Source organism: Halomonas sp. HNIBRBA4712 (assembly GCF_043558675.1).
GTDB lineage: Bacteria > Pseudomonadota > Gammaproteobacteria > Pseudomonadales > Halomonadaceae > Vreelandella.
Map to the genome: position 1 here is coordinate 222858 of NZ_JBIFXR010000001.1, position 455891 is coordinate 678748.

404 protein-coding genes, 8 tRNA genes, 7 pseudogenes, 2 CRISPR repeat arrays and 1 riboswitch (2 of these 422 cut by a window edge) are annotated in these 455891 nt (G+C 62.1%); of the genes and pseudogenes, 207 read left to right on the forward strand and 212 right to left on the reverse strand.

The window, feature by feature from the left end; translation table 11 throughout:
• Positions 1–194, forward strand: partial view of a GGDEF domain-containing protein gene (locus ACGK9R_RS01120; RefSeq protein WP_394577721.1) — the end only. It extends 697 nt beyond the left edge of the window; 194 of the gene's 891 nt are visible here — the last part of the coding sequence; the start codon falls outside the window, past its left edge; it ends in the stop codon at positions 192–194.
• Between the two features lie 12 nt (positions 195–206).
• Here ACGK9R_RS01120 and ACGK9R_RS01125 read toward each other — a convergent pair whose 3' ends face one another.
• The 6 genes from ACGK9R_RS01125 to ACGK9R_RS01150 all read right to left on the reverse strand — a co-directional run bounded on the left by ACGK9R_RS01125 (position 207) and on the right by ACGK9R_RS01150 (position 5712).
• Positions 207–968, reverse strand: coding sequence for an SDR family NAD(P)-dependent oxidoreductase (locus tag ACGK9R_RS01125; protein WP_394577722.1), 762 nt, complete (start codon positions 966–968; stop codon positions 207–209).
• 72 nt (positions 969–1040) lie between these two features.
• On the reverse strand, positions 1041–1793 hold the full coding sequence (locus tag ACGK9R_RS01130) for a M15 family metallopeptidase (RefSeq protein ID WP_394577723.1): 753 nt from the start codon (positions 1791–1793) through the stop codon (positions 1041–1043).
• Positions 1794–1797: 4 nt separating this feature from the next.
• The gene (locus ACGK9R_RS01135; RefSeq protein WP_394577724.1) at positions 1798–3075 is read right to left on the reverse strand and encodes a TRAP transporter large permease; all 1278 of its coding nucleotides are present in this window, start codon (positions 3073–3075) and stop codon (positions 1798–1800) included.
• Positions 3072–3569 (reverse strand): TRAP transporter small permease, encoded by a 498-nt coding sequence (locus tag ACGK9R_RS01140; protein WP_394577725.1) that lies wholly within the window; start codon positions 3567–3569, stop codon positions 3072–3074. Before ACGK9R_RS01140 ends, ACGK9R_RS01135 begins: the two co-directional genes overlap by 4 nt.
• A gap of 71 nt (positions 3570–3640) precedes the next feature.
• Positions 3641–4669, reverse strand: a complete 1029-nt coding sequence (gene dctP / locus ACGK9R_RS01145) for a TRAP transporter substrate-binding protein DctP (RefSeq protein WP_394577726.1) — start codon at positions 4667–4669, stop codon at positions 3641–3643.
• A gap of 116 nt (positions 4670–4785) precedes the next feature.
• Positions 4786–5712, reverse strand: a complete 927-nt coding sequence (locus tag ACGK9R_RS01150) for a LysR family transcriptional regulator (RefSeq protein WP_394577727.1) — start codon at positions 5710–5712, stop codon at positions 4786–4788.
• 157 nt (positions 5713–5869) lie between these two features.
• On the opposite strand from ACGK9R_RS01150, the gene ACGK9R_RS01155 reads away from it, so the two are divergent.
• Both ACGK9R_RS01155 and ACGK9R_RS01160 read left to right on the forward strand, forming a co-directional pair.
• Positions 5870–6163 carry a hypothetical protein gene (locus ACGK9R_RS01155; protein WP_394577728.1) on the forward strand — a complete coding sequence of 98 codons (294 nt, stop codon included), beginning with the start codon at positions 5870–5872 and terminating at the stop codon, positions 6161–6163.
• A 122-nt stretch (positions 6164–6285) separates the two neighbouring features.
• Entirely contained in the window at positions 6286–6813 is a 528-nt protein-coding gene (locus ACGK9R_RS01160) for an HPP family protein (protein WP_394577729.1), read from the forward strand.
• 24 nt (positions 6814–6837) lie between these two features.
• Here ACGK9R_RS01160 and ACGK9R_RS01165 read toward each other — a convergent pair whose 3' ends face one another.
• Entirely contained in the window at positions 6838–7398 is a 561-nt protein-coding gene (locus ACGK9R_RS01165) for a gamma-glutamylcyclotransferase (RefSeq protein WP_394577730.1), read from the reverse strand.
• An 82-nt stretch (positions 7399–7480) separates the two neighbouring features.
• Between ACGK9R_RS01165 and ACGK9R_RS01170 the strand changes: the two genes are divergently transcribed.
• Both ACGK9R_RS01170 and ACGK9R_RS01175 read left to right on the forward strand, forming a co-directional pair.
• The gene (locus ACGK9R_RS01170; RefSeq protein ID WP_394577731.1) at positions 7481–8338 is read left to right on the forward strand and encodes a sirohydrochlorin chelatase; all 858 of its coding nucleotides are present in this window, start codon (positions 7481–7483) and stop codon (positions 8336–8338) included.
• A gap of 97 nt (positions 8339–8435) precedes the next feature.
• A complete protein-coding gene (locus ACGK9R_RS01175; protein ID WP_394577732.1) occupies positions 8436–10028 on the forward strand; it encodes an ABC-F family ATPase in 1593 nt (530 codons plus the stop codon).
• On the opposite strand, the gene ACGK9R_RS01180 is transcribed toward ACGK9R_RS01175, so the two are convergent.
• Together ACGK9R_RS01180 and ACGK9R_RS01185 are read right to left on the reverse strand one after the other, a co-directional pair.
• On the reverse strand, positions 10025–10636 hold the full coding sequence (locus ACGK9R_RS01180) for a hypothetical protein (RefSeq protein ID WP_394577733.1): 612 nt from the start codon (positions 10634–10636) through the stop codon (positions 10025–10027). The two genes, ACGK9R_RS01175 and ACGK9R_RS01180, sit on opposite strands and share 4 nt — an antisense overlap.
• A gap of 215 nt (positions 10637–10851) precedes the next feature.
• Positions 10852–11970 carry an alkene reductase gene (locus ACGK9R_RS01185; RefSeq protein ID WP_394577734.1) on the reverse strand — a complete coding sequence of 373 codons (1119 nt, stop codon included), beginning with the start codon at positions 11968–11970 and terminating at the stop codon, positions 10852–10854.
• Between the two features lie 178 nt (positions 11971–12148).
• On the opposite strand from ACGK9R_RS01185, the gene ACGK9R_RS01190 reads away from it, so the two are divergent.
• The gene (locus ACGK9R_RS01190; RefSeq protein ID WP_394577735.1) at positions 12149–12904 is read left to right on the forward strand and encodes a FadR/GntR family transcriptional regulator; all 756 of its coding nucleotides are present in this window, start codon (positions 12149–12151) and stop codon (positions 12902–12904) included.
• Positions 12905–12921: 17 nt separating this feature from the next.
• Here ACGK9R_RS01190 and ACGK9R_RS01195 read toward each other — a convergent pair whose 3' ends face one another.
• Genes ACGK9R_RS01195 through ACGK9R_RS01205 form a run of 3 tightly spaced genes read right to left on the reverse strand, consistent with a single transcriptional unit; the run spans position 12922 to position 16315 of the window.
• Positions 12922–14181 carry an allantoate amidohydrolase gene (locus ACGK9R_RS01195; protein WP_394577737.1) on the reverse strand — a complete coding sequence of 420 codons (1260 nt, stop codon included), beginning with the start codon at positions 14179–14181 and terminating at the stop codon, positions 12922–12924.
• Between the two features lie 22 nt (positions 14182–14203).
• Positions 14204–14905 (reverse strand): DUF1028 domain-containing protein, encoded by a 702-nt coding sequence (locus ACGK9R_RS01200; RefSeq protein ID WP_394577738.1) that lies wholly within the window; start codon positions 14903–14905, stop codon positions 14204–14206.
• Positions 14906–14920: 15 nt separating this feature from the next.
• A complete protein-coding gene (locus ACGK9R_RS01205) occupies positions 14921–16315 on the reverse strand; it encodes a YfcC family protein (RefSeq protein ID WP_394577739.1) in 1395 nt (464 codons plus the stop codon).
• 267 nt (positions 16316–16582) lie between these two features.
• On the opposite strand from ACGK9R_RS01205, the gene ACGK9R_RS01210 reads away from it, so the two are divergent.
• A protein-coding gene (locus ACGK9R_RS01210) for an IS5 family transposase (RefSeq protein WP_394578553.1) occupies positions 16583–17349 on the forward strand; the annotation gives its coding sequence in 2 pieces (ribosomal slippage) (positions 16583–16610 and positions 16610–17349; 768 coding nt in all).
• Positions 17350–17593: 244 nt separating this feature from the next.
• Here the strand turns inward: ACGK9R_RS01210 and ACGK9R_RS01215 are convergent.
• The 4 genes from ACGK9R_RS01215 to ACGK9R_RS01230 form a co-directional block, all read right to left on the reverse strand.
• On the reverse strand, positions 17594–17740 hold the full coding sequence (locus ACGK9R_RS01215) for a hypothetical protein (RefSeq protein ID WP_394577740.1): 147 nt from the start codon (positions 17738–17740) through the stop codon (positions 17594–17596).
• Positions 17741–17850: 110 nt separating this feature from the next.
• The gene (locus ACGK9R_RS01220) at positions 17851–18591 is read right to left on the reverse strand and encodes a TSUP family transporter (RefSeq protein WP_394577741.1); all 741 of its coding nucleotides are present in this window, start codon (positions 18589–18591) and stop codon (positions 17851–17853) included.
• 9 nt (positions 18592–18600) lie between these two features.
• Entirely contained in the window at positions 18601–19263 is a 663-nt protein-coding gene (locus ACGK9R_RS01225) for a lysozyme-like domain containing protein (protein WP_394577742.1), read from the reverse strand.
• Between the two features lie 35 nt (positions 19264–19298).
• On the reverse strand, positions 19299–20714 hold the full coding sequence (locus ACGK9R_RS01230; protein WP_394577743.1) for a PLP-dependent aminotransferase family protein: 1416 nt from the start codon (positions 20712–20714) through the stop codon (positions 19299–19301).
• 207 nt (positions 20715–20921) lie between these two features.
• Here ACGK9R_RS01230 and ACGK9R_RS01235 point away from each other — a divergent pair, with 207 nt between their 5' ends.
• From ACGK9R_RS01235 to ACGK9R_RS01255, 5 genes are all read left to right on the forward strand, one after another.
• Positions 20922–22337: an APC family permease gene (locus ACGK9R_RS01235; RefSeq protein ID WP_394577744.1), complete on the forward strand. Its 1416-nt coding sequence runs from the start codon at positions 20922–20924 to the stop codon at positions 22335–22337.
• 16 nt (positions 22338–22353) lie between these two features.
• The gene (locus tag ACGK9R_RS01240; RefSeq protein ID WP_394577745.1) at positions 22354–23805 is read left to right on the forward strand and encodes an NAD-dependent succinate-semialdehyde dehydrogenase; all 1452 of its coding nucleotides are present in this window, start codon (positions 22354–22356) and stop codon (positions 23803–23805) included.
• 10 nt (positions 23806–23815) lie between these two features.
• Complete coding sequence (gabT, locus tag ACGK9R_RS01245) at positions 23816–25087, forward strand: 4-aminobutyrate--2-oxoglutarate transaminase (RefSeq protein ID WP_394577746.1); 1272 nt, start codon at positions 23816–23818, stop codon at positions 25085–25087.
• A gap of 136 nt (positions 25088–25223) precedes the next feature.
• Positions 25224–26486: a cation:proton antiporter gene (locus ACGK9R_RS01250; protein ID WP_394577747.1), complete on the forward strand. Its 1263-nt coding sequence runs from the start codon at positions 25224–25226 to the stop codon at positions 26484–26486.
• Positions 26487–26616: 130 nt separating this feature from the next.
• Positions 26617–28506, forward strand: coding sequence for a diguanylate cyclase (locus ACGK9R_RS01255; protein WP_394577748.1), 1890 nt, complete (start codon positions 26617–26619; stop codon positions 28504–28506).
• Positions 28507–28579: 73 nt separating this feature from the next.
• Here ACGK9R_RS01255 and ACGK9R_RS01260 read toward each other — a convergent pair whose 3' ends face one another.
• The 4 genes from ACGK9R_RS01260 to ACGK9R_RS01275 all read right to left on the reverse strand — a co-directional run bounded on the left by ACGK9R_RS01260 (position 28580) and on the right by ACGK9R_RS01275 (position 32376).
• Positions 28580–28933 carry a DUF488 domain-containing protein gene (locus ACGK9R_RS01260; protein WP_394577749.1) on the reverse strand — a complete coding sequence of 118 codons (354 nt, stop codon included), beginning with the start codon at positions 28931–28933 and terminating at the stop codon, positions 28580–28582.
• A gap of 40 nt (positions 28934–28973) precedes the next feature.
• On the reverse strand, positions 28974–30146 hold the full coding sequence (gene hmpA, locus ACGK9R_RS01265; protein WP_394577750.1) for an NO-inducible flavohemoprotein: 1173 nt from the start codon (positions 30144–30146) through the stop codon (positions 28974–28976).
• Positions 30147–30269: 123 nt separating this feature from the next.
• Positions 30270–30716 carry an Rrf2 family transcriptional regulator gene (locus ACGK9R_RS01270; RefSeq protein WP_394577751.1) on the reverse strand — a complete coding sequence of 149 codons (447 nt, stop codon included), beginning with the start codon at positions 30714–30716 and terminating at the stop codon, positions 30270–30272.
• A gap of 82 nt (positions 30717–30798) precedes the next feature.
• Positions 30799–32376 (reverse strand): deoxyribodipyrimidine photo-lyase/cryptochrome family protein, encoded by a 1578-nt coding sequence (locus ACGK9R_RS01275; protein WP_394577752.1) that lies wholly within the window; start codon positions 32374–32376, stop codon positions 30799–30801.
• Positions 32377–32454: 78 nt separating this feature from the next.
• Between ACGK9R_RS01275 and ACGK9R_RS01280 the strand changes: the two genes are divergently transcribed.
• From ACGK9R_RS01280 to ACGK9R_RS01290, 3 genes are all read left to right on the forward strand, one after another.
• Entirely contained in the window at positions 32455–32757 is a 303-nt protein-coding gene (locus ACGK9R_RS01280) for an antibiotic biosynthesis monooxygenase family protein (protein WP_394577753.1), read from the forward strand.
• Between the two features lie 308 nt (positions 32758–33065).
• Entirely contained in the window at positions 33066–33545 is a 480-nt protein-coding gene (locus ACGK9R_RS01285) for a hypothetical protein (protein WP_394577754.1), read from the forward strand.
• Between the two features lies 1 nt (position 33546).
• Positions 33547–34308, forward strand: a complete 762-nt coding sequence (locus ACGK9R_RS01290; protein ID WP_394577755.1) for a hypothetical protein — start codon at positions 33547–33549, stop codon at positions 34306–34308.
• A gap of 240 nt (positions 34309–34548) precedes the next feature.
• On the opposite strand, the pseudogene ACGK9R_RS01295 reads toward ACGK9R_RS01290, so the two are convergent.
• From ACGK9R_RS01295 to ACGK9R_RS01320, 6 genes and pseudogenes are all read right to left on the reverse strand, one after another.
• Positions 34549–35552, reverse strand: a pseudogene (locus tag ACGK9R_RS01295) (IS30 family transposase); the annotation flags it as partial.
• 210 nt (positions 35553–35762) lie between these two features.
• Positions 35763–37172 (reverse strand): amidase, encoded by a 1410-nt coding sequence (locus tag ACGK9R_RS01300; RefSeq protein ID WP_394577756.1) that lies wholly within the window; start codon positions 37170–37172, stop codon positions 35763–35765.
• Positions 37172–38449 carry a Zn-dependent hydrolase gene (locus ACGK9R_RS01305; RefSeq protein WP_394577757.1) on the reverse strand — a complete coding sequence of 426 codons (1278 nt, stop codon included), beginning with the start codon at positions 38447–38449 and terminating at the stop codon, positions 37172–37174. The genes ACGK9R_RS01300 and ACGK9R_RS01305 overlap by 1 nt, the downstream gene beginning before the upstream one ends.
• A gap of 18 nt (positions 38450–38467) precedes the next feature.
• Positions 38468–39280, reverse strand: a complete 813-nt coding sequence (locus tag ACGK9R_RS01310; RefSeq protein WP_394577758.1) for a FadR/GntR family transcriptional regulator — start codon at positions 39278–39280, stop codon at positions 38468–38470.
• Between the two features lie 2 nt (positions 39281–39282).
• The gene (locus ACGK9R_RS01315) at positions 39283–40809 is read right to left on the reverse strand and encodes a sodium:solute symporter family protein (RefSeq protein ID WP_394577759.1); all 1527 of its coding nucleotides are present in this window, start codon (positions 40807–40809) and stop codon (positions 39283–39285) included.
• A complete protein-coding gene (locus ACGK9R_RS01320) occupies positions 40806–41060 on the reverse strand; it encodes a hypothetical protein (RefSeq protein ID WP_394577760.1) in 255 nt (84 codons plus the stop codon). The genes ACGK9R_RS01315 and ACGK9R_RS01320 overlap by 4 nt, the downstream gene beginning before the upstream one ends.
• Before the next feature lie 299 nt (positions 41061–41359).
• On the opposite strand from ACGK9R_RS01320, the gene ACGK9R_RS01325 reads away from it, so the two are divergent.
• The 9 genes from ACGK9R_RS01325 (at position 41360) to ACGK9R_RS01365 (ending at position 56615) form a co-directional block, all read left to right on the forward strand.
• Positions 41360–42721, forward strand: a complete 1362-nt coding sequence (locus tag ACGK9R_RS01325) for an aspartate aminotransferase family protein (RefSeq protein WP_394577761.1) — start codon at positions 41360–41362, stop codon at positions 42719–42721.
• 18 nt (positions 42722–42739) lie between these two features.
• A complete protein-coding gene (locus ACGK9R_RS01330) occupies positions 42740–44236 on the forward strand; it encodes a CoA-acylating methylmalonate-semialdehyde dehydrogenase (RefSeq protein ID WP_394577762.1) in 1497 nt (498 codons plus the stop codon).
• 120 nt (positions 44237–44356) lie between these two features.
• Positions 44357–44977 carry a TetR/AcrR family transcriptional regulator gene (locus ACGK9R_RS01335; protein WP_394577763.1) on the forward strand — a complete coding sequence of 207 codons (621 nt, stop codon included), beginning with the start codon at positions 44357–44359 and terminating at the stop codon, positions 44975–44977.
• A gap of 118 nt (positions 44978–45095) precedes the next feature.
• Positions 45096–46286 (forward strand): MFS transporter, encoded by a 1191-nt coding sequence (locus ACGK9R_RS01340; protein ID WP_394577764.1) that lies wholly within the window; start codon positions 45096–45098, stop codon positions 46284–46286.
• 278 nt (positions 46287–46564) lie between these two features.
• Positions 46565–47191 (forward strand): hypothetical protein, encoded by a 627-nt coding sequence (locus ACGK9R_RS01345; RefSeq protein WP_394577765.1) that lies wholly within the window; start codon positions 46565–46567, stop codon positions 47189–47191.
• A 26-nt stretch (positions 47192–47217) separates the two neighbouring features.
• On the forward strand, positions 47218–49149 hold the full coding sequence (locus ACGK9R_RS01350; protein WP_394577766.1) for a hypothetical protein: 1932 nt from the start codon (positions 47218–47220) through the stop codon (positions 49147–49149).
• A gap of 142 nt (positions 49150–49291) precedes the next feature.
• A complete protein-coding gene (locus ACGK9R_RS01355; protein ID WP_394577767.1) occupies positions 49292–54235 on the forward strand; it encodes a DNA repair ATPase in 4944 nt (1647 codons plus the stop codon).
• Positions 54236–54298: 63 nt separating this feature from the next.
• Positions 54299–54814, forward strand: a complete 516-nt coding sequence (locus ACGK9R_RS01360; RefSeq protein WP_394577768.1) for a PAAR domain-containing protein — start codon at positions 54299–54301, stop codon at positions 54812–54814.
• 712 nt (positions 54815–55526) lie between these two features.
• Complete coding sequence (locus tag ACGK9R_RS01365) at positions 55527–56615, forward strand: type VI immunity family protein (RefSeq protein WP_394577770.1); 1089 nt, start codon at positions 55527–55529, stop codon at positions 56613–56615.
• Between the two features lie 199 nt (positions 56616–56814).
• Here the strand turns inward: ACGK9R_RS01365 and ACGK9R_RS01370 are convergent, their stop codons facing one another.
• From ACGK9R_RS01370 to ACGK9R_RS01385, 4 genes are all read right to left on the reverse strand, one after another.
• The gene (locus ACGK9R_RS01370) at positions 56815–57369 is read right to left on the reverse strand and encodes a zf-TFIIB domain-containing protein (RefSeq protein WP_394577771.1); all 555 of its coding nucleotides are present in this window, start codon (positions 57367–57369) and stop codon (positions 56815–56817) included.
• A gap of 107 nt (positions 57370–57476) precedes the next feature.
• Positions 57477–58103 carry a LysE family translocator gene (locus ACGK9R_RS01375; protein ID WP_394577772.1) on the reverse strand — a complete coding sequence of 209 codons (627 nt, stop codon included), beginning with the start codon at positions 58101–58103 and terminating at the stop codon, positions 57477–57479.
• A gap of 76 nt (positions 58104–58179) precedes the next feature.
• Positions 58180–59046, reverse strand: coding sequence for a PhzF family phenazine biosynthesis protein (locus tag ACGK9R_RS01380; protein ID WP_394577773.1), 867 nt, complete (start codon positions 59044–59046; stop codon positions 58180–58182).
• A 25-nt stretch (positions 59047–59071) separates the two neighbouring features.
• Positions 59072–59230 carry a DUF1127 domain-containing protein gene (locus ACGK9R_RS01385; RefSeq protein WP_394577774.1) on the reverse strand — a complete coding sequence of 53 codons (159 nt, stop codon included), beginning with the start codon at positions 59228–59230 and terminating at the stop codon, positions 59072–59074.
• Between the two features lie 154 nt (positions 59231–59384).
• Here ACGK9R_RS01385 and ACGK9R_RS01390 point away from each other — a divergent pair, with 154 nt between their 5' ends.
• Both ACGK9R_RS01390 and ACGK9R_RS01395 read left to right on the forward strand, forming a co-directional pair.
• Positions 59385–60827, forward strand: a complete 1443-nt coding sequence (locus ACGK9R_RS01390; protein ID WP_394577775.1) for a PLP-dependent aminotransferase family protein — start codon at positions 59385–59387, stop codon at positions 60825–60827.
• Positions 60828–61023: 196 nt separating this feature from the next.
• Positions 61024–63249: a CRISPR direct-repeat array (repeat unit 29 nt; unit sequence CCGTTCCCCGCAGGCGCGGGGATGAACCG).
• A gap of 228 nt (positions 63250–63477) precedes the next feature.
• A complete protein-coding gene (locus ACGK9R_RS01395; RefSeq protein WP_394577776.1) occupies positions 63478–63606 on the forward strand; it encodes a hypothetical protein in 129 nt (42 codons plus the stop codon).
• Between the two features lie 3 nt (positions 63607–63609).
• Here ACGK9R_RS01395 and ACGK9R_RS01400 read toward each other — a convergent pair whose 3' ends face one another.
• Together ACGK9R_RS01400 and ACGK9R_RS01405 are read right to left on the reverse strand one after the other, a co-directional pair.
• Entirely contained in the window at positions 63610–64029 is a 420-nt protein-coding gene (locus ACGK9R_RS01400) for a type II toxin-antitoxin system HicB family antitoxin (protein ID WP_394577777.1), read from the reverse strand.
• A 44-nt stretch (positions 64030–64073) separates the two neighbouring features.
• A complete protein-coding gene (locus ACGK9R_RS01405) occupies positions 64074–64256 on the reverse strand; it encodes a type II toxin-antitoxin system HicA family toxin (RefSeq protein WP_394577778.1) in 183 nt (60 codons plus the stop codon).
• A gap of 205 nt (positions 64257–64461) precedes the next feature.
• On the opposite strand from ACGK9R_RS01405, the gene ACGK9R_RS01410 reads away from it, so the two are divergent.
• The 9 genes from ACGK9R_RS01410 to cas2e all read left to right on the forward strand — a co-directional run bounded on the left by ACGK9R_RS01410 (position 64462) and on the right by cas2e (position 74204).
• Positions 64462–64866 carry a type II toxin-antitoxin system HicB family antitoxin gene (locus ACGK9R_RS01410; protein ID WP_394577779.1) on the forward strand — a complete coding sequence of 135 codons (405 nt, stop codon included), beginning with the start codon at positions 64462–64464 and terminating at the stop codon, positions 64864–64866.
• 297 nt (positions 64867–65163) lie between these two features.
• Complete coding sequence (cas3, locus tag ACGK9R_RS01415) at positions 65164–67842, forward strand: CRISPR-associated helicase Cas3' (RefSeq protein ID WP_394577780.1); 2679 nt, start codon at positions 65164–65166, stop codon at positions 67840–67842.
• 84 nt (positions 67843–67926) lie between these two features.
• Positions 67927–69642, forward strand: coding sequence for a type I-E CRISPR-associated protein Cse1/CasA (gene casA, locus ACGK9R_RS01420; protein ID WP_394577781.1), 1716 nt, complete (start codon positions 67927–67929; stop codon positions 69640–69642).
• Entirely contained in the window at positions 69639–70328 is a 690-nt protein-coding gene (gene casB / locus ACGK9R_RS01425) for a type I-E CRISPR-associated protein Cse2/CasB (RefSeq protein ID WP_394577782.1), read from the forward strand. Before casA ends, casB begins: the two co-directional genes overlap by 4 nt.
• A 64-nt stretch (positions 70329–70392) precedes the next feature.
• Complete coding sequence (gene cas7e / locus ACGK9R_RS01430) at positions 70393–71487, forward strand: type I-E CRISPR-associated protein Cas7/Cse4/CasC (protein WP_394577783.1); 1095 nt, start codon at positions 70393–70395, stop codon at positions 71485–71487.
• Positions 71488–71498: 11 nt separating this feature from the next.
• Entirely contained in the window at positions 71499–72284 is a 786-nt protein-coding gene (gene cas5e, locus ACGK9R_RS01435; protein ID WP_394577784.1) for a type I-E CRISPR-associated protein Cas5/CasD, read from the forward strand.
• Positions 72284–72982 (forward strand): type I-E CRISPR-associated protein Cas6/Cse3/CasE, encoded by a 699-nt coding sequence (gene cas6e, locus ACGK9R_RS01440; RefSeq protein ID WP_394577785.1) that lies wholly within the window; start codon positions 72284–72286, stop codon positions 72980–72982. Before cas5e ends, cas6e begins: the two co-directional genes overlap by 1 nt.
• Positions 72983–72985: 3 nt before the next feature.
• The gene (gene cas1e, locus ACGK9R_RS01445; RefSeq protein ID WP_394577786.1) at positions 72986–73906 is read left to right on the forward strand and encodes a type I-E CRISPR-associated endonuclease Cas1e; all 921 of its coding nucleotides are present in this window, start codon (positions 72986–72988) and stop codon (positions 73904–73906) included.
• 1 nt (position 73907) lies between these two features.
• Positions 73908–74204, forward strand: a complete 297-nt coding sequence (gene cas2e / locus ACGK9R_RS01450; protein ID WP_394577787.1) for a type I-E CRISPR-associated endoribonuclease Cas2e — start codon at positions 73908–73910, stop codon at positions 74202–74204.
• Positions 74205–74314: 110 nt separating this feature from the next.
• A CRISPR array of direct repeats spans positions 74315–79223; the repeat unit is 29 nt; unit sequence CCGTTCCCCGCGCCTGCGGGGATGAACCG.
• 25 nt (positions 79224–79248) lie between these two features.
• Here the strand turns inward: cas2e and ACGK9R_RS01455 are convergent.
• From ACGK9R_RS01455 to ACGK9R_RS01470, 4 genes are all read right to left on the reverse strand, one after another.
• Positions 79249–79890 (reverse strand): YoaK family protein, encoded by a 642-nt coding sequence (locus tag ACGK9R_RS01455; protein ID WP_394577788.1) that lies wholly within the window; start codon positions 79888–79890, stop codon positions 79249–79251.
• Positions 79891–79965: 75 nt separating this feature from the next.
• On the reverse strand, positions 79966–80655 hold the full coding sequence (locus tag ACGK9R_RS01460) for a uracil-DNA glycosylase family protein (RefSeq protein WP_394577789.1): 690 nt from the start codon (positions 80653–80655) through the stop codon (positions 79966–79968).
• A 38-nt stretch (positions 80656–80693) separates the two neighbouring features.
• A complete protein-coding gene (pcsA, locus tag ACGK9R_RS01465) occupies positions 80694–81419 on the reverse strand; it encodes a phosphatidylcholine synthase (RefSeq protein ID WP_394577790.1) in 726 nt (241 codons plus the stop codon).
• Positions 81420–81612: 193 nt separating this feature from the next.
• A complete protein-coding gene (locus ACGK9R_RS01470) occupies positions 81613–83043 on the reverse strand; it encodes a PLP-dependent aminotransferase family protein (protein WP_394578555.1) in 1431 nt (476 codons plus the stop codon).
• Between the two features lie 145 nt (positions 83044–83188).
• Here ACGK9R_RS01470 and ACGK9R_RS01475 point away from each other — a divergent pair, with 145 nt between their 5' ends.
• Together ACGK9R_RS01475 and ACGK9R_RS01480 are read left to right on the forward strand one after the other, a co-directional pair.
• Positions 83189–83635 (forward strand): GNAT family N-acetyltransferase, encoded by a 447-nt coding sequence (locus tag ACGK9R_RS01475; protein WP_394577791.1) that lies wholly within the window; start codon positions 83189–83191, stop codon positions 83633–83635.
• Between the two features lie 12 nt (positions 83636–83647).
• A complete protein-coding gene (locus tag ACGK9R_RS01480) occupies positions 83648–84100 on the forward strand; it encodes a rhodanese-like domain-containing protein (RefSeq protein WP_394577792.1) in 453 nt (150 codons plus the stop codon).
• Positions 84101–84157: 57 nt separating this feature from the next.
• On the opposite strand, the gene ACGK9R_RS01485 is transcribed toward ACGK9R_RS01480, so the two are convergent.
• The 3 genes from ACGK9R_RS01485 to ACGK9R_RS01495 all read right to left on the reverse strand — a co-directional run bounded on the left by ACGK9R_RS01485 (position 84158) and on the right by ACGK9R_RS01495 (position 86414).
• A complete protein-coding gene (locus ACGK9R_RS01485; protein WP_394577793.1) occupies positions 84158–84655 on the reverse strand; it encodes a 6,7-dimethyl-8-ribityllumazine synthase in 498 nt (165 codons plus the stop codon).
• Between the two features lie 87 nt (positions 84656–84742).
• Positions 84743–84905: riboswitch (FMN riboswitch) on the reverse strand.
• Positions 84906–84959: 54 nt separating this feature from the next.
• Positions 84960–85424, reverse strand: coding sequence for a YbaK/EbsC family protein (locus ACGK9R_RS01490; protein WP_394577794.1), 465 nt, complete (start codon positions 85422–85424; stop codon positions 84960–84962).
• A gap of 138 nt (positions 85425–85562) precedes the next feature.
• Entirely contained in the window at positions 85563–86414 is an 852-nt protein-coding gene (locus ACGK9R_RS01495) for an ABC transporter substrate-binding protein (RefSeq protein WP_394577795.1), read from the reverse strand.
• A 274-nt stretch (positions 86415–86688) separates the two neighbouring features.
• On the opposite strand from ACGK9R_RS01495, the gene folE2 reads away from it, so the two are divergent.
• Both folE2 and ACGK9R_RS01505 read left to right on the forward strand, forming a co-directional pair.
• Positions 86689–87621 (forward strand): GTP cyclohydrolase FolE2, encoded by a 933-nt coding sequence (folE2, locus tag ACGK9R_RS01500; protein ID WP_394577796.1) that lies wholly within the window; start codon positions 86689–86691, stop codon positions 87619–87621.
• 92 nt (positions 87622–87713) lie between these two features.
• Positions 87714–88490 carry a class I SAM-dependent methyltransferase gene (locus ACGK9R_RS01505; protein ID WP_394577797.1) on the forward strand — a complete coding sequence of 259 codons (777 nt, stop codon included), beginning with the start codon at positions 87714–87716 and terminating at the stop codon, positions 88488–88490.
• Positions 88491–88503: 13 nt separating this feature from the next.
• Here the strand turns inward: ACGK9R_RS01505 and preA are convergent, their stop codons facing one another.
• Genes preA through ACGK9R_RS01525 form a run of 4 tightly spaced genes read right to left on the reverse strand, consistent with a single transcriptional unit; the run spans position 88504 to position 93586 of the window.
• Positions 88504–89847 (reverse strand): NAD-dependent dihydropyrimidine dehydrogenase subunit PreA, encoded by a 1344-nt coding sequence (preA, locus tag ACGK9R_RS01510; RefSeq protein ID WP_394577798.1) that lies wholly within the window; start codon positions 89845–89847, stop codon positions 88504–88506.
• Positions 89844–91223: an NAD(P)-dependent oxidoreductase gene (locus ACGK9R_RS01515; RefSeq protein ID WP_394577799.1), complete on the reverse strand. Its 1380-nt coding sequence runs from the start codon at positions 91221–91223 to the stop codon at positions 89844–89846. Before ACGK9R_RS01515 ends, preA begins: the two co-directional genes overlap by 4 nt.
• Before the next feature lie 23 nt (positions 91224–91246).
• Entirely contained in the window at positions 91247–92689 is a 1443-nt protein-coding gene (hydA, locus tag ACGK9R_RS01520) for a dihydropyrimidinase (RefSeq protein WP_394577800.1), read from the reverse strand.
• A 30-nt stretch (positions 92690–92719) separates the two neighbouring features.
• Positions 92720–93586: a nitrilase-related carbon-nitrogen hydrolase gene (locus ACGK9R_RS01525; RefSeq protein WP_394578557.1), complete on the reverse strand. Its 867-nt coding sequence runs from the start codon at positions 93584–93586 to the stop codon at positions 92720–92722.
• Positions 93587–94189: 603 nt separating this feature from the next.
• On the opposite strand from ACGK9R_RS01525, the gene ACGK9R_RS01530 reads away from it, so the two are divergent.
• Complete coding sequence (locus tag ACGK9R_RS01530) at positions 94190–95689, forward strand: NCS1 family nucleobase:cation symporter-1 (RefSeq protein WP_394577801.1); 1500 nt, start codon at positions 94190–94192, stop codon at positions 95687–95689.
• Positions 95690–95695: 6 nt separating this feature from the next.
• On the opposite strand, the gene ACGK9R_RS01535 is transcribed toward ACGK9R_RS01530, so the two are convergent.
• The 8 genes from ACGK9R_RS01535 to ACGK9R_RS01570 form a co-directional block, all read right to left on the reverse strand.
• A tRNA-Sec gene (locus ACGK9R_RS01535) sits at positions 95696–95793 on the reverse strand.
• Between the two features lie 30 nt (positions 95794–95823).
• A complete protein-coding gene (gene selB, locus ACGK9R_RS01540; protein WP_394577802.1) occupies positions 95824–97740 on the reverse strand; it encodes a selenocysteine-specific translation elongation factor in 1917 nt (638 codons plus the stop codon).
• Positions 97737–99170 (reverse strand): L-seryl-tRNA(Sec) selenium transferase, encoded by a 1434-nt coding sequence (gene selA / locus ACGK9R_RS01545; protein ID WP_394577803.1) that lies wholly within the window; start codon positions 99168–99170, stop codon positions 97737–97739. Before selA ends, selB begins: the two co-directional genes overlap by 4 nt.
• Positions 99171–99221: 51 nt before the next feature.
• Positions 99222–100181: a formate dehydrogenase accessory protein FdhE gene (gene fdhE, locus ACGK9R_RS01550; RefSeq protein ID WP_394577804.1), complete on the reverse strand. Its 960-nt coding sequence runs from the start codon at positions 100179–100181 to the stop codon at positions 99222–99224.
• 57 nt (positions 100182–100238) lie between these two features.
• A complete protein-coding gene (locus tag ACGK9R_RS01555) occupies positions 100239–100940 on the reverse strand; it encodes a formate dehydrogenase subunit gamma (protein WP_394577805.1) in 702 nt (233 codons plus the stop codon).
• Positions 100927–101895, reverse strand: a complete 969-nt coding sequence (gene fdxH / locus ACGK9R_RS01560) for a formate dehydrogenase subunit beta (protein WP_394577806.1) — start codon at positions 101893–101895, stop codon at positions 100927–100929. Before fdxH ends, ACGK9R_RS01555 begins: the two co-directional genes overlap by 14 nt.
• Positions 101892–104978 carry a formate dehydrogenase-N subunit alpha gene (gene fdnG / locus ACGK9R_RS01565; RefSeq protein WP_394578559.1) on the reverse strand — a complete coding sequence of 1029 codons (3087 nt, stop codon included), beginning with the start codon at positions 104976–104978 and terminating at the stop codon, positions 101892–101894. The genes fdxH and fdnG overlap by 4 nt, the downstream gene beginning before the upstream one ends.
• Before the next feature lie 187 nt (positions 104979–105165).
• Positions 105166–106089: a LysR family transcriptional regulator gene (locus ACGK9R_RS01570; protein WP_394577807.1), complete on the reverse strand. Its 924-nt coding sequence runs from the start codon at positions 106087–106089 to the stop codon at positions 105166–105168.
• A gap of 173 nt (positions 106090–106262) precedes the next feature.
• On the opposite strand from ACGK9R_RS01570, the gene ACGK9R_RS01575 reads away from it, so the two are divergent.
• Positions 106263–109373, forward strand: coding sequence for an EAL domain-containing protein (locus tag ACGK9R_RS01575; protein WP_394577808.1), 3111 nt, complete (start codon positions 106263–106265; stop codon positions 109371–109373).
• Positions 109374–109434: 61 nt separating this feature from the next.
• Here ACGK9R_RS01575 and moaA read toward each other — a convergent pair whose 3' ends face one another.
• Genes moaA through mobA form a run of 3 tightly spaced genes read right to left on the reverse strand, consistent with a single transcriptional unit; the run spans position 109435 to position 112314 of the window.
• Positions 109435–110427: a GTP 3',8-cyclase MoaA gene (moaA, locus tag ACGK9R_RS01580; protein ID WP_394577809.1), complete on the reverse strand. Its 993-nt coding sequence runs from the start codon at positions 110425–110427 to the stop codon at positions 109435–109437.
• Positions 110408–111709 (reverse strand): gephyrin-like molybdotransferase Glp, encoded by a 1302-nt coding sequence (glp, locus tag ACGK9R_RS01585; protein ID WP_394577810.1) that lies wholly within the window; start codon positions 111707–111709, stop codon positions 110408–110410. Before glp (ACGK9R_RS01585) ends, moaA begins: the two co-directional genes overlap by 20 nt.
• Complete coding sequence (gene mobA, locus ACGK9R_RS01590) at positions 111706–112314, reverse strand: molybdenum cofactor guanylyltransferase MobA (RefSeq protein WP_394578561.1); 609 nt, start codon at positions 112312–112314, stop codon at positions 111706–111708. The genes glp (ACGK9R_RS01585) and mobA overlap by 4 nt, the downstream gene beginning before the upstream one ends.
• A gap of 159 nt (positions 112315–112473) precedes the next feature.
• Here mobA and ACGK9R_RS01595 point away from each other — a divergent pair, with 159 nt between their 5' ends.
• From ACGK9R_RS01595 to glp (ACGK9R_RS01605), 3 genes are read left to right on the forward strand one after another with little or no spacing between them, the layout of a single operon-like run.
• The gene (locus tag ACGK9R_RS01595; protein WP_394577811.1) at positions 112474–112800 is read left to right on the forward strand and encodes a DUF1244 domain-containing protein; all 327 of its coding nucleotides are present in this window, start codon (positions 112474–112476) and stop codon (positions 112798–112800) included.
• Between the two features lie 19 nt (positions 112801–112819).
• A complete protein-coding gene (gene moaB / locus ACGK9R_RS01600) occupies positions 112820–113338 on the forward strand; it encodes a molybdenum cofactor biosynthesis protein B (RefSeq protein WP_394578563.1) in 519 nt (172 codons plus the stop codon).
• Positions 113331–114536, forward strand: coding sequence for a gephyrin-like molybdotransferase Glp (gene glp / locus ACGK9R_RS01605; protein ID WP_394577812.1), 1206 nt, complete (start codon positions 113331–113333; stop codon positions 114534–114536). Before moaB ends, glp (ACGK9R_RS01605) begins: the two co-directional genes overlap by 8 nt.
• On the opposite strand, the gene ACGK9R_RS01610 is transcribed toward glp (ACGK9R_RS01605), so the two are convergent.
• The 8 genes from ACGK9R_RS01610 to ACGK9R_RS01645 are packed head-to-tail and all read right to left on the reverse strand — an operon-like array spanning position 114527 to position 124011.
• On the reverse strand, positions 114527–114886 hold the full coding sequence (locus ACGK9R_RS01610) for a hypothetical protein (RefSeq protein WP_394577813.1): 360 nt from the start codon (positions 114884–114886) through the stop codon (positions 114527–114529). The two genes, glp (ACGK9R_RS01605) and ACGK9R_RS01610, sit on opposite strands and share 10 nt — an antisense overlap.
• Before the next feature lies 1 nt (position 114887).
• Complete coding sequence (locus ACGK9R_RS01615) at positions 114888–115421, reverse strand: chemotaxis protein CheW (RefSeq protein WP_394577814.1); 534 nt, start codon at positions 115419–115421, stop codon at positions 114888–114890.
• Entirely contained in the window at positions 115396–117069 is a 1674-nt protein-coding gene (locus ACGK9R_RS01620) for a diguanylate cyclase (RefSeq protein WP_394577815.1), read from the reverse strand. The genes ACGK9R_RS01615 and ACGK9R_RS01620 overlap by 26 nt, the downstream gene beginning before the upstream one ends.
• Positions 117070–117122: 53 nt before the next feature.
• Entirely contained in the window at positions 117123–117479 is a 357-nt protein-coding gene (locus tag ACGK9R_RS01625) for a response regulator (protein ID WP_394577816.1), read from the reverse strand.
• Between the two features lie 27 nt (positions 117480–117506).
• Positions 117507–119594 carry a response regulator gene (locus ACGK9R_RS01630; RefSeq protein WP_394577818.1) on the reverse strand — a complete coding sequence of 696 codons (2088 nt, stop codon included), beginning with the start codon at positions 119592–119594 and terminating at the stop codon, positions 117507–117509.
• On the reverse strand, positions 119584–120948 hold the full coding sequence (locus tag ACGK9R_RS01635; protein WP_394577819.1) for a CheR family methyltransferase: 1365 nt from the start codon (positions 120946–120948) through the stop codon (positions 119584–119586). The genes ACGK9R_RS01630 and ACGK9R_RS01635 overlap by 11 nt, the downstream gene beginning before the upstream one ends.
• The gene (cheB, locus tag ACGK9R_RS01640; RefSeq protein ID WP_394577820.1) at positions 120945–121988 is read right to left on the reverse strand and encodes a chemotaxis-specific protein-glutamate methyltransferase CheB; all 1044 of its coding nucleotides are present in this window, start codon (positions 121986–121988) and stop codon (positions 120945–120947) included. The genes ACGK9R_RS01635 and cheB overlap by 4 nt, the downstream gene beginning before the upstream one ends.
• Before the next feature lie 16 nt (positions 121989–122004).
• A complete protein-coding gene (locus ACGK9R_RS01645) occupies positions 122005–124011 on the reverse strand; it encodes a methyl-accepting chemotaxis protein (protein ID WP_394577821.1) in 2007 nt (668 codons plus the stop codon).
• A 445-nt stretch (positions 124012–124456) separates the two neighbouring features.
• Between ACGK9R_RS01645 and ACGK9R_RS01650 the strand changes: the two genes are divergently transcribed.
• Entirely contained in the window at positions 124457–125290 is an 834-nt protein-coding gene (locus tag ACGK9R_RS01650) for a hypothetical protein (protein WP_394577822.1), read from the forward strand.
• A gap of 10 nt (positions 125291–125300) precedes the next feature.
• On the opposite strand, the gene ACGK9R_RS01655 is transcribed toward ACGK9R_RS01650, so the two are convergent.
• The 6 genes from ACGK9R_RS01655 to ACGK9R_RS01680 form a co-directional block, all read right to left on the reverse strand.
• On the reverse strand, positions 125301–126470 hold the full coding sequence (locus tag ACGK9R_RS01655; protein ID WP_394577823.1) for a glutathionylspermidine synthase family protein: 1170 nt from the start codon (positions 126468–126470) through the stop codon (positions 125301–125303).
• Positions 126471–126475: 5 nt separating this feature from the next.
• Positions 126476–127087, reverse strand: coding sequence for a DUF1190 domain-containing protein (locus ACGK9R_RS01660; RefSeq protein ID WP_394577824.1), 612 nt, complete (start codon positions 127085–127087; stop codon positions 126476–126478).
• 10 nt (positions 127088–127097) lie between these two features.
• Positions 127098–127508, reverse strand: coding sequence for a DUF350 domain-containing protein (locus ACGK9R_RS01665; RefSeq protein WP_394577825.1), 411 nt, complete (start codon positions 127506–127508; stop codon positions 127098–127100).
• Between the two features lie 78 nt (positions 127509–127586).
• Positions 127587–128312, reverse strand: a complete 726-nt coding sequence (locus tag ACGK9R_RS01670; protein WP_394577826.1) for a DUF2491 family protein — start codon at positions 128310–128312, stop codon at positions 127587–127589.
• Positions 128313–128367: 55 nt separating this feature from the next.
• The gene (locus tag ACGK9R_RS01675) at positions 128368–129060 is read right to left on the reverse strand and encodes a PspA/IM30 family protein (RefSeq protein WP_394577827.1); all 693 of its coding nucleotides are present in this window, start codon (positions 129058–129060) and stop codon (positions 128368–128370) included.
• Between the two features lie 15 nt (positions 129061–129075).
• A complete protein-coding gene (locus ACGK9R_RS01680) occupies positions 129076–129540 on the reverse strand; it encodes a DUF2170 family protein (protein ID WP_394577828.1) in 465 nt (154 codons plus the stop codon).
• A 171-nt stretch (positions 129541–129711) separates the two neighbouring features.
• On the opposite strand from ACGK9R_RS01680, the gene ACGK9R_RS01685 reads away from it, so the two are divergent.
• Both ACGK9R_RS01685 and ACGK9R_RS01690 read left to right on the forward strand, forming a co-directional pair.
• Positions 129712–130332 carry a cyclodeaminase/cyclohydrolase family protein gene (locus tag ACGK9R_RS01685; RefSeq protein WP_394577829.1) on the forward strand — a complete coding sequence of 207 codons (621 nt, stop codon included), beginning with the start codon at positions 129712–129714 and terminating at the stop codon, positions 130330–130332.
• 66 nt (positions 130333–130398) lie between these two features.
• Positions 130399–131556: an MFS transporter gene (locus ACGK9R_RS01690; RefSeq protein WP_394577830.1), complete on the forward strand. Its 1158-nt coding sequence runs from the start codon at positions 130399–130401 to the stop codon at positions 131554–131556.
• Here ACGK9R_RS01690 and ACGK9R_RS01695 read toward each other — a convergent pair.
• Genes ACGK9R_RS01695 through ACGK9R_RS01705 form a run of 3 tightly spaced genes read right to left on the reverse strand, consistent with a single transcriptional unit; the run spans position 131553 to position 135264 of the window.
• Positions 131553–132596 carry an ABC transporter ATP-binding protein gene (locus ACGK9R_RS01695; protein WP_394577831.1) on the reverse strand — a complete coding sequence of 348 codons (1044 nt, stop codon included), beginning with the start codon at positions 132594–132596 and terminating at the stop codon, positions 131553–131555. The two genes, ACGK9R_RS01690 and ACGK9R_RS01695, sit on opposite strands and share 4 nt — an antisense overlap.
• Positions 132584–134287, reverse strand: coding sequence for an ABC transporter permease (locus ACGK9R_RS01700; RefSeq protein WP_394577832.1), 1704 nt, complete (start codon positions 134285–134287; stop codon positions 132584–132586). Before ACGK9R_RS01700 ends, ACGK9R_RS01695 begins: the two co-directional genes overlap by 13 nt.
• The gene (locus ACGK9R_RS01705; RefSeq protein ID WP_394577833.1) at positions 134287–135264 is read right to left on the reverse strand and encodes an ABC transporter substrate-binding protein; all 978 of its coding nucleotides are present in this window, start codon (positions 135262–135264) and stop codon (positions 134287–134289) included. Before ACGK9R_RS01705 ends, ACGK9R_RS01700 begins: the two co-directional genes overlap by 1 nt.
• Positions 135265–135436: 172 nt before the next feature.
• On the opposite strand from ACGK9R_RS01705, the gene ACGK9R_RS01710 reads away from it, so the two are divergent.
• Genes ACGK9R_RS01710 through ACGK9R_RS01725 form a run of 4 tightly spaced genes read left to right on the forward strand, consistent with a single transcriptional unit; the run spans position 135437 to position 139029 of the window.
• Positions 135437–136303 (forward strand): putative selenate ABC transporter substrate-binding protein, encoded by an 867-nt coding sequence (locus ACGK9R_RS01710; protein WP_394577834.1) that lies wholly within the window; start codon positions 135437–135439, stop codon positions 136301–136303.
• A gap of 2 nt (positions 136304–136305) precedes the next feature.
• Positions 136306–136959, forward strand: a complete 654-nt coding sequence (locus tag ACGK9R_RS01715) for a phosphonate ABC transporter ATP-binding protein (RefSeq protein WP_394577835.1) — start codon at positions 136306–136308, stop codon at positions 136957–136959.
• Entirely contained in the window at positions 136959–138434 is a 1476-nt protein-coding gene (locus ACGK9R_RS01720) for a PhnE/PtxC family ABC transporter permease (protein ID WP_394577836.1), read from the forward strand. The genes ACGK9R_RS01715 and ACGK9R_RS01720 overlap by 1 nt, the downstream gene beginning before the upstream one ends.
• A gap of 52 nt (positions 138435–138486) precedes the next feature.
• Positions 138487–139029, forward strand: a complete 543-nt coding sequence (locus ACGK9R_RS01725; protein WP_394577837.1) for a YgjV family protein — start codon at positions 138487–138489, stop codon at positions 139027–139029.
• Here the strand turns inward: ACGK9R_RS01725 and ACGK9R_RS01730 are convergent, their stop codons facing one another.
• Entirely contained in the window at positions 139030–139311 is a 282-nt protein-coding gene (locus tag ACGK9R_RS01730; RefSeq protein WP_394577838.1) for a YrhK family protein, read from the reverse strand.
• 159 nt (positions 139312–139470) lie between these two features.
• Between ACGK9R_RS01730 and ACGK9R_RS01735 the strand changes: the two genes are divergently transcribed.
• Positions 139471–140727 carry a GGDEF domain-containing protein gene (locus ACGK9R_RS01735; protein WP_394577839.1) on the forward strand — a complete coding sequence of 419 codons (1257 nt, stop codon included), beginning with the start codon at positions 139471–139473 and terminating at the stop codon, positions 140725–140727.
• A 130-nt stretch (positions 140728–140857) separates the two neighbouring features.
• Positions 140858–142159: an S-methyl-5-thioribose kinase gene (mtnK, locus tag ACGK9R_RS01740; RefSeq protein WP_394577840.1), complete on the forward strand. Its 1302-nt coding sequence runs from the start codon at positions 140858–140860 to the stop codon at positions 142157–142159.
• A 57-nt stretch (positions 142160–142216) separates the two neighbouring features.
• On the opposite strand, the gene ACGK9R_RS01745 is transcribed toward mtnK, so the two are convergent.
• The 6 genes from ACGK9R_RS01745 to mtnB form a co-directional block, all read right to left on the reverse strand.
• Complete coding sequence (locus ACGK9R_RS01745; protein WP_394577841.1) at positions 142217–143272, reverse strand: substrate-binding domain-containing protein; 1056 nt, start codon at positions 143270–143272, stop codon at positions 142217–142219.
• A 30-nt stretch (positions 143273–143302) separates the two neighbouring features.
• Positions 143303–144334: an ABC transporter permease gene (locus tag ACGK9R_RS01750; RefSeq protein ID WP_394577842.1), complete on the reverse strand. Its 1032-nt coding sequence runs from the start codon at positions 144332–144334 to the stop codon at positions 143303–143305.
• Positions 144327–145817, reverse strand: coding sequence for a sugar ABC transporter ATP-binding protein (locus ACGK9R_RS01755; RefSeq protein WP_394577843.1), 1491 nt, complete (start codon positions 145815–145817; stop codon positions 144327–144329). Before ACGK9R_RS01755 ends, ACGK9R_RS01750 begins: the two co-directional genes overlap by 8 nt.
• A gap of 165 nt (positions 145818–145982) precedes the next feature.
• The gene (locus tag ACGK9R_RS01760) at positions 145983–146531 is read right to left on the reverse strand and encodes a 1,2-dihydroxy-3-keto-5-methylthiopentene dioxygenase (RefSeq protein ID WP_394577844.1); all 549 of its coding nucleotides are present in this window, start codon (positions 146529–146531) and stop codon (positions 145983–145985) included.
• 30 nt (positions 146532–146561) lie between these two features.
• A complete protein-coding gene (mtnC, locus tag ACGK9R_RS01765) occupies positions 146562–147248 on the reverse strand; it encodes an acireductone synthase (protein WP_394577845.1) in 687 nt (228 codons plus the stop codon).
• The gene (mtnB, locus tag ACGK9R_RS01770; protein ID WP_394577847.1) at positions 147245–147829 is read right to left on the reverse strand and encodes a methylthioribulose 1-phosphate dehydratase; all 585 of its coding nucleotides are present in this window, start codon (positions 147827–147829) and stop codon (positions 147245–147247) included. Before mtnB ends, mtnC begins: the two co-directional genes overlap by 4 nt.
• 82 nt (positions 147830–147911) lie before the next feature.
• On the opposite strand from mtnB, the gene mtnA reads away from it, so the two are divergent.
• Positions 147912–148928, forward strand: coding sequence for an S-methyl-5-thioribose-1-phosphate isomerase (gene mtnA, locus ACGK9R_RS01775; protein ID WP_394577848.1), 1017 nt, complete (start codon positions 147912–147914; stop codon positions 148926–148928).
• 7 nt (positions 148929–148935) lie between these two features.
• On the opposite strand, the gene recQ is transcribed toward mtnA, so the two are convergent.
• Together recQ and ACGK9R_RS01785 are read right to left on the reverse strand one after the other, a co-directional pair.
• On the reverse strand, positions 148936–151062 hold the full coding sequence (gene recQ, locus ACGK9R_RS01780) for a DNA helicase RecQ (protein ID WP_394577849.1): 2127 nt from the start codon (positions 151060–151062) through the stop codon (positions 148936–148938).
• A 136-nt stretch (positions 151063–151198) separates the two neighbouring features.
• On the reverse strand, positions 151199–152623 hold the full coding sequence (locus ACGK9R_RS01785) for a sigma-54 interaction domain-containing protein (RefSeq protein WP_394577850.1): 1425 nt from the start codon (positions 152621–152623) through the stop codon (positions 151199–151201).
• Positions 152624–152856: 233 nt separating this feature from the next.
• Here ACGK9R_RS01785 and speB point away from each other — a divergent pair, with 233 nt between their 5' ends.
• The 4 genes from speB to ACGK9R_RS01805 all read left to right on the forward strand — a co-directional run bounded on the left by speB (position 152857) and on the right by ACGK9R_RS01805 (position 158430).
• The gene (gene speB, locus ACGK9R_RS01790; protein WP_394577851.1) at positions 152857–153807 is read left to right on the forward strand and encodes an agmatinase; all 951 of its coding nucleotides are present in this window, start codon (positions 152857–152859) and stop codon (positions 153805–153807) included.
• Between the two features lie 154 nt (positions 153808–153961).
• On the forward strand, positions 153962–155344 hold the full coding sequence (locus ACGK9R_RS01795) for a YjiH family protein (protein WP_394577852.1): 1383 nt from the start codon (positions 153962–153964) through the stop codon (positions 155342–155344).
• 9 nt (positions 155345–155353) lie between these two features.
• Positions 155354–156988 (forward strand): 5-guanidino-2-oxopentanoate decarboxylase, encoded by a 1635-nt coding sequence (locus ACGK9R_RS01800; protein ID WP_394577854.1) that lies wholly within the window; start codon positions 155354–155356, stop codon positions 156986–156988.
• Positions 156985–158430 carry an aldehyde dehydrogenase family protein gene (locus tag ACGK9R_RS01805; protein WP_394577855.1) on the forward strand — a complete coding sequence of 482 codons (1446 nt, stop codon included), beginning with the start codon at positions 156985–156987 and terminating at the stop codon, positions 158428–158430. Before ACGK9R_RS01800 ends, ACGK9R_RS01805 begins: the two co-directional genes overlap by 4 nt.
• On the opposite strand, the gene ACGK9R_RS01810 is transcribed toward ACGK9R_RS01805, so the two are convergent.
• Both ACGK9R_RS01810 and ACGK9R_RS01815 read right to left on the reverse strand, forming a co-directional pair.
• On the reverse strand, positions 158427–159362 hold the full coding sequence (locus tag ACGK9R_RS01810) for a hydroxymethylglutaryl-CoA lyase (protein ID WP_394577856.1): 936 nt from the start codon (positions 159360–159362) through the stop codon (positions 158427–158429). The genes ACGK9R_RS01805 and ACGK9R_RS01810 overlap by 4 nt on opposite strands.
• 10 nt (positions 159363–159372) lie before the next feature.
• Positions 159373–160572, reverse strand: a complete 1200-nt coding sequence (locus tag ACGK9R_RS01815; RefSeq protein ID WP_394577857.1) for a CaiB/BaiF CoA transferase family protein — start codon at positions 160570–160572, stop codon at positions 159373–159375.
• A 167-nt stretch (positions 160573–160739) separates the two neighbouring features.
• Between ACGK9R_RS01815 and ACGK9R_RS01820 the strand changes: the two genes are divergently transcribed.
• The 14 genes from ACGK9R_RS01820 (at position 160740) to ACGK9R_RS01885 (ending at position 173167) form a co-directional block, all read left to right on the forward strand.
• Positions 160740–161627: a LysR substrate-binding domain-containing protein gene (locus ACGK9R_RS01820; RefSeq protein ID WP_394578565.1), complete on the forward strand. Its 888-nt coding sequence runs from the start codon at positions 160740–160742 to the stop codon at positions 161625–161627.
• A gap of 238 nt (positions 161628–161865) precedes the next feature.
• Positions 161866–162855: a TRAP transporter substrate-binding protein gene (locus ACGK9R_RS01825; protein ID WP_394577858.1), complete on the forward strand. Its 990-nt coding sequence runs from the start codon at positions 161866–161868 to the stop codon at positions 162853–162855.
• A 68-nt stretch (positions 162856–162923) separates the two neighbouring features.
• The gene (locus ACGK9R_RS01830) at positions 162924–163463 is read left to right on the forward strand and encodes a TRAP transporter small permease (protein ID WP_394577859.1); all 540 of its coding nucleotides are present in this window, start codon (positions 162924–162926) and stop codon (positions 163461–163463) included.
• A complete protein-coding gene (locus ACGK9R_RS01835) occupies positions 163460–164755 on the forward strand; it encodes a TRAP transporter large permease (RefSeq protein WP_394577860.1) in 1296 nt (431 codons plus the stop codon). The genes ACGK9R_RS01830 and ACGK9R_RS01835 overlap by 4 nt, the downstream gene beginning before the upstream one ends.
• 99 nt (positions 164756–164854) lie before the next feature.
• Positions 164855–165778, forward strand: coding sequence for a Gfo/Idh/MocA family protein (locus tag ACGK9R_RS01840; protein WP_394577861.1), 924 nt, complete (start codon positions 164855–164857; stop codon positions 165776–165778).
• A gap of 340 nt (positions 165779–166118) precedes the next feature.
• Positions 166119–166421, forward strand: coding sequence for a hypothetical protein (locus tag ACGK9R_RS01845; RefSeq protein WP_394577863.1), 303 nt, complete (start codon positions 166119–166121; stop codon positions 166419–166421).
• Positions 166422–166614: 193 nt separating this feature from the next.
• On the forward strand, positions 166615–167721 hold the full coding sequence (locus ACGK9R_RS01850; protein WP_394577864.1) for a heparan-alpha-glucosaminide N-acetyltransferase domain-containing protein: 1107 nt from the start codon (positions 166615–166617) through the stop codon (positions 167719–167721).
• 35 nt (positions 167722–167756) lie between these two features.
• Positions 167757–168854 carry a serine hydrolase gene (locus tag ACGK9R_RS01855; RefSeq protein ID WP_394577866.1) on the forward strand — a complete coding sequence of 366 codons (1098 nt, stop codon included), beginning with the start codon at positions 167757–167759 and terminating at the stop codon, positions 168852–168854.
• A 55-nt stretch (positions 168855–168909) separates the two neighbouring features.
• The gene (locus ACGK9R_RS01860) at positions 168910–169188 is read left to right on the forward strand and encodes a peptidylprolyl isomerase (protein WP_394577867.1); all 279 of its coding nucleotides are present in this window, start codon (positions 168910–168912) and stop codon (positions 169186–169188) included.
• Between the two features lie 83 nt (positions 169189–169271).
• The gene (locus ACGK9R_RS01865) at positions 169272–170207 is read left to right on the forward strand and encodes an ABC transporter ATP-binding protein (RefSeq protein WP_394577868.1); all 936 of its coding nucleotides are present in this window, start codon (positions 169272–169274) and stop codon (positions 170205–170207) included.
• Complete coding sequence (locus ACGK9R_RS01870) at positions 170204–170965, forward strand: ABC transporter permease (protein WP_394577869.1); 762 nt, start codon at positions 170204–170206, stop codon at positions 170963–170965. The genes ACGK9R_RS01865 and ACGK9R_RS01870 overlap by 4 nt, the downstream gene beginning before the upstream one ends.
• 50 nt (positions 170966–171015) lie before the next feature.
• Positions 171016–172029 carry a nucleoid-associated protein gene (locus ACGK9R_RS01875; protein WP_394577870.1) on the forward strand — a complete coding sequence of 338 codons (1014 nt, stop codon included), beginning with the start codon at positions 171016–171018 and terminating at the stop codon, positions 172027–172029.
• Positions 172030–172116: 87 nt separating this feature from the next.
• Positions 172117–172581, forward strand: coding sequence for a TerB family tellurite resistance protein (locus tag ACGK9R_RS01880; protein ID WP_394577871.1), 465 nt, complete (start codon positions 172117–172119; stop codon positions 172579–172581).
• Positions 172574–173167 (forward strand): exopolysaccharide biosynthesis protein, encoded by a 594-nt coding sequence (locus tag ACGK9R_RS01885; RefSeq protein ID WP_394577872.1) that lies wholly within the window; start codon positions 172574–172576, stop codon positions 173165–173167. The genes ACGK9R_RS01880 and ACGK9R_RS01885 overlap by 8 nt, the downstream gene beginning before the upstream one ends.
• Before the next feature lie 8 nt (positions 173168–173175).
• Here the strand turns inward: ACGK9R_RS01885 and ACGK9R_RS01890 are convergent, their stop codons facing one another.
• Together ACGK9R_RS01890 and ACGK9R_RS01895 are read right to left on the reverse strand one after the other, a co-directional pair.
• Entirely contained in the window at positions 173176–174180 is a 1005-nt protein-coding gene (locus ACGK9R_RS01890) for a serine hydrolase domain-containing protein (RefSeq protein ID WP_394577873.1), read from the reverse strand.
• 321 nt (positions 174181–174501) lie between these two features.
• Positions 174502–174813 (reverse strand): hypothetical protein, encoded by a 312-nt coding sequence (locus tag ACGK9R_RS01895; RefSeq protein WP_394577874.1) that lies wholly within the window; start codon positions 174811–174813, stop codon positions 174502–174504.
• Positions 174814–175154: 341 nt separating this feature from the next.
• Here ACGK9R_RS01895 and fliD (ACGK9R_RS01900) point away from each other — a divergent pair, with 341 nt between their 5' ends.
• The 5 genes from fliD (ACGK9R_RS01900) (at position 175155) to ACGK9R_RS01920 (ending at position 183982) form a co-directional block, all read left to right on the forward strand.
• Entirely contained in the window at positions 175155–176510 is a 1356-nt protein-coding gene (fliD, locus tag ACGK9R_RS01900; protein WP_394577875.1) for a flagellar filament capping protein FliD, read from the forward strand.
• A 154-nt stretch (positions 176511–176664) separates the two neighbouring features.
• Complete coding sequence (gene fliD / locus ACGK9R_RS01905) at positions 176665–178044, forward strand: flagellar filament capping protein FliD (protein WP_394577876.1); 1380 nt, start codon at positions 176665–176667, stop codon at positions 178042–178044.
• Positions 178045–178251: 207 nt separating this feature from the next.
• Positions 178252–179133 (forward strand): flagellin, encoded by an 882-nt coding sequence (locus ACGK9R_RS01910; protein ID WP_394577877.1) that lies wholly within the window; start codon positions 178252–178254, stop codon positions 179131–179133.
• A 365-nt stretch (positions 179134–179498) separates the two neighbouring features.
• Entirely contained in the window at positions 179499–183026 is a 3528-nt protein-coding gene (locus ACGK9R_RS01915) for a glycosyltransferase (protein ID WP_394577878.1), read from the forward strand.
• A 5-nt stretch (positions 183027–183031) separates the two neighbouring features.
• Positions 183032–183982, forward strand: coding sequence for a glycosyltransferase family 2 protein (locus tag ACGK9R_RS01920; RefSeq protein ID WP_394577879.1), 951 nt, complete (start codon positions 183032–183034; stop codon positions 183980–183982).
• A 48-nt stretch (positions 183983–184030) separates the two neighbouring features.
• On the opposite strand, the gene ACGK9R_RS01925 is transcribed toward ACGK9R_RS01920, so the two are convergent.
• From ACGK9R_RS01925 to ACGK9R_RS01960, 8 genes and pseudogenes are all read right to left on the reverse strand, one after another.
• Complete coding sequence (locus ACGK9R_RS01925; RefSeq protein ID WP_394577880.1) at positions 184031–184219, reverse strand: integrase core domain-containing protein; 189 nt, start codon at positions 184217–184219, stop codon at positions 184031–184033.
• A gap of 88 nt (positions 184220–184307) precedes the next feature.
• The gene (locus tag ACGK9R_RS01930) at positions 184308–184649 is read right to left on the reverse strand and encodes a hypothetical protein (RefSeq protein ID WP_394577881.1); all 342 of its coding nucleotides are present in this window, start codon (positions 184647–184649) and stop codon (positions 184308–184310) included.
• 210 nt (positions 184650–184859) lie between these two features.
• Positions 184860–185084 (reverse strand): hypothetical protein, encoded by a 225-nt coding sequence (locus ACGK9R_RS01935; RefSeq protein WP_394577882.1) that lies wholly within the window; start codon positions 185082–185084, stop codon positions 184860–184862.
• 281 nt (positions 185085–185365) lie between these two features.
• Positions 185366–186118, reverse strand: a complete 753-nt coding sequence (locus ACGK9R_RS01940) for a hypothetical protein (RefSeq protein ID WP_394577883.1) — start codon at positions 186116–186118, stop codon at positions 185366–185368.
• 2 nt (positions 186119–186120) lie between these two features.
• A complete protein-coding gene (locus tag ACGK9R_RS01945) occupies positions 186121–186954 on the reverse strand; it encodes a hypothetical protein (protein WP_394577884.1) in 834 nt (277 codons plus the stop codon).
• On the reverse strand, positions 186938–188131 hold the full coding sequence (locus ACGK9R_RS01950; protein ID WP_394577885.1) for an ATP-grasp domain-containing protein: 1194 nt from the start codon (positions 188129–188131) through the stop codon (positions 186938–186940). The genes ACGK9R_RS01945 and ACGK9R_RS01950 overlap by 17 nt, the downstream gene beginning before the upstream one ends.
• Complete coding sequence (locus ACGK9R_RS01955; RefSeq protein ID WP_394577886.1) at positions 188128–189249, reverse strand: DegT/DnrJ/EryC1/StrS family aminotransferase; 1122 nt, start codon at positions 189247–189249, stop codon at positions 188128–188130. The genes ACGK9R_RS01950 and ACGK9R_RS01955 overlap by 4 nt, the downstream gene beginning before the upstream one ends.
• A 523-nt stretch (positions 189250–189772) precedes the next feature.
• Positions 189773–190786 (reverse strand): annotated as a pseudogene (locus ACGK9R_RS01960) (IS630 family transposase).
• 47 nt (positions 190787–190833) lie between these two features.
• Between ACGK9R_RS01960 and ACGK9R_RS01965 the strand changes: the two are divergent.
• Positions 190834–191939, forward strand: a protein-coding gene (locus ACGK9R_RS01965; RefSeq protein ID WP_394578567.1) for an IS3 family transposase whose coding sequence is annotated in 2 segments (ribosomal slippage) — positions 190834–191035 and positions 191035–191939 — 1107 coding nt in all. Because the reading frame shifts where the segments join, the coding sequence is not laid out codon by codon here.
• Between the two features lie 30 nt (positions 191940–191969).
• On the opposite strand, the pseudogene ACGK9R_RS01970 reads toward ACGK9R_RS01965, so the two are convergent.
• Positions 191970–192330: pseudogene (locus ACGK9R_RS01970) on the reverse strand (transposase); the annotation flags it as partial.
• Positions 192331–192426: 96 nt separating this feature from the next.
• Here ACGK9R_RS01970 and ACGK9R_RS01975 point away from each other — a divergent pair.
• The 6 genes from ACGK9R_RS01975 to ACGK9R_RS02000 all read left to right on the forward strand — a co-directional run bounded on the left by ACGK9R_RS01975 (position 192427) and on the right by ACGK9R_RS02000 (position 201686).
• Positions 192427–193377 (forward strand): IS481 family transposase, encoded by a 951-nt coding sequence (locus tag ACGK9R_RS01975; RefSeq protein WP_394577887.1) that lies wholly within the window; start codon positions 192427–192429, stop codon positions 193375–193377.
• A gap of 670 nt (positions 193378–194047) precedes the next feature.
• Positions 194048–196297: a flagellin gene (locus ACGK9R_RS01980; protein ID WP_394577888.1), complete on the forward strand. Its 2250-nt coding sequence runs from the start codon at positions 194048–194050 to the stop codon at positions 196295–196297.
• A gap of 168 nt (positions 196298–196465) precedes the next feature.
• Complete coding sequence (locus tag ACGK9R_RS01985) at positions 196466–197062, forward strand: hypothetical protein (RefSeq protein ID WP_394577889.1); 597 nt, start codon at positions 196466–196468, stop codon at positions 197060–197062.
• A 204-nt stretch (positions 197063–197266) separates the two neighbouring features.
• A complete protein-coding gene (locus ACGK9R_RS01990) occupies positions 197267–198838 on the forward strand; it encodes an ATP-binding protein (RefSeq protein ID WP_394577890.1) in 1572 nt (523 codons plus the stop codon).
• Positions 198839–199222: 384 nt separating this feature from the next.
• Positions 199223–200206 carry an ectoine hydroxylase gene (thpD, locus tag ACGK9R_RS01995; protein WP_394577891.1) on the forward strand — a complete coding sequence of 328 codons (984 nt, stop codon included), beginning with the start codon at positions 199223–199225 and terminating at the stop codon, positions 200204–200206.
• Between the two features lie 676 nt (positions 200207–200882).
• Entirely contained in the window at positions 200883–201686 is an 804-nt protein-coding gene (locus ACGK9R_RS02000; RefSeq protein WP_394577892.1) for a Crp/Fnr family transcriptional regulator, read from the forward strand.
• 199 nt (positions 201687–201885) lie between these two features.
• Here the strand turns inward: ACGK9R_RS02000 and ACGK9R_RS02005 are convergent, their stop codons facing one another.
• A complete protein-coding gene (locus tag ACGK9R_RS02005; protein ID WP_394577893.1) occupies positions 201886–203139 on the reverse strand; it encodes a lactonase family protein in 1254 nt (417 codons plus the stop codon).
• A 521-nt stretch (positions 203140–203660) separates the two neighbouring features.
• On the opposite strand from ACGK9R_RS02005, the pseudogene ACGK9R_RS02010 reads away from it, so the two are divergent.
• Positions 203661–204280 (forward strand): annotated as a pseudogene (locus ACGK9R_RS02010) (IS3 family transposase); the annotation flags it as partial.
• A gap of 40 nt (positions 204281–204320) precedes the next feature.
• Here ACGK9R_RS02010 and ACGK9R_RS02015 read toward each other — a convergent pair.
• Positions 204321–206177: a DUF4105 domain-containing protein gene (locus tag ACGK9R_RS02015; RefSeq protein WP_394577894.1), complete on the reverse strand. Its 1857-nt coding sequence runs from the start codon at positions 206175–206177 to the stop codon at positions 204321–204323.
• A gap of 73 nt (positions 206178–206250) precedes the next feature.
• On the reverse strand, positions 206251–206745 hold the full coding sequence (locus ACGK9R_RS02020) for a DUF3015 family protein (RefSeq protein WP_394577895.1): 495 nt from the start codon (positions 206743–206745) through the stop codon (positions 206251–206253).
• A gap of 431 nt (positions 206746–207176) precedes the next feature.
• Between ACGK9R_RS02020 and ACGK9R_RS02025 the strand changes: the two genes are divergently transcribed.
• Positions 207177–207842, forward strand: coding sequence for a fumarylacetoacetate hydrolase family protein (locus ACGK9R_RS02025; protein WP_394577896.1), 666 nt, complete (start codon positions 207177–207179; stop codon positions 207840–207842).
• A gap of 149 nt (positions 207843–207991) precedes the next feature.
• Here the strand turns inward: ACGK9R_RS02025 and speA are convergent, their stop codons facing one another.
• Positions 207992–209911: a biosynthetic arginine decarboxylase gene (gene speA, locus ACGK9R_RS02030; RefSeq protein ID WP_394577898.1), complete on the reverse strand. Its 1920-nt coding sequence runs from the start codon at positions 209909–209911 to the stop codon at positions 207992–207994.
• Entirely contained in the window at positions 209908–210870 is a 963-nt protein-coding gene (locus tag ACGK9R_RS02035; protein ID WP_394577899.1) for a homoserine kinase, read from the reverse strand. Before ACGK9R_RS02035 ends, speA begins: the two co-directional genes overlap by 4 nt.
• Positions 210871–211039: 169 nt before the next feature.
• On the opposite strand from ACGK9R_RS02035, the gene polA reads away from it, so the two are divergent.
• Positions 211040–213799 carry a DNA polymerase I gene (gene polA / locus ACGK9R_RS02040; RefSeq protein ID WP_394577901.1) on the forward strand — a complete coding sequence of 920 codons (2760 nt, stop codon included), beginning with the start codon at positions 211040–211042 and terminating at the stop codon, positions 213797–213799.
• A 66-nt stretch (positions 213800–213865) separates the two neighbouring features.
• On the opposite strand, the gene ACGK9R_RS02045 is transcribed toward polA, so the two are convergent.
• Positions 213866–214879, reverse strand: coding sequence for a Fe(3+) ABC transporter substrate-binding protein (locus ACGK9R_RS02045; RefSeq protein ID WP_394577902.1), 1014 nt, complete (start codon positions 214877–214879; stop codon positions 213866–213868).
• Between the two features lie 216 nt (positions 214880–215095).
• Between ACGK9R_RS02045 and ACGK9R_RS02050 the strand changes: the two genes are divergently transcribed.
• A complete protein-coding gene (locus tag ACGK9R_RS02050; protein WP_394577903.1) occupies positions 215096–216205 on the forward strand; it encodes an ABC transporter ATP-binding protein in 1110 nt (369 codons plus the stop codon).
• Here the strand turns inward: ACGK9R_RS02050 and ACGK9R_RS02055 are convergent.
• From ACGK9R_RS02055 to dctP (ACGK9R_RS02070), 4 genes are all read right to left on the reverse strand, one after another.
• Positions 216171–217832: an ABC transporter permease gene (locus tag ACGK9R_RS02055; RefSeq protein WP_394578570.1), complete on the reverse strand. Its 1662-nt coding sequence runs from the start codon at positions 217830–217832 to the stop codon at positions 216171–216173. The genes ACGK9R_RS02050 and ACGK9R_RS02055 overlap by 35 nt on opposite strands.
• Before the next feature lie 187 nt (positions 217833–218019).
• Positions 218020–219354: a TRAP transporter large permease subunit gene (locus tag ACGK9R_RS02060; protein WP_394577904.1), complete on the reverse strand. Its 1335-nt coding sequence runs from the start codon at positions 219352–219354 to the stop codon at positions 218020–218022.
• Complete coding sequence (locus tag ACGK9R_RS02065) at positions 219338–219853, reverse strand: TRAP transporter small permease subunit (protein WP_394577905.1); 516 nt, start codon at positions 219851–219853, stop codon at positions 219338–219340. The genes ACGK9R_RS02060 and ACGK9R_RS02065 overlap by 17 nt, the downstream gene beginning before the upstream one ends.
• Before the next feature lie 55 nt (positions 219854–219908).
• Positions 219909–221003 (reverse strand): TRAP transporter substrate-binding protein DctP, encoded by a 1095-nt coding sequence (gene dctP, locus ACGK9R_RS02070; RefSeq protein ID WP_394577906.1) that lies wholly within the window; start codon positions 221001–221003, stop codon positions 219909–219911.
• Positions 221004–221318: 315 nt separating this feature from the next.
• Here dctP (ACGK9R_RS02070) and ACGK9R_RS02075 point away from each other — a divergent pair, with 315 nt between their 5' ends.
• Complete coding sequence (locus ACGK9R_RS02075) at positions 221319–223460, forward strand: tRNA(Met) cytidine acetyltransferase TmcA (RefSeq protein WP_394577907.1); 2142 nt, start codon at positions 221319–221321, stop codon at positions 223458–223460.
• Between the two features lie 32 nt (positions 223461–223492).
• Positions 223493–224959, forward strand: coding sequence for an aminoacyl-histidine dipeptidase (locus tag ACGK9R_RS02080; RefSeq protein ID WP_394577908.1), 1467 nt, complete (start codon positions 223493–223495; stop codon positions 224957–224959).
• Between the two features lie 62 nt (positions 224960–225021).
• Here the strand turns inward: ACGK9R_RS02080 and ACGK9R_RS02085 are convergent, their stop codons facing one another.
• Positions 225022–225498 (reverse strand): Dps family protein, encoded by a 477-nt coding sequence (locus ACGK9R_RS02085; RefSeq protein ID WP_394577909.1) that lies wholly within the window; start codon positions 225496–225498, stop codon positions 225022–225024.
• Between the two features lie 180 nt (positions 225499–225678).
• Positions 225679–226812, reverse strand: coding sequence for a glycerate kinase (locus ACGK9R_RS02090; protein WP_394577910.1), 1134 nt, complete (start codon positions 226810–226812; stop codon positions 225679–225681).
• Between the two features lie 141 nt (positions 226813–226953).
• Here ACGK9R_RS02090 and ACGK9R_RS02095 point away from each other — a divergent pair, with 141 nt between their 5' ends.
• The 4 genes from ACGK9R_RS02095 to ACGK9R_RS02110 are packed head-to-tail and all read left to right on the forward strand — an operon-like array spanning position 226954 to position 229671.
• A complete protein-coding gene (locus tag ACGK9R_RS02095) occupies positions 226954–227505 on the forward strand; it encodes a hypothetical protein (RefSeq protein WP_394577911.1) in 552 nt (183 codons plus the stop codon).
• Positions 227502–227876 carry a hypothetical protein gene (locus ACGK9R_RS02100; protein WP_394577912.1) on the forward strand — a complete coding sequence of 125 codons (375 nt, stop codon included), beginning with the start codon at positions 227502–227504 and terminating at the stop codon, positions 227874–227876. Before ACGK9R_RS02095 ends, ACGK9R_RS02100 begins: the two co-directional genes overlap by 4 nt.
• Positions 227873–228553 carry a DUF1007 family protein gene (locus ACGK9R_RS02105; RefSeq protein WP_394577913.1) on the forward strand — a complete coding sequence of 227 codons (681 nt, stop codon included), beginning with the start codon at positions 227873–227875 and terminating at the stop codon, positions 228551–228553. The genes ACGK9R_RS02100 and ACGK9R_RS02105 overlap by 4 nt, the downstream gene beginning before the upstream one ends.
• Positions 228554–228555: 2 nt before the next feature.
• Positions 228556–229671 carry a nickel/cobalt transporter gene (locus ACGK9R_RS02110; protein WP_394577914.1) on the forward strand — a complete coding sequence of 372 codons (1116 nt, stop codon included), beginning with the start codon at positions 228556–228558 and terminating at the stop codon, positions 229669–229671.
• A 7-nt stretch (positions 229672–229678) separates the two neighbouring features.
• On the opposite strand, the gene ACGK9R_RS02115 is transcribed toward ACGK9R_RS02110, so the two are convergent.
• Complete coding sequence (locus ACGK9R_RS02115; RefSeq protein WP_394577915.1) at positions 229679–230098, reverse strand: HIT domain-containing protein; 420 nt, start codon at positions 230096–230098, stop codon at positions 229679–229681.
• 170 nt (positions 230099–230268) lie between these two features.
• Here ACGK9R_RS02115 and ACGK9R_RS02120 point away from each other — a divergent pair, with 170 nt between their 5' ends.
• Complete coding sequence (locus tag ACGK9R_RS02120; protein WP_394577916.1) at positions 230269–230400, forward strand: entericidin A/B family lipoprotein; 132 nt, start codon at positions 230269–230271, stop codon at positions 230398–230400.
• A gap of 112 nt (positions 230401–230512) precedes the next feature.
• Positions 230513–230878: an I78 family peptidase inhibitor gene (locus tag ACGK9R_RS02125; RefSeq protein ID WP_394577917.1), complete on the forward strand. Its 366-nt coding sequence runs from the start codon at positions 230513–230515 to the stop codon at positions 230876–230878.
• A 3-nt stretch (positions 230879–230881) separates the two neighbouring features.
• Here ACGK9R_RS02125 and ACGK9R_RS02130 read toward each other — a convergent pair whose 3' ends face one another.
• The 7 genes from ACGK9R_RS02130 to ACGK9R_RS02160 all read right to left on the reverse strand — a co-directional run bounded on the left by ACGK9R_RS02130 (position 230882) and on the right by ACGK9R_RS02160 (position 237848).
• The gene (locus tag ACGK9R_RS02130; RefSeq protein ID WP_394577918.1) at positions 230882–231886 is read right to left on the reverse strand and encodes an ion transporter; all 1005 of its coding nucleotides are present in this window, start codon (positions 231884–231886) and stop codon (positions 230882–230884) included.
• 26 nt (positions 231887–231912) lie between these two features.
• Positions 231913–232434 carry an acyl-CoA thioesterase gene (locus ACGK9R_RS02135; RefSeq protein WP_394577919.1) on the reverse strand — a complete coding sequence of 174 codons (522 nt, stop codon included), beginning with the start codon at positions 232432–232434 and terminating at the stop codon, positions 231913–231915.
• A 64-nt stretch (positions 232435–232498) separates the two neighbouring features.
• The gene (locus tag ACGK9R_RS02140) at positions 232499–233809 is read right to left on the reverse strand and encodes a short-chain fatty acid transporter (protein WP_394577920.1); all 1311 of its coding nucleotides are present in this window, start codon (positions 233807–233809) and stop codon (positions 232499–232501) included.
• A gap of 85 nt (positions 233810–233894) precedes the next feature.
• On the reverse strand, positions 233895–235190 hold the full coding sequence (locus ACGK9R_RS02145) for an MATE family efflux transporter (RefSeq protein ID WP_394577921.1): 1296 nt from the start codon (positions 235188–235190) through the stop codon (positions 233895–233897).
• A 7-nt stretch (positions 235191–235197) separates the two neighbouring features.
• Positions 235198–235446 carry a YfhL family 4Fe-4S dicluster ferredoxin gene (locus ACGK9R_RS02150; RefSeq protein ID WP_394577922.1) on the reverse strand — a complete coding sequence of 83 codons (249 nt, stop codon included), beginning with the start codon at positions 235444–235446 and terminating at the stop codon, positions 235198–235200.
• Between the two features lie 21 nt (positions 235447–235467).
• The gene (gene coaD, locus ACGK9R_RS02155; protein WP_394577923.1) at positions 235468–235968 is read right to left on the reverse strand and encodes a pantetheine-phosphate adenylyltransferase; all 501 of its coding nucleotides are present in this window, start codon (positions 235966–235968) and stop codon (positions 235468–235470) included.
• A gap of 2 nt (positions 235969–235970) precedes the next feature.
• Positions 235971–237848: a beta-ketoacyl synthase gene (locus tag ACGK9R_RS02160; RefSeq protein WP_394578572.1), complete on the reverse strand. Its 1878-nt coding sequence runs from the start codon at positions 237846–237848 to the stop codon at positions 235971–235973.
• A 201-nt stretch (positions 237849–238049) separates the two neighbouring features.
• On the opposite strand from ACGK9R_RS02160, the gene ACGK9R_RS02165 reads away from it, so the two are divergent.
• The 6 genes from ACGK9R_RS02165 to ACGK9R_RS02190 all read left to right on the forward strand — a co-directional run bounded on the left by ACGK9R_RS02165 (position 238050) and on the right by ACGK9R_RS02190 (position 244920).
• Entirely contained in the window at positions 238050–238727 is a 678-nt protein-coding gene (locus ACGK9R_RS02165) for a tRNA (guanine(46)-N(7))-methyltransferase TrmB (RefSeq protein WP_394577924.1), read from the forward strand.
• Positions 238727–239056 carry a DMT family transporter gene (locus ACGK9R_RS02170; protein WP_394577925.1) on the forward strand — a complete coding sequence of 110 codons (330 nt, stop codon included), beginning with the start codon at positions 238727–238729 and terminating at the stop codon, positions 239054–239056. Before ACGK9R_RS02165 ends, ACGK9R_RS02170 begins: the two co-directional genes overlap by 1 nt.
• A gap of 50 nt (positions 239057–239106) precedes the next feature.
• Positions 239107–240525, forward strand: a complete 1419-nt coding sequence (dacB, locus tag ACGK9R_RS02175) for a D-alanyl-D-alanine carboxypeptidase/D-alanyl-D-alanine-endopeptidase (protein ID WP_394577926.1) — start codon at positions 239107–239109, stop codon at positions 240523–240525.
• Between the two features lie 31 nt (positions 240526–240556).
• Positions 240557–240928 carry a diacylglycerol kinase gene (locus tag ACGK9R_RS02180; protein WP_394577927.1) on the forward strand — a complete coding sequence of 124 codons (372 nt, stop codon included), beginning with the start codon at positions 240557–240559 and terminating at the stop codon, positions 240926–240928.
• A 95-nt stretch (positions 240929–241023) separates the two neighbouring features.
• Entirely contained in the window at positions 241024–243972 is a 2949-nt protein-coding gene (glnE, locus tag ACGK9R_RS02185; RefSeq protein WP_394577928.1) for a bifunctional [glutamate--ammonia ligase]-adenylyl-L-tyrosine phosphorylase/[glutamate--ammonia-ligase] adenylyltransferase, read from the forward strand.
• A gap of 54 nt (positions 243973–244026) precedes the next feature.
• Complete coding sequence (locus ACGK9R_RS02190) at positions 244027–244920, forward strand: AEC family transporter (protein WP_394577929.1); 894 nt, start codon at positions 244027–244029, stop codon at positions 244918–244920.
• Between the two features lie 9 nt (positions 244921–244929).
• On the opposite strand, the gene ACGK9R_RS02195 is transcribed toward ACGK9R_RS02190, so the two are convergent.
• Positions 244930–245316 (reverse strand): hypothetical protein, encoded by a 387-nt coding sequence (locus ACGK9R_RS02195; protein WP_394577930.1) that lies wholly within the window; start codon positions 245314–245316, stop codon positions 244930–244932.
• Positions 245317–245466: 150 nt separating this feature from the next.
• On the opposite strand from ACGK9R_RS02195, the gene ACGK9R_RS02200 reads away from it, so the two are divergent.
• The 6 genes from ACGK9R_RS02200 to ACGK9R_RS02225 all read left to right on the forward strand — a co-directional run bounded on the left by ACGK9R_RS02200 (position 245467) and on the right by ACGK9R_RS02225 (position 250740).
• Positions 245467–246510 (forward strand): methyl-accepting chemotaxis protein, encoded by a 1044-nt coding sequence (locus ACGK9R_RS02200; RefSeq protein ID WP_394577931.1) that lies wholly within the window; start codon positions 245467–245469, stop codon positions 246508–246510.
• Positions 246511–246686: 176 nt separating this feature from the next.
• Positions 246687–248318, forward strand: a complete 1632-nt coding sequence (locus ACGK9R_RS02205; protein ID WP_394577932.1) for a BCCT family transporter — start codon at positions 246687–246689, stop codon at positions 248316–248318.
• A gap of 47 nt (positions 248319–248365) precedes the next feature.
• Entirely contained in the window at positions 248366–248533 is a 168-nt protein-coding gene (locus ACGK9R_RS02210; protein ID WP_394577933.1) for a hypothetical protein, read from the forward strand.
• An 82-nt stretch (positions 248534–248615) separates the two neighbouring features.
• Positions 248616–249959, forward strand: coding sequence for an MFS transporter (locus ACGK9R_RS02215; protein WP_394577934.1), 1344 nt, complete (start codon positions 248616–248618; stop codon positions 249957–249959).
• Between the two features lie 11 nt (positions 249960–249970).
• Complete coding sequence (locus tag ACGK9R_RS02220) at positions 249971–250486, forward strand: TIGR02281 family clan AA aspartic protease (RefSeq protein ID WP_394577935.1); 516 nt, start codon at positions 249971–249973, stop codon at positions 250484–250486.
• A gap of 74 nt (positions 250487–250560) precedes the next feature.
• Positions 250561–250740, forward strand: a complete 180-nt coding sequence (locus ACGK9R_RS02225) for a PLDc N-terminal domain-containing protein (protein WP_394577936.1) — start codon at positions 250561–250563, stop codon at positions 250738–250740.
• A gap of 127 nt (positions 250741–250867) precedes the next feature.
• Here ACGK9R_RS02225 and ACGK9R_RS02230 read toward each other — a convergent pair whose 3' ends face one another.
• Positions 250868–251005, reverse strand: a complete 138-nt coding sequence (locus ACGK9R_RS02230) for a hypothetical protein (protein WP_394577937.1) — start codon at positions 251003–251005, stop codon at positions 250868–250870.
• Positions 251006–251243: 238 nt separating this feature from the next.
• Here ACGK9R_RS02230 and ACGK9R_RS02235 point away from each other — a divergent pair, with 238 nt between their 5' ends.
• On the forward strand, positions 251244–251951 hold the full coding sequence (locus tag ACGK9R_RS02235; RefSeq protein WP_394577938.1) for a winged helix-turn-helix domain-containing protein: 708 nt from the start codon (positions 251244–251246) through the stop codon (positions 251949–251951).
• Positions 251952–251998: 47 nt separating this feature from the next.
• Positions 251999–253606 carry an ATP-binding protein gene (locus ACGK9R_RS02240; RefSeq protein WP_394577939.1) on the forward strand — a complete coding sequence of 536 codons (1608 nt, stop codon included), beginning with the start codon at positions 251999–252001 and terminating at the stop codon, positions 253604–253606.
• On the opposite strand, the gene ACGK9R_RS02245 is transcribed toward ACGK9R_RS02240, so the two are convergent.
• The 3 genes from ACGK9R_RS02245 to hemB form a co-directional block, all read right to left on the reverse strand.
• Positions 253569–254507 (reverse strand): LysR family transcriptional regulator, encoded by a 939-nt coding sequence (locus ACGK9R_RS02245; protein WP_394577940.1) that lies wholly within the window; start codon positions 254505–254507, stop codon positions 253569–253571. The two genes, ACGK9R_RS02240 and ACGK9R_RS02245, sit on opposite strands and share 38 nt — an antisense overlap.
• A gap of 102 nt (positions 254508–254609) precedes the next feature.
• The gene (gene ppk1 / locus ACGK9R_RS02250) at positions 254610–256802 is read right to left on the reverse strand and encodes a polyphosphate kinase 1 (protein ID WP_394577941.1); all 2193 of its coding nucleotides are present in this window, start codon (positions 256800–256802) and stop codon (positions 254610–254612) included.
• Between the two features lie 145 nt (positions 256803–256947).
• Positions 256948–257961, reverse strand: a complete 1014-nt coding sequence (gene hemB / locus ACGK9R_RS02255; RefSeq protein WP_394577942.1) for a porphobilinogen synthase — start codon at positions 257959–257961, stop codon at positions 256948–256950.
• Between the two features lie 165 nt (positions 257962–258126).
• Between hemB and elbB the strand changes: the two genes are divergently transcribed.
• Positions 258127–258798 carry an isoprenoid biosynthesis glyoxalase ElbB gene (gene elbB, locus ACGK9R_RS02260; RefSeq protein ID WP_394577943.1) on the forward strand — a complete coding sequence of 224 codons (672 nt, stop codon included), beginning with the start codon at positions 258127–258129 and terminating at the stop codon, positions 258796–258798.
• An 81-nt stretch (positions 258799–258879) separates the two neighbouring features.
• On the opposite strand, the gene tatC is transcribed toward elbB, so the two are convergent.
• The 13 genes from tatC to ACGK9R_RS02325 all read right to left on the reverse strand — a co-directional run bounded on the left by tatC (position 258880) and on the right by ACGK9R_RS02325 (position 271455).
• Positions 258880–259677 carry a twin-arginine translocase subunit TatC gene (tatC, locus tag ACGK9R_RS02265; RefSeq protein ID WP_394577944.1) on the reverse strand — a complete coding sequence of 266 codons (798 nt, stop codon included), beginning with the start codon at positions 259675–259677 and terminating at the stop codon, positions 258880–258882.
• Complete coding sequence (gene tatB / locus ACGK9R_RS02270; RefSeq protein ID WP_394577945.1) at positions 259674–260087, reverse strand: Sec-independent protein translocase protein TatB; 414 nt, start codon at positions 260085–260087, stop codon at positions 259674–259676. Before tatB ends, tatC begins: the two co-directional genes overlap by 4 nt.
• A gap of 3 nt (positions 260088–260090) precedes the next feature.
• Entirely contained in the window at positions 260091–260354 is a 264-nt protein-coding gene (tatA, locus tag ACGK9R_RS02275; protein ID WP_394577946.1) for a Sec-independent protein translocase subunit TatA, read from the reverse strand.
• Positions 260355–260406: 52 nt separating this feature from the next.
• On the reverse strand, positions 260407–260763 hold the full coding sequence (locus tag ACGK9R_RS02280) for a phosphoribosyl-ATP diphosphatase (protein WP_394577947.1): 357 nt from the start codon (positions 260761–260763) through the stop codon (positions 260407–260409).
• Between the two features lie 76 nt (positions 260764–260839).
• Positions 260840–262462, reverse strand: a complete 1623-nt coding sequence (ubiB, locus tag ACGK9R_RS02285) for a ubiquinone biosynthesis regulatory protein kinase UbiB (RefSeq protein ID WP_394577948.1) — start codon at positions 262460–262462, stop codon at positions 260840–260842.
• On the reverse strand, positions 262459–263130 hold the full coding sequence (locus tag ACGK9R_RS02290) for an SCP2 domain-containing protein (RefSeq protein ID WP_394577949.1): 672 nt from the start codon (positions 263128–263130) through the stop codon (positions 262459–262461). The genes ubiB and ACGK9R_RS02290 overlap by 4 nt, the downstream gene beginning before the upstream one ends.
• Before the next feature lie 61 nt (positions 263131–263191).
• Entirely contained in the window at positions 263192–263947 is a 756-nt protein-coding gene (gene ubiE, locus ACGK9R_RS02295; protein WP_394577950.1) for a bifunctional demethylmenaquinone methyltransferase/2-methoxy-6-polyprenyl-1,4-benzoquinol methylase UbiE, read from the reverse strand.
• Positions 263948–264076: 129 nt separating this feature from the next.
• Positions 264077–264460, reverse strand: coding sequence for a gamma-butyrobetaine hydroxylase-like domain-containing protein (locus ACGK9R_RS02300; RefSeq protein WP_394577951.1), 384 nt, complete (start codon positions 264458–264460; stop codon positions 264077–264079).
• Between the two features lie 106 nt (positions 264461–264566).
• Positions 264567–265889: an ATP-dependent protease ATPase subunit HslU gene (gene hslU / locus ACGK9R_RS02305; protein WP_394577952.1), complete on the reverse strand. Its 1323-nt coding sequence runs from the start codon at positions 265887–265889 to the stop codon at positions 264567–264569.
• Positions 265890–265899: 10 nt separating this feature from the next.
• The gene (hslV, locus tag ACGK9R_RS02310; protein ID WP_252106241.1) at positions 265900–266433 is read right to left on the reverse strand and encodes an ATP-dependent protease subunit HslV; all 534 of its coding nucleotides are present in this window, start codon (positions 266431–266433) and stop codon (positions 265900–265902) included.
• 188 nt (positions 266434–266621) lie between these two features.
• Positions 266622–267356, reverse strand: a complete 735-nt coding sequence (locus tag ACGK9R_RS02315) for an SPOR domain-containing protein (RefSeq protein ID WP_394577953.1) — start codon at positions 267354–267356, stop codon at positions 266622–266624.
• 3 nt (positions 267357–267359) lie between these two features.
• Positions 267360–269045, reverse strand: coding sequence for an arginine--tRNA ligase (argS, locus tag ACGK9R_RS02320; protein WP_394577954.1), 1686 nt, complete (start codon positions 269043–269045; stop codon positions 267360–267362).
• A 154-nt stretch (positions 269046–269199) separates the two neighbouring features.
• The gene (locus ACGK9R_RS02325; protein ID WP_394577955.1) at positions 269200–271455 is read right to left on the reverse strand and encodes a primosomal protein N'; all 2256 of its coding nucleotides are present in this window, start codon (positions 271453–271455) and stop codon (positions 269200–269202) included.
• Positions 271456–271611: 156 nt separating this feature from the next.
• Between ACGK9R_RS02325 and rpmE the strand changes: the two genes are divergently transcribed.
• Together rpmE and ACGK9R_RS02335 are read left to right on the forward strand one after the other, a co-directional pair.
• Positions 271612–271827, forward strand: coding sequence for a 50S ribosomal protein L31 (rpmE, locus tag ACGK9R_RS02330; protein WP_394577956.1), 216 nt, complete (start codon positions 271612–271614; stop codon positions 271825–271827).
• Between the two features lie 296 nt (positions 271828–272123).
• Positions 272124–273395, forward strand: a complete 1272-nt coding sequence (locus ACGK9R_RS02335; RefSeq protein WP_394577957.1) for a malic enzyme-like NAD(P)-binding protein — start codon at positions 272124–272126, stop codon at positions 273393–273395.
• A gap of 79 nt (positions 273396–273474) precedes the next feature.
• On the opposite strand, the gene ACGK9R_RS02340 is transcribed toward ACGK9R_RS02335, so the two are convergent.
• The 3 genes from ACGK9R_RS02340 to ACGK9R_RS02350 all read right to left on the reverse strand — a co-directional run bounded on the left by ACGK9R_RS02340 (position 273475) and on the right by ACGK9R_RS02350 (position 274986).
• The gene (locus ACGK9R_RS02340) at positions 273475–273792 is read right to left on the reverse strand and encodes a HigA family addiction module antitoxin (protein WP_394577958.1); all 318 of its coding nucleotides are present in this window, start codon (positions 273790–273792) and stop codon (positions 273475–273477) included.
• Between the two features lie 9 nt (positions 273793–273801).
• Positions 273802–274092 carry a type II toxin-antitoxin system RelE/ParE family toxin gene (locus tag ACGK9R_RS02345; RefSeq protein WP_394577959.1) on the reverse strand — a complete coding sequence of 97 codons (291 nt, stop codon included), beginning with the start codon at positions 274090–274092 and terminating at the stop codon, positions 273802–273804.
• Between the two features lie 78 nt (positions 274093–274170).
• Entirely contained in the window at positions 274171–274986 is an 816-nt protein-coding gene (locus tag ACGK9R_RS02350) for an acyl-CoA thioesterase (protein ID WP_394577960.1), read from the reverse strand.
• 64 nt (positions 274987–275050) lie between these two features.
• On the opposite strand from ACGK9R_RS02350, the gene tadA reads away from it, so the two are divergent.
• Both tadA and ACGK9R_RS02360 read left to right on the forward strand, forming a co-directional pair.
• Entirely contained in the window at positions 275051–275503 is a 453-nt protein-coding gene (gene tadA / locus ACGK9R_RS02355; RefSeq protein WP_394577961.1) for a tRNA adenosine(34) deaminase TadA, read from the forward strand.
• Positions 275504–275518: 15 nt separating this feature from the next.
• Positions 275519–276064 (forward strand): sterol desaturase family protein, encoded by a 546-nt coding sequence (locus ACGK9R_RS02360; RefSeq protein WP_394577962.1) that lies wholly within the window; start codon positions 275519–275521, stop codon positions 276062–276064.
• Here ACGK9R_RS02360 and crtB read toward each other — a convergent pair.
• The 7 genes from crtB to mltF all read right to left on the reverse strand — a co-directional run bounded on the left by crtB (position 275967) and on the right by mltF (position 284074).
• Complete coding sequence (crtB, locus tag ACGK9R_RS02365) at positions 275967–276914, reverse strand: 15-cis-phytoene synthase CrtB (RefSeq protein WP_394577963.1); 948 nt, start codon at positions 276912–276914, stop codon at positions 275967–275969. The two genes, ACGK9R_RS02360 and crtB, sit on opposite strands and share 98 nt — an antisense overlap.
• Positions 276911–278407 carry a phytoene desaturase gene (locus ACGK9R_RS02370; protein ID WP_394577964.1) on the reverse strand — a complete coding sequence of 499 codons (1497 nt, stop codon included), beginning with the start codon at positions 278405–278407 and terminating at the stop codon, positions 276911–276913. Before ACGK9R_RS02370 ends, crtB begins: the two co-directional genes overlap by 4 nt.
• Positions 278400–279575, reverse strand: coding sequence for a lycopene beta-cyclase CrtY (gene crtY, locus ACGK9R_RS02375; protein WP_394577965.1), 1176 nt, complete (start codon positions 279573–279575; stop codon positions 278400–278402). Before crtY ends, ACGK9R_RS02370 begins: the two co-directional genes overlap by 8 nt.
• Entirely contained in the window at positions 279559–280851 is a 1293-nt protein-coding gene (locus tag ACGK9R_RS02380) for a glycosyltransferase (protein WP_394577966.1), read from the reverse strand. The genes crtY and ACGK9R_RS02380 overlap by 17 nt, the downstream gene beginning before the upstream one ends.
• A 22-nt stretch (positions 280852–280873) precedes the next feature.
• Positions 280874–281785 carry a polyprenyl synthetase family protein gene (locus ACGK9R_RS02385; protein ID WP_394577967.1) on the reverse strand — a complete coding sequence of 304 codons (912 nt, stop codon included), beginning with the start codon at positions 281783–281785 and terminating at the stop codon, positions 280874–280876.
• Positions 281786–281941: 156 nt separating this feature from the next.
• Complete coding sequence (locus ACGK9R_RS02390; RefSeq protein ID WP_394577968.1) at positions 281942–282583, reverse strand: YtfJ family protein; 642 nt, start codon at positions 282581–282583, stop codon at positions 281942–281944.
• Between the two features lie 51 nt (positions 282584–282634).
• Complete coding sequence (gene mltF / locus ACGK9R_RS02395; protein ID WP_394577969.1) at positions 282635–284074, reverse strand: membrane-bound lytic murein transglycosylase MltF; 1440 nt, start codon at positions 284072–284074, stop codon at positions 282635–282637.
• Between the two features lie 164 nt (positions 284075–284238).
• On the opposite strand from mltF, the gene purL reads away from it, so the two are divergent.
• Positions 284239–288171 (forward strand): phosphoribosylformylglycinamidine synthase, encoded by a 3933-nt coding sequence (gene purL, locus ACGK9R_RS02400; protein ID WP_394577970.1) that lies wholly within the window; start codon positions 284239–284241, stop codon positions 288169–288171.
• 93 nt (positions 288172–288264) lie between these two features.
• On the opposite strand, the gene ACGK9R_RS02405 is transcribed toward purL, so the two are convergent.
• Positions 288265–288504 (reverse strand): hypothetical protein, encoded by a 240-nt coding sequence (locus tag ACGK9R_RS02405; RefSeq protein WP_394577971.1) that lies wholly within the window; start codon positions 288502–288504, stop codon positions 288265–288267.
• Positions 288505–288685: 181 nt separating this feature from the next.
• On the opposite strand from ACGK9R_RS02405, the gene ACGK9R_RS02410 reads away from it, so the two are divergent.
• The 6 genes from ACGK9R_RS02410 to ACGK9R_RS02435 all read left to right on the forward strand — a co-directional run bounded on the left by ACGK9R_RS02410 (position 288686) and on the right by ACGK9R_RS02435 (position 293545).
• Positions 288686–290410 carry a DEAD/DEAH box helicase gene (locus ACGK9R_RS02410; RefSeq protein ID WP_394578574.1) on the forward strand — a complete coding sequence of 575 codons (1725 nt, stop codon included), beginning with the start codon at positions 288686–288688 and terminating at the stop codon, positions 290408–290410.
• A 66-nt stretch (positions 290411–290476) separates the two neighbouring features.
• Positions 290477–291466, forward strand: coding sequence for a segregation and condensation protein A (locus ACGK9R_RS02415; protein WP_394577972.1), 990 nt, complete (start codon positions 290477–290479; stop codon positions 291464–291466).
• Positions 291467–291480: 14 nt separating this feature from the next.
• Positions 291481–292287: an SMC-Scp complex subunit ScpB gene (gene scpB, locus ACGK9R_RS02420; protein ID WP_394578576.1), complete on the forward strand. Its 807-nt coding sequence runs from the start codon at positions 291481–291483 to the stop codon at positions 292285–292287.
• Entirely contained in the window at positions 292274–293143 is an 870-nt protein-coding gene (gene rluB, locus ACGK9R_RS02425; protein WP_394577973.1) for a 23S rRNA pseudouridine(2605) synthase RluB, read from the forward strand. Before scpB ends, rluB begins: the two co-directional genes overlap by 14 nt.
• Positions 293144–293320: 177 nt before the next feature.
• Positions 293321–293396: transfer RNA gene (locus tag ACGK9R_RS02430), tRNA-Lys, on the forward strand.
• Positions 293397–293469: 73 nt separating this feature from the next.
• A tRNA-Lys gene (locus tag ACGK9R_RS02435) sits at positions 293470–293545 on the forward strand.
• A gap of 47 nt (positions 293546–293592) precedes the next feature.
• Here the strand turns inward: ACGK9R_RS02435 and ACGK9R_RS02440 are convergent.
• Positions 293593–295056, reverse strand: coding sequence for a M48 family metalloprotease (locus ACGK9R_RS02440; RefSeq protein WP_394577974.1), 1464 nt, complete (start codon positions 295054–295056; stop codon positions 293593–293595).
• 164 nt (positions 295057–295220) lie between these two features.
• On the opposite strand from ACGK9R_RS02440, the gene ACGK9R_RS02445 reads away from it, so the two are divergent.
• Positions 295221–295505, forward strand: a complete 285-nt coding sequence (locus ACGK9R_RS02445; protein ID WP_394577975.1) for a sulfurtransferase TusA family protein — start codon at positions 295221–295223, stop codon at positions 295503–295505.
• Positions 295502–296617, forward strand: a complete 1116-nt coding sequence (locus tag ACGK9R_RS02450; RefSeq protein ID WP_394577976.1) for an AI-2E family transporter — start codon at positions 295502–295504, stop codon at positions 296615–296617. The genes ACGK9R_RS02445 and ACGK9R_RS02450 overlap by 4 nt, the downstream gene beginning before the upstream one ends.
• A 59-nt stretch (positions 296618–296676) precedes the next feature.
• Here ACGK9R_RS02450 and ACGK9R_RS02455 read toward each other — a convergent pair whose 3' ends face one another.
• Positions 296677–297156, reverse strand: a complete 480-nt coding sequence (locus ACGK9R_RS02455) for a peroxiredoxin (RefSeq protein ID WP_394577977.1) — start codon at positions 297154–297156, stop codon at positions 296677–296679.
• Positions 297157–297439: 283 nt separating this feature from the next.
• Here ACGK9R_RS02455 and dapA point away from each other — a divergent pair, with 283 nt between their 5' ends.
• From dapA to purC, 3 genes are all read left to right on the forward strand, one after another.
• Entirely contained in the window at positions 297440–298324 is an 885-nt protein-coding gene (gene dapA, locus ACGK9R_RS02460; protein WP_394577978.1) for a 4-hydroxy-tetrahydrodipicolinate synthase, read from the forward strand.
• A gap of 64 nt (positions 298325–298388) precedes the next feature.
• Positions 298389–299369 carry a lipoprotein, NlpB gene (locus ACGK9R_RS02465; protein ID WP_394577979.1) on the forward strand — a complete coding sequence of 327 codons (981 nt, stop codon included), beginning with the start codon at positions 298389–298391 and terminating at the stop codon, positions 299367–299369.
• 41 nt (positions 299370–299410) lie between these two features.
• Entirely contained in the window at positions 299411–300127 is a 717-nt protein-coding gene (gene purC, locus ACGK9R_RS02470; protein ID WP_394577980.1) for a phosphoribosylaminoimidazolesuccinocarboxamide synthase, read from the forward strand.
• 13 nt (positions 300128–300140) lie between these two features.
• On the opposite strand, the gene tsaA is transcribed toward purC, so the two are convergent.
• Positions 300141–300860 carry a tRNA (N6-threonylcarbamoyladenosine(37)-N6)-methyltransferase TrmO gene (gene tsaA, locus ACGK9R_RS02475; RefSeq protein ID WP_394577981.1) on the reverse strand — a complete coding sequence of 240 codons (720 nt, stop codon included), beginning with the start codon at positions 300858–300860 and terminating at the stop codon, positions 300141–300143.
• Between the two features lie 94 nt (positions 300861–300954).
• Between tsaA and ACGK9R_RS02480 the strand changes: the two genes are divergently transcribed.
• Positions 300955–301485, forward strand: coding sequence for a GNAT family N-acetyltransferase (locus tag ACGK9R_RS02480; protein WP_394577982.1), 531 nt, complete (start codon positions 300955–300957; stop codon positions 301483–301485).
• Between the two features lie 7 nt (positions 301486–301492).
• Here ACGK9R_RS02480 and nadC read toward each other — a convergent pair whose 3' ends face one another.
• Entirely contained in the window at positions 301493–302353 is an 861-nt protein-coding gene (gene nadC, locus ACGK9R_RS02485; RefSeq protein WP_394577983.1) for a carboxylating nicotinate-nucleotide diphosphorylase, read from the reverse strand.
• Between the two features lie 90 nt (positions 302354–302443).
• Between nadC and ampD the strand changes: the two genes are divergently transcribed.
• The 7 genes from ampD to ACGK9R_RS02520 all read left to right on the forward strand — a co-directional run bounded on the left by ampD (position 302444) and on the right by ACGK9R_RS02520 (position 311846).
• On the forward strand, positions 302444–303070 hold the full coding sequence (gene ampD, locus ACGK9R_RS02490; RefSeq protein ID WP_394577984.1) for a 1,6-anhydro-N-acetylmuramyl-L-alanine amidase AmpD: 627 nt from the start codon (positions 302444–302446) through the stop codon (positions 303068–303070).
• 360 nt (positions 303071–303430) lie between these two features.
• Positions 303431–306103 carry a pyruvate dehydrogenase (acetyl-transferring), homodimeric type gene (gene aceE / locus ACGK9R_RS02495; protein WP_394577985.1) on the forward strand — a complete coding sequence of 891 codons (2673 nt, stop codon included), beginning with the start codon at positions 303431–303433 and terminating at the stop codon, positions 306101–306103.
• 56 nt (positions 306104–306159) lie between these two features.
• Positions 306160–308325 (forward strand): pyruvate dehydrogenase complex dihydrolipoyllysine-residue acetyltransferase, encoded by a 2166-nt coding sequence (gene aceF / locus ACGK9R_RS02500; protein ID WP_394577986.1) that lies wholly within the window; start codon positions 306160–306162, stop codon positions 308323–308325.
• 223 nt (positions 308326–308548) lie between these two features.
• The gene (adk, locus tag ACGK9R_RS02505; RefSeq protein WP_394577987.1) at positions 308549–309202 is read left to right on the forward strand and encodes an adenylate kinase; all 654 of its coding nucleotides are present in this window, start codon (positions 308549–308551) and stop codon (positions 309200–309202) included.
• A gap of 107 nt (positions 309203–309309) precedes the next feature.
• A complete protein-coding gene (gene tsaB, locus ACGK9R_RS02510; protein ID WP_394577988.1) occupies positions 309310–310008 on the forward strand; it encodes a tRNA (adenosine(37)-N6)-threonylcarbamoyltransferase complex dimerization subunit type 1 TsaB in 699 nt (232 codons plus the stop codon).
• Positions 310005–310718, forward strand: coding sequence for a class I SAM-dependent methyltransferase (locus tag ACGK9R_RS02515; RefSeq protein WP_394577989.1), 714 nt, complete (start codon positions 310005–310007; stop codon positions 310716–310718). The genes tsaB and ACGK9R_RS02515 overlap by 4 nt, the downstream gene beginning before the upstream one ends.
• Before the next feature lie 9 nt (positions 310719–310727).
• Positions 310728–311846 carry a phosphatidylserine/phosphatidylglycerophosphate/cardiolipin synthase family protein gene (locus ACGK9R_RS02520; protein ID WP_394577990.1) on the forward strand — a complete coding sequence of 373 codons (1119 nt, stop codon included), beginning with the start codon at positions 310728–310730 and terminating at the stop codon, positions 311844–311846.
• Positions 311847–311850: 4 nt separating this feature from the next.
• Here ACGK9R_RS02520 and ACGK9R_RS02525 read toward each other — a convergent pair whose 3' ends face one another.
• A complete protein-coding gene (locus tag ACGK9R_RS02525; RefSeq protein ID WP_394577991.1) occupies positions 311851–312540 on the reverse strand; it encodes a YecA family protein in 690 nt (229 codons plus the stop codon).
• An 83-nt stretch (positions 312541–312623) separates the two neighbouring features.
• Here ACGK9R_RS02525 and ACGK9R_RS02530 point away from each other — a divergent pair, with 83 nt between their 5' ends.
• The 5 genes from ACGK9R_RS02530 (at position 312624) to ACGK9R_RS02550 (ending at position 317245) form a co-directional block, all read left to right on the forward strand.
• Positions 312624–313184: a SprT-like domain-containing protein gene (locus ACGK9R_RS02530; RefSeq protein ID WP_394577992.1), complete on the forward strand. Its 561-nt coding sequence runs from the start codon at positions 312624–312626 to the stop codon at positions 313182–313184.
• A 164-nt stretch (positions 313185–313348) separates the two neighbouring features.
• A complete protein-coding gene (acs, locus tag ACGK9R_RS02535) occupies positions 313349–315298 on the forward strand; it encodes an acetate--CoA ligase (RefSeq protein WP_394577993.1) in 1950 nt (649 codons plus the stop codon).
• A 253-nt stretch (positions 315299–315551) separates the two neighbouring features.
• Positions 315552–316214, forward strand: coding sequence for a response regulator (locus tag ACGK9R_RS02540; RefSeq protein WP_394577994.1), 663 nt, complete (start codon positions 315552–315554; stop codon positions 316212–316214).
• Between the two features lie 156 nt (positions 316215–316370).
• Complete coding sequence (locus ACGK9R_RS02545) at positions 316371–316787, forward strand: antitoxin Xre/MbcA/ParS toxin-binding domain-containing protein (RefSeq protein WP_394577995.1); 417 nt, start codon at positions 316371–316373, stop codon at positions 316785–316787.
• Positions 316787–317245: an RES family NAD+ phosphorylase gene (locus ACGK9R_RS02550; protein ID WP_394577996.1), complete on the forward strand. Its 459-nt coding sequence runs from the start codon at positions 316787–316789 to the stop codon at positions 317243–317245. The genes ACGK9R_RS02545 and ACGK9R_RS02550 overlap by 1 nt, the downstream gene beginning before the upstream one ends.
• Before the next feature lie 40 nt (positions 317246–317285).
• On the opposite strand, the gene ACGK9R_RS02555 is transcribed toward ACGK9R_RS02550, so the two are convergent.
• The 4 genes from ACGK9R_RS02555 to ACGK9R_RS02570 form a co-directional block, all read right to left on the reverse strand.
• Complete coding sequence (locus tag ACGK9R_RS02555) at positions 317286–321227, reverse strand: NahK/ErcS family hybrid sensor histidine kinase/response regulator (RefSeq protein WP_394577997.1); 3942 nt, start codon at positions 321225–321227, stop codon at positions 317286–317288.
• Positions 321228–321300: 73 nt separating this feature from the next.
• The gene (locus tag ACGK9R_RS02560) at positions 321301–321810 is read right to left on the reverse strand and encodes a hypothetical protein (RefSeq protein WP_394577998.1); all 510 of its coding nucleotides are present in this window, start codon (positions 321808–321810) and stop codon (positions 321301–321303) included.
• Between the two features lie 124 nt (positions 321811–321934).
• Positions 321935–323731 (reverse strand): sodium:solute symporter family protein, encoded by a 1797-nt coding sequence (locus ACGK9R_RS02565; protein WP_394577999.1) that lies wholly within the window; start codon positions 323729–323731, stop codon positions 321935–321937.
• 4 nt (positions 323732–323735) lie between these two features.
• Positions 323736–323996 carry a DUF4212 domain-containing protein gene (locus ACGK9R_RS02570; RefSeq protein ID WP_394578000.1) on the reverse strand — a complete coding sequence of 87 codons (261 nt, stop codon included), beginning with the start codon at positions 323994–323996 and terminating at the stop codon, positions 323736–323738.
• Positions 323997–324591: 595 nt separating this feature from the next.
• On the opposite strand from ACGK9R_RS02570, the gene ACGK9R_RS02575 reads away from it, so the two are divergent.
• From ACGK9R_RS02575 to ttcA, 3 genes are all read left to right on the forward strand, one after another.
• Complete coding sequence (locus ACGK9R_RS02575; protein WP_394578001.1) at positions 324592–326403, forward strand: putative nucleotidyltransferase substrate binding domain-containing protein; 1812 nt, start codon at positions 324592–324594, stop codon at positions 326401–326403.
• Between the two features lie 4 nt (positions 326404–326407).
• Positions 326408–327052 carry a DNA polymerase III subunit epsilon gene (locus tag ACGK9R_RS02580; protein WP_394578002.1) on the forward strand — a complete coding sequence of 215 codons (645 nt, stop codon included), beginning with the start codon at positions 326408–326410 and terminating at the stop codon, positions 327050–327052.
• A 91-nt stretch (positions 327053–327143) separates the two neighbouring features.
• Positions 327144–328046: a tRNA 2-thiocytidine(32) synthetase TtcA gene (gene ttcA, locus ACGK9R_RS02585; RefSeq protein WP_394578578.1), complete on the forward strand. Its 903-nt coding sequence runs from the start codon at positions 327144–327146 to the stop codon at positions 328044–328046.
• Positions 328047–328055: 9 nt separating this feature from the next.
• On the opposite strand, the gene fnr is transcribed toward ttcA, so the two are convergent.
• The 11 genes from fnr to ccoN all read right to left on the reverse strand — a co-directional run bounded on the left by fnr (position 328056) and on the right by ccoN (position 338783).
• Complete coding sequence (gene fnr / locus ACGK9R_RS02590) at positions 328056–328796, reverse strand: fumarate/nitrate reduction transcriptional regulator Fnr (RefSeq protein WP_394578003.1); 741 nt, start codon at positions 328794–328796, stop codon at positions 328056–328058.
• Between the two features lie 42 nt (positions 328797–328838).
• Complete coding sequence (gene hemN / locus ACGK9R_RS02595) at positions 328839–330245, reverse strand: oxygen-independent coproporphyrinogen III oxidase (RefSeq protein WP_394578004.1); 1407 nt, start codon at positions 330243–330245, stop codon at positions 328839–328841.
• A gap of 104 nt (positions 330246–330349) precedes the next feature.
• Positions 330350–331045: a sulfite exporter TauE/SafE family protein gene (locus ACGK9R_RS02600; RefSeq protein ID WP_394578005.1), complete on the reverse strand. Its 696-nt coding sequence runs from the start codon at positions 331043–331045 to the stop codon at positions 330350–330352.
• Entirely contained in the window at positions 331042–331236 is a 195-nt protein-coding gene (gene ccoS / locus ACGK9R_RS02605) for a cbb3-type cytochrome oxidase assembly protein CcoS (RefSeq protein ID WP_394578006.1), read from the reverse strand. The genes ACGK9R_RS02600 and ccoS overlap by 4 nt, the downstream gene beginning before the upstream one ends.
• A complete protein-coding gene (locus ACGK9R_RS02610) occupies positions 331233–333656 on the reverse strand; it encodes a heavy metal translocating P-type ATPase (protein WP_394578007.1) in 2424 nt (807 codons plus the stop codon). The genes ccoS and ACGK9R_RS02610 overlap by 4 nt, the downstream gene beginning before the upstream one ends.
• Entirely contained in the window at positions 333653–334168 is a 516-nt protein-coding gene (locus ACGK9R_RS02615; RefSeq protein WP_394578008.1) for a FixH family protein, read from the reverse strand. The genes ACGK9R_RS02610 and ACGK9R_RS02615 overlap by 4 nt, the downstream gene beginning before the upstream one ends.
• A 4-nt stretch (positions 334169–334172) precedes the next feature.
• On the reverse strand, positions 334173–335492 hold the full coding sequence (locus ACGK9R_RS02620; RefSeq protein ID WP_394578009.1) for a 4Fe-4S dicluster domain-containing protein: 1320 nt from the start codon (positions 335490–335492) through the stop codon (positions 334173–334175).
• A 130-nt stretch (positions 335493–335622) separates the two neighbouring features.
• Positions 335623–336558: a cytochrome-c oxidase, cbb3-type subunit III gene (gene ccoP / locus ACGK9R_RS02625; protein ID WP_394578010.1), complete on the reverse strand. Its 936-nt coding sequence runs from the start codon at positions 336556–336558 to the stop codon at positions 335623–335625.
• Positions 336555–336722 (reverse strand): cbb3-type cytochrome oxidase subunit 3, encoded by a 168-nt coding sequence (locus ACGK9R_RS02630; protein ID WP_394578011.1) that lies wholly within the window; start codon positions 336720–336722, stop codon positions 336555–336557. The genes ccoP and ACGK9R_RS02630 overlap by 4 nt, the downstream gene beginning before the upstream one ends.
• On the reverse strand, positions 336722–337330 hold the full coding sequence (gene ccoO / locus ACGK9R_RS02635; protein ID WP_394578012.1) for a cytochrome-c oxidase, cbb3-type subunit II: 609 nt from the start codon (positions 337328–337330) through the stop codon (positions 336722–336724). The genes ACGK9R_RS02630 and ccoO overlap by 1 nt, the downstream gene beginning before the upstream one ends.
• Entirely contained in the window at positions 337320–338783 is a 1464-nt protein-coding gene (gene ccoN, locus ACGK9R_RS02640; protein ID WP_394578013.1) for a cytochrome-c oxidase, cbb3-type subunit I, read from the reverse strand. The genes ccoO and ccoN overlap by 11 nt, the downstream gene beginning before the upstream one ends.
• Positions 338784–339044: 261 nt before the next feature.
• On the opposite strand from ccoN, the gene ACGK9R_RS02645 reads away from it, so the two are divergent.
• The 5 genes from ACGK9R_RS02645 (at position 339045) to ACGK9R_RS02665 (ending at position 339586) form a co-directional block, all read left to right on the forward strand.
• Positions 339045–339120 (forward strand) — tRNA-Val (locus ACGK9R_RS02645).
• Between the two features lie 44 nt (positions 339121–339164).
• Positions 339165–339241, forward strand: a tRNA-Asp gene (locus ACGK9R_RS02650).
• A 33-nt stretch (positions 339242–339274) separates the two neighbouring features.
• Positions 339275–339351 (forward strand) — tRNA-Asp (locus ACGK9R_RS02655).
• Between the two features lie 39 nt (positions 339352–339390).
• Positions 339391–339466: transfer RNA gene (locus ACGK9R_RS02660), tRNA-Val, on the forward strand.
• Positions 339467–339509: 43 nt separating this feature from the next.
• Positions 339510–339586: transfer RNA gene (locus ACGK9R_RS02665), tRNA-Asp, on the forward strand.
• Positions 339587–339778: 192 nt separating this feature from the next.
• On the opposite strand, the gene ACGK9R_RS02670 is transcribed toward ACGK9R_RS02665, so the two are convergent.
• The 4 genes from ACGK9R_RS02670 to glcD form a co-directional block, all read right to left on the reverse strand.
• Positions 339779–340180, reverse strand: a complete 402-nt coding sequence (locus ACGK9R_RS02670) for a heme-binding protein (RefSeq protein WP_394578014.1) — start codon at positions 340178–340180, stop codon at positions 339779–339781.
• A gap of 104 nt (positions 340181–340284) precedes the next feature.
• A complete protein-coding gene (glcF, locus tag ACGK9R_RS02675; protein ID WP_394578015.1) occupies positions 340285–341514 on the reverse strand; it encodes a glycolate oxidase subunit GlcF in 1230 nt (409 codons plus the stop codon).
• 11 nt (positions 341515–341525) lie between these two features.
• Positions 341526–342626, reverse strand: coding sequence for a glycolate oxidase subunit GlcE (glcE, locus tag ACGK9R_RS02680; protein ID WP_394578016.1), 1101 nt, complete (start codon positions 342624–342626; stop codon positions 341526–341528).
• 58 nt (positions 342627–342684) lie between these two features.
• On the reverse strand, positions 342685–344184 hold the full coding sequence (gene glcD / locus ACGK9R_RS02685; RefSeq protein WP_394578017.1) for a glycolate oxidase subunit GlcD: 1500 nt from the start codon (positions 344182–344184) through the stop codon (positions 342685–342687).
• Positions 344185–344328: 144 nt separating this feature from the next.
• Here glcD and glcC point away from each other — a divergent pair, with 144 nt between their 5' ends.
• From glcC to ACGK9R_RS02700, 3 genes are all read left to right on the forward strand, one after another.
• Positions 344329–345108: a transcriptional regulator GlcC gene (glcC, locus tag ACGK9R_RS02690; RefSeq protein WP_394578018.1), complete on the forward strand. Its 780-nt coding sequence runs from the start codon at positions 344329–344331 to the stop codon at positions 345106–345108.
• A gap of 89 nt (positions 345109–345197) precedes the next feature.
• The gene (locus ACGK9R_RS02695) at positions 345198–345722 is read left to right on the forward strand and encodes a gamma carbonic anhydrase family protein (RefSeq protein ID WP_394578019.1); all 525 of its coding nucleotides are present in this window, start codon (positions 345198–345200) and stop codon (positions 345720–345722) included.
• A 117-nt stretch (positions 345723–345839) separates the two neighbouring features.
• Positions 345840–346226, forward strand: coding sequence for a hypothetical protein (locus tag ACGK9R_RS02700; protein WP_394578020.1), 387 nt, complete (start codon positions 345840–345842; stop codon positions 346224–346226).
• Between the two features lie 121 nt (positions 346227–346347).
• Here ACGK9R_RS02700 and ACGK9R_RS02705 read toward each other — a convergent pair whose 3' ends face one another.
• Positions 346348–348039 carry an L-lactate permease gene (locus ACGK9R_RS02705; protein WP_394578021.1) on the reverse strand — a complete coding sequence of 564 codons (1692 nt, stop codon included), beginning with the start codon at positions 348037–348039 and terminating at the stop codon, positions 346348–346350.
• 312 nt (positions 348040–348351) lie between these two features.
• Here ACGK9R_RS02705 and ACGK9R_RS02710 point away from each other — a divergent pair, with 312 nt between their 5' ends.
• Positions 348352–349080, forward strand: coding sequence for a glutathione S-transferase N-terminal domain-containing protein (locus ACGK9R_RS02710; RefSeq protein ID WP_394578022.1), 729 nt, complete (start codon positions 348352–348354; stop codon positions 349078–349080).
• 140 nt (positions 349081–349220) lie between these two features.
• Positions 349221–349577: a phasin family protein gene (locus ACGK9R_RS02715; RefSeq protein WP_394578023.1), complete on the forward strand. Its 357-nt coding sequence runs from the start codon at positions 349221–349223 to the stop codon at positions 349575–349577.
• 81 nt (positions 349578–349658) lie between these two features.
• Here ACGK9R_RS02715 and uraD read toward each other — a convergent pair whose 3' ends face one another.
• On the reverse strand, positions 349659–350210 hold the full coding sequence (gene uraD / locus ACGK9R_RS02720) for a 2-oxo-4-hydroxy-4-carboxy-5-ureidoimidazoline decarboxylase (RefSeq protein ID WP_394578024.1): 552 nt from the start codon (positions 350208–350210) through the stop codon (positions 349659–349661).
• Between the two features lie 108 nt (positions 350211–350318).
• Here uraD and uraH point away from each other — a divergent pair, with 108 nt between their 5' ends.
• Together uraH and ACGK9R_RS02730 are read left to right on the forward strand one after the other, a co-directional pair.
• Complete coding sequence (uraH, locus tag ACGK9R_RS02725; protein ID WP_394578025.1) at positions 350319–350672, forward strand: hydroxyisourate hydrolase; 354 nt, start codon at positions 350319–350321, stop codon at positions 350670–350672.
• Positions 350673–350718: 46 nt separating this feature from the next.
• Positions 350719–351435 (forward strand): GntR family transcriptional regulator, encoded by a 717-nt coding sequence (locus ACGK9R_RS02730; protein WP_394578026.1) that lies wholly within the window; start codon positions 350719–350721, stop codon positions 351433–351435.
• Between the two features lie 18 nt (positions 351436–351453).
• On the opposite strand, the gene ilvY is transcribed toward ACGK9R_RS02730, so the two are convergent.
• Positions 351454–352332, reverse strand: a complete 879-nt coding sequence (ilvY, locus tag ACGK9R_RS02735) for an HTH-type transcriptional activator IlvY (RefSeq protein ID WP_394578027.1) — start codon at positions 352330–352332, stop codon at positions 351454–351456.
• 192 nt (positions 352333–352524) lie between these two features.
• On the opposite strand from ilvY, the gene ilvC reads away from it, so the two are divergent.
• Both ilvC and modF read left to right on the forward strand, forming a co-directional pair.
• Positions 352525–353997 (forward strand): ketol-acid reductoisomerase, encoded by a 1473-nt coding sequence (gene ilvC / locus ACGK9R_RS02740; protein WP_394578028.1) that lies wholly within the window; start codon positions 352525–352527, stop codon positions 353995–353997.
• Between the two features lie 98 nt (positions 353998–354095).
• Positions 354096–355583: a molybdate ABC transporter ATP-binding protein ModF gene (modF, locus tag ACGK9R_RS02745; protein ID WP_394578029.1), complete on the forward strand. Its 1488-nt coding sequence runs from the start codon at positions 354096–354098 to the stop codon at positions 355581–355583.
• Positions 355584–355877: 294 nt separating this feature from the next.
• On the opposite strand, the pseudogene ACGK9R_RS02750 reads toward modF, so the two are convergent.
• The 3 genes and pseudogenes from ACGK9R_RS02750 to ACGK9R_RS02760 all read right to left on the reverse strand — a co-directional run bounded on the left by ACGK9R_RS02750 (position 355878) and on the right by ACGK9R_RS02760 (position 359727).
• Positions 355878–357355 (reverse strand): annotated as a pseudogene (locus ACGK9R_RS02750) (NCS1 family nucleobase:cation symporter-1).
• Positions 357356–357435: 80 nt separating this feature from the next.
• Positions 357436–358797: an NCS1 family transporter gene (locus ACGK9R_RS02755; RefSeq protein WP_394578030.1), complete on the reverse strand. Its 1362-nt coding sequence runs from the start codon at positions 358795–358797 to the stop codon at positions 357436–357438.
• Positions 358798–358971: 174 nt separating this feature from the next.
• The gene (locus ACGK9R_RS02760; protein WP_394578031.1) at positions 358972–359727 is read right to left on the reverse strand and encodes an aspartate/glutamate racemase family protein; all 756 of its coding nucleotides are present in this window, start codon (positions 359725–359727) and stop codon (positions 358972–358974) included.
• Between the two features lie 201 nt (positions 359728–359928).
• Between ACGK9R_RS02760 and puuE the strand changes: the two genes are divergently transcribed.
• The gene (gene puuE, locus ACGK9R_RS02765; RefSeq protein WP_394578032.1) at positions 359929–360873 is read left to right on the forward strand and encodes an allantoinase PuuE; all 945 of its coding nucleotides are present in this window, start codon (positions 359929–359931) and stop codon (positions 360871–360873) included.
• Between the two features lie 20 nt (positions 360874–360893).
• Positions 360894–361754 carry a MurR/RpiR family transcriptional regulator gene (locus ACGK9R_RS02770; RefSeq protein ID WP_394578033.1) on the forward strand — a complete coding sequence of 287 codons (861 nt, stop codon included), beginning with the start codon at positions 360894–360896 and terminating at the stop codon, positions 361752–361754.
• 12 nt (positions 361755–361766) lie between these two features.
• Here ACGK9R_RS02770 and ACGK9R_RS02775 read toward each other — a convergent pair whose 3' ends face one another.
• Positions 361767–363206 carry a YfcC family protein gene (locus ACGK9R_RS02775; RefSeq protein ID WP_394578034.1) on the reverse strand — a complete coding sequence of 480 codons (1440 nt, stop codon included), beginning with the start codon at positions 363204–363206 and terminating at the stop codon, positions 361767–361769.
• 239 nt (positions 363207–363445) lie between these two features.
• On the opposite strand from ACGK9R_RS02775, the gene ACGK9R_RS02780 reads away from it, so the two are divergent.
• The 4 genes from ACGK9R_RS02780 (at position 363446) to ACGK9R_RS02795 (ending at position 366880) form a co-directional block, all read left to right on the forward strand.
• Positions 363446–364267: a bifunctional allantoicase/(S)-ureidoglycine aminohydrolase gene (locus ACGK9R_RS02780; RefSeq protein WP_394578035.1), complete on the forward strand. Its 822-nt coding sequence runs from the start codon at positions 363446–363448 to the stop codon at positions 364265–364267.
• Positions 364268–364297: 30 nt separating this feature from the next.
• The gene (locus ACGK9R_RS02785) at positions 364298–364789 is read left to right on the forward strand and encodes an ureidoglycolate lyase (protein WP_394578036.1); all 492 of its coding nucleotides are present in this window, start codon (positions 364298–364300) and stop codon (positions 364787–364789) included.
• A 76-nt stretch (positions 364790–364865) separates the two neighbouring features.
• Complete coding sequence (gene pyk, locus ACGK9R_RS02790) at positions 364866–366350, forward strand: pyruvate kinase (protein WP_394578037.1); 1485 nt, start codon at positions 364866–364868, stop codon at positions 366348–366350.
• Positions 366347–366880: a DUF192 domain-containing protein gene (locus ACGK9R_RS02795; RefSeq protein WP_394578038.1), complete on the forward strand. Its 534-nt coding sequence runs from the start codon at positions 366347–366349 to the stop codon at positions 366878–366880. Before pyk ends, ACGK9R_RS02795 begins: the two co-directional genes overlap by 4 nt.
• A gap of 24 nt (positions 366881–366904) precedes the next feature.
• Here the strand turns inward: ACGK9R_RS02795 and ACGK9R_RS02800 are convergent, their stop codons facing one another.
• Positions 366905–367765, reverse strand: coding sequence for a DMT family transporter (locus ACGK9R_RS02800; protein ID WP_394578039.1), 861 nt, complete (start codon positions 367763–367765; stop codon positions 366905–366907).
• Between the two features lie 194 nt (positions 367766–367959).
• Here ACGK9R_RS02800 and ACGK9R_RS02805 point away from each other — a divergent pair, with 194 nt between their 5' ends.
• The 7 genes from ACGK9R_RS02805 (at position 367960) to ACGK9R_RS02835 (ending at position 376922) form a co-directional block, all read left to right on the forward strand.
• On the forward strand, positions 367960–368970 hold the full coding sequence (locus tag ACGK9R_RS02805) for a DctP family TRAP transporter solute-binding subunit (protein ID WP_394578040.1): 1011 nt from the start codon (positions 367960–367962) through the stop codon (positions 368968–368970).
• Between the two features lie 57 nt (positions 368971–369027).
• Positions 369028–369507, forward strand: coding sequence for a TRAP transporter small permease (locus tag ACGK9R_RS02810; RefSeq protein WP_394578041.1), 480 nt, complete (start codon positions 369028–369030; stop codon positions 369505–369507).
• Positions 369497–370801, forward strand: coding sequence for a TRAP transporter large permease (locus ACGK9R_RS02815; protein WP_394578042.1), 1305 nt, complete (start codon positions 369497–369499; stop codon positions 370799–370801). The genes ACGK9R_RS02810 and ACGK9R_RS02815 overlap by 11 nt, the downstream gene beginning before the upstream one ends.
• Positions 370802–371095: 294 nt before the next feature.
• The gene (locus ACGK9R_RS02820; protein WP_394578043.1) at positions 371096–372076 is read left to right on the forward strand and encodes a TAXI family TRAP transporter solute-binding subunit; all 981 of its coding nucleotides are present in this window, start codon (positions 371096–371098) and stop codon (positions 372074–372076) included.
• A 137-nt stretch (positions 372077–372213) separates the two neighbouring features.
• A complete protein-coding gene (locus ACGK9R_RS02825; protein ID WP_394578044.1) occupies positions 372214–374817 on the forward strand; it encodes a TRAP transporter permease in 2604 nt (867 codons plus the stop codon).
• Positions 374818–374826: 9 nt separating this feature from the next.
• Complete coding sequence (locus ACGK9R_RS02830) at positions 374827–375255, forward strand: universal stress protein (protein WP_394578045.1); 429 nt, start codon at positions 374827–374829, stop codon at positions 375253–375255.
• A gap of 146 nt (positions 375256–375401) precedes the next feature.
• Positions 375402–376922, forward strand: coding sequence for an aldehyde dehydrogenase family protein (locus tag ACGK9R_RS02835; protein ID WP_394578046.1), 1521 nt, complete (start codon positions 375402–375404; stop codon positions 376920–376922).
• Positions 376923–376991: 69 nt separating this feature from the next.
• On the opposite strand, the gene betT is transcribed toward ACGK9R_RS02835, so the two are convergent.
• Positions 376992–379037 (reverse strand): choline BCCT transporter BetT, encoded by a 2046-nt coding sequence (gene betT / locus ACGK9R_RS02840; protein WP_394578047.1) that lies wholly within the window; start codon positions 379035–379037, stop codon positions 376992–376994.
• 213 nt (positions 379038–379250) lie between these two features.
• Positions 379251–379667, reverse strand: a complete 417-nt coding sequence (locus tag ACGK9R_RS02845; RefSeq protein ID WP_394578048.1) for a hypothetical protein — start codon at positions 379665–379667, stop codon at positions 379251–379253.
• A 135-nt stretch (positions 379668–379802) separates the two neighbouring features.
• On the opposite strand from ACGK9R_RS02845, the gene ACGK9R_RS02850 reads away from it, so the two are divergent.
• From ACGK9R_RS02850 to ACGK9R_RS02870, 5 genes are all read left to right on the forward strand, one after another.
• Positions 379803–380723 (forward strand): alpha/beta hydrolase fold domain-containing protein, encoded by a 921-nt coding sequence (locus ACGK9R_RS02850; RefSeq protein ID WP_394578049.1) that lies wholly within the window; start codon positions 379803–379805, stop codon positions 380721–380723.
• Between the two features lie 189 nt (positions 380724–380912).
• Complete coding sequence (locus tag ACGK9R_RS02855) at positions 380913–381896, forward strand: Bug family tripartite tricarboxylate transporter substrate binding protein (RefSeq protein ID WP_394578580.1); 984 nt, start codon at positions 380913–380915, stop codon at positions 381894–381896.
• A gap of 53 nt (positions 381897–381949) precedes the next feature.
• Positions 381950–382402, forward strand: coding sequence for a tripartite tricarboxylate transporter TctB family protein (locus ACGK9R_RS02860; RefSeq protein WP_394578050.1), 453 nt, complete (start codon positions 381950–381952; stop codon positions 382400–382402).
• A gap of 9 nt (positions 382403–382411) precedes the next feature.
• Positions 382412–383917: a tripartite tricarboxylate transporter permease gene (locus ACGK9R_RS02865; RefSeq protein WP_394578051.1), complete on the forward strand. Its 1506-nt coding sequence runs from the start codon at positions 382412–382414 to the stop codon at positions 383915–383917.
• Between the two features lie 28 nt (positions 383918–383945).
• The gene (locus tag ACGK9R_RS02870; RefSeq protein ID WP_394578052.1) at positions 383946–384947 is read left to right on the forward strand and encodes an AbrB family transcriptional regulator; all 1002 of its coding nucleotides are present in this window, start codon (positions 383946–383948) and stop codon (positions 384945–384947) included.
• Here the strand turns inward: ACGK9R_RS02870 and ACGK9R_RS02875 are convergent.
• From ACGK9R_RS02875 to ACGK9R_RS02900, 6 genes are read right to left on the reverse strand one after another with little or no spacing between them, the layout of a single operon-like run.
• On the reverse strand, positions 384916–386298 hold the full coding sequence (locus tag ACGK9R_RS02875; RefSeq protein ID WP_394578053.1) for a sensor histidine kinase N-terminal domain-containing protein: 1383 nt from the start codon (positions 386296–386298) through the stop codon (positions 384916–384918). The two genes, ACGK9R_RS02870 and ACGK9R_RS02875, sit on opposite strands and share 32 nt — an antisense overlap.
• The gene (locus tag ACGK9R_RS02880; RefSeq protein ID WP_394578054.1) at positions 386291–386965 is read right to left on the reverse strand and encodes a response regulator transcription factor; all 675 of its coding nucleotides are present in this window, start codon (positions 386963–386965) and stop codon (positions 386291–386293) included. Before ACGK9R_RS02880 ends, ACGK9R_RS02875 begins: the two co-directional genes overlap by 8 nt.
• 34 nt (positions 386966–386999) lie before the next feature.
• Positions 387000–387716, reverse strand: a complete 717-nt coding sequence (locus ACGK9R_RS02885; RefSeq protein WP_394578055.1) for a response regulator — start codon at positions 387714–387716, stop codon at positions 387000–387002.
• A 12-nt stretch (positions 387717–387728) separates the two neighbouring features.
• The gene (locus ACGK9R_RS02890; protein ID WP_394578056.1) at positions 387729–389150 is read right to left on the reverse strand and encodes an ATP-binding protein; all 1422 of its coding nucleotides are present in this window, start codon (positions 389148–389150) and stop codon (positions 387729–387731) included.
• Positions 389147–392248 carry an efflux RND transporter permease subunit gene (locus tag ACGK9R_RS02895; protein WP_394578057.1) on the reverse strand — a complete coding sequence of 1034 codons (3102 nt, stop codon included), beginning with the start codon at positions 392246–392248 and terminating at the stop codon, positions 389147–389149. Before ACGK9R_RS02895 ends, ACGK9R_RS02890 begins: the two co-directional genes overlap by 4 nt.
• Positions 392245–393453, reverse strand: coding sequence for an efflux RND transporter periplasmic adaptor subunit (locus ACGK9R_RS02900; RefSeq protein WP_394578058.1), 1209 nt, complete (start codon positions 393451–393453; stop codon positions 392245–392247). The genes ACGK9R_RS02895 and ACGK9R_RS02900 overlap by 4 nt, the downstream gene beginning before the upstream one ends.
• 220 nt (positions 393454–393673) lie before the next feature.
• On the opposite strand from ACGK9R_RS02900, the gene ACGK9R_RS02905 reads away from it, so the two are divergent.
• Entirely contained in the window at positions 393674–394279 is a 606-nt protein-coding gene (locus ACGK9R_RS02905) for a TetR family transcriptional regulator C-terminal domain-containing protein (protein ID WP_394578059.1), read from the forward strand.
• Positions 394280–394370: 91 nt separating this feature from the next.
• Here the strand turns inward: ACGK9R_RS02905 and ACGK9R_RS02910 are convergent, their stop codons facing one another.
• On the reverse strand, positions 394371–395225 hold the full coding sequence (locus ACGK9R_RS02910) for an SDR family oxidoreductase (RefSeq protein WP_394578060.1): 855 nt from the start codon (positions 395223–395225) through the stop codon (positions 394371–394373).
• Positions 395226–395775: 550 nt separating this feature from the next.
• Between ACGK9R_RS02910 and ACGK9R_RS02915 the strand changes: the two genes are divergently transcribed.
• The 3 genes from ACGK9R_RS02915 (at position 395776) to ACGK9R_RS02925 (ending at position 398213) form a co-directional block, all read left to right on the forward strand.
• Entirely contained in the window at positions 395776–396453 is a 678-nt protein-coding gene (locus tag ACGK9R_RS02915; protein WP_394578061.1) for a hypothetical protein, read from the forward strand.
• 69 nt (positions 396454–396522) lie between these two features.
• Positions 396523–396960, forward strand: a complete 438-nt coding sequence (locus tag ACGK9R_RS02920) for a phage holin family protein (protein ID WP_394578062.1) — start codon at positions 396523–396525, stop codon at positions 396958–396960.
• The gene (locus ACGK9R_RS02925) at positions 396957–398213 is read left to right on the forward strand and encodes a DUF3618 domain-containing protein (RefSeq protein WP_394578063.1); all 1257 of its coding nucleotides are present in this window, start codon (positions 396957–396959) and stop codon (positions 398211–398213) included. Before ACGK9R_RS02920 ends, ACGK9R_RS02925 begins: the two co-directional genes overlap by 4 nt.
• A 66-nt stretch (positions 398214–398279) precedes the next feature.
• Here the strand turns inward: ACGK9R_RS02925 and xseA are convergent, their stop codons facing one another.
• Complete coding sequence (gene xseA, locus ACGK9R_RS02930; RefSeq protein ID WP_394578064.1) at positions 398280–399620, reverse strand: exodeoxyribonuclease VII large subunit; 1341 nt, start codon at positions 399618–399620, stop codon at positions 398280–398282.
• Between the two features lie 156 nt (positions 399621–399776).
• Between xseA and guaB the strand changes: the two genes are divergently transcribed.
• The 9 genes from guaB (at position 399777) to ACGK9R_RS02975 (ending at position 408819) form a co-directional block, all read left to right on the forward strand.
• A complete protein-coding gene (gene guaB, locus ACGK9R_RS02935) occupies positions 399777–401246 on the forward strand; it encodes an IMP dehydrogenase (protein WP_394578065.1) in 1470 nt (489 codons plus the stop codon).
• A 106-nt stretch (positions 401247–401352) separates the two neighbouring features.
• Positions 401353–402930 carry a glutamine-hydrolyzing GMP synthase gene (gene guaA, locus ACGK9R_RS02940; RefSeq protein ID WP_394578066.1) on the forward strand — a complete coding sequence of 526 codons (1578 nt, stop codon included), beginning with the start codon at positions 401353–401355 and terminating at the stop codon, positions 402928–402930.
• 76 nt (positions 402931–403006) lie between these two features.
• Entirely contained in the window at positions 403007–403963 is a 957-nt protein-coding gene (locus ACGK9R_RS02945) for an N-6 DNA methylase (RefSeq protein ID WP_394578067.1), read from the forward strand.
• A gap of 146 nt (positions 403964–404109) precedes the next feature.
• The gene (locus ACGK9R_RS02950) at positions 404110–404535 is read left to right on the forward strand and encodes a hypothetical protein (RefSeq protein ID WP_394578068.1); all 426 of its coding nucleotides are present in this window, start codon (positions 404110–404112) and stop codon (positions 404533–404535) included.
• 78 nt (positions 404536–404613) lie between these two features.
• A complete protein-coding gene (locus ACGK9R_RS02955; protein WP_394578582.1) occupies positions 404614–405522 on the forward strand; it encodes an ATP-binding protein in 909 nt (302 codons plus the stop codon).
• Positions 405470–406717: a sensor histidine kinase gene (locus ACGK9R_RS02960; RefSeq protein WP_394578069.1), complete on the forward strand. Its 1248-nt coding sequence runs from the start codon at positions 405470–405472 to the stop codon at positions 406715–406717. The genes ACGK9R_RS02955 and ACGK9R_RS02960 overlap by 53 nt, the downstream gene beginning before the upstream one ends.
• Complete coding sequence (locus ACGK9R_RS02965; RefSeq protein ID WP_394578070.1) at positions 406710–407819, forward strand: hypothetical protein; 1110 nt, start codon at positions 406710–406712, stop codon at positions 407817–407819. The genes ACGK9R_RS02960 and ACGK9R_RS02965 overlap by 8 nt, the downstream gene beginning before the upstream one ends.
• Positions 407812–408522, forward strand: a complete 711-nt coding sequence (locus ACGK9R_RS02970) for a hypothetical protein (protein ID WP_394578071.1) — start codon at positions 407812–407814, stop codon at positions 408520–408522. The genes ACGK9R_RS02965 and ACGK9R_RS02970 overlap by 8 nt, the downstream gene beginning before the upstream one ends.
• A 117-nt stretch (positions 408523–408639) precedes the next feature.
• Positions 408640–408819 carry a transposase gene (locus ACGK9R_RS02975; protein WP_394578072.1) on the forward strand — a complete coding sequence of 60 codons (180 nt, stop codon included), beginning with the start codon at positions 408640–408642 and terminating at the stop codon, positions 408817–408819.
• Positions 408820–409503: 684 nt separating this feature from the next.
• Here ACGK9R_RS02975 and ACGK9R_RS02980 read toward each other — a convergent pair.
• Positions 409504–410394, reverse strand: a complete 891-nt coding sequence (locus ACGK9R_RS02980) for a pseudouridine synthase (protein ID WP_394578073.1) — start codon at positions 410392–410394, stop codon at positions 409504–409506.
• A gap of 355 nt (positions 410395–410749) precedes the next feature.
• Here ACGK9R_RS02980 and ACGK9R_RS02985 point away from each other — a divergent pair, with 355 nt between their 5' ends.
• Positions 410750–411865, forward strand: coding sequence for a Fic family protein (locus ACGK9R_RS02985; RefSeq protein ID WP_394578074.1), 1116 nt, complete (start codon positions 410750–410752; stop codon positions 411863–411865).
• A 76-nt stretch (positions 411866–411941) separates the two neighbouring features.
• Here ACGK9R_RS02985 and ACGK9R_RS02990 read toward each other — a convergent pair whose 3' ends face one another.
• The 4 genes from ACGK9R_RS02990 to ACGK9R_RS03005 all read right to left on the reverse strand — a co-directional run bounded on the left by ACGK9R_RS02990 (position 411942) and on the right by ACGK9R_RS03005 (position 413968).
• Positions 411942–412373, reverse strand: coding sequence for a DUF1284 domain-containing protein (locus tag ACGK9R_RS02990; RefSeq protein WP_394578075.1), 432 nt, complete (start codon positions 412371–412373; stop codon positions 411942–411944).
• The gene (locus ACGK9R_RS02995; RefSeq protein WP_394578076.1) at positions 412370–412951 is read right to left on the reverse strand and encodes a biotin transporter BioY; all 582 of its coding nucleotides are present in this window, start codon (positions 412949–412951) and stop codon (positions 412370–412372) included. Before ACGK9R_RS02995 ends, ACGK9R_RS02990 begins: the two co-directional genes overlap by 4 nt.
• A 180-nt stretch (positions 412952–413131) precedes the next feature.
• Positions 413132–413440 (reverse strand): hypothetical protein, encoded by a 309-nt coding sequence (locus ACGK9R_RS03000; RefSeq protein WP_394578077.1) that lies wholly within the window; start codon positions 413438–413440, stop codon positions 413132–413134.
• A 168-nt stretch (positions 413441–413608) separates the two neighbouring features.
• Complete coding sequence (locus ACGK9R_RS03005) at positions 413609–413968, reverse strand: hypothetical protein (protein WP_394578078.1); 360 nt, start codon at positions 413966–413968, stop codon at positions 413609–413611.
• 287 nt (positions 413969–414255) lie between these two features.
• Between ACGK9R_RS03005 and ACGK9R_RS03010 the strand changes: the two genes are divergently transcribed.
• The 3 genes from ACGK9R_RS03010 (at position 414256) to ACGK9R_RS03020 (ending at position 417404) form a co-directional block, all read left to right on the forward strand.
• Entirely contained in the window at positions 414256–415242 is a 987-nt protein-coding gene (locus ACGK9R_RS03010) for a DUF1852 domain-containing protein (RefSeq protein WP_394578079.1), read from the forward strand.
• Between the two features lie 95 nt (positions 415243–415337).
• Positions 415338–416360: a methionine synthase gene (locus tag ACGK9R_RS03015; RefSeq protein ID WP_394578080.1), complete on the forward strand. Its 1023-nt coding sequence runs from the start codon at positions 415338–415340 to the stop codon at positions 416358–416360.
• A gap of 102 nt (positions 416361–416462) precedes the next feature.
• The gene (locus ACGK9R_RS03020) at positions 416463–417404 is read left to right on the forward strand and encodes a DUF808 domain-containing protein (protein WP_394578081.1); all 942 of its coding nucleotides are present in this window, start codon (positions 416463–416465) and stop codon (positions 417402–417404) included.
• Positions 417405–417476: 72 nt separating this feature from the next.
• On the opposite strand, the gene ACGK9R_RS03025 is transcribed toward ACGK9R_RS03020, so the two are convergent.
• Positions 417477–418229: a YoaK family protein gene (locus ACGK9R_RS03025; RefSeq protein WP_394578082.1), complete on the reverse strand. Its 753-nt coding sequence runs from the start codon at positions 418227–418229 to the stop codon at positions 417477–417479.
• Positions 418230–418372: 143 nt separating this feature from the next.
• Here ACGK9R_RS03025 and ACGK9R_RS03030 point away from each other — a divergent pair, with 143 nt between their 5' ends.
• The 3 genes from ACGK9R_RS03030 to ACGK9R_RS03040 all read left to right on the forward strand — a co-directional run bounded on the left by ACGK9R_RS03030 (position 418373) and on the right by ACGK9R_RS03040 (position 421431).
• Complete coding sequence (locus ACGK9R_RS03030; RefSeq protein WP_394578083.1) at positions 418373–418849, forward strand: NYN domain-containing protein; 477 nt, start codon at positions 418373–418375, stop codon at positions 418847–418849.
• Positions 418850–419123: 274 nt separating this feature from the next.
• Positions 419124–420299, forward strand: coding sequence for a diguanylate cyclase (locus tag ACGK9R_RS03035; protein WP_394578084.1), 1176 nt, complete (start codon positions 419124–419126; stop codon positions 420297–420299).
• A complete protein-coding gene (locus ACGK9R_RS03040; RefSeq protein WP_394578085.1) occupies positions 420289–421431 on the forward strand; it encodes a GGDEF domain-containing protein in 1143 nt (380 codons plus the stop codon). The genes ACGK9R_RS03035 and ACGK9R_RS03040 overlap by 11 nt, the downstream gene beginning before the upstream one ends.
• A gap of 296 nt (positions 421432–421727) precedes the next feature.
• On the opposite strand, the gene ACGK9R_RS03045 is transcribed toward ACGK9R_RS03040, so the two are convergent.
• The 5 genes from ACGK9R_RS03045 to ACGK9R_RS03065 form a co-directional block, all read right to left on the reverse strand.
• Positions 421728–422042 carry a DUF6482 family protein gene (locus ACGK9R_RS03045; protein WP_394578086.1) on the reverse strand — a complete coding sequence of 105 codons (315 nt, stop codon included), beginning with the start codon at positions 422040–422042 and terminating at the stop codon, positions 421728–421730.
• A gap of 32 nt (positions 422043–422074) precedes the next feature.
• Positions 422075–422290, reverse strand: a complete 216-nt coding sequence (locus ACGK9R_RS03050; protein ID WP_394578087.1) for a DUF2945 domain-containing protein — start codon at positions 422288–422290, stop codon at positions 422075–422077.
• A gap of 245 nt (positions 422291–422535) precedes the next feature.
• Positions 422536–423216, reverse strand: a complete 681-nt coding sequence (locus tag ACGK9R_RS03055) for a type 1 glutamine amidotransferase domain-containing protein (protein WP_394578088.1) — start codon at positions 423214–423216, stop codon at positions 422536–422538.
• A gap of 276 nt (positions 423217–423492) precedes the next feature.
• Positions 423493–423789, reverse strand: a complete 297-nt coding sequence (locus ACGK9R_RS03060; RefSeq protein ID WP_394578089.1) for a DUF1330 domain-containing protein — start codon at positions 423787–423789, stop codon at positions 423493–423495.
• An 87-nt stretch (positions 423790–423876) separates the two neighbouring features.
• On the reverse strand, positions 423877–424389 hold the full coding sequence (locus ACGK9R_RS03065) for a cupin (RefSeq protein ID WP_394578090.1): 513 nt from the start codon (positions 424387–424389) through the stop codon (positions 423877–423879).
• 185 nt (positions 424390–424574) lie between these two features.
• Here ACGK9R_RS03065 and lldD point away from each other — a divergent pair, with 185 nt between their 5' ends.
• Positions 424575–425735, forward strand: a complete 1161-nt coding sequence (lldD, locus tag ACGK9R_RS03070) for an FMN-dependent L-lactate dehydrogenase LldD (RefSeq protein ID WP_394578091.1) — start codon at positions 424575–424577, stop codon at positions 425733–425735.
• Here the strand turns inward: lldD and ACGK9R_RS03075 are convergent.
• From ACGK9R_RS03075 to ACGK9R_RS03105, 7 genes and pseudogenes are all read right to left on the reverse strand, one after another.
• Complete coding sequence (locus ACGK9R_RS03075) at positions 425710–426537, reverse strand: ABC transporter ATP-binding protein (protein ID WP_394578092.1); 828 nt, start codon at positions 426535–426537, stop codon at positions 425710–425712. The two genes, lldD and ACGK9R_RS03075, sit on opposite strands and share 26 nt — an antisense overlap.
• Positions 426534–427577 (reverse strand): FecCD family ABC transporter permease, encoded by a 1044-nt coding sequence (locus ACGK9R_RS03080; protein WP_394578093.1) that lies wholly within the window; start codon positions 427575–427577, stop codon positions 426534–426536. The genes ACGK9R_RS03075 and ACGK9R_RS03080 overlap by 4 nt, the downstream gene beginning before the upstream one ends.
• Positions 427574–428644, reverse strand: a complete 1071-nt coding sequence (locus tag ACGK9R_RS03085; RefSeq protein ID WP_394578094.1) for a FecCD family ABC transporter permease — start codon at positions 428642–428644, stop codon at positions 427574–427576. Before ACGK9R_RS03085 ends, ACGK9R_RS03080 begins: the two co-directional genes overlap by 4 nt.
• Positions 428604–429602, reverse strand: coding sequence for an iron-siderophore ABC transporter substrate-binding protein (locus tag ACGK9R_RS03090; protein ID WP_394578095.1), 999 nt, complete (start codon positions 429600–429602; stop codon positions 428604–428606). The genes ACGK9R_RS03085 and ACGK9R_RS03090 overlap by 41 nt, the downstream gene beginning before the upstream one ends.
• A gap of 79 nt (positions 429603–429681) precedes the next feature.
• Positions 429682–431859 carry a ferric-rhodotorulic acid/ferric-coprogen receptor FhuE gene (fhuE, locus tag ACGK9R_RS03095; RefSeq protein ID WP_394578096.1) on the reverse strand — a complete coding sequence of 726 codons (2178 nt, stop codon included), beginning with the start codon at positions 431857–431859 and terminating at the stop codon, positions 429682–429684.
• Between the two features lie 338 nt (positions 431860–432197).
• Positions 432198–432668 (reverse strand): annotated as a pseudogene (locus ACGK9R_RS03100) (TonB-dependent receptor domain-containing protein); the annotation flags it as partial.
• A 71-nt stretch (positions 432669–432739) separates the two neighbouring features.
• Positions 432740–433174: a helix-turn-helix domain-containing protein gene (locus tag ACGK9R_RS03105; RefSeq protein WP_394578097.1), complete on the reverse strand. Its 435-nt coding sequence runs from the start codon at positions 433172–433174 to the stop codon at positions 432740–432742.
• Between the two features lie 71 nt (positions 433175–433245).
• Between ACGK9R_RS03105 and ACGK9R_RS03110 the strand changes: the two genes are divergently transcribed.
• Complete coding sequence (locus tag ACGK9R_RS03110) at positions 433246–434289, forward strand: SO_0444 family Cu/Zn efflux transporter (RefSeq protein WP_394578098.1); 1044 nt, start codon at positions 433246–433248, stop codon at positions 434287–434289.
• A gap of 11 nt (positions 434290–434300) precedes the next feature.
• Here ACGK9R_RS03110 and ACGK9R_RS03115 read toward each other — a convergent pair whose 3' ends face one another.
• Positions 434301–434825, reverse strand: a complete 525-nt coding sequence (locus ACGK9R_RS03115; protein WP_394578099.1) for a hypothetical protein — start codon at positions 434823–434825, stop codon at positions 434301–434303.
• 100 nt (positions 434826–434925) lie between these two features.
• Positions 434926–435612, reverse strand: a complete 687-nt coding sequence (locus tag ACGK9R_RS03120) for a FadR/GntR family transcriptional regulator (protein WP_394578100.1) — start codon at positions 435610–435612, stop codon at positions 434926–434928.
• A gap of 146 nt (positions 435613–435758) precedes the next feature.
• On the opposite strand from ACGK9R_RS03120, the gene ACGK9R_RS03125 reads away from it, so the two are divergent.
• From ACGK9R_RS03125 to ACGK9R_RS03140, 4 genes are read left to right on the forward strand one after another with little or no spacing between them, the layout of a single operon-like run.
• Positions 435759–436724 carry a sialic acid TRAP transporter substrate-binding protein SiaP gene (locus ACGK9R_RS03125; protein ID WP_394578101.1) on the forward strand — a complete coding sequence of 322 codons (966 nt, stop codon included), beginning with the start codon at positions 435759–435761 and terminating at the stop codon, positions 436722–436724.
• Complete coding sequence (locus ACGK9R_RS03130; protein ID WP_394578102.1) at positions 436724–437284, forward strand: TRAP transporter small permease; 561 nt, start codon at positions 436724–436726, stop codon at positions 437282–437284. Before ACGK9R_RS03125 ends, ACGK9R_RS03130 begins: the two co-directional genes overlap by 1 nt.
• Positions 437281–438552 (forward strand): TRAP transporter large permease, encoded by a 1272-nt coding sequence (locus ACGK9R_RS03135; protein ID WP_394578103.1) that lies wholly within the window; start codon positions 437281–437283, stop codon positions 438550–438552. The genes ACGK9R_RS03130 and ACGK9R_RS03135 overlap by 4 nt, the downstream gene beginning before the upstream one ends.
• 16 nt (positions 438553–438568) lie before the next feature.
• Positions 438569–439744 (forward strand): mandelate racemase/muconate lactonizing enzyme family protein, encoded by a 1176-nt coding sequence (locus ACGK9R_RS03140; RefSeq protein WP_394578104.1) that lies wholly within the window; start codon positions 438569–438571, stop codon positions 439742–439744.
• Positions 439745–439844: 100 nt separating this feature from the next.
• Here the strand turns inward: ACGK9R_RS03140 and ACGK9R_RS03145 are convergent, their stop codons facing one another.
• Both ACGK9R_RS03145 and ACGK9R_RS03150 read right to left on the reverse strand, forming a co-directional pair.
• Complete coding sequence (locus ACGK9R_RS03145; protein WP_394578105.1) at positions 439845–441224, reverse strand: PQQ-dependent sugar dehydrogenase; 1380 nt, start codon at positions 441222–441224, stop codon at positions 439845–439847.
• Entirely contained in the window at positions 441221–441664 is a 444-nt protein-coding gene (locus ACGK9R_RS03150; protein WP_394578106.1) for a DUF2231 domain-containing protein, read from the reverse strand. Before ACGK9R_RS03150 ends, ACGK9R_RS03145 begins: the two co-directional genes overlap by 4 nt.
• Before the next feature lie 460 nt (positions 441665–442124).
• Here ACGK9R_RS03150 and ACGK9R_RS03155 point away from each other — a divergent pair, with 460 nt between their 5' ends.
• The 3 genes from ACGK9R_RS03155 (at position 442125) to ACGK9R_RS03165 (ending at position 445315) form a co-directional block, all read left to right on the forward strand.
• Positions 442125–442847 (forward strand): MIP/aquaporin family protein, encoded by a 723-nt coding sequence (locus ACGK9R_RS03155; protein ID WP_394578107.1) that lies wholly within the window; start codon positions 442125–442127, stop codon positions 442845–442847.
• Between the two features lie 67 nt (positions 442848–442914).
• The gene (glpK, locus tag ACGK9R_RS03160; protein ID WP_394578108.1) at positions 442915–444420 is read left to right on the forward strand and encodes a glycerol kinase GlpK; all 1506 of its coding nucleotides are present in this window, start codon (positions 442915–442917) and stop codon (positions 444418–444420) included.
• Between the two features lie 139 nt (positions 444421–444559).
• The gene (locus tag ACGK9R_RS03165; RefSeq protein ID WP_394578109.1) at positions 444560–445315 is read left to right on the forward strand and encodes an ion transporter; all 756 of its coding nucleotides are present in this window, start codon (positions 444560–444562) and stop codon (positions 445313–445315) included.
• Here ACGK9R_RS03165 and msrQ read toward each other — a convergent pair.
• The 5 genes from msrQ to ACGK9R_RS03190 all read right to left on the reverse strand — a co-directional run bounded on the left by msrQ (position 445308) and on the right by ACGK9R_RS03190 (position 450298).
• On the reverse strand, positions 445308–445925 hold the full coding sequence (gene msrQ / locus ACGK9R_RS03170; protein WP_394578110.1) for a protein-methionine-sulfoxide reductase heme-binding subunit MsrQ: 618 nt from the start codon (positions 445923–445925) through the stop codon (positions 445308–445310). The genes ACGK9R_RS03165 and msrQ overlap by 8 nt on opposite strands.
• Positions 445926–445971: 46 nt before the next feature.
• Complete coding sequence (msrP, locus tag ACGK9R_RS03175) at positions 445972–446988, reverse strand: protein-methionine-sulfoxide reductase catalytic subunit MsrP (RefSeq protein WP_394578111.1); 1017 nt, start codon at positions 446986–446988, stop codon at positions 445972–445974.
• A gap of 134 nt (positions 446989–447122) precedes the next feature.
• On the reverse strand, positions 447123–449204 hold the full coding sequence (locus tag ACGK9R_RS03180) for an FUSC family protein (protein WP_394578112.1): 2082 nt from the start codon (positions 449202–449204) through the stop codon (positions 447123–447125).
• A 3-nt stretch (positions 449205–449207) separates the two neighbouring features.
• Entirely contained in the window at positions 449208–450080 is an 873-nt protein-coding gene (locus tag ACGK9R_RS03185; RefSeq protein WP_394578113.1) for an efflux RND transporter periplasmic adaptor subunit, read from the reverse strand.
• A complete protein-coding gene (locus tag ACGK9R_RS03190; RefSeq protein ID WP_394578114.1) occupies positions 450080–450298 on the reverse strand; it encodes a DUF1656 domain-containing protein in 219 nt (72 codons plus the stop codon). The genes ACGK9R_RS03185 and ACGK9R_RS03190 overlap by 1 nt, the downstream gene beginning before the upstream one ends.
• Positions 450299–450463: 165 nt before the next feature.
• On the opposite strand from ACGK9R_RS03190, the gene ACGK9R_RS03195 reads away from it, so the two are divergent.
• Together ACGK9R_RS03195 and ACGK9R_RS03200 are read left to right on the forward strand one after the other, a co-directional pair.
• Positions 450464–452119, forward strand: a complete 1656-nt coding sequence (locus tag ACGK9R_RS03195; RefSeq protein ID WP_394578115.1) for an FMN-binding glutamate synthase family protein — start codon at positions 450464–450466, stop codon at positions 452117–452119.
• Positions 452120–452227: 108 nt separating this feature from the next.
• Complete coding sequence (locus ACGK9R_RS03200) at positions 452228–453958, forward strand: mechanosensitive ion channel family protein (RefSeq protein ID WP_394578116.1); 1731 nt, start codon at positions 452228–452230, stop codon at positions 453956–453958.
• 37 nt (positions 453959–453995) lie between these two features.
• Here the strand turns inward: ACGK9R_RS03200 and ACGK9R_RS03205 are convergent, their stop codons facing one another.
• The gene (locus ACGK9R_RS03205) at positions 453996–454595 is read right to left on the reverse strand and encodes a nitroreductase family protein (RefSeq protein ID WP_394578117.1); all 600 of its coding nucleotides are present in this window, start codon (positions 454593–454595) and stop codon (positions 453996–453998) included.
• A gap of 275 nt (positions 454596–454870) precedes the next feature.
• On the opposite strand from ACGK9R_RS03205, the pseudogene ACGK9R_RS03210 reads away from it, so the two are divergent.
• Positions 454871–455891: pseudogene (locus tag ACGK9R_RS03210) on the forward strand (ISL3 family transposase) (it continues 172 nt past the right edge of the window).

Genomic DNA, 455891 nt, shown 5'->3' on the forward strand with positions numbered 1-455891 from the left:
AGCAGGCAGTGCAGCTGGCGGAAAAGATTCGCCGCTGCGTTGGCGAGGCCGATTTCGGTACGGCGGGGCAGGTGACCGTAAGCCTGGGTGTGATCGAGGCGCGCCTCAACGAATCGCAGAAAAGCGTAATGAAGCGCGTCGACGACGCCCTTTACACCGCCAAGGAGCAAGGGCGTAATCGGGTCAGCTACTGACCGCGCTGCTCATTATTGCTGGTCGCGATCCACGGCGAAGGGTGACCAGGCCTGGCGTACCGGCATGATCTCCAGGCGGTTGATATTGATGTGGGCCGGAAGGGTCGCCAGGTAATAGAGCTGCTCGGCGATGTCCTCTGCTTGAAGCGGCGTGGTACCGCGATAGAGCGCATCGGAGGCGGCCTGGTCGCCCTTGGTACGCACCAGGGTGAACTCGGTTTCCGCCATGCCGGGGGCAAGGTCGGTCACGCGCACGCCGGTGCCGAGAAGGTCGCAGCGCAGGTTGTAGCTGAACTGCTGCACGAACGCCTTCGACGCCCCATAAACGTGCCCACCCGGATACGGCCACTGCCCGGCCACCGACCCCAGATTCAGGATGCTCGCGCCAGCGCCATGCTCGATCAGAAGCGGCAGCGCCGCGTGGGTCACGTTCACAAGCCCGGTGATGTTGGTGTCGATCATGGTCTGCCAATCCTTCAGCTCGACCTTCTGCGCCGGCTGCGGCGCCAGCGCGAGCCCAGCGTTGTTGATCAAACACGTCAGTGGCAGAAATTTCTTCGGCAGATCATTGAGCGCCTGGGCAACGGCGTCACTTTTGCGCACGTCGAGCGTTAGCGTCAGCACGTCGACCTGGCTTGAAAGCTCGCTCTCCAGCGCCTTGAGTCGCTCCTCGCGACGCCCGGTCAGAATCAACGACCATCCGGCTTTGGCAAAACGGTAGGCGGCGGCTTTGCCGAAGCCGGACGTGGCGCCGGTAATCAGTACGCTGGGCATCAAAGACTCTCCTTAAGGACGTGAACGTGGTCGCGCTTTAATGTAGCCGGTTTCGCGCGTTCTTGTGAAGGTTTAACCCAGCTGGCGTCGCCATCGATTCTCAATGGTATCCAGCGTAGCGGGGCCGTACGGCACTTTGCACTGGCCGCTGTAATGCCCCCAGAGCTGGTCACCAAGGTCGAAGTGCCACCACTCGCTTGGCAGGTTGGTGAAGCCCTGAGCGTACATGGTGTGATAGAGCAGCCGGCGGTTGTCCCGAACACGGCGCTCGCGCTCGTCGATATCATCGCGCTCGAAATGCGCGGTGTTCGAGGCGGGCATGGCCTCGTCGAACAGCGTGCCCATGTCCAGCGGCACACCGATGTCATCGCACAATGTGACATCCACGGCACCGCCGGTAAGGTGAGGGCTGGGAGCGGCCTGTTCGATGCTAGGCACCGAGACGAATTCACGGGTACGCTTAAACAGCTCATCATTCTCCAGCTCCGGATAGCGGTGAGCGATCGCTTCATACAGTGTTTCGAATAGATACTGCTGTACACGCCAAGGGCGCCAGCCGTCTAGCACGATCATTCCAGTGCCTTTTGGCAGGCTTTGAGCCGCTGCGACCAGCGCACGGTAGACGCCTTCGCGTACGAAACACTCGTTTAACGCACCTGGGATACCTAAGCGTGAATAGGCTGGAAATACGCGAATGGGCGCCGGAGCGAGGCTCAGCGGCAGCAGGCGTTCACCGTTATCTACAATAGGCAAGTCGTTGACCCGCAGCCAGTCCGGTGCTGGATCACTCGGTATGACGGAGAGGGCGGCATGGGAAAGAGGCATCGATTCATCCAAGAGCATTAGGCAGCCAGAGGGTCAGATTGGGGAACACGATAAGCAGAACCAGTACGAAAACGGCCAGCAGTACGAATGGCCAGATGGTTTTGAACAGGGAGACGATTTCCAGCTTGCTGACGGCGGCGGCGACGAATACGCACGCTCCCAGTGGCGGGGTGATCAGGGCAATAGTGATATTAAGAGTGATGATTACTCCTAGATGCACCGGATCAATGCCCGCCATCATGGCGACCGGGGCGAAAATAGGTGTCAGCAGCATCAGCGCCGAGACCTCTTCCATGAACATGCCGGTCACGAAGGTAATCGCGCTGAGCAGCAGCAGGATGAGAATCGCGTTGTCCACATAGGGCGAGAGTAGTTCGACGAATTGAGTCGGCACTTGGGCGTAGGAGAGCAGCCAGCTAATGATGGACGATGCCGCCATGATCAAAAAAATCGCTGAGGTGAGCCGAGCGGTATCCCGCACGGCCTGCCAGCAGTGGCGCAATCTGAGCCTACCTAGTACCACACCACAAAGCGCTACATAGAGGGCAGTGAGGGCACCGGACTCGGTAGGCGTGACAAATCCCAGCACGATGCCCGCGACGATGATAAACGGCGCGACGAGCGCTGGCGTGGCGGCTATGAAGGCGCTACCAAGCTCCTTGAACGAGGGCAAACTTCCGCTTTTGGGTAGCCGGTGGTGCCAGGCGTACCAGGCGTTCATGCCCATGAAGGCCAGGCCGAGAATGATACCGGGCACGACACCGGCCAAAAACAGATCACCCACCGAGGTATTGGTCAGCGAGGCGTAGAGAATCATGAAGATGCTGGGTGGAATGATCGGCCCGATCAGCGAGCTTCCCGCGGTGAGGCCGGCGGCAAAGGCGCGCGAGTAGCCCTCCTTTTCCATCGCGGGTACCAGCAGTGACCCCAGCGCCGAGGTATCCGCCACCGCCGAGCCGTTCACGCCGGCAAAGAAAACGCTCGACACCACGTTGACGTGCCCCATGCCACCGCGTAGGTGGCCGACGATCAGTCGAGCGAACCCCATCAACCGCTCGGTCAGCCCGCTTGCATTCATCAGGTTGCCGGCCAGGATGAAAAGCGGAATCGCCATCAGCGAAAAGACATTGATGCCGCCGAAGAACTGCTGGGGCATCATGCGCATGATCATGGATGGGTCAACGAAGAGAAACCCCGTCAGCGCAGTGACCAGCAGTGAAAGGAATAGGGGTAGTCCAAGCAGCACATGGATTAGAAAGACCGCCAGCATGGTTAGAATCATTGTTCGTCCTCCACCGTCTTGAGTGGGGCGGGCCCGTAAAGCAGTACGTGCCAAGCCAGCAGGGCGAAACCGATGGCCAGCGAAAAAAGCGGAATCGAACGGCTAATGCCAAGCCCCGACGTCTTGAATAGCCCGACCGATGGCGACACCGCGTAGCGATAGCTGATCCAGGCCCCGCCTAGAGCGATGGCCAGCGTGACCAACCACTGATAGAGATTCAAAAGACGCGCCAGCGTCGCCGGCAAGTGGCGCTCCAAAAGAGCAACGCGCATATGGCCGCCTTCCGACCATACCGCGCCTGCGGCGAGCATCACCGTGGCGATGATCAAAAAGCGTGCGAGTTCATCGGTCCAAATCGGCGCGCCACCCAGCGCGTAGCGGGTGAGCACGCCGTAGAGAATCACCAACACGTTGATCGCCAGCAGCCCGCCCGCCAGGGCGAGAGAAATAGAGCGACTGGCGTCGAGCAGGCGAGGGCGAAACGAAGTAGCCATATGATCGCTCCAGCGTAAAAGCAGCAACGGGGCTAGCCGTGACTAGCCCCATCATCGAAAAGGAAGAGGATTTACTGGGTGAGCGCGCTTTCCCCTGCATCGTCGAGGGCCATGTCGATCCAGCGCTGATCGATACCTCGTCCTTCAAGCCATTCAAGGTAGGCGGGCTGGCCAATAGTTCTGAAGGCTTCCAGCTCTTCGTCGCTTGGGCGAATGATTTCCATGCCTTCGTCTTCGAGATAGGCAATGCGTGACTCGACTTGTGCTTCGTTAGCTTCGCGGGCGCGCTGGTTGGCTTCGTTCACGGCGTCCATGAAGGCATCACGCAGATCGTCATCCCAGCCAGCAATCATTTCGCTGTTGCCTACCAAAAACTGATCCGAGTACTGGATGTTGGCCAGGGTCAGGTAATTCTGTACTTCATAAAGGCTCGCCAGGATGATGTACATCGGCGGATTCATCTGACCGTTAGCGATACCGGTACGTAGCGCCATGTAGGTTTCAGTCCAGGGAATCGGCGTGCCGGAGGCGCCAAAGGATTCGTAAAGCGCGACCTGGCTTGGATCCATGGCGCGAAAGCGCAAGCCCTCGAAGTCGCTTGGCTGACGAATCGGGCGCTCGTTGTTGGTAAACGCCAGAAAGCCGCCTTCTTCGACCACAGCCAGCATATCCACACCGGCGCGCTCACGCAGTTCATCGCTGAAGGCCTGCCAGTAGTTACCTTCATCGAAGAAAGTGCGCGCGGCGTCAAAGTCCTCGAACAAAAACGGAATGGCGCTGACGAAGAGTTCGTCGGCCAGCGGTGAGACGCCGGCAAAGGACGCAATGTTGAGCATGGGCGTATTCATGGTCTGCTCCATGCGCTCTTCTTCACTACCTAGCATACTGTTGGCGAACAAGCGCAGCTCGATCTCATGATCGGTACGCTCTTCCACCAGCTCTTTCAAATTGGTAGCGAATACGTGAACCGCGTTCTTTTCCGGGTCCGGTGCGCCGTTGTAGCTGAGGTTGATCGTCGTAGCCGCAAACGCTGTATTGACCATGGCCATCGAACCCAGCAGGCACGCAGCGCCAAGGCGCGAGAGATTAAAACACAACATCGAATGTCTCCTGTTTCCTGTAAGAGCAGATATGAGTACCTGCTTATCGTTATTAGGCTTTACTCGATGAGACTATGCATTGAAGTGTTGACTATGCAATACCTAAAGCGTTGCCTTTACGTCAACAGGCGAGGCGCATTGGCGGAAAAGAACCGCATGCCCTGATGAAGATGATGTAAGCAGGCGCTAGCGGCTACGGTCAAATCGTGGCCCCTGAGGCTAACGATTTGAGCCCGGGCATCGTTCATTAACGCGTACTGCATGGGAAGGGGAATTATTTCGCCACGCCGAATTTCGTCCTCCACGGTCAATTCCGGCATAAAAGTGACGCCGATGCCCGAGCGCACGAAATTTTTCAGTACCGCTACCGAGTTGGTATAAAGGCGCGCTTCAAGATGAAGGCGCTCGTGATGTTCGACCATGTTGACCATTTGGCGCATCCCGAAGGGGTTATCCATCAAACCCAGCGGCCAGCGGCGCAAATCGCTCAGGTTAACGGCGCGCCGTAGCTGGCAGAGTGGGTGGTCAGGCGGCACGATTAGGTCGAGAGGTTGACGTGTTTCCACATGGCAATAAAGCGCTGAATCCACGGGCGGGGCGTATAAAAGCGCCAGATCTACCTCGTAGTCCTTCAGCAGCGACATTGCCTCGTTCACCCCGGCCATACGGATATCCACGTTGATACCCTCGAAGGTGGTCATGAACTCACCCAGCGGTCGGGCGATCAGATCCGCGATGAATCCCTCGCCCACGGCGATGCGCACGTTGCCACGTGAAAGTCCTTGCAACGCGTTGATTTCGGAAAGTACGGACTCTTCTTGAGCTCGCTGTGTATTGAAATGCTGCGCTAGCAAAATGCCCGCTTGGGTGGCGCGCATCCCGCTACCCACCCGTTCGCAGAGCTTACTGCCCAGCGACTCTTCCAGCATTTTTATTTGGCGGCTCAGCGCCGAAGGATCGACGTCCAGATGCGCGGCCGCCCGGCGTAAAGATCCTCTACGAATAACTTCATTGAGGTAAACGAGCGCGCGTTGATTAAGCATTGGGCACCACTGATAGACGGCGGGAGCAAGAGTACGAAATAGCTTATCAAATTTGGCGAACTACAAGATTCGTGGTTTGCAAAACAGGTACTTTGCTTTGCCCTGGGCGGCCTTTTGATCGACAATGCCGTACTCCTTCAGACCAGGGACATCACGCATGCAGGCAAACGGATTTTTCGATGAAGTGGGCGAGGCCATTGGCGGGGCGATTCGCGTGGTGGTGGAGTTTCTGCTCGGTATCTTCTCCAATTTCTTTGGTGCGTTCGGCGATTTCATCGACGGGCTGACGCGCTCGCTGGGCATCAACGACTCCTTTTTCAGCATCGTGGTGCTGATCATCGGGCTTCTGATTCTGTGGGGCGGGATCAAATCCTTTCTGCGCGGCTCGATCATCGGCGGCATCGTGCAGACCTTCATCGCGCTGTTCATTCTTTCCTGGCTGATGATGTAGCACCGCACGGTGGCCCGTGTTCAGGGGGGGCGCAAGGCTTCATAAGCGTATGACGTATTAATATTTGCTTATCTGGTGCAATTTGCGATCATCTGCACTCTTTTAGTGCTTAAGAGGGTGCCATGAGAACCTACCTGGGCAAAATGCGCGGCGAGCCGTTCAAGCGCGCGCGGGTCGGCTGGCAGGATGCATTATGGTCTTGGGTCGGTGCGTTTTGCGGCATGGCGCTGATCTGCTGGCTCAGCGCCCACTGGCTGACCCAGCAGCTTCTGATCGTTGGCTCCTTCGGCGCCACCTCGGTGTTGATCTACGCCGCCCCGGAAAGCCCCTTCGCCCAGCCTAGCCACGTGCTGTTCGGCAGCGTACTTTCCGCCGCCGTGGGGGTGGCCTGCTACCAGCTGCTGGGCGCGACGCCGTTTTCGATGGCGCTGGCGGTGTCGCTCTCGATTCTGGTGATGCAACTGACTCACACGGTGCATCCGCCAGGTGCTGCGGCGGCGCTGATCGCCGTGGGCGGCGGGGCGAGCGTTCACGCGCTTGGCTGGTGGTACCCGCTCGCGCCGATCGGCATGGGCTGCGTAGTGATGCTGGTGGTGGCGATTCTGGTCAACAACCTGGCCCGCCACCGCCGCTATCCGCGCTACTGGTAACTCGAATGGCTTCGTGAGAAGGACCTAAAAGCGCGAAAGCTCGGCTTCGAGTTCGAAGATGTGTACATCCTCCACGTCGAGCTCGCGCAGTGCCCGGGCAAGATTCATCAGGTAGTCACGGTTGGGCCCGCTCGGGCCCACGGCTTCATGAATATGGCGCGCCATGGCCTCGAGCGGCGCAGGCCCCAGAAACGCCGGGTTCTCCTCGGTCGCCATGTAGACGAGTCCCTGCACCTGACGGCCATCGCTGAGATGCAGCGGCGTGATCTCGCGCAGGTAGCCGTTTTTTTCCCTATGATCCAGCGGTGCCAGGGTTTCCTCGCTGATGCGATAGGCCATGCCGTGGCAGATCGCCCCCTCCGCCCGGGTCAAGGTGACCACCCGCCCCGGCGCCTCTGGCGTTCCGCGGTGGTCGTGGGAGCCCTGCCAAAAGCGCCGCTCGAAGCCTTCGATAAAGGCCCGACGCTGCTCGAGAAAGGGAAAGTCCGCCTTCCAGATCAGCGAACCGTAGCCGAACAGCCAGATATCGCCGTTGGCGTCGAAGGGGCGGCGGCTCTGGTTGACGGCGGTGGTGTCTATCAGCATGGGGCTTACCCGGTGATCATGAGAAGATGTAGAGTGAAAACGTCATGATAACATGGCGACAAACGCTCTTCGGGAGAGGCGCATGCGCGCGATTTTTCTGGTCGATAACGGCTCGCTCAAACCCGCCGCCGTGTTTAATCTGCGCCGCGTGGCGAAGGCGCTCGGCGAGCAGATCAACGAGCCGGTCACGCCGGCGTCGCTGCTGCACTCGAACAAGATTGCCGTGGAAGAACTCGATGGCGAACCCGCCCGCACGCTGGGCCCCGCCGCCGAGCGCAGCGCCGCCGAGGGCGCGCGGGAGATCATCGTCATTCCGTTTTTCTTCGGCGAGAGCCGCGCGCTGACCGACTACCTGCCCAAGCGCATGGCCGAGCTTCAGGCGCGCTTTCCAAACGTTGCCGTGCGCGTGGCGATGCCGCTGGTCGACGAGCGCGGCGACAACGACCTGCGCCTGTCCGGTATTCTCGCCGACAACGTTCTGGAGGTGCTGCCCGATGGGGCACCGCCGCGCGTGGCGCTGGTGGATCACGGCAGCCCGATTTTCGAGGTCACCGCGGTGCGCAACCGGCTGGCGGGCCAGCTCGGGGCGCTTCTGGGCGAGCGCGTCGCCTGCGTGGCGCCAGCCTCGATGGAGCGCCGCGAGGGGGATGAGTACCGCTTCAACGAGCCGCTGCTTGAGAACCTGCTCGAGAGTCCCGAGTTTGGTGAGGCCACGGTGGTGGTGGCGCTGCTTTTTCTTTCGCCGGGCCGCCACGCCGGTGAAGGCGGCGACATCGCCGAAATCTGCCGCCAGGCCCAGGCGCGCCACCCGAACCTTCGCATCACCACCACCCGACTGGTGGGCGAGCACGACGGTATCGCGGCGCTGCTGCGCGCCCGCTTCGAGGCGCTGATGCGCGGCCGCGCGCTGCTCGAACTCCTTCCACCCGGGGGCGATTGATCCTCGGTAGTGCCAGACGCCTTGAGAGCGCGTAGAATCGCGAGCCTTTCACGCGCTCGCGCGTTCACTTTCGCACCCAGCCAACCAGGGGCTCCTCTTGATCGCCACCGCCAATATCACCATGCAGTTCGGGGCCAAGCCCCTGTTCGAGAACGTCTCGGTCAAATTCAACAACGGCAACCGCTACGGGCTGATCGGCGCCAACGGCAGCGGCAAGTCGACCTTCATGAAGATTCTCGGCGGCGAGCTCGAACCCTCGTCGGGTCAGGTGATGCTCGAGCGCACCACGCGGCTGGGCAAGCTGCGCCAGGACCAGTTCGCTTTCGAGAGCGAGCGGGTGATCGACACCGTCATCATGGGCAACGTCGAACTCTGGAAGGTGGCCGCCGAGCGCGAGCGCATCTATAGCCTACCCGAGATGAGCGAAGAGGACGGCATGGCGGTGGCGGATCTCGAAGTGCGCTTCGCCGAGCTCGACGGCTACACCGCCGAGGCCCGCGCCGGCGAGCTGCTGCTGGGCTTAGGGATTCCGCTCGAGCAGCATTTCGGCCCGATGAGTGAAGTGGCGCCGGGCTGGAAGCTGCGGGTGCTGCTCGCCCAGGCGCTTTTCTCCGACCCGGACGTGCTCCTGCTCGACGAGCCGACCAACCACCTGGACATCAACACCATCCGCTGGCTCGAGGAGATCCTCAAGGCGCGCAGCAGCACCATGGTGATCATCTCCCACGATCGCCACTTTCTGAACAGCGTTTGCACCCACATGGCGGATCTCGACTACGGCGAGATCACGCTGTTCCCCGGCAACTACGACGAGTACATGACCGCCGCCACCGCTGCCCGCGAGCGCCAGCACGCGGACAACGCCAAGAAGAAGGCGCAGATTGCCGAGCTTCAGCAGTTCGTCAGCCGCTTCTCCGCCAACGCCTCCAAGGCGAAGCAGGCGACCTCCCGGGCGCGCCAGATCGACAAGATCAAGCTCGAGGAGATCAAACCCTCGAGCCGAGTGAGCCCCTTCATCCGCTTCGACCAGAACAAAAAGATCCACCGTAACGCGCTGGGCGTCGAGGCAATCAGCCAGGGGTTCGAGGGCAATCCGCCGCTGTTCGAGCGCTTCTCGATGGGGGTGGAAGCCGGCGAGCGCATCGCCATCATCGGCCCCAACGGCATCGGCAAGACGACGCTATTGAGAACACTTGCCGGTGAGCTCGCCCCACAGGCAGGCACAATCAAGTGGACCGACGCTGCCGAGCTTGGCGTGTTCGCCCAGGACCACGCGGCGGACTTCGAGCATGACGCCACGCTGTTCGAGTGGATGGGGCAGTGGACCCAAGGCGGCGAGCAGGTGGTGCGCGGCGCGCTCGGGCGGATGCTCTTCTCGAGCGACGACATCAATAAGTCGGTGAAGGTCATCTCCGGCGGCGAGCAGGGCCGGATGCTGTTCGGCAAGCTGACGCTGACCAACCCCAACGTGCTCTTGATGGACGAGCCGACCAACCACCTCGACATGGAATCCATCGAGGCGCTCAACCTGGCCCTCGAGCACTACCCGGGCACGCTGTTGTTCGTCAGCCACGACCGCGAATTCGTCTCAAGCCTTGCCACGCGCATCATCGACATGCAGCCCGACGGCATCGTCGACTTCAGCGGCAGCTACGACGACTACCTGCGAAGCCAGGGGCTGGTCGCCTAACGGCGGCGCTCTTCACCCAGAATACGCCGATAGGTCAGCTCGGAAACCGGGTTCTGCTCGCCGTCCAGGATGCGGCCGCGGAAGGTGTCGTCCATCTCCTGGGCCAGGGTCACGTAAACGTGCATCTGCTGGTTGCGGCGCCGGTGAATCGGCGGTTTGACCAGCAGCACTACGCCGCGCACCGTCTCACGCAGCTCGCCGCTCAGAAGATCCGGCATTTCGCCGGGCGGGTAGGCGTTGGCGACGATGATCGGGTTGGTGCGCTTTTGACCATCGATCAGAAACACCCGCCGCTCGGCGTCGAACCGGGCGTTCTTGCCGCGCAGCCACTCGGTCAGGCGCTCGTCGGTGGTGGCGTCCGGCTTGGCGAAAATCACGAACAGCGCATGTTGACGCCGTCCTGCCAGGCTCTGTGGAGCGGCCGGCGCCGCCGATGGGTCAGGCGCCGAGCACGCCTGGGCGGGCCGAATGGGCGTCTGCATGGGCGAAGTCGGCGGCGCCTCGCTCGGCGGGCGAGCGCTTCGGCGATAGAAATAGAGTGCGACGGCCAGCGCGCCGAGCACAAGCGACACGCCCGCGAGCCAAACGGGAAGGGAAACACTCTCCATGGCACAACACCCCAGGCCTGATCCATATGGTGGCACCGCCAACGCCCGCTGTTGCGATGGGCAGGCGATCCCTGACGACAAAGTAGGCGAAATTCCCTTATCCGTGGGCCGTTCGGCTACAAAAAAGGCACCCCGCGAAAGGGTGCCTTGAATCAGACAGGGTTTGTCAGAAAACGTCAATAATCTGATTTAAACCCGGATTTGTCAGACCTCGATTATTTCAGCCGATCATACCCGTTATCCATAAACGGATAGTCGGTGTAACCCTTCTCATCGCCGCCGTAGAACGTATCGGGATTCGGCTCGTTGAGCGTCGCACCCACGCGAAAACGCTCGACCAGATCCGGGTTGGCGATATAAGGGCGTCCGTACGCGATGAGATCGCTGTTACCGCTTTTAACCATTGCCTCGCCTTTCTCGGCGTCGTAGTGGCCGCAGTAGATCAAGCGGCCGTTGAAGCGCTCGCGCATCCGCTCGCGAAAGCCGTCCGGGAAGGTATTGTCGCCGCCGGCCCAGTTGGGCTCGTTCAGGTGGATATAGGCGATGTTGCGTTTGGAGAGCTCGTCAGCGAGATAGAGCGCCATCGCTTCGGGCTCGTCATCGGTCAGCCCGAAGATCTCGATGAACGGCGTCAGGCGGATGCCCACGCGATCGGCGCCTACCACCTCGATCACCGCATCGACCACCTCGAGCGGGAAACGGGCGCGGTTCTCGATCGAGCCGCCGTAGCGGTCGGTACGCTTATTGGTACCGGTGGCCAGAAACTGGTTGAGCAGGTAGGCGTTGGCGGCGTGCACCTCGACCATATCGAAGCCCGCGTTTTTGGCGCGCTGGGCGGCCTTGCGGTAGTCCTCGACGATGCCGGGGATCTCGTCGGTCTCAAGCGCGCGCGGCGTGCTGGCCGGGTGCTGACCGGCGCTGCCATCCTCGAACTCGACGAAGGCGTTGGCGCCTTCACCCTTCAGCGCGCTAGGCGCGACCGGCTGCTGGCCGTTGGGCTGCACCATTTCGTGGGAGACGCGGCCCACGTGCCAGAGCTGCAGCGCCATACGCCCGCCCTTGGCATGTACAGCATCGACGACCTTTTTCCAGCCTGCTTCCTGCTCGTCGGTCCAGATGCCGGGCGTATAGACATAGCCCCGGGCGGTGGGCGAAATGTTCGTTGCCTCACTGATGATCAGCCCCGCCCCGGCGCGCTGGCCGTAGTAGGCGCGCTGCAGTTCGCCGGGCACGCTATCTGGCGTGCGCGCCCGGGTTAGCGGCGCCATGATGACGCGGTTGGGAAGGGGCAGGCTACCCAGTTCCAGTGGTTGAAAAAGTGTTGCAAAGGCCATTCAGCAAAATTCCTTTATGCGATTGGATATCGATAAAATCAGAATAGACCAGTTTGCTACTAATCACCAGCCTGGTTCTTGCAGGCCCTGCTGGTAGCTTTCTGCGTCACTCGAGGGCGCCTAGCGGAGCATCTCTCTGATATTCTTAAGGCTTATTCGTCAGGAAGGCTTTGTTAGCATGTCGAAGAGTGCACCCCAGCGTCGGCCTTATCAGGTGGCGGAAACCATCAAGTGCTGGATTGTGGATAGGCAGCTGAAGCCAGGTGATCGATTGCCTGGCGAGTCAGAATTAATGGAAACGCTACAAGTGTCCAAAGGCACGGTGCGCGAGAGTATGCGGGTGCTGGAAGCCCAGGGGTTGGTAGAAACTCGTACCGGGCCGGGTGGTGGTGCCTTTGTGCGTGAGATGAGCGATGCCAAAGCCGTGTCGCTGCTGAGTAACTATTTTTTTTTCAAAGAGATATCGATCAAGGATATTTACCAGATTCGTTTGGCGCTAGAGCCTGAACTCGCCGCCTCATTGGCGGGCAAGGTGACCGCTGCTGATATGACGCGTTTACGTGAAAGCCTGCATAGCTACGCAGGTCCTGCAAACGATAGCGAGACCGAACGGCAGCAGCATCTTGATTCCTTGCACTTTCACTTGATGCTCGCTGAGTTGGCCGGTGGCAATCAACTGCTGACGTTCATGATTAAATTCACCATCCAGGTGCTTTCGGATCTAACGATTTACCATCGCCTTTATGAGCCGGTGACTTACGACCTTGGGCAGACCGGCTGTCGTTATCATGCCGAAATTCTGGATGCCATTGAACTGGGTGATGCCGCAAGTGCTTACAATATCATGCGCGAGCACATGCTTGACGCCCAGCGGGTGATGAACCAGCAGGAAGCTCAGGTACGCCGAGGCTTTCTACCCGAATCGTTGATATAACCTACAAAGGGCAGGCATCACGGCGGCGTTAGCTGTTGCAGGAATGCCATCACGATCCGGATTGCGATGTCACCGTCGTCTGCGCTGATGGCTTCGTCGGGGTGATGGCTAAGCCCATCTTTACAGCGCACAAACAGCATGCCGATGTCGGTCAAAAGCTGCATGGCCAAGCCATCGTGCCCTGCACCGCTAAACAGCCTATCTGCTGGTTGACCAACCTTCGTGCAGGCCTTTTCAAGAGCTGTCATCATCCAGTCGGCGCACGCCACCGCATCGGCACTATAGGTGTTTTCAATTTCAATGCTCAATCCACGGCGTTTCGCTACCTTTTCCAAGGCGGTGGTTACGGCTTCTCTACCATACTTGCGAATAGAGGCTTCTGGGGAGCGTAGCTCGATCGTGAACGTTACCTGAGCGGGTATCACATTGACCGCATTGGGATGAACATCGAGTTTTCCCACCACGCCGACCAGATCGGCGGTATCCTGCAGCAAATGATCAATGGCAAGCACCATCTCCGCTGCACCGACTAACGCATCGGAGCGCATCTCCATGGGTGTCGTGCCTGCGTGCCCCGCTTTGCCGCTGAGTGTGACCTGGTGGCGTTCAATCCCTGTCAGGGCTGTCACAATGCCTACGGCATGATTGCGCTGCTCAAGGATCGGTCCTTGTTCAATGTGAATTTCTAAAAAGCCCAGCGTCCTGTCGGGATTTCGAGCGACAGCGGGAATATCGTCAGGCGTGCAGCCGAACGTGGTCAAGGCCTCTCGCAGGGAAATGCCCTCAGGATCCTGCGCGTCAAGCTGATCAGGCGTTACACTCCCTGCCAATGCTTTGCTACCCACCAGCGTGGTTGGGAAGCGCACTCCCTCCTCATCACCAAACGCGACCACTTCTATCCCATAGGGTAGAGTAACGCTTTGACGGTCGAGTGCTTCCAGCGCTAATAGCGGGAGGGCTACGCCCAGCATGCCGTCATACTTGCCACCCTCGATGACAGAGTCCTGGTGAGATCCCATGATGAGCGTTTTGGCACCCGCTTGAGCCTTGGGGCAGCGGCCCACAAGATTACCGGCGGCATCCAGCTGGGGGGTAAGTCCTGCGCGCTTCATCCAGGTACTGATTAGCGGCAGTACTTCATGGTGTGCCTGGGAGCAGAAGAGTCGTGTAACGCCGGGGCCTGGTTCCGAGTACTCGGCCGCTTCGTCCAGGCGATCGAGCAATATCTGGCCCAGCTCGCCTCGAGCAAAGGTGGTAGGAACAGCTTCATCGGTCATGAATTCTCCTGTAGCCACTCTTTCATTGCAGCGGCAGTCGGCGCCAAAAGTCCTGGAAGTCGCTAGCCGTAAAGTGGCCGGCCAACGCCTGCAAAGCCGTTACGACGTCGTCTGACCAATCAACGCGCAAATCGATAGGTGCCTGTTGGAATGATTCAATGCGCAGCGCGGCCGAACGTGTGCCGCGTTTATCGCCTCCCGCTGATAAAGCGGCATCCAAAGCGCCAATGAGATGCATAAGCAGACGTTGATCGTGATGGGAGGAGTAGTGAGGCACTTTGCTTCGCTGAATTGCCGCGTCGCTATTCTCGGCACTCAGCGTTAAAAACCGCGTTGCCAGTATCTGTATGACGTCGCCACTTTTTAGCATGTTGCCAACGGCGGCCACGCCGGGGAAGCAGGTTTCACCTACCTGGGCGACATTCTCGGTACCCGAATGCACCGCTGAGTCGCCATGCATATCCATCACCAAGCACTGGCGTAGCGTAGAGCTGCTATCTTCGCTAATGGCCGCATCAAGTGCCTGCTGGGCGCTGGCCCCCGTCGCAAGGGCTGCATATACCCGAGATGGGTACCACGGGTTGGTAAAGCGCCCTTGGGTTACGCATGCACCCACTCCCCGCCAGCAGTGATGTACATAGCCACCTACTGCCACTCCGCCCGTCGCGGTAATGGTTGCCACCGTGCCCGTGGCAGGATGGCAGTGAACCAGTGAAAGCGTCATCTCGGCTTCCTGTACTCAGTAACCCACCAAGTGGCCAATCACCAGACCTACCCAAGAAAGTCCATAGACCAGTACCATAAACGGCATGATCGCTTTCAGCCACTGAGCGTAAGAGACACGCCCCAGAGCCAGCATGGCGAGTGTGCCGCCGGAGGTAGGTACGATCAGGTTGGTCAAGCCGTCACCCACCTGAAATGCGGTGATCATCAGTTGACGGCTCATGCCGACGAGATCCGCCACAGGAATCAGAATCGGCATGGTCACCAGGGCTTGGCCCGAGCCAGAAGGAACAAAGAGGTTGATCACACCTTGCACTACACTGGCCATGATCGCTGAAAATATGGACGGAATACCGTCGATCATGGTGCTCAGCGAGTTGACGATGGTATCGATAATCACCGCTTGCTCAAGAATGACCTGAATGGAGGCCGCTACCCCGATTACCAGCGCGCCCGCCGTCACGCTGGCAGCGCCCTCCATCATCTGCTTAACGATGCCGTTCGCTGAAAGGCCATTCAAGGCCCCGATGACAATGGCTAACAATAAAAAGATGCCTGCAATTTCGTTGATGTACCAACCACGTGTGAAAACGCCGATCAACATGGCGATCAGGCCACCTGCAAACACGACCATGGTAAGGATGTTGCGTTTGGAAAGGCGGTATTCACTGAGTGGTTTGCTCAGTGACTCTGCGTTGTCCGGCTCTTCGAACTCCATCTTGACGACACGCTTGCAGATATACAGCGAGAGCAGCGCAAGCGATGAAAGTACCAGCAGCGTGCGAAGCCATGCACCGGAAAACGTCGGCAGTTCCGCTATCCCCTGAGCAACGCCGACGGTATAGGGATTGATGGGCGAGAGCGCAAAACCAACCCCAATACCGCCGACGGCCATGGCGGCCCCCACCAAACTGGAACAGCCAATGGCGCTAGCGATGAGTATTGCGATAGGGACTAGCGCAATGTTGTTTTCAAATCCGACGGCAACGCCAAAAAAACCATAGATAAACGTGCCGACGACGATGATCGTATTGCGCCGTTGAACGCCAAGGCGGTTCACCGCTACGCCGATGGCGTTCTCTAACGCGCCGGTCTTTTGCAGAATATGAAAAAGCCCTCCGGCAATAAAAACGATGAACAAATATTGGGAGGCAGAGATGAGTCCTTCAGGAATCGCGACGAAAATATTAAAAAGAGGAATGTTGGCGACATTCTCCAGGTAGGCAAAAGAACCTGGCACTACCACCGTGCGACCATCCTGGGTAACACGCTCAAACTCGCCAGCGGGAATGATAAAGGTCAAACAGTAAGTAGCGACCAAGATAATGAAGATCAAAACCATTGGGTCGGGAACCGACTGGTACCACTTTTTACACGTGCCGGAGAGGCTCGCGGAGTGTCGTTCGGCCATAAGGATACCCTTCTTGTAATGTGTCTTGGCGTAGGCGCTCACCGGCACCTTGTAGTGAATTTATCATGATAAATATCGGGGTCAAGCGGAGGCGGGAAATAATACAAGGACAATCACGCGGTTTTGAAGTGCTCTGTCGAGGCGTTTGTCGAACGGCGAGCCAATTGTTTTACTAGGGCCTGTTGACGTTTGAACGAAGAAGATTTTGCAGGACAGGAGCAGGCTCGCAGAATAGAGGTTCTCACACCGACAAACGGCGAGCTTGCGATGCCACGACACATGCTCACGGATAGCACTGGTCGAAGCTAAAACCCATCCTCCTTCAACAAGGTATTCATGACAAGGCCAGTCTGCGACTCACGGTGGAAGGTATCCTTTACCGGATGCGCACGGGCTGCCAGTGGAGGGACCTGCCCGGGGCGTTTGGGTCCTGGAATACGATCTACAAGCGGTTCAACGCCTGGTCAGCAGCAGGAAAACTGATGACGCTTTTCAGTACGCTGGTGGAGGATCCTGATATCGAGTGGCTATTCATTGATGGTTCTTACGTCAAGGCGCATCAGGACAGTACAGGGGCCTCTACAGGAGAGGCAGAAGCCATTGGTAAAAGCCGCGCTGGCAACACCAGCAAAATTCATCTGGCCGTTGATGCTTACGGGCTCCCCAATGCTTTCAGGGTCACGGGGGGTGAAGTACACGACAGTACAGAAGCCCATGCCTTGATTGATGATTTGCCGTCCGGTGATGCGCTTGTAGCTGACAAGGGCCATGACAGTGAATCTATCCGTGAGCAGGTGGAGGCAAGGGGCATGAAAGCCGTGATTCCACGCAAGCGCAACTCAAAAAAGGGAAATGCCAACCTGGACAGAGGCTTGTATGGCTATCGGCATCTCGTCGAGAACGCCTTCGCACGATTGAAGCCGTATCGCGCCATCGCGACGCGTTACGACAAGCTGAAGCGAAACTACGAAAGCATGGTGGCCCTGGCCTGCGGCTTTTTATGGCTACCCATGCGAAACGTCAACAGGCCCTAGAGCGGGTGAAAATAAATCATGTTCTTTTCATCCAAGGCCAGCGTCTTTTGACAGGTATATCGATCTGCCCGATGGCGCTGGCAAGCGGTAGCATGATCGCGGCGAGTTGGCGGTAGCACACGGCGCTGCTAAGTACGCCTGGGCATTGTTTGAGAAGTAGCTCGCACTGCTGCGAAGCCAGCAATATCTGCTCGACCGCTTGGGGAGAAAACAGCGGCTTGGCCTCTTTGCTGCAGCGATTCAGCTACCGCGACAGCATGGAAAGCATCGAGGTATCCAGCCAGCAGGGCAGCGGGTCGTCCAGGCGCCCGGCAATGGAGTGCTGAACCGCTTCGAACGAGGTTCGCAAAAACACGAGGGTCTGGCGAAGCTGGCGCTGCTCATTGGCCATGGGACTATCCTGCTGAATGCCTCTAAAGGGAACTGGTTATCATTTCTATCTTTTGACGATAGCGACAGCTAATCGGCGTGTCAATATAAAGGCTATTGACCGACGGCCTGTCATTGATTAAGCAGCACAAGCCCTTGAACGAAATAGAACGCGCCGATGGCGGTGACGATCCAACGCGTCCAGGTGCGAAAGTTGGCGTCGGTCAAGCGGTGGAGAATAAAGGTACCCGCGCGCGTGCCCAGTAGCGCAAACGGCGCCGCCAGCAGCACGATGCCCCACTCCCCGGTGCTCAGCGTCAGCGCCGAGCCCAGGTAGAAAACGATCTTGATGCTGTGGGCCACGACCTGCGTCATCGCCTTGGTGGCGACCACCTGACGGCGATCCATCTGCGAGCGCACGAACAAGATGTCAATCAACGGGCCTGACACACCGGCGACGATGGTGAGCCCGCCCGAAGCGAAGCCGCAGGCGAGTGCGTGGCTGGCGCGATTGGCTTTTAGATGAAGCCAGCGCTTGGGCATCCAGATCAGCAGCGGCATCATCCCCAGCAGCAACGAGACGATCGCGGCGTTGGGGCTGTAGCTGACCGACACCAAAAGCGCCGCCGCGCTGACCACCCCCAGCGCCATCTGGCCCACTATGCGCCAGACGATATAGCGCCGCGACAGCCAGGCGCGCGAGCCGTTGGCCGTCAGTTGAATCACCCCGTGCACCGCCATGGCCGAGGCGGCCGGAAAGACCAGCAGCAAAAACCACAGCAGCACCATCCCTCCGGCCATACCAAAAACGCCGGACAGCATCGAGGTGAAAAATACTACGCCGACCAGAGCGGCGCCGATCATAACGGTCATGTAGATTCCTTAACGGCAAAACGGCCAGACCTGATAGAACTTGCGGCATTGAAACTCCGCTTCGCAGGCGCCCAGCTGCGCCTGATAACGCCCGGCGCGGCTCGCCACCTGGCGCCCGGCGCGCAGCACGTGAGGCTTGTTGCGATAGGTGCCGCGCTGATAGCCGCCCGCGCCTTCGTGGTAGGCGTAATAAAGGTGCTCGGGATTGTTCAATGAAATACCGGTCTGGGCGCGGGTGCGCGCGTTGTACCAGCCGATGAAGTCGGTGGCGTGCTTCATGTGGGTACGCCGGGCAAAGAGGCTACCGGCCTGGTCGCGGTACTCGCCCCACACCGGGTCCTGGGCCTGAGCGTAGCCCTTGGCGGACGAGGGCCGGGGGCCGGGGATGAAGCCGAGATAGTATTTGCGATCCGGCCTGACGTGGCTGCGAAACGACGACTCCTGTTGAATGAACGACATTTGCGTGGCGATCGGTGTGCCCCACTGATTTTCCGAGTCGCGGGCGTAGTCGTACCAGCTCGGCTGTTCGCGGAAAATCTCGCAAACGTTGGTTTGGTCCTGAGGCGGGCTCGGCGCGAAGGTAGCGCAACCCGAGAGCATGAGCATGGCCAGCAGCGCCCAAAGGTGGTGAACGTGCCGCGCCGGGCCGGTAACGCCGCTGACATAAAACATGACTTCTCCCTTGCTTGTGGTTGTCGTGTGCCTGGTTAGCGTAAAAGCGCGGTCAGGTGCTGGCGCAGGCGCTGAACCTCCCGGGTCAGCGTCTCGCCGGAGAGCATGCCCACCCCCATCACTAGCCCCGCGCGGTCATCGCCTGGGGCACACACCAGGCTCAGCGGACGCACGATCAGATGCTCTTTCAATAGCGCCTGGGAAAGGGCTATATCGTCGACACCGGGCTCGAATTCGACGCACAGGCTAATGGTGCTGCTCGGCGAAGAGACGCGGGTGACTCGGGGTAGCCGGCAAAGCTGGTCGTGCAGCACCTGCTGGCGGCCCAGGTAGTCGCGCTGAATGCGCCGGCACCAGCTGTCCAGATCGCCGTCGAAAATGAACTGGGCGAGTACCGCTTGATCGAGCATACGCCCTTCACGAAAGAGTTCGCTGCGTAATCGGTTCATCGGCTCTGCCAGGTGATGTGGCACCACCAGATAGCCCAGGCGCAGGCCGGGGAACATCATCTTGGAAAACGAGCCGACCAGCAAATGCCGGGCAGAAGTTGGGTCGAACAGTAGCTCGGTATGATCGTCACGGGTGAATTCGTAATCGTCTTCCAGCACGTAGGTCGGCGTCAGCGCCTTGATCAGCTGCGTTTTGTGCCTGGCGCTGGTGGGCACGCTCAGCGGATAGTGGTGCGAGCCGCTCAGGTACGCAAGCGCTACGGGGCCGGGCGGTGGCGTCAGGCGATGCCCGTGATCCGGGTGCCAGGCCGTCATGGCGATCTCGAGACCGGCAGCCGCGAAGATATTGCGCGCTCCCCAGTAGCAGGGCGACTCCATCGCCACGGTATCGCCCACATCGGTGAGCGCCATGGCGCAAAGCTCGATGCCGTTATGGGTGCCATCGGTGATGATGATCTGATCCACGTCGCAGTCGATGTTGCGCCAGCGAGCGAGAAAGTCGCGAATCGCCCGCTTGAGCGGCCCATACCCGCCGGTGGAGTAGGAGAGCAGCAGCGCGTTTTGCGCGACCGTCACGCTACCGTAGAGCTGGCGCCAGCGGCGCATGGGAAAGCGAGCGATATCGGGGATGCCGGGCATGAAGGCCCCGCTTTGAATACGGCTCGACCCTGGGGCGCCCAGCACTTGGCGGGCGCGCCGGGAAAGTGGCGCGGCGCTCGTCTGAGCGGAAGGTGCGGCCGGGGGTCTGCGTATCCACGTGCCCTGACCGTGGGCGGTCTTCAATAGCGCCTCGCCCTTGAGGGTCTCGATGGCGTTGGCCAGGGTTTGGCGCGCACAGCCGATGGCCTGAGCCAGCGCCCGGTGAGCGGGCAGCCGGCCGCCTTCCCAGTGCTGAGTAATGGCCAAGCGTAGCGCCTGTTCAACGCGCACCTGCTTACTGAGCCGCCCGGGCTGGGCACGATAGAGCGCGACAAACTGATCGATTCTCTGCTGGGGCTCCAACGACGCTCCTTCAACGCTTTTCACTGCGTTCTATTGTCATTCTGAAATCAGGGCGTTATCGCACGTTCGCGCAAAGTGGTCCAGTCAAACCAGAAAATGGTCCATTCGCGCGACTGGTTTTGCCTGCTAGCGTGTATTAAAGAGCGCTCTGACGCCGGTCGCGTCGGGCGCTTACACAACAACCAATCACTGATGGGATACACACTCATGAGTACATCGACTCCTGAACAGGCCAAGCTTGTTCGCGTGTTGGCACGCGGGGACGTGCTGGCGCTGGCCTTCGGGGCCATGATCGGGTGGGGCTGGATCGTACTGACCGGCACCGCCATTCAATCCGCCGGAAGCGTCGGCGCCATTCTCGCCTTCATCGTCGGTGGTATCGCGATTTTGCTGGTGGGGCTGACCTACGCCGAGCTCGCCTCGGCGATGCCGAAAGTCGGCGGTGAGCATGTCTACAGCTACCGGGCACTCGGCCACGGGGCGTCGTTTCTGTGTACCTGGGCAATCATTCTGGGCTATTTGAGCGTGGTGGCGTTCGAGGCGGTGGCGCTGCCGACCGTGGTCGAGTACATCGCGCCCAACTACGCGGTGGGGCATCTCTGGACCATCGCCGGCTGGGAAGTGAAGGCGACCTGGGTGGCGGTCGGCGTGGGCGGCTCGCTCGCCATGATGATGATCAACTACTTCGGTGTCACCACCGCCGCGCTTTTGCAGAAAGTGGTGACCGGGCTGATTCTGGTCGTGGGCGTCATGTTCATTACCGGCGCGCTGTTCGAGGGCAGTAGTGCCAACATGTCGCCGCTATTCGCGCCGGGCGATACCGGCCTGATGGCGGGGATCGTGGCGGTGCTGGTGATGGTGCCGTTTCTGTTCGTCGGCTTCGACGTCATCCCCCAGGCCGCCGAGGAGATCAACCTGCCCTACAAGGCGATCGGCAAGGTGCTGATGCTTTCGGTGCTGCTGGCGGTGGCCTGGTACTCGCTGATCATTCTGGGCACCAGCCTGATGCTCGATAGTACCGCGCTCGAAAACGCGAGTTTGACCGTGCCGGAAGCGATGGGCGTGCTGTTCAACGCCGAGTGGGCGAGCAACCTGATGGTACTGGCGGGCATCGCGGGCATCATCACCAGCTGGAACGCCTTTTACATCGGCGGCTCGCGGGCGATCTACGCGCTGGCCCAGGCCGGCATGCTGCCGCAAACCTTCGCCAAACTGCACCCGCGCTACAAGACGCCGACCAACGCCGTCTTCCTGATGGGCTTTCTCTCCTGCATTGCGCCGTTTTTCGGGCGCCCGGCGCTGGTGTGGATCGTCGATGCCGGGGGCCTGGGCATCGTCATCGCTTACTTGTTCGTCGCCGTCTCCTTCATCGTGCTGCGCGTGCGCGAGCCGGACATGCCGCGCCCGTTTCGCGTGAGCTTCGGCATACCCTGCGGCGTGGCGGCGGTGCTGATGTCGCTGGCCATGGCGTTTCTCTACCTGCCGGGAAGCCCCGCCGCGCTGACCGGCGCCGAGTGGATCATTTTCGCCGCCTGGTCGCTTTTGGGCCTCATTCTCTACGTCTATTCGCTGCGCACCTACGGGCGCGCCTATAGCGACCGTCACATGTTGAACGATCTGTAACGTCCGGGAGTACTTCATGAGTTTTATCGATCAATGGTTAAACGACAGCGTACCGGCACTGGTCGGTAGCGAGTGGCGCCAGGGTAGCGCGACCTTCGCCGTCGACAACCCGGCCACCGGCGAGACCATCGCCCACATAGCGGAGCTTGGCGGTAACGATACCGAAGACGCCGTTGCGGCGGCGTATGAAGCCGGCCCGGCCTGGCGTGCGACTCCGGTCAAGGAGCGCGCGAAAATCCTGCGCCGCTGGTTCGAGCTGATTACCGAGCATGCCGACGACCTTGCCCGGCTGATGACCCTGGAGCAGGGCAAGCCGCTGGCCGAGGCGAAAGGCGAAGTGGGTTACGGCGCCTCCTTCATCGAGTTCTTCGCCGAAGAGGCCAAGCGCATGGCCGGCGAAACGCTGCCGAGCCACGGCGCGGACAAGCGCATTCTGGTCACCCGCGAACCGGTCGGCGTGGTCGCCGCCATTACGCCCTGGAACTTCCCGCTGGCGATGATCACCCGCAAGTGCGCCCCGGCGCTCGCCGCCGGCTGCACCGTGGTGATCAAACCCGCCGAAGCCACGCCGTTGACGGCACTCGCCGCGGCGTATCTTGGCCGCGAGGCGGGTCTTCCCGAAGGCACCATCAACGTGGTCACCGCCAGCAAACCCGTCGAGGTAGGCGAGGTGCTGACCACGGACCCGCGGGTGCGCAAGGTGTCGTTCACCGGCTCCACGCCGGTGGGCAAGCGCCTGCTCGCTCAGTGTGCCAGCACGGTCAAGAAGACCGCCATGGAGCTTGGCGGCAACGCGCCGTTCATCGTCTTCGACGACGCGGATCTCGACGCCGCCGTCGACGGCGCCATCGCCTCGAAATTCCGCAACGCCGGCCAGACCTGCGTGTGCACCAACCGCTTTCTGGTGCAGGACGGCGTGTACGACGCCTTCGTCGAGAAGCTCGCTACCCGCGTTCAAGCGCTGAAAGTGGGCGACGGCCTGAGTGAGGGCAGCACCATCGGCCCGCTGATCAACCAGGCGGCGGTGGACAAGGTGCAGCGCCACGTCAGCGATGCCAAAGAGAAGGGCGCCCGGGTGGTGTGCGGCGGCGAGCCTCATGCGGCCGGCGAGCGCTTCTACACCCCCACGGTGCTGGCGGACGTGACCACCGGGATGGCCGTGGCCAGTGAAGAGACCTTCGGCCCGGTGGCGCCGGTGTTTCGCTTCGAGCGCGACGAAGAGGCGATTGCCATGGCCAACGACACCCCCTTTGGCCTGGCCGCCTACTTCTACGCCACCGACTACCGGCGCATCTGGCGCACCATGGAAGCACTCGAGTACGGCATGGTCGGCGTCAACGAAGGGTTGATCTCGACCGAACTGGCGCCCTTTGGCGGCGTGAAGGAGTCCGGCCTTGGCCGTGAAGGCTCCCACCACGGGCTCGATGAATTTACCGAACTGAAGTATGCCTGCATCGGCGGGCTATAAGGAATTGACGATGACCAATCAGGAACTGAACGAACTCAAGAACCGCTTCGTCGCCAAGGGCGCCGCCACGCCGACCGCTCAGTTCGCCGAGCGCGCCGAAAACGCGGAAATCTGGGACGCCGACGGCCATCGCTGGATCGACTTCGCCGGCGGCATCGGCGTGTTGAACCTGGGCCACCGCCATCCGAAGATCGTCGCAGCCGTTGAAGCCCAGCTCAAGAAGGTGATGCACACCAGCGCGGCGGTGATCTCCTACGCGCCCTACGTCGAGCTCTGCCAGAAGCTGTGCGAGCGCACCCCGGTACGCGGCCCCGAGCGCAAGGCGATGCTGGTCAATACCGGCGCCGAGGCGCTGGAGAACGCGGTGAAGATCGCCCGCGCTGCCACTGGCCGCTCCGGCATCATCACGTTTGATGGCGCCTTCCACGGGCGCACCATGATGACACTCGCCATGACCGGCAAGGTGCTGCCCTACAAGAACGACTTCGGCCCGATGCCCGGTGACGTCTTCCGCGCGCCGTTCCCCAATCCGATCCACGGCGTCAGCGAAGAGGCGTCTCTGGAGGCCATCCGCACGCTGTTCAAGACCGACATCGCCCCGCACCGCACCGCGGCCATCGTCATCGAGCCGGTGCAGGGCGAAGGCGGCTTCTATATCGCCTCGCCGGAATACCTGCAGGCCCTTCGCGCGCTGTGCGACGAGCACGGCATCCTCCTGATCGCCGACGAAGTGCAGTCCGGCTTCGCCCGTACCGGCAAGCTCTTCGCACTCGAGCACAGCGGCATCGAGGCGGACATCCTGACGACCGCCAAGAGCCTCGCCAACGGCATGCCGCTCTCGGCGGTGGTGGGCACCGCTGCCGTCATGGACGCCTCCGGCCCCAACTCGCTCGGCGGCACCTACAGCGGTAATCCGCTCGCCTGCGCGGCGGCGCTGGCGGTGATCGAGACGATCGAGGAAGAGAACATCCTCGCGCGCAGCGAGCAGATGGGCCGCATGCTTGCCGAGCGCTTCGGCGTGTGGGAAGCGCGCTTCGAGCACGTGGCTCACGGCCGCCAGCTCGGTGCCATGGCCGCCTTCGAGCTGGTGGACGCCGACGGCAAGCCCGACCCCGCCGCTACCTCGGCGCTCTGCGCCAGGGCGCGTGAAAAAGGGCTGATCCTGCTGTCGTGTGGCTTCTACGGCAACGCCGTGCGCATCCTGGTGCCGCTGACCGTCTCGAGCGAGGTGCTGGAAGAGGGGCTGTCCATCATCGAAGCGTCTCTCGAGACGCTTGGCTGATACGCCGATTTTGAAGGTGAGTTCGCCCCCGTCATCGCCGGTGACGGGGGCGTTTTTTTTCGTTTGCGGCTACATTAGGGGTTTTGAAAGTGGCGCCGCGTTCGCCAAACCTCCTTCTATGTAACCTGGAGCCCCGATGAGCCTGTTTTCTCTGGCGAGCGTACTGATCACGCTTGCCGCCGTGTCGAGTTATTTCAACCACCGCTATATCAAACTGCCGACGACCATCGGCGTCATGCTGGTGGCTCTGATTGCCTCGCTTTTGCTGATTCTGGTGAGCCCCTACAACGACGCCTTGCGCGACGAGGCCACGGCGCTGGTCGCGCGGCTCGATTTCGACCAGGTGGTGCTGCACGGCCTGCTCGCCTTTTTGCTGTTCGCCGCTGCGATTCACGTCAAGTTCGACCACCTGGGCCAGGAGTGGCTACCCATCGCGCTGCTCGCGGTGGTGGGCACGTTGATGTCGACCTTTATCGTCGGCACGCTCGCCTGGTGGGCGCTAGGGTGGATGGGGCTCGGCATTCCCTATCTGCACGCGCTTTTGTTCGGCGCGCTGATCTCACCGACCGACCCCATCGCGGTGGTGGCGATCATGAAGTCCGTGGGTGTTTCCCAGCAGCTCGAAAGCCAGATCAGCGGCGAGTCGCTGTTCAACGACGGCCTCGGCGTGGTGGTGTTCATGGTGCTTCTGCAGCTCGCGGGGCTCGACGGTGGGGCGGAAAGTGCGCATCTGAGCTCGCCCATCGACGCGACCTCGATTGGCCTATTGCTGCTCAAGGAGGTCGGCGGGGCGCTGCTGCTCGCCTCGGTTGTCGGGTATCTCGCCTACCAGATGCTCAAACGCGTCGATAACTACCAGGTCGAGGTCATGCTCACCCTGGCGCTGGCCATGGGGCTCTACGCTCTGGCGGACGGGCTGCACCTTTCCGCGCCCATCGCCGTAGTCATCGCGGGGCTGTTCGTCGGCAACCACGGGCGGCTCTTTGCGATGTCGGACAAGACCCGTGAGAACGTCGATACCTTCTGGGAGCTGGTCGACGAAATTCTCAACGTGGTGCTCTTCTTCCTGATTGGCCTGGAGCTTCTGATTCTGCCCATCGAGCGCACCTGGCTCTTCGCCGGCGCGCTGATGATCCCGATTGTGGTGGGCGCGCGCGGGTTCTGTGTTTCGCTGATCATGGGCGCGCTCAAGCGGGCGAGAGAGCAAGCGCCGGGCACGATCCGGATTCTCACTTGGGGCGGGCTGCGCGGCGGTATCTCGGTGGCCATGGCGCTGTCGCTGCCGGAAGGCGATCTTAGAAACCTGGTGCTCACGCTGACCTACTGCGTGGTGGTGTTCTCGATCGTGGTGCAGGGGCTGACCATGGGCCGGGTGATCCGCTGGAGTAGCCGGGGCTGACCCAGCTAAGCGAGGATAAAGACACGACGTCTCTGTTCCAGCAGGGCCCAACATCCAGCGCCCTTCAAGCCTCAAGGTAGCCAGCGAGCGGCCGATAAGGAGTTCACTTTTTGTTAATTAAGGCTAGCGAATGCAGCGATTCCTTGCCGGTCTTGTGGTGGCCCTGGCCATCGTGTTGATTGGATATATCAGTCTCTCTTCTATCTGGACCAACACCAAAGAGTTCGATTCTGATGCCCTGACGGGCCGCCTGGCCGGTGAACTCGAGTATCTGGTTGGTACCAACGCCGGTCACTTTCCAGAGGCAGAAGACGCCGCCCGGACAGATAAATGGCAACCCAATCCAAAGCCGACGCTGAACCTGGGCAATCAGCCCGATGGCGCTTGGGTGCGCTTTCGGGTGGATAACGCCACTCCGGTGCCCTTGCAGCGCCTGCTCACGGTCGATTGGAGCTATAACCTGATCGAAGCGCGGGTGCTGGACCGTGCAAGCGGTGAGTGGTCGGCCCCGGTACGCACCGGCAATTTTATCGAGCCTTCCCGGCGAGGCGTCGCCAGCCCTATGCTGAGTCTCCCCATCACGCTGCCTTCTGGCGCGGCGGAGGTTTATTTGCGCCTGGAGAGTCAGTTACCCCTGATTCTTCCCCTGCGAATGCTCGACCGCGAAACGTTCCATCGAGAAGCGCTCCATGACTATCTGCGCATGGGCGCCTTCTTTGGTGCCATGCTGGTCATGCTGTTCTACAGTGCGTCGCTGTTCGTCTTCATCCGGGACCGTTCCTATCTGTATTACTGCGGTTATTTGGCGGCGGTTATCCTCCATGTGGCGAGTATTTACAACTACGGCGCCTATTTTCTCTGGTCCGAGTGGCCGTGGTTCAGTCTGCGCGTGGACTTCCTGTCGATTGGCTTGGCGTTTTTATCGGCCTGTATGTTTGAACGGCAGTTTTTGAACCTGAAAAGCGAAGGGCGCTGGCTCACGCGCTGTATCGATATGCTGGTCGTTTACTGGTCGTGCGTCGTTCTGGTCTCTCTACTGCTCCCGAACCATGCTCATGTACTCTTTATAGAAGAGGCGGGGGCTCTTACCTGCATCACGATGCTGGCCATTGCGTTCATTGTCTGGCAGCGGGGCAATGTCTCTGCCATTTACTTTTTCATTGCATGGTTGTGTCTGATGACGGCCACGTTTTTTTTGGTGATCGCAATGAGGGGCGCGGTCTCCATGAACTTCGCCATACGCGCTGCCCAACTGATGGGCTTCATTCTGGAATTTCTGCTTCTTTCCATTGCGCTGGCCGAACGTATCAGCCGAGAAAGGGCGTCCCGATTAAAGGCGCAAAATGCCCTTATGGCGGTGCAGGCGCAAAACAACCGGGTGCTTGAAAAACAGGTCGCTTTGCGCACTCGCCAGTTGGAGGAAGCCAACCGGGAGCTTTTGACGCTGAGCAGCACTGACCCGCTGACAGGGCTCAACAATCGGCGCGGTTTCGAAGACAACTTCGAGGAGGTTGGTAAGAGCAGTCTCGCCGCGCCTGTGCGGCTCGCTTTCCTGATGGTCGACATCGACCACTTCAAAGCGATCAACGATACCCACGGTCACAACGTGGGTGATGAGTGCCTGGCGCGGGTAGGTAAAACGCTGGGCGGGTACAGCGAAAACGAGGCTGGCTTTGCGGGCCGTCTTGGGGGCGAAGAGTTCGCCGTTGTCTTTTACGACTTGGCGAGCGGTCAGGCCGGGGCAATGGCCGAGCGGATTCGAGCGGCCATTGCAGAGTTGCGTATCACCACGGCCGGCGAGGTCATTCAGTTGACGGTCAGCATTGGTGTGGCGACGGGCGTGGCTCATGGCGACGATAGCATGTCGACCTTTGCCGAAGCGGCCGACAAGGCGCTTTACCGGGCAAAGCGCGAAGGACGTAACCGTGTGGTTCTATCGCCCATTCCAAAGACGGACTCGCCTTCACCGAGCAGTGACAATACGCGCCAGCTTCAGGGTGCCATTCTGCCGGCACCGTAAACGCCAGTGCATGGCACGCTGGCTGCGCTGACCGTCTGCAACCGCTCCGGAAATGTGGCATGTTTTGTACGGCTCACTCCAGCATGTTCAGGTACTGGCGCACTACCTCGGCGTTGTTGTGGTGCGTCTGTTTCGAGGCGAATACCAGCGTTACCGTCTCCTGCTTCGCGCGCCGGGCCAGCGGCCTAAGCGCTTCACGGTGTTCGGTCAGCGCCTTGAGATAGCGTTTTCGAAACTCTCCCCAGCCAATCGAGCCTGTGTGAAACGCCTCGCGCAGCTCGCGGCTGGGGGCGATCTCTTTCGGCCATTCGTCGATACGGGCGTCTTCTTTCGCCACGCCTCGGGGCCAGAGGCCATCCACCAGCACGCGGTAGCCATCGTCCTTTTCCGGGGTGTCGAATGCGCGTTTCAGTGCGATCCTTGCCATGTTGCCTCCCCGTGAATAAAGGCTGATTGCCTGCCTGACGTTAGGCGGCCACCAGCGGCCTGGCCGGGCCGAAGTGCTCGAAGTGGCGGTGGCTAGCATCGATACCCAGCCCCGCCAGCGCGGTATCCACGGCGGCCATGAACCCCTGCGGGCCGACGAAGTAGCAGCGCGCCTGGGGCCCCGGCAGGTAGCGGGCCAGCAGATCACGATCGATTCGACCGCTGTGTTCGATCCCTTCACCGTGCTCGAGCACGTTGACTACCGTCAGCTGCTCCGGGTAGTCGCGCTTGAGCGCTTTGACGTCATCGCTAAACGCGTGGTGGTCGCGGTCGATCGCGGCGTGCAGGTACACCACCCGGCGGCCCTGGCCCAGCGCCTGGCGGGCGATGGGGAGAAGTGGCGTTTGGCCTACGCCGCCGCTGGCCAGCAGCAGCGGCTCGCTGCCTTCGACGAGCGTCAAGTCGCCGGCCGGCGGCAGAAGCTCCAGCGTATCGCCAACGTTCAATGCGTCGTGGAAGTGGCGGCTGACGCGACCCTGCTCCTCACGTTTGATGGAGATCCGGTAGCTACGGCCGTTGGGCAAGTCGGACAGGCTGTAGTGGCGATAAACCGGCTCGCCGTCGATCATCACGCGCACGCCAATGTACTGGCCGGGTTCATGGGCTGCTACGGGGCCGCCATCCTCGGGCTCGAAAACGAACGACCGGATGACCGCGCTCTCCTGACGGGTGCGCGCGATTCTGAAGCGGCGCGCGCCGCGCCAGCCGCCGGGGCGGCGTTCGAACTCGCGGTAGCGCTGGTCCTCGAGATCGATCAGAAGGGCGGCAAGCTCCCCGTAGAGCGCGCCCCAGGCATTGGCGATCTCCGGGGTGAGCGCGTCTCCCAGCACCTCGCCGATCGCCGCCATCAGGCACTCGCCGACGATGGGATAGTGCTCCGGCAGTATGTTGAGCGAGACGTGCTTGCTGACCACGACATCCAGCGCCGCCCGCGCCTTGGCCGGGTTGCCGCGCAGCTGCACGTAGGCCAGCACCGCGCCGGCCAGCGCCCGGGGCTGGCTGCCGTTTTGCTGGTGGACCTCGTTGAACAGCACCTTCACCTCCGGGTAGCGCTCGAACATCAGCGGGTAGAAACGGCGGGTGATGGCTTCGAGGTGTTCGGCGACTACCGGGGCGGTGGCGGCAATCAAGGCTTCCTGGTCGTGGCTCAGCATGGCGTGCTCCTTATAAGATGTATTTAAAATGAATCTTATAAGGCGAGCTCATGGAGCTCAAGCGCGCAGGCTCGCCGGATGTTGATCTGGATCAAGAAGTGGCGCGTTAGCGAGAGACTGCGTTCACAGCTGGGCAGCGGGGATGCGCAAAAGTCCGGCGAGCTCCGGCACGTGGCCGTCGAGCACGTCTGCCAGGGTGTAGCGGTCGAGCACGGCGAGAAAGGCAGCCAGCGCCTCGCCCAGAATGGGCCTGAGCCGGCACGCCGGGGTGATCGCGCAGCCGTTGCCTTGCTGGAAGCACTCGACCAGGCCCATGTCCTGCTCGGTATCGCGCACCAATGCCCCGAGCCCGATGGTGGCGGGAGCGCGCGCCAGCACCAGCCCGCCATTCTTGCCGCGCATCGCGGTGACGTAGCCTTTGCGCGAGAGCTCGTGCACCACCTTCATCAGATGATTGCGCGAGATATCGAAGGCCTCGGCGATTTCACCGATCGTCGCGCGCGTCTCACCCTTGACGGCGAGATAGATCAACACGCGAATCGAGTAGTCGGTGAAGCGGGTCAGCTGCATGGTGGGTGCCTGGCGTTCGCCCCGCACGGGGCATCAAGAGGGGAGGCCGTAGCCTAATCACTTACGCTTTTCGGGTCAAAGCTCAAGGGGGTGCTTCGTCGGCGGGCGGCTCGAACAGCGCAAGCTGGCGATGATCGACGGGCTTTACCCGCCCGCGACGAGCGCTGGGGCGGCGGTGGCTGGCAAGTCGGGCCATCAACGCCTGACTGATCTTTTTGGCCTCCGGCGTGTGGCTCGCCTCGTGAATCAGTGTTTTCCATCGCTGCGCTTCGGTTTCGAAATCGTGGGGCAGCGGGTAGTGCTCGCCGGGAATGAAAGTGTAGCGCACTTGCAGGCTTTGCGGCAGCGCCCAGGGTTTGGCCCGCCACTCCACCGGCAGCACGTTGAGTTCCGGCACCCAGCGGGCGATGAATTCGCCGCCGGGGTCGTGGTCCTCGGCCTGCTTGATCGGGTTGTAGATGCGCAGCGTATTGAAGCCGGTAGCGCCGGACTGCATCTGGATCTGCGGGTAGTGGATGCCGGGCTCGAAATCGGTAAACAGCCGCGCCAGGTGAAGCCCGGGTTCACGCCAGTGAAGGCCAAGGCCAAAGGTGGCAAACGAGATCAGCATCGCGCGCATGCGAAAGTTGATCCAGCCGGTGTGAACCAGGCAGCGCATGCAGGCATCCACCAGCGGCACCCCGGTCTGGCCCCGCTTCCAGGCCAGCAGCCGCGGGTGTTTTGGATCGCGCTCGCGCAGTCCTCTCAGCGCCGGGTGCAGGGTTTTATCTTCGATGCTCGGCTCGCTTTCGAGTTTTTGAATGAAGTGGCAGTGCCAGTGCAGCCGCGAGGCAAGCGCTCGTAGTGAATGCGCCCAGCGGGTTTTCTCGGCATGCTTTTCTCGCTGGTGGCGCAGCGAGCGCACCACCTCACGCATTGAAAGCGTGCCCCAGGCCAGGTGCGGTGAAAGCCGCGAGCCGTGTACCTCGGCCCGCAAGGGCTTGGAGATCGAGCCCCGGTAGCGCTCGCCGCGCTGGGTAATGAAGCCATACCAGAGTGCGCGACCGGCGCGGCGACCGCCGGGCTGGCGCTCCGGGCAGGGCGTGGTGTCGACACCCAGCGTGAGCGTGTGCAGTTCCTCCACCGGCCGGTGATGAAACGCCTCCCAGCCGGTGGCCGGGCGGGCGTAGGCGGGCGCCTTGAAGGGCTGTGTCTGCATCAGCGCCTCCCACTGTGCCTCCCGGGCGCCTTGATCGACGCGGCTTGTCAGCCCACGCACCACGCCCACCTGGCGGTGTTCGTGCCACGTCACACCTTCAGCGCGGCACCACTTGAGCACCGCCACGTCGCGCGCATAGCTCCAGGCGTTGCCGGTTTCTTCATGAGAGTAAAGCGTGAGGGCCCCGTAGTGCGCCTTCAGCGCGGCGAGCAGCGCGAGCACGTCGCCTTCCCAGATACACAGCGGCAGCCCCCGCGCGCTCAACGCCCACTGTAAATCGACCAGCGAGTCGGCGGCGAACTGCCAGTGGCGAAGGGCGCTATCCGGCGCCTGCCACTGGCCGGGCTCGATGGCGAACACCGGCAGCACCCAACCCGCCTCGGCGGCGAGGGTGAGCGGGGCGTGGTCATGAACGCGCAGATCGCGCTTGAACCACACCACGTGAATACCGGTAGTGGCCATGGGTCTCCTTGGGCTATCCGTGCCTGGGTCGTAGCGTTACCATCAAGCGTTGGCCACTTTTCATCAGGGAGCAAGCCCATGTACATCGCCATGAACCGTTTTCGTATCGCCCCGGGCCGGGAAGAGGATTTTCTCGAGGTATGGCGCAACCGCGACTCGCACCTCGAGGAAGTGCCCGGCTTCAAGGAGTTCAAGATGCTCCAGGGCGACAAGCAGGACGACCACACCGTGTTTATCTCCCACAGCATTTGGGAATCTGAAGACGCCTTCCGCGCCTGGACGCAGTCCGACGCGTTTCGTAAGGCGCATGCCAATGCCAAGTCGCCGGATGGGATCTATCTCGGGCCGCCGAAGTTTGAGGGGTATGAGGTGGTGCTTTAAGGCTTGCCTTTGAAATCATGTATTTGATGCCGCCGCTTTCGAGCGGCAGTGTTTGTGAGCCCTATATAAAAATTGATGGGTGCTGGCCTGTGACCGATGACTGCCATCAAATTTAAGCGTGACCGAAGGTCAATTTGTGGATAGGGTATGATTGAATCCAGCAGAGCGTGTGGGCACGCGAAGAAAGTATAGGTTGCCTGTAAATTAATCGGCTCTAGATGAATTAGTAAGTTGTAGGCCGCGTTGGCTTTATGCGGTTAGAAGCATTATCACCCTTACTTTCAAACAATCCAAGAAAAGGTAAAGACATGGCTGAAGCAAAAATAGAAATTACTATTGGGCAAATTACCTTCTCGGGGGAAGGTGAGCCATCATGGCTTTCCGAGCAGTTAGATAAAATTCTTGATAAAGCGGAAAATCTTCTTTCATTAGCTTCATCTACTAGTAGCCCAATAACCCAAGAAAGTGAAGACATAAATAGTGAGGCAGCTGATTTATCAGGTCACAATGAAATAGCTGCCAAGCCACTTGCTATATGGTTAAGGGAAAATAAAGCGGATTCGAATCAAAATCTCAAGTTTCTTGCAACAGCAATATGGCTAGAGTCGAAAGGTTCTAACAGGCTCCAGACAAAAGACGTCACTTCAGCCTTAAGTTCGGCAAATCAAAAAAGACTTGGAAATGCTTCCGACTGCTTGAATCGTAACGTTACTCAAGGATGTTGTGAGAAAGAGGGAAAGCAATTTTATGTTACTGAAGAAGGCAAGAAAAAATTAGGTATAAGCTAATATGACTGAATTGAAAACGCTTTTAGGTTCTTTACCTTCAGGCCTTAGAGTACCATTGATTCAAGAGTATCAAAAACTCACTCGAAATTATATGGAACACCGATGGGAACCTGCTGAGCTTGGTGCTGGAAAAATCTGTGAGATTGTGTATTCCATTATAAAAGGTCATGTTGATGGAAACTACCCTACCTCACCATCCAAGCCAAGAAATATGGTCATCGCATGTAAACAACTTGAAAGTGAAATATCTTTGCCTAGGAGTTTTCAGATACTTATTCCTAGGATGTTGCCAGTATTATATGAGGTCAGAAATAATCGCGGTGTAAGTCATGTAGGAGGCGAGCTAGATGCAAATACAGTTGATGCTGCTTTGGTTTTTACCATTGTTAACTGGGTCTTAGCGGAGTTAGTTCGAGTATTTCATACAGGTACGCTTGAAGAGGCACAAATTGCAGTAGATAAACTTGCTCAAAGAGGTACTCCACTGGTATGGGATAGTAATGGCCTGAAGAAAGTTTTGTCTCCAAAAATGAATTTAAGAGATCAAATTTTGCTTCTTTCTTCATCAACCTATAAGGATGTCTCTATTGATGAATTAATGGGATGGACAGAATCAACAAACAGAACATATTATAGAAAGATTCTAAAAGTCTTGCACAAAGAGAAATACATCCACTTTGAGGAAAGTGCGGGTATGATCACTTTACTGCCTGCAGGTAGTAATAAAGCGGCAAGCATAGTTGAACATCATGCAAAAGCATAGTAAGTGCCAATTATGTGATTTAGATGCTGGGCGCGTGATCACACGCTGGTTATTAAAGTGTTAGGCATGGAGAATGAATTGCCAAAGTACGAAGGAGTTTTATCTGAATGTCTAGTGTGAATGGGTACCCATATCCTGTTTAAGAAGGCTAGAGAAAAGTGAAGAACGAATTTATGCTAAAGGATTCTTCGCGAAAAGCCTAAAAGGCGGCGGATGTAGACTCTGAACGCAATACTTTAACTGGATGGTTGATGGACGCTCGTAATACTTCGCCATCAGTTCGCTCATCACTTCAATCTGACATTTAAAATCAAGGCTTTTTTGCGGACGCACGTTCAGCTCGAAGGCAATGGCGTCGAGTTCCTCCTGACGGTGTACCGACAGGGCCGTGCCCTTCGGCAGGTACTAGCGGATCAAACCATTGATATTTTCATTGCCTCTTGGCTGCTAAGAGCAATGCGGGCCACAGAAGTAAATCGCAACGCCGGAGCGCTGCATGATTCCGGCGTGACGCGCCATATCCCGGCCTTGGTCGTATGTTATCGTCTTGCGGCCCCCCTGAGGCACCTAGTTTAGCGCTGCACTGAAGCCTTAAACCGTTGACGTGGCTAATGCGTCACGCAATTTCGCCAGTAGTAGATAGCCGCTGCTCAGTTCAACCAGCGTGCCAAAGGCGGAGCCGTTGTTTTTACCCCTGGTCAGGTCTCCTTCCCAGTGGTCGGGCATTTCACGTGTGTCGACCTCGGGAAGGAGTAGGTGAATATTGACCATATCATGGATCTGGCCGTGCCGATCCACTTCGTCACGGCTAGGCTTTCGCGTAAATTTACCTTGCCACAGGCAGTGGATTAGTTCCTTACGAAGCTGGCCAATGGGCAAGGCATGAATGGTGTTGTAGATCGTTTTGCGGCAGACGTAAGCATCGCGCATGTCATGGCTTTAAGCTTGCCGCTAATCTACTCTGGAGACAACCGTCGATGCAGCAAATGGGCTATCAGCTTAAGGCGTTCGGTGCCGGGTATCAGCTTGCGCTTCGGGCGACAGGGTACACATCGCCCTTGATGCTGTTGCTATGCGTGTCGGATACATTAAGGCCGCTGATCTGTCAGGTGGCGGCGCACCCCACGTGAAATGTTAAAGGGAGCGCGCTCAAGTATCCGGGCAGTGTGACCCAAGCTCATGCCCTGAGCGCTGCTAACTTGGATAGTGCTGCGTTCTTTAATGCTGAGCTCGACGCATGACATAGGGCAACATCATGGCGGAACCGGCAGGTGTTGCACTCAGTTTCTGTGGTCAAGAGGTAAGGCATACCAACAGCTTTTCCTTTGCGGCTGCACCTCTATCCTATAGGTGCCATTGTGCACTGGCGGTATGACGAAACGAACCTCTCTCTAGTATCTCAAATACCACCTTATTGAACATTTCGAAAAGCACTTCACCGCAGTTGGTGATATTCAGTTGGCGGGCACCACCACCCTCGGCAACACTCCCTCCAACACCCGCGCCACCTGTAACACTTTCATATCCTGATATTTCCCCGCTACCAAGTGAAGACCCACCGGCAGCCCATTATCATCCAGCCCGCAGGGGAGCGAGGCAGCGGGCTGTTGGGTGAGATTGAAGGGGTAGCTGAAGGGCGTCCAGTCCATCCAGTCCTGGTAGGGGCCGCCGGGCGGCACGTTGTAGCCCGCCTCGAATGGCGAAATGGGCATCGTCGGGGTGACGAGCAAGTCGAATCGCTCGTGAAACGCGGCCATGTGAGCGGTCAGCTCGCTGCGGGCGCGCCGGGCGGCGAGGTACTTCGAGAGCGATACGTCCTGGCCGCGCCGGGCGATGTCAAGAAAGCCGGGGTCTAGTGCCGCTTGTTGCGTTTCGCTCAGCTTCTCCAGCGCCTGGGTGGCGCCGGCGAACCAGAGGGTGTTGAAGGTGTCGAGCGGGTTGGAAAAGCCCGGGTCGATGCGCTCGACCGTGGCGCCCAGCGCTTCCAGGTGTGCTACGGCTTCTTCCACGCGCTTGGCGATGTCCGGCGCAACATCCACATAACCAAGGTTGGCGCTGAAGGCGATGCGGTAGCCGCGCAGGTCTGCCGGGGGCGGGGCGAGCCAGTCGGGGCCTTGCGGGTTCCCCGCGTAGCCGTCGCGGCTGTCGGGCTTTGCCATCACGCTGAGCATGAGCGCGGCGTCGGCGGTGGTGCGGGTCATGGGGCCCAGGTGGGAAAGCGTGCTCATGGCGCTGGCGGGCCACTGGGGTACCCAGCCAAACGTCGGTTTGATGCCGAAGGTGCCGGTAAAGCTCGCCGGAATGCGAATCGAGCCGCCGGCATCGCTGCCCTGGTGCAGAAGCCCCAGGTTCAGCGCCGCCGCGGCTCCCGCGCCGCCGGAGGAGCCGCCGGGTGTCAGCCGGGTATCCCAGGGGTTGCGGGTAATGCCGTGCAGCGGGTTATCGGTCACGCCTTTCCAACCGAACTCCGGCGAGGTGGTCTTGCCGATGATGATCGCGCCGGCCTCACGCAGGTGGCGGCTGATCGGCGCGTCCACCTCCCAGGGGCCATCCGGCGAGGTGGTGGTCGAGCCCATACGGGTGGGCAGCCCGCGGGTCAGGGTCAAATCCTTGATCGTCACCGGTACGCCATCCAGTGGGCCGCAGGGCGTGCCCTGTTGCCAGCGCCGGTGGGAAGCCTGGGCGAGCTCCTGTGCTTGCGCCGAGTTGACGACGCTGAAGGCGTTGACGCGCGGGTTGTGGCGCTCGATGCGTGCCAGACAATCCTCGACCAGCGCTTCGGGGCTGAGTGAGCCCTGCTCGAAGCGTGCAAGCGCTTCGACGGCGGTCAGAGTCTCGAAGGTATCGGCAGAAGGGCTGGCCATCAAGCGTCTCCCTTGACCGTACCCGCCGCGTCCAGTACCGCGTGGAGCAGTACGTTGGCGCCAGCGTGAACGTGTTCCGGCGTGGCGCTTTCGGCCTCGTTGTGGCTGATGCCGTCCTTGCAGGGAATGAAGATCATCGCCGCCGGTACCACGCGCCCGAGAAAGATGGCGTCGTGGCCCGCGCCGCTGATGATCTCTTCGTGAGAAAGCCCCAGTGCCTCGGCGCCTTTGCGAACCTGCTCCACGCAGGTTTTATCGAAGTACTCCGGCGCGAAGGTGGCGGTGGGGGGCAGTTCCCACTCCAGCCCGTGGCGCTCGCTGATCTCTTCGACCGCCCCGGCCACCTCGCGGCTCATCGCCTCCAGTGCTTCCGGCTCCCAGTGGCGCATGTCCAGAGTCATCTTCACCTGGCCGGGAATCACGTTGCGTGAGCCCGGATGAAGCGCCATGTAGCCCACCGTACCGCGGCCGTGGGGCGCATGGTTGTGGGCGATGCGGTTGAGCGCGTGGGTGACTTCCGCCGCGCCCATCATGGCGTCGCGGCGCAGGTGCATCGGCGTGGGGCCGGCGTGGGCCTCGAGCCCGGTCAGGGTCAAATCGAACCATTTCTGGCCGAGCGCGCCAATCACCACGCCGATGGTGGTCTCGGTCTCTTCCAGTATCGGGCCCTGCTCGATATGCGGCTCGAAGTAGGCCGCGATCTCGTCCGGTGAGACGTCGTCCTGGCCGCGATAGCCGATGGCGTCCAACGCCTCGCCCGCCGTGACGCCCTCATGGTCGGCGCGGGCCATCATCTCGTCGAAGCCTAGCTCGCCGGTGAAGATGCCGGACCCCATCATGCAAGGTGCAAAGCGGCAGCCCTCCTCATTGGTCCAGGCGGCAATCTCCACCGGCGCGCGGGTGCGAATGTCGTGCTGATTGAGCGTGCGCACGACCTCGAGCCCCGCCAGCACGCCAAAGGCGCCGTCATACTTGCCGCCGGTGGGCTGGCTATCCAGGTGGCTGCCCATCATGACGGCCTTCGCTTGTGTATCGCTGCCCGGGCGGCGGGCGAAGATGTTCCCCACCCGGTCGATGCGAATCGAGCAGCCTTCGGCCTTGCACCACTTGATGAACAGGTCGCGGCCCTGGCGGTCCAGGTCGGTCAGAGCCTGGCGGTTGACGCCGCCCTTGGGGGTGGCGCCAAGCTTGGCCATTTCCATCATCGAGGCCCAGAGGCGGTCGCTGTCGGTGGTCATTTCCTGGGTGGTTGGTTGAACGGTCGATTGAGTGGTCATGATGGTTACCTCGCGGAATCAAGCGGTGGGGGGTGGCAGGTCGTGCAGTCGGGAGCGCGGGGGGGCGGTGTCCACGGGGCCGGTGAGCATCTGCTCGGCCATTTCCGTTTCCAAAGCGCTCATGTGCTGTTCGGCATCCGCCATGTGCTCGGCCATCAGCCGGCGCACCTCGGGCGTGTCTTCGCGGCGGTAGGCCTCGATCAGCCGGCGGTGGTAGTCGTGGTTGGCCTGGTCGAACTGTTTGCGCTCGGGGATGTAGGCCTTCTTGATGACGACCAGGTCGCGCAGCATGTCGTTGAGAAACCGGCACATGAAGGCCAGCAGCGGATTCGGGCAAACGTTGGCCAGGAGCTGGTGAAACTCGAGCTCCAGAAAACGCTGGTGACGGTGATCCTCGTCGTTGTCGCAGCAGGCGCAGGCGCTCATGTTGGCTTCCAGCAATTCGAAATCCGCCTCGCCAAGGCGCCCGACCACGGAGGCGGCAAGCTCCACCTCCAGCAGTTTGCGGAGCTGATACACCTGATGAGCATCCAGCGTTTGAAAGTGCAGAAAGTTGCGCAGCATCCGGCTGGCGGGCTCCATGCCCGGCTGATTGATCACCGCGCCGCCCTTCGGGCCGGTCTTGAGCGTGATCAGCCCCTCGACTTCGAGGATCTTGAGCGCCTCGCGGATCGTGCCCTTGGCGCTTTCATAAAGCGCCATCAGGGCCTTCTCGTTGGGCAGGCGGTCGCCCGCATCGAGCCCTTCGGCGGCGATCCAGCGCTTGATGTCCTCGCTGATCAGCTCGGCAAGCTTGGGTCGCCGCGTTCCGGGCGTGAAGCCGCTGGCCATGGTTATAGGCCTCGATGGCCGGCGGTTTCACTCACGGCGGGTGTGCCGTTTACGCGCTCGGGGTGGTACTCGGCGTCGTACTCGCCGCGGGCACGCTCGAAGCGCTCCACCACGTCACGGTCACGCCGTGCAAGCGCCATGCTCAAGCCCACAAAAAGCGCCACGTTGAGCAAAAGCCCCCAGACGCCAGCGTGAAAGCCAAATGGTGCGGCCAGCGGGCCGAAAGTCATCAACAGCACGCAGGCAACCCCGCCGAGTAGCCCGACCAGCGCAGCGGTGGGGTGAGCCCTTTTCCAAGTGATCGCGCCGACGGTGGGCACGATGAGCTGCGCGGTACCAGCCAGCGCGGCGATGCCGATGGTGACCAGCACGCCGGGCACGGCGAGCGCCATGATGTAGGCCGCGAGCGAAAACCCGACCAGAGAGTAGCGCCCGATGGTTACGATGCGCGCCTGGCTCGCGTCGCGGTTCACGTAGCGCTTGTAGATATCCATGGTGACGATGGTCGAGACCGCGTGGATCTGCGAATTGGCGGTCGACATCGCCGCCGAAGCGCCGGCGGCCATGATCAGCGAGGCGAGCAGGTAAGGCGCATACTCCATCAGCATGATGGGCAGGATCTGATCCGGGTTATCCACACCCGGCTCCAGCAACACGCCGGAATAACCCGACAGTACCGAGCCCACGTAGGCGAAGGCGGCCAGTCCCAGCAGAAATGGCATCAGGTTGAAGAGCTTGCCGTGCTTGACCGAATACATGCGCAGCCAGATCTGAGGGCCCATGAAGGCACCGATAGCGGTGACCACGAAAAGTGAGAACCACATGGGGTAGCCCATGGTGCCGTTGGGCCCCGGCAGAGTCAGGTGCTCTGGCGAGCTTTGCTGCAGCTGGCTGAACAGTGCGACCGGGCCGCCTACCTGGGTCGAGATGTAGTAACCCGCGTACATCATGCCGAAGAAGAGCAGGGCACCGTAAATGACATCGGTCCAAGCGATGGCACGAATACCGCCAATCCACACGTAAATAATGATGATGAAATAGAACAGCAGCGCCGCAAGCCAGAAAGGAATCAGCCCATTGGAGGCCACTTCGATGAGGTAAGCACCACCGGTCAACTGAATTTGCAGATAGGGCACCGTGAAGATCAGCGTAATGGCTGCCACGGTGAGGCGAAGCGCTTCGCTGTTGTAGAAGTCGCCCATCAGATCCGACGGGGTCAGATAGTCAAAGCGTTTACCCAGAAACCAGACCCGCTTGCCGATCCAGTAGTACATGAACCCGAACAAGAGATTCCAGGCAAGCGCGGTCAGAAAGACCGGCCCGTTGGTGTAGAAAGTGGCGTTGGAGCCGAGAAACGCGAAGGCGCTCCACCAGGTGGCCGCCACGGTGAAGAAGACCGCGATGCTGCCCATTGCGCGTCCTTGCACGAAGAAGTCCTCGCTGGTGGCCTGGGACTGCCGTGCCGATACGACGCCCACGATCAAGGGGATGATCATGAACGCGGCGATGATCAATAGGCTGCCGCTCATGATGTCTCTCCCGCTGGCTCTTTTGGCTGGTTAAGTGGCGCAGATGCACTTCCCCAGTTAGTGAAGTAAGCCGCCAAAAACAGGGCGGTCAGCACGAACCACCAAAAGAGATTCCATGCGAGCAGAAAGGGGACCCCCATAATTAAGGGTTCGATTCGGTTTGCCAGTAAAATGAGGGGACTTTCCAGCATGACGAAGCTGATGATTATACCGGCGTAGAGCACCAGCTTGGGTCGGGATAGGTTTTTCATAAGTCACTCGGCTCGTTGATTTATGTTTGAAAGTGCGAGCTTTTTTAATCCACAAGCGGGTGTTGAAACTTCGAGGAAGTTATCACCACGAACTTGCTGAAGGGCGTGTCACAATTTTTATATTTATTCGTATAAATATTATCTTTAGGGCGTTTAAGGGCCAGGGTCAAGTCCATTCAGGATTAAAGAACCCTTATTTACGTATAAATCAACTAACGTGAACTAAAGAAAAATGGTGTTTTATTGACGTAGCGGGCAGCGCATTCTGATTGGGTATCCAACACTTTGGAGCCTGAATCATGACGGATCTTTCGACCGGCGCTTCGCCGCTGAGCGCGGAGGCTGAGAGCCCGAGCGCCAAGCTCAACCACCACTACTGGATGCCCTACAGCGGCAACCGCGATTTTCGCGCGAACCCGCGGGTCATCACTGGGGCCGAGGGGCGCTATTACATCGACGACCAGGGGCGCAAGCTTTTCGATTCGCTCTCCGGGCTCTGGACCTGCGGCGCCGGGCACAACCGCGAGGAAATCCAGAAGGCGGTTTCAAAACAGCTCGGCACGCTCGATTTCGCGCCGGGCTTTCAGATCGGCCACCCCCTGGCCTTCGAACTCGCCGAGAAGATCGCAAGCATCACGCCCCAGGGGCTCGATCATGTGTTTTTCACCAACTCCGGGTCGGACGCGGCGGACACCTCGATCAAGATGGCGAAGGCCTACTGGCGCTTGAAAGGCAAGCCTGAGAAGACGCGTCTGATCGGCCGCGCCAAGGGGTATCACGGCGTCAATATCGGCGGCACGAGCCTGGGCGGCATCGGCGGTAACCGCAAGCACTACGGTCAGCTGATGGACGTGACCCACCTGCCACACACGTTACAGGTGGGGTATGCCTTTACCCGCGGCCAAGCGGAGACCGGTGCCGAGCTTGCCGACGCGCTGCTCGACCAGATCGCCCTGCACGACGCCTCGAACATCGCGGCGGTCATCGTCGAGCCGATGTCCGGCTCTGCTGGCGTTATCGTGCCTCCTAAAGGGTATCTGGAGCGGCTGCGCAAGATCTGCACCGAGCACGATATTCTCTTGATTTTCGATGAAGTAATCACCGCCTTCGGGCGCAGCGGCGCGCATACCGGCGCCGAGGCGTTTGGCGTGACGCCGGACATCATGAACGTGGCCAAGCAGGTGACCAACGGCGCCGTACCCATGGGCGCGGTGATCGCAAGCCACGAGATCTTCGATACCTTCATGCACGGCGGTGGCCCGGCCCATGCCATCGAGTTCCCCCACGGCTACACCTACAGCGCCCACCCGGTAGCCTGCGCGGCGGGGCTGGCCTCGCTCGAGATGCTCGAGCGCGAGGATTTTCCCGCTCAGGTGCGCGGTATCGCCCCGGCGTTCGAAGAAAAACTGCACGCGCTGAAGGGCCGCTCTCACGTGGTGGATATTCGCAATTATGGCTTGGCCGGCGCCATTCAGCTCGCTCCGCGCGATGGCGACCCCACTATCCGCCCGCGCGACGCCCACCTGGCGCTGTGGGAGGCGGGCTTCTACGTGCGCTTTGGCGGCGACACGCTGCAGTTCGGCCCGCCCTTCGGCACTACCGAGGCCGAACTCGAGCGGCTCTTTGACGCCGTCGCCACCACCCTGGACGCTCTGGCTTAACCAATTGGAGAACACACGATGGATTTAGTGGCCCACCTGATCAACGGCGAATCCGTTAACAGCGCGTCGACATTTGACGTCACCAACCCCTCTACCGGCGAGGTGATTCGCCAAGCGGCGGAGGGTCGCCGCGAGGACGTCGAGCGCGCCATCGCCGCCGCCCAGGCGGCGTTTCCCACCTGGCGCGATACGCCGCCGGCCAAGCGCGCCCAGGTCATGTACCGCTTCAAGCAGCTTTTGGAAGACAACGCGGAGCGGCTGGTGAGGCTGGTCAGCGAGGAGCACGGCAAGACGCTGGAAGACGCCCTGGGCGAGCTCAAGCGTGGCATCGAGAACGTCGAATACGCCTGCGGCGTGCCGGAGCTTCTGAAGGGTGAGTACTCCCACAACGTCGGCCCGGGCATCGATGCCTGGTCGAACTTCCAGCCGCTGGGCGTGGTGGCGGGTATCACCCCGTTCAACTTCCCCGCCATGGTGCCGCTGTGGATGTATCCCATGGCGATCGCCTGCGGTAATACCTTCGTGCTCAAGCCATCGGAAAAAGACCCGAGCGCGGCGCACGCCGTGGCGGCGCTGCTGAAAGAGGCTGGGCTTCCGGACGGCGTGATGAACGTGGTACACGGCGGGCGCGAAGCGGTCGAAACGCTGCTGGATGCCAAGGCGGTCAAGGCGATCTCGTTTGTGGGCTCCACCCCCGTGGCCGAAGCGATCTACAGCCGCGGCACGGCGAACGGCAAGCGCGTCCAGGCACTGGGCGGGGCCAAGAACCACGCCGTGGTACTGCCGGATGCGGACCTTGAAAACGCCGCCAACACGCTGATGGGCGCGGCGTTTGGTAGCTGCGGCGAGCGCTGCATGGCGATCTCGGTGGCGGTGTGCGTGGGTGATGAAACCGCCGACCGGCTGGTCGAGACGATGCTGCCTAAAATCTCCGAGCTCAAGGTTGGCCCCGGCACCGATCAAGGCCTGGATATGGGCCCACTGGTCACCGCCGAGCACCGCGACAAGGTGCTCAGCTACATCGCAGACGGCGAAAACGCCGGCGCCAGGCTGGTTGCCGACGGTCGCGAGCTTTCAGTAAAAGGCCATGAAAACGGCTACTTCGTCGGCGGCTGCCTGTTCGATCACGTCACCGCCGATATGCGCATCTACCGGGAAGAGATCTTCGGCCCGGTGCTGTGCGTGGTGCGCGTGGGAAGCCTGGACGATGCCATGGCGCTGATCAACGAACACGAGTACGGCAACGGCACGTGCCTGTTCACCCGCGACGGCGAGGCCGCCCGGCGCTTCACCGACGGTATCGAGGTCGGCATGGTCGGCGTCAACGTGCCGCTGCCGGTACCGGTGGCCTACCACAGCTTCGGCGGCTGGAAGCGCTCGCTGTTCGGCGATCTGCACGCCTATGGGCCGGATTCCGTACGCTTCTACACCAGGCGCAAGGCGGTCTCCCAGCGCTGGCCCTCGGTGTCCGAGGCGACCCGCGCCGAGTTCTCCTTCCCCGCCAACCAGAGTTGACGTCCTCCTCCAACCAGGACATCGTCTCAGCACCGCCTTCGGGCGGTGCTTTTTTTCGTCGTCGCTTGCGCCGCGAGCGCCGGTGGATTTTCTCGTTTGCGTCAGAAGGTAGCGCCGCGCGTGCCAAGAACCCAGGAAGAGATTCGCCAGACCAACGTCAGGAACATTCTCGAAGCCGCCGAGCGGCTGTTTGCCGAAAAGGGCTACGCCGGTGCCTCCATGGGTGAGATCGCCGCGCTCGCCGGGTTGCCCAAGTCCAACGTCCACTACTACTTCTCGACCAAGAAGGCGCTCTACCAGGAAGTGCTGCTCGGGCTTCTGGAGCTGTGGAAGCAGGACGCGCTCTGCTTCGAGCTCTATGACGACCCGCGGGTGGTGCTTTCGACCTACATTCGCGCCAAGATGAACCACTCGCGCTACCGCGCCCACGGCTCGAAAATCTGGGCCATGGAGGTGATGCAGGGCGCGCCGATCCTGGGCAAGCGTCTGCGCGAGAACCTGTTCGACTGGGCCAAGTTGAAGGAAGCCAGGATCAGCGAGTGGATAAACACGGATCAGATTGCTCCGGTCGAGCCCTCGCATTTACTTTACATGATCTGGGCCTCGACCCAGCACTACGCGGACTTCGACTACCAGATCGGCCTGCTCAACCACGACCAGCCCCTCGATGACCTGCAGTTCGAGAAAGCGGTGCAGACGGTCACTTCGGTGATTTTGCGCGGAATTGGGCTCACGGCCTAGCCAGTCAGCTTAAATCGATTTCGGCGATAACTCGTTAGACGGCTAATTTAGTCTACACTAATTGGCTCATTCGACCCCATCGAGTTCTTGATGGGCCACTCAATGGACAAGGACGTGTATGGCTAATCACGAGACGTCGCCGCGTAGCGCCACGATATTTCTGGGCGCTGCCTTGGCGTTTTTGACCACCATGATGGGCACCACGCTGCCCACGCCGCTTTATCCCATCTATCAGGATGAAATGGGTTTTTCCCATCTGATGGTGACAGTGATCTTCGCCGTCTACGCCGTTGGGGTGATCTCCGCGCTGCTGATTACCGGGCGCTGGTCGGATCAACTCGGCCGGCGGCCCTTGCTGTTTGCAGGGCTCGTGCTTTCCGGGGTGAGCGACGTAGTGTTCTGGCAGGCGGATGGGCTTGGTTCGCTGCTGGTGGGGCGGGTGCTCTCCGGGCTTTCGGCGGGTATCTTCACCGGCACCGCGACCATCGCGGTCATGGAACTCGCCCCGCGCCGCTGGGGCAATACCAGCACGCTGATCGCCACCGCCGCCAACATGGGCGGGCTGGGGCTGGGGCCGATTCTGGCCGGCGTGCTGGCCACGCTCTTCGCCGCGCCGCTGATGCTGCCCTTCGGCGTTCATTTCGTACTGGTGCTGATCGCCGTGGCGTGCATCTGGCGCGCGCCGGAAATGGTCGATCGCCCCGAACATATCAAGCTGCCGCTGCAAAAGCCGAAGATTCCCCGGGAAGTGCGCAGCGTGTTCATTCCCTCCGCCATCGCGGCGTTTGCGGGGTTCATGGTGTGCGGTTTCTACACTGCTGCCGCGCCGTCGTTTCTGGGCCAGGAGCTTGGCTACACCAACCACGCACTGGTCGGCGGCGTTGCGGGGCTCTTGTTCATCGCCTCCACCGTGGGGCAGATGCTGCAGGGCCGACTGCCGGAAGCGAGCCGCCTGCCCACTGGCTGCGGCGTGCTGTTTGTGGGCGTGCTGATCGTGGCTTGGGGCATCGCCGATGAAACGCTGACCGGCTTCGTGCTTGGCGCAATCGTGGCGGGTATTGGCCAGGGCGTCGCCTTTCGCGCTGGGCTTGGCGCGGTGTCGGCGGCCAGCTCGAAAGAGAACAAGTCCGCGGTGGTCTCCACGTTCTTCGTCATCGCATACGTGGCGATCTCGCTGCCGGTGGTAGGCATCGGTTTGATGGGCACCGTGGCGGGCCAGCAGGCGACCGCGCTGACCTTCGATCTGATCGTGGCGGTGCTGTGCCTGGTGTCGCTTGGGCTGCTGCTCAAACGGCGCGCTATCCAGTGAGCCGCCAGAGCCTGCGGGGAGCACCCGCAGGCTCGCTTGCAAAGCTAAATATCCTGTTGATTCGATGTTGATTTGGCTGTTTTTGTAAGTCATCGACTATATCTTTCATAAGATATTTCTTAAGATCTTCCTACCTGTTGCTTTTGAACAAGGCTCCTTTAACTTCTTTACCCCTCGAGCAACGGCCGCTGCGTGTTGCCTTGCCACCTTATCAACCTCAATGTCTAGCGTCGGCGCCGCCGGCCGCTTTTTGTGATGTCTCAGGGAAGAGAGGGCGTATGCCGCTATTTGTCTTCATCAGTACTACCTTTCCCACGGCGATCTTCTCCGCTCTGCTGGTGATGGCGGTCATCTACTGGCTGATCTCGCTATCGGGGCTGGGGGGCGACGACCTGGCCGATGGCGATATGGGCGATGGCCTCGAAACCGGCGGGCTGCTGGCCACCCTGGGTCTCGAGGGTGTGCCGCTGCCGCTGGCGATCACCCTGGTCACGCTGTTCGGCTGGGTCATCAGCTACTTCAGCGAGCTGCTGCTCGGCATCCACCTGGGCTCCGGGGCTCTGCACTGGCTGTTCGGTGCCGTGGTGCTCTGCTTGAGCTTCGCGGCGGGCATCTTTCTGGCATCGCTTTCGATCAAGCCGCTGCGGCCGCTGTTCAAGCCCGCGCTCAACTTGCCCACGGAGCAGCGCCTGGCCGGCCTCGTATGCACGGTGCGCTCGGGCAGCGTCGATCGCACCCGGGGGCGCGCCGACGCCTATGTCGAGGGCGACCACCTGATTCTTCAAGTGCGTAGCGACACGCCGCTCGAGCGCGGCGACCGCGCCATTCTGATCAACTACCTGGCCGACGAGGACGCCTACCGGATCATTCCGGAAGGCGAGTTCCACGATGGCTCCCACGATTGACCGACCTGTCCTCTAGGAGAGAATGAATGAATGTATCTTGGATCATGCCGGTGGCTGGTTTCCTCGGCGGCCTTGTACTGATCGCGATCGTTGTCCTATCGCTGATCAAGACGTTCTATCGCAAGATCGATCAGGGGCAGGCGCTGATCGTCAACGACCTCTCCACCACGCCGAAGGTGTACTTCACCGGGGCGATGGTGCTGCCGGTGATCCACCGCGCCGAGACGATGCAGGTCTCGGTCATCACCCTCGAGCTCAACCGTACTGGTAAAGAGGGCCTGATCTGCCGCGACAACCTGCGCGCCGACATCAGCGTGGCCTTCTATCTGCGCGTCAACGCTACCGCCGAGGACGTGCTGCGGGTGGCCAAGTCCGTGGGTGTGGGCCGGGCTTCTGACCGCAACGCGGTCAACGAGCTGTTCAACGCCAAGTTCAGCGAAGCGCTGAAGACCGTCGGCAAGAAGATGGACTTCATGCAGCTGTTCGACGAGCGCCAGCAGTTTCGCGACGCCATCGTCGAGACCATCGGCCAAGACCTGAACGGCTACGTGCTCGAGGACGTGGCGATCGATTACCTGGAGCAGACGCCCAAGAGCTCGCTCGATCCGCACAACATCCTTGACTCCGAAGGCATCAAGCGCATCACCGATATCACGGCGATGCACAACGTCGAGACCAACCGGCTCGAGCGCGACCAGGAGCTCGAGATCCAGCGCAAGAACGTCTCGGCCCGGGAAGCTGCCCTCGAGCTCGAACGTACCCAGGCCGATGCCGAGGCGCGCCAGCAGCGCGAGATCGAGAGCCTGCGCTCCCGCGAGGAGTCCGAGGCGGCCCAGGTCAGCCATCAGGAGCGCTCGAAGAGCGAAGCGGCGCGCATCAAGACCGACGAAGAGCTGGCCATCGCCGAGGAGAACAAGCAGCGCCAAGTCGAGATGGCCACCAAGGCCCGCGAGCGTGCGGTGCAGATCGAAGAGGTCCGCATTCGCCAGGCCAAGGAGCTCGAGGACGTCAACCGCGAGCGCGCGGTGGAGATCGAGCGCATCGGCATGGAGAAGTCGCTGGAGGAGGAGCGCAAGGAGATCGCCGACATCACCAGCCAGCGCATCGCCGTGGAGCGCAGCGTCGCCGAGGAAGAGGAGAACATCAATGACGTGCGCAACCGCGCCGAGGCGGAGCGCAAGAAGGTCACGCGCCTGACCGCCGCTCAGGCCGAGGCCGAGGAGAGCAAGACCAAGGAGGTTCGCGCGGCGGAAGCGGCCTTCGAGCGCTCCAAGCTCGAAGCCGAGGAGACCGTGCTGCGGGCCCAGGCGGAGCTGGATTCTGCCGAGAAGCGCGCCGCCGCCGAAGAGAAGCAGGCCCGCGGCCATCAGGCTTTGGCCGCCGCGGATGGCTTGGCCGAGGCACAGGTGCTGGAAGCCCGCGCCCACGCCCAGCGCAGCGAAGGGCTCGCTCAGGCGGAGGTCAAGACTGCCACGGCGAAGGCCGACGAGGAGGCCGGCATGGCCGAAGTGCGCGTGCTCGAACAGCGCCTGGAAGCCGAGGCGCTGGGCGAGGAGAAACTGGGCAGCGCCAAGGCCCAGGCTCGCGAGGCGATGGCCAAGGCCGAGGCCAACGGCCTGGTCGAGAAGCTGCGCGCCTACGACAACATGTCCGAGGAAGCGCGCAACTTCGAAGAGTTCCGCATGAACCTGGAAGTGCACGAGAAGGAAGTGATGGCCCAGATCGAGGCCCAGCGCATCGGCATGCTGGAGAACGGCAAGGTGATGGCCGCCGCGCTGCAGAACGCCAAGTTCGAGCTGATCGGCGGCGATGGCGATATCTTCGAGAAGTTCGCCAAGGGGCTGGGCTACGGCAAGACGGTGCAGGGCGTGCTCGACAAGTCGCCGGCGTTGCAGGCAACCCTCGCCGGGCTCGCCAACCGCGCCATGATGCCCGAGAAGTCCTCGGAAAACGCGTAAGGCGCGCCCCTTCGGGGACTCGAGACCGCAGGTGGAACGCCACGTGCGGTCTCGTCGACTTCTTGCGGCGCCGTGAGCGCCGTTCTCGCAAGCATCTTTTTCGCAAGTACTTATCTCGCAAGCACCTTTCAGGATGGACACGATGTCGAAGGACACTGGATCGAGCGATAACCATCAGGCCGAGGCGGTCGAGGGCCTGGTCAGGGAGAGCACGGCGTTCGAGACCATCAAGCGCCGGCTGAGTACCCAAGGGGGGGAGCTGGACGCGGCGGTTTCGCGCTTGAACGACGCCCGTGCCGAGACCTTCGGCGCCAGCAGCATGGCGCTGCTGGGCCGCGCCCGGGTGCGCACCCAGAACAACGCCATCGCCCGGGACATGGCGCGCATCGGCAACCAGATCCTGTTCGGCTTCAACGTCCAGCTGGGGCTTCGCAAGGCGCTGGCGGCGAGCGACGTCTTCGCGCTCTATCATCTCAAGGACGACGCCGAAGGGCTCGAGCTTACCGAGGCGTCCCTCGACGGCAGCTTCCTCACCGACGAGCAGTTCCTGCGCGATTTCCGCGAGCTGCAGCAGTACTACAGCCACGCCACGCTCGCCCAGATCATGACCCTCAACGGCAAGCTGCTGGTGGCGTTCCAGATCGGCGAGAAACTCACCGACCTGCGCGTATTCCGCTGGGAGCTCGACGGGCGCAGCGAGGTGACCCGCTACATCGACAACCGCGGCGAGCGGGATCTGGTCTTCCCCGAGCGCTTCGCCTTTCCCTGGCACAGCGCCGGGCGCGATCATCAAGAGCAGGGGCGCGCGCCGCACCTGAACATCCTCGATACGGTGTTCGTCGACAACCTCGGCGGCAACATCACCTTCAAGATCGAGAACAACACCAAAAGCGGCGAGGGCATCTTCGCCGACCCGGTGGCGTCGGACTCCCAGTCGCTGGATGATGCCACCTTCGAGTACGCCGACCTCGGCACGCTGCTGTTGGTGCGCATCCTGCCCTTCAACGAAACCGAGTGGCGCTACTACCTGTTCAACCGCGCCGAGCAGCACGTCAAGCGCATCGACGCCATGGCGGGCTCGGTGGTGGAGCTGCCCGAGAACCACGGCATCATCTTCCCCAGCGGCTACTACCTCAACACCGGCGAGCTGACTACCTTCGAGGTGCCCGAGGAGGATCTGCGCTTCAAGCGGATGGTGCGCTCGCCCAACGGCGAGGACGTGCTGTTCGTCTTCTACGCCGAGGCCACCGGCGAGGTGGTGCTCTACCGCTACAACTTGATTCGTAAGCAGGCGGACACGCCGATGGTCGGCCACGGCGCGGCGGTGCTCGAAAACGGTCACCTGGCGATCTTCCACGCCGAGCAGGAGCCGACGCTGGTCCACCCCATCCAGGTGTGGGCCACGCCCTTCATGTCCGAACGCTTTCACGCCCAGGACGCAGTGCGCAACGACACCACGCTCGGGCGCATCGGCAACCCGGAGCTGGTGCGCGGCATCGCCGAGCTCAACGGCATCGTCCAGCTCGCCGGCGAGCGCGCCGCCAGCGAGCGCCACTTCAACGCCATCATCCGGCGGGTGGATCGCACCCTGAACCAGTTCTACTGGATCGGCGAGGCGGAGTTCGCCGCCATCCAGGTGGCACTCGAACAGCTCAAGCATACTGCCGAGCTGATGCTCGACGAGTACGAGAAGGTTCAGGCGATACGTGCCCAGACCGCCCAGGCGCTGAAAGAGCTCGACCAGGTCCAGGCGACGCTGCTGCGCGAGCTCAAGCCGAGCAGCTGGAAGACGCCGGATCTGTTCGTCACCTACCTCAAGAAGCTGCGCGACCACCGCGGTCGGCTGATGGCCCTGAGCGAGCGGCGCTATCTGGACACCGCGCGGCTCGCCGAGCTGCAGGCGGCGCTAGACAAGGCCGAGACCTCGCTGACCGAGCAGACCTTCACCTTCCTGGCCACGCCGGAGGCGCTGGAGGGCTACCGCGAGACCCTGGGCGAGATCAAGGCGGCGGTCGGCGAGGCGGAGAATCGCAAGGCGCTAGCGGCCTGCGTGGAGCGCTACCGGGAGCTGACCGGCGGGCTCGACATGATCCAGGGCTTGATCTCCTCGATGCCCGGCGGCGACGCGGTGGAGCAGACCCGCATCACCGAGAACATCTCGAGCATTTACGCGACCATCAACCAGCAGCGCTCCCAGGCCGAAATTCGCCTGCGCGAGCAGGGCAGCGCCGAGGCCAAGGCCCAGTTCGCCGCCCAGATGCGGCTGTTCGAGCAGAGCCTGGCCAACGGTGTTGGCGCGCTTCGCGAGCCTGACGACTGCGACCCGTTGATGACGCGCATGCTCGACCAGCTCCAGGAGCTCGAAAGCCAGTTCGGCGAGGTCGACGAGTTCCTGAACGCCATCCTCGAGCAGCGCGAAAGCGCCCACGAGAGCATCGAGGCGCGTCGTCAGCAGCTTCAGGAAGCACGCCAGCGCCGGGTCACCACGTTGACCGACGCCAGCCAGCGGATTCTTGCCAACGTGGCCAAGCGCACCGAGCGCTTTGAGACCCTCGAGGAGCTGCACAGCTTCTTCGCCGCCGATGCCATGGTGGGCAAGGTGCGCAGCATGGTAGAGGAGCTCCGCGGCATCAATGCGAGTCTCGAGGCCGACGACATCGCCGGGCGCCTGCGCGGTGCCCAGGATGCGGCGCTGCGCAGCGTGCGCGACCGGGCGGATATTTTTGAAGAGGGCGGCAACGTCATTCGCCTCGGTCCGCGCCACCGTTTCAGCGTCAACCAGCAGCACCTGGACCTGACCCTGGTGCCGCGCGACGAACGGCTCATGCTGCATCTCACCGGCACCCAGTATTTCGAGCCGCTCATCGACGAGCGCCTGACCGCGCTCGCCGACTACTGGGCCATGTCGCTGCCGTCGGAGAGCCGGGCCGTCTACCGCGCCGAGTACCTGGCCTACCGCTTCATGGAAGAGCTTGCCCGGCCGGAGGCGGCGCCGATCAACGTCGAGGATATGGAGGCGCTGCAGCGCCAGATCGCCGCCTTCGCCTCGCCCCGCTATCGCGAGGGCTACGAAAAGGGCATCCACGACCACGACGCCGCGCTGATCGTGCGCACGCTGTGGCCGGCGCGCCAGAGCGCGGGGCTTCTGGGATTCGGCCCGCTGCCCCGGGCGCTGGCCATGCTGTTCTGGGCCAACCTCAAGCAGGACGACGAGGCCGCCCGCAACCTGCGCGCCCGGTGTCTGTCGGCAGGGATTCTGTCGCGCATCATGCAAAGCGAGGATCTGCTGGCGGCGCTGATCGAGGAGATCGCCCCGGCGCTCGAGGCGTTCGTCCAGGGTCACAAGCTGCCCGGGGCAGCGGGCCAGCAGGCCAGCGCCGCGGAGTTCCTGGTGCGCCGGCTGGCCGAGGAGGGGGACGCCTTCCCGGTGACCCGCTACGCCGACACCTTGGTGGAGAGTTTCATCACCACCATGCAGCGCCAGGGCCACTACGCCCACTTCGAGGAGGCACTGGCAGTGGTAAAAGGACAGCCCGGCGCGCGCTGGACGATCACCTCCCACTGGCTCACCGCCCACGCCCGCCAGGCAGGCCAGGAAGACGCTTTGCACTTTTTGCCCGAAGCGATCGCCATGCTCAACACCGCCGGGCGGCTGGAAACCCGCGCCCACAGCGTCGAGCTCGCCTTCACCGTGGAGGGGCTTCTCGGCCAGCACGAGCGCCTCGACCAGCAGCGGCTTGCGCTGTCGCTGGACGACTTCCAAGAGCGGCTGCGCCACCACGAGCACGCGGTGATTCCCGCCTGGACGCGGCTGCAGGAGCGCCGCCAGACGATCCTCGACGAGCAGCGCGAGCGTCTGCGCCTGGAGGAGTATCTGCCCAAGCCGCTGAACTCCTTCGTGCGCAACAAGCTGATCACCGAGAGCTACCTGCCGATCATCGGCGACAACCTGGCCAAGCAGATGGGCACCGTGGGCGATACCCGGCGCTCCGACAACAGCGGGCTGTTGATGATGATCTCGCCGCCGGGCTACGGCAAGACCACGCTGATGGAGTACGTCGCCAACCGCCTGGGGCTGATCTTCATGAAGATCAACTGCCCGAGCCTGGGCCACGACGTCACCTCGCTGGATCCGGAGGCGGCCACCCACTCCACGGCGCGCGCCGAGCTCATCAAGCTCAACCTGGCCTTCGAGATGGGTAACAACGTCATGCTCTATCTCGACGACATCCAGCACACCCACCCGGAGTTCTTGCAGAAGTTCATCTCGCTGTGCGACGGCAGTCGGCGTATCGATGGCATCTGGAACGGGCGCACCAGGACCTACGACATGCGCGGCAAGCGCTTCTGCATCGCCATGGCGGGCAACCCTTATACCGAAAGCGGTGAGGCCTTCAAGGTGCCGGACATGCTCGCCAACCGCGCCGATGTCTACAATCTGGGCGACGTGCTCAGTGGCATGGAGGAGGTGTTCGCGCTCTCCTACATCGAGAACTCGATGAGCGCCAACACCGTGCTGGCGCCGCTGGCCACCCGCGGGCTCGACGACTTCTATCGCTTCGTCGACCTGGCCCGGGGGCGCGAGGTGCCGAGCACCGACTTCGAGCACGACTACAGCGCGGCGGAGCGCGAGGAGATCCTCGCCGTGCTGCGCAACATGTTCAAGGTGCGCGAGGTGGTGCTGCGGGTCAACCAGCAGTACATCGCCTCCAGCGCCCAGGCCGATCAGTACCGCACGGAGCCGCCGTTTCGCCTGCAGGGGAGCTATCGCAACATGAACCGCCTGGCGGAGAAGATCTCGCCGATACTCAGCGACGACGAGCTCCAAGCGATCATCGACGACCACTATGTGGGCGAAGCCCAACTGCTCACCCAGGGCGCCGAGGAGAACCTGCTCAAGCTCAAGGAGCTGCGCGGCACGCTGAGCGATGAGGAGAGGGCGCGCTGGGACGCGATCAAGCGCGAGTTCAAGCGGCGCCAGCTCACCGGCGGCGACGAGGAGACCGGCGCGCTGGTGGTACGTCAGCTGGGCCTGATCGCCGAAGGCATTGGCCAGTGGGGCCAGGCACGCCAGGATGAACGCTGAGACCGCCTTCGCCGGCGGGCCAGTGGCGACCGACGAAATGCATCGTTTTGAAGGAGTTCTCTCATGAGTGGCAAGCCAGCAGCACGCGTCACCGACGACACCGCCTGCCCGAAAACCGGGCACGGCACCAACCCGCTGGCCGAGGGCTCGCCGGACGTCTTCCACGACGGGCTCAACGCCGCCCGCCTGGGCGACACCTCCGCCTGCGGCAGCCCCATCGACTCCGCGGTCTCCTCTTCGGTGTTCATCAACGGCAAACCCGCCGCTGTGCTCGGCAGCGTCGGCAGCCACGGCAACACTGTGGTCGAAGGCTCGGGCACGGTTTTCATTGGTGACATTGCGTATGGCAGTGCGTCCCCCGCGAATCTGCTAAGTAATACAGAAGCCGCATATTCAGGGCGTTTCCAATTGATCAATCAAGATACAGGTGAGCCCATCGCTGGGCGTCGCGTCAAAATTAGATCCAGTGGCGGTTGGAGTGCGTTCGAGACCACGGATGATGAGGGTATGACATCCTGGATCAAGCATGACAAGGCGGAAACGATCTATATCGACTTGGTAAAGGGAAGTGAGCGATGAGTGATCATCCATTCTCCCAAGGTGCCATGAGCCCGGAGGGCGAGACTAACCCGGTTCGCATTGCAGAGCCAAGGCTCGACCCGGAAGATGAAAGAGTACTGTGCTCTGCCATCTGTTACTGCAGCTCCACGCCCAATATCAGTCGAGATGGCAAAAATCTTAAGCAAAACTGTGTATCACAGCGCTTGGGCGAATTGAATGAAGTGCTCCGTGGAAGCAGTCCTTATAAACCAGAGGTCAGTTACGATATGACCAAGGAGCCACCGCAGCCAATTCTCGATAGCCAGACAGGTACTCATTCTCATAGCTGGATACCGGGCTGGATCCGCAAATACTGGGATGAAGATCCAGAGCATCCTCCCTTCCAGGCGGGCAGGGGTATGATTCGTCGGCCCGATGTTGTGATTGTGAATGACCCAACCAGACCGCCTACCCAGGACAATATCAAGCAAGTGGTGGAGATGAAGTTTCCGCCTGATCCACCTAATAGGAGGCAAGCGCAAGCTTACGCAAGGGTAGCTGGTGGAGAGGATAAGGTAGTTCAACTATTGTCCACTGACTGTGATTGTAATCAAGAAACCCAGAACTCTAATGTCTCTGTAGAAGAGCTCGGGTGGGCCGCGACAGTAGCACGAGGGGTAATGTTCATTCTAACGCGAGGCCGTTCGTCTCGCGCTCCTGCGCCTGTTCACTGATTTCAGAGGAAAGTCTTATGGAAACACCCTTTGATCTGGCTGAAGAGTTATCCAAGCAATCAGGGTTGCTGGAGATACCCGGCAACCTTCTAATGAAAGGTGGCCCAGAGGACTATATCGGAGCCGTGATCTGTCTGCGGGGTACGCTCTACTTCAAAAACGCGCATACTCCTGAAGTGCGCGAAGCGCTATGCCAGTGCTTTGATGCGTTCAAACGTCTGGCCGAGCCCAATCTTACTTGGCTGTGGCGTGAAGAGCCGCCTGAGGGAAGCCCGTTGACGCCTTATGCCGAGGCTCGGTCGCTGCGCGAGATGCTGTCTCACATGAATGAAAATTATCCTTTGAGTTTTTATTACACGAGCGGTGAGCAGCCTAACGATGCAAGTGACTGGTATTTCGATGTTTTCGGTCAGGCTGCTTGGGAGGCAAAGATTGGGTATGACACGAGCGCAGTGGAGTTCTCCGTTCCGTTGCTTTATCACGAGCAGCATTCACTCGACTTCATGCGACTGTTTCAATACTGCGCGCGGCTACTTGATGCAGAACACGGGCATGCAGGCCATGCCTTCAACCTCTCGGTGACAAATCTTGGGGAGAACGAGCCAACTGAGGCGTTCATGGCCGAACGCATGCCCGGCCTGGATGCAGGGACAGCGGGGTTGCTGGCCAATCGGCCCGAGTTCAAACAGAACAAGATCAAGACAGTCAGCTGGCTGACGCTGCTCAATCAGGCACGTTTGGAGGCGGCAGGCGGGTTGAAGTCATTGCAAGATCAGCTACCGGATAGTCACTTTGCTTTTTATGCAGCGGGTTCGGGCGTGGTGATTCAGTCGGGCGCTTATCCTTATATTGCCGGCGACGCTGAGGGGGCCAAACCAGCGCCCTACGTGCTGCTGAACCATCTACTCAAAAGCATTCGCTGCGAAACGGTCGGGGATTTACACGGTGGCTCGCGTCACGGTGAGCTGCGTTTGACCGGTTGGGCGGCCGACCAGTGGTTGAAGCGCCTGGATGTTGACGAGCAAGAGATTCCAGCGTGGCGCACTAGGCTACTGGAACAGGAGCCTCGCCTGGATAGCAGCAACAGCCTGCCCGAGCGGTTATAGCGTCTGGCCACATGTCAATGCACGCATGCTGTTGGCATAACGAGCGCCAGCGAGGCATTCATAACGATGGCCGCGACAGCCATCCGCGCCGTGGCGCTAAATCATCGGCCATATCGTTTTATGCCAAGGCATACATTAGCGGGTGCGCCTGCCTGCTTACCCGCGCTACGAGCTTGTGGATTTGGCTCGTTGGTACCTATTACTCGATGGCGGTGAAGGGGTTCTCGGCCATAAGGAAGGCGCGCAGGTCGGGTTTTTGCGGGTGGTCGCTTAGCCACTGGCGTATCTCGAGCGCCTTTTCGTAGTCGCTGTCGCCGAACTTCTGCCGATACAGGTTGGCGAAGGTATCGCTGGTGCGCTCCGCGCGGATACGCTGCTGCCACTGATCGGTGAGGATGGCGTTGAGGTTGCCCGCGAGCCCTTCGGCCACCAGCATCTCCCACTCGCCGCGGTTGAGCCAGACGCCGCCGACCCGGGCGCTGTAGTCGAGCCGGTGAGCGTGGTCCTTGCTGATACGAAACTTACTCATGATGCCGCCGGTGACCGGACAGATCATCGCGCCGACCGTGTCCTCGGCGTCGATGTTCTCGATCTTGTCGTCCTCGAAGACGTGCTCCGGGTGGCGCTCCTTCCAGCTGATATAATCTTCGATCAACAGCCAGTTGCCGCCGCAGTGATCACAGGTATGGCAGCGAAAGAGTGAGTCGAGAAAGCTGGGGACCAGCTTGCCTTCGTGGCAGGCCGTACATTTCATCGTGGCGGTTCCTTATCGGTAAGCATGCAAGACGTTCCTGTCGAAAATAAGGTGCCGCAAAAGAATGGTTAGATCAAGAGTTTGGCATGCGCCACCGACACCTTGGGCTACGCCGGCTGACGCAGCTTCAACAGCAACACCCCAAGGCCGATGAAGGCGCTGCCCAGCACGCGATTGACAAAGCGTACGCGGCGGGCGGCGCCCAGCCAGCGGGCGAGTCGGCCGGCAAGCGCCCCGTAGGTCATCAGCATCAGAAACGAGAGCGCCATGAAGGTGCCGACCATGATCAGAAACTGCGGCCAAAGCGGCTGCCCGGTCACCAGAAACTGGGGAAAGAGCGCGGTAAAAAAGAGAATCGCTTTGGGGTTACTCAGCGCCACCAGCGCGCCTTCACCGAGGGTGCGCCAGGCCGACGCCGTGCCCGCCGGCGAGGCCGTGGCCACCAGCGGCAGGCGGCTTCGCCACTGGCGCACGCCAAGATAGACCAGATACCCCGCACCGCCGAGTTTGAGCAGCGTGAAAAGCGCCTCGGACGCCTTGAGCATCACGCCAAGCCCCAACATCGCAGCGCTTGCCAGAAGCAGTAGCCCAAGAATATTGCCCAGCGACGATAGCGCCACGCGCCGGTAGCCGCCGGTCATGCCGTTACGCACCGCGACGAGAAAGGCCGGGCCGGGGCTTATGATGCTCACCAGCGCCGCCGCAACGAAGACCAGCCAGGTGGTGAGGGCCATGAGCGTCTCCTTGAAGTCTGGGTGAAGGGTGAGGCCACTTTACTGAGCCGACACCCCATGACTCAATCGAAAACGCTCACGTTTCGATGACGTCAAGATAAAACTCTCCCTTGCCCACGCGCACCGCGCGGCCACTCACGCGTACCCGCTCGCCGGTCATGGCGGTGTCGATCACGCTGGGGCGACCCATTTTTATACCCTGATGAACGACGCAGCGGCGTGTCTCGCCTTGCGCGGCCAGGTAGCCGGTGAGGGCGGCAGCGGCGCTGCCGGTCGCCGGGTCTTCGCACAGGCTGTCGTGCATCGAGAACATGCGGCTATGCAGAGTGACGTGCGCGCCTTCTGCCGCCTCGATCACGTACAGGTAGACCTGCTCGGCGCCGCTGGGCGCCACGCTGCGCGCCCACTCACTGGAGGAGAGCTGCACATGCTCCAGGGCTTCCAGGCTTTCAAGCTCGATCAGGTGAAACGCCAGCCCGCAGGAGGCGACGACCGGCGCGCGCACCACCTGGCCGCGCGAAAGGCCGAGCAGGGCAGCGGCGCTGGTGGCATCGAGCGTGCTGTCGCTTACCTGCGCGGGGCGGGCCGTAGTAAAGCTCGCCTTGCCATCGATGAACGCGATGGGAAGCTTGCCCACCGGCGGTTCGAGCGTCAGGGGCGGCGTGCGCTCGACCATGCCCAGCTCGTTCAAGAGCCAGGCAGTGCCCACGGTGGGGTGGCCGGCGAACGCGAGCTCTTCGACCGGCGTGAAGATCCGCATCGGGTAGTGGTTCGCCGCGCGGGCGCGGCCCAGAAACACCGTCTCCGCCAGATTGAGTTCATGGGCGATTTTCTGGCAGGTAGCGGTATCGAGCGCGTCAGCCTCGAGAAACACGGCGAGCTGGTTGCCGGCGAAGCGGGTGTCGGTAAAGACGTCGAGCAGGTGGTAAGTCGCGGTTGTCATGGTGGCTCCTTGGCGCAGGTGAGCGCTAGAAAAGTTTGCGGCTCTCGCGGCGGACCTGGGCGCGGCTGATGCCGATATCCTTCAGGAGGCGGTCATCGAGGGTAAAAAGCTGGCGACGGCTGCGTCGGCGCACGAGATAATGGCGCAGGCGGGCGCGAAACCGGGTAAGCGTGAAACGGGACATGGGGGTTCTCCACTGGTTGGCCTCTTCAGGTTACCCAGTGCGCCCATCGCCATACAGATATAGAAACAGGAGATCTAACCATACAGATGCGTTATCTTTCCTCACTGTAAGGTGGTTTGGGCGGGCAACTGTATGGTGAAGGAGAGCAAACGCCGTGACGCGCTATGAACGAGTGGCCGCTGTATTGCGCGAGCGTATCGAGCACGGCCTCTACGCGCCGGGGGACCGGCTGCCGTCGATCCGCACCGTGTGCCAGGAGATGGATGTCGGCATCTCGACCGCTCAGGAAGCGTATCGCCAGCTGATGGACGCCGCACTCATTGAGTCGCGCCCCAAATCCGGCTACTTCGTGCTGCCAGGCCACGCTCCCTCGGTGCTGCCCTCGGCCTCGCGCCCGGCCCAGCGGCCGCTGGATGTCTCCCAGTGGGACCAGGTGCTGGAGCTCGTCGCCACGCAGCGCGACGACGACCGGCTGTTGCTGGGCCGGGGCGTCCCCAATCTGGAGGCCGCCACGCTCAAGCCGCTGTCGAAGATCCTCGGCGGGCTGCACCGCAGTACCGAACTCAACGGCCTCAACGGTCTCAACTACGACAAACTCATTGGAAGCCCGGAGCTTCGCCAGCAGGTGGCCAAGCTGGCGGTGGCCTCCAACTGCCTGCTCCATCCGGACGATATTCTCATCACCACCGGCTGTCAGGAGGCGCTGGCCATCGCCCTGCGCATTCTGACCCGGCCCGGCGACGTGGTGGCGGTGGACTCCCCCAGCTTCTACGGCACCCTGCAGATTCTCAAGGCCAACGGCCTGAAAGCGCTCGAGATTCCCACCGACCCGCAAACCGGCATCAGCCTGGAAGCGTTGGAACTGGCGCTGGAACAGTGGCCGATCCGCGCGATCCAGGTCACCCCCACCTTCAACAACCCGCTGGGCTACACCCTGCCCGCCGAGCGCAAGCGCGCGCTGGTACAGCTCGCCCAGCGCTTCGACGTCGCGATCATCGAAGACGACATCTACGGCGATCTGGCGTTCTCCCAGCCCCGCCCGCCGACCGTGAAGTCCTTCGACGACGACGGCCGCGTGCTGTTGTGCAGTGGTTTTTCCAAAACCCTCGGCCCCGGGCTCCGAGTCGGCTGGCTAGCGCCGGGGCGCTACCGCGACCAGGCGCTGCACATGAAGTACGTCTCCACCGGCGCCTCGGCCACGCTGCCCCAGCTGGCGGTCGCGGCGTTCATCGCCAAGGGCCACTATGAGCGCCACCTGCGCGCGATCATTCGCCAGTACCAGCGCCAGCGCGACGTGATGATCGGCTGGGTCCAACGCTACTTTCCGAAAGGCACTGGCATCAGCTACCCCCAGGGTGGCTTTCTGCTCTGGGTCGAGCTTCCCGCCGCCGTGGACTGCGTGCGCCTCAACGAACGCTTGGCCTCCCATCGCCTGCACGTCGCCCCGGGATCGCTCTTCTCCGCCTCCGGCAAGTTTCGCCAGTGTTTGCGGCTGAACTACGCGTTTACGCTCACGCCCGCCATTGAAGCGGCCGTGCGCTGTGCAGGGGAGATAGCAGAGGCGATGGTCGAGGAGGCGTTACAGCCGCTCGAGTAACTGCGTCTAAACCGTATAGACACCAGCGTGCATGTACAGCTATAAAAAACATGCTTGGTGGTGTTTTATAGAGAGTCAGCAAGGTGCTGATTTTATTGATCTTTAAAATTTTTAAACTGATCAAAAAATGATCTAAATCATCGGTGGCTTTTATGCCATTGGTTTTTGTCTTTTAGATCAATCGTCTAAAATTAGTCCGTTCCCCGCAGGCGCGGGGATGAACCGCTCGGCGAATCGGTCATCTACTTGTCGAACAACCGTTCCCCGCAGGCGCGGGGATGAACCACCGCGCGGGCCGCGAGGCGCTCGATAGTCCGCCCGTTCCCCGCAGGCGCGGGGATGAACCGCACTGGCGGCAGACGTGAGGCTCCAGTCTAAACCGTTCCCCGCAGGCGCGGGGATGAACCGCCCACCTGCCGCCCGCGCTCTACGATTGGGCTCCGTTCCCCGCAGGCGCGGGGATGAACCGTGGGGTGTCGATCGCCGCACCGTGCTCCGGCACCGTTCCCCGCAGGCGCGGGGATGAACCGGGCGGTGCCAAGCTGCTATTCGCCGGGGTGAACCGTTCCCCGCAGGCGCGGGGATGAACCGGCCTCATTTCCCATACCGACTCCATCGACACACCGTTCCCCGCAGGCGCGGGGATGAACCGATAGTCGTGCCGGTCATACACCTGCCAGACACCCGTTCCCCGCAGGCGCGGGGATGAACCGACTCCCTTGCATGGATGCACAAGGAGGTTTCGCCGTTCCCCGCAGGCGCGGGGATGAACCGTAAACGCGCCTTCTCGGACGATATAGCCTTCGCCGTTCCCCGCAGGCGCGGGGATGAACCGGGCGCGAACAAGTACGGCAAGCCGATCGCCAACCGTTCCCCGCAGGCGCGGGGATGAACCGGCGCCGCTCGGAATGGTCGAAAAGAGCTACAACCGTTCCCCGCAGGCGCGGGGATGAACCGGCCGTAACGTAGGCGGCCGTCGATATAGCTCGCCGTTCCCCGCAGGCGCGGGGATGAACCGTCGGCGCTACTCGACGGCCACCGGATATCACGCCGTTCCCCGCAGGCGCGGGGATGAACCGACTTTTCTACTCTCAACCCCAGCGCCGCCGAGCCGTTCCCCGCAGGCGCGGGGATGAACCGCAATGATCGGCATGCAGGCGGACGGCACGACGCCGTTCCCCGCAGGCGCGGGGATGAACCGACAGTGGACGCCTCGACCAACGACTTGGCGCTCCGTTCCCCGCAGGCGCGGGGATGAACCGGCACGTATAATCATAAATACATCATTTTAATCCCGTTCCCCGCAGGCGCGGGGATGAACCAGGCTGAACTATCGATAGCCGCCTGCGGGCGGCCCGTTCCCCGCAGGCGCGGGGATGAACCGCCACAATCCTCCCCTTCCTTGAGTCCAGTGGCCCGTTCCCCGCAGGCGCGGGGATGAACCGTACAACCGCCGCGAACAGTCGTGCGGTGCAGCCCGTTCCCCGCAGGCGCGGGGATGAACCGATGCTCTTGCCCAGGTCCGACCAGTCGATGCACCGTTCCCCGCAGGCGCGGGGATGAACCGCCATCGCCGGCGTCATGGGTACCACGCTGTTACCGTTCCCCGCAGGCGCGGGGATGAACCGCCCGCGCCCCGGCTACCGCATAATCCAGGCGCCCGTTCCCCGCAGGCGCGGGGATGAACCGCCAAACATCGTGCTGCCCGCCCGGTTGGAAGGCCGTTCCCCGCAGGCGCGGGGATGAACCGGCGCTGCGCGGAACAAAATACCTCGACTACCGCCGTTCCCCGCAGGCGCGGGGATGAACCGCGCTTCCAGTAGATCCGTGTCATCTTCATATACCGTTCCCCGCAGGCGCGGGGATGAACCGAGCACGCCCGAGATGCGTTTCGGCCCCTCGATCCGTTCCCCGCAGGCGCGGGGATGAACCGGTGGTTGCCAAGCGTTCGGCGCGCTGGGACTGCCGTTCCCCGCAGGCGCGGGGATGAACCGTCTATTTCGCCATCAGCTAGGCGAGCAGTAAGCCGTTCCCCGCAGGCGCGGGGATGAACCGCGTGTATCAACACTACCCATGCTCCACCTCCCCCGTTCCCCGCAGGCGCGGGGATGAACCCCCATTCCAGTCGCTCAGGGTCCTTCTCCGGCCCCGTTCCCCGCAGGCGCGGGGATGAACCGTAGGTCATAGGCTAAGCCGCATCGGCATAGAACCCGTTCCCCGCAGGCGCGAGGATGAACCGTAAAAAATTTTAAACGCATTCATAGGCTGGTCCCGTTCCCCGCAGGCGCGGGGATGAACCGGAGTTTCTGGCCTGGGCCAGTCACGACGTCACCCGTTCCCCGCAGGCGCGGGGATGAACCGGGCCGGGATGCACTGGACAGGATTGGCCAGAGCCGTTCCCCGCAGGCGCGGGAAATAATCGAACCCGCCCTCAGCCTGACGTCCGTAACGCTTCGTGGCATGGGCCACAACGGTTTGATGCACGGGTTCGATAACAGGAGTATAGCCATGGTCATTGCCCGTGGCGTATCCCCGTAGACGCGCAGCAGAGGAACCGCCGTGTATTCGTTCATGGGCGAGCTGCTCACATGCGGGGGCTCTCTGAAATATTTAGATGATGGTATGGCGGGTGGGTATGACGAGCGAAATGATGAGTAACGCCATGGCTGCATTTGATGCAGCGAGTACCGTGATTGATGGCTTGATCGGTATTGGCATGCTGCTCTTCTGTAGTCGTGGGGCGGTATTGCCAGCAGCCAGACGGCTGAATTTTTCGTGACCGCTAACCCGATTGACGCACGCGCGCGAGCTCGGCCATGGCCACGCGCGAGAGAAAGCCCGAGCGGGTCTTGTCGCCGGGGTGACGGGCGACGAAATCGTCGATTTGCTTGAGCAGCAAGTCGGGCATGGTGACATTGATTTTGTGGCTTTTACCCAAGTAAGGGGTTACATCGATCTCGACCACGGCCCAGATCCAGCCGGTGAAGTCGGGGTTATCCATGTGGTGTTCGATGGAGGTGGCGTCTGGGATGGGGTCGCCTACCTCGACGGCCACTTCCAGCCAACCTTCGATGGCCTCCTTTGCATTGGCCAAGGCGTCTTCGAAGGTGTCGCCTGCCGAGTAGCACCCCAGCAGGTCTGGCACCGCGACGCCGTAGGCATGCTGTTCATCTCCGCGTTCGATGGCAATAGGAAATAACATGGCTCTTCTCTCTGTAGTGCTGAGCGGGGCAGACGTGGCTAGCCTCATTCGAGGCCGGCGCTTTTTCTGATTCCTTTGATCAGGCCCGTTTTCAGGTCCTTTTTCGGATGGGGTACGGTAACCGTGCCAAGCTTGGTCGGGTGGCGGAAGGGGTGATGACTGCCTTTGACTCTAATCAGCGCCCAGCCATCCGCTTCCAGCTCCTTGATCAGTGCTCTGCTGTTCAACTACTGCCCCATTGTTTGATTCTGGGGTTACTATAACCCCGTTATCCTGAAGGATCAAAAAGGGTAACCCTAATAACCCCGAAATTCAGGGTTGGCTGTCTCTCGTACCTGTCTAGTGGTGTGCAAAAGACCTACTTAAAGACACTATTCACAATATCAGGAAACTCGCTGGGCTCAGGTAGCCTGGTCGTTCAGGAGATAAATCATGCACTATCCCATTGCGATCGAATGGGGTGATGAACACACCGCCACCGGTATCGTCATTCCGGATATTACAGGGGCTGTGACCGCGGGTGACACGACTGAACACGCTTACGAGATGGCGGTGGAAGTGGCTCATATCCAGCTGGAAGAGCTGGCCCTCGAAAACAAGGATATCCCCATGCCGCGCAGCATCGCGGAGCATCGCAACAATCCTGATTTCGAGGGATACGGCTGGGAAATTATCGATATTGATATCACCCCCTACCTCGGCAAGACCGAAAAGGTGAATGTGACGCTGCCAGGCCATGTCATCCGCCAGATCGACAAATACGTGACCACTCACGGTATTAAAAGCCGTTCCGCCTTTATTGCCACGGCGGCACTGGAAAAACTGACCCATGCTTGATCACTGGCTCAGCTTCAAGTGCATCCAGCTAGTAGCGCTTAAGCGACTGGCCTCTAGCGACAACCCGCTCTCGATCGAGGGCGGGTTTTGCGTAGGGGGACGCAGTTTATTTAGCAAAAGGTCGTTTCCAAACTTTCTTTTGCCTACTGAACGAGCTATCGTCGATTTTTGCTTGTGGGCTAAGTTTGGTGAATCGATGGCTCGCGCGATCATGTAGGCTGAACCTGCAAACAAGGCGGGCGGAGCTTGCGAGCGGAACAGGTTCGCGGCCCATATCTGGATTGAGGAGATCAAGGTTTGGCGCTACCAACTCGTTCTTCATGCTTGCCGACTTACCATCGCTACGCCGGCAAGGCACTACCCGGCCAGACCGGCGACGCCTGCCATCTGCTGGCGTGGCACAGTCTGGATGTCGCCGCAGTCGGCTGGCACCTGCTCGCTCCCGAACGCCCATTGATGAAGCAACTGGCTGCGCGGCTGGGTATCGAGCCCGAACCGCTGCGGCGGCTATTGGTCTTTCTGCTCGGCCTTCACGACATGGGCAAGTTCTCCCGCGCCTTTCAGGAGGTGCTGAAGCTTGCACTCGATGGGATGGCGCCGCCGCAGGGCAAACCTTATCTGCAGCGCCACGACCGCTTGGGCGTGCTGCTCTGGGATGCCTGTTGGAAAGAGTGGCTCAAAACAGGCGTATTGCGTTGGCCAGAGGGTGAGGCGCGTGCCAGAAAGCTGCTGACGCCGTTGAATCACCTGATGGCGCCGTTTTTCGGCCATCACGGCTACCCTGTGGCCACCCGCCAGCTGACGCTTGCAGACTTTTTCGTCGACGACGGCGAACTGGACGATGCCGCCGCCGCGCGGGACTTCGTGACCGACTGGGCGGCGTTGATCGCGCCTCATTGGCCGGTCGACAAACTGCTGGACGCAGAGTGGCTGGCGCACTTCAAGACGCTGAGCTGGACGATCGCTGGGTGGGCGACACTCAGCGATTGGCTGGGCTCCCACCGGGACTATTTTCCCTACTGCCAGCAGGCCATGCGGCTTTCCGACTACTGGCCGCGTGCGCTCGAGCAGGCCGAGGCGGTGCTGAACGCCACCGGGTTTGCTCGCCCTCCCGAGCCGGTGCCCTACGCGGGGCTTGCCCACTGGTTTTCCGCTGACGTGACGCCGACCCCACTGCAGCAGAAGGCGGAAACCCTGCCGCTTCAGGCCGGGCCGCAGCTGTTCATCCTCGAGGACGTGACCGGCGCAGGCAAGACAGAGGCCGCCTGCATTCTGGCACAACGACTGCTGGCCGACGGTCACGGCGAAGGGCTCTACTTTGCGCTGCCCACCATGGCAACCTCCAACGCCATGTATACCCGCTTGGGTGATCTTCACCACCGCTTCTACAGCGCCGACTCTAAGCCCTCGCTGGTGCTGGCTCATGGCGCGCGCGAACTTAACGAGGCTTTCGAGCGCACTATCGTACAGCCCGACTGTGATGACTACACCACGATGGATGTCAGCGCCTCGACCCAGTGCAACCGCTGGCTGGCGGACTCCAACAAGAAAGCGCTGCTGGCCGATGTGGGCGTAGGTACCATCGACCAGGCGCTGATGGGTGGCCTGCCGTTTCGCCACCAGTCTCTGCGCCTTCTGGGGCTTTCGCGCAAGGTGCTGATCGTCGATGAGGTCCACGCCTTTGACCACTATATGCAGACCTTGCTTCATCAGCTGCTGGCCCATCATGCCCGCCAGGGCGGCAGTGCCATTCTGCTGACGGCCACACTCCCTCGCGCCATGCGCGCGGCGCTGACAGCGGCGTGGCAGCATGGCCTGGGTGCAGAGGCGCAACCACTGGAAAAAACGGCATACCCACTGCTGACCCACTGTAGTTCGGAGACAACCGAAGAAATCCCGGTGGATACACGCCCGGAAGTCGCCCGCCGCGTGGCTATCGATTGGCTGGAAAGCGAAGAAGAAGCGATTGATCGCGTACTGGCCGCCGTGGAGGCAGGGGAGTGCATTGTTTGGGTACGCAATACCGTCGATGACGCCATCCGCGCTTATCAAGCGCTGCGTGAGCGTCATTCGGATCCCGAGCGCTGCCTGCTCTTCCACGCCCGTTTCGCGATGGTGGATCGACAGCGGATCGAATCCGAGGTGATTCGTCGCTTCGGTAAAGATTCCACACCGTCTATGAGGAATGGGCAAGTGATTGTCACTACTCAGGTTTTTCAGGAAAGCCTCGATTGTGATGCCGACCGGATGGTCAGCGATATCGCCCCCATCGATCTGTTGATTCAACGCGCCGGGCGGTTACAGCGCCATCAGCGCGGCGACCGACCCTTGCCCGTATTACAGGTGCTGGCGCCCGCGTGGAGCGATACCCCCAGTGCCGATTGGCTGAGCCAGACGCAGCGCGGCACCCAGGCCGTTTACCAGGACACCTCGCTCATCTGGCTGACCATGCGCGTACTGCGCCAGCAGGGCGCCATCACCATGCCGGGCGAAGCACGTACTCTGATCGAGAGCGTTTATGCCGCCTCACCGGACGATCTCCCCGAAGCGTTCGATCAGGCGCACTTCGAGCACACAGGCATGGCGAAACACGCGGTCTCGATGGCCACCCACAACGCGCTGAATCTGGAAGACGGCTACCACCTCGATGATGACTTCGACCCCTGGCAGGAGGAGCGAGAGGTAGGCACACGGCTGAGCGATGAACAAAGCATCGAGGTTGTACTGCTCAAGCGCCGTGGGGAGGAACTGGAGCTCTGGGTAGACGATCACCGCCACGCCGACCGGCTCAGCCGTTGCCGCCTGAGAGAGAGCCAAGCCAGAAAACTGGCTTACTTGCCGGAGCCCTATGCCGAGCAGTGGGAAGCGCTCCAGCAGCGCCATCGCGGGCTGCGCTTCGTTCAGCCTTGGCTGCCAGAAGAGGACGGCCAGTGTGGTTACGACGCGCAGTGGGGTGTGAGTTTTGAACGAGAATAGACATTGCCGTTTTACTGACAGTCAAGCGAGACAGGGTAAAGCAATAAGCACGGTTAACGTCAATACAATGAACGCGAGGTGCCGATGAATCTACTGACAGACCCTTGGCTGCCGTTTCGCCATCGAGATGGTCGAATCGATTACCGCCCACCCTCGGCGCTGGCCGACCCCGAGGTACTCGACCTCGCGCTCCCCCGCGCCGACTTTCAAGGCGCGGCCTGGCAATTCCTGATCGCGCTGTTGCAGACGGCCATGACGCCGAAAAATACCGATGCCTGGCTTGATCACTACCAGACGCCGCCCAGCGTGGCCGAGCTCGATCAACTGCTGGCGCCCTTTGCGGCGGCGTTTGAACTCGACGGCGATGGTCCGCGTTTCATGCAGGATATTGACCCCCTTGAGGATGTTAAAGAAGCCTCTGTTAGTAGTCTTCTAGTCGATTCTCCAGGCGTTAGTACGATCAAGAAAAATCGAGATTTTTTTGTCAAACGCGATCGTGTCGAAGGGCTCTGCAAAAACTGCACGGCGTTAGCACTCTATACCATGCAGATCAACGCGCCTGAAGGTGGGGCTGGAATACGCACAGGGCTACGAGGCGGGGGGCCTTTGAGCACGCTGATTTTGCCGGAAGACGATGAGAGCTCGCTGTGGGCTCGTCTATGGCCCAACGTGATGCCAACCGAGGCGGTAAAACAGAAAGGCCAGTGCTGGCGTCTGCCAATGGTTGACGATGGCGATCTGTTTTTCTGGATGGCCAATACCCGTGTCAGTAACAAGAAGGGCACCGAAGTTCTGCCTGAACAAGTGCATCCTCTGCACGCCTTCTGGTCGATGCCACGGCGCTTTAGGCTTTTGTTCGACGATGAATCTGGTTGTTGCGACCTTTGTGGTAACGAGTCGAAACAGCTGGTGCGTCGCTTACGATCTAAAAAGCACGGCGCCAACTATGACGGCCCTTGGCGGCATCCGCTCACCCCATATCGTATGAATCCGAAAAAGCTTGATGAGTTTCCTTTGTCCACGAAAGGTCAACCCGGTGGGCCAAGTGGCTATCAGCATTGGCTGGGTCTCATGCTGGAGGATGAAATCGTCAGCGGCATATTGCCGGCCCGCGTGGTCACCCACCACCTCAAGAAGTACGAGATGGTAGAGGCCGCGCGCGATGATGGGGAAGCGTTCGAGGCGCTTTTCAAGCACGCCCGACTCTGGGTCTTCGGTTACGACATGAAGCAAATGGATGCCCGTGGTTGGTACAACGTCGAGATGCCGCTGATAGGAGTTCCCGATGTATATCAAGCTACCCTGCGTGATTGGGTCAAACGTTTCGTCGAGTTGGCTGAAAATATTGTTAAAGAACTTCGCGATCGAATTAAAGATGCTTGGTTTAGAAGACCTAAAGACGCCAAGGGCGATATGAGCCAGATTGACGCCCAGTTCTTCGAGGCAACCCAACTGGCGTTTTTTACCGCGCTGCGCGAGATGGGCGAGGTGCTGCGCGAAGATGTGGTGCGTGAGAAAGGAAAGCCTCCAACGCTGTCGTCCGACACTTATCACCACTGGTATCTGGCGCTCAAGCGTGAAGCACTGGCGCTGTACGATGCTCAGGCGATCAGCGGCCCGCTGGAGGGCATGAAAATGCAGCAGCTCGAGCGCATCACCAGTGCGCGGCGCTATCTGCGCACCTACCTGAATGGCAGCGGCAAAAAGGTCGGTAAAACGGTGCAGACGTTTGCCGAAGCGGGCGGTTTCGATCTGAAAACGCCAGCAACTGAAGATCATCGCGAGGAGAGCCCGGCATGAGCGAGGCAGCACAACCCGCTGAGCAGAAAGCGGCAGGAGAGAAACCCCAAAAGGGCGATGCGGCAGAAGGTTACTGTTATGCACTGACCTCGGATGAGGCCTATACGCTGCGTCTGTGGTGGCAACGGCTAACGCTTGATCCTGCGGCACTCAAAAAGATCACTAAGGCGCCTGGCTACCCGCGCGGCGTGCGCGCCACGCTGCGCCGCTGTGACACGATTGAATCCGTCATGCTGACCGAGGCGTTCCGTCATCTATGGCAGGCGCTCGAAACAAGAGCATGGCAGAAAGAGCCCCCTTGGGCCTCCCGTGAACGGCGCATCGAAACCTGGGCGGCCATCGCCGCCGTGGCGAGCGAGCTACGCGTCGAAACCTTCGATGCTCCGCTGGGAAAACGCCTGGGCGAAAAGCGCCCGAATACCAATGATACCCCTCGCATGAGCGATCTGCGCTTCCAACAACTGCTCGACTGCCATACGCCCGAAGAGTTGATTCGTCGCTTTCGCCGCGCGCTCAAGCTCGCGGATAACGCTGGCGTCAGCGTGGTTCGTCTGGCCGATATGGTCGCACTCTGGGAGCGCGAGCAACGCGGCCAGTACCGCGCCGAGGCCACCCAGCGCTTCGCCTTCATCATGAGCGATGCCTACTTCCAGGCGCGCGCCTTGAAACCGGGCGCGGGTGATTAAGCCGCCTCTGTTCAACAACGACATTTCAGTATTCATACCATCTTTTTTATTCAGGGAACCCGACATGAGCCACTTTATTCAGCTCCACCTGCTCACCTCCTACCCGCCTTCCAACCTCAACCGCGACGACTTGGGCCGCCCCAAAACCGCCTTCATGGGCGGCGCCCGGCGGCTGCGCGTCTCCTCGCAAAGCCTGAAGCGCAACTGGCGCACGTCTGATCTTTTTGAATCAGCGGTCGACGGCCATAAGGGCACACGCACCAAGCGCCTGGGGGGAGAAGTTTTCAAACGCATGAAAGCGGCTGGCGCCGACGACAAGGTGGCCGGTAACAGCGCCGAGAAGATCGCCGGTGTCTTCGGCAAGCTGCGCAAGGTGGAAAAGGGCGAAAAGCACGAGTATGAAATCGAACAGCTGGTACATGTCGGGCCGGAAGAGCTGAGCGCGCTGGAAGCCCTGGCCGACACGCTGGGCGCCGAGAACCGCGAGCCAACTGATGACGAACTCAAGGGGCTGCTCGCACGACGGCCCACTGCCGTCGATGTGGCGCTGTTCGGGCGCATGCTCGCCGCCGCGCCCAGCTATAACGTCGAAGCCGCCTGTCAGGTGGCCCATGCCATTACGGTGCACGCCGCCGAGGTCGAGGACGACTACTTCACCGCCGTCGATGATCTCAATACGGGCGACGAGGACCGGGGCGCAGCCCACATCGGCGAGGCCGGATTCGCCGCCGGGCTGTTCTATCTCTATATCTGCATCGACCGGGATCTGCTGATCGACAATTTGCAGGGCAATAAGGAACTCGCCGACCGCGCCATCGCTGCGTTGGTGGAATCCGCCGTCAAAATCTCCCCAAAGGGCAAGCAGAACAGTTTCGGTTCGCGTGCCCACGCCAGTTACATGCTGGCCGAGAAAGGCGATCAGCAGCCGCGCTCGCTGTCGGCGTCTTTCCTGCAGCCGGTCATGGGAGAAGGGCAGGGCGTCGAGGCGATCCGAAAGCTGGAGACCCAGGCCCAGGCCTTTGACGATGCTTACGGTGCGGGGGCTGATCGGCGCTTCGTACTCTCGGCGACACCGGAGTATGAAGTGCCAGCACTAAAAGGCGACATCCAGCGCGGCAACCTGCAAGAACTGCTGACTTTCCTCAAGGGCGACGACTAAGCGGAGGCGATATGCCACACCATCTGGTTTTTCGCCTCTATGCGCCCATGGCCAGCTGGGGCGAAGCGGCCGTCGGCGAAACGCGGCCGACGGCCACGTACCCGGGACGCAGCGCCATTCTCGGGCTGATTGGGGCGGCGCTGGGCATCAGACGCGACGACGATGATGGCCAGCGCCAACTGCGCGAGGGCCTTCAGGTCGCGGTCAAGCAGCGCTCGCCCGGGCTTTTGATGCGCGACTATCACACCGTACAGGTGCCGCCGTCACAATCGAAGGTGACTCACCGCTCACGTCGCGAGGAGCTGTCGGTACCCAAAGAGACGCTTAATACCATTCTCTCCTCACGGGACTACCGCTGCGATGGCCTATGGAGCGTGGCGGTACGCGTGACCGCTAAGGCTTGCTGGACGCTTGAAGAACTCAAGAGCGCGCTGGAAAAGCCTCGCTTCCCGCTCTATCTCGGTCGTAAGGCATGCCCGCTGGCCGCCCCCCTGGTGCCGACCCTGATCGAGGCTGATCACTGGCGCCAAGCGCTGGATCACGGCTTTGAAAGTGCGCTGGACCCAACAAAGCGTACCCGACCAGTGCTGGTGGGCAACGAGAAAAAGGATAAGGACTTGCTGCGCCTACCCGACGAGGTGCTCTACGCCTGGGAGGGAGAGGCCGACGCATTCGACGGCAAGACCGCATCCAATGAATCCAGCGAGGTCTGGGACGAGCCGCTGCACCGCCGCCGCTGGCAGTTCGGCCCGCGCTTGGAACATCGACGCATCGAAAAGGTGGAGGGCGCACGCTGATGTATCTTTCAAGTATCCGGCTGGATCTCAACCGCCTCTCCCGCGCTGAGCTCTTCGATGTACTGGAAGGCGGTGCTTATACCGCCCACCAGTTGCTCTGGCGACTTTTTCCCGGGGTGCCAAAGGGCGAACGGCCCTTCCTCTTTCGACAGGAGATGGAGGAGGATGCCAACGGCAAGAGCGCCGGGCTGCCCCGCTTCTACGTGGGATCCGACCGGCCGCCCGAGCCCGTGGAGGGGTTCGAGGTGCAGTGCAAGTCGTTTGCCCCGCAGCTCGCCAAAGGCGATCGGCTGGCATTTCGCCTGCGTGCCAATCCTACCGTCGCCAAACCGGCGGGCCACGGCCAGCGCTCCCGGCGTGCCGATGTACTGATGGACGCGCGCTACCCCTTCCCCAAGGGAGAGCGAACGAGCCAGCCCTGCGTCGCCGCGATGGATGCTGCGGCGCGTCACTGGCTCGATAGCCGTGCCGAAGACTTTGGCTTCACGCTGCCCGTGACGCCAGAGGTAGGCGCCTACCGCCAGCACGCGCTGGGCAAGAATGAGGGCGGTCAACCCATTCGCTACTCCAGCGTCGATTACGAAGGCCTGCTGGAAGTGACCGACCCCGCGCGTCTCAATGAAGCGCTGAAACACGGCATTGGTCGGGCCAGGGCATTTGGTTGTGGCCTCTTGCTATTGCGTCGCGTACCGGAGTGACTCATGAGCTTCATTCCCCTCAAACCCATCCCCATGAAGGATCGCATGTCGATGATCTTCGTCGGCATGGGCCAGATCGACGTGCGCGACGGCGCGTTCGTGGTCGTCGACGAGGTCAACGGCGAGCGCATGCACATTCCGGTTGGCTCGGTGGCGTGTTTGCTGCTCGAACCCGGCACGCGGGTCTCTCATGCGGCGGTCAAGCTGGCGTCGGTGGTCGGTACGCTGTTGATCTGGGTGGGGGATGCCGGGGTGCGGCTCTACAGCGCCGGGCAACCGGGTGGGGCGCGCTCCGATAAGTTGCTTTATCAAGCCCAACTGGCGCTGGACGAAAGCCTGCGGCTCAAGGTCGTCCGCAAGATGTTCGAGCTGCGCTTTGGCGAGGAGCCCCCCTCGCGGCGCAGCGTCGAGCAACTGCGGGGCATCGAAGGCGCGCGGGTGCGCAAGACCTACCAGCTGCTCGCCAAACAGTACGGCCTGAAGTGGCACGGGCGGCGCTACGATCCGAAGCAGTGGGACGCCTCTGACGTGGCCAACCAGTGCCTTTCGGCCGCTACCGCCTGCCTCTATGGCATTACAGAAGCCGCGATTCTGGCGGCGGGTTACGCCCCGGCCATCGGCTTTCTGCACACCGGCAAGCCCTTGAGCTTCGTCTACGACATCGCCGATATCGTCAAATTCGAGACCGTAGTTCCGGCGGCATTTCGCATCGCCGCGAAGAACCCGCCCATGCCCGAGCGCGAGGTGCGCGTGGCCTGTCGTGATGCGTTCAAGCAGACCCGGCTACTCCAGCGCATCATTCCCATGATCGAAGAGGTGCTGGCTGCCGGTGACATTGAGCCTCCACTGCCGCCGGAGGATGCCGTGCCGCCCGCCATTCCCGAGCCGGAATCGCTGGGCGACAGTGGCCACAGGAGCAGATGACATGGCGATGCTGGTCGTGGTGACGGAAGCGGTGCCCCCGCGCTTGCGAGGTCGGCTGGCCGTCTGGCTGCTGGAAATTCGTGCCGGCGTCTACGTGGGCGATGTCAGCAAGCGCATCAGAGAGATGATCTGGGAGCAGATCGAGGTGCTGGCTGAGGAGGGCGGCAACGTCGCCATGGCCTGGGCCAGCAACCACGAATCCGGCTTCGAGTTTCAGACCTTCGGCGACAACCGGCGCATTCCCATCGACCACGACGGTTTGCGGCTGGTGCGCTTTTTACCGCCCCAAGATAAGTAGCTGTTTTATAAGATCTTTAAGAATATAAGTCTGTACAAAAAATGATCAAAATCGCCGGTGGGTTCTTCGTCGGCGATTTTTCTTTTTTAAAACAAGTGACTACAATTAGTCCGTTCCCCGCGCCTGCGGGGATGAACCATCACCCAACCTGGGCGACGGCGTGATGATCAGCCGTTCCCCGCGCCTGCGGGGATGAACCGGCCTCGGCCTCGCCGATGAGCGCTTGCTGATCCCGTTCCCCGCGCCTGCGGGGATGAACCGCGCGTCGATGCAAACGGCGACGGCATCATCTCCCGTTCCCCGCGCCTGCGGGGATGAACCGGATTCCCGCGCTGGGATGTTGGATCAGGCTATCCGTTCCCCGCGCCTGCGGGGATGAACCGTGGCCTTGACTAGGCCGGCGACGATGGCGACGCCGTTCCCCGCGCCTGCGGGGATGAACCGAGTTCCTTTTCATCCTGCTCCCCGGTAATGGCCCGTTCCCCGCGCCTGCGGGGATGAACCGTCCTGCGAGGCCTCCGCGTCGCACTCGCTCGGCCGTTCCCCGCGCCTGCGGGGATGAACCGCGGGCGTTATTCCTGCACGTGAAATGAATAAGCCGTTCCCCGCGCCTGCGGGGATGAACCGTCGGTTTTTAAAGGGGCTTATTTCCATCACTTCCGTTCCCCGCGCCTGCGGGGATGAACCGGAGACAGACCGGACAATGCTCGGTAAGCTAGGCCGTTCCCCGCGCCTGCGGGGATGAACCGTCGATGCGAACGCCCGGCAGGTGGCCACCGACCCGTTCCCCGCGCCTGCGGGGATGAACCGGAGTCGCCCCTTACCTGACAATTCTACGAACCCCGTTCCCCGCGCCTGCGGGGATGAACCGGACGTAGATGGCTCTTCTCGCCGTATGGAGAACCGTTCCCCGCGCCTGCGGGGATGAACCGATGCAGGCCCAGAACGACGACCTGGCCAACATCCGTTCCCCGCGCCTGCGGGGATGAACCGCAGATCATCGACCTTTGGATTGCCGATTACATCCGTTCCCCGCGCCTGCGGGGATGAACCGCCGGCAAGGTCGCGCTCGAGAACGACGACATCCCGTTCCCCGCGCCTGCGGGGATGAACCGGTCGCTCTGCCAGCGCTCACCGTAAAGAGCCTCCGTTCCCCGCGCCTGCGGGGATGAACCGTAGCGACAATCCCCGCACAGCGCCATGGTATTCCGTTCCCCGCGCCTGCGGGGATGAACCGTAAGCTAGCTTTATGAACCAATCAGAAAGAATCCGTTCCCCGCGCCTGCGGGGATGAACCGCGTGAAACGCGGGACTCGAGCTGATCAATCTTCCGTTCCCCGCGCCTGCGGGGATGAACCGCGCTCGAGGACGTGCGCCGCGAGCTCAAGGAGCCGTTCCCCGCGCCTGCGGGGATGAACCGATTGTGGTACAGCGGCTCAAGCGATCCTAATGCCGTTCCCCGCGCCTGCGGGGATGAACCGTTGATCTGATGCTCAACATTGCGATAGCCAAACCGTTCCCCGCGCCTGCGGGGATGAACCGCCAGGCATCCAGCTCAGCATGCTCCGAAGCATCCGTTCCCCGCGCCTGCGGGGATGAACCGCTGCCGAAGATCTCATGATTGCGCCCGGCTTCCCGTTCCCCGCGCCTGCGGGGATGAACCGTGGACGTTCCCAGGCAGTGGGCGCCGTCCAGACCGTTCCCCGCGCCTGCGGGGATGAACCGCTAGAATTGCGGTTACCGATCTCCACTGATCCCCGTTCCCCGCGCCTGCGGGGATGAACCGCATCTACTATCGAGCGGCAATGCTTTAAGGAACCGTTCCCCGCGCCTGCGGGGATGAACCGCATTGAGCTCGTCGAGGAACCAGTACGCCCCCCCGTTCCCCGCGCCTGCGGGGATGAACCGCTGGTTGGGGACGCGGTCGATTGTTACCGAAACCGTTCCCCGCGCCTGCGGGGATGAACCGCACGGCTTCGCCTTCCTCGCGCGAAAGACGATCCGTTCCCCGCGCCTGCGGGGATGAACCGCATTGAGCTCGTCGAGGAACCAGTACGCCCCCCCGTTCCCCGCGCCTGCGGGGATGAACCGCTGGGGTTCTCAAGCATAGAGGCTTGGATACGCCGTTCCCCGCGCCTGCGGGGATGAACCGTCTCCGCGCTTATCGCGCTGTTGGTTGGGCCGCCGTTCCCCGCGCCTGCGGGGATGAACCGCTCGCTATCCGGGCGCCGAGTGAGGAGGAGAACCGTTCCCCGCGCCTGCGGGGATGAACCGGTTTCAAACCCTATCCCATCGCGAACGTAATCCCGTTCCCCGCGCCTGCGGGGATGAACCGTGGCCACCTCGATGGCGAAGTGGTCAACGCTGCCGTTCCCCGCGCCTGCGGGGATGAACCGTCCTTGGGAGGCTCCCAGCCTTGCACGTCGAGCCGTTCCCCGCGCCTGCGGGGATGAACCGGTGAACCTTCGGGAGTGGGATCTTGGAGCCGGCCGTTCCCCGCGCCTGCGGGGATGAACCGCTCTGGTTGAGCTGGATCATCTACTTCTGGACCCGTTCCCCGCGCCTGCGGGGATGAACCGCATCGACTGGAGCTGCTCGAGCTGGCTTTCAGCCGTTCCCCGCGCCTGCGGGGATGAACCGGATACTTGGCTGGGCCTGATCGACGGCTCGACCCGTTCCCCGCGCCTGCGGGGATGAACCGATTTCCTTGTCTTCAGGAGATTCCTGTGCGATCCGTTCCCCGCGCCTGCGGGGATGAACCGCTGCGCGACCCGATCGAGCGTTTGCAGCAGCCCCGTTCCCCGCGCCTGCGGGGATGAACCGATCATGAGAAGGCCCGAGAGATTCGCGAACGACCGTTCCCCGCGCCTGCGGGGATGAACCGACTTCATCGCCTACGTGGCCAACCGCAAGGCACCGTTCCCCGCGCCTGCGGGGATGAACCGGCGTATCGATCGGCAATACGGGATGCTCATCCCCGTTCCCCGCGCCTGCGGGGATGAACCGGTAAAGGCCGGCGGGTCACGATGGGTAGCATCCCGTTCCCCGCGCCTGCGGGGATGAACCGCCACTCGCCTCGGCGGCGAGACGCTTCGCCTTCCGTTCCCCGCGCCTGCGGGGATGAACCGATCGGCGTGAGTCCATTGCGTCTCTGTCATTCCCGTTCCCCGCGCCTGCGGGGATGAACCGATGACTGGCTCGAACAGTGGCGCCCCCTCGAGCCGTTCCCCGCGCCTGCGGGGATGAACCGCGGGCATGTTCGCGGGTGACATCATCCGCAATCCGTTCCCCGCGCCTGCGGGGATGAACCGGTGGGCGGGCACGATCGGGCACTGGTTGATCGCCGTTCCCCGCGCCTGCGGGGATGAACCGCCTGCCACCCGGCGTGATCGAGTACCACATCACCGTTCCCCGCGCCTGCGGGGATGAACCGATCTCGCGGTTCTCACTATTCAGCGATGCGCCCCGTTCCCCGCGCCTGCGGGGATGAACCGCTCAAGATCGAGCGCATGATCATTTACGGGTACCGTTCCCCGCGCCTGCGGGGATGAACCGGCGCCCAGGCGTACTATCAAAGCCCGGGCCTGCCGTTCCCCGCGCCTGCGGGGATGAACCGGGCGTTTCTACGATCGAGAGGCCCTTGTCGTGCCGTTCCCCGCGCCTGCGGGGATGAACCGCTTTTTGGCCAGGTCTGCGCTCGGCTGGCGCTCCGTTCCCCGCGCCTGCGGGGATGAACCGTGCCTGGCGAACACGGTTGAGCTCTGCCTCAGCCGTTCCCCGCGCCTGCGGGGATGAACCGGGCAAAAACTGAAATGCCTGGACACGGCGGCACCGTTCCCCGCGCCTGCGGGGATGAACCGTTTTTTTAGCCATTCTGAAAAACTTTTCGCATCCGTTCCCCGCGCCTGCGGGGATGAACCGGTGCGCCACTGGGACTACCAGATCGCCAAGGGCCGTTCCCCGCGCCTGCGGGGATGAACCGCGCTCGATCTTCTTCCTCCCAGACCCTCCGAGCCGTTCCCCGCGCCTGCGGGGATGAACCGTCTGCTGCGTCTTCCATGCCAACCGCTTGCGCCCGTTCCCCGCGCCTGCGGGGATGAACCGGTGCGCTTGATCAGCACCCACAACGGCGTCGACCGTTCCCCGCGCCTGCGGGGATGAACCGTTCAAGGGCGTCTTCAAGGTGAAGCCGCAAAACCGTTCCCCGCGCCTGCGGGGATGAACCGCTGAACAGGACGATAACGCTTAATAGGAACTATCCGTTCCCCGCGCCTGCGGGGATGAACCGGTTTCGCGCTTGATCGCTGGTTAGATCATTCGCCGTTCCCCGCGCCTGCGGGGATGAACCGAGACAGCTGCGGCAATCGGCGTGCTATCCGACCCGTTCCCCGCGCCTGCGGGGATGAACCGGATCGAATCAGGGAACGCCGTAAAAAGCAGGGCCGTTCCCCGCGCCTGCGGGGATGAACCGCATAACCTGAGCGTCGCTGCTCGCTGGCGGGTCCGTTCCCCGCGCCTGCGGGGATGAACCGCTCGAGGAGGCGACCGGCGGCGATCTGACTCGCCGTTCCCCGCGCCTGCGGGGATGAACCGCTCGCGCATCAAGGTGTCAAGATGGCGAGTCTCCGTTCCCCGCGCCTGCGGGGATGAACCGTGCTCGCGAAAATCGACCAGCGCGTCGTAAACCCGTTCCCCGCGCCTGCGGGGATGAACCGCGCCCGGAGCAGCTGCGCGCCGAGCCCAGCTTCCGTTCCCCGCGCCTGCGGGGATGAACCGGTCGCGCCATGCGCGTCACCGGCTATCGGCTCCCGTTCCCCGCGCCTGCGGGGATGAACCGTTGACGCTTCAGCTAATGTAGTTAAAGCCGCCCCGTTCCCCGCGCCTGCGGGGATGAACCGCCAATGACCACCTAATCGCCGCCGCGCCAGAGCCGTTCCCCGCGCCTGCGGGGATGAACTGTTCAAGGTGACGCTCTTGCCGCTTGGGCCAGCCGTTCCCCGAGCCCGTGGGAATGCACCACAGGCCCACGCGGCTCGATATCTCTTCAACTGGCGTATCTGGCCCGGTGTCGCGCGACCAGTGCATTCCAGGTCGTAAATACCGCTCCGAGTGCCAGCATGGCGGCAATGGCCAGCAGGGCGTGACGGCCCAGGTGGTCGTTGAGGGGAATGGCGAGCGCGGCCCCGGCCACCAGTGCGCTCCAGCGCACCAGACCATCCAGCCCCACCTTGAAGTGGCCTTCGGCAAAGGCGCGGCCGGTCTTGACCAGCATGCCGGTGAGAAAGGTCACGCCGGACTCATTGGCGCTGACCTGGTTGAGCACCCCCATGGCCGATGCGATGAACAGCACCGTGATAAAGGGGTAGTCGTCGCTGTGGGCAAAGGGCATCGAGGCACTCATCAAAAGCGCCGTAAGCAGCAGGATTACCGTGGGGCGCCAGCGGTGAGTGCGCCGGCCGACCCACGCGCCCAGCGTGGTCGAGATAAAAAAGGTGGCAATAACGGCGGCCAGTGGCGCGATGCCGGCCCAGTCACTTTCGCCGATATGGCGCCCAATGTGTGAGCTGTTGCCGGTCATGTAGACCGCCAGCAGATCCCGACTGTGCAGATAAATGAGTGCGTCCGTCGCGCCGGCGACCATGAACAGCAGCGCAAAGGCGGGGAAGGGAATCTTTCTATCCAGCATGACATGACCCTTAAACGAGCCTGGACAGGCGAGTGTAGTGCGTTGTCGCAGGTCGGCCTTGATGCGAGCTTCGTTTCAACTCGGCCGTGCCTGGCGAACGTTCAGCTCTGTCAAGCGCTTCTCCAGAAGCCCGGGAAAACGGGCATACCAGGTCTGGTTGAGCGGCGAAGGATGGGGAAGCGGGTGTAGCGTGAAAGTGCGCGCATTGCCCTGTTCATCTTCCAGGGTGACGTCGATGTGGCTTTCGAAACGCTCCTCGCTTTTCCAGAACGCTTCCAGCCGGTCGCGCTCCTCCTTGGGGCGGCCGATGCCGAACCAGAGAAACGCCTCGCGCCCCAGGGTGATCAGGTGTCGGCCCTCCCAGCGTGAGATCAGCACCTCGCTGACCAGGCCATGAAATCGGCGCTTGACCTTCATCGACCACGCCTTGTTGCCGACCGGCTTGTAGGGCACGGTGTTGATCCAGAAAAAATCCTCACCCACCGCTATGGAAGCCTCGAAGTTGTGCAGCTCCTCGCCGTGAAGGTGGCGGTAGAGCGCCTTGCGCACCAGCTGACCGCCGGCGCCGATGAAGGGCTCGCCCCAGCGCACCTCGTCGCGGCCCGGATCGCGGCCAAAAAAGCCGACGCGCAAGTCGCGCCGGCCAAGGCCGATGATCGGCTCAAGCGGGTCGCGCTCGAAGCGCTCGTACACATCAAGATCGATGCCGTCGGTGTCGGCGGCGAGCGTTCTGAAGCGCTCGCGCTGCTCAAGGGTTAGCGGCATCCTTGCCTCCTTTCAATACGTTGGGAAAACGCCGAGCGTCAGTCGAACCACTCCTGGGCGGTGCGCCAGACGCACATGCCCACGAAGTAGATCGAGGTGGCCGCCAGGCCCAGCAGCGCCCAGCCGGCGTGCGCGGGGCTCGTGAGAATCAGCGAAGTGGCACAGACGCACCAGATCAGTGTGATGGCGATATTCAGCGGCATGAACCGGCGCACCCGGAAGGGGTGGAGAAACTTCATTTTGGTCACGGTGAGCACGGCGAGAAACAGAATGGCGCAAAGGGTCAGCCAGGGCGGAAAATCGAGAATGAAGAAGTAGGCCGCGGCGATGTTCCAGGCGGCGGGGAAGCCAACGAAGTAGTTGTCCTGGCTTTTCATGTCGACGTTACAGAAGCAGAACATCGACGAGAGCAGAATGGTGAACACCGCCAGCAGCTCGAAGCCCGCGGGCAGGTCGACGAAGTAGTAAATGAACAGCGCCGGGATGAACGCCCAAGTCAGATAGTCGATCACCATGTCCAGGGTCGAGCCGTCGAAGTGGGGCAGGATCGTCTTCACTTCGTACTTGCGCGCCAGCGTGCCGTCGAAACCGTCGATCATCATGGCCGCGCCCAGCCATAGCAGGCAGGCCACCGGGTTGTCGTCGATCAGCGCCAGAAGCGCCATGGTGCCGAGCAGCACGCCGCTGGCCGTGAGCACGTGCACACTCCAGGCCTTGTATCTCGAGGCGTGGGAGGGCGCGGGTGAAGAGAGGGGTTGAGCCACGTTGACCTCATGGGGAACGCCGTGTTCCCGAGCTGTTGGGAGTTTGAATTCGCGTTTGCAGCGTTACCCTACTACAAGACGCTGGCGCGCGAATACGAAACTTGGCAGCGTTTTTGCTCGTGGCGCGTCGGCAAAGCGTGCATGGGTTTAGATAGAATAGCCGAAAGCGGCCGCGCCGACGGCGAAAAGCGTGTCAACTGCGCTGCTGGCCAAGTGCGAGCCACGCCGTTGCAAGCCAGTGGCCTGCGCGCGAAAGCTCCTCTTCGGTGGCGCCGGCGTAGCCCAGCACCAGCCCGGCGCGCCTGGGCGCCCCCAGGTAGTAGCGGGAAAGCGGCGAAAGTGTCACCCGCGCGAGGCGCGCCTGTTCGATCAGCCGGATCTCTTCATCCACGCTTTGAAGCTCGGCCACCAGATGCATCCCGGCGTGGCCGGATGAGAGCACAAGCCCTGCCGCGACCGCCGGCGCCAGCGCCTCACGCAGCCGTGCCTGACGGCGGCGGTACTGCTTGCGCATGCGCGCGATATGGCGGGCGAAATCGCCTCTGGTGATGAACTCGGCGAGCGCAGCCTGAAGCGGGTAGTGACCCTCGCGCTGCAGCCGCGCCTGGGCCAGCCGGAACGTATCCGCCATGGCCTCCGGCAGCACCAGATACCCCAGCCTGAGTCCCGGGTAGAGCACCTTACTGAAGGTGCCAAGATAAAGCACGCGCGCCGTTGTCGAGAGCCCCTGAAGCGAAGGCGCCGGCGCGATGTCGTAACGGAACTCGCTGTCGTAGTCGTCTTCGATCACCCAGGCGCCGTGAGCCTCGGCCTGTTCGAGCAGCATCAGCCGGCGCGGCACCGGCATGGTGGCGCCACTCGGGTACTGATGCGAAGGCGTCACGTAGATCAGCGCCGGCGAAGGCGAACCCGGCGGACGCAGTGCCGAGTTCATGCCGTATTCGTCGACCGGTACCGGCGTGAGCGCAAGCCCGGCACCGAGAAAGGCGGTTTGCGCGCCGCCGTAGCCCGGCTCCTCCATCCACACGCTATCGCCCTGATCGGTCAAAAGCTGGGCGATCAGTTCGAAGGCCTGCTGAGCGCCCTGGGTGATCACGATCTGCTGCGGCCGGCAGCGCACCGCGCGTGAAAGCGTCAAGTAGTCGCACAGCGCCGCTTTCAGCGCGGGCAGCCCACCCCCGGTTTGATAGGCGAGCAGCGCCTCGTCGGTCTGGCGGTAGTGGCGGCGCAGCAGGCGCTGCCACTGCGCATGGGGAAACAGATCGAGCCCCGGCACGCCCGGCGCGAACGCCTGGTAGTGCTCGCTCAGGGTGGCACAGCGCTCTACAAGCGCCTTGCCTCGGCGGGAGAAGTGCGGCGTTAACGGGGCGCTGGCGGGCGGGGGCGCGGTGACGGTGGGCAGTGTCGCCACGAACAGCCCGGCACCGGGGCGAGACTCGACCAGCCCTTCGGCGGCAAGCCTTTCGGTGGCCGCCAGCACCGTGTTGCGGCCCAGCGAAAGCGCCCGAGCCAGCCGCCGCGACGAGGGCAGGCGGCGCCCGGCACCTAGCTCGCCGCGCTGAATCCAGTCGCGCAGCAGGCGGTAGAGCTGATGAGACAGCGGCGCCGGCGCCGCGGCGCTCATGTGCAGCGCCAGGGCGTCGATGATCCCGTCGGTGGGGGTGGCGCGCTCGCTCACTGGTTCCCTCACTAAGTTGAAAAGTGGCTCTTATGCGCGAACCACTATAGCGCGAAACTGATGGCTCGAAGCGACCGAAAAGGAGCAGACCATGGACACAAGAGCCGCCGTTCTCGACGATATCGACGCCCTGACGGTGCTGCTGGACGGCTATCGCCAGTTCTACCGGCAGCCAAGCGATCCAAACGCCGCCCGTCACTTTCTCGAACAGCGCTTCGGGCTGGGGGATTCGTTCATTCTGGTCAGCGAGGATGACGAAGGCGTTATCGACGGCTTCGTGCAGCTCTATCCAGGGCTTTCCACGGTGGGGCTCAACAGCCGCTGGACGCTGAACGACCTGTTCGTCGACGAATCGGCGCGCGGAAAGGGTACCGGCCGCGCGCTGATGAAGGCAGCGGGGCAGCTCGCCCGGGAGCACGGTGTCGCGCGCCTGGTGCTGATGACCCAAGTCACCAACGAGCGTGCTCAGCGGCTCTATGAGTCGCTTGGCTGGCAGCGCAACACCGATTTTTACAGTTACCTGCTGGATATCGAGTAAAGGAGCGACAGGATGACGACCACGACCTCGGCGGTGCTCGCCTTTCCCCCGGTCGAGCCCAGTGCCATGGCCCAAGCGATGCACGATAAGCTCTCTCATTACACCGACGCCTGGGACCTGGCCCAGGACCTGGCCGCCGGCATCGAGGAGATCGTGGTGATCGACACGCGAAGCCCGGAGCACTACCGCGCGGGCCATATTCCGGGTGCGATCAGCCTGCCGCACCGCGAGATGACGCCAGAGCGGCTCGCCACTCTCGATTTGATGCGGGTTTACGTCACCTACTGCGACGGTATCGGCTGCAACGGCTCGACCAAAGGGGCGTGGAAGCTGGCAAGCGCCGGCCTGCGGGTGAAGGAGCTTTTGGGCGGGCTGGATTTTTGGCGCCGGGACGAACACCCGGTGCAAACGGGCAGTGAGCGCGGCTCGCTGGCAGGCAAAATGCCCGTATCCTGCGGCTGCTAGAGCGGCGTTACCCCATCAGGCCCGGCGCAGTGCCGGGCTCAATGGACGCTGTCAGTGTCAGGCGTCGCTTAGCTTGCGCGCCCGGTGCAGATTTTCGATAGTGTTCAAACAGGCGCTCGCGGCTTCCCGGCCCTTGGTCACGAAGTGCTCGTAGTAGAAGCTGTGATGGGTCGCGTGCTCGTGGAAGTGATGCGGAGTGAGCACCACCGACAGCACCGGCACACCGGTGTCGAGCTGGACGCGCATCATGCCGTCGATCACCGCGTGGGCGACGAAGTCGTGGCGGTAGATGCCGCCATCGACGACGAAACCGGCGCCGACGATTGCACCGAAGCGTCCGCTCTGCGCCAGTACCTTGGCCTGCAGCGGAATTTCATACGCGCCGGAAACGGTGAACACCTCTACCTGCTCGCGCGCGAGCCCGGCGCGCTCGACCTCTTCGATAAACGATTCATAGGCCCGGCCGACGATATCGCTGTGCCAGTGGCCTTGAATGAAGGCAATACGCTGGGAGGTGGTGTGGGTGGAAAGCTGAAGCGGGAAGGTCTGATTCATGGTCATTCTCACGATTAAGGGTACCAGAATCAGGGCATGCAACAGGGCGCAAGCCGCGTGCAAGCCTGGCTTGCACGCGCGCAGCGCCGCCGCTCTCTTTCATCCGGACTATCACCGTCGGCTTCGGAGTCTCACCGAATCTGCTGACCTCCAGCGCCTGACAGAGTTTGACCTGGCCTGGAGCGCTCGCGGGCTGGGCCGTGGGGCCATCACCGCCGGTGGGGACTTTCACCCCGCCCTGAGAACATGTGCGCTTGAAAAAGCCGCCCAAGTGTACGCCGAATGACCAAACGCTGCCAGCAACTCAGGCGGGCGCGCAGACGTCGACCCACTCGGCGCTCACCAGCGTGGCCAGCCGCTGCGGGTCGATACGCACGGCGCTGGTGGGCGAGCCCGCTGCCGGCAGCACCTCGTCGAAGCGTTTGAGCGATTCATCGCAGTAGATGGGCAGGGCAGTGGCCAGGCCAAACGGGCAGACCCCACCCACCGGGTGGCTGGTCAGCTCCATCACTGTCGCTTCATCGAGCATCTTCGCCTTGGCGCCGAACTGCGCGCGAAGCCTGGCGTTGTCCAGCCGCGCATCCCCCGCCGCGACCAGTAAAAAGGGCTGCTCGCCCACCTTCATCGCCAGCGTCTTGGCAATTTGGCCAGGCGTCACGCCGTGGGCCTTGGCGGCCAGCTCCACGGTCGCGGTGCTCTGTTCGAGCTCGATGATCTCGATGTCCGGGGCGTGCTCGGCCAGAAAACCGCGCGCGGTATCAATGCTCATGAAAACGGCTCCTTGTCGTGAACCGTTTCAGGTTAACGCGCTTTGGCGATCTCGGCCAATACGAACCGAAGGCGCCTGGTCGGCACAAAAAAAGCCCCAACACACCAGGTGCGCCGGGGCCGATCGATACAGCGTGGCTCAGGGTTGGGTTGCGAGCGCGCTGACCACTTCCTCGATTTGCAGGCCAAGGCTTTGCAGGCCGCCGCCGGAGAGGTACCAGAGCTCTGGCGAGAGCACGGCGACCTCGGCGCTATCGGCGCCGGCGTCAGCCAACTGCTGGCGCAGGGTGTCGGCGTCGAGCGGTGTCTGGCCGATGGCGGCGCTGCGGTCGATGACCAGCAGGCGCTCCGGGTCGATCTCGGCGATCGCTTCCGGTGAAAGCCGCGTGAAGCTGCGCTCGCCAAAGGTTTCGGTTTCGGCGCTTTCCGGCATCTGCTGCTTGTCGATTCCCAGCACGTCGTGGATCACCGGATGCTCGCTGAGCGAGTAGTTGCCGTCGTTGTGCATGATCACCAGCGTACGCGGGGCGCTGGCAAGCGCCTCGCGCTGGGTCTCGATCTCTTCGTGCAGCGTCTCGAGGGCGCTTTCGGCCTTCTCTTCGAGCCCGGCGTGCTCGCCGAGGGTGCGCACGTTGTCATCGAAAGCAGCGAGGTAGTCATCGCCAGAAAGGCTCGCCTCGAACAGTGGCGCGGCCTCCTCGAACTCCTCTTTCCACTCGCCCTGGCGGCCGGTGTAGACGATCAGGCTCGGCTCGCTTTCGGCCAGTGCGTCGAGATCCGGGCTGCGCAGCCCGCCAAGGTCCGCGTAGTCGTCGGTTTCAAAAGCCGACAGATACTCCGGCAGGATCTGTTTGGGTAGACCCACCACCTGGTCGCTGGCGCCCAGCGCGTTCAAGGTGTCGAGACTGCCCAGATCGAACACTGCGAAGCGCTCATCGGCCTGGGCGGCGGTGGCGGCAAATAATGAGGCCACGAGGATGGTCTTTTTCATGCAGGCTCCTTTGAGAATAAGTTTTAATTGATATTCGTTTTCATATTCTCAAAGTACAGTGCCGCTGTCACCCCCACGCGTTCATCGGTGTGAAAAAAACGCTGGTGACCGAAGGGGTTAGCCCTGCGGTAACGGTAGGGTTCAACATTGCTGCTTGTTTTTGATATGATATAACATTTTGAAAATGGCGACTCCGTCTCATTCGATCTTTTAAAACCGCCCGCAAGCGCTATCGGGCTTGCCGCTTCTCTCTTCTTTTTTACGCGAGCGTACTATGACAGCTGCTGTACTCCCGGACATATCCACCTCTGAAGCGGCGCCGGGCTTGAGTCCGCTGGAATGGGTGGGGATGCAGAACATTGCCATGCCCATCGTTTTGGAAGAGCCGGGCTACCGGCGCACCCTGGCGGCGAAGGTGAATGCGCAGGTTAACCTGCCGGCCCTGCACATCAAGGGTATCCACATGTCGCGCCTTTACTGCCTGCTTGACGAAATGTCAGATGAGGTCGCGCTATCGCCTGCACTGCTGCGCTCCACAATGGCCGATATGGTCGCCACCCATCGCGACTGCGCTTCCGACAGCGCGCGCCTGCGTTTCTGTTTTGATCTGATGCTGCGCCGCCCGGCACTGCTTTCCGAAGGCCTGGCCGGCTGGAAGACCTATCCGGTGCAGCTCGACGCGCACCTTCAAGGCGACGTGCTGACCCTGCGTGCACGCGTCGCGGTGACCTACTCCTCGACCTGCCCCTGCTCGGCGGCGCTGTCGCGCCAGCTGGTCGAGCGCGCCTTTCGCGAAGCGTTCGCCGAGACGCCCGCGCCGGATATCGAAACGGTCGCCGAGTGGCTGCGCGACCACGCGACTCTGGCCACGCCCCACAGTCAGCGCAGCCACGCCTACATCGAAGTGTCCCTGCCTGAGAAGGCCGAAGATCTGGGCCTGATCGCGCTGGTGGATCGTATCGAGGCGACGCTGAAAACGCCGGTGCAAACCGCAGTGAAACGCGCCGACGAGCAGGCCTTCGCCGCACTCAACGGCTCCAATCTGATGTTCGTGGAGGACGCGGCGCGACGCCTTCAGCAGGCCCTGAGCCCGCTGTATGCGGGTCTCGAGGTCAATGTAGAGCACCTGGAAAGCTTGCACGCCCACGACGCGGTGGCTTGGGCCAAAGGGCTTTCTCAAGTGCCCGGCGGTCGTGCAAGCGTCTAGCGCGGTGTACGGCTCGTTCGCATTATATTTAAAATGATATGTTATAGTATTTTATATTCTTGTGCGGTGGTGCTGTTAAAGGAGAGGGGCGGTTGGCTTCAGTTTTGTTCAAACATATCGAAACCCTGCAGGGCGATCAGGTTTGGGGCACGTTTCTTGACGCCGGCACCGGCGTCAACTCGATCAACTGGGTGAGCGAGCTCGACACCGAAAGCTGGACCGCCGTGACCGGTGCTGGCGGCATGGCCAGAAGCGTCGAGCGCGCGCTGGAAGGCAAGAAGCGTGAGCAGGACCGGCTGGTGCTGGGCAACTGGCAGGACCCGCGCTTTCTCGCCGGCGAACGCTTCGACACGGTGCTGGCGGACTACCTGCTCGGCGCCATTGACGGCTTCGCCCCCTACTGGCAGGACGAACTTTTCCCACGGCTCTGCGCGCTGACCAAAAAGCGCCTGTACCTGGTGGGTCTCGAGCCCTACGTGCCCTTCGATGCCACCACCGCCGCCGGCAAGCTGGTGGTCGAGATCGGCCGGCTGCGCGATGCGTGTCTCTTGCTTGCCGGCGAGCGCACCTACCGGGAGTACCCGAGCGCTTGGGTCGCACGCCAGCTCGACCGCGCCGGCTTCGAGGTCGTCGAGACGAAGCGCTTCCCGATCCGCTACGGCAGGAAGTTCGTCGAAGGGCAAATGAAGATGTGCCGCCAGCGCATGGCGGCGGTCGCGGATCGTCACCTGGCCCAAGCGATGCTCAAGCACGTCGAGGACGTCGAGCGCCGGGCGCTCACGCACATCGACATCGACGGCGGGCTCAGTCACGGCGCGGACTACGTGATGGTGGCCGAGCCGAAAAAAAGCGCCCCGCAGGGCGCTTGAGGTGTTTCACCGCCTAACCGGCGGCCTTGAAGGGGTTTCGCGGGTCGTCGTCCCAGGCCAGAAAGCCCTTGCCGGTTTTCTGAGGCACCATGGTGATGCAGTTCTCCACCGGGCAGGTGATCTGGCACAGGTTGCAGCCCACGCACTCCTCGTCGATCACTTCATAGCGGCGCGCGCCGCCGGGCTCGGAGAGCTTGGCGATCGACTGGTGCGAGGTGTCCTCGCAGGCGATATAGCAGCGCCCGCACTCGATGCAGAGATCCTGGTCGATGTGGGCGATGGTCTTGAAGTTGATGTCCAAGTGTTTCCAGTCGGTGGTTTGCGGGATCGCCTTGCGCGAGAACGCCTCGACCGACGCGTAGCCTTTCTCCGCCATCCAGCGCGATAGGCCATCCTTCATCTCCTCGACGATGCGAAAGCCGTTGAGCATCGCCGCGGTGCAGACCTGCACGCTGCCCGCCCCGAGCGCAATGAACTCCGCCGCATCCCGCCAGCTCGAGATACCGCCGATGCCTGAGATGGGCAGCGTGGGTGTGGCCGGGTCCCGGGCGATCTCGGCCACCATGTTCATGGCGATGGGCTTGACCGCGCTGCCGCAGTAGCCGCCGTGAGTGCTCTGGTGGCCCACGGTGGGCTTGGCGACCATGTTGTCGAGATCGATGCTGGTGATCGAGTTGATGGTATTGATCAGCGACACCGCATCGGCGCCACCGCGCAGCGCCGCCCGGGCGCCCACGCGGATGTCGGTGATGTTGGGGGTGAGTTTTACGATCACCGGCTTCGAGTAGTACTTCTTGCACCAGGCGGTCACCTGCTCGATGAGATCCGGGTTCTGGCCCACCGCCGCGCCCATACCGCGCTCCGGCATGCCGTGAGGGCAGCCCAGGTTCAGTTCGATACCATCGGCGCCGGTGGCCTCAACCCGTGGCAGGATATACGCCCAGGACGCTTCCACACAGGGCACCATGATCGAGACGATAAGCGCCCGGTCGGGCCACTTCTTTTTCACCTGGGTGATTTCGGCCAGGTTCACCTCCAGCGAGCGGTCGGTGATCAGCTCGATGTTGTTGAAGCCGATCACCTCACGGTTCTTGCCGTAGTGAGCGGAGTAGCGCGACGAAACGTTCACCGCCGGCGGCTCCTCGCCAAGCGTTTTCCAGACCACGCCGCCCCAGCCGGCTTCGAACGCGCGCTCCACGTTGTAGGCCTTGTCGGTGGGTGGCGCCGAGGCGAGCCAGAACGGGTTGGGCGCCTGGATGCCGGCAAAGTTAATGGATAGATCCACGCCGTTGACCACGGCATTGCCGCTGTTCTTCTTGCCGGGAAAGGCGAGGGGAGTGAAAGCGGTGGTGTTCATGCGGCCTCCTGACGCGCGATCAGCGCCTGATGAATGGCGTGGGCGGCGAGCTTGCCGTGCTGCACCGCCTGCACGGTTAGATCCTGCCCCGGTGCCACGCAGTCGCCACCGGCGTAAACGCCGGCAAGCGATGTCTGAAAGTGTTCGTTGATGCGGATGCGCTCGCCGTCGCGGGCAAGCTCCGACGCGGTGGCGTCTACCAGGCTCTGGCTGTCGAAGCCCTGACCGATGGCCTTGAAGATGGCGTCCGCCGGAATGTCGACGTGCTCGCCGGTCAGCGCCAGGCCGCCTGCCTCGGCGCGGGTTCTGGCAAAGCGCATACCTGCAACGCGCCCCTGATCGTCGAGCAGTACTTGATCCGGCTGTGCCCAGGTGAGCATGCGCACGCCGTTGGCCCTAGCGATCTCCTGCTCGTGGTGGGTGGCGGACATCGCCTCCAGCCCGCGCCGATACACCAGCGTGACCTCGCTGGCACCGAGTCGCGCCATCTGGGTGGCCATGTCGATCGCCGTGTTGCCGGCGCCGATCACGATACAGCGCCGGGCGACGGGCAGTTGCCCGAGGTCATTGGTCTGGCGCAAAAGCTTGATGTAGTCGACGGCGGCAAGCGACCCGGCGGCGTCTTCGTCACTCAGCATCAGCGCCCGGCTGGCGCCGAGGCCCAGGCCCAAAAACACGCTATCGAAACGCTGATTCAGTTCGCCCAGCGTCACGTTCTCGCCCAAACGCTGACCGTACTCGATGTCGATGCCACCCACCTCGAGCAGAAACTCCACCTCGCGGCGGGCGAAGTCATCGGTCATCTTGTAGCGGGCGATACCGTACTCGTTGAGTCCGCCGGGTTTGGCTTCGGCCTCGAAAATCGTTACTCGATGGCCCAGAAGTGCGAGTCGATGGGCGCAGGAGAGCCCGGCGGGGCCAGCGCCCACCACCGCGATGTGACGGCCAGTGGCGGACGCACGCTTGAACGGATGGCCGTCAAAGTGCATGTGATCGGTGGCGTGGCGCTGCAACAGGCCGATGAGCACCGGCTGGCACTCGGCGTCGTGATTACGCACGCAGCTCTGCTCGCAGAGAATCTCGGTCGGGCACACCCGGGCGCAGCTGCCGCCCAGGATGTTGGCTTCCAGAATCGTCTGGGCCGCGCCGTTGACGTTGCCCTCACCGATCTGGCGAATGAAGCTCGGCACGTCGATGTCCGATGGGCACGCCTCGACGCAGGGGGCGTCGAAACAGTAAAGGCAGCGCTGGCTCTCGATGATCGCCTGCCGCGGAGTAAGCGCTGGATGCAGGTCGCTGAAGTTGCCGGCAAGCGCCGGGTCGTCATAGGTGCCGACCTCTTGTGCGCTCGGCAGGTAGTCGAGGGGATGAGTCACGGTGGTCTCTCCGGTTATTGTTATCAGCGGCGGATCGCTTTGGGTGCATTGAGCTCGGCACGCTTTTTGAGCTGCTCGAAGATGCCCGGATAAGCGGGGCGCTCGAGATAGCGTCCGGCGCCGCGCTCGGCGTGTAGTTCCTTGCCATCGCGCCAGACCCACTTGCCCTGGCTGACGGTATGGCGAGCGATCCCGCGCACCGTCTTGCCCTCGAAGATATTGAAATCGACGTTCTGGTGGTGGGTTTTGGCGGAGATGGTGCGCGTGCCGTTTGGGTCCCACACCACGATATCGGCGTCGGCACCGACCTGAATCGCCCCCTTGCGCGGGTAGAGATTGAAGATCTCGGCGGTGTTGGTGGAGGTCAGGGCGACGAACTGCTGCGGCGAGAGCTTGCCGGTGTTCACCCCTTCGTCCCACAGCACGGCCATGCGGTCCTCGACACCGGCGGTGCCGTTGGGGATTTTGGTGAAGTCCTCACGGCCGGCGGCTTTTTGCTCCTCGCAGAAGCAGCAGTGGTCGGTCGCGGTGGTGTGCAGGTTGCCCGACTGCAGGCCGTGCCAGAGCGCCTCCTGGTGGCCCTTCGGGCGAAAGGGTGGGCTCATCACGTGCGCCGCCGCCGTGGCCCAGTCCGGGTGCTGGTAGACGCTGTCGTCGAGCACCAGGTGGCCGGCGAGCGCCTCGCCGAACACCGCGTGGCCCTGCTGGCGGGCGTAGGCGATCTCGTCCACCGCATCCTTGGTGGATACGTGCACCAGATACACCGGCGCACCCAGGGTGCTGGCGATACGAATCGCGCGGCTGGCGGCTTCCCCTTCCACCTGGGGCGGGCGCGACAGCGGGTGAGCCTCGGGGCCGGTGATGCCCTGGGCGAGCAGCTTCTGTTGCATGTGGTAGACCAGCTCGCCGTTTTCGGCGTGTACGGTGGGCACCGCGCCCAGCTCCAGGCAGCGTGAAAAGCTCTCCACCAGAATGTCGTCGGTGGCCATGATCGCGCCCTTGTAGGCCATGAAGTGCTTGAAGCTGTTGACGCCGTGTTCGTGTACCAGGGTGCCCATCTCCTCCTTGACGCTGTCGTCCCACCAAGTGATGGCAACATGAAAGGCGAAGTCGGTGGCGGCTTTCTCGGCCCAGCCCTGCCAGGTCTCGAAGGCCTCCAACAGCGACTGACCCGGGCTCGGGATGACGAAGTCGATGATCGTGGTGGTGCCCCCGGCCATCGCTGCGGCGGTGCCGGTGTAGAAGTCTTCGCTGGCCACCGCGCCCATGAAGGGCATCTGCATGTGGGTGTGGGGGTCGATGCCACCGGGCATGACGAGCTGGTCCGTGGCGTCGACGATCTCGCAGCCCTCGGGGGTGTCCAGATTCATGCCGATGGCCTCGATCTTGCCATCGACGCAGAGCACGTCGGCGCGGTAGGTGTCGGCGTGGGTGACGACGGTGCCGCCCTTGATGAGTAGGCTCATGGGGTGTCTCCTGCTGTTCCAGTCGCTTGGTTATTCGCCGTCGGTCAGGCGGGTATAGGTCTCGGGGCGGCGGTCGCGGAAGAACTGCCAGTTGTTACGAGCCTCGCGCACTGCGTCGAGGTCGATTTCGTGCACCAGCAGCTCGTCCTCGGTGGCGCTTGCCTTGGCCTCGATCTTACCGCGCGGGTTGACGATGTAGCTCGAGCCGTAGAAATCGCCGATGTTCCAGGGCGCCTCGGTGCCGACCCGGTTGATGGCGGCGATGAAGCAGCCGTTGGCGGCGGCGGAGGCGGGCTGTTCAAGCTCCCAGAGATACTGCGAAAGTCCGGCGACGGTGGCGGAGGGGTTGAAGATCACATCGGCGCCATTGAGCGCCAGCGCCCGCCAGCCTTCGGGGAAGTGGCGGTCGTAGCAGATATACACGCCGATCTTGCCATAGGCGGTGTCGAACACCGGCCAGTTGGATTTGCCGGGCTTGAAGAAATACTTCTCCCAGAACCCGGCGACTTGGGGAATGTGGGTCTTATGGTACTTGCCAAGGTAGCTGCCGTCGGCGTCGAACACCGCCGCGGTGTTGTAGTAGACCCCGGTCTCGGTCTCTTCATACACCGGCACGATGATCACCATGCGGTGCTCGGCGGCGAGTTTTTGCATCATCTGGCAGGTCGGCCCTTCGGGGACTTTTTCGGCCGCGGCGTACCATTTGTCGTCCTGGCTGGGGCAGAAGTACGGCTGGTTGAACACTTCCTGAAAGCAGAGCACCTGCACGCCCAGGCTCGCTGCCTGCTCGATCATCGGTAAGTGCGCTTCGTTCATGACGTCACGAATCTGCGCGGGGTCCTGATCGGTACTGGCCTTCAATCCCATCTGGATCAAGCCGATCTTCATCTTTTGCATCTCGAGGCCCTCTCTTTGCTTGCACACACCGTCGCCCTATCGGGCGCGATGACGGTTATCGTTATTGATGATCAAGGCGTGCTGCAAGATTCACTCGCCTGGTAGCGAGGAGTTTTTTGTAATGGTTATAAAGCTGTCTATGTCGGCAGCTTTTTGAGAGTAGTGCGAAACGCGGGCGGCTTTCAAGGTTTTTGTGACATGCTTTTAAATAACGTTTAACGCTATGATTTTATTGTTTTTTAGTTTTTTTATTGGCTTTTTTCGTGTTCATGAGTGCTTTGAAATCAAAGTTTTTAAAAAATATATTTTTTAAAAACAGTTGCTTATGGATTATTTGTTTTTTCTTTTTTATTCAAAGAGACTTTTTGGTGCGTTTTTGAGGCCAAGTGCGCTATTTTGGCAATGGCTTTTAAAAGCCGGTTTATAAATAACAAAAATTTCGAGACTGGTACGAGATTACATGTCGAAAAGGTCAGCTTTAATTCAATCGGTTATGCGCTTTAAGCCAAGTGTAGGCATGCTTATTGCTGGGGTTAGCGCTGACTCGATTTAAAGCCGGACGCAATAACGATAAACGACAGTGGCTCTGCTGAGGAGAACTCCATGACCGTTACAATATCTCGCATGGTAGACCGAGAGGGGTTGATAGAACTCGAGGTGAACGACGACGTTCGTCAAAGCTCCCGCTTCAACGAGGATATCGCGCCGACCCAGGCAAGCGAGCGCACCTGGAGCAAGTGGAACATCGCCGCGCTCTGGGTGGGCATGTCGATCTGCGTACCCACCTACACCCTGGGCGGCGTGCTGACCGCCTACTTCGGCCTGAGCGTCGGCGAGGCGCTTTTCACCATTCTCATCGCCAACGTCATTCTGCTGCTGCCCCTGACGCTCAACGCCTTTCCCGGCACCAAATTCGGCATACCGTTTCCCATCGTGTTGCGCTCCTGCTTCGGCATTCTGGGCTCGAACGTGCCTTGCCTGGTGCGGGCGCTGGTGGGCTGCGGTTGGTTCGGTATCCAGACCATGTTCGGAGGCCTGGCGATCCATCTGCTGCTGGCGGCGCTGTTTCCCGCCTGGGCGGCGCTGGGTGGGGTCGGCGAGGTGATCGGCTTTTTCATCTTCGGCGCCATGAACCTCTACGTGGTAATTCGCGGGGCGGAGTCGATCAAGTGGATGGAGACCCTGGCCGCGCCGCTTTTGCTGGCGGTGGGCGTGGGGCTGATGGTGTGGGCCTGGCCGCATATGTCGATGACCGAGCTACTCGCCCAGCCGCCCTCGCGCCCGGAAGGCGCGCCTGTCTACGGCTACTTCTTCGCTGGCCTGACCGCCATGGTGGGCTTCTGGGCGACGCTTTCGCTGAACATTCCCGATTTTAGCCGCTTCGCCAAAAGCCAGAAGGATCAGATCGTCGGTCAGATCATGGGGCTTCCGCTCACCATGTTCTTTTTCGCCTCGCTCGGCGTGGTGATGACGGCGGCCTCGGAAACCCTGGTGGGCCAGACCGTGGCGGACCCGGTGCGTCTGATCGGGTTCATCGACAGCCCGTTCTGGGTCATTCTGGCGATGCTTCTGATCATCGTCGCGACGATTTCGACCAATACTGCTTCGAACATCGTCTCGCCCACCAACGATTTTCAGAATATCGCCCCCAAACTGATCAACCAGACGCGCGGAGTGCTGATGACGGGGCTGGTCGGCGTGCTGCTGATGGGCTACGACCTTCTGCAAAAGGCGGGAGTGATTGCTCAGGGCGTCTCGCTCGAGCAGATGTACTCGAACTGGCTGTTGGGTTATTCGAGCCTTTTGGGGCCGATCGCCGGGATCATGGCGGTGGATTATTTTTTGATCAAGAAGCAGTCGCTGGACGTGCCCAGTCTCTACATGGACGGTCACACCTACCCAGCGGTGAACGTCGCCGGCTTCGTCGCCTTCGGGGTGCCCGTGGCGCTGACGCTGTGGTCGCTTCTGACCGGTACGATGAACTGGTTCTACGATTACGGATGGTTTACTGGCTCGCTTCTCGGCGCGGTCATCTACTTCGTGGCAAGCACATTGATGGGCCATAAAAAGGTGCATCAAACGGCAACGGTGGGGGGAGCGTGATGCGGTTGGCGGAGGAGGGTGGGAGTCGAACCCACCAGGGGCTGCGTGGCAGCCCCTACTCGGAGTTGAAGTCCGGTCGTCCCACCGGGGAGCGAACCTCCTCCTGCGCTGTGGCCTGAAAAGCCTAACCGCTTTTAGTGCCACATGCCAGGTTGGCGTAGTTGGCGCTCGTCGCGTACCCGGCGGGTGTAGCCCACCCGGTCGAAGAACTCGAGCTGGGCGATGGCGAGCTTGCGCCCCAGGCCCGTGCGGTCGCGGTACTCGGCGGCGCGAATCGCGCCGTGCTCCAAGGCCATGTCCTCGATGATCCCGGCAAGGCGAGCAAGCGTTTTGGGTGGGTAGAAGTGATCCTTGCGCACCTGGAAAAGCCGCCCGAGCCGCGCGTTGGCGTGGAGCACGTCGCGCACCCGGGGTTCGTCCAGCTGGTGCGCCTGGGTGATGTCGCGCACCCGGGGCGGGTCGAACTGGTCATCGAGTAGCGGTAGCAGCGTTTTTGACAGGGCCTCATCCGCCGGGCTCAGCTGCGCCTGGTGGGTGGGGCTTTTGATGAACGGCCCCTGGGCGCTGACGCGCCCGCCTTGAATCAGATCGTCGAGCCAGCGGCGAAAGAGCGCTACGTCCCACTTCGGCGCGACCCAGCGGCGCAGGCGGTCGCGCTCCATGCCCACCTCGGAAGGCGCGTCGATGTGAAATGCGTCGAGCGCCTCGACCACCGCGTCTGCCAGCGCGCTCAGGTGAGCGGGAGCGAAGGCGCGGTGCTCGCTACCGGCGTGAATCAGCGTCAGGCCCTGATCGCTGGCCTGCGCCTCGAGCCGCGAAACCGCCCGGTTGAGGGTCGTCGAGAGCGCTACGAGCGAGATACCGTCAGGCTCGCGTTCGGCCAGCGTCTTGAGCGCTGGCGCAAACCCCTCCTCGCGCTCGGTGGCACCGGCGTCCAGGGCGCCTTCGAGCGTGCGCAGGTAGTCGAGCCGCGCTTGGCGCCGGGCGCCGCGCCGGGGCGGGTAGGGGTCGAGCACGCGCCCGCCGCCGAGGGTTTCGTCGGCGCTTTGCGAGCGGATCACGAAGCGGTCGCCGCAGCAGGCGTGCTGGGGCGTATCCAAAGTCAGCTGGGCGAGCGCCCGGCCGCCGGGGGCGAGGGTGGGCGCCTCGAGAAGGCCGAGCCGCCCGGTCAGATGCGTTGCCCCCATGTGGATATGCACCGGCGTCCAGTGCAGCGCGTCGCGTGCAAGCGTTGGCAGCAGTTTGAGCGCCACATCGATGCGCTGGCTGCTGGCCGGCGGCGTGGGCGCCTCGATCAGCCAGTCGCCGCGCTGGATGGCCTCGCGCTCTACGCCCGTCAGGTTGAGCGCGCAACGATCGCCCCGGTAGGCCGCCTCGGCGGGCTGATTTTGCCGGCGCAGCCCGCGCACGCGTACCCGCTCGCCCCTGGGCAGTAGCCACAGGTGGCGCTCCGCTTCGATCCGGCCATCCACCACCGTGCCGGTGACCACCACCCCGGCGCCTTTCTTGCTGAACACCCGGTCGATGGCGTGGCGAAAGCGCCCCGGCGCCGGGCGGCTCTGCCAGGCGCTGGCGCGCTGCTCGATAAACGCCGAGACCTCGCCGACACCTTCGCCCTTGCGCGCGCTGACGCTGAACACCGGTACCTCGGGCACCAGCGTCTGGGCTTCGTTGACTCGCGCCACGAGCTGCTCAACGCTTGCCAAGTCGCTCTTGGTCAGCACCACTGCGATCACCGGGATCGACAGCAGCGTGAGAATGGCCAGATGCTCGCGGGTCTGCGGCATCACGCCGTCGTCGCAGGCGATGATCAAAAGCGCGCCGTCGACGCCGGCCACCCCCGAGAGCATGTTGTGGATGAAGCGCTCGTGGCCGGGCACGTCGATGAAACCGAGCTCGGCGCCGCTCCCGGTCGAGGGGTAGATGAAGCCGGGCTCGATGGTCAGCCCGCGGCTCTTCTCCTCCTTGAGCGTATCGGCATCCACCCCGGTCAGGGCGTGCAGCAGCGTGGTCTTGCCGTGGTCGACGTGGCCGGCAGTGGCAAGAATCATGGCGGTGATCCGGCGGCGTGCAGGGCGCGGGTGATCTGCGCGCTCAGCAGCGCTTCGTCGTCCTGCGTCAGGCAGCGCAGGTCGAGCCATAGCGCGCCCTCCTTGATGCGCCCGATGATCGGCCGGGGCAGCGCGCGAAAGGCGCGCTCGAGTTCGCGCAGCGCGCGCTCGCGCACCTCGCGCTTGGGCGAGTCCACGTCCAGCACCAGGGCCACGCTCGGCAGCCGGTCCACCGGCAGCGAGCCGCTGCCGAGCTGGCTCATGCACGGTTCCAGCCGCGCGGTGCGCCCGGCGGGCAGCGGATCGAGCCCAGCCAGTACGCGCTCGCCGGCGGCGCGGATGTCGTTGGCCTCGCGGGTCAGCAGGCGCAGGGTGGGCAGGGTCTGGTCCGGGCGGTCGTCGTCGCGGTAGTGCTTGAGCGTGGCCTCGAGAGCGGCCAGCACCAGCTTGTCCAGGCGCAGCGCGCGCTTGAGCGGGTGGCGCTTGATCCGCTCGATATAGGCGCGCTTGCCGACGATGATGCCCGCCTGCGGCCCGCCGAGCAGCTTGTCGCCGCTGAAGGTGACCACGTCGGCACCGGCCTTGACCGCTTCACCGGGCCGGGTTTCGTAGGGCAGGCCAAACCGTGAAAGGTCGATCAGCGCGCCGCTGCCGAGATCCACCACCAGCGGGAGCCCGGCGTCGTGGGCGATGCGCGCAAGCTCGGCTTCGTCGACCGCTTTGGTGAAGCCTTCGACGGCGTAGTTGGAGGCGTGCACCTTGACCAGAAGCCCGGTGTTCTCATTGATCGCCTCGCGGTAATCCTTCGGGTGGGTGCGGTTGGTGGTGCCCACCTCGCGAAGCCGGCAGCCGGCGGCGGCCATGATGTCCGGCATGCGAAAGGCGCCGCCGATCTCGATCAGCTCGCCGCGGGAGACGATCGCTTCATGCCCGGCGCCGAGCGCGCCCAGGGTGAGCACCACGGCGGCGGCGTTGTTGTTGACCACGGTGGCGGCCTCGGCGCCGGTCAGCTCGCACAGAAGCGCCTCGATCAGGTCGTCGCGGTCGCCGCGCCCACCGGTGGCGAGATCATACTCCAGCGCCACCGGGTGGCGGGCCACGTGAGCCATGGCGTCGATGGCGGGCTCGGAGAGCAGCGCCCGGCCCAGGTTGGTGTGAATCACCGTGCCGGTAAGGTTGAACACGGCGCGGGCGTTGGGCGAAGTGAACGCTGCCAGCTTGCGCTCGACGCGCTCGACGAGGGTGTGCTCATCGACCGGGGCCGTGCCCTTGCGCGCCTCGCTCAGGGTGTCGCGGGCCAGGCGCGTACACAGGCGCTTGCCGTGCTGGTCGGCCAGCGCCTGGAGGGCCGGGTGGTCGAGCAGGCGGTCGACCGCGGGCAGCGCGCGGCGCCAGTCTTCTGGCGCTTTTGAGAAAGCGTTATCAGTCATGAGAGCAGGCAAGCATCCGAGTCGGGCGGTGTCAGGCGCACGCCGGGGCGATCAGCCCTCGTCAGAGCCAAAGGCGAGCAGCGGGTTGAAGCCCGCGCGGGCGTAACCCTGCTCCTCGAGCAGCATGTCGAGCCCCAGCGTTGCGATATCGTCGGCGAAGGGGTCGGTGTCGGCCTCCCATTCCCGATCCATCAACTTAACGCTTGCCCTACAGCCGCCGCAACTCTCGGCGCGCACGGGCAGCGCCCGCTTGCCGTCCGGGCCCTCCACACCGATGTAGTCGAGCTTCTCGGTGTCGAAACAGTGGCTGCAGCGCGCCCGCTCCAGGTACCACTGGGTCGAGCACAGCCCGCATACCAGATAGCGCACCCGCGAGCGGTGGCGCCCGAGCTGCACGGTGGAGGCGACTGGCGGCGAGCCGCAGCAGGGGCATAGCCCCTGGGCAGCCCCTTGCGGACGATGAGGCAGCGGCTTCAGCGATTGCGAAAGACGCGTCCATGCAATCTGTAGCGCCGCGCCGATCAAGGGCGCCACGCCGCGATACTCGGCCGGAACGCTTGGCTGAGACAGCACGGACTGCGCGATCTTATCGAGGGTTGCCGGCTCGAACCCGCCAAGGGCGCTGAGCAGTTCGCGCTGGGCGGCGAACGCCTCACTCTTATCGGCAAGCGTTCGGTCGAGCGCCTCGAGCAGCGCCTTGAGATCCGCCTGCCACGTCACCGAGGCGAGTAGCGACGTCGGCGTCAGCGGCGGAAAGTCGTGGGCCAGCGCCATGTCGAAACTTTGAGCGTCGAAGGGCTCGACGTCTCGCTCCTTGAGCACGCGGTGCTGGGCGCGGGCCAGGTGGGCGTTGAAGGCGAGAAACGCCGCCATGTCGGGAAGGCGCTCTTCGAGTTCGCGAAAGCGCGCGGCGCGGGTGGCGAACAGGCGCGATTCCGGCGCCACCACCAAAGGGGGCTCGCCGTGGCGCGGCGGCTTGGGGTCGTGCAGCGTATCGGAAATGTGGCTCATGGGCGCTCCTGCGAAACGGGGCGCCCGAAGGCGCCCCGTGGGGGTATCGTTATGCACTCAGATAACGGGGTCATCACGCTTGGCGGCCTCCGTGCCGGGCCGCGACCGCTCGGGTTTGATGGCGTCATCGTACCAGAGCGGGTGGTGGTGTTTGGCCCAGGCGTGGGTGACGAAGCCGCGAATCATGGCGCCAAACGAGCCCTTCACCCAGATCGCCGCGTAGATGTGGATCACGATGGTGACGATCGCGCCAAACGCCGCCAGCGCGTGCAAGAGGCTTGCAACGCGCACCACTCCCACCGGGAAGTAGTCGGCGAACCAGGGTCGCCACATCAGCACGCCGGTGATCAAGAGCGTCGGCACGCAGAGCACCAGCAGCCAGAAAACGAGCTTCTGGCCCGGGTTGTACTTGCCGATCGGCGGCACTTTCTCGTCGCGGTTGGCGAGCACGTCCTTGATCTGCTTCATCCAACGCACGTCATTGCTGATCGGCAGATTGGAACGAAAGTGACTCACCGCCATCAGCGCGAAGAGCAGGAAAAACACCACGCCGATGAACGGGTGCAGAATGCGCGCCCATATTGGTCCGCCCAAGGTGTGGGAGAGAAAGAAGAACGGCGGGTGGAAGAAGGCGAGCCCCGAGAGTGCGAGCAGGATGAAGCTCAGCGCCATCGTCCAGTGGTTGATGCGCGTCGAAGGCGAGTAGCGCAGCACCATACGCTGACCCCAACGGTTACGCTTTTCGTCATCGCGGTTCATGGTCACTTCTCCCGCCGGGCTCATGAGGCTCGGTCTCCGGTGCGCTCGATGAGCGCTCACGCAGGTAGGCGTCTTCACCTTCCGGGCCGAAGACGTCCTCGTCGAGCGGTTCGTCCTTCGGCCCCTTGGTGAGGTAGTGCATGAAGCCGGCAAACGCTGTGATGCCGATGATCGCGCTCATGATCGGCTTCGCTGGCCCCTTCCAGGCGCTAACGAAGGGCGAGATGCTCGGGTTCTCCGGCAGGCCCGCGTAGATGGTCGGCGTGTCGGCGTGGTGCAGTACGTACATCACGTGGGTGCCGCCAACGCCGGCCGGGTCGTAGACGCCGGCTTCGCTAAAGCCGCGCCCCTTGAGATCCGCCACGCGTTGCTCGGCGCGGGTGAGCATGTCCGCCTTGGAGCCGAACTCGATGCAGCCGGTGGGGCAAGTCTTCACGCAGGCGGGTTCGAGGCCCACCGAGACGCGATCCGAGCAGAGCGTGCACTTGTAGGATTTGCTGTCGCGCTCGGAAATCCGCGGGATATCGAAGGGGCAGCCGGTGACGCAGTAGCCGCAGCCGATACACTTTTCCGAGTCGAAGTCGACGATGCCGTTGGCGTACTGCACGATCGCCCCCGGCGCCGGGCAGGCGGTGAGGCAGCCCGGATCGGCGCAGTGCATGCAGCCATCCTTACGGATCAGCCACTCGAGATCGCCGTCGGCGTTCTCATGCTCGGTGAAGCGCATCACCGTCCAGGAGTCTTCGGTCAAATCCGTGGGGTTGTTGTAGGTGCCGCCGTTGATGCCGACCTCGTCGCGCACGTCGTTCCACTCCATGCAGGCGACCTGGCACGCCTTGCAGCCGATGCAGCGGCTGACGTCGATCAGCTTGGCCACGGGCTCGACCTCGTGACGCCCCTGGGGGGGCGTCGTGGTCGTGGCGGAACGGCGCAGGATGTTTTGTGGATTGCTCATCCTCTGCCTCCTGTGGTGTCTTTTTCCACGTTGACCAGAAAGGACTTGAATTCCGGCGTCTGGGTGTTGGCATCGCCCACGAAAGGAGTGAGCGTGTTGGCCAGAAAGCCCTTGCGGGCCAGGCCCAGAAAGCCCCAGTGAATCGGAATGCCCACCTGATGCACGATGCGATTACCCACGGTGATCGCCTTGATGCGCTTGGTGACCACCGCTACGGCGCGAATGTAGCCGCGCTTGGATGACACCCGCACCCAGTCGCCCTCCTTGATCCCGAGCTCGTTACCCAGCGCCTCGCCGATCTCGACGAACTGCTCGGGCTGGACGATGGCGTTCAAGTGCACGTGCTTGGTCCAGTAGTGGAAGTGCTCGGTCAGGCGGTAGGTGGTCGCCGCATAGGGGTACTCCTCCCAGGTGCCCATCATCGCAAGATCCTGGTCGAAGACCCGCGCCGCCGGGTTGTAGCGCACCTTGTTGTTGCGCGGGAAGAGCAGGTTGCCCTCCGGCACCGGGCTCTCCAGCGGCTCGTAGTGAGTGGGGAAGGGGCCTTCCGCCATGCCCTGGCTTGCGAACAGCTTACCCACGCCCTCCGGGTTCATGATGAACGGCATCTGCCCGCGGGTCGGGGCGGAATCCACCGGGAAATCCGGAATGTCTGCGCCGGTCCAGCGCCTTTGCACGTTGTCCCACCACACGAGCGACTTGCGCTCGGACCAGGGCGAGCCGTCGAGTTTGGCCGAGGCACGGTTGTAGAGAATCCGCCGGTTGGCAGGCCAGGACCAGGCCCAGCCGAGCGTCTGGCCGATGCCGTAAGGGTCCGAGTTGTCGCGGTTGGCCATCTGATTGCCGGCCTCGGTCCATGAGCCGGCGAAGATCCAGCAGCCGCAGGCGGTGGAGCCGTCGTCGCGCAGCTCGCCAAAGCCCGCGAGCTGCTCGCCCATGCGCCGCACGAGTTGACCGTCTGCGTACACGTCGCCGATCGCGCGGCCGTTGTACTCCCGGGCGAGCTCGTCCGGGGCGGGCTCTTCGGGCTTCTTGTAGTTCCAGGCCATTCCCAGAATCGGGTCCGGGAAGGCGCCGCCGTCGCGGGCGTAGAGTTCGCGCACGCGGGTGAACAGCGCCCCCAGAATGTGGGTGTCGGCGCGCGCCTCGCCGGGGCCCGAGGCGGCGGGGTAGTGCCACTGCAGCCAGCGGGCGCTGTTGACCGTGGAGCCTTCGTCCTCGGCAAACGACAGCGCCGGCAGGCGGAACACCTCGGTCTGAATCTCGCTCGGGTCGACGTCGTTGTACTCACCGGCGTTGCGCCAGAACTCGGCGGTTTCGGTGTTGAGCGGGTCGATCGAGACCAGATATTTGAGCTTCGCGAGCGAACGCGACACCTTGGCCTTGTTGGGGATCGCCGCCAGCGGGTTGAAGCCCTGGCAGAAGTAGCCGTAAATCTCGCCTTTGGACATTCGCTCGAAGGTGTCGAGAATGTCGTAGAGCGGCTTGTCGAGCTTGGGCAGCCAGTCGAAAGCCCACTGGTTGTCCGCCCGGGCGTTGTCGCCGTACCAGGCCTTCATCAGGCTGACGAAGAACGCATCGGCGTTCTGCCAGTAGGAGACCTGGCCTGGCTGCAGCGGGGCGCGCCGCCGCGCCTCGAGGAAGGTATCGACGTCCTCCTCGTCGTCCGTCGGCCCCGAAATGTAGCCGGTCAGCTGGTTCGAGAGCAGGCCGAGATCGGTCAGCCCCTGGATATTGGAGTGACCGCGCAAGGCGTTGACCCCGCCCCCGAGGATGCCGATGTTACCGAGCAGCAGCTGGACCATGCCGGCGGTGCGGATGATCTGCGAGCCCAGCGAGTGCTGGGTCCAGCCGAGCGCGTACAAAAGCGTGGTGGTGCGATCCGGCGTGGCGGTGCTCGCAAGCGTATCCCACACGCGCATGATCTTCTCCACCGGCGTGCCGCAGATCGAGGAGACCATCTCAGGGGTATAGGCGTCGAAGTGCTCGCGCAGAAGCCGGTAGACGCAGCGCGGGTTCTCGAGGGTATTGTCGCGCAGCGCAAAGCCGTCGTCGCCAGTCTGGTAGACCCAGTTCTCCTTGTCGTAGGAGCGGGTCTCTTCGTCATAGCTGTCGAACAGGCCGTCCTCGAAGCCAAAGCCTTCCTCCACCAACAGCGCGGCGTCGGTGTAGTTGAGCACGTACTCGCGCTGGATCTGATCGTTGTCGATCAGATAGCGGATCAAACCGCCGAGAAAAGCGATGTCGGTGCCGGTACGAATCGGCGCGTAGAAGTCCGCTACAGAAGCCGTGCGCGTGAAGCGCGGGTCCACCACCAGAAGCTGAGCGTTATTGTGCTCCTTGGCTTCGGTGACCCAGCGGAACCCGACCGGGTGTGCCTCGGCGGCGTTGCCACCCATGACCAGAATGACGTCGGCATTGCGGATATCGACCCAGTGGTTCGTCATCGCACCGCGACCAAATGTTGGGGCAAGACCTGCCACCGTTGGTCCGTGTCAAACGCGCGCCTGGTTGTCGAAGGCCAGCATCCCGAGGCTGGTGACGAACTTGTGGGTCAGGTAGCCCGCCTCGTTGGAAGAAGCCGAGGCGGCGAGAAAGCCGGTGGTCGTCCAGCGGTTGACCGTGCGGCCCTCGTCGTCGGTGGCGACGAAGTTCTCGTCGCGGTCGGCTTTGATGTGGCGGGCGATGCGGTCGTTGGCTTCCTCCCAGGAAATACGCTTCCACTCGTTGGTGCCAGGCTCGCGCACCTCGGGGAACTTCAGCCGCGAGGGGCTTTTGACGTAGTCCAGCAGTCCCGCACCCTTGGGGCACAGCGCCCCTCGGCTGACCGGGTGGTCCGGGTCGCCTTCGATGTGGATGATCTGCTGGTGAACGTTTTTCGCCTCGTCACCGCGGCTGTAGATCAACACCCCGCAGCCTACCGAGCAGTAGGTGCAGATGTTGCGCGTTTCCCTGGTGTGGGTCAGCTTGAACGGGCGAATCGAGGAGGCGGCGGCTTCCGGGGCAAACCCCATCATCGCCATGCTGGAGGTGGCAAGCCCTGCCGCCCCCAGCTTGAAAAACCCGCGTCGGGTCACTTGTATCGTCATGGTCTCACCTCGGGGCAAGCAGCGCCTGGAAACCTGCGCGTTATCAAAGCCAGAGCCTTCGCGCGATGGGGTCGAGTTGTCTGCTTACGGGGTCGGTCACGGTATCGTTTTTTTTACTGCTTATGAACTTACCCTAGCATCTCCTGCGCCCCCATGCCCTGGGTTAATGTTCAACGATTTCTTAAAAGTGCTTTGGCGCGGCTTTTTCACTGTGGCAATCGATGAGCGCCAGAAAGGCATCTACCACCCGGTTGGGGCGCCGGTCGCGGCGGGTGATCAACACGAAGGGAATCCGGTAGCCTGCATCGTCGATGCCAAGCGCGCGCATTCGTTTCGCCGCTATCCACTGGGCGGCCACGTGGTGGGGCAGGTAGCCGATGTAGCGCCCGGTCAGAATCAGAAACGCCGCGCCTTCACGATCCGTGGCCGAGGCGCGAAGCGTCAAGGCGTCGTGCGCTCTGCGCGCCGGTAGCGGCAGCGGATAGCGCGGCGCCACCGCCGGGGCGCGCTGGATATCCTCCCAAGCCGGTGAGGCCGCTTCGAACAGCGGGTGGCCCTGGCCGCAGTAAAGCCCGGAAGGCTCATCGTAGAGCCAGCGGGTTTCGAGGCTTGTGGGCAGGTTGACGCTGGGCACCACGCCGACGTGCAGGTGGCCGTCCATGACCTGGCGAATCACCGCGTCCGAGGGCGCCATGTGGATATTGACGCCTACCTCGTCGCTCTGGCCTGCCAGCGCGTCCAGCGCGTGGGTGACGTTCATTGCCGGTAGCGTGACGAGGTTGTCGGTGATGCCGATGTTGAGTTCGCCCTTGATGGCGTGGTGCAAGGCGTTCACGTCGCTGCGAAAGTTCTCCAACGCCGCCAGTAGCGTCAGCCCCGCCTGATAGAGTTCCTTGCCCTCCTCGGTCAGGCTGAAGCCGCCGCGGCCGCGCTGGCAAAGCGAAAGCCCCACACGATTTTCCAGATCCGCCATGTGCTGGCTGATCGCCGAGCGGCTGATGCCGAGCGTGGTTTCCGCCGCGGTGAAGCCGCCACACTCGACGACCGCGTTGAACACGCGAACCAGGCGAATCTCGTAGTCGCTCATCTGACCAAGCGAACCCATGAACCTCTCCTTTGCACGCTACGACCTTCGAAATAGATCGTTTACAATGACGCGGATGTCTCACAAGGATAACGCATCGCTTGTCGTGCCGGGCAGGGCACCTTGGGCGTCAGCTCGCTTGATAGGCGTTTCACTCGACGGTCTGCAGGATTGATGAAGAAGGCATACGTGTAATGTCCGTGTTACCGGATAAAGCTTTTGCGACCGTCAGTAACGCCGACGAGCTTTTGCCCAGCGGGCGGCGCGCCGTGCTGCTCTACGCGCTGGCGCTGATCGCGATGACCGCTTTCATTGGCTGGACGACCCATCAGCAGTACCACCGCGAGCTCGACGCCGCGACGCTTCGCTTGCAGGCGCGCGCAAGCGTAGTGGCGCAGTGGACGCAAGGGGTGATGAATCAAAGCGAGCAGGCGTTATTCAGCCTTGCCGAGTTCGTTACCTTTTTCGAAGGAACCGGCAACGACAACCGGCTGGCGCTGGAACAGGCCGTTAACCACCTGAGTAACTACGTCTCTGCCGTCGACGCGGTCGGCGTGCTCGATGCCGAAGGCCAGGTGATACTGGCAAGCGACCCCGCCTACCAGGGGTTCTCCTACCGCAATACCGACTTTTTCGACGCGTTCAGGGAAAGCAGCCGGGTGCGCCACGTCACCACGCTACAGCGCTCCCCTGAAACCGGCGAGATCTATCTCTACAATGCCCGACGCCGCACGACCCCGCAGGGCGAGTTCGCCGGGGTCGTCGTGGCGCGCATTCGCCCGCAGATCTTTGCCGAGGCGCTCACCCGAGTGGGTATCAATGAAGGCGAAAGCATCACGCTAGTCGACGCCGAGCACCAGCTCATCGCGCGCCATTCGCAGCCGCCGTTTCGCGCCACCACAGGCCAATACCTGGCGCCGCCCGAAGCATGGCGGCCGCTGGCGCGCGAGGAGTTCGCCCTCACCTTCGCCGGGCGCTCGCCGGTCGACCAGCAGCAGCGGCTGGTACATATGGAGCGTGTTGGCGACTATCCGATCTACGCGGTGGTGGGGGTCGATCTGGACAGTCTTTTGGCGGATTGGCGCAACCGCACGCTAATGCTGTTCGCGGGGCTTGTGTTGATTGCGCTGCTGGGCGCCTGGGGGCTTCGTCACTACCTCAACCGGCTGGCGCTCGACCGGCTTTTGAAAAAGCGCATCGAGGAGCGCGAACTCGCCCGCGCCCAGACCCGCGAGCGCGACGAACGCCTCGATGCACTGGTCAACTCGCTGCAGGATCTGATCTTCGTTTTCGACGAGCAGGGCCGTATTCGCTACGTTCACGCCATCGACAATACCCGGCTACTCCAGCCCCCGGAGGCGTTGGTGGGGCGCCACTTCTTCGATGTGCTGCCGCAAACGCTTGCCGATACTTTCAGCGAGGTCTTTTCCCGGGTTAAGCAGCTGCGCCGGGTCGAGCGCTACGAGTATCCGCTGCTGCTCGAGGGCAAACTCAATCATTTTCATGCCACGGTCAGCCCGCTGACGGATGTCGAGGGTCAGTTCAGCGGCGTGCTGGCGGTGGTGCGCGACATCACCGAGGACAAGACCCTGCAGGCGGAGCTCAGGATCGCTGCCGCCGCCTTCCAGACCCATCTGGGCATTCTGATCACCGACCGCCGCGGCTATATTCTCAAGAGCAACGACACTTTCAAGCGCATCACCGGCTACAGCGACGAGGAGATGGTCGGCAAGACGCCGCGCATGTTCAGCTCGGGCCAGCACGGCGCGGCGTTCTACCGCGAGCTGTGGCAGCGCGTCAACGAAACCGGTCACTGGGAAGGCGAAATCTGGAACAAGCGCAGCAATGGTGAGCTTTTCCCCCAGTGGATCACCATTAGCGCCACCCACGACGACGACGGTGAACTCAGCCACTACGTCGCCACTATTAGTGACATCAGCGAGCGCAAGGCCGCCGAGCAGGAGATTCATCAGCTGGCGTTCTACGACCCGCTCACCGGGCTGAGCAACCGGCGCCTGTTCATGGACCGCCTGGAGAACGCGCTCAAGGAGATCAATCGCCACCAGCGCTATGGCGCCGTGATGCTGTTCGATATCGACAATTTCAAGGAGATCAACGACACCCTCGGCTACCACGCCGGCGATCAGCTCTTGCGCGGCGTTTCCCGGCGCCTGGCCCGAATGCTGCGCGACACCGACACCCTGGCCCGCCTGGGGGGCGACGAGTTCGCGGTGCTGGTCGAAGGCGTGGACAGCAGCCTTTCTCAAACCCACCACCTTGTCCGCGGTATCGCCGAGAAGCTGATGGCCACGCTCAGCGAGCCTATCCGGCTCAACGAGCACCTGGTTACGGTGACCGCCAGCGTCGGGGCGACGATGATGTCGAACGACCAGCAGCACATGGACGACTACCTCCAGCAGGCGGACATGGCGCTCTCCCAGGCCAAGACGGGCGGTCGCCAGACGCTGCGCTTTTTCACCCCGGACATGCAGGCGGAGCTACTGGCTCGGGTGCGGCTCGAAGCCGACCTGCGCCACGCGGTGATCTTCAAGCAGTGGCAGCTTTTCTATCAGCCCCAGGTCGACGTCGAGGGGCACATCACTGGGTGCGAGGCGCTGTTGCGCTGGGATCACACCGAGCGCGGCATCATTTCGCCAGGCGAGTTCATGCCACTTCTGGAGTCCACCGGGCTAATCAATGAAGTGGGCGAGTGGATACTGGAGAAGGCGTGCTGGCAGCTCATCGAGTGGGCCCGTGACCCGCGCTTCGCCGAGCTTACGATCTCGATCAACGTAAGCCCCTTGCAGTTTCGCGAACCGGGTTTCGTGCGCCTGACCGAGCGCGTGTTCGAGCGCACCCAGGCACCGCTTGAACGGCTCAAGTTCGAGGTCACCGAGTCGCTGTTCGTCGAGGCGCCGCTGGAGGTGCGCGACACCATGCTGCGCCTGAAGGCGCGAGGCGTTCGCTTTTCCCTTGACGATTTCGGTACCGGCTACTCGTCGCTTTCGTATCTGGCACAGCTGCCGCTGGATCAGCTCAAGATCGATCAATCCTTCGTGCAGCAGGTGCCCGAAAGCTGCGCCAACGCCGCCATCGTCAGCACCACCATTGCGCTGGCCAGAAGTCTCAGCCTGGACGTCATCGCCGAGGGCGTGGAGAGCCGGACGCAGTACGATTGGCTGAGTGCCAACGGCTGTCGTGCCTATCAGGGGTATCTCTTTGGCCGCCCGATGCCGGTGGCCGATTTCGAGGCGCGGCTGGTCGGCGAAAAGACACCGCGGGATTCAGAGGATCAAGCCGAGTAAGGTAAATCGTCCACAGGCGCTGGTGCGTTCAGGCTGTGGACAAACACAGAGGTGTCGCCATCTAGCCGCCGGTCATGTTCATAAAGCGCACCACCTGCACGTCGCCGTCGGTGGTGAAGTGGTGGCGCTCGGGTTTGAGCGGCAGCGCGTCGATGATCGCCTGCTTGAGCCTTTCCATGTCGCCGGGGTAGCGGCGCAGCACCGCGCGCAGATCCACCGAATGTTCGTTGCCAAGACACAGCAAGAGCCGCCCTTCGACGGTCACCCGCACGCGGTTGCAGCTGTCGCAGAAGTTGTGGCTGTGCGGCGATATGAAGCCGATGCGGCTATCGCTATCCGCCATTGTAAAGTAGCGCGATGGCCCGGGCGTGGTCACCGTACTTGGGGTGAGCGGGTAGCGCGCCTCGATCAGCGCCCTGACGTCGTCGCTCGAGTAGAAGGTCTCGGCGCGGGAGTGATCCGAGACGTCGCCCAGCGGCATCTCCTCGATGAAGCTGATATCGAGCCCTTCGCGGCGAGCGAACTCGACCAGGTCCAGCACTTCGTCGTCGTTGCGCCCCTTGAGGATCACGGCGTTGAGCTTGATGCGCGCAAAGCCGGCCTCCTTCGCGGCGCGGATACCGTCGATCACTTTTTCGAGATCGCCGGTGCGGGTCAGCGCCTTGAAACGCGCCGGGTCGAGGGAGTCGAGGCTCACGTTGAGCCGCGTGAGCCCGCCGTCGAAAAGCCTTTTGGCGTGCTTTCTGAGGCTCGCACCATTGGTGGTCATGGTGAAATCATCAAGCCCGGGCAGCGCGCCGATCTCGTCGACCAGCTGGGTGAGGTTGCCGCGCACCAGCGGCTCGCCGCCGGTCAGGCGGATCTTCTCGACGCCGAGCTCGGTGAAAGCGCGGGCAACAAAAGCGATCTCCTCGAGGGTGAGCACCTGGGCGCGGGGCAGAAAGGTCATCTCCTCGCTCATGCAGTACACGCAGCGAAAGTCGCAGCGATCCGTCACCGAAATCCGGACGTAGTTGATCCGGCGGCCAATGCGGTCAATCAGTTGCTCGGTCATTGCCATCTCTCAAGCCGGTAAATGTAGCCAGTGTAGGCGATTGCGGCGCGCCCAGCGGCTGAATCACGACGCGCTCTCCCGCGGCCGCGCCGTCCATGGACTCATCGAGCTCGATCAGACAGTTGCCGGCAACCATCGATGTTAACATGCCCGAGCCCTGAGCTTGGGTCGGGCGAACGCGCAGCGCGCCGTGCTCGTCGCCCCGGTAGACGCCGCGGATCAAGTCGGTGCGCCCGCGTTTTCCCGTAATCGGCGCCTCGAGTAGAGCCGTCAGCCGCGCGGGGGCGGGGTCGGGCAAGCCTTCCAGGCGTGCGAGCAGGGGGGCGACGAACTGGTGAAACGTTACCATGGCCGCCACCGGATTGCCGGGCAGCCCCAAAAACGGCGTTCGGCGCGCGCCGAGCACCCCGCAGGCCAGAGGCTTGCCCGGGCGCAGCGCCACGCGCCAGAAACCAAGCGTGCCCAGATGCTCGAGGGCGGCGCGGGTGTAGTCGCGGCTGCCCACGGAGACCCCGGCGCTGGTGAGCACCAGGTCGCTCTGCTCGCCGGCCAAAGCGAGCGCGCGCTCGATCATAGCCGGATCGTCGGGCAGGATGCCAAGATCGCGGGTGTCGGCGCCGGCCTCGCGTAAAAGTCCCATCAGCGCAAAGCGGTTGGCGTCGAACACGCCGGCCTCGGGCAGCGTCTCACCCGGTGCGGTGACTTCGTTGCCGGTAGAAAAAAGCGCGACCACCGGACGCTTGACGACTCGCACCCGGGCAAAGCCGAGCGAGGCGAGAAGCCCCATCGCGGCGGCGTCGAGCCGGGTGCGCGCGGGGAGCACCGTCTCGCCTTCACCGATCTCTTCACCGGCCAGGCGCACGTTCTGGCCTTTTGCCACGCCTTGCGGCGCGGCCAGCGTCACCTCGCTGCCGTGTGCGGTGAGCCGCTCGCGGGGAATGACGGTGTCGGTGCCCGCGGGCAGCGGCGCGCCGGTGGTAATCCACACGCAGTGGCCCACTTCGACGCGGCCCTTGAACGCCTCGCCGGCAAAGGCGCTGCCGGCCAGCGCCCAGCGCGCTGGGAGCGAGGTACGCCAGCCAAGCGCCACGCCGTCGAGCGCCGCGTTGGTGTAACGCGGCATATTATTTGGAGCGCGAACGTCATCGGCAAGAAGCCGCTCGTGGGCGTCTGAAAGCGCGACTTCTTCATCGCCAAGCGGCCGGGTGATCAGCTTGCCGAGCGCCGAGCGCGCCTGCTCGACGCTCAGCGGTGCGTCAACGCTTTGGCCCGGGGCATTCACGGCGCTTTCCGTCTGTCGTCTGCGCGGCGAAGCTCCAGGCGCTGTTTTTCCTCTTCGCTGTTGAGGTTGATGAACGCCTCCCGCTCGTTTGAAAAGTCGATGCGCTTTGGGTCGTGGCGCGCGAACCAGTGCCCGAGCTTGCGCTCGCCGCGGGCAAGAAAAGCGCCGAGGTCCTCGACGAGTGCGGTCGACACCAGCGCAACGGTCGGGTGATCGCGCTCGCCGTCGAAGGCGATGGCCACAGGGTGGTCGCCGATGTCGGTACTCATGCGCTCGACCAGATCCTCCGGCAGCAGCGGCGTATCGCAGGGCAGCATCAAAAGCCAAGGCGTGGTAGCGGCGCGCAGCGCGCTGTAAAGACCCATCAGCGGGCCGTGAAAGCCGGACTCGATATCCTCGATCACGCGCACACCGAACAGGGCGTAGGCGTCCTGGTGACGATTGGCGCTCACCAGTATGTCATCCACACGGCCTTCCAGGCGCTTCGAGGCGTGGGCGAACAGCGGCAGCCCTTCGAAGGGTTCCAGACCCTTGTCGCGCCCGCCCATCCGGCGGCCTTCGCCACCGGCCAGGATCAGCCCGGTCAGCGCCTCTGCGGCGATCATTCGAGTGCTTGTCATTGAGTTCCTGCCTTGAAAGTGCCGTTCTACGGTAGACCCGGTAGCGCCCGTATCGATCCACAGCAGGCCATATTCGCAGCGCTGGAGGCGTTTTTAAAGCGTGTCTTTTGCTATGCTGACACCCATTCGACCTCTGGAGCGATCATGCACGCCTTCGACGATCTTGACCCAACGACCCGCACCGAACTCGAAGCCGCCGCCTTTCGCCGGCTCTTGACCCATCTCGACGCCAACAAGGACGTTCAGAACATCGACCTGATGATTCTGGCCGACTTCTGCCGTAACTGCCTCTCCAAGTGGCTGGTCAGCGCCGCCGAGGAGCGCGGCGAGGCGCTCGACTATGAAGCCGCCCGGGAGCACGTTTACGGCATGCCCTACAGCGAGTGGAAGGCCCACCACCAGGCCAAGGCAACGCCGGAGCAGCTCGCCGCCCTGGAGGCCCGCCAGGCGCAGAAGGGCCAGGGAGCGTAGTGCCATGGAGAGCAAGGCAATGGAGAGCATGGAGGCGCTGAATATCGCGGTGCTGACCGTCTCCGATACCCGCACCGAAGAGGACGACCGCTCCGGGGCGCTGCTGGTCGAGCGGCTTAAAAGCGCCGGCCACCGGCTGGTGGAAAAACGCATCGTCATCGACGACAAGTACCGCATTCGCGCGGCGGTGGCCGCGTGGATCGCCGACCCCGAAGTGCAGGTAGTGATCAGCACTGGCGGCACCGGCTTCACCGGGCGCGACTCCACCCCGGAGGCGGTGTCGGTACTGCTGGACAAGGAGATCCAGGGCTTCGGTGAGCGCTTTCGAGCGCTCAGCGGTGAGGAGATCGGCAGCTCCACCATCCAGAGCCGCTGTCTTGGCGGGCTGGCCAACGCCACCGTGATCTTCTGCCTGCCAGGCTCTACGGGTGCGTGTCGCACCGGCTGGGACCGCCTTCTCGCCGAACAGCTCGATAGCCGCCATAAGCCCTGCAACTTCGCCAACCTGGTGATCCCCGGGCGGGGGCAGCATGGCTGAACTCGCGCCGATCGAGAAAGCGCTGGAGGCGCTGCTGGCCGATGTCACCCCGCTTGAAAGTGAAGAGGTTTCTCTAGGGGCCGCGTTTGAGCGCGTGCTGGCCGAGTCGGTCATCGCTGCACTCGACGTGCCCGCCCGTGACAACAGCGCGATGGACGGCTATGCGCTTCGCGCTGCGGACGCCGGGCGTTGGCTGTCGGTTTCCCAGCGTATCGCCGCGGGCCACCCGGCCGCGCCGCTCGCCCCCGGCACCTGTGCGCGCATCTTTACCGGCGGCGAGCTGCCCGAAGGCGCCGACTGCGTGGTGATGCAGGAGGAGGTCGAACTCGACGGGCAGTGCGCCCGCATTCCCGCCGGTATCCCGGTCGGCAATAGCGTGCGTCGCCGCGCCCGGGACGTCGCCAGGGGCAGCGTGCTGCTCGAGGCCGGCACGCGCCTCAACGCCGCAGCGCTTGGCCATTTGGCGGGGCAGGGTATCGCTAACGTAACGGTGCGCCGCCGTCCGCAGGTAGCGCTTCTTTCCACCGGCGACGAGGTGATCGAACCGGGCCAGCCGCTGGCGCCGGGCCAGCTTTATAACAGCAACCGGCCGATGCTCGCGCAGCTTCTGGAGCGCTTCGGCGCCGAGGTGGTGCATCTTGAAAGCGTGCCCGACGACGCCGAAAGGACCCGGGTGTGCCTGACGCGGGCGGCCAACCTTGCCGACGTAGTGATCACCACCGGCGGGGTCAGCGTGGGCGAGGAGGATCACGTCAAGCGCGCCCTCAAAACCCTTGGCGAGCTCGACCTGTGGCGCTTGGCGATTCGCCCGGGCAAGCCGCTGGCGCTGGGGCGGCTGCCTCGCGGCGACGGCAGGATGGCGCGCTTCGTCGGCCTGCCCGGCAACCCGGTGTCCGGGTTCGTTGGCGCGTGGCTCTTTCTGCGTCCGCTGATGGGGGCGCTGCTCGACTGCTCGCAGCTGGCGTCGCTGCCGCGGCTGGCGGCGCGGGCGACGTTTTCTACCACGACTGGCCCGCGCCAGCACTACATGCGCGTCCAGCTCGAGTTCACCCCCCGGGGGATCGACGCCCACGCCTTCAAGGACCAGGACTCCTCGGTACTCTCCTCCTGCGTGCATGCCGACGCGCTGGCGGTGATCGACCCACATCAACGCGTGGAGCAGGGCGAAACGGTGACGTGCCTGTGGCTTCAGTCCTGAGCCCGGCGGGCGTCGAGTAGCCACAGCGCCACGCGCTGATCCTTTAGTGCGAGGCCGCACAGGGCAGGATGAGCGCTGGCGCGTACGAGTTCTGGTAACGGATAAAGCGAAGCGGTAGGCCTCTCGATGAGCTCGACGTCGCCCGCCACGCCGAGCTGCCAAAGGCCGCGGTGGTCATCAATAGTGAGCCAGCGCTCTGGCGCGGGGTGCTCGCCCGGCAGGCCAAGCCACTCGGCGGCGCTGACGTGGCGCTTGGCGTCGGGCCTCAGGCGCTGGCTCTGAACCTGGCTTGCCTCGAGGGCGTAGCGGTGGGTGCCTGCCGCGAAGGTGACCAGCGCGATTCGGCTCACCTCATCCCCGGCCTGTCTGGAAGGCGGTCAGCAGCGCCTCGGCGTTGAGCACGACGATCGCCTCGTCCGGGCGGTGGATCAGCGCGCTGACGTAGGGGGTGAGCAGCGGGTTCAGCGTCTCCGGTGGAGTGATCAGCGCCTCTTCGGCGATATCGCACACGTCGTCGAGTTGGCCGATACGCACGCCGGTGCGTATGCCGGCGGCCTCGACCATCAGAATCTGGCCGGTCGCGGCGTCGCTTTCGAGCCCCAGCAGCGCATTGAGCGCGATCACCGACTCGATGTGCCCGCGCAGATGAAGCACGCCTTCGACACTTTCCGCCACGCCGGGCACGAAGTAGACCGGCTCGTCGCCGGCGAGAATTTCGCGCACGTTCTCCGCGCTGAAGGCAAAGCGCTTGCCGGTCAGGCGGAACAGTACCAGTTGATGGGTCGGCGCCTGGGGCTCGGGTTGGCGTTGGGCGTCGCTTCGTTCGGCCAGTGCCTGGGCCAGGCGCGAGGGCGCCGACTCACTCGTCGTCGAGGGGGGTGTCACGGTCGGTCTCCCGGCTCTGGATGATGCGATTGCGTCCGCGATCCTTGGCGCGGTAGAGCGCGCGGTCGGCGCTGACGCGTAGCGCTTCGGTCGATGGATGAGTGGGAAAGACGCTGATACCGGCGCTGAAGGTGCAGTTGAAGCGCTCGCTTCCGGCGTGAAAGTCGACCCCGGCAAAATCCTCGCGCAGCGCGTCGATGAGCGTGGCCGCAGTGTCGGCGTCCACGTTCTTGAGCAGCACCACGAACTCCTCGCCACCGTAGCGGCCGATGATGTCGGACACCCGCAGGCGCGCCTTGAGCATGCGCGCCAGGGTAATGATGACCTGATCACCGGCGAGGTGGCCGTAGGTGTCGTTGACCTCCTTGAAGTAGTCGATGTCGATCATCGCCATGGCGTGGTGGGTGTCGTCGCGATACGCCTGCACCAGGGCGCGGTCGATCAGGTCGGTGGTGGTGCTGTGGTTGTAGAGCCCGGTCATGCTATCCTGGGTCATCAGCGTGCGCAGCTGACGCAGCCGCTCGGCGCGAAGGCGCACCGCCGCGACCAACTCCTCGGGCACCACCGGCTTGGTGATGAATCCCTCGGCACCAGCCGCCATGGCGGTGAACTGCTTCTCACTGTTGGTTTCGCCGGACAGATAGACGATTGGCAGCCCCACGTACTCCGGCTGCTGGCGCACGATGGTGGCGAGCTCCTCGCCGGAGCAGACCGGCATGTACATATCGACCAGCATCAGATCCGGGCTGAAGCGCTCGAGCGCGTCGAAGGCCTCTGCCGGGTGGTGGGCCTGCTGGGTGATCATGCCCGCCTGCTCGAGCAATGCGGCGTGGTAGCCCGCCGCTTCGGGCTCGTCGTCGACGACCAATACCCGCAGCGGCTCCTCGTCCGGGGGGGAGGTGAGTTCGTCCAGCGCCAGCATCAAATCCAGCGGCTTGACCGGTTTGGTGAAGTAGCCGCTGCACCCGGCGCGCACGGCGCTCAGCCGGGAGCCGAAATCGCCGAAGGCGGAGAGCACGATGGCCGGCAGCCGCTCGCCGATGAGCCGGTTCAGGCTGGTCAGCGTTTCGGTGCCGGCGGTTTTGCCCTGGGGAAAGCGCACGTCCATGATGATGGCGTCGGGGCGGCGCGTCAGCACGGCGTTGAAGAATGCCTGTGGGCTTTCGAAGTGAACGACCTCGTGGCCAAAGCAGCGCAGGTGATGAAACAGCTGGCCAAGCGGCTCCGGCTCGTCGTCACACAGATAGATCAGCCGGCGGCGGCTGCCGCTCGCACGTGGCGTGGCGCTGAAATCCACTGCGCTGAAGGAGGCCGGAAGCGGCGCGGGCGGCTGGCGTTGCAGCTGCGTCTGTTCCTCCACAAGGCTGGCCAGCAGCCGCTCGATGAGCCCGCTGATATCTTCGACCGCGGGCGCGTGGGTCAACGCCTCTTCGCCCTGGTGCGCGAGGGCGGCGACGCGCTCAAAGCCCAACGAGCGACCGGTGCCCTTGAGGCTATGAAAGAAGCGGTGTAACTCCGGGGTGAGGCGCGCGGGTGAATCGGCGCTGAGCTGGCTCTGCTGCCACTCCCGCTGGGTCTGCGCAAGGCGCGTGGCGAGCTGCTCGATGAAGCGTTGACGCAGCTCGTCGAGCTTATCGTTCAGCGTCATGGCAGGAGAGTTCATGAGAGTACCTGTTCGTGAGCAAAAGCAAGCGCCCGAGGCTAGCTACCCAGCGCCTGGTCGACGGCCGGGCCCAGCGTCAGCGCCAGATCCGCCTGCTTTTGCAGGCAGGCATGAAGGTAGGGCGCCTCGGCCAGCGCAGCGACCGTATCGTCGCCGGTCAGCAGAATGAACGGGATCATCACGCCCTGGTCTCTTAACAGCGCGTGAAGCTCGAGCCCGCTCACCAGCGGCATGGTCAGGTCGCTGACGATCAGAGCGATGTCCGAATGGGCCTCGAGCGTGCGTACCGCTTCCATCGCGTTATGCGCAATCATGGGAACATATCCCTGCGCGGTCAGGATCGCGGCGGTCAGTTCGGCCGCGAGCACGTCGTCGTCGACCACCAGTATCGTCATGATTATCCTCTTTATTTAGCGTGCCCGCTAGCCCAGCAGGGCCTTGAGGGTCTCCACCAGCTGGTTCTGGTCGAAGCTACCCTTGACGATGTAGGCGTCGGCGCCCACCGTCATCCCGCGCTGGCGGTCGGCCTCTTTTTCGCGCGAGGTCATGATGATGATCGGCGTTTGCCGATAGCGCTCGTGATCGCGCAGCTTCGCCGTCAGCGTGAAGCCGTCCATGACCGGCATTTCCACGTCCGTGAGCACGGCGTCGAAGGGCTCGGCCAGCGCCTTGTCCCACCCCTCCCGGCCGTTTTCGGCCAGCGTCACCCGGTAACCCCAGGCCTCGAGCACGTCCTTTTCGATTTCGCGCGTGTTGAGCGAGTCGTCCACGATCAGGATACGGTGCGCCGGCGCACGTTCCGGGGTGGCTACCGAGGCCGAGCGCGTCGTGCGCGTGGCTTGGGCCAATAGTGCGGGAACGTGCAGTACGCTGACAAGGGTGCTGCCACCAACGCTTGCCATGCCCGACACCAGCGCAAGCTCACCCAGGTGCGCCGGCAGCGGCTTGAGCACCATGTCACGCTCGTCGAGCACCTCGTCGATGATCAGCGCGAGCCGCGCAGCGCCCTGGCCTGCGACGAGCAGCAGCACACGCTCGCCAAGCGGCGCCTGCGCAAGTCCCAGAAGCGCCGCCAGCGACACCACCGGAACGAACGTGTCGTCGAGCACCAGGGTGCGCTGGCCCGCCGCGTCGATCAGCGTTTCGAAAGCGACCTCCTGAAGGCTCGCAACGTAGGGCGCGGTGATTCCGAGCGTGCGCTTGCCCACCCGCACCAGCAGTACATGAACCAGCGCCAGCGAAAAGGGCAGGCGCAGCGTGACGGTACAGCCCTGGCCGGTATGCTGGGTAAGGTGAAGATCGCCGCTGAGATCGTCGACCACGGTGCGCCGAACGACGTCCATGCCCACCCCTCGCCCGGACATATCGGTAATCATCGAGCGGGTCGAGAAGCCCGGCGCGAAAATCAGCTCGAGTAGCTCGCTTTCGCCGTAAAGTGCGAGCTGCTCGGCGCTTATAAGCCCGCGCTCGCGGGCCCTTTTTCGCACCGCGTCGAGGTCGATGCCGGCGCCATCGTCGGCAAGCTCGATGGTCACGCCGTCGCCATCCTGCCACGCCCGCAGCGTCACGCGCCCCGTGGCGGGCTTACCCGCCCGGCGGCGCGCATCGCTGTGTTCCAGGCCGTGGTCAAGGGCGTTGCGTAAAAGGTGGACCAGCGGCTCGGAGAGTCGGTCGATTATCTGGCGGTCGAGCTCGATATCGCCGCCCGAAAGCGTGCAGGTCGCCTCCTTGCCCAGTGTTTGCGCCAGCTCGCGGGTCATCCGGGCCAGCGGTTCGAACACCATCGACAGCGGCAGCATGCGCATCTTGAGCGCGCGATCGCGAAGTTCGCTCATCAGGCTGTCCTGGTTCTGAGTGCTCTCCTTGAAGGCGCGGTGAAACTCCCGCATCGGCTGGCGCTGCTCGAAGGGTAGCGACACCGCAAGCGCGCGGGCGCGCTCCACCAGCGCGTGCTGCTGGTGGTGGTACGATAGCGCCTCGCCCATCAGGCGAATCAGCTCGTCGAGCCGCTCGATGCGAACGCGCACGGTATCGCTCAGGCGAAGGCGCGGCTCTTTCGACGACGCGACGGACGGCGTCGGCGTGGTGGTCGGCGCTGACGCCGGGGGCGGGTCGGCTTCGTGGCGGGCGGCACCGATCAGCGCGTCGTGCAGCGCTGTGTCGGCGGTCGGCAGCGTCTCGGGCGCGGCGCCTTCCGCCAGCCGGTCGATCTGGGTATCGAGCAGGTCGGCGGCGCGCTCCAGGAGCTCGATTACTGCCGGGTCGGCGCTGCGCGTGCCTTCGCGCAGCGCGCTTAAAAGCTCCTCCAGCGCGTGGGTCAGCGAGCTGATCGCCTCGAGGCGCAGCATGCGCGAGGAGCCCTTGAGCGTGTGCACCGCGCGAAACAGCGCGTTGATGTCGCTGCCTTGACCGCCTTCGGCAAGCGAGGCGATACCGTCGCGCAGGCGCGGCTGGTGGTCGCGCGCCTCCTCCACGAAGCGCTGGATGAAGCGGGTGATATCAAGCGCCACGGCGCGCGCTCCGCTCGCCTTCGCTGGCGTCCAGGTGGCACCGGGCGAGAAAGCACGCATCGCCCGGCGGCAGCGGCGAACGAATGTAGGCGAGCCCGCCGCTCGCCTCGGGGCTCGCCGTCAAAAGGCGCAGCGTGGCCTCGTAGCCCCGGCGCGGCTGGCCCGGTACCCGGGAAAGCGCGCCACAGCGAAACAGCTCGGCCTGGTAGAAGTGCGCCGGCCAGCACTCCGGCGCGACGTACAGCGCGCGCTTGAAGTACGCCTGAGCGTCGAGCGAGCGCTGCTGCCAGCGCGCCACCAGCCCGGCCAGCAGCAGCGCATCGACGCTCCAGGGCTGCTCCTCGAGCAGCGCGGTCAGAAGCGATTCGGCCTCGTCAAGGCGGCTGTGCTCCAGGTGCGCGTGGGCCTGGCGCAGGCGCTGCTCGAGCAGCGAAGAGGGCTCGGGGGGCGCGTCGGCTGGTGGATCACCAGGTGGCGCCTTTGGCGTCTGGATTAAAGTGGGCACCACCACGGCGGGCTCGAGCGGGGGTGACGATGCCCCGGGTGCGGCCGCGGCCTCCGGGCGGCAGAAATAAAACGTGCCCTGCTGCTGGGCCAACGTCAGCACGCCCAAATCGTTGCCCAGGGTTTCGGCTACGCCGCAAAGAAGAACGCCGCCGGGCGCGAGGCGCTCGGCCAGGCGCTGCTGAATGCGCTTGCGCGTCGGTTCGTCGAAGTAGATCGAGACGTTACGAAAAAGTATCACATCGAACGCCGCGGACTCGGCCATCGTCGGCGCATCGAGCACGTTGAGCGGGCGAAAATCGATCCACTCCCGGAGCGCCGCGTCAACGGCGTAGCGGCTTCCCGAGCGGGTGAAGTAGCGCGCCTTGAGCGGCTCGGGCAGGGTGCGAAACGCCATGCCGGTGTAAAGGCCGCGCCGGGCGCAGGCGAGTGCCTGGCGGTCGACATCGCCGGCGGTAATGTGAAAAAGCGTCGGGGCGCGCTCGCCAAAGCGCTCGGCGAGCGCCATGGCCAGGCTAAAAGGCTCCTCGCCGGAGGAGCAGCCCGCACTCAGGATGTGGAGCGGCGCTCCGGTGTGCGCCAGCCGCTCGGGCAGATAATGCTCGGCCAACCAAATAAGCGCGTCGGCCTCGCGATAGAAGTAGGTTTCGTTGACCGTCAGACGGCTGATGAAGGCGTCGAACAGCGCCGGCTCCTGGCGCAGCCGGGCGATCAGCGCCTCGCTTTGCGGCTCACCGGTATCAGCGCGCAGGGCCTCGACCGCCTTGATCAGGCGCGCCTCGTGAAGGCCTTCGAGATGTAGACCCAGGCGTTCGTGAACCAGCTGCTTGAACGGTGCGTAGGAGCTCATGACGGTGTCGACCAACAGAAGAATCTACCGTGGGTGGTAGCGATAAGCAGCTCGGGCAGTTCATCGAGCGCGACCACGCGTTGGATGACGCCGGCGTTGACGGCTTCCCGGTTCATGCCGTAGATGACCGAGCTGGCCTCGTCCTGGGCCAGCGTCAGACCGCCAGCACGGCGAATCGCGCCCATACCCTGAACGCCGTCGCCGCCCATGCCGGTCAAGATAACACCGATGGCGCCCTTGCCATAGGCGGCGGCGACGCTGGTCAGCAGCGTATCGCAGCTGGGGTGATAAATCGTGTGAGCGGCGGGGGTGGTCAGACGAAAACGGTGATCCAGCGTGACCTCGAGATTCTTCTCCGACGCCGCCAGATACACCGTACCGGGCACCAGCGCTTCGCCGTGACGGGGTACGCGTACCGGCAAGCGGCACAGCGAGGCGAGCCACTGAGCCATGCCGTCGATGAAGCCGTGGCTCATGTGCTGGGCGATAACCACGGGTAAGGCGAACCCGGCAGGCAGCCGGCTCAACAGCCGGGCGAGCGCCTGTGGGCCGCCGGTCGAGCAGGCGATGGCCACCACGCGCGCCGCACACGGCACGGCGTAGGCCGCCGACGGTGACGCGCACTCCCGGGCAGTGCGCCTCTTGAGGCGGGTGATTACGGCGACGCCGGCCAGCAGCCGCACCCGTTCGAGCAGCGCAAGGCCGCTCTTTTCGTCGAGGGTGGGTTTGGGCATCACCTCGAGGGCGCCGAGGGCGAGCGCCTGGCCGGCGGCGGCGGCCTCGAAGCGGTCGCTCACTACCAGAATCGGCAGCGCTCGGGTGTGCATGATCTCCTCGATCGCCGAAAGCCCCTCCATGACCGGCATGGTCAGATCCATCGTGATCAGCTGCGGGGCGAGGGTGCGCGCAAGCGCTACCGCTTCGCGCCCGTTACACGCCTCGCCGACGACTTCGATGTCGCCGTCGCGGGTGAGCAGCTGGCGCAGCACATCGCGCGCCACCGCGCTGTCGTCGGCGATCACGACGCGAAGGGCGCTCACGGGTGCTCTCCGCACATCAGCGTCGATCCGTCGTTGAGTGGAGGGTGAACTCGCGCACCAGCGCGTTGAGTTCGGCGGACATCTCGATCATTTGCTGGCTGATGTCGGTGATATGGCGCACCGACTGCGCGTTGCGGGCGCTGGCGGTGTCGATGTCGCGCAAAGCGGTGACGACCTGGCTGCTGGCGGTCTTCTGTTGCTGGGTGGAGAGCGAGATCTGCTGCGCCGCGCTGCTGGTTTGGCTTGCGGCCTTCAGTACGGCCTCGAGGTCTTCGGCGGTGGTGAGGCTCACCTCGACGCCTTTTTCGATCGCGGCCGCGCCTTTTTCCGAGGTCACGACCAGCCGGCTGATGGCGCGTTGGATCTCCTCGGTGTGGCCCTCGATCTCCTGAGTGGAGTCGGTGACGCTGTCGGCAAGGCGGCGAATTTCGCTGGCCACCACCGAGAAGCGGCGCCCGGATTCGCCGGCGCTCGAGGCTTCCAGCGCGGCGTTGAAGGCGATCAGCTTGGTCTGCGCGGCCAGAGTGTTGATCAGCTCCATCACCTTGCTGATCTGTTTGGATTTGGCCCCCAGCGCGACGATTTCCGCCAGGCTCTGCTCGCTGTCGCCGCGAATGGCCTGCATGCGCGACTGCAGATGCTCCATGGCATCGGAGCCCTTGCGGCTGCGCTCGAGGGTCTGGTTGGCCACGTCGACCACCGACTGGGAGTGGTCGGCGATCTGAGTCGACGACGCGGAAAGCTCCTCCATGGTGGAGGTGATCTCGGCCACCGACGAGGCCATCTCCTCGACCGCCGCGGCCATGGTCTGGTCGGCCTCCAGGCGCGGATCGCTTTGGGAAACGCCGGAGAGCCCGGCGGTCTGCGCCAGCCGATCCGCCACGCCGTTGAGCGCCTGGGCGTTGGCGGACACGGCGGTCATGGCGCGCGAAAGCCGTGACAGAAGCTCGTTGGTTTGATCGGCCAGGTCGCCAAGTTCGGCGCGGTCGTCGGTGCTCACGCGGCGCGTCAGATCGAGGCTCAGCGTGATCTCCTTGAGCTGGCGCTGAAAGCGCGTCAGCGGGCGCAGCAGACGCACGGTGAGCGGGTAGAGCGCCACGAGGCCTGCCAGCAGAATCAAAAGCCCCCAGCCGGTCGAGGCGAGAAAGCGCATTTGCGCGGCCTCGATGTACTCGCTTTTGGCCACCTCGACCATCAGGTAGCGCCCAAGCTCCGGTAGCCAGCGCGTCGCCATCAGGTAAGGCGTGCCGTCTCGGGTGACTTCGTTGACCTGGGTCTCGCTTCGCGATAGCGCAAGCGACGAAAGCCCGCTGGCGGGAGCGCTGGCATTGTCGCTATTCACCATCAGCTCGCCGGTAGCGGTGAGCAGCGCGGCGCGGCCGGTGTCGCCCAGCCTGAAGTCCTCGATCAACTGCGCCATCTGATCGAGATTCAGCGCCGCGCCGGCCACGACCAGCGGGCGGCCGTTTGGTGCCTGAGCGTCGCTTCTAAAGTTGAGAAAAACGAAGCTGTCCCCCGGCGTGAAGGTGTCGCTGTCCAGGTTCAGGTTGTAGGGGGCGTCACTGTCGGTGAACTCGAAATACCAGCGGTCTTCGCTTTCAGGGCCCTGCAGGGCGCGCTGGAGCAGATTCCCCTCGCGATACTGGAAATAGTAAGCGCCGATCGGCGACTGCACGGCGAAAAAGAGCAGGTCCGCCTCCAACTGCTCGGCCGGACGCGACAGGTAGCCGGCGATGGCCGAGCGCTCCGACACCGGCAGCCCGTTCTCTACCCACTGTTCCAGCACGTAGCTGTTGGCCACGCCTTCGGAAATCGCCAGTGCCGGGCTAAGGCGCAGTATCAGTCGGGTCGCCAGCGCCTCTACCTGCTGGGGGAGCTCGTCATTGATCAAGCGCTCGAGCCGCGACGTGCTGTGCGCCTGAGCCTGGAGATAGAGCGCCAGCAGCAGCGTCACCGCCAATACCGAAGCAAAGGAGAGAAACTGACGCAAGCTCAGGGGCAGGGTTTTCCAGCGGGCCTTCATACGCAAGGGCTCCAGGAGGCCAAACCATCGTGACCAGTTCGTTAATTAATATTGATTAGTTAAATAGTACTCTCAAAGTACTGAAGAATTACAGCGTCTGGTTATTTTTTAGCGAGCGCGGTTTTATCAGGCAGGTTTGGGTTCGATAGTGCGGTTTTATAACCTGAGTTTATAGTTATACAACTGGATCTATTTCTCGGACCAAAGGTGCAATCAGCCCTTACGTTGACTTGGGTCAATGAAGTTTTATTTCATTAATTTACGAGCGTTTTAAAGCTGTACGCGAAGTACAATTATTTTGACAAAAGTGATACAAGAGGGTACTTTGTAGCGGTCAAACAGACACCTTGCAGAGGAAGCAGTCATGTTGTCACTCTCTCAGTCGACAACCTTGAGCGTTCTTCGGTCAGTCGCGGCCCAGCACCATAAGGCGAAGCATACGGACATGCTGCCTTGCGCGGGTACGCCGGAACGCGCCGGGTTGTCCCATGCGCTTGCGCACCTGTTCGGCGCGCGCCAGCTGGCGCTGCCGGACACTTCCATTACCCTTGGCGAGTGGGCAAAGACGCTCGCCGAACATAACGCCATCGAATACCTCAATCTGCATGACACCAGTCGGGCGGCGTTCTGCAACCGTTTACAGCGCCCGTACCGCCATACCAGCGCCGCACTCGAGCAGGAGGCCGCATCGCTCAAAATCCTGCTCGGCCTGTGTGCAAGCAAAGAGCGCACGCTGATCAGCTGGCTGTCGCTGCAAAGCGTTGCCGGGTTCATGCTGGGCGCGCTGCTGCCCCAGGTGGCTGGCTGGCAGACACGTTCGCTGTTCGAAAACGCCGGTGCGCTCTGGGAGCTCAACGCCGGTGACATCATCGCCACCGACAGCCAGCGCTGGCGCCAGCTCGCCCAGCGTTTACCGACGCTTCCCGCCGATGTGACGGCGATCGCGACCACGCCGCTGGACACCGCTACCTGGCAGGCGCTGAAAGAGAAAGGAGTAGCGCATATCGTCGAGCTCTACAGCGAGCCCGCCCTTGGGGTCATCGCTGCGCGGCGTAGTCAGAGCGCTCCTTTTGAACTGCTCGCCCACTGGCACCCCACCGAAAGCGACGACTACTTGCTGCGCCTGGCCAAGGGCTCTGCGCCGAAGGAGGTCAAACTGGCCGAGCCGGTCAGCTGGATCGGCGCGCGGGAATTCGTCACGCAAGAGGCGAGCACGCGCTCGACTCCACTGGCGGCGTGGTCGATGCGGTCAAAGGCGACGGGCGCTACCGCCGCCTGAAACGCTCTATCTAGTTGACGATCGCGTGGGGCACGAAGCAGGACGAGTCCTTGGTGATGCGCCCCACATCCTCGCGAATGCCCATCCCGCAGGCGCGGTCGCCCACCACCCAGCTCCCCACCAGGGCGTGAAACTCGCCGAAGCGCGGCATCGGGTGATACGCCTGGCGAATCCAGGGGCTATCCACGTAAGGCCCGGCCACGCTCTCGAACGCACCTCCGTTGGTGGTGAGCTCCACGTTGCTCCCTTCCCGTGAAAAGAACGGCTTGCGCACCCAGCCCGGCGGCAGGGTTGTCTCGCCGAGTTTTTCGAAGTACGCGGGCAGCAGGTTGGGGTGATCCGGGTACTCCTCCCATAAAAGCGGCAGAATCCCCTTGTTGGAAAGCACCGCCTTCCAGGGCGGCTCGAACCAGTGGGTGGCAAGCTCGGGAATCAGTTTGCCGAAATCCTCCTGAGCCAGCTCCTCCCAGGGGTAGAGCTTGAACAGCGCCCTGATCGGCGCATCAATCAGGTCGACGAAGTAGTCACAGCCAGGCAGCACGCCAATATCCTCGGTGTGGATGAACGGTGCCTCGAGCCCGGCCTGCATGGCGATATCCTGCAGGTAGTGGACCGTGGCGCGCTCCTCGACGTTATCCTTGATGCAGGAAAAATGCAGCGTGCGATCGCTCAGGCGCTGGCCGATATGCGCAAGCGCGCCCATCAACTTCTCCTGAATCGAGTTGAACTGGTCCGCGTTGCGCGCAATTAACCCCTGCTCGATCGCCTGCTCGAGCCACACCCACTGAAAGATACCGGCTTCATACAGCGAGGTAGGCGTGTCGTAGTTGAGCTCTAAAAGTTTGGCGGGGCCGTTGCCTGCGTAGGCGAAATCCATGCGTCCGTAGAGATGTGGCTGGCCGGCGCGCCAGGAGTCGAAAATCGTATCCCACATGAACTCTGGAATGCTCAGGCGCTGCATCAGGGCGTTGGAGTGGCACACCTTGTCGACAAGCGCCATGCACATCTCGTGAAGCTCCTCGGTCGGCGCTTCGATATCGCGCTCGACCTGTTCAAGAGTGAACTGGTAGTAAGCGCTCTCCTTCCAGTAGGGTTCGCCGTCGATGGTATGAAAATGAAACCCCAGCTCACGGGCCAGGGTTTTCCAGTGGGGGCGCTCGGCAACGTCGACTCTGAGCATGAAGGTCAGGAGCCCCAGCCGCCGCGGGCGGAGGAGCGCGAGCCGAAGCCGCTGCGCTGGGTCGCCTGGCGGTTCTGCACGGCGGTATTGCGCATCGTTTGCTGGCGCTGGCTGACGCGTTGACTGGCCTGGTTGGTGGCCGCGTTCCAGTTGCCCTGGTTTTGCCGGTTGCGGTACACCGGCTCCTGATAGAGCCCCTGGCTGGTGGCACCGCGGCTGGTGCGCGACATCATGTTGCCGACCATGTAGCCCATCAGCGCCGGCATGAACCAGCCGCCACCGCTGCCGCCGGTGGCGGCCTGGGCCTGCTCCTCGGTGGGGGCCACGCAGGCGCCTTCGCCGTGCTCGGCCTCGCAGGCCTCGAGCGAGTCGAAACGCGGCACGTCCTGAAGCGAGGCCTCGTAGGACTCCTCGCAGGCGCTCTGGGTGTAGACGTTTGACGCCACGCACTCTTCGACGCTTTGATAGCTTCTGGGGCTGTCGAAGCGCACGTCGGTGACTTCCTCGGGCTGCCCGCAGCCGGTCAGAGTGAAGGCGCCGGCGCCCATCAGGGCAAGCGACAGTTTGGCGCTGCGTTTACGCCGGGGCAGGTGGGGCGTTTGGTCGTGCTGGGTCATGATGAGCTCCTTACCACGTCATCGAGGCGGCGTTGAGTAAACCCACCGCAATGCAGATGCTGCCGACCAGAATGCCGTAGGCCATGTGGCCTTCATTGATGTGGGTCGACAGGCTTTCGCCCTGGTTTTGCAGCACCACCTTCAAGCCGAAGAAGGTCGCCAGCTGCACGCCGAAGGCGATCACGCCCCAGAGCAAAAAATCGATGAAACTGATCGAGTTGGCCATGGCGCTGTAGAGCGGCAGGGTAAAGCCCAGAATCGAGCCGGCGTAGGCGGTGGCCGCCGCCGCGTTGCCCTGGCGAATCAGCGTCCACTCCTTGTGCGGCGTGATCCGGCTGTAGCAGTACATGAAGGCGCCCAGCAGAATCAGCGCGCCGATCAGATAACCGAGAAAGTGGGGCAAGCCCTGCAGATAGTTCATGGTCGCGTCTTCCTTGTAGGCAAAGTGATCCTGGTAGACAAAGTGATCCAGACCCGGTCGAGGATAAAGGCTCGAGGGTCAAATAGCATCAATATCCAGCAAGGCCACGTCAACGCCCAGATTCTCGGCCAGCATGAAGCTGCCTTCCTCGTCGCTCTCCGCGCTCATGAGCACGTACTCCATGCGCTCGGAGCCTTCGATAGGGCGCTCGAACAGCATCGCATGGTGCACCACCTGGCGGGTCACGACGCTCTGCTCGGTCATCACCTGCTCTTCGAACTGTACCGGCGGCGACCAATCGCTCGAAGGCTCGCCCCAGACGCGCTCGAAGGTACGCTCGCCGTCACCGGCGGTCGATTCGATCGTCAAATGCCGGGTGCCCAGCGGGCGCGAGGTGGGGTCGGCAGCGTCGAGCAGCGCCTCGAACTCGGCCTGGGAAACGTGACTGACGCGGTAGAAGTCGAACAGCTTGTACTCGATGACGCGCCTGTTCTCGACGCTGGCCTGAAGCCAGGTGTCGTTCTCCAGATAAAAGCGCACCAGGTGGGCGTCCTGACCGAGCTCGACGTGGCCGACCGCGGCGATCAGGTAGTCCTGGTCGCTTTCGAACTGGAACAGGGTATCCGGATAGACGGCAAGCTCGCTCAGATTGAGCCGCACCCGGCCGCCCAGACGCAGCCCAGCGAAGTCCTCGGCGCTCATGCCGAGGGGGAGCCCGGCGTTGAAGCTTGCATCCCCGGGCCGCTCGGCGGTGGGGCTTTTCTCGGCGCCGCCGCCAAGCAGCGCTTTCAGGGTCTTGAGCATCGCTCTCTCCTTGGCAGGCCCACTGGATAAACCACCGGGCCTGCCCGTTCATCGCTTATACCGGGTTTTCGCGTTTGGCCTTGATGCGGGCCAGCACGTCGTCCGCCTTGCGCTCGTTGGCGCCGACCCCGGCAGCCTTCAGGCGGGCTTCCAGGTCGCTGCCGCTCTCCTCGGCGGTGAGCTGCTCGGCGGCCTTCATCTGGGCGGCGTCCAGCGCTTGGCGCTCGCGGATGCGCTCCAGCGACTCCATGGCGCTGCCCATCGCGCTCTGCTGGCCGGAGTGGCGCGCCGCCACGGCGGACTGCGCCCGCTGGGCAGACTCGGTTGCCTTGACCACGCTCACCTGCTGCTTGAGCTGACGCAGCTGGTTTTCGGTGTTGCGAATGGTGCCGCGCAGGCTTTCGATGCTGGCGTCGAACTCATCGACGATATGCTGCTCGGCTTCAAGCGCGCCCTGCAGCGCGACGATACGCTCGGCGACCTCGACGGCCAGCGCCTCCTCGCCCTTGTCGAGCGCTGCCGACGCGCTGTGCTCGAGCTCGTCGATCTTCTTCTCGAGCGCGATGACCTTGTCGCTATTGATCTGGCGCTGGCCCATCAGGCGGGCAAGCTCGGTCTTCGAGGCCTTGAGGTGCTGTTCGGCGTCGCGGATCTCCTGATCAAGGATGCGCAGCGCCTGAGAGTCGACCACGGCCTGACCGGTTTCGTGGGCCTTGCCGCGCAGCGCGGTCATGATCTTGTTCAGCATGGTGTACTCCTTGAGTTAACGCGCCGGGGCGGAAAAGTGGGTCTGGATCAGCCGCGCCACTTCCATCGCCGCGCTCGCGGTGGCATGAAGCTCGGCGCAGATCGAGGCGAGCTTCGAGTCGGCGAACAGCTGCCCATAGGCGACGTAGTAGTCGCGCTCGTCGATGGTGACGATGCCGATCGAGGCCAGCGGCAGCATCACGCCCTGGCGCAGAAGCTCCTCGTTGAACGCGGTCTGGTCATTGACACGCTCGAGCGCGGTGATGGTGGTCATCGCCACCCACTCGTCTTCGCTTTTCGAAAGCGTGAGCGTCAGGTGGCCGTAATCGAAAAGCTCGAACACCAGGGTGTCGTTGGCGTCATCGAGCGTGATCTCGGCGCGGGGCCATTCGAGCCCGTCATCGGTGTTGGCCGACATGATGTGCTCGTAAAGCTCGGCGGCGGTGGCGGTGGCGGCGGGCGTATCGTTATGCGTCGTCAAGGGTGAAACTCCCCGATGAAAGCGTCCATGAAAATCTCAGTCGTCGAAAGACAAGGTAGCACGCTCGATCCCTGCTACGGTGTCGGACAAATGATTTAAGCTTGAAAACATGTTTCTACGACCCGGGACGACCGTGCGAGTTCGCGCGTCGACCGCTTTCAAGGACGCTGCATGAATCAGAAAATGCCCCCCACCGAGCTGTGGCAAACGCCGCTTGGTGACTTTCGCGATGCCCTGGCGCATCGCCCCATGCCCGGCTGCGGCGCGGCGGCGGCCGTGAGCGCGGATTTTGGCCTGGCGCTGATCCTCAAGGGGCTGCACCTGGGCCAACAGCATCAGCGAAGCGCCGAGCGCGCGGCGCTGATCACCCGCGGCGAAGCGCTCAAACGGGCGCTAGCGCCGCTGGCGGGTGAGGACGTCGCCGCGTTTGACGCGATGATGGCGGCGCTTCAAAAGCCACAAACCTCCGAGGAGGAGAAGCGCCTTCGCGCCGAGGCCATCCAACTGGCCGCGCGCCGGGCCGTGGCGGTACCGCTCGAAACCGCCCGGCGCTGCCTCGAGGCACTCACCCTGGGCGAAGAGACGATGGCGCACATCGAGGCGCAGTTTGAAAGCGACGCCACCGCCGGAGCGCATCTGCTGACGGCGGCGGTGCAAAGTGTGCTGCTCAACGTCGACGCCAACCTCGAGGCGCTGGGCAGCGACGACGAGCGCCAGCGCGCGCTCAAGGAGCGCGACACACTGAAAATCGAGCTCGCCGCCGCGAGAAAATCGCTCGGCCTCGTTGAATAACACCTTGTTGGTCGGGCCTTGGCGACGAGCCTCTCCAGCGCCGCCTCTCGAATCCGGAAAATGCGTATGCCGCTAACGGTCGTTCTGCTTTCACTGTGTCAGGCGCTGCTGGTCAGCGGCAACATCCTGCTTATCGCCGTTTCGCCGCTGGTGGGCGCCGCACTTGCCCCCGGGCCCGCCTTTGCGACGCTGCCGGTGGCAGTGCAGTGGCTGGGGCTGATGGTCGCGACCATCCCTGCTTCGCTGATCATGGGGCGGCTCGGGCGCAAGCGCGGGTTCGTGCTGGGCAACCTGGTCGGGCTTTCGGGCACCGGTGTGGCCATGGCCGCGCTGGCACTTGGCCACTTCGCGCTTTTTCTGCTCGCGACCTTTCTGATCGGCGTGGGTATCGGCTTTGGCCAGCTCTACCGCTTTGCCGCACTGGAGGCCGCGAGTGCGCGCCACCGCGAGCGCGCGCTGGGTCTCGTCATGGGCGGCGGGCTGCTCGCCGCTTTCATCGGCCCTTGGCTTGCGCGCTTCAGCCGGGAGCTGAGCGATATTCCGTTTCTGGCAAGCTTCGCCGGGCTCGCCGCGCTCTACCTGATGGCGCTTGGCCTGCTGCTTTTCACCCGGCTGCCCAAAGCGTTCGTCGAGCCGGCATCCGGGGAGCAGCGCCCGCTGGGCGAGATCCTGCGAGCGCCGGCGTTTGTTGTGGCGGTCGTCTCGGCGATGGTCGGCTATGTGGTGATGAACCTGGCGATGACCGCCACGCCCCTGGCCATGTCTCATGCCGGCCACGGCTTCGATCACGTGGCGATGACCATTCAGTGGCACGTGGTGGCGATGTTCGCACCGTCGTTTTTCACCGGCCCCTTGATCGCCCGCGTAGGGGCAAAGGCGGTGATCGTGACGGGCTGCCTACTGTTGGCGGCGAGCACTTTGGCCGCGCAGCTTTCGCTCACCTTTGCCGGCTTCAACCTGGCGCTGGTGCTTTTGGGCCTTGGCTGGAATTTCACCTTTCTGCCTGCCACGGGGCTCGTGGCAAAGGCGCACCGCCCGTCGGAGAAGGCGCGGGTGCAGGCCGCCAACGAGTTTCTGGTGTTCGGCGCCGTGGCCCTCTCGGCGCTGGCGGCGGGGCCGCTGGTCAGCACGCTCGGCTGGGCGGCGCTCAACGCCTGGCTTTTGCCGGTGTCGCTGGTCCCCATCGTGTTGCTCGTTTGGCAGCGCCGGGCGGGCGGCGGTTAATCCGCCTCCAGACACCAGCCCTGGGTCAACGTAAGCGCCACCGGCTGGCCGGGCGTCAGCGCGTGCGGGTGATAGGCCATGAGTTCAGCGCCGTCTTCCAAACGCAGGTGCAGTTCGAAGCGCTCGCCGCGAAACGTCTGGTGCTCGACGCGGGCGGTGAGGTGCCGCGCGGTGGGGGGCTCAATGCTCACGCGAACGTGTTCCGGGCGCACCAGCACCGGCTGGGTGCGCGCTTCGACCGGGGCATTGAGCCCTTGCATCAGCGCGGTTTCACTCAGGCGCTGGCCCGGGGCGCCGGCGGCGACCAGAAGCTCGCTGCCCTGACCGATGAAGCCCGCTACCCACTGGCTTCTGGGCTCGCGGTAAAGCGTTTCCGGCGTGGCCCACTGCACCAGGCGCCCGTCGCGCATCACCGCGATGCGATCCGCCAGCGCCATCGCCTCGCTCTGGTCGTGGGTCACGTAGACCAGGGTCGCTTGGGTGCGGCGATGAAACTCACGAAAGCTCTGCTCCATGGCGGCGCGCAGGTGCCGGTCAAGGTTCGCCAGCGGCTCGTCGAGCAGCACCACCGCCGGGTCCGTGACCAGACAGCGGGCGAGCGCTACCCGCTGGCGCTGGCCGCCGGAGAGCGCCTGGGGCGTGCGGTCGGCGTACTCTTCGAGCGCGACCAGCGAAAGCGCCCGCTGTACGCGCTCGCGGTAGGCCGCACTGCGCACCTTTCTGAGCTTGAGCGGATAGCCGACGTTGTCCGCCACGCTCATGTGCGGCCACAGCGCGTAGGTTTGAAACACCATTGCCATCTGGCGCTGCTCCGGCTCGACGTGGTGTGACGGGCTTGCCAGCAGCGACTCATTCAGGCGGATCTCGCCCCGGGAGACCGGCTCGAAACCCGCCAGCATGCGCAGCATGGTGGTCTTTCCGCAGCCGCTGGGGCCGAGCAGCGCGACGAACTCGCCGGGCTCCACGGTGAGCGACAGCCCATCGACAGCGGCGTGTTCGCCGAAAAACTTGCTCACGCCTTCGATACTCAGCGCTGCCACGGCACGACTCCTCGGGGCAGGCGAGGCGCCAGCAGGCTCAAGGCGAGCATCAGCGCGGCGACCATTGCGACCACCAGTACCGATACTGCCGAGGCCAGCACGCTCTCGCCGCCCTCATCCAGATTGAAGATCAGAACGCCAAGGGTTTCGTTGCCGGCGCTCCACAAAAGTGCTGAAACCGTCAGCTCGTTGACCGCAAGCAGAAATACCAGAAGCCCCCCGGCGAACAGCGCCGGCGCTACCAGCGGCAGCACGATGGTCGCCAACCGGCGCCAGGGCCCGGCACCGGCGAGCTGCGCGGCCTCCTCGAGCGACGGGTCGAGCTGGGCAAGGCTCGCCGCCACCGGCTTCAAACACACCACCAGAAAGCGCGCCAGATAGGCGATGAAGATCAGTCCGAGGGTGCCATAGAGCGCCAGGTTGATCATCGGAAGCGGTCGTACGAAGAGCAGAATGCAGGCGATGGCGAGCACCACGCCAGGCAGGGCGTAGGGCAGCTCCACCGCGCCGAGCGCCAGGCTCTGAAGCCTTGGCGGCAGGCGCTGGAGCCGGTAAGCGAGCGGCAGGCTCGCCGCCATCAGCATGAAGGAGGCGCCGCCGGCGAGCCACAGGCTGTTGCTCACCGCCCGCCAGGTAGCGCCCTGGCGGCTCAACACCTCTTCAAACGCGGAAAGCGTGACGGTGGCGGCGGAAAGCGGTACGCCCATGGCGGGCACCAGCGAACTGACTACCAGCGCGGCGAGCGGGGCGACGAGAATCGCCAGCAGCACCGCCGCGAGCAGCGCCGTGACGGGCAGCTGAAAACGCCCCAGGGTGAAATCATGGGCGCGGCCGCTGTGGCCGGTAAGCCCGAAGCGGCTACGGCCCAGGGCGCGCTGCTGCAGCGCCACGCCGAGAAGCGCTATCACGCCAATCAACAGCGATAGCGACGCCATCTCTGGCAGCACCCCGGTGCCGAAACTCGCCATGCGCTGGTAGATCAGCGTGGGCAGCACGTAAACCCCGGCAGGAATACCCAGCATCGCGGGAATGCCGAAGTTGCCAAGACTCGAGATGAACGCCATCGCCGCTCCGGCTACCAGCCCGCCCCGCGTGACCGGCAGGATGATGTGGCCCCACACCTGAGCCTGGCGGGCGCCGCTGATGCGCGCGGCCTCGACCAGCTCGCGCGGCAGCGATAAAAGCGACGTTCGCAGCGCCAGAAACACCAGCGGTGCCGCCTGAATACCGAGCAGCAGCGCAATGCCCACGGCGGAGTAGAGCGGCTGAGGGCTACCGAGTGGCGGCGCCAGCCCCAGACTCTTCAACAGCGGGCTTGCCGGGCCGAAAAGCTGCAGCCAGGCAAGCGCGGTCACCTGGGGCGGAATCATCATCGGCAGCATGAAGCAGAACACCCAAGCGGCCTTGGCGCGCAGGTCGGTCAGGGTAATGACGAAGGCGAAAAGGCTGCCCAGCACAAGCGCCAGCAGCGTGCCGAGCCCGGCGGTATAGACGCTGTACCAAAGCGCCCGCCAGGTAGCGGCGTTGCTGAGCACCCGCCACAGCGGCGCGTTCGCCCCCTGAGCGAGATCACCCAGCGCCTCGATCAGAAGCCTCGCGCTTGGCGCCAGGCTCAGCAGCACGATCGTGACTGTCAAAAGCGACAGCAACCCGCGATGCGGGCGGCTCGCCGCCATGCCGAGTGTGCGCATCAGCCGCCGAACAGCTCGCTAAAGCGAGCCTTGAGCGCTTCTTCCTGCTCGAGGGTGCGGCTGATATCGACCGGCATCAGCTCGATGCTCTCCTTGGCCGGGAAGCCTTCCGGGGGTGCTGCGCCGTCGCGAGCGGGGAGATACCCCTGGCGGCTGACCAGCGCCTGGCCCTCTGGCGAGAGAACGAAATCGACGAACGCCTGGGCCGCATCGACGTTCTCGGCGCCTTCCATGATCGCCACCGGCTCGGTGACCGCGCTGACGCCCTCGTCGGGGAACACGAACACCACCGGCGAGCCCTTGGCCGCTTCGCGAATCGGCAGAAAGTCCACCACGATACCGTAGGCCTTGGTGCCCGCCGCCACCGCGTTGAACACACCGCCGTTGCCACTTTGCGCCTCGACGCGGTTGTCGCGAAGGCCTGCGTAGTAGGCATCGCCCAACTCGGGGTTGTCGGTGATCGCCGCCATGTGGATCAGCGCCGCCCCGGAGTAGAGCGGGCTCGGCATGGCGACCAGCCTCTGGTAGTCGGGTTCGAGCAGATCCCGCCAGCTCGACGGCCGATGCTCGGCGCCGGTGTTGTAGACGATGCCGGTGGTGATCAGCTTGGTGCCGTAGTAGTAGCCCTGCGGGTCGTAAAGCTCGCCATCGAAGGCCTCGCGCTCCGGGCTCTGGTAGGCCTGCAGGTGGCCATCATTCTTGAGCGACTCCATGGTCATGCTGTCCGCGATCAAGAGCACGTCCGGGTTGCTCACGCCGGCGGCAAGCTCCGAGCGCAGCCGCGTCATCAAGCGCGTGGTGCCGTCGCGTACCCACTCCACCTCGATCTCCGGGTGGGCGGCCATGAACGCATCGACGGTCTGCTGGGCGTCGCTTTGAGGCTGGCTGGTGTAGAGCGTAAGTGTTTCGGCGGCACTGGTGCCGGCAAGGGTGAGAGTCGACAGGGCAACGGCAAGGCAGAGCGAACGCTTGATCATGGGACGTCTCCGGAAGGGTTGGGCGTTGCCCAGCGTAGAGCCGGTATCTTACAGATGTGTGACAGTAGCGACGGCGCGAAGAAGGCTTTTGACGCAGTGAGCTGCTATGCTCCCACAAGCTTTGCTTCGGCGTGCTCGGCGCCGGTTTCTTCCCCCATGAAAGGACGCTCTTATGTCTCGCCAACCGTTTCTGGCCCGTGTGGCTGTTCTGTTTGCGCTGGTTTCACCGCTCGCTGCCGCCGATACCCTGGTGTTCACCGCCATCCCCGATGAGGACGAAACGCGCCTGCAGCAGCGTTTTCAGTCGGTGGCGGACTATCTGGCCGAGGAGCTCGATGTCGAGGTGCGCTTCATCCCCGTGACCTCCTACGCCGCCTCGGTTACCGCGTTTCGTAACAACCAGGTGCAGCTGGCCTGGTTCGGCGGGTTTACCGGCGTTCAGGCGCGGGAGCTCGTGCCCGGTTCGCAAGCGATCGCCCAGGGCGTCGAGGATCCGGAGTACAAGAGCTACTTCATCGCCAACGCCGCCACCGGCATCGAGCCGGTCGAATCCGACACTGCCCCGGAGGCGCTCAAGGGTTTGACGTTTACCTTCGGCTCGCAAAGCTCGACCTCCGGGCGGCTGATGCCGGAGTACTTTTTGACTCGCGATCTGGGTGAATCGCCAAACGATCTGTTCGAGCGGGTGGGCTACAGCGGCAACCACAGCCGCACGGTGTCGCTGGTGCAGTCCGGTGCCTACCAGGCCGGAGTCTTGAGCTACACCGCTTGGGAGAACGAGGTAGAGCAGGGCAACGTCGACCCGGAGCGCGTGCAGGTCATCTGGGAGTCGCCGAGCTACCCGGACTACCACTGGACGGTACGCGGCGACGTTGACGAGCGCTTCGGCGAAGGCTTCACCGAGCGCTTGCAGCAGGCGCTACTCGACATGGACGACCCGGAGCTTCTGGCGAGCTTCCCGCGCTCCGGCTTCATTCCCGCCTCCAACGAGGACTTCGAGCCGATTCACGACGTCGCCGTGTCGCTGGACCTGCTCTGAGCGTGAGTAATTTCGTTTTACAGGGTGCCGAGGCGCACTACGGCGCCACGCGGGTGCTCGGGCCGCTGTCGATCAGCGTGGACGAAGGCGAACACGTGGCGCTGATCGGCAAGAGCGGGGCGGGCAAGTCCACGCTGCTCTCGCTGATGTATGACCGCTGGCGCTCCCAGTCAGTGGCGCTGATGCCTCAGGCGCTGGGGCTTGTCGATACGCTCTCGGTGTTTCACAACGTCTATATGGGCCGGCTCGACCGCCACCGGTGGTGGCGCAACCTGGCGACGCTGGCCAAACCCTGGAAGCGCGACATCGACGAGATCGTCGCGCTGCTTGAAGAAGTGGGGATCGCGGAGAAGCGCTGGACGCCCTGCGGCGAGCTCTCCGGCGGGCAGCGCCAGCGGGTGGCGGCAGCGCGGGTGCTCTACCAGCAGGGCGAGTTGCTTCTGGCCGACGAGCCGGTGTCGGCCCTCGACGGCCCCCAAGCGAGTTCGGTGATGGAAAAGCTAACCCGGGGATACCCGCGCACGGTGCTGGCGATGCACGACCTGGAGCTGGCGCTCTCTTTTTGCACCCGCATCGTCGGGCTAAAGGAGGGCGCCATCGTGCTCGATGCGCCGAGCGAGACGCTCTCTGCCGCTGCGCTTCAGGATCTCTACTGATGCCGCTCTCCGCCACTACCCGTGTCACGCTCGGGCTCGTTGTGCTGGCGCTCGTCTGCCTCGTGCTGGGTGATTTTGCGATCAGTGCCCACGACCCCTGGCGCTCGCTTGGCCAGCTTTTTCTGGGGCTGATCCAGCCGGACTTCAGCAGCGTCGATTCGCTCGGCGAGGCGCTTTTGCGCACCGTGGCGTTCGCCTTTGTGGGGGTCGGGATCGGCGCGCTTGCCGGCATGGCGCTGGCGCTCTGTTTTCACCGCTGGTGGGTGCGCACCTTCTGCGCCTTCATTCGCGCCATTCATGAGCTCTTCTGGGCGCTGATCTTTCTGCAGAGCTTTGGTCTTCACCCGATCACCGGGGTGCTGGCGATCGCCATTCCCTACGCGGGGATTTTCGCCAAGGTGTACGCGGAAATCCTCGATGAAACCGATCCGCTGCCCGGCGAGGTGCTGCCGCGCGGGGCAGGGCGACTTTCACGGCTCGTCTACGCGCGGGTCAGCCAGGCCTGGCCGCACCTGGTGAGCTATACCGCCTACCGACTGGAGTGCGGGCTGCGCTCGAGCGCGGTGCTGGGGTTCGTGGGGATGCCGACCATCGGCTACCACCTGATGGCGGCGTTTGCCCAGGGACACTACCCGACGGTCGGGGCGCTTTTATTGATGTTCTATCTGCTGATCGGCACGCTGCGCCTCTGGGTGCGTCCGAAGCTTCTGCCGCTCTACCTATTGGTCGCGCCGTTTCTGCTCGGTACCGGGCTTCCCATCATGTGGTCGAACGTGACACGGTTCTTTACCGAAGACATCGTGCCCGCACCGCTCAGACGCGGCGAAGGACTGGAGGCGCTGTGGCAGTGGTTCGCGCAGCTTTTCATGCACCAGGCGTTGCCGGGGATCTGGAATACGCTATTGCTCACCCAGATCGCGCTGGTGGCGACCGGGGCGCTGGCGCTGGCGCTTTTTCCGCTGATTTCGCGCCACTTTACGGGCCGCGTCGGCGGTACGCTTGGCCACGTCATGCTGGTGGTGATGCGCTCGACGCCGGAGTACATGCTGGCCTTCATTCTGCTCCAGCTCTGGGGGCCTTCCATGCTGCCGGCGGTGGTGGCGCTGGCGCTACACAACGGCGGCATCATCGCGCACCTGGTGGGGCGGCGCAGCAACGAGATAACGCTCCGGCAGGACGCGCCGCGCGGGGTGAACCGCTACGCCTTCGAGATGGTGCCACGCCTTTACGGACCGTTTCTGGCGCTTCTGTTCTACCGCTGGGAGATCATCCTGCGCGAAACGGCGATTTTGGGCATTCTGGGAATCGCCACGCTTGGCTTTTTCGTCGACAGCGCAATCCAGGAGATGCGCTTTGATCGCGCGATGGTGCTGATTCTGCTCACCGCGCTGATCAACATCGGCGTCGACGTGCTGGCCCGGCGCCTGCGCGGGTATCTGCGCCTGCGTCACGGGGTCAATCGCCAGCAGTGTTGAACCGCCGCCGTTGACGACATTTCGCCTATTCGCCTCGCCTTGAAGGAGGTTCATGGAAAGCCTGACGTCGCTGGCCCTGGTGGGCCAGCTCTGTGGCTTCGCCGCGCTGGTGTTGTGCGTGGCGGCCTTTGCCAACAGGAACGACGATCGCCTGATGGCGCTGCTCATCTCGGCCAACGTGGCTTTTCTGCTGCAGTTCGCCTTTCTGGGCAGCTGGACGGCGGCGGCGCTGACGGCGCTGGTGATCGTGCGCATAGCCTTGGCCCGGCGCTTTCCGGGCAGTCTCAAGGTCATGGCCGGAGTACTCGCCGTCAGCGCCGTGGCGGCCGCACTCACCTGGCAAAGCGCCATCGATGCATTCGCCGTGGCGGCGATGGCGCTGGGCACGCTAGGCATGTTTTTGCTGCGCGGCATTTCGCTGCGCGTGTTTCTGGGGCTCGCCGCCTTTTGCTGGATGATGAACAACCTACTGATCGGCTCGATCGGCGGCACACTAGCCGAGGCACTGGTGGTCATCACCAATCTGATCACCATCGCGCGGCTGGTGAGGGCGAAGCGGCGTTACCCGGGCGCGGTCGATGAGCTCAAGCGCTGATCAAGCGTCCTGATTGGTATCCGGCAGACGTTTGAAATGGATGAAACGGTGAAGGCGAATCATGGGGCGAATCAGAAGCTGCACGCTGCCGACCAGAAACAGCCACACGCCGACGGTTTGTACGCTACCCTCATAAAAAAAACAGGCGCTGCCGATGACGAACCAGATACCGATGAGGATGTCGTTGACGATGCTCAGCACCTCGTAGCGCTGGTGTACTACCAGCTCGCGGTGGCCAAGGGTGAACAGCCAGTCGCCGCTGTCGTTACGTTGGCGTTGCATGGAAAGGCTCCCTGCGGATGAAAAACGAGAACGCTACCGGCGTTCAGGAAAAAACGTGACGCCTCGTTGCCGGCAAGCGGTCACGTAACGTGTCATTGTGTAAAGCGTGCCGTAAACTGTAGCAAAAGGTAAGGCGCTCTGGTGGAAGGGAGAGCTGGCATGGAGGATGAAACGCTATCGACAGCGGTGGAGGCCGAGCTTTCGCGCAAGGAGCCCCGGCTGCACTTTCCGCCCGCGCTGGAGGGGCAGTTCGAAATCGACACCCAGCAGCAGCGCCAGCGCGGTATGCTGTTTTCGCTTCTGATCGCCACGCCCCTCTACTTCGTTTTTCTGATCAACGACTTCACCTCTCGCTCCGAAATCTTCGGCTTTATCCTGTGGGTGCGTTTGGGCGCTGTGTTGGTAATTGGCGTGCCCGTCTTCTGGCTACTGCACCGCGGTGTCACGCCGTTCTGGCGCGAAACGCTCGTGGCTACGGTGGTGGTGTCCGCCATGGTCGCCTCCTGTATCGTGCTACGCGCCTCTTCGAGCGCCTACTCCTACTACGACGTTTACTGTTTCGGCCTGATTCTGGTGGTCGGTAATACGTTCTTTCCGCTGCGCTTCGTTTACGCTTGCGTAGCCACGGCGATCTGTGTCGCCGTGATGCTGTTCAGTATCACCGGGTACGCGCCAATGTCGGCTGATGCCAAACAGCTCGCCTGCCTGGGGATTTTCGCCACTGCGCTGTTCACTCTGGTCACCTGCTATCGGCTCGAGCGTACCGAGCGGCGCGCCTATCTGCTGATACTGCGTGAACGGATCCGCTCCGGCCACTATCTGCAGGATAACCAGGAGCTTTCGCGGCTCTCGCTGACCGATCCTTTGACCAATATCGGCAATCGGCGCCAGTTCGAAGCCACTCTGGCCGCCCGCTGGCAGGCGGCGCGGGAGCGGAAAAGCTGGCTAAGCCTTCTGGTCATCGACGTCGATCACTTCAAGCACTACAACGATCATTACGGCCACCTTCCGGGAGACGAATGCCTGCGCCATATCGCGGCGGCGCTGCAGGTCGAGTGCCGCGAGGCCGACCAGGTCGCCCGCATCGGCGGTGAAGAGTTCGTACAGCTGATGCCCCACACCGCGCCGGAAAGCGCCTACAAGGCGGGCGAGCGCATTCGCCGCCGGATCGAAGCGCTCGCGCTTCCCAACCCGGGCAAGGGCGAAACGGCAGTGATCACGGTCAGCGTGGGCGTGGCGGCGCTGATACCAAACGACACGCTCACACCCACGGACCTGCTGGCCCAGGCCGATGCCGCCCTCTACCGCGCCAAGCAGAGCGGGCGCAATCGCACCTGTATGGCCGAGGCTTGCGCGTGGCAATCCGAGGCTCAGGGCATCCCGAGCGACACACAGACGCTGTTCAAGGCGCCCTGAGGTCGTCTTCGCTGCTTGGCGCGTTTATCTTGCCTGGTACCTTGGGACTCTTCGGGTGGCGCTCTACCTGGCCATCGTGAGAGGCGCTATCGCTGCCAAGTGGTCACGCTCTCGTGTTGATTGACGTAAAATGCCGACCTTATCCCAGAGCGGTTACATTTCGACGAACAAGGAGCAGGCGGTGGTAGACGAGCAGGCGTATTGCGCATTGGAGGTTGGCACGCTGGGTGAACGCTTGGCGCCGGTGGCGGCGGTGAGCGAACGGGTCGGCGGCGACCCGGCGAACTGGAGCATTCGCGAGGTGGGCGATGGCAACCTGAACCTGGTGTTCATCGTCACCGGCGAGATGGGCAGTGTCGTGGTCAAGCAGGCGCTGCCCTATGTGCGCATGGTCGGCGAGAGCTGGCCGCTGCCGCTTTATCGCGCTCACTACGAGTACTACGCCCTGGTGCGCCAAGCCAAACGCGCCCCTGGCGTCGCCCCCAAGGTGTACCACTTCGACAAGGCCCAAGCGCTGATCGTGATGGAGTACCTGCACCCGCACGTCATTCTGCGCCGCAAGCTGATCAAGGGCGAGCGGGTCGCAGGGCTTGGCAAAACGCTGGGCGAATTCTGCGCGCGTACCGCCTTTCGCGGCTCGGAGCTTTCGCTGCCAAGCCCGGAGAAGAAAGCCGACGTGGGGCTCTTCTCCGGCAACGTGGCGATTCCCGCCATTACCGAGTCGCTGGTGTTCACCGACCCTTACTACGCGGCCGAGATGAACCATCACACGCCGCAACTTGCCGAGGCCGTGGCGGCGCTGCGCGGTAATGCCCTGCTCAAGGCGAAGGCCCAGCGAATGCTGTTGAAGTTCACCGCTAACACCGAAACCATGCTCCACGGGGATCTGCATTCGGGCTCGATCATGGCAACCGACGATAGCGTGCGCGTCATCGACCCGGAGTTTTCCCAGTACGGGCCGATGGCGTTTGATCTTGGCATGGCGGTGGCCAACTTTTTGATGGCCTACTTCAGCCAGCCCGCCCACCGGGACGCCTCAGAGCTCGAGGCCTACCAGGCGTGGATTCTTGAGGTGATCAGTGAATGTTTGGACAGTTTCGAGGCGGAGTTTCGCCGCCTGTGGCATACCGAGCGCTGCGGCATCCTCTACCCCCGGGCGCTATTCGAGGAGCAGGGCCACGACAGCACCCCCGCCTGCGAGGCGCTGCTCGACGAGATTCGCGAGGATGCGCTGGCATTTTGTGGCATCGAGATGCACCGCCGGGTGCTCTCGCTTGCCCACAACGCCGACTTCGAGGAGATCGAAGACAGCGCTCTTCGCGCCAGACTCGAGGCGCGCAACGTAAAGATGGGGAAGGAGCTGGTGGTCAACGCAAGCGCCTACCGCGAGACGCCAGCGCTGCTGGCGCTGGCGCGTACCCACAACCGCTGAGAACCGAAGGCATTGATCAAAAACGCGGGCCTCGGCCCGCGTCGTCGTTTTCAGCCGTTACTGCGCGGCGGCATCCGATCGAGGCAGCGGCAGCCAGTCCGCCAGTGCGACGTCGGCGTGAGCGAACTGCGGCATCTTCTCGGCCAGCGTTTGCATGTTGGTAATCGCATTGTCGTTCAAGAACTCGCGGGTGATCAGCGTGGGGGGTACGACCACCTGATGGCCCGGGTCTTCACCGGCCATCAACAGCGCCAGCGTGCGCACGGAAACCTCACCGACCACCGTTGGATTGGTGGCTACGGTGGCCGCCCAAGGCGAGTCCGGCTCGCGCATGGCGGCGATGTCCGAGGTGGAGATATCCGCCGAGTAGATCGAAATGTCCTCGCCCAAGCCCATCTCGTCGACGGCGATTTTCACCCCCGCCGCGAACTCGTTGTAGGGCGCGAAGAACACATCGATCATCGGGTTGGCCTGGATCACTGCGCGGGCCTGATTGGCGACAGAATTGGCGATGGGGTTATCGAGGGTGCCGAACACGGCGGCCTCGGTGACGCTTGGGTGCTCGGCCTTGAACGCCTCCCAAGCGGCATTGCGCCGATCCAGCGGGGCGATGCCCGGCACGTAGACGTAACCTGCGGTGAAGGCATCGCCGTTGTCCTCTAATGCCTGGTCGAGCGCGAGCTCCCCCAGCAGGTAGTCGGACTGCTCGACCTGGGGAATGGCCGGGTTGTCGACCTCCACGTCGAAGGCAACCACATCGATGCCCGCCTCAACAGCGCGCGCAGCGGCGGCCTGCATGGACTCCGGCAGCCCGTGCTGGAGGATGATACCGTCGACGCCGAGAGCGATCGCCTGGTCGACCATGTCCGCCTGCAGGGCGGCGTCCTGGCGGCTATCCAGCACGCGCAGGTTCACCCCGAGCGCCTCGGCCTGGGCTTCGACGCCGGAGAGGTAGGCTTGGAAAAAGTCGCCGGTGGAGATGTAGCGAATCAGCGCAATCTCGACGCTTTCCGGATCGTCGAAGGGCGCCGGGCGCGGTTCGGCAAAGGCAGTGCCTGCGGCGAGTGCCGCAGCAGCGACCGCGGCGAGATGAAACGTAAAGCGGTTGAGCATGGCGTGTTCCCGTTAGTGTTGTGAGTCGTTTTAGTGGCGTGAAACGGCCCCGCGGCGCGAGGCCAAGTAGAAGGTGAACATCAGCGCGAGCACCAGCACGGCGCCCTTGACGAAATCCTGGGTATAGTAGGGCGCGTTCATCATCGTCATACCTTGCAGCAGGATACCCACGAACAGCGCGCCCATGGCGGTGCCGAAGGCGTTGGGCCGCGCGGCACCCAGCACCGCAAAGCCGATCAGCGCCGCAGCGACGCTATCGAGCAGCAGGTTGTTGCCGCTGGCGATGTCGCCTCGGCCCAAGCGCGCGGCAAGCAGCACACCGCCGATGGCCGCGGTGACCCCGGAGATCATGTAAGCCGCGATCTTGTAGCGCTCGACCGGCGCCCCCACCAGCGCGGTGGCGCGCTCGTTGGAGCCGATGGCGTACATAAGCCGCCCGTGGCGGGTGACGCCGAGAAAGAGCCACACCGCCAGCGCGATCAGCAGGAACACGACCACCGGCACGGGGATCAGCCGCTCGATCACCAGGTCGAAGCGGTGGCGGCCCAGCCACAAGAACGCCTCGGAGAAGACGCCCTGGGCCGTCGAGCCGTCGGCGAGCGTCATGCCGGTAGCGATCGAGTTGCCTTGGGTAGGGATACGCTGGAGGCCAATCAGTAAAAACATCATGCCAAGGGTGGCGAGCAGATCGGGAATGCGACATTTGACGATCAGCAGGCCGTTGATCAGCCCGATCAGCGCGCCCATCAGCAGGCATAGCGCGACCGCCACTACGGCGGACTGTTCGAGCACCACCATGACGTAGGCGGAGAGCATCAGCGAGGAGGTGGCCACCGCGCCGATGGAGAGATCGAACCCGCCGACCACGAGGGTGGTGGTCACGCCGAGGGCCAGAATGCCGGTAATGGCCACGGACTGCAGCACGAACACCGCCGAGCGTGGATTGGCAAAGCCGGGCGCGGCCAGGCTGAAGTAGATCACCAGCCCCGCCAGCAGCAGCAAGAAGCCGTAGCGAATGGCGAACTCGAGGGCCCACGCCTTGGCGCTGTCCGCGCTAGCCATTGCCGGCGGCCTGGGCGACGAGGGTGTCGAGGTCGAGGTTCTGGTTGAGTTGCTCACCGGCAATGGCTCCTTCGTGTAAAACAATGATGCGATCGGCGATTTCGATCGCCTCGTCGATATCGGAAACGAATACCAAGGTGGCGCGCCCCCGGGCGCTTTCGCGAATGTGGCGGCCGATATCCCGGCGCGCGCCGATGTCCACGCCCTGAAACGGCTCGTCGAGCAGCAGCACCCGGCAGGGCGTCTGCAGCCAGCGTCCGATCATTACCTTCTGCTGATTACCGCCGGAGAGCGTGGTGATGTCATCACTCGGTGACTGGCACTTGATGCCGAGCGTGTCGACCATCTGCGCGGTGGCACGCGCTTGGCGAGCGGCGCTCAAAAGTGTCCCGCGGGAAAACGCTTTCAGAAAGGGCAGCGTCAGGTTGTCGGTGATGCTGAAATCCTTCACCACGGCGTTGCTGGCCCGATCCTTGACCGACATGAACACCCCGGCGGCGAGCGCCTCGCGTACGTTGGCGGGGCGGTAAGCGCGGCCATCTAGGTGCATCTGCCCGCTGTGTAGCGGGCGCAGGCCAAATAGGGTCTCGGCCAGCGCTTCCATACCGCTGCCCAGTAGCCCGGTAAAGGCCACCACTTCGCCGTCGCAGGCCTGAACGTCGATCGGCGCGCTCTCGGAGGAGAGGCGCACGCCGCCAAGCGTCAGTACCGGTGCGCCGGCCGCGACCGGGGTGATCGCGGCGGCGGCCATCGTCTGACCCAGCATGGCGTGAACCGCGCCGCTCACATCCAGCGGCGCCTGCTCGAACACGCCAGATACCAGGCCGTCGCGCAGGCAGATGATGCGATCGGCCAGGCGCTTGATATCGGACATGCGGTGCGAGATATAGAGAATCGCCACGCCCTGGTCGCGCAGGCGCTCGAGTACCTGAAACAGCCGCTCGGCCTCCCCAGCGGAAAGCGACGAGGTCGGCTCGTCGAGAATCAGCACTTTCGGGGTATGGGCCATTGCCCGGGCAATACCGATCATCTGCCGGTCCGCCACGGTGAGATCCGCCACCCGAGCGTTGAGATCGAAAGTCAGTCCCATGGTGCGGGCGATCTCTTCGGCCTGAGCGTTGAGCGCTCGGCGGCTTACCCACAGGCCGTGCTCGCGGGCGGCGAGCCGGTCGAGCATCAGGTTGTCGGCCACGGTCAAATCGGGAATGACGCCGTCGTCGATCGACTGGTGAACGGTCACAACGCCCCGGTGGATCGCCGCGCGTGCGCTCAAGGGGCGGTAGTCGTCGCCGGCCAGAGTCATCTGGCCGGTGTCCGCCGCGTGGTAACCGCTGATCACTTTCACCAGCGTCGACTTGCCCGCGCCGTTGGCGCCCATCAGCACGGTGATCTCCCCGGCATCAAGGCAAAAATCGACGCCGCGCAGCACCTCGTTGCGACCGAAGGATTTATGGATCCCCGAAAGATCCAGTACGGTGGACAAAAGACGCCTCCTGTCGTTGGGGAACGAATCGTTGGACACGGGCACACGCCATGTCTCAAGGCGCGAGTATGGGGTCGCGCCCGAATCGAGGGCGAAAAATCATCGTGAAAGGGGCGGGCAAAGTCAACCGCGCGGTGGGCCGCGCGGTCATGCCGAAGGGGTGGCCTATAGCTGATCGAGCCGATCAAAGCGTCCGGCAATATCGCTCTCGGTCCAGTGGGGTACCCAGCCTTCGACGTTGTCGAAAAAGCGCAGCGCGGTGAATTCAGGCGTAGGGCCCATATCGAACCAGTGCGGGGTGTTGGCCGGCACGCTGATCAGATCGCCCTGGGTGCACAGCACTTGGTACACCTGATCGTCGATATGCAGGCAGAAAAGCCCTTGGCCCTTGACGAAAAAGCGCACTTCGTCCTCGTTGTGGCGATGCTCGTTGAGAAATTTCTGGCGCATCGCGTCCTTCTCCGGGTGCGTCGGCACCATGTGCAGCACGTCCACCGTCTGGTAGCCGCCTTCGGCCTTCAGGCGTTCGATGTCCGCGTCATACAGCGCCAGGATCTCCTCCTGGGTGGTGGCGTCGGCAATCTCGCCGGGGGTTTCCCAGCGCTCGAACAGCACGCCTACGCGGTTGAGTTCGGCCTTGATCTGCGCGCCGTCCTGGGTATCGATCAGTGCGGTTTCGGGGTTCTGGTCGGCAAACACCTTGAGTTGTGACATGGAGCGCTCCTTGGCTATTGGCGTTATGCGTTAGAGGGGGATGTCGCCGAAGCTTGCCACAACGCCGTGCTCGGTGCCCGCTTGGGTGCCTTCGCGCACCAGCTGCAGGGTTTTCATGCCGGCACTTGCGGCGGCGTCGAGCTCTTCGACCACGTCCGATAGAAACAGAATCGACGCCGGGGAAAGCGCGAGCTCATCACTGATGCGCCGGTAGGTCTGGGCCTCGCGCTTGTGGCCAATATGGGTGTCGAAGTGGCCGTCGAACAGCGTCGTGAGGTCCCCTGCATCGCTGTGACCGAATAAGAGCTTCTGCGCCTGCACCGAGCCGGAGGAGTAGACGTAGAGCGCAAGGCCCGCCTCCTTCCACTGGCGAAGGCGCGGGGCCACATCGTCATACAGATGGCCCTTGAAGGCGCCGCGCTGGTAGCCGTCCGCCCAGATCATGCCCTGCAGCGCTTTGAGCGAGGTGATCTTCTGATCGGTCTCGATCCAGTGCAAAAGCGTCTCGATCACCTTATCGACGGAGGCGTCGGGCTCGCCTAGCTCGCGGCGCACGGCGTCGATCTGCTCGGCGACCTCGGGCTGGGCGCGGTGGGTCTGTACGTACTCGGGCAACTGGTCGTGGGCGTAGGGAAACAGCACGTTGTGGACGAAGCGGATGTCGGTGGTGGTGCCTTCGACGTCCATGACCACGGCGCGGATAGTGGAATCACTCATGAGTAACGGCTCTCTTCCAGAACGCAGGCAAGCAGAAATTCGATCGCTTCCAAATGGCGGCGGCACTCGGCCACCGAGGCCCCAACGGCGTAGATACCATGACCCTGAACCAGAAAGCCCCAAGGCATCGGCCAGCCGGCCTCGACATGGCGCGAAAGCTCGGCCATGTCCTGGGAATTGGGAACGACCGGCAGTATGATCACGGCGTCATGAGTCGTGTTGCCCGACAGCGCCTTCTGCATCTCGAAGCCTTCGAGCGAAATGCCTTGGGGGAAGCGGCGCGAGAGCACGGTGCTCGCCACGGTGTGAACGTGGAGCACGCAGCCAATGGTCGAATCGAGCCGGTAGAGTGCGGCGTGCAGCTCGCTTTCAGCGCTCGGTTTGCCGGTGCCTTCGAGCACACGGCCCTCCAAGTCGCACAGGAGCAGGTCATCAGCGCTTACGCGGGTCTTGTCGACGCCGGAGGCGGTGACGAGATAGCCACTATCTGCGCGAACGGAGAAGTTGCCGCCGGTGGCCGGGGTCCAGCCGTTGCCAGCGGCCCAGCCAATCGCGGCCAGCAGGTCGTCTTTTGAGGTCATGCGCGGTACCGGTCACTATCCAAAGCGCTTCATTCTATATGATATGCTCCGCGCCTGATAAGCCGCCCTTCAGGAGTTGCCCATGCCCCTCTTTCAATCCCGCAGTCTACGCGTGAGTGCCGACATCCTCGAGTACCTGGACCAGACGCGTTTGCCTCAGGTGGAGCAGTGGGAAGCCTGCAATACGCCAGAGGCCTGGCAGGCGGCGGTCAAGCGGCTGGCGATTCGCGGCGCGCCCCTGATCGGGCTGAGCGCGGCCTTCGTGCTGGCTCAGTACGCCGCCCGCGAGCCTGAGGGCAACTGGCAGGGCGTAAGCGACACGCTTCGCGCCACGCGCCCCACGGCGGTGAACCTGATGTACTGTTTGGACGCCATGGAAGCCTGCTTCGGGGAGGGTGTCGAGGCGCTTTGGGCCCGTGCGGCGGCGCTGTTCGAGGAGGACCGCGCCCTTTGCCAAGCGATGGCCGAGCGCGGCGCGGACTTGCTGAGCGAGGGTGACCGGGTGCTGACCCACTGCAACACCGGGGCCTTGGCCACGGCGGGTGTGGGCACGGCAATTGGCGCGCTGGCGGTCGCCAAGGCGCGCGGCCTTGCGCTTCACGTCTACGTGGACGAAACCCGCCCGCTCTTGCAGGGCGGGCGCTTGACCGCCTGGGAGATGGAAGACCTCGGCATCGACTACCAGCTCATCTGCGACAGCATGGCGGCGAGTCTGATGGCGGCGGGCAAGGTCGACAAGATCATGGTCGGCGCCGATCGCATCTGCGCCAACGGCGACTTCGCCAACAAGGTGGGCACTTACATGCTAGCCGTGCTGGCGCACTACCATCAGGTGCCGTTCTACGTGGTCGCCCCCTACACCACGGTGGACGCCGCCTGCGCCACCGGCGCCGAGATTCCCATCGAGCAGCGCGACGGCTCTGAAGTGCGCGGCGTGACCGGCGCTTTCGGCGAGGCGAGCTGGGCGCCCAAGGATGCCCCGGTATGGAACCCGGCCTTCGACGTCACCCCGGCGGCACTGGTCACCGGCTGGGTACTCGACACCGGCGTGTTCGATCAACGCGCCATCGCTCGCGGAGAGCACTGCCGCGGGCGCTAGCTTCGCCTCAGGCTGGCGCGTTCATTGCCGCGCGCACGCAGGCCAGTACGTGATAGTCGACCTGGCCTTCGAGCGCCTCGAACACCGCTTTCATGCCGCCCGCCGCGTGCTCACGGATGGCGCGTTCGATGCGCTCGCGCTCACCGGGCGCCAGCGCCATCACCTGATCGAGGGTAAGCACCCCGCCTTCGATCGCCTCCGCCAAGTGGCGGTAGATGGTATTGACGGTAAAGCCGCGCCGACTGGCGACATCCTCGACGATGAGGCCTTGTTTCACCATCTCGGCGGATTGATAGGCGCTTTCGCCGACGCTCACTGCTTGCGCGCTGCCCTTGTGCGCCGCGATCACTTTTAGAATCCCCTCGCCGTAATCCTCCAGCTTGCGCGCGCCGATGCCGGTGACCCCGCCAAGGGCCTCCAGGCTTTCCGGGCGGCGCTCGACGAGCTCGTTGAGGGTGGCGTCGTTGAAGATGACGTAGGCGGGCACGCCCTGTTCGTCGGCAAGCGCCTTGCGGTGGTTGCGCAGCGCCTCCCACAGCGGGCCGTGGCCCGGGGCGGCGGGCGCGCCCCGGCTGCGGCGCCGGGCGGCGGATTTGACCGGCTTGCGCAGGGTCAGCGGCTCTTCGCCGCGCAGTACCGGCTTGGCCTGAGCGGTCAGGTGAATGCCGCCGTGGCCCTCCATGTCCACGCTCAAGTAGCCGCTGGCGATCAGCTGACGGTAGAGCGCCTTCCACTCGTTGGCAGAATGCTCACTCCCAATGCCGAAGGTGCTGACCTTATCGTGGCCAAAGCGCGCGATGCGCTCGTTCGATTTGCCCAGCAGCACGTCGACCAGATAGGTCACGCCGAAGCGCTGCTCGGTGCGATACACACACGACAGCGCCTTCTGCGCGGCAACGGTGGCGTCCCAGGTTTCTGGCGGCGTCAGGCAGTTGTCGCAGTTGCCGCAGGGTTTCTCCAGATGATCGCCGAAGTAGTGCAACAGCGCCTGGCGGCGGCAGCTGATGATCTCGCAAAGCCCCAGCATGGCATCCAATTTTTGTTGCTCGATGCGCTTTTGCTGATCCCCGGCGCTCGAGTCCTGCTGCATCTGGCGCAGGGTGATCACGTCCTGCAGTCCGTAGGACATCCAGGCATCCGCGGGCAGACCGTCGCGCCCGGCGCGGCCGGTCTCCTGGTAGTAGGCCTCGATGCTCTTGGGCAGGTTCAAGTGCGCTACGAAGCGCACGTCCGGCTTGTCGATGCCCATGCCAAAGGCGATGGTCGCCACCACGATCACGCCGTCCTCGCGCAGAAAGCGGCTCTGGTGGTGCTGGCGCTGCTCTGGCGGCAGCCCCGCGTGGTAGGGCAGCGCGGTCAAGCCCTGGCGTTCGAGCCAGGCCGCGGTCTCCTCCACCTTCCTGCGCGAAAGGCAATACACGATGCCCGCCTCGCCGTCGTGGTTCTCGCGAATGAAGCGCAGTAGCGCCTCCCGCGTGTTGCCCTGATTTTCGGCGATGTGGTAGCGAATGTTGGGCCGGTCGAAGCCATTGTTGTAGAGCGCGGCGTTTTGAAGCTGCAGGTGCTCGATGATGTCGCCCCGGGTCGGTACGTCGGCAGTGGCGGTGAGCGCGATTCGGGGGACGCTTGGAAAACGCTCGTGCAGGTGCGAAAGCTGGCGGTACTCCGGGCGAAAGTCGTGGCCCCACTGGGAGACGCAGTGGGCTTCATCGATGGCAAAGAGCGCAATCGGCGCCTGATCCAGCAGCGCCTGCATGCGCGGCGTGGCCAGCCGCTCCGGGGCAACGTACAAGAGATCCAGCTCACCGGCGCGCAGCTGGTTTTCCACCGCCATGGCGTCGTTGAAATCGAGACTCGAGTTCAGATACGCCGCACGCACGCCGTTTTGCACCAGCGCCGCCACCTGATCCTGCATAAGCGCGATCAAGGGCGACACCACGATCGCCGTGCCCGCGCGCAAAAGCGCCGGAATCTGGTAGCAAAGCGACTTGCCGCCACCGGTGGGCATTAGAACCAGCGCGTCGCCGCCAGAGCTTACGTGCTCAATGATCGCCTGCTGCGGGCCGCGAAACTGATCGAAGCCGAAGACTTCCTGCAGCACTTTCAACGCCGCCGGGTAGGGTTCGCCGTGCATCCTCGCTCTCTCCTCGCTCGTTTACGCATTCGAGGATTGTCGCACGAAAGCGCTCGCCAGGATGCCCGCGCGCAGAAACGACTGCACGAACGCCCCCAACGCGACAGTAAAAGACATGGAATCAGCGACGGCAGCGTTAACGTCCGTTGCCGGGCACAAGATCGTAGCGCTTGAGCTTGCGCACCACGCTCGATTGGCTGATGCCCAGCCGTTTAGCGATAGCGTAGGTGCTGGGGTGTTGCCGACACAACTCGCGCAAAAGCCGCTGTTCGACGCGGGCCAGGTAAGCCGGCAGCGTTTCTTCGCGCTCGATTGATTCGTACGCTTCAAGCATTGGCTCTGGGCGGGAGGCGGTGGGCGTCGCCTCGACGCTTTCGATCTGATCCGAGGCGCTGGAGAGCCAGGCGCGCTCCAGCCAGTTCTCGAGCTCGCGCACGTTGCCGGGCCAGTCGCTGCCCATCAGCGTCGACCAGACGGTGTTGTCGAGAAACTTCTGCCGCCCGTAGCGGGCGTTGAGCCGCGCAAGGCATGCCTCGGCAAGCCCTGGGATGTCCTCGCGGCGCTCGCGAAGCGGTGGCAGTGTGACCGGGATCACGTTGAGGCGGTAGTAGAGATCCAGCCGGAAAAGGCCCTCCTGCACGCGCGCGGCCAGGTCCTGGTTGGTGGCGACCACCAGGCGGAAATCGACACGGCGCGGGCGGGTGTCGCCTAGCCGCGTCAGCTTGGCGTCCTGAATCACCTTCAAGAGTTTGGTCTGCATCAGAAGCGGAAGCTCACCGATCTCGTCGAGAAACAGCGTGCCGCCTTCGGCCTGCTCCAAAAGCCCCGCCTTGCCCTGACGGGCGGCGCCGCTGAACGCCCCTGGCTGGTAGCCAAACATCTCGGACTCGAACAGGTTCTCCGGAATGGCGGCGCAGTTGACCTCGATAAAGGGGCCTTCGGCGCGCTCGCTCCATTGATGGAGCTGGCGGGCAAACGCGGTCTTGCCGACGCCGGACTCACCGAGCATCAGCACGTTGGCCCCGGAAGGCGCCACGCGCTTGAGCAGGCTCGCTACCTCGCGCATCGCGTGGCTGCGTACCTGCAGATGCTCGAGCGCGACGTCCAGCGCCGGGTCGTCGGCGGCGCTGTGGCCGCGCTTGAGGTGTTCGTTGAAGCGCTTTTGCAGTAGCGCATACTCGTCCTGCAGAAGCTGCAGATCGGTCATGTCCCGCGAGCGGCTGATGATGCGCACGAGCTTGTTCCCCAGGAAGACCGGATGGGCCTCGGCGATCACGCGGCGCCCGGTGCCGGTGGTCTGCATCAGCTGCGTCGAGCGGCGCGTTCGCATTACTTCCAGGCTAATGGAGGGCTTGAGCACGCCGCTTCGCTCGAGCGCCTTCACGTTGCTGCCCATCAGCTCGTCGCGGGAAAGCCCGTACACCGCCTCTACGCCTGGGCTGATATCGAGCACCTCGCCATCGCCACCCACGATGAAGAAGTGGTCGCTGGCGGTCTCGACGATGGTCTTGAGCACGTTGCGATCGATCTCGTCCACACCGTTCTTTCCTGGTTCTTTCATACCGCCCCCTTCATTCTGCCCCTCGATGCTTGAACCGCTCATGACTTATCGATTCATTTTCGGTTCGATAATACGCGTTAATGATTCAGTTTTGCATCGATTTGCGCGATAGGTGGCTGAATCCGGCGCTTTGCGGCCTGGCACGTTAAATGCAGTTACATGGGAATAAAAAGTAACCCTGGGCCGCTCGCTGGCCCGAAAAACGACAACGCACAAGCGAAAAGGAGAGGGCGATGAGCGATTTCAACCAGCCGCTGGGCGGCAACGAGATGCCGCGCTTTGGCGGCCCGGCGACCATGATGCGCCTGCCTACCCAGCCAAGCGCCGAGGGGCTCGACGCTGCCTTCATCGGCATTCCGATGGATATCGGCACCTCCAACCGCCCGGGCACGCGACTGGGCCCGCGCCAGATTCGCGACGAGTCGCGGATGTTGCGCCCCTACAACATGGCCACCCGCGCCGCGCCTTTTGAGCACCTGCAGGTGGCGGACATCGGTGACGTGCCGATCAATACCTTCAACCTGCCGAAGAACCTCGACATCATCACCCGCTTTTATGATGACGTACTCGCCCACGGCTGCACGCCGCTGACCCTGGGCGGCGACCATACCCTGACCTGGCCGATTCTGCGCGCCATGGCGAAAAAGCACGGGCCGGTGGGGCTGATTCACATCGACGCCCACGCCGATGTCAACGAGCACATGTTCGGTGAAGAGGTCGCCCACGGCTGCCCCTTCCGTCGTGCGCAGGAAGAAGGACTTCTGGCCAAGGGGAAAGTCGTGCAGATCGGCCTGCGTGGCACCGGCTACGCCGCCGAGGACTTCGACTGGTGCCGTGAGCAGGGCTTTCGCGTCGTTCAGGCAGAAGAGTGCTGGTACAAATCGCTCACACCCTTGATGGAAGAGGTGCGCGCGCAGATGGGCGATACGCCGGTGTACATCAGTTTCGATATCGACGGTCTCGATCCGTCGGTGGCACCGGGCACCGGCACCGTGGAAATGGGCGGGCTTACCGCAAGCCAGGGCCTTGAGATCGTGCGCGGCGCGGCGGGGCTCAATATCGTGGGCGGCGATCTGGTGGAGGTCTCACCGCCGTTCGACACCAGCGGCAATACTGCGCTGATGGGCGCCACGCTTTTATATGAAATGCTCTGCGTGCTGCCTGGCGTAAAGAGACAGGCGTGAAGAGAGAGGAGTGAAGGGAAAGGAGTGTCCGCGGCGGGGCTGCCGGTCCGGCGCCCTGCCAGACATTACCCGGATATTATAACAAGGGAGGTCAAACCTCCCGCTACGACGCCGCCAGCCCACCTTCAACAATCATTTTCAACAGGTGAACATCATGTCCGACCCTCAAGCGATACGCGATGAGCGCGCGCCCGACGAGGCCATCCCGCGCCGCCATCTGCTCAAGTTCCTGATACCCTCGATCATCGGGGTGCTGCTGTTTCTGGTGCCGTTTCAAACCGGCGATTCGGTCAATATTGGCATGGGGATGATGGCCGATGGCCTGCAGGCCCTGCTCGGCGAGGCGCTGCCGCTGATCGCCATGGTGGTGCTGTGCGTGTCGGTCATCGTCACGCTCTACGTAAAGGCCACCAACCCGGCCTGGGCTCGGGGCGGGCACTTCGGTGACATGTTCCAGGTGGGGCTGATCTGGGTGGCGCTGCGCGTGCTCGGCGCCATCTTCGTGGTGATGACCTACTTCCAAGTGGGGCCCGAGTTCGTGACCGCCTCCTTCACCGGCGGCGTCATGCTCAACGACCTGGCGCCGGTGCTTTTGACGTTTTTCTTCTTCGCCGCGATTTTGCTGCCGTTTCTGGTTGAGTTCGGCTTCATGGAGTTCATCGGAAGCCTGGTGCGCAAGCCGTTTCGCCTTATCTTCAACCTGCCGGGGCGCAGCGCCATTGATGCCACCGCGTCCTGGATGGGCTCCGGCACCGTGGGCGTGCTGATCACCTCGCAGCAGTACGAGCAGGGCTTCTACAGCGGCCGCGAGGCCTCGGTAATCGCCACCAACTTCTCCGTGGCCTCCATTGCGTTCAGCCTTTTGGTGGTCAACTTCGTCGACTTGAATCATATGTTCGTGCCGTTCTACTTCACCGTGGTGGTGTCCGGGCTGATCGCCGCGATCATCGTCTCGCGCATTCCGCCGCTGTCGCTGAAGGCCGATGACTACCATGAGCCGGTGGGCTGTCAGATTCGTGAAGAGAACACCGGTCGCGCCGGGCTTTTCCGTTACAGCCTGGCGCAGGCCACGCGCCGCGCCGCCGGTGCGCCCGGCCCCGCGCAGCTTGCCAAACTGGCGCTGATCAACGTCATCGACATCTTCCTGACGCTTTTGCCGCTGGTGTTTGCGATCGGCACCATCGCGCTGATTCTGGCGGAATTCACGCCGCTCTTTACCTGGCTCTCCTACCCGATGGTGCCGGTACTCGAACTCTTACGTATTCCCGAAGCCCAGGCCGCCGCGCCCGCCACCCTGGTCGGCTTTGCCGACATGTTCCTGCCGGCGGTGCTGGCCACCAATATCGACAGCGAGCTCACGCGCTTCGTGATCGCGTGCCTTTCGATGACGCAGCTCGTCTACATGTCCGAAATCGGCGCGCTGCTGCTGAAGTCGAAAATCCCGATTGCGCTGTGGGAGCTGGCGGCGGTGTTTCTTTTGCGCACCGCGATTACGCTGCCGATCATCGCGCTGATGGCGCACACCCTGTTCTTCTAAGGAGGCGCCATGAAGGCCCACGACACGATGACCTGCGCGGAGCTTCTGATTCGCCTTTTACGCGACACCTACGGCGTCGACACGCTTTTCGGCATCCCCGGCGTGCACACGGTCGAACTCTACCGGGGTCTCGAAGGGGGAGGCATCCACCACGTGACGCCGCGCCACGAACAGGGCGCGGGCTTCATGGCCGACGGCTACGCTCGCGCGAGCGGCAAGCCCGGGGTCTGCCTGATCATCACCGGCCCCGGCATGACCAATATCGCCACCGCCATGGGCCAGGCGCTCGCGGATTCGGTGCCGATGCTGGTGATCTCGAGTGTCAATCGCCGCGATACGCTGGGGCTCGGCCAGGGCCGGCTTCACGAGCTGCCCAGCCAGCGGCAGCTGGTCAGTGGTGTGGCGCGCTTTAGCCACACGCTGCTCGACGCCGACACGCTGCCCGAGGTACTGGCTCGCGCCTTTGCGGTGTTTAGAGGCGCGCGGCCGGGGCCGGTGCATATCGAGATCCCGATTGATCTGTTCAACGCCCCGGTCACGCCTCCCCGATGCTGGCAGGCGCCAAAACTTTACCGCGCCGCGCCAGACCCGGAAGGGCTTGTCGAGGTGGCGCAGCTTTTGAAAGCAGCGAAGCACCCGCTGGTGCTGTTGGGCGGCGGCTGCGAAGATGCCTCTCGAGCCGCCCGTACACTTGTCGAACGCCTCGACGCGCCGACGGTGACCACCATCAATGCCAAGGGGCTTCTTGGGCGAGGGCACCCGCTGGATCTCGGCGCCAACGCCGCGCTCCCTGCGGTAAGGCGGCTGGCTTTTGATGCCGACGTGATTCTCGCCGTGGGCACCGAGCTCGGCGAAACCGATGTTGACGTGGTGTTCGACGATGGCTTCGAGCTGACCGGCACGCTGATTCGCGTGGATATCGACTCCGAGCAGCTGGTGCGCAATCAAACGACCACGCTGGGCCTGGTGGGCGACGCCGGGCGCACGCTGGCGCTGCTCGCCGACCATTTCCCCGAGCCGTTATCGCGCGGCGGCGCCGAGCGGGTCAGTGAAGCGCTTTCAGAACTCGATCTGGCAAACGATCCGGGGTTTTCCGCCTTCGTGCCGCTTTACGAAACCCTTGCCGAGCAGCTGCCCGAGGCGGTGCTGGTAGGCGACTCCACCGCGCCGGTCTACGCCGGTAATCACCTGGTCAGCCAGCCCGCGCCACGGCGCTACTTCAACGCCTCGACCGGTTACGGCACGCTGGGTTACGGGTTGCCCGCCGCGCTCGGTGCAAAGCTCGCTCAACCGCCGCTTCCCGTGGTCGCGCTGGTGGGCGACGGCGGGGTGATGTTTACGCTCTCGGAACTCGCCACCGCCGTGGAAGAGCGGATTCCCGTGGTCATCCTGCTGTGGCACAACGCCGGGTACGAGGAGATCCGCCGCTACATGGATGACAACGGCGTTGCGCGACTCGGCGTGGATCTTCAGGCGCCGAATTTCATGACCCTGGCCGACGGTTTTGGCTGCCCGGCCATTCATATCGAAAGCCCGGCCGAGTTGGCGGCGGCGCTTGCCGAGCGCGACATTAGCCGCCCGCTTCTTATCGAAATCGATGCTAGCGTCTGGCAGCGCAGCGTTACACGAAAGGATGCCCCATGAAAATCCTCGATCAGCAGTTCATCGACAATCAGTGGGTGGCCTCCAGCGCGACTCGTACGCTCGATGTGATGAATCCCTATCGCGAGGAAGTAATTGCTCGGGTCACGGTAGGGGATTCGGCCGACGTCGACGCCGCCGTGGCGGCGGCCCGCGCCGCGCAGCCTGAGTGGCAGGCGCTGGGCGGCCAGGCGCGGTCGGAGTACCTCGACGGCTTCGCGGATGCTCTGACGGCGCGGCGCGAGGCGCTGATCGAGCTCAGTGCTACCAACAACGGCAAACCTTTGGCAGAGGCCGGCATCGATCTCGACGACGCAATCGCCTGCTACCGCTACTACGCCGGCCAGGCCCGCGCGCTGGACGCCCGCCAGGGCGAACGGGTCGAGGTCGGGATGGAAGGCGTCGAGGCGCGGGCCTACTTTGATCCCGCCGGCGTGGTCGGGCTGATCACACCCTGGAACTTTCCGCTGGTGACCAGCGCCTGGAAGCTCGCCCCGGCGCTGGCCGCTGGCTGCACCGTGGTGCTGAAGCCTTCCGAGGTGGTGCCGCTGCCAGAGCAAACGCTGGCAGAGATCGCGCTGGAGATCGGCCTGCCCGCGGGCGTGCTGAACCTCTTGAACGGCGACGGTGAGGGCATCGGCGCGCCACTGGCAAGCCATGCAGACGTGGACAAGGTGTCGTTCACCGGCAGCAACCGCGTCGGCGAAGCGGTAATGAAAGCGGCCGCCGCCCGCACCGCCGGGGTGTCGCTGGAGCTCGGCGGCAAGTCGCCGGTTCTGGTGATGGAGGACGCCGACCCCGCGCAAGCCGCCGACTGGGTCATGGCGGGTATCTACTTCAACGCCGGCCAGATCTGCTCGGCGACCTCGCGGCTATTGGTGCACGAAGACGTGGCCGAGGCGCTTTTTAAGGCGCTTGGCGAGCGTATGGACGCGTTGACTCTGGGCGACCCGCTCAGCGAGGATACCGACCTTGGCCCACTCACCAGCGCCAAACAGCGGGACGCCGTCAACGGCTATCTGAAGATCGCCGAACAGGAAGGGCTCGTGGCGGTGCGCGATCACACCCACTACACCTTGCCCGAGCAGGGCTACTTCGCCGCCCCTACGCTTTACCGCGACGTGCCGGTAGAAAGCCGTTTGTGGCGTGAGGAAATCTTCGGCCCCGTGCTCTGCGCGCGCAGCGTCAAAAGCGGGGAGGAGGCGATCGCGCTTGCCAACGACAGCGACTTTGGCCTCGCCGCCACGGTGATCAGCGGCGACGTTGATCGCGCCAAGCGCATCTGCCGGGCGCTCAAGGCCGGCAGCATCTGGTACAACTCCGAGCAGTTGGTGCTGCCGGAAACCGCCTGGGGCGGCTTCAAGCGAAGCGGCATCGGCCGCGAACTCGGCCCTTGGGGGCTAAGTGCGTATCTGGAGGTGAAACACGTGGTGGGGTCGGCTTAACGCGCCGGCATCGGGTAGCGCCGATTCCATTTGCCGGCTTTGACCACCTGCCCGGGCACCTCATGCCCGACGAGCTCGGGTAGCGTAGCGGCCACTTCCAGCAGGGCGTCGAGATCGACGCCGGTATCCACACCCATCGCTTCGAACATGTGCACCAGATCCTCGGTGCAGACGTTGCCCGTCGCGCCCGGGGCGAAGGGGCAGCCGCCGAGGCCGCCGAGGGCGGCGTCGAAGCGGGTGATGCCCGCCTGCCAGGCGGCCAGCGCGTTGGCAAGTCCCATGCCGCGGGTGTTGTGTACGTGCAGAGTGAACGGCGTTTCGGGCCAGCGGCGGATGACCGCTTCGCACAGCGCCTTGACCTGGGCGGGGTTGGCCATGCCGGTGGTGTCGCAGAGCGTAACGCCTTGAATCCCAAGCGCCACGAGTTGTTCGATGAGTTCAAGTACGCGCTCTTGCGGCACCACGCCTTCGAAGGGGCAGCCGAAGGTGGTGGAGAGCGAGGCATTGACGAACACGCCGCTTCCCCGCGCCGCCTCCAGAATGTCGCCAAAGCGCTCAATCGACTGTTCCGGCGTCATGCGCAGGTTGGCCAGGCCATGGCTCGCGCTTGCCGACATCACCAGGTTGAGTTCATCCACCCGGCAGGCCAGCGCCCGCTCGGCGCCCTTGAGGTTGGGCACCAGTACGGTGATCTCCACGCCGCCGCGGCGCTGGATGCCGCTTACCACATCAGCCGCATCCGCCAGGTTGGGAATCGCCCTGGGCGAGGTGAAGGAGGTGGCTTCGATACGCGCAACGCCGGTTTTCGAGAGCGCGTCGATCCAGCGGATCTTGCCTTCAGTGGGAACGAAACGTGATTCGATCTGCAGGCCATCGCGGGGGCCGACCTCGTTGATCTCGATGCGCTCGGGGCAGGGGGCTTGTGTCAGCATGGTGCGCTCCTTAAATGATGCCGGCGCCGCGCAGCTTGGCGCGGGTGTCCGGGTCGATGCCGAGTTCGTCGAGTACTTCCTCGGTGTGCTGGCCAAGTGTCGGGCCGCCGTTACCCAGCCGCCCGGGAGTAGCGCTGAGTTTGGGCAGCACGCCGGGCACCTTCAGCGGTTCGCCGCTCTCGCGGGTGTAGGTCTGGATCATCTCGCGGGCGATGTAGTGTGGGTCGAAGGCGATGTCCCTGGCGGTAAAGGGGTAGCCTGCTGGCACCCGGGCCTCGTCCAGCGCCTTCAGGATGGCGTCGCGCGGGCGGGTTTGCGTCCAGGCCTCGATCGCCTGGTCGATCATCTGAGCCTTCTGGCTGCGCCCATCGTTATGGGCGAGCGCCGGGTCTTCGGCCAGATCCAGGCGGCCGATCACACCCATCAGACGCTTGAAGATGCTGTCGCCGTTGCCGGCGATCAGAACGTACTCGCCGCCTTCGCAGCGGTAGGCGTTCGACGGCGTGATGCCGGGCAGGGCGCTGCCGCCGGGCTCGCGTACCTGGCCCGTGGCGTCGAACTCGGGCAATAAGCTCTCCATCATGGCGAACACCGACTCGTACAGCGCTACGTCGATCTCCTGGCCCAGGCCGCTCTTGTGGCGCTCCTGCAGCGCGAGCAGCGTGCCGATCACCGCGTAAAGTGCCGAGAGCGAGTCGCCGATGCTCACGCCCACGCGCACCGATGGCTCGCCGGGCTGGCCTGTCAGGTAGCGAAGCCCGCCCATCGCCTCGCCGATGACGCCGAAACCGGGCTTGTCACGGTAGGGGCCGGTCTGGCCGTAGCCGGAGATATGCACCATGATCAAGCCCGGGTTGAGTGTCGACAGCGCCTCCCAGCCAAGGCCCCAGTCATCCAGCGTGCCCGGGCGGAAGTTTTCGACCACCACGTCGGCTTCCTGAGCCAATTGGCGCACCAGCGACTGTCCCTCCTCGCTTCGAAGATCCAGCGCCACGGAGCGCTTGTTGCGGGTCTGGACGTGCCACCACAGCGAGGTGCCTTCCTCCAGCATTCGCCATTTGCGAAGCGGGTCGCCGGTGCCCGGCGGCTCGATCTTGATCACGTCGGCGCCGAACTCGCCGAGCAGCTTGGTGGCGAAGGGGCCGGCGATGAGCTGGCCGAGCTCGAGGACTTTCACGCCTTTTAGCGGAAGTTCGCGGGAGGAGGTCATGAGGGTCACCTGTATCCGTGCTGACTGTTGTCGTTCTAGCTGTCGTTATTGGAGGCCAGCATGCGCCAGCGCCAATGAGGCGACAATTAGGCAATCGATAAGGTGGCGTTCGTCGTCGGCGAAGCGATGCGCTAGCATGGAGCCTTCGTTTGCTTGGATACGCCGCGATGCGCCGATTCGATTTCCTCACCCTGAAGCTTTTCATCTCCGTGGCGGATGAAGGGCGTTTGACCGCCGCCGCCGAGCGCGAGCACATGGCGCTGGCAGCGGTGAGCAAGCGCATCAGCGACCTGGAAGCGCTGGTGGGCACCACGCTTTTGTACCGCAAGGCGCGCGGCGTGGAGCTGACCCCGGCGGGGCAGGCCTTTTTGCACCACGCCCGGCGCATTCTCGACAACCTCGAGCGCCTGCAGGCGGAGCTCGACGAGTACGGCGAGGGTGTGAAGGGGCACGTGCGGGTCCACTCGAATACCTCGGCGATCATCGCCTTTCTGCCCCAGGATTTGAGTGCGTTCTCGCGGCGCTATCCGGATATCAAGATCGACCTGCAGGAGCGGGTGAGCAGCGAGATCATCGCTGCGGTACGCGACGGGCTGACCGACGTGGGCGTGTTCGCTGGCCACGTGCCGGCACCGGATCTTGAATGTTTGGCCTACCGTCAGGACCGCCTGATGCTGGTGATGCCAAACGGTCATCCGCTGGCCGGGCGCGAACGCATCGCTTTTCTCGAGGCGCTCGATTTCGACTTCATTGGCCTGCAGCAGGACGCCTCGCTACAGGCGTTGCTTCACGAACAGGCGGGCCAGGCGCTGCGTATGCGCATCCAGGTGCGCAGCTTCGACGCCATCTGCCGGATGATTCATCATGGCATGGGGGTAGGCATTCTGCCGGAGCAGACCCTCTATCGAGAGCTCGAGGATTTAAAGCTCAAAAGCATTCCCCTCGAGGACGCTTGGGCGCGCCGGGAGCTGGTCATCGGCATGCGCCGCTACGCCACGCTTCCCGCCACCGCACGCCATCTGGTCGATCACCTGACCGCCGCCAGCCCGCGCTGAGCGGGGCGCTCGGAGCGTCATTGGCCTACATCTTTAGTCGCAGGCATCAGGGCGGGGGTTAAATAAACCCCCGCCCTATCAGCGTTTAGAGCCATCGCGATTAACGAAGCCTTCCTTCTCGAACCTCGATTTGAGCCCTGTAAGAGCTTGTTTCACTATCGAGCCAGCCTTCTTGCTGGACGCGCGCACCTTTCAGTAACGACAACCCCAATAACGATAACCTTGGAGAGACGACATCATGCGGACATCCCCTCTGGCCACGCTGGCAACCCTCGGTTTACTGGCCATCGCGCCCTTCGCGCTCGCCAATCCGATCGAGATTCAGGTCAACAACACCATGAGTGAAGGCGGCTCCGAAAGCGCCGCGGTCGAGCGTTTCGCCGAGTATCTGGAAGAGCAGGCGCCGGGGCGCTTCAACGTGCGCCCGTTTCTGGCTGGCTCGCTGGGCGGCGAGGATTCGGTTCTCGAGCTTCTCAACCTGGGCCAGACCCAGATTTCGCTGACCGGCGGCAACTGGCGCCAGCAGTACGCGCCGGAGTACGACGCCATCACCGTGCCGTTTCTGTTCACGACCTGGGACGAAGTGGACAACTACATGGAGACCCCTTCTGGCGAGGCGATGGTCGCCCAGGCCGAAAGCCGCGGCGGCCTCAAGTTTCTCGGCCTTCAGCATCGCGGCCCTCGCCACATGACCGCCAACAAGGAGATCCGCACTCCCGAGGATCTACAGGGTTTTCGTCTGCGCCTGCCGTCGCTGCCGATCTGGCTGACGGTGTGGGAGGAGATCGGCGCCCAAGTGGTCAACGTGCCCGCCCCGGAGATCTATCTGGCGATGCAGACCCGCCAGGTGGACGGCCACGAGAACTCCCTCTCATCGCCCTACACCCGGCGGCTCTGGGAAGTGCAGGACTACCTGATCATGACCAGCCACGTGCAGTTCCCCTGGAGCTGGGTGGCCAGCGCCCGCTGGTGGGATGGCCTGAGCGAAGAGGATCAGGGCCTGATCAGCGAGGCGGTCGAAGTCGCGCGTGAGTATGGTAATGAACAGGAGCGCGAACTCGACGATTACTACCTGGAAGCGCTGCAGGAAGAGGGCATGACGGTGATCGAGCCGGATATCGCGGCGTTTCGCGAGGCGGCCCAGCCGGCCATCGAGCAGGTGCTCTCTGACATGGCCGACGGCGTGCGCGACGACGCCCTCGAGGCCGCTGCCTCGGACCAGCAGTAACCCTGGATAAGTGATTAACCCTGCGGCGCCGCTCGGCGCCGCACTCGATTCAGCGAAGGAGTTGACTTGTGGATGACGCATTGCCACCCGCCAACGGGGCCGACCGCGTTGCCTTTCACGCGCTGCGTTTCATCACCCGGCTGTGTGACGCCCTGGGCGTGGCGCTGCTGGTGGCGATTCTCGGGCTGATCGTCATGGCGGTACTGGCCAGGGACGTCCTCAACTGGGGCATGCCCTGGACCGAGGAGGTCGTTTCATTAATGGCGATCTACGCCGTGGCGCTGGGCTCGATCTCGGCCTGGGTGCGCAGTGACCATCTGGTGGTGGATCTGTTCAGCCACCGCCTGAACGGAGCCGGTCTTCAGGTGCAGCACCGGGTGACGGCGCTGATCTCCTGCGGCTTTTTCGTGCTGGCCGCCTGGGGCGCCTGGATCATGGCCGGCGTGAGTGTGAACAACAACACCGTGTCGCTGGGCATCAGTTTCTCGTATCTCTACTACGCGGTGCTGGGCAGCTTCATTTCCATGGCGGTGATTGCCGCCTGGCAGACGCTGCGCGGCCCGGTGGCCTGGCACGTCGAACCTCATGCGCAGGAGACGACGCCATGACCGAACTGGCCATTTTCGTCGGCGGGCTGCTGGTATTGATGATGATCGGCCTGCCGGTGGTCGTCTCGATCGGCGTGACTTCGTTCATCGCGCTGGCCGTGACCGGCGCTGGCGGGCTCCCGGTGGAGCTTCTGTCGCTGCGCATGGTGCAGACGCTCAACAACTTCACCCTGCTGGCCATCCCGCTGTTCATCCTGGCGGCCAACATCATGAACCTGGGCTCGACCACCACCCGCATCTTCGACTTCGCCACGGCGCTGGTCGGCTTCACGCGCGGCGGGCTGGGTCATGCCAACGTGGTGGCGAGTTCGATCTTCGCCACCATGTCCGGCACTGCGGTGGCGGACGCCGCCGGGCTTGGCAGCATCGAGATCAAGGCGATGAAGGAGCGCGGCTACGCGCTCGATTACACCACCGGCATCACCGCCACCTCGAGCGTGGTCGGCCCGATCCTGCCGCCGAGCATCGCGTTGGTAGTCTACGGGTGGCTGGCCAACGTGAGCATTGGCGGGCTGTTCATGGCCGGGCTTCTGCCAGGGCTTCTGATGGCGGCACTGTTGATGGGCATGACCGTGTTTCTCGGCGCGACCGGGCGGGTCAAGATGCCCGAGCCGACCCCCTTCGACGGCGGCGAGGTGCTGCGCACCGGCAAGCGGGCGATTCTGCCGCTGTTGATGCCGGCGATCATCGTCGGCGGTATCTGGGGCGGTTTCTTCACCCCTACCGAGGCCGGCGCTATTGCCTCGCTCTATGCGGTCGTTTTGGGTGGGCTGATCTACCGTGATCTGACGCTGAAGAACCTTTATGACGCTTTTCGCCGCACGTTGATGTTCAGCGCGGTGATCCTGTTGATCATCGCGGTGTCGAGCTTCTACGGCTGGATTCTGGTGCGCATGGGTATCCCCCAGGCGCTGGCCGGGCAGGTGGCGAGCATCGACATGCCGACCATCCTGCTGCTGGTCTGCTTCGCGCTGTTTTTCCTCTTGATCGGCTGCTTCATGTCGGTGATCGAGAGCATCCTGATCTTCACCCCGATCGTAGTGCCCGCCGCGCTCACCGCCGGGCTCGACCCGGTGCACTTCGGCATCGTGATGGTGATCACGCTCTCCGTCGGCGTCATCACGCCGCCCTTCGGCACGGTGCTGTTCATGATGGTGGGTATCACTCGGCTTCGCTACGGGCAGGTGGTCAAGGCGGTACTGCCGTTTCTGATCCCGGTGATACTCGCCATCCTGCTGCTGATCGCCATTCCGGGGCTTGCGACCTGGCTTCCGGGGGTGATGGGGTATTGAGTAGAAACGCTGATCAATGCTGGTAGAAAGTGAAGAACGGGAAGGCGCCGGTATTTGTTACTATCGAGCGCCTTCTCCTTTTTCGTCGGGGTATGACCCATGCAAAACATTCCTCTGGGGCTGGTGGGCGTCGGTAAAATCGCTCTTGACCAGCACCTTCCCGCCATCGACGCGTCCCCTTTCAGGCTGACAGCAACCGCGGACCCGCATGCCGGTCTCAAAACGCTCCCCGCCTACACCTCGCTGCAGGACATGCTGGATGCCGAGCCAAGTATTGAGGCCGTCGCTATCTGCACGCCGACCCATCTTCGTTTCGCGCAAGCTTACCTGGCGATTTCGCGCGGTAAACACGTGCTGCTCGAAAAACCGCCCGGCGCCACGCTCAGCGAAGTGGATGCTCTGACCGCCCATGCCCGGCGCCAAGGGGTGACCCTGTTCGCGGCCTGGCACTCGCGTTTTGCACCGGGCGTGGCAAGCGCCCGCCAGTGGCTTGCCAACAGGACAGTGAAGCAGGTGCGTATCGAGTGGAAAGAGGATGTTCGCGTATGGCACCCCGGGCAGGCGTGGATCTGGCAGCCCGGCGGCATGGGCGTGTTCGATCCGGGGATCAATGCGCTTTCGATCGCTACCGCCATTCTTCCCGAGCCTTTTTTTCTACAGCGCGCGCGGCTGGCGGTACCGAGTAACTGCCAGACGCCGATCGCTGCATCACTCTCGTTCACCGATGCGCAAGGCGCCGGTATTGAGGCGCAGTTCGATTTTCACCAGCAGGGCGAGCCTACCTGGGATATTCATATCGACACGGATTCTGGGCGCCTGAGCCTCACCCGCGGCGGGCGCTGCCTGAACATTGCCAATACGCCCGTCATCGACGAAGAGGAGCGCGAATATATCGGCGTCTATGCGCACTTTGCCGAGTTGGTGGGCAGCGCCACGAGTGATGTGGATGTTTCTCCGCTTCGCCATGTGGCGGACGCTTTTCTCTACGGGCACCGTGATATGACGGATGCTTTCACCGAGTAGTGCAATAATCATTTTCCTGACGGTTCGATCTTGATGATGCTACTAACCCCGTTTGACATGCCCCCTGTAGGCCCATGTGCCAACCGTAAACAAGAAAACATTGATTATTGTTATCAATAATGTGGGAGTTGGCAAGTTTTTATTTTATTAAAGTGTTGAATTTAAATAACTTTTTTATTGATATGATAAACCTGGTACACCCGCTGCAATAACCTGATCGAAAACGCAGCGTAGGAAGGCACGGCGTTTTCGATTCGACTCAATGGACGATTTTTAACCGGGCATTTTATTGGTTGCCCACGTTGAAAAGCAGGTAAGCAAAGCGATTGGAGGTACGATCATGAAAAAGGAAGCTCTCAAGAAACTGGGTATTCTGGGTGTCTCTTTTGGCCTGATGGCGAGCCCCTTGGCGTTTGCGGGTATGGAAGAGGAAACGGCGCCGCAGGAGCCGACGCCGCACGAAGACACCATGCAGGGTGACCAGAGTACGTACAATAGCTACGACACCGAGCAGGAGCCGGGTGTCACCACCGAGTACGAAGAGGAAGAGCAGGAGTTCACTTACGAAGAAGAGGAGGAGGAACAGGAGTGGGAGACCGACACGGATACGGACACCGACATGGATTCCGACGATAGCTGGTAAACCACCACTGTTGAGGGAGTAACTGCTTCTCTGGTTCAAGGATGAGCCACGAAATGCCCCGCCGACTGCGGGGCATTTTTGCGTTTAAGGCGTCGCTACCGCCGGTCAGGGCGATAGGCTAAGGTTAAGCCATCTTTACCATGGTCTGGACGTCCGATACTCCATCGGCGCCGCTGACAGGGATGTACGTGACGTGCCGAATTTAAAGGAAGTACCTCAGCTGCCCAGGGCCGACGGGCGCATCGAGGCGATCGATCTTGCCCGCGGCATCGCAATCGGCTTGATGATTCTGAGCCACACCGTGAGCGGGCTGGTGGGTATCCCCAACGTGCCCGAGTGGGGCATGGTGCCCATTCATCTGGTCACCAAGTTCTCCTCGTCGCTGTTCATCACGGTGTTCGGCATCGCGCTGGCGGTGGCGTTCTTGCCGCGCACCAGAGACGACGACTGGCCCAAACGGCGGCTGAAACTATGGCTGCGTGGCCTCGAGGTGTGGTTCTGGTACAAGGCGCTGACCATCGTCGAGATGCTGCCTTACAACGCGCCCGCCGACATTCTCAATACGCTGTTATACGGCAACTTCGCCATCTGGGTGGAGATCCTCGGCTTCTACGCCATTGCGCTCGTTTGGGTGCCGCTGATCCTGCCGCTGTGGGCTCGCGCGCCGCTCTGGTCGCGGCTGGCGGCCATTGTGGGGCTTTCGGCGCTCTCCGCCTGGCTTCAGGGGTTCGATTTCGGCGGCAACGCCATTGTGAAGGCGCTGCTGGTCGATCATTCCGACTACTACACCTGGGGCCAGCTGAGCCGCGCGCCGCTGATTCTGATCGGGCTTCTGATCGGCGAGGCGGCGCTTCGCTGCGCCGGGGAGCGCACCCGCCAGCGTAAGTTCGTGCTTACGCTGATCGCGCTGGGGGCGTTGATGATCGGCGGCTTTTATGCCCTCGCCGCAAGTGACGGGGAGGTCTACGCGGCGATGACGGCGGTGGCCAACAACGCCGGTAAACACCCGCCGGAACTTGCTTTCATGCTGTTCAGCGTGGGCGGGGCGTTCGTCATTCTGGGGCTTACGCTGGCCGGTGGGCGCCTCGCCGCGCGGGCACTTTTGCCGCTCACTCTTGTCGGAAGCGACGCGCTCAAGGCGTTCATCTTTCATATCGTGATGATCTTTCTGGTGCTGCGCTTTCTGCTGGGGGTTAATGAAACGATCACCTACCCCCAGGCGCTGGGCACCGGCGGGCTGTTGATTCTCGGCGCGGCGCTCTGGATCCGGGCCACGCGCTGGATGGCGGCGCACCGCTAGCGTCGCGCTTACAATGGCGAAATAGAGGTAACGATTTGCACTGGTTCAAACGCACGCTTTGGCTTGTAGCGCTCTGCATGGCGCTGCCGGCTCAGGCAGATTGGTATTACGAGACCGATAAACGCAGCCTCTGGCAGGAGAGCCTGGCCTCTCGGCTCTCGGTCATCGAGGAGGCGTTTGGTGGGGAGTTGGGCGTCCATGTCCAGAACCTGCAAAGCGGCGAGGCCTTCTCCTGGCAGGCGGATACGCCCTGGTATCTCGCTTCGCTGGTGAAAGTGCCGGTGGCGGCGGAGGTTTACGCCCGCCGCCAGGCCGGTGCGCTCACCCTTGATGAGCGCATTACGCTTTCAAGCGATGACTTCGTCGACGGAGCCGGGCCGGTGAACTGGCACGACCCGGGCACGCCGATCTCGATTGGCTATCTGCTCGAACAGATGATCACCGTCAGCGACAACACCGCCACGGACATGCTGATCGAGCGCGTCGGGCTCGAGGCGGTGAACGCGCGCGCCCGGCAGATGGTGGCGGCCAGCGGTGGTAACCCGGAAGAGCTTGGGCCGATCACGAAGCTGGTCGGCGTGCGCCAGGGCGTATACGGCGAGCTGCACCCGGATGCGCGCGCGCTTTCCGGGCTCGACTTCATGGCGCTGCGCCAGAATAGCGTCAGCCAGCGCCCGGCGGCGCTTGCGCGCAAGTTGGGTGTTTCGAGTCAGGCGCTCGAACAGCCCGATTACGCCAGCGCTTTTGATGCCTTCGAGCGTACCGGCGCCAACACCGCCACGCTCAGGGCCTACGGCGACCTGCTCGCCGCGCTGCACCGAGGCGGGCTTGCGGATCTCGACGCCACCCAGCGCCAGGCGTTGGTCGACCTGATGTCACACACACGCTCCGGCGAGGCGCGGCTCAAGCGCGGGCTGGGCGAGGGCATACGGTTTGCCCACAAGACCGGCACCCAGCACCGGCGAACCTGCGATGCGGGCCTGGCCTTCAGCGCCGCGAGCGACCAGGCCGAAGGCGATGCCTGGGCGGTGGTTGCCTGCACTCGCGGGCCCTTGTCGCGCGCGGCCCACGAGCAGGCCCTTGCCCGCGTGGGCGAGGCGCTGGTCGTGACCGGCGCGGTGGGCACGCCTTGAGCTTACGAGCCGTGATAAACTAGTCACTTCCCAACACCGATTATCAGGAGGCCCCATGGCCAACGCCAGCGCCCGTCACATTCTTGTCGACAGCGAAGAGCAGTGTCTCGCGCTCAAGAAAGAGATCGAAAACGGCCGCGATTTGGCGGACGTCGCCAAACAGCACTCTAACTGCCCCTCCGGGCGTCAGGGCGGTGACCTGGGCTCCTTCGGTCCCGGCCAGATGGTGCCGGAGTTCGATAAAGTCGTCTTCAACGGCGAGTTGAACACGGTTCACGGCCCGGTTCAGACCCAGTTTGGCTATCACCTGCTCGAAGTTACCCGCCGCAGTTAATCTGCCCCGGCAGGCCGGCGCTGCGAACGCCGGCCGCTTCGGGCAGCCAGGCACCGAGGCTCCCTCGGTGTGAGGAGCACGCCTTGAACGACCCCATTATTTCCATCGAGGGCCTGAACAAAACCTACGAGGGTGGCTTTCAGGCGCTCAAGCACGTGGATCTGTCCATCCAGCGCGGTGAAATCTTTGCCCTGCTCGGCCCCAACGGCGCGGGCAAGACCACGCTGATCAGCCTGGTGTGCGGGTTGGTCAACCCCACCGCCGGCCACGTCATCGTCGACGGCTTCGATAACGTCAAACACTACCGCCAGGCGCGCGAGCGCATTGGCCTGGTGCCTCAGGAGCTGACCAACGAAGCCTTCGAGACGGTCTGGAACACGGTGAGTTTCAGCCGCGGCCTGTTCGGCAAGCCGCCAAACCCCGCGCATATCGAAAAGGTGCTGAAATCCCTGGCGCTGTGGGACAAGCGCAACAACCGGCTGATCACCCTTTCCGGCGGTATGAAGCGGCGTGTGCTGATCGCCAAGGCGCTCTCACATGAGCCGCGCATCCTGTTTCTCGACGAGCCCACCGCCGGGGTGGACGTAGCACTTCGCCGCGACATGTGGGAGGTCGTGCGTAAACTGCGCGACGACGGCGTCACCATCATCCTGACCACCCACTACATCGAAGAAGCCGAGGAGATGGCCGACCGCATCGGCGTGATCAACGGCGGCGAGGTAGTGCTGGTGGAAGAAAAAGCCGCGCTGATGAAAAAGCTCGGCAGCAAGCAGCTGACGCTCGAGCTTCACACGCCGCTTGAAGCGCTGCCGGCGCGGCTGGCCGTCGATACGCTCACGCTGAGTGAGGATGGCCGCTCGCTGGTTTACACCTACGACGGCCACCAGGAAGAGCAGGGCCGCGGCGTGTCGGCGCTTTTGAGCGTACTCAACGAAGAGGAGATTCTGGTGAAGGACGTGCACACCCGGCAAAGTTCGCTGGAAGATATTTTCGTTGACCTGGTCAAGGAGCGCGCATGAATCTCTACCCCGTTCGTTCGATTTACATGGCGGAGATGGCGCGCACCCGGCGCACGCTTTTGCAGAGCATTGTTTCGCCGGTGATCTCGACCTCGCTCTACTTCGTGGTGTTCGGCGCGGCGATCGGCTCGCGTATCAGCGAAATCAACGGCGTTAGCTACGGTGCCTTCATCGTGCCGGGGCTGATCATGCTGATGCTTCTGACCCAGAGCGTGTCGAACGCCTCCTTCGGCATCTTCTTTCCCAAGTTCTCCGGCAGCATCTACGAGATTCTCTCCGCGCCCATTTCGTATCTCGAGGTGGTGGTGGGCTACGTGGGAGCAGCGGCGTCGAAGTCGATGCTGCTGGGCTTGATCATTCTGGGCACCTCGAGCTTTTTCGTGCCGCTCGAGATCGCCCATCCGCTGTGGATGCTCACCTTTCTGGTGCTCACCGCCGTCACCTTCAGCCTTTTGGGCTTCATCATCGGTATCTGGGCCGACGGCTTCGACAAGCTCCAGCTGGTGCCGCTTCTGGTGATCACCCCGCTGACGTTTCTGGGCGGCAGCTTCTACTCCATCGACATGCTGCCGCCGTTCTGGCAGAGCGTGACGCTCGCCAACCCGGTGGTCTATCTGGTTAGCGGCTTTCGCTGGAGCTTCTACGGCATCAGCGACGTAAGCCTTGGGGCGAGTGTCTTCATGATCCTGCTCTTTCTCGCCGCGAGCCTGGCCACGGTGGGCTGGATTTTCCGCACCGGCTACCGGCTGAAACCGTAAAGACGTTCACCGCCCGACCCTTTCCGATCGTTTAGAAGGCTCTTCTCTCTATGCCGCTTTTGCAAAGCATCGTGCACCGTTTGGACCCGACCCTCGACGGCGAGCGCCTGACCGTGACCGCCGCGCCCGAACCCGCCGACAGCGCCGATGACACCATGGCCGCGCTGGTCGGTAAGCTCAATGACGCTTACAACACCAAGGCGAAGGGCTGGGGGCGCTTCGCGCTTGAGGGCGAGCAGGCCGGGCCGCTGGTGGCCTGGTTGAAAACGTACCTGGCCGGCGAGCAGGATTTCCTGGCCTTCACCACGGCGCTGGCCGAGCGGCTGGCCAGCGAGCTCAAGGAGGCGCTGTCGGTAGGTGGCTACCTGGTCATCGCCCACCAGCGCCAGGGCGATACCGAAACGCTCTTTTTCGCTCTGGTCCACCAGCGCGAAGGCATCGGCATCGGCCAGGCCCACCAGGCCGTACCCGCCGCCCAGCTCAACACCCAGCAGCTCACGCTGGCGGCGCGGGTCAATCTGACCCAGTGGCAGCAGAACAGTGAGGCGAGCAGCCAACAGTACGTCTCGTTTTTGAAGGACCGCGGCGCCAAGAAGCTCGCCGACGGCGTGGCGGCGGTGCTCGGCATGGAGGAGGGCATCGACGCCCCGGCCGAGACCCGCACGCTGCTCAAGGCCTTCAGCGACTATGTCGAGCGTGAAGACCTCGACGAGGACGCCAGCCGCGAGAAAACCGACACCCTGGTGGACTACGCCCAGGAGCAGATGCGCCGCGGCGAGCCGATGACCCTTGAGCAGCTTTCGGAGCTGGTCGACGAAAAAGCGCCCAAGGCGTTCTATGAGCATATCCGCAACGCCGATTACGGCCTCTCGCCGGAGATCCCGCCGGATAAAAAAACGCTGAGCCAGTTTCGCCGCTTCACCGGGCGCGCCGGCGGCGTCTCGATCAGCTTCGACTCGCACCTGCTCGGTTCGAGCATCGAGTACGACGAGGGCCAGGACCGGCTGATCATCAAGCAGGTGCCGAAACAGCTCAAGGAGCAGCTATCGCGACGTAAAGAGTGAGTTTGGTGAGGGGTGAATGGTGAGTCGTGAATCGTGAGTAGTGAGTAGTGATTGTGGATTTGATCTTCAGGTAGCGAGGAGGCGGCGATGCTCGATGCAATTCGGGATTTTTTTCATGAAGTGCTGGCGGAGCCGGAGCGGCGTGACAGCCACCACCTGACGCTGGAGCTGGCCACGGCGGCGCTTCTGTGCGAGGTGGTGCGCGCCGACTATGAGCAAACCGCCGAGGAGCAAAAAGCGCTCGAGCAGATGCTGATGACGCGCTACTCCTTGAACGAGGCGCAGGTGGCCGAGCTGATGGCGCTGGCCGAGGCGGAAGTCGACGAAGCGGTGGATCACTACCAGTTCGTCAGCCTGATCAAGGAGCACTATGACTACGCCCAGCGTTTCGAGCTGGTGGCGCTGATGTGGCAGCTGGCCTGGGCGGATGGCAGCATCGATCCGCTCGAGGAGCATCGCATTCGCCGGCTGGCGGACCTTTTGTACGTCAGCCACAGCGATTTCATTCGCGCGAAGCTTCAGGCCGAGGAGCGCCGCCAATCTGATGAGTAGCGACCGTGATGCCTCCAGCCTGACCGAGCTACTCGATACGCTGGATCAAATGGAGGACGAAAAAATCCGCGTCAGCGTCGAGGACATCCTCGACGCCGTGGGGCGGCGCTCTTTTGGCCCCATGCTGCTGGTGGCCGGGCTGATCGTGCTGGCGCCGGTGGTGGGCGACATTCCCGGTGTGCCGACGCTCATGGCGGCGCTGGTGCTGCTGACGTCGAGCCAACTGCTGCTGGGGCGCAAGGCCTTTTGGCTGCCGGGCTGGCTTTTGAATCGCTCGGTGTCGCGAAAGGGGTTTGATAAGGCGCTCAAATGGATGCGCAAGCCCGGCCGCTGGGTCGATGGGCTCATGGGCGTACGCCTGACCTGGATGAACGGCTACCTGGGGCAGCGCGCCACCGCGCTTGCCTGCGTGCTGATCGCACTGGCGGTACCACCCATGGAGTTCGTCCCTTTCACCGCCAACGGCGCGGGCCTCGCGTTCACGCTATTCGGGTTAGGCCTGGTGGCGAAGGATGGCCTGGTGCTGGCGCTCGGCTTCATGATTACCGCGGCCACCTTCGCTGCGGTACTTATCTATCTGGTGTAAGCCGCGCTTTATCCTTCGGCGTGGCTCAGCAGATTCGCCACCAGCCGGTTCAGCTGCTGCTGAAACTGCCCGCCCGGCGACGGCGGGGTCGGGTCCGAGGTGATCACCACCGTCATGTCACGCGCCGGGATCACGAAAAGCGCCTGGCCGCCGTAGCCGCGCCCGTAGTACACCGGCGTATTAGCGAGTGTGGTGACGAACCAGCCAAGCCCGTAGCCGTCGCCGGTCCAGGGCGAGCGCCCGCGCGGGGTCCAGGAGTCCGCCACAAAGCCTTCCGGCAGAATACGCTCGCCGCCGACCACGCCATCGAGGCGGTAAAGCTCGCCGATTTCGACCAGTGAGCGCGGTGAAAGCTGCATGTCATTGCCGCCGAAGTAGACACCCTGCGGGTCCTGCAGCCAGCGCGGAATGGTAATCTCGAGCGGTTCGGCCAGCAGGCGCTGGGCAAGCGCGTAGGTGGATTCATCGCTATAGTAGGTCAGCCCGGCCGAGACCAGATGGCTCGAGCCGGTGGAGTAGAGCATCCGCCCGCCGGGCTCGTCGACGAAAGGGCGCCTCAGCGCGTTCTCGACCCAGTTGGAACTCGCCACCCAGCCGCTGTAGTTCTCGCCGGAGGTGCGCTCGAGCCCCGCCTGCATGGAAAGCAGGTTCTCGACGGTAATATCGTTGACGCGCGGGTCGACCCCACCGGGCACGCGGCTACCCAGAAGCTCCACCAGCCGCATTTGAGTCGAGTCGATCACCCCGGCTTCAATGGCCGCGCCGGTAATCGCCGCCAGTACGGTCTTGGAGAGCGACTTCACGTTGGCCGGCGTGCGCGTACCCGGCCCGCCCTGGTGAAATTCGTGCACGACCTCGCCCTCGACCGCCACCACTACCGTATGCAGGCGCGAAAGGGCGCCGGCCTGCTCGTCGAGCGTAGCAAACGCCTGGGGGGAAGGCCCCTGGGCAAGTGCGCCCAGCGGCAGGCTCAACAACATTACCACTCCCAGCTGTATGGCGGTCGTGCGCATCGGCTCTCCTTGTTCACGCGGGCGGTCTCTCGAAAAGCGTAGAGTGTGCGGCACATCCGCGCACGCAAATTAGGCAAAGAACTTAAAAGCCTGCTAATCTGAGGGTGTTGCCTTTGAGGGGAAAGCAACCCCTTGATTTTCCTAAACGCAAAAAGCAAGGAGCGCCGTTATGCGTAACATCATCTATATCGTGGGCCTGGTGGTAGTCGTTCTGTTCATTCTTTCGATGCTTGGCCTTCGCTGATTAAAGTGTTGTGCCAAACACAAACGCCCGCATACGCGGGCGTTTTTACGTTCAGGGCTTGACGTTTATTCGCAGGTTCAGGCGCAATCCGCCGCGCCCTGACCAAACAAATCGAACACCATCTCTCGACCCAGCCGGGTCAGCACGAAGCGGCCCTCTTCGGTGGTAGTACCCGCCGCCCCCGCCTCGAGCGTTTCACGACACGCCGCCCAGCCTGAACCCCGCGCCTCGAGCTCGGCCATTTCGCCCCTCGTCAGCCCGCATCCCGGCAGCGTCACCGTTTCCAGTACGTGGCCATTGTCATGCAGAAGCTCCGCCAGCGTGAACAGGCACTGACGCAGCCGGGAAGGGTGAACGAAAGCGGGGGCGGTATCACCGTCGCAAGGCATGAAGGGGCTCCAACGATTAACGAACAATGTTTTGCAAGTGTAAAGCAAGAGAAGGTTTTAGACCAAGGTCTAAGACGTGGGGCGGTCAACGCTTGATCGAGGCATGATTCGAGGCATATGACCGAGAGCGGTATGGCTCCCAATGACACAAAGAGCGGGTGTGCAGGAGCCATCCATTAATTTAAATATTCCAAAGATTACAGAAGTTAACCCTTAATTGAGTTAAAAGTGGCGCCACGATTAAAGAAGTCGTTTGGTTGGCCGATAGCTAATGCACTATCACAGATAAATTTCGGCTCGCCTAAAAGACCAAGCGAGTTTATTCAAAGGGGCAGCAATCGATGGCTTCCATTTCTTCTCTGGGCATTGGCTCGGGACTTGATCTGAACGGATTATTGGATCAGCTTCAAACCGCCGAACGTGCCAAGCTTCAACCCATTGCAGAGCAGGTGCAGTCTGCCAATGCCACCGTTTCAGCCTATGGAACGCTGAAGAGCGCTGTTTCCACGTTTCAGGATGCCACCCAGGCGCTGAACGATACGGCGTCGTTTGAAAGCCTGACCACCAATGTTGAGGGCGACGGTGTTAGTGCCGTCACGTCAAACAAAGCACAGGCGGGCAGGTACGACGTACAGGTCAGTCAACTGGCAACTGCCGGTAGCCTCGTGACAGAGCGTTTGGATAGCGCCGATGAAAGCGTTGTCAGCGGTGAGCAAACGCTAAGCTTCGCACTCTCTGAGGGAAGCATGCCCGATATTACGATCGCCGATGGCAGCTCGCTTGAGGGCATTCGAGACGCCATCAATGATCAAGGAAATGGGCAGGTCACTGCCTCCATCATCAATGATGGGCAAGGCTATCGGCTTTCGGTCATGTCGAGCGAGACCGGCGTCGACGCCAGCATCGAAAGCACCAATTTTTCCACTATTTTGTCGGGTGACGCGATCACCTCGGACGTTCAGGTCGTGCAAAAAGGCCAGGACGCGGCGTTCAACGTCAACGGTATCGATATCGTCAGCGCTTCCAATCAGGTCGAGGGCGCCATTCAAGGCATGACGTTGACGCTGACGGAGGCGGGCACTTCGAACACTATCAAGGTCGAACAGGATGACGAAGCGCTGCGCGAGAACGTGAACACCTTCGTGGAGAGCTTCAATCAGCTCAAGAGTACCTTGAACACTCTCACCCGCTTTGACGTGGAAACGGGTCAAGCAGGTGGCTTGAACGCCGATTCGACCACGCGAGCAGTCGAGCGGGAGCTTCGGCAAGCGATCACTAGCGGTACAATGGGTGATGGCTTCAGCGTGCTTTCCGATGTCGGCATTTCACTGCAAACCGATGGCACCCTCAAGGTCGATGATGACAAGCTGGATAGCGTCATTGCTACCCAGCCGGATGCGCTGGCTGATTTTTTTGCCGGTAGCAGCGAAGGAGGCGGCATGGCAGGACAGATCAATACCTCTCTTGAGCGCCTGGTTGGAGATGGCGGGCGTCTCGATACGGCGAAAGCCAACTCTGAAAGCCGCGTCGAATCGCTCGAGCAGCGCTATGCTCGCACCGAAGAGCGCATCGATCAGACCGTGGCGCGTTACCGCACCCAGTTTCAGGCAATGGATAGCATGGTGGCACAAATGAACCAGACCGGTGCCTATCTCGAACAGCAGCTGGGAATGCTATCCCAAACCAACCAGGGCTAGGTCGCACTCTTGAAGGCTCTTGATGCTCGGCCATACAGCGCCGGGCATTTTTTCCCGGGATTTTCCTGGAGCGGCTAAAGTTCGTTATCACTCAGCCGATAAACAAGGTAATCAACTTACTCTCTTTGCTACTTATTACTCGAGGATTTAACCCATGGCATCAATCTCCGCGCTTGGTGTAGGTTCCGGGTTGGACTTGAACGGTCTGGTGGATCAGCTCAAAGCCGCTGAGCGTCAGAAGCTTACTCCCGTTTTACAGCAGCAAAGTGCCCAAAAGACAAAAATTTCCGCCTATGGGCGTCTCGAATCGGCGATGGACCGGGTCAACACCTCGGTCAAGGCGCTAAACGATGCCTCGACCTTCAAACAGCAAAAGAGCACGGTAACCGGCAGTGGCGTTTTGGCCACGGCGGGCGAGAAGGCCAACCCCGGGCGCTTTGAAATTAGCGTGTCTCAGCTGGCCCGCGCCGGAAGCGCCGCCTCGCAAAGTGTCGCACTTGATCAGGTGCTCACAACGACAGACACTAGGCTCAAGTTGGATTTCGGCGCCACCTATACCAATGGTGAGTTCGATAGCAGCGCCGCGCCCAAAAGCAGCTACGAGATCGATATCAAGGCGGGAAGCACGCTGGCCCAAGTGCGTGACCAGATCAACGCAGACAAGGAATCTGGCGTAACCGCGTCCCTGGTCAACGACGGAACCGGATACCGCTTGGCGCTCAGCTCTAAAGAAACGGGGAAGGACGCCTCGCTCACAGGGTTTTCCGGTCTCGATGGACTTTCAATGGATAGCACGACGGTGCGGCCAGGCCAGGACGCCGCGCTCAACGTCAACGGCATCGCGATCACCAGCAAGACCAACCGCGTCGAAGGTGCGATCGAGGGTGTAACGCTCGATCTCACCGCCGTGTCGGAATCCCCTGCCATCCTGGTCATCGAACGAGATAACGATTCATTAAAAGAGGCCATCAACAACTTCGTTAGCAACTACAACGAAATGAAATCGACTGTAGGGCGCATGACCCAGTTCAATGGTGCCGGTGAAACATCGGGAGAGCTGGTGGGCGACCGCACCGTGCGCACCATCGAAAACCGGTTGAGCCGCGATATCAGCGACAGCTTGGCGGGTGGCGATATTACGCGGCTGTCAGAAATCGGCATCTCTATCGATGAGCGCGGGCGCTTGAAGGTCGATGAAGAAAAGCTCGACGCCGCCGTTGCCAATGACCCTGAAGGCCTATCCGCCTTTTTCGCCGGTGATAGCAAGGAAGCAGGGTTTGCAGGACGGTTGAGCGCTACATTGACCACCATTACCTCAGAAGACGGCATTATCAAGAGCTCAGTGATTAGCGCCGAGCAACGCATCGATAGCCTGGATAAACGCAAGGAACGAATGGAGGCCAGCATCGAACGAAACGTGGAGCGCTACCGTAGGCAGTTTGCCCAGCTGGACGGCATGATTGCTCAGATGAACTCCATGAGTAGCTACCTGGGCCAGCAGTTCGATATGCTGAGCAATATGCAGAAGAAATAACGCGCTTAGTGCTATCTGAACGCTACGGCGTTACATACTGACGACGGGGCCCTCAAGGTCCCGTTTTACGTTTCGGTACCTAATTTTTTGAAAAAAAATAGTGAAGAGGGCTAAAGAAACGGAGTGCGGCGCCGTTAATTATAATAACGGCGATGCAAGCGCCGCCAAGCAGGCCACAGGGCCGGTTAATCTTTCAGGAGAACTACCATGTCTGTAATCAACACCAACATCACTTCCATGATCGGCCAGAACAACCTGCGCTCTTCACAAAGCATGCTGGCTCAAGCGCAAGAGCGTCTCTCTTCTGGTTTGCGCATCAACAGCGCCTCCGACGACGCTGCCGGTCAGGCCATCGCCAACAAGATGACCGCTCAAATCAAGGGCATGGATCAGGCGAGCCGTAATGCCAGCGATGGTATCTCTCTGGTGCAGACCATGGAAGGCGGTCTGGATCAGATCAACGACAACCTGCAGCGTATTCGCGAACTGGCGGTACAGGGTGCCAATGATACCAATACGGATGAAGATCGTACGGCCATTACCACTGAAATCAATGAGCGCTTGGCCGAGATTGATCGTGTGGCTGGCAGCAACAACTTCAACGGCACGAGCCTGCTGAACGTTAGTGGCGGCGGTACTTTGAGGATTCAGGTTGGCGCTAATATCGATTCTGAAGACGTTATTACAGTATCTACCTTGGATGCTACAGTTTCGGGCTTGGGCTTGAGCGGTGGCGGTCTTTCAGGCAGCACCTTTATAGCTGGTAGCTCCACAGATGGTACAGCTACAAGTGGTAGTACCGCGCATCAAAACTTCCAAAGCCTGATTGACTCTGTTGATACAGCTGTCGAGGCACTCGACACCAACCGTGCGACTTTGGGTGCCACTCTTAACCGCTTTGACTCAGTAATCGACAACCTGGCAACCACGACGACCAACCTGTCCGAAGCACGCTCACGTATTGAGGATGCCGACTACGCCGTCGAAGTCTCCAACATGACCCGTGCCAACATCCTTCAGCAGGCGGGCACCTCCATGCTGGCACAGGCTAACCAGACGCCGCAGTCCGTACTGTCTCTGCTGGGCTAATTCCTTAGCCGGTATGTTGTGCCAGAAAGTAACGACGGGGCCATTTGGCCCCGTTTTATTGTGTGAGAGATAAGGGAAGAAAAAGTGGCATGTTCAGTATGTGGTTCAGGAAGCCATACGGCGCGGAATTGTCCCAAGCCCCAACGTTGCTCTTATTGCAACCGCATTGGGCACAATATTCAAACCTGTCCGGAGGCTAGACGTTGTAGCCTTTGTGGTAGTTATCAGCATGATAAGCGTATCTGCCCAGATCGTTAGAGTTTATGGTTTGAAAACCAATGTAAATACAGCTGCATTCAAACCTTTGCAGCGAGCGCTTGCACAGTAAACTAGGCATATCGCCTTTTTTCTGTGTGAGCTGCTTCGTGGTCAAGAATACTCCTTCTGCTAGTCAAAAACGCAAGCCCCGCCTGTTGTGGGCTAATCCTTTCTGTCTGATGGATACTTCCAGCGGTGCCAGCATGACCGTGCGCCAAATGCTGCTGCAACTCATAGCCTGTGGTTACGATATTAAGGTGTTGGGGGCAACAGTATTCGATGATCCCAAGGGGATGGCGCTTCTCAAGAAGCAGTTCGCTGACCTCGATTCCCATCTGCATCAGTTGATCGACGCGGAAGATGGACCTCTGACCCATCAAATGCTGGTGAGCTATAGTCATAACCGGCATCACTTTACCACACACGAAGAAGGGCTATGGTATAGCCAGTATTTGTATCTTCTGGATTCCTTCAAGCCTGATGTCGTGTGGTTCTACGGCGGTCAGACCGTCGACATGCTGATTGCCGATGAAGCCCGGGATCGCGGTATCCCGGTCGCGTTTTACCTGGCCAATGGCAACTACAAATCGCCGCGTTGGTGCCGGGACATCGATCTGATCGTGACCGATAGCCAGTCAACGGCGGACATGTATCGCAAGGAAGTAGGATTTACCTCCACGCCGGTAGGCAAGTTTATTGCTTCGGATCGTTTCGTTGCTGAACAACACGAGCGCAAACGGCTACTTTTCGTGAATCCAAGCTGGCCAAAAGGCGCAAGCGTCTTCGTACAGTTGGCTGAAAAGCTGGAGCGCGAGAGACCGGACATCGAACTCGAGGTCGTGGAGGCCCGTGCCGACTGGTCGGCGGTGTTGCGTGAAACCACCAAGCGGATGGGCCAACAGCGCAGCAGTCTAAGCAATGTGACCATGACGGCCAACACCAGTGACATGCGGGGCCCCTATAGCCGCGCACGCGTATTGGCGGCGCCTAGCCTCTGGTGGGAAAGCTCCGGTCGGGTACTTGCCGAAGCCATGCTCAACGGCATCCCCGCACTGATCACCAACCGGGGCGGCATGCCTGAAATGACAGGCGATGCAGGGATAGCGTTTGATTTCCCCGAACAGTGTTACGAAGAACCCTACCAGCACCTACTCAGTGAGCAAGAGCTACAGCCGCTATTCGATGCAGCGGTGGCGTTTTTCGACGACGAAGCGCTTTATCAGGAGTATGTGATTCGAGCCTACAATGTCGGGAAACAGAGGCATCATATTGATCGTGCTACCGAAAGGTTGATCAATGCCTTGGCTCCTTTAGTACGCGAGCGTGCCGGTAATAAGGACTTCTCAATCAGTCAGAAGAAACGCCATCGGCAGCGCCTCCCGAGCAGGGCGACTAAGCCCGAGCTGAAAACGGATCGTTCTCTGGAGCAGTTGATCAATGGCAAATCCAGAAACGTATCGGGTAATGAAAGTCAAACGACCAAACTGCACCTGTCAGAGAATTTTACTTGGCAGTTCAAGGGCAAGATTATCGTTCTCGATAACCGGGCCAGCTTGATCAAAACTGGGTTAGCGGAACAAATGGTGTCGACCGGAGCCTTCGGTATCGTTGCCTTCGACCCAGCCAGCGAGATAAAAGAGCCTAAACAGTATGAAGGTAGTGAGGCGATTCAATTATTCCAGCATGCACTGCTGGGCGATGGGCAGCCAGCTACGCTGCATGCATGTGTCGCACCCGAAATGACCAGTACGCTAGCACCATTGCCAACAGAGAAACTACCCGAACGCCACCATTTAAGTACCCAGCAGATCGCCGAGCTACCAATCAATACCGTCGCACTTGATAGTGTCACGGGGCTTGAAAGTCTGGATTGGCTAATTCTGGATGAGATGAGCGATGCTCTCGCCGTATTGGAACATGGCCAGCAATACCTCAAACAGACGCTACTGCTTCAGGTTCGCATCCCCTTTCAGTTAACGCATGAGAAACAGCCGAACCTGACCGAGCTTCAGCATTGGGCGAGTCGCAATGAATTCAGGTTCTATCGCTTACACAACATCAGCCACTATAGCCATCTACCGGAAAAACTGAGCGAGCGCTCACCCTGTGCCAGCGAGCAGGAGAGTGCAGATGTGCTCTTTTTGCCAAGCCATGAGCGCATGGCTGCCTTAAGCGATGAACATAAAACAAAGCTCGCCTTTATTTTAAGCGCTGGCTTTGCGGCGCATGACATGGCATTTGAGCTGATGGCAGATGTTAATCAAGATAAAGCTATAGCGTTTCTTGAAGCGCAGAAATTATTGCCTAAGGTGTCAACAAATAAGGAGCAGCCCAGTTCAACTATTGAGAAATTGAAAAATAAGGTAGCTAATGCTCAGCTTTCACTAATTAAAGCAAATCATTTTTTACCTGGCCATTTGGTAGTATCATTGACCTCTTATAAAGCGCGGTTTGACAATCTCCATCTGACTTTACGTAGCCTATTATTGCAAGATGTCTCTCCAGACCTACTGATTCTTTGGATTGCTGAGGAGGACAAATCGGCCTTACCTCAATCTGTGCGATTATTAGAGCAATACGGATTAAAAATTCGATTCTGTGAAGATATACGTTCTTATAAAAAAATAATACCTACTCTGAGAGAGTATTCAGATAGTTTTATTGTAACGGCAGATGATGATATTTATTACGAGAATAAATGGCTAGAAGAGTTAGTGAATAGTTGGGATGGTAAAAGCAAAACAATCGTTGCTCATCGTGCTCATAAAATTGTTCTGGGTCAAAATAATAAGCCAGTAGCTTATCGACAGTGGAAATGGGAAGTTGGAGCAGAAGAGACTATTGACGGTCTAATTATACCGACAGGCTGCGCAGGTGTTTTGTATCCTCCCCATGTGTTTCATTCTGATGTAGTAAATGTTGAAAAATTCATGAAACTTAGCCCTACGGCTGACGATATTTGGCTGTATTGGATGGCCTCGCTAAATGGTGCTAAAGCCAAATGTTCAAATATTAAATTTAATTTGATTGAATGGCCTTCATTAGAGAATGATGAGACTGGCCTTTGGAAAGAAAATATATATAAGGGCGGGAATGATATCGCAGTCGAGCGATTGACCGCGCTATATGGATTTCCAGTCAATAGAACTTACAAAAAAATTACCAAAAGGAAAGCTAATGATGCAGCCATTTTTTATGGAGTTAAAGACTTATACTATGAGTGTTTAACGCCGTCGATTACAAAGAAAAAGATAAACCGTATGAGTTTAGGTGAGATATGCAAGAAATTTTCTGGATTAAATTTTTCAAGTACTCAGAGCGAACCACAAAAATTTGACAATATTAGCCGAGATGCCAGTCTGATTTTTTTAGATAAAAAATGCAATATCTCTCATGTTTTTAATACCCTAGCTAAAGAAAAAAATAATTGCACGGTAATAGTTAAGCATCTATTTAATGAAGTTGGTGAAATCACCATGCGTGAAATTATTTCTCATGCAAGCGAGACTGGTTTTGTCTTTTCTCATATCAACTATATTAAGAAGAAAGAAAAATTAGATCCGTATCGTATGAAATTAAGATTTTCTGAGCATGCAGAAGAGATTTTAATTGCATTTACAAATAAAGTGACTTGAGATACATGAATATGATGTCTTATCTACCAACACAAGATAACGTAAAAAGCACTTGGGTAAGTGATGATGTAAAAGTCACTTGCATAGTTGTTTGTTATAACCACCAAGATTATATTTTTGATTGTTTGAAAGGAATTATTACACAAAAGACTGATTTTGCTTTTAAGATTGTAATATATGACGACTTCTCCCCTGATGGTACAAGAAGCATATTGAAAGCATTTGAAAAACAATATCCTAATATAATCGATGTTTACTATGCAGAATTCAATCACCGTGGAGTTGCACGCCAAGAAGAGCACATTGATAAAATTCAGGGAGAATACGTAGCACTATGTGAAGGAGATGACTTCTGGATTGATAGTTCAAAACTAAAAAAACAGTATCAAGAGAGCTGTAAGCATAACGCCTTATTTTGTATCCATCCAGCAATTATATTTTTTCAAGATAATAAAAGCGAAGACCTATTTTGTTATTATGGAAATACTATTAGAAAGTTGCCTCAAAAACTTATATTTGAATTTAAGAATCAGTTTGCTCCGACAGCATCTTATTTTATAAAAAAAGAAAAATATCTTGAATATATTGTTTTTAGACGACGCTTAGATGGAGGCCCTGGTGATTTTTTTCTTGAGGCAGTAGCCTCTGATCGGGGGGTGATATATTTACCGGATGTTATGTCTGTTTATCGAAGGGGAGGGGAGGGAACCTATAGTGCAATGCAAGTGAAATCTTCAGTCGATAGCATTAAAAATGATGTTGATAGATGGTCAAGAAACCTACAATCTCTGCTTGAGTTTAATCCTAGGTTAGAAAAATATATCAGATCAAAGAAAATGTTAGTTGAAATTGATGGCCTCTTGAGAATGCATGATAAGGTTACGGATAATGAAGAATACATGGAGAAAGCCATTCGATTACTAAAAGAGCTTGGCCCTCTTGATGAGACGGTTTAAGCATGAATCCTTAGTAATTATGTAATGACCCAGCGGTTTTTGCACAGGTCAGGCCACTAATTCACACGCACGGGCGTACGCTTCAACGGATGTCTTCATGCCCAGCGCCTGATGAGGGCGGCGGTGGTTATAAAACTGGATCCAGTCTCCGATGACGCGCATATCATGCTGCAGCGTCTCGAAGCGATGGCGATGCACGCACTGCTTTTTCAGCGTCCGGATCAGGCGTTCGACCATGCCATTCTGCTGCGGACAATGCGGTGTGATGAACTCTTGCGCAGACCGTAACTCCGAACCAGGCTTGTGTAGCGTCGACTCGTGAAAACTAGACCATTATCGGAGCGCAGCAGGAAGGGTTCGGGAACCCGTTCCAAGGAACCGTAAGGCTGATAAAGCCCTGTTCGAGAGCGCTGGCGGCCGTGCTCGCCTTGCCGCAACGAGGCAGGTGCCAGCCCAGCAGTTGTTGCGTATGGCAATCAATGACCAGCGCCAACGTCAGCCACCCGTCGCGACCGCCCCATACTCGGCAGAGATCGGTCGACCAGCGCTGATCGGGTGCCGTCGCCACGGAAGGCAACGCTCGAATACGAGGCCGGAAACCGGCGGCTCGCTTGCGCACTTGCCAACCGCGCAACTGGAAGATGCGCTGAACGGTGTTCTTGTTCATGCCCAGCAGGTGCGCCACCGTACGGTAGCCAAAGGGGGGGCTCCTGCTCGATAAGCGCCTTGATCGAGGTCTCCAGCTCGGGCTTCACCCGTGGGGCAGATTTCACGGCACAGTAGTACCAGGAGCGCCGTAGAAAGCCGAACCAGCGGCAAAGCTTGCTGATAGAAACATCGTATCCTTCGTCTCGCAGTCCCTGACGGATCGTGTCAATCACGACTCGTCCTTCCCCAGCAGGGACGCCAACTTTTTTCGGGCGCGTAGCTCCAGCATGGCTTCGCTGTAAGCTTCCTGAAGATCCTTCAACTGGCGCTCGTATTGTTGGCGAACATCTTCAGGCTTGGCGCGTAGCGCGTTTCCCATGCCGGCTTTGGCTTGATCGACCCACTCTTCGATCTCGGAAGGGGTAAGATCGAACGCACGGCTGGCTTCCGCCACTGTTTGCTTGCCCTAGATAATCTCCATCACCAGGGCCGATTTACGCTTGGCAGTCCAACGCTTGATGTCTTCGTTCATCTCGATACTCACAGGTGTCTCCTTTTGGGATAATACCCTGAGCAGAAATTCACTGGATCATTACAATTATTTAATTGTAGAGCAACTTCAAAATGCCGTTTTAAGATCATTTAAGCAGGAGAGATCTTTATCATAGGTTCAATGAATGAAAGACCTCTTCCTCTTTTGAATATTTGATAACCCAAAGTGACTTTATTGATGCCTTAAATTAATGATTTCATAATAAATATGGGTCTGTTTAGAAATTCTCCAAGCTTGTCATCACGCTGAATATTTTCATCATTTAGCTCCCCGTAAGAAATGTATCCATTATCACTTCTTGCTACACCGATGTTCATGATTTGCCACTTCTGTTTTGTACCGGCTGTAATAAAATCGATCATCTCCTTCTTGGTTCCATTGTTAAAAATAGGTTTATTTAAATTACCATGTAAGTTGAAACCCATCTGCAATACTAAATGCTTACTCCAGTAAGCCATGCTATTTATCTGAGAAATTATGTTGTCCTTAATGTCCGATAAATCCTTATCAGAAAGTGTTTCGCCATAATCTGCCCCAAAATGATGAACAACATTCAATAAATGTGCAACATCATAAACATATTCAGGTTTATCGTTAAAGGAATAGTAATTATTATTTATGGATATGTTGTAATTTGATGACTTAACATACTTGTTGAGCAATTCAAATGCGGCTTTGCTACCTTCATAACCTTCAGCCTTAGTTGCACCATTATCTAGTGCTTCAAATAAGAAAAAACCGGTATTGCAACCTATGTCAATTATACTTTTATTATAGTAATTAATGTGACTGTTTATATAATTAAATCTGCTCTTTTCAAACATTTTGTCATAAAGCTCTCCATAATAAAATCCTTTATATAAAGTCTTTTCCTGGGTGTTATTTCTCACGATAAATTTGGAAGGTGCTCGATGATATGAGTTATGTTTTTCCACGTTTAATTTCTCTCTTTTCCATTAAATATAGTATAGAATATGTCGGTTGCTTCATATGGTGTGTATAGACCATCTTGAACATGAGGCCAAAAATCAACATGATTGATATGAACCACGTTATTTATTCTAATTGGAATAACTAAATATTCTAGCGCTGCTAATACACATGCTCTATGATAACCACTAGTAACTATCCATACCCAGTTTTTTTCATCTTTATCTATTAATGCTGTGGCTTTTATGTCTCCATCGGTATCATCACTTCTTATATATCCTTTTTCTCTTATACTTAAAATAAGTCTTTGTAATCTTATTGCTTCTAGTGTCTGCTTTTCTGAAGTCACAGGCCCGCACATTGGCCAGCCTCTTTCTATTCCTTCTGAAAAGCCGTCGCGAATGTTTTCTTTTAAGATCGCCTTAGTAATAGCGGTTTGATAACTTTTAGAACTTCTTGCTCGCCAAGGTAGAACGCTACCCCAAGGAGGTGTATTCATTAAATTTGGATTTTGAAGATTTAGTCCAAACCAATCGAGTGAGTTCTGTGGTTGAAACTCACTGTAAAAAAGAGAGAGTGAGTTTATAATTCTATCCAGGCTTTTTTTATTATCGCTCTCGCTTATTCCTTGAACCACAGCCTGATAAAATGGTGCATCTTGATTTAAAGTCCAACCTGGTAAAATCCTACCAGTACTCGGTAAAGCATTTATTAGTGCCGCACTGAATACCTCCCCATACTTGAAGGCAATAGGATGGTTGCACTTTTCAGTCAGATCAATAAGTCCGTTTTTATTGCTGCTATAGATTTCTGCATAGTTCTGACTAAATGAGTTCGACACTTATAAAGTCCTCAATGTTTGATAGAATGTAAAACATTTCATCGTTATCTTTAAATTCTATTACCACAGAGCCAATAGAGTTTTGAGAGTTGTTGTATTTTTCAACTTTTTCTCCATATTCTGTATATTTATTTGAAGTTGTTATTTTAGATTTTATTTCCTCAGAGAATTTAATTTCTTTGAGTATGCCGCTTCTATTCGAATGCAAAATGTAACTAGCACAGCTTTTAATTTTATCAAAAATGAAATTTTGAGGTGGCTTAAAGCCTAGTGCTGTGTCTACTGTCCATTTTACTAGATCGGCACCAGTTGATTTATATATTAATTCAGGTATAAGGTTGCCGCCATTTCTTGGACCTATTTCTATAATCCAAAGCTGTCCTTTGTCATCAAAAATAAATTCCACGTTAAACGCACCATCTTTAATTTTCAATAACTTTAGAAGCCGCTCTATTTCTGAAGCAGCCAGCATCTGGCGATCATCTGGAAGGGTTGAAGGATAGCTAATCCCTATAGGTGCATTTGCATTGCATTCTGTGTCTTGGTATTGATCTCCCCAATACCAAAAAGCAAGATCACCATTTATGAAAAAAATATCACTATCAATTTGTGATCCTTGCCTTAATATAAATTTTTCTATGATAATTTTTTTTGTATGCGAATATTTTATAGCATTTTCATAGCTTAATGGGAAGCTTTCTTCATCTTTAATTGTATAGACACCTTTACTTCCTGAGGAGTCTATAGGCTTTATAATTACAGGGAAGCCAATCTTTTTACTCCATGTTAGTGCGGTTTTATAGTCTGTAAATACATGATTTTCTGGAGTGTTAAAGTTGTTCTTTTCTAGAAATTTTCTAAATAAATCTTTTCTTACTAAAGTGTTGACTGATTCATATGGGTTGCCCGGCAGACCTAGCTTTTCTGCTACATATGCTGCAGTTGGTGCTGCTGGGTCAGAGGCATAAGCTACGATGCCATCTATATTTTTACTTTTAGCTATTTCCAGGATTTTATCTTTTTCGGTAGTAGATATGTTAAAGTATTCGTGAGCTAATTGATGTCCTGGATTGCTAGGCAAGTAGTCACATGTGATAATATAATGCCCTGCTTTACGTGCATATTCGATAGGAGGGGTTTGCATGTGTGCCCCGCCCAGAAACAGTATTTTTTTCATTGTTTACTTCCGTTCAGTATTTCCAAAATTTCTTTTAGAGCATCGGAATCAAGTTGATCATGTATTGGTAAGCATATGATTTTTTGAGTTGCTTCAGCTGCAATTGGAAAATAACAAGCACTTGAACCCGTTGATGTATGATTTCTATACATTGGGTGGTCAGTCAATAGTGGATAAAAATAACGTCTTGCATAAATATTATTTTCTAAAAGCAAGTTATAGATTTTGTCTCGAGTGAGTGGGTATTCATCCTCAACTAAAATAGGGAAGTATGAGTAGTTGGTTTTATTTTTTTTTGAAAACTCAATCGGTCTTATTCCTTTCGTGTTTTTTAAACCATCCCGATATAGTTGGTCAGTAACTTGGCGGCGTAGAATTACTTCGTCAATGTGATGCAGCTGAAGCAATCCAAACGCGGAGTTGATTTCGCTCATCTTGCCATTAATTCCCGTAGCCACTATAGTTGTTTCATTAACGATTCCAAAGTTTTTTAAGTCGTTAATATGTCTCTTTGTTTTTTTATCTGCACAAATAATTGCGCCACCCTCAAATGTATTGAAAACTTTGGTTGCGTGGAAGCTCACTGCGCTTAAATCACCATGTCTTAAAATACTACCGCCTTCATCTTGAACACCGAAGGCATGAGCGGCATCATAAATAACTTTAAGGTTGTATTTATCAGCTATCTCTTGGATAGCGTCTACATCACATGGATTACCATAGCAGTGAACCGGTAGAATAGCGGTGGTTCGAGGAGTAATAGCAGCTTCTATTTTTTTAGGATCTAGGTTTAGGGTGTGTACATCAATATCAACAAAGACTGGTGTAATTCCATTCCAGGTTAGTGCATGAGCAGTGGCTACAAATGTGAATGGTGTAGTTATTACTTCTCCTGTAATTCGTAACGCCTTTAGTGCGGTAAGAAGCGCAGTAGTTCCATTGTTGAACAGTGCTATCTCAGGTACGCCCAAATATTCACACAATGCTTCTTCCAGCTGTTGGTGCATAGGACCATTATTTGTGAGGCGTTTACTTTCCCAAATTTGCTCCAAATACGGGATGAATTCCTCTAATGGTGGAAGAAATGGTTCTGTTACATAAATAGGTTTGTCGCTCATGGTTCTCTCACTTAGTGTCTAATATAAGCGTCATAACCGTTTTAATTGAGGCTGTGGCTACGCTCTGGGATTTCATCCTGCTTATCCCTGCCTCTGATGATAAATGCTCGTGTGGAAACGCCGGGCACAGGCTGTGCGGAATAATTTAAGCTAATATAAAAACGGCTTCCACCTCTTGAAAGACGCTGGAAGCTAGCGCTGACTGCGCTGCCGATCAATCCATGCTGAATGAATAATGTTGTCATGTATAGTTGTGTGCTTAGCACGTCAGTGTTGGTAAAAAACAGAACAATTTCCAGCTATTTTGCCATTAGATGTTTGAATCAAATGGTAGAAAAGGCGTAATGATTAGGCCTATGTATGGCATTTAGATTTTCTAGGTTTGATCTTGCCCAGTAACAGTGGACACCTCAAGAATGTAATACGCTACGATGAGGTGAACCATGGCAAGATCGACGACATCAATAAAGAAAACATCTTATACCCGTTACTCAGATGCCTACCGTCAAGAAGCGTTAAGTGGTTATGCATAATTAATCGTGCGATCCATGCCGTAGCCCTTGAGCAGTCGGCGGACCTCATCGCAAAGCCGGTCAAACGATAGATAAGCTCCCAGGGGAAGCCAGTCGTATTTGATCCGTCGCCACAGGATTTCGATCAAGTTCAGCTCTGGCGAGTAAGCGGACAGGTAGACCAGATGCACGCGATGCGACATCCACTCCAGAATCTTGCGCTTGAACGCCCTGGAGCGATGCATGCTGGCATTGTCCAGAACCACCACGGCGAAGACATCGGGGTCTTTCTGAGCCACAAACTGATCAAACGCCTCGATGACGGTCTCCGTGGTGACCGACTCGGTGGTCGTGTGGTACACCAGCTTCCCTTTTCGGCTCACGAACCCGAGCACGTTCAGCCGATAGCCATGTGAGTACGCCGCCACCTCCCATGGCTTGCCGATAGCGCTCCACGCATAGGGTATCGATGAAGACTGTGCGAAACCTGACTCATCGAAGTAGTAAAGCTCGTGCTCGCCTCGATCTTCCTGTTCCTGGAGCACTTTCAGAAGGCCCTGGGTATTGCGGAAATCTGTCTAATCACGTCGACCTTTCAGTGAGTGCCTAATGTGTTTGAAGCTATTTTGATTTTTTTTCAATGCCCGGCGCAAGGTATCCGTACTGAAGGTTTTTCCTGTTTCCTTCTGCAGCCGAGCCTGCAGGCTGCGTAGCTGATGGGGCTGATCCTCCACCAGGGCCTGTAATCGCTCTCGATCGCTGTCATCAAGAATCGGGTTGCGTCCACTACGGGGTTTATCGGCGAGCTCTTCAAGGCCGGAGGCTTCCCACTTCTGGAACCAGATCGTCAGGGTGTTTCTTCCAACCTCCAGAATGTCGCTGATCTGGGCGATGGTATAGCCTTGACCGCTCAAGAGGATCGCATGAGCGCGACGGCGCGAGGCACGTTTCTGACCGTACTGATGCACATCCACCAACGCCTGTCGGTCGGCTTCTGTCAAGGAAGAGATGAAGCGCCTTGCCATGCTGCCGTCCTGATCTAGAATTCCACCAGCATTATGCCTGAAAATATCTGCCTAGGCACTTAGCGCTGACTGATCGCACTGGTGTAGCAGCAGCGGCTCGTGAACTGGGCATACATGCGAGCCAGCTTTATCAGTGGCGCTCTAAAGCGCAGCTTCAGCAAGATACCTCTGAACGAGAGCAGTCGTTGGCAGAAGAAAGCGCCCGCTTGAAGCGCCAATTAGCCGAAGCAAATGAAGAGTTGGCCATCACAAAAAAGGCCGCGGTGTACTTTGCGAAGAGCCTGAAGTGAAGTACGCCTTTATACATCGTCATCACCAGGCTTTCAGTGTTCAGCACATGTGCCATGTTGTTGGCGTCGCTCGGAGTGGCTGCTACGCTTGGCGGCAGCGCAAAGGAGCTTCGTCCCCAAAACGCAGCCAGCAAGCCATTATCGATCAGCGCGTGGCGAAGGCTTATCACCAACGTAAAGGGCGCTCAGGCGCCCCGAGATTAGCATTAGACCTTCGAGATGATGTGCTACCGATCAACCGTAAGACGGTGTCTGCCAGCATGCAGCGTCAGGGCTTGCGCGCGAAAGCAGCCCGCAAGTTCAAGGCCACCACCAACTCTCGACATTCCCTGCCAGTAGCGCCGAATCTGCTGGCGCAAAACTTCACGGCCACAGCCCCCAATCAAAAGTGGGTGGGGGACATCACCTATTTGGCGACGGGTGAAGGCTGGCTTTATCTGGCAGTGCTCATTGACCTGTACTCCCGAAAAGTGATCGGTTGGGCGATAAGTGAGCGTATGACAGCCGATCTTGTCTGTGATGCGCTACAAATGGCGCTATGGAAACGCAAAATGCCCAAAGGCGTGATAGTCCATTCGGATAGGGGCAGTCAGTACTGTTCCACGCTTTACCAATCGCTGCTTACCCGGCATGAGCTTCAGTGCAGTATGAGCGCCAAAGGTAACTGCCATGATAATGCTTGTGCCGAAAGCTTCTTCCACAGTCTCAAGGTTGAAGCGATCCACGGAGAGCAACTTAGAACGCGGGATACGATGAGACGCCAGGTGTTTGAATACATTGAACTGGACTACAATCAGCAACGGCGGCACAGTACCATAGGGATGGTCAGCCCAGAGGTCTTTGAAGCCCGAATGATTGCTTGAACCAGTGTCCACTATTGCTGGGTAAGATCACAATGCACTGGCACTTATATGGATGACACGGAGCGCTCGGCGTTCACTCAGACCACATGACACCATAAAGCGCACCACGTTTCGGCGTGCCGGGGCAATCACCACTTTTTCTCAGCACCTCCCGAGTGACCTTCATTTCCAGTAGCGACTCCGCGAGCAGCTTTTTCAAGTGCCCATTTTCGGCTTCGAGTTCCTCGAGTCGTTTGGCATCGGGTACGCTCATGCCACCAAACTTGCTGCGCCATGGATAGTAACTGGCTTCCGAGAAACCATGCCGACGGCATAGCTCCTGGATGGGCAGTTCTGCTTCGGCTTCGCCCAGAAAACCAATGATCTGCTCTTCGTTGAAACGCTTCTTCATGTCCAATCTCCTTTCGTAGGACCAGACTCTAAAGTGTAGCGCTACTCAATCAGGGGGTGACGCCGTACCCTACGAGCCACTATCGGAGGAGGATCCATGGCTCAGATACTTCACCGACGCGCCACGACCACGCACGCTATTCGAGAAGAAATACAGCGATCGACAGCTTCGATCGCGGCGCTGAGTCGGCGCTACAACATCAACCCTAAAACCGTTCGCAAATGGCGTCAGCGGACATCGGTTGAAGACGACAGAATGGGGCCAAAGGCACCTCGCTCATCGTCCTTGACAGAAGCGGAAGAAGCCGCTGCCGTCACCTTCTGGCGAACCACGCATCTGCCACTGGATGACTGCCTGTTTGCGCTGCAGCGCTTTATCCCGCACCTGACCCGGTCGAGTCTGCATCGCCTCTATCAGCGTCATGACGTCAGTCGTTTGCCACGTGAAGTTGAGTCAAAAGCAAAGGCAAGGACGTTCAGGGCATATCCGATCGGCTATCTGCATCTTGATATCTGCGAAGTTCGCACCGGAGAAGGCCGGGCTTACCTGTTCATGGTAGTCGATCGCACCTCGAAATTTGTTCATGCCCGGCTATACCAGAAGGCCACTCGCGATCAGGCCGCCGCGTTTCTGGAAGATGTCGTGCAGCAGTTACCTTACCGGATACATACGGTGCTGACCGATAACGGCGTACAGTTCGCCAAAAGGCGTGGCACCGAGGCGTATAAACCCCATCGATTCGACGTGGTCTGTCGCAAGCATGGTATAGAGCATCGTCTGACATGCCCCTTCCACCCGTGGACCAATGGGCAGGTCGAACGGATGAACCGGACCCTGAAGGACGCCACGATTCGCAGCTTCCACTACGCCACACTGGATGAACTGGCCGCTCATCTGAAGGACTACCTGTGGGCCTATAACAGTGCCCGACCGCTACGGTCGCTGAAGGGCAAGACTTCTATCGGATTTATTCTAAAAAGATGGCAGGATGACCGGAACAGGTTCCATCAGAATCCAAACCACTACTTCCCGGGACCAAACACCTAAATACGGCGGCATGGAAGCTTCTGATGTGAAGCGCCTCGAGGAACTTGAAGAGGAAAATCGCCGACTGAAGCAGATGTATGCCGAGCTGAGTCTGGAGCACAAATTGTTGAAGGATGTGATCATAAAAAAGCTGTAAAGCCAGCCGTTCTACGAGAGCGGGTTGATTACCTCAAGCAGGCGCATGATGTCAGTATCCGTAAAGCCTGCCGAATCGCTGGCATCCATGACTCTATGTACCGGTATCGGCTCAACATTTACCGGGATGAACCGGTGATTTCAGAGCTTCAAAGCGCCACTGGCCGCTATCCTGGCTACGGCTTCAACAAACCCTTCAAGGGCTGCGACGCTGGGGTCAGGGGGAATCACAAGCGGGTTCACCGGCCGCATTATACACTCAATCTGAATAAACAGCGACGGGGCAAGAAACGGCTCACGACACGCAACCCGGAACCATTGAGCGTATCCGCCCCCGTTAAACGATGCGGATCCATGGATTTCATAAGCGACAATCTGTTCTGTGGCCGCACCGACTACCTTTGTATAGCCCCTGCTCTGACCCGGCTGAGGGAGCACATTCCACATTCAACGTCGAAAAGCCTTTTCTATTAAAGATCTTATTGTATCAGTCGATAATTAGTAAAATTGAAAATATAATTTTTTAGAGCCCCTTATGCCTGTCATAAACACCAATATTACAGCGCTCAGCGCCCACGGGACGTTACAGAAATCGCAATCGTCTCTTGCAACGAGCATGGAGCGTTTGTCGTCTGGTATACGTATCAATAGCGCAAAGGATGATGCAGCCGGTCAAGCTATTGGCAACCGTATGACCAGCCAGATTAACGGGCAGGCTATGGCCATTCGTAATACGAATGACGGTGTGTCTATGTCGCAAACGGCTCAAGGGGCGTTGGATCAAATAAATGATAAGCTTCAGCGTATCCGTGAACTGACAGTTCAGGGGTTGAATGGCACACTTACCTGGAGCGATAGCGATTCCATTCAAAATGAAATCAATATGAACCTGAAGGAGATCGATCGACTTGCGACCTCCTCGGACTATAACGGCATACCTCTACTAGATGGCCAAGGAGGGCTGGTCAATTTACAAGTAGGCGCGAACACCAGCGATACCTTGGGAGTGGATCTTCTGCCCCCAGGGTTTAGTGTTGAGGCGCTAGGACTTGAGGATTTTACGGTAAGAGGAATCGATGGAGAAGTGACACCGAGAAACACACTAAGCGGCCGCGCCTTTGATATCGAACTTTACCCGCAGAATCCAAATCAAACTCGAGTTACTTATAGCGGCGTGGCAGGCAGCGAGCCGACCCTTCGCCAGCAAAGCGCGGCGGGCGGTGGTCTAAATTACTATATTAGTACGCTGGATGGTAATGGCAATCCGCGCTTTTACGATACCCGAACGCCAGTGGCCAATCATACGACGGCCACTGACCGTAGCACGGTCAGCGTTGCGAGTGCCGGGCTGCTTTATACCGACTCGCTAGCCAGTGAGCCGGAACAAGAAATCACCAGCCTTGCCTTCAATGATGCAAGCGGTAATACTTTGGAGGGCTCAACTCGTCTACTTTCATCTCAGTCAGGCTATTTAATAGAGCAAACGGCTCAGAACGGCAGCGTGCGTTACTATGACTCCATGCTCGATTTTTTGCCCGGGCAGCAAGTAGCAACGGCCAGTGCCATTGGTAGCGCTTTGGCCACGAAACAAGCGTATGAGCTGGTGTCGGAGATTGAGATCGACGGTGAGAGTTACGTGCTTGGTGGCGCCACTCTCGTTTTCCAGGGAAGCTCGATGGAGGCGCTAACCAGCGCGAATGTCGTTGAAAAAGAAGGCAGCTACTACATCCAAAGCCAGCTTGATGGCGACAACGTTTACTACCGTATGGCGAATATGAGCGCGACACCGGCAGTTGAAGGTGAAGAGCCTACACTTGTTTTTCAAGCGGATACAACGCGGGCTTTCGTAGGCGCTGATTTGGCGGACCGTGATGAAGTAACCGTTCTTCCTCCCATTGATTTTTCCACGTCGCCTGCCATCGACATTACTGACAATGAAGGCAGCGCTATAAGCGGGAATCCTCGGCTTACTCGGGAGGTGTCCACCGGCCAGTATATGGTTGAAATAAGCGATGGCGCGGGGCGTTATAGCTATCACCAGGCGAGCGTCGCTTTTTCGATCGAGCCAAACGGAGAGGTACAGGTCAATGCCCAAGCGCAGGCCGCAGCGGTGAATACGTTCGACCTCAACGAGCGAGTAGAAAAGGTAAGCGGCAGCTCAACAATCACGCTCGACCCGCGTAACGTAACGGTCAACTATACAGACTCCAATGGCGACAGCTTTAGTGATGTGCTGCGCCAGCGTGAGGATGGAAATTACTACTTTGATTTGCCCGATAGCCATTCGAGTTATGGTAACTCTAAAGTCGCCAGTCTGGTTGATGTCGATGGTAATAACACGCTCATTAAAACGGTGAATGGCACGGGCGAGGTCATCATTTATCATCCTTTAAGCGTTGCGCCGTTATCGATTAATGTAACGACGGATGCCAATGGGCCTAATGACGATGGCATCCCCCATAGTATCGTGAACCTGACCGAAGTTGACCGGGACATTCGGCTACGCACTCCGCCCAACCCTTTGGCAGCGCTGGACCAGGCTATCTCCATGGTGGACAGTAAACGTAGCTATTTGGGCGCATTAGAGAACCGGCTGGGAGCCGCTATAGAGAACAACCTGAATGCCAATATTAACCTGGCCGCGGCACGCTCTCGTATCGAAGATACGGACTATGCGTTAGAAGCGTCCAATATGGTCAAGAATCAGATTCTTCAACAGGCAGGAACCTCTATTTTGGCTCAAGCCAATCAAACGCCTCAGAACATTATTACTCTGTTGAAGTAGTAGCAAACGTAGTCGAAACTGCGGCCCACGGTAGGGTAATGATTTGAACGGCGCCTCGTCACAGCTTGACGGGATTACTAGCGGGAATGCGCAAGCGCCACAGTGGCCAGGCGGCGCCACCTGTGGTACTACATGGCTAACGCTATCAATAAGCCGAGACCGCGCTCAATGGATACCCTCACCCTGGCCCTCGTTTTCGCCATCATGGCGGCCTGGCTCAGCTTTAGCTGCGGGCTGGTCGTGGTGTATCTGTTGCTCACGGGCCAGGAGGCGATCTCGCTGGGTCAAAAGGGCCGAAAAAACCAGGACGATGAACCGAGCAAGCCGGCTAAAAATGCGCCAGTGCTGGTGGATGATAGTGGCGCCGCCTGGGGTGTGCAGGTGCTGTTTAACGACCCTTCCGCCGAAACGGATCAGCGCTTGATCAGCGTGCTTGGCGCCCTGGGCGGCGAGTATGACAGTAGTGCCAAAGCCTACGCGCTCTCCGGCGAGTCGTCTCGCACGCCGGTGGTGGTGGAAAACGCGGTGTCCTTCGCGCCGCTACCGGCTCCCGATGACGCTGAAACCTCCTATAACGTGAAGGGGGTAAGCGTTCAGATCCGTGCTGCCAACAACGCCATGAAACCCGGCAAACTTCAGCTGGCGCACCTGGTCAAAATTGCCAAGGCGCTGACCCGAGTTGGCGGCACGGTCGTCGATGCCCAAAAAAATCCAATCAGTAAAGCGGGCTTCAAGGCCGTGATTGCCGGCGAAGCGCGCATGTAGTCAAACGCCCTAATGGCGCCGCTCGATGACCTGGCGTCGTTGTGTTGAACATGGGGAGTATAGGCAAGCGTTGAAGAGGGCGCGTCGAACACTCCGGGCCTTTCTTGTAAGCGGGTCTTCAGCCATTGAGTCTCGAGATGCCTCCGGTTCAGCACGATAGGCCGTGTTATGCTCCAGCTAATAGCCTAACCACCGAGCGCCGTCATGACTCATCTTGAGCGTCAAAAACTGCCCATAGGTGTGCAGACCTTCAGCGACATGCGTGAGGGCAACTACTACTACGTCGACAAGACGCTGCTGCTGCATCGGTTGATCGACGAGGGCAAATACTACTTTCTCTCCCGCCCGCGCCGTTTCGGCAAGAGCCTGCTGCTCGATACCCTGCGCTGCCTCTTCGAGGGGCGCGAGGAGTTGTTCGAAGGGCTCTATATTCACGACAAATGGGGCTGGCAGACGACGCACCCGGTGATTCGTCTGAGCTTCGCCGATGGGGTGATGCAAAGCCGCGAGGCGCTGGACGTGCGCATTCGTGACCAGCTGCGCATTCAGCGTGAGCGCCTGGACCTGGCCGAGCCGTACCCGTCGGACATAGCCGGGGAGTTCTCCGCGCTGATTCGCGAGGCACACCAGCATTTCGGCGAGCGCGTGGTGGTGCTGATCGACGAGTACGACAAGCCGATTCTGGACAACATCCTTAATGCCGAGCGCGCTCGCGAGCTACGCGAAGGGCTCAAGAACCTTTACAGCGTGCTCAAGGACGCCGACCCGCACTTGCGCTTCGTGCTGCTGACGGGAGTTTCCAAATTCAGCAAGGTGAGCCTGTTTTCGGGGCTCAACAACCTCAACGATATTACCCTGGATACGCCTTACGCGACGATCTGTGGCTATACCGACGACGATATCGACCGCGTTTTTGCGCCCGAATTGCCGGGGCTCGATCGAAAGGATATCCAGCGCTGGTACAACGGCTACCGCTGGGGTGGGCAAGACGTTACGGCGGTCTATAACCCCTTCGATGTCCTGCTGCTGTTTCAGAAACGCCAGTTCGGCCCCTATTGGTTCGAGAGCGCGACGCCGACGTTTCTGGTCGATCTTCTCAAAGCGCGGGGTGTGTTCACCCCCGCGCTGGATCGGCTAGAAACGGAAGCCAGCCTGCTCAACCGCTTCGATGTCGATGATATCGCCAGTGAAGCGCTGCTGTTTCAGACCGGCTATCTGACCATCAAGGCGGTCGAGGAGCCGCTGCTGGGGTATCGCCTCTACACGCTGGGCTTTCCCAATCAGGAGGTCGAAGTCAGCCTTAACCAGGCGCTGCTACCGGCGTTGGGTGTGGCGCACAGCCCGCGTGAGCGCAAAAGTCTGTTCACCCATCTGCGCGCCCACGACCTCAAAGGCCTCGAAGCGCACCTGAAAGCCCTCTACGCAGGCCTTCCTCACGACTGGTACCGCAACAATCCCATCGCCCAATACGAGGGCCACTACGCCAGCGTCTTCTACAGTCACTTTGCGGCGCTCGGCGTGGGCGTCATCGTCGAAGACGCCAGTCACCACGGCCGGGTAGACATGGCCGTCGAGGCGTTCGGGCATCGCTACCTGTTCGAGTTCAAGGTGGTCGAGCAGCTGCCCGATGGGCGGGCGCTCGAGCAGATCAAGGCGCGCGGCTACGCCGACAAGTACAGGGGCGAAGGCTGGCCGATCCACCTGATCGGCGTGGAGTTCTCCCGCGAGCAGCGCCAGATCGTCGGCTTCGAGATCGAAACGCTTTCGGATGCGTGAGAGCGGCCAAGGCTATGAATTTATTTCAAGCATAGCGCGAGTCGATTTTTATGACTTGTGTTAAAGATATTGTATTCGGATATCGGGATTTTAGTGCTCTATGCATAAGCATGGGCTAATTTTATCGCATGAGATTGCTTATCAAAAAGCCGTAAATAGCGATAAAATCGCTTAAAAAGTGCCTAATCTCGGTCAAGTTTGCGAATTAAAGTTAATAGTGGGGCGAAATGAGCAAGTTGGCGTTGTCATCATAACGTGCGATATAGAGCAAGGGGTGGACGGTTGCAAGCGCTTTTATATGGGCTACCTTGACTACTACGTTTTCGAAGCGCTATTCGGCGCTTCACTTCGATCTGAAATTTAATCATACAAGGAGTGGATTAGATGACAGTCACCAACACCCCCCTCAACGTTGTGACCGCACATAAACAGTACAGCGAATTTGGCGATATGCCCGCGACACCCGGTTCTAAAGTTCAGGACGCGTACCCCACGCGTTTGAGCGAAGCGCCGGCCGCGCTAACCCAGCCCCGCCAGGATGCGGTGGTAAAGGGTGGCGAGTTGAGCGGCCCGCTTTCCAGAGCGCAGTTAGATGAGTTCGAGCGCAAGGGCTTTCTGTTCATACCCAACCTGATCAGCGGTGACGAGCTCGACGAGCTTTGCGACGACATCACCGAGTTGATGGATCGCGACGAATTTCGCAACCGCGAGTTCAGTATTACTGAGCCCGAGAGTAACGAGATTCGCTCGCTGTTCGCCGTGCACAAACTATCGGATCGTTTGGGCAAGCTGGCCGAGGACGAGCGCGTTGCCGGTGCGGCGCGTCAGATTCTGGGTGACGACACCTACATTCATCAGTCGCGCATCAACTACAAGCCCGGTTTTGCCGGCAAGGGCTTCAACTGGCACTCGGATTTCGAGACGTGGCACGCGGAAGACGGTATGCCGCGCATGCACGCAGTAAGCGCTTCCCTGATTCTGACCGACAACCACGAGTTCAATGGCCCGCTGATGCTGATTCCCGGCTCGCACAAGGAGTTCGTTCCTTGTTTGGGCGAAACGCCGGAGGATAACCACAAGAGCTCGCTGAAAGCGCAGGAAGTGGGCGTGCCAAGTCAGGAAGCGCTGACCGAACTGGTGGCCAAGTACGGTATCGAAGCGCCGAAAGGCAAGGCCGGTGGTTTACTGCTCTTTGATTGCAACACGCTGCACGCCTCCAACGCGAACTTGTCGCCAGACCCGCGCAGCAACGTGTTCTTCGTTTTCAATCGGTTGGATAACCGCTGCCAGGCGCCCTTCGCCGCGCCGAAACAGCGCCCGGGCTTTCTGGCCCACGGCCCGAACAGTCATTGGACCCCGGGCCAGTAAACGCCTGAAATCATCATTTTGGGCGTTAAGGGTGCTTGCATAATCGAAACCCCCGTCGCGTCGCTTGTCTTGAAAAGGCAGCGGCGCGGCGGCGCGTTGATTCAAAACCGGCCGGTTGTTTAGCTTGTCAGTCCCTTTTTGACGTTAAACGTATTACGCGGCGCATTATAAAGTGCCAGCGTATAGGCGCTTGAGAAGTATGTTTTAAGTTCACAAGAGCGTTTTTATTTGTTTTGTGCATTGATTTAACTGTTTCGTTTACCCCTCTCTATAAGTTACTTTTTATTATTAGTGAGTGTTCTTGTTACGGCATTAACTGGCTTTAAACTGCGTTGTAGAGAGCGGATATTTCCCTTTAGAGAATAACGTAGGTTATTGAGAACATTCTGCTTTTATTTCAATAACATAGGTTATTACTTTAACTGCCTATATTCTTTGACAAAAAAAGCGTTATGTTGAATTATCGACTGCCTGGGTGTGATGAGCGCCATTTCACACGCGAGAGTTGTCGATACGAAGCTGTTTTAACCTTTGTTAAGAAAAGGCTGAGTGGCATGAGGTGATCGTTGCCAAGGCTGCGTATTGCTCCGTTTTGCTTGTCTGGCCGTTGGGTTATGCAGGGATATTGAGTCATCTACTTTCGAGCATAATGTTATTACGCCAGTGGAGCGCCACGATGCGTAACGAGTATAACGCCAAGGAAAAGGACGCGATGGACACGAGCGTTTATACGCCGTTACCCGGTAGGGTACCAGGAAACAGGAAGATAACGCTCCCGAGTATTCTGGGGCTTTATGGCGAGATCGACGATCAGTCGCGAGCGCTGCTCTCCGAAATCAACGCCAGGGTCATCGACCTCAAGCGCCATCAGAAGCTTTTTTTCCTCCACGAGGGCAGGGCGCGCGTGTTCATCGTGCGAAAGGGCTGGGTGAGTATCTGTCACTCGGTCAAGCATCATGGCCAGGACATCGGCAATGTTTACATGCCGGGCGATATCGTCGGTCTGCGTGAAAGTTTTTTCGACCCGGGCGACGTTGCCATCGTGGCGCTCCAGCACTGCGAACTCGAGCGCGTTGCGGTCGACGAGCTCCATGCGCTGTTCGAGCGCCACGATGCCATAAGAAAGGCGATCATTTCTTATGTCATGGTGAATGACAATATCGCCATTGCAAGGCTTCGAAGCTGTACCCACCACAAGGCCGAAGAGCGCGTCGCCCACTACCTGCTCGAGATCTACGCCCGCTACCGCTTCAAACAGGCGATCGAGGGGGATTTTTTCGCGCTGCCGATCACCCAGGAGGTGATCGGCGAGCTTTTGGGCATTACCAGCGTGCACGTGAGCCGCTGCATGACGGCACTGGAGCAGAAAAAGCTGATTCGCAAAAGTCGCACCATCATCAAGCTACTCGAGCCCGAGCGCTTGAAGGAGCGTACCGGGTTCGATGAGGCCTTAATCTATGGGCATGTATATCTGAGCTGATCTCGCTTCTTTTCGGCTGTGAACAAAAATCTCTTTAACGTTTGAGGGATGGCTCCTGGCAGACAAGCCAAGCCGAGCGGCCGTAATGCCAACCCGGCAGAAGCGTTATACGGGGTTACGTTAACAATATTCCCATGAAGAGTGTGCTTTTATACTCGCGAAGGCTGGGCAACACAGCTTTCCGTTCCCTGTGCAGTGTCTACAGGGCGGCAAAGGCAATGCTTACAGGGCTTCCGGTCTCAATGAGAGGAGCATGTGGCAAGAGCCCTCCAGACTGCGTTGAAACTTCAAAGGAAAGAAGCGTGTGCGTTAGTTCATTAGCGGCCAGCAGCCATTTCCCGGTAGGGTCAAATGTCGCAAACCTGGGGCCCTGGCCTTGGGTCGAGTGCCAGCTTGAATGGGAGAGCAGCCCGGTTGTTTGATCTATTTCGAAGACCGCGATGCTGTCATGGCCTCGGTTCGAGCAATACACAAAGCGGCCATCGCCACTGACCAGGATAGCCGATCCCGTATTATTGGCTGTGTAGTCTTGAGGCAAGGTGGTTATCACCTGTTTAGGCGTCAGCTGACCTGTTTCGACCTCAAAGTCGTACACTGCAATGGTGCTATCGAGTTCGTTGATGATATAGCAGTAGGCGTTGGCCGGATGAAAGGCCGCATGTCGTGGGCCCGCTCCAGACCGAGTCGTGATTTCCTGCGCTATAGAGAGCCGGTTGTGCTTTACATCAAGGCGTAAAGTGAAAATCTTATCCAGCCCCTTGTCTGGAACGATCACCCATTGATGGCTTGGGTCGTACTGCACTTGATGAGGGTGCGAGCCTTTTTGTTGTGTTCGATGAGGGCCAGGTTCGCCGCTAAACTCAAGCAGGTCAATCAAGGTGCCTATGCTGCCATCCTGATTGATAGAATGAAGGCCCACGGACCCCGTCGCATAGTTGGCCACCAGCAAACACTGATTGTCAGGCGTTAACGTTAGATAGACCGGGTTGGTGCCTCCGCAATTTTCGCTATTAATCAGGGAAAGCTCTCCGCTTTGTTGATCGATCGCGTAAGCGCTGACCTGGTCGATGTCGCCATGTACGGTATACAAGAGACGTTGGTTGGGGTGCACTATTAGATAAGACGGATTATCGAGGCCTGATACTTGCTGTACATGATGGAAATCGCCTGATTCGGGGTCGAAACGATACACTTCAATTCCCTTGCCTTCGGCCTTTCGCTGGAGCGTGGTGCGCGAACCAATATAAGCAAAGAGGGAGCGCTGACCGCCGGAGGCCGAATGTGTCGTCGAAGCGCTGGCTTTGGTAATCATGCCGGAAAACAAACCTCCGAAAGCGGCCGAACCCAATAACACGCCCGATGCTGTCAAAAAGCGCCGGCGTGATTCAACCGCTGGTACGTTGAGCGCGTCATGATGTGTGCTCTCTATTGTTGTTTTTTCTTTTTCAATCATTGTTTTACCTATTGTGTGCTGTTGCGGAGCTTCACAGCGTCAGACGTTATGCTTTATCCAATGAGCGATTTTTCTGTGCTTACGCAACCATCTCTCATGAGACTATTTTTTAAAATAATACAATAGTCGTGTTTTTCCATGGTTTTTTCAGATTTCTGTGTTGGATAGAAAAAGACCCGAGAATAATATTTGTTGGCAACGGTTTTTATTTTTATATATTATTTTCAGTATCTTGTATGGATATTCTGTTGGTTGTTTTTGGAAATGGTTTTTCCAAGCGAATGTCTTGAGGAATTTTTCAATGGAAGGAGATTCAGGCGCAAAATATAATTGTATTATTTTTTTATAAAAAACTATAAAGGGGCGTTGGGCTTGAAGGGCTATTGGTTTTCGCCTTGAATGGAGGGGCTCGGATGATCAACTGGACTACAGAATTTATCCTCTTCTGGTAGCGAGAGAGCTTCTAAAGTATTTTCTTCGGGAGCAGATTCATGGACATCAAGCTGCGCCAAAAAGCGACGACGAAACAGCCAGGCCTCACGCCTACAAACAGGCTGCCGTCGAACGACCGAATATCCCGAATCATCTGCATTGGCGTTTTCAGTAGAACGCCTCAATCAGGTCTGGTGGGCGGGCATCACCTACCTGGAGCGGCCAAGGCTGAAGTTATCTAGCGGTGGTGCTGGGCTTGGGTGCCCGTCGAATCCTGGGGCGGGCGATGCCCTTCCGCCCTGATGCCGATCCGGTCGTTAAAACACTGGATCACGCCTTTGAACAGCGTGGTCGACTGAAAAAAGTCATGTTCCATTCGGATTCGGGCAGCCAGTACGCCAGCCGTCAGTTCCGCCAGAAGTTCTGGCGCTATCGAATGAGGCAGAGTATGAGTCGACGCGGTAACCGTTGGGACAACGCGCCAATGGAATGACTGTTTCGCAGTCTGAAATCAGAATGGATACCGGCTACGGGGTATCGAACCTTATTGGAGGCCAAAAGAGACGTCAGTGGCTATCTGATGGGCTACTACAACCGGCAACGACCTCGTGAGTTCGACGGCGGCTTTTCGCCTATCGTTGCAGAGGAAAACTTTACATCACTGTCCGGAAATAGTGGGCCACTGCAGTTGATCACTGCGAATGATTGATTTATTAAAAACTGGGCTGAATCTGTTTTATAGTCATCGCTTAGAAGTACCAGGATAAACCTACGCTAACCTCTTTCGTGTGTTCGGCATGTTCGATACCAATGCGACCATCAAGCGATTTTCCAAGCGCTAATCTGTGCTGCAGTTGCCAGTGGGTACGCCGCCCGTCAGCGCCTTTTAGCGCATTGGTGTGAGTGGCCTGTAACAAGGTACGCTGTTCCGTATTCCAGTCCGTTAATACACCAAACTGTGCGGTCGGGGCTAACGGGCCAGTTTGGTAGCGTTCTGTGCGTGCTTGGCCGCCTATCATAACGAATGGCAGATATCGGCCCACGCGATACGATTTGCCTGCTAAAAGCGTTGCATGTGCTTCCAGGCAGCCGTTACAGGCAAGGTTCGAGCGCTCGATACCTCCCGACGCGTGCCAAGCGGTGCTGGGTAAGGCGGGCAGAGGAACGCTTTGGGCGTGCAAGTTGGTGATATGAAAAAGCGATAGTCGTCGTAGACGGACTGTTTCGTTGGTAAGAAAGAACTCAGTGCGACCAATCTCGAGCGCGGCGCTGGGCATGCGGGTGATATTACTATCCAGTAGATCGTACAGCAGCGGTCTTATCGTTAGTCGCAGAGCTTCGCCTAGCTTGTCATTATAAAGCCCTTCAACCCGTACCAGCGATGAAGGCGTTGCTTCGTGTAGCGGCGTCAAGGTTGCTGGAGTTAATGCGCTGCTTGCCTGAGGTAGCGCTAAGCGCGCTTGAAGCAGTTGACGTTCCATATCGGCCAAACTTGGCTCATTACCTGTTTGTTTGAGAAAGGCGCTGTGGCTTAGCAAGGTGTCCAGCACCCGGGCCTGACTTTCCTCGGGTAGCACCTGCAAGGTCGCATTGTTAATATCAAGCCGTTCCACGTCTGGCCAAGTGCCCTGGACAGCCTGTTGCTCTTGGCGGGTAAGCTGTTGGTAGCGGCGTTCGGTTTGCAGGCGCCGGGAGGGCACGTGGCGCGTCTCTTTTAGTAGCGGTTGGTTGTCTACTTGAGCTTCACCAATAGCGCGTATCAGCGTTTCTGGTGCTACCCAGGCGGCCCGGCCGGGTGTCAGATCCTGGTTGATGACGAGCTCCAGGGTGCGAGCAATGCGTGAAGCGCAATTCTGGGTAAGAAACAAATAGTCAAAATTCTGGCTGTGAATTTCAAACAAGTGAGCGATCAAAAGATCGCGTTTATCTGGTGCCAGGTTTAGTCGGTAGTGCCAAAGATCACGCATTTCGCGCTCACTGTAGACTGTATTGTTGCGATAAAAAGAGGCATGGGAATAGCGGGCTTCGTAGCCGCCCAACACTCCTTTCGCCATGTAAGTCATGATCCCGTCGTCCTCTGGGACATCGGCGCCGAAATTGAAACTGATGTCGAGAAGTCGAGAGATCGTCGCTTCACCGTTCTCGTCACTTTTTTCCAAATGCAGCATCAAGTGGCCAAAGAAAGAGGCCGGGTTACCCAGATAGCCCGAAGCAAACATCAGCCCGACATCCGAGTCGCCGTAGCGTCTTTGCCAGTCATCCCATTCTGGGCAGTCCGCTTCAGGCCATTGTTCGCCGGTCATTTGGGTTATCCAGCGGGCGCGAGCGGGAAACCGGCAGCGTGCATGTGGCTCGTCTGTTTGAGTCGGCCGGCGCAGAGCCGCAAGCGTTGCGGCAAGCTCCGCACCGGGATTGAATGCGCCGTTCTCAGCCAGAAAGAAAGCGTCATCCAGTACGGCGCTGCGCGGCTGGCTAAACACCCCCCCTCGATCAAAGTGCAGCAGTGAATGCCATTGTGGGTGATCAAAAAGCGCAGGCTGCTCAGCCTGACTGACACCCACGTAAAAACACAGGTAAGCTGAAAGCGCTACCAGAAGGCGTCGCATGAAAAACTTGTCCTTGCATGGTAGAGATGGGCAAAAGGGGCGGGGCTGTAAGCTTATCAGCCCCGCCGGTTTTTTAGCTGGAGGCGCAGCTAACGGCGGCCTGGTTCAGGCTGCTGTAGAATTGAAAGGATTTATCGGCGTGAGTTTGGTCAGCATAGCCGGTGGCAGCGGTGTTGCTCTGAAGATCGGCTCGCAGTTGGCTGACTACTGCTTGCTCCGCGCTGGCCGAGCAGTTCATCAGGTCAAGCGCGGCGGTCAAGTGCTCGCCTTTGCCCATGGCAGTTTCCATGGCCAACTGGTCATAAGTGGTGTCGATGAATTGAGCCACCTTGATCTCTTTGCTGCTGCAGGTATCCGGCGAGATGGTCGCAGAGGTCACGGCCGTCGAGCCTGAGTCCCAGATAACGTTTGAAAGCGCTGCTGCTGTAGTATTGTTGTCAAAAATTGCGGCACCGATACCACAATGCTGCCATGGATTGATATCCCGCTTTGCATCTGCGGCTACGGTACTGATGCCCATCATTAGGCAGCTGCTCAAAGTGGCAGCAGAAAGAATGGCAAACTTCATTTTTTTCCCTTGCATTAATTTAATGGCCTTGATTAGGAGTTTATCGGGAGGGCCATTCTCCCCCAATAATGCTGTATCACTGATCTATCTCGACTTACGGCTATACGGCGTGTTTCTCATCTGAAAAAGCACGTTTGCACCCAATATCAGGCAGTAAGGTATTAGAGCCGGAAAATTTCGAACTAAAGTTACCATTACTTGAGCGATAAGTATACGTTATTATTAGTTATTATTAGTTTTTCGCTTGCTAACTATTTGATGCCGACTTGTTCTGGCGCCAATAGCCACTTGCTTCAACGACCCTGGTTTGGAGGCAGGGCAAATAGGTCGGGGAAAAGCGGGCGGGTGGTTGTGCCGGGGGGCAGGTGGGGTAGACTAGTGCGCCTGTCGACGACTTAGCGGCACGTATAATGAGAAGGAGAGTACCCGCCATGCGTTTTGTTCCCCAATTTACCGATGGCCAGGAGTTTCCCCACGCGCTGGGCAAGGTCGTGTGCGTTGGCCGTAACTACGCCGATCACGCCAGGGAGTTGGATAACCCGGTTCCCTCCGAGCCGCTTCTGTTCATCAAGCCGGCGACCAGCGTGGTCGATCTTGCCAAACCGCTGGAGCCCCCCTTCTCGCGCGGCGACGTACACTTCGAAACCGAGCTGGCGCTTCTGATCGGCGAGACGCTGACCCACGCCACCCACGAGCAGGCCGAGCGCGCCATCGTCGGCATTGGCCTGGCGCTGGATCTCACCCTGCGCGACGTGCAGAGCAAGCTCAAACAAAGCGGCCACCCCTGGGAGATCGCCAAGGCTTTTGACGGCGCCTGCCCGCTCTCCGCATTCTTGCCGCTTTCCCGCGTGCCCAACTGGAACGCGCTGAGCTTTACCCTCGAGATCAACGGCGAGCAGCGCCAGTACGGCGAAGGCGCGGACATGCTGTTCGCGATTCCCACGCTGGTCGCGGAAATGAGCCGCCACTTCACCCTGGAGCCCGGCGATGTAGTGCTGACCGGCACCCCAGCCGGCGTCGGCGAGCTGCCCCGCGGCGCGGCACTCAAGCTGGCTCTGACCGGCGGGCTCGAGGTGAATACTAGCGTCGTCGAGTAACGCTTCAACGCAAAAGCGCCGCTGGCTGAGTGCCGGCGGCGCTTTTTTGTGCCTTTGCGTTTTATCTCGTTACGCTTTCGTTCGAGATGCCTGGGTAAACGCTATTCGAGACAAGGGCTATTCAAGACAGGTTCTATTCAAGATAGGTTCTATTCGAGATAGGTGTAGCCCTCGAGCCCTTCGTTGAGGCTCGCCGCGAAGCGCTCCCGCTCGGTCTCGGAAAAATCGCTTCTGGTGAGCTGATCGAACAGTTTGCGCTTGAGCACGCTGGCGTCGAAGTTCACGTAGCCCAGCACGTTGGCCACGGTGTCGCCGGCCTGGGGGTTGGAGAAGACCCACTCGCCGCGCTCGTTGAGCGCCGCATCCACGGAGTCGGTGTCGCCAAACAGGTTGTGCAAATCGCCCAGAATCTCCTGGTAGGCGCCGACGAGGAAAAAGCCCAGCCAGCGCTCGTCTTCGCTTTGCCACTCGGGCAGCGGCAGGGTGCTCTCGACACCCTGACCATCGACGTAGCTGTCGATACGCCCGTCGGAGTCGCAGGTGATGTCCTGAATCACCGCGCGGCGGGTCGGCGGGGCGTCGAGGCCGGTCAGCGGCAGCACGGGAAAGATCTGCTCGATGCCCCATACGTCCGGCACCGACTGGAACAGCGAGAAGTTGACGAACAGCTTGTCGGCGAGCTTTTCGGCCAGCTCGTCGAGAATTTCACGGTGGGCGCGGTTGCGGCTATCAAGCTGGCCCTTCAACCGCGCGCAGGCGGCCATGTAGAGCCGCTCGCCCTGGGCACGGGCGTCGATGGTAGAAAGCCCGAGCACGAAGCGCTCATGAAGCTCCGATACCGCCTGCAGCACGTCGTGCCATGCCTCGACCAGCATGCGCGGCTCCTGGGGTGTTTCGAGCTGGTCGAACACCCGCCACAGCGCCTCGACCTGGGGGTCGTCCTGCTCGTGGCGAGCAGGGGGCGTGTCGTCGATGCGCTCCTCGCCGATCACGTTGGTGATCAGCACCGCGTGGTGGGCGGTCAGCGCCCGGCCTGACTCGCTGATCAGGTGCGGCGCGGGCAGGTTCGCCTCCTGGCAGAGCTGGGCGAAGGCGTTGACCACGTTGCGGGCGTACTCGCGCATCGAGTAGTTGACTGAACAGTCGCTTCTGGAGCGGGTGCCTTCGTAGTCGATACCCAAACCGCCGCCGACATCGACGGTGTCGACCGGGGCGCCAAGGGCGATCAGGTTCTGGTAGAAGCGGGCGCACTCGCGAAGCCCGCGCTGGATGTCGCGAATGTTGGCGATCTGCGAGCCCAGGTGAAAGTGCACCAGCTGCAGGCTCTCCAGCGCGTTCTCGCGCTTGAGCGTATCGACGACGCTCAGGATCTGGCTGGCGGTCAGGCCGAACTTCGACTTCTCGCCGCCGGTGTTCTGCCACTTGCCCTTGCCTACCGAGGAGAGCCGGGCGCGCAGGCCGATGCGCGGGGTGACCTCGAGCTCGCGGGCTTCTTCCAGAATGAGCGAAAGCTCCGAGAGCTTCTCGACCACCAGATACACCTTGTGGCCGAGCTTCTCGCCGAGCAGCGCCAAGCGCACGTACTCACGGTCCTTGTAGCCGTTGCACACGATCAGTGACGAGCCGGCATCCGAGAGCGCCAGCACCGCCAGAAGCTCCGGCTTGCTGCCCGCCTCGAGCCCCACGCGACCGCTGCCGCGCTCGGCGGTGGCGAGAATCTCCTCGACCACGCGGCGCTGCTGGTTGACCTTGATCGGGTAGACCGCGGTGTAGCCGCCTGTGTAGTCGGCTTCCTGCATGGCGGCGTCAAACGCGCTACAGAGCTGCTCGACCCGGTCGTGAAGAATGTCGCTGAAGCGCACCAGCACCGGCAAGCGCAGGCCCGCGTTTTGGAGCTCGCGGGTCAGCGCGTTGAGCGACAGCGCCGGCCCTTCGATGTCGCTGCCCAAGGGGCGCACTAGCGCCTGGCCCTGGTCGTCGACATCGAAGTAGCCGCTGCCCCACTGGTCGATGTTCCAGGTGCGGCGGGCGCGCTGGGCGGCGCTCGGTGCGGTCAGCGAATCACTCATCGAGTAGTCACCTCGGGTAGCGGCAGCGCGCCGTGGTCGATGCGCGCCTGCAAAATGGTGCGAAAACGCGCCGGGTCGTGGGGCGTCAGGTCGTGGGCCGGCGGGTCGACGTAGACGACCAGCAGCCGGGAAAGCCAGTAGCGCAGGGCCGTCATGCGCAGCATCACCGGCCACAGCGCGCGCTCGTCCGCGTTGAACGGGCGCCGCGCCAGATACGCGCCGAGCACGGCGTCGTAGCGCTCGGCGTTGAGCCGGCCATCGTTGTCCGTGGCCCAGTCGTTGATCACGATGGCCACGTCGAACAGAAACTCGCCGGTGCAGCCGTTGTAAAGATCGATGATACCGCCGAGTTCATCGCCTTCGAACAGCGTGTTGTCGCGGAAGAGATCGCCGTGCAGCGCGCCGGACGGAAGCTCTTCCACCTCGGCGAAGGCGGCCTCGAACTCGTCGACCTGGTCTTTCATCAGCGACTGGTCCTCCGGGCTCAAATACCCCAGCACCTTGTGATGGACCGCCCTCAGCCAGTGAAGATCCCGCGGGTTGGGGCGTTGACCGGGAAAATGCTTCGAGACCACATGAAGCCGCCCCAGCGCGTCGCCCAGCGCCCGGCACTGGGCAAGATTAGGATGTGCCGGATGGCGGCCCGGCATGCGCGGGAACAAAAGCGCCGGCTTGCCCGCCAGACTCTGCAGCGCGGTGCCTTCCCGGTCGTGGACCGGGCCCGGCACTGGGATGCGGTGTTCGTCCAGGTAGTCCATCAGCTCGACGAAAAACGGCAGTTCCTCGTGCTCGCCCTGCTCGAACAGCGTCAGCACCAGCTCGCGGCGATCGGTGGTGACGAAAAACGTCGAGTTTTCGGTGCCGCCGGCCACGCCCTTGAGCGCCTTGAAGGCGCCCACATCGAATTTTTCCAGAAAGGTGGCGACCTGCGCGTCGCCAAGCGGGGTGAATACAGCCATCGTTTGCTCGCCCGGATTTTTGAGCGCCCATTGTAGCGAGTCATGGCGCCACTTGGCAGCGTTGTGGCGATTTCCTCGCCCGCGAATTCGGCACCCGGGGCCGGGAGCGCGTATCATGAGGCGATACGCTCACGCGCTTTCGCGCCCAGTCACATCAGGAACTATGGTTATGGCCCGCGCTCCCATCGTGCTCGTCGACGGCTCGTCGTACCTGTACCGCGCCTTTCACGCGCTGCCCCCGCTCAACGCCTCCAACGGCCAGCCCACCGGCGCCGTGAAAGGGGTGCTGAACATGTTGAAGCGCCTGATCAAGGACTACCCGAAAAGCCCCATGGCGGTGGTGTTCGACGCCCCGGGCAAGACCTTTCGCGACGAGATGTACAGCGAGTACAAATCCCACCGCCCGCCGATGCCCGACGACTTGAGAAGCCAGGTACAGCCGCTGCACGACTGTGTGCGCGCGCTGGGCCTTCCGCTTCTGTGCATCGAAGGGGTCGAGGCGGACGACGTCATCGGCACGCTCGCCTTTCACGCCACAAGCGCCGGGCGCGACGCGGTGATCTCCACCGGCGATAAGGACATGGCCCAGCTGGTGAATGCTCACATCACGCTGGTCAACACCATGAAGGACGAAACCCTCGATGAAGCCGGGGTGGAGGCGAAGTTCGGCCTGCCGCCGTCCCTGATCATCGACTACCTGGCGCTGATGGGCGACAAGGTCGACAACATCCCCGGCGTACCCGGGGTGGGGGAGAAGACCGCCATCGGCCTTTTGCAGGGCATGGAAGGCGGGCTCGACACCATCTACGGCGATCTGGAGAAGGTGAAAACCCTGAGCTTTCGCGGTGCCAAAACGCTGCCGAAAAAGCTCGAGGAGCACCGCGAACAGGCGTATCTGTCGTATAAGCTCGCCACCATCAAGACCGACTGCGAGCTGCCGGTGGGCCTCGATGATCTCGAGATCGCCCACCCGGATCGCGAAAAGCTCACCGAGCTCTACCAGGCGCTCGAGTTCAAGCAGTGGCTTGCCGAGCTGCTCGAAGGCCAGGACGAAGGCGTCGATGACGTGACAGGCGGCGAGCCGGTGGCGGATGACGCCTCCAGGCCCGCCGCAAGTGCCGCGCGGGAAGATCACGTTATCACCGACCAGAAAACGTTGGACGCATGGCTTTCTCGGCTGAAAAAAGCCGAGCGCTTCTGTTTCGATCTGGAAACCACCAGCCTCAACTACATGGAGGCAGAGATCGTCGGCGTCGGGCTTTGTCTGGAAGCGGGGGAGGCGGCCTACATTCCGCTGGCGCATGACTACCTCGACGCGCCCACTCAGCTGGATAGAGCCGAGGTGCTCGCTGCCCTCAAGCCGATTCTGGAGAGCGAAAAAGCGGTCAAGGTCGGCCAGAACTTGAAGTACGACATCTCGGTACTCGCCAACTATGACATCACGGTGGCCGGTAAGCTTGCCGACACCATGCTGGCATCTTATGTGCTCAACTCCACCGCCACCCGCCACGACATGGACTCACTGGCGCTCAAGTACCTGGGCGAAAAGACCATCTCGTTCGAGGAAATCGCCGGCAAGGGGGCCAAGCAGCTCACCTTCAACCAGATCGCGCTGGAACAAGCCGCGCCCTACGCCTGTGAGGACGTCGACATCACCCTGCGCCTGCACGACACCCTGCGCCCGCTGGTCGAGAAGGAGGGGCGCCTGGCTGACGTGCTCGATCACCTGGAGCTGCCGCTGATCAAGGTGATCTCGCGCATCGAGCGCAACGGCGTGGCGATCGACGACGAGCGCCTGCATCAGCAGAGCCAGCAGCTCGATAAACGTATCCGCGAGCTCGAAAGCGAGGCGTTCGAGCTTGCCGGGCGCGAGTTCAACCTCGGCTCGCCCAAGCAGCTCGGCGAAATACTCTTCAACGAGCTGAAGATTCCGGTGCTCAAGAAGACGCCCAAGGGCGCGCCTTCCACCGCCGAGGCGGTGCTCGAAGAGCTGGCGCTCGACTACCCGCTGCCCAAGGTGATCATGCAGCACCGCGGACTTTCGAAGCTCAAATCGACCTACACCGACAAGCTGCCGCGCTTGATCGACAAGGCGAGCAAGCGGGTGCATACCAGCTACCACCAGGCGGTCACCGCCACCGGGCGGCTCTCATCGAGTGATCCGAACCTGCAGAACATCCCCATCCGCACCGAGGAAGGGCGCAAGATCCGCCAGGCCTTCGTCGCCCGGCCCGGCTACAAGATCGTCGCCGCCGACTACTCGCAGATCGAGCTGCGCATCATGGCGCACCTTTCCGAGGACAAGGGGCTGCTGGAGGCCTTCGCCGAAAACCGCGATATCCACACCGCCACCGCCGCGGAAGTCTTTGGCACCACGCTCGATAAGGTCAGCAGCGATCAGCGCCGCAGCGCCAAGGCGATCAACTTCGGGCTGATCTACGGCATGAGCGCCTGGGGGCTGGGTAAACAGCTGCACATCGAGCGCGGCCAGGCGCAGACCTACATCGACCGCTACTTCGACCGCTACCCCGGGGTCGCGCGCTACATGGAGCGCATTCGCAGCCAGGCCGCCGAGGACGGGTTCGTCGAAACCGTGTTGGGGCGGCGCCTGTACCTGCCGGAGATCCATTCGCAAAACCGCGCCCGCCGCCAGGGCGCCGAGCGCACCGCGATCAACGCGCCGATGCAGGGCACCGCCGCCGACATCATCAAGCAGGCGATGATCGACGTGGATGCCTGGCTCGCCGAGGGTGAGTTCGACGCGCTGATGGTCATGCAGGTCCACGACGAACTGGTGTTCGAGGTGAAGGAAGCTCAGGTCGAAACGTTCATCAAGGAAGTGCAAGAACGGATGCAGGGCGCGGCGGAGTTGAAAGTGCCGCTGATCGTCGAGGCGGAAACCGGCGACAACTGGGACGAGGCGCACTGACGCGAGTGATGCTCACAACGAAACGGCCCGCCGAATGGCGGGCCGTTTGGGTTCTGGCTATAGGGCTTAGCGCCAGCCCACTCGATCGAAAATACGTACCGCTTCCGGGTTGTTCTCGCCCAGAAGGCTCATGTTGATGTCATCGCGCTTGAAGTCGCCCCAGGAGTCGAGCAGCGGGTCCTTGGCCACGCCGTCGACCACCGGGAACTCGTAGTTGCGCTCGGCCAGAATCTCCTGAGCCTCGTTTGATGCGAGGAACTCCAGGAAACGGATGCCGTTTTCAGGGTTCTGGGCGTTGGCCACCAGGCCTGCGCCGCCGACGTTGACGTGGGTGCCACGGTCGTCCTGATTGGGGAACAGAATCTCTACCTGCTCGGCGGCTTCGCGCTCGGCGTCGTTGTCCGAGTTCAGAAGGCGCGCGTAGTAGTAGTGGTTCGCGACCGCCACGTCGCATTCGCCGCTGGCCACGCCGAGAATCTGGTCGGTGTCACCGCCTTCCGGGTCGCGGGCCATGTTGTTCACCACGCCCTGGGCCCAGGCTTCGGCGTTTTCGGCGCCGTCGTGCTCGATCAATGAGGCGAGCAGCGACTGGTTGTAGATGTTGTTCGACGAGCGGATGCAGACCCGGCCTTCGAGGCCGGGCTCGGCCAGCGCCTCGTAGGTGGCGATCTCGCTCGGGTCGACGGTTTCCGGGTTGTAGAAGATCACCCGCGCGCGCTGGCTGAAGCCGAACCACAGGCCGTCCGGATGGCGCATCGCCTCGGGCAGGCGCTCGTTCAATACCTCGGAGTCGACGCTCTGGAACAGGCCGTCTTCCTCGGCGCGCCAGAGCCGGCCCGCGTCCACGGTGAGCATCACGTCGGCGGGGCTGGCGATGCCTTCGCGCTGCATGCGTTGGATCAACTGGTCGGAATCACCCTCCAGCACGTTGACCTCGATGCCGGTTTCATCGGTGAAGGCCTTGTAGAGCAGCTCGTCGGAGTCGTAGTGGCGCGCCGAGTAGATGTTGACCTGGTCGGCCAGAGCAGTGGCGCTGAACAGGGCGGCGGTAACGGCCAGGGCGACGGGAGCTTTGTTCATGAGCGGTATCCTTGCGCAGGGTGACGATTGGTTAGGCTGCTATTTTGATAATGGTTTTCATTTGTATCACTATTTAACGAGTTCGCCTTTGCCACGTCAAGCTGAACGATAATTAAACGCAGCTGCAGGCGTTTGCTAATGAAAGCGGACGCGTCAGGAAATAGACTATGGCCATTAACCTGGCGGCCCGCCGCCCAATCATCTGAAGAGTGCGCCATGACGTCGACCGCCCCCGCCACCTCTACGCCTGAATTGGCTCTGTCGCTTCAGGGCATCGAACACAGCTTTGGCAGCCACCGCGTCGTCAAGGGTATCGATCTGAACATTCGCCCGGGCGAGGTGATGTGCCTTTTAGGGCCGTCCGGCTGCGGCAAGACCACGCTGTTGCGTATCGCCGCCGGGCTCGAGCCGGTTCAGCAGGGGCGGGTGGCGCTCGACGGCCACGAGATCGCCGGGCCAGGTCGGGCGCACCTGCCGCCGGAGAAGCGCAGCGTCGGCCTGGCGTTTCAGGAGTCGGCGCTGTTTCCGCACCTGAATGTGCTGGAGAACGTCACCTTCGGCTTGAAGCACGTCAACAAGAGCGAGCGCCGGGGGCGGGCGATGGCGCTGCTCGAACAGCTCGGCATGGCCGAACACGTGGACCGCTACCCGCACATGCTCTCCGGCGGTCAGCAGCAGCGGGTGGCGCTGGCCCGGGCACTGGCGCCAAGGCCCAACCTGATGCTGCTCGACGAGCCGTTTTCGAGTTTGGATGCCAGGCTTCGCGACCGGATCCGCGACGACACGCTCCATGTGCTCAAGCATCTTGGCACCGCCACGCTGCTGGTCACCCACGACCCGGAAGAGGCGATGTTCATGGCCGATCGTATCGCGCTGATGCGCGACGGCCGGATCATTCAGACCGGCACGCCCTATGAGCTCTACTGCCTACCCACGGACCCGTTCGTGGTCACCTTCTTTGGCGAGGTCAACGAGCTTGACGGCGTGGTCGAGAACGGCGAAGTGGCGACTTCGGTAGGCGTGCTGAAAGCCGACTGGCTCGATGACGGCACCCCGGTGCAGGTGATGATTCGCCCGGAGGCACTGAGCCCAAGGTCGCGCAACCTGCCCGCCAGCGAGCATCGCCACAGCCACGTAGTGATGGCCAAACTGCTGGGCCGGGCAAGCCTCGTGCACCTTTGCGCTCACGGCCAGAATGGTGAAGAGACCCACCTGCACGCCCGGGTGCCCGGCGTCTACCTGCCCGCGCCCGGCCAGCCGGTGGAGATCGAACTCGACCACTCCCAGGTGTTCATTTTTCCCCGCCGCGGCGCATCGCCACGCTGAGCAGAATCACCGGCAGAATGCCCGCCAGCACGATGGCGAGCGAGGCGGTCGAGGCCTCGGCCAGGCGCTCGTCCGAGGCGAGGCTATGGGCGCGCACCGCCAGCGTATCGAAGTTGAACGGGCGCAGGATCATCGTCGCCGGTAGCTCCTTCATCACGTCGACGAACACCAGAATGCCCGCCGCCAGAAGGCTCGAGCGCATCAAGGGCGTATGCACGCGGCGCAGTGTGCTGCCGGCCGTGTGACCAAGGGTGCGTGAGGCGGCGTCCATGCTCGGCGTCACCTTGCCAAGGCTCGCTTCCACCGCGTTGAACGATACCGCCAGAAAGCGCACCACGTAGGCGTAGACCAGAATGAACGCCGAGCCGCTGAACACCAGGCCGACGATTACCCCGTAATGGGCGTGAAGCCAGGCGTTCAGGCTGCTGTCGAGCCAGGCGAAGGGGATCAGAATGCCCACCGCCACCACCGAGCCTGGAATTGCGTAGCCCATCGCCGCCACGCGGGCAAAAAGCCGCGCCGGTACGGTGTCGTTGAGCCGCACGCTGTAGCTCAGAATTACCGCCAGCCCCACCGCGATCAGTGCGGCCACCCCCGCCAGGCTCAGGCTGTTGAAGGCGAAGGCGAAAAAGCGCGTGCCGAAGAGCGCATCGCCTCGGGTCAGCGCCAGGTTCAACAGGATGGCGCTGGGCAGCAGAAAGCCGACGATGATTGGCGCCAGGCAGCCCAGCAGGGCGGCGGCCGCCTTCAGCCCGCCAAGGCGATACTCCGGCAGCGGTCGGCGATGGCCGCCGGCGTGAAAGTAGCGCCGCTTGCCCCGCGACACCTGCTCAAGCAGCACCAGCACGATCACGAAGCTCAAAAGGCACGCCGCCAGCTGCGCGGCGGCTACCGGCTCGCCGAGGCCAAACCAGGTGCGATAGATGCCGGTGGTGAAGGTATCCACGCCGAAGAACTGCACCGCGCCGAACTCATTCAACGTTTCCATCAGCGCAAGCGATACCCCGCCCACCAGCGCCGGGCGCGAAAGCGGCAGCGCCACGCTGAAAAAGAGCCGCCAGGGCCCCCGGCCCAGCGTGCGCCCCACGTCCAGCATCCCCGCCGACTGCTCCAGAAACGAGGCGCGGGCCAGCAGATACACATACGGATAGAGCACGAAGGTGATCAGCGTCGCCGCCCCGCCTAATGATCGGATATTGGGGAAATAGTAGTCGCCGTACTGCCAGTCGAACCACGCCCGCAGCGCGCTTTGAAACGGCCCGGCAACCTGGAAAAAGTCGGTGTAGGCGTAGGCGATCACGTAGGTCGGCACCGCCAACGGCAATAACAGCGCCCACTCGAACACGCGCCGGCCGGGAAAGCGACACATCACCACCAGCCACGCGCAGCCGGTGCCGATGACCAGCGTGCCGAGCCCCACGATCAGGGCGAGCCACAGCGTATTGGTCAGGTAGCGCGGCAGCACGGTGCTGGCCAGGTGCCCCCAGACCCCATCGGTCGGCACCAGGATATGGCCCAACACGATCAGCACCGGCAGCGCCACCAAAAGCGCCACACCCAACAGCGCCAGCGACCAGGGCGAAAAAACGCGTGCGATAGGGTGTGAGATAGAGCGAGCGACCCGCAGCGTGCGGGGAGGGAGCGTCGACACGAAAAGCCTCCTGGACGGCGCGGCAGCGGTAAAAAATGAGAAGAGAGTGCGGCCGAGAATGGTATCACCGTAGGAGAGGCGGCGCAGCCAGCAAGAAAAGAGGCTTGAGAAGAGAGTCGTAGAGGGCGAAAAGACGCCGCCGCCCTCGGGCGGCGGCAAGGACTCAGTAGCCGACCATCACCCCAGGAAGGCCCGTGACCAGCACCGGGAAGAAGGCCATCAGCACGCACGCGAGCAGAATCAGCGCGCAGAACGGGATCACCGCCTTATAGAGATCGACGATCTCCACTCCTGGCGGCGCGACGCCCTTCAGATAAAACAGCGCGTAGCCAAAGGGCGGGGTGAGAAACGAGGTTTGCAGCACCACCGCGACCATCACCACGAACCAGAGCGGGTCGACCCCCATCTGCTGGATGATCGGTAGCATGATGGGGAAGCTCAACAGCACGATGCCGGTCCAGTCGAGGAACATCCCCAGCACGAACACCAGCAGGAACATCATGATCAGCGCACCCGTGGTGCCGCCGGGCATGGCCAGCAGCAGATCCTGGATCACCTGCATACCGCCGCCGCGGGAGAACACGCCGGTAAAGGCGGTCGCGCCGACCAGTACCAGCATGACCATGGTGGTGGTTTTCCCCGCGTCGATCAGCGTGCGGTAGCAGGTCGAGACTTTCCGGTCGCCAAAGATCAGAAACAGGATGAACGCGATCAGCACGCCGATTGCCGAGGCTTCAGTAGCGGTGGCGATACCGGTGAAAAGCGCGCCCAGCACGCCGAGAATCAGCGACATGGGCGGCACCACGTACTTGCCCAGCATTTTCAAAAGCTCGCCGGTGCTCACCTCGGCGCGCTCCTCTTTGGGTACCGGCGGCCCATAGGAGGGTTTGAAGTGGCAGATGATCAGCACGTAGAGCGCGTACATCACGCCGAGCATGACGCCGGGCACCATCGCACCGGCGAACAGCGCGCCAACCGAGACCGGCGAGTAGCTCGCCATCAGAATCAGCATGATGCTCGGCGGAATCAGAATGCCCAGGCAGCCGCTGGCCATGATCACCCCGGTGCTGAGCTCCTTGTTGTAGCCGTATTTCAGCATCGGCACCAGCGCGATCATGCCCATCACCGCAATCGAGGCGCCAACGATGCCGGTGGTCGCCGCCAGCAGCACGGAAACGATGACCACGGTCAGCGCCAGGCCGCCGCGCAGGTTGGCAAGCAGCAGGCGCATGGCGTCGAACATCCGCTCGGTGACGCCGGAGTCGTTCAAAAACCTGGCCATCAGCACGAATAGCGGAATCGCTACCAGCACGTAGTTGTCCATGGCGTTGCCGAAGATGTTGTTGATCAGCGTGCCCAGCACCCGCTCGCCGGGGCCGAGAAAGGCGCCGATCACCGCCACGCCGCCGAGTACGAAGGCGAGCGGGTGGCCCATGAAAAGGCCGAGCAGAAGCCCGCCGAACATCGCAAGCGCCAGTAGCTCAGGACTCAAGTTCATGGGAGCGCTCCTCACGCAGGGTGATCACGGCGCGCAGTACGATGGCGATCGCCTGGAGTAGAATCAGCGCGGCGGCGAGCACGATCACGCCCTTGATGGGGTAGACCGGCAGCGCCACCATGCCGTAGGTGGTTTCGCCCCGGCTAAAGGAGCGATCAAAAAAGAGCCAGCCGTATTTCAGCATCATCCAGATGAAAGGAACGAAGAAGATCAGGTAGCCCACAAGTGTGAGCACCGCCTGACGCTTGAGCGATAAAAGGCGCTTGAGCACGTCGACCTCGACGTGGGCGTGGTGCTTCAAGCCGTAAGCGGCCATCAGCATGAAGTGGGCGCCGAACAGCATCTTGGTGACATCGAAGGCCCAGTCGCTGGGCCGGCCGAGAAAAAAGCGCGAGGCGATGTCGTACAGTACGATCAAGGTCATCACGGCGATCAGCGGCGCGATGATGCGCCCGAACAGCTCGTTCACGGCATCGATCGCCTTGGCAATGGCGTGCATGGAGACTCTCCGCAGTCAGCTGAGGCCCCGACCAGGCCGGGGCGGTAAACGCGCCTTACAGGCAGGCTTCGATCTCTTCAAGCGACGGCAGGTTGTCCATGGTGCGGCTCATGTTGAAGGGGTAGGAGACGTCGCGCCAGGTAGCGTAATCCTGCAGGTAGCTCACCATCGACTGGTACACTTTCGCGTGGTCCGGGTTCTCGCAGGCGCCCTGAACGATCACCTCGTTGGTCACCTGCTGAATCTGCGCCAGATCCTCGTCGGAGAACTGGTTGATGGTGACGCCATCCTCGACGAACTTGCGCGTGGCCTCGTTGGATTCACGCTCGGACCAGGCGAGCGACCAGGCCATGGTGGCATCCGCTGCAATACGCAGTTTTTCCTGGGTCTCCTCGGAGAGCGCGTTCCAGGCGTCCATGTTGATCATCACGCCGAAGACGCTGGCAGACTGGTGCCAGCCCGGTGTTGCCCAGTTGTCGGCGACTTCCGAGAAGCCCGCCTTGTAGTCGACGCCCGGGGTCGAGAACTCGCCGGCGTCGATCACGCCGCGCTCGATGGCCTGATACACCTCGCCGCCGGCCAGCGTCACCTGAGAGCCGCCCAGCTGCTCGAGCACGCGGCCCTGGTCGCGCCCGGAAAGGCGCAGGCGTTTACCTTCGAGATCGGCGATGCTCGCGATCGGCGTGCGGCCCATGAAGCCGGACTCGTTGTTGGTGATGCCGTAGGGCAGGTACATCATGTTGAACTGGCCGTAGATCTCCTCGTAGAGCTCGCGTCCGCCCCACTGTTGAATCCAGTTGAGATAATCCACGCCGTTGAACAGGCTCGTGGTGGTCGCCAGCGGCGAAAACGCCGGGTTGAGCCCTGCCCAGTAGCCGGGCCAGTCGCCGGAAGCTTCGATGCTGCCGGTTTCGGTGGCGTCGAACACCTCGGTGCCGGGCATCAGGGTGCCGCCGGCGCGAAAGTTGATCTGCAGTTCGTCACCGGCAAGCTGGTTCACAAGCTCCACCCAGTGGCGGTCGATCTGGATCAGATCGAGGTTGTCCGGCCAGGTGGTGGTCATGGTCCACTGCTCCTGAGCCTGAGCGGTGGAGGCGAGCAGTACGCCGGTGGCAAGCGCCGTCAGGGCGAAGCGTGACGTCATTTTCATGGTGAGTTCCCTGCGTGTGGTGTTGTTGATGTTGGTAACGTTCAGGAAAACGAGCGCAGGTTTACGTTAACGTAAAGTTGGGTGCGCTACAGCGATAAGCTAGCATACTCGTTGAACCGGCGCGCCATAGCCGATGGTGGTAGGGCACGGCAGCGCCCGCTCTGGTCGATGGCGATTAAATTTCTTTATTATCAGTTATTTAATATTATTAATAATACCTTGCCAAAATGTGGAAGATACAGTGAATCCAGTCATCGTTGAAAAATCGCTTAATAAAATTGACCTGTTCGGCCCTTACGCCATCAGGGCCTTGCCGTGATCCACGAGTCCCGGGCGCTTGCCGCCCACGCTCAGCGCCTGGCGCGGCGGCGCTGGCGCCAACTGGTATGGCTTCGCGGCGAGGTTAGCGCCGGCCGCGAAGCCGCGCATGCCCTCTGGCGCGCCCGCGACTGGCAGGCGCCGCTGTGGGTCGGCGAGGCGCACGCCGCGCCGGTCGAGGCGCTCTCACCGCGCAAGGCGCGAAGCCGCCTCGGCGGCGAGCATCAGCTCGTGGTGTTCGACGCAAGCCCCGGCTTCGACCCGGACGCGCTCGGCGTGCTGGCGGGTACGCTGATTGCCGGCGGGCTGTGCGTACTGATCACCCCTGCCGACTGGGGAGCGGCGCCGGATTCGGACTATGCCCGGCTAAGCGATCATCCCACGCCCTGGACCTCGCTCACCGCCCACTACCTCGAGCGGCTGGCGAGCATTCTCGCCGCGTCGCCCGGCGTCGTTCGTTGGCAGGCGGCGGGCGGGCTTGCGCTTCCCGCCCTCAATGGGGGAGCCGCTCTCACGCCCGCCCCGGCGGATAGCGCCTGCCGCACCGAGGATCAGGCGCAGGTCGTCGCGCTCATCGCCCGCTTGAAACGCCGCCGCCCGCTGGTAATCACCTCTGAGCGCGGCCGCGGCAAGAGCGCCGCGCTCGGTATCGCCTGCGCGCGGTTGTTGAAAGGCGGCCTGAGCGATATCGTCGTCACCGCGCCCACGCGCGGCGCCATCGAAAGCCTGGCCGAGCGGCTGACCGCGCTTTGCCCGGAAGGCGACTGGCAGGGGCGCGAGCGCTTCGTGCTGCCCTGCGGCGAAACGCTGCGCTATTTGGCTCCGGCCGAGCTCGATGAACAGGTCGGCCTGGGCCTGGCCGGCGGCGATGGCGCCACGCTGCTGGTCGACGAGGCGGCGGCGCTGCCGCCTGCGCTGCTCGCCGGGTGGCTTGCGGCGTTTCCCCGTGTGGCCTTCGCTACCACCGTGCACGGCTACGAAGGCTCCGGGCGCGGCTTCGCGCTGCGCTTTCGCGCGGTGCTCGAGCGCCAGACGCCGCTGTGGCGCGAGGCGCGCCTGGAAACGCCGGTGCGCTGGGCGCCCTTCGATCCCCTGGAAGCGGTGCTCGAAAGGCTGCTGCTGTTGAACGCGCCGCTGCCCGAGGTGACCCCCGGCGCGCCGATCCAGCCCCGCGCGATCACCCAACAGCGTTTGGCCGATGACCCGGCGCGGCTGGAGAAACTCTTCGGACTTTTGGTGCAGTCGCACTACCGCACCCGGCCGTCGGATCTGCGCCAGCTGATGGACGGCCCCAACACCGGGTTTCGTGTGATCGGTGAAACCGAACCCCAGGCGGTGCTGGTCACCCGCGACGAAGGCGGGTTCGAGCCGGCGCTGGCCGAGCTCGTCGCCCGCGGCGAGCGCCGCCCGCGCGGGCACCTGCTGGCGCAGTCGCTCGCCGCCCACGGCGGCAGCCGCGCCGCGCTCACCGCGCGCTGGCGCCGGGTGGCGCGTATCGCCGCGCATCCGGCGCGGCGCCGCGAAGGGCTCGGGCGCGCGCTGCTCGAGGCGGATATCCTCGATGCCCGGGCCCGGGGCGTCGCGCTTTATGGCGCTACTTTCGGCGCCGAGGCGGCGCTGCTGGATTTCTGGCAGGCGCTCGGCTTTCACCCGGTGCGCCTTGGCGTCACGCGGGAGCCCTCCACCGGCGAAGTCGCGGTGATGGTCGCCCGCGCCCTCGATGACGAAGGCGAGCGCGTGCTGGCGGCGCTGCGGGGCGCCTTCGCCGCGTCGCTTGGCGGGCTTCTCGCTTTCGAGCTGGCGGCGCTGCCCGCCGGGGTGGTCGTGCGTCTGCTCGGCACGCTGCCGATAAAAGAGTTGAGCGCCCGCGAGCGCCAGGACGCCGACGATGTCGCCTACGCCCACCGCGACCCGGCGCTCGCCCGCGCCGCGCTTGCAGCACTTGCGCGCCGGGCGAGCGTGCTGGCGGTTCAGGCGGCGCTAGACGAGGAGGTCATTGGTCATCTCGAAACCCTGGCCGGCTGGGCGTTTCAGAACCGCGCCCCTCACCATGCCCCGCGCGAGGCGAACCGGGCGCTGCGCCAGGCCGTGTGCGCGGTGGCCAAGGCCACGCTTTCCCCCTGGAAGCCGCAGCGGTAGAGTAGGGCGGTTACGGATCAAGAAGAGCTCACATGAACGCACACCTGGATACGCTGGAACCCACGCGGGTATGGCGCCACTTTCGCACGCTGTGTAATACGCCCCGTCCCTCGGGCCACGAGGCCGCGCTGGTCAAAAAGCTCGAAACCTGGGCCGACGGCCTGGGCCTTGCCCATGACTGCGACAACTTCGGCAATCTGCGCATCAAAAAGCCCGCAAGCCCCGGCCATGAAAGCGCCCCCGGCGTGGTTCTACAGGGCCATTTGGACATGGTCGCTCAGGCCAACGCCGATACGCCCTTCGATTTCGAGAATGATCCGATTCGCACCCATGTAAAGGATGGCTGGCTGCACGCCGAGGGCACCACGCTTGGCGCCGACAACGGCCTCGGCGTGGCGGCGATTCTGGGCGTACTCGAGGAGGACACCCTGACCCACGGCCCGCTGGAGGCGCTGTTCACCCTGGAAGAAGAGACCTCCATGGGCGGAGCGCTGGGGCTTGCCGAGAACTGGCTCGAGGGCTCGCTGCTGCTGAACCTGGACAGCGAGGATCGCGGTGAGGTCTACATCGGCTGCGCCGGCGGCGCCGATGTCATGGTTGATGCGCGCCTGCCCGAGAGCGCGCTGGGCGAGAGCGAGGCGGTGATCGAGCTTTCGCTGACTGGGCTCAAGGGCGGGCATTCGGGCATCGATATCCACAAGCCGCTGGGCAACGCCAACCGCCTGCTGGTGCGCGCGCTGCGCGCCCTCGACGTGCTCGATGCGCGGCTGATCGACTACCGGGGTGGTACGCTGAGAAACGCCATCCCCCGTGAGGCCTTCGCTCGGCTGGCGCTGCCCTGCGAAGAGCTCGAGGTCGCCCTGGAGAAGATCGAACGGCTCGAAGGCGTGCTGAAGGCGGAGCTTGGCAGCGGCGACCCGGGGCTTTCGCTCAAGGCGCGCCGCCTCGAGACCGCGCCCGAGGCCGAGGCGCTGACTCGCGACGCCAGCGCCATGCTGATCGCGGCACTGCTGGCCGCGCCCTGCGGTGTCGAGCGCATGAGCGCCGACGTCGACGGCGTGGTGGAAACCTCGAATAACCTGGGCGTGCTGAGCCTGGAGAAGGGGCGCTTTCATCTCTGCGCGCTGGTGCGCTCGCTGCACGACAGCGCCGTCGAGGCGATGGCGGACCGGTTCAGCGCGCTGTTCGGGATGATGGGCGCCCGAGTCAAGGTGGAGAACGGCTACCCGGGCTGGGCGCCGAACCCGCAAAGCGCGCTGCTTTCCACCTTCAAGGCGCGCCACGCGGCGCTGCTTGGTGAAGCGCCCGCGGTCAAGGTGATCCACGCCGGGCTCGAGTGCGGCATTCTCGGCGCCAAGTACCCGGCGCTCGACATGATCTCCTTCGGCCCCACGATTCGCGGTGCCCACTCGCCGGATGAGCGGGTCGAGCTCGCGTCCGTCGAGGAGTTCTGGTCGATGCTGCGCGCGTTGATCGAGGCGCTGGCACGAACGTCTTGAGCTTGCCCTGAACCAGAAGCGGCGCCTCAAGGGGCGCCGTTTTCGTTATGCGATGATCCGCCTTACTTGCTCAGGTAGGCGTTCAACATCCACACGGTCTTTTCCTGCTCGCGGATGTAGTCGCCGGCCTGGGAGGCGGTGCCTTCGTCGTCGGCGTCCGAGGCCAGCGCCAGCACTTCGCGCTGCAGCGCGATCAGTGTCTGGTAGCCGTCGAGCACGCCCTTCACGCAGGCCTGGCCGTCGGAGACGTTCTTGTCCTCCTGAATGCGCGAGAGCTTGGCATAGTCGCTGTAGGCGTGCACCGGTTGGTGGCCCAGGGTCAGAATACGCTCGGCGACTTCATCGACTTTGGCCAGAAGGTCGGTGTAGAACTCTTCGAACTTCTCGTGCAGCTGGAAGAAGTCGTTGCCTTTCACGTTCCAGTGGTAGCCGCGCACGTTCATGTAGAAAATCTGATAGTTGGCCAGCAGGTGGTTGAGTTTTTCGGCGAGCTGGCTGGCGCTATCTTCGTGTAGACCGATGCTGTTGAATTCGGACATCTCTGACTTCTCCTTGTAAAGGAACCGTAAAACGGCCATCAATTCATTTGACGTAGCGTACCGAACGCGGCGCTCTGGCTGAAACGAGTTTTATCCATCGCCTCCATAGCGTAGCGGTATCGCCCGCGCCCGCACTAACGATATGCCGCCAGCGCCGTAGTTTTTCAACCGTCAGGCGGGTCACGGGCGGCTTTGCCACAGCCGGGTCACGCTTTCGCAGCGCGCCTCGAGAAGCTTGGCTGTGCGTGGTAGCGCCTCATCGAGGCTCATCGGACCGTCGGCCAAAGCGAAGGCGGCGCTTACGCCTTCGTCGAAACACGCCTGCCAGCCATCGCCCAGGCTTCCCGCCAGCACCACCACGGGCTTGCCCAGCCGTTTTGCCGCCCGCGCCACGCCGATCGGCGTTTTGCCGGAAAGGCTCTGGCCATCCAGGCGGCCCTCGCCGGTGATGATCAGATCCGCCTGCTCGATCAGCGCGGCCAGTTTGGCCTGCTCCATGATGATCTCGATGCCGGGTTTTAGCGCAGCACCCAGAAAACTCGCGGCGGCAAAGCCCATGCCGCCCGCCGCCCCGGCGCCGGGAAGCTCCCGCCGGTCGTGGCCGAGCGTGTCGGCGCTGACGTCGGCAAAGCGCGCCAGCGCTTTATCTAGAGTGGCGACATCTTCTGCGGTGGCGCCTTTTTGCGGGCCGAACACCGCGCTTGCGCCGCGCCGACCCAGCAGCGGGTTGTCCACATCCACCGCGGCTTCTACTTCGAGCGTTGCCAGCCGCGGGTCGAGCCTGGTCAGATCCAGCGTCTCGAGCGCGGCGAGCGCCGCGCCGCCCGGGGCGAGTTCACGGCCTTCGCGATCTTTCAGCCTGGCGCCGAGCGCTTGGAGCATGCCGGCGCCGGCGTCGTTGGTGGCGCTACCGCCAAGCAGCAGCAGCGCCTTTCTGGCACCGGCGTCGAGCGCGGCGCGAAACAGCTCGCCCACGCCAAAGGTGGTGGTGTGCAGGGCGCTGCGCTCGGCGGTTGAAAGGTGCTGAAGGCCGCTGGCTTCTGCCAGTTCGATAAATGCGGTACGCTCGCCGGGAAGCCAGCCCCAGCTGGCGCTGCGCGGGCGGCCCAGCGCGTCTTTTACCGTGAGTTCTTGCCGCTTCGCCCCGGTGGCGGCGATCAGTGCATCGAGGCTGCCTTCGCCGCCGTCGGCGAGCGGGCAGGGGTGTACGCTTGCATCAGGGCAGGCGCGTAACACGCCGCGGGCCATGGCGCGCGCGGCGTCCTGGGCGCTCAGCGCATCCTTGAAGCTATCGGGGCAAAGCACGACGTTCATTGCACGACCTCCATAAAACCTTATGGTGAATTTATTGTCTGGAACTGGAGCAGTGGGATGAGCTTAACGCGCGCGCCGGGTGCGCACCATGCCCGCGCCATCTACGCCCATTGAGTCGGTTCGAACGCCGAGGGAGCCTCCATGAAGTCACTACCGATCGGTCTCGCCTGCCTGGTGGCACTGGCGGGTTGCCAAACGGTGCCCGATCAGCTGCCTCGCGCCGAGCCTGCACCCGCGCCCGCCTGCCATTTTTCGACCCAGGGCGTGGCCAGCGACGCGCTCTTTCGCCAGAGCGTGGCGCTTTTGGAGCGCTGGGAGTACCAGCTCGACACCACCGATGCGGCCCTTGGGCTCGTCAGCGCGAGCAAGGAGCGCGAATTGATCGGCTATTACGACCCTTACGACAGCTACTACGGCGTTGGCTCCGGCATACGCGTGTTTAGCGGCGTGGGTCTCGGGCGGCGCTCATCAATAGGGCTCGGTTTGGGGTTTGGCGATGGCATCGGCCAGCGCCCGGTCGAAAGCGAGCGCGTCAGCGTGCTGGTGAGTGACGGCGACGTGCGCCTCTCGCGGGATATTCGCCGCTTCGATCAGCTGCGCGATTTGCGCGAATCGCGCAGCGCCAGCGATGACGACTTCTGCCGGCGGTTTCAGTCGGCGCTACCCGCCCTTACATCCGGAGATCGCCCATGACACGGCTCGTTAAAGCGCCGCTGGCGCTGGCTGTACTGCTGGGGCTGGCGAGTTTGGTCGGCTGCGCGACGACGCAGCCGCTGGATGCTCGCGAGCTTCGCTTTGCCGCAGCACCGGAGCGTACCTTCCGCGAGGCGGTGGATTTGATGATTGCCCAGGGCTACACGATTCGCCACGCCGATCTGGCGCTGGGGCGCGCCGAGGCTTCGCTCGCCCGCTGGCCGGAGTATCGGCTGCTATTACGCGTCGAGCCCGCGGGGGCGGCAAGCGCGGTCAGCGTTTCGGCGCTGCGCGGGTCGACGCCGCTGGCGCCCTACCTGCTCGACCCCTGGCTGGTCGAGCTACAGCAGCGTTTGGGAGAAGCGCCTTGATCGATTGCAGAAAAAAGCTTGTCAGGGCGGGAGTGCCGGCACTCTCCTTCCTCGCGTGCGGTCTTGCCAGCACCGCCGCTCAGGCGCATCCCCACGGCTGGATCGACATGAGCGTGCAGGTGGTGGTGGATGAGCAGGGCCGCGCCACGGCGCTCAACCAGACCTGGCGGATGGATCCGTTCTACAGTCTGATCGTGTTCGATGAGCTCTCAAGGGTCGAGGATGCCACCTTCGAGGAGGGGCTCGATCAGCTTGGCCATGACATTCGCGACAATCTCTCGGCGCAGCATTACTTCACCGAGCTCTGGCTCAACGGCGAGCCGCTGAGGCTTGGCGAGGTCACCGAATACACCACTTACGAGAGTAACGAGCGCCTGGTGTACATGTTCACGCTGCCGCTCGACGAGCCGGTGGCGCTGGACGGCGCGGTGCTCGAGTACCAGATTTACGACCCCACCTACTACATCGAAGTGGTTCACGAAGAGCAGGACGGGGCGCCGGCAGAGGACGCGTTGACCCTGGCAGGCTCCCCGTCCTGCGCGCTTAGCGTCACCCAGGCCGACCCGGACCCGGAGCTCGTGCTTCAGGCCGCGCTGCTCGATAAGGGTGAGCAGGGCGAACCGGACCTGGGCCGCTACTTCGCTGAAACCGGCCACGTTAATTGCAACGAGTCATGAGCATGTTCGATACCGCCAACGCCTCCGGCGGCAAACGCCGCGCCGCCGAGTCGCCCAGTGCCCGCCCGCGCGGCGCTACGCTCAAGGCTACGCTGCTGCTCGCGCTGTTTGGGCTACTCGCCTACGCGATCTACCACTACTTCCAGGGCGCGAGCCTGCAGATTCTGGCATGGCAGCGCGAACTCCACCGCGCGCTCACCTTTTCGATCACCGAGCTTTCGCGCACGCCCTCCACCTCGGCGTGGCTGGCGCTTTTAGGCGTGAGCTTCGGCTACGGCGTGTTTCACGCCGCCGGCCCCGGCCACGGCAAGGCGGTGCTGTCGACCTATCTCGCCTCCCACGGCGGCGCTACCCGCCGGGCGCTTTCGCTCTCCTTCGCCGCCTCGCTGTTGCAAGGCGTGACAGCTATCGCCATGGTCGGCGTGCTGGTGTACGGGCTCGGGTTCGTGACCCGTCAGGCCATGGGCCAAGTGGTGTGGATCGAGCAGGCAAGCTTTCTGATGGTGGCGCTTTTAGGCGTGTGGCTCTGCCTGCGAGCGGCGCGCCAGCTGCGCCATGCCTACCGCCCGGCGCCAACGTCCGCTTTCACCGGGTTCGTGACGCCCGCCAATCGCAGCGCGGGGCTGATGACTCGGCCAAGTCACGGCCATTTCCATCAGCACGGTCATGCCCATGGCGCACACTGCTGCGGCGGCGCGCACCATATCGAGCCCGACCAGGCGCTCGACTGGCGCACCGCGCTGATCACCGTGGGTGCGATCGGCATGCGGCCCTGCTCCGGCGCGGTGCTTCTGCTCGGCGCGGCGGGGCTTCTGGGCCAGTTCTGGGTGGGCGTGAGCGCGGTGATCGTGATGTCCCTGGGCACCGGCATCACGGTGTCGGCGCTGGCGCTGGCGAGCGTGTTCGCCCGCGGCTGGGCGACCAGGCGGCTGGCGCGCCAGTCGCGCAAAAGCGCGGTGGAGAAAGTCGTTGCTTGGGCGGCCTTGGCCGGCGGTGCGGTGATCGTCGCTTTGGGCGTCTCGCTGTCGGTTGCCGGCTTCAACCAGCCGGCAAGCTCCCCGCTTTTTGGTGAGCCGCCGGCGCGCCAGGGCAGCACGCCCTTCGGCCCCGGCGGGTAAGCCGCGTTCAAACGGTGAGTTTGGCCATGTGCGCCAGAATCAGCTCACGGCGCTCGCTTTGCTGGTCGGCGGTGTAGGGCTTGGCCTCGCCCTTGCCCCACACCGGCGCCGGCCAGGCCTCGTCGCTTTCAAAACGCACCACCAGGTGAACGTGCAGCTGGCTCACCACGTTGCCAAGCGCGCCCACGTTGAGCTTGTCGCCCTGAAACGCCAGCTTCAGCGCCTGGCCAAGGGCGGTGGCTTCCCGCCAGAGCTGCGCCTGCTCCTCGCTTTCAAGCTCGAAGACCTCGCTGATCCCTTCGCGGCGAGGCACCAGAATCACCCACGGGTAGCGGGCATCGTTCATCAAAAGCGCGCGGCAAAGCGGCAGGTCCGCCAGCGACAGGGTGTCGGCGGCAAGACGCGGGTCGAGGTTGAATGTGCTCACGGCGGGCTCCAGGCTCAAGCGTTGAAAGCGTTCAGCGTAGCGCTTATCCCAACCCGGCGCGATAGCGCCTTAAACGGGCAGAATTGCTGAAACGCTGTTACGCTGAGAACAGGCCTGCGTGACAACGATCAACGAAGGCTCAGCGATCCCAAAATGTTAAGGAGAACAGAATGAAAAAACTACTCGCGGCAAGCTTCATGCTACTGATCAGCGCCTCCATGCTGGCAGGCTGTAACACCATTTCCGGCGCCGGCCAGGACGTCCAGGCCGGCGGTCGCGCCGTGCAGGACGCCGCCGAGTAACTCGGCCCGGCGCTCCAGGGAGCAGGCGAGCACGCTCGCCTGCTCCTTTCGTTTGTGGCCCGGCCCAACGGTCGGGCCATGGATATTACCCGCCTACACAAGGACAGGTGGCATGCCAAGTATTCATTCTCACTTCAAAGCCGGCCCCTTTGCGGCACTCGCGCTGAGTGCGCTCTTGAGCGCCTGTGCGACCCACACCGGCACCGCTCAGCCGCCGGATAAGCCGGATGTCAGCGCGCCGCCGCCGCCGCGCGTGGCCGAAACCGCGACCCAACGTACCTGCAACGCTGACCCGATCGGTCAGGCCGTGGGCGAGGCGCTCACCGAGGCGCGTGCCCAGGAACTCGCGAGCCAAAGCGGCGCCCGTGACGTGCGCGTCTTGCCGCCGGATAGCGTCGCGACCATGGACTACCGCGAGGATCGACTCAATATCGAGCTCGACGACCAGGGGCGCATCACCACGCTTCGCTGCGGCTAACCGCTACTCGTAACGGTCCTTCCAGCGCTGACGGCGCACCTGCTCCTTGAGCATTTCCAGAATGTCGTAGAGCACCTGCTCGGTGACGTGGGCGCTGGTGTCGTCCACGGTCAGCCAGCTGTCCAGGCCGGTGTCCGCGGTGCGCTCGATCATCTGACGAAACTGCGGCGAGTGGATGCCAAGCGCCAGTTCGTCCACCAGCCGCTGGGCCACGCCGCTGAGCGAGGCGCGCATGGCGCTCGTGGCGGCGTCGCCCATCGGCAGGCGGTTGAGCCGCTGAATCTCCGGACTTTCATTGAGCGTGCGCGTGATCAGAGAGTCGATGGAGGCCATGATCGACTCGCGGTTCTGCTGGTACGCTTTGCCCACCGTCGACTCCAGCCGCTGGGAGATCTCTTTTATCAGCTCGGCCTTGCGCGGCATGATCACCCGGTCGACCAGCCGCTCAGTGAGCGAATCGGCGGCCAGGATTTGCTGCTGAACGTTGCCCATCAGCCGCAGCGCGATACGGTCAGAAAGCTCCTCGAGCAGGATGTCGTAATACTTCATGACAAAGCGAGAGCTCGACCAGTTGCGCACGTTGATCAGGCCCAGCCGATGCAGCCGGTTGACCAGCGAAAGCACCCGGAGCGCGCGCAGCCAGCGAAAGCCCGCCAGCGGAATGCAGCCCAGCACGTCGTACCAGTGAATGAACGGGTAGAAGAACCAGCGGTGATAGCGCCGCTCGACCACCGCCGCGATCCACCCCAGCAGCACATCCACCACGAATATCGTGACGAACACCAGGTCGATGGCGAGAAAGCGGCTGTGGATCGCCGACTCGTAGAAGCCGTGAAACGAAGGCGACACGCTCTGCACCAGGCTTTCGAACCAGCCAAGCAGAAACAGCGAGTCGAACAGCAGCAGCGCCAGGTTGACGATGACCGCCGCCAGAATGAAAAAGTCCCAGCCGATGTGGGCGTACTCCACGGCGCGGGGAAGCTTGGGGTGGCGCTCTCTGGCCAGCATGAAGACTCCTTTCCTTGAGCGGGCGCTTATTGGGCGCTTTCGAGATGCTGTTGGGCGCGTTTCTCTTCCTGTTCGGCCTGCTTTCGAAGCTTCTTGCGCAGCGCCGCCTTCTCGAAGCGCAGCTTCTGCAGCGGCGTATTCAGTGGCAGCGGTGCCACCTGGGCGGGCTTGCCGTCCGGGTCGACCGCGACCATGGTCAGGTAGCAGCTGTTGGTGTGGCGAATGAGTTTTTCCCGAATGTCCTCGGCCACCACCTTGATGCCGATCTCCATCGACGAGCGACCCACGTGGTTGACGCTGGCCAGAAAGGTCACCAGCTCGCCGACCATGATCGGCTGCTTGAACAGCACCTGATCCACGGAGAGCGTGACCACGTAGTGGCCGGAGTAGCGGCTGGCGCAGGCGTAGGCGACCTCGTCGAGCTTCTTGAGAATCGCGCCGCCGTGCACCTTGCCGCTGAAGTTGGCCATGTCCGGCGTCATCAGCACCGTCATGGAAAGCTCGCGCTGGCCCGGCAGGGCGGTGTCGACGCTCGAGGGTGTGGTCATGAAAAAGCCTTTTGAAGAAGTGAAAAGCGCCCACCGGAGAGGGCGCCTCGAATGAAAACGGGGCCTAGAACCACACCAGGCCCACGGAGATGATCGCGCCGGTCAAGAATAGCTGAACCAGGCAAAAGCCCATAATGTCCTTGGCCTTGAGCCCGGCGATGGCGAGCACCGGCAGCGCCCAGAACGGCTGCAAAAGGTTGGTCCAGGCATCACCCCAGGCGACCGCCATGGCGATGCGCGCCACGTCCGCACCCAGCGCTTCCGCTGCGGGCAGCATCACCGGCGCCTGTACCGCCCACTGACCGCCCCCGGAGGGCACGAAAATATTGACGATACCGGCGCTGATGAACGACCAGAAGGGCAGCGACGTGGCGCTGGCAAACGATACCAGCCACGCCGACATGCTCTCGGCAAGCCCGGACTGCACCATGATCGCCATAATGCCAGCGTAAAAGGGGAACTGGATGACGATACCGGCGCCGCCCTTGATCGCCTCGTTCAAGCTGTTCAGCAGGTTTCGCGGCGTGCGGTGTAAAACGATCGCGGCGAACAGGAACAGGAAGTTGACCACGTTGAGGTTCAAGCCGCCGCCGCGCAGGAAGAAGTGATCGAGCAGAAACAGAAGCCCCGGCACGCCCACCAGCAGCGCCAGCCCCATGCTGTTTTCGAGCTTCTCCGCCGGACGGGTGGTGCGCTCGACGCGCTCGGGCTCGTCCTCGAGCAGCGCCGGGTCGATGTAGACGCTCTCATTTTCCGGCGGCAGCATCAGGCGGTTGATCAACGGAATGGCGACGAACAGGCAAACCACGATGGCCAGATTGAAGAAGGCGAAAATGGTCGAGCCGGTGCCGATCACACCGATCTGATCGACGGAGAAGTGACCTTCGGTGGCGATGGTCAGCGGAATCGAGCCGGCCAAACCGCCGTGCCACACCACGAACCCCGAGTAGGCGCTGGCCACCAGCAGCCGGTAATCGACCCGCACCAGGCGGGCGAGCTCCCTGGCGAATAGCGCCCCGACGACGAGACCAAAGCCCCAGTTGATCCAGCTTGCCGCCAGCGACACAAGCGTCACCAGCACGATCGCCCCGCCGGCGCTCTTGGCGGTGGCGGCGAGTTTGGCCAGCAAGCGCTTCACCGGCGGCGAGCTTGCCAGCATGAAGCCGGTGACCAGCACCAGCAGCATCTGCATCGAGAAGGTCAGAAGCCCCCAGAAACCGTCGCCCCACATGCGCAGCACGGCAAGCGGGGCTTGGCGCTCCACGGCGATGGCCGCAATCGAGGCTACGAGGGTAAGCAGCAACACGAAGATATAGGGGTCGGGCAGATAGCGCTCGACCAGCTTGACCGCGGGCTTGGCGACGAACCGTAGCATAGGGGGCTCACTTTATTCGTTGTTGGAGATGCCTTCCCAATATACGAGCCCGCCACGCTTTTTTCATCCCCGCAGCGGGCGTCACTCAAGCGCTGCGCCAGCGGGTCTGGCGGTAGTGGCGGTAGTAGCCGGCGAGTACCAGCGAGCGCGTGATCATGAATAGCGTAAAGGCGAGCCACAGCCCGTGGTTACCCAGCCCCTGAAAGAGCCACCAGGCGGGCAGGTAGACCAAAAGCCCGGCGAAGATACTGTTGCGCATCTCGCGCACCGCGGTGGTGCCAATGAACACGCCGTCAAGCAGGTAGCTCCACACCGCGATCAAGGGCATCGCCACCATCCAGGGCAGGTAGGCCGCGGCGCTTTCGCGCACTTCTTCGAGGCCGGTCAACAGCGCAATGATGGCGTTACCGCAAAGCGCGAAGCCGAGCGCGGCGGCCAAAGCGGTGTAGAACGAAAAGCGCGCCGCCGCCCCGACCGCCGTGGCGAACTCGCGCCAGTCGCGCCGCCCGACCGCCCGGCCCACCAGCGACTCCGCAGCGTGAGCGAAGCCGTCCAGCGCGTAGCTGGTCATCATGATGAATTGCAAAAGCACCGCGTTGGCCGCGAGCACGGTGTCGCCCTGGCGCGCGCCCTGGGCGGTGAAGAACGCGGTGGCGAACAAAAGCCCCAGGGTGCGCAGGAACAGATGCCCGTTGACGCTGAACAGCGCCTGGTAGGCAGAAATGGCCCAAAGCCGCCCGCGCTCGATGCGGCCTTCGAGACGCCTGAGCTTTCGCAGCGCCAGCCAGGCGCCAAAGGCCAGCGCGCTGTAGTCGGCGATCACGCTTGCCAGCGCCACGCCGGCGCTGGTCATGCCAAGGCCGACCACGAATAGAAGGTCGAGCACGATATTGACGCCGTTGGTCAGGCACAGCAGGTAGAGCGTCACCCGAGCGTTCTGCTGACCCAGAAACCAGCCCAGCAGGGTGTAGTTAGCCAGCACCGCCGGCGCGGACCAGAGCCGGATCTCGGCGTACTCGCGGGCAAGCGATTGCGCCTCGTCGCTGCCGTCGAGCAGCCAGAGCCCCAGATCGATCAGCGGCGAGCCCAGTAGCATCAGCGCCGCGCCTATGGCCAGCGCCAGTAACAGCGACTGGCCGAGCAGAAGTTTGACCTCGTCGGGCGCCTCGCGGCCTACGGCCTGGGCAACCAGCCCGGTGGTGCCCATGCGCAGAAAGCCAAAGCCCCAGTAGAGAAAGCCAAACAGCGTCGCCCCCAGGGTGACCGCGGCGAGATAGCGCGAGTCCGGCAGGTGGCCGACCACGGCGGTGTCCACCAGCCCCAGCAGCGGCACGGTGATATTGGAGAGGATGATGGGCCAGGCGAGTGCCCAGATGCGCACGGGCGGATCAGGCGGCGGTGATGATATGGTACTTCTCGAGCAGCTGTTCTCGGGTCTCCGGGCGTGCCGGGTCGAGGGGAATGCAGTCCACCGGGCAGACCTGCTGGCACTGGGGCTCGTCGAAGTGGCCCACGCACTCGGTGCAGCGGTTAGGGTCGATCACGTAGATCTCCTCACCCGGCGAGATCGCGTCGTTCGGGCACTCCGGCTCGCAAACGTCGCAGTTGATGCATTCGTCGGTAATGATCAGGGACATGGCGATGACCTCATAAGGCGGTTAGCGGGGCTCTTTGAAGCGCTCGGCAAGTGCCTGGGCGACTTCAAGCGGCACCAGTTTCGAGACGTCGCCGCCCAAACGGGCGATTTCACGCACGATGGTCGAGGAGATGTAGGAGTTCTCGACCGCCGGGGTGAGAAAGACGCTTTCCAGTCCCGGGCTCTGCGCCCGGTTCATGTTAGCAAGCTGCAGCTCGTACTCAAAATCCGAGGCGGCGCGAATGCCGCGCAGCATGATGGTCGCGTCGAGATCATCCATCAATGTGGTCAGAAGCGATGAAAACCCGACCGTCGAAACGTTGGGCAGCGCCTGACACACCGACTCGACCAGCGCGATGCGCTTATCGAGCGTGAGTGTGGGTTTCTTGCCCGGGCTCTCTGCCACGGCGATCACCACGCGGTCGAACATCCTGGCGGCGCGCTCGATCAGATCGAAGTGGCCGTTGGTGATCGGGTCGAAGGTGCCGGGGTAGACGGCCACGCGCGGGTGCTCAAGGCTCATCGTCACGTCTCCTCGTCGTCGAGCCGGCCAAAGGGGTTCTCCACCTTGAGCGAGACCGGCTGGGCGTAGCCCGGAATATGGATGCGATCGCTGTCGATGCCAAGCTCCGGGCCTTCGAGCACCGACTCGCCGAACTGGTAGCGCGGCGCGTAATGGCCGCGGTCGGCGCTTTCCAGATACGTCTTCGAGCGGGCGCGCACCGCTTCGCGGCGTGCGCGCCACTCGGTCATGGTGTCACGCCCGTGGCGCTTTTCCAAAAGCCGCTCGGTGACGCTCGGCGAGAGCACCACGCCGGTGGCGTTGTTGCCGCCAAAGCCCTTGGCGTTGATGAAGCTGGCGTCGGCCTCAAAGGAGAGCGGCATCTGGAAAAAGCGCAGCCGCTCGGCGTGCACGTCGCTTGCCACCGCATCCAGCGTCGGGATGCCGGGCAGCAGGCCGTGGTGAAAGCTGCCTAAAGCGCTTGCCAGTTGATCCCCGGCCGCCGAGCCCTGGGAGTGGCCGATGAACGCCTTGATCGCCACCACCGGCCACCTCTCGATGTCGTTGGCGCGGGCGATCTCGTGGAGCACGTGGGACTCGGTGGTGCGATTTTTCGGCGTGCTGGTACCGTGGGCGTGCACGAAGGTGCGCTCTTTGAGCGCGGTCTCGCCGAGCATGTCGCGCACCAATGAAGCCGCCTTGCCCAGGGTAATGTAGTTGCCGATGCCGGGGGCGGAAATCGAGCGCTTGAAGCCGTCGGCATTGACGAACACGTCCGGCACTGCGCCGAGGATGTCGGCGCCGAGCTCAAGCGCCAGCGCATCGTCCATCAGCATCACGAACTGGCTCGCCTCGGCCATGGTGAAGCCGCAGTTCTGCGCGAAGGGGCGGCAGGCGCGCTGGTAGTCGGCGTCGGTGAGAAGTTCCAGCGCGTCGAGCGCCTTGAGGCTGGCGTCGTCGGCCAGCGCGCCCATGGCGCGAAAGCCTTCGATGATCTCCGGGGTGATCGGCGCATCCGCGGTGCCCACCATCGCCACCCGGGCGCGGCCGGCGCGAATGTCGTGAAGGCCCAGGCGCAGGTTGTAGAGAAAGCTCGCGCAGGCGCCCAGTGCGGCGCCGGTGCTGCCGACGCTGCCGAGCACGTAGGCGTTGAGAAAATCCGCCGGCATCTGGCCGTAGCCCAGCGGCATCTGCTTGGAGGTGGCGCGGTTGCCGCTCACCAAGCTCTTTAAGAGCCCGCCCCAGCCGGCCTCGTCGAGTTGGCCAATCGAATTGCCGGCGTAGACCGCGACCTTGTCCGGGTCCAGGCGCTCGCGCAGGCGCTCCCACTCAAGGCCGCTGGCGCCCAGGCAGTCGCTAGCGGCGAAGATCGCCATGGAAAGCCCCCGCGGGTGGTGCACGCTACGGTAGAGACTCGCCGGGTCAAAGCCGGTGGGCAGCTGCGCGGCGGCGGCCACCTTGGGTGTCTGGGCGTCGGACAACAGCGCCTTGAACGTGCCGCCGGGTACGCGCACCTGCACGTGGCGCTCGTCTTCGCCTGGGCTTATTTCCCACTCGGCGGGCAGGTTTTCGGGCAGCTGGCGCCGGCGCAGGGTAAACACCAGAGGTGCTTCGAGCGCCATCTCGGCCTGGCGGCCGGCGGGAATGCCCGGCGCCTGAAACAGCGGATCTTCGTTGCGCCTGATCAGGGTGTGGTTCAACACCCGCTCGGCCAGCGCCTCGGCGGCGAGTGGCTCGCCGTGTTCGCTCTGAACGCCCTGGCCGGTGTGAATGGCCAGGCGCATCAGCGCCGCCAGGCTTTCCAGCGTGTGACGCTTTTGATCAATGGGTAGCGCATCAAGCACGGTGCGGCGAAAGGCCTGATGGCCCGAGGTTCTGCCAGCAGGATTGATGCCGCCCATGCCGACAATTACCGGTAAGTGTGACAAGCCGGATTCCTCGTGGTGCGATAGTGGGGTAACGTCAGCCTCGGCGGGGCGTCAAAGGCCCTGGCCGAGTATCCAAAAAGTCGAAGCCGTGATCATAGCACCGGGGGTGCGATGGCGTCATGCCGCGCGCGTCCGAGACTGGTAGAATCATGCTTTTTTGCATCAGAGGCAGGCATGCAGCACGCGTCTCGCGTCGTTACTTCCAACCAACCCGGTCCGCACACGGATCTTGCGCGGCGCGTTCAGCGCGCGCTCGACCATCCGCTGCAAAAGCCCGTGGCCGAGCATAGCCAGAACGCCTTCGACGCCGCCCGCGCGTGGCTCGACAAGACCCGCGCGCCCTTGATCCTTGATGCCGGCTGCGGCGTCGGGCTTTCGACCCGGCGGCTGGCCGAGCGGTTCCCGGATCACGCGGTAATCGGCGTCGATCGAAGCGAAAGCCGGCTCTCCCGCGAGCACGGCGCGCTTGCCGACAACGTGCACCTGGCGCGCGCGGACCTGGTCGACTTCTGGCGGCTGGCGCAAGCGGCGGGCTGGGCACCCACGCGCCACTATATTTTGTACCCCAACCCCTACCCCAAGGCCGCGCACCTGAAAATGCGTTGGCACGGTCACCCGGTGTTTCCCACCGCGCTTTCGCTGGGCGGGCGGCTCGAGGTGCGCTCGAACTGGCGAGTCTACATCGAGGAGTTCGCCCAGGCGGTAAAGCTTGCCACCGGCGTCACTGCTCTGGTCGAGGCGCACCCACCCGGCTCCGAGTACCTGACGCCGTTCGAGGCGAAGTACGCCCAAAGCGGTCAGCCGCTGTGGCGGCTGGTGTGTGAGACGTTACCCCGGGGAGAGAGCGTTTAATGGCATTTTTTCTGCTGATTCTAGCGATCGTTGCCGAGGTGGTGGCGACCTCCGCGCTGAAGGCTTCGGAAGGCTTCACCCGCCCGCTTGCCAGCCTCACCGTCGTGGTCGGCTATGGGCTGGCGTTCTATCTTCTGAGCCTGGTGCTGCGCGAGCTGCCGGTCGGCATTGCCTACGCGATCTGGGCCGGGCTTGGCATCGTGCTGGTCACCCTGGTCGGGGCGTTCGCGTTCGACCAAAAGCCGGACCTGCCGGCCCTTCTTGGGATCGGGCTGATCGTGGCCGGCGTAGTGACGTTACAGGTCTTTTCCAACATGAACGTGCATTGAGGATGGTGAGTGTGAGGCGTTTCAAACCGTTTTTACGACCCGCGCGCGCGATGGCTGTGGCCCTGGCCGCACTGCTGGTAAGCCAGCCGCTGTGGGCGGATTTTTCCCGCCTGGGCCAGCTTGAAAATAAAGGCTTTTCGATCAGCGCCGAGGCGCGCCTGCTGGGCCCAAGCGACGCTCGGGTGCTGGGTAGCCTGAACCCCCAGCGCCAGCTTTCGCCGGCGTCGGTCACCAAGGCCTACATGAGCGCGGCGCTTTTGAGCCGCTTTGGCCCCCAGCACCGCTTCACCTCGGCGCTGGTCAGCAGCGCCCCGGTCGAGGCCGGCGTGCTGCGCGGCGATCTGATTTTCGAAGGCGGTGGCGACCCGGGGCTGACCACCGAGGATTTGTGGCGGCTGGTGCAGCGCCTTCAATTGGCAGGGGTCGAGTCGGTCGACGGTGCGCTGGTGGTCAGCCAGTGGCGCTTCGGGCCAGTCGAGTGTGTAACGACCGACCGCTGTAACGCTCAAAATCGTGTGACCAACGCCTACAGCGCGCCGCTCACCTCCGCCGGGGTCAACTTCGGTACCTGGTGTGTCAACGTCGCCCCCGGGGCGAGCGCCAACGCCCCGGCGCGCACCGGGCTTTGCGATAGTCCGCTTCCGCTGATCACGGTGGACAACCAGGTGCGCACCGTACCCGCCAACAGCGGCACCGAGATCGGCGCCGAGCGGATCACTGACGAGCGCGGCGACGTGATGCGCGTCACCGGCCAGATTTCGACCAACGCCCAGGCCCAGGACGTTTACCGCGGCGCCGGCGACCCGGCAGAGCAGACCGCGCAGACGCTTCTGAGCATGCTCAATCAGGCGGGTATCAGCGTGCGCGACCCCTGGCGGGTGACCTCGGCGCGGCCGAGCGGGGCGAACCGGCTGGCGGCGGTGGACGGAAAGCCTCTACAGGAGCTTCTGCTGCGCACCATGAACTACTCCAACAACTACATGGCCGACGTGCTGGCGCTCGATTTGGTCGAGACGCCCCAGGCGCAGCTGGCCCAGGCCGGTCAGGCGCTCGAGGCCTTTGCGCTGGCGATTCCCGGCCACGGCCCGGTGACGCTTCAAAGCGGCAGTGGCTTGACCACCAGCAACCGCACCTCGGCGCAGGGCGTCACCGCGATGCTCGAGTCGATGTTCAACCAGAGCGCGCTGTTTCCAAGCTACGTGGCGGCGTTTCAGTCGCCTGCCAACGGCGTGATGCGCTTCATTCGTCGCGGCCCGGCCACGTTCCAGAACAACGTGATGATGAAGACCGGCACGCTCAACCAGCCGTTTGCGGTTCGCGCCGCGGCGGGCTACTTTCGTACGGCCCAGGGGCGCTGGGGCGTGTTCAGCATTCTGGTCAACGGCACCAGCTCCACGCCTTACCTGAGCTGGTCGGAGGTGCTCGACCCGCTGTCGCTCGACCTGGACGCCATGATCTCGGCGAATTGATTCATCTTGATGACGAGGGTGACGGGCCACGATGAAGCCAAGGCATACGGGGATAACCCACCTGATACACTCCACGCGCTACTCGTGGAAGGGGCTCAAGGCGGCCTTCGCCAATGAGGCCGCCTTTCGCCAGGAGCTGGTGATCTGCGCCATCATGCTGCCGCTGGCCTGGTGGCTGGCGGACAGCGCGCTTGCCTGGCTGATGCTAGTGGGGAGCCTGTTCATGGTGCTGATCGTCGAGCTTTTGAACAGCGCCGTGGAGAACGTGGTGGACCGCATCGGCCCCGAGCACCATGAGCTCTCCGGGCGGGCGAAGGATATCGGCTCGGCGGCGGTGATGCTTTCGCTGATCATCGCCGGGCTGACCTGGGGGGTGCTGGGGTGGGAGAAGCTGGCCGGCTAGCGCGGTGTGCGGCCAGGCAGTAACGGCGGTCGAGAGGCGGCCGGCGACAACTTTCCAACGCGTCGGCGCGCCCGGCGCCGGGTGACGAGGTGGCTATGCAGTGGAAAGCGGCAGTGTTAGCACAGGTGCCTGAGGCGGTCGCGCCTCTCGCCGAGCAGGCGCTCGCGCGCCTGACCGAGGCGCTCGAGAAGGCGGACAACGTCGCCTCGATGACCGACAAACCCGCGCCCTCGCGCCATTTCGAAACGCTGAATGAGGCGCGCGGGGCGGCGCTCTCAAGAGTGTTGACCGTATCGCACTTCGCCGAGCAGACCCTGACGCGCTACCCGCAGTGGCTCGACACCCTCGAGCAAAACGGCGAGCTGGGCGCCACTCCGGAAAAGGCGCGCCAGCAGGCGTGGCTCGATGAGGCATTGGCCCGCGCCGAGGATGAAGAGGCGATGCACCGGGTGGTGCGCCGCTTTCGCCGCGCGCGGATGCTCGGTATCGTCTGGCGCGATCTCAATCGCGGCAGTAAATACACCATGTGGGACACCGCCCGAGCGCTCTCCTGGCTTGCCGAGGTATTGATCGACGGCGCGCTTGGCTGGCTCGAAACCTTCTACGCCCCGCGCTGGGGCACTCCGGCGCCGTGCCGCGACGGCCGCACCCAGCGGCTGGTGGTGCTGGGCATGGGCAAGCTCGGCGCCGGCGAGCTCAATCTCTCTTCCGACATCGACCTGATCTTCGCCTTCGCCGAGAAGGGGGAAACGAGCGGCGGGCGTAAACCGCTGGCGCACCAGGAGTACTTCACCAAGCTCGGCCAGCGCCTGATCGCCGCTCTCGATGCGGTGACCGCCGACGGCTTCGCCTTTCGCGTCGACATGCGCCTGCGCCCGCTCGGCGACGGCGGCCCGCTGGTGGGCAGCTTCTCGATGCTTTCGAGCTACTACCAGGACCAGGGGCGCGAGTGGGAGCGCTACGCGATGCTCAAGGCGCGTCCGGTCGCCGGCGATACCGAAGGCGGCCGGGCGCTGCTTTCGAGCCTGCGGCCCTTCGTCTACCGGCGCTATCTCGACTTCGGCGCGATCGAGTCGCTTCGAGAGCTCAAGTCGATGATCAACCGCGAGGTGAAGCGCAAGGGCATGGAGGGCAACATCAAGCTCGGCCCCGGCGGCATTCGCGAGGTCGAGTTCGTCGTTCAGGCGTTTCAACTGATTCGCGGCGGCCGCGACACCGAGCTGCAGGTCGCCTCGCTTAAAAGCGCGCTCGCCGAGCTGCCCAGGCTGGAGTTATTGCCGGACGAGGTCGTCGACGAGCTGCTGGCCGACTATGCCTTTCTACGCGACGTCGAGCACGCCATTCAGGCGCTCGACGATCGCCAGACCCAGATGCTGCCGGAAGAGCGTGAGGAGCGCGACCGGGTCGCCTATGCTGTCAACATGGACTGGTCAGGGCTCTTGAAAGCGCTCGACGCTGCCCGCGAGCGCGTGCGCCGCCACTTCGACGCGGTGATCGCCGACCCGGAGGAGGAGACCGCCGACCCCGGGGAGGGCAGTATCGGCCTCGAGCAGTGGCGGCTTTTGTGGCGCGGTGAACTGCCGGAGGACGAGGCGCTCGCCCAGCTCGACACGGCGGGCTTTGCCGATCCGGCCGCGGTGCTGAAGCATTTGAACGGCTTCTACCACTCGCGCCAGGTGCAGAGCATGCAGCGCATCGGCTTCGAGCGCCTGGACGCGCTGATGCCGCTGCTGCTCGACGCCGTGGCCGAGCACGACACCCCGGACACCGCGCTCGAGCGGGTTCAGCCGCTGATCGAATCGGTGCTGCGCCGCACCGCTTATCTCGCGCTTTTGCGCGAAAACCCCCAGGCGCTGGAGCATTTGATGCGCCTGTGCGCGCCGAGCCCCTGGATCGCCCGGCACCTGGCGCGCTACCCCCTGCTGCTCGATGAGCTCCTGACCCCGTCAACGCTCTACACCCCGGCGGACAAACAGGCGCTGGCCGACGAGCTGCGCCAGACCCTGACCCGCCTGCCGGAGGACGACGAAGAGGCCCAGCTCGAGGCGCTGCGCGTGTTCAAGCACGCCAAGACCCTGCACGTCGCCGCCTCGGACATCGCTGGCACCCGCCATCTGATGAAGGTGAGCGACTACCTGACCTACATCGCCGAGGTGATACTGGAGGCCGTGCTGGCCATGGCCTGGAAGCATGTGGCACGCAAACACGGCGTGCCGCCGGGGGCGAGCGAGTTCGAACCGGCGTTTCTGATCGTCGGCTACGGCAAGCTCGGCGGCATCGAGCTCGGCTACGGCTCGGACCTGGATCTCGTCTTCCTGCACGACAGCGACGGCAAGGGCACCACCAACGGGGCACGCCCGCTGGATACGCCGGTGTTCTACACCCGCCTTGGCCAGCGCATCATCCACCTTTTGACCGCCACCACGCCTGCGGGCACCCTGTATGAGGTCGATATGCGCCTGCGTCCGTCGGGCAACGCAGGGCTTCTGGTCACTTCGCTCAAGGCCTTCGGCGAGTATCAGCGCCAGAACGCCTGGACCTGGGAGCATCAGGCGCTGGTACGCGCCCGCGTGGTCGCGGGCAACGAGGCGCTGGGCGAGAAATTCGACGCCCTGCGCGGCGAGCTTCTGACCGCGCCGCGCGAGGCCGAGACGCTCAAGAATGATGTCATCTCCATGCGGCGCAAGATGCGCGATCACCTGGGCACCAAACCGGGCAAGGAAGCGGGCGGAACGTTCAACCTGAAGCAGGACGCCGGCGGCATGGTGGATATCGAGTTTCTCTGCCAGTACGGCGTGCTCGCGCTTTCGCACAAGACGCCGGCGCTTGCCACCTATCCGGACAACATGCGCATTCTGGATACCCTCGAGGAGCACGATTATCTCGATGAAAAGGAGGCCCGGGCGCTGCGCGAGGCGTATCTCGCCTACCGCAGCCGCACCCACCGCGCGGCGCTGACCGGCGACAAACCCGTCGGCGATGCCGATGAGCTCGCCCACCATCGCGAGGCGGTCACCGCGCTGTGGCAGCGGTTTCTGGGCTAACGCCTACCGGATCATCAACAGGGGCGCCGCCATGGCTTTGAAACGGAAGGGTCGATGACCGGGCATATTCTCGCCACGCTGCTGCCGGTGTTTCTGATCGCCGCGGCGGGCGCTCTTTATGGGCGCCTTCGCAGTACCAACATCGCCACGCTCAATACGCTCAACATGGAGCTGTTCGTGCCGCTTCTGGTGTTTGCCGTGCTCGCGGACCGCCAGGCGGTGCTAGCGGATTACGCCTGGCTCGGCGCGGCGGCGGCGCTGGTGGTCCTTGGCTCCGGCGCGCTTTTGTGGCCGCTGGCCAATCGGCTGGGGCTCGACCGGCGAATCTTTCTGCCTTCGATGATGTTCAATAACTCCGGCAACATGGGCGTGCCGCTTCTGGTGTTCGCCTTTGGCGAGGCGGCGCTGCCGGCGGCGGTGGTGGTGTTCATCGTCGAGATGCTGCTGCACTTTTCGCTCGGGCTCTACATGCTCGACCCGCGCGTCTCGATCAAACGGCTTTTGAAAATGCCGATCGTCGCGGCGAGCCTGGCGGGACTGGTGGTCAACCTGGGGGAGGTGGCGCTTCCGGGCTGGCTGCTGGAGGCGATGCACATGCTGGGCGAGGTATGCATTCCGCTGATGCTCTTTGCACTCGGCGTGCGCCTGTTGGAAGTGGATCTTTCCGACTGGCGCACCGGGCTTCTGGGGGCGCTTCTGTGCCCGCTCTCCGGGCTTGTGATCGCGCTGCCGCTGATGCTGGTGTTACCACTCGATGCGCTTTCGCTGGCAACGCTTCTGGTGTTCGCCGCGCTCCCGCCGGCGGTGCTGAACTACCTGGTGGCAGAGCAGTACAACCTGGCGCCGCAGAAGGTGGCGTCGATCGTGCTGATCGGCAATCTGGGAAGCCTGGTAGTGATGCCGCTGGTGCTGGGCGCCACCTTTGCTTGGGTGCACCCGCCCCTATAAGGTTTTAACTCAGCGCTTTGCATCACCTGCCGTGGTGTCCTTGACCTCGAAGCTGCCTTCAAGTGTAGCGTGCTCACCGCGCGCCGAGCCCGCGCTCGAAAAGCCGGAGCCGGCGCTTTGGCGGCTGCCGCCAATGTCTTGCGCGCGCTCGGCCCGCATCTGATCCATGCGTTTTTTCATGCGGTGGCGCATTAGCGGCATCAATGCCCAGCCAATCAGCAGAAAGAACAGCCCAAAGACGACGCCCACGATCATCAGCGCCCCGAACGCCAGCCAGATCACGGCGAGTTTGAGCGCGCCCAGAAAGCCATTAGCGGGCGTACTGGAAGCCCGGGCTCGCCACTGGTGAGCGGCCTGCCAGGCGGCGTTTTGTGAATCGCGGTTCAGGTGCGGCATGAGAGCCTCCGGTAAATGTTTGCCCCCATTGGAACACAGCCCGAAGGGTGAGTTCACTTGCGCGTCGATCCTGCTGGCCCATATCTTGCTTCGGGTCTCGATAACAGTAGTGGCCGGCAGTCAAGCCGGCCCGGAATTCGGGAGATTTACATGCGCGACAATACCGTTTTGAAACTTGCCTTCGATATTGCGACCATCACGCGCGAGAAGATCGGCATGATCGAGAAGATCATGCAGCAGACGGAAATTCTCGCGCTCAATGCGCGCATCGAGGCGGCTCGGGCGGGTAGCAGCGGCGCAGCGTTCTCGGTGGTGGCCCAGGAGATGGGCCGGGTTTCCGGCGGTATCAATACCATTGCCCGCGACTTTCGCCAGCAGGTCGAGGCGCATACCGAGAGCATCGAGACCGTGGGGGCGACCATGCTCGAGGAGCTCACCGGACAGCGCTTCACCGATATTGCTCTGAACGCCGTGGAGATCATTGATCGCAACCTGTTCGAGCGCTCTTGCGACGTACGCTGGTGGGCCACCGACAGCGCGGTGGTGGAAGCCGTTGCCCTACCTGATGAGCATCGCTGCGCCCATGCTAGCCAGCGCCTGGCCACTATCCTGCGCTCCTACACGGTGTATCTCGATCTCTGGGTGGCGGACAAGGAGGGCCGAGTAGTCTCCAGCGGCCGCCCTGAACGCTACCCCGGCGTGCAGGGGAAAAACGTGGCGGGCGAGGCGTGGTTCAAGCGCGCGCTGGCAACCTCCGATGGCGACGCTTTCGCCGTGGCCGACATCGCGAACAACCCACTCCTCGATGACGCGCCGGTGGCGACGTATGCAGCGGCGATTCGCGAAGGTGGGGAGCGCGACGGCGAGCCTTTAGGGGTGCTGGGAATCTTCTTCGACTGGGCGCCCCAGGCCCAGACCGTGGTAGAGGGGGCGCGGCTCGACGAGCAGGAGAAAACCCGTAGCCGCGTCATGCTTCTCGACGCCGAGGAGCGCATCATTGCCGATACGCGGCCGGAAAACATTGGCCGTCGCTACCCTTTAAAACGTGATAGTCGTACCCGAGGCTACTATGCTGAGGGCGGTAAGCTGATTTGCTTTGCTTTAACGCCGGGTTACGAGACGTATGAAGGGCTCGGTTGGTTTGGTGTAGTGGAATGCGATCAGGCGCGTCTTGATGAGACTGCACCAGAATGAAGCCATTGATTGCCCTATCATGAAGCGTGAAGCACAGTTTTTGGGCGCTTCGGGTAATAACGACGGGGAGATGCCAAACACATCAATGAAAAAAGAGCGCTTGCGCTAGAGGCCGTTCGAAGAGCGGTGGCAAGAGCGAACCTGGATGATTCAACACAGGGCAACAGGGAGTACTTATGTCCAATAATGGAGGCAAGACGGTATTCATCGCCTCGGCCATTATCATTTTTGCACTGGTAGTGGTCGGCGCGATGTTTCCCGATAGTTTCGGCGCGGGGGCCGAGGCCGCGCTCGGTGCGATTACCCAGTACATGGGCTGGTTCTATCTCATTTCCGTATTCGGCTTCGTGGTGTTTCTTTTTGCGCTTGCGTTCAGCAAGTACGGTAAGGTGCGCCTTGGCCCCCAGGATAGCCGACCGGACTACAGTTTCTTCTCCTGGGTAAGCATGCTGCTGGCCGCAGGCTTCGGGGTGGGGCTGGTGTTCTATGGCATGGCCGAGCCGATGAGCCACTACATCAATCCGCCCTACGGCGATTTCGATCCCGAAACCGAGGCCGCGGCGCGCTACGCCATTCAGTACAGTTATTTCAACTGGGGCATTCACCAGTGGGCGGCGTTCTCGGTGGTCGGGCTGATCATCGCTTATTTTCAATTTCGCAAGGGGCGCGCGGGACTGGTGTCGTCGGTCCTTTCATCGATGACCGCCAGGAAGCCCTGGCTTCGCCCCTACAGCGCCTGGCTCGATATCTTTGCCGTGGTGGCCACGGTCATGGGGGTCGCGACCTCGCTGGGCCTTGGGGTGCTGCAGATGAACGGCGGGCTGAACGCGGTCTTCGGGCTGCCTGAGAATACGCTCTGGCAGTTCATCATTCTTTCGATCATGTTCTGCGCCTACATGCTCTCGACCTGGTCCGGGCTCGATAAGGGGATCAAGCGGCTGTCGAACTTGAACCTGTCGCTGTGTATCGGCCTGATGGTCTACGTGCTCGTTACCGGGCCGACCGTGGCCATCCTGGAGACCATTACGCTGGGTATCGGCGACTACCTGCAGAATTTCATCGGCATGAGCCTGCGGATTTCGCCCTATAGCGGCAACGAGTGGGCGAGCAGCTGGACCATCTTCTACTGGGCCTGGGTCATCGCCTGGTCGCCGTTCGTCGGCACTTTCGTGGCGCGGGTATCGCGCGGGCGTACGATCAAGGAGTACGTGTTTGGCGTGCTGATCATGCCGCCGCTGCTCGCCTGCCTGTGGATTGGCGTGTTCGGCGGCGCAGCGCTCAATTTGGAGCTCAACGGCGATAACGTCGGTTTGGCTGCGGCCACCCAGGATAACATCACCGTGGCGCTATTCAGGATGTACGAGCTGATGCCGTTCACCAACGTCATTTCGCTGGTGTCGATCCTGTTGATCTTCATCTTCCTGGTGACCTCCGCCGACTCCGCCTCTTATATCGTGGCGCAGATGACCGACAACGGCTCGATCAACCCGCCGCTTTATAAGCGTGTGACCTGGGGTGTACTGATCGCAGCGATCTGTTTGACGCTGATCGCGGCGGGCGGCTTGACCGGGCTCCAGTCGGCGGCGGTGCTGGCGGCGCTGCCTTTCACCTTCATTTTGTATTTGATGGTATATGTGCTGGTGCGCGAGCTGAGAGCCGACCGCAAAGCGATGCTGACCCAGCTCTATCGTCGTCACGGCGATACGCCGGTGGGCGCCGATGCCTTCGAGGCCGACGAGCTGAGCGACGAGGAGCAGGAACGCTTGCGTCGCGCGCCGGTCGTAGTCAATCGGCGCATCAAGGGCTAGACTTCGAGCTATTGGCTCAATGAACCGTCTACCAGGAGTAAGCGCGCATGGCTCGACCGCGCCACGGCGCCACGCCACGACAGCCTCGAGGGGCTGCCCATGACCGGTTCGGCGCTCTGTTCGATCGGTGGCTGGATCTGGTCGTGATCGTGGCGGTGTTAACCGCGCTGATCGTGGGATTCTCCGCCGTGCTCGCGCATTGGCTACTCACCTGATTGGCGCACTCGAAAAGGGCCTGCGGGCCCTTTTTTTGCGCTCATTCCTTTTACTTCCCAATGCTTTCTCATGGAAGCCCTTATGTCCTCGAATTCTCTTCAAGACGCGCCGGTCTACGCCTCACGGCGCGAAATTTTCGGCTGGGCGATGTTCGACTTCGCCAACCAGGCCTATACGCTGCTCATCATTACGGTGGTGTTTGGTGAGCTCTTCACCACCGTGATCGTGGGTGACCAGGATGACGGCTTTCGGCTGGCCAACTTTCTCTGGAGCCTGGCGCTGGCGACGAGCTACCTGATGGTGGTGGTGAGCGCGCCGCTGTGTGGCGCGATCATGGATTATCGCGCCGAGAAAAAGCGCTTTTTAATGGCAAGCTACCTGGCGACGGTGGCGACCACGGCGATGCTCTATTTCGTCGAACCCGGTTTCGTGGTGGCGGGGCTGGTGCTGATCGTGCTCTCCAACTACGCCTACTCGATGGGCGAGTCGTTCATCGCCGCGTTTCTGCCGGAGCTTGGCCCGCCCGGCGCGCTTGGCAAGATTTCCGGGTTCGGCTGGTCGCTTGGCTATATCGGCGGGCTGTTCGCCGCCGGGTTTACACTTTTGGTGCTGGGCGAGGCGACGGCGGAGAACTTCGAGCGCATCCGCTGGGTTGGGCCGTTTGCCGCCGGGTTCTTCTTCGTCGCTGCGATCCCCACGTTTTTGTGGCTCAAGGAGCGCGGCGTGGCCAAGCCTACCGGCGTCTCTTACCGGCGCATCGCCTTTGGTCAGCTCCGCTCGACCTTCCTTGAGCTGCGCCATTTTCGCGACCTGACGATCTTTCTCGTGTCGCTGCTTTTTTCGATGGCCGGGGTCTACATCATCATCGCCTTCGCCTTCATTTACGGCGCTCAGGTGATCGGCTGGGACGAGAGCGTGCGCAATATCATGTTCATCGTCGTGCAGGTCACTGCCGCCGCCGGAGCGCTCGGCTTCGGTTTTCTTCAGGATAAGCTCGGTGCCAAACGCACCTACCAGATGACGCTGGCGCTGTGGGTCGTCGCCATTGTGGCAATCTGGGCAACGCCCGAGCTTACTGCGTGGGTCAACGCGCGCTTTGGCTGGTCCTGGCAGGCGCAGTACGTGTTTTTGGTGGTGGGGTGTCTGGCCGGGCTGAGTCTGGGGTCGAGCCAGTCCGCCAGCCGCGCGCTGGTCGGGGTGTTTTCGCCGCTGGCCAGATCCGCAGAGTTTTTCGGCTTCTGGGGGCTTTCCAACAAGCTCGCAGGCGTTCTGGGGATCGTCATGCTGGGTGTGCTGCAAACGTTGATTGGCCTGCAGGCCTCTATCCTATTATGTGTAGGACTGTTCATCGTAGCGATGCTGATCTGTGCCCTGGTCAACGAAGCGCGTGGTCGCGAGGCGGCCGGGGCCTGGAAAAGCACCTGACGGAGGTGTGCATGACATCGCTTAAAGCGCAGCGCGGCGGCATCGTGATGATGCTGCTGTTTTGGGTGGTGCTACTGGGGGCGGGAACCTGGCTGATCGACGGCGGCTTCAAGAACCTGACTACGCCCAATGCCCACGTGTTGAACGCCGCCCCCGACGGCGCGCCGGTGCGGCTCAAGCGTAACCGGGCAGGGCACTTCGAGGCGCCGGGTCGGATCAACGGCGAGCCGGTGACGTTTCTGCTCGACACCGGCGCCACCTACGTGGCCGTGCCTTCGGAACTCGCCGACCGGCTGTCGCTTTCGCCCGGGCGTAGCGCCTGGTTCAATACCGCCAACGGCCGCGTCGAGGGCAACCTGACCGAACTCGACGAAGTCGCGCTGGGGAGCCTGCGGGCCAGCAATGTGCAGGGGTCGATCAGCCCCGGCATGGAGCGCGACACGGTGCTTCTGGGCATGAGCTTTCTCAATCTGCTGTCGATCGAAATCGCCGATGGGGAAATGCTGCTCAGCCTGCCGCGGCCCTGAACTCGCATGTTGCCAGGTTAGTGCTATGCTGTGCGGGTAACACAAGGATATCGGTTTACCAAGGAGAAGTGGTCATGGGAATTGAAGTTGGCGGTCTGCTAGGCCTTATCTGGCTCGTCATTGTCATCTGGGCGATCGTGAAAGTCGCCAAAAGCGCGGCCGGCGGTCTTGCCAAGCTAATCTGGATTCTGGTGTTGTTATTCTTTCCCCTGCTCGGTCTTATCGTCTGGTTTTTGTTCGGGCCCAAGGGGTAGCGCCGTGGCGCGTCCCATCGAGTTCGAAAAAAAAGCAGGCCCGCGCGGGCCTGCTTTTTTATGTACTGTTTAAAATGCTGTTTTATCTACTGAGCTTTACGACCGGCGCCGAAACCCGCGCCCGGTCTTACTGCGCGCTGTCGTCGTGAGAAGGTGGCGCCTTGTAGTGGCCCGGAATGGTCAGCTTCTCGCCGTTGGGTAGATCGCGCACCTGAGTGGGAACGTAGATCCGTTTGATGACGCTTCGGGTCTTGCGCGTGTTCATCATTCACTCCTGTCATGGGCCAAAAAATGGTTGACAACCGCTGTGCCAACATTAGCGCGGCCTTGAAGTTGAATCAAGCGGACCCTGGATCGCAAGGCCAATCAACGCACCGAGCAAATTCAGCGGCAAACGTTAATAAATGGTAAGCAAGTGTTACCATAAAGCGCCGTTACATGTTATTAAGATGGGTGATGCCAGTGAGGCCAATATCCATTAACAAGGAAGCGGGAGCCGCCCCATGACCGACCATCCCGATAGAGATCACGTGCTGATCATCGAAGACGATCAACGTCTTGCCGGGTTGACCCGCGACTATCTCGAGAACAACGGTTTTCGGGTGACGGTCGAGGCCGATGGTGGCAAGGGGGTCGAGCGCATTCTGGAGCTCACGCCGGATCTTGTGATTCTGGATTTGATGCTGCCCGGTGAGGACGGCCTTTCGATCTGCCGTCGCGCCAGGCCAAACTTCGCCGGCCCGATCATGATGCTGACCGCACGCACCGACGATCTCGACCAGGTGCTGGGCCTTGAAATGGGCGCCGACGATTACGTGCCCAAGCCCGTTCAGCCGCGGGTGCTGTTGGCCCGCATGCGCGCGCTTTTACGCCGCACCGATGCGCCCGCCGCGCCCAACGGCGAAGTGCGGCTGCAGTTCGCCAATCTGGACATCGATAGCGCTACCCGCGAGGCGTTTCTCGACGGCGAGCGCATCGACCTGACCAGCGCCGAGTTCGATCTTCTATGGCTGCTGGCGAGTAACGCCGGCACCGTGCTGACCCGCGAAGAGATCTTCAGCGAGCTGCGCGGCATCAAATATGACGGCCAGGACCGCTCGATCGACGTGCGCGTGTCGCGCATTCGCCCCAAGATCGGCGACGACCCGCACCATCCCCACCGTATCAAGACCGTCCGCAGCAAGGGCTACTTGTTTGTCAAGGATAGCTGACGGGCGCGACGCTGGGCGCCGCCAGCCGTGTCCGCGAGGTGGGCGACATGCCGCGCATGCCTAGACCCGGCTCCTTTTTAAGATTCTACGTGCTGCTGGGGCTGACGCTCTGCGTAGTCTTTCTGATCTCGCTGGGGGGGCGAACCTTCATCGAGCAGGTGCGCCAGGAGGCGTTTCGCGAGGAGCTGGCGAGCCTGCCGATGACGCTGATGACCCGCCAGCTCGCCACACTTTCACCACAGGCGCGCGCCGCGCGGTTGGACGGCTTCGCGCGCCAGTTTGGGATGCAGCTCTCATTGGTGCCGGTCAGCGATGCCACCCTGGGCTACTTCGAGCGCGCGCGGCTCAAGCGCGGCGGCGTGATCATCGAAAACAATCCCTGGCAGCTTCGCCAACGTATTCCTGACGGCCCGTTCGAGCAGGGCACGCTGCTCAGCGCCAGCTTTCTGGGCTGGAGCGAGCGACAGTGGCAGGGCAGCGTGGCGGTGCTGGGCGAGTGGCTTTCACAGATGCCGGACACCGCCAGGGCCGAGCTGCTCTCGGAGCTTCGTCTGACCGGCTGGCCGCTGGCGCTTCTCTCGACCCTGCCGGAGGATTTGACCGAGGCGCAGCGCCAGCAGCTCGCCCGGGGCGGCGTGGTGACACGGCTGGTCACCGAGCAGCTCACGCTTTCGTTTCTCTATCGCATTCCCGGCAGCGATCAGTGGCTCAAGGCAGGCCCTCTTCACCGCCACGATACGTTGCCCATCGGACTTCACGTGGCGCTCTTGATAGGCGTGATGGCGGTGCTGAGTCTGATCATCTACCTGATCATGCGCAGCATCGAGGCGCGCATGGCGCGACTCGAGCAGGCCGCTACGCGTATCGCCAGCGGGCGGCTGGAAACCCGCGTACGCGTCGAAAGCGGCGATTTTCTCGGCCGGCTGGGGCTGGCCTTCAACGCCATGGCAAGCCAAGTACAGACCCTGTTGAAAGGCCAGCAGGAGATGATTCGCGCGGTGTCCCACGAGCTGCGAACGCCAGTGGCGCGCATTCGCTTCGCGGTTCAAATGGTCGAGGACATGACCGAAGAGCCGGCGATTCGCCGCCAGCTCCAAGGCATCGACGCCGATATCGCCGAACTCGACGACCTGGTCGATGAGATATTGACCTACGCGCGCCTGGGCGGCGGGCCGGACCACGGCGACCCGCTGGAGATGGTACCGGTCGACTGCTGCGCCATGGCCCACCGGGTGATCGATGCGCTGACGCCGCTGCACGAGTCACTGACGCTGCGCCTCGAAGCCGACCAGGAGGTCGAGCTGATGGCCGAGCCGCGCTATCTGCAGCGCGCGCTGCAGAACCTGGTCAGCAACGCCTGCCGCTATGGCCGTACTCAGGTGGTGATCCGGCTATGGGACGAGCCGCACCTGGTGCGGATCGATGTCGAGGACGACGGCCCGGGCGTGCCGCTGGAGTCGCGCGGCGATATCTTCAAACCCTTCGCACGACTCGATGACAGCCGCACGCGAAGCTCCGGCGGCTACGGCCTTGGGCTTTCGATCGTGCATAAGGTGATGTCCAGCCACGGCGGCAGCGTGACCGTCGATGAAAGCCTCGGGCTTGGCGGTGCGCGCTTTACGCTTCTGATTCCTCGTCATGAGTCGCCGGTTTGATCCCGCTGAGCACTGCAAACGAGGTTTCGCGGGCGGTGCGCAGAAAGTCTTCCATCCAGGGGGCCTTGCGCGTCTCCTCGCGAATTGCGGCATACAGCGTGCTCCAGATACCCGCCTCGCCGAGTTTGACGGCGCTGACGTAGTCGCGCTCGAGATACTCGGTCAGCGCCCAATTGGGCAGCGCGCAGACCCCACGGCCGCTGGCCACCAGCTGCATCATCATGAGGGTAAGCTCTGCGGTGCGAATTTCCCGCGGGCGCAGCTGAGCGGGGGTCAAAAAGCGGGTGAAGACGTCCAGGCGGCTGTGTTCGACCGGATAAGTGATCAGCGTCTCTTCGGCAAGCTCCGCCGGGGTGACGAAGCCTTTTTTGGCAAAAGCGTGCTGGCGTGCCACCGCCAGAAGCCCCTCGTAGCGAAACAGCGGCGCGTAGTGGATGCCGTCGATCGGCTGCGGGTCGGCGGTGATGACCAGATCGAGCTGCTCGCGGGCGAGCGCCGGTAGCGGGTCGAAGTGGTGGCCGCTGGGAATGTCGATCTCGATTTCGGGCCAGTGATCGCGAAAGTAGTCGACCGTCGGCATCAGCCACGCAAAGCAGCTGTGGCACTCGATCGCCATGTGCAGCCGCCCCTGTTCGGTGCCGGCAAGCCTGGCCAGGTCGCGCTCGGCGCGGCGCACCGCAGGCAGCAGCTCATCGGCCAGCGCCAGAAGCCGCAGCCCCGCGCGGGTGAACTCCACCGGGCGCGTCTTGCGCACGAACAGCGCCCCCTCCACGCGGCTCTCAAGGTCCTTCAACTGATGCGACAGCGCCGACTGGGTCAGGTGTACGCGCTCGGCGGCCTCGACCAAGGAGCCGGTCTCGCGAAGCGCGATCAGGGTGCGAAGATGACGCAGTTCGAGCATGGCAAGGCTTCACGATTAGAAATGAACGTATGAGTAACCTTCATTCTAAGGCAGAGCGCGTCCTGATACACCTCACTCCTCACACTTCACCCCTCACACGGATTAGCTTTTCGACGCGTAGGCATAAAGCAGCGTTTCCTGAGCGCTGATGGCGTCGCTCGTGCCCGGGCTTTGAAGACGGTAGCTGCCGTCGCTTTCCAGCAGCCAGCTCTGGCAATTGTCCACCAGATAGGTCTCGAGATCCTTGCGCACCCGGTTGGCGAGTTTCTTGTCCTTGAGCAGAAAGCCGGTTTCGACCCGGTGAAACATGTTGCGCGGCATGAAGTCCGCGCTCGAGCACCAGGTTTCCGGCTTGCCGGCGTTGTGGAAGTAGAATACCCGCGTGTGTTCGAGAAAGCGCCCGATGATCGAGCGTACGCGAATGTTCTCCGACACACCCTTCACGCCCGGGCGCAGGCAGCACATGCCGCGAATGATCAAATCGCACTCCACGCCCGCTTGCGATGCGCGGTAGAGTGCTCTGATCAGTTTGGGCTCGGTGAGCGAGTTGCACTTGATGATGATGTGACCACGCTTGCCCTTGGCGGCGAACTGGGCTTCCCGGTCGATCATCTCGACCAGTCGCGCATGGAGGGTGAACGGCGCGTGCAGGAGCGTATCGATCTTGCGCGTCTGACCCATGCCCGAGAGCTGCTGGAACACCCGGTGGACATCGGCGCACAGCGCCTGGTTGGCGGTCAACAGGCTGTAGTCGGTATAGAGCCTGGCGGTTCTGGCGTGGTAGTTGCCGGTACCCAGGTGGGCATAGTGGCGCAGCTCATTGGCTTCGCGGCGCACGATATGAATCATCTTGGCGTGGGTCTTGTAGGCCATGATGCCGTAGATCACGATGGCGCCGGCCTCCTGCAGGCGCGAGGCGAGCTGGATGTTATCCGCCTCGTCGAAGCGCGCGCGCAGTTCGATCACCACGGTCACTTCCTTGCCCTGGCTTGCCGCCTCGACCAGGGCGCTGACGATCGAGGAGTCCGCGCCGGTGCGGTAGAGCGTCTGTTTGATCGCCAGCACCGACGGGTCGCGCGCCGCCTCGCGCAGCAGATCCTCGATCGGTGAAAACGCCTGGAAGGGGTGGTGAAGCAGAATGTCCTGCTTTGCGATCGCGCTGAACAGGCTTCCTTCCTTGAGCGCCCTGGGCACGCTCGGGGTGAACGGGCGATAGGCAAGCTCCGGGCGGTCGACACCGTCGAGCACCGACATCATGCGGGTCAGGTTCACCGGCCCTTCGACGCGGTACAGATCCTGCTCGCCGAGATCGAACTGGCGCAGCAGAAAATTGGTCAGCCTCTCGGGGCAGTTGTCGGCCACCTCCAGGCGCACGCCGCTGCCGTAGCGCCTGGCCAGGAGTTCACCCTTGAGCGCCGAGGCGAGATCCGACACCTCATCCGGGTCGACGCTCAAATCCGCGTTGCGCGTCAAACGGAACTGATAGCAGCCGAGCACGCGCATGCCGGGAAAGAGCTCCTCGGCGTGGGCATGAATCATCGACGATAGAAACACGTACTCGGAGAAGCCTTCGGCGCAAAGCTCACGCGGCAGTACGATCAGCCGCGGCAGCGAGCGCGGCGCCGGCAGAATCGCCATGCCGCCGGCACGGCCGAAGGCATCCTTGCCCTCGAGCTCGACGATGAAGTTGAGGCTCTTGTTGACCAGCCGCGGGAAGGGGTGCGATGGGTCGAGCCCAATGGGGCTGATGACCGGCATGATTTCGCGGTCGAAAAATTCCCGCACCCAGGCCCGCTGCCCGTCGCTCCACTGATCGCGCCGGCGAAAGCGCAGCCCCTGGGCTTCCAGTGCCGGCAGGAGCGTATCGTTGAGAATCTGGTACTGGCGGCGAATCTGGCGGTGGGCGATATCGGCGATTTCCCGCAGTACCTCCGCCGGCGGTCGGCCATCGGCGGAAAGCGCATTATCGTTGAGCGCGATCTGGTGCTTGAGCCCGGCCACGCGAATCTCGAAGAACTCGTCCATGTTGGAGGAGAAGATCAGCAGAAACATCAGCCGGTTCAACAGCGGGTGGGCGTCGTCCAGCGCTTGTTCGAGCACCCGGATGTTGAACTGCAGGTGCGAAAGCTCGCGGTTGAAGTAGAGCGCCGGGTCGTCCAGGTCGGTCTGCTCGAGAGACTCCTTGGCCTGAACGCCGGTGGGGGTGCGGTTGATGCGAAGCGGCAGTGCTTCGCTTTCGCTGTTCGACCCATCAAAGCCTTGAAGCGGTGTCGAGTCCGACGTTTGTATCTCCATGAGTCCCCCCGGCAGAGTGGTCGCGCGCCCAAGGCGCCTACTTGAAAGTTAGTGCGTCGCTACCGATTCTGCCGGTTGAATGTGACGGTTCCGTGTCACGCTTATCAAACGTCAAGATTTTCCTATTTTTATCAAGCGGATCGGCTCACCGCGCGCGGTTCAGGCGGCGAGCCGCCTCGAGGGCGAAGTAGGTGAGAATGCCGTCGGCGCCGGCGCGCTTGAAGCACATCAGGGATTCCAGAATGACCGCGTCGGGGTCGAGCCAGCCGTTATCGAAGGCGGCGCGGTGCATGGCGTACTCGCCGCTCACCTGGTAGGCGAAGGTGGGCACGCCAAGCTCGCTCTTGACCCGGCGCACTACGTCAAGATACGGCATACCGGGCTTGACCATCACCATATCGGCGCCCTCGGAAATGTCGAGCGCCACCTCGTGAATCGCTTCATCGGTGTTGGCCGGGTCCATCTGGTAGGTGCGTTTGTCCGCCTTACCCAGGTTGCCTGCCGAGCCCACCGCATCGCGAAACGGGCCGTAGTAGGCGGAAGCGTACTTGGCGCTGTAGGCCATGATACGCACGTTGTGCAGGTTGTCCTGCTCCAGCACCCGGCGGATGGCGCCGATACGCCCATCCATCATGTCGGAAGGCGCGAGCACGTCGGCGCCGGCTTCGGCGTGGGAGAGCGCCTGCTTGAGCAGCGTATCCACGGTGCGGTCGTTTTGCACGTAGCCGTGCTCGTCGAGAATGCCGTCCTGGCCGTGGCTGGTGTAGGGGTCGAGTGCGACGTCGGTGATGATGCCGAGCTCCGGCAGCGCCGCCTTGAGCGCGCGTACGCTGCGCTGGATCAGCCCGCCCGCGCTGTAGGCCTCCTCGGCGAACTCGCTTTTATGCTCGGCGCCGACCACCGGGAATAGCGCCAGCGCCGGAATTCCGAGTTCATATGCTTCGCGCGCCTGCTCGATGAGAAGATCGATGGAGAGGCGCTCGACGCCGGGCATGGAGTCCACCGCCTCGCGCTGATTGTCGCCTTCGAGCACGAACACCGGCAGGATCAGATCCGACGGCGTCAGGGTCGACTCCTGCATCAAACGGCGCGAAAAGTCGTCACGGCGCATGCGGCGCATACGGGTGGCGGGAAACTGGCGAGGGGTTGAGCTGCTCAATGGAAATCTCCGCTAAGTGCTGACAAGAACTGCCGCTTTGGCCTGAGTATATCAGCCATGCTCTACGGCGAAAGCCGCCTTGTGAAGGCCCGTGAGAGTGACTAGAGTGTCGATTCCACCGGGCCGCTCGCCGTCGCGGCATGGATATCATCAAGGGAGACAGGCATGGGCAAAAAAGTAGCAGTGATTCTGGCCGGCTGCGGCGCTTATGATGGAACGGAGATTTACGAGGCCACGCTCACGCTCTTGCGTCTTGACCAGCTCGGCATCGAGTACCGCGCCTTCGCGCCGGACATCGATCAGCACCACGTCATCAACCACCTGAGCCAGGAGATTGAGGAGGGCGAGACGCGCAATGTGCTCAAGGAGGCGGCGCGGCTGATGCGCGGCGAGGTTCAGGACATCGCCGAGCTCGACGCCGATGCCTTCGATGCGGTGATCGTGCCCGGCGGCTTTGGCGTGGCCAAAAACCTTTGTGACTTCGCCGAGCAGGGCGATGCCATGAGCGTGCTCGAAAGCCTCAAGGCGCCGCTGGCCGCCTTCAAGGAGGATGCCAAGCCGATCGGTTTGATGTGCATCGCGCCGGTGCTGGTGCCGAAGCTCTTAAGCGACGGCATTTCGGTGACCATCGGGCGTGACCCGGGTGTGGCCGGTGCGATCAGCGCCATGGGCGGGCTGCACAAGAGCTGCGACGTCGACGATATCGTCGTCGATCTCGAGCACAAGGTAGTCACCACACCCGCCTATATGCAGGCCAAACGCATCAGCGAAGCCGCCACCGGTATCTTCAAGCTGGTCGAGCGGATCAGCGAGATGATCGATCAGACCAGCAAGTAGCGATCCCCCCCGCGCCTGCCAACAAAAACGCCTCTGCACGTTCGACGTGCAGAGGCGTATTCGTTCGTGGAGAAGTCGCCGTTATTCGCCGCTCTCCTCGGCCTCGGCGCGAATCCGGCGCCGACGCACCAGCCGGCCGAACAGCAGGCCGACCTCGTAGAGCAGGTACATCGGAATGGCCAGCAGGCTTTGCGAGATGATGTCCGGCGGGGTGAGCAGCATACCGATCACGAAGCACCCTAGAATGATGTAAGGGCGCTTTTGCGACAGGCTCTGCACCGTGGTGGCGCCGGAGAGAATCAGCAGAAACGTCGCGATCGGAATCTCGAAGGCCACACCGAAGGCGAAGAAGAGCTTCAGCACGAAGTTCAGATACTGATTGATATCGGTCATCACCGCCACGTTCTCCGGCCCGGTCTGAGTGAAGAACTCGAACAACAGCGGAAAGACCACGTAGTAGGCGAAGGCCGCGCCGGTGTAAAAAAGCGCCACGCTCGAGACCAGAATCGGGATCGCCAGCGCCTTCTCGTTATCGTAGAGCCCGGGGGCGACGAAGGCCCAGGCCTGGTGCAGCACGAAAGGAATCGCCAGAAACACCGCCACGACCAGCGTCAGCTTGAACGGCGCCAGAAAGGGCGAGGCCACTTCGGTCGCGATCATCTGCGAGCCTTCGGGCAACAGCGCGATCAAGGGCTCGGCGACGAAGCTGTAGATGTCGTTGGCAAAGGCGTAGAGCGCCAGAAACATCAAAAGCACCACCGCCACCGCCTTGATCAGCCGCGAACGCAGCTCGATCAAATGCTCGATCAGCGGTGCCTGGCTCAGATCCTCGCGCGAATTGGGGTCACGTGAATCGGGGGAGTCGCCGGTGTTGCTCATGGCTGATGGCTGTCCTTATGGGAATCGTCCTCGGGTCGCGGCTTGTCGGCCACCGGTTCGTGCACCTCCTCGAGCGCATCGTCGAGTGTGGCACTCGCCCGGGCGGCGCGCTTTTCGGTATCGCCTGGGGCGGTTTTTGCGCCCGACGAGCTCGAAGCGATGCTCTCCACCTCGCGTTTGGCCTGCCTCAGGCTCTCGTCGAGCTTCTTTTGCTGGTCGCTGATCTTCTGGCGCAACTCCTCGGCTTCGAGCTGAGCGGTAATTTCACGCTGCATGCCGGATACCGTTCGCTTGATCTTGCCAATCCACATGCCGGTGGTGCGCGCCGCTTTAGGCAGCCGCTCGGGGCCGAGCACCAAAAGCCCGACGATGGCGATGAGCATGAGTTCGAGAAAGCCGATATCCAGCATGGGTTAGTGACGCTCTTCTTTATGCTGCTCGGCCTTGCGCTTCTCTTCGGCTTGAACGTCGTAGGTGTTGCCCGGCTCTTCGTGGGCAACGCGCGCGGCCTCGTCGCTCTTCTCTTTCTCTTTTTCCTCTTCGCTCATCGCGCTTTTGAAACCCTTCACCGCGCCGCCAAGGTCGGTGCCGACGTTGCGCAGTTTCTTGGTGCCGAAAATCAGGATGATGATGCCCAATACAATCAAGAGCTGCCAGATACTGATGCCACCTAACATAGTCGTTTCCTCATTAAGACGGGCGTTGTTCGGGTAAAAGGGTAGGGCGTGGTTAGCGGGACGCTTTTTCGTCGTGGCCCGAGACCCCGAAGCGGCGCGAAAGCTCGTCGAGCACGAGCCGGTGGTCGAGATCCAGGTGCGACAGCATGACCAGGCTATGAAACCATAGATCCGCGGTTTCAGCGACCAGTGCCTGGCGGTGCTTCTCGTCGCACAGCTTGCCGTCGCGCTCTGCATCCTTGGCGGCCAGCACGGTTTCGACGGCTTCCTCGCCCACTTTCTCGAGTATCTTGTTTAGCCCCTTGTGATGCAAGGAGGCAACGTAGGAGGTTTCGGGGTCGGCGTGGCGGCGCTCTGCGAGCACGCAGGCCAACTGATCGAGAACGGGCGAGGACGTGGCGGAACTCATCGGCATCCTTGGTAATGTAACGGGCAGGGAGCGTCTGCATAGTTTAGCACGCGCAGCGCGCCTGCCATAAAGGAGGTTACTGCCATAAAAGCAGCAAAAGGCCGGCGGCGGCAGCGGCCAGCACCTGCCAGGACTGGGTTTGCGCCCACTCGCTCAAGGGTTGCCAGGCGAGTGCAATCGCCAGTAGCGCAATGCCGATACGCAGGCGGTGGTGGCGCTTTTTCTGCTCGTTGAATTTCTTGTCGAGCTGGGTAATGGCATTGGCCTGCTGGTGGCGCTGGCGGTGCTCCTGCTCCATGCGTGAAAGCGCCTGATGGGCCAGCACGGGCAGTTCCGGTAGCTGGTGGGAGAGCTCCGGCGCCTGGCGCTTGAGCGACTCCCACAGCCCGCCTACGCCTGCGCGCTCTTTCATCCACTGCTCGAGATACGGCTTGGCGGTGCTCCACAGATCGAGCTCCGGGTAGAGCTGGCGGCCAAGGCCCTCGATGTTCAAGAGCGTCTTTTGCAACAGCACCAGCTGCGGCTGCACTTCCATGTTGAAGCGCCGGGCGGTCTGGAAAAGCCCCAAAAGCACCTGGCCGAAGGAGATATCCTTGAGCGGCTTTTCCAGAATCGGCTCGCACACCGTGCGAATGGCGGCGGCGAACTCGTTGGCGCGGGTGTTCTCGCCCACCCAGCCGGACTCGATGTGAAGCGCGGCCACTTCGTAATAATCCTGATGGAAGAACGCCAGCAGGTTGCGCGCCAGGTAGTCCTGATCCTCCCGGGTGAGACTGCCGACGATCCCGCAGTCGATGGCGATGTACTGCGGGTCTTCGGGGTTGTCGCAGTTGACGAAGATATTGCCCGGGTGCATATCGGCGTGAAAGAAGTTGTCGCGAAACACCTGGGTGAAGAAGAGCTCGACGCCGCGTTCGGCGAGCTTCTTGAGATTGACGCCCTTGGCTATCAGCGTGTCGAGATCCGCTACCGGCACACCGCGAATGCGCTCCTGCACCATGACGTGGCGCCGGGTGTAGGGCCAGTAGATGGTGGGTACGAATAGAAGCGCCGAGTCCTTGAAGTTGCGCTTGAGCTGGGAGGTGTTGGCGGCCTCCTTGTAGAGATCCAGCTCGTCGAACAGCGTCGACTCGTAGTCGCGGATCACCTCGACCGGGCGCAGTCGCCGCGCCTCGGGAATGCGCGCCACCAGCTTGGCGACGCGGTACATCAGCGCCATGTCCTGGCGCATGATGGCGTCGATGCCGGGGCGGATGATCTTGACCACCGTCTCCTCGCCGCTGTGAAGCGTGGCGGCGTGGACCTGGGCGATGGAGGCGGAGGCCAGCGGCACTCGGTCGAACTGGGCGAAGCCCTCTTCGAGGGACATTTCGAGCTCACGCTCGACCCGCGCGACGGCGAGATCGCCCGGAAACGGCGGCACCTGGTCCTGGAGCCTTCTGAGCTCGTCGGAAATGTCGTCCGGCAGCAGATCGCGGCGGGTCGAGAGCATCTGGCCGAACTTGATGAAGATCGGCCCAAGCGACTCCAGCGCCAGGCGCAGGCGCTCGGCGCGCGAGCGCTTACCCACCGGAATTAGCCGCAGCGGCATAAACCACATCAAAATACGCAGCCAAAGCGGCAAGCGCTCGAGCGGAATCATCGTGTCGAGCCGGTGGCGCGCGACGACCCAGAGGATCTTGAACAGCCGCAGGCTCATGAGCACGGCTCCTCCAGGCGCGTGTGGAGCTCGCGGTTCAGGCGCTGATCGAGCCGCCGGGAAAGGCGATCAAGGCGCGCCTCGAGGCGATCGGTAGCCATGTCCAGGTCGGTCAGGGCGTCGCGCAGCACGTCGCGCTGGGCGCGGCCCGGCAGCATCCGCGCCTCCTCGAAGACGTACTCGGAAAGATCCTGAAGCAGTTCCTCTTTCGCCCGCAGCCCGAAGCGGCTCAGGCGGCGAACGCCTTCCGCCAGCGAGTGGGCGGGCGTGGCGCCGATCCAGCCGGCAAGCTCGCCTTCCCAATCCAGGTCGAGATCGAAAAACAGATCCCGGGTCGCCTCCAGAAGGCCCAAGCGCCCGCGAACGGCGAGCTTGCCCTCGAACATCAGCCGCTCGAGCGAGGCGCCGCTGAGCCACTCGGAGAAGGTCTCCGGGGTCAGCTCGACGGTGGCATCCGCCTGGGCTTCGTCGATGTCGTCGCCGGGCAGCAGATCGACACCGGCTTCGTGGTAGGCGAGCACCAGCGCCAGGTGCGGCTGTTCGAGACGAATCAGCAATCGGCTGCCCGCAAGCGCGGCCAGCCGGTTGGACGCGGCCGGGTCGCGGGCGAGCAGGGCGTTCAACGCTCGTTCAAGGCCTGCCAGCAGCAGCGGCGGGGTCAGTCGCATGCGTGCCTCGTTCGTTGCTTGGCGTGTAGCGGCGCCCGCCGGGCGCTCAAGGCGGAAAACGTCATAGCTTGATGCCGCGGTGTAGCGCGACGATCCCGCCGGTGAGGTTGGTGTACTCCACCCGCTCGAGCCCTGCGTTCTCCATCATCGCCAGCAGTGTGGGCTGGTCCGGATGCATGCGGATCGACTCGGCGAGATAGCGGTAGCTCTCGCCGTCCTTCGCCACCAGCTCGCCGATCTTCGGCAGAAAGCGGAAGGAGTATTCGTCGTAGGCCTTGCTCAGAAGCGGGTTGCCGGGCTTGGAGAATTCCAGTACCAGAAGGCGCCCGCCGGGCTTGAGAACGCGGGCCATCGAGCGCAGCGCGGCGTCCTTGTCGGTAACGTTGCGCAGGCCAAAGGCGATGGTGATGCAGTCGAAGTGATTGTCCGGAAAGGGCAGCGCCTCGGCGTTGGCCTGAACGTACTCGACGTTGCCGCCCACGCCGTTGTCGATCAGCTTGTCGCGGCCGACATTGAGCATCGAGGCGTTGATATCGGCCAGCACCACCTTGCCTCGCGGGCCGACCAGGCGCGAGAACTTGAGCGTCAGGTCGCCGGTGCCGCCAGCGATGTCCAGCACGCGATGGCCCGGGCGCACGCCGGCGCGCTCGATGGTCAGGCGCTTCCACACCCGATGAATGCCAAACGACATCAGATCGTTCATGACGTCGTAACGCGCGGCCACCGAGTGGAAGACATCCGCCACCCGCGAGGCTTTCTCGTCGAGCGGTACTTCCTGGTAACCGAAATGGGTGGTGCGCTTTTCCGTGGGGCTCATGAGGCGACGGGCTCCCGAGTTCGAGGCGAAGATCGATGGTCGGCTGACCACCGTGTAATCAGGTTGGCTGTATTGTAGCCTTCTCGCGCCGGGTTTGTCTGCGCCGGGCGTTCGCGCACCGAGCCTGCGTCAAAGCTCCTTGAACTGGATGCCCATCGGCTCGCGCGAGGCGCCGGCGGCCTTGAGCTCGTCGAGATACTCCGCCCAGTAGGCATCCTGGTGCTTGGCGATCTTGTAGAGGTAGTCGTAGCTGTAGAGGCCGCTGTCGTGGCCGTCGTCGAAGTGCAGCTTGAGCGCGTAGTGGCCGACCTGGCTGATATCGAGAAGGCCCACGTCACGCTTGCCGGTCTGCAGCACCGCGGTGTCGGCGCCGTGGCCGCGCACCTCTGCCGACGGCGAATAGACGCGCAAAAGCTCGATCGGCACGCGGTAGTGAAGATCGCCCGGGTAGGTCAGCTCCAGCAGGCGGTTTTTCTTGTGGTAGTGCACGTGGGTGGGAATCGGGCTGTCCATGAGGCTCTCCTTGAGCGAGCGATGAATGGACGACAGGCGGGTGCGAGCACCCGCCTGCAAGGCGTGGACCATCGTTTTGAGGCTTCAGCCTACATAATGCTTCAGCCTACAGAATATAGCGCGACAGATCCTCGTCCACGGCGAGCTCGCCGAGCTGGGCATTGACGTAATCGGCGTCGACCACCAGCGGGCTATCCATATCGCCGCCCTTAAAGGAGGCCTCTTCCAGCAGACGCTCCATCACGGTGTGCAGCCTCCGCGCACCGATGTTCTCGGTGCCTTCGTTGACCTGCCAGGAGATCTCGGCGATGCGCTCGATGCCGTCCGGGGTGAACTCGACGTCGAGCCCTTCGGTGGCGAGCAGCGCCTGGTACTGCTTGGTCAGTGAGGCCGACGGCTCGGTCAGAATGCGCTTGAAGTCGTGGGGGGTGAGCGCATCGAGCTCGACGCGGATCGGCAGGCGGCCCTGAAGCTCCGGAATCAGATCCGACGGCCGCGAGAGATGGAAGGCGCCCGAGGCGATGAACAGGATGTGATCGGTCTTGACCATGCCGTACTTGGTCGAGACGGTGGAGCCTTCGATCAGCGGCAGCAGGTCGCGCTGCACGCCTTCGCGGGAGACTTCGCCGCCGCTCGATTGACCGCTGCCCTTGGCGACCTTGTCGATCTCATCCAGAAACACGATGCCGTGCTGCTCGACCGCCTCGACGGCGCGGGCCTTGATCTCTTCCTCGTTGACGAGCTTGCCGGCCTCCTCGTCGCGCAGCAGCACCAGCGCTTCCTTGACCGTGACGCGGCGGTTTTCGCGCTTTTGCTGGCCCATGTTGGAAAACAGGCTCTGCAGCTGATTGGTCATCTCCTCCATGCCCGGCGGGGTCATGATGTCCACGCCCTGGCCCTGGGAGGTGACTTCGATGTCGATCTCCTTGTCGTCGAGCTGGCCCTCGCGGAGCTTCTTGCGAAACGACTGGCGGGTGGCGTTCTCCTCGCGCGGCTTGTCCTCCTGGCCGCGGGGCGGCGGCAGCAACGCGTCGAGCACACGGTCCTCGGCGGCGTCCTCGGCGCGGTGGCCGACCTCTTCCTTGGCGTGCTCGCGCACCATCTTGATCGCCGCTTCCATCAAATCACGAATGATCGATTCGACGTCGCGGCCGACGTAACCCACCTCGGTGAATTTAGTCGCTTCCACCTTGATGAAGGGCGCGCGCGCCAGGCGCGCCAGGCGCCGTGCGATCTCGGTCTTGCCCACACCGGTCGGGCCGATCATCAGAATGTTCTTCGGCGTGACTTCCGGGCGCAGGTCGGTATCGAGCTGCATGCGACGCCAGCGGTTGCGCAGCGCAATGGCCACGGCGCGCTTGGCGTCCTTCTGGCCGATGATGTACTGATCGAGGGCGTGAACGATTTCGCGGGGAGTCATCTGGGTCATGAAAAAGGCCTCAACGGTCGTCGATGTTCAGCTCTTCGAGCGTGACGTGGTGGTTGGTGAATACGCAGATGTCGCCCGCGATTTGCAGGGATTTCTCGGTGATTTCCCGCGCGCCGAGCTCGGTGTTTTCCAGCAGTGCCCGGGCGCTGGCCTGGGCGAAGTTGCCGCCGGAGCCGATGGCGATGATGCCCCGCTCCGGCTCGACGACGTCGCCGTTACCGGTGATGATCAGCGAGGCGCTGTGATCCGCCACCGCCAGCAGTGCCTCGAGGCGGCGCAGCGCCCGGTCGGTGCGCCAGTCCTTGGCCAGCTCCACGGCGGCCTTGGTCAGGTGGCCCTGGTACTTTTCGAGCTGGGCCTCGAAGCGCTCGAACAGGGTGAAGGCGTCCGCGGTGCCGCCGGCAAAGCCTGCGAGTACCTTGCCCCGGTAGAGGCGGCGCACCTTGCTGGCATTGCCTTTCATCACGGTATTGCCAAGCGAGACCTGGCCGTCGCCGGCGAGGGCGACCTGGTTTCCGCGGCGTACGGATACGATCGTGGTCATGGAGATGGCTCCTTGAGGGAGCAAGGCTCCCGATGACGTGTCGGTCGCCAAGCGACCGCAACTGGGTTGAGCGCCGATGAACGGGCGCGTCGATGATACGAATGACAACAAAATGCGGGCGGTCGATGAAAAATCAACCGCCCGCAGGAGCGCTTTCGGGGTTTTATGGCCCGGCGCGGGCCGAAAGGTCAGTTCTGAAGCTGGATCAGCAGCGGCTCGATGCCCTGGGTCGCCATCAGGTCCTGGGCGCGGCTGAGCTCGCGGGGGTCTTCGTAAGGCCCGACCTGCACGCGGTGCCAGATGTCACCGCTGGCCTGCACTTCGGTGATCTGGGCCAGAAGGCTCAAGTTGCGCAGTCGCGAGCGCAGCTGCTCGGCGTCAGAAAGCTCCTTGAACGACGCCGCTTGGAGCATGTAGCGGTTGGGCGCCGCTGCCGGCTCGGGCGCGGCGGCCTGGGGCGTCTGCTCCTCCTGGCGAGTGTTGGCGGCGATCACCTGGGCGATCTGGTCGTCGCCGGAAGCGCCGTTGGTCGCCCCTTCGCTATCGCTTGCCGGGGTGTCGGCCACTTCCGGGCGGTTGACCGTTGAGGGCAGCGCTCCACCCGGGGCGATGACCTCGGTTTCCGGCAGCAGGGTGTAGAACTCGAAGGTCGGCATCGAGGGCTCAGCGCTGCCTTCGCTCTGGCGCGCGGCGCTGCGCTCGTCGCTACCCGGGGGCTTGGGCAGCACCGTGGCCTGGGGGGCGTCGTTCTGCTCCTGCCAGGGCGCGGTGCCGTGCTGGTGCTGGGCGAGAAAGAACCCGACCGCCACACCTGCCAGCGCCCAGAGCCAGCCGGGCAGGCGAAAGCCCGACCCTTCTGCCTTGGGCGCCCGGCGTTGGCTGGTCGCGCCGCGCCGGGTGGGCCGTTTGCGCGCTTTGGCCATGGCTTACATCTCCTCCGGGGCGCTGACCCCCATCAAGTCGAGGCCGTTGCGCAGCACCTGGCGGGTGGCCAGGCCCAGCGCCAAACGCGCGTTTCTCAGCGCGTCGTCGTCGACCATCACCTTGACCGCGTTGTAACAGGTGTGGAAATCACCGGCCAGATCCAGCAGGTACTGGGAGACCTGCTGCGGCTCCCGGGCGCGCGCGGCCTGCTCGACCACTTCCGGGTAGCGCGCCAGGCGGTTGAGCACCGCTTTCTCCTGGTCGCTGTCAAGGCTTGCCAGGTTAGCCATCGCCTGGTCGAAGTCGAAGGCGCGGGACTCGGTCTCGGCTTTTCTCAGCATGCTGCACACCCGGGCGTGGGCGTACTGAACGTAGTAGACCGGGTTGTCGTTGGACTGCGAGCGGGCAAGGTCGATGTCGAAGGTGAGCTGGGAATCGGCCCGACGCGCGGCGAGGAAAAAGCGCGTGGCATCGCGCCCCACTTCGTCGATCAGATCACGCAGGGTGACGTAGCTGCCGGCGCGCTTGGAGAGCTTCACCTCGACGCCGGAGCGGGTCACCATCACCATTTGATGCAGCACGTAGTCCGGGTAGCCCTGGGGGATGCCGGCCTCCAGCGCCTGCAGCCCGGCGCGTACGCGGGTCACGGTGGAGTGGTGGTCGGCGCCCTGCTCGTTGATCACGGTCTTGAAGCCGCGGTTCCACTTGTCGAGGTGATAGGCGACGTCCGGCAAAAAGTAGGTGTAGCCGCCATCACGCTTGCGCATCACCCGATCCTTGTCATCACCGAACTCGGTGGTGCGCAGCCACATCGCGCCATCTTCTTCATAGGTGTGGCCGTTGGCGACCAGCCGCTCGACGGTCTCCTCGACCTTGCCCTGCTCGTAGAGCGAGGACTCGAGAAAGTAGACGTCAAAGGCCACGCCGAAAGCCTTGAGGTCCAAATCCTGCTCCCGGCGAAGCCAGGCGACGGCGAAGTCGCGAATGGCGTCCAGGTCATCCGCATCGCCTTTGGCGGTGACTTCCCGGTCATCGGCGGTGACGGTCTTGCCGGCCAGATAGTCGCTTGCGACGTCAATGATGTAGTCGCCGCGGTAGCCGTCTTCCGGCCAGCTTGCGTCCTCCGGCCCCAGCCCCTTGGCGCGGGCCTGCACTGACAGGGCCAAATTCTGGATCTGGGCGCCGGCGTCGTTGTAGTAGAACTCCCGGGTGACATCGAAGCCTGTGGCTTCCAGCAGCCGGCACAGGCAGTCGCCGATCGCCGCCCCCCGGCCGTGGCCAACGTGCAAGGGGCCGGTCGGGTTGGCGGAGACGAACTCGACCTGCACCTTCTCACCCTTGCCCACGAGGCTTCGGCCAAAGGCGTCGCCGCAGTCGAGCACCTGGGCGATGATCTGCGCGGCGGCGTCCGTGGCGGCGAAGAAGTTGATGAAGCCCGGCCCTGCGATCTCGGTGTTGGCGATCGCGTCGCTTTCGGGCAGCGCTTCGAGGAGCTTCTCGGCGAGCTCGCGCGGCTTCATGCCGGCGGGCTTGGCCAGCATCAGCGCGAGGTTGGTGGCGTAGTCGCCGTGGGCCTTGTCCTTGGTAGGGTCGATCTTGATGGTCGGGGTCAAATCGCCCGGCAGCACGCCCTGGTGCTTCAGCGCTTCGATGGCGCTCTGGAGCAGGGAAGTGATCGTCTCTTTCATTTGAACATCCGAAATTTTGGGTGGCGGCGTGCGCGTTGTGAAAACTGGCGGCGATCGATGGGCGCCTGACGCGTCAAAACGGCCATTATCGGCAATTGGCGCCCACTTTCAAAGCCGTATCGCCCTTGATTGGCGTGCCGGGCGCTCGGGCGGGTCACGCGAGCGTCTGCGGGTCGATATCGATCGACCAGCGCACGCTGCGCGCCTCGCGGCTCGCCTCGAGCCACTGCACGATAAAATTGGCCGCCGCCTGGCGCTGGCTGCGCCGGTCGGCGGCGATCAGCACGTGAACGTGGTAGCGGTTCTGGCGCCGCTCCATCGGCGCCGGTACCGGGCCCAAACAGCGCGCGGCGACCCCAACGTTTGCCAGCCACTCCCTGAGCGCCTGGGCGGCGGCCTGGGCCAGCGCCATCGCGGCCTGCTCCTTGGGGCTCTCCAGACGCACCAGCGCCATGAAGCCGAACGGCGGCAGTTTGGCCAGCCTTCGCTCTTCGAGCAGATCGCGGGCAAGCGCCCCGTAGCCGTGCTCGGCGAGCTTGCCCAGGTGCGGGTCGTCCGGGTGCAGGGTCTGGACCAGCACCCGGCCCGGATGGGCAGCGCGCCCGGCGCGCCCGGCCACCTGTTCGAGCAGCTGGGCGCTGTGCTCGAGCGCGCGGAAGTCCGCGCTATAGAGCCCGCCGTCGGCGTTGATCACCACCACCAGGGTGACGTGGGGCAGGTGGTGGCCCTTGGCGAGCATCTGGGTGCCGACCAGAATGCAGGGCTCGCCGCGATGAACCTCCTTGAGCACCTGGTCGAAGCTATCCTTGCGCCGGGTGCTGTCGCGGTCGATGCGGTGGATCGTGGCGTCGGGAAAAAGCCCCGTGAGGGTCTCTTCGGTGCGCTCGGTACCCGAGCCGAGCGCGCGCAGATCGCCGCTGCCACACTCGGGGCAGGCGTCCGGTAGCGCTCGGCGGCTGTCGCAGTGGTGGCAGGCCAGAAGCGGCGGGTGGCGGTGCAGCGTCATGCGTGCATCGCACTGGCCGCAGTCCGCCATCCAGCCGCAGGCGTGGCAGGCAAGTCTCGGGGCGAAACCGCGCCGGTTGATGAACACCAGCGCCTGCTTACCGGCGGCCAGGGTCGACTCGATCGCCTTGATCGCCGATGGCAGAAGCCCCCCCTGGCGGCGCTGATGGCGAAGATCCGTAAGCTCCAATCTGGCCGGCGGATGGCGGCTCGGACGCTGGGTGAGGCGCAGGTGGCGATAATCGCCGGCAAGCGCCCGTGAAAGGCTCTCCAGCGACGGCGTGGCGCTGCCCAGTAGAAGCGGAATGCCGTGATAATGGGCGCGAGCCACGGCCAGATCGCGGGCGTGGTAGCGAAGCCCATCGTGCTGCTTGTAGGAGCCGTCGTGCTCCTCGTCGACGATGATCGCCCCGGGATTGGCAAGCGGGGTGAAGATCGCCGAACGGGTACCGATCACGATCAGCGCGCGCCCGTCGGCGGCGGCCTCCCAGGCATCCATGCGCTCGGCGTCGTTGAGCCCGGAGTGAAGCGCCACCACCGGCGCCTTGAAGCGACTGCGAAAGCGCGAAAGTGTCTGCGGCGTCAGGCCGATCTCCGGCACCAGTACCAGCGACTGCTTGCCTTTGGCGGCGAGCGCCTCGATCAGCTGAAGGTAGATTTCGGTCTTGCCACTACCGGTGACACCTTCGAGCAGGCACGGGTGGTAGCCCTCCAGGTTCTCGTGCAGCGCGGCAAGCGCCGCGGCCTGCTCGCGGTTGAGCGGCAGCGCCGGCGAGGCCAGCAGCCCGGCGCGCGGGTCGAAACGGCTGCCCGCCTGGCGGGCGACGTCGCGCGAGCTTGCGAGCCCCTTGCGCGAAAGCGCCATCAGCTGTTCCTTGGTGTAGCCGTGGGCGCTGATCGCCTGGGCCGGCAGGCCCTGAGCGTGCTGGCGCAAAAGCGCATAAAGCTCTGCCTGTTTGGGCGCGTTCTTGAGCGAATCCAGGCTCGCATCATTGATGGCCTGCCACTGGGTGAAGGTGCGCCCGGCCATCGGATAGCCCTGGCGAAGCCTGGCCGGCATGGCCAGTTGCATGGTGTCACCCAGGCCGTGCTGGTAGTAGCGCGCGGTGAAGTGGCATAGCCACTGCCAGTCCGCCGGCAGCGGCGCCTCATCGAGCACCTCCGCGATAGGCTTTAGCTTTTCCCGGGCCAGCGTGCTTCGTGGCAGCGTGCGAATGACCACGCCAACGACCTCCCGCCTGCCAAAGGGCACACGCACGCGGAGTCCCGGCTGCCAGCCACCGGCGGGCGTCTGGCGCCCGGGCAGGTAGTCGAAGAGCTGCCTGAGCGGCGAGGGCAGCGCCACCTGTAGCGCCCCCACGTGGGGAAGAGCCTCGGCGGGCGGTGAAGAAAAGGGCTCGGGCAATTGGCCTCCGACGTAAAAGATTGCTAGAATATGCGCCCGCTGTGCGTTTTATCGGTTCGAAAGGGCGCCAGCGACGATCCGGTTAGCCGTTATTTCAACCCTTTATGCGGTGCCTGGCAATGGATCAGGTGGCGGCATAAGTATGCGAGGCCCAAGATGAAACAAGCTATTCACCCGAATTACAACACGGTCACCGCGACGTGTTCTTGTGGCAACACCTTCCAGGTCGGTTCTACCTCTGGTCAGGACTTCTCTCTGGATGTGTGCTCCAACTGCCATCCGTTCTACACGGGCAAGCAGAAGCAAGCGACCACCGGTGGCCGCGTAGAGCGCTTTAACAAGCGTTTCGGCGCTGCCATGAAGCGCGGCTGATACGCCCGCTCGCCGGCATTAAGTTGCCGGTCGATAAAACCCACGCTTTGGCGTGGGTTTTTTGTGCGCGCTTGAAAAATGGAATTTTTTTCCATAAATGTTGCGCTGCATCAATAAGGAAAGCGTTATGGCTCGATGGCTTTGCTATAAAGTGCAGCAAATGACGCCCAAAAACGCTTAACGTGGGGCTAAGTGTGATTAAAAAGCCAGACGGCGTTTTGGGTTGACAGCGCTTGAGGCGCTTTGGGTTTTTCTATACTCTAAGGCCATGTTTCTACTTTAGGATGACGAACTCCATGACAGACGCGAACAGGCAGGCAGCGCTCGATTATCACGCCCACCCCATCCCCGGAAAGCTTTCGGTCGAGTTAACCAAGTCCACCGCCACCGCTCGCGATCTGTCGTTGGCCTACAGCCCGGGCGTGGCCGAGCCGGTACGCGAAATCGCTCGTGACGCCGAGAACGCCTACCGCTACACCGGCAAGGGCAACCTGGTCGCGGTCATTTCCGATGGCAGCGCGATTCTGGGGCTCGGTAATCTGGGGTCGCTGGCCAGCAAGCCGGTCATGGAAGGCAAGGGCGTGCTGTTCAAGTGCTTCGCCGGTATCAACTCGGTGGATATCGAGGTCGACGCCGAGAATCCCCAAGCGTTCATCGATACCGTGGCGCGCATCGCCGATACCTGGGGCGGCATCAACCTCGAGGACATCAAGGCGCCGGAGTGCTTCGAGATCGAAAAGGCGCTGATCGAGCGCTGCAAGGTGCCTGTCTTCCACGACGACCAGCACGGCACCGCCATCGTTACCGCTGCGGGCATGTTGAACGCCCTGGAGATCGCCGACAAGCGCATCGAGGACGTCAGGATCGTCTGTTTGGGCGCGGGTGCGGCAGCAATCGCCTGCATGCGGCTTCTAATCTCCTGCGGCGCGAAAGCCGAAAACCTCGTGATGCTCGACCGGCGTGGGGTGATCCACACCGGGCGCGATAACATCAATGAGTACAAGGCCGAGTTCGCCCGAGACACCGACATGCGCACCCTCGATGACGCCATCGACGGCGCCGACGTTTTCATCGGCCTTTCCGGCCCCGGCCTCGTCAATGCCGACCACGTCAAGAAAATGGCCAGGGATCCGGTGATCTTTGCCTGCACCAACCCGGATCCGGAGATCCACCCGGACGTCGCCCGCGAAGCCCGCCCGGACGTGATCATGGCCACCGGCCGCTCGGACTTCCCCAATCAGGTCAATAACGTACTCGGCTTTCCGTTCATCTTCCGCGGCGCCTTGGACGTACGCGCCACGCGCATCAACGAGGCGATGAAGCTCGCTGCGGTGCACGCGCTGAAGGACCTTGCCCGCGAGCCGGTGCCGGAAGAGGTATTGAACGCCTACGAGCGCTCCGAGATGAGCTTCGGCCGCGACTACATCATCCCCACTCCGGTCGACGTGCGCCTGCTCGAGCGCGTCTCCTCCGCTGTCGCCCAGGCCGCCGTGGACTCCGGCGTCGCGCGCAAGCCGTACCCGTCCCACTACCCGCTGAAGACGATCAATAACGTCTACGGCGGCTAAAAACGCCACACCCGAATAGCAAGAAGCCCATCGTCGATGGGCTTCTCTTTTTTGAATCGTCGCATAAGCGATGAAGAGGTCAGGCGGTGGCCGTATCGCAAGCGTCAGCGATGGGCCGGGCCTTACGAATGCGAGCCATACTCTTCTCGCTGTGCAGGGCTTTCCAGAGATCGCCTTTTTGCTGCAAGTTGAGCCAGAAATCCGGCGTGTTACCGAAAACGGTAGCCAGCATGATGGCCGTTTCCGCCGTCAGCGCGCGTTTATCGTTACAGATTTCATTGACCAGGCGAGGCGTGGTTCCCATCTGGCGTGCCAGCGCCGACTGGCTCAGCTCCAATGGTTCCAGAAACTCGAGGGTCAGCATCTCGCCAACAGTTGTGGGTTTGCGCTCTGTCATCATCACAAGTCACCTGTAGGTGTGAGGATCCAGGTAGAGGCCGCGGGCGCGGCCGTGCGACCACTCGAAGATCAACCGATACTGCTTGTTGACCCGAATCGCGGATAGCGATGAGAGCTTTCCCTCCAGATGCTCGAAACGGTTGCCGGGCGGTACTCGCAGGTCGGCTTCCGACACGGCGGCGTCGATAAGATCCAATTTGCGACCCAAGGCGCTCGTGATCGATGCCGGGATCGAGGCAGCGGTGGCGCCACTGAAATAAAAGGCCTCCAGCCGCTTATCCTTGAAAGACTCGATCATGCGCGTCTCCTTTGTTCCACTATACCGTATAGCGGTATAGTGTCAATATTGAGCTCTTGTCACTCGCGCGTGCGCTGCCTACTGTGGATAGCGCGTCAGGCCCTCCTGGGCGGTGGAAGCGACGAGCCGCCCGTGGCGGTCGAAAATGCTGCCGCGGGCGAGCCCTCGGGCGCCGCCGGCCCAGGGCGAGTCGATGGAGTAGAAGAGCCACTCGTCGATGCGGGTATCCTCGTGTAGCCACAGCGCGTGGTCGAGGCTTGCGATGCGAAGCTTCGGGTCGCCGAATTCGACGCCGTGGGGGATTAGCCCGGTGGTCAGCAGGTTGAAGTCCGACGAGTAGGAGAGCAGGTGGCGGTGCAGCGCCGGGTCATCGGGTAGCTCGCCCTTGATGCGAAACCACAGGCCACGCCCGGCGGGAGCGGCAGGGGTAGGGTTGTGATCCAGGTGCAGAAACTCGATCGGATGGCCGGGAAAGCGCTCGTGCTTGACGTTGCCCTCGTCGATCAGCGACTCGGGGCTCGGCACGTCGGGCATGGTGAGCTGATGCGCAAAGCCGGGCTCTTTCTGCTGAAACGAAGCGCTGCAGAAAAAGATCGGCCGCCCCTTTTGAATCGCGGTGACCCGGCGGGTGGTGAAGCCGCGGCCGTCGCGTACGTTGTCGACCTGGTAGACCACCGGGCGGTGCGGGTCGCCGGGGCGCAGAAAGTAGCCGTGCTGGGAGTGGGGCAGGCGGTCGGGCTCCACGGTGCGCGCCGCCGCCGCCAGCGCCTGGCCGAGCACCTGGCCGCCGTAGAGCTGGGGAAAGCCGAGATCCTGGCTCTGGCCGCGAAACAGCGTCTCTTCCAGCGTCTCGAGATCCAGTATGTTCAAAAGCGTCTTCAGCGCGTCGTTCATTCTCGGTATCCTGTGGCGTTTGGCTGCTGCGATATCGGCAGCTACCTTAACGGAGTTCGCCCCGATGCGCAGCGACGAATTTTACATGCACCGGGCGCTGGATCAGGCGCACCTGGCCTTCGCCGCCGGTGAAGTGCCGGTGGGCGCGGTGGTGGTCGACGCCCAGGGCGAGATCATTGGTGCGGCCCACAACGCGCCCGTAGAAACCCATGACCCGAGCGGCCACGCGGAGATCCGCGCGCTGCGGGCGGCGGGGCAGGCGCTTGACAACTATCGCCTTGACGGCTGCACGCTGTACGTCACCCTGGAGCCCTGTATGATGTGTGCAGGCGCCATGGTCCACGCGCGCATCGAGCGGCTCGTTTACGCCGCCGCCGAGCCGCGCACTGGCATGGTCGAATCGAAGGCCAACCTGCTCGCCCAGCCCTGGTTCAACCACCGGGTCGAGATCGAAGCGGGCGTGCTGGCGCCGGCGTCCAAAAGGCTCTTGAAGGCGTTCTTCGCCCGCCGCCGCTAACCTTAGGGAGAGACGATGCCCGTGCTGCTCAATACGCTGATCGTGGTGCTGACCGTGGCCGTCATGGAGGTGGTGGCAACGCTTGCCCACAAGTACATCATGCACGGCTTCGGCTGGGGCTGGCACCGCTCCCACCACGAGCCGCGCACCGGCTGGTTCGAGCGCAACGATCTGTATGCGGTGGTGTTCGCGGCTCTTGCCATCGTGCTGATCGCCTTCGGCACCGCCGGGGCCTGGCCGCTGCAGTGGATCGGCGCCGGCATGACTGCTTATGGCGCGATCTACTTCGTGCTCCACGACGGGCTGGTGCACAAGCGCTGGCCCTTCAGCCTGATTCCCCGGCGCGGCTATATGAAGCGCCTCTACAAGGCCCACCGGCTGCACCACGCGGTGAAAGGGCGCGAGGACGGCGTATCGTTTGGCTTCATCTACGCCCCGCCGGTGGAAAAGCTCGAGGCCGAACTCAAGCGCCGTCAGGGCGCGGACGCTGCCAGAGGCTCATCGAGCGCGGCGTCGAGCTCCGCCGAGCGCGAGAATAAAGTGCCCCCGCCCCCCCGCTGAGCAAGAGCGCTAGCTTCTCGCCGCGCCCGGTACCCAAGCGCGCATCCCAGGCCGTGGCTCCTGCGCGGCCCACCTTCACGCCGATACGGCGATACACCCCGAGCGCGGTGGCGATCGCCCAGGCCGAGCGCAGCGGCAGCCGCGAGATGCCGATGCGCGCCGAGGCGTAGTAGGGCTCCGCCGCGCGGGTCAGGCGCGCCGCAACGCGCGCCAGCGCCTCGCGCTGGCCCGGGTCGAGAATGTCGTCAAACGTCAGGCCTTCCTCGCGCAGCCACTCGCTCGGTACGTAGCAGCGCCCCGCCTCGGCGTCCTCGACGATATCCCGGGCGATGTTGGTCAGCTGAAACCCCAAGCCCAGATCACAGGCGCGATCGAGCGTCGCCTCGTCGCGCACGCCCATCACCCGGGCCATCATCAAGCCCACCACGCCGGCCACGTGGTAGCAGTAGCGCAGCGTGTCATCGAAGGTTTCATAGCGCTCGTCGCGCACGTCCATGGCGTAGCCTTCCAGATGATCGAAGGCCTGGGCGGGCGGAATGGCATGCGTTAGTGCCACCTCCTGGAAAGCGGCGAAGGCGGGCTCGGTCATCGGCTCGCCGGCGTAGGCGCGGGCGGTCTGGGCCTTGAGTTCGTTCAAGCGCGCGTGCTGCGTCGCTTGCTCGCTCTCTGCAGAGGCGTTGTAAAAGCCCAGGGTCTGGTCGTCGATCACGTCGTCGCAGTGGCGACACCAGGCGTAGAGCATCAGCGCGGCGCGGCGCGTCTCCGGGTCGAAGAGCTTCGAGGCGCTGGCGAAGCTCTTCGAGCCCGCCGCCATGGTCACGGTAGCGTGATCGAGAAGCGCCTCGCTCATGCGTTTTCCTTCTCTGAGCTGAGTCGCTCCACCATCAGCCCCGCCGTCGCCTTGGCGGAGCCGATCACGCCGGGAATGCCCGCCCCCGGGTGGGTACCGGCGCCGACGAGATACAGATTGTCGATCCGGCTGTCCAGGTTGTGGGGGCGAAACCAGGCGCTCTGGGTGAGAATCGGCTCGATTGAAAACGCTGAGCCCTGGTGGGCGCCGAGCGTGTCGCGAAAATCGAACGGCGTGAACGTGCGGTGGGTGACAAGCTGGCTTCTCAGCCCCGGCATGTAATGCTTCTCCAGATAGTCGAAGATGCGCTCGCGCAGCTTCGGCCCCTCGACCTCCCAATCGAGCGCCGCGGTGCCGAGATGAGGCACCGGCGCCAGCACGTAGTAGCTGCCGCACCCTTCCGGCGCAAGCGAAGGGTCGGTGACACAGGGCGCGTGCAGGTAGAGCGAGAAATCCTCGGCGAGGCCGTCACTGTTGAAGATTTCGTCGATCAGCTCGCGATAGCGCGGGCCGAAACAGACCGTGTGGTGGGCGAGCTGGGTGTGGTTGTGGTTCAAGCCGAAGTAGAGCACGAACAGCGAATTGCTCATGCGCTTGCCCTTGAGCTTTTTGGCTCGCTTCGCCCCCACCGGGTGGTGGCCGAGGAGTTTCTCGTAGGTGTGCACCACGTCGGCGTTCGACGCCACGGCCCGAGCCTCGATTTCGCGACCATCATCAAGCGTGACGCCCCGGGCGCGGTTGCCCGCCATCTCGATACGCTCGACCCTGGCGTTGACCAGGATCTCGCCGCCGAGATCCTCGAACAGTCTGGCCATGCCCTTGACCAGCGCGCCGGTGCCGCCGCGCGGAAACCACACTCCCCACTTGCGCTCCAGCGCATGGATCAGCGTGTAGATCGACGAGGTGGCGAACGGGTTGCCGCCGACCAGCAGTGAGTGAAACGAGAACGCCTGGCGCAGGTGCTCGTCCTTGATGTACTGGGAAACTTTCGCGTAGACGCTCTTCCAGGCCTGCAGTCTGGCCAGCTGCGGCGCGGCGCGCAGCATGTCGCGAAAGGAGAGAAACGGCACCGTGCCGAGCTTGACGTAGCCCTCGTCGAACACCGCCTTCGAGTAGTCGAGAAAGCGGTGGTAGCCCTCGACGTCGCTTGGGTTGAAGTGCTCGATCTGGCGCTCGAGGCTTGCCTGATCGTTGTCGTAATCGAACACCTCGCCGGACTCCCAGCAAAGGCGATAAAAAGGGGTGACCGGCAACAGCTCGACGTAGTCGGCGATGTTCTTGCCCGCCAGTTCGAACAGCTCCTCCAAGGCGCTGGGGTCGGTGATCACCGTGGGGCCGGCGTCGAAAACGAAGCCGTCGTCTTCATACACGTAGGCGCGGCCGCCGGGCTTGTCGCGGCCCTCGAGCAGCAGGGTGGGGATGCCCGCGGCCTGCAGGCGGATGGCGAGCGCCAGGCCGCCGAAGCCCGCGCCGATTACGATCGTTTTACTCATCTTTGAAGGCTCGCAGCCGTGGGGTTTGTTTGAGCACGGCCGGAATGGCCTCGCGCACCGGCACCGGGGGCTTGCCCGACACGATGCGCGCCTTGTCGAAAAGCGTAGGCTGGCCGGCGTAGAAGCGCTCGATCAGGCCGTCGTTCAGGGTGTAAAAGCGCTGCATGACCTGCCAGCGGCGATCCGGTTGGCCTGCCAGAAACAGCATACGGTTGAGCATGCGGAAAAAGCCAAGCTGCCGCCAGCGCCGGCGGGCGAAACCCTCGATCACCTCGAACAGCGAGGCGGCGTCGAACGTTTCCTGCTCGGCGATCGCGTCCGCCAGCGCCACCGCCTGGGGCAGCGAGTAGCCGGTGGTGGCATGAAAAAGCCCGGCGCGCAGCCCGCTTCTCGGCTGATTCTCGGCGGCCTGCCAGAAGGCGTCGATATCGCCGTCCAGGGTGATCGGCAGGTGGCCGTGCTCCTCGCGCTCGAGGGTCTCCAGCGCCCAACCCTGGCGCTCGGCGTAGGCGGCGATGTTGGCTCGCGCCTGCGAAGGCGCCAGGTCCGCCGCGTCGACGTAGTGGGTGTCCTCGATCAAGAGCGTGTGCGCATCGAGGGGCAAGCTGTAGACGAAGCGGTAGCCGCCCTGCTGATCGACGGTAGCGTCCATCATGATCGGCCGGGTCAGCCCGTGGGGCGCTTTGAGCCGCCACTGCTGGCCGACGAAGGATTGAAAGCCGACGGTCAGATGCGGCGTTTTTTCCGGGCCGCGTCCGTCGATCACCGCCGTCGCGGTCAGCTCGGTGCCATCCGCGAGGGTCACGCTTTGCGGCGTTACCCGGCTCACCGGCGCCTCGAGCAGAAGCCGCCCGCCGAGTTCGCGGCCAAGCACCTCGGCGAAGCGCTCGGAGGTAATGCTGAGATAGCCGCTGTCGAGCCGGCGGGTGAAGTCGGGAAAGCGCACTTCGTAGCCGGGCCAGCGGTGAGCCACCAGCGGCGCGACAAAGGCGTGCTGATCAAAGCTGAGATCGCCCTGATGAAACGACCAGGTGTGGTTGCCGCCGGGTCGCGGGCCCGCTTCGATCACTCGAACGTCGAGGTTCGGGTGGCGCTCGATCAGCCGCCGGGCGATCAGCCCATTGGCGAGCCCGGCGCCGACGAGAATCAGATCATGCGACGGCTTCATGGCAACTCTCCCTGACGACCGGCCGGTGAGTGGTCAGCGCCTGCTCGGCAATGGCGGCGGCGCGCTCGGCGCCGCCGGCGGCGCGAAGCGGCGCCTGAAGCGCGGTCAGCCGTTCACAATAACCGGGTGCCTCGAGCAGGGCGAGCTTTCGCGCCAGAGTCGCCGGGCGGGCGAAGGCGAAGGCGCGCTCGCCCAGGCCGTGGTGGAGCACCCGCGCCGCCACTCCGGGCTGATCGAAGGCCAGCGGTACGACCAGCATGGGCGTGGCGGTGTCGATGGCGTCGACCACGGTGTTGAGCCCGCCGTGGGTGATCACCGCTTCCGCGCGCGTCAGCGCTTCGCGCTGATCGACGAAATCGACCGCCGCCGTGGCCCCGGCGCGCACCAGCGCCGCCTCCTGGGAGGCATCCAGCTTGCCGCAGTGGGCGATCAGCAGCGCCTTGTCCAGGCCGCGGCACGCCCGGGCGATCTTCTTGAACAGGTGGAAGCGGTGGCCCTGCAGCGTGCCGAGCGAAGCGAACACGAAACGCTCGGGAAGCGAAAGCGTCTCCAAACGCCGGTGGCTGGCGCCGGCGCTTGCCAGGCGCAGCGGGCCGACGGCGTGAAAGGTATCGGGAAGTGCTTCGCGAGGGAAATCGAAGGCGAGCGGCGTCTGGCTGATCTGGGCAAGCGGGGAGAGGCACTCGTGGAGCGCGCGGCGCGGCGTCAAGCCGAAGGCGCGGGCGTGGCGCTCGACCACTTCGGCGTGGCGGCCCATCAAGCGGTCGTAAATGCGCTCGCTGGTGGCGTACATGCTCCGCGCCTGCTCGGTTTTGCCGTAGCGAAACGGCATCACCGGCAGCGGAAGGCCTGGCTCGCGGTTAACCGGCAGCGCGCAGGCCACCGACACGAAGGGAAGATTCAGCCCCTCGGCGACCAACGCACCTGCGGGCTCCATCTGGTCGGCGATGACGCCGTCGATACCAAGCGCCTCGAATGCGGCAGGAAGCTCGCGGGCGAGCATGTCGGTGGTCTCGGCCAGGTCGCGAATCATGGCGAAAAGCCCCGGCCCCGATGGGCTTGCCAGCCGCGAAAGCGTTCGCGCCATGCGCCCTTCCGGGTGGCTCTCCCGGCCCACTGCGAAAAACTCGACGCCCGGCTCGGTGATCAGCGCCTTCGCATCGGCCTGATGGATCACCGTGACCCGGTGGCCGCGCGCGATCAGCGAAGCGGCGAGCGCCTCTAGCGCCTTGACGTGGCTGTAAAGCGCCGGGGCCACGATCGCGAAGTGACTCATGGGCGCATTCCTCCTGGCTGGCTCAAGGTGCGCCGATCACGGCGAGCTGCTGGCGAAACCAGCTCTCGACAAAGGCGCGGGTGCGCCCGCCTTGCGGGCAGGCGGTGGCCAGGTGCGCATCGGCGCGGGCCAGGTGCGCGTCCAGGCGCTTTCGCACCGCGGCTTCGCCGAGCGTTGCCACCAGCGTCGATTTTCCCGCGTCCTGATTCAGGTCCTTGCCGGTGCCCATCACGCCGTCGGCCAGGTCGTCGATCAGCTGAAAGGCCTGGCCGAGCTCCTCGGCGAACAGCAAAAGCGCCGTTTGGGCGGGCTCGTCGGCATCGGCGGCCAGGGTGGCAAGCGCCAGCGTGGCGCTGAAGAGCTTGCTGGTCTTGAGTTCGTTGGTGGTGAGGATCGCGTCGACGTCGCGCCGTTGGCCGCCTTCGCTCAAATCGAGAAACTGGCCCTGCACCAGCCCCTGCAGGCCGACGGCGCCGGCAAGCCGGGACACCGCCGCCGCTCGGCGCTCGCCGTCAAGCCCCGGCGCCTCGGCAACGATGGCGTAGGCGCGGCTCAACAGCGCCACGGCGGCCAGAATGGCCACGCTTTCGCCGAACTGGCGGTGGATAGTGGGCCGGCCGCGGCGCAGCGCGGCGTTGTCCATGCAGGGGATGTCGTCGAGGATCAAGGAGGCGGCGTGCACCATCTCTACCGCGCAGGCGAGATCCAGCAGGCCCTCGAAGGCGACTTTGTCGCCCAGGTCCTGGGCGGCGAGGATCAGCAGCAGCGGGCGCACCCGTTTCCCCGGCGTAAGCGTGCCTTCGCGCATGGCCTGGGCGACCCGGTCAGAAGCCGGGGCTTCGGGCAGCCAATTCTGCAGACGCTTTTCCAGCGACTCGCGCAGCGCCTCGAGCTCGTCTCGATGGCTAGTCAATTGGTCGGCGTCGGCGTTCATCAAAGCGGTCCCTGGCGTTTCGTTGTTCGTGGCTAAAGCGTGCAGCAAGCGGCGAATCGACCGGCGTCATGGCGAGGGCGGTCCCATTCGGGGCGACCGCTTGCCGCCGCAGCCAGTATGAAAAATGTTTTAACATCAACGGGCAGGGCTTGAAAGTCAATGCTCGTTTCGCGCAAGGCCGTCGGCGCTCGGCCCGTTGGGTGCCAGCGCGCTCGGCTCTTGCTCGGCGGGGTCGAGCATTGCGCTTAAAAGATCCATCACGTGGTTGACCTCATAAAGCGTCAGTGGCCCGTCCTTGGCGAAGCGCACGCGCCCGGCGGCATCGTGAACCACCACCGCCGAGCCGCCGCGCGCAAGGTTCCAGGCGCTCTGCACCGCGCTGTCCTCATCGACCACGAACTGCATCTCGGGCACGTCGCGCTTGCTGCTCTCCACGCTCTTGCGCACGAACATCGAGCTTCCGAACACCGCATCGTCGGTGTTCACGATCGTGGTGGCCTGAAAGCGCTCGCTGGGAAAATCCGCCGCCTCGATCGCCTCGATGATCGGCGCGTTCAAATCCCTGGCCGAGAGGCGCCCGGCCACGTGGAGCACCACGCCGACGCTGCCGGCGAGCTCGGCGCTGCTCCAGGGCCGGTAGCGAAGCGCCCCCTGTTCGAGCACCAGCTCGCCGCGGTCGGCCACCTGGACCGGGGCGACCGGCTCGCCGGCCTCAAAGGCGAAAGCGGGAAAAAAGGCGCTGGCAAGCGTTAGCGCGGCGGCCAAACGCCAGGCCGCGGTGAAGCGGTATCGGATCATGTTTTCCTCCAGTCGGGGCTTGGCTTTCCGCCCCGTCACTCGTGGTCTCGATCAGGGCGGTGTTTCAGCGCTCGCCAGGCCCGTCTGGCCCAGTTGGAAAAACTGCTGACGGCTGCGTTCGACGTAGCTCAGCATTTCGTAATAGCGGCGGATGTTGCGCACGTAGATCACAGGCTCGCCGCCGCGGGCAAAGCCATAGCGGGTCTGACTGTGCCAGCGGCGCTGCTGTAGAAGCGGCAGCGCCTCGCGCACGTCCGCCCAAAGGTTCGGGTCGCCGCCGCGCATTCGGGCGATGTCGCGGGCGTCATAAAGATGCCCCAAACCGACGTTGTAGGCGGCCAGCGCCATGTACAGGCGGTTGTCGCCTACTATTTCTTCGGGCAGGCGCTCCTCGAGGTTTCTCAGATAGCGCGCGCCGCCGTCGATGCTCTGGGCCGGGTCGCGGCGGTTTTGCACCCCCATGTCGCTGGCGGTGGGGTGGGTCAGCATCATCAAGCCGCGCACACCGGTGGGCGATACCGCCTCCGGGTCCCAGTGCGACTCCTGGTAGCCCACGGCGGCGAGAAGCTTCCAGTCGAAGCCGGTCTCGTGAGCGGCCTGCTTGAACAGCGGCGCGAACTCCGGCAGGCGCTTGTCCAGGTGGCCTAGGAAGGTGCGCGTGCCGACGTACTCGAGGTAGTCGTCGTGGCCGAAGTAGCGCCGTACCAGCCGCGCCAGCTCACCGCTTTCGCGCTGCGCATCGAGAAACCGATTGGCCGCCTCCAGAAGCTCGAGCCCTTGGCCCGCGGGCAGCGCCCAGGCGAGCGAGCGCGGCTCGCCAATGGAGAAGCCGCGCTCGACGTTGGGAAAGAACAGCCGGTTGACGCGAAACTGATGATCGAAGATCACCGCCGCGTCGAACTCGCCGCTTTCGACCCGAGCGAGCAGCTCGGCGATCTCGGTATTGGCGAGGGCCTGCCAGTCAAGGCCGGGTACCTTGTCCTGGAGCCCCGAGAGCGCCTGCTCGGTGCCGGTGTCGCGCAGCGTGGCGATCCTGAGCCCGGTGAGATTCTGGGTGGTGTCGATGTTGTAGAGCCCGCGGCGGTAGACCAGCAGCGGCTGCATGTCGATAATCGGGCGGGTGTAGTGAATGCCCGGCGTGCTCGGGTCGAGCGCCAGCGCCGCGGCGCCGATATCGCCTTGGCTGCGCACCGCATCGAGCACCTCTTCCGGGGCGTGGCGGCCGTTGAGGTTGAGGCTGACGCCAAGCGACTCGGCGAACCGGTGCAACAGCTCGTACTCGAAGCCGGTCGGGCCCTGGCGGCCTTCGTAGTAGGTGGTCGGGGTGGTGCGGGTGTGGGCGGTGATGAAGTCCTTTTCGAGCACACGCTCCAGGTGCTGCGCGGGCATTTTACCATTCACCGTGGGCACCAGGCAGAGCCAGACGACACTGACGACGGCCCAGTAAAGGCGGTAATAGGCAAGAAAATGTCGGCAATCGAGTGTCGGCATGGGGCGCGGTCGGTATCGAACAGGCAGCCACCATACCCAGCCCGGGTGGCGCTGTCACCTCGCGTGATTTCTTATCAAAGCCGCTTTTTAGTATCATGGGCGCCTGTCGCACAGCGGCTTGGTGATTTCCCGCTTCACTCTCCCGGCTTTAGAGGCCCCCAGATATGCTCGAACTGCGAGGCGCGCCCGCCCTTTCTGCCTTCCGCCATGACCGGCTTTTAAAAGCGCTGCGTGAACGCGTTCCCGAGGTGTCGGCGCTGGACGCCCACTACGTTCATTTCATCGACGGCGGCGAGGCGCTGGACGACACCGCCCGCGCGCGCCTCGAACAGCTTCTGGAGTACGGCAGCTTCACCTCAAAGGAAGCGGTCGACGCGCCCACCCGCCTCTGGGTCGTGCCACGGCTGGGCACCCAGTCGCCCTGGTCGACCAAGGCCACGGACATCGCCCATAGCTGCGGGCTTTCCGGCGTTCGCCGCATCGAGCGGGGCATCGAGTACCGCGTGGGCGGCGAGGGGCTCGAAAAAGCGCACCACGCGCTGATCGCCGAGGCGCTGCACGACCGTATGACCGAAACCGTGCTCTGGGACGACACCGAAGCCGAAAAGCTCTTTACCCGGCTCGAGCCGGCGCCGCTTGGCTCGGTGGATATCCTGGAGGGCGGGCGCGAGGCGCTGGTCGTCGCCAACCGCGAGCTGGGACTTGCGCTGACCGATGACGAAATCGACTACCTGGTCGACGCCTTCAACGAGCTTGACCGCAACCCGAGCGACGTGGAGCTGATGATGTTCGCCCAGGCGAACTCCGAGCACTGCCGTCACAAGATCTTCAACGCCGACTGGATCGTCGATGGCCAGACCACGCCCCAGTCGCTGTTCAAGATGATCAAGAACACCTTCGCAAGCTCGCCGGACAACGTGCTCTCCGCCTACAGCGACAACGCCGCGGTGATCAAGGGCAGCCAGGCCGGGCGCTTCTTCCCTGCGCCTTTGACCGGGGCGATGGGCGAGCGCGCCACCTACGGCGCCCACCAGGAGCCGATCCATATCCTGATGAAGGTGGAGACCCACAACCACCCGACGGCGATCGCGCCGTTTCCAGGAGCGGCCACCGGCTCCGGCGGCGAGATTCGTGACGAAGGCGCGACCGGCATCGGCGGCAAGCCCAAGGCGGGGCTGGCCGGTTTCACCGTCTCGAATCTGCGTATCCCCGAGTTCGTTCAGCCCTGGGAGGCGTTCGACTACGGCAAGCCCGAGCGTATGCAGTCGGCGCTTTCGATCATGCTCGACGGTCCCATTGGCGGCGCGGCGTTCAACAACGAGTTCGGCCGCCCGAACCTGACCGGCTACTTTCGTACCTACGAGCAGGACGTGCTCAGCGGCGACGACATCACCCGACGCGGCTTTCACAAGCCGATCATGATCGCCGGCGGTTACGGCAACATCCGCGCCCAGCACGTGCAGAAGGGCGACATCCCGGTCGGCGGCAAGCTGATCGTGATGGGTGGCCCGGCGATGCTGATCGGCCTGGGCGGCGGGGCGGCGTCGAGCGTGACCTCCGGCGCCTCCAGCGCGGATCTCGACTTCGCCTCGGTGCAGCGCGAAAACCCGGAAATGGAGCGCCGCGCTCAGGAAGTGATCGACCGCTGCTGGGCGATGGGCGACAAGAACCCGATCCGCTTCATTCACGATGTCGGCGCCGGCGGGCTTTCGAATGCCCTGCCGGAGCTGGTCAAGGACGGCAACCGCGGCGGGCTTTTCGACCTGCGCGCGGTGCCCAACGCCGAGCCCGGCATGAGCCCGCTGGAGATCTGGTGCAACGAAGCCCAGGAGCGCTACGTGCTGGCCGTCGCCCCGGACGACCTCGCCACCTTCGAGGCGTTTTGCAAGCGCGAGCGCTGCCCCTTCGCCGTGGTCGGTGAGGCGCTCGAGGAGCACCACCTGGAAGTGCGCGACGGCCACTTCGAGAGCAAGCCCGTTGACCTTCCGATGAGCGTGCTGTTCGGCAAGGCGCCGAAGATGGAGCGCGAGTTCACTCGCCAGCGCCCGGCGCTTTCCGGCGTGATGCTCGACAACCTGGACCTGCGCGAAGCGCTCGATCGGGTGCTGCGCCTGCCGGCGGTGGCCTCGAAAAGCTTTCTGATCACCATTGGCGATCGCTCGATCACAGGCCAGGTGGCGCGGGATCAGATGGTCGGCCCCTGGCAGGTGCCGGTGGCGGACGTCGCCGTGACCACCGCCAGTTACGACACCCACGCCGGCGAGGCGATGGCGATGGGCGAGCGCGCGCCGGTGGCGCTGATCGACCCGGCGGCGAGCGCTCGGCTGTCGGTCGCCGAGGCGATTACTAACCTGGCCGCCGCGCCGATCGCCAAGCTCTCGGACATCAAGCTCTCCGCCAACTGGATGAGTGCGGCGGATCAGCCCGGCGAGAACCAGGCGCTGTACGATGCGGTTTACGCCGTGGGCATGGAGCTCTGCCCGGCGCTTGGCATCGCCGTACCGGTGGGCAAGGACTCGATGTCGATGCACACCGCCTGGCAGGACGAAAACGCCAAAGGCGAGGCGGAGGAGAAGAGCGTTACCTCGCCGCTTTCGCTGATTGCCACCGGCTTTGCCCCGGTGATCGACGCGCTCGCCACGCTCACCCCGCAAATCGACATGGAGCAGGACGAATCCGACCTGATCCTGATCGACCTGGGCGGCGGCCAGAACCGCCTGGGCGGCTCGGCGCTGGCCCAGGTATACGGCCAGCTCGGCGACGCATGCCCGGACGTCGACGACCCGGAGGACATCAAGGCGTTCTTCGAGGTGATCCAGGGGCTCAACCGCGACGGCAAGCTGTTGGCTTACCACGACCGCAGCGACGGCGGGGTGCTGGTCACGCTGCTCGAAATGGCGTTTGCCGCCCACGCGGGCCTCGAGATCAAGCTCGACTGGCTGATCGACGAGCCGGTCGAGGCGTTCAGCGCGCTGTTCTCTGAAGAGCTGGGGGCGGTGATCCAGGTCAACCGAGCGCACACCCAGGAAGTGCTGACCCAGTTCGCCGTGGCCGGTATCGAAACCTGCGGCGTGATCGCGCGCCCGCGCTACGACGACCAGGTGCGCGTCACGCTGTTCGAAGAGCCGCTTCTGGAGACCACCCGTCAGCTCACCCAGCGTACCTGGTCCGAAACCAGCTACCGCCTGCAGGCGCTGCGCGACAACCCCGAGTGCGCCAAGAACGAGTTCGACAACCTGATGGACCTGCGCGACCCGGGCCTTTCCGCGGCGCCGAGCTTTGCGGTCGACGAGGATATCAGCGCGCCGTTCGTCAACACCGCCAAACCCGCGGTGGCGGTACTGCGCGAGCAGGGCGTCAACGGTCAGGCGGAGATGGCCTGGGCGTTTGACAAGGCCAACTTCGAGGCCGTCGACGTACACATGAGCGATCTTCTCGAAGGGCGCGTGGCGCTCGATGAGTTCAAGGGGCTGGTCGCCTGCGGCGGCTTCTCGTTTGGCGATGTGCTCGGCGCCGGCGGCGGCTGGGCGAAGTCGATCCTGTTCAACGACGGCGCCCGGGAGCAGTTCCAGGCGTTCTTCACCCGCGAGGACACCTTCAGCCTGGGCGTGTGCAACGGCTGCCAGATGCTCTCGCAGCTCAAGAGCCTGATTCCCGGCGCCGAGAGCTGGCCGGAGTTTCTGCGCAACGAGTCCGAGCAGTTCGAGGCCCGCGTATCGATGGTACGCGTCGAGAAGAGCCCGTCGATTTTGCTTGCCGGCATGGAGGGCTCGACCCTGCCCATCGCCGTGGCCCACGGCGAAGGCCGCGCGTCGTTTCGCGACAGCGCCCACCTGCGCAAGATGCAGTCATCGAACCAGATTGCGCTTCGCTACATCGACAACTACGGCCAGGCCACTACGCGCTACCCGGCCAACCCCAACGGCTCGCCGGCGGGCATTACCGGGCTGACCACGCCGGATGGCCGCGTCACCATCATGATGCCGCACCCGGAGCGCGTCACCCGCGCGGTGACCAACTCCTGGCGGCCGAAGGAGTGGCGTGAAGACGGCGCCTGGCTGCGGCTGTTCAGAAACGCCCGGGTCTGGCTCGGTTAAGGCGACTCGCCCCGGTCAACGGGGCACATGAAAAAGCGGTGGCCGGTCGTTACCTGCCACCGCTTGTTCGTTTTAAGCGCCAGAAAACGGCTCTCAAGGTGACTCGTAAGCCGTCAACCGGGTGCGCTCGTTTCTGGATGGCATCGAGGTAGCGAGTTCGCTTTCGAGCTTCTCCAGAGTTTTGCGATACCGCGCGACCAGCGTTTCGTAGCGGCCGAAATCATGACCGCAACCCATGCAGTAGACATGAACCGCGTCGCGGCGGGTGGCGGGCAGGCGCTTCAAGCGGCTACCGCAGCAGGGGCACTCGGCGCTAAAGTGATTGGTTGGCATGACTTACTCCTTTAAAAAAAAGCGTCTTGCGTTCCCAATGATTAAAAGGTTGAACCATCTCTCCCTGACCGTGTGATTGACGAATTCCCGAAAAGTTTCAGTAGCAGGCTAACTGTTGAGTGACAAACCGGTAATAAGCTCCCCCGAGCTTCGCGATTACCAGCGCCAGGCGGTGGCGCGAGTGGTCGAGCATTTTCGCGACACCTCCGCTCCCGGCGTGGTAGTGCTGCCCACCGGCAGCGGCAAATCGCTGGTGATCGCCGAGCTTGCAAGGCTGGCCCGTGGGCGCGTGCTGGTGCTGGCCCACGTGCGTGAACTGGTCGAGCAGAATCACGCCAAGTACCAGGCCTACGGCCTCGAGGCGGATATCTTCAGCGCCGGGCTCAAGCGCCGCGAGGCGAGCCGCCAGGTGGTGTTCGGATCAATACAGTCGGTGGTGCGCAACCTCGACACCTTCACGGATGAAAACTTCACCCTGCTGGTGATCGACGAGTGCCACCGGGTGTCGCTCGAAAAGACGTCGAGCTACCGCCAGGTGATCGCGCATCTCAAGCGTCAGAATCCGCGGCTCAAGGTGCTGGGGCTGACCGCCACGCCTTACCGGCTGGGACAGGGCTTCATCTACCATCGCCACTACCACGGCATGGTGCGCGGCGCCGAGGACTGCTTCTTCGCCGACTGCGTGTTCGAGCAGCCCCTGCGCCTGATGGTCAAGAAGGGCTACCTGACCCCGCCCAGGCGCCTGGATATGGCGATCGAAGGCTACGACTTCTCGCGCCTGGTGCCGGCGCCCACGGGCCAGTTCGTCGAACGCGAGCTCAACGAGGTGGTGGCCAAAAGCCGCGCCACCCCCGGTATCGTCGAGCAGATCATCGAACGCGCAAGTGATCGCCAGGGGGTGATGATCTTTGCCGCCACCGTGGCCCACGCCGAGGAGATCATGGGCTACCTGCCCGAGGCCGAGGCGGCGCTGCTCACCGGCGAAACGAAAGCCGCCGAGCGCGAGCGGCTGATCGATGCCTTCAAGGCGCGCGCGCTCAAGTATCTGGTCAACGTCTCGGTGCTGACCACCGGGTTCGACGCGCCCCACGTGGATGTGATCGCGATCCTGCGCCCCACCGAGTCGGTGAGCCTTTATCAGCAGATCGTCGGGCGCGGGCTGCGGCTCTCGCCGGACAAGCAGGAGTGTCTGGTGCTCGACTACGCCGGCAACCCCTGGGATCTTTACGCCCCGGAGGTGGGCGAGCCGCGCCCGGACAGCGACTCGGAACCGGTGCAGGTGGTGTGTCCGGCCTGCGAGCACGCCAACCTCTTTTGGGGCAAGCGCGACGGCGAGCTGGTCATCGAGCATTTTGGGCGGCGCTGCCAGGGGCTGGTCGAAAACGAACAGGGCAAGCGCGTGCAGTGCGACTTTCGCTTTCGCTTCAAGGTGTGCGATCAGTGCGGCGCCGAGAACGACATCGCCGCACGGCGCTGTCACGGCTGCCAGGCGCTTTTAGTCGATGCCGACGATAAGCTCAAGGATGCGCTCAAGTTGAAGGACGCCAGGGTGCTGCGGGTCAGCGGGATGGAGCTCGTCGCCACCGTCAACGGGCGCGGGCTTCCCCGGCTCAAGGTCACCTATTTCGACGAGGATGGCGAGAGCCTTTCCGAGTGGTTTGCGCTGGAAACCGGCGCCCAGCGCCACGCCTTCTACCACGCCTTTTTGAAGGATCACGCCCGTGCCCCGGGCATCGAATGGAAGCCCACCTCCGCCGAGGAGGTGGTGGGGCAGCGCCAGCGGCTGCGCCGGCCGGACTTCGTGGTCGGGCGCAAGGTGGGGCGCCACTGGCAGCTTCGCAACAAGCTCTTCGACTACCAGGGGCGCTTTCGCAAGGCGGCCGATGCTGGCGGCGATGTCCCCTGAGCCCGGCGCTGTTACACTGGCGCCGGATGGCACCACCGCCCGTCAGTCAATGAGGAATGTCCCCGCGTGAGTGAAACGCTCGACCCCGCTAACGAGATCGAATCCGCCATCGAGGAGCCGGTGGTGGAGGCGCTCGGGCGGCTGTTCGACGAGCCGATTACCCAATTGCCCGAGGATCTCTACATTCCGCCGGAGGCGCTGAAGGTGTTTCTCGAAGCCTTCGAAGGGCCGCTGGATCTGCTGCTTTACCTGATTCGCCGCCAGAACCTGGACATTCTCACGGTCAACGTCGCCGCCATCACCCATCAGTACATCGAGTACGTGGAGCTGATGAAGGCGATGCAGATCGAACTCGCCGGCGAGTATCTGCTGATGGCGGCGATGCTTGCCGAGATCAAATCGCGCACGCTGTTGCCGCGCCCGCCGAAGGAGGAGGGCGAGGAGGAAGAGGACCCCCGCGCCGAGCTAATCCGAAGGCTGCAGGAGTACGAGCGCCTGAAAGAAGCCGCCGAGACGCTGGATACGCTGCCGCGGGTGGGCCGCGACTGGTTCAGCGCCCAGGCGGGGCTGCCGCCGATCGAAACCCGGGTGATCCACCCGGAGGTGGAGCTCGATGAGCTGCTCGGCGCGCTCTCCGGTATTCTCAAGCGCGCCGAGCTGACCCAGAGCCACCAGGTGAGCCGCGAGGTGCTTTCGACCCGCGAACGGATGCTCAGGATCATGGAGGTGCTGTCAGCCGACGATGCCCAAGGGCGCTACACGCCGTTCGAGGCGTTGTTCACCCCGGAGGAGGGGCGCGGCGGCGTGGTGGTCACCTTCATGGCGATTCTCGAGCTCTCCAAGGAGGCGATGATCGAGATCGTGCAGAACGCGCCGCTTTCGCCGATCCACGTGCGCGCAAGGCCGGCAGCGCTGGCCGATGACGGCGATGCCTTCGAAAACGGTGCCTTCGAGCTCGAAGAGGACGAAAGTGACGCCTTCGAGGACGCCTCTAAAGCGGACGATGCTACAACGGACGGCGCTACAAAGGACGATATGGGCGAGGACCAGCCGTGAGCAGTATCCCCAGAATGAAAAGCCTGGATCAGGGCACGACCCTGGACGAAATTCTCGAGGCGGCGCTGCTGGCCGCCGGCGAACCCCTGAGCCTCGAGCGGCTGGAGACGCTGTTTCTCGACGGCGAAAGCCCCGGGCCCAAAACGCTTCGCGACGCGCTTGGGCGGCTTGCCGAACGCCACGGCGCCGGGGCGCTGGAGCTGGTCGAAACCGCCTCCGGCTTTCAGCTGCGTATCCGCCCGCGCCTTTCCCAGTGGGTGTCGAGGCTCTGGGACGAGCGGCCCCAGCGCTACTCGCGGGCGCTTTTGGAGACGCTGGCGTTGATCGCCTACCGCCAGCCGGTCACCCGCGGCGACATCGAGGAAGTGCGCGGGGTGAGCGTGTCGAGCTCGATCATGCGCACGCTGATGGAGCGCGGCTGGATTCGCGTGGTCGGCCACCGCGACGTGCCGGGGCGCCCGGCGGTCTACGCCACGACGCGAAGCTTTCTCGACGACTTCGGCCTTAAGACGCTCGACGCGCTGCCGCCGATGCACGCCCTGGCAAGCCAGGAAGAGCTCGCCATCGACGACGAACCGGCGGAATCTTCGGCGCAAAACGGGGTCGAGACACTGGACGAAGCCGCCGAAACCGGGCAGGATGCGCAGCCCGATACGGGCGCGCCTTCCCCTGACGAAAGCGCCCAACCCCACGCCGAGACGGCGTTAACCCCGCCGCTGAGCTTTGCCGATCTGGAAGCACGGCTCGCGGCGCGTGCGGCGGAAAAGTTCGAGCCGCCCACGTCGACAGAGAAGAGGTCCGACGACCATGAGTCAGAGTAATCAAACACCCCCTCCCGGTAGCGAAAAGTTGCAAAAGGTGCTGGCCCGCGCCGGCCTGGGCTCGCGCCGCGAGATGGAAACCGTGATAAGCGACGGCCGCGTCAAGGTCAACGGCCAGATCGCCAAGCTCGGCGACCGGGTCGAAGAGCGCGACAAGGTGAGCTTCGATGATCGCCCGGTGTCGCTGCGCCCGGAGGCCGAGGTGCCGCGCCGCGTGCTGATGTACAACAAGCCCGAAGGCGAGCTCTGCACGCGCAAGGACCCGGAAGGGCGGCGCACGGTGTTCGAGCGCCTGCCGCGCCTGAAAGGCGAGCGCTGGATCGCGATCGGGCGGCTGGACATCAACACCAGCGGCCTTTTGCTCTTTACCACCGACGGCGAGCTCGCCAACCGCCTGATGCACCCCTCCACCCAGGTCGAGCGCGAGTACGCGGTGCGCGTGATGGGCGAGGTCAAGCAGGAGCACGTCAAGGCGATGGTCGACGGCGTCATGCTCGAGGACGGCCCGGCGCGCTTCACCGACGTGCAGGAGTTCGGCGGCGAAGGAATCAACACCTGGTTTCACGTGGTGATCATGGAAGGGCGTAACCGCGAAGTGCGCAGGCTCTGGGAGTCCCAAGGGCTCACCGTGAGCCGCCTGAAGCGCGTGCGCTACGGCAATATCTTCCTCGACAAGCGGGCGCGGGCCGGCGAATGGATCGAGCTCAGTCAGGACGAGATCGACGATTTGTCGAGTCTTGCCCAGCTCGAAGCGCGCAAGGTGCCGGAGCTCACCCCGGACGAGAAGAACCGCTGGAGCCGCGACAAGCACAAGCGCCGCCCGGTTCAGGCGATGCGCAAACCCAAGCGGCGCTAAAACCGCGCGACTGCCTTCCCGCGGCCTGGCCGCAGGAAGGCGTCACTCCCCCAAAGCGCAAGCCATGGGGCAAGGGCAGCGCTCTCTGGTTTCGAAAAATGGCGCTATCCTGGTGTTTACCATTAAAAAGGCTTGCCAAACGCCAGGCGCGTCCGTACTATATGCATCCGTTCGAGGGGGTCGTTAGCTCAGTTGGTAGAGCAGTTGACTTTTAATCAATTGGTCGTAGGTTCGAATCCTACACGACCCACCACCGACGCCCGGCGCGTTGGTTTATCTCCATCGAACGCCATGCCCCCATAACGCGACATGTGTTTCAGGGCATTGGGTCGTTAGCTCAGTTGGTAGAGCAGTTGACTTTTAATCAATTGGTCGTAGGTTCGAATCCTACACGACCCACCAGATTCAGCGCCCCCGGCAGTTCTCTGCCGGGGGCGCTTTCGTTTGCGCTAGTTGAAGGTGGAGAGCGCGTCGCGGTAGTCCAGAAACGCCTCGCGGCGCTGGTCGATCAGTGCGGTCAGCGCGGTGTCGTTCTCCTGCTGCGCCGCGCTTTTGGCAATGGCGAGCTGCTGGATGCCCCGGTCCACCCGACCGGTAAGCTGCAGATACTCCGCCTGGGCCAAATGCCCCCAGCCATTGTAGCCGCTGCGCCCGGCGGCGGTGGCCAGCAGGTTGAAGGCCTGCGGGTTTTCCGGGTAGCGGTCGGTGATGCGCCGCAAGAGGTCGAACGCCGCCCGAGGGTCGCGCTGGAGCTGCGCCTCGGCAAGGATCATCTGGGCGGGCAGGTAGCTCGGCATGAAGCGCAGCCAGCGCTCGGCCCGGGTGATCGCCTCGTCGATGCGGTTCGCCTGCAGCGCCACTTCGGCGGCGGAGGCGGGCAGCATGGCGTAGTCCGGGTACTCGGCGGCGAGTCGGTCGAGCTCCCCAAGCGCCGAGTCGACCTGGCCGCGGCGCGCGCTGATCAAGGCGCCGAGATAGCGCCGGGCCGACTCATCGGCGCCGTCCTGGGCCAGCCGTGAGAGCGCCTGGTCCGGCGTGTTGGCGTAGATGCTCAGAAGCGCTCGGGCGCGCATCAGGTCGTAGAGCGTGTCGCTTCGGTAGCTGTCGGCCACGGTCAGCTGGGCCACCCGCGCCTGGGCATCGCTCAGGCGGCTGTCGGACACCGGGTGGGTGAGCAGAAACTCCGGCGGCGTGCCGCCCTGCAGGCGGGCCAGGCGCTGCATCGAGGCGAACATACGCACCATCGCCTCCGGATCAAAACCGGCGGTGGCCATCGCCTGTAGCCCGACACGATCCGCCTCCTGCTCGAAGCGCCGCGAGTAGGCGAGCCGGTCCTGCATTACCGCCGCCTGAGAGCCCATGGCGGCGGCAATACCGGCTTCGCCGCCGCCGCTGGCCGCGATCAGCATGCCGGCAAGCATGCCGGCCATGGCCGGCAGCTGGGTCTGGCCGGCGCGCTCGCTGCCGCGGGCGTAGTGGCGCTGGGAAAGGTGGCCAAGCTCATGGGCGATGACCGAGGCGAACTCGGCTTCGTCGTCGGCGAAGGCAAAAAGCCCCGAGTTGATGCCGACCACGCCGCCGGGCACGGCGAAGGCGTTGAGCGAGCGATGATCGACCATCACCGTGGTGGTGTTCAAACCGCCCAGCTGGCTGTACGGCGTCAGCCTGGCCACCAGTCCCTCGAAGTAGTCGGACACGATCGCATCCTGCCACACCGGCGCCTGGGCGCGAAACTGCCGGAGCCAGGCGCGGCCGAGGCGAAACTCTTCCTGGCTTGCCGAAGGCGACGCGCCGCCCAAACTCGGCAGCTGGCTTTGATCGAACCCCTGGGCGTGAGCGGGCAGCGCGCCGGGCAGCGCAAGCGAGAGTGAAAGCCCAAGGGCGAAACGCGGCAGAAGGCGAACGTGGGACATGGCATCCTCTGATTGTCATAAGGGCCGCTCGAAAAGCCGCGGGCGTGCGGTGTGACATTGATTCGAGTCGGGAAGTGCCGTTAAATCGAACCCGCTTAGGCGTCAGTGATAACCGGGTTTGTGTCACAATGCCAGCTTTGCCCGGGCATTTTAAGGGAGCCGACATGTCGGATGAACAACAGGGCGATTCAATGGCGCCCGTAGCGCTTTCGCCGGACGCGGCCATCGATGCCTGCGGGCTCGCCTGCCCGCTGCCGCTGTTGAAAGCCAAACAGGCGCTGGCCGGGCTCGATGCGGGCCAGCTTCTGGAAGTAATGGCCGACGATCAGGGCTCGTGGCGCGATATCGGCTCGTTCGCCGAGCAGAGCGCCCATACGCTGGTGCACCGCGAGTGCCGCGAGCACCGTTATCATTTCTGGATACGCAAGGCCGGGGAGCGCCGCCCATGACCATGCGCAATATCCTCAAAAGCTGGGTGGAGCGCTACTTCTCCGATGAGGAGGCGCTGATTCTTCTGCTGGTGCTGGTGGCCGGGTTCGCCGCCATCATCTGGTTTGGCCGCATGCTGGCGCCGTTTTTCACCGCGCTGGTGCTGGCGTTTCTGCTCCAGGGCGTGGTCAACGTGTTTACCCGCCGCGGGGTGCCGCACCTATTGGCGGTGATCCTGGTCTTTCTTGTCTTCGTCGGCGCGCTGTTGACGCTTTCGTTCATTCTGCTGCCGCTGATCTGGAACCAGCTCGTCGGGCTCGTGCAGGAGTCGCCGCGCATGTTCGCCAGCGGCCAGGCGCTGCTCGACGACCTGCAGGCGCGCTACCCCAACCTGATTACGCCGGACCAGATGCAGAGCTGGATCAGCGTGGCCAGTCGCGAGATCAGCCAGCTCGGCCAGCGAGCGCTGACGCTGTCGCTGGCCTCATTGGGCAACGTGATGTCGATCATCATCTACCTGGTGCTGGTGCCGATTCTGGTGCTGTTCATGCTCAAGGATCGTGAGCAGCTGGTGGGCTTTATTCTGTCGCTTCTGCCGCAAAAGCGGTCGCTTCTGACGCGGATCTGGCGCGAGATGGACCACCAGATCGCCAACTACATTCGCGGCAAGTCGATCGAGATCATCATCGTCGGCACGGTGGCGTTTTTCACCTTTACCCTGTTCGGGCTGCCCTATACCGCGCTTTTGTCCGTGCTGGTCGGTTTTTCGGTGCTGGTGCCGTTCATCGGGGCGGCGGTGGCCACGCTCCCGGTAGCCGCGGTGGCGGGGTTTCATTTCGGGCTCAGCGAGCAGTTCGCCTACGTGATCGTCGCCTACGGCGTCATTCAGGCGCTCGATGGCAACGTGCTCTCGCCGATTCTTTTTTCCGAGACCAACAATATCCACCCGGTATCGATCATCGTCGCAGTACTGTTTTTCGGCGGTATCTGGGGCTTCTGGGGGGTGTTCTTCGCCATTCCCCTGGCCACGCTCTTGAAGGCGCTGGTCTACGCCTGGCCGCGGGGAGTGAGCCCTTCGCCGCGCGAGACGCAGAGCGTGATCATGACCGAGAACCGCACGCTCGAGCGCTGAGCGCTGGTGAAGGCGTTACATCGTTTCAAGCGCCCGCCGCATCCGGCGGGCGCTTTGCGTTAGCCGCTCTGCCCGTCGAGTTCCTGCGCTTTCTCGAGCACCTCTTCGACGTGGCCGGGCACCTTGACGCCGCGCCACTCGAAGGCGAGCTTGCCTTGCTTGTCGATCAAGAACGTGCTGCGCTCGATGCCCATGTGCTCCTTGCCGTACATCTTCTTGAGCTTGATGACGTCGAACAGTGCGCAGAGCGCCTCGTCCTTGTCGGAGATCAGCTCGAAGTTGAAGTCCTGCTTGGCCTTGAAGTTCTCCTGGGCGCGCAGCCCGTCGCGGGATACCCCGACGACCGCCGTGTTGGCGGCCTTGAACGCCGCCATGCGGTCGCGAAAGTCGCCGCCTTCGGTGGTGCAGCCCGGCGTGCTCGCCTTGGGGTAGAAGTAGATCACTACCTGTTGGCCCTTGAAGTCCGACAGCGTCACCGTGGTGTCGCCGGTGGCGGGGGCGCTGATATCGGGAACGGGTTTGCCTAATTCCACGGCCATGAGCGTGCTCCTTTTTTTGCAGAGAGTGTCTTGAAAAGAGTGTCGTGAGGTGAGCGCTTGATTACACGCAACGCGGCGCGCCGTGTCAAAGCCTGATCCAACCTGGAAGCGGGGCTGGCGCAAACTCGACGCGCTTTACGCTGTACACGCTCGAATCCGCTGAGTACCATTTGCCCTTTGAACGCGCCGGTCGGTGCCTGCTCGCTCGGCCCTGCGCGATGCTTTCGCTTTTGCAACGATGTGTCCGATGTACCGGGCGCAGTTATCAGGTGAGGAATAACGGATGATCACAGGCAGCATAGTCGCCCTGGCGACGCCAATGAAGGTCAATGGCGACATCGACTGGGAGGCGCTACGCCGCCTGGTGAACTTCCATCTGGACAACGGCACCGACGCCATCGTCGCTGCCGGCACCACGGGTGAGCCGACCACCATGTCGTTTGCCGAGCACTTCGACGTGATTCGAAGCGTGGTGGAAGAGGTCAACGGGCGTATTCCGGTCATCGCCGGTACCGGCGCCAACGCCACCTCCGAGGCGGTGGAGCTTGCTCGCTACGCCAGCGAAGTCGGCGCCGACTACTGCCTGTCGGTGTGCCCGTACTACAACAAGCCCACCCAGGAAGGCCTCTACCAGCACTTCAAGGCGGTGGCCGAGGGCAGCAAGCTGCCGGTGATCATGTACAACGTGCCGGGGCGCACCTGCTCGGATCTCTACAACGAAACCGTGCTGCGCCTGGCCGAGGTGGACAACATCGTCGGCCTGAAAGACGCCACCGGGAACCTTGAGCGCGCCGAGGATCTAATTGCACGCTTGAAGGGCAGCGACTTCATGCTCTACTCCGGCGATGACGCCACCGCCTGCGATTTCATGCTGATGGGCGGCCATGGCGACATCTCGGTCACCGCCAACGTGGCGCCTCGGGCGATGCACGAGCTGTGCACCGCGGCGGTCAAGGGCGATAGCGAAAAGGCGCACCAGATCAATACGCGCTTGATGCCGCTTCACACCAACCTGGGCATCGAAGCCAATCCGATCCCGGTCAAATGGTCGCTCAACCGCATGGGCTACATGGAGGCGGGCATCCGCCTGCCGCTGACCTGGCTTTCGGAAAAATACCACGCCACTGTGAGTGAAGCGCTGCAGCTGGCTGGCGTCGTCGAGGAGTGATCCGCGGCGCCCGACCCAAGGCCCGGCCGCGCCGGGCGAGTGAACGTTGACTTAAGGTGGCTTGATGAGCTCTGTGCTGGAAAGACCTGCGCTTAAATGGATACCGCTGGCACTCGTGGTAGGGACGGCGCTGTCCGGCTGCGCCCGCGAAGGCTTTTACGATGACCGTAACCTCGACTACACCGACGTGCGCCCCGCGCCGCCGCTGGTGCTGCCGGACAGCCGTAACCCCCAGCGCTACGGCGATGCCATGCCGGTGCCCCAGGCGGCGCTGCAGGGGAGCCGGGTCGAGCGTGCCGCCGATGTGGCGCCGCCGCCCTCGCTTTCGATCGGCAGCGGCCTGCAGCCCGAGTTCGTCGAGCGCCGGGAGGTCGGTAGCGACACCTGGCTGGTGGTGGCCGCCGACACCGGTACGGTCTGGCCGCAGCTCGAGGCGTTCGCCCAGAGCCGGGGCCTGGGTATCGTCCAGAGCGACGCCAACCGTGGCGTGATCGAAACCACCCAGGCAACGCTTTCGCTGCAGAGCGCGCTGCGCGCCGGCAGCAGCGAAGTTCGCTGCGAGCAGGGCGGGCGCGCGGTGGGCAACTGCCTCGACGCCCTCGAGGAGTATCTGGACGCGCGCAGCACCACCGCCAGCGCCTCCTCCTGGAACGCCCAACGCCTCTCCGGTGAGCGCAGCCTGCAGATCCGCCAGGAAGGCGGCGAGTGGCAGGTGCAAATACCTCAGTCCGCCGAGCGCGTCTGGGCCGAGCTCGATCACTACCTGACGCTCGACTTCACCGTCGAGAACCGCCGTGTACTGCTCGACAAATCGCCCCAGGACTACTCGTTTTTGGTCAACTACATGACCGCCTCGGAAGAGGGCCGGAATCCGATCGAGGTCGCCTTCAGTAGCGACGTGCGCCGCATGACGCAGAACATCCGCCTGGTGCTCGAGCCCCAGGGCAACCAGAGTGTGCTGCGTGCGGTCAACGAAAGCGAGCGTGACTTCAGCGCCGACGACCAGCGCGAGCTGCTCGAGCGCGTATCCGGCTATTTGCGCTAACGTTTCATACTACTCCCGTTCCCTATTACTTCGGAGCCCCCATGGAAAAGCGTGAAGAACTCTACGCTGGCAAAGCAAAATCGGTTTACACCACCGACGACCCGGACCTTCTGGTGCTGACGTTTCGCGACGACACCAGCGCCTTCGACGGCAAGAAGAAGGAGTCGCTGGCGCGCAAGGGCATGGTCAACAACATCTTCAACGCCTTCATCATGGAGCGTCTGGAAGAGGCGGGCATTCCCACCCACTTCGAAAAGCAGCTCTCCGACAGCGAAAGCCTGGTCAAGAAGATGGAGATGATCCCCGTGGAGTGCGTGGTACGTAACGTCGCCGCCGGGGGCCTGGTCAAGCGCCTGGGCGTGGAGGAGGGCATTGATCTCACCCCGCCCACCTTCGAGCTTTTCCTGAAAAACGACGAGAAGGGCGACCCGATGATCAACGAATCATTGGCGGAAACCTTCGGCTGGGCCACCCCGGAGCAGCTTTCGCAGATGAAGCGGCTCACCTTCAAGGTCAACCAGGTGCTCAAGCAGCTGTTCCACGAAGGCGGTATGACGCTGGTCGACTACAAACTCGAGTTCGGCGTGTTCAAGGGCGAGATCGTCCTTGGCGACGAGTTCTCCCCGGACGGCTGCCGCCTGTGGGATGCAAAGACCCGCGAGAAGATGGACAAGGACCGCTTCCGCCAGGGACTCGGCGGCGTGATCGAGGCCTACGAGGAAGTCGGCCGCCGGCTCGGCATTACCTTCCCCGCCTGACCCCTCGCGCGAGCTAGCGCGTCTTCTCTAGTGATTCGATGGCCACCACCTCCAGGGTGGTGGCATCGTTTTCACGGCCGCGAAACTTGACGTCCACGTCGCGAAGGCGCACGCCGTAAATTCGGGCCGTGTCGGCGTGGTAGGCCGGGCGCGGGTCTTGGCCAATCACCTGCTTGATCAGCGCGTACAGTGACGCATGGTCCGCGCGCGCGTCGAGCGCGACGCGCGCGGCGGGAGCGAACGCCACGGCCTTGAGCGCGGGCGGCGCCGGAGCGAAGCCGGCGCGGGCCTCCGGGTGCGCCTCCACCCAGGGCAGGTAGGGCTTGATATCGACGATCGGCGTACCGCTGACCAGATCGCACCCCGTGAGCACCAGGCGCACGCCGCCTTCGAGCTCGATGCGGGTGAGTTCGACCAACGACAGCCCCAGCCGGTTGGGCCGGTGGGTGCTGCGGCTGGCGAATACCCCGACTTTCTGGTTGCCGCCAAGCCTTGGGGGGCGCACCAGCGGTGTCCAGCGCTCGGGGCTTTGGTGAAAGATGAAGCTCAGCCAGAGGTGGCTGAAGGCGTCGAGCCCACGCACCGCCAGCGGATCGTCGTAGGGGGGCAAAAGCGTGAGCGTGGCGCGCGCTGCCGGGGCCAGCCCCGGCTGGCGGGGGATACCGAACTTGTCCGGGTAGTCGCTTTCGATCACGCCAAGGGTCGCAAGCGAAAAGGACGGGGCGTTGTGCATTGGGTGGCCTTGTGCTGAGATGGGCGCCTGAATGAAAAGCGTGAGTATAAAACAGCTCGCGCCCCGCCCACGAGGGCCACGCCGGAGATCGCTCATGTCGACCCCATCACCGTCTGTTCAAACGAAGCCCGCTGGCGCCCGCATCACCTACCGCCAGGCGCTGGGGCGCGATGCGGGAGACCAGGCCGAGGTGTTCTATCACGCGGTCATGCAGGGCGCGGCGACCCACTACGGGCTCGCCGAGCGCGAGGCCTGGGCGGCGGCGCTGCCGCGAGACGCCAGCGCTTGGGCGGCACGCCAGGCGCTCTACACCACGCTCGTCGCGGTATGCGACGGGCGCTGCGTCGGGTTTCTCGAACTCGATACCCAACACGCGCGCATCGTGACGCTTTACGTCTGGCCCTCGCTTGCCGGGCGCGGCATCGGCAGCACGCTTTTGATCCACGCCGAGCGGCTGCTGCTCGAGCAGGGCCACGGCCGGGTCGAGATCGAAGCAAGCCTGGTGCTGTTCGAGCGCCTGGAGCGTCGCGGTTTCGAGAATCACGGCGAGCAGTGGGTCGAGCGCGGCGGCGAGTGGCTCAAGCGCTATCGCATGAGCAAGCCGCTGCAGGCCATCGAAACCTGAGCCGCCATCAAGGGCTGACGTCGAAGGTTTGAACGACGCGCAGGGCGAGCGTGATGGCGGTGACATCGCGGGTCAACGCGCCAAGCGAAATGGCGTCGACGCCGGTGTCGGCGATCGCCCTGAGGGCGCTGGGCTCGACGCTTCCCACCGCCTCGAGCAGCGCTCGGCCGCCGTTGATCTCGACCGCCACGTGCAGATCCTCGAGCTCGAAGTTTCTGAGCATGATGGTGTCCGCACCGGCGGCCAGCGCCTGGTCGAGCTGCTCGAAGGTGGCGACCTCGATGGCGACGCTAAGCGCCGGCGCGATTCTGCGCGCCGCGCCGATGGCGGCCTTGACGCCGCCACAGGCGCCGATGTGAGGCGCCTTGATCACGAACGCGTCCCAAAGCCCAAGGCGATGGCAGTGTCCGCCGCCGCAGGTAACCGCGTAGTGCTGAGCGGCTCTCAGCCCCGGCAGCGTTTCGCTGGTCGCGAACAGCCGAGTGTGGGTACCCTGAAGCTGATCGACGTAGGCGCGGGTGGTGGTGGCGGTGGCGCTCAGCGTCCGCAGCAGATTGAGTGCCGCGCGCTCGCCGGAGAAGAGGCTGCGCGCCGGGCCTTCGAGCTCCAGAAACGGGTGCTCCGGGGTGATCGGGTCGCCGTCGGCGGCTTCCCAGCGCAGCGTGACGCGCGGATCGAGCTGGTGAAACAGCGCCTCGACCCAGGCTACGCCGCACAGCACCGCGCTCTGATGCGTGCTGACGCGGGCGGTGGCCCACTGACGCTCGGGAATCAGCCCGGCGGTGACATCGCCGCTGCCCACGTCTTCGGCAAGCCAGCGGGCGGCGCTTTCGCGGATCTCTTGGGCAAGCGCGTTCTGATCGACCATGATGGCAGGGCTCCGGATCGTAAAGGGTAAGCCGCAGTATAGTGAATTTAACCCCTCCGCCTACAAGAGAGTCCTGAGGAGAGTGCTGCGATGAATCAATCAACGGCCAGGGGCGTGTGGCGCCCGGCGCGCCAATGCCCTTCCCCCAACTGTGACGCGCGCGAGCAAGGCGAGGTGTCGCTCTTGCTGATTCACGCCATCAGCCTGCCGCCCGGCGAGTTCGGCGGCCCGGCCATCGAGGCGCTGTTTACCAACCGGCTTGACCCTGACGCCCACCCGTTTTTTGCCACCATCCACCGGCTTCGGGTGTCGGCGCACTTTCTGATTCGCCGTGACGGCGAGTGCGTCCAGTTCGTCGATACCGACCGGCGCGCCTGGCACGCCGGGCGCTCGCGCTGGTTCGACCCACGCCTTGACAGGCAGCGCGAAGCGCTCAATGACTGCTCCGTGGGTATCGAGCTCGAAGGCGACGGCCTGACGCCGTTCACCGGCGCCCAGTACCGGCGTTTGGTAGCGCTTACGCGCTGGCTGCTCGAGCGCTATCCCGAACTCGACGCCTCGCGTATCACCAGTCACGCCCACGTGGCACCGCTTCGCAAGGAGGACCCCGGCCCCTGTTTCGACTGGCACTACTACCGCCAGCAGCTGGCAAGGGCCTCTGAAAACGGGCAAACAAGCGAAAAGCCACCGCTTCACCAAAGTGACTCTAAACGTTGACAATAAAACGGTAGTTTGACTACAGAACCGGTTGAATTAGCAGTGGAAAAGGTTTTCAGAAAGGCCTTTGTTGCGGTGCAATATGCTGTTTTGGATAGAATTTCCATTGCGCTGGAATTGGCAGAATAGCGACTTTGCGGTATCTTCTCTATACAAAAGGCTAACCCTGACAGCCCCTGTGTAGCCCACCTACATGTCAACGCGTTTCGAGTAAGCGGCAGTGCTTTGAATGTAGAGCAAGAAAAATTGAGACACGCAAGCTCGGCTTGATACCGGACTTGGCGGCCAAGCGTCGCAGCCGCCCCATCCCCACAAGGGTCGCGGGCGTTTTGTCATTTATCGTCATTCGGAGAGACCTCTATGAGTCTGGAGACAAGAGAAGATCTCGATCCGGTCGAAACCACGGAGTGGCTTGAATCCCTGGAATCGGTACTGGATCGTGAGGGCGAAGATCGCGCCCGCTACCTGATGACCCGCCTGGCGGATCGTATGCGTCGGGACGGTATGAAGGTGCCCTTCTCGGTGACAACCCCGCACCGTAATACGATTCCGGTTCACCGCGAAGCGCAGATGCCAGGCGATCTGTTCATGGAGCGCAAGATCCGCTCTCTGATTCGCTACAACGCCATCGCTCAGGTGATTCGCAACAACCGGGCGAACCCGGGGCTGGGCGGCCATATCGCCAGCTTCATGTCGTCGGCCACACTCTATGACGTGGGCTTCAACCACTTCTTCCGCGCGCCGAAGGACGACTTCGCCGGCGACCTGGTCTATATCCAGGGCCACGTGGCACCGGGCATCTACGCGCGCTCGTATCTTGAAGGGCGTCTTTCCGAAGAGCAGATGGACAAGTTCCGTCAGGAAGTCGACGGCGACGGTCTCTCCTCCTACCCGCACCCTTGGCTGATGCCGGAGTACTGGCAGTTCCCGACGGTCTCCATGGGCCTTGGCCCAATCCAGGCGATCTACCAGGCGCACGTGATGAAGTACCTGCATCATCGCGAGCTCAAGAACATGTACGACCGCAAGATCTGGTGCTTCATGGGCGACGGCGAGTGCGACGAGCCGGAATCTCTGGGCGCGATTTCGCTGGCCGGCCGTGAAAACCTCGACAACCTGATCTTCGTCATCAACTGCAACCTGCAGCGCCTCGACGGCCCCGTGCGCGGCAACTCCCGCGTGATGGACGAGCTCGAGGGCGTGTTCCGCGGCGCCGAGTGGAACGTGATCAAGGTCGTCTGGGGTCGCCACTGGGACTCGCTGTTCGAGAAGGACAAGAAGGGTTTCCTGCAAAAGCGCATGGACGAAGCGGTCGATGGCGAGTACCAGAACTACAAGGCCAACGGCGGCGCTTACACTCGCGAGCACTTCTTCGGCAAGTACCCGGAAACCGAGGAGATGGTCAAGGACCTCTCCGACGAGGATATCTGGAAGCTCAACCGCGGCGGCCACGACCCGTTCAAGGTCTACTCGGCCTACCACGAAGCGGTGAATACCCAAAACGGTAAGCCCACGGTCATTCTGGCGCACACCGTCAAGGGCTACGGCATGGGTAGCGGCGACGGCGAAGCGGCCAACGAAGCTCACCAGGTCAAGAGCATGGAGCTTGATGCGCTGAAGAAATTCCGCGACCGCTTCGGTATTCCGCTTTCCGACGAGCAGTTGAAGGAAGTGCCGTACTACAAGCCGGAGGAAGATTCGCCGGAACTTCGCTACATGCACCTGCAGCGCGAGCGGCTCAACGGCTACCTGCCGGCGCGTCAAAGTGACTTCGAGGCGGTCGAGATTCCGAGCCTCGAGGACAAGACCTTCGCTTCGCAGCTAGGTGGCTCAAAGGGGCGTGAAGTCTCCACCACCATGTCCTTCGTGCGCGTGTTGAACGGCCTGGTCAAGGACAAGAAGCTCGGCAAGTACGTCGTGCCGATCATCCCGGACGAGGCGCGCACCTTCGGCATGGAGGGCATGTTCCGCCAGCTCGGTATCTACTCCGCCGCCGGTCAGAAGTACGAGCCGGTGGATAAAGGCCAGATCATGTATTACCGCGAGGACCAGAAAGGCCAGGTTCTCGAGGAGGGCATCACCGAGGCGGGCGCGATGTCGGCCTGGATGGCGGCCGCGACCTCCTACAGCAACAACCACGTCACGCTGTTGCCGTTCTACATCTACTACTCGATGTTCGGCTTCCAGCGCATTGGTGACCTGGCCTGGGCGGCGGGGGATCTTCAGGCGCGCGGCTTCATGGTCGGCGGCACCGCCGGGCGCACCACCATCAACGGTGAAGGTCTGCAGCACCAGGATGGCCACAGCCTGATTCAGGCCTCGACCATTCCCAACTGCAGAAGCTACGACCCGACCTACGGCCACGAGATCGCCGTCATCGTTCAGGATGGCCTGAAGCGCATGTTCACCGACAAGGAGAACTGCTTCTACTACCTGACCGTGATGAACGAGAACTACGAGCATCCCGAGCTCGAGGACGTGCCCGCCGACGACATCGTCAAGGGCATGTATCTGCTGCGCGAAACGAAAGGCGACAAGGGCCGCGTTCAGCTGCTGGGCTCCGGCACCATCCTGCGCGAAGTCGAGGCCGCCGCGGAGCTTCTGGCCGAGGATTGGCACGTGGGCGCCGACATCTGGAGTGTCACCAGCTTCAACGAGCTGCGCCGCGAAGCGCTGACGCTCGACCGCGAAGCCTTCCTGAACCCGGACGCAGAGGCCCAGAAGCCCCACGTCACCAAGTGCCTGGAAGGGCGCGACGGCCCGGTCATCGCCTCGACGGACTACATGAAGCTCTACGCCGACCAGGTGCGTGCCTGGGTGCCCGCCGAGTACACGGTGCTGGGCACCGACGGTTTCGGCCGCTCGGATACCCGCGAGAAGCTGCGCTACTTCTTCGAGGTGGATCGCCACTTCGTCGTGGTCGCCGCTCTGCGGGCGCTGGCCGAGCGTGGCGATATCGAACGCAAGCTGGTGGGTGAGGCGATCGCGAAGTACGGAATCGATACCAGCAAGCCCAACCCGCTGATCAGCTAAACCGCAGCCCGGCGGGCGTGCCCGCCGGCTCGATCCGATTTGGAAGGAGCGCGACCTTGAGTAGCGAAATCATCAAAGTTCCCGATATCGGTGGCGATACCGATGTCGAAATCATCGAGATTGCGGTGTCGGAAGGCGACGTCATCGAAGCGGAAGACGCCCTGATCACGCTGGAATCCGATAAGGCCAGCATGGACGTGCCTTCGCCCAAAGGCGGCAAGGTGGTCAAGGTGCTGGTCAAGGAGGGCGACAAGGTCTCCGAAGGCGACGACATCGTGGAGCTTGAAGTCGAAGGCGACGATGACGGCGACGACGAGCAGGCCGAAGAGTCCGATAGCGGCACCTCCGATAGCGGCACCTCCGACAGCGGCAACTCCGAGAGCGGCACCTCCGAAAAATCGTCTGACAAGGAAAGCTCGTCTGACAAGAAAGCGTCCGACGACAAGCCGAAAGAGAAGGCCGCGAACTCCTCCGGCGGCAAGCGGACCGTGGATATCGTGGTGCCGGATCTCGGCGGCTCCGAGAACGTCGAGATCATCGAAGTCGCGGTCAGCGAAGGCGATACGGTCGAAGCCGAAGACGCTCTGATCACGCTGGAGTCCGACAAGGCGTCGATGGACGTGCCGAGCCCGCACGGCGGCAAGATCGTCGAGTTCACCGTCAAGGAGGGCGACACCGTCTCCGAAGGCGACGTGATCGGCCAGATCGAAATCGAAGGCGAAGGCGGCGACGAGAGCGAAAGCGACGACGCCTCCGAGCCTGAAGAGAGCGCCGACGATAACAGCGACGCCGCCGAGTCGGATGACGGCGACGACGAAGATGATGAAGGCGATGAGGACGAAGGCGGCGCCGAGCGTAAGGAAGTGCGCGTGCCCGATCTCTCCGGCGCCTCTGACGTGCCGATCATCGAGATCGCCGCCAGCGTCGGCGACGAGATCAACGAGGAAGATGCGCTGATCACCCTCGAATCCGATAAGGCCTCGATGGACGTGCCCAGCCCCTTCAAGGGCAAGCTGGTCGAGATCACCGTCAAGGAAGGCGATACCGTTTCCGAAGGCGACGTCATCGCGTTCATCGAAACCGCCGGCGGTGGCAAGAAGTCCTCCAGCAAGTCCGAAAGCAAGAAATCCGAGAGCAAAAAGGCCGATAGCAAAAAGGCCGAAAGCAAGGCCTCCGAGAAGAAGAGCGACGCGAAGCAGACGTCGTCGGACGACAAGGCTGAAAGCAAGCAGCGCGCAAGCGGCGGCTCGCCGAGTCCGGAAGCGGCCAATGCCGCGCAGAAGCCGCGCGAAGGCAAACTGGTGCACGCCGGCCCCGCGGTGCGCATGCTCGCCCGCGAGTTCGGTGTCGATCTCGAGCAAGTCACGCCCAGCGGCCCGAAAGAGCGCATCCTGAAAGAGGACGTGCAGGCCTACGTCAAGCAGGCGCTTTCGCAAAAAGGCAGCGCGTCTAGCCAGGCCAGCGCCCCGGCGGCCAGCGGCGGTGCGGGCATTCCGGCGGTGCCGGAGGTCGACTTCAGCCAGTTCGGCGAAGTCGAAGAGAAGCCGATGGGCCGCCTTTTGAAAATGGGCGCGACCAATCTGCACAGAAGCTGGCTCAACGTGCCCCACGTGACCCAGTTCGACGAAGCCGACATCACCGAGCTCGAGAACTTCAGAAAGTCGATGAAGGCCGAGGCCGAAGCCCAGGGCGCCAAGCTCACGCCGCTGCCGTTTCTGGTCAAGGCGTGTGCCTTCGCGCTCAGGAAGTTCCCGCAGTTCAACGTCAGCTTGAAAGGTGACGGCGAGACCCTGGTGTGGAAGAAGTACGTCCATATCGGCATCGCCGTGGATACGCCGGACGGCTTGATGGTGCCGGTACTGCGCGATGCCGATAAGAAGTCCTTGATCGAGATCGCCAAAGAGATGGCGGAGCTTGGCAAGAAAGCCCAGAGCAAGAAGCTCAAGCGCGACGAGATGACCGGCGGCTGCTTCACCATTTCGAGTCTCGGCTCGATCGGTGGCACGGCGTTTACGCCGATCGTCAACGCGCCGGAAGTGGCAATTCTGGGGGTATCTAAGTCGCAGATGAAGCCGGTCTGGGACGGCGCCGCCTTCCAGCCGCGACTGATGATGCCGCTGTCGCTCTCCTACGATCACCGCGCGATCAACGGAGCGGATGCGGCGCGTTTTACTGCGTTCCTTGCCGACGTGCTGACCGATATCCGTCGTCTGCTGCTCTAATCCTGCAGTGACGGATGGCCTGCGGCGCCCATTTTCATGGGCGCCGCTTGCGTTTTTCCGCCGTTGACGGAAAGGCCCATCACCGGGCAGTGCAAAAAAAGCGCGGCCATGCGCCCTTTGGAGTGTTGTGCCGCCCGGATGCCCTGGTTATTGTCCTGCTACTATCTTTACCCTTTGACTGTTTTTTTCAATTTGCACGTTTGACGACTCGAGGAGCTGTGCCATGCGTTTGATTCTGTTGGGTGCCCCGGGGGCTGGCAAGGGAACCCAAGCCCGGTTTATCTGTGAGCGGTTCAAGATTCCGCAGATCTCGACCGGCGACATGCTGCGCACCGCGATCAAGGATGGCACCGAGCTTGGCCTGAAGGTCCAGGAGATCATGAACACCGGGGGCCTGGTCTCCGATGACATCATCATCGACCTGGTGAAGGAGCGCATCAGCCAGCCCGACTGCGAAAACGGCTTTCTCTTCGACGGCTTTCCGCGCACCATTCCCCAGGCCGACGCCATGAAAGAGGGCGGCGTTAAGATCGACCACGTGCTCGAAATCGCCGTGCCGGACGAGGAGATCGTCAACCGCATGGCCGGTCGCCGCGTGCACCCGAGCTCCGGGCGCGTCTACCACATCGACCACAACCCGCCGAAAGAGCCGGGTAAGGACGACGTCACCGGCGAGACCCTGATCCAGCGTGAAGACGATCAGGAGTCCACCGTACGCAAGCGCCTGGCGGTTTACCATGACCAGACCGCGCCGCTGGTCGACTACTACCAGCAGTGGACTCAGGCCGAGCCGGCGTCGGCGCCGCAGTATCACCGGGTGGAAGGGGTCGGAAGCGTTACCGACATTACTCGGCAGGTAAAAGACGCGCTAAGCTAACCCTCACAACGCGTCGGCGCTGGCCGCCGGCGCCTCTTTTTTCGTGTCATGCCAGGGCCGGGCGCCACGCGTCCGCGCCTTTTTGTCGTTTGGAGTACCCAGTCGCCATGTCGTCATACCTTCTTGCCCTGGACGCCTCCTCGAGCGCCTGTTCAGCGGCGCTGATTCGCGCCGAGGGCGAGCACCGCGAGTGCCTGGCGCGCTTCGAGCATACCCCGCGCGCGCATACCCAGCGGCTAATGCCGATGGTCGACGAGGTGCTGACGGAGGCCGGCATCACGCCGCAAGCCCTCGACGGCGTTGCCTACGGCCAGGGGCCGGGCTCGTTCACCGGGCTGCGGATCGCCGCCGGCGCCGCCCAGGGCCTGGCCTTCGGGCTCGACTGCCCGCTGGTCGGGGTGTCGACGCTGGAGGCGCTGGCGCTTCAGGCGCACCGGCGCTACCACTTTCGCCATATCGTCACCGCGCTGGATGCACGCATGGGCGAGGTCTACACCGCCGTTTGGCACTGCCAGGACGACGTGGCAAAGCGCCTCGATAGCGAAGTCGTGGTGGCGCCACAGCACGTCACGCTGCCCGCTTTCGAGCCCGACTGGGTTGGCGTTGGCAGCGGCTTCACGCTCTGGGAGCAGTTCGACGACCTGCTGAAGGCGAGCATGACCCAGCATCTGGATGATCTTGAGCCCCGCGCCGAGGAGATGGCCTGGATCGGCCTGCGCGCGCTGCAAAACGGCGGCGGCAAGGCGCCCATCGAAGTGCAGCCGGTCTATCTGCGCAACGACGTGGCCTGGAAAAAGCCCGCATGAGTCAGCATGAGGCGCCCGAGCTCCCCGAAGGCCTGACCCTTGAGCGCCGCGACGGCCGGCTTGCGCTTTGCGGCGACCCAAGCGAGTTTGGCAGCCCGCTTGTCGTCGATTTCCTCGGTGGCAAGGCGGGGCACCGGCGCCAGTTCGGCGGCGGGCGCGGCCAGCTGGTGGCCAGGGCCTGCGGCTTGCGCGCCGGTATTACGCCAAGCGTGGTGGACGCCACCGCGGGCCTGGGGCGCGACGCCTTCGTGCTGGCAAGCCTGGGGGCGAGGGTGCTGTTGATCGAGCGGGTCGCGGCGATTGCTGCGCTGCTCGAAGATGGCCTTTCCCGGGCGCGGCTGGACGCGCAGGTGAGCGCGATCATACGGCGTATGACGATTCTGTCTGGCGACTCGGCCCAATCGCTGGGCGCGCTGGTCGAGCAGGCGGGCATCGAACCCCAGGTGGTGCATCTCGACCCGATGTTCCCGCACCGCGAGAAGTCGGCGCTGGTGAAAAAGGAGATGCGCCTGTTTCAGCGCCTGGCGGGCAGCGACGATGACGCGCCCAGGCTTCTCGAGCAGGCGCTGGACGTTGCCACCCACCGGGTGGTGGTCAAGCGCCCGCGCAAGGCGCCGCCGATCGACGGCCCCAGGCCCCATCATACTATTGAGGGCAAGACCAGCCGCTACGATCTTTACGTGCACCGCTCGCTCGAGCGGGCAGGCTAGGGAGGCGCCATGTCGCCCATGTGGCGCGAAGGGAACCGTTTTACCCTGCTGCCGGAAGCGGCGCGGTTTCTGCCGGACATGCTCGCCGCGCTTGAGAGCGCCGAGCATTACATTCTGGTCGAGCTCTACCTGATGGAGTCCGGTACGCTTGCCGACCGGCTGAGCCAGGCGCTGGTGGACGCCTGTTCGCGCGGCGTGGCGGTGTATCTGTTGCTCGACGGGTTCGGCGCCATGAAGCTCTCCCGTGAGGACCAGGCGCGGCTGATGCAAGGCGGCGTGGCGCTGGCCTTTTTCAACCCGCTGGGGCTTCACTCGCTGACGCGCAATCTGAGCCGCGATCACCGCAAGATCGTGGTGGTCGACGGCCAGGTGGCGTACACCGGCGGGTTCGGCGCGGTGGATGAGTTCCTGGCGGCCTGGTACGAGATTGCCGTGCGCGTCCAGGGGCCGGCGGTCGCGGACTGGGAAGCGCTTTTTCGCCGGCTCTGGCGCTCGCGATTTACCCACCACGCGAAATCGAGCCCGCGGCCGGTGCTGGCCCCGCGCCGCGCGCCGCCCTTTTTTGACGACGGCGCGCCCGGGCGGGTGATGCCGGCGCGCGGCTACCGCTATCAGGCGATTCGTCGCTCGCTGCATGGCCGGGTGCGCGGCGCGCAAACGCGGCTCTGGCTCTGCACGCCGTACTTCGTGCCGACCTTCTCACTGCGCCGAAAGCTGGCCCGGGCGGCCGGGCGCGGGGTGGACGTGAGGCTATTGCTGCCCGGCCACAAGCACGACCACCCGGGCGTGCGCTACGCTGGCCAGCGCTTCTACCAAGCGCTGTTGAAGGCCGGGGTGCGCATCTTCGAGTTCCAGCCGACCTTCATTCACGCCAAGTTCGTGCTGGTGGACGACTGGGTGAGTATTGGCTCGTGCAACTTCGATCACTGGAACCTGCACTACAACCTGGAGGCGAACCAGGAGATCCGATCACCCGGGATGGCTGGCGAAGTGCAGGCGCTTTTTGAGCGTAACTTCGCCGAAAGCCACGAAGTGGATGCCCGGGCCTGGGCGGCGCGCCCCTGGACCCAACGCGTTCGCGAGTGGCTGTACGGATTTCTCGACGCGGTGGTCACGCGCTTGAAATAGCGCGTTAACGCTTTTTGGGCTTACCGGCGTTTTTTGCCCTGGCGGGGCTTTTAGGGCGCGGCTTGGGTTTCGGCGTTTCCGGCGGCACCCGGTAGTGCAGGTAGAGATCGAGAACGAGCTCCGGCAGCTGGGCCACCAGCGCCTCCTGGCGCTCGGCATCCCTGGCAAGCTCGGCCATGTCCGGCTCGTCGTCAAAAAGGCCCGAAAGCAGCATGAAGGGCAGCAGCAGGGTGGCCGCGGCCTCCTCGTCGTCCTGAAACCAGGCCGCTTCGTCGCTGAACACCGCCTCCATGAAACCGGCGCACCAGTCGCCGATCGGCGTCTCTTCCGGCGCGATGCCGTCCAGGGTCAGCTCGAAGGGCAACTCTGGAAGCCCGCCCTGCTCCAGCACGCTCATGGCGTTGTCGCGCAATTTGGCTAAAAGCGCGGTGATCTCCTCGCGCTCGGCGTCGCTTGCGTAGTCCGGCTCGCCCTGAAAGAGCTCCTCGAGCCAGACGCCAACAGGCTGTTCCCTCGGCGCCACGGCCAGCGCCACGAGAAAGCCGTGAGCGGAGATCAGATCCAGCGCATCCTCGCCCACCTGCTCGGAGTCGAGAAAGTCGTCCAGCCGGTCGAGTTCATCGTCGCTCAGGAGCGGCTCCGGCGGAATCTGCTCGGCGTGGTCACTGCGCTCACCGGAAGGCGGCTTTGCCATAGAAGGCCTCGTTCGATCGTTTTGAGAAATTCGGCGCGAACGCTCACACTGGCAAGCGTCACTTCATGGTCAGTTTATCATCAATGAGCCACACGTCTCTGCCAAGCGACTCTCTGCCCAGCGTAGCTCTTCTCGACACGCTTTCCCCAGCGGCGCTCATCGACGCCGCGCGCCGGCGCATCGATGAAACGCTCGCCCAGGCCCGCGAGGTTCATCCGGCGCTGCCCGCCCCGAAGGTGTGGTTCGACCTGAAAGGCGCCAGCGCCGGCCAGGCGCATCTGGGCCGGGGCGGGCTGCGCTTCAATAAGGCGCTGCTGCTCGATAACCGCCAGGCCTATTTCGACGAGGTCATTCCCCACGAAATGGCCCACTGGCTGGTGTTTCATCTGGAAAACGGCCCGCGGCTCAAGCCCCACGGGCGCGAGTGGCAGACCGTGATGCGCGAGCTTTATGGCCTTGCCCCGCGGGTAACGCACCGCTTCGATGTTTCGCAAAGCCAGCGCCGCCCGTACCATTACCGCTGCGACTGTCAGAGCCACTACTTTACCGCCCAGCGCCATGCCCAGGCCGCGCGTGGGCGGCGATATCTGTGTCGCCGCTGCCAGGGCGTGCTTCGTTTCATCGCCAAGGGTGAACCAGAGTAGTGCATTAAGCGTCTGTTTTTAATAATAAATTGGATAATACCAATGTCTAAGAGGAAGCCACCTTAAGTAGGTTTATGCTGAGGCAAGCAGGCCAGAGCCGGCCCACCGCTGGGCGGCCAGTGGCATTTTCGAATAATTGCATTTTCACGGATCGAGGCAGTGTCATGAGCGAGCATAAGAACGTCTATCCGGTGCGCGATAACATCGCTTCCAGCGCGTGGGCCGACAAGGAGACTTACGAGGCTCTTTATCAGCGCTCCATCGACGACCCCGAGGGCTTCTGGGCCGAGCAGGCCAAGCGGCTCGAGTGGATCAAGACGCCGAGCACGATCAAGAGCACGTCCTTTGCCCGTGACAATGTCGATATTCGCTGGTTCGAGGATGGCCAGCTCAACGTCGCCGCCAACTGCCTCGACCGCCACCTGGAAAAACGCGGCGACCAGACCGCGATCATCTGGGAGGGCGACGACCCGGCGGATTCCAAACACATCACCTACCGCGAGCTACACGCGCGCACCAACCAGCTCGCCAACGCGCTGAAGTCGCTCGGTATCCAGCGCGGCGATACGGTCACGCTCTACATGCCGATGATTCCCGAAGCCGCCATGGCGATGCTCGCCTGCGCGCGCATCGGCGCGGTGCACTCGGTGGTGTTTGGCGGCTTCTCGCCGGACGCGGTGGCCCAGCGGGTGATCGGCGCCGACTCCAAACTCGTGATCACCGCCGACGAGTCCGTGCGCGGCGGCAAGCAGGTACCGCTCAAGGAGAACGTCGACGCTGCGCTGACCCGCGACGGCACCGAGGTGTGCAAGAACGTGCTGGTGGTCAAGCGCACCGGCGGCGACATCGAGTGGAAGGAAGGCCGCGATCTCTGGTTCAGCGATCTGGTCGATCAGCAGTCCACCGAGTGCGAGCCCGAGGCGATGGGCGCGGAAGACCCGCTGTTCATCCTCTACACCTCCGGCTCCACCGGCGCGCCGAAGGGGCTCAAGCACACCACCGGCGGCTACCTCACCTACGCCGCCATGACCCACCAGTACGTGTTCGACTACCAGGAGGGCGAGGTCTACTGGTGCACCGCGGACGTCGGCTGGGTCACAGGGCACAGCTACATCATCTACGGGCCGCTCGCCAACGGCGCGACCACGCTGATGTTCGAAGGCGTGCCGAGCTACCCAAGCCACGGCCGCATCGGCGAGATCGTCGACAAGCACAAGGTCAACATCCTCTACACCGCGCCGACGGCGGTGCGCGCGTTGATGGCTCACGGCGACAGCGTCATGGAGTCGAGCTCGCGCGAGTCGCTGCGCATTCTCGGCTCGGTGGGCGAGCCGATCAACCCGGAAGCCTGGGAGTGGTTCTACCGCGTGATCGGCAACGAACAGTGCCCGATCGTCGACACCTGGTGGCAAACCGAAACCGGCGGCATCATGATCGCACCCTTGCCCGGCGCAACGGCGCTCAAGCCCGGCTCGGCGACAAAGCCGTTTTTCGGCGTGCAGCCGGCGCTGGTGGATAACGAAGGCCATATTCTGGACGGCGCCACCGAGGGCAATCTGGTGATTCTGGACAGCTGGCCGGGGCAGGCGCGCTCGATCTGGGGTGATCACGAACGCTTCGTGCAAACCTACTTCTCGACCTACGACAACATGTACTTCACCGGCGACGGCTGCCGGCGCGACGAGGACGGCGACTACTGGATCACCGGCCGGGTCGACGACGTATTGAACGTCTCCGGCCACCGTATGGGCACCGCCGAGATCGAGTCGTCGCTGGTGGCACATAGCGCCGTGGCCGAAGCCGCGGTGGTGGGTTTCCCTCACGACATCAAGGGCCAGGGCATTTACATCTACGTCACCGTCAATGACGGCATCGAGCCCAGTGATGAGCTCAAGAAAGAGCTGACCCAGTGGGTACGCAAGGATATCGGTCCGATCGCCTCGCCGGATGTGATCCAGTGGGCGCCGGGGCTGCCCAAGACCCGTTCGGGCAAGATCATGCGCCGGATTCTCAGAAAGATCGCTGCCAACGAGTGCGACGGCCTGGGCGATACCAGTACCCTGGCCGACCCCTCGGTAGTCGACGATCTGATCGAGCATCGCGCGGTCCGCTGACGCTCATTCGGCGCTCTGCCTTGATGTCAAAGGAATATCGGGCGCCAGCCGATAGGCTATGTTAAGTTAAACACGGTCTTTACCGTTTTGGTGCCGGCTCATTGCCGGCACCGCTGTTTGTGCCGTTGATAATGATAAATTGTGTGGGACAGCGCTTTTGCATCTCAAAGGCCATGGGGTACCATGCGTTGACCGCAAGAGCTAGCTGATGCAGCGCAGATTGCCCGCGCTCGAAGGGAACCGGAGGAATATCATGGCAGTAGCCCATAAGTTTATCGTCGCCGACGATCATCCGCTGTTTCGAGCAGCGCTAACCCAGGCGTTGCGCCAGTTGGCCCCCCAGGCCGAGATCGTCGAAGCCGATACCATGGACGCTACCACCGAGGTGGTCAATCGCCACCCGGATGCCGACCTAATCCTGCTCGATCTGCACATGCCCGGCGCCCACGGCTTCTCCGGGTTGATCCAGCTGCGCGGGCAGATGCCGGACGTACCGGTCGCGGTGGTCTCCGGCAGCGACGAGCCCTACGTGGTGCGCCGCGCCATCGATTACGGCGCCTCCGGCTTCATTCCCAAGTCCTCCTCGCTTCAACTGATCGCCGAGGCGGTCGGCGAAATCCTCCAGGGCGAGGTGTGGCTGCCCGAGGCGATGGCGAGCATCCTGGACGAAACCAGCGAAGAGGAGTCGCGCTTCGCCGAGGCGATCGCCTCGCTCACGCCCCAGCAGTTTCGCGTATTGAACATGCTCACCGAAGGGCTCTTGAACAAGCAGATCGCCTTCGAGCTCAACGTGTCGGAAGCCACCATCAAGGCCCACGTCACCGCAATTTTGCGCAAGCTCGGCGTTCATTCGCGCACTCAGGCCGTCATCGCCGCTCAGAAGCTCGAGGTCGACCCGCCAAAAGTCGAATCCTGAGTCCTTATGCTGTTAGAGAGCCTCGCTTATGGTCGCCATAAGCGAGGTTTTCTTTTTTCCAGGCTGAGCCACTCTGCGGTCGAAGCCGTCGATCTGGCTTACGCCAGCAATTTGCCCTAAAATTATCGGCATATTGCTGAGAAGGCGAGGTGCATAATGGCAACGGCTGTCATGGATGTAGAGGCCAGGGTGGCCATGTTGATAGGCGCTCGCAGCGGCGTGAAATCGGATGAGCTGATCCGAAAGGGGATTCCGTTGTCAGCGCTTGAGCGTCTTGCACAGCACGGCGTAGATGTCGCGCGTCTAGGTATCATCAAGCCTCGCACGTTAACTCACCGCCGCTCGAAAGGTGAGGCGCTTTCACCCGAGGAGGGTGATCGACTCTACCGCGCGAGTAAGATCGTCCTTTTGGCGGAGGAGGTGATCGGATCTCGGGCCAAGGCTCATCGGTGGCTCAACAAGCCCCGCAAGGCGCTGGGGAACGTCAATGCGCTGCAGGCTATCATGACGACGCCGGGCTACATGGCAGCCGAGGAGCTTCTGGAGCAGCTACGCCACGGTTACGTGCTCTGATGAGCAGGGTGTTTTGGAGAATTTCGGCGTTCAAGGATCTCTCGGGGTTGGGGGGAACGGTCGTCTCGGGTCGTTGGCATCACAAGGGGCGACCAATCGTCTATCTGGCTGACTGTCCTGCTACCGCGCTGCTTGAAGTATTGGTGCACATGGAGATTGATCTGGAAGAATTGCCCGATACGTTCACTCTGCTGAAAGTCGAGCTACCCGACGATGTGAGTGCGCAGGATGCGCGCACTAACCTGCCAGAGGGGTGGTTCGAAAATACCGGGCTAACACGGCGTATAGGCGACGAGTGGCTTGAAGATGCAAGGACGCTTTTACTGCAAGTGCCCACTGCGATCGTTCCCCACAACTCGAATTTCCTTTTCAACCCACTACACGCCGAAGCCGCATCGGCAAGACTTACCCACTTCGATTTCCCGCTCGACTCTCGCTTGTTTCGAGCCGGGGCGTAACATGCTTTCATTTCAGCCCCGTCTGCCTTGATGCGCTGATTTAGCCCCTGGCCCGACTCGCCTGCAGCGTCCTGGTCAAAAGCGCTCGCAGCGCCGCCGGTTTGACCGGCTTCAAAAGCAGCTGATAGCCCGAGCGCTTGACCTCTTCCGCGACCTCCTCGGTGCGGTCGGCGGTAATCACGATGCCCGGCACCGCGCCTTGTAAACGCTCGGCAAGTGCTTCCAGCGCCATCAGCCCCGTCACTTCGTTGTCCAGGTGGTAGTCCGCCAGAATCGCGTCCGGGTCGCCGTCCATGTTGCGCAGGATCGACTTCGCGCCGCCGATGCTGGTGGCGGTGAACACCTCGCAGCCCCAGCCGCCGAGCATCGCGCTCATGCCCTCGAGAATCAGCGTCTCGTTGTCGATACAGACGATACGCGCACCCGAGAGCTTGTTGCCGCCGCGCCGGGTGGGCGCCTCGTTCGTCTCCGGGGTGGCCTCTTTTGCCGCCACCACCGGCACGCTGACCGAAAACACCGTCGCCACGCCTTCCCAGGAGCGCACCTTTATCGGGTGATCGAGCACGCGGCTCATGCGGTCGGCGATCGAAAGCCCGAGCCCGAGGCCCTTTTCGCTCTCCTTGTGGCGCGAGACCTGATCGAGGCGGCGAAACTCCTGGAAGATCTCGGTGAGCTTCGATTCCGGGATCCCCGGGCCGCTGTCCCACACCTCGATGGTGAGCCGCTCGCCGCGACGCCGACAGCCCAGCAGCACGCGGCCCTGCTGGGTGTAGCGCAGCGCATTGGATAGGAAATTCTGCACGATGCGCCGGAGCATCTGCGGGTCGGAGTCGACCCACAGCGAGGTTGCCACCACGTTCAAATCGAGCCCGCGCTCGTCGGCCATGACGTCGAACTCGGCGCGCAGCGGGCGCACGATATCGGAAAGCGCAAAGTGGCTGCGCCGCGGAGTCAAGGCGCCTGCGTCGAGCTTGGAGATGTCCAAAAGCGTGCCCAGAAGCTCCTCGGCGGCCTGCAGCGAGTTGTCGATATGGCCGATGGTGCGCTGATTGGCGCTCTCCGGCTCATTCTGCATCAGCGCCGAGGTAAACAGACGCGCGGCGTTCAAGGGCTGCAGCAGGTCGTGGCTCGCCGCGGCGAGAAAGCGCGTTTTCGAGGCGTTGGCGTCCTCGGCGACCTGTTTGGCCTGGCGCAGCGCCTGCTCCGCCTCGGCGCGCACGCGGTTCTCCTGGCGCAGCGCGGCGTTGGCCTTGGAGAGCGCCTGGGTGCGCTCGCGCACGCGCTCCTCGAGGGTTTCGTTGGTCTCCTTCAGCGCGATCTCCGCCTGGCGGCGCTCGGTGATGTCCTGATAGAGCGCGAAGAAACCGAGAATCGTCTGGCTTTCGCCGAAGTGCGGGGTGTAGGTCACCAACATGTAGCGCATGCTGGACTCCACGCGCATCGATACCTCGAAGCTGACCCGCTCGCCGGAGAGCGCCCGCTTCACCCACGGGTTGCGCTCCTCGACCTGCTTGAGCGGCAATACGTCCTCGAAGCGCTTGCCGATCACCGCGTTGCGGTCGATACCAAAGGCCTGCTCGTAGGCGCGGTTGGTGAAAAGGTAACGGCTCTCCTTGTCGAAGTAGGCAATCAGGGCCGGCACGTTGTCGGTGTAGATACGGATGTTGTTTTCCGAGCGAATCAGCGCCTCTTCGATGCGCTTTTGCTGGGTGATGTCCTGGTAGGTATAGACGAAGCCGCCGCCGGGCATCGGCGTGCCCTGCACCTCCAGGACGCTTCCGTCCTGGCGGTAGCGCACGTAGCGGTGGGGCTGGCCCTTTCTGATGTTGTCTATCAACAGCTCGACGTGCTCTTCCGGGTCGCCGGGGCCGTACTCGCCGTTGTGGGCGTTGTAGCGAAAGATCCGATCGATCGGGGCGCTGACGCGAATCAGGTGATCGGGAAAGCGAAAAAGCTCCAGGTAGCGCTGGTTCCACACCACCAGGCGCAGGTTCTGATCCACCACGCTGATGCCCTGATTGATGTTCTCGATGGTCGCCTGCAAAAGCGCCCGGTTGAACTCGAGCACCTGGGAGGCTTCATCGACGATCGAAATCACATCCGAAATCCCGATGCCGCGGCCCTGCAGCGCCGAGTTGACCACGATCCGCGCAGACGACGCCCCGAGCACCGAGGCGAGAAAGCGCTCGGTGAACTGGATCACGTCGATCGAGGCGCGCATTCCGTCATCCAGCGGCTTGCCGGCGCGCCGGGCGTAATCCTCGAAGGCGCGCTCGACCTGGCCGGCGCCGAGAAAGCGCTCGCACAGCACCTTCAAATCGCCCACGGTGGTGGCGCCGGTCCAGGGGCGGTTGACCGAGGTCTGGCGAGTCTCGACGCTGTCGACGAACAGCGAGGCCTGGATGCGCTCGACCACTCGCTGGGAGCTTACCTGGGAGACGAAGATATAGCAGAAGAGATTCACCCCGAGGGATAGCATCACGCCGTGGGTAAAGCTGTCACCGCCCAGGTTCAGGTTGAAAAGCGACGTCGGGGAGAGCCAGTTGATGCCCAGCGGGCCGCCGACGAGCCAGGCCGCCGGCAATACGCCCGCGTTGATCATCGCCGGCATCAGAAGGCTATAGGCCCAGATCGCAAAGCCCGCGTTCATGCCCACGATCACGCCCAGCCGGTTGCCGCGCTTCCAGTAGAGCCCGCCGATCACCGCCGGAGCGAACTGGGCGGCGGCGGCAAAGGAGAGCATACCGATCGAGGCCAATGAGGTGAACTCGGCGATCAGCTGATAGAAACCGTAGGCCAGCGCCAGCACGGCAACGATGGTCAACCGGCGGGCGCGCAGCACCAGCCGGCCGTAGTCCCGCGCCTTGGTGTCGAACCAGCGCAGGCGGAACAGCGCCGGAATCACGATTTCGTTGGAGATCATGATCGACACCGCCACTGCGGCGACGATCACCATGCCGGTAGCCGCCGAGAAGCCGCCGATGAAGGTCAAAAGCGTAAGCCAGGTATGGCCGGACTCCATCGCCAGCGCCAACACGTAGGTGTCCGGCTCCACGGCGGTGTCAGAAAAGAGATAAAGCCCGGCGGCGGCCAGCGGCACGACGAAAAAGGCGAAGCCGAGCAGGTAGAGCGGGAACAGCCAGCGCGCCTTGGCGGCGTCGTCGGCGTGGATGTTTTCGACCACGGTAACGTGGAACTGGCGTGGCAGGCAGAGGATCGCCAGCATCGCCAGAAGCGTTTGCGCCCAGAAGCTCTGGCCGAAATCCTGATTGGCGAGCTGGCGCTGAAGGGCGAGTTCGCTTTCGGCGTGGGTCATCAAGGCGCCCAGGCCGTCGAACATGCCCCAGGTGACGAACGCGCCGAGTATCACGAAGGCGAAGAACTTGACCAGCGACTCGAAGGCGACGGCGTGAATCAGCCCTTCGTGGTGCTCGGTGGCGTCGGTGTGGCGAGTGCCGAACAGCACCGCGAACACCGCCATGACGATGGCAACGTAAAAAGCGGTATCGTTGAACAGCGCCCCGGTGGGCGCGTTGTTTTCGGTCAGCACGCTGAAGGTGGTCGAGACCGCCTTCAGCTGCAGAGCGATGTAGGGCAGGGTGCCGATCAGCGCCACCAGGCTTGCGAAGGCGGCGAGTGATTGGGTCTTGCCGTAGCGCGAGGCGATGAAGTCGGCGATCGAAGTAACGTTCTGGTGCTTGGCCACGCGGATCATCTTGGCAAGCACCGGCCAGAACAGTAAAAAGGTCAGAATCGGGCCGACGAAGATGCTGGCGAACGACCAGCCGGATGTCGCGGCCTGACCCACCGCGCCGTAGAACGTCCAGGAGGTGCAGTAAATGGCCAGCGCCAGGCTGTAGATGATCGGCCGGCGGCGGCTGGCGCCGCGGGTGCGCGCCCGACGGTCGCCAAACCAGGCGATGCCGAACAGCACCGCAATGTAGAGTAACGAGACCGCAACGAGAAGCCCGCCGTGAAACATGCCTTTCTCCTGCTCCAAGCCGCACCGGGCTAGTCGTCGAAGCCGCTCAGTTTAAGCCAAATTGGCTGGCGCGTCAGGCGCCAGGCTCCGTGCAGGCGCGCTCCAGCAGCGTGGAGTCGCGGCGCAGGGTGCGAAGCCCCTCGCGGTCCGGACGCTGATTCGCCTTGAAGAGCGGCACGAGTTCGCGGTTGTCGCAGTTGAGCAGATATCCCTGGGGGATCACGAGATCGGTATGGCGACGCTCGAAGTGATAGAGCATGAACTCCGCCACGTCACCGCTACGCGAGAGGCTTTCGCGGTCCAGCACACTAAAACGGGTGGTCATCGGAAACACGAACGTCCAGGGTCGCCAGATTTCGGTGCCTGCGGCGCTGTCGATGACTTCGGCGGAGGCGGGCAACTGCGCCTTCTTGTGATCGAACCAGCTGTACTCCACGTGAATCTGATAAGCGAGCATACCCAGCCCGGCCATGACCGGCACGATCCATTTGGGCAAACGATTGCCGGAGAGCTTGCGCAGTAGAAGGCCGATACCCGCCGCGGCCAGGGCGGCGAACACGGCGGCAACCAGATGCCAGATCATAAGCGTATTCCTGAAAGCGGTCGTTGGGTCGAGTTCAAACGCGGCGGGCTTCCCGGAGGAAGCCCGCACTTGCCTTTCTTTTGTGAAACCGTTCTTTGATGAACCTTGCGGCTTCGATTATGGCCTAGTGGTCGATGGCTGCACCAGCCCCTTTCGGATAGCGCACGCTTTCCACCAGCTCCTGGATCGCCAAGGGCGGCGGCGCGGTCACGCGCGAGACTGCAAAGGCCACGATGAAGTTGATCATCGCACCCACCGCGCCAAACGACAGCGGCGAGATACCGATGAACCAGTTATCCGGCGTGTTGGCCAGCATGTTGGTGCCGGGAATGAAGAACCAGCCAAGGTAGGTAAAGATGTAGAGAAGCGTCGAGATCAGGCCCGCCAGCATACCGCAGATGGCACCGGCGCTGTTCATGCGAGTGGAGAAGATCCCCATCATCAGTACCGGGAACAGGGAGGCTGCGGCGATGCCGAAGGCCAGCGCCACCGTTTGTGCGGCAAACCCGGGCGGATTCAGGCCCAGATAGGTGGCCAGCAGAATCGCCCCGCCCATTGAAATCCGCGCCGCCAGCATCTCCTTTTTCTCGCTGATGTTCGGATTGATGGTGTTCTTGATCAAATCGTGACTGATCGCCGAAGAGATCGCCAGAAGCAGCCCCGCCGCGGTGGAAAGCGCCGCCGCGATACCGCCCGCCGCGATCAAACCAACTACCCAGCCCGGAAGATTGGCGATTTCCGGGTTGGCCAGTACCAGGATGTCGTTGTTCACGGTCAGTTCGTTGCCCGCCCAGCCGCGCTCTTCAGCGGTGCCGGCGAAGCCTTCGCTGGTGTCGTTGTAGAACTGGATACGGCCGTCGTCGTTGACATCGTTATAGACGATCAGACCGGTGTCTTCCCAGGTCTGGAACCAGGCCGGACGGTCAGCGTAAAGAATCGGCTCGGCAGCGGACGCTTCGTAATCCTCGACCTGGCCGGTCATTTCCGGGTACACCGTGGTCATCAGGTTAAGCCGCGCCATGGAGGCCACCGCCGGGGCGGTCAGGTAGAGAAGGGCGATGAACACCAGCGCCCAGCCCGCGGACCAGCGTGCGTCGGCCACCTTCGGCACGGTGAAAAAGCGGATGATGACGTGGGGCAGACCCGCGGTACCGATCATGAGCGACAGCGTGAACAGCACCATGTTGAGCTTGTTGTCCACATCGGCGGTGTAGTCCTGGAAGCCAAGGGCGTTGACCACGTCATCGAGTTTTTGCAGAAGCGGCACGCCGGATTCGGTGTGGGTGCTGAACATGCCGAACATCGGAATCGGGTTACCGGTGAGCTGCATGGCGATAAATACCGCCGGAATGGTGTAAGCGACGATCAGCACGACGTACTGCGCCACCTGGGTGTAGGTGATGCCTTTCATGCCGCCGAGCACCGCGTAGAAGAACACGGTAACCGCCGCAATCCAGATACCCCAGGTACTGGGTACTTCCAGAAAGCGCGAAAACGCCACGCCCGCACCGGTCATTTGACCGATAACGTAGGTGACCGAGGCAATGATCAAACACGCCACCGCGACCACGCGGGCGGTGCGGCTATAGAAGCGCTCGCCGATGAAGTCCGGCACAGTGAACTTGCCGAACTTGCGCAGGTAAGGTGCGAGCAGCATGGCGAGGATCACGAAGCCGCCGGTCCAGCCCATCAGGAAGGTGGAGTTGGCGTAGCCGCCGGAGGCGATCAAGCCGGCCATGGAAATGAACGACGCCGCCGACATCCAGTCTGCGGCGGTCGCCATGCCGTTGGTCACCGGGTGAACGCCGCCGCCGGCAACGTAGAAGTCCTTGGTGGACCCGGCGCGGGCCCAGATCGCAATGCCGATATAGAGCGCGAAGGAGGCGCCCACGAACAGCAGGTTGATGGCAAACTGGCTCATTGGCTTACTCTCCCAGGCCGAATTTCTTGTCGAGCTTGTTCATTCTCCAGGCGTAGAAGAAAATCAGCGCGATGAAGGTCAGAATCGAGCCCTGCTGGGCAAACCAGAAGCCCAGATCGGTGCCGCCAACAGGGATGGATGCCAGCAGCGGGCGAAACAGAATGGCGCAGCCGTAGGACACGAACGCCCACACGATCAGGCATCCGAAGATCAAACGGACGTTGGCTTTCCAGTATGCAGCAGCGTTGGATTTGTCGTCTGCCATCGTGGTGCTCTCCATGAATGGTTTTTAGGATTGGAAAGTGGTCGCAAGGCGGTGGTAGACGTTGTCACCCTGTTGCCGCCCTGTAGAAGCTCGCCCTTGCCAAACGCGTTCGCGCCAAGTGGATGGTGATAGCCCCCTCGCTGTCGCTCGGCGCGATGGAAAAATCCGGCCTAAGGTAACGTTACCTTATTGGGCTCAGCGTAATACTGGCCAATAAATCGAAAAAAGAAATCCAGACTTTGGTATCAAGGACTAAAGGTGCTATTGGCAGGCGGATAAAAGCCGCTAAAGTACTCTATGTGCAGGCGTTTTACGCACTCGAGTTACGACTTTAGTTTGTGTTTAAAGCGCTTTTGAATCGCCATCTAACGCGATTCAAGACTAAAGTTTATTATCAAAAAGAGTTGTCCCTGGTCTTCTTGAATAGCTCTTTTGGAAAGCGCTTTTAAAAAACGCTTTAGAATTAGAAAGTGCTTTTATAAGGTGCTTTTCGAAGTGTTTTTTACTCGTTTTTAAAAGCGCTGTTGAAAACGTTTCTGAAACGTTTTAGCCGGCGCGGCCGTTCGGCGCCAAACTCTCCCCGTCGGAGTGATCGATGATCGAGATCGACCTGACAAGGCCCCCTTTTTCTCTGCTCGACGAGTCGGGCATCGCGCGCGTGCGCGGCGGGCTCGATCTGGCCTACTTCGATCCCGGCGACGTGATTCTCGATGCGAATCAAACCGGTGAAAGCGTCTTCATCATCCACAAGGGCGAGGTCGCCGAGCTCGACCCCCAGGAGGCCAACGGCCAGGCGCGCATCGGCCACTACACCGCGGGGGATCTATTCGGTGCTATCAGCCTCCTGAACGGCAAGAGCCGCTACCGCTTCGAAGCGGAACAGGAGACGCTGTGTTACGTGCTGTCAGGTCAGACGTTTCGCGCGCTGTGTCAGCACTACCCGACGTTCGAGGCGTTTTTCCGCGAGTCGCTTGCGCACAAGGCGCAGCTACTGACCGAGCGCCGCGCGATGGATGGCCTTTCGATGGCCGGCTTCATGCTGGCTCGGGTGCGCGAGTGCATGCGCGCGCCGGTAGTGATCGACCAAAACCGCGATATTCAAGGCGCAGTGCAAACGCTGCTGGAACAGCAGGCCGACAGCCTGCTCGTTGCCGGTGAGAGCGGCTACGCCATGGTGACCAAGACCGATCTGCTCAATGCGCTGGTGATCGAGGGCAAGGGCGTTACCGAGCGCGTCGACTGCCTTGCCCGGGCGGCGCTGGTGACCGCGAGCCCGGCGCAGTACCTGTTCGAGGCGCTGGTGCTGATGACGCGTCACAAGGTCGCCCGAGTCGTGGTGATGGAGGAAAAGACGCTTTGTGGCATCGTCGAACTCACCGACGTGCTGAGCTATTTTTCCAGCCGCAGCTACGTGGTCGGGCTTCAGATCGAAAAGGCGCGGGACATGGCGGAGCTTGCCCGAGCGAGCCGCCGCACGCCGGAGCTCGTTAGAGCGCTGATGGCTCAGGGCGTGAAGCTGCGCTTCGTCATGGAGCTTCTGGCCGCACTCAACGCGCGTATTGTGCACAAGGCCTGGGCGTTCAGCGGTGCCAGCGCCTTCGACCACACGTGCTGTCTGGTCGTGATGGGCAGCGAAGGCCGCGGCGAACAGATCCTCAAGACCGACCAGGACAACGCGCTGATTCTCGAGGACGGCGCGGACGCAGGCGAGGTCGCGGCGGCGATGGCGGAACTCTCCCGCACACTGGTGGAACTTGGTTATCCGCCGTGCCCAGGCGACATCATGGTCTCCAACCCGGAGTGGGTGGGAAGCGTGGCGACCTGGCAGGCGCGCATCGAGCGCTGGGCCGATTTGCGCGACGGCGAAAGCCTCATGAAGCTTGCCATTTTGCTCGATGCCCGGCCCGTGGCCGGCAAGGCCGAGCTCGCTCGGCGCGTGCGTCAGGCGCTTTTTGACCGCTGCGCCGAGGACGAGCTGCTGCTGGGCTACCTGGCGCGAGCGGCGCTCAACTTCTCGACGCCGCTGACGCTCTTTGGCTCGCTGAAAAAGCGCGAACACGGTATCGACATCAAGAAGGGCGGACTCTTTCCCATCATTCACGGCGTGCGCACCATGGCGCTGGAGCGGCGCATCGAGGCGTTGAGCACCCTCGAGCGCCTCGAGGCGCTGGTGGCGGATGGTCGGCTCGAGGCGCGCTTCGCCGAGGATCTGGGCGAGGCGCTTGCGCTCTTTACCGAGCTGCGCCTGCGTCAGCAGCTGGGCAACACCGAGAAGGGCGCCCCCATCAACCAGGTAGTGGTGCAGCACCTTTCATCGCTCGAACGCGATCTGCTGCGCGAGGCGCTGCATATCGTCAAGGAGTTCAAGTCGCGTTTGACCCACCGCTATCATCTGGAGTACGCCTGACACCATGCGCCTGACGGATCGACACTTCACGGTTTTTGGACACTCGCTGCGCACGCTGTTCAAGCGTGAAAGCGACCGGCGCCGCTTTGCGGGCTCCTCTTTCGAGTGGCTGTTTCACCCCTACCTGGGCGAAGAGCTGGTGGCGCTGGCGTTCCGCTTCGCCCCTGCTGATCCGATGCTGAGCGTGGCGGCGGTGGTCTTCAACGAGCGTCGCGTTCATACCCGCAGCGCCTGGGTGGCCACCCTCGCCGACGAGCCGCTGCTCCAGAGCCGGGCGCTCAGGCGCCATAGTGCCCGGCATCAGACGCCGTCGCAGATCGTGGCCACGGCAGACCACATCGCCGCGCTCGCCGAGTTCATCGGCAACCGCCCGGTAGTGGGCTGGGGGCTCGACCGGGCGCTTTGTCCGATCAACCGGCTGTTCAACGAGCGGCTCGGCTTCGAGCTGCCCAACGCCCAGGTCGACATCGAGCGCCTCTACCAGCGCAAGCAGAAGCGCGCGCGTATCGAGGCGCAAACGGCGAGTCTAATGGAGGCATTGACCCAGTCGCGGCTGGCCGCCCCCGGCTGGCCGTCGCTTCTGAGCGAGGCGAGCGCCTGCGCGCTTTTGTACATGCGCTTGAAGCGCGATGCGGCGCTCGAGGCCTGACGCCGGCCGTATTGGGTGAGGCGGCGAATCCTGGTAGAATGGCGCCCTTCACCTCACCACCGGCAGTGCCTATACCATGCAGCAGTTCGACATGCAGCAGCCCGATCACTTCGACCCCGCCGTGGCCGACACCGCCTCCCCGAGTGCGTCGGTGGCCGCCCAGGATGCCAAACAGAAGCGCGAATTCAACAAGTTGCAAAAGCGCCTGCGCCGTGAGGTGGGCAACGCCATTCTCGATTACAACATGATCGACGAAGGCGACCGGGTGATGGTCTGCCTCTCCGGCGGCAAGGACAGCTACACCATGCTCGAGATCCTGCGCAACCTGCAGCGCAACGCCCCGGTGAGCTTTTCGCTGGTGGCGGTGAATCTCGACCAGAAGCAGCCGGGCTTTCCCGAGCACGTGCTGCCGCGCTACCTCGACGCCCAGGGCGTGGAGTACCACATCCTCGAGCGCGACACCTACTCGGTGGTGAAGGAGAAGACCCCGGAGGGCAAAACTACCTGCGCGCTCTGCTCGCGGCTGCGTCGCGGCTCGCTCTACGGCTTCGCCGAGGAGATCGGGGCGAACAAGATTGCCCTCGGCCACCACCGCGAGGACATTCTCGAAACGCTCTTCCTGAACATGTTCTTCGGCGGCACGCTCAAGGCGATGCCGCCCAAGCTCTTGTCCGACGACGGCAAGAACATCGTCATCCGCCCGCTTGCCTACTGCAAGGAGGCGGACATCGCCGAGTTCTCGCGCCAGATGGAATTCCCCATCATTCCCTGCAATCTGTGCGGCTCCCAGCCCAACATGCAGCGCCAGAACGTCAAGGCGATGCTCGCCGAGTGGGACAAGAAGTACCCCGGCCGGCTCGAGAGCATGTTCAAATCGGTAACCAACGTAGCGCCTTCACAGCTCGCCGACCGCACGCTGTTCGACTTCGAAGGCCTCGAGGCCAAACAGGCCGAAATGCGCGCCGGGCGCATCCAGGCGCTCAACGTAGGCTAGCTGGCCGCCTCAAGCCAGCGCCTCCTCGTCGGCCAGGGCGGTGAGCCTGGCCATGTCGAGAATGTTCACCTCGCGCCCGGACACCGCCACCACCTGCTGGCTTTGCAGCCGGCTCAGGATGCGGCTGACCGTCTCGACGGCGAGCCCCAGGTAGTTGCCGATATCCGAGCGCGCCATGGAGAGCCGAAAGCTGTAGGGCGAGTAGCCGCGGCGGCGAAAACGATCCGACAGCGTAACGAGAAAGCTCGCCAGCCGCTGGTCGGCGGTCTTGCGCGATAAAAGGCGCATCATGCGCCGGTCGTCGCGCAGCTCCTTGCTCATACTGCGGTAGAGCTGGCCTCTGAGCTCCGGCAGCTCCTCGGAAAGCGCGTCCAGGTGCTTGAACGGAATCTCGCACACCGTGGTGGTTTCGAGCGCCACTACGCTACCCGGATACGCCTCTTCGTCGATACCGTCGAGACCCACCAGCTCGCTGGGCAGGTAGAAGTTGGTGAGCTGGTCGAACCCCGCACCTTCGCAGGTGACCTGCTTGAGACTTCCCGAGCGCACCGCAAAGACGCTCGAAAAGCGCTCGCCCTGATGAAACAGCGTCTCGCCCTTCTTGAGCGGAGCGCGGCGGCGGATGATGGCGTCGAAATGGCCGACGTCCTCGAGCTGAAGCGCCAACGGCAGACACAGCGAGCTCAGGCTGCAGGTCTGGCAGCGCGGCGCCTGCATGAGGGCGGCGCGGTGGCGAGCGGGGCTGGACATCACCTTCTCCTTCGTTGATCCCACGAGCGCGTGTGCGCCGTATTATAGAATTCGCGAGTAGCGCCTGGCGAGCGGCGGCGTCATGCGCGCATCGAAGGCCATCGCCAGATGCCGAATCAGAAGCCGCCCGATGGGCGTGACGGTGAGCACCGCGCCGCTACGTTCGATCAAACCGTCGCGGCGGGCCTGCTCGAGCCGCGAAAGCGCCTCACAAAAGTAGGCCTCGGCATCGATGCCAAAGCGCGCGCCGATCTCGGCCAGATCCAGGCGCATGTCGCACATCAGCCGTTCGATCACCGCGCGACGAATCAGATCGTCCTCGCCAAGGCGCAGCCCCTTGCAGATAGCGAGCCGGCCGGCGTCGAGGGCCGCGGCGTAGGCGTCGAGGGTGACCGGGTTCTGGGCGTAGACGTCGTCCACCCGCGAGATCGCCGAAACGCCGAGCCCCACCACATCGCACTGGGCGTGGCTCGAGTAGCCCTGGAAGTTACGCGTCATCGTCCCGTCGCGCTGAGCTCTTGTCAGGCTATCCTCGGGGCGGGCGAAGTGATCCATGCCGATATGCACGTAGCCCGCCTCCTCGAGCATGGCGATGCTGGTGTGCAAAATGGCGAGCTTTTCATCGCGCCCCGGTAGCTCGCTCTCGTTGATGCGCCGCTGCGGTGCGAAGCGCTCGGGCAAGTGGGCATAGTTGAACAGCGATAGCCTTGCCGGGGCAAGGTCGATCACCTGGGCGAGCGTGGCGGCGAAGCTTCGTCGGCTCTGGTGCGGCAGCCCGTAGATCAAATCCAGGTTGAGCGAGCCAAAGCCCAGCCGCTGCGCCTCGTCCATCAGGGTTTCGGTCAGCCGCCGTGGCTGGACGCGATTGATCGCGCGCTGCACCCGCTCATCGAGATCCTGCACCCCCAGGCTTAGCCGGTTGAAGCCGAGTGACTGCAGGTGGCGCAGAGTAAGCACATCGGCTTCGCGCGGGTCGATCTCGATGGCGTAGTCGCGGTTTGGGTCGTGTGATAGCCCGAAGCGCGCGTCGAGCCGGTCGATCAAATCGCTCATCTGTGAGAGCGTCAGAAAGGTCGGCGTGCCGCCGCCCCAGTGAAGCTGCTCGACCTGGCGGGCGCCGTCAAGGTGGCGCGCGGCGAGCACCATTTCACGGTCGAGCCGCGAAAGGTACGGCTCGGCGAGCTGGCGGTTTTTCGTCGCGATCTTGTTGCAGGCGCAGTAGAAGCAGATCTTCTCGCAAAACGGAATATGCACGTAGAGCGAAAGCCCCCGGCGGCCCGTATTGCTGCGCTCGAGCGCCTGGGTGAAGTCTTCTGGCGTGAAACCGTCGTGAAAGGCCAGCGCCGTGGGGTAGGAGGTGTAGCGCGGCCCGCTGGTGTCGTAGCGGCGCAGCAGCGTGTCGTCACGGTGGAGTGGCGGCGGTGAGTGGGCGGCGTAAGCGGTCGACATGAACCCTCCCATAAGGATGCGCGCAAGCGGTGATAGCGGGTCGAGTCTAACGCGCGCGCTCAGGCCGCGTGTTGAGCCAGGTCAAGAAAGGCGGCGGTCGGGTGTCAGTGGCCGGCGTGGGGGAAAAGCGTGTAGAGCTGGTAGAACGCGAAGGCGATGATCGAAAGCGCCGCGAGGGTGCGGGTCGCCGGGTGGCGAATCAGCCCGGAAAGCGCCCGGGCGGCCAGGCCCGTGGCCAGCAGCGCTGGCAGCGTGCCGAGGCCAAAGGCCGCCATCAGAAGTGCCCCCTGGGCCGGGTCGGCACTCGCCATGCTCCAGGTGAGCATCGAGTAGATTAGCCCGCAGGGCAGCCAGCCCCACAGCGCCCCCAGCGCCATCGCCTGGGGTACGTGCACCACCGGCATCAGCCGGCGGCCCACCGGCTCGATATGACGCCAAAGCCGCCGCCCCAGCGCCTCGAGCGCCAGTAGCCCTTTCCACCAGTTGGCGATGTAGAGCGCCATCAGAATCAGCATCACCGCGGCCAGCGCCTCGAGCGTAAACCGGGCGGCGGGGGCGAGCGACACCAGTGTGCCAAGCCCTGCCACCAGCGCCCCGGCCACGGTATAGCTTGCGATGCGGCCCAGGTTGTAGCCAAGCAGGAGCCCCGCCATGCGCGCCGGGCGGCGCATGCTCGGCGGCACCGCGAAGGCCAGCGCGCTCATGATGCCGCCGCACATGCCGATGCAGTGCGCCCCGCCGAGCAGGCCGAAGACGAAGGCGGCGAGCAGCGGCGAAAGCTCGAGCCCGGTCGGGTTCACGGCGGCGGCTCGCGGCGCGCCCGCCTGTCAGCCGGTGATGGCGGCGGCGAGGCGTCGTCGTCGAACAGGATGCGGTGGGCCGGGCCTTCCAGGTCGTCGAACTGGTCGTTTTTGACCGCCCAGAAGAAGGCCCATACGGCCAGGCTCAGGAGCATGAGCGACAGCGGAATCAAGAGATAAAGACTCGTCATGCGTTCACCGTTTGACGAAGGGATGAGACGGGTGGGGCCATACGCCGCCGGCGGCCAAGGCGCAGCGCGTTGCCCACCACCACCAGCGAGCTCAGCGACATGCCGAGCGCGGCAAGCCAGGGCGGTACCAGGCCGAGAGCGGCCAGCGGCAGCGCCAGGCCGTTGTAGGCCACCGACCAGGCCATGTTCTGGCGCATTACCCGGCGCGTGGCACCGGCGGTTTCCAGCGCCTCGCCAACGCGCACCAGCCGCGGGCTCAAGAGCAGCGCGTCGGCGCGCGTTTGCGCCAGGTCAGTGGCGCCGTTGACCGCCAGCGCCACGTCCGCCCCGGCCAGCACCGGCACGTCGTTGATACCGTCGCCTACCATCAGAACGCGCTCGCCTTCGGCCTGTAAAGCCTGAATGCGCGCAAGCTTCGCCTCCGGCGTGGCGCGCGCCTGCCAGGTGTCGATGCCAAGCGCCTCCGCCAGCGCCTTGACGGTTTCCGGCTCATCGCCGGAAAGAAGCTCCACGCCTACGCCGAGCGCGTCGAGCGCGGCCACGGCCTCCAGCGCGTCGTCGCGCAGGGTGTCTTCGAGCCGGAACCAGGCCCTGGGCGTGTACTCCTGGCTTAGCAGCAGCCACTGGCCCGGCCCCGGCGGAGCGATCTCGTGACCCGCAGCAAAGCGTGCCCGGCCAAGGCGCCAGGTCGCGCCTTCGAGCGTGGCGTGAAGGCCCTGGCCGGGCTCGCGCACTACCGCCTGCGCCTTGAACCCTGCCCTGCGAAAGGGGCCAAACGCCCTGGCGATCGGGTGCTCCGAGTGCGCCTCGATCGCCGCCGCGATCTGCCGCGCCCGGGCCGCGTCCATCGATCCCATCGGCCGGGTGTCGGCGAGGCGCATCTCGCCGCGGGTGAGCGTACCGGTCTTGTCGAACACCACCCGAGTGACCCCGGCGAGCGCTTCAATGGCGTCGGCGCGGGTGATCAGTACGCCGCGCCGGCCAAGCGCGCCGTGGCCGGCGGCAAGCGCCGTGGGCGCGGCCAGCGCCAGCGCGCAGGGGCAGGTGACCACCAGAACCGACAGCGTGATCCAGAACGCGCGGCTAGGGTCGATGAAGGCCCAGGCGGTGGCCACCGCGAGCGTGACCAACAAAAGGCGCAGCACGAAGCGCTGGACCATGGCCTCGGCCAGGCGGGCCAGGCGCGGGCGATGGGCGAAGGCGCGATCGGTCAAATCGAGAATATGGGCGATGGTCGCCTGTTTACCGGCGTGAGTGACGCGCACCACCAGCGCGTTCTCCATGTTCTGGCTGCCGCCAATCACGCGTTCGCCCACGCGGCGGGTCACCGGCAGGAACTCGCCGGTCAGCATCGACTCATCGAGGCTCGATTCGCCCTGTTCGATCACGGCGTCGGCGGGCACGGTGGTGCCGGGTTGCACCAGCAGGCGGTCGCCGGGCTCGAGCAGGCTGGCCGGCACGACCCGCTCGATGCCGTCCGCGTCCAGGCGCAGGGCCGAGGCGGGCAGGTGGGAGCCGAGCGCATTGCCGCCGCGGCGCCGCGTTCGCGCCTCGAGATGGCGGCTCACCAGCAAAAAGAAGGTAAACATCGCGATCGAGTCGAAATAGACGTCGCCGCGTCCCGCCACCACCGCGTAGGCGCTGGCCAGGTACGCCGCACCGATGGCGAGCGCCACCGGCACGTCCATGTTCAGGCGCCGGTGGGCGAGTGCGTGCGCCGCCTGGCGGAAAAACGGCCAGGCACTGAAGAGTACCACCGGCGTGGTCAGCGCAAGCGACAGCCAGTGGAACAGGGCGGAAAACCCGGCGCCTAGCTCATCCGGCCCGGCGATATAGAGCGGGATCGAGAACATCACCACCTGCATCATGCCCACCGCCGCGACGATCAGCCGCCGCACGCGCAGGCGATCTTCGCGCTTCTCGCGCTGGTGGGCCTGGTCGGGCTCGAAGGGCAGCGCCTGGTAACCGATGGCGGCAAGCTCGGCGAAGATGTTCGAGGGCGCAAGTATCGACGGATCCCAGCTCACCCGCAGGCGGTGTTCTGAAAGATTCACCGCGCTTTCGGTGATGCCCTCGAGCGCGTTCAGGTGGTGCTCGATCAGCCAGGCGCAGGCCGCGCAGGTGATGTTCTCGATGGCCAGGGTGGCGCTGGCGCCGTTGTCGGCAGCGTGAACGAAGCGCGCCTGGAGTTCCGGGTGATCGAACGCTTGCCAGGTTTGCGCCCGGGCGCGACTCTCTTCGGGCCGGGGGGCGAGCTCGGTGCGGTAGCGGTAGTAGTGCGCGAGCCCGCTGCCGACGATGGCGTGGGCTACCGCCTCGCAGCCGGGGCAGCAAAGCGGCTGTGGCTCGCCCTCCAGAGTGATCGTCCAGGGGGCGCCTGCCGGCACCGGCGAGCCGCAGTGGTAGCACGACGCGCTCATCGAACGCCCGCGGCGTCAGGCGTGAGCGTTACCGCACTATCAAGGGGCAGCGTGATTTCGCCGCCCAGGCGCCAGTCGGGGGCATCCGCCGGGGTAAGCGTGACGTAGCGGCGGTGAACGAGCCCCGCCGGCGCCTGGCCGACGTAGTGCCCGCCGCGGCGGTGTACCAGGGTCAGCGCGACGTCCCGCCCGTCCTGGGTGGGAAAGATCAGGTTCAGCGTCAGTGTTTCGGGCCGTGCCTGGCCGGTCAGATTAAGCGTGACGTCTTGGGTAATTGGGTCGATCTTGAGATCCGCCGCGAGCCCCAGGCGGCGGGCCTGGTCGGTTTTCGCCAGCACCGCGTTGATCGCCTTGCCGTGCTCGTAGTAGTCCTCGCGCACCACCATGCCGTCGAAGCTGCGCGTCGCCACGACGGCGAAGCCCACGCTCACCAGCATCGACGAGAGTAGCAGCGCGATCAGACACCAGGGCCAGAACTGGCGGTACCAGGGCGGCGGGGCGGGCTCGAACATCGGCTTATCTCCTTTCGCCGCTAAGAAAGCGTGAGGCTCGCTCGACGCGAAGCGCCGGCTCAGCCTCGAGCACGAAGTCGAAGGGCCGGCTGAAAGCGTCACTACTTGCCGGTGCGGTCACGCTGACGACCTGGCTTCGCGTGGCGCCGGCGGGCACCGTCAGCGCGGTGGTTTCAAGGCGCGCGCCGGGCAGCCCTTCGACGCTCAGGCGGTAGGTTTGCGCCTTCCGGTCGCGGTTGCGCACGGTCAGCCGGTAGTCGTTGCGGGTCTGGCCGCCCGCGGCGGGGGCGTAGAGCGTGGCCCGGGCGCGTTCGGCCTCGAAGCTGACCGGCACACGCTGATCAAGGGTCAGCACCAGCGCGGCCAGCGCAAGCGAGAACGCGGCCAGATACCCCAAAAGCCGTGGGCGCAGGCGGGCAGGCGCGCTGCCCTCGAGCCGGCGCTGGGTGGTGTGGCGAACCAGCCCGCGCGGCTTCTGAATGCGCTCCATCACCGCGTTGCAGGCGTCCACGCAGGCGCCGCACTGCAGGCAGGCGTACTGCTGGGGCCCGTGGCGAATGTCGATGCCGGTCGGGCAGACCTGCACGCAGAGCCCGCAGTCGATGCAGTCGTCCCGAGCGGTGTCGAAGCCTACGGCGAGGGTGTCGCGCTCGAACATCACCGACTGAAAGCGTGCGTAGGGGCAGATATGCAGGCACACCCGCTCGCGCAGCCAGCCGGCGTTGAGATAAGTGACCAGTGCAAAAAAGCCGACCCAGAACAGCGCCCAGCCCTGAAGCGCTAGCGTGGCAAGCTCAGAAGCGAGCGTGCGAATCGGCGTGAAGTAGCCCACCAGCGTAACGGCGGTGGAAAGTGCGATCAGCGCCCAGGCCGCATGTTTGAAAAGGATTCTACACCGAGCCGCAGAAGTGGCCCTGCGAGCGCGCCGCGCCGGCGGCCCTTCCAGGCGGTGCTCCACCCAGCGAAACGCAAACGTCCAGACGCTCTGCGGGCAGGTGTAGCCACACCACGCGCGCCCGGCCAGTGCCGTGAGCGCAAAAAGCCCGAAGGCGGCGGCGATGAGCGCAAGCGCCAGCAGGATGAACTCCTGGGGGTAGAAGGTCGCGCTCGCAAGATGAAACTCGCGCCCGGGAATGTCGAACCAGACCGCCGGGCGTCCGTGAACGGTGAGCCAGGGCAGCAGCGCGAAGCCGCCGATCAGCACCGCGTTGAGGCTGCGGCGCAGGCGCCGGTAAACACCGGGGCTTTCGCGCACGCCGCCTCGCTCGGCCGGGCGGGGCCGGGTCGGGGGCGGGGTGATGTCGTGTAGCGCAATGGGCTGCATCGATGTGCTCGGCGGCGGTGGTTCAAAAAGCGGCGGCCAATCGCGCCGCTTGGGGATGATAGCAATAATCCGGCGCGGCGGGGTTGATGCGGGTTAGCGTCAGCGCCTGGCCGCTGCGGCAAATCCGCACCTAATCGTGTATGGCGTCTGAAAGGCGCAGGCTGTAGACGTAGGCGGCGAGCAGGTGCACGCGCTGCTCGCCGAGCAGCGGCGCCTGGGCCGGCATCACGCCAGTACGGCCTTCGTGAAGCGTCTGGCGAATCGCGTCTGTCACGCTCTGATTGGGCCCGCCGTAGAGCCAAATATCGTTGGTCAGGTTCGGCGCGCCGAGCGCCTGGTTGCCGGTGCCCTCCACCCCGTGGCAGGCCACGCAGAAGCGACCATAGCTTTGCTCGCCGCTCTGGGCGCGTATGGGGTCGTGCTCGCGACCGGCCAGCGCCAGCACGTACTGGGTCAAATCCTCGAGGGTGTCGTCACCCAGCTGCGCCCATGCCGGCATGATGCCGCGCCGGCCTTGGGTTAGCGTGGTGACAAGCGCCTCGGGCTCGCCGCCGTAGAGCCAGTCGTCGTCGGTCAGGTCGGGAAAGCCGTCGCCGCCCTGGGCGGTCACGCCGTGGCACATGGCGCAGTTGTTGGCGTAAAGGCGCCCGCCGATCTGCATGGCCTCTTCATCGCGGGCGAGCTGCGGTATCGGTACCGCGTGGTAGCGCTCGAAGATCGGCCCAAAGCGCGCCTCGGCAGCGGCCATTTCCTCTTCCCACTGCTCGTGCTGGCTCCAGCCCAGCAGGCCGCGAAAGTTGCCAAGCCCCGGGTAGAGCGCCAGGTACGCAAGCGCGAACACCACCGTGGCCACGAACAGATAGAACCACCAGCGCGGCATCGGGTTGTCGAACTCCTCGATACCGTCGATCTCGTGGCCGGTGGTGTCGTCGTCGGCATCGTTAAAAGTGTCGCCGCCGGCGTTGGCGACGACCACCCACACCACCAGCGTCAGCGTGGTGAGCGTGAGCACGATGATCCAGGCGCTCCAGAACGGCGGCAGGGCGTTGTCCCACAGATCGCTCACGGCTGCTCCTTGTCGTCGCGCTCGGACTCGTCGTCGGCGAAGGGCAGGTTCGCTGCTTCATCGAAATCCTCGCGGCGGCGCCGGGAGTAGGCCCACACCACGATGCCGAGAAAGGCGACGATCAACACCAGCGTGATCAGCCCGCGAAACGTACCGGTATCCATCAGCGCGTGCCCTCCAGTACCGTACCCAGCTGCTGCAGGTAAGCGATCAGCGCGTCGATTTCGGTGGCACCGCGTACCTGCTCCTCGGCGCTTTCGATCTGCTCCTGGGAGTAGGGCACGCCGAGGCGCTTGAGTGCACGCATTCGCGCCGCCGTGGTGGCGCCGTCGATCTTGCGCTCGAAAAGCCACGGGTAGGCGGGCATGATCGACTCCGGCACCACGTCGCGCGGGTTGTACATGTGCGCCCGATGCCAGGCGTCGCTGTAGCGCCCGCCCACCCGGGCCAGATCCGGCCCGGTACGCTTGGAGCCCCACAGGAAATTGTGCTCGTAAAGCCCTTCGCCGGCCACGCTGTAGTGGCCAAAACGCTCGGTTTCGGCGCGAAACGGGCGAATCATCTGCGAATGGCAGCCCACGCAGCCTTCGCGGCGGTAGATGGCGCGCCCTTCGAGCTCCAGCGCCGAGAGCGGTTCGAGCCCGTCCACCGGCTCGGTGGTATCCTTCTGAAAAAACAGCGGCACGATCTCGGCAAGCCCGCCAAAGCTGATCGCGACCAGAATCAGCGCGCCCAGAAGCCCGGCGTTTTTTTCGACCAGCTCATGCTTCATGGCGGGCCTCCCGCCGGGTGGCGGGCGCGGCTTCCAGCGCCTTTTGGGGTTTTATCGTCATGTAGACGTTGAACGCCATCACCAGCGTGCCCGCCAGAAACAGCATCCCGCCCAACAGGCGTACCAGATAGCCCGGGTGGCTCGCTTCGACCGCGTCGACGAAGCGGTACATTAGCGTGCCGTCGGCGTTGACCGCGCGCCACATCAGCCCCTGCACGACGCCGTTGGCCCACATCGCGATGACGTACAAAAGCGTGCCGCTCAGCGCGAGCCAGAAGTGCAGCGTGATCAGCGGCGTCGAGTACATCCGGGTGCGCCCGTAAAGGCGCGGAATCATGTGATACAGCGAGCCGAAGGTGATCATCGCCACCCAGCCAAGCGCCCCGGAGTGCACGTGGCCAATGGTCCAGTCGGTGTAGTGGGAGAAGGCGTTGACGGTCTTGATCGCCATCATCGGCCCCTCGAAGGTCGCCATGCCGTAGAAGGTGAGCGCGACCACCAGAAAGCGCAGAATCGGGTCCGTACGCAGCTTATGCCAGGCGCCGGAGAGCGTCATGATGCCGTTGATCATGCCACCCCAGGAGGGCACCAGCAGGATGATCGACATCACCATGCCCAGCGACTGCGCCCAGCTCGGCAGCGCCGTGTAGTGCAGGTGGTGGGGGCCGGCCCACATATAGACCATGATCAGCGCCCAGAAGTGGACGATGGAAAGGCGGTAGGAGTAGATCGGCCGCTCGGCCTGCTTGGGCACGAAGTAGTACATCATGCCCAGAAACCCGGCGGTGAGGAAAAAGCCCACCGCGTTGTGGCCGTACCACCACTGCACCATGGCATCCACCGCGCCGGCGTAGAGTGAAATGGAGGTCATCGGCGTGACCGGCAGGGCAGCGTTGTTGACGATGTGCAGCACCGCCACGGTCAAAATGAACGCGGCATAGAACCAGTTGGCGACATAGATATGCGAGGTGGTGCGCCGCTTGAGCGTCATCAGAAATACGACGGCGTAGCTTACCCACACCACCGCCAGCAGCAGGTTGATCGGCCACTCGAGCTCGGCGTACTCCTTGGTGGTGGTGTAGCCCAGGGGTAGCGACACCAGTGCGGCGACGATCACCGCCTGCCAGCCCCAGAAGGTAAAGGCGGCGAGCCGGTCGCTGAAAAGCCGCGTCTGGCAGGTGCGCTGCACCACGTAATAGGAGGTGGCAAACAGCGCCGAGCCGCCAAAAGCGAAGATCACGAGGTTGGTGTGCAGCGGGCGCAGCCGGCCAAAACTCGTCCAGGGTAGACCCGGATTCAGCTCCGGCCACACCAGCTGGGCGGCCAGCAGTAGCCCCACGCTCATGCCCACGATCGCCCACACCACGGCCATGATCGCAAACTGGCGAACGACCTTGTAGTTATAGGTGGTGCGGTAAACCGGCGAGGCGGTGCGGGGTGGCGCTGTCTGCATAATGGCTTTCCATCGAACGCGGGAGGGCTTTTGGCCCTGGGCGAGTCTAGCGTAGCGGCGCGCCAAGCTAAATAGCCGGTGAGGAAAACGCCTTTGATTATGACAGTTTTGATTGACGCGCCGAGGCCGTTGCGGCATCCTGCGTCGGCGCTCTGGGCAGCGGAACCGGCGCCGATGGCAACACGCTAATTTGAATCAAAAATTCATCAGCGTATTGACACCGAACCGGAACGCTGTAGAATGCAGCGCCACGTGACCAGCGGGTGGTTAGCTCAGTTGGGAGAGCACCAGCCTTACAAGCTGGGGGTCACTGGTTCGAACCCAGTACCACCCACCATTTTCATGGGTTGGCACGTGCAGCGGTAAATGTTGATGTTCAGTGGACCGGTAGTTCAGTTGGTTAGAATGCCGGCCTGTCACGCCGGAGGTCGCGAGTTCGAGTCTCGTCCGGTCCGCCACATCGCCTTTATTGCACCCCGTTATCGCTATTCGGACCGGTAGTTCAGTCGGTTAGAATGCCGGCCTGTCACGCCGGAGGTCGCGAGTTCGAGTCTCGTCCGGTCCGCCACGATAACGCTAATGATCGAACGCTTCGCGTTTTATCATCGGGTGGTTAGCTCAGTTGGGAGAGCACCAGCCTTACAAGCTGGGGGTCACTGGTTCGAACCCAGTACCACCCACCATTTGAAAGCGCCTGAACCGCAATCAAGTGGTCGATCCAAAAGTGGACCGGTAGTTCAGTCGGTTAGAATGCCGGCCTGTCACGCCGGAGGTCGCGAGTTCGAGTCTCGTCCGGTCCGCCATCGATTTTAAGCCCCGTTTTATCTCCTCTCCGCTTTACCCTCTTTATATATCCTTCTATTTGCACGTACTGCGCCCCGCACTGATCCTCACTTCACGATTCACGATTCACGATTCACGATTCACGATTCACGATTCACGCATAAAAAAACCCCAAGCCTTCGCCCGGGGTCACGTTGTTGCGTGTCTGACGCTCAGCCAATCGCGCTGACGCCGGCTTTGGCGACCTGAACGTCCTGCTCGGGTTTGACGCCGGAAACGCCAACGGAGCCGACCACCTGGCCGTCCACCACGATCGGCACGCCGCCGGTGAGCATGCCGGTCAGCGGCGCGGAGACGAAGGCCGTGCGCCCGCCGTTGATCATATCCTCGAATACCTGGGTTTCCTTGCGCCCAACGGCAGCGTTACGCGCCTTATGGGTGGCGACTTCGGCGCTGAAGGGCGCGGCGCCGTCCAGGCGGCGAAGACCCAGCAGGTGGCCGCCATCGTCGGCGACGGCGATGGTGACTGCCCACCCCTGGCGTTCGGCTTCCTGATGAGCGGCATCGAGTACCTGGATGACGTCGGTGTGTCCGAGTATGGCTTTGGTTTTCATTCTGCGTTTCCTTTTTGCGTTGTCGTTGAAATACGTCGCGTTGAGATACATCGTCGTTGAGAGCGCCCGCCCGAACGTCTGGGAGCGGGCGCTTTAGAGCCTGCTCAGGCAAACGATGCGTCGACCACCTCGACCCAGTGGCGCACCGGCGTGCGTTTGGCGCTCGCAAGATGCGTCTGGCAGCCAATGTTGGCGGTCACGATCAGCTCCGGGTCGCCGGCTTCCAGCGCCTCGAGCTTGTTGTCGCGAAGCTGTGTCGCGATCTCCGGCTGGGTGATCGAGTAGGTGCCCGCGGAGCCGCAGCAGAGGTGACTATCCTGCACCGGCGTGAGCGTGAAGCCAAGCCGGGTCAGCACGCCCTCGACCGCGCCGTTGAGCTTCTGCGCGTGCTGTAGCGTGCAGGGGCAGTGAAATGCCAGGCGCTTTTGTGCTTGAACGCTCAGTTTCTCAAGCGGCTCCTCGCGCAGAATCTCGACGATGTCCCTGGCCAATTCGCTTACGCGCTTCGCTTTCTCGGCGTAGGCCGGATCGTCCTTGAGCATCTCGCCGTACTCCTTCACGAACGCCCCACAGCCGCTGGCGGTTTGCACGATCGCTTCCACCCCAGCCTCGACCTGGGGCCACCAGGCGTCGATGTTGGCGCGCATGCGCTCGCGCCCGGCCTCCTGGGCGTTCAGGTGAAAGTCGATCGCCCCGCAGCAGCCCGCTTCCTTCACCGGTGTCAGGCTGATACCGAGCCGGTCCAGAAGCCTTGCCGTAGCGGCGTTGGTGTTGGGCGAAAGCCCGGGCTGCACGCAGCCTTCGAGTATCAGCATCTGGCGGGTATGGGCGCTTTGCGGGCGCTTACCCGCATCCACCGGGGGCGGCGGCATCTTGGCTCTCAAGGGGCCGGGCACCAGCGGCTTGAAGGTCTGGCCGAGCTTCAATAGCGCCTGAAAGCGTCCCGGCTCGACCATCATCTTTCGAAGCGCAAAGCGGGTCGCGCGCTCACTCGCCGGGCGCGGCACCCGGCGCTCGATCTCCGCACGGCCGATGTTCAAAAGCTTGTGGTACTCGACGCCGGAGGGGCAGGTGGTTTCGCAGTTCTGGCAGGTCAGGCAGCGGTCGAGATGCAGGCGTGTTTCTTCGGTTACCTGGCTGTCGTCGTCCGGGCTCTCCAGCAGCTCCTTCATGAGATAAATACGCCCGCGCGGGCCGTCGCGCTCGTCGCCCAGAAGCTGATAGGTGGGGCAGGTGGCGTTGCAGAAGCCGCAGTGCACGCAGGTGCGAAGAATCCGCTCGGCTTCCTGAATATGGGGTTTCTGGCGATCGGCATCGGTAAAGTGCGTCTGCATGAGAACTCTCCTTAAAGCCCCGCGTAGAGCCGGCCCGGGTTGAAGATACCGTGGGTATCGAGCTCGGCCTTGAGCCTTTTGTGGTACTTCTCGACGACCGGGTCGAGCGGCGTGAAGGGCGAGTCCACCCCGCCGCGCGCCGCCGGCGTAAAGCAGGTGGCGTGGCCGCCGGCTTTTTTACAGGCGCCTCGCAAGGCCTCACCGTCGCCGGTCCTGATCCAGCGCTGGCTGCCCGCCCAGTCGTAGAAGATATCCGCCTCATCAACGTCGATATCGAGCGGCGCGGTGTGGGCTGGGAGCGAGGCGCGCCAGAGCGGCTGGCCGCTCTTTGGCGTGAAGAAGTCGTGGCGGTGGTCGCGAAGCGTGTCCCAGAACGCGGCCTCGAGCGGCTCGCCACCGAGGCGCTCCCGGGTCGCCTTCACCGAGCTTTCGCCGCCTTCCAGGCGTAGGAACAGCGCGTTCTGGTGCCAGGCGGCGGCGGTGATCGGCAGCGGCTCGCGGCCGAGGGTGGAAAGCGTCTTTAGCGCCTCCTCGGCCCCCATGTCATCGAGGCGCAGGCTGTGACTCGCAGCGGGTTTGGGCAGCACCTTGAAGGAGATATCGGCGAGCACCCCGAGCGTGCCCTGGGCGCCGGCCATCAACCGCGAAACGTCGTAGCCGGCGACGTTTTTCATCACCTCGCCGCCAAAGCGCAAGAGCTTCCCTTCCTGAGTGATGACGCGGGTACCCAGCACGAAGTCGCGCACTGCCCCCGCCCAGGGGCGGCGCGGGCCGGAAAGCCCGGTCGCCACGGCGCCGCCGATGGTGCTGGCCTGGCCAAAGCGCGGCGGCTCGAAGGGCAGCATCTGCTGCTTTTCATCGAGCGCGGCTTCCAGCGCCTTTAGCGGCGTGCCGGCACGCACCGTGACGATCAGCTCGACCGGGTCATAGGAGACGATGCCGCTGTGCTCGGCCACGTCGAGTGTAATACCGTCGACCGGGCGACCGTAGAAGCCGCGGGTGTCGCCGCCCACAATGCGCAGCGGCGCGCGGCTCTGGTAGGCGTTGGCCACCTGCTGGCAAAGCGCCTCGCTGATATCGCGATCCGGCGGCAGTGTCGCGGGTAAAGTCATGGTCGTTCCTTTTTCTTGTACGGGCGCTTGTTCGCGTTCTGGTTCGCGGCGGCTTTTTTTAAAAACGCGGCAGCTCCGGGTGGGGCAGTTCGTTTCCGTGCACATGCATGGCGCCGAACTCGGCGCAGCGCGCAAGGGTCGGGATGTTTTTCCCCGGGTTGAGCAGGCGCTTTTCATCGAAGGCCGCCTTCACTGCGTGGAACGCGCTGATCTCGTCCGGCTGGAACTGGCTGCACATCTGGTTGATCTTCTCGCGGCCCACGCCGTGCTCGCCGGTGATCGAGCCGCCGGCAGCGACGCAAAGCTCGAGAATTTTGCCGCCCACGTCCTCGGCGAGTTCGAGCTCGCCCTCCTTGTTGGCATCGAACAGGATCAAGGGGTGCATGTTGCCGTCGCCAGCGTGAAAGACGTTGGCGACGCGCAAGCCGCTCTCTTCGGACAGCGCCGCGATCCCCTTGAGCACGCGCGGAAGCTCCTTGCGCGGAATGGTGCCGTCCATGCAGTAGTAGTCCGGCGACATGCGACCCACCGCGGGGAAAGCGTTCTTGCGCCCGGCCCAGAATTTCGCCCGCTCGGCCTCGTCTTTAGCCTGTTGGATATCGGTGGCGCCGGCATGCTCCAGCACCTGGCGCACGGTCTCGCAGTCGTCGTCGACGTCCGCCTCGACGCCATCGAGCTCGCACAGAAGAATCGCCTCGGCCTCCAGCGGGTAGCCCGCGCGCACGAAGTCCTCGGCGGCCTGAATGGCGAGCTTATCCATCATCTCGAGCCCGCCGGGGACGATGCCGGCGGCGATGATGTCGCCCACCGCTTGGCCGGCCTTCTCGACATCGTCGAAACTCGCCATCAATACCTTGGCCACGGTCGGCTTGGGCAAGAGCTTCACGGTGATCTCGGTGACCACGCCAAGCATGCCCTCGGAGCCGTTGATCAGCGCGAGCAAATCGAAGCCTGGCGCATCGAAGGCATTGGATCCCAGCGTCATGTGCTCGCCTTCGATGGTCAGCACGTCGACCCGCAGCACGTTGTGCACGGTCAGCCCGTACTTCAGGCAGTGCACGCCGCCGGCGTTCTCCGCCACGTTGCCGCCGATCGAACAGGCGATCTGCGACGACGGGTCCGGCGCGTAGTAGAGCCCGTAAGGCGCGGCGGCTTCAGAAATCGCCAGGTTGCGCACGCCGGGCTGCACCCGGGCGAGCCGGGCGTCGGGATCGACGTCGATGATCTTGTTGAAGCGCGACATCACCAGCAAAACGCCTTGTTCCAGCGGCAGCGCCCCGCCGGAGAGCCCGGTACCCGCGCCGCGGGTGACCACCGGTACACCAAACGCGTAACAGCTCTTCAACAGCGCTTCGACCTCGGCAAGGTTTTCCGGCAGCGCCACCAGCATCGGCAGCACGCGGTAAGCCGCCAAGCCGTCGCACTCGAAGGGGCGTAGATCCTCCTCGCGGGAGAGCAGGGTAAGGGTGGGGGCGGCGCGCTCGAGGGCGTTTAGCACCTCGTGCTTGTCACGGTCGATCAGCTCGCCGTCGAGGCGGGCGTCATAAAGGATATTCATATCCCGTCCTGTTGTTATGATAATGATTTTCATAAAACGCGTGACGCGTTCGATACCGGCTAATCTGGGCTTTTTTTGCCACCCTGTCCAGCCTGTGGTGCAATGGTCTGACCAGTTAATCGACTCCGTTTCCAAGAGAGGCGCATGCGTATGACATCGCTTGAAACCACGCTTGGCCGGCGCGCGCCGGAGCAGGTGGCGGCCAGGCTCGAAGAGCTGATTCTGGAAGGCGTGTTTCGCCCGGGGCAGCTCCTACCTTCCGAGCGGCGGCTGTGCGAACGGCTCCACGTTTCTCGCGCCTCGCTGCGCGAAGGACTTCGCATTCTGCGCAGCAAGGGCATCATCGAGACCCGCCAGGGGCGCGGCTCCGTGGTCGCCTCGCTGCTGCCCACGGCGCAGCAGAGCCCCTTGATGCATCTGTTTCGCGACCATCCGCGCACGCTGTTCGACCTTCTGGAAGTGCGCGCGCTGCTCGAAGGCGAGTCGGCGTACCTGGCCGCCAGGCGCGGCACGGCGATGGATCGGGTGCTGATCACGCGGCGCTACCAGGCGATGGCCGACTACGTCGCAACCGCCGACCCGCTCGAGGTAGAGCAGCTGGCGCGCTTCGACCACGCCTTTCACCTGGCGGTCTCCCAAGCCTCGCACAACCCGGTGTTGGTCCACACGCTGCAGAGCTTGACGGATCTCTTGCTGAGCTCGGTCTTCGCCTCGGTCAAGCATCTTTATCACCGCCCGGCGCCGCGGGCGATGATCAACCACCAGCACGAACAGCTCTTCCAGGCCGTGGTGACGCAAGACGCCGACCGCGCCAGGCGCATCGCCCTCGAGCACATCGGCAGCATCACCGAGCTTCTGCGCGAGCTCGACGTGGAGAACGAACGCCTAGAGCGTTCGTCGATGCGGCTGGAGGAGTGGATTTAGCGCATGAGTTTTCATTGCGCGCCTGGCGGGCGCGGCGGTAGCCTCACTTGTTGTCACCTTGAAACCACAACCAACAAAAGGAGTCTTCCGTGGCCATTTATCAATTCGATGAGCATCGCCCCGAGATCGGGGAGGGCGTTTATATCGCCGACACCGCCGACGTGATCGGGCGGGTGACGCTAAAGGATGGCGCCAGCGTGTGGTATCAGGCGGTGCTGCGTGGCGATACCGAGGATTTGTACGTGGGCGAGCAGAGCAATATTCAGGATGGTGCGGTGCTGCACGCCGACGCGGGCTACCCCTTGAAGATTGGCAAAGGGGTGACAGTGGGGCATCAGGCGATGCTGCATGGCTGCACGGTGGAGGACAACTGCCTGATCGGGATTCAGGCGGTGGTGCTCAACGGCGCGGTGATCGGCGAGAATAGCCTGGTCGGCGCTTGCGCCTTCGTGAAGGAGGGGGCGGTGTTTCCGCCCAACTCGCTGATCGTTGGCTCACCGGCGCGGGTAGTGAAAACCCTGCCCGAAGGTGCCGCCGACAGGCTCAAGCTCAATGCCCAGAGCTACGTCGAACGCAGCCGGGAGCACGCGCAAAGGCTCAAGCGTATCGATTGATCCTCATTCCTTGGTGCTCACCCAGCGCGGCTTACATGACCGCGCTTCCTGATTTTTAATTAATCGAATGGTCTAGTCGATTTTTAGCGTTTTTATTTCTAATTTATCGATGCCAAGATGAAGTCATCTTCTGAAGCGCAGCAACACTGCGATCAGATCATGCAACGTTCCACACTTGCTATCGAGGTATTGGTCATGAAAACATTCGCTGCTACTGCCGCTATCGCCCTTGCTCTCGTCTCTGGCGCTGCCTTCGCCGAACGTGGTTCTGCCGAGCTCAACACCATTGGCCAGCCGAGCTCCACTGCCAGCCAGCAGGTCGAGTCGCGTCAGGCCTCCGTGAATCAGGTCGTGGCGCGTAACGGCCATGCCAGCCCAAGCCAGGTCGCACAGGCGGCTTCGCACGGGCACACCGATCGCACCGCCTCGCATGATCAGCTTGTCGCGCGCAATGGCGCCACCGGTGAGCAGACGCAAAGCGCCTTTCATCATGACCGCGGCTAGGCTGTAACTCGAACGCTCGTCTTGCTAGCCTTTCAAGCATCGAAAAAACCCGGTATCGGCCACTGCCGATACCGGGTTTTTACGTGCTCCAAAGGCTGGGCCAGGCGAGTGGCAAGTCTGGCTACATCAGCGGATCCATGATCCCCAGCCCGTAAAAGGCGATCAGCGCGATGATGCCGGTAAAGGTGAGGTAGTAGATCGTCGGCAGGATGGTGATCCGGATCGTCGCGCCTTCGCGGCCCAGCAGGCCCACGGTAGCGGAGGCCGCGACCACGTTGTGAATGGCGATCATGTTGCCCGCCGCCGCGCCCACGGCCTGCAGCGCCACCATCATGGCGGTGGAGACGCCGAGCGTCTGCGCCACGCTGAACTGGAATTCGGCGAGCATCAGGTTCGAGACGGTGTTGGAACCAGCGATAAAGGCGCCCAACGCGCCTACGGCCGGCGCGAATAGCGGGTAGATACCGCCCACGCCGTTGGCCACGGCCTGGGCCATCATCACCGGCATCGAGACCAGATCCGCCCCGTTGACCCCGGAGTTGATCAGGATGCGCACCATCGGCACGGTGAATATCAGCACGAAACCGGCGCCGAAGATGGTTTTGGTCGACTCCGACACCGCCGCCTTGAGCTGGCCGCCGTTCATACGGTGCAGGAAGTAGGTGATCGCGACCACCGCCAGAATGATGCCGCCAGGCAGGTAGAGCGGCTGCACGCCGCCGCTGACGCCGGTTTCACCCAGGATGTTGGCCCAGTTCAGGTTGATCGAGGTGAGCGCCACGCGAAGCGGCTCGATGGTGCGGGATGCGACCAGAAACAGCGCCAACAGCACGTAGGGGATCCAGCCCTTGAGCGTGGACATCGGCGCCTGGCCTGCCACGTCGTCGAGCTTGATCTGCAGCTTGCCGATCCACTCATCCGGCCAGGCGCTCGATTCCGGGAAGTCCCAGGTGTCCTTGGGTAGCAAAAAGCCCTTGCGCGCCGCCGGGACTACGATGGCAAGCCCCACCATGGCGCCGATCATCGACGGGAACTCCGGGCCGAGGAATACGCCAACCAGCATGTAGGGAACCACGAAGGCGACGCCGGTGAAGATCGCAAAGGGCGTGATCGAAAGACCCTCTTTCCAGGATTTGTTGGCGCCGAAGAAACGCACCATCACGGTGACCAGAATCAGCGGCATCAGAAGGCCCACGATAGCGTGGGTGATCGCCACTTCACTGGTGATCAGCTGGAAAAAGATATCCCAGGAGGAGCCGGCGGCTTCGAGCTCGGCGGTAATGCCGGCGCGGTCCATACCGGTGCCCACGCCCACGATGATCGGCGTGCCTACGGCACCAAAGGAGACCGGCGTGGACTGCAGCATCATGCCCACGACCACCGCAGCCAGCGCCGGAAAGCCCAGCGCGACCATCAAGGGCGCGGCCACCGCAGCGGGTGTACCAAAGCCTGAGGCGCCTTCGATAAAGCAACCGAACAGCCACGCCACGATCAGCGCCTGCACGCGGCGGTCCGGGCTGATACCGGAAAACCCGTTGCGAATGGCGGTAATACCGCCGGAGTGCTTGAGCGTGTTGAGCAGCAGGATCGCGCCGAAAATGATCCACAAGAGCCCGGCGGTTTGAATCAGCCCCTGAAGGGTCGAGGCCGCCACGCGGTTGAACGACATGTCCCAGGCCGTTAGCGCAATCGCAGCGGCGGCGAGAAAGACGATCGGCATGGCGATTTTGGCGGGTATCTTGAAGCCAATCAGTAAAATACCCGCAAGCAGCAGCGGCGTGAACGCCAATAATCCAAGTATCGTGTCACTCATGGAAAAACGGCCCCTTGTTGTTCGGCTAGGCTTTTCTGTTTATTGATCCCGGGCGCTTGTGGCGCCGACTCGGTCCGGGCCTACAATACGATTCGCCTAACATCCTGACTATATTGGAAAACTGGTCTGACCAGTTGGGAGTGCAAGTAGAGCGCCTGCTAACTTCTTTTTTATTGTTCAAGCTGCTGTTTTTAAAAGACTGTTACGGTAGGCAACGCCGCCCTGAAATCGGCCCGGATTAGACTAATAGATAGTGCGTTTTTCGCTCGGCGCCAGGGCCTCTGGCGCTTGTATCACCAAGGGGTTACGACCATGATGAACGAGACAAACCACACGCGAGGTGAACCGATGGATCGTATCGTCTATGACCTGTGCGGGCGCGATGAACGCCTGCGTTTTTCGCCTTACTGCTGGCGCGTACGCATGGCGATGGCCCACAAGGGCCTGGCGTACCGCACCGAGCCCTGGCGTTTCCAGCAGAAGGAGAAGATCGCGTTCGCCAACCACGACAAGGTGCCGGTGCTGGTGGATGGCGAAAACGTAGTGACCGATAGCTTCGAGATCCTGCGCTATCTCGACCGCACCTACCCGGAGGCACCGCTGCTGGGCGAAGGCCAGAGCTATCAGCGCGCGCTCTTTTTCAAGCTGTTCGTCGAGCGCAGCGTCACACCGGCGCTGTTTCGCATCGTGGTGATGGACCTGCTCGAGGCGATTCACCCGGAGGATCGCGACTATTTCCGACGCACTCGCGAAGCGAACTTCAAGATGCGCCTTGAAGAGCTGCACGACCCGGCCCAGGGGCGCGAGCAGCTCAAGAAGGCGCTGGTGCCGGTCAATGCACTGCTCGAACAGAGCCCGTTTCTCGACGGCGAGGCGCCCAGCGGCGTCGATTATCTACTGTTTGGCAGCCTGATGTGGGCCCACGTCGTATCAAGAGAGACGCTGTTCGAAAGCGATGCCCCGGTGGCCGCCTGGTTCGACAGAATGCTCGGCGTCCACGACGGCGTGGCGGGTAAGGCGCCGACCGTCGCCGACGTGTGAAACGCTTTTTTCACCGGCTCGCGAAAATCATGTTGCACTGCACAAAAAGCGCTGCTAGCTTTATGGAGCAGAAGGTCATTGCCTTTCCCTCGACCGCTCCACCATGCGTGTCGAATCGCTAACTTGCAGGAGATTACGTGATGGACAGGACCGCAGAGAACACCAAACAGCAGTTCGAATCGACGTTCGTATCGCCCATGCGTTCGTACACGCTGGCCGCCCTCGATTACTACGAGCGCCTGGTCAGTGCCCAGATGGACGCGGCTCGCGCCTACTCGGACATGACCATCGCTCAGGCACGTACCTGGCTTGACGTCAAGGACGCCGACGACTTCAAGAAGGCGATGCAGTCGCAGCAGAAGACCGCCTCTGACTTCATGGAGCGCGTGAAAGGTGACTCCGAGAAAGTCACCTCGATCGGTCAGAACTTCATGCAGGACAGCCAGAAAATGGCCGAAGAGCAGACCCAGAAAGCCGCTGATAACCTCAAGAACTGAATTCCTCGTTCTTCGGGTTATGAACCGCTAAAAAGCCGCGCGCCCGCGCGGCTTTTTCGTGGCTGTCATATAAGCGGCCGTCTACTCTTTCGCTTCACATCTGGCCAGTAAACGAAAGCGCGCGATGCGCACGATCTGCTCGATGGCGGTGGCGCGCTCCTGCTCCGGGGTATTGCGCAAGCGCTGCTCGAAGGCCGCCATGATGGCGTAGCGGTCGAGCCCCTTGACCGCCACCACGAAAGGAAAGCCAAAAGCCGCCTTGTAGGCGTCGTTGAGAGACTCAAAGCGCGCAAGCTCCTGCGGCGAGCACTGATCGAGCCCGGCGCCGGCCTGTTCGCTTTTCGATGAGTCGGTGAGCTCGCCGGCCAGTGCCGCCTTGCCGGCCAGGTCCGGGTGCGCCCGAATCACCTCGATCTGATGCTCGGTAGAGGCGGCGCGCAGCACGTCGCCCATCGCCTCGGCAAGCTGCGCCGGGTCATCGTGCGCGGCCTCAAGCCCGCGCTCCCAGGCGCGCTCGGCCACCCAGGGCGAGTGCTCGAACACCTCGCCGTAGTGGGCGACGAAATCAACCCGCGAGCAGCGGCTCGGCGCCGGGGTCAGTGTGGGGCAAACATCCTGATGAGCGTTGGGCACGGCGGCTTCTCCTGGGCGTACGTCGCGCCCAATAGCGTATACAATCAAGCGTATCACCGCTAACCTTGCCTCGACGCGCGGGCGCGGTCAATCAATCGGAGAGACGCTATGGGAAGGCTCACGACACACGTACTGGACACCGCCAGAGGGGCGCCGGGCTCCGGCATCACCATCGAGATTTTCCGGCTCGTCGCCGGCTCACGCGAGCATCTGGGCCGCGCGGTCACCAACAGCGACGGGCGCTGCGACGGCCCGATTCTCGAAGGCGAGCATTTTCAGGAAGGCGAGTACGAGCTGGTCTTTCACGCCGGCGACTACCTGCGCACCCACGGCGTCGAGGCGACCGAGCCGCGCTTTCTGGACGTCATTCCGCTGCGCTTTGGTGTCGCTGACCCCAGCGAGCACTATCACGTGCCGCTGCTGCTCTCTCCCTACGGCTACTCGACCTACCGCGGCAGCTAGCCCGCGGCCATATCAGCGTTTTAGGTTCATCATTGCAGGGGAGTTCATGAGCGACGAGCAGCCAGCCTTGAAGCGCCGCGTTCTCGATAGGGAAGGCGAGGAGCGCCACGAAGCGATCTACCGCGCGGTGAGTGACGCCATCGTCGAGCAGCGGCTCAAACCCGGCGCGCGCCTACGCGAGGACGCGCTGGCCGAGGTGTTCGGTATCAGCCGCACCGGCATCCGCAAGATTCTCCAGCGCCTGGCGCTCGAGCAGCTGGTCACCCTGACGCCCCGGCGCGGGGCGAGCGTGACCCGCCCGACCGCCGAAGAAGCCAAAGATGTGTTCGACGCCCGCCAGCTCGTCGAGTGCGGGCTGATGGCTCAGGTGGCGCGGCGTATGCAGTCCCACCAGGCCGAGGAGCTTCGCGCCATGGCCAAACGCGAGCGCCAGGCGCTGCGAAACGGCGAGCAGAGCGTGGCCATTCGCCTCTCGGCGGATTTCCACGTGCGCCTGGCCCAGCTCTCCGGCAACGCCACGCTTGCCGAGTTCGTCGAGCGGCTCTGCTCGCGCTCCTCGCTGATTCTCGCGGTCTACGGCCATCGCGGCCACCTGGGCTGCGAGTCCCATGACCACGACGACCTGATCAATTATCTGGAAGAGGGCAAGACCGAGCGAGCCACGGCGTTCATGAGCCGCCACCTGAAAGCGATCGAAGCCTCGCTTTCGATGGTGGAGGAAGAAGAGAGCGTGCCGGATTTGCGCGAGATATTTGCCAGTTGAAGGATGGATGCCGCAGGCTTACATCAGGCTCCAGAACGCCTCGACCAGCGGATTTTTGAGATTTTTTTTCAGCGTGAACAAGCCGATATCGTAGGGGTCGAGCGTTGGTGCCACGTCGAGCACGCGAATGCGCTCCCTCAGCGGACTGTTGTCGAGCACGATTTTAGGCACCACGCCAATGCCGAACCCCAGGCTCACCATGCTGACGATCGCCTCGTTGCCGGTGACCTGGGCGTAGATACGCGGCGAGATGTCTCGCTTGCGAAACCATTCGTCCACCCGCGCGCGCGAGACACCGCTTTCCGACAAAATCATGGGCGTGTTCGCCCACTGCTCGGCCGTGGCCGGTGTGCCGGCGGGGGCGCTGGGTACCTGCTGCTCCAGCGGGGCAATGAACAGAAGCGGGGAGGTGGCGATCGGTTTGAACGCCAGACCCCGCGGCAGGTGGGCGGGTTTGGCGGCGATGCTCAGGTCTTCCTTGCCGTCCAGCACGTGGGCGATGGCGTGTTCCGGGTCGCCGGTGCGCAGCTTGATCTCGATGGCCGGGTAGGCGCTACGAAAGCGGCGTAAAAGCTCGTGGAGAAAGCTGTAGCTGGCGGTCACCGAGCCATACAGGCTGATCTCGCCGCTCAGCTCCCCGGGGTTGTCGGTCAGCTCGTGGCGAATCAGGTTCCACTGGCTGATGGCCTCGCGGGCGTACTCGAGAAATCGCTGGCCTTCCCGGGTCAGCATCACGGTTCGGTTGTCGCGATTGAACAGCACCACGCCGAGTTCGTCTTCCAGATAACGGATGTTGCGCGAAAGCGCCGAAACGCTGACAAAGCACGCCTCGCTTGCGCGGCCGAAGTGCAGCGTTTCCGCCAGCGCGAGAAACTGTTTAAGGAGTTTGACGTTCATCGGGCCATGATAAACCTGTTTTGTTAAAAACGGGACGTGCTGTTGCGAATATATCAATTCAAGAAAGAGTCGTTCTTGAGTAGATTGGTCTCACTCGCCTGGCGCCGGCGCTTGCCGTGAGCGACCAGGCCACTTTTTTCGTATCGGTGTGACTACATCGACCGCGTTTGATCACTTATCGGGATGTCCAGAATGGCTAACTACTTCAATACCCTGACGCTTCGCGAACAGCTCGAGCAGCTCGCCAAATGCCGCTTCATGTACAGCTCTGAATTCGACGAAGGCGTCGAGGCGCTGAAGGGCAAGAAAATGGTCGTCATCGGCTGTGGCGCTCAGGGCCTCAATCAGGGGTTGAACCTGCGTGACAGCGGCCTGGACGTGGCCTACGCGCTGCGCCCGGACGCCATCGAGCAGAAGCGCCAGTCCTGGAAGAACGCCACGGAAAACGGCTTCACCGTGGGCACTTACGAAGAGCTGATCCCGACCGCCGATGTGGTGCTGAACCTGACGCCGGACAAGCAGCACACCTCGGTCGTCAACGCCGTGATGCCGCTGATGAAAGAGGGCGCCTGCCTCTCCTACTCCCACGGCTTCAACATCGTCGAAGAGGGCATGAAGATTCGCGATGACCTGACCGTCATCATGGTCGCGCCCAAGTGCCCGGGTTCTGAAGTGCGCGCCGAGTACGTGCGTGGCTTCGGTGTACCCACGCTGATCGCCGTTCACGAAGCCAACGACCCGAAAGGCGAAGGCCTGGCGCTGGCGAAAGCCTACGCGGTGGGTACCGGCGGCCACAAGGCGGGCGTGCTGATGTCGTCGTTCATCGCCGAGGTCAAATCCGACCTGATGGGTGAGCAGACGATTCTGTGCGGCATGCTGCAGACCGGTTCGATCCTGTGCTTCGACAAGATGATCGAAGAGGGCATCGACCCGGGCTACGCCTCCAAGCTGATCCAGTACGGCTGGGAAAACATCACCGAGGCGCTGAAGTACGGCGGCGTGACCAACATGCTGGATCGTCTCTCCAACCCGGCCAAGATCAAGGCCTTCGACCTGGCCGAAGAGCTGAAAGAGATCATGCGTCCGCTCTACAACAAGCACCAGGACGACATCATGAGCGGGCACTTCTCGCACACTATGATGGAAGACTGGGCGAACGACGATGCCGACCTGCACCGGTGGCGCGACGAAACCGCAGAAACCAACTTCGAGAAAACGCCGGCAGGCAGCATGGCGATCTCCGAGCAGGAGTACTTCGACCACGGCATCCTGATGGTCGCCATGGTGAAAGCGGGTGTCGAGCTTGCGTTCGAGACCATGACCGCGGCGGGTATCATCGCCGAGTCTGCCTACTACGAATCGCTGCACGAAACGCCGCTGATCGCCAACACCATCGCGCGCAAGAAGCTCTACGAGATGAACGCGACGATTTCCGATACCGCGGAGTACGGCTGCTACCTGTACAACCACGCCTGCGTACCGCTGCTGACCGACTTCATGAAAGACATCAAGTCCGACGTCATCGGCAAGGGCTTGCAGGTCGACGACAACGGCGTGGACAACGCGCGCCTGATCGAGGTCAACGAAGCGCTGCGCTCGCACCCGGTAGAAGCCGTGGGCTCTGTTCTGCGTGGTCACATGGCCGATATGAAGAAGATCGTTTAACCCTTGGGTTAGCCGCTAGCGAGTCAAACAAACGCCGGGCTATCCCCAGGATACGCCCGGCGTTTTTGTCTCTTTTACCCGTCCGAAGGAGCACCTGCATGGCGTCCTCGATTCCGCTTGCGAGTATTCAGCTAAAGAGCGCGACGATCAGCTTCGATGATCGCTTCACCCTGAGCAAAATCGACTGGAGCATCGAGCCCGGCCAGCACTGGGTGATCACCGGCGCCAACGGTTCCGGCAAGTCGGCGCTGGCGGCGGCGCTGGCCGGCGTTGGCAAGCTCGAGGCGGGCAGCATCGAAGGGCTGCCCGAGCGCGTGGGGCTGGTCTCGTTCGAGGCCCAGGCCGAGCTCATCGCCGCCGAGCTTAAAAAGGACGACGCCGACATCATGGATGTGGTGTCGCTGGGTACGCCGGTCAGGGAGATGATTTTTAATTACTGCCGGGACGCCGCGCTTGCCGAGGAGCTGGTCGAAAAGTTCGGCCTGGCGCCGCTATTGGATCGCGCCTTTCGCAAGCTCTCGACCGGTGAGACCCGCAAGGTCATGCTGATTCGGGCGCTCGCCAACGAGCCCGAGCTTTTGATTCTGGACGAGCCATTCGATGGGCTCGACGTCGACACGCTCGCCATGCTCCAGGCGCACCTGGCCGCCATCGTCGAGCGTGTGCCCATGGTGCTGGTGCTCAACCGCTTCGACGAAATGCCGGATTTCATCACCCACATGGCCTATCTGGACAAGGAGCGCTTGGCCCCTTCAAAAGCCAATAAAAAGCGTAGCGAAGGCGGACGGCTGGCGTTCACGGTCGACCGCCAGGATGAAGCGGCGTACAGCGAGCTTTACCAGCTGCTGCATTTGAAAACCAGCGACTTGCGTGTACCCGAAGCGGACCCCGCAAGCCGGCTGCCGGCGCTCGACCCGAGCCAGCCGCTGGTCAAACTCACCCAGGCGACGATCCGCTACGGCGATGCGCTGATCGTCGACCGGCTCGACTGGACGATCGAGCGCGGCCAGCACTGGCAGTTGAGCGGCCCCAACGGCAGCGGCAAAACCTGCGTGCTCTCGCTGATCACGGGCGACCACCCGCAGTGCTACACCAACGATATCTTCGTGTTCGGCTTCAAGCGCGGCAGCGGCGAGAGTATCTGGCAGATCAAGCAGTTCATCGGCTACGTCTCGACTGCGCTGCAGTGGGAGTATCGCGTCAGCACCAGCTGTAAGAACGTCGTTATCTCGGGCTTTCATGACAGTATCGGCGTCTATACCAAAGCCACCGACCAGCAAAAGCGAATCGCCGATCAGTGGCTCGAACTGCTGGGCATGAGCGCGCGGGCCGACGAGCCGTTCAACAAGCTTTCCTACGGCGACCAGCGGCTTTTATTGATTGCCCGGGCCATGGTCAAACACCCGCCGCTTCTGATCCTCGACGAGCCCTGCCTGGGCCTGGACGACATGAACCGCCAACTGGTACTCGCGCTGATCGAGAAAATCTGCGAAGGCGGCGAAACCACCGTGCTTTACGTCAACCACCACACCGAAGACCGAATCAAGGAGATCGATAACCACTTGACGCTGGAGAAACTCCACTAGAAATAAATGGTGAGGGCCAGGCCCGCCCATAAAAAAGCGCCATGGCGGCCTAATGCCGTTCAGTTAATGTATGTACGTACCAGGAGAGGCCACAAACCTCAAGTGGGAGGCCGCTTCAGCGGGCGAATGGCGCCGTCAGGTGCCTTGGCTTGGCCCACCCATCGCGAGCTGAAGCTCCCTCCCACAACCCCAACCAAGCCTAACTGAATGGCATTACCACGGCGGCCGGGCCCGTGGCGCTTCGATGTGGCCCTGATTCTCGCTCAGGGCCATCTTGCACTCGATTTACGCCTCTCAATAGGCTTTCTGCTCTGCAAACCCGGGCGCCGCCTTGAACTCACGCATCAGCGCATAGTAGATCAGCCCGCCCAAACCGGCACCGATCAGCCAGCCGTAGCCGCCCAGTGCCGAGAGCGCCGGCACCAGCCGGTGGAAAGCGAGAACAGTGCCGCGCCGGCGAAGGCGATCAGCGCGCGTTTGTTCCAGCCCTTCACGTAGTAGTAGGCGCTGCCCGGCGTCGAGCTGAAAAGCTCTTCCATGTTCAGGTGCTGGCGCTTGATCAGGTAGTAATCCACCACGATGATGCCGTAGAAGGGCGCCACGATCGCGCCGAGGGCGTTGACGAAGCCGGGCACGCCAATTTGGCTGATCAGCGAGACCCACAGCGCGCCGACGAAAAACGCGATGATCGCGGTGATCAAACCGCCGATCTTGAAGCTGATCTTGCTGGGAAACAGATTCGCCAGGTCGTACGCCGGCGGGATGAAGTTGGCCACCAGGTTGATGCCCACGGTGGCGGCGAAGAAGGTCAGCGCGGCGACGATAGTTAAAGGCAGCGAATCGACTCGTTCGACGATATCCGCCGGATTGGTCAGCGCCTCGCCGAACAGCACCAGCGTACCGGCGGTGATGATCAGCGCGATGAAGGAGAAGAACGCCACGTTCAGCGGCAGGCCCAGAAGGTTGCCGAGCTTCATCTGGCGCTCGGTTTTCACGAAGCGGGTGAAGTCGCCGAAGTTGATCACCACTGCGGCGAAGTAGGCCACCATGGTGCCGACGATGGCGAAAAACGCCGCCACCGAGCCGGTGCTTGCCTCACCGCTTCCGCTGAAGATGGTGGCCACCGCCGGCAGGAGTTCGTCGCCAGCCTGGTACCAGACCACACCCATCAGCACCAGCATCACCACGTAAACGAGCGGCCCCGCCCAGTTGAGAAAGTGCTTGATGCGCTCGATGCCCTGCCAGAAGATCGCGATCTGAAATACCCAGACGATTACGAACGACAGCCACGCCACCAGGGAGAGCCCCAAAAAGCTTGCGCCGCTCGGCTCGCCAATGAAGGCGGTGATCAATAGCGCCACTGCCGTCGAGGCGAAGTAGGTCTGCACGCCGTACCAGAAGATGCCGACGATGGCGCGCAGCAGGGCCGGCAGGTTGGCGCCGCGCACGCCAAGGCTTGCGCGCACCATCACCGGAAACGGAATGCCGTACTTCACGCTCGGTTTGCCGGTCAGGTTGACCAGAAACATCACGATCACCCCGGCCAGAATGATCGCCGCCATCACCGCCCAGCCGTTCAAGCCGTAGCTTAGAAACAGCGAAGCGGCCAGGGTATAGCCGAACAGACTCTGGATGTCGTTGGACCAGACGTTGAAGATCTCGAAGGCGCCCCAACTGCGCGCTTCCGGCTTGAGCGGGGCGAGGTCCTCGTTGTAGAGGCTCGGATCGATTCGTTGGATATCGAGCTCACTGACAGGCGGCTGCTCGTGCATTGTTGAATCCTTGCGTCGGGGTGAAAGATCGTCGGGCGATGACATGAAAAGGCCGCCCGAAGGCGGCAAGGGGAGCGCGGTTACTGGGTGAAGCGCTGGCAGCCGGACCAGCGGGTCATCAGCAGGTAGTAGGCGAGCCCCGCCGGCACCAGGCTTGCGTACCAGGAGACCGTCGAGAAGATGAGCGCGGCGACGATGCCTATTGCCATGGCGATCACCGCGGCCAGGTTAACGCCTTTATAAGGGCCTTGCGGGTCGTAAAGCTTGTCCAGATCCAGTGTGCGCCGACGAATCACGTAGTAGTCCACCACCAGAATGGCGAAGATCGGGCCGAGAAACGCGGAGTAGGTCTGCACGAACAGCTGAAGCCCCGCAGCGGATTCCGGCTGTACCAGCTTCCAGGGAAAGGTGAGAAAGGCCAGCAAACCCACCAGAATGGTGGCGGTGGGAAAGCGCATCTTGAACACGTCCATCAGCACGTAGGTCGGCGGCACCACGTTGTTGAGCACGTTGGTGGTCACCTGGGCGAAGGCGATGAACAACAGCGTGGTCATCAAAAGCGGGGTGTTGTCCACGGCGTTGGCGAACACCTGGATGGGGTCGGCAGTACCGGTCGCTTCCGACACCATGAAGCCGATCAGGCCCATGAACAGGGTGCAAGGCAGAATCGACATGGCGTAGATCGTGGTCAAAAGCCCACCGCCGGTGCCTCTCTTGTGCTCGCGGGCGTAGTCGCTGACGTTGAGCATCATGGTGCTGTAGATGCCCAGAAACAGCATCGTCGCGCCCCAGAACGGCAGCCCCCAGGAGCCTTCCATGGTGAACAGGCTCGCCGACAGCTCGTCGCCGTAGCGCTGCACCGTGGCGTAGAACATGTAGGTCAGCGAGCAGAGAATGAAGGCGCTGCCGATGTTCTCCAGCCACTTGATGCCCTGAAACCCGGTCACGGAAAGGGCGATTTGCAGCAGCTGGAAGGCGATGAAGTAGAACACCAGGTTATCGAAGCCAAAGAGGGTGGCCGACACCATGTTCAAGGCGCCTGCGCCGATCCAGCTCTGAAAGCCGTACCAGACGATGGCGGGCACCGCGCGCACGAGCCCCGGAATGCGGGTACCGGTGAAGCCGAAAGCGGAGCGCGCCTGCACCATGAAGGGAATGCCGTACTTGTAGCCGGCGGCACCGTTGATGGCCAGCGCCACGCCGATGACGAAGCAGCCGATGGCGATGGCAAGCGTTGCCTGTAAAAGGTTGAGCGTGCCGACCACGCTCGAGCCCATGGCGAAGGTGCCAATCGACACGCAGCCGCCGAACCAGGCCAGAAAATAGGAGCCGCGCCCCATGATACGGGTCTGCTGGGGCGCCAGACTCTCGGCGCCCATGGCCTTGTTATCGTGTTCGGCCCGGGGGCTTGCGGCCTCTGAAGTCAGTCCAGACGTAGTCATCGTACCGTCCTCGCAAGATTTATCGACGTTATAGTTTTGCCCGGATGTTGCGGGCGACGCTTGCGGCGTGGCGTGCTAACGGTGTGGGTAATGTTGATCTTGTTATGGGGGGGTCGCTGGTGTTGCGTCTTTCCTCGTCAGATGTCGGTAGTTGCCTTCAGGATTGGTACGTGGTCAGGAACCCGGCGGCAGTCGCAGCTCGGAAAAAGAGTCGAACCGGCCGGTAAAGGCTTTCGGGCGCGGGTAGTCCAGGTCGCCGTGCTTGCTGGTATGAAGGCCAAGCGAAACCAGCGACTCGGCAAGCTTGAGCGCCGCGCTCACGCCCTCGACCACCGGAAGGCCGACCTCGCGGCTGATCTTCTGAGTGAGATTCGCCATGCCGCCGCAGCCCAGCACGATCGCGCCGATGCCGTCCTCGTCACGCGCCCGGCAGCACTCGGCAACGATGCGTTTGAAGGCCGCATCCGGGTCGTGCTCGAGATCGAGCACCGGGATTTCTGCGGCGCGAATGCGCCGGCAGTGGTGGCGAAACCCGTACTGCTCCAGAAGGTGCTCGGCGATGATGCCGGTGCGCCCGAGCGTGGTCACGATCGAAAAGCGCGTGCTGATCAGGGTGGCCATGTGAAAGCCGGCCTCGGCGATGCCGATGACCGGCGCGCGAGTCAATTCTCGGGCGGCGAGCAGCCCCGGGTCGCCGAAGCAGGCGACGATGTAAGCGTCGATCCCGCCTTCGCGCTCGCCCTTGAGCACCTCCTCGGCCACGCCCACCGCACTCACCGCTTCATCGAAGTGGCTCTCGATGGAGACCGGCCCGGCTTCGGGCTGGGTGGCGCTGATGACGGTGTTTTCGCCCTTGAAGGCTTGCACCGCGCGCTCGATGGCCTGCGTCATCGACGCGGTCGTATTGGGATTGATGATGCGTATATGCACGTTGGATGACTCGAAAGTGAACGATAAAAGAAGTTCTTGTATACGAAAATAAGACCCTTTGTGGTCCAGCGCAACCCCATCGGAATAGGACCATGGTGGAAGGGTCTCACTGGCGGGCTTGACCCTGGATGGGCGTTGCGGGCGGGCGCTGAACTGGTTACCTTGTATACAAAGAATGCCAATACACGACCGAGAGATGCCATGACGTCGAACGAGCAAACCAGCAGCTTCTACCCCCGCGATCTCATCGGCTACGGGCGCCATGTACCGCACGCCCACTGGCCGGGCAAGGCGAAAATCGCGGTGCAGTTCGTGCTCAACTACGAGGAGGGCGGGGAGAACTCGGTACTCCACGGCGATGCGGGCTCCGAGCAGTTTCTCTCCGAGATCATCGGCGCAGCGAGCTACACCTCGCGCCATCTGAGCATGGAGTCAATCTACGAGTATGGCTCCCGGGCCGGCGTCTGGCGGATTCTGCGCGAGTTCGAGCGGCGCGGTTTGCCGCTCACCGTGTTCGGCGTGGCCATGGCGCTGGAGCGCCACCCGGAGGTGGCTCACGCCTTCAAGGAGCTGGGTCACGAGATCGCCTGCCACGGCTACCGCTGGATTCACTACCAGGAAGTGCCCGAGCACATCGAGCGCGATCATCTGCAAAAGGCCATGGCGATCTTCGAGCGCCTTTATGGCGAGAAGCCCGAAGGCTGGTACACCGGCCGCGACAGCCCCAACACCCGGCGGCTGATTCTCGACGAAGGCGGGTTTCTCTACGACAGCGACTACTACGGCGACGACCTGCCGTTCTGGACCCGCGTCACCGACAGCCAGGGCAGCGACCACAACCACCTGATCGTGCCCTATACCCTGGACACCAACGACATGCGCTTCGCCTCGCCCCAGGGCTTCAACACGGCGGATCACTTCTTTAGCTACCTGCGCGACGCCTTCGATGTCCTCTACGCCGAAGGCGAAGACGCGCCGAAAATGCTCTCGGTCGGCATGCACTGCCGCCTGCTCGGCCGCCCGGGGCGCTTTCGCGCGCTGCAGCGCTTTCTCGATCACATCGAAGCCCACGACCGCGTCTGGGTGGCGCGCCGCGTGGACATCGCCCGCCACTGGGCCGAACACCACCCGGCCCCGGCGCTTTAATCCACCTGCCTGGACGTTTCATGACGCCGCATATAGGACAGCGCATCACCACCCGGTTCGAATCGCTCAGCGCTCAGGAGCAGCGGGTAGCGAGTTTCATACTGGACCACTTCGACGATCTGGCCGTCTACAGCGCGGCGGATCTGGCCCGTTTGACCGGAGTCTCGAAGTCGACGGTCAGCCGCTTGTTCAAGCGGCTGGGGTTCGAGAGCTTTCGCGCCGTCAAGGCGCACGCCCGTCAGCTTCGAAACCTGGGCGTACCGCTGGTCATCGATGCCACCGCCATGGAAGAGAGCAAAAGCTCGCTGGCGCGCCATTTACAGCGCGAACAGGAGAACCTGCAGCGCTGCCTGGGCCGGCTCGATGAGCGCGATTTCGCCGCCATGGTCGAAGGGCTGGCCACGGCGCGCCAAGTCGTGGTGATGGGCTTTCGCAACAGCTATCCGCTGGCGCTGCACTTTCGCCAGCAGCTGATTCAGGCCCGCGACCAGGTTCGCCTTGCCCCCCAGCCAAACCAGTCGCTGGCCGAAGATCTCGTCGATCTGACCCATGAAGACATCGTCGTACTATTCGGTTTTCGGCGGCGGCCAAAAGGGTTCAAGGCGCTGACCGAAACGCTCGAGCGGTCATCGGCTCGGGTTCTTTTGATGGGTGACCCGACGGCCGTCGCCTTCGCATCAAAAGGCGACTGGTTTTTGGAAACGCCGCTTGAAAGTATTTCGGCATTCGATAGCTATGCCACTGCCAACAGTTTGATCGCGCTGATCGCCAATGCGGTTCTTCATGAAGGACTGGTAGAGGGCCGTGAACGTATCAACGCGATCGGTGACAACTACGAGGCGCTCGAAGAACTCGAGCGCCCCATTTTTAGCGACCGCTGAGCGACCTTTAACCTAACCGTTCCACTGCGTTGCCTGGGCGAAGATCAAAAAGCCCAGCGCGATGACGATCCAGACACAGAACAGCGGAAAGAAAAACTTGACCCACTTTTGCCAGGGCACGCCAGCAAGCGCGAGCGTAGCCATGAAATAGCCGGACGTGGGGTAAAGGATATTGCCTATCCCGTCACCGAGCTGGTAGGCAAGCACGGCGGTCTGCCGGGTAACGCCGAGAATATCCGATAGCGGCGCCATCAGCGGCATGGTTACCAGCGCCTGACCGCTACCCGAAGGTACGATGAAGTTGAACCCCAACTGAGCGAAGAACATACCGATGGCCGATAAGAGCGTGGGTAATTCACCGACCAGGTTGCCCAATCCGAATACCAGCGTATCCATGATCTGACCATCCTCGAGCATGACCGCGACACCTCGAGCCACGCCGGCGATCATCGCGCCTACCAGCACATCGCGAAACCCCTGGTTGAATCCCCCGCATATCTCATCGGTATCGAGACCCGCGATCAGTCCCACTACCACGCCCATGATGATGAAAAGCCCCGCCATTTCCATCATGAACCAGCCCTGGCGCAGAACCCCGTATACAAGTAGCGCAAAGAAGGCGAAGGTGGCCACCGCTGCAAGCTTCTGGCGAAGACTAGCGCTTAAAGGAGGGCTTTCAGCGCTGTGCTGGTAACGCTCGCGTTTTTCGTTTTCCGCCGGATCGGCCGCCATGAGACCAAGCGCCGGCTCAGCGTGCACCCTTCGGGCATAGCGCATGACGAAAAAGATCGCCGCGGCCAACATGACAAGAAACGCCAACACCCGTAGCCCATAGCCGGAGTAGAGAGGCAGCGCCGAGAGCTGTTGACCGAGGCCGGTGTTGATCGGGTTGAGCACGCCGGTAGTGAACCCGACGGTGGTGGCGCACAGCGCCACGGCGGCGGCGGTGACCGAGTCGAAACGCAGCGCGATCATCAGCGGTAGAATCACCGGCACGTAGACGAGCGCTAGCTCCTGAGTGCCGATCACCGTGGCAATGGCGGCGAACACGGTCATGAGCACCGGTATCGTTAATACGCCACGGCGGGCAAAGCGCCTTGTCAGTTTGTCTACGCCGATCTCGATGATGCCCGTACGGCGAAGCACCATGAACATACCGCCGATCATGAAGGTGAAGAAGACGACTTCACCGGCACTCATCAGCCCGTTGGGGATGGCCAGCATGAAGTCGACCCAGCCCACAGGCGTGGGGTCGATTTGCTGATAGGAGGTTGGATCGATGGTGATTCGCCCGGCGGGTCCGGGCACGCGCTCGAACTGCCCGGCGGGAACGAAGTGCGTGGCAATGGCCGCCAGCGCGATGAAAAAGAAGAGTACGGCGTAGATATCGGGGATGCGACACCAGCTTTTTTTAGCGGGCGCCGCAGGGCGGGATACATCGGAACGATCCATTGAGTGCCTCGTACCTTGGGCTGCTAAAGCAGCCTCTGTTGTGTTTTTGAAACGGCAGAGCCATGTTTTCCTGTTGACGTTTGTAAGAACCCGAGAGCCAGGGTTGAAACAAAAGTTGTTATCGACGTTACTATTGGGAGCTTTGTTTCACAAGCGTTCGATAATGACAGCGCTTCAAAGTGGTCACCAAATCTTGTATACAAGATAGGATTACCGTTTCCCTTTCATAAGAGCCAACAATGTCCAGATCGTACTACGCCCCCCAGGGCGGTCACCCGCCGCAGACCCAGCTCACTGCCGACCGGGCCGTGTTCACCGAGGCCTTCGCGCTGATCCCGAAAGGGGTGATGCGCGATATCGTCACCAGCAACCTGCCATTTTGGGAAAGCACACGGGCCTGGGTACTGGCACGCCCGCTCTCCGGTTTTGCCGAAACGTTTTCCCAATACATCATGGAAGTGCAGCCCGGCGGCGGCAGCGACAAGCCCGAGCTCGACCCGAAGGCCGAAGGTGTGCTGTTCGTGGTCGAAGGCGAGCTTGCGCTGACGCTCGAAGGCAAGCGCCACGTCATGGCGCCCGGCGGCTACGCGTTCATCCCGCCGGGCCAGGTGTGGCAAGTGCGCAACGAATCCGGCGAGGCGGTGCGCTTTCACTGGATTCGCAAGGCCTACGAATATGTCGAGGGGATCGACGTGCCCGAGGCCTTCGTGACCAACGAGCAGGAGATCGTGTCCAATGAAATGCCGGGCACCGAGGGGCGCTGGTCGACCACGCGCTTCGTCGACCCGGCGGACATGCGCCATGACATGCACGTCACCATCGTCAACTTCCTGCCCGGCGGCGTGATTCCGTTCGATGAGACCCACGTGATGGAGCACGGCCTTTACGTGCTCGAGGGCAAGGCGGTGTATCACCTGAATCAGCAGTGGATCGAGGTGGAGGCGGGGGACTTCATGTGGCTGCGCGCCTTCTGCCCCCAGGCCTGCTACGCCGGCGGCCCCGGGCCGTTTCGCTACCTGCTCTACAAGGATGTGAATCGCCACGCGGCGCTCACGCTTTGACACCACCGCCCATCGTTCAGGGAGCCCGATATGCTCGAACTCACGGCCGCGCCACTCACCGCTAGCGCCTTCGCGCCCTTTGGCGAGGTGATCGACGCGCGCACTTCCGACGCGTTTCCCATCAACGCCGGGCGCACCCAGCGTCATCACGACCTGGCGAAGGTCGAAACGCTCGGCGAAAACGCCCATGCCCTGATCAATATCTTCGTCAGCCAGCCGATCACGCTGCCCTTGGAACTCACCTTCCTCGAGCGCCACCCCCTGGGCAGCCAGGCCTTCATGCCCTTGCACGGCGAGCGCTTCATCGTGGTGGTGGCACCAAGGGGCGATGCGATCGAACCAGGTGAGGTGCGGGCGTTCGTCACCGACGGCCGCCAGGGGGTGAACTACGCCGCCGGCACCTGGCACGCGATCAATTCGGTGCTGGAGCGCGAAGGCGAGTTTCTGGTGGTCGACCGCGGCGGCGAGGGCGACAACTGCGACGAGTATCCGCTCGCGATCACCGTCACTCTCGACGAATAGCCGGCGGCGGCGCTTGCCTGTTCGTCATATTAATTTGCTAAGCTGTCAGCCCACTTCACCACCGATCAGGACTTTCATGAGCCAGCGCACTGCACCGCCCATTCGTCGTACCAAGATCGTCGCCACGCTCGGCCCCGCCAGCGACCGCGAAGGCGTTCTCGAAGCCATGCTGAAAGCGGGGGTGGACGTGGTTCGCCTCAACTTCTCCCACGGCACCGCCGACGATCACCGTCAGCGTCTCGAGCGCGTGCGCGAGATCGCCGCGCGGCTGGGGCGCAGCGTAGCGGCGCTGGGGGATCTGCAGGGGCCGAAGATTCGCATAGCGCGCTTCAAGGAGGGCAAGGTCCTGCTCGAAGAAGGCCAGCCCTTCGTGCTCGATATGGCGATGGATAGCGACTCGGGCGACGTCAATGGCGTTGGCTGCGACTACAAGACCCTCGCCCAGGATGTGGTGGCCGGCGACCGGCTACTGCTCGACGACGGCCGGGTGGTGCTCGATGTCACCCGCGTCGAGGGTCAGCAGGTACACACCGAGGTCGTGGTAGGCGGCAAGCTTTCCAACCATAAGGGCATCAACAAGCAGGGCGGCGGGCTCTCGGCGCCGGCGCTGACCGACAAGGACAAGGCGGACCTCAAGACCGCCGTCGCGATCGGCGTGGATTATCTGGCGATCTCGTTTCCGCGCTCGGCGGCGGATATGCAGGAAGCCCGGCGCTTGCTCGGTGACGAAGGCGCCGAGATCGGCCTGGTCGCCAAGGTGGAACGCGCCGAAGCGGTAGCGGATGAAGCCACCCTCGACGGCATCATCGAGGCGAGTGAGGCGGTGATGGTCGCCCGGGGCGATCTGGGCGTGGAGATCGGCGACGCCAAACTGGTCGGCGTGCAAAAGCGCATGATCAAGCGCGCCCGCACGCTCAACCGCGCGGTAATCACGGCGACCCAAATGATGGAAAGCATGATTGCCGCGCCGCTGCCGACCCGCGCCGAAGTGTTCGACGTGGCCAACGCGGTGCTTGATGGCAGCGATGCGGTGATGCTCTCGGCGGAAACCGCCGCTGGCGACTACCCGGTCGAAACCATTCAGGCGATGGCGCGGGTGTGTCTCGGCGCCGAGCGCGAGCGCACCGTGCAGGAGTCTGGCCACCGTATCCACGAAGGCTTCACCCAGGCCGATGAAACCATCGCGCTCTCCGCGATGTACGCCGCCAACCATATGAAGGGGGTGGCCGCCATCGCCTGCATGACCGCGTCCGGCTATACGCCGCTGATCGCCTCGCGCATCAGCTCGGGCCTGCCGATCGTCGGGCTGGCGCACAACCCGGTCGCCCAGCGGCGCATGGCGCTTTACCGCGGCGTGGTCTCGCTGCCTTTCGATACATCAAAAATGAGCGCCACCGAGCTCAACGACCGGGCGCTCGAGATGCTGGTCAAACAGGGCGTGGCGAGCCCCGGCGATCACGTCATTCTGACCCGCGGCGACCACATGAACGCCCACGGCGGCACCAACACCATGAAGGTGATGTCGATCACCGACGAGCACGCGGCCGGGAGCGCCTCATGAACCTGTCACGTCGGAAGCTCGTCAAGGCCGCCCTCGGCGCGACGCTGATCATGGGCGTTAGCGCGCCGGTGCTCAACGTCTTCGCCGCCGAGCCCGAGGCGGCCACAAACGCCTCGACGCTGCCGCTGACCATTCACACCGAGCAGGGCCCGCACCGGCTCGACGTCGAAGTAGCCGAGACGATCTCCCAGCGCCAGCAAGGGCTGATGGGGCGCGAGCACTTGCCCGAAGAGCGCGGCATGCTGTTTCGCTTCGAGCGCGAGCAGCCGGCGAACAACGCCTTCTGGATGTTCAATACGCTGATACCGCTGGATATCGCCTACATCGACGGCGAAGGGCGGATCGTAGCGATCAACACCATGCCGCCCTGTGAGTCCAATGTAGCCCGCGAATGCCCGACCTACCCGGCGGGCGCGCCGTTCACCTCGGCGCTGGAGGTGAACGCCGGCTACTTCGAGGCGCGCGGTATTACCGTGGGTGATTGCGTCTCTGTGCCGGCGCTCGCCGGTTTCTGCCGCCCCGAGAAGTAACCGCTTGGCGCCGCCGGGTGGGGTTCAAGCCGCCGGGCGGCGCTTTCCAAAGCGCAGCAGAATCAACCCCACTCCGGCAACTACCAGCCCGCCCCCGGCCAGCTTGTGCACGCCCAGGCTATCGCCCATCAAAAGCGCCCCCAGCCCCACCGCCAGTACCGGGACCAGTAGCGTCATCGGCACCACCTTGTTGACCGGATGGCGGCGCAAGAGCGCATACCAGATGCCGTAGGCGACGATCGACGACATCACGGCGGTGTAGAAGACCGCTCCCCACCCGGCCAGGCCCGCCGCTCGAATCGCCTGCCACTGGCCGCTTTCGAACAGCCAGGAGCCGAGCGCGACCTGGGGGATGGCTAAAAGCGCGATCCAGCCCGCTAATGCTAGCGGTGCGATAGGTGGGCCGCGCTTGATCAGAAGCTGCGACACCGCCCAACCGAAAGCGCTCAACAGCAGAATGCCAAGCGGCAGCGGCGCGGGCAGCGTCGGGCCGCCGGCCAGCACCACGACGCCGGCAAACGATAGAAGAAGCCCGACCAGGCGCTTGGGCCCCAGCTTCTCCTTGAGAAAGATGACCGCCAGAATCGTCGCAAACGGCGTACCCATCTGTACTAAAAGCGCCCCGGTACCTGCCTCGGACTGACCAAGGCCGATGAACAGCAGGGCGAAATGCAGCGTGCCGAAGGTAAACGAGAGCAAGAGCAGAAACGGCAGCTGGGCGCGCGGCACCGGGTGAAAGGGCACCAGCAGCAGGGCGACCAGTATGAAGCGCAGCGTGGTCATCAAAAGCGGCGGAAGCTCGATGACGCCCACCTTGATGACAATGATATTGAGCGCCCAGATGGCAACGACCAGAAGGCCCAGAAGTAAATCGCGTAGCGGCACGGTGGTGTCCTGTGAGTGAGGCAGTGATAACGAAATGAGCAAAGGGTACTCGACCATCATATCAGCCCGGCTCTCTTCCCTTCGCTTGGCAAGTGCCTACAATAGGTCAGGCGCCGCCGTAGCCGAACGCCCCAGGCCCGGCGGCACCCGCCTATAACAACCAGACATAAAAAACAGTGATACAAGGAATCATCATGACGCTGACACGCCACCTGTCTCATATCGCGCTGGGTCTGACCGGTGCGGCGCTCTTGTCGCTTTCCGTTTCCGCCCAGGCGCGCGAACTCTCTGTCTCCACCGTGCTTTCCGATGCCTTCCCCTGGGGGCAGGCCGCCGAAAAGTGGGCGGAACTTCTGGAGGAGCGTAGCGGCGGCGAGCTGACGCTGCGCGTCTATCCCAACTCGCAGTTGGTGTCCGGCGATCAGACCCGGGAGTTCTCCGCCATGCGCTCGGGGCTGATCGACGCCGCGGTGGGCTCGACCATCAACTGGTCGCCCCAGGTGCCGGAACTCAATCTCTTCTCGCTGCCGTTTTTCATTCCCGATACCGCCGCCGTGGATGCGGTGACCCAAGGCGAGGCCGGCGAGCTGGTGTTCGAGGCGATTGCCCGGCGCGGCATCATGCCGCTGGCCTGGGGGGAGAACGGCTTCCGCCAGGTCTCCAACTCCAGCGGGCCGATCAGCGCGCCGGCGGATCTCGACGGGCTGAAGATTCGCGTGGTCGGCTCGCCGCTGTTTCAGGACACCTTCGCCGCCCTCGGCGCCGACCCGACCCAGATGAGCTGGACCGACGCCCAGCCGGCGCTGACCACCGGGGCGGTGGATGGCCAGGAAAACCCGCTGTCAGTGTTCGACGCCGCGCGCATCGACCAGGTGGGTCAGGAGTACCTGACGCTCTGGAACTACATGAACGATCCGTTGATCTTCGCCGTGAACCAGCAGGTGTGGGGCTCGCTGAGCCCGGAAGAGCAGACCATGCTGCGCGAAACCGCCGAAGAGGCCGGGGCCTGGGAAATTGCGATGACCCGCGAACAGGAGAGCGAGCGGCTGGCCGCGATCGAAGAGCGCGGCGTCACCGTCACCGAGCTCAGTGACGCCGAGTACCAGGCGTTCGTCGAGGCGACCATGAGCGTTCATGAGAAGTGGGCCTCGCGTATCGGCGAAGACCTCTTGAAAGCCGCCCAGTCGGCGATCGACGCGCGCTAAACGCGCTGTTCTCCCGGCGACCGGTCCGCGCCGGTCGCCTTTTCGATTGAGGCCCACATGCAAGAGTTTTCCGATGCACGCCTCGAGCGCTGGCTGGGTGCGGCGTCGCTGATCGTCATCTCGCTCATTAGCTTGGGCAACGTGGTGACGCGCTACCTGACCGGCGGCTCGTTCTCGTTTACCGAAGAGTTTTCGGTATTTTTACTGGTGGTGCTGACCTTCGCCGGGGCCAGCGTGGCGCTCCGGCGCAACCGCCATATTCGTATCAGCTTTCTCGAGCGGATGCTGCCGGCCAAGTGGCGCGCTGCGCTGATCATCTTCCAGGGCCTGTGCGGGCTTCTGGTGCTTTGCTTGATCACCTGGCATGGCGGCAAGCTCGCCTTTCAGGAGTATCAGTGGGAGTCACTCTCGCCGGGGCTTGGCCTGCCCCAGTGGTGGTATCTGGTGTGGCTGCCGGTGCTCTCGGCGCTGATGCTTTGGCGGCTCGTTCAGCAGACCCGTGAGCGGCTCAGCGGGAGGCTGCGCGATGACCCCTGATCTGTGGATGATCCTCGCCTTTGCCGGGCTCTTGATTGCCGGGGTGCCGGTGGCGTTTTCGCTGGCGCTGGCGGGCTCGGTCGGCATCGTCACCGGGCTTTCGCCGGAGATGCTGGCAACCCTTGGCACCAACACCTACAACAGCATCGCCAAGTACCCGTTGATCGCCATTCCGCTGTTCATCCTGACCGGGCTGATCTTCGAGCGCTCCGGCGTGGCGCTGCGGCTGGTGCGCTTCGCCCAGGCGCTGATCGGCCCGCGCCACGGGGGCTTGGCGCTGGTGGCGGTGCTGGTGTGCATGATCATGGGGGGCATGTCCGGCTCCGGCCCGGCGGACGCAGCGGCGGTGGCCATGGTGATGCTGCCGAGCATGACGAAGGCGGGCTATCCCAAGCCGTTTTCCGCCACGCTGATCGCGGCGTCCGCCTCCACCGCGATTCTCATTCCGCCGTCGGTGGCGCTGATTCTCTACTCCATCGTGGTGCCCGGGGTCGATCTTCGCGCGCTGTTCGCCGCCGGGCTTTTCCCTGGCATTCTGGCCGGGCTTTCGCTTCTGGTGCCGGCGCTTTTTCTCGCCAGGCGCTACGGCTGGGAGGGTAGCGCACCTGTGGAAGATGCCGAACGGCTGAGCGTGGGAGCGGCGTTCAGGCAGGCGCTGCCGGCGCTGTTCGCGCCCGTGCTGATTCTCGGCGGGCTGCGCTCGGGGCTTTTCACCCCGACCGAGGCGGCGGTAGTGGCGGTTGCCTACGGTACGCTGGTCGGGCTCTTTCTCACCCGGGAGCTGTCGCTCGGGGATCTCTGGGCGCTTCTGGGCGAGGCGGCGATCATCTCCGGGGTGGTGATGCTGATCATCGCGCTGGCCGGCGTGTTCGCCTGGGCGGGCACCATGCTCGGCACCTTCCGCCACCTGGCGGAGTGGATGATCGGGCTGACCGACAACGGCGTGCTGCTGCTGGTACTGGTGATGCTGGCGGTGCTGATCGCCGGGATGCTGCTCGATGCCATCTCGATCTATCTAATTCTGATGCCGATTTTGATTCCGGTGATGCAGCACTTCGAGTGGAACCCGGTGTGGTTCGGCATCCTGCTGGCCATGAATATTGCCATCGGTCAGTTCACTCCGCCGGTGGCGGTGAATCTGATGGTGACCACGGAGGTAGCGAAAATTCGCCTCGAGCACACCCTGGGGTGGGCGCTGATTTTCGTAGTCGCCATGGCGGCGGCGATGGCGGTGGTGGCGATGTTTCCGGCCATTGCGCTGTGGCTGCCTACCTGGCTTGGCTACAACGTGTGAGCGCTGCCTGCCCTGAAGCCGTCTGCGTTTAAAAAAGGGCAGGGCGCTAACGTGCGTTTGGGCAAGGAGTTTATATACTCAGCTATAACGTTACGCACTTTTCGCCAAGGCTCGATTTTTTCGCTAAAGTAAGCGGGCCTCGGCCGCAAAGCGGCGGAGTTAAAAGACTGACTCGTAAGCGTTTTGAACGTCATCACCCAAGGGGACCTTGAGCATGGGTGGTTCAAGGCGGCTTACGTTCACCAAGGCATGCTTGCAAAAGAGCGTGCTCACAAAAGACAAAGAGGTGTGTCCATGAAGCGCCATGTATTCTCTACCGCTGCCTTTTCAGGCGCGCTGGTGGCCGCGGCCAGTTTCGCAAGCCCGGCCATCGCCCAGGAACGCTACATCACCATCGGTACCGGCGGTCAGACCGGCGTTTACTACGTCGTGGGCCAGTCGGTATGCCGCATGGTCAACCGCGGCAGCGAAGAGCACAACATCCGCTGTAACGCGCCGTCTACCGGCGGCTCGGTGGCTAACGTCAACGGCATGAAAAACGGCGACCTGGACATGGGCGTCGTGCAGTCCGACGTTCAGTACCGCGCCTACAACGGCGAAGGCAACTTCGAGGACGAAGGCGGCTGGGAAGAGATGCGTTCGGTCTTCACCATGCACGGTGAGCCGCTGACCGTGGTCGCCCGCGCTGACGCCGGCATCGAGAACATCAGCGATTTCCCCGGCAAGCGCGTCAACATCGGTAACCCGGGCTCCGGCCAGCGCAACACCATGGACGTGGTGATGGATGCTTTCGGTTGGGACGAAGACACCTTCGCGCTCGCCTCCCAGCTCGACGCTGCCGAACAGGCCGCCGCACTCTCCGATAACAACATCGACGCCATGGTGTATGTCGTTGGCCACCCCAACGGCTCCATCCAGGAAGCGACCACCACCATCGACGCGCGCCTGGTTTCGGTGACCGGTGACGAGATCGACGGTCTGATCGAAGAGTATCCTTACTACACTCGCTCGGTGATTCCGGGTGGACTGTACCGCGGTAACGACGAAGACATCGAAACCTTCGGCGTAGCGGCGACCTTCGTCTCCTCCACCAACGTCGACGAAGACGTAATTTACGAAACCGTCAAGGCAGTGTTCGAGAACTTCGACCGCTTCAAGCGCCTGCACCCGGCGTTTGAAAATCTCAACGAAGAAGAGATGATCTCCGACGGTTTGACCGCGCCGCTGCATGCCGGCGCCGAGCGCTACTACCGTGAGCGCGGCTGGATCGAGTAAGTCGACAAGCGCTAAGCGGTGATCACCGTAGCGCCTTGAGTAAAACGCAAAGCGCGGGCGCCCTGGGTGCCCGCGCTTTTGTTGATCAGAGTTGGACCCGTGCCGGCGTTCGGCGCGGACCTTTAAAGGGCAAGCGTATGCAAGACGAAAAAACATCTTCGGCGGCCGCGCAGCACGACCTGGAGGACATGGTCGCCTCCAGCGATACCGGCGCGCGCAAACCCCTCGGGGCGCCGGGCAAGCTGCTGGTGGGCATTGCCGCGGCCTGGTCGCTGTTCCAGCTTTGGATCGCCTCGCCGCTGCCTTACATGATGGGCTTTGGCGTGTTCAGCGCCACCGAGGCCCGCTCGATCCATCTGGCCTTCGCGCTGTTTCTGGCGTTCATGGCGTACCCGGCGCTCAAGCGCTCGCCGCGCGACCGGGTGCCGCTGCAGGATTGGGCATTCGCCGCTGTGGCGGCGTTCTGCGGCGCCTATCTCTTCGTTTTTTATGACGATCTGGCCGGCCGCGCCGGGCGACCCATCACCCAGGACATCGTGGTCGGCGTCGTCGGCATCGTCATGCTGCTGGAGGCGACCCGGCGCGCGCTCGGCCCGCCCTTGATGGTGGTAGCGGCAATCTTCATTGCCTATTCGTTGTTCGGCCCTTACATGCCCGGCATTCTCGCCCACCGCGGCGTGAGCCTGGGTGGGTTGATCAACCACCAGTGGCTCGGCACTCAGGGCGTGTTCGGCATCGCGCTGGGCGTTTCCACCAGTTTCGTATTCCTGTTCGTACTCTTTGGCGCGCTGCTCGATAAAGCGGGCGCGGGTAACTATTTCATCAAGGTGGCCTTCTCGATGCTGGGCCACTTCAAGGGTGGCCCGGCCAAGGCCGCCGTAGTGGCCTCGGGTATGACCGGGCTGATCTCGGGCTCCTCGATCGCCAATACCGTGACCACCGGTACCTTCACCATTCCGATGATGAAGCGGGTAGGGTTCAGCGCCGAAAAAGCCGGGGCGGTGGAAGTCTCCTCCTCGGTCAACGGCCAGATCATGCCCCCGGTCATGGGGGCGGCAGCGTTTTTGATGGTCGAGTACGTGGGTATCTCCTACGTCGAGGTCATCAAGCACGCCTTTCTACCGGCGCTGATCTCCTATATCGCGCTGATCTATATCGTGCACCTGGAAGCGCTGAAAGCGAACATGCGCGGCTTGCCCTCGAGCAACCCGCCGCGTCCGCTTCTGAACAAGGTGATCGGATTCTTGACCGGGCTTTTATTGCTGATGGCGCTCTCCATCGGCGTGTATTACGGGTTGGGCTGGCTCAAGCCGGTGCTCGGCGATGCCACCCCTTGGGTCATTTCGGTGGGCCTGGCGGTCGTTTATATCGGGCTTTTGAAAATCAGCTCGAATTACCCGGAGCTCGAGGTCGATGACCCCAACTCCAAAGTGGTGAAACTGCCGCAAACCCGGCCCACGGTGATGGTGGGGCTTCACTACATCCTGCCGGTCGTCGTACTGGTGTGGTGCTTGATGGTGGAGCGCCTGTCACCCGGGCTTTCGGCCTTCTGGGCGACCGTGTTCATGATCTTCATCATGGTCACCCAGCGTCCGATCATCGCGCTGTTTAGAGGCCGCAGCCAGCTCGCGGACGACATCAAGGAAGGCCTTTGGGACCTCTGGGACGGCCTTGTGACCGGCGCGCGCAACATGATTGGTATCGGCATCGCCACCGCCACGGCGGGCATCGTGGTTGGCGCGGTATCGCAAACCGGCGTAGGCCTGGTACTGGCGGACGTGGTCGAGATTCTCTCCGGCGGTAACCTGATGGTGATTCTACTGCTCACCGCCGTGCTCAGTCTGATTCTCGGTATGGGTCTTCCCACCACTGCCAACTACATCGTCGTGTCCGCGCTGATGGCGCCGGTGATCGTGATGCTCGGCCAGCAGAACGGGCTGATCGTACCGCTGATCGCGGTGCATCTGTTCGTGTTCTACTTCGGCATCATGGCAGACGTGACCCCGCCGGTGGGGCTTGCCTCCTTTGCCGCGGCGGCGGTCTCCGGGGGTGATCCGATCCGCACCGGCTTCCAGGCGTTCTACTACAGCCTGCGTACCGCCGCGCTGCCGTTTCTGTTCATCTTCAACACCGACCTTCTGTTGATCGACGTCACCGTGGCCCAGGGGGTGCTGATCTTCATCGTCGCCACCGTCGCCATGCTGATCTTCGCCGCTGGCACCCAGGGCTACTTCATTACCCGCAACCGCTGGTACGAGTCGATTCTGCTGCTGCTGGTCGCCTTCACGCTGTTCCGCCCGGGCTTCTGGATGGATCGTATCCACGACCCCTACGAATCAATACCGCCGGCGCAGTTTGCCGAGGCGTTGGGTGATGTGGACGAAGGCAGCAACCTGCGTATCCAGATCGCCGGTGAAGACGCCTTCGGCGCGCCGCTGACCACCTACATGCTGGTGCCGGTGCCGGATGGTGACACCGCTGAAGAGCGCATGGCGAACCTGGGGCTCGAGCTCTACACCGACGGCGATCAAACCCTGGTGGACTTCGTCGAGTTCGGTAGCCCCGCTGCGGAGCTGGGCCTCGACTTCGATCAGGAGATCATCGAGGTGCTGGCCCCGGTAAATCGTTGGACGAAAGAGTGGATGTGGCTGCCGGCGCTGGGGCTTTTTGCCCTCGTCGTGCTGTTGCAGCGCGGCCGTCGTCGCAAGGAAGAGCCGGAGTCGGCCATCACGAGTTCCTAGGAGTGTGCCATGTATCAGAAGATTCTGTTACCCGTGGACCTGAACGAAGAGAGCTCCTGGAAAAAAGCGTTGCCCGTGGCGGCAACGCTTTGCCAGACTTTCGGTGCCTCATTACATCTGGTGAGCGTGCTGCCGGAGTTCAAGATGCCGATGGTCGGGGCCTATTTTCCGAAAGACTTTTCGAAAAGGGCGCACGAGGCGATGAAGGAGGCCCAGACCGCCTTCATCGACGAACACGTGCCCGAGGGCATCAAGACCCAGAGCGTGATCATCGACGGCTCGCCCTGGGAGGCGATCATCAAGGTCGGCAAGAAGATCGACGCCGATTTGATCGTCATGGCCTCGCACACCAAGCGCAAGTTCGCCGACTACGTACTCGGCCCCAACGCCGAACACGTAGTGCACCATGCAAAGATCTCGGTGATGATCGTGCGCTGAAAGGCGTATTTGACCTTCAAAGGCGGCTTCGGCCGCCTTTTTTCATTATGGATGACCGGCTTCGACGTTTGGCTAATGTCGTTTGCGCTTCGAGTGACCAACACTGGTTGAGCGGTTCAAACAATACATTGTCCAGGAGGCCCATCATGATCTACGCGAATCCCGGTGAAGCGAACGCCGTCGTCACCTTCGAAAAGCGCTACGGAAACTACATCGGCGGTGAGTTCGTGGCGCCGGTAAAAGGCCAGTACTTCGATAACCTGAGCCCGGTGAACGGCGAGGTGTTCTGCGAGATTCCCCGCTCGAGCGACGAGGATCTGGAGAAGGCACTGGACGCCGCCCACAAGGCCGCGCCCGCCTGGGGCAAGACCTCCGCCGCCGAGCGCAGCAACCTCCTGCTCAAGATGGCGGATCGCATCGAGCAGAACCTGGAACTGCTGGCGGTGGCCGAGTCCTGGGACAACGGCAAGGCGGTGCGCGAGACCCTGAACGCCGACATTCCGCTCGCTATCGACCATTTCCGCTACTTCGCCGGCTGCATTCGCGCTCAGGAGGGCACCGCGGCGGACATCGACGCCAACACCGTGGCGTATCACTTCCACGAGCCGCTGGGCGTGGTGGGCCAGATCATTCCCTGGAACTTCCCGATTCTCATGGCGGTGTGGAAACTCGCGCCCGCGCTTGCCGCCGGCAACTGCGTGGTGCTCAAACCCGCCGAGCAGACGCCGGCCTCCGTACTCGAGCTGATGAAGGTGATCGGTGATTTGATCCCGCCCGGGGTGGTCAACGTGCTCAATGGCTACGGCGAAGAGATCGGCCAGAGTCTCGCTACCAGCAAGCGTATCGCCAAGATCGCCTTCACCGGCTCCACGCCGGTGGGCTCGCACATCCTCAAGTGCGCCGCCGAGAACATCATCCCCTCCACCGTGGAGCTCGGCGGCAAGTCGCCGAACATCTACTTCGCCGACATCATGAACGCCGAGCCAAGCTTCATCGACAAGGCCGTGGAAGGGCTGGTGCTGGCATTTCTGAACCAGGGCGAAGTCTGCACCTGCCCGTCCCGCGCTCTGGTGCAGGAGAGCATGTACGATGAGTTCATGGCGAAAGTGCTCGAGCGCACCAAAGCGATCAAGCGCGGCAATCCGCTCGACACCGACGTACAGGTCGGCGCTCAGGCATCGCAAGAGCAGTTCGACAAGATCATGTCCTACATGGATGTCGCCCGCGAAGAGGGCGCCGAGTTTCTCACCGGCGGCAACAAGGCGAGCATCGAAGGAGGTTTCGATAGTGGCTACTACATCGAGCCGACGATTCTGAAGGGCAACAACAGGATGCGCATCTTCCAGGAGGAGATCTTCGGCCCGGTAGTGTCGGTCACCACCTTCAAGGACGAGGAAGAAGCGCTGGCGATCGCCAACGACACCGAGTTCGGCCTCGGCGCCGGTGTCTGGAGCCGCGATATCAACGTGGCGTTTCGCATGGGCCGCGGCATCCAGGCCGGACGCGTGTGGACCAACTGCTACCACCAGTACCCGGCCCACGCGGCCTTCGGTGGCTACAAGAAGTCCGGCGTCGGCCGCGAAACCCACAAGATGGCGCTGGAACACTACCAGCAGACCAAGAACCTGCTGGTCAGCTACGACATCAACCCGATGGGCTTTTTCTAACTTTTTGAAAGCCAATCGATAGCGCCAAAAAAACCGCCCCTGCTCGGGGCGGTTTCTCGTTACGCGCGATTAAAGCGTATCTTCCGGCGGCTCGCCGATGGTGCCCGGCATGGGCTGCACGGTGCCGCGCTGCTGGTTGGTCAGCGTCAAGAACTGCAGGTGGCGTTCGTACTCCGCCAGCAAATCGCCGATCACCTGACCGCGGGTGTAGCCGTTGAGCTCCTTGTCCTGCCCACCCTCGGCAAGATAAACGTCCAGGCGCACGTAGAAGTCGTCGTCCGCCGGGATGAAGCTTGGCGTGCGCAGGCGCTGCGGGCACACCTGGTAGACGAAACTGGTCGCCTCATCGAAGCTCACCTGAAGCGTCAGGTTCGGCAGCGACTCGCCTTCGGCGTGCTCTTCACTAACTGTGGCGGTTTGCCCGCGGCTTTCGAGCTCCTGGGCGAACTGGGTCATCGCCGGGCGAATCGCGTGCTCGATGGTGGCGGCGGCACCCGCGCGGTTGGAGGTATCCAGCGCCCGGTCCAGGCGCTCGCGCCAGTCGCCGCCCGGCGCGCTGCCGGCGATCATGCGCCGCGCGTCCGCTTTGCTGCCCTCGAGCTTGAGCGCTTTATAAGTGCCCACCATGATGGCAAAGATCACCACCGAGAACGGCAGGGCGGTAATCACCACTGCGCTCTGCAGCGCCTCGAGCCCGCCGGCCATCAGAAGCGCCACGGTGACAAGGCCGATCACCGCCGACCAGAAGATGCGCAGGCGCACCGGCGCGTCGTGGTTCACGTCGCTCAGAATCGAGGTGAAGTTGGCCAGTACCAGCGCCCCGGAGTCCGCCGAGGTGATGAAGAACACCACGCCCAAAAGCGTCACCACACCGGCGGTGATGCTCACGTAGGGGTAGTACTCCAAAAGCGTATAAAGTGTGGTTTGCGGGGCGTTGAGCGCCTGCTCGCCAAGCTCGGTCACGCCCTGGCTTGCGACCAGGTCGATGCCACTGTTACCGAAGATCGACATCCACACCATCATGAACGCCAGCGGGATGAACAGCGCCCCGGCGACGAACTCGCGAATCGTGCGCCCGCGGGAAATACGCGCCAGAAAAAGCCCGACAAAAGGCGTCCAGGCGATCCACCAGCCCCAGAAGAAGATCGTCCACCACATCTTCCACTCCTGGGCACCTTCGTCGGCGAAGGCGTAGGTGTCGAAGCTCGCGGCGACGAAGCCTGCGAAGTAGTCGCCGATGTTGTTGACCATGCGATCGAGCAGCATCAGCGTGTCGCCGGAGAAAAGCACGAACAGCATCAGGCCAAGCGCCAGCAGCATGTTGAACTCGGAAAGCCGGCGGATACCCTTCTCGACCCCGGTGACCACCGAAATCGTCGCCAGAATCACCACCAGCACGATCAAAATCACCTGCACGCTCAGGGTTTCCGGCACGCCGAACATGTAGGTCAGCCCGTAGTTGAGCTGGATCACCCCGATCCCCAGACTCGTGGCGATACCGAACACCGTCGAGATGATCGCGGTGATATCCACGGCGTTACCGATCGGGCCGTGGATGCGCTTGCCCAGCAGCGGGTAGAGCGCGCTTCGAATCGCCAGCGGCAGGCGATGGCGGTAGCTGAAGTAGGCCAGCGCCATACCCATCAACACGTAAAGCCCCCAGCCGGAAAGCCCCCAGTGCAGATAGGTTTGAACGACGGCATGACGCAGCGCGGCTTGGCTCTCCGGTGCCAGATCCGGCGGCGCCAGGTAGTGGGAGATCGGCTCGGCCACGCTAAAAAACAGAAGATCGATCCCGATACCGGCGGCGAACAGCATCGCCGACCAGGAGATTAGCGAGAACTCCGGACGCGAATGGTCCGGCCCCAGGCGGATACTGCCAAAGCGCGACATGCCGATCACCACCACGAACAGAAGGTAGGCGACGATGGCGAGCATGTAGTACCAGCCGAAGGTGGTGCTCACCCACGCCACACCGGCATCGAAGAACGCCCCGGCGCGCTCGGTGAACAGCATTGTGAAAACGAGAAAAATCGCGATACCGGCCACGCTCCCATGGAACACCACGGGATTGAGCCGATCGCGAGAGGGATGGGTAGCGGCGTTTTTCGCCATACGCACTCTCCAGTGATCGAGGTAAAAAGATTATTTTTAAATGAACGTTCAATATAAAATAAAGGTTTTAGCTCACCACTGCAAGTTAGCGCCTGCCTGGCTACTGTCGGTGTGTCACCCTCGAACGCAAAGCGCCCGGCCAGGGGCCGGGCGCTGAACGCGGTCATGCGGTTGAATTCTTTACACTATTTCAGGGGTGAAGCGGATACGGGTTCAGGGCGTGGCGGTGTCGTCATCGTCAGCTTGCGCGCTGGTATCGGCATCGCCTTCGCCGCGCTCACCCCGGCGCTGGTGATGGCGCTCGCCGCGCATCTCGCGCATGGTGTCTTTCAGTGCCTGGTGCTCCTGTTCGGTCAGGATCTCGTCGACCCGCGCTTCGTGCTCGTCGTGCAGCGCCTTCATCGCTTCGAACAGCTCGGCGTTGGCTTCATCGAGCGCCTGCTGCTTCTCTTCGTCGATGCCGGCACGCTGATAAAGCTCCTGGCGCTGCTCCTGCATGCGCTCGCGCATCTGCTCGCGGTCCTTGCCGCCGTGGCCGTCGTGCGGGTGCGCCTGAGCGCTCATGGCAACGGGGACCAGCGCAACCGCCAGCAGGGCCGGGGCGAATATCTTGCGAAGTGATAACGTCATGAGGTCTCTCCTTGGTTCGAACTGTCGACTGTGACCCCTGCAGTATCGAGCGGCGCGGTGTAAAGTCGTTGCAGAAAGTGTGCAAACACCGTGACACCGGTGCGCCACTCAACGATCACGAGCAAAGGACGACCCATGACGATCAAGCAAAGGCTTAAGCGCACGCTGGGGGCGGGGAGTCTTCTTTTGACGCTGTGCGGCTGCGGCGCCACTCACCTGGCCAGCAGCGGCGAGAGCGCCGAGGCCCAGGGGTATGAAAAGCCGGCGGTACGCTCGAGCGCGCTCGCGCCCGAGCGCTATACCCCAGCCGACTGGCCCGCGCCGCTCAACGCGTGGGTGCGCCTGCCCGAAACCCCGAATGAAACGAGGCGCCCGGCGGCGCTGATCGTTCACGGCGGCGGCTGGCGAGGGCGAAGCCCCAGCGATATGGAGGGCATCGCGCGAAAGCTGGCAGGCCAGGGCTACGTCACGGTCAATATCGAATACCGCTTCGCCCCGCGCTACCGCTTTCCCGCTCAGCTTTTCGACCTGCAGCAGGCGATGCGCTGGATCCATGACAACGCCGAGCGCTTTCGTATCGACACCGACCGGATCGTCGGGGTGGGCTACTCCTCCGGCGCGCACCTGGTCAGCCTGTTGGCGCTGGCAAGCCAAACCGGCCCACTGGCGAAGCCTTACGGCGGCGAGCACACCCGGCTCGCCGCCGCGGCGGTGGGGGGCTTGCCAAGCGATCTGTTGAAGTTCGACGACGGCCCGCTGGTCGTCAACCTGCTCGGCGGCACCCGCGACGAGGTGCCCGACGCCTACGTCCAGGCCTCGCCGATTCGTCACATCACCCCTGAAGCGCCCCCGTTTTTCATCTTCCACGGCAACCGTGACCGGCTGGTGCCGGTGGATCACGCCCGCGATTTCTACCAAGCCCTCAAGGCCCAGGGCACGCCCACCGAGCTCTACCTGCAGCACGGCCGCGGGCATATCGCCGCCTTTTTGCTGCGCGGTGGCGCCATCGATGCGGCGATCGCGTTTCTCAATCGGGAGGTGGATAACGGCCGTTAGACTTTAGTTGGCTTTTGCCGGCGTGCAAGGTTGGTGAAAGCTTTGTGACATAGCGTGTCTATCCTGCAGGCAAAGACCTGCTCACATCGGCAGGCAACGACCTGTTCGAAAAATCTATAAAAAAGTGAGAACGCTATGCCCAAATCATCTGCTCCTAACCGTATTGCTCGTAACGCTACTCCGCTTGGCATGAAAATGAAGTCGCTGCTGGTTGGCGCGACGGCGGCCGTGGCTGCCATGACCATGGCGCTACCTGCGCTTGCCGACAACTACCCCGAGCGCCCCATTACCATGGTCGTAGGCTTTGGGACCGGCGGCAGCGCTGACCGTATGGCTCGGCTGATGTCGACCTCAATCTCTGAAGAGATCGGCGTGCCGATCCAGGTCGTCAACCGTCCCGGTGCCGGCACCCAGGTCGCCTCCAACTACATGCTGAACATGCCCGACGACGGCTATACGGTGTACGCGTCGACCTTCGCGCCGTACCTGACCAACTCGATTCTTACCGGTGGCGCCAACTTCAGCATCGATGACTTCAGCTACGTCAATTTCCAGTGGTTCGATCTGGACTTGATCGCCGCCAATCGCGATAGCGGCTACGAAGACCTGCCGTCACTGCTCGACGCCATCCGCGATCCCGACACCACCGTGCGTGCCTCCGTAGTGCAGGGCTCGGCGGGCCACCTGATGGCGCGGGTGCTGTTGGATCGTGCCGGTATCCCGCAGGAAAACCTGAACCTGGTGACCTACAACAGCGGCGGTGAAGCGCGCTCGGCGGTGGCCGGCGGTCAGGTCGATTTTGCCATCTTCAGCGCTCAGGGCAGCGAAGGTATTCGTGAGTTCTTGACCCCGCTTGCCATCGTCAGCGACGAGCGTATCGATGAGTGGGACGTGGCGCCGATCAACGAAGCGCTCGAGTCGATCGATCTTGAAGTACCGGTACTGCAAGGCTCGATTCGTGGCTTCGCGGTGACCAGCGAAATGGAGCGCGAGCACCCCGAGCGTTTCGAGACGTTCTCTTCGGCGATTCAAAGTGCGCTGGCCCGCAAAGACGTTCAAGAGCAGCTCGAGCGTAACGAGATGGGCGGCGTGTGGATCGGCCCGGAACGTGCCAACGAGCTGATGCGCGAAAACTTTGAGGTTTTCGAACAGTACGCCCACCTGCTTGACTGATATTGCTAAGTCACCGGCCCCTTGCTCAAAGGGGCCGGTCTGGAGAATCAACCATGTCAGTAAAAAAACGCGACTATGGGGACTTCATCGTCCTCATAGCGCTTGCCTGCTTCACCACCTGGTACTTGATGGATGCGATCGGCGCCTCGTCTCGCACTCAGAACCTTTTGTTGATCCTGCCGCTGTCCCTGACCGTCCTGGCCATCATTGCGCTTGAAATCGTGATACGCCTCAAGCATGGAACACTCTTGCACCCGTGGGTCGAGGGCGAGCCGCTTTACCGTACGCTGCCGGTGGTGGGGCTATTTGCCGCCTACGTGCTGTCGCTTGAAACGATAGGTTTCGATATCGCGACGGTACTGTTCATCGCATTCTTTCTGGTACTCAAGGGCGAGCGCAATCTGTGGATGGTGGTGGGTTTCAGCACCGCGTTTGGTCTGGCTTCCGTGTATTTCTTCGCGCAGATGCTGCCTTATCCCATGACCTTGCTACTGCTGCCAAGCTAAGGAGTCGCTATGATCGATTACGCTTCCGTACAGCAGGGTCTGGCCCTGCTCTTTTCAAGCTTCGACCCATGGATGGTGGTCGTTCCCGGTATCGTTCTAGGGCTGATTTTCGGCGCCACGCCGGGGCTTCAGATCTCCATGGCCATGGCGATCTTTCTGCCGATCACCCTGTATATGGATTTCATGCAGGCGATGCTGTTCTTGACCGCCATCTTTACCGGCGGCTCGTTTGGCTCGGGTATTCCCGCGATATTGATGAATATTCCCGGTACCTCATCGGCCATTGCCACCGCCTTTGACGGCTACCCCATGGCGCGCAAGGGCCAGCACAACCAAGCGCTGGGTATTGCGCTGGCTTCGTCGGTGGTCGGCGTACTCATCGGCTACGTGATCCTGTTCATCATGATCGAGCCGCTGTCGCTGATGGTGCTCAAGCTTGGCCCGGTCGAGATGTTCATCGTCATCCTCTGGGGCATGACGCTGATTGCAAGTCTCAAGGGCGAGCAGGTGCTCAAGGGCTTGATGGCCGGTTTCGTCGGGCTCTTGGCGGGTACGATCGGCTTCAGCGAGATCGGCATTGCGCGGGGCACCATGGGCCAGACTTACCTGCTCGACGGCATTCCCGTGATCCCGGCGATGATGGGCATGTTTGCCGCCTCGGAGCTTTTCAAGCTGGCCAACAAGGGCTTCATCGTCGAGTCCGAAGATTCGCGTAAAGTGAATATTCGCGAGATTCTTGTCGGCTGTAAAATGGCGTTCAGCTACCCGCTGGTGCTGATTCGTGGCTGCCTGATCGGCGTCTTCGTGGGTGCGGTACCCGGCGTTGGTTCGTCCGTGTCGAACCTACTCTCTTATGTGGAGACCAAGCGCCGGGATAAAGATCCGGAGTCGTTTGGCAAGGGTAACCCCAAGGGCGTGGTCGCTTCTGAATCGGCCAACAGCACCTCGGAAGCCGGCTCCATGGCCACGCTTCTGGCGCTGGGTATTCCCGGTGGTGGCGCAACGGCCGTCATGCTGGCAGCGTTTGCCATGCACAACATCACCGGCGGGCCGCAGTTCATCCGCCAGCAGACCGATGTGGTGTACGCCATCATCTTTGCCAACTTCGCCCAGGTGTTCATCCTGATCGTGGTCGGGCTGATGTTCATTCCCTTGCTTGCCAACATCGTCAAGGTCCCCATGCGCTATCTGATTCCTTCGGTGCTGGTGCTGGCGGTCATGGGCTCGTTTGGCCTGACCGGCAATATGACCGGGCCCGCCACGGTGCTGGTCTTTGCCATCATTGGCTGGATCCTTCGCCACTACGGCTACTCGGTGCCCGCGGCGGTGATCGGGCTGCTGCTGGGCGCGCTTGCCGAAAAATCGCTGATTCACTCGTATCAGATCAGCGGGGGCGATATCGGCTACCTGTTCGAGCGCCCGATCGCACTGGGAATTTTGGCACTGCTGCTGATTTCGCTGTTTGGTCAGCCGCTCATGAAACGCATCAAGGCGCGTCGAGCCGCTAACGCTTAATATGCCGAAAACGTTAAAAACGTTATGTTTGGGTAGCTTGGGTGGCGTTATCGCCACCCTTCTTTCGCTACCCTTGGCATGGATGCTCGGGGCGCTGTTCATGGTCATGAGCGTGTCGCTCGCCGGTATCAAGACCGGCGTGAACAAGCGCGTTCACGTGGTGGCCATTGCGCTGCTCGGGCTATTCATCGGCAGCCGCATTCAGGCCCAGGAGCTTCTGGGGCTGGCCCGCTGGTATCCAAGCGTCATCGCCATGCTGGTCTATATGGCGATCATGCTGGCCGGCGGCTACTGGATATTTACCCGGGCAAGGGTGGGGCGCATCAGCGCCATGTTCTGCGCCTACCCCGGCAGCATGAATTCGGCCCTGGTGCTTGCCGAAGGCGCCGGGGGCGATCTTCGCTGGATCGCGATTTCACACTCGATCCGGCTGGTGGCCGTGGTCTCCGGGGCAGCCATTCTGGCAAGCTTCTTCGTCGATGACGTCACCCTTCGAAGCGATACCTACGCCCTGACCCTGTCCGATGCAGCGGCGCTTTTACTGGCGCCGGCCTGCTGGTGGCTGGCGCGACGCTGTCGCGTGCCGCTTCCGGAGTTTCTGGGCCCCATGGCCGCCGGGGCGATCATGGCCAATAGCGGTGTGAGCTACTCGCTGCCGGCGTGGCTGGTCTTTCTGGCGTTCTTGATTCTGGGGTCGTCGGTCGGCGCGCGGTTTTCCGGCACGCCTTGGCGACAGGTGGCCCGCGTGGGCCGCTTCGGGATCCTTTACGCGCTGTTTGCGCTGACCACCGCAGCCCTCATGGCGTGGCTGGTGGCCTCGTTCACCCAGCTTTCGTTTGCGGCGGTGATGCTGGCGCTGATACCCGGCGGGGTCGGGGAGATGGCGGTGATTGCCACGGTCATGGGGATTGACCCGGTCTACGTGGTGTCGCACCACATACTGCGCCTGTTGATTCTGATCTTCATGACGCCGCTCATGGTACGTCTGGCAAGCGCGCTCAAAGAGCCGCAAACGCCACCCGAGCAATGAAGCCGCCGGTCGGCAGGTTGCCAAGCGTCAGGGTGGCGGCGTGGGCGGTGGCGATCTGCTCAACGATGGCAAGGCCGAGCCCGCTCCCCGGGGTATGCGGGTTATCGCGGTAAAAGCGCTCGGTCAGGCGCGCAAGTCTGGCATCATCCACCCCCGTTCCGCTGTCGCTGACCGTCAGAATGACGCGCCGGCCCTCGCAGGCCAGGGCGATATCGATACTTCCCTGATAAGGCGCCTCACCGCCAGCGTGTACGCTTGCGTTCTCGATCAGGTTGATGACCATCCACAACAGCATGATCGGGTCGCCCAGTACGTTGGCCGACGCTTGGGGCTGATCGAACGAAAGCTCCTGGCCTTTCTGGTAGACGCTGGTCGCGGTCTGGGCGCAGGCTTCGCAGCAAAGCTCGGCCAGATCCACCACTTCGAGCTGGGTATCGTCAAACAGTTCGCTGCGGGTCTTGGCGTACTTCAAAAGTTGCTGCACGGTGTGGCTTGCGTGCTCGCTGATACGCTGCATTTCCAGCAAATTGGCCCGTGTGCCGGGCTCCTGAGCCGTCTTGAGCGACATCTCGGTCAGTGCCCGCAGCTCTGAAATGGGCGTTCTCAGCTGGTGCGAGACATCGGCGTTGAGCTGCTGGGTGCTCTCGATGCTGCGCCGTATGCGCTGCATCAAGTGGTTGATGCTCACCGTCAGCGGGTGGATCTCCTTGGGCACGCTCTCATCGAGGGGTTGCAGGTCGTTGGGGGAGCGCCGGCGCAGTGCCTGCCGAACGGCCTTGAGCGGGGCCAGGGCGCGGTAGATGGCAAACAGCGCAAGCGAAATGGCAAGAATGCCGGTCAGCGCCATCAAGCCACCCAGGGTGAACATGAAGTCGTTGGCGAGCGTGTAGCGAGCCTCTTTCGATTCGGCGACGATGACTTCGATGGTGGTATGGCGTTGGCTACGGTTGAAGGGGAACGTCAGCGCCACGGCGCGCAGGTCGTTGCCAGCGTAGGCCACGTCGTAAAAAAGCGGTTCACTCAGCGGCCCGGGCGGATCACCAAGCCCGGGAAAGCCTGCAATCATCGCCCCGCCTGCCTCGCGAATACGATAAAAGATCTTGCCTTCGCCGCGGCTACCCAGCGTACTGACGCTGAAATAATGCATGTTGATATGCAGCTCGCCATTCAGGGTGTGAATGCGCCGCTCCAGGCGCTGGGCGGCGTTGAGCAGCATGTCATCGAAGGTTGCGTTGATCTGGCGCGTGAGCAGCAGATAGCTAGAAGCCAGCGCCAGAAGCGCAAGCCCGGCAAAGGGCAGACCGATCCAGAGAAGCAGGCGAGTGCGTATCGACGCAGGCTTTTTAAACATCGCGTTTCCTGGTGTCCAGGTAATAGCCCAGGCCACGCACCGTTTTCAGCCCGAAATCCTGGCCGATTTTCTTGCGAATGCGCGAAATGTAGGTCTCGACGGCGGAATACGTGACGGCTTCGTCGAGCGTGGAGAGCCGGTCGATGATCTGGTCCTTACTCACCAGCCGGTTCTGGTTGATCATCAGGTACTCGATCACTTCGAGTTCGCGGCGATGAAGCGCTACTGGCTCACCGTCGATGCGAAGCTCCCGGGCATCCGGGAAGAATTCGAGTGGGCCGCACTGTAGCGAATCGCCGCCGAAGTGCTTGGCCCGGCGGACCAGGGCGCGCGCCCGAGCGCTGACCTCATCGAGCGAGAACGGCTTGCACAGGTAGTCATCGGCGCCTTCCTCCAGGCCAAGAATGCGCTGATCCAGCGTATCCCGGGCCGAGATGATCAGCACGGGAATCCTGTCGTGGCGGTGGCGAAGCTGTCGCAGCAGGCTGATGCCATCAAGCTCGGGCAGGCCCAGGTCCAGCACCAGAAGATCGAACCCGCCCTGTTCCAGCGCGTGCTTGGCCTTGACGCCGTCGTGGGCCACGGTGATGGAGAAACCCGCGTCCGCAAGCGTGGAGGCCATCGAGCGGGCCAAGTTGTCGTTATCTTCAACGATTAGCGCCTTCATATGCACTCCAAAACGATTCCTTCCGGGCGTTCCGCTACCCCTCCGGCTGATACTTGTAGCCCACGCCGTACACCGAGCGGATGATCTCCTGGTCGGGCAGCGCTTCGGTGAGTTTCTTGCGCAGTTTCTTGATGTGGCTGTCGACGGTGCGCTCGGAGACGATGCGGTTGTCGCGGTACATGTGATCCATCAGCTGCTCTCGGCTGAATATGCGCCCGGGGGCGTGCATCATCACGCGCAGCAGCTGAAACTCCACCGCGGTGAGGCCCAGGTCCTGGTCGTTGGCGCGGGCGACCCAGCCGTCGTCGTTCAGTGTGACCGGTGAGGGCGGGGTGGGGGCCGTGGCGGGCTCCTGGGCGGCGCGGCTTCGGCGCAGTACCGCCTTGACCCTTGCCACGACCTCGCGCGGGCTGAACGGCTTGCAGATATAGTCGTCGGCGCCCATTTCGAGCCCCACCAGGCGGTCGACCTCTTCGACCTTCGCCGTCACCATGATAATGGGCAGTGCCGGCCAGCGCTGGCGAATCTCGCGGCAAAGCGTGGTGCCGTCCTTGCCCGGCAGCATCAAATCCAGCAGTACCAGCGCCGGCGTGTGCGTCTCGAGCCAGGGCAGCACCTCGTCGCCGTGCTCGATCAGAGTGGGCGTGAAGTGGTGGCTACTCAGGTAGTCGGCCATCAGCCGCGCGATCTTCGGCTCGTCTTCGACGACCAGAAGCGAGGCGTTGGCGGGGAGCGAATCGGTCGAGGTCATGAGCTCGGGCCTCTAGCGTGAAGATAAAAGCGCAAAGCGCAGCGTCCAGCGAAGCCCGCCGAGCGGCGAGGTACTGGCGGTGAGCGTGGCGTCGTGGGCGCCGGCCAGCGCACTTGCAATCGAAAGCCCCAGGCCGCTGCCGCCGCTGGCGCGGCTGCGCGAGCCTTCCACCCGGTAGAGCCGCTCGGTCAGCCGGGCAAGCTCGCTTTCCGGCACGCCCGGAGCGCTATCTTGCCATATCACCACCGCCTGATGGGCCTCGATGTAAAGCTGCACGTCGAGCGCGCCCGGTGCCAGGGTGTAGGCGCAGCTGTTGTCGAGCAGGTTGCTCCAGAGCTGGCGCAGGCGCTGCGGGTCGCCGAGCACCGTCACGTTGGGGGCAATGTCGGTGGAGAGCGCAAGCCCGCTCTCCTCGAGCCAGCGGTCGGCATCCGTGAGCCGCCCTTCGAGGCTTTCGCTCAGATCCATCGGCACGAGCTGGATATCCAGCGCCCCGGCGTCGCTCTGTGATAGAAGGCGCAGATCCGCCACCAGCCGCTCGAGCTGGTCCACCTCCTGAGCAAGCGAACCCAGGTTCTCCTGGTCGAGGGCGCGCACGCCATCCTGCATCGCCTCGATCTCGCCGCGCAGCACCGCCAGCGGCGTTCGAAGCTCATGCGCGGTGTCCGAGACCCAGCGCGCCCGGGCGCTGCGGCTCGCCTCCAGGGTTTCGGCCAGCCGGTTGAAGTCCTGGGCCAAACGCGAGAGCTCATCGCGCCCGCGCGAGCTCAGGCGAATGTGGTAGTCGCCCTGGATGAGCCTTCGCGTGGCCCCGGCCAGCGCGCGGGCGCGCCCGCCCAGCCACCAGGAGAGGCCGCCGGCCAGCAGCATCGACGCGATCACCAGCGAAATGACGATGATGAACAGGTTGCGCTGCTGGCGCTCGAGAAAGTGGTTCTCCATGCGCTCCATCATGTGCTGCGGCGAGCGAAAGCCGAGCGAGCCGATGGCCTGCAGATCGCGACCATCGGCGCTTTCGCTATAAAGCGTCAGCCAGCGCCAGTCGCTTTGCGAACCGCTGGGGCGCGGGCGCACCACGTAGCGGCCCTGAACGTCTCGCAGCGCGAAGTCGCGCGCCTCGCCCAAGGGCGACGGGCGCTCGTTATGGGTCTGGCCGAGGGCGAAGCGCACCACGCGCGGCCAGCGCTCCGGGGCGCGCTCGAGCCACTCCCAGCTCTGCTGGGCGTTCCAGCGCGTCACCAGCCCGTCGGCCAGAAGCGTCGCCCGCCGCTCCTGGGCCTGGTTGAGATACTCGATGAAGCCCCGATCGATGCTGTAGGAGACGGCCAGAAAGATGCTCGCCGCGATCGCCACGTTGACGCTCAGAATGACGGCGAACAGCTTGAGCCCCAGCCGCGACGGCCGCCAGCGTGAAAGCGCTCCCAGCCGGCTCATGGCGTGGCTCCTTCCGGTGCGGGTTTGGGCGGCGCGCTCAAGCGCTCGCGCAGGTTTTCAAGCCCAAGGTAGAGGCAGGGCACCAGTAGCAGCAAAATGACGGTGGCGAAGATCATCCCGAAGCCGAGCGAGATCGCCATCGGAATCATGAAGCGCGCCTGGCGGGAGGTTTCCAGAATCATTGGCGCCAGCCCCAGAAAAGTGGTGAGCGTGGTCATCATGATCGGGCGAAGGCGCCGGGTGGCGGCGGCGACGATCGCCTCGCGCGCCGCCATGCCTTCACGCCGCTTGCGGTTGGCGTAGTCGATCAGCACCAGCGCGTCGTTGATCACCACCCCGGAGAGCGCGAGCATCCCCAGGAGGCTAATGATCGAAAGCCCGAAGCCCATCATCATGTGGCCCGCCACCGCGCCCACCAGCCCGAAGGGAATCGCGGCCAGCACCAGCAGCGGCTGCAGATAGCTTCTAAACGGAATCGCCAGCAGCGCGTAGAGCGCGGCGAGCATCAGCCACATGGCGGTCTTGAGCGTGGCCAGGTTGTCAGCGGTATCCTGCTGGCGCCCGCCGAGCGTGACCTCGAGCCCCGGCCAGGTGTTGGTCAGGGTAGGGAAGACGTCCTCCTGCAGGGTCGCCAGCACCTGGTTAATGATCTGGTCGTCGTCGGCATCGGCGGTCACGGTGATGATACGCCGCCCGTCGATGCGCGAAAGGCTGCTCGAGGCCTGGCTCAGGGTGATGTCCGCCGCCCGCGAGAGCGGAATGCTCATGCCGTCGGCGGTGCGCACCGGCAGGCGGTAGAGTTCGTTCAGGCTCGCCCGGTCCTGCTCCGGCAGGCGCACCTCGACGCTCACCTCCTGGCGGCCGATGAACTGCTCGAGCGCCGTGGCGCCCTGCAGCGGGCCGCGCAGCGCCTGGGCAAGGTCCGCCCCGGTCAGCCCCAGCGCCCGGCCTTCGGCGGAAAGGCGCATCTCGAGCTGCGGCTTGCCGTCGCCCAGGCCGCTGTCGATATCGGTCAATCCGTACTCACCCAGCTGCTCGGCCAGGCGCTGGGCGGCGGCTTCGAGCACCTGGGTGTTGGGATGAGAAAGGCGCAGGCTGAGCGCGGCGCCGCTGCCCGGCCCGCCGAAATCCGAAGCAAAGCGCACCGACTGCGCGCCGACCAGGTCACCGGTCAAATCGCGCCAGCGCTCGGCAATGCGCGACGGCGGCCACTGGGCCAGGCTTTCGCGGGCGATATCCAGCGTCACCTCGAGCGTCTCGCCGTCCAGGCGGCTGCGGGTGCTCTCGAAGGCGAGCGTCGGCTCCTGGGCGCTGAGCGTTTCGGCGGCGTCGACCAGCTGCTGGCCAAGTTCTCGGCTGACCTGCAAATTGGTGCCGATCGGCAGCGTGACGCTTGCGCGGACCTGGTCGGACTCGACCCGCGGCATCAGCGAAAACCCCAACCGCCCGCTCATCGCCCAGGCCAGCGTCACCAGCAGGAGCGCCACGCCGAGCGCCACGGTGAGAAGGCGCTGGTTCAGCGCGCGCTGTAGAACCGGCTCGAAACCGCGGTAGGTAAAGGCGTGAAGCCCGCCCTGCAAGCGGTGGCGCACGCGCTCCAGCGGGCGCTGCCAGGCCGGGGTCTGACGCGGCTTGCGGCTGTGGGCCAGGTGCGCTGGCAGGATGAACAGCGCCTCGATCCAGGAGATCAGAAACACCGTGACGACCACGATCGGCACGGCGGCGAAGATACGGCCCAGAAAGCCGGGCAGAAACAAAAGCGGCAAAAACGCCACCACGTTGGAGAGAATCGCGAAGGTGAGCGGGGTGGCGATCTCCTTTGCGCCCTTGACCGCCGCGTCGCGCAGCGAATAGCCCTCTTCGCGGTAGCTGTAGATGTTCTCGCCGACCATGATGGCGTCATCCACCACGATACCGAGGGCGATGATGAAGGCGAACATCGACATCATGTTCAGCGATACGCCGATCCAGGGCAGAAACAGCATTGCCCCTAAAAACGCGGTCGGGATGCCGAGCGTCACCCAGAAGGCCAGGCGCGCCTCGAGAAACAGCGCCATCAGAATCATCACCAGCGCCAGGCCCATCCAGGCGTTCTTGAGCAGAAGCCCCAGCCGGTCCTCGTAGACCTCGGAGCTGTCGCGGGCGACGTCCAGGTGCACACCCTCGGGCAAGAGTGCCCGCAGGCGGGGGAGCTCGCCGTTGACCGCCTCGGAGATGCTGGTCGGGGTCTGGTCGCCGATCTGGAAGATCTCTACCGAGAGCCCGCGCTGGCCGTTATAGAACTCCTCGCGGTCGGTTTCGGCGAAGCCTTCGCGCACCTGGGCGATCTGGCCAAGGGTGACCGGCGCGCCCTGGGCGGTGGTCAGAATCGGCAGGCGTTCGAACTCGGCGGCGCTGTTGCGCCGGCCCTGGTAGCGAATCAGCCACTCGCCCTCGGCGGTGGTGAGCTGGCCGCTGGCCAGGTCCAGCGCCTCTTCGCCGATGCGTGCGGCAAGCGCCTGGTGGTCGAGACCAAACCGCTCGATCGCCTCTTCATCCAGCAGCACCTGGATTTCGCGGTCGCGGTTGCCCGAAAGCTCCGCGCGAGAAATACCGCTATTGGCCTGAAGCTCGGCGCGCACCTCCTCGGCGGCATCGTGTAGCGTGGCAAGACTCGCGTTGCCGTACACCTGAAGGCTCACCACGCCGCGTGAAAAGCCCGCCAGACTAAAGCGCGGCGGATCGGCGGCGTTGGGGAAGGTGGTGATCGCGTTCACCGTCTGCTGAATCTCCTGATAAACGCGCATTACGTCGACGCCGTCGATCAGCGTCGCCTGCACCACGCCGCTGCCCTCGTTGGCGCTGGCGGTCAGCTCATCGATGCCTTCGACGTTGGAGACCGCCGCCTCGACCGGAAGCAGCAGGCTCTGCTCGATATCCTCCGGCGTGGCGCCGGGGTAGCTGATGGTGACCTGGACGGTTTCGCTTTCGAATTCGGGAAAGACTTCCTTCTTGATCGCCAGCGACGCCATGAGCCCGCCGACGATGAACAGCACCATCAGAAGGTTCGGCGCGACGCCGTGGTCGACCATCCAGGCCAGCGGCCCCTTGCGCATCATGGTGTCGGCTCCTCGCCCGCCTGGGCCGGGGTGTCGGCGGGCGTGCGGGCGCGTACCTGCTGGCCGACCCGGGGCTGGGCCAGACCGCCGGTCACCACGCGCTGGCCGGGTGTCAGGCCATCGCGAATCAGCGCTTCGTCCTCGCCGCGGTAGACGAGCGTCACCGTGGTGTTTTGCAGCCGGTCGTCATCGTCGAGCCACCACACCACGTCATTCGGCCGCAGCGCCGAAGAGGGCAGTGCGATCAGCGGTTCGCGCGCGGTGGTGTGGTAGCGAAGGCGCAACACGTCGCCCAGGCGCAGGGCCGGGCCGTCCCCATCGAGTGCCAGCGGGTCGTCGACGCTGATCAAAAGCTGCGCCTGCAGGCCGTTCTCTTCCAGATTGGGCAGAATCGAAAGAAGCCGGCCTTCGCGGCGCGCGTTGGCGGGCCAGCTCTGGCTGGTCAGGGTCACGGTGTCGCCGGGGTCGAGCCACTCGAGGCTCTCGCCGGGAAGCGAGGCGCGCACCCAGAACTGCTCGACCCCGACCAGGCTGACCACCTCGCTGCCCTGGCTCAAGAGGCTGCCGGCGCCGACGCTGCGCTCGGCGACCATCGCCCGCCAGGGGGCAGTGAGGGTAGCGCGCTCCAGGTTCAGCGCCGCCTGGTCGCGCACCACCCGGGCCTGGGTGAGCGCGGCCTCGGCCTGGCGGCGCTGCGGCTCGCGCAGTACCAGCGCACGGCGCTCAGAGGAGAGCTCGCGGCCAAAGCGGGCGTAGTCGGCCTCGGCGCGCTGCTGCTCGGCCTGCTCGAGCGCTACCGCCGCTTCGGCGTTGGCGACCTGCGCGCGGGCGTCTTCGAGCGCCAGCTCCAGGTCTGCCCGGTCGATATAGGCCAGCGGGGCACCTTCTTCCACCACCTGGCCCGGTACCACGCCCTCGGCGAAGCGGTCGATCTCGCCGGCCACCCGGCTCGAGATCATGGTCGATTTCTCCGCCTCGACGCGGCCAAAGCCGGTCAGGGTCGGCGCCTGAACGCGCTGCTCGATGCGCAGTACATCCACCAGCGGCGGCGCCGTGGGCGGTGGCGGGCGGCGCTCGATACGCGGCGGCTGGGTGATGATCCACCAGGCCACCGCCAGTGCCGCTACCAGAACGAAAAGCGCCAGCACGGCGCCAGGGCGAATACGGCCCTGCTGCCGGGAAGCAACCGAATCACAAGGGGTCATTGAAACGCGTCATCCGTAATGAAGACTGAAAATGCTCGAAGAAAGCCGTAGTATGCTAGCATCCACGCTAGTTAAGCAGTGAGTGGGCAACTATTATGCAAATACGGTGCAAGATGAATAAGCCGTATCCTGCGCGCTTGACGCACTTCGCCGATTTCCAATAAACAGACCGGTTCCAAGCCCGGCAGCGGCCATCGATCGACAGGCTTAAAACGACGCTATGAAAAACACCGCTACCCGCGACAAACTGATTACCACCGGCGCCGAACTGATCGCCCAGCAAGGCTATAACGCCACCGGAATCAACGCCGTGCTCAACACCTGTGGTGTGCCCAAAGGCTCGTTCTACCACTACTTTTCGAGCAAGGAAGATTTTGGCCTGGCGGTTATCGAGCGCTTTGGCGAGGAGTACGACGCGGATCTCGCTGCGCTTCTGGAAGACGCCTCGCGCGACCCTTTCGAGCGCCTGCGCCTCTACTTCGCGCGCGGACGCGCCTATATGAGCAACTGCAACCACCAGACCGGCTGTCTGATCGGCAACCTGGGTCAGGAACTATCCGGGCAGAGCGACACTTTCCGCGATGCGCTCGACGGCGTTTTCAAGCGCTGGGAGCAGCGCTTCGCCGCCTGCATCGAGGCCGCCCAGGCTCAAGGGTTGATCGAGCCCACTCTGCCCGCCGAGGCGCTGGGCAGCTTCATCCTCTCCGGCTGGGAAGGCGCGATTCTGCGCGCCAAGACGCTCAAATCCGTCGCGCCGATGGAGCAGTTCGAGAAGATTCTATTCGAGTGCGTGCTGGGCACTGTCGGCGCTCAGCCACGCCACTGAGCCCGCATACGGTACTGCGCGTTTGAACCACGAAAAGGGAGCGGCCTCGAGCCGCTCCCTTTTTGTTTTGCGCATACCAAGCGCCCTGGCGTCAGGTGTTGAGAATCACGCCGCCGTTGAGGTGGATCGTCTGCCCGCTCATGTAGGAGGAGTCTTCGCTTGCAAGATACACGTAGGCGGGGGCCATTTCGCTGGGCTGGCCAGCGCGCTTCATGGGCACCTGACCGCCGAAGCTGGCGACTTTTTCGTCGTCCATGCTGGCGGGGATCAGGGGTGTCCACACCGGGCCCGGCGCCACGGCGTTGACGCGGATACCGCGATCCATCAGCGACATGGCGAGCGAGCGCATCAGGGCCTGCACCCCGCCCTTGGTTGCGGTGTAGTCGATCAGGGTGTCGTTGCCCTTGAAGGCGTTGATCGACGAGGTTTCGATGATCGTATCGCCCTTGGCCAGGTGGGGCAGGGCGGCCTTGGTCAGGTAGAAGTGGCTGAACAGGTTGGTCTGGAAGGTACGCAAGAGCTGATCGTCCGGAATGTCGGTGATGTCGTCCCAGTCGTACTGCTCGGCGGCGTTGTTGACCAGAATGTTGAGCTTGCCGAACGCGTCGAGCGTCTTCTGTACGATCTGGCGGCAGAACTCGGGCTGACCCACATCGCCCTTGAGCACCAGACAGCGCCGGCCTTCGGCTTCTACCAGGCGCCTGGTCTCTTCGGCGTCGGTGTCCTCTTCCAGGTGAACGATCACGCTATCGGCGCCTTCTCGGGCGAAATGCACGGCCACGGCGCGGCCGATGCCGCTGTCACCGCCGGTGATGATCGCTACCCGGTTGAGCAGTTTGTCCGCACCGCAGTAGTTGTCGCGAATGTACTCGGGCTCCGGGCGCATGGCGTGCTCGTCGCCAGGCTGCTTTTCCTGGTGCTGTGGTGGCTGCTGTTGATCGCTCATGCGTTTCACTCCTTGGCTGCAATAAAGGCTTTCAGTGTGATGGCTGGCCTCTTCCTGGACCGCGCCTCTGTTCACCTTAGTCGAAGGTCGTAAAAGGGCCAAACCGATAGGCGTGGGTGCACTTGGAGTACCGCTTTTAGTCGCCCCTTTTGCCTTTTTTAACAAGGCGGTCTAATCCTCTTTTAATAAACGTGATGGTTTCAGGAAAGTGATTTTTCGCCCTTGTTAATTATCTTTGGCTTTCTTGAGGGCTTAGTCTATTTAGTATTTTATATCATTTAAGATATTGAATTAGTTGGTTTTTATTTTTCGATAAAAAAGATGTTTTTCAACGCCGTGCATTCGAATGAAAGTGCGTTTATTTAAATTGACACGACTGCGCCGCTCGCTATAGTTCAAAAGGGTGCCGCGGGTTTAAAACAAGGCTTTCAGGAGTCTGTTTATATTTTTATATAACACAAGTTATAAAAAGAGGGTGGTTTAATCCATGGAAAGTTTCGTTTGTTGATACCCCGGCTGCAACGCGTGTAAGACATGGAGGAGGCAAGCAATGAGCGACCAAGGAAAGTACTCTCACGAAAAGTATTCTCACGAAAAGAGCTTTCAGGAAAAGGACGCCCACCCGGGTGTCGACGACCGCGGTGACTCTCACTACGATCACGAATCCCTCGATACCCAGCGGCTCAAGCATCAGGGGCGCGAAGCCGCCCACGATGTAAGCAACGCCGCCCAGCAGCAGGCCGAATACTTCTACGAGCGCCAGCGCGAGCTGGTCGCCGACCAGGCCGGTCGTTTCACCCGCGTAATGAAAAAGGCCGCAGACGAGTTCGAAGGCCAGCACCAGCCGTTTTTCTCCCAGCAGGCGCGCCGGGCCGCCGAGTTTGCCGACGATTTTTCGCATCAGTTGCGCAACAAGGATTTAAAGCGCCTGTGCCAGGACGCGCAGAACTATAGCCGCCGCGAACCGGCGGTATTCATCGGTGGGGCCATCGCGGCGGGATTTCTGGTGGCGCGCTTTCTGCGCAGCTCACAGCGTCATCACCAGGACGAGTCGAGCGAGCGCCACACGCAGATGAACGCCAGCGGATCGTATTACGCCTCACAACACTCGCCCTCCCACTCTTCATCTTCTTCGACGCAGCACCCTGCCTCGCGCCACCCGTCTTCGTTCGACAACGACGAGCATCGGCCTGGCGAGCGTGACCCCACCCGCCCGCCGCGTCTCTGAGCGCGATTAACTCAAGCAGCTGGCCATTAATGACGTCCATCAACGACTGACCATAAGCACGAGGCTTATATGGATACGCAGCGCAATAGCACGACGCAGGGAGCGTCCGTTGGCTCGCTCCTGACCACGTTGACCCGTGAAGTGACCGATCTGGTTCGAGGCGAGACGGCGCTTGCCAAGGCCGAGGTGTCCGAGAAGACCCACCAGATGATGACCGCAATCGCCGCGATCGCCGTGGCCGGAGCGGTGATCTTCGCCGGATTTCTGGTGCTGCTCGCTGCGGCGGTGGCGCTACTCAACGAGATTCTGCCGCCGGACATGACCCCCTGGCTTTCCGCCGCCATCGTCGGCGGCGTCGTGGCGGTGATCGGGCTGATCATGCTGAGCGCGGGGCTCAATAGGATCAAGGCGCAGAATCTGGCGCCGCGTCGCACTCTGGATAGCCTTCAGCGCGACCGGGAGCTTGCCCGCGAGCATGGGCACAACGTCAAGGAGGAGTTGAAATGAGCGAACACACGGATCACCGCACGCCGGAGGAGATCGAAAAGGAGCTTCACCGCTCCCGCGAGCGCCTTGACGAAACGCTCGGCGAGCTCGGAGAGCGCTTCTCGCCCCAGCGCCTGCTCAACGCCTCCTACGACTACCTGCGTCACGGCGGGGCGAACACCTTCTTTACCAACCTGGGTACCACCATTCGCGACAACCCGGTGCCGTTTCTGGTTACCGGTGTGGGTCTTGGCTGGCTTCTGACCGCCCAGCGAAATGGCGGCGCGCACGCTCAAACGCTTGCCAACTCCGAGGCCTATCCGCACAGCGACCCGCAGGGGCCGGAAGATGACAACGCCTACGCGCGAGCGGCGGGTATGAGCGCAACGCCCTCCAGCGCCAGCCACCAGTACGCGGCGGGGCTTTCGGCCAACGGGCCGCTGGGCGCCTCGGCGCGGCCCCGGCCTAGCGCCTTCTCCCACCCGCCAGCGTTCAACGACAGCTTCCGCCAACAGGCCGCTCGCCGCGAGCCGCCGGGGTTTGGCCGCTCGATGGAACATGATGGCGATAGCGTGAAAGAGCGCATGGCGGATCGCGCGCGCCAGTTTGGCCACAGCGCCTCTCAGGCGGCGCATCACATGAGCGACCGGGCCCACGACATGGGGGAGAGCATGCGCGATAGCCGTTCACACCTTTACCACACCACCCGGCACGGCATGAGCGATGCCGGCGAGTGGGCTCAACATGCCGGCCGACGCTCTTCGGATTTCATCCAGGAGCACCCGCTGGTATCAGGCGCCCTGGGCTTTGCCATTGGCGCCGCGCTCGGCGGGCTTCTACCCTCAACGCGCAGGGAAGATGCCGCCATGGGCGAGTACCGGGACCGCCTGGTAGACGAGGCCGCCGAAAGGGGCCACGAACAAGCGGACAAGATGCAGCACGCGCTTCACGAAAGGACCGAGAAGATGAAACACGACGCCGATAACGACAAGGTGCAAGGTCAACATCGCGACCAGGACCGGGATAAGGACCAGAAGGACCACCAGGAGCACGACCCGCGCCATACGCCCAGCGAGCCGGATAACGAGCACATGCGTTACTCCGACGAGGCGATGCCCGGCCACAACGCCGCCTCGGGTCAAAGCGGTCATCCGGGCAAGGCGCCCACGCCCCACGACAAGGACAGCCGTAAGAACGAGCACGGCCTGGCCGACTCCGACACGCCCTCCGGCAACACTCAGGGTGACGACACCCTGGAGCCGCCCAAGCGCTGAACGGGAAATAACGCTTCAAAAGCGTTGAGATAACGCATGCTGATAGCGCCCGGCCACCGCCGGGCGCTATTTTTTATAGCGGCGCTTGACCTCTACGCTCAGGCGCCCTTCCGCCAGGCGCAGCGACAGCTTCTGGCCCGGCGCGGCGTCCTCGGCGCGGCGTACCACTTGGCCGGCCTCGTCCTGGGTAATCGCGTAGCCCCGGCCCAGCACCGCCAGCGGGCTCACCGCGTTGAGCTCGCGGGCGGCGCTTTCAAGCTGAGCTCTACGCGTTTGCAGCGTTCGCTGCGTGGCGTTCTGTAAGCGTTTCGAGAGTTGAGAGAGCCGCGCCTGTTCGGCCTGGTGCAGGCGCGCCATGTCCTGGCTTGCCAACCGGCGGTCAAGCTGAACCACACGCTGGCGCTGTTGGGTCAGGCGTTGCTGCATCGCGCGCTCAAGACGCTGGCCCAGTGACTCGACCTGCTGACGGCGCTGGGCGAGAAGCTCGCCGGGGTGGCGCAGCCGCGCGCGCAGGCTATCCAGCCGCTGGCTTTCGCGTTGAAGGTGGGCATGGATAGCGCGCGTTAGGCGTACTTCGCTTAGGTCAATTGATCGAGCCAGCGCCTTGCCGTCCGGCACCAGCCGCTCCGCCGCCGCTGAAGGCGTGGGCGCGCGCGCATCGGCCGCAAAATCCGCAAGCGTGGTGTCCACCTCGTGGCCCACCGCCGACATCACCGGCAGCCGCGAGTGGAAGATCGCCCGCGCCAGGTGCTCGTTGTTGAACGCCCATAGATCTTCCAGGCTGCCGCCGCCGCGGGTGATCAGGATGGCATCGCGCGCCGGGTCGAGCTGTTTTTGGCGGTTCAACAGCGAAAGCGCCGAGATCATCGCAGGCGCCGCCTCTGCCCCCTGTACCGGCACCGGGATCAGCGTCACGTCACAAAGCGGCCAGCGCGCGGCCAGCACCGCCAGCACATCGCGAATCGCCGCGCCGCTGTCCGAGCTTAAAATCAACAGCTTGCGCGGCGGGTAGGGCAGGGGTCTGGCGTTGGCGAACACGCCCTCGCCATCCAGCTGCGCTTTCAGGCGCTCGTAAGCGGCCAGCAGCTCACCAAGCCCCGCCGCCTGCACCGCCTCGGCAATCAGCTGGTAGTCGCCGCGTGGCTCGAACAGCGACACCTTGCCGCGCAGTTTGACCTGGTCGCCGTCGCGCATCGGCGCGGCGACGAACCGCGCGCGCTGGCGAAACAGCGCGCAGCGCACTTGCGCCCGGTCATCCTTCAACGTGAAGTAGATATGCCCCGAAGCGGGCCGGGAGACGTTGGAAAGCTCGCCTTCGACCCATACCTCGCCCAGCTCGTGCTCCAGCGCCTGGCGCGAGCGCCTGTTGAGATCGCTGACGGTAAGGGGCTTGGCAGAATCAGACATGAGAGCGCCTTGTGATGAGAAAAGTGGGGCACGACGTACAGCGGAGCAAGGACGGCACCGGCGAGCGGTGCATTGCTGCCACGCCCCTCGAAACGCTATAATACGCGATTAACTTTCCTCGCCCCATCTTCCCACTGTTCAATGGGTGTTGCCGCTATGCTACGTATGGCCCAAGAAGCGCTTACGTTCGATGACGTTCTCCTCGTTCCCGGCTTCTCCGACGTTCTGCCCAAGGATGTCAGCCTCAAAACCCGCCTGACCCGCAATATCACGCTTAACATCCCGCTGGTTTCCGCCGCCATGGACACGGTGACCGAGGCGCGTCTGGCAATTGCGATGGCCCAGGAAGGCGGCATCGGCATCATCCACAAGAACATGAGCATCGCGCAGCAGTCCGCCGAGGTGCGCCGGGTCAAGAAGCACGAAAGCGTGATCGTGAAAGACCCGGTCACCGTCAGCCCGAAAGCGAAGCTCGAAGACCTGCTTGCCATGGCGAAAGAGTACGGCTTTTCGGGGTTCCCGGTGGTCGAAGGTGAAACGCTGGTCGGTATCGTCACCGAGCGCGACATGCGCTTTCAGCCCAACGTAGGCGACAGCGTCGCCGATATCATGACCCCGCGCGAGCGGCTGGTCACCGTGCCGGAAGGCACCGAGCTCGAGACCAGCAAGGCCAAGATGCGCGAGCACCGCATCGAGAAGATGCTGATCGTCGATGACGCCTTCCGCCTGCGCGGCCTGGTCACCTTCCAGGACATCGAGAAGGCGCGCACCTACCCCAACGCCGCGAAGGACAGCGACGGCCGCCTGCTGGTCGGCGCCGCCGTGGGCACCGGCCCGGAAACCGCTGACCGCATCACGGCACTCGCCGAAGCTGGCGTGGACGTGGTGATCGTCGATACCGCTCACGGCCACTCCCAGGGCGTGATCGAGCGGATCCGCTGGGTGAAAGAGCACTTTCCCGAGATTCAGGTAATTGGCGGTAACATCGCCACCGCTGCCGCCGCCCGTGCGCTGGCGGAAGCCGGCGCCGATGGCGTGAAAGTGGGCATCGGCCCGGGCTCGATCTGCACCACGCGCATCGTCGCCGGTGTGGGCGTGCCGCAAATCACCGCGGTTTCCAACGTGGCGGCCGCGCTCAAAGAGTTCGACATTCCGCTGATCGCCGACGGCGGCGTGCGCTTCTCGGGTGATCTGGCCAAGGCGATTGCCGCTGGCGCCAGCGCGGTGATGGTCGGCGGCCTGCTCGCCGGTACCGAAGAAGCGCCGGGCGAGGTCGAGCTTTACCAGGGCCGTACCTACAAGGCGTACCGCGGCATGGGCTCCATGGGCGCGATGTCGCAGAGCCAGGGCAGTGCGGACCGCTACTTCCAGGACAAGAACGCCGGCGCCGAGAAGCTGGTGCCGGAAGGCATCGAAGGCCGGGTGCCCTACAAGGGCCTGATGAGCGCCATCGTGCACCAGCTGATGGGCGGGCTGCGCGCCTCCATGGGCTACACCGGTTGCCGCGACATCAACGAGATGCGCACCAAGCCGGAGTTCGTGCAGATCACCGGCGCCGGCTTCAACGAGTCTCACGTTCACGACGTGCAGATCACCAAGGAAGCCCCCAACTACCGGGTGAGCTAACCCCGGAGTTCAGTATCACGGCGGCGGGCAAAGGCCCGTCGCTTGCTTTTTACAGCTCTTGTCAACGCCTTAGCGGCTGCGCCTACACTGCTTGAGAGATACCGCCATGACCGACATTCACGCCCACAAGATCCTGATTCTCGACTTCGGCTCCCAGTACACCCAGCTCATCGCCCGCCGCGTGCGCGAGATCGGCGTCTACTCCGAGGTGCGCGCCTTCGACATCAGCGAAGAGGAGATCCGCGAGTACAACCCCAACGGCATCATCCTCGCCGGCGGACCGGAGTCGGTCACGGAGCTGGACTCCCCGCGCGCCCCTGCGTGCGTGTTCGAGATGGGCTTGCCGGTCTTCGGCATCTGCTACGGCATGCAGACCATGGCCGAGCAGCTCGGCGGCAAGGTGGAAGGCTCCCAGCAGCGCGAGTTCGGCTACGCCCAGATCCAGATCGACGCGGGCAACGCGCTGTTCGACGGCATCAAGGACCACGTGGACGCGGAATCCGGCAAGGCGCTGCTCGACGTGTGGATGAGCCACGGTGACAAGGTGGCCAAGGCCCCGGATACCTTTACCGTGACCGCCTCCACCCCGAGCTGCCCGATCGCCGCCATGGCCTGGGAAGAGAAGCAGTTTTTTGGGGTGCAGTTCCACCCGGAAGTGACCCACACCCTGCAGGGCCAGCGCATCCTCGAGCACTTCGTGCTCAACATCTGTAAAGCCGAAAAGTTCTGGACCCCGGCCCAGATCATCGAAGACCAGGTGCAGCGCGTACGCGAGCAGGTAGGCGACCGCCACGTGCTGCTCGGCCTCTCCGGCGGCGTGGATTCTTCCGTGGTCGCCGCACTTCTCCACAAAGCGATTGGCGACCAGCTTACCTGCGTGTTTGTGGATAACGGCCTCTTGCGCAAGGACGAAGGCAACCAGGTGATGGAAACCTTCGCCCAGCACATGGGCGTGAAGGTGATCCGCGTCGACGCCGAAGAGCTGTTCCTCAACAAGCTCAAGGGCGAGAACGACCCGGAGGCCAAGCGCAAGATCATCGGCAACACCTTCATCGACGTGTTCGACGACGAAGCCAGCAAGATCGAAGGCGTCGAGTTCCTCGCCCAGGGCACCATCTACCCGGACGTGATCGAATCCGCTGCCAGCAAGACCGGCAAGGCCCACGTGATCAAATCCCACCACAACGTGGGGGGCTTACCGGAAACCATGAAGCTCAAGCTCGTCGAGCCGCTTCGCGAGCTGTTCAAGGACGAAGTGCGCAAGCTCGGTTTGGAGCTCGGCCTGCCCTACGACATGGTCTACCGCCACCCCTTCCCGGGGCCGGGCCTGGGCGTGCGGATTCTCGGCGAAGTGAAGAAAGAGTACGCCGACATCTTAAGAGAGGCCGACGCCATCTTCATCGAAGAGCTGCGCGCCTCCGGCTGGTACGAGAAAACCAGCCAAGCGTTCGCCGTGTTCCTGCCGGTGAAATCAGTAGGCGTCGTCGGCGATGGCCGCCGCTACGAATGGGTCATCGCGCTGCGCGCGGTAGAAACCATCGACTTCATGACCGCCCGCTGGGCGCACCTGCCCTATGAGCTGCTGGAGAAGGTGTCCAATCGGGTGATCAATGAGTTGGAAGGAGTCTCGCGGGTGACTTATGATGTGAGTAGCAAGCCGCCGGCGACTATTGAATGGGAGTGAAGATGAAGCGGTAATAATTTAAAAGCCCCTCTCTTTAAGTGGGGCTTTTTTTAATGATAGTTTTTGAGAAATTCTCATGAATGAAGATATAGGTCGTAATTTTTTAGACGATTTCTACACTCCAGATGATATAGCGAGTCCAATTGCTAATTGGTTGATTAGGAGTGGTGATGAAATAGTTCTTGAGCCAACTGCGGGTGGTGGAGCTTTAATCTCTGCAGCAATTAAACGAGGGAAAGAGTTATCGCCATACAAAAACCTAAATTTTTTAGGGTTCGATATAGATCGAAAGTCAATTGATAAACTTAAGGAGTTCGAAAGTGATTTCCTAAAAGTGTATCAGAAAAATTTTTTAGATACAGTTGTTAATGATTATTTTGAGGTCGATGCTGTTTTGGCAAATCCCCCATTTAGCAGAAATCAAAATATAGATAAAAAATATCGTGAAGAGTTAAGAAAAAGATTTGGTGTCAAAGGATCTGTAGGAGTTTGGGGGTTTTTTTTACTGCATTCCTTAAGTTATTTGAGACTTGGGGGGCGGCTTGCCTGTATTGTGCCTAAGTCCGTTTGCTTTACAATGCATGGCAAGCAGTTTTTGAATAGGCTAGCGAGTCATTTTAACTCTATTGGGATCTACGAGTTTCAATCTAAGCCTAAGTGGAGTAGAGCTGCCTTAGAGAATGGGGCTGTTATTCTTGCTGATAACTATAAGATGGGTAAAGCAAAAAAAGTTTCCTATGGTATTCTGGAAAATAATGGCAAAACTTTAGATAAAGTTGAATTAGGCAATGGTTATTATAAAGAAATACTTAGTGTTTCAAATGGTTTAGAAAGCTTGGCTGATGTTTCGATTGGCCTAGTTACGGGAAGAAATAAGGTTTTTTTATTAAGTAAAAAAGAAGTGTTAGCTAATAATATTAGCGAAGAAGAACTGTTGCCAACTCTTTCAAGGCGACGCCATTTAAACGGTATTTTTTTCAATAAGGAAGATTTTCTTAGTTTGGATAATAAGAATGAAAAATATGGCTTGTAAATCCTATTGATTCTGAGGGGAATGCTAGAAAATATTTAGAGTACAGTATATCTAGTCAAGATATAGAGAGTACAACTTGGTTTAGAAAAAGAAATCCTTGGTGGAAAGTACAGATTGGAAAAAAATGCGACGCCGCATTTACTTATATGAATCATGAGTTTCCTTTCATAACAAGGATATATGGTGCTACGGCTTGTACTAATACATTGCATCAGATTTTTTTCAAAAAAGATGTGACAGACAAAGAAATTGCTGCAATGTTACTAACCCCTATTTCAACGTTCGGGCAAATTTCTGCAGAGCTAATCGGCCGTTCTTACGGGGGAGGTATATTGAAGTTTGAGTTGTCTGAATTAAGAGTGTTACCGATTATAACCGATAAAGCTTTTAACAATTTTTCTTTAGACATTGTGGATGAGTTAATGAAAAAAGGTGACTTTTCGAATGCTACAAAGGTCGTGGATGAAGTTGTAATGTCTTATTTTTTTGGCGACCAAAAGAAATCTGCCATAATGAGTATGAAAGAATATTTAAGTGTTTTACGAGAAAGGAGGAGGGGAGTAAATGACTGAAGATTTAAGTTTACAGCAGATGCTGCGATTATAAATCGGCTTGGAAGAGAGCTTGTTGCTAAGCAAGAAACAGCCCTGATAGAAATTATTAAAAACTGTTACGATGCTGATTCTAATAAGGTTAAGGTGACTTTTGATATTGGAGTTGGAGAGGGAAAGCTGAAAATTTCTGATGATGGAACTGGGATGGGAAGAGGTGAAATCATTAATGGCTTTCTTAAAATAGCAAGCGGATTAAAAGTTGAGTATCCAGTTTCTGCGATTTACAAAAGAAAAAAAGCTGGAAGAAAAGGAATAGGCCGGTTTTCTACTCAGCGGCTAGGTAGAAAACTAATATTGAGAACTCGTCGAGAAAAAGACTCGATAGGTTGGGAGCTTTTAGTAAATTGGGACGACTTTGAATCTGGAAAAACATTGCAAGATATAAAAGTTATATTGAAGCAATATGAAAAAGCTACAGTTGGCACTGAGGTGATAATTTTAGGTTTAAGGGATACATGGAGTGATGCACAAATAAAGAGAGCTTGGAGAGGAGTACTTTCCTTACAACAACCATTTCCAATTGCACCAGTCGAAAATAAACCTAGTATAGATCCTGGCTTTTCTGTTGATTTTTATAAGGGGGGTGGCTTATATAAAGATGAAATGGTTATTGCTGATTTAAAAACTGAGATACTAGACCATTTACATGCTGTTGTTGATATGATGGTTGATAAGGAAGGGAGTGTTTTCTGGAGAATTTCAAAAAACAAGCTTGGAGAATCTTTTGATTGGAGAAAGTATGAATATACTTCTAAAGATATAGAAGGATCTAACAAAGAAATTGGTTTAACCAATGTGTGGATGAAAGCGTATCATGTTGTCCTAGAACCTAGCCTTCTTCCATCATTTGTATATACAAGAGTTAGAGATGAGCTAAGTAAAAGGGGGGGGGGTGGCTCTGTACCGAAATGGTTTCAGGGTTGTGCCCTATGGGGATTCAGATAACGATTGGCTGCAATTAGATGAGGCTTATGCCAAGAGGAGTATATTGGCACCAGTTGCTAATAGGAACTTTTTTGGAGCTATTCAAATAGATGATGTTGAAGGTGTTTACTTTGAAGAGCATACATCTAGAGAAGGTCTTGTTGAAACGCCAGCTTTCACCAGATTAAAAAATATCGCATCTTCTGTTTTAATAAGTGTAGCAACTAGAATTGCGCAAGAAAGGGGCAGAAAAACACGAACTAGTAAGAGCGATCCAAATCATGGTCAATTCAAAGATGATGGTGTAAAGCACTCGCTAATACAGCTAAAAGAAATTGTGGAAACTAAAATAAACGATAAGGATAATAATGCTTCTAAAGAGCATCTAGATGATAAAAAAGAAGTAATAGAAGCAATAGAATTTGCTGAAAGAAACTTTGAGGAATATCAGAAAGCTTTGGCAGATGAAAGATCCATGCTTCAGTTTTTGGCAACCCTCGGTATGACTACTGCAGAGTTTAGTCACGAGGCCGGTATGACCTTTAATGCAGTTAGGCTAGACTTTAAAACTATATTTGATTGGATGCAACGTGAATGCAAAGATGATGAATTTCTTTCCCTTGCAAAAAAAACGCAACTTATGTTGGCACGTTTAGATACATTAACATCTTATTTAAACTCCTTGGCTGGAGCTCGTGCTTCCCGAAATGTATCAGCCTTGAGTTTGAGTAAGGCAGTTGAAGAATTTTCTCATGGCATAAAGATGCAAGCATCAAATCAGGGTGTGGAACTTGAAGTTTCTGTGCCAGACTTTGACCCACTATACAGTGCTCCAATGCATGAAGCTGAAATTGCCTCAATCCTTCTTAATCTTTATACAAATGCAGTAAAAGCAGTCAAGCGTAAAGGCAAAGAGAAAAAAATAAAAGTTGAAGCCAGTAGAAGTGATGGCTACGTATTTTTTATTTTTTCAGATAGTGGTGATGGTATAGCAGAGGAAAACAGGGAAAAAATTTACGATGCATTTTTTACTACTCGATCGGCTCCACATGGAGGTGCAGCAGAAATCGAACACTTAAAAGGTACAGGGCTTGGGCTTTGGATCGTACACCAAATAGTGTCCAATATTAGTGGTACAATAGAATTAACCGATTCACCAGATAATTACAGTACTAGTTTCAAAGTTTCGTTTTTAGAGGAAAGACCCGATGAGTAATAATCCTTGGATATTTGTGGATGATTTACCTGATGAAGCTATATCTTTTTCTAATAATTTGAAGCGTGGAAAGAGTATAGATATAGAGTTTATGTCTCCAAGAGACGCTCGCAATAAGCTGCTTGTTGAGCTTTGTGAGCCTTCTGGGGTTTTAATGGATGTAGATTTATCTTCTGCAGCTGGTGAAAAAGGAAGTGGGCCAGGTATAGCACAAGATATTCGTGTAAAACAAAAAAGGGGGGAGGCACCAGAATATCCTATCGTTCGCTTTTCTAGGTTAGATAAAGTCAATTTGAATATAAAGGGAGATCCTACTAGTGATGATTTATTTGATCTAAAGAGACAAAAAGAAGAAGTTGTAGAAGATGCTGAAAGCTTTTTATCTGAACTATTAGGAGTTCAAAGTATATATGCAGATTTTAAGTCTATTGGTAACTGGGAAGCTTTAACAGTCGATCAGGTGTTCGGGTTAAGCTCTGAGAGTTTTGCTGCTTGGGGGGATAGCTTACTATGGCGAAAAATTTTTAGCTCGTCAGGATCTGTTCATGTAGCAGCAGGGTGGTTGTTAAGAACCTTTATTCTCCCAACTGGGTTATTAATTGACGAGGAAAATTTGGCACTACGTCTTGGAATAGACTTAGAAAAATCCGGAGAGGCATGGAGGGATCTTATACCAAAGTTATCAGCTTTCAAATACGAAGGTCTGGGAGCAGACTTTTTTCCTCGATGGTGGAGCCGCGGTCTGGATGAATGGTGGTTTCAAAATATTAATACTGAAGCTCCTCTTATTGCTACGGAAGCTCGAAAACGTGTGGAACGTTTGAGTGATAAGTTTTTATTAGATGGAATTGAATGTGTTCGTATGCCCCCTGGAAGTCCTGGGTCTTGTCCATGGGTTTTTTGCGAATTGAGTCTTTTGAGTGAAGGCTCATCACGTAAGGTGCCGGTTGATCCTAGTCAAGGTGTCCGATTTTATAATGATAATAACTACCCTAATTGGGTTGATACTGCTTATGTATCTTTGAAAGTGGCTCTTCAGAATAAACATGATAAAAGGTTAGACGAAGAAAATTTGGAAAGACTAAGGAAAAAGCATGTCTGATTTTAATGATGTAAATTATATAATTGAAATCCGAGAGTTTGCAATGGCTCTAAGGAAGATAGATAGTACTAGACCGACAGCCGAAGCCTTGGAGACGGTTCTTTCTTTTTTTCATGGCCTATGGCGTACTAGTAATCGTATATATACGCAGCGTGGTATATCTATACCTATACCTAAGCCAAGGGGGTTGCAGCCACGCGGGTGCATCGTTGAGTATTCTGAAATTAATTTTAATTTTAAATTAGGTGAATCGTTCGAGTTGGACAAAATTCCTGAGTTGTCTGAGTTTCAGGTCAAAGTAGAAGGGTATTTAGAAACTGAAAATGACTTTATAACTCTTCAAGATCATTGGAGGGTTGATAGTCACTGCTTTCCACCGGAGCCTATGCCAAAAGAACCCCATCCGTATATTCATTTTCAAAGAGGGGGCCACGCTCAAGACGAATTTGCAGCGCAGATTGGGTATACCCCTAACGATAAATTAGAATTAAAGACACCGTGTTATGCTTTAATGCAAACTCCAGGCCCTAGAATTCCTTTTTTACCACATTGCCCTATACTTGCTATAGATTTTGTAATAGGTCAGCATGATGGTGACTTGTGGAAAAGGCTAAGAGCTATTCCTGATTACCATTCAGTGATCAAGCGCTCTCAAAACCGTCTCTGGAGGCCTTTTTTTAGATGCTCTATTATCTCAGAGTAGTGTCGCAAAGAAGTGGATAGGTCCTGCATTTATTGAATAAATATACAGTTTAGTATGAATCGCTACAGGTTTCTTGGACACTTCCAAACCCTATGCTAATGGTACCTGGAAGGATTCATGAGCCGTCCCAGTTACATTGAAGAGTTCAAAATCGAAGCCGCTAAACAGATAGTAGAGTTTAGCCACCGAGTTGAAGAGGTCGCTGAGCGCTTATACGTGTTAGGCCAAGGCTTGTACCACTGGATCAAATGTTACGATAAACCGGTAAAACAATTGCAAGAAGATAGTGATATCTAAACTTAAAGTTGGCGTTTGAAGGGTAAACTTAAACGTGTGTCAAAAGAGCGAAATATATTAAAAAGACTACCGTGTACTTCGTTAGAGAGTTTGGTTGTGGTACGCGTTTTTTAAAATCATGCTGACCAATATCCGGTACGCTATATGTACCGCATAATAGCCGTACAACCCAACGGCTACTACGCATGGTGTAAAAAGCACTGCTTAATCGAGACCTAGTTGATCACCGCCTCTTGAGGTTGATCAAACATGCATAGTTTGAAAACGGCGATTTTTATTGCTATTGCAAGGTCTGTTAGGATTTTTTTGAGACTGGCAAAACTTTTTGGAAGCTAATTACTTGGTTAGTAGGAAGGTCGATGTGGTAGCTGTCATGTCGTTGCTGATAGCTTCTTTCAACTCTTAAGTGCCAAGGGATTAAGCGACAGTTTGTTCGACACGGGAAAGTAGCTAGACGCGATGTGTTCAATTATATCGAAATATTATACAACCTAAAGCGCGGACACTGCATAAGTGATAATTTGTCTCCGGTTGAATATTGAAGGCGTTACTTTAAGATCTTAACGAGTACTTATAATATCTGATACGATTTATTGGTTTTTTAGGAGAACTACCGTATAAGATGTTGTTCCGGCGTGTGACACGTTCTGGGGGAGCAAACGATATGGTAATAATAACGCCGCGCTATTTAAGCCTCAGGCCACCACCGCATTCAATGCATCGATGCTCATTTGTCACAGGGTCAATGAACTCGAAGCCCTTGGAGAGCAGCTGCAAGGGGCGCGTGACATCATCCGGCGAGAGCGGCTGCAGCACCGGGTAGTAGCGATCGTTCAAAATCGGCCAGCCGAGTGACTGCATGTGCAGGCGCAGCTGGTGACGGCGCCCGCTGACGGGGTGTAATTCGAACAGCGCCTGCGTGTCGGTTTGCTGCACGCAGCGGATCACCGAGTGGCTATTGGCGTTGCCCTCACCAATCCGCATGCGAAAGCGCTGCTCGCTTGGCTCGATGCGATTCTTTACGTCCCACTCTCGACCCATCCATGACGTAGCGCCGTCGACTTCGGCGATGGCCTGATAGGTCTTGTGGATCTGGCGTGACTTGAACAGCTGGTGATACAGCGCGCGGGTCTCGGGATTCAGCGAGCAAAGCACCAGTCCTGCCGTCACTCGATCCAGGCGATGCACCGGCTGCAGCCCCTCGATCCCCGTGCTTTGCCGCAGGCGTTGCTGCAGGCACTCATTGACGTAGCGCCCGCCGGGCGTCACGGGCAAAAAGTGGGGTTTGTAGGCCACCAGAATGTGCTCATCGCGATAGACGATATGCTCGGCGAAGGGAATGACCGGCTCGCTGGCGACTTCGCGATAATAGAACACGCGAAGATGGGGCTTGAAGGGGGACGCCGGTGTAATCCAGCTGCCGTCATCGCGATGCACCTTGCCAATGGCCATGCGCTCACGCCATGTCGCCTCATCGATGGCTGGAAACGTGAGCAGTAGATACTCCAGCACCGTCGATACACCGGGATTGACCTGCGGCAGGCTCAGTTTCGAAGGGCGTTGGGCAATGGACATGGGATGCATCGCAGGTTGGGAAGGGCGTGGGTGAAAACGTGGAGAGAAAACCTCACCTTCAAGGCGGTCGCGCTAGTGTAACCGAGCAAGGGAGTCTTGTCGGGCGAGGCATGCCTCTGACAGCGTAGTTGTTCGATTGGCGGATGATTACCGAGCGGTAACTTGGAGATGTGTAAACATCGATAGCTGATATTTAGTTACCGATCGGTAATTTTAACTATCGTATTGTTCCTGTAATAAAGCAGAGCCCGATGTGAGCCGCTTGATGATGCTACTGTCTTCGCTTTGCAACGTGAGCCGAATAAACGCTATATTCGGCTCATTTATTGATCCAAATAGGCGGGGTAATCGGCTCATGTACATTTGGGAACATGGCAAATGGCCATCCTTCGAGTGGAGGGAGCCCACCTTACGGCCTTTGCTGGACGATATCAGGCTGTTGCAAGGTCGCGTGGTAGGAAGAACGGAGTCATCCTCCGAGCACGCGGATGCAAGCGTGGAAATGGATACGCTCATTCAGAACGCCATCCGTACCAGCGAGATAGAAGGGGAGCGTTTGGATGTAGGCTCTGTGCGCTCGTCGGTGGCGCGCCAGTTGGGGCTGGAGCAGGCCGGTGTCCTGGGTAGAACGACGCCTGAATCCGAGGCCCTCATCGAGCTTTTGCTGCAAGCCACGCACTATCCGGATCAGCCGCTTACCCTCGAGCGGCTGTGCCATTGGCAGTCTCTACTCTTCGTACAGGGGCCGGGCGTGATCGATAGGGTGCGGGTGGGCAAGCTACGCGGTGAGCAACCCATGCAGGTCGTTTCCGGGCGGATCGATCGGCCTACCGTTCATTTCGAGGCGCCACCGAGAGGGCGCCTCGAGGCCGAGCTCGATGCGTTTTTGGCCTGGTTCAACCGGCCGCCGAAAAACCTCGACCCGCTCATTCGTGCGGGGATTGCTCATCTTTGGCTGGTTACGTTGCACCCTTTTGATGACGGCAACGGGCGTTTGACGCGCGCGGTAACGGATCGCGCGCTGGCTCAGGCCGAGCGGCAGTCGGTACGCTTCTACTCGCTGAGCGCGGCGATCATGGCGCGCCGGGAGGCGTACTACGATCATCTCGAGAGTACGCAGAAGGGCGGCCTGGATATTACGCCCTGGCTTGCGTGGTTTCTGGATACCCTGAAAATGGCACTCGATCAGGCGCTGTCGAGAATCGACCGGGTGCTCGAGAAAACCCGCTTTTGGCATCGACATGCCACCACCGTGTTGAATGAACGCCAGATCAAGGTGTTGAACCGCTTGCTGGATACGGCGGGCGTAGAGTTCGAGCAAGGCATCAACGCGCGCAAGTATCAGGCGTTGGCGAAGGTGAGCAAGGCCACCGCTACCCGGGACTTTGCCGAACTGCTGGAGAAGGGGTGCCTCGTCAAGCTGCCCGGGGGCGGGCGCAGTACGCGCTATGCGTTGCCGTTCGAGCCATAGGAGAGGAAATCGATTCTAAACATGTCAGATCGTTACGTTCAGGGGTGTCGCTCTCAAGCCCAATGAAAACAGCTGCTCACGTAACACCGACCCGCACCCCGACATAGCCACTCCCCGCCACATCCGTACAAAGCGAGTGCCACTGGCAGTCCACGCACGCTCGCCGGTTGAGCCCGGCGCGAAAGGCGGCTCTTAGCGCTGCCAGCGTGGCCGCATCCAACTTAAAAACATCGCCAACGGCGAGCGGGCGGCCAAGGGTCTTACCGATCTCCTCGAGCGCGGCGGTGTCTCGCGCGATGACGCTGTCGTTCAGGCAGTGGGGCGGCTCGCCCTTGGGGGCCAGCAGCGGGGCGCAGATGTCATCCGGCCCCGCCACCAGTTCTATCGGCTCGCCGCCGGAGAGGCGTTCGGCGAGCCGGTCGTAGTTGGCCACGAAGGCGGCGCTGTAGCCCTTGCCCACGTAGGTGAGCAGGCAGAGCAGGTGGTGGCCGCGTAACCGAATGGTCACGCGTTATTGCGCTGGCGGCTGGCGATCAGCTTGAGGGTAGCGGCTACCAAGGCGCACTTGAGGAGATCTCCCAGTACAAAAGGCGCTACGCCCAGCGTTACGGCCTGCTCGACGCCGACGAACAGCGCAAGCCAGCTGGCGCCAACGGTCAGGCAGAGGGCGCTCGCCAACGCCATGCCCAGGAACGCGAGCCCGGGGCGCTCGCCGTTCCAGCCGCGCTGAACCAGCCAGCCGGCCAACGCGGCCACCAGCGGGTGCGAAAACAGGTAGCCGCCCGTCGGCCCGGCGAACGCCATCCAGCCGTTCGCGCCACCTGCCAGTACCGGCAGGCCCATGGCTGCCTGGGTAAGCCAGGCAAGCGTCGTGATCGCACCTAGGCGCCAGCCGTAAAGCGCGCCGATCAGCAGCACGCCGAAGGTTTGCAGCGTAACCGGCACGGGCACCATGGGCACCTGAATATAGGAGCACAGCGTCAGAAAGAGCGAGCCCAGCACGACCGCGACGGCCTTTCCGCCCAGCGAGTAGCGGGAAAGGTTCAAGGGCGTGGGGAGAGCGAGAGACCGAGAAGCATCATGCATGGTAGCAGTAACCTTTTCTGGTTTATTTGGTTTACTGCTCGATTTTATCCATTAAGTAAACCATCGTCTAGCTGTTTGGTTTACAGTAGCGGCGGCGCACTCGAAGCCGCTGGTCCGAGACGTCTGTCAGCATGTTTTATCGAGTGACTACTGAAACGAGCTTTGACCAATACCGTGAGGTCAGTTGGAAACGCGGGCGCAGTTATCCTGATAAAGCACTTCATCGCTCCCTACCGCAAGGCGTTCGGTAGCGCTGTTGTAGTAAAAACGCCCGCCCTCGGCGTTTGAAAGCGTGTAGTCGCCACACACCCCGTACCCCTTGTTGACGCTCACCAGGTGGGCGATCTCGGCGGTTGCCTGACTATCGAGACGCTCTGCAATCGTTTCGGCAATATGAGCATCGCGCTGGGCCTCGGAGTAGGCCTGGTGGCCGAAGATCAGGCCCGCCACGGCAAAAATGGCGACGATGGGAATCCAGAGGTTGTGCATGGCGTGTCCAGTCAGATGGTCCAGGAGCGTTTGAATCTGGCGGCTAAACTACTTAGCGGGATAATAACGTCTTGCGCCTCGAATTTCATGCGGGCATGGCTTAGTACGGGGCGGGAGCGGTGCGCGGCATTCGATTACCCCCTCAACCGCTGCTCGTGTGGCGTGGCTTCATGCAACGGGTTTAGCCACTGGCGAATCCTGTGATAGCCCCTGGTCACCGCATAAAGGGGTCAGGCCGCTGACCATCAGGTAACCGGCGACCGCCAATACAAACGAGATATTAGAGCCGTGAGCCACGAAGGCCACCATGAACGGCTGCATCGCGAGCCACAGTGTGAGCGCTATCCAAAGGTCCAGCCCCAGCGCCCATTTGAGCGCGGCTTGGCGCTTGAGCCTCTTCGCGTGGGGCGTTTCGTTAAAACCTGGGTCGAAGCGCCGCCGGCCACAGGGCCGCACCGGCGTGATAACGCAACAGGTAGCCTCGCCCGTACTTGTCGAGCGCGCCGTGAACATGAAGAGCGTGTTCATCGTCGAGCACGACGGCCACCTTTATAGCGCTCGAGCGTCGCCCTACCAGGGGCAGGCGAGATCGAACATGAAAAACGCTAATCCAGCCATGAAATAAAAACATTTTTATTCATCTTTGGGCTGCTGTATAAAATCTCCAACGCACTTTGCATACCGCACTTCGTATCACGCCTTTTGCAGTCTGTTCGGTAAGACCTTTCGGCCCGAACGCTGCGACCCGGCCAGGCTGCCGCTTTCGGCAAGCGCGAAGATATGCCCCGGTTTCATTTTGATTGGACGCCCCGACGATGAGTAACGACTTCAATTTCACGCTCAAGCGTATCGAGTTCGACGAGCACTATCGCCCGGCGGAAAATACGCGCATCACTACCAACTTCGCCAACCTTGCCCGCGGTGAGCAGCGCCAGGAAAACCTGCGCAACACCTTTCAGATGATCGACAGGCGCTTCAATGCGCTGGCGCAGTGGGACAACCCCAAGGCGGATCGTTACACCGTGGAGCTGGATATCGTCTCGGTCAACATGGGTATCGAAGCCAGCGGCGAGACCCAGAAGTTCCCGATGATCGAGATCCTGCAAACTCGCATTCTCGATCGCAAGACCGGCAAGCGTATCGAAGGCATCGTGGGTAACAATTTCTCTTCCTACGTGCGCGATTACGACTTCAGCGTGCGGTTATTGGAGCACAATAAAGGGCAGACTGGCTTCAGCGTGCCGGAGGATTTCGGCGTGCTGCACGGCAAGCTGTTCAATAGCTTCATCACCTCGCCGGCTTACAAGGAAAACTTCAAGAAGCTGCCGGTCATCTGCCTGAGCGTGTCCGAAAACAAGACCTACCACCGTACGGATAACCACCACCCGGTGCTGGGCGTGGAGTATCTGCCGAACGAGTCGTCGTTGACCGAGCAGTACTTCAAGAAAATGGGCCTGAGCGTGCGCTACTTCATGCCGCCGGGAAGCGTTGCGCCGCTAACGTTCTACTTCAAGGGCGACCTGCTCAACGACTACACCCCGTTGGAGCTCATTGGCACCATCAGCACGATGGAGTCCTTCCAGCGGATCTACCGCCCGGAGATCTACAACGCCAACGCGGCGGCGGGCAGCGTTTACCAGCCCAGCTTGAAGAGCCCGGATCACTCGCTGACGCGCATCGTTTACGATCGCGCCGAGCGTGGCCGGCTGGCGGTGGAGCAGGGGCATTTCGCCGAGGAGCAGTTCATCAAGCCTTATCAAGCGGTGCTCGACCAATGGGCGGCCGGCTATACGTTTCAATGAGCTGCGTGCTTCAATGAATGACGTACTTCAATGAACCCAATGCTTCAATGAACGAGACGTTTCAATGAACCCGAATGGACAGGGCAATCGATTCCATGAGTAAACTGTTACCCACTTCTTCCGCGGGCAGTCTGCCCAAACCTACCTGGCTTGCCGAGCCCGAAACCCTGTGGTCGCCCTGGAAGCTCGAAGGCGAGCAGCTCGTCGATGGCAAGCAGGATGCGCTGCGCGTATCGCTGCAGGAGCAGCTCAATGCGGGTATCGATATCGTCAGCGACGGCGAGCAGACCCGCCAGCACTTCGTGACCACGTTCATCGAGCACTTGAGCGGCGTGGATTTCGCCAAGCGCCAGACCGTTCGCATCCGCAACCGCTATGACGCGAGCGTGCCTACGGTGGTGAGCGAGGTCGCCCGCACCCAGCCAGTGTTCGTCGAGGATGCCAAATTCCTGAGAAGCCAGACCGACAAGCCGATCAAGTGGGCGCTGCCGGGGCCGATGACCATGATCGACACCCTCTATGACGATCACTACAAGAGCCGTGAAAAGCTCGCCTGGGAGTTCGCCAAGGCGCTCAACGAGGAAGCCCGGGAGCTGGAAGCGGCGGGTGTCGACATCATCCAGTTCGACGAACCGGCGTTCAATGTCTTCTTCGATGAGGTCAACGACTGGGGCATCGCCGCACTCGAGCGTGCCATCGAAGGGCTAAAGTGCGAAACCGCGGTGCATATCTGCTACGGCTACGGCATCAAGGCCAACACCGATTGGAAGAAGACGCTGGGCAACGAGTGGCGCCAGTACGAGGAAGTCTTCCCGAAACTGCAGAAGTCCAACATCGACATGGTCTCGCTGGAGTGTCAGAACTCCCACGTGCCGATGGAGCTGATCGAGCTGATTCGCGGCAAGAAGGTGATGGTCGGCGCGATCGACGTGGCCACGAACGTCGTCGAAACGCCGGAAGAGGTCGCCGCGACGCTCAAGAAGGCGCTGCAGTTCGTCGATGCGGACAAGCTCTACCCCTGCACCAACTGCGGTATGGCGCCACTTCCGCGCTCGGTGGCTCGCGGCAAGCTCCAGGCGCTGAGCGCCGGCGCCGAGCTTCTGCGCCGAGAGCTTTAACGCCCTGAAATTCTCTCACGCCATCCAGGCGCGTCCATCCGCGCTGTGCTTTACTGATCGGATTCGATTGGTCGCGCAGTGCATGCTCACGGAGGACGCCGTATGGGTGGTTTGTTGGGACTGCTCGATGATATTGCCGCACTTGCAAAGCTCTCGGCGGCGTCGCTCGATGATGTAAGCGCCGCTGCCGGGCGCGCCACCGCCAAGGCCGCCGGCGTGGTGGTCGACGACACGGCGGTGACCCCGCAGTACCTTCAAGGCGTAAGCCCCGAGCGGGAGCTGCCGATCGTCAAGCAGATCGCGCTGGGCTCGGTTCGCAACAAACTGATCTTTATCCTGCCGCTGGCGCTTCTGCTCAATCACTTTCTGCCAGCGCTTCTACCGATCATCCTGATGGTGGGCGGCACCTATCTGGCCTTTGAAGGCGCTGAGAAGGTGTGGCACAAGCTCATTGGCCACCACGACGACACCCCGGCGGTGGCCAAGGGGCCAGAGGCGGAAAGGCGCATCGTCAGTGGCGCCATTCGCACCGACCTGATTCTCTCCGCCGAGATCATGGTGATCGCGCTCTCCTCGGTTGCTCACCAGCCGTTCTGGTCTCAGCTCGTCAGTCTGATCGTAGTGGCGCTGTTCATCACCGTGCTGGTGTACGGCGTGGTGGCGCTGTTGATCCGCATGGACGATATCGGCCTGCGCCTGGCTCAACGCGAAAGTTCGACGATGAAGCGCCTGGGCCGGGGGATGGTCGCGGCCATGCCGAAGGTGCTGGCGATCATTTCGCTGGTGGGTACTGCCGCCATGCTCTGGGTGGGCGGGCATATCCTGCTGGTCAACCTGGGCGCCGAGGGCGTGGGTTGGTGGGAAGCGCCCTACGCCTTCGTGCACCATTTCGAGCGTCACATTGCCGAGGCAACCGGGGCATTCGGCGGGGCGCTGGGTTGGAGTGTCAACACGCTCTGCTCGGCGGTCATCGGGTTCTTGGTGGGGTCGCTGGTAGTGGTCGTCATGCATCTGGCGAAGGGCGATAAGCCGCACGCTGAATAAGGGCTGACGCGCTCAGCGCGTAGACAATGCCTGCCTTGTTGGCAGGCCATTGGCGGTTGAGTTGAGCTGAGGTCACTGACTCTGCAAGCGCGCGCGCCTGATCACCATCAGCCGGCTGGCGGTGCGCACGGTCATCACGATGGCGCTGATCGCAACCACGATCAAAAATAGCCCCAGCGCCAACATCGCCTTGAAATCGAACAGATCGAACAACAAGAGCCCGGCGATGCAGCCAGAGAGAAATGAGAAAATCGTGGTCAGGTGCGTATACAGCAGCTTGCGTGAAAAACGCCGGTCAAGCGCCGCTTGGCGTGAAAAACGCGATGAGATGAACGAGCCGAGCGCAATGCCTGCATCGGTCAGCGTGCCGGTCACGTGGGTGGCGCGAACGCGGCCGTTGGAGAGCTGGGTCGAGGTCGAATTATGCACCCCCATCAAAAAGCCCAGCGCCAGCAGTACTTCGGAGTTGAAGCGAGGCGAGTACATCAAAATTTCGAACAGTGAAACCGCGGCCAGCGCCGCGCCTTCCACCAGTAGAATCAGGCAGAAAATGGTTCTGATACGTTGGCCCAGCACCACGACGATGCGCGCCAGCATGCCCCCCATGACGAAGGCGAACAGCAGCGCGGCCAGAAACAGAAAGCCGTGGGTATCGGCACTGGCCACTTCATCGGAAATCTGCGAGACGTTACCGCTCATGTGGGAAGGAAGAAAACCGAAAGCGCCCAGGGCCATGGCGTTGAGAATGCCTGCCGCCGTTGCCAGCACCAGCGCCAAATAGCGGTCTTCGGTGTGAGAGCGTACTTTTTTCTTCTTGATCAACAAGGTAGACCTCCAACATCCGTGTAACAGTCATCTCTAGGACGCTTGGGCCCAGGAATAGTTCTCGTTTGGCTCATTAATAAAAGGGCTATAAAAAAGTGGCGAGACGACGCCTGACCAGCACTTCACTCTTTTTTGGAGGATTCATGACCCGCGTGGCGCTTTTCGTCGACATCCAGAACGTCTACTACACCGTGCGTGACGCCTACGGTAAGCACTTCGACTACCGCCGCTTCTGGACCATGGCCACGGCGAACCGGGAAGTGATCACCGCCCGCTGCTACGCCATCGATAGAGGCGATGCCAAACAGCGCGAGTTTCAGAACATCCTGCGTAACATCGGCTTCGAAGTGCGCTTGAAGCCCTTCATCCAGCGCGCCGACGGCTCCGCCAAGGGCGACTGGGATGTCGGCATCACCCTCGATGCCATCGAGGCCGCCGAGCGCGCGGACGTCATCGTGCTGGTCTCCGGCGACGGCGATTTCGATCTGCTGGCGCGCAAGATCCGCGATGTGCACGGCAAGCGCGTCGAGGTCTACGGCGTGCCGGCGCTCACTGCGGCCTCGTTGGTCGATGCCGCCAGTCGGTTCGTACCCATCGAGGGCTCGCTGCTGCTGGGCTGAGCTTTCCGATGGAAGACCCCAGGCCGCTATCAAGCTTGTCCGTGCGGTGCCGATATGAGTCATGAGAACTGTATTAGGCGGCTAGTGAGCGCCCACTTGGCGTTGAAGCGAATAGGGGCCAGCAGTCTGTCGCAAGTGCCCGAAGGATCGACACGAGTATTGTCGCGTGGTCTTTAATCAGGGCTAAGCTGTGGAAATAACGCTACGCCCAATCATGCGGTTGACGTACTCTCGGCATAAGGAAACGTCGTTGAAGGAGTCAATGAAACCGTCGATGTTGAGTCTTATCAGGAAAACCTGGTCGCCGGGAGTGGCCGGCAACTCCGTTGCGGTGCGTCGCAAGATCGAGCTGTGTAACCAGCTCGGCCTGTTCGGAGTGATCATGAGCGCAATCTATCAAGCGCTTTACGTCGTGTCCGGTCTTGATCTCTCTAGTCCTTTTTTCACCCTCAATTTCTGCCATCTGGCGGTCTACGCCTCGATTCTCTGGATGAACCACTGGCGCTGGTACCTGGCCGCGCGGCTCTGTTTTACGCTGGCGGTGATGACGCAGCTGCTCGTCGGCTCGTTCTATTTAAGCGTCGATACTGGCCTTCACCTTTTTTACATTACGCTGGCCGGCGCCTTGACGTTCCTGTTTCCCCGTCATCAGTGGTATTTATCCAATGGCCTGGCGCTACTGAGTATCGTGCTTTTCGTGCTGGTGAGCCTTCTGTTTTCCTCCGGTATGGGCGCTACACCGCTGCCCGGGTTCTGGAACAATATGCTCCATGGATTGAGCGTTGCCGCGGTGTTGATGGTGCTGGGTACGCTGCTGTATCTCTACCGCAACCAGTTCGAAAAGAGCGAACAGGAGCTTGTAATCAATAATCAGGCGCTGGAAATGCTGGGCAATACCGATGCCCTGACCGGGCTTGCCAACCGTCGAGTGCTCGACGAAACGCTCAAGCGCGAATGGCAGCGGCTAGCGCGTCAGCCCGGGGCGCTTTCGATCATCATGTGCGACATCGACCACTTCAAGAATTACAACGACCGCTTCGGGCACGATGGGGGGGATCGCTGCCTGCAACGTGTGGCGCTGGTGCTGCAGGCCGAACTCGCCAGGCCCGCGGATCTCATCGTGCGCTACGGCGGCGAGGAGTTCGCCCTCGTGCTGCCGGAGACCGACGAACGCGGAGCGCGTTATCTGGGAAACAGACTGTGCGAGGCGGTCCGGCGTCTCGAAATACCCAACCCCGGCGTGGGGAACGGCCTGGTAACGGCCAGCGTTGGCATCTCGAGCATCCACGCGTTGGACTATAGCGACCTGAGCCCGGAAGGCGGTGAAAGCCTACTCAGGTGTGCCGACAAGGCGCTCTACCAGGCCAAGAGCCGGGGACGCGATCAGGCCGCTTTTCAACCCTACCCGGCGGGCAAGCAAGGCCTTCGGAGTGTTGACAGTGCTCGATAAGTGGATCCGCTTTAGCGCCATCAACGACCCCGGCCTGTCGCCGCAGTCCCAGCGCCAAGTGCTGGTGTGCGATCAGCTGGCAATCTTCGCGTTTTATACCCCGATCCCCTATCAGATTTTCTATATTTTCTTCGATCTGGCGTATTTCAGCGAGATCTTCATCATCAACTTGCTGTTCATGACCATTTACGCGGCGGTGTTGATGCTCAATCGCCGCGGCGATTACACGACGGCCCGTACGCTGCTCATGGTGTGCGTTAGCGGGCACATGCTGGTGTCGTCGCTGATGGCGGGCGCCGGTGTCGGCGTCAATCTTTTCTACTTTACCCAGGCGGGTGTGCTGGTCTTCCTGTTTCCGACGCTTCGCTGGCCGGCGCTGATCGGGCTTCTGTTCGTATGCGGCGCGCTCTATCTGAGCACGCAGCTATTGCTGACAGCAGGGGTGGCGATCACGCCGGTACCCAAGCCGTGGCTCGGCTTCATGTACGTGTGTAGCGCCTCCGGGGCTCTATTGCTGCTCATTACGCTATTGAATCTGTTTCGGCGCCAGATCGAGAATACCGAGGACGAACTCCTGGCGACCAGCCAGATACTGCAGGTGCGCTCCAATACCGACCCGTTGACCGGGCTTGCCAACCGGCGCGCCATGGAGGGCGCCTTGAAAACCGAATGGCAGCGCCTGTCACGTCACCCCGGGCCTCTATCGATCCTCATGTGCGACGTGGACCACTTCAAGGCCTATAACGACCGTTACGGTCACGATGGCGGCGACGAGTGTCTGCGCCAGATCGCCGGGGCGATTCAGGCCGCGCTGGAGCGCCCGTCGGATCTGGCGGTGCGCTACGGCGGCGAAGAGTTTGTCGTTGTGCTGCCAGCCACCGACGAGCAGGGCGCGCGCCACGTAGCGGAAAAAATCAACGATGCGGTACGCAAGCTCAACATTCCTAATCCCCAAGCCAGCACCGGTATCGTCACCGTGAGTGTGGGCGTGTCGAGCGTAGGCCCCCAGACGGGCGGGCGCGTTGACCAGGGCGGCGAGCGGCTACTCAAGTGTGCCGACCAGGGGCTCTACCTGGCCAAGAAGAGAGGGCGCGATCAGGTGGTCTACATGAGCTGCTGCACGCTTACCTGACGCCAGAAGGCGCACACGTTCTGCGCTTTCCTTTTAATCATCGATTAGAGCGCTCGCGAATTTCAAGGTGCTGGAAGGCCGGAGTGGCCGACAATACGGTATAGCGCCGCCGTTAGGCGCCTTGGCTTGGCCACGCGTTGCGAGCTAAAGCTCCCTCCCACACCCCCAACCAAACCTGACTGAAAGGCATTAAGGCTAGCGGCACGATAAAAAACGGCTGCCCTCGTGCTAAGGCGCCGAGGGCTGGATGAAATAGGCGGCCGGCAGATGATCGCCGCCCTGGGGCGGGTCACTCGCTAGATACCGGCGTGTAGCGTCAAGGGTGTTTTGTGCGACTCCTGGTCGGCATCAAGCCCGATCATCTCATCGTAAGGCACCTGCTGAACGAGATAGAGCGGGAGGTTTTCCATTCCGCCAGCGTCGATCAGCCGCTTGCGCGCATCGCTAAGCGACTGCGGGCGCAGCGGCTTGCCGTGCTGGTCAACGAGCACGTGCTCCTCACCATCGCTGGCGAGTGCTCGAAAGACGAATACGTCGCCTTCGTGAGACTCGATGTGCAATTCCTTGATACTTTGCTGGCCGACTCGTTTTACGAACTCATCGAACGTCATGCGCGCCTCCTGGCTTGGATTTGGTGCGAAGGTCAGGTCTTCTTGATTTCGGTATGCAGCTTGAGAACTCGGCTGCCGTCTTCCTGCTTGATCAGGTACGCCGGGTTTTTCTCGCTTCCCTTACGAGTCACCTCGCTGCCCTGAAGTTTCCGGGTGACCTTCTCGCAGTACTTTTTGGTCACCTGACCCTCGGCCCAGTTATCCCCCCACTTCCATTTCACCCACTCGCGCTGCTTGAAATCCGCCATCGCCTCTCTCCATGTACAGTTGTTTTACAATAATTGTACATTAAAGGTGTTTTGGCAATGGCCGGTACCGCAAGCATTTTAGTAGCGTGTAAGAAACCTGATAGTCGAACAGGATCGATCACCCGTGTTGAGGTGAGCCATTGTCCTGATAGCAAAAGCCCTCTTCAGCCAGTCAGGCTGAAGAGGGCGAGATAGTAAAAGCTGTCACTTTATAGAGAGGTGAACGTAAGGTTCTCGCCCTGGTTTTAACCCTTGAGCTTTTTCAACAGCGCTTCGGCGGTCGCCTCGGAAGAGCCGGGGTTCTGGCCGGTAATCAACAGGCCGTCTTCCACCACGAAGGCGCTCCAGTCATCGCCTTTGGAGTACTCACCGCCTTGCTCCTTGAGCATCTCCTCGACCAGAAACGGTACCACCTCGGTCAGGCCCACGGCCTCTTCTTCGCTGTTGCTGAAGCCCGTCACCTTGCGTCCGGCGACCAGCGCCTTGCCGTCGCTGCCGCGCACGTGGCGCAGCACGCCCGGGGCGTGGCAGACCGCCGCAACCGGCTTGTTGGCGGCCAGAGCGTCTTCGATCAGGCGGATCGAGGTGGCACTTTCGGCCAGGTCCCACAGCGGGCCGTGGCCGCCAGGGTAGAAGATAGCGTCGAACTCACCCACGTCGATGGCGTCGAGCTTGTGGGTATGCGCCAGCGCATGCTGGGCGTCGAGATCCTGCTTGAAGCGGTTGGTGGCGTCGGTCTGGGCGTCCGGCGCGTCGCTCGAGGGGTCAAGCGGCGGCTGGCCGCCGGCGGGGGAGGCCAACGTCAGCTCGGCGCCGGCATCGAGAAAGGTGTAGTAGGGCGCGGCCAGCTCCTCGAGCCAGAAGCCGGTCTTGTTGCCGGTATCGCCCAGCTTGTCGTGGGAGGTCACTACCATCAGGATCTTCATCGCGGACTCCTTGTTTGAGATAACGTGTTCAGGCTAAAGGCTCACTTGAGCGTAGGCAGCCAGACTCGCCGTAGCCAGCGCACTGGGCGAAAACGCCTGTATCGAATGCCGCAGTGTAAGGTTAAATAGACCGGTCGTCTAACCCGTGTGGCAAGGAGAATCGTTGGGTTGAAGGTCGCCAAGCGCTGGCATACAAAAGCCGGTCCAGAGCCTGATGCCGTTCAAGCAAGCATGAGTCGCATTGGTGGTAAGGAGCTTCAGCTCGCGATGGGGTATTCAGCCTTCCGGCAAGCCGTCGAGCAGTAGCACGCGGTAATCCGCGCCCTGAAAGCGATGCTTTCGCGCTTCCTGGTAGGCGTCGCTTTGATACCAGGCGCGGGCGGCGGCCATGTCGGGAAAGCGCAGGATCACCGCGCCTTCCATGTCGCTACCTTCGAGCATTTCGAAGTCGCCGTAGAAGGCGAGCGGCTGAGGATCGTGGCCTTCCCGGGCGGCCCTGGCCTTGGCGGCGTAGGTGTCGAGCGCTTGCTCATCGTGGGTACGTTCTCGAATCAGTACGACGTAAGCGGGCACGGCGGCCTCCTTGTCTTCTTGCCTTGTTTTCTGGCATGGAAAGTGAGTGGTGAGTGCCGAGTATAGCGCGGGGGCTCACGGGGCGCTTCAGCTTCGCGGCGCCCAGAGCGTCATGGCAGAGCCATCGACTGGGTCATGGGCGGGCAGGGCGACGGCGGCGGCCCGGGCTTTCATCGCGTCGAACGCCGCCGGGTCACCGCGTTCGAGATCCGGCGTTTGCCCCGGTGGGTAGGCGCCGACCATGCAGAAGTCGCCCTCATCCGAGAGGCAGGCGTGGCCGGTGCCTGCCGGCAGCACCAGCGCATCGCCGGTTTCGAGCGTGACCACCGGCCCGTTGGGGCCGCCAAGCTGCGCCTGGGCGCGGCCACGAAATACGCCCAGCGCCTCGTGGGCATCGGCGTGAAAGTGCTGAAAGTCGTAGAGGTGATAGCGCCAGGCGGGCGGCCAGCCGTTCTGCTCGAACAGTGCTTCGAACGCCTGGGCGCGCTGCTCCGCCTGCGCCTCTTTCACCACGCTTCGGTAGATCAGTATCGGTAACGTTGAGTTGGGAAAGCCGCTTTGAGCATCGCTTTCGAGGCGGAGCGTTTCGGGCTGCGTCATGGGGTTGTCTCCCTGCCATGAATACTGACATACGAATGCCTACAGCATAGTCAACGCGGCGGTGGCGCCGAATAGACTAAAGTAGAGGGCCGAGGGCGCCTCCGGCAGGGCGGAACCTTGATACGCTAGGCCATCGTCATCACGGCCTCTTCTTCTGGTTTTATCTCCTGTCTCAAGGCGAATTCATGATCATTTCAAGCCCTTCGGATTACCGGCAAGCCGCCAAACAGCGCATTCCCCGTTTCTTGTTCGACTACCTCGACGGCGGCTCGGTGACCGAGAGCACGCTGCGCGGCAACGTCGAGGCGCTGCAAGGCATTCCGCTGCGCCAGCGCGTGTTGAAAGGCGGCGGCACGCCGACGCTGGATACCGAGATACTGGGCAGCCCGTGGAAGATGCCGGTGGCGTTGGCCCCGGTGGGCGCGACCGGCCTGTACGCCCGGCGCGGCGAGGTGCAGGCCGCACGCGCCGCCGAAAAGGCGGGTATTCCTTATACGCTCTCCACGGTCTCGGTCTGCTCCATCGAGGAGGTGGCGCGCGATGCCCACGGTGAGCAGTGGTCGCAGCTCTACGTGCTGAAGGATCGCGGCTTCATGAAAAACTCCCTGGAGCGCTCCTGGGAAGCGGGCATGAAGACGCTGGTGTTCACCGTCGACATGCCGCTGCCCGGCTCGCGCTACCGGGATCGGCGCTCCGGCATGTCCGGGCCCAATGCCCGGCTTCGCCAGTACGCCCAGGCGATCACCCATCCGCAGTGGGCGTATGACGTGGGCCTGAAGGGCAAGCCGCTGTCGTTTGGCAACATCGAAGCCTACACCGGCCGTACCATGGGCATGGAGGACTACATGGGCTTTCTGGCCAAGAACTTCGATCCCTCGATTAGCTGGGAGGAACTTGCCTGGATTCGCGAAAGCTGGAAGGGCAAGCTGATCATCAAGGGGCTTCTCGACAAGGAGGACGCCCGCGAGGCGCAGCAGATGGGCGCCGACGGTATCGTGGTCTCCAACCACGGCGGCCGCCAGCTCGACGGTGCGATTTCGACCGCCCAGGCACTGCCGCACATCGTCGAAGAGGTCGGCGACGAGCTCACGGTGCTGGCGGACTCCGGCGTGCGCTCCGGGCTCGACGTGGTGCGTATGCTGGCGCTTGGTGCCAAGGGCGTGCTGCTCGGCCGTGCCTACGCCTACGCGCTCGCCGCTCGGGGCGAAGCGGGGGTCTCACACCTTCTGGAGCTGATCGCCGCGGACATGCGCGTGACCATGACGCTGATCGGCGCCAACTCCCCGGCCGAGATCAACCAGAGCCATCTCGACGCGGTGGTCAAAGAGATGAAGATGAGCGAGTAGCGCCGTTCACCCCGCCGTGGCGCCCCAGCGGAATCATCATCGGTTTGCCGGTCACCGGGTCGTCGATGACCCGGCTTTCGAGGCCGAACACCTCCCGCACCGTGGCTTCGGTCAGCACCTTTTCGGGCGCCCCCACGGCGTGAACGCGCCCGCCGGCCATGGCGATCAGTGTATCCGCGTAGCGGGCGGCCAGGTTCAGCTCGTGAAGCACCATCACGATGGTGGTACCGCGCGTCTGATTGAGTTCGGTGAGCAGGTCCAGCACTTCGACCTGATGGTTGATGTCGAGAAAGGTCGTCGGCTCGTCGAGCAGCAGCACCTCGGTTTGCTGGGCCAGCGCCATCGCGATCCATACCCGCTGGCGCTGGCCGCCGGAGAGCTCGTCGACCGCGCGGGTAGCCAGCTCGCTTAGCTGCGTGGCGGCAAGCGCCTCGGCCACGGCGGTATCGTCCTCCGTGCGCCAGCGTTTGAACAGCCCCTGATGCGGGTGGCGGCCCCGGCTGACCAGATCCAGTACGGTGATGCCTTCCGGGGCGATGGGCGACTGCGGCAGAAAGCCGAGCCGCTTTGCAAGCTTGCGGCTGGGAAGCGCGTGAATGGCGTGACCGTCGAGCAGCACGCGGCCTTGCTGAGGGGCGATCAGCCGGGAAAGCACGCGCAAGAGCGTCGACTTGCCACAGGCGTTGGCGCCGACGATCGCGGTGATCTCTCCCGGCGCGATGGAAACGTCGACCCCGTCGAGCACCCGGCGCTCGCCATAGCCGGCGCTCAGCGCCTCGGCTTGCAGGGAAGATGCACTCATAAACTGCCTCGGCGTTGATTGTCGCGAATGATCAGGTAAACCAGATAGGGCGCGCCCAGCACGCCGGTCACGATACCCACCGGGTAGCGGGCGGGAAGCCAGAACTGCCCGGCGTAGTCGCTGACCAGTACCAGCAGTGCCCCCACCAGCGCCGCTGGCAGCAGAAGAGAGCCCCCGGGCCCCATCACCCGCGCGGCGATGGGGCCGGAGAGAAACGCCACGAAGGCGATGGGCCCGGAGACCGCCGTGGCGAAGGCCACCAGCCCCACTGCCGACAGTACCACGATCAGCCGGGTGGCGGTCAGGCTCACGCCGAGCCCGACCGCGAGTTCATCGCCCATGCGCAGGGCATCCAGCTCGCGCCGGCGGCTCAACAGAAACCCGCCAAGGACCAGCAGCGCGAAGGCCAACGGCAGTGCCTGGCCCAGGCGGACGCCGTTGACGCTGCCGGTGATCCAGCGAAGCGCTTCCTGCAGCGACCAGCTCGGCGCCTGCATCAGAAGATACGCCGTGACGCTTTGCAGCATGGCGGCAAGGCCAATGCCGATGAGAATCAGCCGCGCACCGGTCACGCCGTCGCGCCAGGAGAGCAGGTAGATCAAAAGCGCCACCCCGAGTCCGGCAGCCACGGCCACCAGCGCCACCGCCGGACCGCTCCATGAAAGCACGACGATGGCGAACACCGCCCCGGTGCTGGCGCCGGTACTGATGCCGATGATGTCGGGGCTTGCCAGGGGGTTGCGCAGCAGCGTTTGAAAGGCCACGCCGCCCAGCCCGAAGCAGGCGCCGGTCAACAGGCACGCCACCGCCCGGGGCAGGCGCAGCTCGCGCACGGTGAATACGGCGCCGGGCACGTCGATACCGGCCAGCACCCGAGCCACCGTGCCAAGCGGGGTATAGGATTGACCGAGCGTCAGCGTGAGCAGGATAGCAGCCAGCAGCAGCGCGGCGAGCACGGCCAGCAAGGTCAGGCGCCGGCGGGCCTGCTCGCGCCGGTGTTGCTTGAGAGTGTCGATCAGCGCGGTCGTGGCGGTTTTCATAACGCGCCCACCTTGCGGTTGCGTACGATCCAGATGAACACCGGCGCGCCGACGAATGCCGTGACGATACCCACGTCCAGCTCCGCCGGATGGGCGATGAGTCGTCCGGCGACATCCGACAGGGTGAGCAGCACCGCCCCGCCGAGGGCGGAAAACGGCAGCAGCCAGCGGTAGTCGCTACCCGCCAGCAGGCGGGCCGCGTGGGGCACGACCAGGCCCACGAAGCCGATCGGCCCACACACCGCGGTCGTGGCGCCGCATAAAAGCACCGCGCCGAAGGCGGCCATTCCCCGGGCCAGCGCTACCTTCTCACCCAAACCCGCGGCGGTCTCGTCGCCGAGTGCGAGCATGTTGAGCTTGCGCGCGCAGAGCAGGGCGATGAGAAGGCCCAGCGCCAGAAACGGCACCACCGGCAGGATTTGCCGGTAGCTGGCCCCACCCACGCCCCCTACCAGCCAGGACTGCACGAGCCCGGCGATGTCGCCCCGGGGCAGAATCACTGCGGTGGTGAGCGAGGTCAGCGCCGCGGTGACCGCCGCCCCCGCCAGCGCCAAACGAAGCGGCGTGGCGCCGCCCCGGGCAAGGCTGGCGATGGCGTAGACCCCCACGGCGGCGACACTCGCCCCGGCCAGCGCGCAGATAATGAAACCCAGGCTGGTCTGCAGGTCGAACCAGGCGATACCGATCACCACCGCCAGTGCGGCGCCGGCGTTCACCCCCAAAAGCCCCGGGTCGGCCAACGGGTTGCGGGTCAGCCCCTGCATGACCCCGCCGGCCACGCCCAGCGCGGCGCCGGCGAGCAGCGCCAGCAGCGTACGCGGCAGGCGGCTGGCCACGGCGGCATCGCCCACGGAGTCGATCTGCCCGGCGAGCGCGGCGCTGATTTCCGCCCAACCTACGCTGCGCGCGCCCAGCGCCACCGACAGCGCGGCGGCGCCCGCTACCATCGCCAGTAGCAGCGCGATGGCGCTTAGCCGTGTGGTCAGTTGACGCCGGGCAAGGCGCGCCGTGGCCGCGCCGCTCGGGTTACTCGGCCTTGCCAGCGGCGTCGGCGAGGAGACTTGCATAGTCGTCCAGTACCCAGTCGATCGACATCGGAGTAGGGTTGGCGGCGGTTCCCAGAGGGCTATCGCCGAGCAGCACGATCGCGCCGTTTTCCACCGCGGGCAGGCGCGACGTCAGTGGGTTGGCGGCAAGCTCTTCGAGCAGCGCTTCGCCGCCATAGGTGACCAGGAGGTCGACGTCCTCGAGCGCATCGATCAGCTCGGCGCTGATCGACCCGGAGAACTGGCCCTCGGCGGAGTTGTCCAGCACCACCTGAGGCGAGACGAGCCCAAGGTCGTGAAAGAACTGTACCCGAGCGTCGTTATCGGAGTAGAACGAGATACGTCCCAGGTTGTTGGGGTCCAGGTGGGTCACGAACATGGCGGTCTTGCCCTCGAGCACCGGGTAGCGCGCGGCGGTATCACGAATGTTCGTCTCGAGATCAGCAATCAGCGCTTCGCCTTCATCAGCCATGCCGAGCCCGGCGCTGTTGAGGCGGATCATCTCGCGCCAGCTGGTCGCCCAGGGGCCGGCGCGGTAGCCCACCACCGGCGCGATCTGGCTCAGCGTGTCGTAATCGCTCTGGCTCAGCCCCGAGTAGCCGGCCAGAATCACGTCCGGGCGGCTTGCCGCCACGGCCTCGAAGTCGATGCCATCGCCTTCGTCATAAAGCGCCGGCGCGGGCTCGCCGAGTTCCTCCAGGCGCGCCTCGACCCAGGGCAGCAGGCCGTTGCCGTTGGGATCGCCGAAGTTGGCCGCGGCAAAGCCCACCGGCACCACGCCGAGCGCCAGTGGCACTTCGTGGTTGGCCCAGGCCACGGTGGCGACGCGCTCGGGCGGCTGCTCGAGTACGGCGGTGCCCAGCGCACTCGGAATCTCCAGCGGGTACTCGACGGCGCCGGCCGGAGCGGCGAAAAGCGCTCCGGCGGCCAGCGCCGCCGCGCCCCATCGGCTTGCGAGCGAGCGTATGACGATGGTCATGCAAACCTCCTTGAAAGCGGTTCTTTACCAACGCACTCGCCCGGGACGAGGCCCGGGCGGTGTTGCGTGCGAGGGTGATCTAGAAATCGTAACGTAGCGTAGAAGAAATACTGCGCGGCTCGCCGTAGACGCCATAACCGGAAACGCTGCTGTAGTACTTCTCGTCGAACAGGTTATTGACGTTGACCTGCAGACTCAGCTCCGGGGTGAACTGGTAGCGGCCGAAGACGTTGGCCAGGGTGTAGCTATCCTGCTCGAAACGCGTCGGCAGGCCCGCCGGTGTAGAGAGGTTGGTCGCCGTCAGGCTGCTTTGCCAGTTCACGCCGCCGCCCAGCGTCAGCTCGCGCACCTGCGGCACGTGGTAGCTGGCGAACAGGTTGAACAGCGAGCGCGGCTGGTTGATGTTGAAGTCATCCTCATCGGATTTGGCCGTAAAGTGCGAGTAGCCCACGGTCATGTCCAGATCGTCGGTGATGGCGCCGCTGAGCTCCACCTCGAAACCTTCGCTGGTGACACCGCTAACGGCTTCGTAGAAGGTCTGGGTCTGGCCGGGAAATCCGGGCAGGGCCGCGGCGACGTTATCCTGCTCGATGCGGAAAACGGACACGGAACCGTTCAAACGGCCGTCGAGCCAGGCAGCCTTCAGGCCGGTCTCGTAGTTCCTGCCTTCGACCGGGTCGAGATAGCTGCCGTCGAGACCGAGATAATTCTGCGGCTCGAAGATTTCGGTGTAGCTGGCAAACGCCGAGTAGGTATCGTCGATGTCATAGACAAGCCCGCCGTAGGGCGTTACTTCGTACTTGCTCTGACGGTCCACGCGGCGGAACTGGGTCATGCCGTCCCACTCGGTATAGCGGGCGCCAGCAATAAGAGTCAGCGGGTCGGCAAGCGAAAACCGCGCCGCGGAGTACACCGCTTTTTGCCGCGTGCTCGACGCCTCGGACGGGGTAAAGGGTGCCCAGCCTTCGTTGGGTGCCGCGCCGTTCCAGTTGTTGAAATCATCGACCTGGAAACCGTCGATGAAGGTGTTTTCATAGTCGTTGGTCTGGTCACTGTAGCTGCCGCCGATGACCAGCTCGTGCTCGCGTCCGAGCAGGGAGAAGGGACCGCTGGCCTGGGCGTCGACGGAGTCGACCTCACGATGGCCGCGGTTCCAGCCGGTGTAGAAAAAAACGCCGCTGCCGTCCAGGCGGTTGGGTAGCGTGCCTTCCACGTAGGGGTAGGCGAGCTTGCCATCCATGTCCGTCTCTTCGTGGGCCGCCACCACTCGGGCTTGCCAGCCGCTGTCGAAACGGTGGCTGAGCTCGGCGAAGACCTTCTCGGATTCGAAATCGTAGTAGGACCAGTCCGGGGCCACGCTGAACGAGCGCGAGTAGTTGGTCGGGGTGCCGTCATCGAACCATAGCGGCAGGCCGCCCCAGGTGGGCGAAGACGTGTGGCTGTCCTGGTAGTCGAAGCCCAGCGACAGCGTGGTCGAGTCGGTCACGTCCGCGTCGATCACGCCGTAGCCGAAGGTGCGGCGCTTGTCTTCACGGTTCAGGTACGCGCCGCCTTCTTCATGGCCACCGATGAAGCGCGCCCGTACGTCGCCGGAAGGAGAGAGCGGCGTGGTCAGATCCACCGTTGATCCGCGCTTGTCCCAACTGCCCAGCGTACCGGAAACCGAGCCCGTGAATTCACGGCTGTCGGCGCGCTTGCGCACGAAATTGACCGAGGCGCCGGGGTTGCCCGAGCCGGTCACCAACCCGTTGGCACCTCGAACCACTTCCACGCGGTCATAGATCGCGGTATTGAGTCGGCCTTCGCCGAAGTACCAGCGGCCATCGCGGTTGAGGGTCGGGATCCCGTCGTACTGATAGCTGTTGATGCGAAAACCGCGGGAGGAGAAGTTGACCCGCTCGCTGTCGATCTTGCGCGCGGAAATGCCGGTCGTATTGGCGAGCACATCCTCGATGGAGTCGAGATTCTGGTCGCGGATACGCTGCTCGGTGACGATGCTGATCGCTTGGGGCAGCTCCTTTTGCGCCAGCGTCAGGCCCGTACCGGCGGTGGTGCTGCGCCGGGTGTAGCCGATGTTCTCGTAGAGGTTGGTCGCAGTGACCGTTACGCTATCCAGTGTCTGGGCATTGCCGGTGGTGCTTTCCTGGGCACTGGTGCCCGCCGAAGCAAAAAGGGCGCTGGAAACGAAGGCGCAGAGCGTAAGCCCCTTGAGCGTTGGTATGGCAGCCGCTGGGCGGCGAGAGCCTGGAGTGTTCATGGGTACCCTTGCGATGCGCTCGTGGCGCTTATGAGTCTTTATTGGCACGACGTGTTCATGAACGGGTCTGGTTCACAAACCTCGGGTGCAGAGAAATTGGCCCCGCGATCCTATGAAAATGTTTTTCGAATGTAAATGCTCTTGAGAAACATTATTATTATTTTTTAATTGTGAAGCGGTGCGCGCAAGTAAGCGACAGTTGCCCTTGCCTGTTTATCAGCTTGGGTGCCGGTGAGCAGGTAAGTACTTGAGTGAAAACCCGCTCGATGAACACCATTGCCTCCCGAAGGCGCGGGGCCGACGGGAGGCAATGGAGTATGGGGAGTATCTGCTTGCGCTTAGAACGAGTAGGTCAGCGTGGAGCTAATGCTGCGCGGCTCGCCGTACACGCCGTAGCCATTCAGGTAGCTGTAATACTTCTCGTCGAAGAGGTTTTTGACGTTGAGCTGAAGCGATAACTCCGGAGTGAAGTGGTAGCGTCCGAAAACGTTGGCAAGGGTGTAGCTACCTTGACTGAATTTATCAGGTATACCCGCAGGGGATGCAATGCCATCGGCGAAGAGCCTGCTTTGCCAGTTCACGCCGCCGCCCAGAGTCAACTCGCGTACCAGGGGTACGTCATGGCTGGCAAAAATGTTGAACAGCGAGCGTGGTTGATCGGTATTGTAATTGCCTTCGTTAACCTTGGCGGTAAAGTGTGAATAGCCCACGGTCATGTCGAGGTCTTCGGTCACCGCTCCGCTCAACTCGACCTCGAACCCTTCGCTGATGACGCCATCGGCCGTTTCATAGAACGTCTCGGCTTGCCCGGGGCCGCGCGATGTTGGGTTGCTCTATCCGCTCATGCACTGGATTCCGGCCCTTGGCATCGGAAGGCTCTTTACGGGGTTGGTGAAAGCGGAGAGGGCGCGCCGGGGTGTTCGAAGAGCGTCTGGATGATCCGGCACTCGGCGGTCGTGCCGCCTCGGCACTGGTCGACCACCTGACGAAGCTCGCTTGCCAGCGCTTGCAGTGCGCGAATGCGCTCTTCCAGATGCGTTAAGTGGCGGCTGGCGATGTCATCGGCGATGGCGCAGCTTCGCTCGGGATGATCGGAAAGGGTGAGGAGCTCCTGAATCGTGTCCAGGTCGAGCCCCAGCGCGCGGCCGTGACGAATGAAGCCGATACGCGAAAGCGCGCTATCGCTATAGAGCCGGTATCCCTGCTCGCCCCGCGCGGGTGCCTTCAGTAACCCCAGTTTTTCGTAATGGCGAATGCTTTCCGGCGAGCAGCCGGTCCGGCTGGCCACTTCGCCGATGCGATAGACGTTGCTCATGGCTTGACCCTGTAATGATTACAGGGTCTAGGCTAGCCACTATCCTATCGTTCGACAAGCAGGAGTCCATCATGGAGACGATCGACGCATTATTGAGTGTCGCGCTTAGCGCCGCCCCCTGGCTGCTGCTGGGGCTGTTCGTTGCCGGGCTGATCAAGGCCTTTCTTTCCGAGCAGGTGCTCACGCGCTGGCTGGGCGGCACCGGTTTAGGCAGCATTCTACGCGCAGCCGTTATCGGTATGCCGCTGCCGCTTTGCTCCTGCGGCGCCATTCCCACGGCCATGGCGCTGCATCGGGGCGGGGCAGGGCGCGGCCCGACCACATCGTTTTTGATCAGCACGCCCGGCGTCGGAGCGGATTCCATCTTTTTGACCAGCGCGCTGCTCGGACCCTTCATGGCCCTTTTACGCGTACTGGGAGCACTGGTGACCGCGATCGTCACCGGCATTCTGGTCAGCTTTACCAAAGAGCGCGCCGTGGCCACTAACAAAGCGTCATGCGGCGGCTGTTGCGGCTCGCGCGATGCTCATGACCATCAGGCTGGAGCACCCCCTGATGCGCCAAAGACGTCGTTGGGCCGCTTGTTGGGCGGGCTTCGCTACGCCTTTAGCGAGCTGTTGGACGATTTCAGCGCCTGGATCTTTGCCGGGTTGCTGCTGGCCGGCGTACTGATGGCCTGGGTGTCGCCTGACGCTCTGGCCGGGCTTTCGGGAGGGCCGCTGGCGCTTGCGCTGATGGCGCTCGTGGGTATTCCGCTTTACGTGTGCGCCGCCGCGGCCACGCCTATCGCCGCGGGGCTTTTGCTCGCCGGTATCACCCCGGGCATGGCGCTGGTCTTTTTGCTGGCTGGCCCGATCACGAGTCTTGCCACGCTGGCCGTCTTTCGCCGCGAGCTGGGCACCGCGGCGCTGGCGATCTACATGGGCAGTATTTTCGTGGTGACGGTGGCGCTGGGCGCGCTGGTCGATGCGGTGCTGACGCACGTCGGTATCGACCCGGTCAGCCAAGCAGTGCAGGTACAGGAGCTATTGCCGTCGAGTATCGAGTGGGCGGCGCTAGCGGTGCTGAGCTTTTTCGCTCTGCGCCCACTTCGCCGCCGGATGCTGGGGTTCTAGAAGGGGAAGACTCAACGGGGCTCGTCCGACGCCTCGCCAGGCTCGGGAGTGATGTCGATGGCCGCCAGGGCTTTTCTCTGCTCGAGGGTTTCCAGCGCGATCTGGTAGCACTCCTCGATGTGCTTGTTGCCCATGTACTTCATGGCGGTGTAGCTGATGCTGCCAGCCACGGCGCTGCCGATGATCGGCACGAACTTTGAGGTGCCCTTGGCGGCGATCTTGAAGCCCATCTTCTGCAGCAGATTGACGATCAGCTTGCGGGTAATGTACTTGCCCGCCATCTTGCTGCCCACGTTGGAGATCGCGGTCATCACCATGATCTTGGACTGGGTGTCCAGCTCGTCGATCTGCTCGGGCGTCAGACCGAAGCGCTCGTTGATCTGCGGGATCAGGCGCAAAAGAATCGCCACGTCGGAGCCGATATCCACGCCAGGAATGGGGATGATGGCGGCGCCGGCGGAGAGACTCGAGCTACGATTCACTTTCTTTTGACACGTCTTTTTGACGCTTTCCAGCTCTTCGATCGATTCGATCATCTGTAGGGCTCCTTGAGTGAGCGGTGTCGCTGCCTTCCCTGCAGCTCGGTCCCCGAGCCTTGTCGCCCGGGACTATGAGCGTAGTCAATGGCGGCGCCGCTTACACCCTGATACGCGAAAGCGACGCCTTGATATGACGCGTCATCGCCTCGCGCGCGGTGGTTGGCTCGCCGGCGCGAATGGCGTCCACGATGGCATCGTGCTCCTGGTTGACCTGCTGGGCGTGCAGGATCAGATCGCTTTGGGTCTTTTTCTGGCTAAAGCGGGCGCTGAAGATCACGCCGGTTTGCAGGGTCAGTAGTGAGCTGAGCAGAAACTTGTTGCCGGCGCTTTTGGCAATTTCGAGATGGAAATCGAAATCCTCCTGAGTGCCCTGCTTGCCGTGACGAAATAGCCGCCGCAGCGCCCGGGCCTTGCCTTCGATACGCGCCATATCCTCGGCGCGGCTACGCGTGGCGGCCAGCGCCGCCGACTCGGTTTCGATCAGAAGACGAAAATCGAACAGCGCGGCCAGATCGCTTTGGTCGCTGACGAAGTTCGGCGCGTCGAGTTCGGTGGCCGGGCGGGTGGCGACGAAAAGCCCGGCCCCCTGGCGGGAAACGATCAGCCCTTCGGCCTTGAGGCGGGCGGTGACGCCTCTCACCGCGCTGCGGCTGAGTTCGTAGCGTTTGGAGAGCTCGGCCTCGGTCGGGAGCTTCGCGCCGCGCAGATACTGCCCGCGCACGATCCAGTGGTGCATGTCGTCGTAGAGCTCGCCCGCTCTTTCGACTTTCGTCTTTGTTGTCATGCGCGCGCGTCCGGTTGTTGAATTTTTAGCTTTTCAAATCAGACGGTTGATGCTGTCTTCGGGTTTTGATGATAAACAAATTGCCGGAATTCGTCATTTTACGTGTACTGATGAAGCTGGTTGTTCGACTTCATAAGGAGATAACAATGCGTGTACGCCACCCTCTCACCGCCCTTGCTCTGTCGCTTTCGCTGGTATCCGTCGCCCAGGCCAACGACTTCGTGTTCGGCCATATCTATGAAGCGAGTCATAGTCACCACAAGTGGGCTCTGTGGGCCGCCGAGGAGATCGAAAAGCGCAGCGACGGGCGCCACACCGTCGAGGTGTTCCCCTCATCACAGCTGGGTAACGAGGTCGAGCTCAACGAAGGGCTGGGCCTGGGCGCCGTCGACATCATCTATACCGGCAACGCCTTCGCCGGCAACGCCTACCCGCCCATTGCGCTGGGTAGCGCGCCGTTCGTCTTCCGTGATTTCGACCACTGGCTTGCCTATTCGCGCAGCGACCTGTTCCAGGAGCTCGCCCAGGGCTATGAGGAGACCACCGGCCACGTGCCGCTGGGCCTGATCTATTTCGGCCAGCGCCACGTCACCGCCAACGAGCCGAAGCTGACCCCGGACGACATGAAAGGCATGAAGATTCGCGTGCCGGATGCGCCGCTTCTGCTGATGTTCCCCCGCGCCGTGGGCGCCAACCCGACCCCAATCGCATTCTCGGAGGTGTATCTCGCGCTTCAGCAGGGCGTGGTCGACGGCCAGGAGAACCCGCTGCCGATCATCCGCGCGATGAAGTTCGACGAGGTGCAGTCGGATATTTCGCTGACCGGCCACATTTTCGACAGCCAGCCGATCATCATGAGCGGCGACGCCTGGGCCCAGCTCTCCGAAGAGGATCAGGCGATGTTCCGTGAGGTGTTCCGCGAGGCGGGCGAGCAGGGTAGCCAGGATATTCAGCAGCAGGAGCAGGAACTGGTCACCTGGTTCGAGGAGAACGGCACGAACGTTCATGAAGTGGACCGGGCGCCGTTTGCCGAGCTGGTACGGCCTTACCTGACTGCCGATGACGTGGGCTGGAGCAGCGAACAACTGGAGCGGCTGGAGGCGATCGAGTAATGAACGACGACAAGGGCCGTCCCCTCGATCAGGTGACCCCTGCCGCCACCGGCCGCGATCCCGCGGCCGGTGGCGCGGCCATCGACCCAACCCCAGCGCCCGCTCCGCGCTGGGTGTTCGAGGATCATATCGCGCTGGTGGTTCTGATTGCGCTTGGCGGGGTTGTCTTCGCCCAGTTTCTATCCCGCTACGTTTTCAACCACTCGATTGGCTGGACCGAAGAGAGCGCGCGCATGCTGCTGGTGCTGCTGGTGTTCATCGGCGCCGCCGGGGCCGCCTCGCGCCAGGGCCATATCTACGTGGAGATTCTCGAGCTCGTGCTGCCGGCGCGGGAAAAGCGCTACCTGAAGGGCTTCAATAACTTCCTGAGCGCTGGCTTCTTCGCCTACGTGGCCTGGCTTGCCTGGCAGGTGGGTCAGCGGGTCTGGAGCTCCAGCATGAGCACGCTGCCGATTTCGAAAGGCTGGATCTATACCATCGTGACCGCCGCGCTGCTGCTGATGGCCTACCGGCTCGCGCGCCAGGGCATCAATCACTGGCGAGGAGATACGCCGTCATGATCATTCTTCTGTTTGCAGCGCTTGCGGTGCTGCTTTTGATCGGCGCGCCGGTTGCGGTGGCGCTGGCGGGCTCGTCGCTGGTCTACCTGCTGGCCGCCGACCGCATCCCCGACATCATCCTGATCCAGCGTATGGTCGGTGGAGTGGATAGCTTTCCGCTGCTGGCGGTGCCGTTTTTCATCCTCGCCGGTAACCTGATGAACGTGTGCGGCGTGACCGAGCGAATCTTCAGCTTCGCCGACTCCATGGTGGGGTGGATGCGCGGGGGGCTTGGCCACGTCAACGTGGGCGCCTCGGTGATCTTCGCCGGTATGTCCGGGGCGGCGATCGCCGATGCCGGCGGGCTTGGCGCGGTCGAGATCAAGGCGATGCGCGAAAAGGGCTACGACGTCGATTTCGCCGTGGGTATCACCGGCGCCTCCTCGACGGTCGGGCCGATCATTCCGCCGTCGCTGCCGCTGGTGGTCTACGGCGTGGTGGCCGGGGCTTCGATCGGTCAGCTGTTCGTTGCCGGTATCGTGCCGGGGCTTCTGATCGCGGGGCTTCTGATGCTGATGGTCGCAGTGATCTCCCATCGGCGCGGCTACCCGGTCGGCGAGCGCTTCTCACTGGTGCGCCTGGCGTCCACCTTCTTTCACGCCGCGCTGTCGCTGCTGATTCCGGTGATCATCGTCGGCGGGATCGTGCTGGGGATCTTCACCCCCACCGAAAGCGCGATCGCGGCGGTGGCCTACGTGCTGGTGCTGGCCACGCTCGTTTACCGCAGCGCCGGCTGGCGCCAGATCATCACGGTGTTCCGCGAAACCATCGAAATGACCTCGGTGGTGCTGTTGATCGTCGCGGCGTCGTCGATCTTTGCCTGGATCCTCACCCGCGAAGGCGTGCCCACGGCCTTTGCCGGCGCGGTGATGACGGTGGCAGACAACCCGATTCTGATTCTTATTTTGATCAACCTGATCCTGCTGGTGGTGGGCTGCTTCATGGAAACCGTGGCGGCGATCACCATTCTCACGCCGGTGCTGTTGCCGCTGGCGGTACAGGCCGGGGTCGATCCGGTGCAGTTCGGCATCATCATGGTACTCAATCTGATGATCGGGCTTCTGACCCCGCCGGTGGGGCTGGTGCTGTTCATTCTGGCGCGGGTGGCGGATATCTCGTTTCCCCGCGCGGTGCGCGCAACGCTCCCGTTCATCGCTGCACTTCTGGTCTCGCTGATCCTGATTACCTTCATCCCGGCGCTGACGCTTTGGCTGCCGAGCCTCATCTAGTCTGGAGTCTCTCTACATGAATCAACCGCTCAATCAGGCCGGCGTCGTTCAGGACGCGCGTATCGAAGCGATCGACATGGTGCCGATCGGAAGCTTTCTGCCGGAAAACGGCGGCTACGGCAGCGCCCGGGAAATCGGCCACGCGCGCATGGCGACTCTGGTGTTCGTGCGCCTGGCCTCGGGCATCGTGGGCATCGGCGAGTGCTACGGGCCGCCGAAGACCACGCTCGCCTACCTCGACATTCTGCGCGAAGCCTACGTGGGTCAGAGCGCTTTCGATCACCGCGCGATCTGGCGGCGCATGACCAACGTGCTCTACCACGTGCGCGCCCAGAGCCAGCTCGCCGCTGCCATCAGCGGGCTCGATATCGCCCTGCACGACGGCCTTGGCAAGCTTCTTGGCCTGCCGGTCTACCGGCTGCTCGGGGGCGAGGAGCAGGCCTCGATTCAGGTCTACGCCTCCGGCGGCTACTTCCACGAGCCGAAGGCGCTGCCGCTCGAGGCGCAGCTCGAACGGGTGGCCGGCGAGTTCGATGGCTACAAGATCAAGATCGGCCGCGGCATTGAAAGCGATATCGAGCGGATGCAGAGTGCCCGGCGCATTCTCGGCGACGACGTTGCGATCATGGCGGACATCAACGGCGCCTACACCGCCGATATTGCGCTCGAGTCCATGGCCGCGCTGGCATCCTACCGCCCCTACTGGATCGAGGAGCCGGTTGCGCCTGAGGATCTGCCGGGCTTTCGCCGTTTGGCCGCGCGGCGCTCGCTGCGCATCGCCGCCGGCGAGGCCTCGGTCAACGCGGTGGAGTTTCGCGAGCTGGCCGCCACCGGCAGCGTCGACGTGCTGATGCCGGATCTCAACCTGTGCGGAGGCTTCGTCGAAGCGCTGCGCATCGCTGATCTGGCTCATCTGGGCGGGCTGCGGGTCTCGCCCCACGTATGGGGGAGCGCCGTGGGCATCATGGCGGCGGCCCACTTTGCCGCTGCCCTGCCGTCCCAGCCGCACCCGGATCGCCACCATACGCCGACCTGGGTCGAGTTCGACGTCTCCGCTAACAACCCGCTGCGCGAAGCGCTCTTGACCGAGCCGCTGGCGCTCACCAAAGGGCAGCTTGCACTACCCACCGCCCCGGGTCTGGGCATCGAGATCGACGACGAGCGCCTCGCGGCGCTGAAGATCGAACTCTAACGAGCGACGCAAAAAGAAAGGGGCGCTGACCGGTTGGCCAGCGCCCCTTTTGCTTTTCAGTGCTATGCCCGCATTGTCGCCGACGGGTAGCGTTTTCAGGTTATTCGGATGTCGGCGATGTCGACGCCTGAGCGTCATCGCTCTCCTCAGGCGTTTCTTCCTGCGCCGGGGCGCTCGCCTCGCTCTCCTGGGGGGTATCGGGTGCTACGCGCCACACCACGTTGGTCAGATCGTCGGCGACGATCACCGCGCCGTCCGGGGCGACGCTCACACCTACCGGGCGGCCGCGAGCATTGCCTTCGTCGCTCAAAAAACCGCTGACGAAATCGATCGGGTCGCCGGCGGGGGCGCCGTTCTCGAAGGGAATGAACACCACCTTGTAGCCCACCGGGTCGGCGCGGTTCCAGCTGCCGTGCTCGCCGACGAAGACGCCATCGGCGTATTCTTCGCCCACCGCCTCGTTGGAGAACGCCACGCCCAAGGGCGCCACGTGGGAACTCAGGCTGTAGTCCGGAGCGATGGCAGATTCGACTTTTTCTGGATTCTCGGGCTTGACGCGCGGGTCGACGTTTTGCCCCCAGTAGCTGTAGGGCCAGCCGTAGAAGCCGCCCTCCTGCACCGAGGTAAGGTAGTCCGGTACCAGATCCGGGCCCAGCTCGTCGCGCTCGTTGACCACTGCCCAGAGCTGATCGGTACCCGGCTGAATGGCGAAGTCGGTGGGATTACGAAGCCCCGTCGCGTAGGGGCGGTGGGCGCCGGTCTCGGCGTCGATCTCCCACACCTGAGCGCGGTCGATCTCGGCTTCCATGCCGCGCTCGGTGATGTTGCTGTTGGAGCCGATGCCGACGTACAGGTACTGGCCATCGGCACTGGCGACCATCGCCTTGGTCCAGTGGTGGTTGATCTCGGCGGGAAGCTGGGCGATCACTTCCGGCGCGCCGTTGGCCCGGGCCTGGCCCTCTTCATAATCAAAACGTACCAGCGCGTCCTGATTGGCAACGTAAAGGCCGTCGTCGATCAGCGCCAGGCCGTAGGGGGCGTTCAAATCCTCGGCGAAGATGGACTGCTCATAGGTACCGTCACCGTTGGGGCGCAGCAGCGTCAGCCGGTCGCCGCTTTCCACCGAGGTGTTGCCCTGATCCTTGATGTAGCCGGCGATGATGTCCTTGGGCTTTAGCTGCGGGGCATTACCGCCGCTGCCTTCGGCCACCAGAATGTCGCCGTTCGGGAGCACGATCGTCTGGCGCGGCACCAGAAGGTCGGTGCCGATGGCGGAAATGGTGTAGCCCTCTGGCACGGTGGGCAGTCGATCCCCCCACTCGGCGGGCTCGGGTACGGTCATGTCCGGCAACAGGCCGCGCTGGGGCTCCGGCAGGGTCGGGTTCGGGCCGTAGGGCTGTTCGACGTCGGCGGCGCTGGCGGTGCCCGCCATTAGCAGCGCCGAAAGCGCGATCAGGGGCGTTGAGCGAAAAGCAGTCATACAGAAACTCCGGTTGCGCGCGAGCGATTGAAGCCGAGAAATAGCGCGATCAGGCTCATCAGCGTCACCGCGCAGGAAAGCACTAGCCCGGTGGGCATCATGGCCCAGGCATCGCGGGCGTGAACCAGCGCGTTGATGAACCCCAGCACCCACGTGGCAATGAGCAGCGCCACATAAGCGAAGGCCAGCGCGCCGCGCGTCGAGGCGCGAAAGAGCCCGACGAGTGCTGCGATGATCGCGAAGCCGTTGAACACCAGCGCGCCGGCGATCAGCCAGGAAGCAAAGGTGCTCCACTGAATATGAAAGCTTACCGAATAGGCGTAATCGCTAAGCGCTGCGCCAAGAAACAGGGGCAGCATTCCAATCAGCAGCACGGCGTGGAGCGGATGAAGCTCGCGCGGCTTGAGAGGGGGGTGAGTCGGGTGGGCGGTCGCCGACATGGTGGTCTCCTTTCAGGGGTTGATTGGCACGGTACGCTAAAGGGCAGGCGAGTCGCGCTATGAGTATAGGAGACGTTCCGGCGGCTCACGTAACAATTCGCGGTGAGATTCGGGCCTGGCCGCGCGTTCGAAAGCTCGAAATTTGGCCCGCCTGCGGGTACCCTACGCGCCATTCGAACTTTTCACTATATGACACAGTGCGCTACCGTTGAGCGCGCGCAAGTGATTATAAAGGCGGCAAAAAGCGATGATAAACTAAGGTCTAATTCAATATTTTTCCATAAAAATTAGTGGTTTGTGGGTGTCTTGCTGGTTTTTCGTTTTTTTATATTGTTTTTTTTAATCGCCCCGATAGGATGCCGAAAAAAGAAAATATTATTTTCGCAAAAGAACATTTCGTGCGCTGGGGCGAAACGTCAAGGCACGCGGGTGAACCCATTCACGCACCGGTTGGAATACCATGCTTGGAACCATCTTTCTTCATGAAATTGCCGGAACGGCCATCCTTACACTGCTGGGCTGCGGGGTGGTGGCGAACGTGCTGCTCAACGGCACCAATGGCAAGGGTAGCGACGGTATCGTCATCTTCTTTGGCTGGGGGCTGGCGGTGTTCTGCGCCGTTTACGTGGCGTTCGATACCGGCGCGCACATCAACCCGGCGGTAACGCTGGCGCTTCTAGTGGGCCCGGCCAGCGAATACGCGCCCGGCATACCCATTAATCTGGCCACTACGCTTGCCTATTTCAGCGCGGAGTTCATCGGCGCGTTTCTGGGCGCGGTGGTGTGCTATCTGGCCTACAAGAAGCACTACGACGCCACCGAGGACGCCGGGGCGATGCTCGCCACCTTCTCCACCGGTCCGGCGATTCCCGCTTTTGGCTGGAATCTGGTCACCGAGATCATCGGTACTTTCGTTCTGATCTTTGTCATTATCATGTTCGGCAATACACCTTCGGGGCTTGGCCCGCTGGCGGTGGCGCTGCTGGTGGTGTCGATCGGCGCCTCGCTCGGCGGGCCCACGGGCTACGCGATCAACCCGGCGCGGGATCTCGGCCCGCGTATCGCCCACGCGCTGCTGCCGATTCGCCATAAACAAGGCAGCAACTGGTCCTACGCCTGGGTGCCCATCGTCGGGCCGGTGATTGGCAGCGTTCTTGCCGGTCTCGCCGCGCACGTTTACTAGTTTCGCTTTCGTTTCGACCCTTTTTAGTTTCGATCCTTGGCATACACCAACGCTTGAGAGGCCGCTCATGAGCCAGAAAAAATACGTTCTCGCTATCGACCAGGGCACCACCAGCTCGCGGGCGATGCTGTTCGATCACGAAGGCCGGGTCGCCAGCATGGCGCAGCACGAGTTCGAGCAGATCTTCACCAAACCGGGCTGGGTCGAGCACTGCCCGCGCGAAATCATGACCAGCGTGCTGACTACCCTGACCGAGGTGATCAACCAGAGCGGTATCGACGCCGCCGAGATCGCTTCCATCGGTATCACCAACCAGCGCGAAACCACCGTGGTATGGGACAAGAACACCGGCCAGCCGGTGCACAACGCCATCGTCTGGCAGTCGCGCCACTCCGCCGAGATCTGTGACGAGCTGCGCGAGGCCGGCCACGCGGAAATGATTCGCGAAAAGACGGGCCTTGTGATCGACGCCTACTTCTCCGCCACCAAGCTCAAGTGGATCTTCGACAACGTGGCCGGTGTGAAAGAGAAGGCCGAGAAGGGCGAGCTGCTGTTCGGCACCATCGACAGTTGGCTGATCTGGAACCTGACCGGCGGCAAGGTGCATGCAACAGACGTCAGCAACGCCTCGCGCACCATGCTGTTCAACATCCGCGATCGGGCCTGGGACCCGGAACTGCTGGAGCTGTTCGGCGTGCCCGAGTCGATGCTGCCCGAGGTCAAGTCCTCCAGCGAAGTGGTCGGCCATATCCTGCCCAAGTACCTGCTCGGCGAAGAGGTGCCGATCGCCGGCATCGCTGGCGACCAGAACGCCGCGCTGTTCGGTCAGGCCTGCTTTACGCCGGGCATGGCGAAGAACACCTACGGTACCGGCTGCTTCACCCTGATGAATACCGGCACCACCGCCACGCCGTCGAAAAACGGCCTGCTCACCACCGTGGCTTGGGAAGTGGACGGCACCCTCGAGTACGCGCTGGAGGGCAGCGTGTTCGTCGCAGGCTCGGTGATCCAGTGGCTGCGCGACGGTATGCGCATGCTCGGCAAGGCCTCGGACTCCGAAGCTTATGCGGTGCGCGCCAAGGATAACGACGGCGTCTACATGGTGCCGGCCTTCACCGGGCTCGGCGCGCCGTACTGGAACTCCAACGTGCGCGGTGCCACTTTCGGGCTTTCCCGCGGTACGCAAAAGGAGCACTTCATTCGCGCGGCGGTGGAGTCGCTCGCCTACCAGAGCGCCGATGTGCTCAAGGCGATGCAGGCGGACGCCGACATCGCCCTGAGCGAGCTTCGCGCCGACGGCGGCGCGATCAGCAACGATTTTCTCGCCCGGTTCCAGGCCGACATCCTCGGTGTGGACGTGTTGCGCTGCGAGGTGAACGAGACCACCGCCTTGGGCGCTGCGTATCTCGCCGGCCTGGCAGTGGGCTTCTGGCAATCCCGTGAGGAGATCACCGAGCAGTGGGCGCTGGAGAAGCGCTTCACGCCGGAAATGAAAGACGACAAGCGCGACGCGCTCTACGCCGGCTGGAAGAAGGCGGTCAACGCCACCATGGCGTTTCACGTCGACTCCTGAGGGGCACCCTCTTGCAACGTACCCCCGGCAACGCCGGGGGTTTTTGGTTGCAGAGGCGTTGAGTCGGGCTGGCACTCGAGCCCGGGGCAGGGCATCCTGAAAATACGCCGATGCAAGGTGAGGAGAAGGGAGGCAGGCGATGATCAAGGCGGCGATCTATCGAGCGCTGGCGCCAGAAGCGCGCCAGGCGCCGGGGCTCTCCTGGACCAATCGAGTCATCTGTGTGCTGATTCTACTCTCGGCGCTGACCGCGATTCTCGAGACCGAGCGAACCCTGGTCGCCCAAGCGCCGGCGCTGTTTCCTTTTCTTGAAACCCTGTTTGTCGCGCTGTTTCTGATCGAGTACCTGGCGAGACTCTACGCTGCGGGAATGGAGCCGCGCTATCGCGGCTTGAAAGGGCGGCTAAGGTATCTTTTCTCGTTCTGGGCACTGGTCGACCTGGCCGCGATCCTGCCTTACTTTCTGGGCTTCGTGGCCCACGACAACGCGTTCATACTGCGCCTTTTTCGTCTGGTGCGCATGCTGCGCCTGGCCCGTCTTGGGCGCTTCAGCCAGGCCTGGCACGCGCTCTCCGTGGCGCTCTCGTCGCGCGCGCACGAGCTCTGGCTCAGCGCCGGGGTGGCGGGGCTTTTACTGCTGTTTTCGTCCTGCTGTCTTTATGTGGTGGAAGCCGCCGCTCAGCCCGAGGCCTTCGGCAGCGTCCCCCGGGCGCTTTGGTGGAGCATCGCCACGCTTACCACCGTCGGCTACGGCGACGTCACTCCGGTCACCGCGCTTGGCAAGGTCTTCGCCGGGCTGACCGCGGTGGCGGGTATCGGCCTGATCGCCATGCCCACCGGCATCCTCGCCGCGGCGTTCAGCGAAGCGCTGCACAGACGCCCGCCCTCTAGCTGAACCGCTGGCGCATTCTGGGCAACGCACGGGCAATCGGCGGCAGGCGAAGCGCTAGCAGCAGCGCCCCTACTGCGGCGTAGCCGGCCCATTCGGCCATGTCCGCGCGTACCACCCAGAAGAAGTGCAGAAGGATCAGCGCGAGAATCGGGTAGGCGAGCTTGTGCAGGGTTTTCCAGCGCTTGCCGAGCTTGCGCATGGCGGCCCGGTTGGAGGTTGCGCCCAGAGCGATCAGCCCGAGCAGCGCAAGCATGCCAACGATGATGTAAGGGCGTTTGACGATCTCGGCGCCCAGAAGCGCCCAGTTGAGCCCCAGAATGAACAGCGCGTAGCAGCACAGATGCAGCACCGCGTAGGCCAGCGTCCAGAGCCCGAGCTGACGGCGGATCAGCGCGAAGCCCTTCCAGCGGGTGAGTTTGGTCAAGGGTGTCAGGCTGAGCGTGAATAACATCAGCCATAGCCCGCCAAGGCCGATGTTCAGGAGTAGATAGCGCCCCGGCTCCGGGCCGGCGGCGTTCTGATAGACCTGAAAACTCCAGTAGACGAGCGGAGCGAGGGCGGCCAGAAAGACCGCCACGCGCCACAGCCGCCACTTGGCTTCCTGCTTTGCCATGGTTACCTGCCCTGATCGTCAGTGCGTGGGAGTGTCGTCGATGCGGTCAATAGTTGACGCTCAGATCCATGCCGGCGTAGAGCTCGGCGACCTCGTCGGCGTAGCCGTTGAACATCCGCGTGTCGATGTTATTGGGGCTGAAGAGGCTGTTGGGCAGGCGCCGCTCGGTGGCCTGGCTCCAGCGTGGGTGGTCCACTTCCGGATTCACGTTGGCGTAGAAGCCGTACTCGTTGGGCGCCAGCAACTGCCAGGAGTTGACCGGCTGCTCTTCGACCAGCGAGATACGCACGATCGACTTGATGCTCTTGAAGCCGTACTTCCAGGGCACCACCAGACGGAGCGGCGCGCCGTTCTGGTTGGGCAGCTCGCGCCCGTACATGCCGAGTGCCAGAATCGTCAGCGGGTGCATCGCCTCGTCCATGCGCAGGCCTTCCACGTAGGGCCAGTCGATCAGCGCGAAGGACGAGCGCTGGCCGGGCATCTGCTCCGGGTCGACCAGGGTCTCGAAGCGTACGTATTTGGCCTTGCTGGTCGGGTCGGCGCGGCGAATTACGTCGGCAAGCGGTATGCCGAGCCAGGGAATCACCATCGACCAGGCCTCGACACAGCGCAGGCGGTAGATACGCTCCTCGAACTGCGAGGGGCTGGCGAAGTCCTCGAGGGTAAAGCGCCCGCCGTTGTTCACCTCGCCGTCGACCACCACGCTCCAGGGTTCGGTTTGAAGGCTGCCTGCGCGCTTGGCCGGGTCGCTCTTGCCGGTGCCGAACTCGTAGAAGTTGTTGTAGCCGCTGGCATCCTCGAAGGGCGCCAGGGTGTCCTTGTCCGGGTCTGCCGGGGTCACGGCACGCCACTGGGACTGGCTGATTTTTTCGTCGAGCCAGGCTGGCACGTCGCCGCTAGGTACATCGCTGTAGTTTTCGCTCGCCTTGACGCGGCCGGAGAGCATGAGCCCGGCGCCGACACCGGCAACACCGCCCAGAAAGCGGCGGCGGCTCAGGTAAACGGACTCCGGCGTCACATCGGATTCACGCAGGTTGCTGGGTTTGGCGATCTTGATCAGCATGTTCTCTCTCCCTGACGACGGCCCCAGCGGCATGCCGAAGGCGCGTTCGTAGCATTATTGTAGCCGGGCTAGAGCATCTAACCGTGTTTAGCCCTGACTGGTTTCGATAGCCACACCGGCGAAAAGTTCGCTCGTCAGGCGCTCGTTCCGACGGGCGTCGACTCCGCGGTATCCGGCGCTGGCCGGTCGGGGCGGGTCGCCATGGTCTCGGCCAGCCGGTCGAGTGACAGCGAAAGCCGCTCGACCAGGCCGATAAGTAGCTCGCGACGCCGACGCGGCGTTTGCTCGAAGGTCTCGAGCGCCTGGTCAAGACGCTGACCGGCTTCGATCACCCCGCTGGGGCGTTGCCCGTGGGCGCTCTGCTCGAAGGCCTGGGCGAGCGCGCGCAATAGCGCCCGGTGGGCGCGCTGGACTTCCGCGTGGGGGATGGCGTCGAGCTGATGGCGCAGGCGCAGCGTAGCCGTGCCTACGTCGAGTCCGGTCAGACCCAGAATGAACAGATGGCGCTGCTGCTCCGGTAGCATGTCGTCGTGCTGGGCGAGCTGCAAGAGCCGGTCCGCCATGCGGCCGCTGAAGCGGGCTTCGCTCTGGGTGATCGAGCGCCGGCGCAGGCGGTGGATATCGCGGGAAATGGCGTGGATCAGGCGCCGCCGACGAAGCTTCGTGCCAAGCCCCGGCAGCAGGCGAAACGCCGTGACCACCGTGGTCAGGCCGATCAGTGCGGCGACCACGCGGTTGGCGAAGCTATCGAACGAGAAGTCCATATCGTTGCCGGGCATGGTGAGCAGGATGTTGAAGATGGTAAAGGCCAGGCAGTACCCCATGGTGGCCGGGTTGGAGGCCCCCAGAAGCCCCAGAAACAGCGGCGCGCCGAAGACCACCGCCAGCAGCGCGAAGTCGTGGACCTGAGAGAGCAGCACGTGGCCGAACAGAAAGGCGCTGGGAATCGCCGCCAGCATCCCCTTGTAGAACATCATCGTCACCATCACCGGGTTGTCGCGGCTGGCGAAGAACGCCGAGAACAGCGTGCCCAGCAGCATCGCCACCATCGCACTCTGCCAGGCGGTGACGATCCAGAAAGTGGCGAGCCCGGCGAATACCAGCCCCGAGCGCAGCGCGTTGATGCCGGCGGCCACGTGATCGCGGTGCCAGGCCAGCGGTCCGGCGCGCAGCCGGTAAGTGCCGGGAGCGGCGATCGCCTCGCGGGCATCGAGCATCACTCGGGCGTGGCCCAGCACCTCGCGTAGCCCCAGGCGCAGGCGCCGGTCCAGCGGCGAAAGCGCGTCACTATCGGCGTCGCGCTCGTGAAGGGAGGCGCGCAGCTCATGCAGGCGGCGACGCGCCTCGGGTACGCCGGTGACCTGTTCGGCGTCGCGAAAGCGGGCAGCCATCTCGCGAGCAATGGCGAGGCTCTGCGGATCGAGGCGCTCGGCGTGGTCGTGTAAAAGCTGATGAAGTGCGTGCAGGCTCGCCAGAAGACGCAGCGTACGCCGGGTCAGCACGTGGGCGGCGCGAATGCGCCCGGGGCCTTCCGGGCCTTCGAAGCGCGCCGCCTGGCTGTCGGTTTCGACCACCGTAAGCGCGCCGAGGCTTTCGCGCAGCGCAGCCTGCATGGCGGGAATGTCGTCGCTCGCTTCCAGGCGCAGCGCGGCGTGGTTGAAGGCGCGGTTGATCACCGTGTCCGCCTGCTGGGCCAGGTGGCCGCCCACCCTTGAGGGCCATAACAGCGAGCTGACCAGGGTGGCGCAGATCGCGCCCAGGCCCAGCTCGGTCATGCGTGCCACGGCGATATTGAAGATCCCGGCGGGAGAGCTTCCGTTGGAGATCACCACGATCAGCATGGCGGTCACCGCCGCCATCAGGCATCCGTAGGTATAGTTGTTGCGCCAAAGCGAGCCCACGTAGGTGCAAAACGCGATCCATAGCGTCAACGTCACCAGCGCCGGCACCCGCGCCTGGGCGAACAGCGCCATGATCGCGACCCCGGCGACGGCGCCGACGAAGGTGCCGCCGAGCTGGCAGATGCCTTTCTCGATCACCATGCCGCTCATCGGCCGCACCTGCAGAAAGGCCGCCGAGATCAGCGCCCAGTAGGGCCGCTCGAGATCGAAGTAGAAGGCGATATAGAGTGCCAGCATCATCGCTACGGTGGTCTTGATCGCGAACTGGACCGCCGAGACCTCGGGCATCAGATAGGTTTTGATCAGCGGCGGCACGGGCTACTCGGCGCCATCATCGGGGTGGATGCGCACGGTGGCAGTCATACCCACGCTCAAAAGCGTCTCGTCCGGAATGTCGTCGAGCACGATTCGCACCGGAATACGCTGGGCCAAGCGCACCCAGTTGAAGGTGGGGGCCACTTGGGGCAGAAGCTGAGCGTTGAGGGCGGTGTTGGCGTCGGCGATGCCGCGGCCGATGCCCGCCACGTGGCCTGAAAGCGGCGTGTTGCCCTGCATCAGCGTCACGTCCGCCGGGTCGCCGACGCGAATGCCGGCCATCTTGGTCTCCTCGAAGTAGCCCACCACGTAGTAGGAGTTCTCGCGGATCAGCGCCATCACCGCCGTGCCGCGGTTGACGTAGTTGCCGGCGGTGAACTGGACGTTGAGAATATGGCCGCTGGCGGGCGCGGTGGCGTTGGCGCGCTCGAGATCGAGCTGGGCGGCTTCCAGCGCGGCCTCGGCCTGTTCGAGATCCGCCGCCGCTACCTGGGCGTCGATCTGAGCGATCTGCTGGTTCTCTTGGCTGATCGCCCGGCTGTTGCCCAGCTGGTTGCGCCGATTGGCCTCGGCGCGGCTGAGCTCGAGCGTCGCCTGGCGGTGTGAAACCTCGGCCTGGGCCTGGTTCACCGCTGCCTGGTAGCGGGCGTCGTCGATCTGAAACAGCGGGTCGCCTTCGCTGACGTAGTCGGTATCATTCACCGACAGCGTCCTGACCCAGCCGGAAACATCCGGGGCGATAGTGATGACGTCGGCGTGCACCCGTCCGTCGCGGGTCCAGGGGGTGTAAAGGTAGTAGCGCCAGAGCCAGGTGCCGGCGGCGATGGCCAGCGCCACCATCAAGAGCGTTAGCAGAATACGAAATGAGCGGCGCATCAAGGAGTCTCGAGCAAAACGGTGAAAACGAAGGTGATCAGCGCGGTCACGATCACGAATAGCGATACGTCGAACCAGGCCTCGAACCAGAGCGGGCGGGCACCGGCGGCCAGGTGCAAGAGCGTGCGCAGCGCAAGCGTGACGACAAAGCCCAACAGCGCATAGAGCAGCAGCGGGCTGATGAAGATGCCGCCAATGGCGATTTCTTGTAGACCCATGATCACCCTGGAAAAGCGAAACGATAAAGTGGTCAGCTTAGCCGCTTATCCGGCGCCTGTCCGCCCGCGCCCGCTGTTCGTCGCGTTTACCGCTATGGTTTATGCTGTAAAGGCACTATCGACCGAACAAGACGGACCGAACAACACAGGGAAGGGAGACGTTTCATGGTCAGGGCAATTGGACTGACGCGCATTCCGCTGCGCAACGCCGTGCTGGTGACCAGCGCCGTGCTGCTGGTGATATCGATCATCGGCGTTTTCTACGCCTGGCCCTGGTGGGCTGGCGTGGCTATCTTCGGCGCGTTGACGATACTGGGCGTTCATGACAAGACCCAGCGCCAGCGCACCGTCAGCCGGCTCTACCCGGTGCTGGCGCACTGTCGCTATTTTCTCGAGTCGATAGGCCCGGAGATACGCCAGTACTTCATTCAGTCGGATCTCGACGAGCGGCCCTTTTCCCGGGAGCAGCGCTCGGTGGTTTATCAGCGGGCGAAGAATCTGTCGGACAAGAAGCCCTTCGGCTCGCTTTTGGACATGTACCGCCCGGGGCATGAGTGGATCAACCATTCGCTGGCGCCCACCACCATCGAGGATCACGACTTTCGCGTGCGCGTGGGTGGAGCGCGCTGCTTGAAGCCCTACCACGCCAGCGTGCTCAACATCTCCGCCATGAGCTTTGGTTCGCTTTCCGGCCACGCCATCGAGGCGCTCAACGCCGGCGCTCAGAAGGGCGGCTTCTACCACGATACCGGGGAAGGTTCGATTTCGCGCTACCACCGCATCCACGGCGGTGATCTGGTGTGGGAGATCGCCTCCGGCTACTTTGGCTGTCGCCACGACGACGGCAGCTTCAACGAGGAGCGCTTTGCCGAAAACGCCCGGCTCGAGCAGGTCAAGATGATCGAGATCAAGCTCTCCCAGGGCGCCAAACCCGGCCACGGCGGCATTCTGCCCGCCGCCAAGGTCACCAAAGAGATCGCCGAAGCGCGGGAGGTGCCGGAAGGCCAGGACGTGATCTCGCCGGCCGCCCACAGCGCCTTCACCACGCCGCTGGAGCTGATGGCGTTCATCGGCCGGCTGCGCGAGCTCTCCGGCGGCAAGCCGGTGGGGTTCAAACTGGCGATTGGTCACCCCTGGGAGTGGTTTGCCATCGTCAAGGCGATGCTCGAAACCGGCGAGCGGCCGGACTTCATCGTCGTTGACGGCGGTGAGGGCGGCACCGGCGCCGCCCCGCTGGAGTTCATCAACCGCCTGGGCGTGCCGCTGACCGAGGCGCTCACGCTGGTACACAACACCCTGGTCGGCACCGGGCTACGCGAGGAGATTCGCATTGGCGCCGCGGGCAAGATCACTTCCGGCTTTCAGATCGCCCGCACCATGGCGCTGGGGGCGGACTGGTGCAACGCCGGGCGCGGTTTCATGTTCTCGCTGGGCTGCATTCAGGCGCTCAACTGCCATTCGGACAAGTGTCCGAGCGGCGTGGCGACACAGGACCCGAAGCGAAGCCGCTACCTGGACGTGGCGGACAAGACCGAGCGCGTCTACCACTTCCACCGCAATACGCTCAAGGCGCTGGGTGAGATGCTTGCCGCCGCGGGGCTCACGCATCCGCTGGAGCTCGGCCCGGAGCATATCATCCGCCGGGTCAGTGAAAACGAGGTGCAGTCGCTCGATCAGATCTTCACCTTCCTCAAGCCCGATGAGCTGCTGGGCGGTGAAAGCCAGCATACGGTATTCAACCATTACTGGAAACAGGCGCGCTCGGACTCCTTCCAGCCGCCAAGCGAAGTGGCGCGGCTGCGCATGACCAAGCTCGAGTAGACACGCGGTGGGCGGGCTGCGCGAGTGGTGCGAAAGTGCGCTACCCTTGGCGCCATGGCCGGCGAGCGCAACACCTGCCCGCGTTCGAACACCAGGGATGGATAGGCAATGAAACGAAGTATCTGGCGATTAGCCGCAGCGCTGGGCGCGTGTGTTTTTCTGATGGCAGGCGCCGCCCAGGCGCAAAGCCAGGACGGCGACGGCGATGGCCTCTGGTACACCCTGGACGAGCTGAACGTGGGGCTTGGGGCGCCGCCGGAGGACGTGATCCGTATCACCCCGCGCGAGGCCATCCGTAGCTTCCAGGCGCTGACCGACCAGGAGGAGTACGCCGACGCCGCTCACATTCTTAATCTTTCCGATATCGACCCGGCCGAGCAGCCCGAGCGCGGCGCCGAGCTCGCCCGAAAGCTCTCCGAGGTATTAAAGCGCGGCGACTGGCTGACCGCTTCGAGCCTGCCGGCCCGCCAGGACGCGGCGATCGAGAGCACCGCCGGTGAAAACCCCATGGCCGGCAAGCCGCGCCGGGATATCGAACTCACTGCGCTGGAGGTGGGGGGCGATACTTTTGATGTGCGCATGGGGCGCTACTTCGTTGAGGGCGGGGAACCGGCCTGGCTGATCATGCCTGAAAGTGTGGCCTCCATCGATCTTTTGTACGAGGAGTACGGCCCCTCCTGGCTCGAGGGCCATCTGCCGGAGAGCCTCAAGACCAACTTCGGCCTGCTGATGGTCTGGGAGTGGATCGCTATTCCGGTTTTTCTGGTTTTGATCACCTCGCTCGGCTGGGGCGTTTACCGGGTGTTCGATCTGCTCTCACACTGGCTACCGCCTGGCAGCGTTACGATCTACGTCTCGCAGATCAAGATGCCGGTGTCGCTGATCGTGGTATCGCTGGTGACTCAGATGCTGCTGGACTACGTGGTGTCGTTTTCCGCCATCGCCACCACCACCTTTCGCATTCTGTTGATCATCGTCATGGCCTGGGGCGTGGGCACGATCGCACTGCGCCTGGTCGATACCCTGATGCTGCGCATGGCGCGCAAGCTGGTCGGCGAGATCGACGACACCAAGCCCAAGGATGATCGGCGCCTGCTCACCACGCTTTACGCGGTGCGCCGGGTGATCATCCTGCTTACCGTGACCACGGTTGCGGTCTACGTACTTGGTCAGATTCAGCTGTTCGAGACGCTCGGGCTTTCACTGCTCGCTTCGGCGAGCGTGCTGGCGGTGCTGGTGGGTATCGCGGGCCAGGCGGTGCTGGGTAACATCCTTTCATCGCTGCAGCTGTCGCTGGCCAAGCCCATCCGTATCGGTGACCTGGTGATGTTCGAGGGCCACTGGTGCTACGTGGAGGGGATTTTCTATACCTACATTCGGCTGCGTATCTGGAACGAACGCCGCTTGATCGTGCCGGTGACCTACTTTGTTTCCAGGCCCTTCGAGAACCTCTCGGTCAAGAACGCCAAGAATTATCGCTCCTTCGAGATGACGCTGCACATCAGCGCCGATATTGAGGTGCTGCGCAAACAGTTCTACGCCTTCGCCGAACAAAACGAGAACGTGATCGAACTGCACAATCTCTACTTCTACCTGACCGCCCAGCAGGGCGCCCAGCAGACCATGACCGGCTACTTCGTCGCCTCCGACCCCTTTGCCGGCTGGGTGGCGGAAAACGAGCTACGCGAGCAGATGCTGACTTATCTTCGCAACCACTACCCCGAGTGGTGGCCGCGGGATATCGTGGTGCTCAGCCACGAGGACATGGCCAAGGGCGACGGCGCCAAGACCCACTACACAGTGAAAGGAAACGCCGCCCCGAAACCGGACGGCGACTGATGAGCCAGGCCCCGGCGACGCCCGGGGCGTGAAGACATCAGGCGAAAACGCGAAAACGCTCGCTGTCGTCCATGAATGTCTTTTCACTGAACCCGCTTTCATGGGAGCCAAACGGCATCTGCGCGCGCAGCGTCCAGCTCGACGGTAGATCCCATTCCTTCGCCACTGCCTCGTCGATAATCGGGTTGTAGTGCTGAAGGCTTGCGCCGATGTTGGCCTCACTCAGCGCCGTCCACACCGCGAACTGGGCGATGCCGGTGGCGTGTTCCGACCACACCGGGAAGTTGTCGGCGTAGAGCGGAAACTTCTCCTGCAGGTTTTTTACCACGTCCTGATCTTCATAAAACAGCACCGTGCCGGCGCCGGCAGCGAAGGCGTTGACCTTCTTCTCGGTCGACGCGAAGGCGTCCACGGGAACGATCTCGCGCAGCGTGTCCATCACGATTTGCCACAAGCGGTCGTGGTGCTCGCCAAACAGAATCACCGCCCGCGAGCTTTGCGAGTTGAACGATGTCGGGGCGAGCTTCACCGCGCGCTTGATCAGCGCGCTCGTCGCCTCTTGGTCCAGGGGGATCTGTTTGCCGATCGCGTACTGGCTGCGGCGAGTTTCAAAAACGCTAATGGCGGGATTTGTCATTCTATCTCTCCTTGAGTTGTCAGCGTTCGTTGGGCGATACTCAATCGATTAGCCCTAATTTAGATTAACGCGGTTTAGTAATCCATGTAGAAAAGTCATTGTTACGGAAGAATAAAATTATTGGGTCTGTCAACGCCACACAGTCGAGAGGAGGATGAAAATTATGGTTCATCGCAGATCAGCGTGAACCAGGCCGGATGGAGGGACGGCGGTCAATCCGGGTAAGCTGATGTTCACCATAAACCTCAGCCCCTCACCTGGACACCGCCGTCACCATGAATGCTACCCCCTGGAGCCTGTTCTGGAAAGGCTTCACCATCACCCATCACGAGTTCCTTGCGCCTCAGGTGCTGCGGCTCCAACTGGAGCCCGATGATCAGATTCCGCCCGTCTGCAGTGGCTGCGGCCACCCCTGTTGGCGGGTGCATGACGTGCATCGTCGGCGTGTCCGGGAGGCACCGCTGCTGATCTACCGGGTGGAGCTCGACGTCCCGGTACGACGGCTGCGCTGTCCTGCCTGCGGCCCCACGCGCGAGCGTATCGACTGGCTGCCGGGCCGCTCGCCGGTCACCGATACACTGCGCCAGTGGGTCGAGCGGATGGTGACCCTGTTGCCCATCCAGCATGTCGCCAAGCTGAGCGGGCTGCACTGGCATACCGTCAAGACGCTCGATCAACAGCGGCTACAGCGCGACCTCTCCACGCCTGATGCGACGCGACTTCGGCGGTTGATGATGGACGAGTTCGCTCTGCACAAGGGCCACCGCTATGCCACGGTGGTCGCCTGCGCGGATACTCGACAGGTGGTATGGGTCGGGGAAGGCCGCTCCCGTGAGGCCATCCGCCCGTTCTTCGAGTGGCTGGGCGATGCCCGAACGCAGATCGAGGCAGTGGCCATGGACATGAACTCGGCCTTCGATCTCGAAGTGAGGGAACAGTGCCCCCATGCCGAGGTGGTGTATGACCTCTTCCATGTGGTCGCCAAATATGGGCGCGAGGTAGTGGACCGGGTGCGTGTCGACCAGGCCAACCAGCTGAAGGAGGATAAGGGCGCTCGCCAGGTGATCAGGAAAAGTCGCTGGCTGCTGCTACGCAATGCCGACAACCTCAAGCCCGCCCAGGCGGTCAAGCTAGAGGAGCTGCCGCTTCGCTGGCAACGGTCTACCTGCTCAAGGATCAGCTCAAGACCCTGTGGTTCGCGAAGGACGAGGCAGACGCCAGAACTCGCTGGCAGGAGTGGAGCGGGATGGCACGGGACAGCGGCATCGAGGCGCTGGCCGGCTTCGCCAGGAAGCT

What these genes read in the sequence shown, in the direction of transcription:
- ACGK9R_RS01125 (WP_394577722.1), bottom strand. Translation starts at nt 968, where the DNA reads ATGCCCAGCGTACTGATTACCGGCGCCACGTCCGGCTTCGGCAAAGCC.
- ACGK9R_RS01130 (WP_394577723.1), bottom strand. Translation starts at nt 1,793, where the DNA reads ATGCCTCTTTCCCATGCCGCCCTCTCCGTCATACCGAGTGATCCAGCA.
- ACGK9R_RS01135 (WP_394577724.1), bottom strand. Translation starts at nt 3,075, where the DNA reads ATGATTCTAACCATGCTGGCGGTCTTTCTAATCCATGTGCTGCTTGGA.
- ACGK9R_RS01140 (WP_394577725.1), bottom strand. Translation starts at nt 3,569, where the DNA reads ATGGCTACTTCGTTTCGCCCTCGCCTGCTCGACGCCAGTCGCTCTATT.
- dctP (WP_394577726.1), bottom strand. Translation starts at nt 4,669, where the DNA reads ATGTTGTGTTTTAATCTCTCGCGCCTTGGCGCTGCGTGCCTGCTGGGT.
- ACGK9R_RS01150 (WP_394577727.1), bottom strand. Translation starts at nt 5,712, where the DNA reads ATGCTTAATCAACGCGCGCTCGTTTACCTCAATGAAGTTATTCGTAGA.
- ACGK9R_RS01155 (WP_394577728.1), top strand. Translation starts at nt 5,870, where the DNA reads ATGCAGGCAAACGGATTTTTCGATGAAGTGGGCGAGGCCATTGGCGGG.
- ACGK9R_RS01160 (WP_394577729.1), top strand. Translation starts at nt 6,286, where the DNA reads ATGAGAACCTACCTGGGCAAAATGCGCGGCGAGCCGTTCAAGCGCGCG.
- ACGK9R_RS01165 (WP_394577730.1), bottom strand. Translation starts at nt 7,398, where the DNA reads ATGCTGATAGACACCACCGCCGTCAACCAGAGCCGCCGCCCCTTCGAC.
- ACGK9R_RS01170 (WP_394577731.1), top strand. Translation starts at nt 7,481, where the DNA reads ATGCGCGCGATTTTTCTGGTCGATAACGGCTCGCTCAAACCCGCCGCC.
- ACGK9R_RS01180 (WP_394577733.1), bottom strand. Translation starts at nt 10,636, where the DNA reads ATGGAGAGTGTTTCCCTTCCCGTTTGGCTCGCGGGCGTGTCGCTTGTG.
- ACGK9R_RS01185 (WP_394577734.1), bottom strand. Translation starts at nt 11,970, where the DNA reads ATGGCCTTTGCAACACTTTTTCAACCACTGGAACTGGGTAGCCTGCCC.
- ACGK9R_RS01190 (WP_394577735.1), top strand. Translation starts at nt 12,149, where the DNA reads ATGTCGAAGAGTGCACCCCAGCGTCGGCCTTATCAGGTGGCGGAAACC.
- ACGK9R_RS01195 (WP_394577737.1), bottom strand. Translation starts at nt 14,181, where the DNA reads ATGACCGATGAAGCTGTTCCTACCACCTTTGCTCGAGGCGAGCTGGGC.
- ACGK9R_RS01200 (WP_394577738.1), bottom strand. Translation starts at nt 14,905, where the DNA reads ATGACGCTTTCACTGGTTCACTGCCATCCTGCCACGGGCACGGTGGCA.
- ACGK9R_RS01205 (WP_394577739.1), bottom strand. Translation starts at nt 16,315, where the DNA reads ATGGCCGAACGACACTCCGCGAGCCTCTCCGGCACGTGTAAAAAGTGG.
- ACGK9R_RS01215 (WP_394577740.1), bottom strand. Translation starts at nt 17,740, where the DNA reads ATGGCCAATGAGCAGCGCCAGCTTCGCCAGACCCTCGTGTTTTTGCGA.
- ACGK9R_RS01220 (WP_394577741.1), bottom strand. Translation starts at nt 18,591, where the DNA reads ATGACCGTTATGATCGGCGCCGCTCTGGTCGGCGTAGTATTTTTCACC.
- ACGK9R_RS01225 (WP_394577742.1), bottom strand. Translation starts at nt 19,263, where the DNA reads ATGTTTTATGTCAGCGGCGTTACCGGCCCGGCGCGGCACGTTCACCAC.
- ACGK9R_RS01235 (WP_394577744.1), top strand. Translation starts at nt 20,922, where the DNA reads ATGAGTACATCGACTCCTGAACAGGCCAAGCTTGTTCGCGTGTTGGCA.
- ACGK9R_RS01240 (WP_394577745.1), top strand. Translation starts at nt 22,354, where the DNA reads ATGAGTTTTATCGATCAATGGTTAAACGACAGCGTACCGGCACTGGTC.
- gabT (WP_394577746.1), top strand. Translation starts at nt 23,816, where the DNA reads ATGACCAATCAGGAACTGAACGAACTCAAGAACCGCTTCGTCGCCAAG.
- ACGK9R_RS01250 (WP_394577747.1), top strand. Translation starts at nt 25,224, where the DNA reads ATGAGCCTGTTTTCTCTGGCGAGCGTACTGATCACGCTTGCCGCCGTG.
- ACGK9R_RS01255 (WP_394577748.1), top strand. Translation starts at nt 26,617, where the DNA reads ATGCAGCGATTCCTTGCCGGTCTTGTGGTGGCCCTGGCCATCGTGTTG.
- ACGK9R_RS01260 (WP_394577749.1), bottom strand. Translation starts at nt 28,933, where the DNA reads ATGGCAAGGATCGCACTGAAACGCGCATTCGACACCCCGGAAAAGGAC.
- hmpA (WP_394577750.1), bottom strand. Translation starts at nt 30,146, where the DNA reads ATGCTGAGCCACGACCAGGAAGCCTTGATTGCCGCCACCGCCCCGGTA.
- ACGK9R_RS01270 (WP_394577751.1), bottom strand. Translation starts at nt 30,716, where the DNA reads ATGCAGCTGACCCGCTTCACCGACTACTCGATTCGCGTGTTGATCTAT.
- ACGK9R_RS01275 (WP_394577752.1), bottom strand. Translation starts at nt 32,376, where the DNA reads ATGGCCACTACCGGTATTCACGTGGTGTGGTTCAAGCGCGATCTGCGC.
- ACGK9R_RS01280 (WP_394577753.1), top strand. Translation starts at nt 32,455, where the DNA reads ATGTACATCGCCATGAACCGTTTTCGTATCGCCCCGGGCCGGGAAGAG.
- ACGK9R_RS01285 (WP_394577754.1), top strand. Translation starts at nt 33,066, where the DNA reads ATGGCTGAAGCAAAAATAGAAATTACTATTGGGCAAATTACCTTCTCG.
- ACGK9R_RS01290 (WP_394577755.1), top strand. Translation starts at nt 33,547, where the DNA reads ATGACTGAATTGAAAACGCTTTTAGGTTCTTTACCTTCAGGCCTTAGA.
- ACGK9R_RS01300 (WP_394577756.1), bottom strand. Translation starts at nt 37,172, where the DNA reads ATGGCCAGCCCTTCTGCCGATACCTTCGAGACTCTGACCGCCGTCGAA.
- ACGK9R_RS01305 (WP_394577757.1), bottom strand. Translation starts at nt 38,449, where the DNA reads ATGACCACTCAATCGACCGTTCAACCAACCACCCAGGAAATGACCACC.
- ACGK9R_RS01310 (WP_394577758.1), bottom strand. Translation starts at nt 39,280, where the DNA reads ATGGCCAGCGGCTTCACGCCCGGAACGCGGCGACCCAAGCTTGCCGAG.
- ACGK9R_RS01315 (WP_394577759.1), bottom strand. Translation starts at nt 40,809, where the DNA reads ATGAGCGGCAGCCTATTGATCATCGCCGCGTTCATGATCATCCCCTTG.
- ACGK9R_RS01320 (WP_394577760.1), bottom strand. Translation starts at nt 41,060, where the DNA reads ATGAAAAACCTATCCCGACCCAAGCTGGTGCTCTACGCCGGTATAATC.
- ACGK9R_RS01325 (WP_394577761.1), top strand. Translation starts at nt 41,360, where the DNA reads ATGACGGATCTTTCGACCGGCGCTTCGCCGCTGAGCGCGGAGGCTGAG.
- ACGK9R_RS01330 (WP_394577762.1), top strand. Translation starts at nt 42,740, where the DNA reads ATGGATTTAGTGGCCCACCTGATCAACGGCGAATCCGTTAACAGCGCG.
- ACGK9R_RS01340 (WP_394577764.1), top strand. Translation starts at nt 45,096, where the DNA reads ATGGCTAATCACGAGACGTCGCCGCGTAGCGCCACGATATTTCTGGGC.
- ACGK9R_RS01345 (WP_394577765.1), top strand. Translation starts at nt 46,565, where the DNA reads ATGCCGCTATTTGTCTTCATCAGTACTACCTTTCCCACGGCGATCTTC.
- ACGK9R_RS01350 (WP_394577766.1), top strand. Translation starts at nt 47,218, where the DNA reads ATGAATGTATCTTGGATCATGCCGGTGGCTGGTTTCCTCGGCGGCCTT.
- ACGK9R_RS01355 (WP_394577767.1), top strand. Translation starts at nt 49,292, where the DNA reads ATGTCGAAGGACACTGGATCGAGCGATAACCATCAGGCCGAGGCGGTC.
- ACGK9R_RS01360 (WP_394577768.1), top strand. Translation starts at nt 54,299, where the DNA reads ATGAGTGGCAAGCCAGCAGCACGCGTCACCGACGACACCGCCTGCCCG.
- ACGK9R_RS01365 (WP_394577770.1), top strand. Translation starts at nt 55,527, where the DNA reads ATGGAAACACCCTTTGATCTGGCTGAAGAGTTATCCAAGCAATCAGGG.
- ACGK9R_RS01370 (WP_394577771.1), bottom strand. Translation starts at nt 57,369, where the DNA reads ATGAAATGTACGGCCTGCCACGAAGGCAAGCTGGTCCCCAGCTTTCTC.
- ACGK9R_RS01375 (WP_394577772.1), bottom strand. Translation starts at nt 58,103, where the DNA reads ATGGCCCTCACCACCTGGCTGGTCTTCGTTGCGGCGGCGCTGGTGAGC.
- ACGK9R_RS01380 (WP_394577773.1), bottom strand. Translation starts at nt 59,046, where the DNA reads ATGACAACCGCGACTTACCACCTGCTCGACGTCTTTACCGACACCCGC.
- ACGK9R_RS01385 (WP_394577774.1), bottom strand. Translation starts at nt 59,230, where the DNA reads ATGTCCCGTTTCACGCTTACCCGGTTTCGCGCCCGCCTGCGCCATTAT.
- ACGK9R_RS01395 (WP_394577776.1), top strand. Translation starts at nt 63,478, where the DNA reads ATGAGTAACGCCATGGCTGCATTTGATGCAGCGAGTACCGTGATTGAT.
- ACGK9R_RS01400 (WP_394577777.1), bottom strand. Translation starts at nt 64,029, where the DNA reads ATGTTATTTCCTATTGCCATCGAACGCGGAGATGAACAGCATGCCTAC.
- ACGK9R_RS01410 (WP_394577779.1), top strand. Translation starts at nt 64,462, where the DNA reads ATGCACTATCCCATTGCGATCGAATGGGGTGATGAACACACCGCCACC.
- casA (WP_394577781.1), top strand. Translation starts at nt 67,927, where the DNA reads ATGAATCTACTGACAGACCCTTGGCTGCCGTTTCGCCATCGAGATGGT.
- casB (WP_394577782.1), top strand. Translation starts at nt 69,639, where the DNA reads ATGAGCGAGGCAGCACAACCCGCTGAGCAGAAAGCGGCAGGAGAGAAA.
- cas7e (WP_394577783.1), top strand. Translation starts at nt 70,393, where the DNA reads ATGAGCCACTTTATTCAGCTCCACCTGCTCACCTCCTACCCGCCTTCC.
- cas5e (WP_394577784.1), top strand. Translation starts at nt 71,499, where the DNA reads ATGCCACACCATCTGGTTTTTCGCCTCTATGCGCCCATGGCCAGCTGG.
- cas6e (WP_394577785.1), top strand. Translation starts at nt 72,284, where the DNA reads ATGTATCTTTCAAGTATCCGGCTGGATCTCAACCGCCTCTCCCGCGCT.
- cas1e (WP_394577786.1), top strand. Translation starts at nt 72,986, where the DNA reads ATGAGCTTCATTCCCCTCAAACCCATCCCCATGAAGGATCGCATGTCG.
- cas2e (WP_394577787.1), top strand. Translation starts at nt 73,908, where the DNA reads ATGGCGATGCTGGTCGTGGTGACGGAAGCGGTGCCCCCGCGCTTGCGA.
- ACGK9R_RS01455 (WP_394577788.1), bottom strand. Translation starts at nt 79,890, where the DNA reads ATGCTGGATAGAAAGATTCCCTTCCCCGCCTTTGCGCTGCTGTTCATG.
- ACGK9R_RS01460 (WP_394577789.1), bottom strand. Translation starts at nt 80,655, where the DNA reads ATGCCGCTAACCCTTGAGCAGCGCGAGCGCTTCAGAACGCTCGCCGCC.
- ACGK9R_RS01470 (WP_394578555.1), bottom strand. Translation starts at nt 83,043, where the DNA reads ATGAGCGCCGCGGCGCCGGCGCCGCTGTCTCATCAGCTCTACCGCCTG.
- ACGK9R_RS01475 (WP_394577791.1), top strand. Translation starts at nt 83,189, where the DNA reads ATGGACACAAGAGCCGCCGTTCTCGACGATATCGACGCCCTGACGGTG.
- ACGK9R_RS01480 (WP_394577792.1), top strand. Translation starts at nt 83,648, where the DNA reads ATGACGACCACGACCTCGGCGGTGCTCGCCTTTCCCCCGGTCGAGCCC.
- ACGK9R_RS01485 (WP_394577793.1), bottom strand. Translation starts at nt 84,655, where the DNA reads ATGAATCAGACCTTCCCGCTTCAGCTTTCCACCCACACCACCTCCCAG.
- ACGK9R_RS01490 (WP_394577794.1), bottom strand. Translation starts at nt 85,424, where the DNA reads ATGAGCATTGATACCGCGCGCGGTTTTCTGGCCGAGCACGCCCCGGAC.
- ACGK9R_RS01495 (WP_394577795.1), bottom strand. Translation starts at nt 86,414, where the DNA reads ATGAAAAAGACCATCCTCGTGGCCTCATTATTTGCCGCCACCGCCGCC.
- folE2 (WP_394577796.1), top strand. Translation starts at nt 86,689, where the DNA reads ATGACAGCTGCTGTACTCCCGGACATATCCACCTCTGAAGCGGCGCCG.
- preA (WP_394577798.1), bottom strand. Translation starts at nt 89,847, where the DNA reads ATGAACACCACCGCTTTCACTCCCCTCGCCTTTCCCGGCAAGAAGAAC.
- hydA (WP_394577800.1), bottom strand. Translation starts at nt 92,689, where the DNA reads ATGAGCCTACTCATCAAGGGCGGCACCGTCGTCACCCACGCCGACACC.
- ACGK9R_RS01525 (WP_394578557.1), bottom strand. Translation starts at nt 93,586, where the DNA reads ATGCAAAAGATGAAGATCGGCTTGATCCAGATGGGATTGAAGGCCAGT.
- ACGK9R_RS01530 (WP_394577801.1), top strand. Translation starts at nt 94,190, where the DNA reads ATGACCGTTACAATATCTCGCATGGTAGACCGAGAGGGGTTGATAGAA.
- selB (WP_394577802.1), bottom strand. Translation starts at nt 97,740, where the DNA reads ATGATTCTTGCCACTGCCGGCCACGTCGACCACGGCAAGACCACGCTG.
- selA (WP_394577803.1), bottom strand. Translation starts at nt 99,170, where the DNA reads ATGACTGATAACGCTTTCTCAAAAGCGCCAGAAGACTGGCGCCGCGCG.
- fdhE (WP_394577804.1), bottom strand. Translation starts at nt 100,181, where the DNA reads ATGAGCCACATTTCCGATACGCTGCACGACCCCAAGCCGCCGCGCCAC.
- ACGK9R_RS01555 (WP_394577805.1), bottom strand. Translation starts at nt 100,940, where the DNA reads ATGAACCGCGATGACGAAAAGCGTAACCGTTGGGGTCAGCGTATGGTG.
- fdxH (WP_394577806.1), bottom strand. Translation starts at nt 101,895, where the DNA reads ATGAGCAATCCACAAAACATCCTGCGCCGTTCCGCCACGACCACGACG.
- ACGK9R_RS01570 (WP_394577807.1), bottom strand. Translation starts at nt 106,089, where the DNA reads ATGGGTTCGCTTGGTCAGATGAGCGACTACGAGATTCGCCTGGTTCGC.
- ACGK9R_RS01575 (WP_394577808.1), top strand. Translation starts at nt 106,263, where the DNA reads ATGTCCGTGTTACCGGATAAAGCTTTTGCGACCGTCAGTAACGCCGAC.
- moaA (WP_394577809.1), bottom strand. Translation starts at nt 110,427, where the DNA reads ATGACCGAGCAACTGATTGACCGCATTGGCCGCCGGATCAACTACGTC.
- mobA (WP_394578561.1), bottom strand. Translation starts at nt 112,314, where the DNA reads ATGATCGCCGCAGAGGCGCTGACCGGGCTGATCCTGGCCGGTGGCGAA.
- ACGK9R_RS01595 (WP_394577811.1), top strand. Translation starts at nt 112,474, where the DNA reads ATGCACGCCTTCGACGATCTTGACCCAACGACCCGCACCGAACTCGAA.
- moaB (WP_394578563.1), top strand. Translation starts at nt 112,820, where the DNA reads ATGGAGAGCATGGAGGCGCTGAATATCGCGGTGCTGACCGTCTCCGAT.
- glp (WP_394577812.1), top strand. Translation starts at nt 113,331, where the DNA reads ATGGCTGAACTCGCGCCGATCGAGAAAGCGCTGGAGGCGCTGCTGGCC.
- ACGK9R_RS01620 (WP_394577815.1), bottom strand. Translation starts at nt 117,069, where the DNA reads ATGACGCTGAACGATAAGCTCGACGAGCTGCGTCAACGCTTCATCGAG.
- ACGK9R_RS01625 (WP_394577816.1), bottom strand. Translation starts at nt 117,479, where the DNA reads ATGACGATACTGGTGGTCGACGACGACGTGCTCGCGGCCGAACTGACC.
- ACGK9R_RS01635 (WP_394577819.1), bottom strand. Translation starts at nt 120,948, where the DNA reads ATGAGCTCCTACGCACCGTTCAAGCAGCTGGTTCACGAACGCCTGGGT.
- ACGK9R_RS01645 (WP_394577821.1), bottom strand. Translation starts at nt 124,011, where the DNA reads ATGAAGGCCCGCTGGAAAACCCTGCCCCTGAGCTTGCGTCAGTTTCTC.
- ACGK9R_RS01650 (WP_394577822.1), top strand. Translation starts at nt 124,457, where the DNA reads ATGCTGCCTTGCGCGGGTACGCCGGAACGCGCCGGGTTGTCCCATGCG.
- ACGK9R_RS01655 (WP_394577823.1), bottom strand. Translation starts at nt 126,470, where the DNA reads ATGCTCAGAGTCGACGTTGCCGAGCGCCCCCACTGGAAAACCCTGGCC.
- ACGK9R_RS01660 (WP_394577824.1), bottom strand. Translation starts at nt 127,087, where the DNA reads ATGACCCAGCACGACCAAACGCCCCACCTGCCCCGGCGTAAACGCAGC.
- ACGK9R_RS01665 (WP_394577825.1), bottom strand. Translation starts at nt 127,508, where the DNA reads ATGAACTATCTGCAGGGCTTGCCCCACTTTCTCGGTTATCTGATCGGC.
- ACGK9R_RS01670 (WP_394577826.1), bottom strand. Translation starts at nt 128,312, where the DNA reads ATGCTCAAGACCCTGAAAGCGCTGCTTGGCGGCGGCGCCGAGAAAAGC.
- ACGK9R_RS01675 (WP_394577827.1), bottom strand. Translation starts at nt 129,060, where the DNA reads ATGCTGAACAAGATCATGACCGCGCTGCGCGGCAAGGCCCACGAAACC.
- ACGK9R_RS01685 (WP_394577829.1), top strand. Translation starts at nt 129,712, where the DNA reads ATGAATCAGAAAATGCCCCCCACCGAGCTGTGGCAAACGCCGCTTGGT.
- ACGK9R_RS01690 (WP_394577830.1), top strand. Translation starts at nt 130,399, where the DNA reads ATGCCGCTAACGGTCGTTCTGCTTTCACTGTGTCAGGCGCTGCTGGTC.
- ACGK9R_RS01700 (WP_394577832.1), bottom strand. Translation starts at nt 134,287, where the DNA reads ATGCGCACACTCGGCATGGCGGCGAGCCGCCCGCATCGCGGGTTGCTG.
- ACGK9R_RS01705 (WP_394577833.1), bottom strand. Translation starts at nt 135,264, where the DNA reads ATGATCAAGCGTTCGCTCTGCCTTGCCGTTGCCCTGTCGACTCTCACC.
- ACGK9R_RS01710 (WP_394577834.1), top strand. Translation starts at nt 135,437, where the DNA reads ATGTCTCGCCAACCGTTTCTGGCCCGTGTGGCTGTTCTGTTTGCGCTG.
- ACGK9R_RS01720 (WP_394577836.1), top strand. Translation starts at nt 136,959, where the DNA reads ATGCCGCTCTCCGCCACTACCCGTGTCACGCTCGGGCTCGTTGTGCTG.
- ACGK9R_RS01725 (WP_394577837.1), top strand. Translation starts at nt 138,487, where the DNA reads ATGGAAAGCCTGACGTCGCTGGCCCTGGTGGGCCAGCTCTGTGGCTTC.
- ACGK9R_RS01730 (WP_394577838.1), bottom strand. Translation starts at nt 139,311, where the DNA reads ATGCAACGCCAACGTAACGACAGCGGCGACTGGCTGTTCACCCTTGGC.
- ACGK9R_RS01735 (WP_394577839.1), top strand. Translation starts at nt 139,471, where the DNA reads ATGGAGGATGAAACGCTATCGACAGCGGTGGAGGCCGAGCTTTCGCGC.
- mtnK (WP_394577840.1), top strand. Translation starts at nt 140,858, where the DNA reads ATGCCGACCTTATCCCAGAGCGGTTACATTTCGACGAACAAGGAGCAG.
- ACGK9R_RS01745 (WP_394577841.1), bottom strand. Translation starts at nt 143,272, where the DNA reads ATGCTCAACCGCTTTACGTTTCATCTCGCCGCGGTCGCTGCTGCGGCA.
- ACGK9R_RS01750 (WP_394577842.1), bottom strand. Translation starts at nt 144,334, where the DNA reads ATGGCTAGCGCGGACAGCGCCAAGGCGTGGGCCCTCGAGTTCGCCATT.
- ACGK9R_RS01760 (WP_394577844.1), bottom strand. Translation starts at nt 146,531, where the DNA reads ATGTCACAACTCAAGGTGTTTGCCGACCAGAACCCCGAAACCGCACTG.
- mtnC (WP_394577845.1), bottom strand. Translation starts at nt 147,248, where the DNA reads ATGAGTGATTCCACTATCCGCGCCGTGGTCATGGACGTCGAAGGCACC.
- mtnB (WP_394577847.1), bottom strand. Translation starts at nt 147,829, where the DNA reads ATGACCTCAAAAGACGACCTGCTGGCCGCGATTGGCTGGGCCGCTGGC.
- mtnA (WP_394577848.1), top strand. Translation starts at nt 147,912, where the DNA reads ATGCCCCTCTTTCAATCCCGCAGTCTACGCGTGAGTGCCGACATCCTC.
- recQ (WP_394577849.1), bottom strand. Translation starts at nt 151,062, where the DNA reads ATGCACGGCGAACCCTACCCGGCGGCGTTGAAAGTGCTGCAGGAAGTC.
- ACGK9R_RS01785 (WP_394577850.1), bottom strand. Translation starts at nt 152,623, where the DNA reads ATGAAAGAACCAGGAAAGAACGGTGTGGACGAGATCGATCGCAACGTG.
- speB (WP_394577851.1), top strand. Translation starts at nt 152,857, where the DNA reads ATGAGCGATTTCAACCAGCCGCTGGGCGGCAACGAGATGCCGCGCTTT.
- ACGK9R_RS01795 (WP_394577852.1), top strand. Translation starts at nt 153,962, where the DNA reads ATGTCCGACCCTCAAGCGATACGCGATGAGCGCGCGCCCGACGAGGCC.
- ACGK9R_RS01800 (WP_394577854.1), top strand. Translation starts at nt 155,354, where the DNA reads ATGAAGGCCCACGACACGATGACCTGCGCGGAGCTTCTGATTCGCCTT.
- ACGK9R_RS01805 (WP_394577855.1), top strand. Translation starts at nt 156,985, where the DNA reads ATGAAAATCCTCGATCAGCAGTTCATCGACAATCAGTGGGTGGCCTCC.
- ACGK9R_RS01810 (WP_394577856.1), bottom strand. Translation starts at nt 159,362, where the DNA reads ATGCTGACACAAGCCCCCTGCCCCGAGCGCATCGAGATCAACGAGGTC.
- ACGK9R_RS01815 (WP_394577857.1), bottom strand. Translation starts at nt 160,572, where the DNA reads ATGACCTCCTCCCGCGAACTTCCGCTAAAAGGCGTGAAAGTCCTCGAG.
- ACGK9R_RS01820 (WP_394578565.1), top strand. Translation starts at nt 160,740, where the DNA reads ATGCGCCGATTCGATTTCCTCACCCTGAAGCTTTTCATCTCCGTGGCG.
- ACGK9R_RS01825 (WP_394577858.1), top strand. Translation starts at nt 161,866, where the DNA reads ATGCGGACATCCCCTCTGGCCACGCTGGCAACCCTCGGTTTACTGGCC.
- ACGK9R_RS01835 (WP_394577860.1), top strand. Translation starts at nt 163,460, where the DNA reads ATGACCGAACTGGCCATTTTCGTCGGCGGGCTGCTGGTATTGATGATG.
- ACGK9R_RS01840 (WP_394577861.1), top strand. Translation starts at nt 164,855, where the DNA reads ATGCAAAACATTCCTCTGGGGCTGGTGGGCGTCGGTAAAATCGCTCTT.
- ACGK9R_RS01845 (WP_394577863.1), top strand. Translation starts at nt 166,119, where the DNA reads ATGAAAAAGGAAGCTCTCAAGAAACTGGGTATTCTGGGTGTCTCTTTT.
- ACGK9R_RS01860 (WP_394577867.1), top strand. Translation starts at nt 168,910, where the DNA reads ATGGCCAACGCCAGCGCCCGTCACATTCTTGTCGACAGCGAAGAGCAG.
- ACGK9R_RS01870 (WP_394577869.1), top strand. Translation starts at nt 170,204, where the DNA reads ATGAATCTCTACCCCGTTCGTTCGATTTACATGGCGGAGATGGCGCGC.
- ACGK9R_RS01875 (WP_394577870.1), top strand. Translation starts at nt 171,016, where the DNA reads ATGCCGCTTTTGCAAAGCATCGTGCACCGTTTGGACCCGACCCTCGAC.
- ACGK9R_RS01880 (WP_394577871.1), top strand. Translation starts at nt 172,117, where the DNA reads ATGCTCGATGCAATTCGGGATTTTTTTCATGAAGTGCTGGCGGAGCCG.
- ACGK9R_RS01885 (WP_394577872.1), top strand. Translation starts at nt 172,574, where the DNA reads ATGAGTAGCGACCGTGATGCCTCCAGCCTGACCGAGCTACTCGATACG.
- ACGK9R_RS01890 (WP_394577873.1), bottom strand. Translation starts at nt 174,180, where the DNA reads ATGCGCACGACCGCCATACAGCTGGGAGTGGTAATGTTGTTGAGCCTG.
- ACGK9R_RS01895 (WP_394577874.1), bottom strand. Translation starts at nt 174,813, where the DNA reads ATGCCTTGCGACGGTGATACCGCCCCCGCTTTCGTTCACCCTTCCCGG.
- fliD (WP_394577875.1), top strand. Translation starts at nt 175,155, where the DNA reads ATGGCTTCCATTTCTTCTCTGGGCATTGGCTCGGGACTTGATCTGAAC.
- fliD (WP_394577876.1), top strand. Translation starts at nt 176,665, where the DNA reads ATGGCATCAATCTCCGCGCTTGGTGTAGGTTCCGGGTTGGACTTGAAC.
- ACGK9R_RS01910 (WP_394577877.1), top strand. Translation starts at nt 178,252, where the DNA reads ATGTCTGTAATCAACACCAACATCACTTCCATGATCGGCCAGAACAAC.
- ACGK9R_RS01920 (WP_394577879.1), top strand. Translation starts at nt 183,032, where the DNA reads ATGAATATGATGTCTTATCTACCAACACAAGATAACGTAAAAAGCACT.
- ACGK9R_RS01925 (WP_394577880.1), bottom strand. Translation starts at nt 184,219, where the DNA reads ATGGTCGAACGCCTGATCCGGACGCTGAAAAAGCAGTGCGTGCATCGC.
- ACGK9R_RS01930 (WP_394577881.1), bottom strand. Translation starts at nt 184,649, where the DNA reads ATGAACAAGAACACCGTTCAGCGCATCTTCCAGTTGCGCGGTTGGCAA.
- ACGK9R_RS01950 (WP_394577885.1), bottom strand. Translation starts at nt 188,131, where the DNA reads ATGAAAAAAATACTGTTTCTGGGCGGGGCACACATGCAAACCCCTCCT.
- ACGK9R_RS01955 (WP_394577886.1), bottom strand. Translation starts at nt 189,249, where the DNA reads ATGAGCGACAAACCTATTTATGTAACAGAACCATTTCTTCCACCATTA.
- ACGK9R_RS01975 (WP_394577887.1), top strand. Translation starts at nt 192,427, where the DNA reads ATGGCTCAGATACTTCACCGACGCGCCACGACCACGCACGCTATTCGA.
- ACGK9R_RS01980 (WP_394577888.1), top strand. Translation starts at nt 194,048, where the DNA reads ATGCCTGTCATAAACACCAATATTACAGCGCTCAGCGCCCACGGGACG.
- ACGK9R_RS01985 (WP_394577889.1), top strand. Translation starts at nt 196,466, where the DNA reads ATGGATACCCTCACCCTGGCCCTCGTTTTCGCCATCATGGCGGCCTGG.
- ACGK9R_RS01990 (WP_394577890.1), top strand. Translation starts at nt 197,267, where the DNA reads ATGACTCATCTTGAGCGTCAAAAACTGCCCATAGGTGTGCAGACCTTC.
- thpD (WP_394577891.1), top strand. Translation starts at nt 199,223, where the DNA reads ATGACAGTCACCAACACCCCCCTCAACGTTGTGACCGCACATAAACAG.
- ACGK9R_RS02000 (WP_394577892.1), top strand. Translation starts at nt 200,883, where the DNA reads ATGCGTAACGAGTATAACGCCAAGGAAAAGGACGCGATGGACACGAGC.
- ACGK9R_RS02005 (WP_394577893.1), bottom strand. Translation starts at nt 203,139, where the DNA reads ATGATTGAAAAAGAAAAAACAACAATAGAGAGCACACATCATGACGCG.
- ACGK9R_RS02015 (WP_394577894.1), bottom strand. Translation starts at nt 206,177, where the DNA reads ATGCGACGCCTTCTGGTAGCGCTTTCAGCTTACCTGTGTTTTTACGTG.
- ACGK9R_RS02020 (WP_394577895.1), bottom strand. Translation starts at nt 206,745, where the DNA reads ATGAAGTTTGCCATTCTTTCTGCTGCCACTTTGAGCAGCTGCCTAATG.
- ACGK9R_RS02025 (WP_394577896.1), top strand. Translation starts at nt 207,177, where the DNA reads ATGCGTTTTGTTCCCCAATTTACCGATGGCCAGGAGTTTCCCCACGCG.
- speA (WP_394577898.1), bottom strand. Translation starts at nt 209,911, where the DNA reads ATGAGTGATTCGCTGACCGCACCGAGCGCCGCCCAGCGCGCCCGCCGC.
- ACGK9R_RS02035 (WP_394577899.1), bottom strand. Translation starts at nt 210,870, where the DNA reads ATGGCTGTATTCACCCCGCTTGGCGACGCGCAGGTCGCCACCTTTCTG.
- polA (WP_394577901.1), top strand. Translation starts at nt 211,040, where the DNA reads ATGGCCCGCGCTCCCATCGTGCTCGTCGACGGCTCGTCGTACCTGTAC.
- ACGK9R_RS02045 (WP_394577902.1), bottom strand. Translation starts at nt 214,879, where the DNA reads ATGAACAAAGCTCCCGTCGCCCTGGCCGTTACCGCCGCCCTGTTCAGC.
- ACGK9R_RS02050 (WP_394577903.1), top strand. Translation starts at nt 215,096, where the DNA reads ATGACGTCGACCGCCCCCGCCACCTCTACGCCTGAATTGGCTCTGTCG.
- ACGK9R_RS02060 (WP_394577904.1), bottom strand. Translation starts at nt 219,354, where the DNA reads ATGAACTTGAGTCCTGAGCTACTGGCGCTTGCGATGTTCGGCGGGCTT.
- ACGK9R_RS02065 (WP_394577905.1), bottom strand. Translation starts at nt 219,853, where the DNA reads ATGCACGCCATTGCCAAGGCGATCGATGCCGTGAACGAGCTGTTCGGG.
- dctP (WP_394577906.1), bottom strand. Translation starts at nt 221,003, where the DNA reads ATGAAAATGACGTCACGCTTCGCCCTGACGGCGCTTGCCACCGGCGTA.
- ACGK9R_RS02080 (WP_394577908.1), top strand. Translation starts at nt 223,493, where the DNA reads ATGAACGCACACCTGGATACGCTGGAACCCACGCGGGTATGGCGCCAC.
- ACGK9R_RS02085 (WP_394577909.1), bottom strand. Translation starts at nt 225,498, where the DNA reads ATGTCCGAATTCAACAGCATCGGTCTACACGAAGATAGCGCCAGCCAG.
- ACGK9R_RS02090 (WP_394577910.1), bottom strand. Translation starts at nt 226,812, where the DNA reads ATGAACGTCGTGCTTTGCCCCGATAGCTTCAAGGATGCGCTGAGCGCC.
- ACGK9R_RS02095 (WP_394577911.1), top strand. Translation starts at nt 226,954, where the DNA reads ATGAAGTCACTACCGATCGGTCTCGCCTGCCTGGTGGCACTGGCGGGT.
- ACGK9R_RS02100 (WP_394577912.1), top strand. Translation starts at nt 227,502, where the DNA reads ATGACACGGCTCGTTAAAGCGCCGCTGGCGCTGGCTGTACTGCTGGGG.
- ACGK9R_RS02110 (WP_394577914.1), top strand. Translation starts at nt 228,556, where the DNA reads ATGTTCGATACCGCCAACGCCTCCGGCGGCAAACGCCGCGCCGCCGAG.
- ACGK9R_RS02120 (WP_394577916.1), top strand. Translation starts at nt 230,269, where the DNA reads ATGAAAAAACTACTCGCGGCAAGCTTCATGCTACTGATCAGCGCCTCC.
- ACGK9R_RS02125 (WP_394577917.1), top strand. Translation starts at nt 230,513, where the DNA reads ATGCCAAGTATTCATTCTCACTTCAAAGCCGGCCCCTTTGCGGCACTC.
- ACGK9R_RS02130 (WP_394577918.1), bottom strand. Translation starts at nt 231,886, where the DNA reads ATGCTGGCCAGAGAGCGCCACCCCAAGCTTCCCCGCGCCGTGGAGTAC.
- ACGK9R_RS02135 (WP_394577919.1), bottom strand. Translation starts at nt 232,434, where the DNA reads ATGACCACACCCTCGAGCGTCGACACCGCCCTGCCGGGCCAGCGCGAG.
- ACGK9R_RS02140 (WP_394577920.1), bottom strand. Translation starts at nt 233,809, where the DNA reads ATGCTACGGTTCGTCGCCAAGCCCGCGGTCAAGCTGGTCGAGCGCTAT.
- ACGK9R_RS02150 (WP_394577922.1), bottom strand. Translation starts at nt 235,446, where the DNA reads ATGTCCCTGATCATTACCGACGAATGCATCAACTGCGACGTTTGCGAG.
- coaD (WP_394577923.1), bottom strand. Translation starts at nt 235,968, where the DNA reads ATGAGCCTTGAGCACCCGCGCGTGGCCGTCTACCCCGGCACCTTCGAC.
- ACGK9R_RS02160 (WP_394578572.1), bottom strand. Translation starts at nt 237,848, where the DNA reads ATGGGCGGCATCAATCCTGCTGGCAGAACCTCGGGCCATCAGGCCTTT.
- ACGK9R_RS02165 (WP_394577924.1), top strand. Translation starts at nt 238,050, where the DNA reads ATGCAGCACGCGTCTCGCGTCGTTACTTCCAACCAACCCGGTCCGCAC.
- ACGK9R_RS02170 (WP_394577925.1), top strand. Translation starts at nt 238,727, where the DNA reads ATGGCATTTTTTCTGCTGATTCTAGCGATCGTTGCCGAGGTGGTGGCG.
- dacB (WP_394577926.1), top strand. Translation starts at nt 239,107, where the DNA reads ATGGCTGTGGCCCTGGCCGCACTGCTGGTAAGCCAGCCGCTGTGGGCG.
- ACGK9R_RS02180 (WP_394577927.1), top strand. Translation starts at nt 240,557, where the DNA reads ATGAAGCCAAGGCATACGGGGATAACCCACCTGATACACTCCACGCGC.
- glnE (WP_394577928.1), top strand. Translation starts at nt 241,024, where the DNA reads ATGCAGTGGAAAGCGGCAGTGTTAGCACAGGTGCCTGAGGCGGTCGCG.
- ACGK9R_RS02190 (WP_394577929.1), top strand. Translation starts at nt 244,027, where the DNA reads ATGACCGGGCATATTCTCGCCACGCTGCTGCCGGTGTTTCTGATCGCC.
- ACGK9R_RS02195 (WP_394577930.1), bottom strand. Translation starts at nt 245,316, where the DNA reads ATGCCGCACCTGAACCGCGATTCACAAAACGCCGCCTGGCAGGCCGCT.
- ACGK9R_RS02200 (WP_394577931.1), top strand. Translation starts at nt 245,467, where the DNA reads ATGCGCGACAATACCGTTTTGAAACTTGCCTTCGATATTGCGACCATC.
- ACGK9R_RS02205 (WP_394577932.1), top strand. Translation starts at nt 246,687, where the DNA reads ATGTCCAATAATGGAGGCAAGACGGTATTCATCGCCTCGGCCATTATC.
- ACGK9R_RS02210 (WP_394577933.1), top strand. Translation starts at nt 248,366, where the DNA reads ATGGCTCGACCGCGCCACGGCGCCACGCCACGACAGCCTCGAGGGGCT.
- ACGK9R_RS02215 (WP_394577934.1), top strand. Translation starts at nt 248,616, where the DNA reads ATGTCCTCGAATTCTCTTCAAGACGCGCCGGTCTACGCCTCACGGCGC.
- ACGK9R_RS02220 (WP_394577935.1), top strand. Translation starts at nt 249,971, where the DNA reads ATGACATCGCTTAAAGCGCAGCGCGGCGGCATCGTGATGATGCTGCTG.
- ACGK9R_RS02225 (WP_394577936.1), top strand. Translation starts at nt 250,561, where the DNA reads ATGGGAATTGAAGTTGGCGGTCTGCTAGGCCTTATCTGGCTCGTCATT.
- ACGK9R_RS02230 (WP_394577937.1), bottom strand. Translation starts at nt 251,005, where the DNA reads ATGAACACGCGCAAGACCCGAAGCGTCATCAAACGGATCTACGTTCCC.
- ACGK9R_RS02235 (WP_394577938.1), top strand. Translation starts at nt 251,244, where the DNA reads ATGACCGACCATCCCGATAGAGATCACGTGCTGATCATCGAAGACGAT.
- ACGK9R_RS02240 (WP_394577939.1), top strand. Translation starts at nt 251,999, where the DNA reads ATGCCGCGCATGCCTAGACCCGGCTCCTTTTTAAGATTCTACGTGCTG.
- ACGK9R_RS02245 (WP_394577940.1), bottom strand. Translation starts at nt 254,507, where the DNA reads ATGCTCGAACTGCGTCATCTTCGCACCCTGATCGCGCTTCGCGAGACC.
- ppk1 (WP_394577941.1), bottom strand. Translation starts at nt 256,802, where the DNA reads ATGGAGATACAAACGTCGGACTCGACACCGCTTCAAGGCTTTGATGGG.
- elbB (WP_394577943.1), top strand. Translation starts at nt 258,127, where the DNA reads ATGGGCAAAAAAGTAGCAGTGATTCTGGCCGGCTGCGGCGCTTATGAT.
- tatC (WP_394577944.1), bottom strand. Translation starts at nt 259,677, where the DNA reads ATGAGCAACACCGGCGACTCCCCCGATTCACGTGACCCCAATTCGCGC.
- tatB (WP_394577945.1), bottom strand. Translation starts at nt 260,087, where the DNA reads ATGCTGGATATCGGCTTTCTCGAACTCATGCTCATCGCCATCGTCGGG.
- tatA (WP_394577946.1), bottom strand. Translation starts at nt 260,354, where the DNA reads ATGTTAGGTGGCATCAGTATCTGGCAGCTCTTGATTGTATTGGGCATC.
- ACGK9R_RS02280 (WP_394577947.1), bottom strand. Translation starts at nt 260,763, where the DNA reads ATGAGTTCCGCCACGTCCTCGCCCGTTCTCGATCAGTTGGCCTGCGTG.
- ubiB (WP_394577948.1), bottom strand. Translation starts at nt 262,462, where the DNA reads ATGAGCCTGCGGCTGTTCAAGATCCTCTGGGTCGTCGCGCGCCACCGG.
- ACGK9R_RS02290 (WP_394577949.1), bottom strand. Translation starts at nt 263,130, where the DNA reads ATGCGACTGACCCCGCCGCTGCTGCTGGCAGGCCTTGAACGAGCGTTG.
- ubiE (WP_394577950.1), bottom strand. Translation starts at nt 263,947, where the DNA reads ATGAGCCCCACGGAAAAGCGCACCACCCATTTCGGTTACCAGGAAGTA.
- ACGK9R_RS02300 (WP_394577951.1), bottom strand. Translation starts at nt 264,460, where the DNA reads ATGGACAGCCCGATTCCCACCCACGTGCACTACCACAAGAAAAACCGC.
- hslU (WP_394577952.1), bottom strand. Translation starts at nt 265,889, where the DNA reads ATGACCCAGATGACTCCCCGCGAAATCGTTCACGCCCTCGATCAGTAC.
- hslV (WP_252106241.1), bottom strand. Translation starts at nt 266,433, where the DNA reads ATGACCACGATCGTATCCGTACGCCGCGGAAACCAGGTCGCCCTCGCC.
- ACGK9R_RS02315 (WP_394577953.1), bottom strand. Translation starts at nt 267,356, where the DNA reads ATGGCCAAAGCGCGCAAACGGCCCACCCGGCGCGGCGCGACCAGCCAA.
- argS (WP_394577954.1), bottom strand. Translation starts at nt 269,045, where the DNA reads ATGAAAGAGACGATCACTTCCCTGCTCCAGAGCGCCATCGAAGCGCTG.
- rpmE (WP_394577956.1), top strand. Translation starts at nt 271,612, where the DNA reads ATGAAACAAGCTATTCACCCGAATTACAACACGGTCACCGCGACGTGT.
- ACGK9R_RS02335 (WP_394577957.1), top strand. Translation starts at nt 272,124, where the DNA reads ATGACAGACGCGAACAGGCAGGCAGCGCTCGATTATCACGCCCACCCC.
- ACGK9R_RS02340 (WP_394577958.1), bottom strand. Translation starts at nt 273,792, where the DNA reads ATGACAGAGCGCAAACCCACAACTGTTGGCGAGATGCTGACCCTCGAG.
- ACGK9R_RS02345 (WP_394577959.1), bottom strand. Translation starts at nt 274,092, where the DNA reads ATGATCGAGTCTTTCAAGGATAAGCGGCTGGAGGCCTTTTATTTCAGT.
- ACGK9R_RS02350 (WP_394577960.1), bottom strand. Translation starts at nt 274,986, where the DNA reads ATGAACGACGCGCTGAAGACGCTTTTGAACATACTGGATCTCGAGACG.
- tadA (WP_394577961.1), top strand. Translation starts at nt 275,051, where the DNA reads ATGCGCAGCGACGAATTTTACATGCACCGGGCGCTGGATCAGGCGCAC.
- ACGK9R_RS02360 (WP_394577962.1), top strand. Translation starts at nt 275,519, where the DNA reads ATGCCCGTGCTGCTCAATACGCTGATCGTGGTGCTGACCGTGGCCGTC.
- crtB (WP_394577963.1), bottom strand. Translation starts at nt 276,914, where the DNA reads ATGAGCGAGGCGCTTCTCGATCACGCTACCGTGACCATGGCGGCGGGC.
- ACGK9R_RS02370 (WP_394577964.1), bottom strand. Translation starts at nt 278,407, where the DNA reads ATGAGTAAAACGATCGTAATCGGCGCGGGCTTCGGCGGCCTGGCGCTC.
- crtY (WP_394577965.1), bottom strand. Translation starts at nt 279,575, where the DNA reads ATGAAGCCGTCGCATGATCTGATTCTCGTCGGCGCCGGGCTCGCCAAT.
- ACGK9R_RS02380 (WP_394577966.1), bottom strand. Translation starts at nt 280,851, where the DNA reads ATGAGTCACTTCGCGATCGTGGCCCCGGCGCTTTACAGCCACGTCAAG.
- ACGK9R_RS02385 (WP_394577967.1), bottom strand. Translation starts at nt 281,785, where the DNA reads ATGAACGCCGACGCCGACCAATTGACTAGCCATCGAGACGAGCTCGAG.
- ACGK9R_RS02390 (WP_394577968.1), bottom strand. Translation starts at nt 282,583, where the DNA reads ATGATCCGATACCGCTTCACCGCGGCCTGGCGTTTGGCCGCCGCGCTA.
- mltF (WP_394577969.1), bottom strand. Translation starts at nt 284,074, where the DNA reads ATGCCGACACTCGATTGCCGACATTTTCTTGCCTATTACCGCCTTTAC.
- purL (WP_394577970.1), top strand. Translation starts at nt 284,239, where the DNA reads ATGCTCGAACTGCGAGGCGCGCCCGCCCTTTCTGCCTTCCGCCATGAC.
- ACGK9R_RS02405 (WP_394577971.1), bottom strand. Translation starts at nt 288,504, where the DNA reads ATGCCAACCAATCACTTTAGCGCCGAGTGCCCCTGCTGCGGTAGCCGC.
- scpB (WP_394578576.1), top strand. Translation starts at nt 291,481, where the DNA reads ATGAAAAGCCTGGATCAGGGCACGACCCTGGACGAAATTCTCGAGGCG.
- rluB (WP_394577973.1), top strand. Translation starts at nt 292,274, where the DNA reads ATGAGTCAGAGTAATCAAACACCCCCTCCCGGTAGCGAAAAGTTGCAA.
- ACGK9R_RS02440 (WP_394577974.1), bottom strand. Translation starts at nt 295,056, where the DNA reads ATGTCCCACGTTCGCCTTCTGCCGCGTTTCGCCCTTGGGCTTTCACTC.
- ACGK9R_RS02445 (WP_394577975.1), top strand. Translation starts at nt 295,221, where the DNA reads ATGTCGGATGAACAACAGGGCGATTCAATGGCGCCCGTAGCGCTTTCG.
- ACGK9R_RS02450 (WP_394577976.1), top strand. Translation starts at nt 295,502, where the DNA reads ATGACCATGCGCAATATCCTCAAAAGCTGGGTGGAGCGCTACTTCTCC.
- ACGK9R_RS02455 (WP_394577977.1), bottom strand. Translation starts at nt 297,156, where the DNA reads ATGGCCGTGGAATTAGGCAAACCCGTTCCCGATATCAGCGCCCCCGCC.
- dapA (WP_394577978.1), top strand. Translation starts at nt 297,440, where the DNA reads ATGATCACAGGCAGCATAGTCGCCCTGGCGACGCCAATGAAGGTCAAT.
- ACGK9R_RS02465 (WP_394577979.1), top strand. Translation starts at nt 298,389, where the DNA reads ATGAGCTCTGTGCTGGAAAGACCTGCGCTTAAATGGATACCGCTGGCA.
- purC (WP_394577980.1), top strand. Translation starts at nt 299,411, where the DNA reads ATGGAAAAGCGTGAAGAACTCTACGCTGGCAAAGCAAAATCGGTTTAC.
- tsaA (WP_394577981.1), bottom strand. Translation starts at nt 300,860, where the DNA reads ATGCACAACGCCCCGTCCTTTTCGCTTGCGACCCTTGGCGTGATCGAA.
- ACGK9R_RS02480 (WP_394577982.1), top strand. Translation starts at nt 300,955, where the DNA reads ATGTCGACCCCATCACCGTCTGTTCAAACGAAGCCCGCTGGCGCCCGC.
- nadC (WP_394577983.1), bottom strand. Translation starts at nt 302,353, where the DNA reads ATGGTCGATCAGAACGCGCTTGCCCAAGAGATCCGCGAAAGCGCCGCC.
- ampD (WP_394577984.1), top strand. Translation starts at nt 302,444, where the DNA reads ATGAATCAATCAACGGCCAGGGGCGTGTGGCGCCCGGCGCGCCAATGC.
- aceE (WP_394577985.1), top strand. Translation starts at nt 303,431, where the DNA reads ATGAGTCTGGAGACAAGAGAAGATCTCGATCCGGTCGAAACCACGGAG.
- adk (WP_394577987.1), top strand. Translation starts at nt 308,549, where the DNA reads ATGCGTTTGATTCTGTTGGGTGCCCCGGGGGCTGGCAAGGGAACCCAA.
- tsaB (WP_394577988.1), top strand. Translation starts at nt 309,310, where the DNA reads ATGTCGTCATACCTTCTTGCCCTGGACGCCTCCTCGAGCGCCTGTTCA.
- ACGK9R_RS02515 (WP_394577989.1), top strand. Translation starts at nt 310,005, where the DNA reads ATGAGTCAGCATGAGGCGCCCGAGCTCCCCGAAGGCCTGACCCTTGAG.
- ACGK9R_RS02520 (WP_394577990.1), top strand. Translation starts at nt 310,728, where the DNA reads ATGTCGCCCATGTGGCGCGAAGGGAACCGTTTTACCCTGCTGCCGGAA.
- ACGK9R_RS02525 (WP_394577991.1), bottom strand. Translation starts at nt 312,540, where the DNA reads ATGGCAAAGCCGCCTTCCGGTGAGCGCAGTGACCACGCCGAGCAGATT.
- ACGK9R_RS02530 (WP_394577992.1), top strand. Translation starts at nt 312,624, where the DNA reads ATGAGCCACACGTCTCTGCCAAGCGACTCTCTGCCCAGCGTAGCTCTT.
- acs (WP_394577993.1), top strand. Translation starts at nt 313,349, where the DNA reads ATGAGCGAGCATAAGAACGTCTATCCGGTGCGCGATAACATCGCTTCC.
- ACGK9R_RS02540 (WP_394577994.1), top strand. Translation starts at nt 315,552, where the DNA reads ATGGCAGTAGCCCATAAGTTTATCGTCGCCGACGATCATCCGCTGTTT.
- ACGK9R_RS02545 (WP_394577995.1), top strand. Translation starts at nt 316,371, where the DNA reads ATGGCAACGGCTGTCATGGATGTAGAGGCCAGGGTGGCCATGTTGATA.
- ACGK9R_RS02550 (WP_394577996.1), top strand. Translation starts at nt 316,787, where the DNA reads ATGAGCAGGGTGTTTTGGAGAATTTCGGCGTTCAAGGATCTCTCGGGG.
- ACGK9R_RS02555 (WP_394577997.1), bottom strand. Translation starts at nt 321,227, where the DNA reads ATGTTTCACGGCGGGCTTCTCGTTGCGGTCTCGTTACTCTACATTGCG.
- ACGK9R_RS02560 (WP_394577998.1), bottom strand. Translation starts at nt 321,810, where the DNA reads ATGATCTGGCATCTGGTTGCCGCCGTGTTCGCCGCCCTGGCCGCGGCG.
- ACGK9R_RS02565 (WP_394577999.1), bottom strand. Translation starts at nt 323,731, where the DNA reads ATGAGCCAGTTTGCCATCAACCTGCTGTTCGTGGGCGCCTCCTTCGCG.
- ACGK9R_RS02570 (WP_394578000.1), bottom strand. Translation starts at nt 323,996, where the DNA reads ATGGCAGACGACAAATCCAACGCTGCTGCATACTGGAAAGCCAACGTC.
- ACGK9R_RS02575 (WP_394578001.1), top strand. Translation starts at nt 324,592, where the DNA reads ATGATCGAGATCGACCTGACAAGGCCCCCTTTTTCTCTGCTCGACGAG.
- ACGK9R_RS02580 (WP_394578002.1), top strand. Translation starts at nt 326,408, where the DNA reads ATGCGCCTGACGGATCGACACTTCACGGTTTTTGGACACTCGCTGCGC.
- ttcA (WP_394578578.1), top strand. Translation starts at nt 327,144, where the DNA reads ATGCAGCAGCCCGATCACTTCGACCCCGCCGTGGCCGACACCGCCTCC.
- fnr (WP_394578003.1), bottom strand. Translation starts at nt 328,796, where the DNA reads ATGTCCAGCCCCGCTCGCCACCGCGCCGCCCTCATGCAGGCGCCGCGC.
- hemN (WP_394578004.1), bottom strand. Translation starts at nt 330,245, where the DNA reads ATGTCGACCGCTTACGCCGCCCACTCACCGCCGCCACTCCACCGTGAC.
- ccoS (WP_394578006.1), bottom strand. Translation starts at nt 331,236, where the DNA reads ATGACGAGTCTTTATCTCTTGATTCCGCTGTCGCTCATGCTCCTGAGC.
- ACGK9R_RS02610 (WP_394578007.1), bottom strand. Translation starts at nt 333,656, where the DNA reads ATGAGCGCGTCGTGCTACCACTGCGGCTCGCCGGTGCCGGCAGGCGCC.
- ACGK9R_RS02615 (WP_394578008.1), bottom strand. Translation starts at nt 334,168, where the DNA reads ATGTTCGAGCCCGCCCCGCCGCCCTGGTACCGCCAGTTCTGGCCCTGG.
- ACGK9R_RS02620 (WP_394578009.1), bottom strand. Translation starts at nt 335,492, where the DNA reads ATGCAGCCCATTGCGCTACACGACATCACCCCGCCCCCGACCCGGCCC.
- ACGK9R_RS02630 (WP_394578011.1), bottom strand. Translation starts at nt 336,722, where the DNA reads ATGGATACCGGTACGTTTCGCGGGCTGATCACGCTGGTGTTGATCGTC.
- ccoO (WP_394578012.1), bottom strand. Translation starts at nt 337,330, where the DNA reads ATGAAGCATGAGCTGGTCGAAAAAAACGCCGGGCTTCTGGGCGCGCTG.
- ccoN (WP_394578013.1), bottom strand. Translation starts at nt 338,783, where the DNA reads ATGCAGACAGCGCCACCCCGCACCGCCTCGCCGGTTTACCGCACCACC.
- ACGK9R_RS02670 (WP_394578014.1), bottom strand. Translation starts at nt 340,180, where the DNA reads ATGAAAACCAAAGCCATACTCGGACACACCGACGTCATCCAGGTACTC.
- glcF (WP_394578015.1), bottom strand. Translation starts at nt 341,514, where the DNA reads ATGCAGACGCACTTTACCGATGCCGATCGCCAGAAACCCCATATTCAG.
- glcE (WP_394578016.1), bottom strand. Translation starts at nt 342,626, where the DNA reads ATGACTTTACCCGCGACACTGCCGCCGGATCGCGATATCAGCGAGGCG.
- glcD (WP_394578017.1), bottom strand. Translation starts at nt 344,184, where the DNA reads ATGAATATCCTTTATGACGCCCGCCTCGACGGCGAGCTGATCGACCGT.
- glcC (WP_394578018.1), top strand. Translation starts at nt 344,329, where the DNA reads ATGCGTATGACATCGCTTGAAACCACGCTTGGCCGGCGCGCGCCGGAG.
- ACGK9R_RS02700 (WP_394578020.1), top strand. Translation starts at nt 345,840, where the DNA reads ATGAAGTCATCTTCTGAAGCGCAGCAACACTGCGATCAGATCATGCAA.
- ACGK9R_RS02705 (WP_394578021.1), bottom strand. Translation starts at nt 348,039, where the DNA reads ATGAGTGACACGATACTTGGATTATTGGCGTTCACGCCGCTGCTGCTT.
- ACGK9R_RS02710 (WP_394578022.1), top strand. Translation starts at nt 348,352, where the DNA reads ATGATGAACGAGACAAACCACACGCGAGGTGAACCGATGGATCGTATC.
- ACGK9R_RS02715 (WP_394578023.1), top strand. Translation starts at nt 349,221, where the DNA reads ATGGACAGGACCGCAGAGAACACCAAACAGCAGTTCGAATCGACGTTC.
- uraH (WP_394578025.1), top strand. Translation starts at nt 350,319, where the DNA reads ATGGGAAGGCTCACGACACACGTACTGGACACCGCCAGAGGGGCGCCG.
- ACGK9R_RS02730 (WP_394578026.1), top strand. Translation starts at nt 350,719, where the DNA reads ATGAGCGACGAGCAGCCAGCCTTGAAGCGCCGCGTTCTCGATAGGGAA.
- ilvY (WP_394578027.1), bottom strand. Translation starts at nt 352,332, where the DNA reads ATGAACGTCAAACTCCTTAAACAGTTTCTCGCGCTGGCGGAAACGCTG.
- ilvC (WP_394578028.1), top strand. Translation starts at nt 352,525, where the DNA reads ATGGCTAACTACTTCAATACCCTGACGCTTCGCGAACAGCTCGAGCAG.
- modF (WP_394578029.1), top strand. Translation starts at nt 354,096, where the DNA reads ATGGCGTCCTCGATTCCGCTTGCGAGTATTCAGCTAAAGAGCGCGACG.
- ACGK9R_RS02755 (WP_394578030.1), bottom strand. Translation starts at nt 358,797, where the DNA reads ATGACTACGTCTGGACTGACTTCAGAGGCCGCAAGCCCCCGGGCCGAA.
- puuE (WP_394578032.1), top strand. Translation starts at nt 359,929, where the DNA reads ATGACGTCGAACGAGCAAACCAGCAGCTTCTACCCCCGCGATCTCATC.
- ACGK9R_RS02770 (WP_394578033.1), top strand. Translation starts at nt 360,894, where the DNA reads ATGACGCCGCATATAGGACAGCGCATCACCACCCGGTTCGAATCGCTC.
- ACGK9R_RS02775 (WP_394578034.1), bottom strand. Translation starts at nt 363,206, where the DNA reads ATGGATCGTTCCGATGTATCCCGCCCTGCGGCGCCCGCTAAAAAAAGC.
- ACGK9R_RS02780 (WP_394578035.1), top strand. Translation starts at nt 363,446, where the DNA reads ATGTCCAGATCGTACTACGCCCCCCAGGGCGGTCACCCGCCGCAGACC.
- ACGK9R_RS02785 (WP_394578036.1), top strand. Translation starts at nt 364,298, where the DNA reads ATGCTCGAACTCACGGCCGCGCCACTCACCGCTAGCGCCTTCGCGCCC.
- pyk (WP_394578037.1), top strand. Translation starts at nt 364,866, where the DNA reads ATGAGCCAGCGCACTGCACCGCCCATTCGTCGTACCAAGATCGTCGCC.
- ACGK9R_RS02795 (WP_394578038.1), top strand. Translation starts at nt 366,347, where the DNA reads ATGAACCTGTCACGTCGGAAGCTCGTCAAGGCCGCCCTCGGCGCGACG.
- ACGK9R_RS02805 (WP_394578040.1), top strand. Translation starts at nt 367,960, where the DNA reads ATGACGCTGACACGCCACCTGTCTCATATCGCGCTGGGTCTGACCGGT.
- ACGK9R_RS02810 (WP_394578041.1), top strand. Translation starts at nt 369,028, where the DNA reads ATGCAAGAGTTTTCCGATGCACGCCTCGAGCGCTGGCTGGGTGCGGCG.
- ACGK9R_RS02815 (WP_394578042.1), top strand. Translation starts at nt 369,497, where the DNA reads ATGACCCCTGATCTGTGGATGATCCTCGCCTTTGCCGGGCTCTTGATT.
- ACGK9R_RS02820 (WP_394578043.1), top strand. Translation starts at nt 371,096, where the DNA reads ATGAAGCGCCATGTATTCTCTACCGCTGCCTTTTCAGGCGCGCTGGTG.
- ACGK9R_RS02825 (WP_394578044.1), top strand. Translation starts at nt 372,214, where the DNA reads ATGCAAGACGAAAAAACATCTTCGGCGGCCGCGCAGCACGACCTGGAG.
- ACGK9R_RS02830 (WP_394578045.1), top strand. Translation starts at nt 374,827, where the DNA reads ATGTATCAGAAGATTCTGTTACCCGTGGACCTGAACGAAGAGAGCTCC.
- ACGK9R_RS02835 (WP_394578046.1), top strand. Translation starts at nt 375,402, where the DNA reads ATGATCTACGCGAATCCCGGTGAAGCGAACGCCGTCGTCACCTTCGAA.
- betT (WP_394578047.1), bottom strand. Translation starts at nt 379,037, where the DNA reads ATGGCGAAAAACGCCGCTACCCATCCCTCTCGCGATCGGCTCAATCCC.
- ACGK9R_RS02845 (WP_394578048.1), bottom strand. Translation starts at nt 379,667, where the DNA reads ATGACGTTATCACTTCGCAAGATATTCGCCCCGGCCCTGCTGGCGGTT.
- ACGK9R_RS02850 (WP_394578049.1), top strand. Translation starts at nt 379,803, where the DNA reads ATGACGATCAAGCAAAGGCTTAAGCGCACGCTGGGGGCGGGGAGTCTT.
- ACGK9R_RS02855 (WP_394578580.1), top strand. Translation starts at nt 380,913, where the DNA reads ATGAAAATGAAGTCGCTGCTGGTTGGCGCGACGGCGGCCGTGGCTGCC.
- ACGK9R_RS02860 (WP_394578050.1), top strand. Translation starts at nt 381,950, where the DNA reads ATGTCAGTAAAAAAACGCGACTATGGGGACTTCATCGTCCTCATAGCG.
- ACGK9R_RS02865 (WP_394578051.1), top strand. Translation starts at nt 382,412, where the DNA reads ATGATCGATTACGCTTCCGTACAGCAGGGTCTGGCCCTGCTCTTTTCA.
- ACGK9R_RS02875 (WP_394578053.1), bottom strand. Translation starts at nt 386,298, where the DNA reads ATGTTTAAAAAGCCTGCGTCGATACGCACTCGCCTGCTTCTCTGGATC.
- ACGK9R_RS02880 (WP_394578054.1), bottom strand. Translation starts at nt 386,965, where the DNA reads ATGAAGGCGCTAATCGTTGAAGATAACGACAACTTGGCCCGCTCGATG.
- ACGK9R_RS02885 (WP_394578055.1), bottom strand. Translation starts at nt 387,716, where the DNA reads ATGACCTCGACCGATTCGCTCCCCGCCAACGCCTCGCTTCTGGTCGTC.
- ACGK9R_RS02890 (WP_394578056.1), bottom strand. Translation starts at nt 389,150, where the DNA reads ATGAGCCGGCTGGGAGCGCTTTCACGCTGGCGGCCGTCGCGGCTGGGG.
- ACGK9R_RS02895 (WP_394578057.1), bottom strand. Translation starts at nt 392,248, where the DNA reads ATGATGCGCAAGGGGCCGCTGGCCTGGATGGTCGACCACGGCGTCGCG.
- ACGK9R_RS02900 (WP_394578058.1), bottom strand. Translation starts at nt 393,453, where the DNA reads ATGACCCCTTGTGATTCGGTTGCTTCCCGGCAGCAGGGCCGTATTCGC.
- ACGK9R_RS02905 (WP_394578059.1), top strand. Translation starts at nt 393,674, where the DNA reads ATGAAAAACACCGCTACCCGCGACAAACTGATTACCACCGGCGCCGAA.
- ACGK9R_RS02910 (WP_394578060.1), bottom strand. Translation starts at nt 395,225, where the DNA reads ATGAGCGATCAACAGCAGCCACCACAGCACCAGGAAAAGCAGCCTGGC.
- ACGK9R_RS02915 (WP_394578061.1), top strand. Translation starts at nt 395,776, where the DNA reads ATGAGCGACCAAGGAAAGTACTCTCACGAAAAGTATTCTCACGAAAAG.
- ACGK9R_RS02920 (WP_394578062.1), top strand. Translation starts at nt 396,523, where the DNA reads ATGGATACGCAGCGCAATAGCACGACGCAGGGAGCGTCCGTTGGCTCG.
- ACGK9R_RS02925 (WP_394578063.1), top strand. Translation starts at nt 396,957, where the DNA reads ATGAGCGAACACACGGATCACCGCACGCCGGAGGAGATCGAAAAGGAG.
- xseA (WP_394578064.1), bottom strand. Translation starts at nt 399,620, where the DNA reads ATGTCTGATTCTGCCAAGCCCCTTACCGTCAGCGATCTCAACAGGCGC.
- guaB (WP_394578065.1), top strand. Translation starts at nt 399,777, where the DNA reads ATGCTACGTATGGCCCAAGAAGCGCTTACGTTCGATGACGTTCTCCTC.
- guaA (WP_394578066.1), top strand. Translation starts at nt 401,353, where the DNA reads ATGACCGACATTCACGCCCACAAGATCCTGATTCTCGACTTCGGCTCC.
- ACGK9R_RS02945 (WP_394578067.1), top strand. Translation starts at nt 403,007, where the DNA reads ATGAATGAAGATATAGGTCGTAATTTTTTAGACGATTTCTACACTCCA.
- ACGK9R_RS02950 (WP_394578068.1), top strand. Translation starts at nt 404,110, where the DNA reads ATGAATCATGAGTTTCCTTTCATAACAAGGATATATGGTGCTACGGCT.
- ACGK9R_RS02965 (WP_394578070.1), top strand. Translation starts at nt 406,710, where the DNA reads ATGAGTAATAATCCTTGGATATTTGTGGATGATTTACCTGATGAAGCT.
- ACGK9R_RS02970 (WP_394578071.1), top strand. Translation starts at nt 407,812, where the DNA reads ATGTCTGATTTTAATGATGTAAATTATATAATTGAAATCCGAGAGTTT.
- ACGK9R_RS02975 (WP_394578072.1), top strand. Translation starts at nt 408,640, where the DNA reads ATGAGCCGTCCCAGTTACATTGAAGAGTTCAAAATCGAAGCCGCTAAA.
- ACGK9R_RS02980 (WP_394578073.1), bottom strand. Translation starts at nt 410,394, where the DNA reads ATGTCCATTGCCCAACGCCCTTCGAAACTGAGCCTGCCGCAGGTCAAT.
- ACGK9R_RS02985 (WP_394578074.1), top strand. Translation starts at nt 410,750, where the DNA reads ATGTACATTTGGGAACATGGCAAATGGCCATCCTTCGAGTGGAGGGAG.
- ACGK9R_RS02995 (WP_394578076.1), bottom strand. Translation starts at nt 412,951, where the DNA reads ATGCATGATGCTTCTCGGTCTCTCGCTCTCCCCACGCCCTTGAACCTT.
- ACGK9R_RS03000 (WP_394578077.1), bottom strand. Translation starts at nt 413,440, where the DNA reads ATGCACAACCTCTGGATTCCCATCGTCGCCATTTTTGCCGTGGCGGGC.
- ACGK9R_RS03005 (WP_394578078.1), bottom strand. Translation starts at nt 413,968, where the DNA reads ATGAACACGCTCTTCATGTTCACGGCGCGCTCGACAAGTACGGGCGAG.
- ACGK9R_RS03010 (WP_394578079.1), top strand. Translation starts at nt 414,256, where the DNA reads ATGAGTAACGACTTCAATTTCACGCTCAAGCGTATCGAGTTCGACGAG.
- ACGK9R_RS03015 (WP_394578080.1), top strand. Translation starts at nt 415,338, where the DNA reads ATGAGTAAACTGTTACCCACTTCTTCCGCGGGCAGTCTGCCCAAACCT.
- ACGK9R_RS03020 (WP_394578081.1), top strand. Translation starts at nt 416,463, where the DNA reads ATGGGTGGTTTGTTGGGACTGCTCGATGATATTGCCGCACTTGCAAAG.
- ACGK9R_RS03030 (WP_394578083.1), top strand. Translation starts at nt 418,373, where the DNA reads ATGACCCGCGTGGCGCTTTTCGTCGACATCCAGAACGTCTACTACACC.
- ACGK9R_RS03035 (WP_394578084.1), top strand. Translation starts at nt 419,124, where the DNA reads ATGTTGAGTCTTATCAGGAAAACCTGGTCGCCGGGAGTGGCCGGCAAC.
- ACGK9R_RS03045 (WP_394578086.1), bottom strand. Translation starts at nt 422,042, where the DNA reads ATGACGTTCGATGAGTTCGTAAAACGAGTCGGCCAGCAAAGTATCAAG.
- ACGK9R_RS03050 (WP_394578087.1), bottom strand. Translation starts at nt 422,290, where the DNA reads ATGGCGGATTTCAAGCAGCGCGAGTGGGTGAAATGGAAGTGGGGGGAT.
- ACGK9R_RS03055 (WP_394578088.1), bottom strand. Translation starts at nt 423,216, where the DNA reads ATGAAGATCCTGATGGTAGTGACCTCCCACGACAAGCTGGGCGATACC.
- ACGK9R_RS03065 (WP_394578090.1), bottom strand. Translation starts at nt 424,389, where the DNA reads ATGACGCAGCCCGAAACGCTCCGCCTCGAAAGCGATGCTCAAAGCGGC.
- lldD (WP_394578091.1), top strand. Translation starts at nt 424,575, where the DNA reads ATGATCATTTCAAGCCCTTCGGATTACCGGCAAGCCGCCAAACAGCGC.
- ACGK9R_RS03075 (WP_394578092.1), bottom strand. Translation starts at nt 426,537, where the DNA reads ATGAGTGCATCTTCCCTGCAAGCCGAGGCGCTGAGCGCCGGCTATGGC.
- ACGK9R_RS03080 (WP_394578093.1), bottom strand. Translation starts at nt 427,577, where the DNA reads ATGAAAACCGCCACGACCGCGCTGATCGACACTCTCAAGCAACACCGG.
- ACGK9R_RS03085 (WP_394578094.1), bottom strand. Translation starts at nt 428,644, where the DNA reads ATGCAAGTCTCCTCGCCGACGCCGCTGGCAAGGCCGAGTAACCCGAGC.
- ACGK9R_RS03090 (WP_394578095.1), bottom strand. Translation starts at nt 429,602, where the DNA reads ATGACCATCGTCATACGCTCGCTCGCAAGCCGATGGGGCGCGGCGGCG.
- fhuE (WP_394578096.1), bottom strand. Translation starts at nt 431,859, where the DNA reads ATGAACACTCCAGGCTCTCGCCGCCCAGCGGCTGCCATACCAACGCTC.
- ACGK9R_RS03105 (WP_394578097.1), bottom strand. Translation starts at nt 433,174, where the DNA reads ATGAGCAACGTCTATCGCATCGGCGAAGTGGCCAGCCGGACCGGCTGC.
- ACGK9R_RS03110 (WP_394578098.1), top strand. Translation starts at nt 433,246, where the DNA reads ATGGAGACGATCGACGCATTATTGAGTGTCGCGCTTAGCGCCGCCCCC.
- ACGK9R_RS03115 (WP_394578099.1), bottom strand. Translation starts at nt 434,825, where the DNA reads ATGATCGAATCGATCGAAGAGCTGGAAAGCGTCAAAAAGACGTGTCAA.
- ACGK9R_RS03120 (WP_394578100.1), bottom strand. Translation starts at nt 435,612, where the DNA reads ATGACAACAAAGACGAAAGTCGAAAGAGCGGGCGAGCTCTACGACGAC.
- ACGK9R_RS03125 (WP_394578101.1), top strand. Translation starts at nt 435,759, where the DNA reads ATGCGTGTACGCCACCCTCTCACCGCCCTTGCTCTGTCGCTTTCGCTG.
- ACGK9R_RS03130 (WP_394578102.1), top strand. Translation starts at nt 436,724, where the DNA reads ATGAACGACGACAAGGGCCGTCCCCTCGATCAGGTGACCCCTGCCGCC.
- ACGK9R_RS03135 (WP_394578103.1), top strand. Translation starts at nt 437,281, where the DNA reads ATGATCATTCTTCTGTTTGCAGCGCTTGCGGTGCTGCTTTTGATCGGC.
- ACGK9R_RS03140 (WP_394578104.1), top strand. Translation starts at nt 438,569, where the DNA reads ATGAATCAACCGCTCAATCAGGCCGGCGTCGTTCAGGACGCGCGTATC.
- ACGK9R_RS03145 (WP_394578105.1), bottom strand. Translation starts at nt 441,224, where the DNA reads ATGACTGCTTTTCGCTCAACGCCCCTGATCGCGCTTTCGGCGCTGCTA.
- ACGK9R_RS03150 (WP_394578106.1), bottom strand. Translation starts at nt 441,664, where the DNA reads ATGTCGGCGACCGCCCACCCGACTCACCCCCCTCTCAAGCCGCGCGAG.
- ACGK9R_RS03155 (WP_394578107.1), top strand. Translation starts at nt 442,125, where the DNA reads ATGCTTGGAACCATCTTTCTTCATGAAATTGCCGGAACGGCCATCCTT.
- glpK (WP_394578108.1), top strand. Translation starts at nt 442,915, where the DNA reads ATGAGCCAGAAAAAATACGTTCTCGCTATCGACCAGGGCACCACCAGC.
- ACGK9R_RS03165 (WP_394578109.1), top strand. Translation starts at nt 444,560, where the DNA reads ATGATCAAGGCGGCGATCTATCGAGCGCTGGCGCCAGAAGCGCGCCAG.
- msrQ (WP_394578110.1), bottom strand. Translation starts at nt 445,925, where the DNA reads ATGGCAAAGCAGGAAGCCAAGTGGCGGCTGTGGCGCGTGGCGGTCTTT.
- msrP (WP_394578111.1), bottom strand. Translation starts at nt 446,988, where the DNA reads ATGCTGATCAAGATCGCCAAACCCAGCAACCTGCGTGAATCCGATGTG.
- ACGK9R_RS03185 (WP_394578113.1), bottom strand. Translation starts at nt 450,080, where the DNA reads ATGCGCCGCTCATTTCGTATTCTGCTAACGCTCTTGATGGTGGCGCTG.
- ACGK9R_RS03190 (WP_394578114.1), bottom strand. Translation starts at nt 450,298, where the DNA reads ATGGGTCTACAAGAAATCGCCATTGGCGGCATCTTCATCAGCCCGCTG.
- ACGK9R_RS03195 (WP_394578115.1), top strand. Translation starts at nt 450,464, where the DNA reads ATGGTCAGGGCAATTGGACTGACGCGCATTCCGCTGCGCAACGCCGTG.
- ACGK9R_RS03200 (WP_394578116.1), top strand. Translation starts at nt 452,228, where the DNA reads ATGAAACGAAGTATCTGGCGATTAGCCGCAGCGCTGGGCGCGTGTGTT.
- ACGK9R_RS03205 (WP_394578117.1), bottom strand. Translation starts at nt 454,595, where the DNA reads ATGACAAATCCCGCCATTAGCGTTTTTGAAACTCGCCGCAGCCAGTAC.